Origin of the sequence: Paenibacillus sp. FSL R7-0189, from assembly GCF_037969925.1 — a bacterium.
In the GTDB taxonomy this organism is placed as follows: domain Bacteria; phylum Bacillota; class Bacilli; order Paenibacillales; family Paenibacillaceae; genus Paenibacillus_AQ; species Paenibacillus_AQ odorifer.
Genome location: NZ_CP150223.1, coordinates 3,056,588 through 3,517,960, shown reverse-complemented (window position 1 = coordinate 3,517,960; position 461,373 = coordinate 3,056,588). Strand labels below are relative to the sequence as shown.

Genomic DNA, 461,373 nt, shown 5'->3' with positions numbered 1-461,373 from the left:
CTCTGTATCTCATGTAGAGAAGGATTCGATTTTTAACGGTACCGAGGAAATCCTTTCAGATGTGACAGTATGGACCGCAGGAATTCAACCTGTAAAAGTAGTTCAAGATTTGAATGTGTCGAAGGACCGCGGTGGACGGATTATGCTGGATGAGTATTATCGTATACCGGATTATCCTGAGGTATATGTGATTGGTGACTGTGCCAGTCTGCCATTTGCACCAAGCGCACAAGCCGCTGGAGCACAGGGTGAGCAGGTAGCTCAGGTTATTCAAGCCACCTGGCGCGGTGAGACTCCTAAGCTTCATCCTATTCGCCTGAAGGGTACTTTAGGGTCACTAGGCAAAAAAGCAGGATTCGGACTTATGGGACAACGCTCCGTCAAAGGACGGGTTCCCCGCATCCTCAAGAGCGGAGTGCTCTGGATGTCGAAACGCACTTTAGGATAAGCCTAAGATTGGTTCATAAGTATTCAACGAAGCTACTCTCAGATAAACACGAGAGTAGCTTTCTTACGTTATTGGTGCGTATACCCTACGGACTCAGATATCCTTATTCGCAAATTTTTAGCCTTTGGAGGAGAGTTTCGGACTCCAGTGAAGTTATTGCTTATAATGAGGTTCATTTATGCTGTTTTTCAGGTGAATAGTGACTATGGGGTCCGATAGCAATCCAAATGTAGGAAAATACTCAATATAAGGTCGCCTGAGTCCGGTGGCACCTTCACGGTAGCACCTGCACTCTCCAATATGTTGCCTAATCGATCAAATTGGTGGATTTTGTTCAAGTAAGGTTCCAAAAAGAGGGAGCACTCCATAATTTAGATTATGAAGTGCTCCCTCTTTTTTTCTCGAGAAATTTAGTCAAGATCTATATTAAACCAAGCCTCAAGCTCTTTGATCTTGGCCTCAATTTTCTCTTCTAGCTCTGCAACAGTGTCTGCTGCAATAATGTCACCTTCAACCATGGCGAAAGGCATTAAATAACACTCTCCACAATTGTTCAGACATCCGTATTCAATGACATCATAATCCGGATTTTCCTCCAGCTTATGCATTAGCTTGTCTGTTCCGTGACCCATGTTGCTGGAACAAAATTCAATAATTGGTCTCATGATGATCTCCCTATTCCGCCTAACCATTTTATTTTTTAACTTTTTGTACTATAATGAACTTACGAAAGGAGTGATTGAGAAATGAGTGAGAATGCACAAAGCACCGAGATGTATGATGAAGTACTAGAAGTGCTGGATAAGCTTCGTCCGTTCCTGCAGCGCGATGGCGGTGACGTAGAACTGGTCGATGTGGAAGACGGCATCGTTAAGTTGAAACTTATGGGTGCCTGCGGCAGCTGCCCAAGCTCCACGATCACCTTGAAAGCCGGGATTGAACGCGCCCTCCTTGAAGAAGTAGAAGGCGTTGAAGAAGTAGTTCAAGTATTCTAAATCCCGTTCAATAACCCTCCCGATTCTCCTGTAAAGGAGATCGGGATTTTCTTATTATAGAGGATTTAACATTCTCTCACAACCTTAGAACACAAAACCCGCAAGCCAACTTGGCTGCGGGTTCTTGTTATGACTATAGACGAATTTAGCTTAATTCCTTAAAACGCTGGAATGATCGCACCTTCGTACTTTTCTTCAATGAAAGCTTTAGCTTCTGGAGAATTCAGGGCAGCAACCAGCTTTTTGATGGCTTCGGAATCTTTATTGTCTTGACGGGTTACCAAAATGTTAGCATAAGGGGAATCTACACCCTCGATGAACAGTGCATCTTTAGTTGGAACAAGACCAGCGTCTAGTGCAAAGTTCGTGTTGATCAAAGCAAGGTCTACCTCATCCAGTTGACGTGGGAGCATAGCTGCTTCCAATTCAATAATGTCGAGGTTTTTCTTGTTTTCAGTGATATCTGCTTTCGTTGCAGCAATGTTTGTATCATCTTTCAAGGTAATCAGACCATTTTTTGCAAGTAGGATTAGTGCACGGCCACCGTTAGTAGCATCGTTCGGAATGGCAACTTTTGCACCATCAGCCAACTCATCGATCGATTTGATTTTTTTGGAATAAGCTCCAAAAGGCTCAACGTGAACGGATGCAACGGAGACCAGATCTGTTTTATTATTTTTGTTTTGGTCATCCAGATACGGTTGGTGTTGGAAAAAGTTAGCGTCTAACTCCTTCTCATCAAGCTGCACGTTAGGTTGAATATAGTCAGTAAATTCTTTAATTTCAAGTGTAATTCCATCTTTTTCAAGCAATGGAGCAATAGCCTTCAAAATTTCAGCATGAGGCACAGGTGAGGCACCAATAACCAGTTTCACAGGATCTTTAGTAGGTTCACTTGTTGCTTCTGCATTTGGTGCTGTTGTAGCAGCCGAGCTCCCAGCATTATTAGATGCATTGTTGTTACCGCAAGCCGCAAGCACCGCAACCAGTATCAGGCTAAAAAATGTAAGTAGTACTTTTTTCATTGTAAATCCCCCTCTAATCTATATTTTGTATTGAATAAGGATATATATGGATGTACCTTATTTCCGTGTGTAATGTTTTACGAGTCGGTCACCGGCCATTTGTAGCAATTGCACCAGTACGACAATAAATAATATAGAAACAATCATAATCTCCGTCTCATAGCGGTGGTAGCCGTAACGAATCGCCAAGTCACCTAATCCGCCGCCCCCAACCATACCAGCCATTGCTGTATAGGAGACCAGTGTAACCAGTGTGATCGTAACTCCAGCTAGCAGACCTGGACGAGCTTCTGGCAAAAGAACACGCATAACGATTTGGTTCGTCGATGCTCCCATACCTTGTGCGGCTTCGATGACTCCGCGGTCTACCTCTCTTAACGACGTCTCTACCAAGCGGGCAAAAAACGGAGCTGCACCAATCACCAGAGGTGGAATCGTACCGAGTACACCAATGGAGGTTCCAACAACGGCTTTGCTGAAAGGAATTAGAGCCACCATCAAAATGATAAAGGGTACGGAACGTAGGATATTTACAAGTAATGATAAGACCGAGTAAGTTACTCTGATTACTATACTATTCGATTTCCCCCATAAATACAATAGAATTCCGAGTGGTAAACCAAGAATAATTGTGAACAATCCGGAAAAAAATATCATTTTTATAGTAGCAACCGTAGCATCCATCATTTCTTGCCAATTTAGATCTGCAAAATTCATTACGAAATCACCTCCACATCAAGGCCTTGAGCAATTAGTCTGGAGATCGTTACAGCAATTGCCTCAGCTGGCCCTTCAAACCGCACAATCATCTGTCCATAAGGCACATCTTTAATCGTTGAGATGGTACCATGTAAGATTGCAAAGCTCACACCCGTATCACGCACGACATCGGATAGTGCCGAGCCGTAAGTTTTTTCTCCGAAAAAAGTAATTTTGACAGCTTGAGAGTTATCCCCGGCAGCAGCATCAAGCGCCACTCGAAGAGGCCCTTCATTCTGTGTCTCACTGCGGATGAAATCGCGTGTAACCTCATGCTGCGGCTTGAGAAATACCTCTGTAACTTTGCCTTGTTCAACAATCCCACCACCATGTATGACCGCGACACGGTCGCAGATACTCTGGATTACATGCATTTCATGCGTGATCAGCACAATGGTCAAATGGAATCTTTTATTAATATCAAGCAGCAGCTTAAGAATGGAATCCGTTGTCTGGGGATCAAGCGCAGAAGTGGCCTCGTCACACAGCAGTACATCAGGGTCACTGGCTAGTGCCCGGGCGATGCCGACCCGCTGCTTTTGTCCTCCAGATAACTGAGAAGGATACTTATCTGTATGTTCTTCAAGCCCAACTAGAGCGAGCAGATCTTTCACTTTTGTATCAATAGCTGTTCTAGATGTACCTGCAAGTCGCAGTGGAAAGGCAATATTATCATACACAGTCGCCGAAGAAAGCAAATTGAAATGTTGAAAAATCATCCCAATCTTGCGCCGCTGTTCCTGTAATTGACCTTGGTTAAGGCTAGTGAGTTCAACACCGTCTACCCAGACCTCACCTTCTGTCGGACGTTCCAACAGATTAATGCAACGGATCAATGTACTTTTCCCCGCTCCAGAGTGGCCGATGACTCCGAATATTTCACCTTTCTCGATGGACAGATTCAATCCAGAAAGCGCTGTTGCCGCATTACTCCCTTTTCCATAAACCTTTGTTATCCCTTTTAGATTAATCAACTCTCGTCGCCCCCCCTTTATATTTCACTTATTCTATACAAAAAAACCTCCAACGATCGATGCAGATCGCAAGAGGCTCTGTGGGTTTATTAAGACAATGCCTTCTCATCTGCCAACGACCGCAACCTGCGCCATTGTAGGAATTAGCACCATGACATTTGTACAACGCTTCCCGCGCTGGATACAAATCGGTTGCCGGGCTTCATCGGGCCTATCCCTCCGCCGCTCTCGATAAGATAAAGTTATGAAATTATATTTTTTCTGAAATCGTACATACTTTAATGCAAGCATAAGTATAGTGAGTTTATCGATTTTTGTCAAAAGGAAATATATTGAACGATTACGATTTTATGCTCTTTGCCCTGCTTATTTCCTTACGCAGCTGTTCATTGCTGTAGCTGAATGCCGCGATTAATGTCTTACAGTTCATTTCGAGCGATTGTTTTAAATCCTCAAGATGGCTATCCAGATCCTCGAGCTGAATTTTATCATGCAGACCTTGATGCCGCTGCCACAGATCATCCTGCATTTCAGAATTCATATAATGAATTTCAGCATTTCTGCGCTTGCGTAAATTCTCCAATGGATCGCGGTAGGAGTTCTTGATCTGTTCCAGTTGATCCGCTAATGCAGGATGCACATTCAATAATTGAAGCTGACGCAGCACTGTAAAGTAAGAAAAGTGCGTTTTTAATTTGGATGTTTTGAGATCATAAAAATGATTCAGTACCGTCCCAAGCTTGTCCAGAAGAGAGAAAACCCGGATAAAGCCATCTTTATAAAAATAAACATAACGTGCATAATCGCCCTGTTCCACCGGTGTCATATCATCCATATAACCCGCGATCACTAATTTCCGGTAAAAAGCGGCCGCGAACCAACTTTGCTCCAGTTCATCCAGAGAGGAAATCAGTCCACGTGTCCAAATCTCCAGCTTGCGGTATTCATGGTCATTATCCTCATGGGCACTCATTTCCTTGCGCAGCAATGCTGCAAAAGTGGCCATATTCTCCATCGCATCAGCCAACACACCACTGTTCTTTCGAGGCGGCTCTCCAAGTAATACCCGCAGCATATCCCAGTCCTCCTAAAGTTTTGTTCAGCGTCTGCTTCCATGGACTGCTTCGTACAAAACTCGCGACGTAAGCATCGGCCAATCAGCTCCACGATATACCGATTTCCACTTTATTATTCCGCGGGTGAAGCGCCTCTATCCACGGAGGGAATGTTCTACCAAGGCGGTGGAATCATTGGGTTCGTTACATTTTTTCCAGACACGACACTACCCGCACGATTTAGCTGCCAGACTCTTACACTCATATAACATAAGACACCAAACAAACTGGCAATCAGCAAAATATGAGCCAAAGCGGCAAATATGTACAATCTTTCATTATCTAGGGTGTAAACCACAGCCGCCCCACTAAACACCTGCATCAAGCATAACAGCACTGCAGCTACACCTAGCGCTCTAAGCTCTGGATAATCCTTATGTTTCCAAAATGCTAAATGCCCAAGCAGCGCAGTAAGCATGAATAAGAGCAAAGCCGCAATCCGATGCGTAAAAACAACACCTACACCTCCAGAAAGCTCCGGAACCCATTCTCCATTACAAAGCGGCCATCCCGAACACCCGCCCTGTGAATCCGTATGACTTACAAAGGCTCCAATATACACGACAATATAAGAATAGATGGCAGTAAAACAAGTTAAATTGCGAAAAGCCTTACTTACGGGCTTCTTTTGAGCTTCCAACGTATGATCATATTCGCGCGATTCATGCCATCTCTTGGTTCCAAGAGCCAACATCATAGCGCTCGAAAAGGCGATCAAAGAAAAACCCATATGCAGCGCCATTACAGCAGCAGATTGAGATTTAATTACTGCAAGCGCTCCCATACCACCTTGAACGATGACGAATAATAAAGTCATAAATGCATAGCCCAGCAAATCGCGCCGAGTACGGGCATAACGCCAAAAAGCAAACATCGAGGCAAGTGAGAATAACCCTGCCAAACCGCTAAACAAGCGATGGGTGTATTCAATCATCGAGCCTATAGTATAAGCCGGAATTAATTTCCCATGACAGAGCGGCCATTCATTTCCGCATTCCAAGCCCGATCCAGTCTTCGTCACTACCGCTCCTCCGAGTACAGCGAGGAACATGATAAGGCAAGTAAGATAACTAAGCCATTTCAACTGATTTGTCGTCAAAAATATCACCCGCAGTTTTTAGTAATGAAGAAGCAGCCAGACTTATATTTCAAAAAACCACCGCTTTTGCACAAACAGGCGAAAGCGGTGGTTCCTTAGGAATTACTTTTGAAGGCTTTGATGCACTTGGACCGCTTTATCAAGGAAATTTTCAATCTCTTCACGGGATTTGCGCAATTTATTAACGAATCTAACCAATTCCCGTCCATCCGAATATGCGACGAAGCTTGGAATACCCATAATATTTTGTTCTTGGCTAACATCGCCCACGGCATCAACATCTACCTCAACCAGTGTAAGGCGGTCTGCATAAGCCTGCTCTACCTCTGGGATAAAAGGATCGATAAATTTGCAATCCGAGCACCAGTCAGCCTTGAAGATGGCCACTGTTAATCGAGGTGATTGAATGGCTACCTGAAATTCAGCAGGAGAACTAATTTTGTCCATGATTTACTCAGTCCCTTCTTCAATATCTGTCTATTTTCTACTCTTTAAGTGAAGCAAAATGCAGGGTAGAAGTCAAACCTATTCTCTCATACGAACACGTGCAGGCTGTAACTTCATCAGCGGATTCAATAATTTTTGCAGCGCCCGCGGATAACTGGAGATTTCCTGTTTAGTCAGCACGCCCAGCACAATAAGCAGTACTAGATAAATAACAACAACTGCTGCTCCTACAACAAGACAAGTGATCAGAAACGCCAAACGTGCCGGCATCAGATCTGTTAACAGAATCCCAGCCTCATTCAAGCCATAACCAATCCCGCCGGACACAAGTACCGCAATCGCGAAACCGCCCCAACGTTTGCCCATAATTTCAAAAGGCACGATCGATTTCAGCATGCGTAAGTTAAGCAAAGTAATGACCACGAAACAAAGTGCTGTTGCACCGATGATTCCGTAGATGCCAAATACCTTACTAAGTAATAAGCTTGCCACTAATTTTACAATAATACCCGCTAACACATAATACATGGAAATTCGCGATTTGCCCATACCTAACAAAATAGAGTTCGTTGTCATCATCGTAATCTGAAAGATCGTTCCTAAAGTAAGCATGGCTACGATACCACTGCCATCTAAACTGGCGAACAATAATCCATTTACAGAATAAGCAGCTGCTACAAGCGCCAATACAATCGGCATCCCTGTCAAAATAGAAATCCGCAGAGCAAGCGTTATCTGCTTTTTCAAATGCCCCTCATCACGGCGGGCATAGGCAGCCGAAATGATCGGAATCAATGAAGTTCCAAGTGCGATAGCTAGAACAGGTGGAATGCCCGCTACACTCTGAGCACGATTGGATAAAATACCTAGCGCTGAAGTGGCACTATCCCTACCTATCTGATCAATCAATAATCGTACCGTAAGAGAAGTGTCAATTACATTCACAACCGGAATCGTAAGGGAAGACAGCACAATGGGAATAGACAGTGTAAAAATATCCTTGTAGATACCCCAAATCGGTAATTTTTGAGCAGTATCATAATTCAATCCTAATTGCTTGTCCTCACGGCGAAGTTTGACTGCAAAATAAATCATTACGCCAAACGCCGCGATACTACCGATCACGCTACCAAAGGATGCTCCCGCAGCAATTGTAGTGTTGCTATAACCTTGATGTAATAAAATATAAGCCAGCAAAATAGCGGTCAGTACGCGAGCGAATTGCTCCACGATCTGAGAAATCCCACCTGCCATCATATTGTTGCGGCCTTGAAAATATCCACGCATCATCGCTATTGCCGGAAAAAGCAGCAGCGCAGGCGCAATAGCTTTTATCGCCATCGCCGATTCAGGGACATCAGCAATATGAGTTGCATAAAATGGAGCCCCTATGTACAGCAAGACAGTCATAAACACCCCTGCAGCCACTGAAAACAGCAGTGCAGCATGATACACTTGTCTCGCCTCTTCAGGACGATTCAAGGCGTATCGTTCAGAGACCATTTTGCTGAGTGTACTTGGAATCCCAGCGGTGGCTACGGTTAGAAGCATTAAATAGATATTGTTAGAAACTCCGAACGATGCTCTCCCCACACCGTCAAAGATATGGTCCAGCGGCACCCGCTGGACAAGCCCGAGTACCCTTGCCACCAAAGCTGCAGCAGCAAGGATAAGCGTGCCTTTAACAAAAGACTCTTTCTTGGACAAACTCTTTCCCCTTCTTCACTGTTAAATTAAAACCGGGCGACCCATATAAAAAAGAGGACGACCATAATTACCTGCAACACGATTTTGACCAAGGTGCTGCTAAATAAGCCGAGTATGGAGCCAACACTTACCTTAGCAGCTTTAGAAGGTGAAGATCCCACGATCAATTCTCCAATAAAAGCCCCTAGAAATGGCCCAATGATAAGACCAAAAGCCGGGATAACAAAAGGTCCCAAGATCAGCCCGATCGTGCTCCCGATAATCGATGAACGTGAGCCGCCAAATTTTTTGACACCCCACGCTCCTACAACATAATCAGCAACAAAAAGAACTACAACAATCAGTGTTTGAATAATCCAGAACCAAACCCCAAAGGGCTCAAAAGAAAAGAACCAGCCGTATACAAAAAAGGCAAGATAGATCGCTAACGCACCCGGCAGTATGGGATACACAGCCCCTGCCAATCCTACAGCAAACAAAACAATGATAAGAATCCAACCCAGGATCGTCAATTCCTTAACCTCCTACTAGCATAATGCTCCATGGATTCACTTCGCAGTACTGCTTTTATTATTTGCTGCCTACAGAGGCTGCAGCTTCGGTAAAGATATACTTTTGGATGACCTCGGCAATCCCGTCTTGATTATTGGTCGCCACCACAACATCAGCCTCTTGTTTAACCGTCTTTTGCGCGTTGCCCATGGCAACCCCAAGTCCAGCCTGCTGGATCGCCGCCAGATCGTTAAGGCTGTCGCCCACAGCTACAACTTGCGACATTTCTATTCCCAGCAGCTTGCAGACTTCCTTTATTCCTGCTGCCTTATTCACGCCTAGAGGATTAATCTCCAGATTGTGCGGAGAAGAGTTCGTAATCTCCAGTCCACCCATATCTTGAAGACGAAGCAACAGCTTATGGCGAAGCTCATCATCTTCAGTGTGATAACCGAACTTAAGCCATTCTCTACCCGTTACATCCCCATCCCAGTTATCCTGTTTGAGAACTTCGTCCAGAGAATAAGCCCAGAACCAGATGTCATCTGCTTTTGCAAGATCATACATTTCTTGTACCAGCTTGGGATCCATTAGCGATCTCCGGTATATTTCATGTGGCGCTCTCCACACCTCACTGCCGTTCACAGTGATCATCGGTGTCTCTAAACCTAGCTGCTCTGCATAGGGTAAGGCACTTACAAATGCCCGGCCTGTCGACAGACAGACATGAACGCCTGCGTTGACCGCCTTTTGAATCCATTCCACCGTTGTGGGTGTAATTATCTGTTCATCATTCAGTAGGGTTCCATCCATATCCAATGCAAGCAGGCGGTATTTGGCAATCATTTGCCACCCCTCCATTCTTGTATGCTCTCTATTGAGAAGCTGTTTATTTTTTTAAATCTTAGCCATAGGGTCAGAGTTACTCGGTACCTGTAGTCTCTCCCTCCTTCGCATTATCATTAGTATTATTGCCAGACTGGAGACTTTTCTTTGGAACTCCATCAAGCCCATATTCCCAATCATAGGCATCAAATATTTTACGTGCGACTGGTGCCGCACTTTGTGAACCAAAGCCACCTTCAGGGATTACAACCGCCACAGCCAACTTAGGATTATTACGTGGAGCATATGCAATAAATACCCCATTATCGCGAATTTCACCCTTAGCTACTTGCTGAGAGGTTCCCGTCTTACGTGCAAAGTCATAAGGGAAATCAGAAAAAGCACTAACTTCACTTCGCATCCCCTGCTTAATTTCATTCCAGTAGGACTTATCGAAGTTTGTTACTTCATCAAGCACCTCACGTTTAAACTCTTTGATTATATTTCCATCTGCGTCAGTAATCTTGCTAACCAGTTGAGGTTTAATCCGCTGTCCTTCATTAGCAAGTGTAGTAACATACTGTGCAAGCTGCATTACTGTATAACTTCCTTGTTGTCCGAAAGAGGCATAGACCAGTGCGGACTGCGCACTACCAGCAGCTTCTATATTGGTATAGTTTCTTTGACCCAAGAATTCATTAGGCAGGTCAATTCCCGTAGATACACCAAGGCCGAACTCTTTCATATAGACATCCCAGATGTCTATCCCCTTGCTTTTATATTTGTCATACAATCTTTTACCGACCATATCGACCATAAATGCATTCGAGGATTTCTCAATGGCTCTAGCAGGATCCAAAGAACCATATACGTGGTTAGAAGAGTTTCTTACCTTCGTTTCATGCCCAGACTTACCAAAAGTCGCAAAACCTTTATCCTGATAATAAGAAGAAGTTGAAAACAACCCTTCATTCAGACCCACGAGTACACTCAAAGGTTTAATCGTTGAACCTAGAAGCAGTACAGATCTTAGTCCGTTCCCTGAGGTTCCCGAAGAAATAGGAGTGATCGTTCCGTTCTGATAATTATCCATAATACTGTTCCAGACATCTGAAGACAAAGAACCTGATGTCCAAACATTCGTATCATAATCAGGCATACTCGCCATAGCGACAATATTACCAGTATCTACTTCCATCGCTACTGCATATCCCGTTAAAGCATTCGGATGCGTTCTGCCTTGTACGGTATTAGAGTGCAACCATTTGAGCTGATCTGTTATCGCCTGTTCTGTCTTCATCTGAACATTCTTATTAATCGTTGTCCAGATGTCATTTCCTTTGACAGGCGGAACGACACGCTCAATTTTCTCCGCCATATTCTGTGGATTGACGGAAATTTCCTGATATCCGTTTTGCCCGCGAAGCTCACGCTGATATTTCAGCTCCAGCCCATCGAATCCAACAAATTCATCATCCTTATACGTTAGCCCTGGCTCCGGATTGTTTTTCATAGCACTAAGAATGTTTTTATAAATATTAAGACTGTTCGCGGACTTGAAGGGTTTGATATATCCAATCGTCTGTACAGCAACCGTATCTTTATCGTAATGACGAATGCTCTCCTCGACAATCTCAAGCCCCGGATATTCTCCTTTATGTTCCATGAAATAAGCTACTTCTTCAGTAGTCAGATCAGCCTTAATTCGCCGTGCCATAAAGCCAAGTGATTTACGAAAATATAAATCCAACGCATCAATTACATCTTTCTCCGTCATCTTCTCTGCATTTGGATCACCATATTTATTGAAATCAGCTACCAGCTTGGCTGCCAAGGCATCAGACTTGACCTTAGCCTCTGGGGTCAGCGTTGTTTTACCGGTGTCTTTATCTGTTTCCTTAGCCGTATACTCTTTATTGAGTGTGATATACAGCGATTGAACAGGAGTGGAATAAGCTAGCTTCTCACCGCCTGCAGCGTATATAACCCCTCTCATGGAAGCTAACGGTACATTTTTAGTATCTCTACTCGTCTCTACCTCAGTTAAAGTTGGACCTTCCACGAATTGCAGAACAGCTAGTCGGATGATGATTACGCAAAATATAACGAACGTGCTAAAGAAAAACACGTTGAGTCGCAGGCCGATGGAACTTTTGCTGCTGGTCTCGTCAGGAGGTGAGGCCTGCTTACGGAAAAAACTCACAGTTTGTCTCTCCTTTTTCTCTAATTTAAGCTTATTGTTCTTGAACGGGATCTGCCACAGGAGGAATATTCTTCTTTGGAACCCCATCCAGCCCATATTCCCAATCATAAGCATCAAAAATCTTACGGGCAACCGGAGCTGCACTATTTGAGCCAAAGCCGCCCTCCGGAATCACAACCGCTACAGCCAGCTTCGGATTCTCACGTGGAGCAAAGGCAATAAAAACCCCGTTATCACGGTTTATATTTTTTCTGTCCGTTTTTTCAGAGGTTCCTGTCTTACGGGCAAAATCATAAGGAAAATCGTCAAAAGCACTAACTTTACTGCTCATTCCCTGTTTGATTTCTCTCCAGAACGATTTATCAAAGGTTACTTTATTAAGCACTTCTTTTTTAAATTCCTTAACCACCTTACCTTGCGCATCCGTAATCTTACTTATAAGCTGTGGTTTAATTCGCACACCTTCATTTGCAAGTGTAGTAGCATACTGGGCAAGCTGTAACGTAGTATAACTGCCTTGCTGGCCAAAAGATGCGTAGACGAGCGCGGCCTGCGAGCTCCCTGCAGCCTTGAAATCTGTATAGTTAATCTGACCTGGTGATTCACCGGGAAGACCACTTTGTGTTGACACACCCAGTCCGAACTTTTTCATATATTGGTCCCAGACCTCTACGCCTTTATCCCCCAGGTATTTCTTATAAAGTTGCTTTCCGACCATATCCACCATAAATACGTTAGAGGATTGCTTGATAGCATCAGCCGGATACAGTTTTCCATAGACGTGACCTGATGAATTTCTAACCGATGATTTATCATCCTTACCGAAATAGGTAATCCCCACATCTGGATAGGTGCTCGAGGTGCTAAAAAAACCTTCATTTAGACCAATTAATACACTTAACGGTTTGATGGTCGATCCCATGAATACAAGAGAGCTAAAATCATGACCCGATCTCCCGGAAGAATTCGAGGTAATTGTACCATTCAGATGATTGTTCATAATTTTATTCCAGACGGATGTAGGCAACGAGTCCTTTGTCCATACATTCGAATCGTAATCCGGCATACTCGCCATAGCGACAATATTACCAGTCTCTACTTCCATTGCTACTGCATAACCTGTTAAAGCATCTGGATGAGTTTCGCCTTGCACAGCATTGGTGTGCAGCCATTTAATCTGATCTAATATGGCCTGTTCAGTCTTCATCTGAACATTCTTATTAATAGTCATCCAAATGTTATTGCCTTTTACAGGGGGAACGGTCTGTTCTACCTTCTCCGCCATATTTTGAGGAGTGACCGAAATGACCTGATAACCATTTTCTCCGCGCAGTTCGCGTTGATACTGCATTTCCAGACCATCAAACCCCACATATTCTTCCGTTTTATACATAAGTCCCGGTGAAGAATTGTCTTTCATTGCACTACGAATATTTTTGTACATCGCTAAGTCTTCGGTTGATTTAAAAGGTTTGCCAAAACCCACCGTCTGCACAGCTACCGTATCTTTATCGTAGTGGCGTATACTTTCTTCCACAATGGTAATACCTGGATATTCATCCTTATGTTCCATGAAATAAGCTATTTCTTCTGAAGTTAGCCCTGCTTTTATACGACGCGGTACATAACCTAGGTACTTTTTAAAGTCCAGATCAAGTAAATCCAGCACGTCCTGCTGCGTTAACTTAGGGGCATCTGCACTTCCATATTTCTCAAACTCCGCTACTAATCTTGCTGCAAGGTCATTGGACTTATTTTTCGCCTTTTCCGTTAGTGAGGTTTCACCCGTTACTTTATCAGTAGTTTTAGCTGTATATTCCTTATTTAGGGTAAGATAGAGCGACTCAACAGGTGTAGAATAGGCTATCTGCTCACCCCCGGCAGCAAAAATAATCCCTCGCATGGCTGCCAGCGGAACAAACTTCGTATCCCGTTTGATCTCTTCTTCTGTCAGCAAAGCTCCCTCAGTAAACTGCAAACCTGCAAGACGCACAATAATGATACAAAAAATAAAAAAAGTGCCAAAGAAAAACAGATTCAATCGCAGACCTACAGAATGTTTCGAAGATTTCCCGTCCGCAGGCGGGAGCTGCTTCCCAAAGCTCACCAGCTTTCTTCCCTTCTATATAAAAATAATGTCTGAATTGCCTTAGCCAGCGACATTGCTCCTATAATGAAGGTGATTTCTAAGAAGCTGATTGTGAGCATTGCACTCGCATTTGTGTTAGAGCGGTTGGTATGAGTTTATTGTACCACACGGAAGGAGTGCGGCGCCCTCACTCAGAGTGCGTTCTCCCTAATATGCGTATCGTCAAAATCCTTCGGATTAAACCAATCTCCACTGCTCGCCCAAGTGGGATCCAATGGAATCCAAGCTTGCCGGTCACTTATATAAACTTCATTCCAGGCATGTGCGCCATACCCGCCTCTACCATCATAGCCTTGACCCGTTACAACGCGCACCTGCAATCCTTGGGAGCGGGCCATTACAGCGTAAAGACGGGCATAATCAATACATACCCCTATACGTGTGTCGAAGGTATCCTGCGGGGTCTGTTCATGCCAAATTCTATTTTTTTCATAATTTTCCGCTTTGGCGTAATCATAAGTTACTCGTGTTCCTACCCAATCATACAGTAGTCTGGCTTTCTTCTCGTCTCCTTGCGCTTGTCCAATAATATCTTCAGCAGCTCCCACAATATCTTGTGGAATGTCATGATCGATAACTTCATATTTTCTGCGCAGAATATCATTCATCTCAGCTGCAACGGTCTTCGTCAGAATAGGCAGCTTTTTCTGCACTGTCTCCCCAACAAAGGGTTCAAATACAGCGGCAGCGCTTTGACTGTAGATCGGAGAAGATTCCACATAACGGCTAAATTGACTTTCTGGATTTAGGCCAACACAAATGAAGAGAGCGAGCACAATAATTAAACCACGAGTCAAGCCTATAATTAATCCTATGATAGCTCCACCCATACGGCTTACTTGCGTAATCTTTCTGTCCTTAAATGTCTTGGTGCGCCGTAGCTGGTGGAATGGAAGCAGCATAGACAACAATCCCAGAAGCATGCGAATTAAGATATAAGAGAGCAATAACAACAATAGAAACCGCACCAGCGGCGATTCCGCCAGCACAGACACAGCCGTATAATAAATTTGCTGCCACTGGGTCAGCTGTTTATCAGGCAGACTTATTCCTGCTGCCCAAGTCTGAACATGAGGATTGAGATACGCCGCAGCAGGAATGGCCAGCACCAAAGAAGCTATTGTAAACAGTCCTGTTCCCAGCAGACCGAATAATCTTCCGGTAGCACTTGAGAACCCTCTGCTCCAGCCTTGCAATAGTGAAAAGACTACTACCAGCAGGAGGGCGATGGAGATGATATTTGCATCACTCAGACTAGTCAACCAACCGTTTATCATATCCAATCTCCCCTTTCAGCCGCCCGCTTGCTTGTTTTTGATAATCATTTAAACTGAGGCCGTTTATTGATGTTTCCGAGCTTCCTCGATAAATGTTTGTGTGGTATCTGTAATACTCCACTTCCCAAGACTAACTCCGCGGAAAGTAACCTCTACCTTATCTTCACCAGTAGTACCTTTCACTTCAATATTCGGAGTTGTGATCGTAAATGTTCCGTCACCATTTGAAGTGTACTTCGCATCCTGCGCCTCTTTAAGCATGACCTCTTGTGCTTCCTTCTTCAGCGTGCTTACCGTTCCATCTGCCACCTTATTCACAGCGTTACCAATTTGGTCCATTGTCACACCACTATAGATGAATAGACCTACAACGATAATAATGACAATCGCCCATTTCAACATCGTTTTGACCAAATTAACAACCGCGAACAACAGAACAAGCGCAATAACAATAACTAACCAATTCTCTCTAATAAACTGTGACCACACCTCTGGATCCATCAACCTCACAACACCCCTATCGCCTAGTTTCGTCCTAAGGATTATCTCCTCCATAGACATGACGCCAATATTAATTATTATACATGAATGCCCATCATAATTCATGGTTCCACAGCCAGAGAAAGGTATACCTGCTTACAGGAATTAAAAAAGCGGTATAAGCCCTCTCTGTCCCACGTAAAGTACAAGTAGTTGCTTAAATTTGATCTTCTTAAAATACGCCTTCCTGCATTAACCTTTATTGTAGGTGGCTCTCGGAGGTGTTTCCCTGTGAAAACTGCGCTATGGCTGTACCTGTTTCTTTTTCTGGCGTTTTTTGATTTACATGCACAGTATCCTATTCTAACGCCCTTTGCCATCTCTCTTGGTGCGGGACCCGCCTTTATTGGCTGGATGATGGGCATGTATTCGTTGACCCATCTTCCTGGCAATTTGCTCGCAGGCGTACTCGTCGATCGTAATGGCAGCCGCCGCTACATCGTCTTTAGCCTTGTTACTGCGGGAGCCATTCTATTGCTGCAGGCTCACGCTCAGCTTCCGTGGCATTTGCTGATGCTACGAGCAGCAAGCGGGTTCGCGCTCGCCTTCCTCTCTCCGGCGTGCATGACCTTGCTGGCTTCATTATCATCTGATGCCACTGAGCAGGGGAAATATATGTCCGGACATGGTATCGTTCATACCTTAGCTTCAGTGGTATCCCCAGCAGCGGGTGCCTTTATCGTAGCTAAAGCTGGCTATTCCGGCACCTTCACCACATTGGGATGGCTGCTTATCGCTACAGGAATCATGGCTTTTTTCAGTGTACCGGCGCCTGCCCGGCGTTTAGTACGCCCTGTAAACTCAGCAGCACCTCCTTTGAAAAATCAGGATCTTCCTTCGGTCCCTATATCCGATCCCAATCCAGTTTCCAAACGTTATTATCTGCTGCCTTTTTTCGTTTCTTGTTCACAAGGGGTTCTGTTCTTTGAGCTTCCTCTATCTCAGACCGGAAGTAATAGCATTGTTTCCACAGGTATTCTTTTATCGCTCCTTAGCTTAGGGGCTTTGGTAACACTCAGTTTGTTCTTCCTGAACCGCTTTTCCCCAGGAGGAAGAATAGCCGTGGCCTTGCTAGGAATGGCCCTTTGTTTTTTTGCGCTCGCCTCACTTCACAGCATTCCCGCTTCCGTTATTCTCTTTATTCTGGGTGCAGCCAAAGGAATATTATTTCCTGCAATGGCTTCGCTCTTTATTAGTCTAGGTGGACCAGGACGTATGGGACGCACCTTCTCCATGCAGTCGATAGCCATGTCACTAGGTGCATTCGCAGGGCCTGTGGCCGCAGGACAACTAAGAGACGTTGTTTCGCCTTATTTCATTGCCTTTCTATTGCTGATGGTTGCACTATTACTGCTTCCGCCAAAAAATTCAGCCAAGCTGTCCACCTACTCTTCCAAATGGAATGGGCGGGCCGCATGATTTATTGTTTTTACGACATTTCCCGGGGAATGAAGATTTTCCTGTAGAAACAGTTGTTAAAACTGCTCCTCCTTCGGTAAACTATAATGAGTCTGAAAGTTCAGGCTTCATTTCCGGAGGTGATTGTCAGCAAATGTCCATTACGATTATTGTCGAAGGCAAAAACGATCGCAGCAGATTACGACGCGTGCTGGTACCGGAAGTCGAAATCCTCTGTACCTTTGGTACATTAAATATGCTCAAACTCGAGTCCCTGCGACAAAAAGTAGGAGATGGAGAAGTATATCTTTATATGGATAACGACAGTTCAGGCAAAAAAATACGCGGGATTCTCCGCGATGCCTTTCCCGATGCTGGTCACATCTATACGCGCCGGGGTTATGCCGGAGTGGAGGGCACTCCAGATGAATACAATATTAATCAGCTTGAAAAAGCGGGTCTGGAAGAGTTCATCATTTACCCTGAACCCATTCCTTTTTGATTCGCGATATATTGCCTAAGAAATTAAAAACGCCTTTTTCGTTATCCCTTCAATAAACGGGATTCGAAAAAGGCGTTTCTGTTATGCGGTTATGTTCTATTCACGAGCCAATTCATTCAGCCTATCGGCAAGAAATTCAGGCGTTACGTTATCCGTATCTCCTGCGTCATACAATGCACGGAGACGATTGTCTCGATCAACCAATGCTATGCGATTGGCATGTACGAAATTTTCTTTACTATTCCCTGCAATTAGTACTTTAAAAGAATCAGTTGCCAGCTTACGAATCACTTCCTGATCCCCCCGTAAGAAGTACCAACCCTTATAATCTGCCTGGAAACGGTCCGCAAAGGTCTTAATGGCTTCACGTGTATCATTCTCTGGATCAAAAGAAATGGAGACGAACGCCGTATCTTTTCCAAAGTTGCCCTCGTCGACCAGAATTTTCTGCGTCTGAGATAACAGAAACGTAGTTATAGGACATACATCCGGACATTGCGTGAAAAAAAAGTATACCAGCCGTGCCTTACCTTGTGTATCAGCCAGAGTAATCTGGTCTCCATCCACATTTTCAAGTGAAAAGTCCTGCACTTCTCCGATTACCGGCAGTTTTTCTTTTCCTAAATTCAAAGAATTAACTGCCAGATAACCAGCCATTACCAAAGCAAGCAATAGTAGAATCCAGGTCCATTTATAACGCTTAAAGGTCTGCACGGACAATAATACCCTCCCTCTTCTTAACCGTGAATCGTATTTAATACAAGTACGATCAAACTTACCGTTAGGTAGTTAATGGAGAAGAGGAAGTTCTTCTTCGCCCAGACTTCGTCATCTTTTGCTGCAAAGCCCATCAAGGTTATGATTAACCAAGCCAGAGACAGCGCTGTTGAAATCACCAGATAAAAAATGCCTGCATAATCGTAGGCGTACATTAACACTGGAATAGGCAGTAACAGCGCTACATAAGGAATCATTTGAAACTTCGTACGACGTGTTCCTTTGACTACAGGCAGCAGTGGGAAACCTGCGGCTCTATATTCTTCTTTACGTCTAATCCCGAGCGCCCAGAAATGGGGAGGTTGCCACAGAAACAACATCGCAAACATCAGCCAAGCCCCTAGATCAACTGTTCCCGTAACTGCAACGTAGCCAATTACCGGTGGCATAGCTCCAGAGATCGCACCTACTGAAGTGCTCCATGTTGATGTCCGTTTCAACCAAAGGGTGTATACTACAACGTAAACGAACATCCCTACAATCCCGAACAGACCGGCTAAAACTCCGGAAAAAGCAAACAGCACAATCAAACCCGCAATCCCAAGCCCAATAGCATACAGCAATACGGTTTTGGGTTTCAGTCGTCCTGTAGGAAGCCCACGATCGCGCGTTCTTTCCATCTTCATATCCAGATCACGGTCGAAATAGTTATTAAAAACACAGGCCGAAGCCATAACCAGCATTGTACCGAGCAGAGTCAGAACTAATCTGCCGTATTGAACATCCCAACCTGAAGCCAGCCAATATCCTGCAAAGGCAGCGATGAGGTTAGATCGGATAATACCGGGTTTTGTTACGGTAATGAAATCACGCCAACTTGCACCTTCCGGTGGAGATTTTGCAGACATAGCTGCAGAATCGGAAGAAGCTTGAAATGTTATATGATTATCCACACCAAATGATCCTCCTTCTAAACAAACTTCTAACGTTCTAGCCGAAGCACTAAATAGACTTCGCTGTTAACTTTATCATATCAAACCCGAGGAGACTTTGACAGTCATGGCACAGTATGTTCATGAATTTGACAATTACGTGACAATATTTATTTCCAGCCCCTTAATAACCTAAGCCGTATTTGGGTAATTATTAATAATGTACTTCCGAACAACAAAGGAGAACTGACCAATGGACACCGCTACACATTTAGTTATGGGCATAGGGTTAGCCGGACTTTCTTTCGTCGATCCCGTCGTTGCTTCTGACCCTAAACTGGCCGGGGCCGTTATGCTGGCTACAATTTTAGGCTCACAGGCTCCTGATGCCGATACCGCATTAAGACTAAAGGACAATGCAATATATATTCGTAATCACCGGGGAATCACACACTCCTTGCCTTTTCTATTTTTGTGGCCCGCTCTGATTGCCCTAGTCTTAGGGCCTCTGTTTGGATTTACTGATTTGGCAGCTTTAAGCCATGTTGCACTCTGGGGTTTCATAGGTGTAGGCGTGCACGTCTTCTCTGATCTGTTTAACACCTATGGAACTCAGGCGGCCCGTCCATTCACTGAGAAATGGATCGCCTGGAATATCATCCACATTTTCGATCCATTTATTTTTGGCAGCCATATCGCAGCTATTCTGCTCTGGATCACTGGGATTGTTCCGCCTAAACCTTTATTTATTACGCTTTATGCCTGTACCATTCTTTATTATATTTGGAGAACGATTGTTCATGCCCGCCTTACACGAAACATCAAGCTTAAAGATATACACCATACTGCTGGCGAACGTTATATTGTAATCCCTACAATTTCACTTAAACGCTGGAACGTGGTTAAAGTGAAAAAAGACGGCAGTTATGACGTTGGGCAGCTACTGAACAACCGTCTGGAATGGTTCAAACATGCGGTCTGCTCGAATCATCCCGCTGTGGAAATATCCAAGTCGCATCCAGATATTCAGTCCTTTTTATATTTCACCTCTTATGCGGTGGCCGAAGTGGAGGAGCTTCCTTCAGGATATATGGTGCGCTGGGGAGACGTTCGTTATTTACACCGCAAACAATACCCTTTTGTGGCTGTATTAGTTATGGATAACCAATATAAACCTTTAAATACTTATGTAGGCTGGCTTAGCAGCGATAAGCTCGACAAACGATTTTCCATCGACCCTGGTTCTTTACGATGAAACTGTAGACTTACTGAGAGAACTATTCTATAATCACAAAAAATCCCGGAGTATTTATAATACTCCGGGATTCATTTTAGCAGACACGGAAAGGAAGGCTCTTAATGGGTAAAGGACTCTCACTTTGGTTCGCTTGTTCTTCTATTCTTATTCTCACTGCCGCTTCAATCGCGATCAGCTATAGCTTCTGGCTGGCACTCCTGCTTGGTTTTCTCTGCGTATTGAATATTGGCTGGGGATTTATCCTCAAAGCCAGAATTAGACGCAAACAGGAAAGTTTAAGCTCTGATTAGATTAACGAGCTGGCAGAAAGCCCATCCGCTCTTTTACGCCATTCAATGTCTCAGCTGCAACAATACGTGCGCGTTCAGCACCTTCGGCAAGAATATCAGTGATCGCACCTGAACTGCGAATTTCATGATATCTTTGTTGCAAAGGCTCAAGTGTGGACACAACCACTTCCCCAAGATCCTTCTTAAAGCCACCATACATTTGTCCCTCATAACGATCGGCAATTTGCTGGAGGGACATTCCAGAACATTCCGAGTAAATACTCATCAAGTTACTAATCTCTGGCTTATTAGCCGGATCAAAGATAACTTCACGTCCAGAATCAGTCGTTGCGCGGCTGATTTTTTTACGGATCACATCCGGCGAATCCAACAGGGCAATATAGCTGCCTGCATTTGGGCTGCTCTTGCTCATTTTTTTAGTGCCATCATCCAGAGACATAATGCGTGCGCCCACTTCAGGGATATACGGTTCAGGAATCGTAAAGAATTCGCCAAAACGGTTATTAAATCGGCCAGCTAAATCACGGGTCAACTCCAAGTGCTGCTTCTGATCTTCACCTACTGGCACAAGATCCGCATTATAAACAAGAATATCTGCTGCCATTAAAGAAGGATATACGAATAGGCCCGCGCCAACCGAATCCTTACCTGATGATTTATCTTTGAACTGTGTCATACGCTCAAGCTCGCCCATTGCCGTTAACGTAGTCATGATCCAACCCAATTCCGCATGCTGAGGCACATGGGACTGCATATATACATTCGAACGCACAGGATCAATTCCTGCCGCGATAAAGAGTGCAGCTACAGCTTCAGACTGCTCACGCAGTGCCGCAGGATCTTGAGCAACGGTGATCGCATGCATATCGACAACCATAAAGAAACATTGATGATCGTCTTGCAGCTTCACAAAATTTTTCAGCGCTCCGATATAGTTACCCAAAGTTAGAGAACCGCTCGGTTGTATGCCTGACATTACTTTTTTCAACATAATATAGACCTCCGTTAGATGTGATTTCCAATTTCCGAGAACGCAAAAAAAGCCTCATCCGCAAGGGACGTGAGACCGTGGTGCCACCCTTATTCGCTGCTAAACCTTTGTATAGTCAAAAGGAAACAGCCTTAGTCTTCCGTTAACGGGGAAGATCCGGCCGGTCTACTAGGGTATCTTGCTCCCGTTCAAGCGCGGCGCTCAGGGGTCCATTCATCAAGAGTGTCCTACCGGTTCGCATCAACCACCGGCTTTCTGAAGGTACATTTCCTGCCTACTTGTCCCCGTCATCACATTCTCATCATAATTTAATGCCTTCATCATAGAACCATAAAGAGAAGTTGTCAAATCACTTAACCACTTCCGTATAAATCTGTTATGATAAGGTTATCCATGTTCTATTCGATTACAGTTACGATAAAGGAGCATATCTCATGAAACAGGTGACCAAAGGGCAGTGGGGCGGTTATGATACTTATATTTTGCACAGCCGCGAACTGGAAGTCACGCTTTTGCCGCGACTAGGAAACAACGTGATTTCATTGTTTGATGTAAAGGAACAACGGGAAATTCTGCGGCGGCCTGATGAAAGCGATCAAGCTTTCTTTATGCAAAAACCTTACCATTTTGGCATCCCGCTCTTAATTCCACCCGGAAGAATTCGTAAAGGAAAATTTCAATTCGAGGGTACAAGTTATCAATTTGACCAGAATACCGCTGGTGACAATCATATCCATGGTCTACACCGGACTCAATCCTGGTGTGTCAGCGATATTGAAGAAGACGAGGACGGTTGTGCAGTCACTACTGAATTCCTTACTGAAGATGATCCACACTGGATGGAGCAATTTCCCATTCCACTCAAATTCGAAATGACATTCAGGCTTCAGGATGCCCGGCTCAGCCAGACTTTAAAGGTTACAAATCTCGGCGATCATCGTATTCCCTTTGGGATCGGTTATCACACCTGGTTTATGATCGATGGAGAACCTGAACGCTGGAATCTCAAATTGCCCGTAAACAGCATTTATGAACTAAACGATGAATTGCTCCCTAGCGGCAATCTAATTCCACTCGGTGATCTAGAGTCTCTAAATTCTGGAATTAACCTACAGGGAACTAATTTTGATACCGCTCTGCGTATTGGTGACAAGCAGCCCGTAGAAGCATTGTTATTACGCGATGATGGTTATGGTCTTCGTTATACGGCCGACGAGAATCTTTTTCGCCACTGGGTCCTGTATACCAAAGGACCAGCCGATCAATTTCTGTGCATCGAACCTTATACCTGGCTCCCGGATGCTCCTAACGTTTCCGACGATCCTTCCTTCACTGGCTTGCTGAAGGTAGAACCAGGTCAAAGCCTTGAGCTGTCCACTATGCTGGAAATGATCTATCCCGAGAATTAAAGCAGATATACATTATATCGGTCTTCCCTTGCGTTTACGTAAGAGAAGGCCGATTTTTTGTGCGAGCTTAGTTATTTAGGCTTTCCTACCCTTACTTTTAATCGACTAATAATTACCATCCTTAAAACCTTTCGATAGCATGCATGAATTAGCCTCTTAGCGCTCATACTATCTTCACAACGGGCGAAGGAGGTGACACACATGGGTCAAGCAGGTCAAGGTCGTAGCAGCCGTTCCAATAACCTTGTAGTTCCTCAAGCAAATGCAGCGTTGCAACAATTGAAATATGAAGCAGCACAAGAGCTTGGAGTAACGATCCCAGCTGACGGTTATTACGGGAACTACACTTCCCGCGAAACTGGTTCTTTGGGAGGTTACATCACTAAACGTCTAGTACAACTGGCAGAACAACAACTGTCCGGTCGTCAGTAACATCGTTATCTTAAGTGTTTTATCCGGCTGAGGTCTTAAAAAGCCTATTGCCGACTAGCTTTCAAACCTCTCACACTTCTTCCAGAAGCTGTGGGAGGTTTTTCTAATTTATACCCTATAATCCGAGCTGCATGCAATCTTTATGTAAAACGTTTAACTTAAAAATTGATCAGCACTCTCGGCGTAAGCATTACGGGGAGATCGAATCATCAGATTTGCCATATTATAATTGGACTCCAGCGTAGCATCTACGATTAGCTTTCCCTGTCTTATAGCGAATTCATAGCTGATCTCACCATGAGTCCAGCGCCGTTTGTATTTCAGACTCTCCAGTGCCATTAGACGAAAAGAAGACTGCTGACTCTCCGTTATTCCTTCCTTTACTTCTGTGAATCCACCACCCCGACCGGCTAGAGGGTGATGACGTATGCCGAATTTGCCAATGGTATTATTTCGTATTTGCACAAATACCGTACCGGAAGATAGTCCCGATAATTCCTCTTGCAGTTCCCTAAACACCAAATCCATCTGTCTTGCTAATGATAGCTGTTCTGTCTTAAGCATATCTTTCCTCCTAAAAGTTTTGTGAGCTTAGCTTCTTCGAGTTCACTTCGTCTTTTATAAATCGAACCCTAAATATTTAGGCTAAGGATCCGTCGCTACTGCGGGGAATGTTTGGACTTCCAGCCGCTGTTGTCTCCAAATTTCTTGAATTCTTACGCGTACAGCGGGTGAAATTCGGAGACAAAGGCGGTCGCTCCCGCTCTTACAGTTCCAAAATTCCCCTCCGCCACTCCTTCCCCTTTTCCCAAGTTTCTGGTTCGATTTATATTGTTTGTGAGCTTAGCTACTTCGAGTTTACTTCGTACAAATCGGCTTAGTAAGCGCTTACTTAAGCTTTTTGAGCTAAGCTCATTAGTCTTCCTTGCAAGCCTTATATAAGGCTCAAGGCTCATTATAGACCCCTTAAATACGTCAAACAACATTATTCTACAAAATTGGGTTATTATCCCTAGTAATGCGCAAAATTCATAGATCATTCGTATATTAATTTTTATAAAACGGGAGTTTTCGACAATTAACCATTAAAAAAAGACCCCTTAACCGGGGTCTTTGCGCGTTCACACTGAAATTCCGTTATTTTTAGCGCACTGAAATTTGTCTTATTTTAGACATTTCATGCTAAATGCTCAGTCATCTCCAAGAACTCGTTGATATCAGCCACGATCAAATCTGTAGCCCCTTGCCAGAAATCTGGCTTAGTCAGATCCACACCCAAATGTTTGAGCACCAAATCCTCCAATGTCATCACGCCGGTATCCTGCAACAAGCTATCATATTTGTCTGCAAAGGAAGCTCCCTCTTGTAATGCCAGACGATATAAGCCTGTACTGAACATATAACCAACAGTGTACGGGAAATTATAGAAAGGTACATCTGTGATATAGAAATGCAGCTTCGACGCCCAGAAGTGAGGATGGTATTCAGAAAGCACACCACAGAAAGCTTCTTTCTGTGCTTCCACCATCAGAGCAGACAGTTCCTCAGCATTTACAAGGCCTTCCTTACGTTTTTCATAAAAACGAGTCTCGAACAAGAATCGAGCGTGAATGTTCATAAAGAATGCCACACTGTTCTGTATCTTCGTTTCAAGCAGTGCCAGCTTCTCCTCTGCATTGCCCGCAGCTTTAACCTGAGCATCAGATACAATCACTTCTGCAAAGGTTGAAGCGGTCTCTGCAACGTTCATTGCATAATTCTGATTAAATACAGGTTGATCATCAAGCAAGTAGGAATGATAGGCATGTCCCAGCTCATGGGCCAATGTTGAAACATTGGAAGGTGTGCCGCTGTAAGTCATGAATATCCGTGATTCTTTGCTCTCAGGGAAGGAAGTACAGAATCCACCAGGACGTTTGCCATTACGATCCTCAACCTCGATCCAGTTATTATCAAAGGCACGCTCTGCAAACTCAGCCATCTTAGGACTAAATTTACGGAACTGTGTGACGATATCCTTCGCAGCTTGATCATAAGGGATTTTGCCGGAGGATTTGCCTACAGGAGCTTCGACATCGACCCATGAGAGGGAATCCAACCCCAGCAGCTTGGCTTTGCGCTGAAGGTAGGACACGAGTACAGGTTTGCTCTTCGTAATTACGTCCCACATCGTATTTAAGGTGTCCTGTGTCATACGATTAATGCTGAGCGGATCTTTTAGAACATCGTCCCAGCCTCTGCCCTTATAGAGCTTCAGGCGGAAGCCTGCTAAGTGATTTAAAGTATCTGCGCAATTATCTGCCGCTTCAGTCCAAGCCTCTTCCCATTTATGGAACATCGCTTGACGCACTTTTGGATCTGGATCATCCAGCTTATTAAAAGCTTGACCTGCAGAAAGCAGCTTTGCTCCTTCTTCATCCTCAAATGGGATCTTGATTGAGCTTACAATCGTATCATAGTGTCCGCTCCATCCATGATATCCGTCAACAGCTAATTCCAACGCTAAACTTTCCAGCTCAGGGCTCATCTTCTCACGGGCCAAATCACGGCTCTCGCTCAGTACGAACGTTAAAGGAGCAATCTCTGGACGAGCCATCCACTCAGCCCATACCTTGTCCGTAGTCTGACGCAGTACATTGCTAAATTGCGAGCTGATCCCTTCGAATCCGGCGCGCATGCTTGTCACTTTGGCTGCCAGTCTTACCGCACCCTTGTCCATCTGATTCTGAGCGCCTAGACAGTCTGCGAAGGAAGTGACCTCCACAAGTCTTCCTGAACAGCTCTGAAGCAATGCTATAACCTCATCCAATGCTTTTGTAGACGCAACATCCGTTGGTGCCACAGCATCCTTCACAAAGCCCTGTAAGGATAAAATATCTTTTTCAAGCTTGCTCAAGAAACCTTCTAGCTCTGCAGACGAAGACCCCCCCGGAAAAATAGTATCCAGTTCCCAAGTCAGTGATAACGGTTGTTTCATTTGTACTCACCATTCCTTTGCTTTCATTTGACTTTCTTTGTAATTGTCTTAACACCATGGTAAAGTGAATAACGATATCTGAACATTTATAGCCGATAAACTTTAGGAGGGCATTCATATGAAGCCACTACAAATTTCACCGGAAACAGCCATTACGTTATCCAAGCAACTAGGCGTTCCTTTGGAACACTTGATGCATATGCCCCAACATATTTTACTACAAAAAATAGCGGAGCTATCCAAAAAACAAAATCCCCCACAAACTGAGGGCGAAAATGAAGAGACTCCTTCTGGGAAGGACTCACAATGATTCCTTTTAGTCATACCTGGCCTTATGACATCATTCTAGGCGATATGTATGTGCAATACTGTCCATTCTGCAACTCAGAGAATGTGCTTCTGCCTATGAAGCCAAAAGAATTACAAATCGTTCGTGACGGCAAGAAAAAACTGCTTGTCTTCCCCTGCTGCAGCGCCAGTCCTACAGTTATAGATAATGACGGCGATTACCTTTTGTTCGATCGAGCTGTCAGATAAGCAAATCCTAACATTTTCTTTCTACAAAGCGCAGAGGAGAATTAAATTCTCTTCTGCGCTTTTTGTTGTTCGCAAATCGTTATGAACTTGAAGACAAGCCTTCGACATCAACCTCAACCTCTACAGCCTCAGCACGCATTTGCTCCCGTAAAATAACCCACTGCTCACGTGCCGCTCGAATCATCGCCGCATCCATAATCTTCTGATCATTAATCAGACGGGAGAACCACATCACAGCCACTGAGTATTCTCCGATGCGCCGATTAAGTTCGCCGATCAGGTACATGAGCCGGGCATCATTGCCGGCAATGCCATCTTTTTCATAGACCTTAACATACTCGTCCAAAGAATAACGTAAAAAACGCTTCTCCTGCTCAGTCTCCCCTTGGTAGCGATAGAGCCAAGCAATGTGATGCAGCAGACTTGCAATAATCCGATCTTTATCGTTAATACTCTGAGCACATAAAAGCGCCAGCTTATAGGTCTCGAGCGCAGTTTCCCAGTCTCTTTTCTCCCCAAAGTCTCGGCTCTTCCAGCGTTTCCCTACCTGCTCATTAAATGCCTTACGCTGACGTTCCGTCAGCTTGTCAGCCGAATTTTCTGTGGAGGCAAACCCGCAATTGGGGCAGACCCGTACAACATAATAATCCGGATTCTCATTTTTATAATATGCGCAGAAATCAGCATCACGCCGAACAGCCTTTTTTAGGCTAGGACGTACCCGCGAGGTTGAAAATTCATTTTCACAGTTGCAACACTTGACCTTTATAGAATATAGGGGTATTAACTCTGTCAAGTACTCTCATTCCTTTCAGGATCAACCTGTCCCTTGTTATTCCTGGGGCATGTTAACAAAATGATGTGCAGGACCTGCAAGGCGGCTAAGCACGAATGAACGCAGTGGTTCTTCGACTCCAGTCTCCACCAGTGCCTCTTTCATACATTGTAGCCACTCATCAGCACGTTCTGAAGTAATAGGAATATGCATATGCCTTGCTCTCATCATGGGATGTCCATGTAATTCCGAATAAAGTGGACCCCCGCCAAAAAACTGTGTCAGGAATTGATATTGCTTCTCCAGAACTGGAGTAATATCTTCAGGGAACAAGGGTCCCAGCTGCGGATGAAGCTGTACCTTGGCATAGAACACTTCCACCAACCGATGTAGTGCTTCAGCCCCCCCTAGATTTTCATATATACTCTCATTTGGATTCATTGAGGTTACCAGCCTTCTTCCATATTAATGAAACGTTACGTATTTTATTATACCAAAGATAAGCATAACACGGATATCCGTCGAAAGTGCTCTCTAAAGTACAGAAAAAAGACGCTAAACTATAGTTCAGCGCCTGAAGAGTAAGGTTAGTAGGTCCTAAATTCCTCATCACCAGGAGGGACGAGAGAGACCCGGATTACATATACAAAAGCACAAACGAGAACTCCGGCTATAACGCTCATCGCCATCACTCCATCCCATTTAATCGTGTAACAGAGGGTGCATTTATTTATTACATAATATCATAATTCCTGCGAAAAAGCACAGATAATTGTAACCGCTTTCTCCATTTTTTTGTGCTGTTTGTCCCTCTTTTTGCATACATCTAACCATAGACCAGGAGGCGTTAATTATGACTTTTAAAAAGATTGGCGGCCCGCTGCTGGGATTCATATTGGCTGGTTGTATGCTGCTGATGTTACTTCATCCTGAAGCATCTCTTGCCGCAGCCTTACGTGGCCTGGCCATCTGGTGGGACGTGCTCTTCCCTTCACTGTTTCCATTCTTCGTCATTTCTGAAATCATGCTAGGCTTAGGCATTGTCCATCTCTTCGGCGCTTTACTTGATCCACTGATGCGCCCCCTCTTCGGTATACCTGGCAGCGGTGGTTTTGTCGCGGCCATGGGATATGTATCAGGATATCCCGTTGGAGCCAAATTAACCGCTAAGCTGCGGGAGCAGAAGCTGATCAGCAGAATCGAAGGTGAACGCCTTGTAGCATTTACAACCTCCTCCGATCCTATTTTTCTACTAGGGGCGGTATCCGTTGGGTTCTTTCGCGATGCTTCTTTGGGGCTAATATTGGCACTAGCCCACTACGGAAGTGGCTTAATGGTTGGTCTCCTAATGTCATTTCATGGACGTAAGGAACAAAAGACTCCCACCCAAGACCCAACAAAAAGTAGTTCTGACGCCCCCTCTGCTCCAGCAAAACAAGGATTCGGCAGAATACATGCCGCACTCCTTGCGATGTCCGAAGCCCGGCGCAAGGATGGACGGAGCTTCGGGGAACTGTTAAAAGGAGCGATCCAATCCTCGCTACAGCTTATTATTGTCGTAGGGGGTCTGGTTGTATTCTTCAACGTGCTAATGGAGCTGCTTGCCCGTGCCGGAATCCTGCCCTCACTATTTAGCCTGGCCGGATCTCTCGTCTCCCTTGTTGGAGGGCCTCCCGAATTAGCTCAGGCCTTGATCAGCGGATTGTTCGAGGTCACCATAGGTGCTCGTTCTGCTGGTGAAGCCGCTTCTTCCATCCCGCTTCAATTCAAGGTCGCAGCAGCTGCCTTTATTCTCTCTTGGGGCGGATTATCTGTACATGCCCAAGTCGCCAGTATTTTGAACGGTACCGGGCTGCGTTATCTGCCGTTCTTAACTGCACGACTAATACATGCCATACTCGCAGCAGGTCTCGTGGTGCTGCTATGGAAGCCTGTGATGGGATCAGGATTGTCTTCTGCATGGGTCTCTCTGCCTGCCTCCACTGCCTTTACACCATCAGCCTCAGGTGTCACTGCCAGTCTAGCTCTACTGAGTCTTATACTAGCCGCTGCTCTTCTAGTGTCACTGCTTATCCCTGCCTTTATGGCAATGCTCCGATTGATGCGCCGAAGTTGATTACATATTGTGTTCCGGGGCAAGATTGATTATGATCGGTGTATGACGGAATTATATAAAGGAGCTTGTACATCTTGAGATATTATGTTCTGGACCGCGGTGATGAGCTGTCAATCAAACTTGCCGAGCAATTTCACAAGCTGGCGGCGGAGCGGGATTTGCAACTGGATGCCGAGTCTCCGGAAATCGTCATCTCGATAGGTGGAGACGGCACAATGCTGCACGCTTTTCATACCTTTATCGACCAGATTCCCAACTTAGCCTTTGTAGGTGTGCACACAGGACACCTCGGCTTCTATGCGGACTGGCAAGCAGAAGAGCTGCCCACCTTAATCGATTATATGTGCGGAACCGGTGAATCTGAGCCGCAGAAACCGCGTATTGTGAAATATCCATTAATAGAGCTGGAGATTCACAAAAAATCGGGATCTTCGTCTCACATTGCCCTCAACGAATTTACCCTTAAAGGGGTGGATGGAACTATAATGATCCAAATCGACATCAACGATGTCACCTTCGAAATGTTCCGGGGCGATGGACTTTGTATTTCAACTCCCTCTGGCAGTACAGCTTATAACAAAAGCCTAGGGGGCGCTATGGTTCACCCTTCAATAGAAGCGCTGCAGATTGCCGAAATCGCGTCTATTAACAACCGTGTATTCCGGACAATGGGCTCGCCGCTACTACTGCCAAAGCATCATCATTGTGACATTTTTTCATGTAAAGACCAGCGTTTGCTGCTCACCGTAGATCATAACAACATTCCTGTTGATGACCTGATTTCAGTACGCTGTCAAGTTTCAGACAAAAAAGTCAGCTTCGCAAGATATCGTCCGTTTCCGTTCTGGAACCGTGTCCGTGAAGCTTTCTTAGTCTGAGATCAGGGGATCAAAAAGCTGGAGATTTCAATATCTCCGGCTCTTTTTGGTGTGACAAAACTAACACCAATTGATAGACATAGAGAGAAATCAAATGGTATAATGAGGCTATTTTACAAAGAGTTACATAAAAGGAGAGAGTACTGTTGAAAAAATTATTATCCCTCTTGAGCATAAGTCTTCTGGCCCTGATACTGGCGGTCCCGGCTTTTGCTGCTTCAAAACCGATTGATGTTTATATCAACGGCAGTAAGGTTTCCTTTACCGCAGGAACCCCTTACTTAGCGAACAATTCTGTACTTGTCCCTTTCCGGGTCATCTTCGAAAAGCTTGGACTGCAGGTGCTTTGGGATGCCAAGACTGGAACAGTAACAGGTAAAAGTTCAAATCTGGCGATCAGCCTGAAAATTGGCAGCAACCGTGCAACCGTTAACGGAACCGTGAAAAAACTGACCACCGCACCAGTCTCCTCAGCTGGCACTACATACATTCCTTTACGTTTTATCGCAGAGGCAACCGGAGGCACAGCCGTCTGGAATTCAACCAGCAGAAGCGTCCAAATTACCACCCCAGTATCCAAAGATAAGGACGAAGCAGCGATTACAGCATTAATCCGTTTGTCTAATAAGTATTTCAATGAAGAAAAAGCGATTAGCTTCTATTCCCTTATGGATTCAGAATCCTCTAATGCGGAGTCAGTGGCGGATCTCAATGCATCCTTTGAGATTTTTGATATAAAAAATACTATTGAAAGTTTGGAAATCATTGATATTACAGGCGATGACGCTACTGTTTATACATTGGAAAGCTCTCGCCGGACAGGTGGGGCTTATACGCCAGATACAGAGGACGAATACATGTATACACTTGTCCGCAAGAATGGAAGCTGGAAAATATCATCTGTGGAATCCCAAAGCTCCGTGATACTGCTGACTCGTGAACAAGCTCTAAAAACAGCAGCTAACATTCCTCAAAATGATGCGGATGCCATCAAAGGTAATATCACCAAATATTATCAAGCTATGAATGAACAAAATCCGGCGGCTGTTCTTTCCACCATGACTTCATACGGAGAAGAATATGATACCTCCCTTAAGGAAGATCTGGAAGATTTCTTTACTTCATACGACGTCACTTATACTCCAAGCGTTTCAAATATCTACTATTTTAGCGCCAAAGAAGCAGCTATTTATGTGGAAAACAAAGAGAAAGATGCCAGTGAAGAGGAAACTTTTGAGCAAGGCACTATCTTCATTTTATCCAAGTCGGATAGCGGGGTATGGACTACTGATAACACCTATAGCGTTTACTATAAACTTGTGAAATCCTAAAACCATACGTCACAGAAAGTTAATTCGTGCAGTGTATACTTTCTTATCTTATAAATTATATAAAAAGGGCGTATGATTCCATGAAATCCAATAAAGTAATAAGTGCACTTCTAGGCAGCTGTCTGGCTTTATCCCTAACTTTTGCTCCAGTAGTTTCTGCTGCCGATGCCGCTCAGGCATCTACAGATAACCGTGATCTTATCAATGAAGTCATGAATATTCTGGAGAACTATAACCTCTCCGGTGTAGATAAGGATACTTTGATTCGTGGAGCCATTGACGGCATGGTGAACACCCTGGATGATCCTTATAGCCAATACTTCAATACCGAGGAAGCGGCACAATTTGAACATGATGTTGATCTGGAATACGTTGGTATTGGTGTTAGATTGCAATATACCGCAACAGAACTCTACATCGAAGACATAACACCCGGTTCGCCTGCAGAACAAGCAGGTCTGAAACGCGGTGATACGATAGTCAAAATTAACGGAATCCCCGTTGAAGAGACCGAAGGAGACGAGTTAAGCGGAGCCGCAGGCACCAAGGTCACTCTGCAGGTGCTCCGGAATGGAGTGACTAAATCATTTCGTGTAACCCGAAATGAAATCAGCTCGACTTCTGTTACCGGAACTATTGTTGGACAGAAGATAGCCTACATCACACTGAGTGGTTTCACACAGAATTCCGATGAAGAATTTGCCGCTATGCTGAAAAAGATGCGTGCAGCAGGTATGAAATCGATGGTGCTTGATTTGCGTGACAACTTAGGCGGCTATATGGATTCGGCATACAACATTGTCTCCAATTTCATGGATAAAGGCATCATGATGTATACCTCCGATCAAACCGGAGCACTTACTCCAGTAACGATTACCAGTGGCAGCAAAATAGGCGTACCCGTCGTTATTCTAACGAATGAGTACACTGCCAGCGCTTCTGAGGCGCTTACTGGCGCATTACGCGACAATAAGCTCGCTACCGTCGTAGGCACTCGTTCTTTCGGCAAAGCACGTATTCAGAGCCTGCTTCCAATGTCCAATGGAGACATGCTGAAGCTGACTACGCAGAAATACCTAACTCCAAATAAAGAAGACTTTAATCACATCGGGCTTGCACCGGATATTGAGGTTAAAGGCAAAACTGCGCAGCTGATTACCGCTCTACAGATTGCAGGAATGAAAAGCATTGAGGTTTCCGGTGATCATCATATCTTGAATGTCAACGGGGTTGCCTTTGCTGGTAATGTGGGTCTAATAAAGCAAGGAGATAAGACTTATGCTTCTTCGCTCGTACTAGGTGCACTGATCGAAGGCGACATCACATGGGATGCCAAGAACAAAAAAGTCATCGTAACGAACGGGACAGGTAAAGCGACCGGCTTTACGTTGTCCTCCAAAGAGGCGCTTTCTCAGAACGGCGAGACCTTCATTGAATTAAATGCCTTTAAGAAGAAGTTCCCTGCGCTTGTATGGAGTTACAATGCAACACAGAAACAATTGAAATTATCTGTAAAATAGATCCTTAATCTAGCTAATCATTAAGCTGCTGAATCAAGCAACCATGAGTAAAAACAGGAGTTGTCACATAAGCCATGAAATGGCCGTTGGGACAACTCCTGTTTTTTGTTTAGTTTGATAATATTTGCACCTACGAAACATCTGTAGCACCTATCGGACATGGATGACCCTAATCGCAATATTAATCCACATTTGTTATGCTATCGGACCCCATAGTCGCTATTGGTATAAAAAACACCATAATTACTCCTCTTTCTAACGAATAGCATCATTGGAGTCCGAAACCCTGCTCAAAAGGCTAAAAATTCGCAAATAACGGCATCTGGGTCCTTAAGCCTCGGGGGATGATGAAACTGCTGAGTCAAGCAGCCAACGACTAATAGCATAGAGCAACACTGAACAACACACAGCAACACCACAACACTGAGCAACACACCACAACACTGAGCAGCGATCTCCAAGTACCGGGAGAAACGCTGCTCTGCTATTTTTTATAAGAAAAAAAGCTGGCTCATTCGTAGAAGGACTCTACTTATGGTTCAGCTTTCATCATTAAGGTTGCGAATTTTCTATGTTTTGATTGTTTTGATTGTTTTGATTGTTTTGATTGTTCTGGTTGTTTTGATTGTTCTGGTTGTTTTGAGCGCTTTGAGGTTTTGGTGTGTTTTGGGGCTTCTGAGACTGACCTTGTGGCGGTCTGCCTTGGAAATCCTTTTTGGATTTCTTGCCCTGTGAATCCTTGCCCCGGTGATTTCGGCTCTGATGTTCTCTCACAGGTCTATCCTTCGCCATATTGTCCTTAGAAGAAGTCATCTCTTTAAATGCCAATGAGTGATTCGAGCCTTGCTTAGAGGATGTTTCTTTAGCAGAAAACTCTTTATCTGCAGCCGCTTCATCACTAGCTTCCGATTCTTGATCCAAGGCCTCTTCATCACTCGGCTCTGGTATTTCTTTGATCAAAATATCCTTGAACATGCCTTCTTGTGGTACCTCTTTCAATTTATGCAGCACAAAATAAGCGCAGCCAAAATTGCAGTATTCATTAATATAATCAACCATACCCGAAATCGCTGTATCCCGATTCACCTTAGGATGGTTGTCCCGGTAAAAACCTTTCAAACGTAACTGACTGTAACCCCAGTCACCGATAATATAGTCGTATCTTTCCAGCACCTCGCTATATCTCCCGCGAAATGCCTCCGGATTCCAACCATCCTTATGATCCAACATAAGTTCATAGCCTTTTCCGCCTATTACGATCAAACCTTTTGCCGCCTGCCTTTCTTTGGGAATCATGACGTTGATTATACCGCCATCTATGTGGAATATTGGGCTTTCGGTCGCTGTTCTCGAACCGCTCCTACAGCTCCAATATTCCCCTCCAATGACGCAAATCAACGATTTTTATGGGTAACCTAAGAGCAGAGATTTCAGAACGCTGTCGCTCTTCCTCCTCTTACTAACATTCTCCGTGAATTAAACCACAGAAAAGCAATAATTAGCTAGAAGAAACCGCACGCTCCTCGCGAGCTTGAGCTGCAGACTTCACCTGCTCATGCGCATGATAAGAGCTGCGAACTAGCGGGCCTGATTCCACATGGCTGAAGCCACGCTTCATTCCCTCTTCCTTCAACAGTGCAAATTCCTCCGGTGGATAATATTTCTCGACATTTAAATGTTTTGGAGTGGGTTGCAAATATTGTCCTAAAGTCAATATATCACAATTTACGGCTCGCAAATCATCCATTGCTTGTAAAATCTCATTCCACTCTTCACCGACACCAAGCATGATGCTCGATTTGGTTGGAATATTCGGTTTCATTTCCTTGGCTCTGCGCAGCAATTCCAAGGAACGAGGGTACTTCGCTTTAGCCCGTACACGATCTGACATCCGTTCCACGGTCTCAATATTATGATTAAGAATGTCTGGATTACTGTTCATGACAATCTCAAGACTATTCCGGTCTCCTAAAAAGTCTGGAATAAGCACTTCAACACTACATAACGGAAGGCGTTTACGAATCGCCGCGACCGTCTCAGCAAAAATCTGAGCGCCACCATCCGCAAGATCATCGCGGGCCACACTAGTCACCACACAGTGACGAAGATTCATTTTCTCTGCAGCTTCAGCTACACGTTCAGGCTCCTGCAGGTCCAGTTCTGTAGGCATCCCTGTATTTACTGCACAAAAACGGCATGCGCGTGTACAAATATCACCTAAAATCATGAAGGTAGCCGTACGGTTTGCCCAGCATTCATAAATATTCGGACACCTAGCTTCTTCACATACGGTATGTAAAGTTTTGGAACGCATCATGCTTTTGATTTCCTGATAGTTGTCACCGGTAGTTAGCTTAATCTTAATCCAATCCGGTTTAGGTTGCTTTGCTGTTTTATTAGACAAAATGATAAACCCCGCTTCCTCCTGAATGTGATGCTGCAGATGAAAGTTGCTGCCTCATATTATAACATGTGCGATTTACAATTGCCTGTTTTTGTGAAATATGCAGGGTGTATCATCTGGAGTTTCCAGCGAGATTTTTCTGGTACCTTTAGACAAGAACGGATAAAAAGTAGTATTTTGCACCAATCTATAAAAAAGCTTCATCCGAAGTGACTACATTCAATTTAATGCCCGGACAAAAGGAGGCTGTTATCTTGCTGGCCCTATTTAAAAATATTAAAAACCGGAGAACCCTGTTATGCCTGTCCGCGGCCGCTATCCTTTGGGGTGGTTTAAACCTTCCCGTTGCAGCAGCTGTAGCGCGGCCTACTATCCAACCGGTGATGAGCAGCGGGGATCCCGCTAGTGCTAGCAAAGAAGCGCAATGGTCTGGCCGTAGACAGATTTATGAGCAAATGAGCGCAGCTACTGGTATCCCTTGGTTTAGGTTCGCAGCCATTGATCAATATGAACGCACGCTCGCCAAAAAGGGAGCCTCAGGGCAGCCTGTCTCCACGCGCCTTACAGCCATAAAAATCCCGGCACCGGTATGGGCTGGTCCACTTAATCCGGATCAGGGGGATACTTCCCCTAAATCCATTAGCTTCTTTGATGGTTTTGGCAGTGATGGCTCAGGAGACGGCATTGCTGATCCAGAGAATGATGCGGACGTTCTGTATAGTATGGCTAGACACTTATTGAAGTATGGACAATCCGCTAGTGATTTCAGTATCGGGGTCTGGGAGTACTATCACAATGGCCGCGCCTCGCAGCGCATTACCCAGTTCGCGAAGTTATATGAACATTTTGGACGGCTGGACCTATCCGGCAATGCCTTCCCGCTTCCCCTAAGTAACCTTTATTCTTATCGTAGCACTTGGGGTACTGGAAGAAGCTGGGGCGGAGCACGTATCCATGAAGGAACAGATCTATTTGCACCTCAAGGAGTGCCAGTACGAAGCACCTGCTTTGGCTTAGTAGAGACAAAAGGCTGGAACCGGTACGGCGGCTGGAGAATTGGCATTCGCGATATCGAGAACCGTTACCATTATTACGCTCATCTATCTGGATATAACAAAACCATTTCTCGCGGAGATATAGTCACCCCCGGTGAGATTATTGGCTGGGTAGGCAGCTCGGGTTACGGCAATCCCGGAACACAAGGAAAATTTCCTCCACATCTACACTTTGGCATTTACCGCGATCGCGGAATTACCGAATGGGCTTTTGATCCGTTTCCGTTGCTGAAACAATGGGAGAATCAGGAATATAGAGACTTAAAGAACAAAAGAAGCAAAAAAAGTGCTGTAAATTAGAATAAGGTCCCTTTCCTTAGAGAGGGGCCTTTTCTTTTTTAATACAACATCAAACAGCCAAAAGGTTCAATGCTGACCGTAAGCTTATTATTATTTTTAAAAGTTGCTCCAGACAATAAATCAGTTAATTCGTTCTTATCAGCTCGATATGGGCTAAGCTCTAGTTGGTACGGGTTTGGAGAATTATTGATAATCAGCCCTATCTTCTCGTGCTCCACACCTCGTATGTAGCCAAACACATTACGAACTTCATCAGTAAACCAAGGACGAAACGAACCTTTGCGCAGAACTTCATGGCTTTTTCTCAGAGAAATCAATTGTTGATACCACTTATGCAGCACTGCATTCTGAGCTTGTTCTTGCCATCTCATAGCTTTTCTACAGTGGGGGTCTGTCGCCCCTTCCATCCCAACCTCATCCCCGTAATAGATCATTGGAATACCGATATAGGTCATCTGGAAAAAAACAGCCAGCATCATACGTTCAACAGCGGTACTCACGTGGTCCCAACCACGCCCACCTTCTTTACATGCCGTAAGAAACCGCAGGGTATCATGGCTGCCAAGCAACTGAAACATTGCCGAATTCGCCTGGTCATTATACAATGCCTCCTGATGGAGCAATTGCTCCATAAAGCGAACTGGCCCCGTAGATTGTTCCGCAAAAAATTCCAACACTGCATCACGAAGCACATAATTCATTCCTCCATCGAACTGATCCCCTCTAAGCCATGGCCCAGAAGCATGCATAATCTCACCGATCAGCAGGATTTCAGGATATTCAGATTTGAGCTCTTGCCGAAACCGGGACCAAAAACGCGGATTAACTTCATTGGCCACATCCAGACGCCAGCCGTCAATCCCTGTCTCGCGCACCCAATACTTCGCAACCTCAATCATGTAATTCGCCGTATCCGGATTGTCCATGTTCAGCTTTGGCATATGCGCTTCAGCTTTGGCAAACGTTTCATAATTGGGTACGGGCGTCTGCGTAACCGGAAAGGAATGAATGAAGAACCAATCTTTATACGGAGATAGCTCTCCTTTTGCCAACACATCTTTAAACGCGAAAAAGCGGTCTCCCGAATGATTAAACACAGCGTCTAAAATCACTTTGATTCCATGCCTGTGTGCCTGGCTGACCAGCACCTTCAATCCTTCCATATCCCCAAATACTGGATCAACCTTATAGTAATCGGAGGTATTATATTTATGCTCTGAAGGAGACTCAAATACAGGCGTCATATAAACAACGTTTACTCCTAACTGTTGCAAGTAGGGCATTTTGTCAGAAATGCCTTGTAAGGTCCCTTCGTTATAACTGCTAGGATAGATTTGATAGGTTACTGCATCCATGCTCCATGAAGGTAACTTCAACGCCTCAGAATGATGGAGATATGCATATTGAAAAGAACCCGCACGTTCGCGGCTCTCCGACGCCCCTCTCTCTCCATACCAGACATATTCACCCGCAGGATTAGTTACATGGAATAGATATCTGCATTTTTTCGTAGGGTTCTCAATGACCGCTTCATGTATCTCATAAACACCTGCCGACCCAATCCGCTCCATCTGCAAAGGAACTTCATGCCCCGGAGAATCATAACGGTCTGAGTAGATGACGGTACAGGATAATTGCTGTCCAGCTTGCGTGAACAGTCTGAGCTTCAAGATGCCCGTACCCACAGGATAGGCAAACGGATCTTCACTTGTATGATATAAAAACCATGTATGAGGCATAACTTCCAAACTCCTTTTTTATGCTTTTATCTTTAAATCTATGAGACTCTTTGTGATTAGAGAGACTGCTAAATTTGTGTTATTATGGTTACAAATACCGTTCCGGATTATGAGGGGAAGACAATGAAAGTAACCATTTCTGATATTGCCAAAGCAGCCAATGTGGCTAAATCTACCGTATCCAAAGTATTAAACGATTCCCCAAAAATATCACAGAAAACGAAACACAAAGTTCGCGAAATTATGAAGCAGATGAACTATACACCAAGCAGTATCGCTACTGGATTAGCCAGACAAAGCAGCTGTAATATTGGTCTCCTGGTCGATATGTCCAAGGAAAGTGAATTTCTAAACCAGTTTTTCTACAACATCATCGGTGGAATAGAAAGTGTAATTGCGCCTTTAAAATACGAGCTGACTATTTCCAATGTGCAGCATAGTAGTCCGGAAGGACATTTTCTAAATAGACTTGTATTCAGCAAACGTGTCGACGGAATCATAGCGAATAACTCCGTACTTACGGAAGAGCTTTGCGAAGAACTGAACCGCTTGGAGTTTCCCTACATCTCCATCGGCGAAATTATGACTCCCGGAAGCTGGGTCGATTTCGATAATGAAGCAGGCGGCGGCATGCTGACCTCACATTTAATAAAGCAGGGGTATTCCAAAATAGCCTTCATAGGCGGGCAGCAGCAGGAAAAGATTTATACCCATCGTCTGAGTGGATATTTGCAAGCATTGCAGCAAGCAGATCTTGCGGATCAGCAGCAATGGATTATCAATTGTAAGGCTGATGAACATGAGAGCTATCATGCTGCACTTGAGCTTCTACAGAGCGAAGATCGACCAGACTCCGTAGTATGCATGAACAGCTATGTTGCCTTCGGGGTGCTTCAAGCTGCAAAATCACTGGATATTCATGTTCCATCACAGCTCGGCATCGCAGCTTTTGATGAATATCCTCTGTCCCGTTATACTACGCCTCCTCTAACCTCTCTGAATATCGACACGTTCCAGCTGGGGGTATCTTCAGGCGAGCTGCTGATGCAACGCATTCGTAATAACAACATGCCTACCGGGCATTTGCTTCTCGAGCCAGAACTCATTCCCCGTGAGTCAACCATGAGATCCCAGTTCCCGGCGGGAACTTAGTGAGGAGGCAGAAGCTTGGTTGCGCTGAGTGCTGATTCGGCTTGATTGTCTGGAGTAACTAACTGAGCTTGATTGAGCTTGTGTAGCTGACTGAGCTTTATTGCGCTGAGTGCTGATTCGGCTTGATTGTCTGGAGTAACTGCTTTAGCTTGATCGAATTTGAGTAGCTAAAATGGCTACATCGGATTTAATTGCATTTTGTGCAATAGAAATCCTTATAAGATGGGTAACATTCGATTTAATTGCACTTTGTGCAGTCAAAACTCGTGAAATTGGCAAAAAACAGCCTTTTTCCTGAATTCTACTGTACAAAATACAGTTAAATCTTTCTACCAGCTTCAAACAGAAAGTCTAATTGTACTTTCTGCAATTAAAAAGCTTCATACTGCTTACCAAGGAGCGGCCCCATACGGGAGCCGCTCCTTGTTGTGTTTAAACTGTAGATATTATGAAGCTTATAGATCCTTCCAGCGCTGAACCGTCAGATTTACGGTTTGTGTACCGCCTGATGGCGTAAGAGTTCGATTGGAAAGATCCGATCCATTCGAATTCACCTCCACATTAGTCCAAGCGCCTCGTGTAACTTTGTATTGAATTGCTGTTCCCGCCGGTAGACTTAGTGTGATGGAGTAAATACCATCACTGCCCTTCGTCAGTTGGTAGTTCGGATCTGCCACATTCCAGCTATTGAAGGAACCGGAGAGATAAACGGGACCACTCACAGGAGTAGACGCAGGAACAGTTACTCGGAATGTAACACTATCCGCTTGTGGTTCTCCTGCGGTGATGTTGCCATTCACCATACTCCAGGTGCCCGCAGCAAAATGATAGTTATTGCCGCCATTGTTATCCCATGTGCCACTGCCATTATTAAAGGCTGCGGTCAGCCCAGCTGCCGTGCCCAGCTGAATCGTAACCGCCTTATATCCTGTAAAAGCAGAAGCTTGGAGCTGCTCGCCTGGAGACGTCGTCCAGACCGTTGAACCATCGAGCTTATAATGGATATAAGAGCTGCTATAAGCCGCATTCTTATAATAGATCGTTGCCGTGCTGCCGACAGGTGTTGCCGTTGGCGTTGGTGTAGGCGTTACGGTCGGTGTCGGAGTTGGCGTTGGCGTTACGGTCGGTGTCGGCGTTACCGTTGGCGTCGGTGTTGGCGTTGGTGTTGCTGTTGGTGTTACGGTTGGCGTCGGTGTCGGCGTTACCGTCGGTGTAGGCGTTACGGTTGGTGATGGTGTCGGCGTTACCGTTGGTGTCGGCGTCACTGGTCCACCCGATTGAATATTGCCAGTTGGTGTATAAGTCCAGGTGCCGGCACTAAATAAATAGTTGCTGCCCCCGTTACTGTCCCAAGTACCGCTGCCATTGTTAAAGCAAGCTTCAAGCTGGCTGGCTGAGCCGATATTAATCGTTATTTTGTTGTAGCCTGCTACATCAGAGACAGGTATCGCCACACCTGGTGATGTCGTCCAAGTTCCTCCTACAGGGCGATAATGAATATAAGGCGAGGTATAGCCCTGCTTATAGTAAATAGTGACACTGTTCCCCGCTGGTGTTGTCACTGAAGCAATCGCGCTAAGGAGGGATAGATTGCCTGCTGCATCCATTGCTTTTACCGTATAGTCATACGTAGTACTGGCGGATAATCCGTTATCCGTATATGAAGTAGTTGCGGATGTACCCACTTTGACGCCGTTGCGATAAATTTCATATCCGGTCACACCTACATTGTCGGTGGAAGCGGTCCAGCTTACTAAAGCACTGGATGCATTTTGAACAGTTGCGGTCACGTTAGTTGGTACAGTTGGAGCCACTGTATCTGTAGGAAGCTGTTGTTTTGCATAAATTTTGGCTGCATTTGCACCCACGGTTACAGTGATCTGCTTGCCAGTTGCTCCACCCGATTGTACAGTTACCGTATCCGAAGTGTTCAACTGGTTATAAAGAACCGTCCCGACTGCCAAGCTGCTCTCTGCACGCAGTGGAATGGTAACGGTCTGCGAGCCGCTGGATTTATTACTGAATACGGAGATAACTTCCTGCCCCAGATTAGTTCCAGTGTCGATACGACGTGAAAAAGCATATAAGTTCTGTGCAGACCACATTTCACGTTGAGTGCCTGTACGGAGTGCCGGATTATTTTTCCGAATCTCATTAAGTTTGGCTACGTGCTTGTAGGTGCTGGCATTCTCATTAAAATAATTCTCTAATACATTGCCGTTTGCATCCCGTTTCACCATTGACCAGCGGTTCCAGGTATCGGCGATGCCTCCCGTCATAATCTGTCCATTACCATTGCCTTTGTTCTGTTCCGTACCTTGGAAGACTACGGGTGTTCCACGCACTGTAAAAATAAAAGTCAAAGCGTTCTGCAGCTTATCTACGCTTCCTCCAGCTTCTGTGAGAAAACGATTGCGGTCATGATTGTCGATAAAGGTAACCATGTGATTGGCATTTCCGTTGTAGTAGGAATCCTGTGCCAAGGTGCTTTTAATATTGGAGTCAAAAGACTGCCCATATGCGAAGCTATTTAGAACGGAGAAGAACATTGGGAAATCAAGCATGCCCCACTCCTTGTTGTTGCCGACCCAGCGTGAGACAAATTCAGCATTGCCGTCAAAATTCTCGCCAAAGGTATTAACCCCCAGATAATTTTGCAGTTCACCAATATCAGTCGGCTTCATCAGCTTGGCTGCGTCTACACGCGCACCATCTGCTCCTGTATAGTCAAACCAGCCTTTAATCGAATCAAATACGGCTTTTTTAGCAGCAGGGACATCGAAGTCAATGTCATCCAGTCCGCCTAGATCATGATTTTCTAAGTAATCCTGTGCCCATTGATCGTATCTTCCGTCTGCCAAAGACCAGTTGATATCTCCATTATGGTGATACCAAGCCGGGTTATTGAAAGGAGCTGCTGGCTGCAGACTAGGGATATCATAGTAGGCTTGGGTACCCAGCATATAATCCCCGATATGGTTCGGCACAACGTCGATCACTACCTTGATGCCAACCGCATGTGCGGAATCCACTAACTCCTTAAGCTTCTCCTTTGTACCAAAGTAGGGATTGGCTGCGTTAGGGTCCTTAACATTGTACCCGTGATACGCTGTATTTTTACCGCTGCCATTGTTCTCCCGATTCGTCATTTGCGGCTTCGCCACTGGGGAAATCCAGATCGCGGTGTAGCCCATATTTTTAATATAAGACAGCTTGTCGATCACCCCTTGCCAATCTCCGCCTTTCATATAACGGAAATCTTCTTCAGAGTTCTCGCCATAGCGAATTGCCGCTCCCGTAGCATTGTTGGAAGAGTCCCCGTCATTAAACCGGTCAACCATAATCTGATAAATGGTATCATTCTCGTTAATCGTACCGATGCTGGCCGCATCTGCCTGTTGTGGCGCTAAGATGAATAAATTAATCACAGTAGAAAGAAGAATAGATGTAATCAGAACGGGCACGTACCATAACTTACGTTTCATCGCGCGCATCTCCCTCTCTTATTAAAGCGTATTCATAACACACTAAAACCTACTTCTTGGATTAAAAACGACCTTTCCAGCGATGTTTTTGGCATAGAAACAAACGAATTTTAGGGAAACCGGTTTCCCTACTAAAAATTACCATGACACCAGACGCGTTGTCAAGCCTTAAAATTGAAATGCACAACAAAAAAAGAGCTCCTATTTCGGAAGCTCTTGGGGTTGAATATTTACGGTTTGAGTTCAGCGTCCCGCCGTCTGAATAAACTGCAAGACCTCATTCATAATTCGGTCCTTCTCTTCACAATGGCACACCATATGACCACTGTTGTCGACCATCAGCACCTGTTTTTGGGTCGCCTTGATCATATGATGACGTAGGTAATCGGCGCTTCTAGTCTTCACTAGATGATCCCGTTTCCCTTGCACGATCAGGGTTGGAGTCTCAATATGCGGATAAACAGAAAAGCTTTCACGAACCAGTCGCTGGAACTCTCGAGTTGCTTTTGGAGGCGTTGAACTGAATTTACTAATATAAGTTTTTAGCATGGAAAAGCTCGCAAGGGTCTTAATAATTTCTACAGGATTCAGCGGAAACACAGGGGTAGACAACAAAGTGAGAGATTTAATCCAAGGTTTATAGCGCACTGAAAGATGTGAAGCAATAAGAGCACCGGTTGAAAAACCGATCAGATGAACTCCGTCATTTGTCTTTAACAGCTCTGTTAATTCATCCTCAGCACTTTGCTGCCAATCATGTCGATCCGAATGCAGTAAATCATTCCTGCTGCCCCCGTGCCCCTTTAGGGTAAATGTTCTGGAACGATAATTATGCTGCTCCATAAACTGGGACAAGGGAGAGATTTCATGCTCACCTCCGGTAAAGCCATGAATAAATAAACAACTTTCCATAATTGTCCCTCTTTTCACATTCCAAACTGAATTCCATCTTTATTGTATAATGCCAATCCCCTTTATTTTCTATTCATTCCAACCTTCTATGTAAAACCTTAACCAAATGATGTCAAGGTTCACCACCGTTATAGGTTCAAAATAAAATATATATTCTATTGTTCCCACCAAAGAAGACCGAGTGCAGAAGTAATCGTTAAACCTACGGCCGAGCTAGATGAAGTTACGTTAGCACAAATAGCAGTCCCCGGCGGAACGATGATGCTGCCCGTAAAGTTCTGTGAGAAGGCTCCCGGCGCTAATTGATAATTGTAAAGCGTTGTTCCCCCGTTAATTGCCGCTGTTGAAGATTGAACGGTCATCGCACTTGTAGCCGCGCTTCCGAGATTATTATTTGTTGGTGTCAAGGTTGCAGGAGAGGTTAACGTCCCCCCTTTGACAATTGTAAAGCTTCCAGACATAGCCGATAGCAGAGAAGATCCGCCGATACTGCCGCTTATACGAGATATATATACGGTTTTTCCGCTGCCAGCAGCATTACTAATCCGAATAGAAGTAATTGCAGAAATAAGACTAAGTACGACCAAACTAGACACGGATGTGTTGGTAGAATACAAGACCGCAGCCTTCGAAGCACTTATTTCAGGTGGCGCGCTGATATCCGGAGCTTGGAAGGTATTGACCATATCCACATAAAGAGGTTGATCATTGTCGTTAAACACATATTGATTAGGCATGATTATCCCCTCCCAGTTCTAATATTCCCACCAGCTGATAGATGTTGTCGCTGCTGAAGTTCCCGATGCAATCGTGATGGACGTGGTTATGGAATTTCCGGGAGGAACAACGATTTGTCCAGTAAAGTCAACAATGACGGGACCCGCTGCCAGTAATAAAGATACTAGAGTGGCCGGACCTCCCGTAGGGGCAGCAGTCGAGGTTCTGGCCGTCATCACACTGGTTAACGCACTTCCAAAATTAAAATTTATCGGTGTAACGGTGGTTCCGGTGACCGTAGCGTTCCGAAGTAGAGATAACGTAACCGCAGCTGTTGCCGAGCTAGCTGCAACACGGGATACATACAATGTACGTCCGCTGCCTGCCGGATTACTAATCTGAACAACTAACGGTGCAGCAGTCGTTACCGTAGAAGTAAAAGGGATTCCAAACAATAGCCCCGCCTTAGCCGCTCCTCCCTCCGGAGCTGAATCTATACCAGGTGCAACATACGTGTTGACTTGTTCTGTAAAGAGTGGCTGGCTACTCTGATTAAATACTGAATCGTTTGGCATGCGCTATCCTCCCCGTACTTGAGCTTATCTTATTTTATGCCGCTCTAAGTAGCAGGTTGTTTGGGAAGGTGCGTATTTTTGCTTTTGCAGCCCAATCACCTCTTATTTTTCACCATATATTATTATCACCATTCGAATGGCTAAGGATTGTCCCTAACGGTTCGCGGCTTATTGGACTGCGGTTTATTGATGCTCAGGGCTCAAACGACGGTTAGGGTCCTTTTATGGATAGGGTTCCAGAAAACCCGTAGGAGGTGAATGAAATCCATAACGGTCTGGAACTAGAAAAGCGCAGCAAAATAAAACACACAAAAAAACAGGGGAATCGCTCTAGAAATCCGCAACCTTTTCCACCTCCAAATGGTCGAAGAAAGCGCCGTAAGGTCACGATCAGTCCTTTATTTTCCGAGCATCAATTTATCGGATTCCCCGTGTCCAGCTCCATTTCGCCTCTGCCTTGGCAAAAAAGCGGAACTAAAACGATGATCTCTTACGCAGTTATGAACCAAGGAGACCACCCTGTTAGCGTCCGCTTGGAGATTAGTCCGAACAGTCTTGATTCTTTTATAGATTCAGAAGAGATCGTGGCCGCAAAAGAAATGAAGGTGCTAGTGCCAAGCAGATTTTTAAAGTGGACTCGGATATCCGCCTCCACGCAACAGTCAACGGGTTTAGGCAAAATTGATGTATACGTCCAAGCCCAGTCTATAGGTATGAGTTAACAATTTTATAAGAGAGGGACGAGGAATTTTGCCTAACTACAGCTCTTTTCAAGCTAATCCCGATAATCTACGAACGCTTATTTTTGGCCGGGATGCCTCGCTGATTGATCATCCGCTTACTACAGATCCAGGCGGAAATCTAACGACAATTATCCTAGATGGTACGATTTCCAATATACTCGGAGCTACCATCACTGCGGGTACTTTGTCCTCAGCAGGAACAGTTACTAACATTCTTAACGGGACTATCACTAGCGTACTCGGGGCTACCATCACAGCGGGTACCTTGTCTTCCGCAGGAACAGTTACTAACATTCTTAACGGGACTATCACTAGCGTACTCGGGGCTACCATCACAGCGGGTACCTTATCTTCCGCAGGTACGGTTACCAACATTCTTAACGGGACTATTGCTAGCGTACTCGGAGCTACCATCACAGCTGGTACTTTGTCCTCCGCAGGAACCATTACTAACATTCTCGATGGCACGATTACCAGCGTGCTGGGAGCTACGATTACGGCTGGTACCTTGTCCTCCGCAGGAACCATTACTAACATTCTCGATGGCACGATTACCAGCGTGCTGGGAGCTACGATCACTGCCGGGACTATTACTAGTGTACTAGGCGCAACCATTACCGCTGGTACTTTGTCCTCAGCAGGAACAGTTACCAATATCCTTAATGGGACCATTACTAGTGTGCTAGGAGCTACAATCACTGCGGGTACCTTGTCTTCCGCAGGTACCATTACTAACATTCTCGATGGCACGATTACTAACGTACTTGGAGCTACCATCACTGCCGGTACTTTGTCTTCGGCTGGTACGGTAACCAATCTCTTAAACGGGACCATTACCAGCGTGCTCGGAGCCACCATTACGGCTGGTACTTTGTCTTCCGCAGGTACGGTCACCAACCTCTTAAACGGGACCATTACCAGCGTGCTCGGAGCTACGATCACTGCGGGTACTCTGTCCTCAGCAGGTACCATTACTAACATTCTCGATGGCACGATTACTAACGTACTTGGAGCCACCATCACAGCTGGTACTTTGTCTTCTGCAGGTACGGTCACCAACCTCTTAAACGGCACCATTACCAGCGTGCTCGGAGCCACCATCACAGCCGGTACACTCAGTAGTGTGACCTCTATTTCACAACGCAGCTTTATCGAACAGACGACGACGGGTATTGCAACTGCTAATGCCTATACTCCACTGCCAGCAGTGACTACGAGCGTATTGGGGACCTATTCCTTTTTCATCAATAACACTGGAGCTAACCCAGTCAACACACGAGTTGAAATCAGTGCTGACGGAACGAACTATTTCGTCGATACCACAGGAGATAATCCTTTAGCAGCAGGTTCTATCGATGTCATAGTTCCGGCAAGATTCCTGAAATATACACGCTTATCCTATCAATCAACGAATGCAGGAGCCGCCTCAACAATCAATGTAAGTTTCAACGCGCAGGGAACGTAATGCAGATGCCCATCATATGTTGTAACGAAAGAGTGCATGGATATCCATGTGCTTTTTCTTTTGATAGCAAAAGCTGATTTCTACTTCTACATATGTAACAAGGAGGAAACAACGTGAACAATATTACGCTTGGCGTCCACCTCATCGTTAACAATGAAGCTGATCTTCTGCCCCACTGTTTCACAAGCGTAGCAGGTGTTGACGAGATTGTGGTCATAGATACAGGCTCTACTGACGAATCCATAGCTATTTCCCAAGCGCACGGGGCTAGAGTATTCCAACGGGAATGGACAGAAAACTTTGCTGCAGCACGTAACGAAGGTCTCGATCAGGCGGATACCGATTGGATTCTAGTCCTTGATGCCGATGAACGCCTACAAACTCCACTTCCGGAACTCCGCAGCCTCCTGCAAAACACGCAAGCTCAGGCTTTTACAGTACACATTGATAATTGGCTTGGCGTTCGGCCTGAAGATAAGGTAAAGCACAGTGCGGTTCGTTTATTCCGAAATGGACAGGGTTATCGATATAGCGGAAGAATTCATGAAGGAATTGACGCTGCAATCCTTAAATCACATAACATCTCGGCGATTGAGCATAGTGATATTGAGATTGAACACTTCGGATATATGCCGGAAATCATGGCACGAAAAAATAAAATCAAACGCAATGAACAGCTGCTGCGACTCGCTTTAGCCGAACAACCGGAAGATCCTTTTCACTCGTATAATTTAGCAGTCACCTGCTGTCAGGACGGTCGTCTTCTGGAAGCAGAGACATTACTTCGCCAGACCCTTCACCATGTGCCACTTGAAGCTTCCTACCGTCCTACGATGATTAGAGATCTCTGTAAAATTTATCTGACTCAAGGAAAAACCAATATCATAGATCCCTTGCTGTTGCCTGAATTGGAGCGTTATGAGGATTACCCTGACCTGCATTTTTTATTAGGCCAATCTTTGGAGAGTCAAGGTTTGTTAGAACGTGCTTTTCAAGCTTATCAGCGTGCAGCATCCATTTCTGGAGATCAGGTTAATCAAAAATATGTATCTGAGCAAGGGATGAACACCTTCCGCCCACTTTATCGACTAGGATTAATCTCAGAGCGGCTTGAGCTTCAGGAGGACGCTGCGAGATTCTACCACCGTGCGCTTCAACACCACTCTTTATATAGGCCTGCCTTGCAGGGAATAGCTTCTGCTTTTCAACGCTTAGCTGTAACCGATGAGGAGATTGCCACCTTGCTGATACAACTCGTCCCCCCAACTAATGCTGCCCAACGAGCTGCGATTATTGACAGTTTATTTGCGATAAATGCTAATGAGGCCATCAATAACTTATCCCGAGACACTTTTCCCTTGGAATTAGAGACGGCAAATTGGATGATCTCTTCGCTCATCATTACCGGCAAGCTGGAAGACGCCTATACAACGATAAGACAAATGGCCTCCTTAGCTACGCAAGATAACCATGATTTAGAATATCTGAAAAAGTGGGCTACCCTCTGGGCTATTTGCTCTTGGTCGCTTTTTGGAGAATTCCACAATGACCTGCTAACCTATGTACCAGACGAACTTCGTTTCGGACTGCAATACATTCAGAAGTGCCACCAGCAACAAAAGGTAGATCCCGTTGAAGCAGAGGTAGATCCATTAACATTACATTCCTCATTCATTTCAGATTTGATCGAACAATCAGTAAAACTACACCAGCCCGCGTTAAGCGAAGCTTTGGTAAATTTGTTCCCTACCTTTCGGTCTGAATTAGCCGCAGCATTATATAAAGAAGGGAATAGGAATGAGGCAGGCGAGCATTTTATCAGGTTAGTTAGCGATCAAGCGGCTGATGCGAAGGTTCTTTTTTATATAGGTGAGATGGTCTTTGACAAGGGGCATTACACGGAAGCCAGTGAATGGTTTCAACAAGCGCTGGAGCAAATGCCTGAGCATGAGGCTGCCCGAGTGGGTTTAGCACTCTGTTACCTTCAGCAAGCGAAGCTTAGCATGGAGGATGCTCTGAACAGCTTGGATGCAGCTAACGTCCACGGTCCACTGCAAACGGATATTGGTGCCATCCATAAATCCATCTTTTTACTAAATCGTACACCGTGGCACACACAGTGGAGCTTCCGCCAGAGCGAGGGGAGGGCAGCCAAATGAACATGCCAAGCCAAAAACCTCTGATTTCGCTATGCATGATCGTTAAGAACGAAGCAGATAGCTTAAGCCAATGTTTAAAAAGCGTACGTGGTGTCGCCGACGAGATCATTGTAGTCGATACTGGCTCTACTGACTCCACGCTACAAATTGCTCTAAGCTTTGGAGCTAAAGTTGTTCACCATCCTTGGAATGGCGATTTTGCCGCTGCCCGCAACGCGGGTCTTCAGCAAGCCCGCGGACAATGGATTCTCATTCTGGATGGAGACGAGGAACTGGATGCGAAAAGTAAGGGGGAGCTGTTGCTGTGTGCGGAGCATTTGGAGTATGAAGCTTTTTTTCTGCGCATTCATAATCATAAAGGTTTAACCGCAGCTTCACAGACCATTACTGTTAATCCGATTATCCGCCTATTCCGTAACCGCCCGCAGTACCGTTTCAGCGGCATCATCCACGAACAGATTGCAGAAACGATCGTAAAAGCTACACCCAAAGCAGCTATGCATTTAAGCACCGTAGTCATCCATCATTACGGTTATGCAGACGGCGTAGTAGCAAAAAAAGATAAGATCAAACGAAATGTAGAGCTGCTCAAGGAACAGCTAAAGTTAAATCCCAATGACCCCTTTCACCATTTCAATATGGCTGTTGAATATATGCGGCTTAGTGAATATCAACCGGCTCTAGAGCATATCAAAAGATCACTTAACGAAGCTCCGCCCGACACAAGTTACGTTCATCTGCTGCACAAATATCAAATCCGCTGCCTGGCAGAATTAAAAGATTTCAACGCGGCGCTGGAAGCTTGCGACTTAGGGATAACCCTACATCCAGATTATCCTGACTTGGCTCATATCAAAGGTGTGCTGCTGTTTCAAATGGGAGCCCTAGCTGAGGCCAAAACAGCATTGCTGCAAGCCTTAGTCATTGGAGAAGCCCCTTCCGGTTACCATACCGAGTCTGGATTCGGATCTTATTTGACATTTTATTTGCTGGGACAGTTATGCGAAGAAATAGGCGATCAGACCGAGGCCTGTGCCTGTTATACCAAAGCTGCTCAGCTTCATCCCGATCCAACGCCCATTATAACCCGACTGATCCGAGCCTTAAAATGTGCTGAGCGCGAAAATGAAATTTCGGGCTGGCTTCACGCTCATCTACCCGAATACACAGCTGCTAAAAGCGGACTTCTCTTAGATTTATTGCAGATTGAGGGATGTGATAAGGCAGCAAAACAGCTGATGAAGACCACAGGGCAGCCCTCAGCTAATGACTCGTTATTCAACCCAGCCTATCACCCAGGGCGTTCGGAGCTTTTGTTGGCGGATCGTCTGCTTGCCTCCCTCTCTTCTTCAACCCCCTATTCTCCAGCGGCTAAAAGAGTGCGGCTCGCACTTCCACTGCCCAGAGTTTCAGATTAGGAAGGACGTATTCCTATGACCACACCGGATATTACACTTTGCATGATCATTAAGAACGAGGCAAACCATCTGGAGAAATGCTTATCCTCTGTGTGCGGGCTAGTATCTGAGATTATCATTGCGGATACAGGTTCAGAGGATAACAGTAAAGAAATCGCTCAGAGGTTCGGTGCAAAGATTATCGACATTCCTTGGGAAAATGATTTTACCAAAGCTCGGAATATAAGCCTAGAGTATGCAACTTCTGCTTGGGTTCTGGTACTGGATGCCGATGAGGCTGTGGATCATTGGAGTGAGAATCTGCTCCAGCCCTTGCTTGGTGCCGAGTATATTCATGGGTATTGGCTGCCCATTATCCACTATGTCGGTGATATACCTGAAGCGGATTTTGTTACAGATCATGTCTGTCGATTATTCAGAAATGACAAAAGAATTATTTTTCGCGGAAGTATTCATGAGGAGATTGCCAGCAGCATTTGGGAGCTTCCAGCGGGGGAGATCGCTTATGCAGATTTGCGTATTTTGCACTACGGATATTTAGAAGATGAATTGATGCGTAAAAATAAATATAACCGCAATTTAGCACTTATCAACAACGGTCTGCGGCTTCAACCGAACCATCTTTTTCTTCGTTATGCGTTAGGGGCAGAGTATTATCAGCAGGGACAATATAAAGAAGCGGCAGAGATCCTCCTTCCGCTGCTCACCTCCACTCCAGCCCCTTCCGGTTATGTCTCAGATATTTACCTTAAGACGGCTTACGCCTTACAACTATGTGGCCGAAAGCAGGAAGCTGAGGAAGTTTTTCGTACGGGGAGCGTTCTTTTTCCCGATTTCACGGATTTATTAGAAAGCTATGCCCTCCTGTTACTGGAACAAGGGAAGCTCAGCTCAGCCAAGCACTACTTGGAGCAAGCACTTCAGAGCGGGAATACAGCACATAAATACCCTTCTTCCTCGGGCAGTGGAACGTATCGAACAGAACTACTAGCCGGGAGAGTGTGTGAGAAGTTATACCAATACCCGGATGCGTGGAGACATTACGAGGCTTCCATACAACATAAGCCTGATTATAGCGAGGCGTGGAGAGAACTCGTCCCACTAAGCCTTCTATCTGGAGGGAAGGCACAACTACGAGCATTGACCCACAACCATCTGCACTCTTTATCCCCTGATACTTTGAGTTATCTTCTGCCCGCAGCGCTCAATGCCCGCGATCCGGAATGGCAAGCTGAGCTTTCTACAGCCAGCCAGTTACCCTTATCTGTTCAGGTTGCATTGCAGGCGATTCTGGAAATAAACAATCAACCAGAACATCTTCAGACACTCGCACCGCTTGAACAGCTGCTTCATGATCCTTCCCATCTTTCCAACCGATCCTTTGTACTTGGCTACCTGTGGGCTTTCTCTTGCCGTATTGGAGATACTGAGTCTGCCATGCGCTGGCTTGTCTGTCTATTGCCTTACAGACCGGGGATTTTATCGATCCATCATCTTTTAGCGGGGAATTATAGGCTTAAAGCTGATCTTTCGGATCTCAACTATGCAGCACAATTGCTGCTTCAGACTGGTGCTTGGAATAGTTTATTAGCACTTTATCGGCATTCGCAAGGTTCTTCCTTTCAATGGTCCAGTCTGCCGCAGCCCTTACTTTACGGTTTACTCGAAGCCCCCACCTCCATAAAAAAACAATGGTGCTCTATTTATGTTAGCAAGCCTCCTCAATATCAAACGCCTGCGGACTGTACCGAGTGGCAATTATACGCTGCGATAGCCTACTCCTGCAGAGAGATGCCCATCCTTCATGTAGAGGATGAAGCCGCTTTGCGTAGAGTCGGGGGGGCTACCGCAGCCGTGAGCCTCGCTTATTACAAGCTGCTGCTCGCAGCAGAAGTTTATCCGCAAGGGATACCGTCAGCTCATATCTCTTCTGCGCTGCTTCTGAGATCTGCCAGCCGGACTTAGCCGGTTGGCAGGGCAGATGCGGATTTCAATGCTCCTCTTGCCATTCTACCAGATGGGGCTGCTCATCAAGGATAGATTTGTACTGCTCCAGACTACCCCAGCACCCCTCTGGATCAAGCTCCAGGTAACGCGAGTATTTTCGCCGAAGCTCCTCAGGGGATATCGCCCAACCATAATGTTTCACACGCAGCTCGGTAAGAAAACCCGGCAATACCGAATAAGAGAGCGGAAGTCTTGGCACATGATGATCCATTTTCGGAAAAAAATAATGAAAGTTCGGCAAATAGCGGACTAGTGTACGGGTATGTTTCGTGTGGATATTCCAATGCTCATCTTCACGGTAATGTGTGGTGCCGCCCCAAAAATCAAATAATCGGAAGGATACCCAGTCATACACATCCTGATCGATGAGTCGCCTCATCTCCCGTTTAGCAGACTCTTCATAGAACTCATCGGCGTCCACAGACAGCAGCCAATCCGGATTCGTAGATACCGCCAGCTCCCACAATGTTTGCCGCAGCTCCCATTCACGGTTAAACAAAGAGCTTTGCAGGGTTACGAGCTTCTTAACTTTGGCAAAAGAGAGACATAACTGAGCCGTATTATCTGTACTACCATCATCCACGATCACAATATCATCCACGAACTCACTTAATTCCTCCAGCACCTGCTCCAAATACCTTCCGGCTTCGTTCCTAACCTGCATTATAGCGGTCAGACGGTTGCCTGACATTTTGCGGAGTGGCCCTCTATGACTACTCATCCTCCACTCTCCTTCTCAATCGTCTTACAGCCTCTTCGAGATCTGCCATCTCTGACAAAAGTGGCCATGCCTGATTGTCTTGCCCTCCCGCATTTAAAAAGCTGCGGATGGCCTCGTGCCGCCTGCCATACAGCAAGTGTATGGTGCCTTCCATGGCTTCATCCACATTTTCTTGCTCATGTTGCAGCTCTATTGCCTTTTCCCATTGAAAAGTCCGCACATAATTTTGCACCAGCAACGCTTTTGTCTCGGAAGAAGTTAGCGGACTTAAAATTCTAACCGCCGCTGCCTCATCCTCATTCAGGTGGAACAACTCCGCGCGAACCAGTTCATCCTGCCCGGAATGGAGCCAGCCCTCCATCCTTTCTACTGCTTGCTTCTCCTCTGCGGTAAATGCTGTAATCGCAAATTGGCGGACTGCCGTTTCCAGATTCCCTGTCTTGGCTTCTATTGCAGAAAAAAAACGGAAGTGTGAAATAAGGCAATCCAAATATTCATACAACACCATTAACTCAAAGGATTGCGCCAGATATCGATTCGCTGTGGAGTCCCCAAGCAAATACAAATAAGATGCTGCCAAATAATGTACAACAGGCTGGCTGGGCAGCTTGGCGCACATTGAGGTATAATAATCAGCCCTAAGCTGTAGTTGAATCCTAAACCAGTCCGTAGCAAGGAGGGGCTCCTCCTGCCATAAGTTCTCAATCGCCTTACTCCACAACACTTCATAATCTGTCAGAAAATAAATCCGCTCGCGCTGAAATACAACTCCATAGGATTCCTGCTGATCCCCGTCGAGATAAATAACACTCTCCCTGCACAAGCTCTGCTCCAGATAGATCCGTTCTGACCGGGTTCCTACTAGATCAGCCTTTGCTCCAAGCAAGCCGCTGTATTTATCCCATAAGACCTTATTTTCTTCTTCCGGACAGCCCTCTAACAAAGCCACTATATATCCTGCTTGCAAAGAAAGAACCTCGGGCAGCCAATAAGGAGAGGAGACCAGAAATGTGTACTCCCTCGCCTTGAGAGTATGAATATCCGCGATCATTACCGGCTTGATCTGGTTGTTAATCTGCTGCTCAAGAGTCATTCTTCCGGCAAAACAAACCTCTTCCCGCTCGGGAAGAAGATCCAACAGTCTTTTATATTCGTATTCCTCCCAGGAGCCTCTGCTCAGAATTAAATATTTCATGAGTGCGCCTCCCTGCCCCTGCTGCTATCTGCCTTCTTCCCCTGCGGTTCGGACAAATCCCCCACATAACCTATAGTTAGTGAAGCTTCAGGGTGAAGCTGCAATTGGTGCGAAGTGGACGCCTTACAGGTAATCACTCCAGGCACATTCCCGCCTTTATGAGCAACTCGCTCTAGCGGAAAAACAATTCCCGAAGGGTCTCCCTTAAGCAAATGCCCCACCTCTTCGTCCATATCCGTAGATAAACTAACGATCAGATCCGCGGAACCTTGGGTGATCGCCTTCACTACCCGTTCAACGTAATATTTCTCATACCTGATAGAGTCTGATAAATACACAGTTATCTCACTCTCAAATAATGCAGATGCATTCTTCAAAGCCCCCAGCCAAGCCTCTTGACCACGAACTGTAATCACTACATCCTGTTCATTTACTGGCAAGCCGGAAGCTGTGTTCATCCAGCTGTCCTTGATCCAGATCCACCGAATATTCTTGTAGCTCTGCTGCTCCTGTGTAGCTGCCCATTCCTGCGGAAGATGGTCCCCATTCCCATCCTCTTCACAATAAACAATCGCAGTCACTAATGGCGTTGCCAAGGTTGCCTTACCGAGTGGAATAACAGGTTGTGTTGATTGTAAGAATCCATTCTGCGGTACAAGATGTTCTTCGTCTTCTAAGACATCTTGCAGCGCCCATTTTGTACTGTACGCCCGCCAGCCATCCGCAAGTGTTGGTCCGTTCAGCCTACTCTGGCCTCTATCAAGTGAATGTATAGCATGGACATACACAGCATCACTTAGCGCCAGCTTAGCTCCAGACTGCCGCGCTCGAAGACACCAATCGGCAATCATAAGAGGCCGCGCATGAAGCGAGGTGTCCAACCCTCCAATACGCTGAAGCAGCTCTTTAGAGAACAGGAGGCAAGAACCCGTTAGTACATCCATCTCTCGCCATTCTCCTTGGTGCCGGCTAAGACTATAGCTCACATGCGCAGCAAACTCATCATAGGTGCCGAAGTGAAGACGTTTCTTCCCTTCCCCTCTTTCGGTTGAAGAGCGAGGGGCAACCACCTTAACAGAAGCGTCATCAAAAGGAACCCACAATAGCTCATTTAGCCAGCCAGACGATACCATGGTCGAATCTTCAAGTAAAACCGCGAAACTGGTTTCGATCTGTGCCAGAGCCTGGTTAGGCATGTACTCCTCTTTCTCATAAGGAACAAAGAGAATCGACTGCTCCTGTGAGAACTGTCCGGCTAATGTATCCATAGAAAAATCAGGAGTCATTGCCACAGCAATAATGCGCACAGACTCTCCAGAATGGAGCAGCAGCAAGGGTAAGCAAGCCGCGGCACAATCCGGGCGGCTTAGCTCAACTACAAGGGTGATCCCATCTATACTCGGCAGTGGAAGTAGTCCCGTGCGTTCCAAGAACCCATACCTTCCCGCCAAGCGTTCCACATTCAGAGATTCTTGCGACATTAGGATTCACGCTCCATTTATTAAAGCTGTTCTACCTATAGTCTATGAGCGCTGAAGCGTGATATCCCCTTAATTTCCTCCGCCCGCTCCTTTATCTTCTTCCGTATGGTCTGCACCCGTACTCGCGGGATCAGTTGCCGCTGGAGACGGGTTGTTATCTTTCTGACTGTTGCTGGAGGTATCCTTACCCTGATCCACTGCTCCACTCTTATCCCCACCTACAGCTGGAGCAGGAATAGCAATTCCCGGAGCACTGCTGCCGTTCGCCCCCACAGGTTGACCTTGATTATCGTAGTAATACATAGGTACATCTCCAACAACCATCAGATAAGACACAGGAATTTCTGTATCCACTACCTGCGGCTCCATATCAAAAGGAATGACGACTGCAACCTCTGTCACAATATGAATATATACCTCGACCAGAATCATATTGATCCCAGCGTTTTGCTGGCGAGTACTGAGTTCAACCTTAACCGCACCTTGTGGTTCAATCTTGATCGGAATATCGGGTCCATAAGAAGCGATAAGGGGACTGCCCAGCGCCTGCCCCAGCGGAATATATTCTGTTCGATTATGCAATTCCTGCAGCGTAGACTGAATGACCTGTGCCGCTTGCGAAGTAATACGCATATGCTCCGCGTAGTTGAGCATGAACCCTGATATTTTCCCGTTCTTATCCGTCTTCCAATCAATTAGCTCTTCCGCATTCCCTCCATTCGCAACCTGAGAGGTAATCGCCTTATTAATCGATTCCGTAGCGATTTGCTTCACACGTATTTGTGCTAAATGCAGGATGGGCGGCTTCATATGCAGCTCCACATAGCGAAGTGACTGCAGCACCAGCACAAGTATTACTAAAGATGCTATCAGCCAAAATTTGCGTCGGCTTCTTGGCTTATGTGTTTTTCCGCCTGCAACCGTTACCTTACTCTCTGGCCGGCTGGATAACCTAAAGCGGCCTTTGCTACGTTTGGCTTCAAAGCGCGTACGCTGCGGCCTAACCGCTGCCCGGCTGGGTTTTGACTTGAATGCGGAGCTTCTTGCTGAGAATCTCCGATTCGTGTCCCCATTTATTTTTGGCAGCCGAAAATGGCCTAGATCAGGTATTCTCAGCCTTCGGTTCCCCCATTTTTTCAATCTGCCCATTGCAATAGTCCCTCCCGCCTTACGCAGAGGTCAAGCCACCTCCACTTAATTTAAGGTATTCGCTAAGAGGGCAAAAAAGAAGAACGTTCCCTCCGGCAAACTACGCCTGAAGAAACGTTCTTCATCCTTTAGATCATCAACTGGGAATATGATATTAGTGCATTCTGCTCCGCTTATCCTCCTGCAAATGGTCCCAATGACGCCGAATAAAGATGCCAATGAGAATAGCAATAAACACCGCATACCAGGTAAGATAACCATTCCATTCTTCACGCGGAACAATTAAAGTTGATCCAATCGTACCGAATAACCATATATAAGATAAATTACCAAGCACGGTTCCCCATATAAAGGATGAGGCTTTAATCGGTGAAACAGCAGACATGAAATTGATTACATTGTTCGGAATAATCGGAATCGTACGCAATAGTACCAGCGTCCAAATCCCGTATCGATCCAAGTAACGTTGCCATTTATCATAGCGCTTCAGTTTGGTTCTCCATTTTCGGTCAAACCAGTTATACAGATATCTCCGAATAAGAAAATACATCAGTATTCCGCCTAGATTGCAGGCCAGCCAACTGATCAGCATGCCTCCAATTACGTTAAAAACAGAGACATGCAGCACGATCAAAATTACGAATGGAAAAAATCCTAATATACTCTGCAAAAGTGCGAGCGGGATGGTCACGAATAAAATAGATGGCCCGCTAAGGCCCAGCGTTTGCAGCAGCCAATCAATCCAGGTATTTATGGTCTCTGTCATGAAGCAGTCTCCTCTCTTGACTCCTTGCAGCAGCTGCCTCCTGATTTACTTTGACAAAGCATAAGTCTAAGTGTGTAAACTAGGTATCCATTCTTATTGAAATATAAGCACAGTACATTAAGAGCTTGTAATACTTTGCTTATATTCCCAAGAAAAACACCCCTTACGGGGTGTTTTATTGAATGAGCTTGCTTATGAAGTGTAATGTGTAAAGAACAGTAGTTAGCGTACAAGTTACATTTTTGTTTCCATTTATTCTTCACATCATAACACAGTTTTTAATTTACTTACAATTCTATACCTGCAACCCAAGCATTCACTTTATCCGGATTGCTCTCAACCCAAGTTTTAGCGGCTTCTTCTGGTGACTTACCACCCTGAACCTCAATCATTACTTTAGCCATATCTTCCGCTGTCCATTCGAATTGATCCAGGAATTTGTAGACATTCGGCATGTCATCTTTCAGACCTTGGCGGACCATCGTGTGGATCTGTTCGTCCGCACCATAAACCCCTTTTGGATCTTCCAGATACTTCAGATCCATATTGGCGAACATCCAGTGTGGTGTCCAACCTGTAACAACGATTGGCTCGTTGTTGTCATAAGCCTTTTGCAGTTCCTGAGCCATCGCTGCAGATGAGCTTTCAAGAAGTGTGTAATCGCTAAGATCATATTCCGCAATAGCCTTTTCTGTGGTTGTCATAATGCCAGCACCTGGCTCAATGCCGATAATGCGATTGTTCAGCTTTGCTGCCATATCACTGTTCTTCAAGTCTTCAATAGAATTAATATCCATATAGGCTGGAACAGCCAAGCCAACCTTAGTTCCGTTTAGATTCGCACCCAAATCTTCAATTTTTGCACCATACTTTTCTAGATAAGCCGCATGGGTGCTTGGCAGCCAAGCTGCAACCATTCCATCCGCACTACCGTCTGCAACCCCAGCCCACATTGGGCCAGCATCTACCTGCAGCATTTCAACGGTAGCTCCAAGCTTAGTTTCAAGTACTTCCTTTACTACATAAGTACTCGCAATTTCCGAATCCCATGCTACATATGCTAATTTTACCTTCTCTTGACTTGATGAAGAACATCCAGCAATAACAGCAATCATCATAATAACTAACAGGAATACCCCTATATTTTTCTTCTTCATTTATTTAAAACTCCTATCTTTGTTTTGGTTTTAGTGCGTTCTGTGTCAAACGGTCCAGCAGAATGGCAATAATAACGATCGCAATCCCTGCTTCGAATCCGTCTCCTGTCTTAGCCTGTGATACCGCACGGTATACATAGGCACCCACGCCCTGTGCACCAATCATCGATGAGATAACAACCATTGACAGTGACAACATAATTGTCTGGTTCACACCTGCCATAATTGTTGGTAAAGCGATTGGAAGCTGCAATTTAACTAATTTCTGAGTAGGTGTCGATCCGAAAGCATCTGCTGCCTCCACCAGTTCCTCCGAAACCTGACGAATTCCGAGATTGGTCAAGCGAATCGTTGGCGGAATTGCAAAAATAATCGAAGCTATAACCCCTGGAACTACGCCCAGTGAGAAAAAGGATACCGCTGGCAATAAATATACAAAAGCCGGCATCGTCTGCATAAAGTCCAAAATAGGCGTAACTATATTTCTAACGGTATTTCTCTGCGCACATAAAATACCAATCGGCACACCAATTACTACAGCCAATATCGAGGCGGTTAGAACAAGGGCCAAGGACTGCATAGAAGGTCCCCATAATCCAAGATTATCAATCAGAAGCAGCCCAATGACCGCAAATAGTGCCATGCGCCATTTACCGATCCAATAAGACAAAGCTGCAATAATCACGATAAGTACTAGTGCTGGCAGGAAGGTAAGTGCATTTTCAATGCCAGCCACCATACCACCGATAATCGAATGGATGAAGTCAAACAGGGGCCCACAATAAGTCGTCAGCCAATTTTCCAACCACTCGAGTGCCTTTCCCAAAGGCAGTTTAGGAATGTCCATTATAATCCTCCTTCCGGTACCGCGTTGCCGGCGAGTGCGGAAAGAACGGCTCCTTTAATCACAATACCCTTCAATTTATCCGCTTCATCTACGACGGCTACAGGCAAATGTGTCTCAGATATTAATTCAAAGAAATCATTGAGTAGCGTTTCCGGTTGTACACGTGGGATTTCTCTCCGCGTTACTTCCAGAATAGATTTATTATCATTCAGTGCCTTAAGGGCATCCTCAGCTGTAATAACACCCAGAAGCTTATTTTCCTTGTCCACTACATATAGACTGAATATACCACTGTCACGCATTAATTGAAGCGCTACCCGAGGCCCGCGTTCAGGTCTGACTGTTTCCGGCTGACGCATTACATGAGCTGCAGTCAACACCTTGGACAAGTCCACATCCTCCACGAATCGCTCTACATATTTATTGGCAGGTTGGATGAGGATTTCTTCCGGTGTACCAATTTGCACAATGACTCCGTCCTTCATCAGTGCGATCCGATCTCCAATCCGCAAAGCTTCGTCTAGATCATGAGTGATGAACACGATGGTTTTCTTCACTCTGGCCTGTAATTCCAGCAGCTCTTGCTGCATGTCTTTACGAATAAGCGGATCCAGTGCACTAAAAGCCTCATCCATAAGCAGGATATCCGGGTCGTTGGCAAGGCCCCGTGCCAGTCCAACACGCTGCTGCATCCCTCCACTGAGTTGATCAGGACGATGATTCTCCCAACCTTTCAGACCTACCAGATGCAAAGCTTCCGTTGCCAGTTCAGTTCTTTTCTTTTTATCTACGCCCTGAACTTCAAGTCCGTATGCTGCATTCTCCAGTACGCTTCGATGTGGAAATAATGCGAACTTCTGAAACACCATACCGATGTTCTTCCGTCTGAATTGGCGCAGCTGCTCCGGATTCATTTTCACAACATCTTTCCCTTTAAAAAGAACTTGCCCCCCTGTAGGCTCAATCAAGCGGTTCAACAAACGAACCAGCGTCGACTTACCGCTGCCGGACAAACCCATAATGACGAATATTTCTCCTTCTTCAATGCTGAATTCGGCTTTGTTGACTCCGACTGTCAACTTCAATTCCTGAGCAATTTTTTCCTTCGACATCCCTTGCTCTAATAAAGGAATCGCGCGTCCCGCATCATGACCGAATACTTTGGTTAGTTGTTTCACCTCTATAATAGCCATGCCGTCCTCCTTCTCCCGAAATGTTATCCGGGTTTAGTTCACTTATAGTAGTTTACCGGACTATTGAAAATTCATGCAAACACCATATACGGATAAAATTTAGTGTACAGTTTTAACTTTACGAACTTTATGTATGGAATACTCTGTTTTACGCCAAATTCCTTTCTTCATGAATTCTTTACTTATGGAGGGGGATTTGATTACAATACATTGTATAAGGTTGCAGTCTATCGACCTATTCCTCAGGAGGGACATCATGAACGATTTAGAAGGGCTTACGCCCGAACAAATAGAGAAGATTAGTAAAGCCCGTGAACGTGTGATCGATTCTATCGGCAAAAACATGGATCTGTATGGCATTACCTTGTCTATTGGACATTTATACGGTTATATGTACTTCAATCAAGGTCCAGTGACACTGGATGAACTCAGCAAAACAATGGGAATGAGTAAAACGTCCATGAGTACGGGAGTCCGTACCCTTCTAGATCTGAAAATGATCGACAAAGTATGGGGGAGAGGGACGCGCAAAGACTTGTTCACCACTGTGCCTGACTGGCATCAGAACTTCAGTGATTACTTCTCTATTAAATGGAGAAAAGCCGTCGAAGGTAATATGATCTCACTAGCGAAATCACTTGCAGAAATTAACGATATGAAAAAAGAGTATAGTGACGATAGTAAACTTATGCAGCTCTTAAATACAGATGAAGAAAAAATAACTGAATCCATTAACTACTACCGCTGGTTGCTGAAACTAATAGAATCTTTTGAGAGTGGCAAAATTTTTGAATTTATCCCTAAAGAAACTTAAATCTAACCCACAAAAAACACACAAAAAAAAAACGACAGTGCTCCTGTAAAAAGGAAAACACTGCCGTTTTTTTCGTTTACCCTTCGATCAAGCTTACATCATCCAAATAAATTGTACTGCCCGCGCTAATTTCACTATTCGTCTCCGTACCGTTCCCATCTATAAGCCCTAGCAAAAACACCAGATGAACACCTGCGTCTGTTGCCCCATTCATCGTAAATGTGTAGCTGTATTCGTCCATATTTTGGGTCAAGGCTACAAGCTCAGCTTCCATATATTTGGTGTAATCCCCGCCTTTATGCTCCACAGCTACCTGAATATTGCGGTTTACTGTAGAACGAGCTTTAAACTTCAAGGTGTACGTTTTTCCCTGAACAAGCTTCAGATTTTCGTAATCCACCTGTGCGCTAAAAGGGGCTTGCCCGGTACCTGTTAAGTTGATAGCAAATTCCCCCTCTTGAACAGAGGCAGATCCGATTCCGTCAAAGTACTGGCTCCAGCCCGTTGCATCTACATCGAAGGTTCCATTATCCAGCGTACCGCTTGGCGGTATTACTGGTGGACCCCCTTGTACCTCCCTGACCACAATATCGTCAAAAGAAATCGTATGCGGCGTACTGTTAGCCGCAGGATCAGCGCCCAGCGTTTTGCCGATCAGATAATTAAGCTTCAGCGGATTGCTGTTCGACACCGTAAATTGTGCTGAATAAGTAGCCCAATCCGCACGAATATCAAACTTAGCTTGTGCGGAAGCAGCTGAAGTATTGGAGTATTCTAACACAATTTGCCGCGGAACCGTTGATTTCGCCTTGAAGCTCACCTCATACGTTTTTCCGCCCTCCAGTGGAATACCCTCTTGGAAAAATTGTGTATGCCACGCTTCCCATCCGGCCGACGTAATCAGGATTTCAGCTACGCCATCCTTCACATTAAACGCGGAGACGCCACCTTCTCCGGACCAGGTAGTCCAGCCCGTCTTATCGCTGCCAAACGAACCATTGATGACTAGATTGTTATCATTAGCTAGAATAGTCTGCGTGACAGTTGCAGTAACATAATGTTCAGCCTCAACAGTAATGGCATAACTTCCTTCGGCCGGAAATACTGCTGCTTCGATTGTGATTTTTCCCGGTTCAATAGTGTACTGCTCTGCATTAAGTGTTGTACCGTTAACCTTTACCGCCATGATTTGATTCCGCCAATTTGCATTGTCGATAAAAGTAAGCTCAATCGGCTGCGAAACTCTGTTATTGCTGCTGTCGCTTAGCAGCTCCTGCGGTTTGGCCGGTGCATTTTTGATCTCAAATTTCACATTGTCAATGATAATATCATGGTTTTGAGGAATACTAATCCCCTCAACCTTCCCAAGCAGGAATTTTAGAGACAATGTATCCTTGCTTCCTTGCCGGAATTCGAATCTGTAATGATTCGTCTCCGGCGTTACCTCCACGATATTGCTGAACGAGGCCTGATACGTACCATTTTCTACGTTCACCCCGATTTTGCGGATTACGGTTGAACTGGCGTCAAATTCAACCACATAATCCATTCCAGCAGCAGCTTTCAAGTTGTTCTGAAACAACATTACAGAATACGCCTGACTGCCGGTATTCGTAATGCTAAATTTCGCTGCTCCATCTGCAACCGTAGCGCTGCTCTGACCACCCTGCTCTGTCAACAGGCGGTCCCAGGCGCTAAACCCAAAGTTAAATTCACCATTCAAGAGTGGGTAGTATATTAGCGATGGATCAAAATAGAAGCTAGTACGCAGCATCTGGAAATTATCCAGAATGACTGTATCCGCAGCACCGTTTAACAGTAATACGAATTGTCCTTCATGATCGGTTGCACCTGCAAGATTGATAAAGGTAGCTTTAATTTTTTGCTCACCTTCGCTTAAGTTAACCGGTTGTTCTGCCTGTACACTGCCGTCTTTCCCTAGTAGTTGAACCGTTCCTGTGCGTGCAGAGGAGACTGAAGCATTGAACGTAACCTCATAGTCCTGCCCTTGAATGAGCTGAATTCCCTTCTGAAGTAACCGAACCTCACCATTTTCACTGCCGCCAATCTGCAGCTTTAACTGGCCAGCGTCATTAACGCTTGATTCTACCGTGGCACCACCAGTTGCTTCCATATGCCAATAACTCATCCGATTGGGTTCCCCAATATCGAAAGTACCATTGTACAGATGATTACCGTTGGCCAACGGTTCCTTCACACTATCATGCGGGAATTGAATATTCTCAATCTCTTCTAATCTGACATTACCAAACCATACCGGTGAAGTATTGGTACCCACGTTGAACTCGACGCGTGCAGCAATATCTGAGTTTTCCTTCATTTGAAACATCGTCTCGTAATGGGTCATCGCTGAAGTTAGATCTACCTTAAGCGATGGAGAATACGCTGCAAATCCACGAGATTCTCCACCTGTTAACCGGACGCTCATACTGCGGGACATATCGGTTTTGGCATCGAAGCTGAGTTTATAGAACCTGCCTTTAGCTATAGATACGATAGCTTGGGGTTGAATCGAATAAAAATTGCCGCCACCACTGCTGATATCTACCTTCACATAATTGCGCTCCCCAATAGGAACGGTAGAAACCGTAGCTTCAGCCCCTGCTTCTTTATAAAGTACCCAATGTGCGGTATTCGGGATTCCCATACCGTCATCCCCCGGCACCTGCTCCGAATAATTGTTGTTATAGACCATGTTGCCGTCTGCCAGTGCAAGCTTGGAGCCTTCTGGATAGGCTTCCTTCTCCAGTGTAACTGGAATAGGCTCGCGGTACTCACGACCTGTCAGCTCATAGACTCTAACGTAATCGATCTCCATCGATTTTGGAAATACGGTTTCGCTAGTCGGATCACCATCAAAGTTACCGCCTACGGCCAGATTCATCAGCAAGTGGAACTTCTGATTAAACGGCGCTGGATACACATTATTGGCAGGCTGCCCATTGCTGATGCTATACCAGTCATTTTTGGTCGAATATAATTCACCATCCACATACCAGCGAATTTCGCCCGGCTCCCACTCAATAGAGTACGTATGGAACTGCTCAATCGTAGCGTTATCCGGAAATACATACTCTTTGCCGGAGTATACATTGTTCGGCGCCATACCGCCGTAATGAATCGTCCCCGCTACCGTGTTTGGACGACTGCCCCAGCCTTCCATAATATCAAGCTCACCGGAAGCAGCCCAAGTCCCGTACACATCGTTCTCCGGCAGCATCCAGATCGCCGGCCAGTACCCTTTTCCAGTAGGTGCTTTGGCCCGAATTTCAAATTTGCCATATTTTTTACTAAACAACCCTTTAGTCTTAATCCGTGTAGAAGTATATTGTTTGCCAGCTTTTTCTTCTTTGTGGGCCGTAATGATCAGGTTACCGTCCTGTTCCTTTACATTCTTCTCATCGTTGGTATACCACTGCTTCTCATTGTTTCCCCAACCTGGATTGTTGTATTGCGAACCATCTCCAAGGTCATAGGTCCACTTTGTAGCATCAATGTCTCCATCATCAAACTCATCCCCCCACACCAGTGTCCACGGATCAGTGGTCGGTGTTGGTGTTGGTGTTGGTGTGGCTGTTGGTGTCGGTGTGGCTGTTGGTGTTGGTGTCGGTGTGGCTGTTGGCGTTGGCGTTGGCGTTGGCGTTGGTGTTGGTGTTGGTGTTGGTGTTGGTGTTGGTGTTGGTGTGGCTGTTGGTGTCGGTGTGGCTGTTGGTGTTGGTGTCGGTGTGGCTGTTGGCGTTGGCGTTGGCGTTGGTGTTGGTGTTGGTGTTGGTGTTGGTGTGGCTGTTGGTGTCGGTGTGGCTGTTGGTGTTGGTGTCGGTGTGGCTGTTGGCGTTGGCGTTGGCGTTGGTGTTGGTGTTGGTGTTGGTGTTGGTGTTGGTGTTGGTGTTGGTGTTGGTGTTGGTGTCGGTGTTGGTGTCGGTGTCGGTGTCGGTGTCGGTGTTTCGGTTGGTGTTGGTGTCGCTGTTGGTGTTTCGGTTGGTGTAGCAGTGGCCGTAGGTGCCGCCGTTGCTTCAGGTGTGGCGCTTGGCGTCGTTATTGGACCTACATTCCCCGAACTGCTTGGCGCTGAGCTTGCTATTGGCAATGTTGTTTTGCCAGTGTTTCCTTTTTTCATTGCTACACCGCCAATCGTCACTCCATCGGCTTTGTTATCTATTGTGGTTACGCTTCCGCTGCCTTGAATTGCTGTAGCTCCAGCGCTCGCAGATAGGATTAGTGCCGCCACTTGTGAATTGTTCTCCAATGTTAAATGGGTCGGACTTCCCAGAGTAAGGCTGCCGACAGTTCCAAGGATTCTTAACAAAGAACCGCTGACTGCTGAGTCTGCTGAACGAACCGCTCCAAATGTTCCGCGAAGCGAAATATTGTGAGGAACGACATCCATCTCAACATCCCCAAACCCTGCCCCGGTAAGATCGCTGCTTTCTTCCAAGATTGACCCAGATAGCAGCTGCACAGTACCCACAGCTGTCGACCCGCTGGCATAAATCCGAACCTTACCATTAGGCTTGGCTACTTGAAGCAGTCCAAGAGAAGTATGGTGTAAGCCGATACTTTGCTCGCCGCCTCCCCGTACAAAAGTAGTCCCTGTTACCTTTACACCTTCAAGCTTTGCATTCCCTTCAGCTATCCCCTCGGTTAGATAAAGATTACCTTGGATGACCGTGTCTTTAAGAATCACATCAGCCCGATTAATGACTACATTGCCCTTTACTGTTCCTAGTGAAGTCTCTCCTGATTTCAGGAGGAGTCCCGAAACCATTCGATCAGCCAACTGAGCTAACTCTGCACGGGTGATCCCACCATCAGGCTTAAACAAACCTCCAGGATAACCTTTTACATAACCTGCACTCGATAGAACGGCTATTGCTTTTGCGGTTTCATCGCTGACTCCGTTCAGATCGGTGAATGCTGTTGTACTGCTTTTGTCTGCATTGAAACGAAACACTTTCTCCAATGCTAACGCTGCCTCCGCGCGCGAAAGTGCTTTTGAAGGATAAATATTGTTCTTCTGATCACTGCTTAAATAACCAGCTGCAATCCCTTTGGCTATATCATTTTTATACCAGTCTGTGGTCTGGACATCAGCGGGAACCTTATCCGATTGCTCCTGATAATTAAATATACGATTCATAATAGCTGCGAATTCTGCCTTCGTGACTTCCTTACCCGGACGAAACGACCCGTCGTCATATCCGCTTATGATCCCATTTGTGCTCCAACGCTGTAATGGACCTGCGGCCCAATGATTTGGAGATACATCGGTAAACGCTTTCAATCCATTGATTGGTTCATTTTCCACTTTCGTTGCCGCTGAATCAGGTGAGTTTTCCTTTAACGCCTCTGCCGCTGAAGCATTCATGCTCCCAACCGGTGATAGCAGCCCGGTGACAAGGAGCATAGCAGCAAGTGCTGCTGTGAAATTCCTTTTCATCCTAAACATCACTCCTCGAATTTCGTAATATTCGTAATTCAAGCGAAAAATCGAAATCGGTTTCGACAATGCTATTGTTGCTTAGTTTTCTATTTTTGTAAAGATGTAATTTTGAATTTTTTTACATAGATTATTTTGGAGTAAATCTGCATAGTGAAATATATATTTGACTTGTTTCGGCAATAATAATAGACTGAAAATAATTGAATTTTCATTCACCCTATTCATAATAACTCGCAAATAACCGCTCTAGAACAGTCTTTTTCTCAAATTTCAACGATTTAGCGGAGGGTGGCATTATTAACTATGAATATCAAAATGATTGCCGAAATGGCCGGCGTTTCTGTCTCGACTGTTTCGAAAATTATGAACAATTACAGTGATGTTTCCGAAAAGACCAAGCAAAGAGTTTTGGAAATCATCGAACAAACCGGATATTCACCTTCCAACTCCGCCAAGACACTCGCAACTAAGAAGTCGAATCTGATCGGGGTTATTTTTGCTGGCGAGCTTAATGTCGAATTTACACATCCCTTTTTCGTAGAAGTGCTAAATTCTTTTAAAAAGCAGATGGGCGTTCTGGGCTACGATCTCATTTTCTTTTCCAACGAGAAATTCATCAGCAGCGGCGATTATTTCGCTCGATCTGTTCATTTTAATGTGGATGGATGTGTCATTATTTCCGGACAAAAGATGGAGCCTACCATCCGCGATCTGGATATGAGCAGTATTCCTTGTATCGGGGTCGACCTTGAGCTAAAGGGCAAAAAATCCGGCTTTGTGATGTCAGATAACTTTCAGGTTTCTTCCAAGGTCGTGGAGCATTTTTATCTGCTTGGCTATAGAGAACTTGGATTTATCGGAAGTGCAGCGGATTCAGATATTTCTAACCTGCGGGAATCCGGATATGTCAAAGCTATTGAAAGCTTCGGCCTCACTTTGAACCGTCAGTGGTTTGTTCATGGCGACGATTTCTTTGAGCCCAGCGGTTATACGGCTATGCAGCAATTAATTCAAGCCGGAAATTTACCAAAAGCCATTTTTGCGGCTTCTGATTTGCTGGCTCTGGGAGCCATCCGGGCTTTGAAAGAACACGGTCTCAGCGTTCCTGAAGATATTGCCATTATCGGATGTGACGACATTGAAGCCTGTAAATATACCAGTCCAAAACTGTCGACCATCCGCCAGAACAAAGAACGGCTTGGCATCCTCGCTGCCCATATGCTCTATGACTTGATTAACAATCAGTCTGGCGGTGGATCATTTGTAGTGGAGCCTGTGCTTATTGTGCGTGAATCCTGTGGCAGTCAATTAAATACTTAGTTAATCAACAAAAAAAGACAACGGCTTATGTAAGCGGGTTTCCGCAAACGGCGTTGTCTTTTTATTGATTATCGAAAATGTTTCGTTATCTATCTTCATTGGTCTCTAGCTGGTCGAACTCCACCTCTTAATATGGAGTAGGTATCCCTACCTGATGATCCAAATTCAACTCAATCAATTGTCCTGCCTGGGTTAATCCGGCACCAAAACCATACATCAGGATCTTTTGTCCATTTTGTACCTTGCCCTCGCGGATGCCCAAATCAAGTGCTAAAGGAATCGTGGCAGCCGAAGTATTCCCGAAATTCACAAGACTGTGCAGCACCTGCTCCAGCGGATAATTTAATCGCTCGCATATTGGCTCAATCATTCGCATATTAGCGCTGTGGGGAATAAACCAGTCTACTTCCTCCAGACCTACCTCCGCTTTTTCAAGCAGCTGTTGCACACCTAAAGGAACCGTTCTGACCGCCCAGCGAAACACTTCTCGTCCGTTCTGTACCAGCATTTGTGTATCTACCAGCTCAATATTGTTTACAGTATGGGCAAGCCCCGTACGGTAAACATGATGTGCCCCACCGCCATCACTTGCCAGCTGGAAGCCTAAAAATCCCGTCGTCTGCTCATCACTTTCCACAAGCACTGCTCCAGCGCCATCCCCAAAAAGAATACATGTACTGCGGTCAGTATAATCCGTAATCTTGGAGATCGTATCCGCACCAATAACCAGTACCTTGCGATGCATTCCTGAAGCCACATAACTGTGAGCAGTATGCAGTGCATAGACAAAACCTGCGCATGCTGCACTCAAATCCATAGCACCAGCAGTCTGCGGAATGTTAAAACGATTTTGAATCAAAGAAGCTACTGAGGGAAAGGAAAAGTCAGGTGTACTCGTAGCTACCAGGACCATATCGACATCCTGAACGCTTTTTCCATAACGAGTCATAAGATCCTGCACAGCTGCTGCACATAAATCACTTGTATACTCATCCTGCCGACTAATTCGGCGCTCACGGATTCCGGTCCGTTGCACAATCCATTCATTATTTGTATCTACGATCTGCTCCAGATCGGCATTAGTCAGTCTTTTGGCTGGGACATAGGTTCCGATAGCGGTAATTTTTGCACCTGTCATTCCAATCACCTCTTCAATTAGTATCTGATATTAGTACTTGGTACTAATTATAACTCTGTGCCTGCTAAAAAGCAAAGAAGGCCGGTAAAGCATCCTAGCTTCCCGGCACTTCCGTAACTTTACGAACCCACTTAGAAACGTTTCCTATTACGCTGCTTTCTTTTTCTGACGAACAATATAATCGCAGTTGCAATAACCACCACTAAAATGATAAGCACAATCACGATATTCCATACATTAGGCACATAAACCTGCATTTGAATTGGCTCTGTATCCGCTAGTGTAACATTCCAAGTAAGGGTTCTGCCGTCCTCCACATTTGCATTATTGTCTCCATATAGATCCACAGGTAACGTTAATTTAAAGTCGAAAGCCATGTTTTGCAAAAAAGCCCGAATAATCGGCTTCGATAAACTGAGCGATCCCATATTATCCATTATGGTGTCTATGTAGCTATTTAATTTGGGCTTCGCCTCAACGTCATATTTGGTATAAAACCAATTATCTTTGGTATCTAATTTCAGGTCCACAATATCCAAGTCACCAGAAAGTGCTTTCATATCCTCAAAAGAGGCATAAGATTTCACGAATTCATAGACTGTAGATTTTCCATCTTGGCTTTTCTCTAGCTCAATCCCCTGATCCTTAAGTTTGTTTACCAGAGCATCTTCCATTTTTCCGCTAATCAACGCTTCTGCACGCGAATTCACTTTCATGTTCACTGCAATATCTACGCTTCCGTTCTTATTCACTGTGACATGAGCAGTGCCTTTAGAACAGCCTGATAATAGTACAAGCATTAAGAGCAGCCCTAGTAACGAAAACCCTCTCCATTTTGACAACAACATTTCCCTCAAACCCTTCAGTAACATGTATTTATATAACGGCTACCCATTCTATAAAGGCTAACTCATTTATATCATAGAATCAAACTCTATATGAATGAATAATCAAATTTGAGAACCGTCAAACTTAAACTTTATACGCGCATAAAAAAGAGGCCCTCACAGAAGTAATCATTTCTACTCATGAGGTAACCTCTTTCATAAAAACAGCACACGTAATGTTACTTCGAACGCTAGTTGTTCATACGATGCTCAATGTTACTTGGAGTGCCTATTGTTACTCAAGATGCTCATTGTTACTTGGAGTGCTCGACGTTACTCGGGATGCTCAATATTATTCGGAGTGCTTATTGTCGCTTGGGTGCACGGTGTTACTTGGACTTTCAAAGTCGCTTTCGGACTCCAGAGTCGCTATTTCCGCACAAACGTCTCTTTTCATAAGCTATCGGACTCCAGAGTCACTATTGCCTCAAAATCACCCCATTATGAGCCAATTTACGAGGAATAGCGCCTCTCCAGTCCGAAACTACCCGTAAAAGGCTCTAAATTAGCAAATAGCGGCATCTGAGTCCGAAAGCACCTGTCCTCCCGTAACCGCCCAACTACCGCTCTCCTGCAGCCGCCCTACTATCGCCCTACTATCGCCCTACTATCGCACTACTGCAGCACTACTACCGCTTACTCCGCCCTACTGCCGCAACAAACACTACTCAACAAACAACGTCCGACTCTTAAACCACTCCATTGCCCATCAAGCTAGGCTTATAGAGTCCCGCTTATGTGGTTAACGAGGTGCTTCTTTTCCCGGCTCCATGTAGTGAAGCATTCTCTTCACTCAAGCCGATATCCGCTTGGCGGAGAACCTTTCGCCCCCTCCAGCGCGCCAGAACAAGCAAGCCTCTCACCAATTCGTCGGCTATCATACAACAATAGATACCCATAAGTCCCCAGCCGACGCTGATTCCTAACCAATAGGAGCAGCCCACGCCAATGAGGGACATAGACACGATGGAAGTATACATCGTATAACGCGTATCCCCGATAGCGTTCAGCGCGTTGCCGAGGGCCATATTCAGCATTTTGGAGGGCTGGAGCAATAGATTTAGAGCTAACAAAGAAACCCCGATCGCAATAATCTTCGGATCAGATGTGAAATAACCGAGCAGCTTTTTTCCGAACAGGAATAGTAACAGCATGTTAGCTGACACAATGCTCAAACCAATAAAGAGTGTACGATACGCACTGCGATAAGCTTCTTTCAATTTGCCTGCTCCAAATAAATGAGCAATCTGTATCTGCCCCGCCAGCGCAAAAGCATAACCAAGTGTGAAGCAAAAGGACTCCAAGGTATTAAGATACGTGCGTGCTGCTAACGCTTCGGCTCCAAGTGCAGCCAGAAAGGAATATACAATAAGCTGGGAGAATACCCAACAGGAAGAATTGATCCCGAGAGGCCAGGCAATCTTCAAAATTTGCTTGAACAGCTTGCCATTGAATATGCGGAAATCTCTAAGTCTGACCTTGATCTCGAAAGAACGCCGGAATAAGGAGTAGAGAATAATCACTCCGACCAGTCTACTGATAATACTGGAGATCGCGATGCCCGCAAGGCCTAGCTGTGGCAGACCGAATACACCAAATATAAAAATATAGTTCAGAATAATATGGATGACATTGATTATAATCCCTGTGTACATCGGTCCTTTGGTATTCCCTGTGTTACGGATAGCGGTACCGAGGGAAGCGATCATCCCGACCATAAAAAGTCCACCGCCGACGTAGGAGATATAGACATTGGAAAGTGACAATAGCTCAGGTGCTATATTTAGAACCCCACCAATAGGGCCCGCATAGAAAAACAACACAATACTCACGACAATCCCCAACACGAGGCTAACCGATACTCCCATAATAGCAATCGTGCGTGCTTCACCAAAACGTTTGGAGCCCATTCTCTGTGCGATCAGAATCCCCGCTCCACCCGCAAATGTTGTAAAAAGCGTGGTCAATGCACCGAACAATTGATTGGAAATGCCGACTACGGCGACTGCATCATCAGAGATACGGCTGACCATTAATGTATCTACCGTACCCAGCAGAGTCTGTAGAAATACCTCTATAAATATAGGCCAAGCCAATACCCAGAGTCCAAAACCCTGTCTTTCTTTTTTCACTATACAAACCCTCCTCGTAAACCATGCCTACAGACTTAGCCTAAAAAATAACATCTTTATTCATTAGGTCAGACTAAATTATAGATGATATACTTTGGATGATGGTACAGATTTCAAACCAATTATTACATTATTCCAACCTCACTAAAAGGAGCTTCTGACATGAACATCTTGAACTTCACCGTTCCTCCGTTGCTGTACTACATTGTAAGCGGATTCCATACTTTCTCCCCCGGCCATTATCATATGAGCCGCCATAATACCCGGGTGTTCGATTTGCTTGTAGTTAAACAAGGCTGTTTATATATGAGTGAAGGCGGCCTCCCTTTTCAAGTAAAAGCGGGTCAGGCGCTCTTGCTTCGTCCAGACAGCCATCATTTCAGTACGGACAGCTGCAAGGAATCCACCTCTTATTATTGGTTGCATTTTCAAACGGTGGGTGAATGGAATATGACCGAGGATACGGCTGCTGCGCTTGAGAGGGACAACGTCAAAATAGAGAACTCCCTGCAATCTGACGAATTTGATATCCGACCGTTTAGCTTACGCCTGCCTCAGTATACGACTCTGCTGCAGCCGTCCAAGATAGAAGAGCTGCTCTCACAGCTGAATCAGCTTGTGCCTAATTCCCATTTAAGCGATACTCCATTTCAGCAGCAGCTGTTATTTCAGGAGGTTATTCAGCAGTTATCCGCCTCCCTCAGCCATGAGCGCCCATCGCCCTCCAAAACATGTGCAGAGCAAGCGGCCTCCTATTTACGCAGCCATTTTCGTGAGCACATCACTGCGCAGCAGCTAGGGGAAAGCCTAAGCTTTCACCCTGTATATATCGCTCGTTGCATGAAGAAGGAATACGGCTGTGCGCCGATGGAATATCTGCTGCATTATCGAATTCAGCAAAGTAAACTTTTGCTGATGCAGACCAGCTACACGATTGCCCGTATAGCCGAGGAAGTCGGCTTCAATCAGGCCCCTTACTTCAGCTCCAGCTTTATTCGAATAGAAGGGACCACTCCGCGGGAATTCCGCCAACGCTTTTCGTAGATCCTGAAGACTCTAAAAAACACAAAAAAAGGGATGCTCCCCATTTGGCTTAGGGAACATCCCTTGCTACTTTTATTATTTCAAACCCTTCTCCTGCACATAAGCGTCCCATTGCTTGATATATTCGGTCTGGATTTTCTCAAGGCCTGCTTGCTTAGCCTTTTCCATAAAGGTGGCTAAACCCGCATCAACATCCTCTACTAATCCAGCTTGCAATGGATACAGGTATTGCTTTTCCACCTGCTCTAGTGCTGCTTTTTCCGCCTGATAGGAGGTATAATCCTCAGCAAAACCCGTGAAAATATCCGGCTTCTGAATTTTGTCGAGCTCAGCGAAGATTTCCTTCACGCCGTCATAGGATTTATCAAACAACATGAACTCCGGATTCCGCCATGCCCAGCCGTTCATTCCCTCGCGTGTAAAACCGTTCGTTGAAGCATCTCCAATAAGTTCATAATAGCCGTTCGCATCAATCTTATAGTTCTTTCCTTCCACACCGTATTGCGTCAGCTGATTATAACGTTTATCCATGACCATTTTTTCATAGAAGGCCAGCGCACGTTCAGGGTTCTTGCTGCTCTTCGGAATGGCGAAACCATTATGAATAGGATGAACTGGTGTTGCATAACCAATGGTATTGCCATAAGGATAGTAACCTAGATCCCAATCCGGATGTGCTGCTTTCACCTTCATCAACGTATCGTTGAAGCGAGTCGGATTATCTCCGAAGATGCTTGCTGCCTTGCCCGCGATAATCGGTGCCTGGATGGTATCCTTCAAGTTCAGGACGTTTTTGGAAATCAATCCGTTTTCCTGCCAGCGTCTCATCGTCAGCAGCTCTTCTTTATGTTCCTCCGAGCCCCAATAGAGATAAGCTTTTGAAGGATCATCGTACTTAATACCAATACCGTAAGGCAGCGGACTGCCGACCTGTGCGGTAAGTGTTGAATATACATCATGAATGTTACCTCTTACATCACTGTTAAAAGAAGCCGGCGACATCTGCGGTTCATTTTTCTTGATTCCTTCCATGTATGCTTCATAGCTAGCCAGATCTGTCGGCTGAGGCAGATTGTATTTCTTGCGCAGATCCTCACGCCATACGAAGCCATTCGTTACATACTCCTTATAAGTCGCAGGAACGGTGTAAATCTTGCCATCAATCTTCACGGCATCCCACATTTCCTGTGGTACGAATTGCTGGAGTTCTGGGGCAGCTTTTGGCAGCAGATCATCTATAGCCAAAAAAGCTCCCTTTTTCGCATAAGCCTGATATTGTGTCCAGTCCGCGGTGAAGATCAAATCGATCGATTGGCCCGACGACAGCAGCAGCTTATATTTCTGATCCCAATCTGTCCAGGTTGTATAATTGAATTTAACGGTTGCATTCAGATCCTCTTCAGCCATTTTGTTAATTTCGGCTTCAATGCTTGAGAGATCCTTCGGCGCATCGCCTAGCATATAGAATTGCAGCTCTACCTTTTTGGAAGTGTCCAGTCCGGTCTTCTCCTCAGTAACTGCGTTCGTACTTTGTGCTGTGTTTCCTCCGCTATTGCTCTCTTTTACCGCCGAATTGTCTCCGTTTGCAGAATTAGAATTCCCCCCGCAGCCTGCCAGCAGCGTCAAGCCCAATACTGACGTAAGCAGAATAGACATGCGTTTGCCCCGTTGTTTATTCATCTGAATCCTCCCTTTTCACTATGCTTCTATGTTAGCCGACTGTACCTTAACCCGGTAGTGGGCAGGTTGCGGTTCTAACCTTTCACAGCGCCGATGGTTAGGCCTTTGACAAAATAACGCTGAACGAACGGGTACAGAAAAAGAATAGGTCCCGTCACGACAATTGCCATCGCCATTTTGGTAGACTCAGCAGGGACCTCCGTAGCCAGTGACACCCCGGTTCCCGCCCCCATCTGTGCGATAAACTGTGCTGAATTAATAACATTGTACAGATAGAACTGCAGCTGATATTTATGCGTATCATTGATGAACAGGGAAGAGGTGAACCAGTCATTCCAGTAATACAAAGCCAGAAACAAACCGACTGTAGCGATGCCCGGCATGGAAAGCTTGAGTACAATCTGCCAGTAAATACGGAAATCACCGGCCCCGTCTATTTTGCCAGAATCGAATAATTCCTCAGGAACTGCAGATTTGATGAAGTTTTTCATTAAAATGATCAAAAATGGCGTCATCAGACCTGGAAGCACCAGTACCGCATAGGAATCCAGCAGACCGAGGTATTTCGTAATCATGATGTACCACGGGACAAGTCCTCCCCCAAACAAAGTCGTAAAGTATATATAGAAGGAAAAGCTATTTCGATATTTGAAATCTTTACGCGCCAACACATAACCCGCCATAGTCATGAAAAAAAGTCCCATTACCGTTCCAATCGCAGTTGTGCTGACTGTGACCGCATATGCCCGCAGCACCTCATCCGGGAAGATGAATACCGTCTTGTAGCCCTCCAGTGAGAACTGTGCCGGAATCAGATGATAGCCATCGCGGATAATGGACTCATTGCTGGTCAAAGACGCAGAGATAATTAGCAAAAAGGGCAGCAGGCAAGCGATCGACAGGCCAATAATGACCACATAGGCAATCCAATGAAGCATTCGCGTATATTTATCCTTTTGAATTTTCATTCCTTATCCTCCTAGAACAGGGCGTAGTCATCGTTTATTTTGCGGATAATATAGTTGACCGTCATAATGAGGACGAAGCCGAACAAGGATTGATAAACCCCGGCAGCCGTTGCCATGCCCACATCAAAGGTTACTTTAAGCGAACGGTATACATAGGTATCAAGGATATCCGTCGTATTGTAGAGCAGCCCGTTATTGCCTATTAATTGATAGAAAAGATCGAACTGGCCCTTCATAATACTGCCGAGCGCAAAGAGCAGCAGCACCACAAAGGTTGATTTGAGCATCGGCACCGTTATATACCAAATCCGCTGGAAAATATTAGCGCCATCAATTTTGGCCGCTTCATAATATTCGTCACTAATCCCCGTAATCGCCGCCAGATAAATCACCATGCTGTAGCCAAGATTTTTCCATAGATAAAAGATAATGATCAGAAAGATCCATGCCCAAGGTTTACTGTAAACGTCGACCGGATCAAGGCCAAATTGGGTAAGTATTGTATTCAAGAAACCGCTGTCATAATTAAACAAGTTGTAGACAATTACACTGAGAATTACAAAGGATACAAAGTAAGGCAGAAACATTACCGATTGGCTAATCTTTTTAAACCATTTTCCATTGAGCTCACTCAGCAGGATCGCACAGACAATTGCCAGCACATTCCCTAGTACAATAAAAGCAATATTGTATCCTATCGTGTTCATCGTGAGCTTCACCAGCGTACCGGATCTCCAGAGGAACTCGAAATTCTGCAACCCGACAAACTTGGAATTGAACATACTGCTGTTGAAGTCGAATTGAGTGAACGCATAATAAATGCCTACCATTGGAAAATAGGAATTCACCAGAAAAAAGACCAAGGTGGGCAGCAGCATCAGAAACATTACCCGATTGTGCACCAGCTCATACAACAATCCTTTCTTCTTTCTTGTCGTTCGTAAGCGTGCTCTACCATCAGCCTGGATGCCAAGTTCGACGTTTGAAATTCCTTTGGATGAGGTTTGGCTCAAGATCTCTCACTCCCCTTAATATAGAAACTGCATAATTCCACTATAGGGGGATTCTTCTGAACACAGAAGTGAAGCTTACAAGCCTTACTGCACAAACTGGCGAAACAGGAACTGAACAATCAGGATGTTTATGTAAAAGTCTTCGGAGACCCACAGAGCTTCTCAAGCTTCGCTAACCCCGTATAATCCTTGTAGAAAAGGCTGTTTTGTACATGAATATTTAATTTGTTCACTCCCTTCAGATTGGAAAAATGCAGGATTATAAGGTTGCTCCACTGTTCCGTTCACTCTTGGGGACTTATAATAAAGGAACTTCATAATATGAATTCATCCAGAGTCTTGTCCGAGTAAGTCATATGATGATCAGGGGGGACGGTATGAAGAATAATGATCTACGGAGAAAAAGACTACTGTATGGCAAGCTGCTCACTACCATAACCCTGTGCATATCGTTAACCCTTCTTATCTCTACTTTTGTTTACTATACGTACTACATCGGTGTCGAGAAGACGCAAACCTTCCGCTCCGATCTAAGGGACCTGACCCAGACCGGCAAAAAAGTAGTCAACATGGCTGAAGTCGCGCAAACGCTTTCATTTCAACTGTATCGAACCAGCACGATTTCTCATCTGTTGTTCTACAACAAGCCTTCTATTTATGAGGTAACCGCAGCGATGTCCGATCTCGGAAACTACTTAAATTCCATGCCCTATATTGAATCCATCTATGTATATAATCCGAATAATGACACGGTTTATATTTCGGCAGCACAGGGCCAGAATGGCGTATTCACCACCCGCGAACTGGTGGACACTGAAATTATTCAGATGCTGAATCATTATCAGGATTACAAAACATTCACGCCGATTCCGCGAACCTATTCCATAAATGAACCTGAGAAGAAAACCATCTCAGTCTATACTTACCTCTGCTATGATGCCATCAATTGGGACCGCTCTATTAACTCTGCGGTTATTGTTAACATATCCGCGGCTTGGATCAATAAAGAACTGGCTAACGGCAATACACCCGGTAGTGGCAGTACCTACATTTTAGATGACCAAGGCCGTTTTCTGTCGGGGAATAAGCTGACACTGGAGAAGCTCTCCGGGGATGAAAACAGTTGGCTGGAGCATCAAGTAAAAGCACGCTCTGCCGGCTATTTTACTGCCCCTTTTAGAGGGAATAAATCACTGGTGTCCTATACTTCGCCCGATTCGCTTGGCTGGCAATATGTGCGCATTACTCCTTATGAGGTGATTACTGAACAGACCAATCATATCCGCAATACTACACTTCTGATTTCTATAATTATTCTATTGTTCGGTCTTGTTATTTCTAGAGTACTGTCCAAACGGCTTTATCTGCCGATTGATTCGATCGTAAGCCGAATGAACACCCTTGAGGCAGATAAACGCAACAGCATGTTCACGATCAGGCAGAATTCATTACGCAATCTGGTGCTTGGTATTAAATCTCCTCATAACAGCCGGCAAAATGATGTTCAACAGCTGGGTATTTCTTTTAATTTAAACGAGGGCTACCGGCTAGTATTACTACGCATTGATGAGTACGAAGCTCTGCGAAAGGAACGAGGCTCTTATCTCCTTCCGTACAAGTTTGCCATCATGAATATTGCCTCAGAGATCTGTGGACAGACTTATCAGGTGGAAACTGTAGATATGAATGACGATAGCGTGGTCATGTTGCTTAGCAGCATGACCTCCACTGAACATCTGGATACCGAGCTGATTGAAGTGCTGCTGCGGCAGATCCGCGTGGCCTGCTGTGATTATCTAAAAATCGGACTGTCGTTAGTGTACAGCCCCATCAGTGATAATCCAGATGTACTAAACCGGCTGTACAGTCAGGCCAGAGAAGCTTCCAAACATAGACTGTTTTATGGTCATGGCAGCTTGATCAATGCTGAGCGCATTAGCGAGCTTCAGAACAATCTTTACTCCTATCCGGCTGACAGCGAGAAAAAGCTGGTCGATGCGCTCACAAGTGGCAGAACAGACGAAGCCCGCAGTCACTTCTCCGAAATGGTACGTGAAATGGAGCAATATCCCTATCATGTGCTGGAACTTACTGTTTCAAGGGTGACGCTAACGATTAAACGAATCGTCGATAACATCAAGAAGCTTAGTCCTACCTCCACCGAAGGGATGATGGTGATGCCTTCGCTTGAACATTATGAAACGATAGAAGAATTTGAAGCGGCTTTTTACCAGCTTTTCGATCATATTCAGGAATTCCAAGCGGATAAGCGCAGCTCCAAGCAAAGCGATCTAATCCGGCAAATCAACCAAACCATTCAGCAATCTTACATGGACCCTTGCCTAAGTCTGAACCAAATCGCGGATGAACTTAATATGTCTCCGATTTATGTCAGCAGACTTTATAAGCAGCAGACCCTAACCACTATTGTGGATGTCATCATGGAGGTACGGATGAAGGAAGTTTGCCGCCTGCTTGTAGAGAGTGATTTGTCGGTATCGGATATTGCTGAAGTAACTGGCTTCACCAGCAGTTCTTATCTCCACCGGATGTTCAAACGCAACTTCAGCCTTACACCAATAGAATTCAGACGGACCAAAAACAGTTCATAACATGAATCACCTATCCCCCAAAAAGAAGGGTGCTCCAGCAGCCATTACATTGGCCTTTGGAACACCCATCGATATCATATGAAATATTAAAATACCTTCGCAATATTCGCTTCATTCTCACCTGCAAGAATGGTGTATTCTTTGGTCAACAGATTCGCTTCAAGCTTCGCCACACTGTTCTCATTTTTCCAAGTGATGTTCAGCTCATTCTCACTACCTTGTTCAATCTTGATCTCACCATCAAAAGCTGGACAGCTATTTCTGAATTTTAACAATGCGAACAGCTTTTGAACAACAGGACGTTGTACCTCAGCAGCAATTTCATCTTTAGAATAATAATGGCGGTTAATATTGCGTCCTTCTTTTGTGCTTTCGAGCAGCTCAATATCATTCTCACCAGCGAATAGACCTACATAATAAATCTGTGGAATACCAGGGGCGAAGCACTGAATAGCTCTGGCCAAAAGATATGCCTGATCATCATTGCCAAGTGCAGAATAATAAGTGCAGTTAATTTGATAAATATCCAGATTATTATAAGCGGCGGAGCTATATTTTTTCTTAACATTCGCTCCTTGGCTATATAGGCTTTCTCTGGTCATTTCAGCTTCTTCGTCGGTCATCAGGTCCTTAACATCCACTACGCCGATGCCGTCATGCGTATCCAGGGTAGTGAATTGTTTTCTCGGACAGATTTCCAGCCAATGCGCAAGCCGATTTACTTTTCCACTATACAGAGCATGTAATACCAACATTGGCAGGGCAAAATCATAGACATAATAATCCTTGTCTGCAATCTTCAATTGAATGCTGTAATGCTCATGGATTTCCGGAAGAACAGTTACGCCATAAGGTTCTACTACTTCTTTAGACAAATTCAACATTTCCCAAATATCCGGTTCTACGAAAAAGCAGTTGGTACCGATCTTTTTGTTGGCATAGGCAAAAGCGTCCAGCCGGATAATCGATGCTCCTTTATCAGCAAGAAAGGTCAGATTGTCTTTTACGAATTTCTTCGTAGTTTCCGTAGTCACGTCCAGATCAATCTGCTGCTCATCAAACGTACACCAAACCTTTTCCTTCGTCCCATCTTTAAAAGTAACCTCTACGTATGGCGCCCGCGGTTTACGTTTATAAATTAAATCCACATCAACCTCAGTTGGTTCACCGTTAGGCCAGAAATCCTTGTAACGAATGAATAAATCCTTATATTCCGATTCATCCTTCTTCTCAAGGAAATCTTGAAAGTATGGAAACTGCTGTGAAATGTGATTGATCATGAAATCATACATCATGTAGAACTTCTGACTCATCTGTTCAATTTCCGCCCAGTCGCCAAAAGCTGAGTCAACCTTGGTGTAATCCATCGGGGCAAATCCCCGGTCGCCCGAAGAGGGGTAAAACGGCAATAAATGAACCCCACCCACGACTCCTTGCAAGTGTGTATCCAGTACTTCGTTTAGTTCTTTTAAATTGTTTCCCATGCTATCTGCGTAAGTGATAAGCATAGCTTCATTTTTAATCTGCATATTGGAGTTCTCCTTCTATTTCAATTTATACACTCTTGCTTCATAAGTCAGAGAAATCATCAAACTAATGTAATTTAATGAAAGCGTTCTCCTAAGAATCCTGTTCCTCCCTAGATGAACGTTTATTCAAAACCAATTTTATAGATGCGCAAATAATATGTCAAACGTTTTCATATAATTATATTCATATAATATAGACAAAATTATTGATATTTAATATTATACCTGAATATTTTGTGGTAACGTATAACATACCTATTATAACTATCAAAAACAATCTATGCTTTTACAATTGTTAGTCTTGATTAGTGTCAACAATCCAAGAAACGTTGTAGAATATAGATTAGAGCATTTTATGAAACGGGGATGAGGGTATGGCAAGTATTAAAGATGTTGCCAAGGAAGCGGGCGTTGCTGTAGCTACCGTGTCCAGAGTAATGAACAACCGGGGATATATCAGCAAAGAGACGCGTAAAAAAGTTGAACAAGCGATGGACGCCTTAGATTATCATCCTAATCAAATCGCCAGAGCCTTACAGAAGAATCAATCCTTTTTTATTGGGATTATTGTTCCAGATTCGAACCACCCTTTCTTTTCCGATCTCATCAAGTATGTTGAAATGAGTGCTAATGAAAAAAACTATAAATTGCTAATATGCAATTCTCTTGACGATCCTGAGAAAGAAGCCAACTATATTAGCATGCTTCGCCAGAATCAAGTAGATGGCATTATCATGTGCAGCCACACCATGAATATTGAAAGCTATAAAAAGGTCCCTTTCCCTATTGTCTCTTTTGACCGTTTTATTTCCTCCAACATTCCTTGTGTGGGATCGGATAATTACCGCGGTGGTGAGCTAGCTACCGAACATTTGATACAGCTGGGCTGTAAACGGTTGCTACATATCTCCGGCCCGCTAGATCTGGATATTCTAGCGAATCGTCGTCGGGATGCTTTTGTCATCACTAGTATGAAACATGGTGTAACCTACGATATTATCGAAGGTGCGCACAATAAGCTTACCTTTGATTATTTTTGGTCCTTTGTCACCGAAAATATCTCTCCAGCCCAACTTCGAGAATATGATGGAGTATTTTGCAGTAATGATATTGTGGCTTATGCTTTATACATTTATGCTGAACAGCAAGGCATTCGAGTGCCCGAGCAACTGAAAATCATCGGTTATGATTACCACAGCTTTACCCGCATGCTTCAGAGTCCTAAATTGACTACCATTATGCAACCTAGTGATCGGATCGGGGTCATGCTGACCAATACTCTCCTGCAAATGATCGAAAGTGCTGACGGAGAGCTAATCAACAACACTACTGTAGACGTAACTCTTATTAAAGGAGAGACTACTTAACGTATCTATTAAAAAGGTAGACTACCGTAATTAGCGGTGGCCTGCCTTTTTTTTGTATTGCTTCATTAATAACGACTTTCAGGAATAACGGCTTTCAGGGCAATTATTGTAACAACTTCCGCTTCTCAGAATATGCTGATTGGGCAGGTTCCCATTTTTTAAAGGAATGAACAGGAGAAGTTCAAGGAGGAGATATAGAAATATGCCTGATTACAGACCATTTAAAGGCGATGCTATCCTAAACAAGCATGGAAGGATCAGCAGTCCTATTAGAAAGAGGGAGTGTAACGCACTATTAAAAATAGTCACTGATCTCTCTGCAGTGGTACCCCCCGTACTTACGAATCCCACAACACTTCATATTGTCAATCTCCAAAGAGTGTTAAGAGAGCTATTGGAATTCTTGCATACTTCTAAGTTATGCAGCCCTTTTAGAACTGAGCTACTTTCTGTAGTAGAGATAACCATTGTATCGACCGAAGTCAGTCCCTTCTCAGTCGTAAGCGTTGGCACTAATCTTCAACTGCTATTAGCTGAGTTATTATCTTTTATTCTCGCCACGAAGATTGACCCTAATTGCAAAGATCAGCTGATTATTCAGATCAGACATATTCAGGCTTCTATTACACAAGCAATTGGATTACCTATTAAAGGTGTGACTGGACCTCAAGGGCCACAGGGACCTCAGGGACCTCAGGGGCCGCAAGGATCTCAGGGGGTTCCGGGAGCAACGGGAACTACAGGGGCAGGGCTGCAAGGAATTGTTGCTTTTAATCCTGCATTAAGCCCTACTTATCCTGCCGGTCAAGTAGTAACCTTCAATGGCAGTACCTATATAGCTACTGTTGCGGGACCAACGGGAACACCTGGAAGTTCACCAGATTATTTATTAATTGCTGGGGGCTCCACAGGCCCCCAAGGACCTCAAGGACCTCAAGGACCTCAAGGAACACCGGGACTTCAAGGACCTCAGGGGCCGCAAGGGGTAGGGCTGCAAGGGATTGTAATCTTTAATCCTGCACAAAGTCCTACTTATCCAGCAGGTCAAGTAGTAACCTTCAATGGCAGCACCTATATTGCTACCGTCTCTGGACCTACTGGAATACCCGGGAGTTCACCAGATTACTTGTTAATCGCTGGTGGCGCGATGGGACCTCAAGGACCACAGGGTGTGCAGGGGATTCAAGGGCCAACAGGTGCGCAAGGACCAGCGGGTCCAGGCGTAGGAGCAACTGGAGCGACTGGCTCGACTGGCGCTGCAGGCTTGGCAGGCCCTGCTGGTGCAACGGGCGCGACGGGCGACCCCGGCGCGGTCGGCGTTGCCGGAGCTACGGGTGCAACGGGTGCGACTGGTGATCCCGGCGCGGTCGGCGTTGCCGGAGCTACGGGTGCAACGGGTGCGACTGGTGATCCCGGTGCGGTCGGCGTTGCCGGAGCTACGGGTGCAACGGGTGATCCCGGCGCGGTTGGAGCTACTGGCATTACCGGAGTCACTGGTGCAACCGGTAACGGTGCAATTATTCCACTGGCATCCGGAGGACCTATTATTATGACCACGGTTTTAGGTGGTTTGGTTGGAACAACAAGCCTTGTAGGCTTCGGAAGTTCAGCCACAGGCATTTCTCTTGTTGGCGGTAATATTGATTTAACAGGTACTCTCCTTGGACCGCTTATCAACTTTGCATTCTCGACTCCTCGTGCAGGAGTGATAACATCCCTTGCTGCTTATTTCAGTAATACCATAGCTTTATCGCTGCTTGGTACTACAATAAATGTAACAGCACAGTTGTACCAATCGGCCACACCAAATAACACATTTACTGCTATTCCAGGGGCATTAGTAGCGCTCCCACCTATCACAGGTACTATTAATCTAGGAACTTTTGTCAATGGAATTACAAATGATATCAATTTTGCTGTAACACCACAGACACGTCTGCTTATGGTATTCTCAGCCACTGCTACAGGCCTCACCCTTGTAAATACAGTCACTGGTTATGCAAGTGCTGGCTTTACGATTGTATAATCATTAAAACAAATTCAAAAAAAGGCATCTGCCATTCCTTCTAAGGAGTGATAGATGCTTTTTTGGTAATATACGGTACACTTACTTGATCTTTCGGACTCAACTGCCGCTATTCGTTAATTTATCCCTGTTTAGAGAGATCATCGGACCTGAGAGGCGGTATTGGGCAGAAATGGTGCTCAATAGCGTCTATTTTGTACAAATAACGCCTATGGGGTCCAATAGCAACTCAAAAATAGGAAAATGTTGCAAATAAGAGCGCTTGAGTCCGATAGTCTGTCAATGTCACTCCCCGCTCTTCTTCTCTCCTACTCATGTCCGGAGGCTGAATCCCTATTACCGAAACCTTCCTTTCCTTTGGTCTCGATCAGGAGCTGCAGATACGCTGCTTACTACACCTCCTTCTATACACTTACAATCACTACTTAGGGTCTACCGTTCTCTCCCACGTCGGGTCAGCAGCTTACTACGCCCCTTCTATACACTTACCATCACTACTTAGAGTCTACTGTTTCTTTCCCACGTCGGATGAGCTGCTTACTACGCCCCTTCTATACACTTACATCCACTACTTAGGGTCTACTGTTCTTTCCCACGTCGGGTGAGCTGCTTACTACGCCCCTTCTATACACTTACATCCACTACTTAGGGTCTACTGTTCTTTCCCACGTCGGGTGAGCCGCTTACTACGCCCCTTCTATACTCTTACCTTCACTACTTAGAGTCTACTGTTCTTTCCCACGTCGGGTGAGCTGCTTACTACGCCCCTTCTATACTCTTACCTTCACTACCTAGAGTCTACTGTTCTTTCCCACGTCGGGTGAGCTATATTTGATGCTGTGGTAGGGTAGGGACATTAAGTGGCGTTCTAGGTACAATATGCTTGTAAATGTTCAACATCCACCGGTTAGTAAAATACCAAAGGCTGGCTCATTCGTAGATTTCACTACTGATGAGCCAGCCTTTAGTTAGATATCCATTATATTAGGGAAATCCTCCCTAATATTCATCGATAATCGCTTTAAAATAAGGTTTTTAGGGAAATCCTCCCTAAAAATTCATGCAAATACCCATTTATGACTAAAAACACCCTATTATTAGGGAGAATTTCCCTAATCCACGTTCTAGGAGCCATAATCACCTTCACTTTAGGGAGAATTTCCCTAAAGTTCTACCCAGAAAGACGTCCCATAGCCAGCTCATTCCCCCTGGCTATGGGACGCCTTTTTCTACTTAAACGCTTCGCTTGTAAAGGTCTCCCTATAGATCAGCTAATCTGCTGACTGCCCTGCTGCTTCTCCAAGAAACGCTGAAGAATCGCATTGAATTGCTCCGGCTGGCACAGATTACTTGGATCTAATGCGTTCGGAATAATCGCCAACTGCGCATGTGGCAGCTGGGACACCATTTCCTTCATACAATTCACTCCAAATTCATTAAAGTCCCCTACAATACATAAAGCAGGACGTTTAAAAGCCTTTAAGCATCTGGTGTAATCAACATGGCTTGTAGCCAGTCTTTGCCGATATAGCTCCCGGGGACGTTTGTCCAGCAGCCCTCTTCTAATCTCATTGTAGGCCAGACTCCAGCGCTCTCGGTACATCATCCGAATCGAAGGCAACACCAGCTCGCTTGGGAGATAATACATTAGCAAACTGCAATATGCTGCCATAGTTTGTATTTTCCCTACAATTGTTGATCCATGAGTCCTACAGAAGCTGTCTGCGACCACAATGGCTTTTACACGCTCAGGATATTGTTTGGCAATATGCTGAACGACTAAGCCACCATAGGCGATTCCTACAAAAACTGCTTCACGGATACCTAGGTCATTCAACAGCATAATCAAATCCAGACATTGCGTCTCAATAATCTCATGTGGGGCTTCCAGCAGTTTACCAGACTTACCATTCCCCCGTAAATCGCACAAAATCACTTTATATTTATCGGAAAAATACTCCAGCTGTGGTTTGAACATACTGTGTGTTAATCCATGTCCATGGATAAACACAACCGGAGTGCCAGTTCCATTGATTTCATAATAGAGCGAAGTTCCGTTCAGTTTAGCGATAGGCAAAGGTAACACCTCTTTCATAATAAATTCTACGACTATATCTGCTTAAAAACGCAGCAAAAAACCACAGAGGGATTCTCTGTGGCTATTCATCACTAAACACGCCATTCATCCTCTCTCCATACGCTTACGAGGTTAGCTGTCGGATTCGGGCAGTGAGAGTTGCCCTACCTGCAGGGATGCATGTTATGCACCCGGAACAGGATTCACCCCATAACCAGTGCCGACTCTCACATCGGCTGCCAGTTGTTGGTTCCCCCGCTTTCCAGAAACGGAAATTAAGCGGATTGCTTATGTAATTGTAAATTTAAGATAATTGTCAGTTCTGAGATGAATCATACTCTTGTAAGGTTTGCTTGTAAAGGAGGGCTCTGGTCAAAATAATGTTGAAAGCAATGCTTTTCATTTCATATTGAGCATACTCTTCATTTTCTCTTTCTTTTGCTCTTGTTTACTCGTTTTATTTAAGAAAATGGCTCTGAACCAAGCCAAACGGAGGTTAAAACACCAGTACTTTCTATATAAAGGCCATCCTTTTCACTGGAGATATGAAAAAAGCTAAGCAGAATCAGAGATATTCCCCTGTCCACTTAGCTTCCTCTTACAATACTATGGCTACAAAAGATCGGCGTTTTTCAATGCATGCTCCCAGCTTGGAAAAAAGAACAGCGCACTTCTCATAAGCTCAGGATCGCTCTGCTTTACTTGTTTTTTACTGATCGAGCTTCCGTCGCTTTGCAGCTTTTTGATCCGACTTAATACTTCATCAGCCTCCAAAGGAATTTCCATTGAAACACTCCTTTCTCAGTGACCTGTTTCCCTTCATTTTCTCCATAATATGTTTATTTATTCCGTACTCTTTATTTCCCCAGATTAAACCATCTGATAGATGGGTTGTTCAGCAATGAACCGGTTAGGAAGCATGGGATATTTGTCTGCTAAGATTTCAGCTAAATATTTCATTCCCGGCGCTTCACTCTCCGCATGACCTAACATGATGAGCGCTTTAGATCTGCCTTGGTGCCCTGCATCCCGCACATATTCCGGAGTCTCCCACTCTGGTCCCTCACCAGCAATAATTAAATCAAGATTGTGATCATTAAAAAGCGGAATAGCCATCGTCCCGCCTCCTCTGTAACCTACTAATATCCCTACGCGTTTGCAGGAAAGAGACAGGTCACCGGCAGCGCGTACATAAGAGATCCCTAGCTTACTTTTAATATATTGAGCAGCTTCCAGTACAGTCATAGCAGGAATAGTGAGAATCGTAGCAGCTGCTTGCTGCTCTTCCACGTATGCGGACCAATCTAGTTCTCGCAGTAAACCCACCATAATTCCATCCGGCTTTTGCCGATGCCAATAATCATGATAACGAAAAATAGCAATTTGGGAATGTTCGATCAGACTTTTTTTCGCATGATAAACCGGATCACCTTCTAACCACTCGCTCGCCGCATGATGGCTATAAAATACACCTTCATGCGTGATCAGCAAATTGGCTCCTAACGCTATTGCTTGCTCCACAACATTTTGTGTGGCAGAGAAGGCCGTAATAATCCCTGTGACTTCAGTTTCCGGTTCCCCTGGGTTCAGAATATCCACAGTCCCTTCTACCTGTTCCACAGTTCCCATTAAATCTTCCAAAATCGCTCTAATCGTGAGGCTCACTATCATCATCCCTCGATTCGAAATCTAATAAATCTTTCTGCCTTTAAGATCCTCAATTCCGCTCTTGCGGTAAAAATACGTATTGATCCGATCTCTCCATTCCTGCGCATGCTCTGCTTGCTCTTCAAGACGTTGCTTCACTTGCATATACAATCCACTATCCACGCTGCCTTCAAGTGATTCCCATGTCGCTAGAAGCTGTGCAGCCTGCTCAGCCCCCTCAAAATGAGTATCGTAGATATGCTGAATAATAGTTTGCCCCGATTGCAGAACATACGTGTATGGAACATGATGAAAGAACAGCAACAGCTCTTCCGGACAAGACGCTAGATTCTCATAATTTGATGCATTAAGCCCCATATACTGTCCGCTATAACCCGTTCCCGATTTGACTGAACGATCCACACCAATGCCCTTATGATCCGCATAATGGTACGTTCCCCACTTGGCGTATTCATACCCATCCACATTCGGCCCATAATGATGATCCGGATTAACCATCCAACCCACACCTAATGGAGCTGTGTAAGATTCGTAAATCCTCCATGAGTCCATCAACATCCCGCGAATAGCAGCCACTAGACCTTCATCAGTGCCAAAGGTAAGCCGAATCCATTCCTCAGCTATTTCTTTTGCCGTCAGCTCCGGATTCCAAATTAATCTTCCATATCCATACAGATTAGCTTGAGCTAACCCATGCCCCGTCCAGTTCATGTCATCTCCAACATTAGTTACAGCAGCCACACCATTATACTTATTTCCCCACACCGATCCGTCCACAATATGTTTCACAAGCGTAGTTTTCCCTTTGGCATAAGTATTGAAATCAAGGACTTCTTTCCACTGTGGAACAAGATAACAGAGATGCCGCTGCTGCCCCGTATATTCTTGAGCAATCTGAAACTCCATCAGATGATAGGTATGTTCCAGTGCGCCAAACAGCGGAGATACCGGTTCTCTAACTTGAAAATCCATCGGTCCATTCTTGATTTGCAACACTACATTATCATTAAATCGGCCATCCAATGGTTTGAAATGATCATATGCCGCTCTGGCCCGATCTGTCTTACGGTCACGCCAATCCTGCTTGCAGTTATATACGAAACAACGCCAAATCACGATTCCGCCAAACGGCTCCAGTGCTTCTCCCAGCATGTTGGCGCCATCTGCATGGTCACGCCCGTAAGTGAATGGTCCTGGTCGATTTTCTGAATCCGCTTTGACCACAAACCCGCCAAAATCAGGTATCGCTCGATAAACCTCACTAGCCTTATCTTTCCACCATTTCCGCACCGCTGGGTCCAGAGGATCAGCTGTGTCCAATGCTCCGATCTGTATCGGGCTGGCGAAGTTAGCACTGAGGAATAGCTTAATTCCGTATACGCGGAATATTCCTGCAATCAACGCGATATCAGGCAAATATTGCTCCGTTATAAATAGAGATTCAAGCTCATGAACATTCACATTGTTAATCGAAATTGCGTTGATCCCCACAGAGGACATCAATCTGGCATAATCACGTAGCCGCTTTGTATCGTTAAGAAATTGATTGGACTCGTAAAAAAAGGAGCGTCCAGCATAGCCACGTTCAATACTGCCATCAAAATTATCCCAGTGATTAATCATTCGCAGGCCGTTCACCGGATTCATAGATAAATCTAGAGAGTCTATCTCGCTTTCTGTTCCTATCAGCCGTAAAAGATGGAATACACCATACAAAATTCCAACAGGCGTTAAAGCACCGATAGCGATACATCGCTCAGTAGCGTTTGTACGTATAAGGAAACCTTCAGGACCTAGTGAATCGGTTCGCTCTCCTCCGAATACTCTACCAATTAACGGATTCCCCCCTTGGAAGGTTCCTATAACGATACACGGTCCTTCTGGTTGCGCTGTGAGCAGTGGCGCTTTGCCCAGCATAGAGGTCATCCCCTGTATGAATTCCGCGGCTGCTGCCTGAATCGTCTCGTTGTCCTCCGTTACAACCAACTCACCACACCAATTTAAATATTGATTGTATAGAGATCCAGATTTCAGCTTGCCATAGTTGAGCCAAGCCTCATAAGCGGTATTTGTCATGTATATTCCTCCCGTATAAATAACCCGCCCTGGATTGAAAAGGACGGGTTCATGATTCGCAAGCTTGAGCAGATTACCCGCTCTATGATTTGGTGACAGCTTTAAGCAATTGGTGATAAGCTGGCTTAGGATTATGCTGCTCATCGAATAGAAACGGCCAATTTTTCCGGCCCCGAACAGGGAAGCCGTCCAGCCATGTATAGTCATCCGCTGCTCCCCAGAAAGTGACTGAGCTAATCACGTCGCGGTATTCTTTCAACAGAGCAAACATCGCTTCATACCGCTCTGCCTGCAGCTCGAGCAGTTCGGCAGGTGCAACCTTTAAATCCATTCGTTTGTCATCGAAACGGAACATGGACACATCCAGCTCTGTCAATTGGAGCTGAAGCCCTAAAGATGCATACTTCTCAATAGCAGCACGTATTTCATCTAAGTCCGGATCGTATAGATTCCAGTGCGCTTGTAATCCGACGCCATGGATCGGTACTTCCTGTTCCAGCAGCGACTTCACCATTTTATAGATTTTGTCGCGCTTAAGGGGATTAGACTCGTTATAGTCGTTGTAGAATAACAAAGCCTTTGGATCGGCTTCATGAGCGAATTCAAACGCTTTGCCGATAAACTCCGGTCCGACAATATCCAGCCACTTTGACTGGCGAAGAAGTTCTTCTCCTTCATCTGCAATAACTTCATTTACAACATCCCAAGCATAGATATCTTCCTTGTAACGCCCAACCACGGTCTGAATATGTGATTTGAGCCGTGCAAGCAATGCCTCTTTGCTTACAGGCCCACCCTTCTTATCCTCAAACAACCAGTCCGTAGTCTGGTTATGCCAGACTAAAGTATGCCCACGCATAGCCATATGATGTTTTCGGGCGAAGGCAACCAACTGATCTGCTAGTTTAAAGTTATAAATGTCTTCAAGCGGATGCAGACTTTCAAACTTCATCTCATTTTCAGCGGTAATGCTATTGAAATGATAGGCGAGCAAATGCTCCTGTGATTGTATCGTCAACGGGTTAACGGCTGCGCCAATTTTGAAATCCTCAGCAAATATTGTTTTTAGAGCAGGTTCTGTGTAATCACTAGCTTGTCTCAACAAGTTCCCTCCTGACAAACGCATTTATATCAGTATTCGAATAATTAAGACTGATAATCGAACCAATCGAAGTAGGCAGGCACCTCAGCCACCTTGCCATGACCTGTTGCATATAAGCCGATAAGTACACCCGTAAATCCATTTCCTTTTACAGCTTGAGGGGATAATGGATACGCTGCTGCTGTTGATAGCTTATTCCACTCCTGCCCATCCAAAGAATACAGGAAGCTGTATTCGTTAAGCTCAGCCTTAGCTTTCAAATAAATTCGCTCGGCAGTAGTTGGAATCTCTACCGCTGTATGGGTTATTCCATCCATGGTCACATGAGCTGTAATCACTCTTTGGCCGTTTTTTTGAACAAGTCCAATTTCATAATGAGCGTTCTCATCTAATCTGGCGCAAAGTCCAGCCTCCACATCAGCAATAGATGAAGGCATTTCAAGCAGTGTGCTCCATTCTGCTGAAGTATGCTGCTGTCTTCTGCCTACAAAAGCCACTTGGCCTACTTCACTGAGACCTTTCGGTTGTCCTCGAAGAGATAACCATCCCTGCCGTTCGTTTAAGGACCAGCTTCCCTCAGCCGGATTCCGCAGAAAGGCTAATCCCAGCGGCAATACATGTTCATCAAAATCATATCTTCCACTAGTCTCAGGTTTTGGTGATTGACCAGGTACACGTGAAACCTTCATTTCCAGTCCGACAGTGTCTTCATTATTATCGATCATCGGCCATCCGTCTTCAGTCCAGTTTACGGGAGCAAGGAAAGTCTCTCTTCCAAGCACAGTAAATTTTGCATCTACTAGTCTTACTCCAAGGAATACGGCCCACCAATCCCCGTTACGATCCTCAATCAAATCGGCATGCCCTAAATACTGAATGGGATTATCAGTACCGCTGTGCGTCAATATCGGATGCGGCAATCGTTCAAATGGTCCATAAGGAGAGGAGCTGCGGCCAATGATCTCCCGATGTTCCTTAGCCGTTCCTCCTGAAGCCGTCATGATATAGTACATTCCATTTATTTTGTACAAATGGGGTCCTTCCGTCCAAGGTCCGCCATCCCCAGTCCAGATGACAACAGGTTCTGTTAATGCTGCTCCCGTAGCGATATCTATCTCATATTGGATGGCATGGGAGTCATAATCTGCCCCCTGCTGGGTGGTTACATATACTTTTCCATCCTCATCAAACATTAGAGAAGGGTCAATTCCTCCATAAGGAATACTAATCGGATCTGACCACGGACCCGCAGGGTCCGTAGCCGTAACATAGAAATTTCCTTTCCCGTGTACTTCGGTCGTTATCATGTAAAACGTTCCTTCATGATACCGGATCGTTGGGGCAAATATCCCTCCAGAGCTCTTGCTTTTACGAGTATCCAGCTGACTTACACGATTGAGCACATGACCTATTTGTGTCCAGTGAATCAAATCCTGACTATGAAAAATAGGTACGCCAGGGAAATACTCAAAGGAGCTGCAAACTAAATAGTAGTCATCACCTGCCCGGGTGATACTTGGATCAGGATAGAAGCCTGGAAGTATCGGATTCGTGTATGTGATTGAAGATGGGGTCATAATTTAACAGACAACCTTCCTATTACTTAATAGTGATTGCAAGCTCCTTATTCCTTCACGCTTCCTACGTTCATTCCAACTACAAAATATTTCTGCATGAATGGATAAACTAGCAAAATTGGAACCGAAGCAACAATAGTAACGGCTGCACGAATGGACTTTGGAGTAACCATTGACCCCGCTGACTCAGCAGTTACCCCTGCCCCGTTAGCTACACTTGCGTTACTATTCGCATTCATACTAGATGATATTAATTTCATTAATTCATACTGTAATGTACTCAAGTGTTGGCGGGAAGAAGTGTAGATAAAAGCATCAAACCATGAGTTCCATGCACCTACCGCGACAAAAAGGGCGATGGTAGCAAGAACAGGCTTACACAAAGGGAAAACTACTTTCATGAAAATCTTGAATTCCCCTGCACCGTCGATTCTCGCGGATTCCATAAGACTTTCATGCAAGCCGCCAATGTAAGTACGGATGACGATCATATTAAATGCACTTATCATAGTCGGTATTACATATACCCAAAACGTATTAATCAAATGAAGATCCTTAATTAGGAAATAGTTTGGAATCAGACCCGCATTAAAATACATGGTTAGGACGAAAATAAAGGTAATCTGTTTGCGGAAAACATATTCTTTCCGGCTTAAAGTATAAGCAAGCATTGTGGTCAAAAATAGATTCAGGATCGTAGATATCACTGTTCGTGCTACCGAAATCCAAAAAGCAGGAATAATTGTACCAGAGGCAAAAACTGCCTTGTAGTTTTGTATGGTCCACTCTCTAGGCCATAGATAAATGCCGCCACGGATGGTATCATTCCCCGCATTAAAGGAGACTGCTATAGTATTCAGGAATGGATACAAGGTAACAATAACTAGACAAACCATAAATATAGTATTGAAGGTGCCGAACACTACGGGTTCGAACCCCAAATTTCTCATCCGTTTTCCAGCATTGCTTTTTGGAGATTTTTGAGGAATCAATTGAGTTTTTTCCATGATTATAACAGCCTCTCTTCCCCTAGCCGCTTCGAAGTCCAGTTAGCTAATAGCAGCAACGTTACACTTACGACTGTTTTAAATATACCACCCGCAGTGGCTAAGGAATAATTCCCTTGCCCAATCCCGTATTTCAATACAAATATATCAATCGTATCCGACCAGTCTACAGTAAGCCCGTTCCCTAATAAGTACGGAACCTCAAATCCGACATCCAGTACATGTCCTATGGACATTATCATCAGGATTACAATGGTTGGTCTAATTCCCGGCAATGTTACATTGAACATTTTTTTGTACCGGTTAGCCCCATCAATCTCAGCAGCCTCATATAAAGCTGGATCTATAGAAGCAATAGCAGCCAAGTAGATGATAGTACTCCATCCAACCTCTTTCCAGACGGTTGAAGCACCCACAATACCCCAGAAATACTTCCCTTCACTCAACCAAAGAATCGGTGAATCAATAAGATGTAATTTCATGAGTACGATGTTGATAATCCCGTCGTTAACCGAGAGGGAGACACCTACAATCCCTGTTACAATAATCCAAGAGAGGAAGTGAGGCAAGTAGGATATGGTCTGCACGGTTCTTTTCCAAAATACGTTTTTGATTTCATTAAGAAGTAAGGCCAATGTTATCGCGGTTATAAATCCTAGAAAGAAATTAATTAATCCCATAGCCAGTGTGTTTCGCAGTACCCTTAAAAAGGTATCGTCCGTAAATAGAAACTTGAAGTGTTTCAAGCCAACCCACGTTTGTTCGCCAAAAGCCTTAGCTGGTTTATAATCCTGAAAAGCCATGGTCCATCCCCAGACGGGTACATAAGCAAATAATATAATATAAAGCAGCAATGGAACCGACATCCAAATTAGCTGTTTCTGATTCTTAATCAAGGTCATAGTAATCGGTTGCTTCTTTTTTCTTTTAGGATGCCGGTTAACTTTTTTTCCCGTTAAAATCTCATCCATATATTTTCTCCCCACATCATCCATATATTTCAGAAAGTGGTTGGCTAATAAGCCACCACTTTCTGATTTTTAAGCAAGCTCTAACTATTTAACACTCCAAGTATCAAATCTCCATTTAAGCTGTTCATTGATTCTGTCTTCGTAGGCTTTGATATCCGCTTTATTAAGTTCTTTAACAAATTCAGCCCAAACTTTATCGAAATCGGAAGGACTAGCCAAGATTGCTTTTGGCAAGAACTTGGTTTTAACTTCTCCCATCTTCGTATCGGCAATTTTTGCTGGAGAATTTTCAACAAGATCTATGGACCAAGCAGGGTAAGCTACTGGGTTCGGTCCAGGCTTACTGAAGAAATCTACATAACTGTTGAATCCATATGCGTCGAGGACTTCCTTGTCAAACGCTTCCAATCCTGCCTTATATTCTTCTGGTTGGGCTGCCGCATCCGTTGAGTTACCGTCTGCAAAGTACCCTTGCATTTTCGGAGCGGTAGCATACCAAGCTTCTGCTTTGTTACTCAGCTTCCATGTAGCATCAACTGCGTTATCCCGTTGTTCTTGGGTTCTCATAAAGCGGCCGTTTTCCACAATATAATCTTCGCCTTCAATACCCCAAGTGAGAGTTCTTTGCCAATCTTCTTGAATCAATGTGTCCATCAGTTTAAGGATTCTCACTGGATCCTTAGCATTGACAGTGATCCCGAATCCATTATTCAAGTTAAGCGCAGGGCGATCCAGATAATAATCTTTGGTGTTGGTATCATACACAAGAGGCAGACCTACATAAGTTCTCATATCTTTCTCTTGTGTCTTGAGTGAATCTTCTGCTTTACCAAAGTTCCAGTGCTGATCAAACATTCCCAGAACGGCTCCGCTGGACAATTTAGCTAAATATTGGTCATAATCCATTGTAAATGCTTCTTTATCAATAATACCCAATGCATTCATATCATTAAGCTTCTTGTAGTACTGCTTAGCATAGTCTTTATCCGCAAAGACTTCTGCCACGTTATCATTAACCACTACTCCGCCATCATTAGGATGCCCGATCAGATGCTGAGGAGCATTAAACAATCCCCAGTTTCTCCAGTCTTTGTTATGAATCTCAAACCCAACTGTTGGTTGTCCATCAATGGTTGGATTCTTCTCTTTATACTTAACGATAAGATCGAAATACTCATCCAAAGTTTTAACCACTGGATAGCCAGCATCTTTAAGTACAGCTTTCTGAATCCAGAAAGCTGGGCCAGAGTAATAGGTTGAATTCACATCACCGTTATACGCACCATAGTTTGGAAGTGTATAAATATGTCCATCATTTGGATCCTTCATCATGTTCCAGTAAGCTGCGTAATGCGCTTTCAAATTTGGAGCGTGTTCTTCAATCAAGTCCTCGAGAGGAATAAATGCACCTGCTGCCGTCAGTTGGGTATTAGAACTCATTAGATCTGGATAATCCGAACCGGCAATCATAACGCCAAGCTTCTGTTTAAGATCTCCTGCCAAGAATTCGAAATTGAATGAGGCGCCTGTTTTTTCTTTAATCATTTTATAAATTTTATTATCTGGTGTTGGTTGCTGGCCTGCTTCTCCAAGAAAGATACTAATTTCGAAAGGTTCAATCTTATCAGAATCTGTTCCTGCTGCAGTTGAAGTGGCTGTTTCTGCTGGTTTGTCTTCCCCCTTAGCCGTCGTATTGTTGCTGTTATTTCCTCCGCACCCTGCTAAGGTAAAGCTTAGGGATAACACAGCAATCAGACTAAGTTTCCATTTGGATATTAACTTGCCCCCCATAAAGCACCTCCATATATTTGTTGGTGTAACAATGTTGTAAGCCCTTACAAGTTAAATTATAGAGGTGATAATCTTCTGAAAATACGCCAGAATTAAAGATGTACCCCCAAAAAGTTTAGGTATTAGTGTTTTTAAATTCGTTAGGACTCATATGCAGCTTTTTTTCAAATTGCTTGAGGAATTGACTATAATTTCCATAGCCCACTTTCTCAGCGATTTCACTATTTTTCAACTTATTTTGTTGAAGTAAATGTACTGCCTCTTTTATTCGGAGGTTATGCAGCTGTTCATTGAAATTAATTCCGTTCTTCTTGATCAATAATTGGCCCAGATATACCGGGTGCAGGAAAAACACCTCTGATAGCCTCTTAATAGTAAGACATTCGCGAAAATGCTCTTCAATATAATTGTTAATCTCCTGAACAATCCCCTGTGATCTTAGGTTTTGTTCCTTAAGAAGGATGTCAATACTGGCCTCGCCGCAGAATAGCAAATTACGCATTAAGTCCGTCAAGGTGATCATTGAGTCTAACATCGCGGGAATTCTAATTTGATTAGATAAGGAGGACTCATGGACTTCACTGGCTTCCGAGGTAAACTCAATAATCTTATACATCATATGAATAACAATTTTCTTCACAACCTCTGGAGCGATGCGCTGCTCACGGAAACTGCGGGCTGCCGAGTTCACAGCTTGGCTAAAATCTGCGGAGTCCAGCGTATTAATAGGTCTTATCAAGTCATCCATCAGTTGAATTTGATCATAATGATAACTGAAGGGACTATCCTTAATCTCTTGATAACTCAGGACCTCTGCATTTTCAGGATAATAAAAATAATACATTAATGCTTCTTTCGCCGTTCGGTAACTGTTCCCGATCTGAAGCAAGGAGCCTGCGCCAGCGCCAGCTGCAATATACAAAGCTTGTTTAGGGTGTTCATTCAGCAATGGAGTTGCGATCTGATCGATCACAGCTCCCTCAGTGGACAATGAATTGTATCCGTATACGATTCCAAAACAATGACTCTCCAGATCCATCAGAAACATCGAATCTTTATCGGTTAGGAGGGCTGAGGCTTGCTCTCTGATCTCCGTATACAAAACCGGCTCTGTCTGTATCAAACAAATATTCCAATGGCTTTTCCCTTCCGATAGTCGGTTAAGGACCTCCTGATTCGACTGCTCAGCTTTCTCATGCAGCATTCCTTTCAGGAGAGAAATAGCCTCCTCCGCGGAGGCTATTTGATTTAAACTGCGCTTCTGAGCTTCCTGCTCCAACTCCTGATATATCTCCAGCAATTCTTCTGCCGCCTCTTCAGGAAACACTGGCTTCATCAGATAATGATTAATTCCATAATGTATAGCTGTCTTGGCATATTCAAACTCACTATAACCACTTAGTATGGCAAATTTGATCTCCTTAATCTCAGCTTGTTGCCAAGCTGCGACCATCTCCAGCCCATTCATTAGCGGCATATTAACATCCGTAATTACAAGATCTGGCTCTAGCTGTTTCATTAACTCCAGTCCCTCTTTGCCATTGCTGGAGGTCCCACATACCTCAAAGCCAAGCTCCTGCCAATTAATCCACAGCTGCATCGCTTCAAGCGCACTAGGCTCATCATCGATCAATAATACTTTGTATTTCATAGGAGGTCCCTCACTTTCTAGCTATTCTTCCGTTCCAGGAGTTTTAGTGGAATGTCAAAAGTGACAATGGTCCCTTCATCCGGAACGCTGCTGATATCAAAACGGACCTGATCTTCATAGTACAATTCTAATCGGCGGTACACATTGCGGATTCCGATATTTGTTCCCGAAGACGCTTCATTTTGAACATTACCTAATAATTCTTGCAGCTTCTCTGGCTCTATCCCTTTACCGTTATCAGAGACGGTAACTTTTAATCGTCCCTCCTCCACTAACGTCTTCACTTTTATCACACCTAGTCCCTCTATGGCCTGTAGACCATGTTTGCAGGAATTCTCAACGAGCGGCTGCATGCTTAGCTTGGGAATCTTATATTGAAGCGACTGCTCATCGATCTCAAATTGATAGTCGAATTTATCCCTGAACCGGAATTTTTCAATTTTCAAATACATCTCAATGAAAGTCATTTCTTCTTCCAAGGTAACGAGATCCTCTTTCCAGCTCAGCAGCCGTCTAAGTAATTTCGATAAACTCTTAATGATATCCGTAACATCTGAGTAATTATTTTTAGTACAGACTACCAAAATGGCATTTAACGTATTAAACAGAAAATGCGGATTCATCTGGCTTTGCAGGAAATTCAGCTCAGCCCTTACTCTTTCCATCTCCAGATTATTTTTTTGAATCTCCAGTTTATATACATCATTGATCAAGGAATTAATGGTAGTGGTCATCCTGTTAAAATTACGGATCAGGCCCCCGATCTCATCCTGACCTTCATCAATCCGAATCAGCTCAAATTTCTCATTGGATACTTTCTGCATATGTCTGGATAACCGTTTCACCCGATAATTATAGGATCTTAACATCACATATAAAAAAGCGGTTGTGATTAGCGTGACAATGGACGCCAGAATCCCTGCATAAATCCGAATCTCCATTATCGCTTGGGTAATACGCTCACCTTGTGTAATTCCTATTATCCGCCAGCCCTTTATATAACTAGCTCCGCCGACGGGTACAATATGAACGTCCTCCTTGCGCTCATCATCCTGCAGCTTGAACACGGGATAAGGTTCCGCGGTGCCTCTTTGATAGCCGCTTTGTGCAGACATAATAATCTCGTCCTGCTCGTTAACTAAATAAAGACTCAAGTAATCTTTTTCTCTGATAATCACGTCATATATTTTACTGAGATCCAAATCAATTCTAAGCAGCTTTTCAAATTTATTGTATGAGCTGTAAGCGTCCATTCGCTCAATAACACTCAAATAAGGCGCTGTAGAAATCACACTAGAGGTATCACTCATATGATAAGCGGCAAGAAACAGATGTTTATTCGCAGCCTTCGACTGCTTATACCATTCACTATTCATTACCTTTTCATTGATGATCTGATAGTTGCTGCCAGAAACAATGGAATCATTGTTTGTAAATACAGTAATCCGTTCAATCTGATTATTCACCGGCATATAGCTGTTCATGCGGTCTCTCAGCTGTTCATCAAAAGTGTCATAAAATTCAATAGAGTTCCCATACGTCCGCTCAAGCAATTCATACAGGTTCTTATCGGCAGAAAGCGTATAGCTGACAGCTACCCCACCTTCAATGAAGTCATGAATATCCTTTCGGGCTCTTTCTAAGGATATCTCTAGATTCTGCTGCTCTCTCGATTTGATCAGATCGGAAATCCGATCCAAAAAAACAAGGTTAATAATAATGATAGGGAGAAGAACACCTATGATATAAATAAGGGAAAATTTATAATTCAAGGGAATATCATTCACTACTTTTCTAAATCTGAATTTTTTTCTCTCCATATGAAACACCTTGCTTCCCCTAGAGCTGTTGGTTCTTATTCTCATTTTTATACACGGATGGTACTACCCCTACAAGCAGCTTAAATTTATCTATAAAATAATCAGTGTTAGAGAATCCCACCTGCACCGCTATATCCGATATCTTTAGCTGTGTTCGTTTCAGCAGACTTTTCGCCTCTTCAATCCGTTTGGCATTTAGGTATTCACTAAAACCCTGACCCGTTTGCTTTCTGAACAGTTGTCCCAAATAGGTAGAATTAATATGAAATTGTTGTGCCAAATCCTGAAGCTTTAATTTATTCCGAAATTCCCGATCCACATACTGAATAACCTTGTAGATCGTATTTTGTTCATTCTGCTGCTCTAGTTCAGACAGATAGACGGCAGCCCGTTCACACAGACTTTGTACATAACGGCTTAATATAAAATAATCACTAAGCTCACCTAGATTTCCGTATTCTTGCTGAAGCTTAATCATAATCGTATCCGGGTCTCCATTCATTTGAGCTATAATTCTACAGATCGTAAGCTCTAAATGGGCCACTTTTGCTTTTACAACTTCAAGGGTCAGCAGATTCTCGACGAAAGCAGTGAACGCTTCTTTTACACAAGGCTGGATCTGTTCCGTATCATTCGTTTGGACCTTATGCAGCAGCTGTCTGAAATGATCCTCATGCGGTTCTTCCTTTTTCAGGTTCCTAAGCTCACTATAATAAAAGACCCCTCTTTTCTGCTGGTGCGTTTTTCGTTTCCATACCTCAAGTGCCTGCCTATAAATCTCTCGAATAGAGCTCACCCCGACCATTCTGCTGCTAAGTGCTAGAAAAACCGGTTCTGGTGATTGCTCAGTGAGATCCGAATACATCTGGTTGACGATAGACTCCAGGCTCTCATTCCCGATAGAAGCAGACTGAAGAATGATCCCCGCTCTTCCCGATCCGTCTTGAAAGAAGCAGAAGTTTTCCTTAGAAAAATAATCGCTTATCTGCGGCTGGTATGGATTCATAGAGGAGGCCGGTTCAATAAGAATACACATTACCTCTGCATCCGCTTGAAGCTTCAAGGTGTTTCGGGTTAGAAGCTCTAAATTTTCGTTATACTCCCCTTGGATCAGGCGGTTGATGATATTATTTACGATAAAAAATTGCTTTTTATCAAACCCCTCATTGGAAGCGATTTCATTTTGGATTATTGGAGTGATCCTGCTTAATAAAGCCTCTATTTCTTCATCATCAATGGGTTTTAATAAATATTCATTTACCCGCTGGCGCAATGCCGTACGTGCATACTTGAAATCATCATATCCAGACAAAATCACAAATTTAGGAGGTTTCTCCATCACCTCATTCAACTTTGTAATAAGCTCAAGACCGTTAATTACAGGCATATTAATATCCGTAAGAACCAGTTCCGGTTTATTCTCCTGGATAAGCCTCATCGCATCCGTGCCGTTTTGAGCTTCACCACAAACTTCATAACCGAATTTTCCCCAGTCGATCATCGTCCTTAGCCCCTCTAGAACCCAGGGTTCATCGTCCACGATCAGAACCTTAAGCATGATGTTCGCTCCAATCTTATTAAGATAAGCCCGCGCTTTACACCAAAATATATAGATCATGCTATCATACTTGGATAATGATGTGAATTCATAAATTTTCCTTCTTTTGTTTAAAACAGTACTTTTTTTACTTGAAAAAACATACTAAAAACAGCGTATCCTAAATTTCAGACACACCTTTACAAGGGCCCATCATTCCATTATTATAGTTTACATCGAGTAAACCTTTACACAGTGTAAACTATATAGGAGGGCTATGATATGAGCAGCTTATCTAAGTCTGCTAGATTTCCACTTTTCATTCTGATGTTGAATCTATTTATCGCTTTATTGGGGCAAGGTATGGTCATTCCCATTCTACCTGAATATCTGAAACTGTTTAATGCGTCAGGGGCTGCCGCCGGATATCTTATTGCGGCTTTTGGAGCAGCACAGTTTATTTTTTCACCTATAGGGGGACAGCTTTCGGATAAATGGGGCCGAAAATCAATGATCATTTCCGGAATGTTTTTAACCGTCCTTTCAGATCTGATATTTGCTGTATCTACGACATTGCCCCTACTTTACATCGCTAGATTTATTGGGGGTATAGGTATCGGAATCATGGTCCCTTCCAATATGGCCTATGTCGCTGATATCACCACCCATGAAACCCGTGCAAAAGGTATGGGGTACTTGGGGGCTTCCATGAATTTGGGTATGGTACTTGGTCCAGGGTTAGGCGGGATTATCGCTGGGTTTGGCATACGGGTGCCTTATTTTTTTGCGGGTGGACTTGGGCTTATCGCTACGATACTTTGTTTTTATATGCCAGAGACACTACCAAAGGAAAAACGGAAATCCGTTAACAAATGGGCCCCTCGGGAATCCATTCGTAGTCAAATCGTAAACTCATTCCGGACGTCCTATTTCCGCTATCTTCTGCTCATTCTGATCATGACATTTGGTCTGATGAATTATGAAACGGTGTACGCCCTTTTTGTGGAACAAAAATACGGTTTTGATACAACGAAAATCTCAATCATTATTACGGTTGGTGCTATTATAGGCATTATTGTGCAGATCTGGCTGCTTGATCATCTGATTAAGAGACTTGGCGAGATAAAGCTTATACGTATATCATTGGTGATGACCGCTATAACCTTATTGTTGATGATATTCAAGATCAATTTAGGTTATTTATTAGTGGTATCAGGTTTATTTTTTGCTTTTAATGCTTTTTTACGACCCACAGTAAGTACATTGATTGCCAACTCAGCTGGTGATCGGCAAGGATATGCTGCCGGATTAAATACAACGTACACCAGTATAGGAAACATACTTGGACCCATTTTAGCGGGATTGATGTTTGACAAACATATTAATATTCCCTATATTTTTGGGGCAATTATCCTGGCATCTGCCTTTTTCATCACCTTACAAAAACCAAAAAAAGAGCAAGAAAGGAGTGTCGCCCATGACTGAGAACTGGCACCAGAATTTAAAAAACAAAAACCGGGAAGAATTAATTGCTGCGGCGAAGGATCTTTTTATGAAGCAAAGCTTTCTCAAAGTTAATATTAAGGATGTCTGCGACGTGGCTGGTGTAAGCCGGGTTACCTTTTATAAGCATTATCAGTCCATGAACGAACTGATTTTTGAGGTCCAGATGGAAATTCTGGAGAGCATGACCCAATTTGTTAGAAGCGCACCTTCTTCAATTGAAATGAATGGTAAGCAAATGCTTGCTTCGATGCTTAATGCTTGGATTGATTATGCCCGGCAACACCCAGGTTACATCAAATTCATTCTTCTATTCGATTTGCATTTTGAAGCCTATGATTACAGTAAAGAACTCAAAGAAAAGTACAAAGATTTTGTGATGCGGAGAAAAGAACGACATTTCTTAATGGATGCTCTGGAGGCCGGAGTTAAAGATGGATCGTTAAAATTTGATACAGAACCCTTATCCACTGCTCATTTCATCTTCACGTCTATGATGGGTTTATTACAGAAAATGAGCCTGATTTCCAAAGACGATTTCAACAACGAACTTCAGGATATTCAGATTGCTAACCGATTTGTGGACATGTTAGTTCAGTATTTAAGTACAGAAAGTGATGAATCTCCTGCCTTGAAGTAAGGGGATCCATCACATTCTACGTAATAGAGAGAAGTAGTTTAAATGAAATTATTCTGATTTAAGGAGCGGTTAGACTCATGTTTGATTAACCATTCTTTTCTGGCAAGCCCGCCTCCATAGCCACCCAATTCACCATTGCTGTTTATCACTCGATGACATGGAACCAAGATTGAGAGTTGATTGGTACCATTCGCCCTTGCTACAGCGCGGCAAGCAGAGGGATTGTTGATTTTCTCTGCAAGCTCCTTATAAGAAACTGTCTGTCCCAGAGGTATTTTCCGGAGTTCATTCCACACCTTTTGCTGAAAGTCTGAGCCCAGATAACGAACCGGCGTTGTAAATTCCGTAAGTTCACCTGTGAAATACAGCTTCAATTCCTCCTCAATTTGGTGAAGGACGGCTACCTTTTCAGGTAATATAGTTGCATTTAGGCGAGTGCGTAATCTTTTGATTTCATTTTCAAGACCCTTGCGATCCACAAATTCCAGCAGTAAAAGACTCTCTTCATCGGAGATGGCCAGCATGGAACCCAATATCGTTTCTATCCAAGTACAGTACAGCACTTTAATCTGCTTGGAATGATTCGGGACAGTCCCCATCGTTCGTGAAAAGGCATCCCTAAACCCATTGCTCGAATCGTACCCGCTTTCCAGTTGTGCGTTAATGATTGAATCCCCATTCCTAATATGTTTGAATGCCAGTCCTAAACGTCTAGAACGTGCATATTCGATAAAGGTCATCCCGAATTGTTTCTTAAATTGGCGGCGTGCCGTGTTTGCACTAATAGACAGCTCATCAAAATCTTTATCTGTCCATTTTCGTTCCGGATTGCTCTCAATAGCCTCTACTAGCAGCTTTACTTCAGGAGACATTTTTGTTGGATTGGATAGCGGCTGACACCTTTTACAAGGTCTATATGAAGCTAATAAGGCTTCCTTGGCTGTAGCAAAAAACTCACAATTTTCTTTTAATGGCTTTTTAGCGGGACAAGTTGGCCTACACATGATGCCCGTTGTTTTCACTCCTACAAAAAATACGCCCTCATAATTCGAGTTTTTCTCGACCAGCATCTTATAATATTTATTGATATCCTGCTCATTAGTTATCATAGTATGGTTAGCTCATTTCTAAATAAAGTCCTGAGGCATCAAGCGTTTGCCGGGCATTTTCCTGAAGATTATGTTGTGCCTGAAAGAAACTACGCGGGCCATAGCTAATCCGTTTCACGCCAATTTTTTGCAATTCATGATTTGAAAGCATACCGTCCATAACCATGATATTCACAGGCAGTGGCGATTTTTTGACAAATTGTTCAATCAAGCTTGGATCAGCGAGCCCCGGTATAAAAATCCCATCCGCTCCAGCGTCAGCATAAGCATAGGTACGTTCTATAGCTTGATTCACTAGATCCATCGAATGTTCCTTATCCTTGAAAAAAATATCCGTTCTAGCGTTAATAAACACACGCTTTTGCAGTTTGGAGGCTACTTGTTGTATGGTTTTGATCCTACGGCTTTGTTCGCTGGTCTCCCATAGTTCATTGTTAGGATGATTTACAATCTGATCTTCAAAATTGATACCACAGATGTCTAATTGAAATAACTGCTCCATGTTATGCGCTAAAGTATCCTCATCTATAGCATATCCACCTTCGATGTCTACGGTCAATGGAACCGCTACTCGTTCGGCAATCTTTGAAATCATCCAAAGCATAAGCTCAAATGTAAGCTGTTCACCATCCGAATATCCCCACGCTTCCGCCATGGAATAGCTGCTAGTTGCTACCGCCTTTGATCCAGCTTGCTCTATTGCTTTAGCCGAGGCTACATCCCAGCAGTTGTACAGAATCAGTGGATTTTTTTGATCATGCAGCGTTTTAAAATAGTCATAGTTTTTAGTGTTCATAAGTGGTCATCTCCATTTAGTTAAGAATAGAACCACTATATATTAGACATCCATTATCGATACCAGAAAAATTAACACCAATCTTTTTTTCCACAAAAAAAACACCGATAGATAATCTAATCCTCTCAGGATCAGATCATACCATCGATGCCAGTTTGCCGATTAAAGTTCTACCTTACGAAGTGATTGCTTCGGTGATGATTTGGGTGACTTTTTCCCTGTCCCCATCGGGAGGATTTGTGGAGCTGCGATCCCGATCAGAACTACGATAATCCCGATCCAGCGAAGTAATGATACCTCTTCTTGCAGAACTAACACGGAGGCTACTACAGCTGCCGGTAACTCCGCTGCCCCTAAAATCGCGCCTAGACCTGAACCCAGCTTCGGAACCCCGATCGAAAAGAACAGAACTGGAATTACGATGCCCAACAAACCTAGAGGTAGGCCGTATTTCCAAAGCCCATCGCTAATCGCACCGTCATATAAAAACGAAGGAGAAAAAACAGTCATAATAATAACCATTGCACTAGTGGTCATATACAAGCTTTTATTAACGGCAGGTACCTGCGTAGCTACTCTTCCACTCACAAAAATATAGAAGGCAAACGACACGGCTGACATTAAGCCAAAAACCACACCAGTGGTCGTGATTCCACCTACACTCGGCTCAAGGATGCCCCCCGCTAATACCGTACCAATTAGAAGGATAACCATCGAAATCACTTTTTCCCGACTAGGAAGTTTTCGATCTACAACCGCCTCCAGAATTACACCGATCCAAGTAAATTGGAATAACAGTACAATCGCAATCGAAGCAGGCAATTGTTCAACGGCGAAGCCATAAAATATGCCAGTTAAACTGATGGTGATCCCAGCGGCTAATAATTTCCCGCCTGTTTTTAGCCCTAATTTCTTTCGAGAAAATAATAAGACCAGCAAGAGCAGCATACACCATCCAAAAAAGTATTGTGATCCTACCAATTGTTTCATTCTAAAGCCATCGTTCATTCCAAGCTTGACGATCGTAGAGAGTGAGCCATAACTACAAGCACCTAAAAAAACTAGTAAAGCATATTTGAATAACTTCATATTCATCGTAAACCTCTTCCCTTTCTCTTGAGCAAGCTCATTAACATAATAAAGCCCCTTGTCATCGAAATGACAAGGGGCGATTGAAACCAAAGAATACATCTTTGACAAAATTCCGCCACTCCATCCACTGGATAGAGTTTGGTTTATTTACTTATAACAACTCCAATCATAATATGATAAATCACACAGGGTGTCAACTTGAAATTTAAGGATTTAGCTGGAACAATCGATAGACAATAACAGCTGCCTGAGCACGAGTTGTATTGGCTTTAGGTGCAAAGTTATCTTTGCCTACACCTTGAATAATCTTTGCTCCGCTCATGAATTGTACAGCCTCACGAGCGTAGGATGAAACGTCAGCGGCATCATTGAAACTCACTGGCTGGTCCACTCCCACGACCGTAAGTTTGGCGAGTTGTGCTGCACGATAAGCCATCAACGCCATTTCCTCACGGCTGATTGTTTCATTAGCACCGAAGGTTCCATCAGATCTGCCCTGAATAATTCCTAGCTTCTGAGCAGCAGCAACGGAGCTGTAGTACCAAGCATCCAGCGAAACATCCTTAAATGTACTTGCCGCACTACCTTCCTCCAGCTCTAGTGCAAGCATCAGCATCTTCAGGAACTGCGCCCGAGTTACATTCAGCTGTGGCCCGAAGTTATGATCTCCGGTGCCATTCAGAATATCTCTGGCGGCAAGGGCTTGAATGCTATTTTGTGCCCAGCCTAGTCCAGCGATATCCTTAAAGGAATTTTCCGCATATCCTACTGCGAATCTGCTGGAATTGTCTGGTCTGAAGATGATCTTGCCAGTTGTCGGATTAAACTGGGAGTTTCTAACCACCTCTACAGTCCCGTCTTCACGGATTTGGTAGGCTACTATTTGTTCTACACCTGAAGTTGTCTTTGGTTTGTAATCCCGTTCAACCTTCAGTCCACGCCCAAAGCTGTCAAACTGTTTGCCATCAACAAAGAACTTAAACTCATAAATATCCCCGACATCCGTCTGAAGCGACAGTGTCTTCGCGTCAACTTTGCCAACTACAAGCTTAACGCTTGCGGCGTCAGATCCTGCCATCGCAAGAAGCAGGTCAGCATTTATTCGGAACGTAGACAATCCCATGTCTATTTCCAAAAGTTGAATTGCTTTTGCTCCCGCTCCAGCCAACTCACGAGCTGGCAAGGTCAGTTCAACCACCGAGCTGGCAGAGGATGGCTTCACTGTGATTCTCAACACTCCATTCTGCATTGAGCCAATTGCTTGTTGCAGAATCGTCGAGGATACCTCTGCAATAGCTTTACCATTCACATCCGCTGTCACGGAAAGAGTAACTCCATCTGCGTTCACAGTTGGTTCCGGTTGTTTCACTGGTTTGACTGTCGTTGAAGATGAAGTACCGCCCGATTCTGAAACCTGCGATTCTGCCTTAATCTCAATGGACATCGTACCTACAACACCGGAGTCATCTTTAGCTGTCGCTCTCACCGTTACTTTGCCTGCTGCAATTGCAGTGAGCAAGCCGGTATCCGTAATAGTTGCTCGCTCAGTAGCTGATCCATCCTCATTCACTACTGACCAGGTCACTGCTGGATCGGATGCATGGTCCGGCAGGATTACAGCTGCCATTTGCAGGGTTTGCCCTGACTTGATTTCGCTCACATTATCTTTGGAGGAGACTTTTATCTCCATGACGGATATAGGAATGACATGAACAACCGATTGTGCCTCATGCAGGATGTCAAAATCAACATCTGTGTTGGATCCTCGGAAAGAAATAAATCCAAGCGGCACGGCGATTTCACGGTTTGTCTTCTTCGCTTTGAAGATGATTTCTAAGAATTCCGCATCATCGGTCAGGATATTTCCTGCCTCCGTTCCAGCTACACTAACTGTTATTAGACCTGGACTGTCCTCATTAATATGAGTGATGCTGAATCCGTCTGGCAAGGTCTGAGCGGATATGAATTCCACACCAGATACGTCATATGCCATGGTAAAGTCTACAGCATACACTTCCTTGTAGACGGAGGTAGTAACATTTGTAAGCCCTACACGGTAAGTGAAATCCTGTCCTGCCACCACTGTGACCGGTCCGTTCAGCGTTGCAGCGGGCAGATTACGGGCAATCTCATCTTGTCCGCTGATATTAATCTCTAGGCTTCCGGATACTCCACTTCCATCTAGAGCTCGCGCAGTTACTTGTACGCTACCGTTCTTTCTAGCTGTCAGTAAGCCCTTCTCATTAATAACCGCTTTATCCGTAGAGGTTATCCCATCTGCTTCAGTTACCGTCCAGATAACTTTAGGATTCGTCGCATTCTCTGGAAGCACAGAGGCTTGCAGCTGCAAGGCACCGCCCTTCGACTCAATGCTGCTAATTCCATCTTTACCCGTTACAGTAATTGAAGAGACTTGTACCGCAGGTATCTGCTCTTGATCCACTAAGATCTTGGATTGCTGTGGATTCCAGCCATCACTTCCACCAAGCACAGCTTCAATCGTATAGGCAGCTGCCTCTTCTGCTGTTAATTGTTTGGACCAGCTGTAACGTGAAGCTGCATTAGCCCCCTCTCCGTAACTTAAAAACTCAGAGAACCGTGCAGTTTTGGAACGACCTTCATACCATTCATGCCAGCCAGTAGCACGAATATGAGCTCCCATCTCCGTGTTAATGAAGGTAGAGCTGCCATATTCTCTCCATGGCCGGCCTAAATCAACGGTTCCAGCAGCAACGCCCTCACTGGCAGTTAGTCGATTATTGATGAACACATAACCAGGCTTACCCGTTGCCGTGGAAGGCGCAGTAACATAGCCAGCACCCGCACTTTGAATCACATTATTCTCGAATACAGCAGCGGAATTACCAAAGATAAAGTCCACTGTACCTTCAATATGGCTGTCGACGAAATAAGCTCTTCCCTTGTCTGCGAACAGGGTATCCTGATATCCAAGAAGTTTAACATTTCTGTACACTCCCCGGTCTCCTTCAGCATATAAAGCGACTGCCTGACCGGCATCCCGCCCAGCACTGTTCTCAACCGTCATGTTCTCCAGTGTGAAATCAGTTGCCGCAACCTTTAATGTATAGCTGCCGCTGGTGCCCATTTCTTTACCATCTGAGCCAATGGTTTTCGCGGAGTCACCGTTAATAAGTACGGTACCTTCCCGGCTCTCACCGATGATACTAATATTCATCTTACTAGAAGGTACAAGCACCTTCTCCTTATACGTGCCGTTCTTCACTTTAATAATCGTGGTTAGGGCACTATTATCAGGTGCTGCTTGAATAGCGTCATTAATCGTTTTATAATCTCCTGTCCCATTCTGAGCAACAATAATGACAGGAGCTGGAATTCCCTTGACCACCTCGGATGGAAGACTGGCACCCTTATCACCGATGGCGATTACCGCATATTGATAGGCAGTCCCGTTGCTCAAGCCTTTATCGGTATAATCTGTTGCTTCGATGCCGTCGGCCACGACCGCATAGCTGCCACCGCTCTCCGAGCGTAGAATTTGATAGCTGCTAGCTCCATCAGCTACATTCCAAGTCAGATGGATATCAGTGTTGCCAGGCTCAACGCTAACTCCTTGTGGAGCCTGCGGCTGGCCGGAATTCTTGTATGGAACCGCTGGGGTAGCAGCTGAATCTAGACTACTACGGGTACCGCTTATTGCTTTGACTTTGTAATAATACGGTGTTCCGTTTACGAGCCCAGCATCAGTAAAGCTTGTGTCTGATAAATCAGACCCGAGCACTTCATAAGGACCATTCGCCGATGAGGCACGTTTGACAATGTACTGGCTCGCCTCCTCAATCGCTAGCCAGCTTAGTTTCATTACACTGTCACCAGCTTCCGTGGAAACGACAGGTGTTCCCAAAGGAGATTCCGGAGTAGCTTCAACAGGCGCTGATTCTTTTCCCTCCCCGGCCACATTTGTTGCAGCTACGACGTAACGGTAGGTTTGCCCGTTGGCCAAACCTCCGACGCGGTAAGTTGTGCCGGTGATTTCTTTTGCCACGAGTTCATAGCTACCTGAAGTCTCATTCCACTTCTTGATGCTGTAGCTGGCTGCATTCTCCACAGCTTTCCAACTGAGATCCAGTTGTGCATTCCGACTTACAGCAGCAAACGATTCTGGCGCAGGCAATTTCACCGCCAAAGCGGATGGGGTAATACTAATTTCATTGGAATTTCCCGATTCACCAGTGGGCGCCGTCGCCGAGATAACATAATAATAGGTAGTTTCGTTGGTAACTTCATTATCAATATATGATGTCTCTGTAATAGCATTGGCAATAGTCTCATAAGGCCCCCCGCTCTTAAGACTTCTCTTAACATTGTAGGAAGTTGCGCCTTCAAGAGCAGGCCATGATAGCTGGGCTGCTTGGTTTCCTGGAAGCCCAGTCAGTCCAAGCGGTGTTTCAATGGGCTCAACATAGATCTTTAAATTGTCTAAGTAATAATTTCCTGAGCCGCCGCCCGGTGTCTTGGACAAGATACGCCCAATGCCGTAGCTGGCGAAATTCGTGGTTGTGAACGGAAAAGAGCCCGCAGGCTGATCATCGATATATACATCCACTTTATCGTTGTTCACATCCACCTTTAGCTTCAGGTTGTACCATTGTTTTAGGGAATAAGAGCTCATCAGTTGATGATACTGGCTGCTCCCCCTGCTCATGGTTAGCGTATATTTACCTGTAGCTTCAGGAAGCGTTGGCTTTCTGCTCTCAATGGAGAATGCCGTTTTGCTTCCATCTGTACTCTGGGCCTGCAGGAACACCGAGGTTCCCGATTCTGTCGCAAACATAAAGTCAGTGTCAATAACCAGTGCACCTGTAATTGGCGCAAATTTGCGGATAAACTGCACGCTGCCGTTCGCACCATCGAACACATTCAATACTTGATCTGACGTATTCCCTTTACTGTCAGACGGTGTGGGAGATACAATAACCTTTTGAATTTCAGTCTGTGGATTTGGAGTTACATCATAATACTCTGGTGTCACACCTACGGCAACCTGCTCGAAGTCTTCATCCACATAATAGACATTACCTGCTTCACCTTCAGCTGTAGCGCTGGCCTCATCGGAATCAAAGCTTTCACCAAGCTCATTCACCGCGCTGACCACGTAATAATAAGTTTTTCCGGAGCTGAGTCCGGAATCAGTATACAAGCTATCTTTAATTTCAGTATTAATCGTTTTGTAGGGACCGCCGGAAACCTCGCTACGTTTAACACTATACGACTTGGCAGAAGCAACGTCCTCCCAATTCAACTTCACTTTCTCTTCACCGGCTGTGGCTGTAAGTCCACGGGGTGCGGCAGGAAACTGATCACTAAGCGGTTTCAGCTCCACCTCACTGAAGACAGACGCATTATAACGATTAACCTCGTTATCTACCTTAGCAGCATCGGCTGCAAGACCAAAATAAACCGTATCATTCAGGTCAAGCTTCACCGTGCCTACCTTGCTCCATGTTACTTTATCCGGCGATACCAGACCTGTCACTTCGTTACCAAGACGAACCAGCTTCACCCAATAAGGTGTATTGATGAAACTGTCCGGTTCTGTTTTTACCACCTTGGCTCCTGTGGTGGAGCGGGTAATCATAACTCCCTTCTTGCCATATTTGACATAAGGGATTGCCAGCATCGTCATTTTAGAATTGTCATTGAGATTATCACGAATCATGACACCTGCTTTGGCATAATCATCAGTTCCCGTTACGGAGTCGATTCTAGCAATAATTTCACCATTGCCTGTCAGGGTTTGATAAGCAAACTGAAAGTTATCAACAGCAGTTTCGCTCTCCGATGTAGCTCCGATAAGTCCAGCCGATTTGAGCGTAATTTTCCCGCTATCTGGATGAAGTGTAGTCACTCCCGCTATCCCTGGACCACCAACATCCACTGAAGTCCACGGAAGAACGGATCCAGAGGTGTTGACATGTATAGCTACGTTATCGGATTGTGTCTTGAGCCCTTTATTGTCTATAGCCTGAACAACAAGATAATAGGTACCATCCTGCACATTGTTCCAATTGAAACTATAAGGTGCTGTGGTAGCTTCGTCTTGCTTCACACCATTAACGATAAATTCCACCTTAGCAATACCATCGCTATCACTGGCAGAAGCTGTAACATTCACCTCGCTGCCTGACTCTATGATTTGGTTATTCACAGGATAATTGATAGCGGTTACAGGATTGTCCGTATGCTCATACCCTGATTTCCCTAACACAATGAGATCATTCAGATACACTTCTAAATTTGTATATCCCTCCGAAGATAACGTCGACTTCTTGCCATCCTCAGGATCGGTAGGATCTAGTCCATTAGCAATCTCCCAGCTATCATCCATACCGTCATGATCCATGTCGATTACATTGGAAGCTGTCTCTGTATAGTCTGGGTAACCGCCTATTTCAATAGGTGAATTAATATGCTGTCCAGTGCGATTCTTCACATCATTAATGACACGCGCATCGTAAGCATCACGTCTTGGCAAAGTGGCACCAGCATCAGCCATTACATTTGCGTAGGCTTCCTCCGCCGACACTGCCGTATATGGGTTAGGCATCTTTGCCGGCTCCGCAAGCTTAGAGATATTCGAATACTTTTGCACACCCTTCCAGTTGTCTTCGGTAACCTTCGGATTACCATCCATGATGTTCCCATCTATAAACAACCGGGTTTCTGGAGACACTTCCCCAAACAATTGATTTTTTACACTGGTGTAGGTGTTTGGACCATTTTTATAATAATTGTTAGTGATATTATATCGATAATCTTCTGCTCCCCCACCATAGGTCGAAGCGAATCCCCAGTTATAGATAACGTTATTAGACATTTCCGTCAGATCCACCAATTTGGTCACCGTCGGCAAACGGGGGTTGCGGCTGGTGCTATGAGCAATCAGATTGTGAAGGAAACTGGCATTTTTCCCACCCCAGATTCCTCCGTAGCCGTGACGTCCCTTCTGGTGAGTCGTCATCAGCATACTTTCAGCGGATATCGACCATTGTACGGTAGTATTCTCGTTGTCATACAGACTGACCACTTCATCCACCGACCAGCTGAATGAGCTATGATCGATAATGAGATCCTTATGGTACCTTGATCCAAAAGCATCATCTTCACTAGCTACCCGGTCGCCTAACCGGAAACGCATATAGCGCATAATAATATTGTCAGCTTCAACAGAGGTTGTGTAGTCGGCAATTGTAATTCCGTCACCTGGAGCCGTTTGCCCGGCAATCGTCAGATTTGAGCCGGTAATCTTGAGGGATTCCTTCAGATGGATGGTTCCCCCCACTCGAAAAACAATGGTCCGATTACTTTGACTTACCGCATCGCGGAAGGAGCCGGGGATCGGAGTTTCCTTGATACCATAATCAGCCAACGTCGTCACTTCATACACAGGTTGAGCTCTTCCGCCGGTTACATATTTGCCGCCGCCTTCCGCACCCGGAAAGGCAGGAAGCGCTTCCAAAGAAGCGGCCTCGACACCACCAAATGGCATACATGTTGCAAGAAGACTCGCGACCAGCGCCCCAGATAACCATTTTTTCTTCATACAAGACCTCCTAATATCTATTGGAATAAGAAGGGGGCCCTGTCCTCAGAGCAACCCCTTCCTTAGTAAAGCCGTGTGTATTATTCCTTGCCCTGATAACGGAAATATGCGAAATCAGCACTGCTGCCACCGAACTGCTGCATATCATGCGCCGCAATGCCAACAAAGTTCCCAGTGAAGCCTCCCGATAAAAAGCTGATATTCTGCGGATCGCCAAGTGGCTTCCACTCCGTATCGTCACCCTTAAGATAAACAAATTGCCCAGTCACTTCCTGCACCTCAACCGCGATCCGCACTGTCTCCCCTGCATTTAGTTCAATCATTACAGGCTCCGCAGTGAATTCATCCCGCTGACAGCGCATTAACCGCAGCACCTTGCCACGTCCTTCTTCATGGCTGATATACGCATAAAGATAGTTATCTTCATTCAGGTATAACAGTAGTCCTGCCATCTGCAGATAAGTATTCGGTTCATATTCAAGCGCTGTTTCGGCGCGGAAGCTTATATCCGTCTGGCGAATAGCCAGAATATGATGCTCAAACAGACTCTGCACGGATTCCCCGGCCCTGATTCTTAACCAGCCCGGTCTTTCAGCAAGGGAACACCAGCTTTCATTCCTAGGAATCCGCAGTGTATTCCAGTTCTTTTTCAATTCCGGGCCGTTAAAATCATCCTCGAATTCAAGCGTCCGCACTTGTTTCAGGACCTTCGTTCCTTTAGGTGCTGGTACCTTGAGCTGTGGCGCATTTCCGCCTGAGGTTAGTCTTAACCAGCCCTCCTCATTCCAGTGCACCTGCTGAACGGCAGTCTCTCTCCCCAGTATGGCGTATTCGCCTTCCAGGGGGCGGGTACACAAATGGGCCATATACCATTCACCTTCTGGTGTCTCTACCAGACTTCCATGGCCGGCACATTGAAGCGGCAGCTCGGGATTATCCCGTGAGGTCAACATCGGATTGAGCGGATCCACCTCATACGGACCCAGCAGCGCCTTGGAGCGCGCTACGGTTACGGCATGCCCCGATCCAGTGCCACCTTCTGCCGTAATTAAGTAGTAATAACCTCCCCGCTTGTAAATATGCGGCGCTTCCGTCTTCTTCAGCGGCGTGCAATCAAAGATTTTCACAGGTTCACCTATTAATTGGCATTGCTCTGGATCGTACTCCTGAATTACAATTCCGCAGGACTTGTTGCCTTCCGTAATCCGGTAATCCCACAGCTCATTCAGCAGCCATTTGCGCCCATCCTCATCATGGTACAGAGATGGATCAAACCCGCTGCTATTCAGGTATACCGGGTCAGACCAAGGTCCCTCAATATCCTCCGCAGTGATCAGATAGTTATGACAATCTTTAAAAGGCCTTTTAGTGCTCTTAACATCGGTATAAATCAGATAAAACAAACCGTCATAATAGCTAAGCTGTGGAGCCCAGATACTGCAATTTTTCGGATTTCCCCGCAGATCCACCTGATGAGTCAGAATATCTGTGCAATGCTCCCAGTCTGCTAAGTCCGCTGATTGATACACCCTTACACCGGGCAGCCATTCAAAAGAAGAAACAGCAATATAATACATCTCCCCCGCTCTTACAATACAAGGGTCAGGATTGAAGCCTTTTAATATGGGATTGTGAATAATTCCAGTCTGAATATTATCTGTAATCATCTTCATACTCCTTCCTATTTCCATACATCCGCACCCTTCACCCTAAGCAAATCTGCAGTCTATCCTGTTCAATTATCAGTCTGTCTGCTCACTTAGATCTTCCTGTGACGGGATAACGGTCACCTGCTGTACTAATTCTTCCACTTTACGGGTGTTTCTCGATTGGCAACCGGTGATATCTACCGTTTCTCCATTTTCAATATAAAAAGCCGGTCCCTCATGATTCTCGATCGTCACTTGGCGGAAGCGGATATCTCTTACGTTGCCAAGATAGAACCCACGGTTGTTCATATCCTGGATTCCTGACATCATGGCTGGACGACCAGGGATTGCATTCTCTGCCATGGAAATATCAATATCGGAAAAGGTAATTTCTGAAATGTATTGCTCCGCAAGGCCGTAAAGAAAACCTGCAGCAGCGTGAACATTCCGAGCAGTAATATTAGCAAAATGAATCCGTCGGAAGCAGGGGGTCTCCTCCGTCACCGGATAAGGATTCTTGTCCCATACGTATTTGTCCTTACCACGTGGTCCGCAGAAATAATAAAGATTAAGAATAAACGGACAGATCACGTCCTCCATCACGATATTACTGACACGAATATCTTCGACAACACCTCCGCGCCCGCGTCTGGACTTCAGCCGAATTCCGCGGTCTGTCTGCTTGAACACGCAATTGCTGATCACGATATTACGGATATCTCCGCTCATTTCGCTTCCCAGCACCACACCGCCGTGACCATGAATCATCGTGCAGTTAGTTATCGTGATATTCTCACACGCAACCCGCTCCTTCGTATCCTCCGTCCCTGCTTTAATGGCGATGCAGTCATCACCCACATCGATATTGCAGTTGCTGATGCGGACATTCACACAGGATTCTGGGTCAATGCCGTCTGTATTAGGCGAATCCGCCGGATTATAGATCGACAGATTATCAATCGTAACATCCTGGCAACAAATAGGATTCACAGTCCAGCTTGGGGAGTTTACGAGTGTCAGATCTCTGAGCGTAACTCTACGGCAGTTGTCGAAGCTGATAAGCTTCGGGCGGGGATACAGCAGTGAATCAGGAGAATTCCGATGTTTATCCCACCAAGGTGCGCCCCTTCCATCCAGCTTGCCTGCACCTGTAACCGATACATTCTCTAGATTTATTCCAAAAATACATGAAGCATGGACGTTCTGTTTCACGCCCTCCCAGCGGGAACTCACCACCGGATAATCGTTAGGATCAGAGCTGAAGCTAAGCTCAGCTCCAGGACTAAGCTGTAGCTCAATATTGCTTTTCATGAAGATAGCGCCTGTCTGATAGTGCCCGGAAGGAACATAAACTGTTCCTCCCCCTGCCTCGCTTGCCGCATGAATGGCACGGGCTATCGCTTCCGTTGAAGGCTCTGCACTATTAGGATGTGCTCCGTAGTCATTTATATTGTAGATAGACATGCGCTTCACTCGCTCCCTTTCGTCACGGCAGGACGCTGCAAATATTCATATTCTCCGCAAGCCAGGAGGAATGCGCCAAGCCCCTTCTGATCATTGGTAACAATCGGTTCACTGATATAATAGGTGTAAGTACCATCTCTCCGGTCTTCACCACCGAGTCCAGCGACCTGGCAGTTTTTATTCAGGTTAACCCAGCCATTTTTGGTTTCCAGCACAAATTCAGTAATAAGGCCTTGATAAGCACGGTCAAGTGTCTCGAACCAACTAGCATCCAGTACACCAATCCGAATGCCCTTAGCCATTGCATAGGTGATCATACTTGAGGCAGAAGCCTCCAAATAATTGCCTTTACGGCCGCCCATGTTTACAACCTGATACCAGACTCCGGCATCAGCATCCTGAACCTGACGAAGCGCTGTCAGCGTATCTGTCAGAATACGTGCCAAGATCTCGTAATCCGCGTGTTCCTTAGGGAGCATGCCGAGTACATCCACTAGCGCCATCACATACCAGCCCAGCGAACGCCCCCAAAAGTTCGGAGACAACCCCGTTTCAGGATCGCACCACGGCTGTACCCGCTTTTCATCCCATGCGTGAAACAGGAGACCCGTCTCAGTATCCTTGGTATGACGCTCGCACAGAATAAATTGCCGGGTCACATCGTCCAGACCCTTGCCGCCTTCATACTCAAGTAAATACTCCAGATAGAAAGGAGAGCCCATATACAAGCCATCCAGCCAAATCTGATAAGGATATACATTCTTATGCCAAAACGCACCTTCCGAGGTTCGAGGATGCGTTGTTATCTGCTTTCTTAATAAATCTGCTGCCATTTTATATTTCGCTAACCCAGTTTCTTTATGGAGCACAAACAGGATCTTCCCGTTATTTAAGTGATCAATATTATGTTCGCTCAGGCGATACCCCTTCACAGAGCCGTCTTCCTCAATAAAATAATCCATATTATCTTTGATGAATTGATAATATTTAACCTGCCCGGTCTGTCTCCACAGCAGCTCAAAACCCTTCAAGATGACTCCATAATCATAAGACCATTTTCCATGATATCCGTTATCCTCATATAATCTTGGCGTTCGCTCCATAATCGAATCTGCAATTCGAACACCCCAGCCCATACTCCTAAGTGCATTGTTGTCTTTCATTTTTTCCTCCTGTTTGAATAGATATGGTCCTAAACGCAGCCTCCCCATTTAGGACCCATCTACTATTTTCTTAGAATATAGTCTGTAGTACTTCTTAAGGATTTACAGCTTTATAAGCAGCTTCATATTCAGTAATGATTTTGCTGCCGCCGGATTTCTTCCACTTTTCAACCTCAGCTTTAAATCCGTTCAAATCAATTTTGCCAAGAATATATTTATAAGTGGCATCTGTCATAATCTTCTGCAATTCAGATCCTTGAGTAGAATAGGTCTCAGATTCCAGAGAGTAAGCAGGATTCAGTACAGCATATTTAGCATTCTCAACGATCAGCTTATCAGCTTCAACTTTGAGTGGATCAGCATCATGGATAATGAACCCATTCTCTAATGGACGAGATGCCGAAAATGGCTGAACTTCTTGCTTCCAGAGATCCGTATCCTTAATCGTAACCGCTTGTTCTCCATCAATTGTGTAGTGAACATCCTTAATACCGTAGGTCATCAAGCCATAGACATCTTCATTCATAAGATCATTAACAAATTTCAGGATCCGTCTTAACTCATTTTCATCCTTAACTTCGGATTTCGGGAAAGACAGCAGTCCCCCAATTCCGTTATTACCAGCCCAGATGGCACGATCTGCTTCATTGCCAGTGGAAGTGATATCGTTAACCATAACCAAATCCATGCCATCCTGTATGCCCTTAGACAGATTTAGCAGGTTCTTGCTGTCAAACAAGGCACCCACATAAATTCCAGCCTTTCCTTGCGCAAAATTCTGCTGCTGATCTGTTTTAGCCGTCACAGCAAAATCCTGATTGATATACCCACCATCATAAAGAGTCTTCATATAATCCATGGTTTTAACATAAGCCTCTGTATCGAACTCAGGTGTCATTTTACCCGCATCGTCAACGCTCCAATAGTTCGGTGTTCCAAAGTATGAGCCCAACGTCTTAAATGCTCCATATACAAGATCGCTGCGGTCCATGAAGCCTGTGGTATCCTTCTTGCCATTACCATCAGGGTCTTTTTCGGTAAACGCTTTCGCAACTTCCATCAACTCATCTGTTGTTTTTGGAACCTGCAGTCCAAGCTTATCCAGCCAATCTTTACGGAGAACAACGCCGTTTCTAGCCAAGGACTTCTGGAAAGGAACCCCGTACAGCTTACCTGCAATCGATGCCGATGTACGTGTATCCTGTGAAATTTTAGCCAAATTCGGGAACTCATCAAGATAAGGACTTACTTCCCAGAACATACCGGCCTTCAGTGCATTACGTACAGAAGAGTTATCAAGAATAGTCAGGGTAACGATGTCCGCTAGGGAATTCGATGCTAACGAAGTATTAATACGTTCTTCTTTGGAAGGATCCGGAATCCATGAGAATTCAATCTCTGTATTCGTTAATTCTTCAATTTTTTCCAGAATAGGACCCGTTGGTGTTGTAGACGTTTGTAAAATGTTCAGCCAGCTAATCTTTGCTTTAGCATCTAGCACATCTGCAGGTGCAGCAGTTGTTTTAGCAGTTGAATTCGTTCCCCCATTTGAAGAATTTGACTCCTTCGCGTTATTGCCTCCTCCGCATGCAGTGAGTACTAACCCGCTACACAACATTAAGGCTGCAATTTTTTTGTAATTGCGATTCATCAACATTACCCCTTTTACTAATGTATTTGTTGTTGTATCTTCCACCTCTGCCCTTAAGGCAGAGGTAAGAATTCAGCATACTGTGAAGCCTAATAAACACCATCTTCGCCGATTTTTTTAGCTAACTTGTTCGACAGCATAACGAGAATCAAGCCAACCACACCCTTGAACAGACCTACTGTTGTACTGAAACTCAATTGTCCGTTCTTTAAACCAGCTGTATAGATATAGGTATCGAAAATTTCTCCAACTTCGCGGTTCAAGGAATTGATCAGCAAGTACATATGCTCAAAGCCCAGATCCAGCGTGTGGCCAATCTTCAGAATAAGCAAGGTAATAATGATTGGACGAATCGCCGGCAGGGTGATATGCCATGTTTTGCGCAATCTTGCCGCTCCATCCATCTCAGCTGCTTCATATAACTGCGTATCCACTACGGTAATGGCTGCCAAATAAATAATGGTTGACCAACCAATTTCTTTCCAAATGATCTGTCCGATATACACGGTACGCAACCACTCGGGAGAAGTCAAAAAGCTGATCTTCTGCATCCCAAAGGCCGCCAACATCTCATTCAGCACCCCTCCATCCACATTCATAAATACATAGGAAATGGAGACGATGATAACCCATGACATGAAATGGGGGATATAAATAATCGTTTGAATGGTGCTCTTAAATAACTTGTGCTGAACTTCGTTAAGCATCAGCGCCACTATAATAGGTAGCGGGAAGAAAATAAAAATGTTTAATGCAAACAAGATAAGTGTATTACTCAATAGCATAAAGAAGGTAGGTTCTGTAAACAATCGGACGAAATGCTTAAACCCAACCCACGGGCTATCCGCTATACCCAGAAACGGCTGATAGTCCTGAAATGCAATGATAAGACCGCCCATAGGCAGGTACTTAAAAATAACAAAATACAAAAATCCCGGGAGTATCATTAGATACAATAACTTGTTTCTTTTTAAACTCAGCCAGCTAGGCCCCGTTCGCTTTTTTCTTAATGGATTAACTTTCGTGTTCAGCATGGTGACGTTTGCCTCTTTCACCTGATCGGCCTCCTTGATCGCGTTTCTTTACGATTCCCAGATTACGATCATTCGTCCATTACGTATATAATCATCAGATACTGATACTCCAAGAACCCTACAGCTATAAGGTTTTCCAGACCCGTGCATCTTATAGTGATTACTACAATACATAAAGATCATCTATGCCTTATCACGCTTTTTCCTCCCAAAACAAAGCCCAAGCTAATGATTATATACGGAATAACAGACCCCTGTTAAAGTTTCAATGAAACGATTACAAGGAGGATATCTGCATGTCGCAATCATCTTTTAAAAAAGAAACTATGGGTAGCCGGCTGTTTACTATTGTAAATACCACACTGCTTACACTCATTGCCCTAGCCTGTCTTTTACCCTTTGTCAATGTGTTTGCCAGTTCCTTTGCTTCAACACAAGAGGTAGTAGAAAAAAGCTTCATCCTGTTCCCGACGACATTCTCTTTGGATGCTTACCGTTATATACTGTCAACGCCTACTATCTTTAAAGGGCTTGGCGTATCTATCGGTGTAACTTTAGTGGGTACAGTTGTCAGTATGGTTCTTACCTCTTTAATGGCTTATGGATTATCTAGAAAATATCTATACGGAAGAGATTTCATCAATTTCGTAATCGTGTTCTCCATGCTCTTCAGCGGGGGAATGATCCCTACTTTCCTGGTAGTTAAATATTTCGGATTAATCGATTCCTACTGGTCCATGATCATGCCTGTTGCGATCAATGCTTTTAACCTGATCATTATGCGTAATTTCTTCCAGGCGCTGCCGGAAGGGCTAGAGGAATCAGCGAAGATTGACGGCTCTAATGATTTTGGTGTATTTTTCAAAATCATGCTTCCGCTGGCGATGCCATCTATCGCGACCCTCTCCTTGTTCTACGGGGTAGCTTACTGGAACACTTATATGAGTGCAGTTTTATATATGACAGACTCCACTAAGTGGCCTATTCAAGTCCTGCTGCGCCAAATTGTTATCGTCGCCAGCGGGATGCAGGGAGATAATGCTTCTGTTGATATTATCCCACCTGCTCAAACCATCAAGATGGCGGTTATCGTAGTCGCAACCGTTCCAATGCTGCTCGCCTATCCTTTCGTACAAAAACACTTCACCAAAGGAGCCCTGCTGGGTTCTGTAAAAGGCTAAAACATTGCAGCTATACAAAACAGCCAGCCCCGGTCTCCCGGGGCTGGCTGTTTGTGTTCAGCGCCTTACTTCTCCTGTTTCTGGGTTCGGTATGCACCTGGTGTTACATGTTCTTTTTTACGGAAGGATCGAATAAAGTTCTGCGGATTATGGTACTGCAGCCTTTCAGCAATTTCTTTAATGGTCATATCCGTTTCTACAAGCCACTTCTTAGCCATTTCCAGGCGATAGTTCATTAGATATTCGCTAAACGTCATCCCGTACTCTTTTTTGAAAATACTGCTTAAATAGTTCGGACTGTAATGAAGGCGATCACCGATTAATTCTAACGTTAAGTCCTGATCAAATTCTGAGCGGACAATCACCGCAATTTTATCAGATAAAAGGCGGAACTGACGGTCTGTCTTCTCCTTAACACTGGTCACCATCGGATGAATAACTTCTTTGACCAAAATGCGTTCGATCTCTTCCGGATTACGGATGTCTAACAATCGGTGGTACAACGTAGAATTGTCCTCTGTCAGCAGAACCTCTACACCCAGCAGCTGCTCCAGCTGAATCAGATTGTTGACGAAACGTATTAATGTGACTTCGAAATTCAAAGGATTCTTACTGTGCTTCATCATTTCCCCGAGTAATGGATACAGAGAACAGGAGACTTGTTCTTCATCTCCAATCCGAATCGCGTCAAATAACTGGGACTCAAACTCAGACGGATAATGCAGTAGAACTGGACCCGAGATTACCTTCGATATATCCTCATAGAAAATGATGGACTCTTTGCCCAGATTTAAACGATGGTGCAGCGCCTGCTTACTCATCTCACAAGCTTCCTTACTAAATAATAAATTATCGTAAAAATTGCTTATTCCAACACTAACGGATAGTTTCAGGATTTCTCTAGCTGTTCGAATAATTGTCTTCGCATAGTCCAGTGCTATTCTCCGGTTCTCCTGTTCATTCGCTCCCTCAAAAATCAGGATGGTCGCTTGTGTACGGTCATTTAATAGGATAGGAATCATCCGCTTCTCCTGCGGAATCAGCTCTTCCACCAGTTTGTTGACCGCCACAAGCAGAAGGTCCTTGTCGCTAGCCTGCCGTTCCCCATAGTTATCCAGCTGTATCAGCAGCGTTGCATACACCGAATTCTGTGACAGCTCATAACCGAAACGAGGCAAACCTTGATTCAGCTCTTCTTGAGATATCCGGCTACGAAATAGATTTAGAATAAACTGAGTTTCCAACTTAGGCATCTCAGACTCAATAAGACCCTCTAGGCTTTCTTTCTCCGATAAGATGGTATCAATCGAATTAATAATCCAGTCTACCTCATTCTTGGGCTCTAGCTCTGCATTGGCAGGTAATAATCGGCGCTGAATCTGCCGGAATGGCTTGGTGAAATACAAAGAGATAACGTAAGCGACTACCGCAATCAACAATGTAATAAGCAGTACCATCATCACAATCCCGAATCGGGTTGTCTTTAGTGCATCTGAAATTTCTGATTTATCCAAAAGAGTTACGTAAATCCAATTATTATAAGAAGATTTAGCATAAATAGCTTTTATCGATTGGTGATCAGCCCGCTCCATGGCAATCGTCCCCAATTGCCCCCCGCCTCCGGCAACATTAGTAATATGGCTAAGCTGATTACTAGTCAGCAGGGACTTCCCGGTTTCCGACTCATATAGAAGCTCACCCTCCCGGTTAAGAATAAACACCGGTGTGTTTCTTTCGGTCTGAAGGGTGCTCTGCAAGGTCTGAAGTGATATATCAGATAAGGCAATCGCCTGTTTGGTCTGTGAGAATACCGGCAGGGTATTTACAAAGCGGATGCCTTTATCCGTCTTAACCCAAAATAAACCCCGGCTACGGTTATTGATATAGCTCTCATAAAGTGTCCTGCTCTCTTCTTCCGTTAAATGTGAAAGCTTCCCATTAGAAATCTGCCATTTCTGCTCCAAACTGATTAAAGAATAATTAACAAAATCCATCCCCATACTGGCAATGTAGTTAAGCTGGGAATTAATCTCGCGATACTCCTCAAAATCCTGCTCCGTGATCGGATTCTGCACAACCTCTCTGAAGGAACTGGTGGTACTGTAAGTATTAAAAGCGTATTCGATGGTCTGAATTTTCTGTTCCAGAGTGTTTTTAATTTGGGTAATTAAACTCTGTTTATCATCCGCTACTCTCTCATTTACCGAATTAATCGTCGTCAGATAAATATAGCCACCGAAGCTAATAACCAGGCCAATCCCCAGCACTAGAATAGGAACAAAAATCTTGTAGAATATCCTGCCTTTTTTCATGATAGACTCCTTAAGCATGTAATTATTTTCAATTATAGCGCTTCCAATAGGTTAAACCAAATGTTTTAAATGTGTATAATCGCAACCCTATTTTTATTAAAAATAGAAAACAAAAAAACAAGGCAAAAAACGCTTCATCAAGCCCAGTGCTCAATGAAGGTTTTTTGCCTTATATTATAATGCCTTTATTCCCTATCCTTATATTTCAATCTCTTCCGTTGAATCCGAAAGACCACCACTCTGCACGCCATTGTTATTGGCTACCGCAAGAACATATACTTTATATTTAACACCCTTAACAATTAATGCACCATTAACATCTCTTCTCGAGGCTACAATTGTAGGATTCGTTCCGTTAGGCGTTATCGACGTATAATACGAGGATTTCACCTCAATTGCTTCCGCTGATCCAAAACCTTGTTTGGACGGAACCACCAGGATTCGATATTCCGAAATGTTAGACTCGTTAGAGGAACGGTTGAAACTTACTAGTATTTTACCCTCATCCACACTGTACGTTACATTAGTGACAGAGGTTACCGGCAGCTTAGTGGATAAAGTGATGGCATTCGACTCTGAGGACAACACATTAGTGCCTGAGTACTTGCCGCTGCCAATCGTTAACACATACAATCTGTAACTGATTCCACTCTTTATTAAACTTCCGTTTACGTCTCTGGCTGAAGAATCCAAGACTTGACTGGTGTTATTTCCTGAAGTGCCTACCGCAGTGTAATTGGAGCTCGAAACAGCATTCGCCTGGGTTAAACTAAAGCTGCTGTAATAGGAAGTAGGAACAATCAGGATTCGATACTGGCTAATGTACGTTTCATCCGTGGCATGGTTAAAGGATACTTTTAAATCACGGCCGTCTTCGTAGTCATTAACGTCCCTTACATCCAAGCTCGAAATAGGAGCCAATCTGTAATCTACATTCAACGTAATTAACTGTGAACCAGAAGAAAGAATATTGCTGCCCGAGTAATTCCCGCTTCCGACCGTTAACACGTACACTCTGTAATTGATTCCACTCTTTATCAGGTTACCGCGCACGTCCCTTGATGACGAGGTTAACACTTGATTGGTGCTGGATCCTGTTGTGCTCACTGCTGTGTAGTTGGAACTGTACACATTATTGGCGTCAGATAAACTGAAGCTGTTGTAATAGGAAGTAGGTACAACCAGGATTCGATACTGGCTAATATACGTTTCATTCGTAGCGTGGTCAAAGGATACTCTTAAATCCCGGCCATCATCATAGTCATTTACGTCGCTTACATCCAAATTGTAGACAGCACTCACATTGTAGTCCACAGCCAACGTAATTAATGTTGAATCCGTTGAGAGAATGTTGGTGCCCAAATTCTTCCCGCTTCCAATCGTTAACACATACACTCTGTAAGGTGTTCCATTCTTAATCAAATTACCACGCACGTCTCTTGCAGATGAGGCTAACACTTGACTGGTGCTAGATCCTGTTGTGCTCACCGTTGTGAAGTAAGAGCTGGAGACATTATTCGCCTCAGATAAACTAAAGTTGTTGGAATAAGCTGTAGGCACAACTAGAATCCGGTACTGGCTAATATACGTTTCATCTGTAGCGTGGTTAAAGGATACTTTTAAATCCCGGCCATCTCCAAAGTCACTAACGTCGCTTACACTTAAATTAGAAACATTGACCGAGGACAGCGTAATCGCAGATGAAGCAGCAGACAATAAATTATTGGCTGTATTACTGCCACTATCTACCCCCATAACAAACACACGGTAACCAACTCCCGTCTTAATGAGGGCACCATCCACATCCCTCGCTCCAGACGATAAGATCTGGGTAATATTGGAGCCTGTTTTGTTGACCTGTGTGTAATTTGAACTGCTAACAGCATTTGCTGCCGCCAAATTAAAAGAAGAATAATTAGTAGCTTTGACTACAAATATCCGGTAAGAACTCACCTTGGATTCATCCGATACCTTATTAAAACTTACGGCTAAATCGCGGCCATCACTATAATCGCTCACATCACTTACTTGTACATTACTTGGGGCAACGACTACAGTATTAGTGTTAAGTGATATAGTCGCAGAACTATACGAAAGAGCGCTGGTATTATTGCCTTTACCCACTGCGAAAACATAAGCTACATAGGTCTGATTACCTTTAATGAGATCACCAACAACATCCCTTGAATTTGCGGTCATTCTAATCGTAGGATTAGTGCCTCTAGCTAAAACAGTAGAATAATTGGCGGATGTAACCTTTTGTGCAGATGAGATATTAAAAGTGCTCCAAGCCTTTACAATCATTACCCGGTAATGATCCACAAGAGCTTCATTAGAAGATTGGGTGAAGCTGACCTGAAGATCACGGCCGTCACCGTTATCACTTACATCCTTCAACTGTACATTCGATGCCGGATTTACAGTTCCAGTTTTACCGCCGGAAGTCGTTATGGTCACTACTTTGGTGCTTGGGTTCCAACCCACATCATGACCCAGTGCCTCACTGACAAACCGTGTAGGAACCATCGTTCTCCCTTTCAAATTCTGACCCGGCACATCTAGAGTTACAGCTTTATTGTTAATCGTGGCTGTCTTTGAGCCAATCTTTAACATAATCGTTGTATCATCTTTAGTTGCTGTTACAGTTTGTGTTTTCTGATTCCACTTGATAGAGGCATTAAAGGCTTCAAAAATTGCCCGTAAGGGTACCATTGTCCGTCCATTCACCATCACCGGTGCTTGATCTGTGGACAATCGAACCCCGTCAATAAAAATACTGATGGGCGCAGTAGCAGCTTTCACTGAAGATTGAAACATCATCGGCAAAACTAATAAGCCCACTAAAATAGAAATCCATAACTTCTTCACAGATTCACCCTCCTGGAATGACGAATACATTTTTTTCCTACCCCTTTGACGCTCATACTAGGATAAAAGTTTCACGCTTTATGGTTACAATATTTTAATCTGGAACCCGTTCCTTTCATCCGCCACAAACCGCTCTGTAAAAAGAAAAAGAAAGCGCAGATCGCGCTCTCCTTTGTGTTATTCGCTGATACTTTTATCCACATTTTTCTTCGGAATTCCATCCAATCCGTACTCCCAATCATAAGCATCAAAAATTTTTCTCGCTACAGGTGCTGCACTACTAGATCCAAATCCGCCTTCAGGAATAACTACAGCTACAGCAAGTTTTGGATTTTCACGTGGTGCAAAAGCTATAAACACTCCGTTATCACGGTTTATGTTTTTACTATCCGTCTGTTGTGAAGTCCCTGTTTTACGTGCAAAATCATAGGGGAAATCACCGAAGGCACTTTTAACGTCACTGTTCATCCCTTTCTTTATCTCCCGCCAATAGGATTTATCGAAAGTAGTCACTTCATCAAGCACTTCCCGTTTGAATTTTTTGATAACTTTACCTTTGGAGTCCGTGATCTTGCTTACTAGCTGTGGTTTGATTCGTTGCCCTTCATTGGCTAGTGTAGCCGCATATTGCGCCAACTGTAGAACGGTATAACGCCCCTGCTGCCCAAAAGAAGCATACACAAGCGCAGACTGAACTGAACCCGCTTTAGCTTCAGCTTTATAATTTAAATCACCCAAGTATTCCCTTGGTAAACCTATCCCTGTTGGAACACCCAGACCAAATTCTTTCATATATGTGTCCCATACCCCAATGCCCTTAGACTTGTATTTTTCGTACAATTTTTTCCCGATCATATCAACCATATATACGTTTGAAGATTTTTCAATGGCTGTATAAGGGTACAAAGAGCCGTATACATGATTGGATGAGTTCCTTACATTAGTCTCATGTCCTTCTCTACCAAATGAGGTGATCCCCTTATCTTGATAAGTAGAAGAAGTACTTATAAAGCCCTCTTTTAAGCCAATTAACACACTCAATGGTTTTATGGTCGAACCGAGCAGCACGGTAGATTCAAAATTATGCCCTGATCTTCCCGATGAGTATGGAGTTATCGTTCCATTTTGGTAATGCTTTTCAATTTTTTTATACACCTCTGGAGAGATCGAACCCGTAGCCCAGTTGTTGGTATCATAGTCAGGTATGCTTGCCATAGCAATAACATTACCTGTATCCACTTCCATGGCTACAGCGTAACCTGTTAAAGCATCAGGATGTGTTTCTCCCTGAACGGTGTGTGAATGCAACCACTGAATCTGATCTTTAATGGCTTCTTCGGTCTTTAGCTGAATTTTTTTATTAAGGGTAGTCCAGATAGTGCTTCCTTTGACCGGGGGTTCAATACTGACAATTTTTTCTGCCATATTCTGCGGATCTACGGAAACTTCCTTATAACCATTCTGTCCCCGAAGCTCCTTCTGGTATTGCAGCTCCAAGCCATCAAAGCCTACTAGCTCATCCTCTTTATAGTTAAGTCCAGGGTTCTGGTTATTTTTCATCGCCTGAAGTACATCCTTATAAAGATCTAAACTAGTAGAGGATTTGAAAAATTTCACGTAGCCAACAGCTTGTACAGCCACCGTATCGGTATCATAATGCCTGCTGCTTTCCTCTATCACTTCAAGGTTTGGATATTCGTTTTTGTGTTCTAAAAAATAAGCGATTTCTTTCTTAGTTAAACCTGATTTAATTCTTCGCGCTACATAACCAGAGAGTTTTTTTGAATATAAATCCATAGACTCAAGGATCTCTTCTGTGGTTAGTTTTTTCTCATTAGGATCACCATAAGTTTCGAAGGCTTCTGCTAACTTGCTGGCGAGTGCCTTTGATTTATTATTTGCCTCAGCAGTTAAGGTAACTTTTTTCGTAGTTTTATCTGTTTTTGTTGCGGTATATTCCTTATCCAAAGTAAGGTACAAAGATTGAACGGGCGTTGAGTATGCCAATTTCTCACCATCAGCAGCGAGGATATTCCCTCTCAGTGCTGATAATGCCACTATTTTCGTATCCCGGTTAGCCTCAGCTTCAGATAACGTAGGTCCTTCGACAAATTGCAAGACCGCAAGGCGTAGGATAATCACACAAAAAATAATAAAAGTGCTAAAGAAAAAAATATTGATTCTTAATTCGCCAGAGTTGTTAATAGTTTTGCTTCCGTCTTGTACACTTTTTCTGTCGAAAAGCCTCACATAATCCCACTCCTTATTTCCAAAATTCTACAGCATAAGATTAAAGTATAAACTAGCAAACGAAAATATACAAAATTAAGAATAATAGTTAAATAATTGTTCACAAATCGATAATATCCAATTAAAAAAGCAGCTTTCCCCAGTATGGGAGAATCGCTGCTTTTTGTTTATGGGCGTTGGTGGCCTGCACCAATAAATTGTCATCATTCGCCGAGGCTTAAGGACTCAGATGACGTTATATGCGGATTTTTAGCCTTTGGAGCTTGGTTTCGGACTCCAGCGACGTTACTCCTTAGGAAGAGGGGCAAATTAAGCACTTTTCATGCCAATTGCGACTATGCGGTCCGTTGTCACTTCAAATGCGAGATAAAGCTGCGTTTAAGGTCAGCTGTGTCCGATAGCTGTATCGTAAGCGAAAATCTTAATCGAATGAAACGATGTTTGAGGGGTTCTAGATGGAGTAAGCTCAAATTAATCAGGGGGTGCCCCAGCAGCTATTTTTACAGCTGATGGGACCCCCCCTGATTTTTCCATAGCAAAATCTAAACTTTTCTAACCTGTGACCGGTACATTAAAAACAAGAAATACGGAGCCCCAATCAGCATAATAATAAGGCCTGAAGGGATTTCTTTCGGCGCCATTATGGTTCTTCCGAGCGTATCGGCAATAACGAGCATCAAGCCGCCAAGTAATCCTGACAAAACAATGGATCGTCTCGTATGATGACCAATCATCATCCGCACCGCATGCGGCGCCATGAGTCCAAGGAACCCTATTGTTCCTACACTTGCAACGGCTCCCGCTGCAAGCAAAACACCGATAATCATAGCCCAAAGCCGCGTTCCTCGAACCGGCAAGCCCAATCCTGTTGAACTCTCGTCGCCAAATGCCAACAAATCGCATTTCCGTCCCAAATAGTATGCAATCGGTACAAGTACAAGCAGGAATACAAATAGGATGTAAAATTGATTCCAGCTTCGTCCATAAGTCGAACCGGTTAACCAAATTAAGGAGCTACTGCTCCATAAACTTCCTTTGACGATCATAACCTGGATTCCCGCAGAGGCAATAGCCGAGACTGCGATTCCAAGCAAGATCAGAACCGATGGATTCAAGGACCTGCGCCAGGCCATAAAAAAGACAAAAGCAGCAGCCAGTGCCCCACCCACGATTGCGGCAAGCGGAACTGCAAATACCGTCAATGCTGGCCAAACGGTCATTACGGCCAAAGCACCAAAGCCAGCCCCTGAGGTCACACCAATAATTGAAGCATCTGCCAGTGGATTTCGAACAGCACTCTGAATCAATACACCACTGATTGCAAGTGCGATCCCTCCTGCAGCCGCTACGAGTGTACGGGGAAGCCGTAAATTCAGCAGGACGGAATAGGATTGATCCCCCCTATGGAACAGACTGCTTAGCAATTCACTGATCGGTATTTTTGTTCCCCCAAACGATAAGCTTACGAGGATAATAACAATCAGCAGCACGGTCATAACTATAGCCGTCGGCACAAAGCGCAGACGCAGCCCCGCTCCACCGATGCTCATCGATGATTGGCCAGAGCCTGAGCCCGATATATTTTTCATCTTGGTGAGTACTAGCCAAATGAGCCACGGGGCTCCAATAATCGCCATAACTGCACCAACAGGCATTTCACCCACACTGCTTCGCACTACACGCGCAAGCGTATCCGCTGCCGTGATGAGCAGTGCTCCCCACAATGCGCTTGCAGGAATGAGCAGGCGATGTTTGCGGATCCCGCTAAGCCGGACAAGATGGGGAGCCACTAAGCCGACGAAGCCAATCGGTCCAACCACGCTGACTACAACCGCAGCCATTAATACCGATAGGCCAAGACCCGTCGCCCGAATTAGCCCTACTCGCTGTCCAAGTGAACGGGCAGTTGACTCATCGAGCTCCAGCGCATCAAATTGTCTGCCGGCAAATATCGCTGCCAATAGCAGCACTACGACAAAAGGCCAGGCATATATAACACCGTCCCAATCCAACTGAATTAGGGAACCAGAACCCCATAAAAACAGATTTTGTGTTTCAGTTCTTTTAAAAATATGTATGGCCGATGTAAACGCTCCGAGCACCATGGAGACGATCATACCTGATAAAGCCAGCCGAACAGGTGTGGCTGCCTTGCCTCCACTCAGTAAATAAGCGGCTAAAGCAGCAAGCAGTCCCCCTGCAACTGCGAGCAAAAATGGAAATTCATGCTGCAAAGCAGGAAAAGCTGCCATACCAAGCACGACCATAAAGTATGCCCCGGCATTAATCCCAAGTGTATCTGAGGAAGCAAGCGGGTTTTTCGTTATAGTTTGCAATAATGCCCCAGCCACAGCCAGAGCAGCCCCGGCCAGCAGACCAATAACTGTACGTGGCATGCGGATATCCCAGAGCAGATTATGTTCCATTATATCTTGGCGATTCAGTAAGCCATCTATAACAGTAGCTGCAGGGATCTTGGCTTCCCCAAAGCCTAAACTTAAAACGAACAGAATGAAGAGGACGGCAAAGCCGCCCCCAAATATTCCAATGATCCGCCAGTTCATGCCGATAGAGGCTTCTTTGCTACTCTTTTCGTTCATAACCGCACTCATTTCGTTAATGTATTTACAACTTCATCCACGATAACTTTGGAGGAGATCGGGCCGCCGAACACCCAAGTAGTACTGCTCAATCCGAAGGTGCGATTATCTTTCACAAAATTAAGGCCATTCCAAACGGAATTATCCTTCAGTTCTTTCGTGAAAATATTATCATCCTCTTGGACGATATAGATCAGATTTGTATCCTGAACCGCAGGCAATGCTTCAACTGTAGAGGTGCTGAATCCGTAAACTTCGAAATTTTCGGGTTTCCAGTCGTTTTTCAGACCGATCCGATCCAAAGTTTGTACCGCAAGTGAATTATCTGTAAAAAGACGCATCGTTGCCGCATTCTGGTAGCTGTATGCTTGTGTCAGTACATAGTTCAAGCCTTCTTTGCCTGCATCAGCCAGCTTTACTTTTGCATCTGCATAATGTGCATCCAAATCAGCAAGAACCTTATCAGCTTCTGCTGTTTTGCCTACTGCCGCTGCAATCGTTTTGAAAGTATCTTCCATCAGCGTGTACTGATTGCCTTCTCCTTCATTCGGATACAAGCCGAAAATCAGTGTTGGAGCGATACTTTTAAGTTGATCATAAATTCCTTCGTGCCCACCCGTATTGGCAATAATCAGATCAGGCTTTAATGAAGCAATCGTCTCCAGATCTGGCTCGTCACGGGAACCAACATCAGTCACATTTGCATCAAGCGGTGCTTCAGAAGTCACATACAGCTTATAGTTTTCGTTATCTGCATTACCTACTGGCTGCACTCCCAGTGCAATAACATCCTCCGTAAAGGTCCATTCCAATACCACAACTCTTTGCGCAGGTTTGTCCAGCGTAATCTCACCTTTAGAATCCTTTAATACAATAGGACCGCTTGTTGATTCACTGCCCGCGTTTTCAGCAGCTGGTTTATCAGTTGCTCCCGCGTTCGATGTTGAATTGTTCTTTTGGTTAGTACCACAACCTGATACGACCAATATAATAGCAATAACCATAAATAAACTAATTAACCTTTTGTGCATTTGCTTTATCCCCCTGGATTCAACGTTCGAAGTTGATTCCATGATAACTGTTATCAATCTATTGATAATGATTATCACAGAAAACATATTAGTAATCTTATACGCGATTCTCCCGAAAGTCAAAGTTAAAATTTAATGCTTAACCGTCCCTACTCCATGATCTGGTTTGTAATTCTTTCAATGTGTATGGTCAGATACAGCATTTCATCATTTGTTAACTCACGATTGTATGTTTTATCAATATAGATTTTAATTTTCTCAACGCTTGCGAAAGCTTCCTTATACTGCTCCTTTACCAAAATAAATAAGCCATTCTCATTATCAGGAGGTGGAGTACCGTTGATGAGACGTTGTGCAAAAAATTTCAAATGAGTGATAAAACGGTAATAAGCAAGGGACTCCTCATCGTACTCTAGCCTGAAATGGCGCTTCACGATATTTAGGATGTCGTTCATGATCTTGGTGATATTCACCATGTTAGGCATCTCTTCATTTAGTTCAGCATTCACCAGATGGAGAGCAATATGTCCAGCCTCATCTTCGGGAAGTCTGACTCCGAGCTTGGAATGTATAATTTGAAGCGCAGCTTTCCCAACCTCATATTCTTCTTTATAGAATCTTTTGATTTCCCAAAGCATGGCGTTTTTAATCTTCATCCCTTTTGAGAATCTCTCCAGCGCAAAACTGATATGATCTGTCAGACTAACATAAATACTGTCATCCAGCATTTTACCGAGCTGCAGTTTGGCGAAGTTGATAATCTCTTCTGAGAGCTCCATGTGCTCGATTGGAATCTCAGAAAGCAGCGTTTTTAGCTTATCTGAAAGTTTTTGATTGCTTAAAGTGAATATCTTTTCAATTTTATCTTCTTCTAAAAAGTCTCCACGTTTTTTCTTAAAGGCCAGTCCTCTTCCCATGACTACTAGTTCAAAATTTTGGTCATCTATGACAGTAACAACATTGTTGTTTAACACTTTTTCGATCCGCATATTACAGCTCCTTACCTTTTCATTTTACAAAGCTAGCTCTTTTTTATAGTATTCTATAATAAAAAATCGATCTCTAAGTAGCAGTACTAAGAGATCGATTCCATTCATACCTTATGACTCTTCAATAGATCACACTACAACAGTCAGCAGATCTTCACCCGGTGTAATAGCTGTTTTATTGGTACCAATCACATCACTATAATTAGCCGTATTGGTAATAATTATCGGAGTTGTGCATTGATAACCTTCATTTTTTATTTGTTCAAAATCAAATTCAATCAATAGGTCACCCTGTGTAACTGTTGCTCCTTCTTGCACCTTCACATCAAAGTATTTACCTTTTAGCTTCACGGTTTCTATACCGATATGAATCAGGACCTCAACACCCTCATCCGATACTACCGCAATACAATGACCTGTTCTGAAAATAGTGGATACAACTCCACTTACCGGTGAATAAAGCTTGCCTTCTGTGGGTTCAATTGCAATCCCCTTGCCCATTGCTTCAGAAGCAAAGGCAGCATCATCTACTGAGGTTAAAGGGATTACATTACCAGCCAGAGGGCTTACAACGGTTGAACTTTTCACGGCGTGAGAAAGGATAACCTCGCTTTTTTCAGTATTCGTTTTTTCTTCTACAATATTCACTTTCTTTTTATCTTCATAACCAAATACCATGGTAATTACCATAGCCAATACAATGGTCACACCTGCTATAATCGCTTGAACTGCCAGCGGAGAGAATGCGGGAAGACTTAATACGCTCACAAATGCGAATACTTCCATCTTCACTTTGAAAAGACCACTAAGTGCTCCACCTACACCGCCCGCAATAGTTACATAAATGAAAGTCCGTTTGTAACGAGTCAGCAATCCGTAAATAATAGGTTCTGTCACACCTGAAAGCGCGCCTGGTATAAATGTACTGCCGGCCAATGTTTTCAACTGTTTGTCTTTTGTTTTCAGGAAGATCCCCAACGCTACACCCAGCTGAGCGAAGATGGCCATGCCGGCCATTGCATATATCGGATCTCCACCCTTAGCAATGTTCTCAAGAATAATTGGCACAAGTCCCCAGTGCAATCCGAGGACAGTCAAATATGTCCAAGCTATTCCCACAATTGCCCCTGTAACAATACCGCTTTTCGTACTGAGGAACAAAATAGCGTCTCCAATTAAATTCCCTACATTCACGCCAAACGGTCCGAACGCTAAAATAGTTAACGGTACAATCACAATCAAACATATCATAGGGACTAAGAACATCTGCAAATCCTTGTGTATAAACTTTCTTAGCTGCTTATCCAATAAAGCGTATATACAGATGGCGATAAAAATCGGAAACACGCTTGATGAATAGTCCGAAATTACTAAAGGAATACCTAAAAAATGTGGAGATTCAACACTTGCTAATCCCGTAATATTAGGCTCAAGTAAGGCCGCGCCGATACTACCACCCACATAAGCATTCACGCCCAGCCTAATCGATAACGTAATCCCTAAGAAAATGGGTAGAAAATAAAACACGGCATTACTAGCGCCCGCTAATACTTTATAAGTTTCGCTATCCGCACTTAGAACATGTAACGAAGCCAGTACAGTTAATAGCGCTTTCAACATACCCGCACCTGCTAAAGCACCAATCAGAGGCGAGAAGCTTCTGGAAATAACATCAAAAATCAGAGTCCCTATGGGTTTCTTTACCTTGTTCTCGCCAGAGTCACTGTTAGGGGATATGGATTTGGCAATTTCTTTATACACATCAGCAACATGGGTACCCACTATAACTTGAAACTGTCCCCCTTTGCTAACTACCCCAATAATCCCTTTCATTTTCTCCAAATTTTCTTTATCAGCTTTTTGCTCATCGTTAAGTGTGAATCTTAGTCGCGTGGCACAATGAATCACATTGTTAATATTCTTCTCCCCACCGACAGATTGGATAATGTCTTTACTTAGCTGTTCATAACTCATTTTTATACACCCCTTTGTAACAGATCAATTAATCACGGATATCAGGGAACAAAAAAAAACCTAAATCACATCTATGTACGAGAGAGATTATCCCCGTAAACATAAATGAAACTTAGGTTTTGCCTGCTATGCAGTAGCAATCCTGATATCCGATTAATTTATTATTTACAAATTAACATGTTCAATTAATGATGTCAACAATAAACCAGGATCTGTATAATATTGGATAACAAAAAAAGCCCTGATAGATCAAGAATATCTTGATTATCAGGACTCTTTTTATTAGAACAGGCTTTGTCCATTCGATTCGATTACTTCTTTGTACCAGTGGAAGGACTTCTTACGGTATCTCTCCAGTGTACCTGAACCATCATCATGACGATCTACATAAATGAAGCCATAACGTTTCTTCAGCTCGGCGCTTGTTGCGCTAACCAAGTCGATGCAGCCCCAGCTCGTATACCCCATAACTTCCACGCCATCGGCAATAGCTTCTGCTACTTGAACCAAATGATCTCGCAAATAATTGATCCGGTAATCGTCGTTTACTATCTTCTCACCGTTCCCGTCTACAACCAGCTGATCGACGGCGCCAAGGCCATTTTCCACGATAAATAGCGGTTTTTGGTATCGGTCATAGAACATATTCATCACATAACGCAAGCCCTGCGGATCGATCTGCCAACCCCATTCGCTCGCTTCCAGATATGGATTCGCTACCCCGCCCAGCAGATTTCCTTCTCCTCTGATCTGTTTCTCCGGATCGGCCGTTTCACATGTGCTCATATAGTAACTGAACGATATGAAATCAACGGTATGCTTCAGAATTTCTTCGTCCTCTGGCTCAAAATGAATGTGGATTCCATTTTCCTTAAAGAACCGTTTCATATATCCTGGATAGTAACCTCTGCTATGAACATCCGCGAAAAACATATTTTTGTGATCGCTTTGCATCGCCTTGATCAAATCGTCCGGATGCGGAGTGAGCGGATAAATTGGCATGCTCAGCACCATACAGCCTATTTTGAAATCAGGATTGATCTCATGACCGATCTTCACCGCCAAAGCACTTGCAATGAACTCATGGTGAATGGCCTGATACAGATCCTGCTTACTTAATTTCTCCAATGGAGTATTGATTCCGCCACTCATAAATGGGAACTCTAGGATAGAATTGATCTCGTTGAAGGTCAGCCAGTATTTAACCTTATTCTTGTAACGATTAAAGATCGTTCTCACATAACGCTCGTAAAAATCCACCATCTTACGGTTAACCCATCCATCATACTCTCGTGCCAAATGCAGCGGGGTCTCATAATGGGAGATAGTAACTAGCGGTTCAATGCCGTATTTATGACACTCGTCGAACAGGTCGTCGTAGAACTGCAGGCCTTGTTCATTCGGCTCCAGCTCGTCCCCTTTCGGAAAAATCCGGGACCAGGCAATAGACGTCCGGAATACTTTAAAGCCCATTTCCGCAAACAGCTTAATATCCTCTTTATATCGGTGATAGAAATCGATACCAATTAACTTCATGTTATCGTCGGTAGGAACTTCTGTAGGCGCAGACTTAATGCCATGCGGCATGACATCTTGGGTAGACCAGCCTTTGCCATCATCCTGATATGCCCCTTCAAGCTGGTTAGCGGCTACAGCCCCACCCCATAGGAATCCTTCTGGAAATTGTAAGTTCATATTTCTTCCCGCCTTTGCTATTGTGATAGTATAGGTTTACTGCTCTAATCCGAATCCTAAACCTTGGAACGCGTTACATGTCAAGGATTAATCTTGCAAAGGAGATAAGCCGATGTCCACACTTGACGAAATTGCTAAGCTGTCGGGCTTTTCCAAAGCTACGGTATCCCGAGTCCTGAACGATTCTCCCCATGTCAGCAAGGAAACTAGGGAGAAAATTCTCGCCATAATGAAAGAGACGGACTATGTTCCCAATCGGAATGCCATATCTTTATCCAAAGGCCAAACCCAGCAAATCGGCATGATTACCTTAGACCTAAACGAGCTTATTTTGTGCTTCATGAACAGCTTCGTCGGAATTTCCGGCCGTTACGGGTACCAGACGATTATTTATACCACCGGTGGAGATAAGCAAAAGGAACTTCAGGCCTTTGAGGATCTCAAACAAAAAAGAGTCGACGCCCTGCTTATTCTGACCGCTGTTAACGATAAAAATGTCATAACTTCCTACTGTAAATACGGCCCGATTGTGTCCTGGCAACGCATGGACCATCCTGAAATACCGTCAGTTGCCATGAACCAATATGACGGATATGCACTCGCTCTAGAGCATTTGATAGAGCGGGGTTATACGCGTATCGCTAATGCTTTTGGCCGCCCAAGCAGCATAAATACCCAGAGTAGACGACTAGCTTATGAGCAAATCATGGCCAAATATAATCTTCCCATCGTTGAGAAATGGTATTACTCCACGATTTATGGAATCCCTGACGGAGAGCAATTGGTGCGAACCCTAATAGGACAACCAGATCAGCCGGATGCCATTCTGTGCTCCAATGATTTGGTGGCGGTGGGCGTTCTGAGCGAAGCACGTAGACAGCAGCTGGATGTGCCCCGTGATCTAGCCATCATTGGTTTTGATAATTCGGAGCTGTCACAGACACTCGGAATTACCACTGTTCGGAATCCGATTGCGGGACAGGCGGAGAACGCCTTTCTTCTGCTGGCTCCAACCCTGCTTGGACTGGATATGGAGCTGCAGCCCCTATCGTTCCAACTGATCGAACGGGAGACAACATAGGTTGCCCATTCCCAGAAGATTACGACTGTACATTCTATAAAAAAAGTAAAATTGTATTGAAAATTATGATGAAGATGGGTGTTTTTCATGACAAATAATGTATTGAATCCTAGGGTTGATAAATTTTTAAGTAAAGCGAAACAATGGAGGGAAGAATATGAGCAGTTGAGAACGATCGTGCTTGATTGCGGGCTGACCGAAGATTATAAGTGGATGCATCCATGTTACACATTTGATGATAAAAACATAGTATTAATTCATGGATTTAAAGAATATTGTGCACTTCTCTTTCACAAAGGTGCCTTGTTACAGGATCCCAATGGGATTCTAATTCAACAAACAGAAAATGTGCAGGCAGCGCGCCAAATTCGGTTTACGAATGTGCAACAAATCGTTGAAATGGAAGCTGTTCTGAAAGCCTACATTCAAAATGCCATAGAAGTTGAAAAAGCGGGTTTGGAAGTCGAATTAAAAAAGAAAGAGGATTACCTCATTCCTGAAGAGCTTCAGACTAAATTCGCTGAACTTCCTGGCTTGAAAACTGCTTTTGAAGCCCTAACGCCTGGACGGCAAAACGCATATATTTATCATTTTTCTCAAGCCAAACAATCCAAAACCCGCGTATCCCGAATTGAAAAATTCATCCCGCAAATCCTTGAGGGCAAGGGATTAAATGATTAGCGTTGCTGACAATGAGTCAATTAAGCCTTAGGGTTAGTTGACTCATTTTTTAATTTGTCTTCTTCTAACTGCTTGTAATAATCCTCAACAAATGCCTTGAACTTTTTAGCGACATTAGTCATGTACCGGTTGGTATACCATGAGATTTCAATGGTGCGGGTGCTTATGGGTTCTTCAATGGGAAGAAGTACCACTGAGGATCCTTGAGAACCACCCCAAGTTACAGCGGGGATAAAAGAAACCCCTAGTCCCGAACGGACTAGACTGCGTACCATCGAAGGCTCATCGCATTCATAAATGATATGCGGAGCAAATCCGGCGGCGTGACAGAGAGAATCCGTCGTTTCGCGCAGCTGCTTGCCTATTTTCAAACTAATAAAGCCGTCTTCCGCGAGTTCAATTAGACGTACACTTTTGCGGGTAGCGAGCCTGTGCTCATTAGGAACCGCCAGCATGATTTCTTCCGTTAATACCGGTGTGGACGCTGTTCCTGGAATCTTGAGCGGAGTAGAAGAAATACACAAATCAAAAGCCGGATAACGTGAGATCTCCTGATCTTGCTGCAATAGCTTGAATTGAGCTTCCGGGTACTTCTGACGAAATAATGTGATCATATCCGGAAGCAAATAGGAACCCGCTTGGATAAAAATCACCACAGTTCCTGTCGGTCTCTCAGACAAGTCCAATAGCTCTGTTTTCCCCTCCTCTAACGTTTGTAGGGCTGAATCAACTTTTACAAGAAACCGCTTCCCATATTCATTTAATCGAATGTATTTTCCTGTGCGATCAAACAATTTGACGTTTAATTCGTCCTCAAGATTTTTGATCATTTTACTTATAGCAGGCTGTGAGATTTGGAGTATTTCGGCTGCCCGGGTCATATTCTCAAGCTTTGCAACCGTTTGAAAGTACCGAAGCGAAAGTAAATCCAACGAAACCACCCTCTTCTATAACCTTAGAGTTATGTATTTTATATATAATAATATATTTTTCATCATCATAGCAGAACACTATAATAAAGAGAATTAAAAATACATAAGAATCTGCAGGAGAAAGGGGAACTATAAATGAGCACACGAGAACCAATGGAAGAAATTATTACAGTCTCCAGCGGTCAGCTTAAGGGCACACGTCTGCCAGAACTTGGGGCGATTGCATGGTTAGGGATTCCTTATGCGGAACCCCCTATAGATAAGCTCAGATGGAAGGCACCACGTGAGATAGAACCTTGGACAGGTGTATTGCCTGCAAGCCATTTTAATAATAGCGGTGTCCAATTCATTCAAGGGGACCCTGGCGGCAGTGAAGATTGCCTCTTTTTGAATATTTGGCGACCGGATCATGCCGAGGCAGGCTTACCCGTATTCGTCTTCCTCCACGGCGGCGGAAATATTGGGGGTTCGGGACGGGATTTTCAAGGTGGAGAATTGGCGTGTAAGACAAATAGTATAGTGGTTACAGTGAACTACCGTTTAGGACCAATGGGATTTTTCCGGCATCCCTCACTCCGAACCGGGGACCCCTTGGATGACTCGGGAAATTACGGTCTCCTCGATGTTCTTCATGCGCTAAAATGGCTGCACAAAAACATTGTTTGCTTTGGGGGGAATCCAGGAAATATAACATTAGGGGGCCAGTCTGCAGGTGCAAGAAATGCATTAGCTGCTTACCTTTCCCCGCTGGGCAGAGGGCTCTTTCATAAGCTCTTTATTATGAGCGGAGGTTTAACAACGGCTGCTACGAAGCAAAGCGAAGAAAAAGCAGACGACATTTTAACGGAGTTATTAATAAAAACAGGAATAGCCAGCACTCAAGATGAGGCGCGAGTATGGATTTCCACACAATCTGCGGATAAGATTTCCGACTTCCTATATCGTCAGAATGCCTTTCACTTTGTCGAAATCATTCGGGAGACTGGGCTTCAGATGGCTGCTTTTCCTCATTTGATCGAAGACGGCACGGTCATTCCTATTGGTGGCTTCGACAATCTAAATAACCGCGATCACCCTTCCCTGCCGATCATCCTAGGCAGCACTGCCAGCGAATTCTCCGAGTTCACTTTATGGGATACTCATTTCTTCTCCCTAGTGCAAAATGAAGAGTTAGCCGGAAATGTGGAAGAAAAGAAGCTCTATGAAGCATCAGTCCAATATGGGAGCGATCTGTATGCAGAATTTAATGTAGAGCAGACTACAGAGATATTTTTAACCGCAATTCCAGAGATGCCGATTTATGCTTACCGATTCGCCTGGGGGTTAAGAGACGGAGTGATCGATCCTTACATCCGTTTTCTTATTGGTGCCCCGCATGGTGCAGACATCCCCTTCTATACAGGTGACTTTTCCGGTGTCCAGGAAAGATTCCCTGCGGGAGTAATTTCCGAGCATAACGAGCCTGGGCGTAACATGCTTTCTTCCCTAATGAGGGACTATTTACGGCATTTCTTATATACCGGTAATCCTAATGCTGAGGGACAACCTACTTGGCAACGATACACCCCTAATCCCCGGTCTGCGGAAATTCTCTGGTTAGATGCTAGCCTGGATCAAACTATTGTTCAATCCGTCTGCAAACTTGTAAAAAAAGATATCCTGTCCCAAATGGACAATGATCCCCGTTTAGCAGCAGAACAGCGCATTTGGCTAAAAAACAATTTATTTGCGGGACGTTTTTTCTGGTAAGATAAATGATTGTAGAATTCACGCAGAGGAAGGAACATGCTGTTGTGCTAACTTACTTACTGCTCTTAGTCATCGGGCTAGCAGCTGGCATTTCCGGTTCATTGGTCGGACTTGGCGGCGGGTTCATCGTTGTGCCTGCGTTGGCTTTCCTTTTTCCTGATATGGAGCCTTCACATCTGGCTGGAACATCAATGGCGATGCTGCTTTTCAACTCCATCTCAAGCACTTATGTGTATGCAAAGCAGAAGAGAATCGATTATCAAGCAGCGCTCACCTTTGCCGCCGTCTCGATTCCGGGTTCAGTAATAGGTGCACTCTTTACCAAGCAAATGGGCGGGAGAATGTTTTTCGTAAGCTTCGGGATTTTCTTAATCCTTGTCGCTTTATTGCTCTTGTTCAAGCCGAACAAACCCTTCCATTGGCCTTTCAAACCAACCGTAAAGCGAAGCTTTTCCGATAATAGCGGTGCTCATTTCGAATATGCTTATCATATGCCTACCGGCATAATCATTAGTTTTCTTGTTGGCTTTGTAGCAAGCCTATTTGGGATTGGCGGCGGGAGTCTTATGGTTCCGACAATGACCTTACTCCTCGGCTTTGCCCCCCATATCGCTGTTGCAACTTCTATGCTTCAAATTTTCCTGTCAGCTATCGTAAGCACCACAACACATGCCTTTTTATTGAATGTTGAATGGTTTATGGTGTTAGCCCTAGCACCTGGCGCAATTATCGGCGGTCAAATTGGCGCACGACTGGCAAAACGCCTTCCTGCCAAGCTGCTTCTAAAGCTATTAGCCGTTTTTCTCATCATCGTTTCGCTTCGTTTGATGATGAAAGGTTAGGTCATTATGTAAAAAGTCCTGATGGATCATGAGTTTCTTGATCCTCAGGACTTTTTTATTGTGACTGTGGGAGTGATTCCTTGGCTAATTCTATCGAATTGTAAGTCTCTTCAGGATTTCTTTAGAATTCCCCCACCTAATTCCTCAGTTTTTTTAGTTAAGATTTCTGTATTGAAGTAAGCGAAGGAGGCGGCATATTGGCCAGTAATACCATTTTAGAGCTAATCAATCAGTATGGTTATCTGATTTTTTATCTTGCTTTCACGCTAGGCCCTTTTGGAATTCCAATTCCTAATGAAATTACGATCCTCACCGGAGCTACCCTAAGCCACATGGGGATTATCAATTTCTGGATGACTTATTTCTGCATTTTGTCAGGGTTATTAACGGCCTTTACGGTTGCCTACTTTGCAGGTAAATTCTTTGGGCAAAAGCTGAAGTGCAAATTTGAAGCTAATAGACATTTTAAAAAAGCAGAGCAGATTCTAAAAAAACGAGGGCGTACAGCTATGTATATCGGCATGTTTATTCCAGTTGTACGTTACATCATTCCCATGTTGATCGGGCTCAGCGGTACAAGCTATAAACGATTCGCCCTTATTTCATATCCCAGTGCTTTAAGTTGGACCTTACTGTTCTTTTTTGTAGGAACATACTTTGGAGATCACATCCTATCAAAATTAATAAACATCTAAATTAATTCTAAAATTATGGAGGAATTCCAAATGAGCTTCAATGAAAAACTCTTATTTTTAAGAAGTTTTATTCATGATCCAAAACAGGTAGGCAGTGTTACCCCGAGTTCCCGGTTTCTGGCACACAGCATGGTTAACCAAGCCTCTTGGCATGAAGTTAAAGCAGTCGCTGAACTTGGATCAGGTACAGGTGCAATCACCCGTGTAATCAATACTAAGGTAACTAGTACAACGAAAGTGTTACTATTTGAGATGGATAAAACCATGAGGCATAACCTGAAGACAAACTATCCGGATTTCTCCTGTTATCATAATGCTGCTAGTTTAGTAGAATCAATTAAAAGTTCACATATTCATCAGTTAGATTGTATTTTTAGTGGGCTGCCCTTTTTCAATTTTGAGCCCGAATTAAGAAGTACATTGGTTGAACAGATCTACCAATCCCTTAAACCTGAGGGATTATTTATCGCCTTTCAGTATTCACTTCAAATGAAGAAGCAACTCTCCGAATATTTTAATATTGATACAATAAAATATGTGCCATTTAATTTCCCTCCCGCTTTCGTCTACGTCTGTCGTAAAAGGGAAACATAATAAAATAAATATAGAAGAGGGGCAGCGTCCATTGAATACAATTCTTGTTGCAGATGATGATTCTGAAATTCGAGATGTGATTCATGTTTACTTAAGGAATGAAGGTTACCATGTGCTTGAAGCCGCAGATGGTCAAGAAGCGTTGAGTACAATACAAACAACACCCATTCAACTGGTTATCCTAGATGTGATGATGCCTCAAATGGATGGTATCACAGCCTGTCTCAAAATTAGGGCAATATCAAATATCCCAATTATTATGCTCTCAGCCAAGCAAGAGGACATTGATAAAATCACAGGTCTAACTACCGGGGCAGATGATTACATGATCAAACCGTTTAATCCACTGGAACTACTGGCCCGTGTAAAAGCTCAGTTACGGCGCCAGTCCTTAATTGGAAAGGAAGAATTCAACTCTCTGCTTATAATTAAAAACCTGATCATAGATAAAAGTAAACATTCCGTAAAGTTAAATGGAATTGAAGTTTCATTAACTCCACTAGAGTTTGCGATTTTAACCCTGCTTGCAAGCCGGCCTGGGCAAGTTTATAGTTCGGAGCAAATTTACGAGAGTGTATGGAAAGAGCCTTACGGATATTCTGACAATACCGTAATGGTTCATATTCGTAACTTAAGAGAAAAATTAGAGGAAAATCCAAGAGAACCTCTGTATATTAAGACAGTCTGGGGAGTTGGTTACAAAGTTGATTAAAACCATACGAAATCTACAAATAAATAAACGCATTCAGTCCAATATTTTAATCAGGATGGTGTTGAGTTTCATAATTACCATTGCGATAAATACCTCACTTAGCATCTTGTTCTTTCATTTTGGAAATGCAACAAAATTGGATTGGGTGTTCAATTTTCTTGCCTACCTTCTTACTCCGATGTTTTTCATTATTTTCGTTATTACATTTTTTACATTGACCCGGCGAATCGTCAAAGATTTAATTGCGCTGGAACAAGGACTTCAAATTATATCCGAAGGTGATTTGAGTTATCGGGTAAATGTTGTTCGCCAAGATGAACTAGGACTGGTGGCTTTGAACATCAACCGGATGGCAGAGCGCTTAGAGCAACAGATCATCAAGGAACGCGAAATAGAAAAATCCAAGATGGAGATGATCACGGGGATTTCACACGACTTACGCACCCCTCTTACAAGTATTATCGGGTATATTGAGCTTTTACGTACAGAATCGTACCAAGATAAAAAAGAATATACACGTTTTATTCAAAACACCTATAACAAGGCGCTTCATTTGAAGAAACTCCTCGATGATTTGTTTGAATATACCCGACTTAATTCGGCTGACTCCCGTTTAAATCTGGAGAGAATCGATTTGTCGCAGCTTTTGAATCAATTGCTATTCGAATTCGAACCGATCGCTCAAGAAAACAATGTCCACCTTATAAAAGATATAGATAAGAGTCCAATCATCACCTTAATCGACAGTGAGAAAATAGCCAGAGCCATAGATAATCTACTTATGAACGCCTTAAAATATTCCATCAGCCCGGGAAGCATTAGCATACGAATTACAACCGATTCTGAACACTGTACCATTGAGATTGAAAATAAAGGGACTCCCCTCTCACAGGATCAAGAAAACCGTCTATTTGAACGATTTTATAAGGTTGACCACTCAAGAAAAAGTCAGGGAATTCAAACCGGGGCAGGACTTGGTCTTTCGATAGCTAGGAATATTGCTGAGTTGCACAAGGGTACTTTAACGCTTAAACACACTCATGACGTCTTCACATTCCAACTGAGATTGCCTTTCGGAGAGGATTACTAATTGATTATGTCTGAATACTTACTTTTCTTACAAGGCTTCCTCAAAGATCCAAAGCGGGTAGGAAATATTCTACCCAGTTCACCATTATTAGCCGATAAAATAGTTCAGTCTGTACAATGGCATAATGTAAATGCCGTTGCAGAGCTTGGAGCTGGTACAGGTGCTATTACACGTCTCATGACATCACAATTAAAGAATTCTACAAAAGTGCTTTTGTTTGAGCGGAATAAAAAAATGAGAGAACACTTAAAAGCAATTTATCCGGAATGCATTTTCCATTCCAACGCCAGCTACTTACTCAAGAAATTGAATCAGGAAGGCATCCGTGAGTTAGATTGCATAATTTGCGGATTACCATTTTTTAATTTTTCAATTGAAATGCGTGACAAAATTATACATCAGATTGTTAAGTCACTTAAACCAGGCGGAATTTTAGTTGCATATCAGCACTCGCTGCACATGAAAAAAAGATGGGCTAAACAACTACTTATTGAGAAAATTGAATTTGTGCCTTACACTTTCCCTCCAACATTCGTATATATTTGTCGTAAAAAAGAATGACAGATGAATATTCGGAAAACAGTAATTTCTAAAGAATGTATAAGTATTGAGAATGGAAATGACCAGGCCAATATGCAGCCAATACTGTTGCAGGATTATAAAAAAGTCCTGATGATCAAGATTATCTTGATCATCAGGACTGGATTTAGTGTGAGAAAACTACGTTACAAACGGTGACAATTTATCCCCGCTGTCTCATGCCCTCAAACAGCAAAATCGTCGCCGCCATTGCGGCGTTCAGCGATTCCGCACGGCCTGCCATCGGGATGATGATACTCTTGTCCACGAGACGCGCCGTTTCCGGTGAGATGCCTTTACCCTCGCTGCCAATCAGCAGCCACTGGGTGCCGTGGAAATCGTGCTCATAGCACGATTGTTCGCCCTGCAGCGAAGTGCTCACCAGCAGCGCCTCATTTTCCCGGGCCTGTGGCAAAATCTCACTTAACTCTCCCTCCACCACCGGAAGATGGAACATCGAGCCCATCGTGGACCGGATGGTCTTTGGATTATAGAGGTCGGCACAGCCTTGTCCGAGGATCACGCCGTCTGCTCCCGCTGCATCCGCGCTGCGGATAATGGTGCCGACATTGCCGGGATCCTGCACGCCGTCCAGCACAACCACGAGGCTATCCTTCTTCGCTAGGATAGCTTCTACAGCCTGCTGTTCCTTCCGCACGATGGCAAACACCGGCTGCGGCGTATTGGTGCTGCTGCATTTTGAGATGATTGCCGCCGAGACGCCAATTACTTCCATACCCTGAACGGCCTGAAGCAGCCCCTTAAGTTCAGCTGGCATTCCCTTGTCGAGGTCATAAGCAAGGCATTCCACATCTGCTTCAGCTAGCAGTGCTTCCTGAACCAGATGAACGCCCTCTACGATATATTTACGAGCCTTGTCACGGTGCTTTTTCTCCTGTAACCCGGCCCACTCTTTAACCCGCGTATTTTGCGGAGACATGATTTCCATAAAGTCTTCCTTTCTTCTGCCTTGCCATTTATTCTTTGTTCCTACTGATACGCCATCTCCAGCTTCGTCAAATTATCCTTATGCCCAACAATAACAAGGATATCGCCATCGATCAGGCGATCCTCTGCACGGGGAGAGATGTTCATTTCTTCACCTTGGCGGATGGCCATTACGTTGCAGCCAAATCTTGCGCGGATGTCGAGCTCCTGTAGATTTTTTCCGAGCATCGGTCCGGATACCTTCATATCCAGAATACTGTAGTCCGGCGACAGCTCAATATAATCCAATATATTAGGCGAAGCAAGATGATGCGCAACCCGCATTCCCATATCCCGTTCAGGATAAATCACCTTGTCCGCACCAATTTTGCTTAATACTTTGCCGTGCAGTTCACCTTTGGCTTTTGCCAGAATTGCAGGCACACCCAGGTCTTTTAGGATAAGTGTTGTCAGGATGCTAGCTTGTATGTCCTCGCCAATGGCTACAACCACCACATCAAAATTGCGAATACCAAGGGCACGCAGCGCCTCCTCATCCGTGGAATCTGCAGATACGGCATGAGTTACAATACTTGAAATTTCCTGTGTTCGCTGCTCGTCAGCATCAATCGCAAGTACATCAAACCCCATGCCGCTGAGCGCCTTAGCAACACTAGATCCGAAACGCCCCATACCGATGACGGCATATTGTTTTTTGGCCATGTCTATGTACCTCCCGTAGCATTCTATATCTCAAACAGTATAGCATAAGCCAAGAAGAAACGTCATTGCCGTCCTTATGGATGGCAACCGTTTCTCGTAGAAATGTAAGGATAATGTATAGTGTTAAACTTATACTATCTTATATTTGGACAAAAACTTGAATTTCCAGCACCTTTGCAGGGCACATTATAACGAGGTCAATATCACTATATTTTCAAAAAAGGAGGTACATTATGCCCGTTACCATTGACTTGCGCCAGGCGATTCTTCATAAAGTGCACGGTCAATCTGAAGAGGATTTACGTCATATGATTGAAGGCTCTGTGGACGGTCCGGAGGCAGCACTCCCGGGGCTTGGCGCCGTGTTCGAAATGATCTGGAAGGATTTAGACCCCGCTAAGCAAGATAGGTTGGTTACCATGCTGCATGATCATCTGGAGACCATTACCCCTGGGAATATCACATCGTAAAATGACCGCAACTAGTCAAAAACCTCCGCTCACCATGGTGTAACTTCACCTATGGAGGCGGAGGTTTTATTATAACATTCAGCAAGTTATAGCGTCCTAATTATAGTAATGCTTTTGGAGCCATTTCCAGGAATTTAGCTGTCGGGTTCTTATCCATCGCTGTCCGCATAGCATATTCGTTCTCGAACAACACGACAAAATTGCCCTTCTTATCCGTCACCAGCGTTGAGTTGATTCTGAATTTGCTCGCATCCGGCTTAGTATCATCTACGATCCAACGTGCAAACTGGTATGGCATTCTCTGCAACTGAACATCCACACCATATTCACCCTTCATGCGGTACTCAAACACTTCAAACTGCAGTTGTCCAACTACACCAAGCAAAATATCGTCAAAGTTGACCGTGCGGAACACCTGGATCATGCCCTCTTCAGTCAGCTGATCGACACCCTTCTGGAACTGCTTCGATTTCAACGCATTTTTAATACTCACTTTAGCAAAAATCTCTGGTGAGAACGTTGGCAGCTCATCGAATTCCATATCACCTGCTTGGCTCAAGGTATCACCAATTCTAAAAATACCTGGATCAAACAACCCGATGATATCTCCCGGATAAGCTTCCTCTACGATATCGCGGTCTTGCGCCAAAAATTGCTGTGGTTGCGCCAGCTTGATATCTTTACCGGCACGTACATGCTTCACGCTCATACCCCGTTCGAATTTCCCGGACACAATACGCAGGAAAGCAATCCGGTCACGGTGAGCCGGGTTCATGTTCGCTTGAATTTTGAACACATAACCAGTGAATTTCTCATTCGTTGGTTCTACTACCCCTGTAGTACTGCGGCGTGGTTCAGGCTTCGGTGCCAGATCCAAGAAATTATCGAGGAAAGTCTGTACGCCAAAATTGTTGATCGCACTGCCAAAGAACACAGGTGTGAGTTCACCACTTAATACTTTTTCATAGTCAAAAGCATCGCCTGCTACATCCAGCAGCTCCAGATCCTGACACAGTTGATCATGCAGATACTCTCCAGCCATTTCACGAATGATTGGATCACGGTATCCGTCAACCTTTTGAACCTTGATTATGGAGTGATCGTCACCTTGGAACAGCTCTACCTGATTTTTCATCCGGTCATATACGCCGCATAGCTCACGTCCACTACCGATCGGCCAGTTCATTGGCACAGAACGAATACCAAGAACCTGCTCCAGCTCTTCCATCAGATCAAACGGGCTACGTCCTTCACGGTCCAGCTTGTTAATAAAGGTGAAAATCGGAATGCCCCGTTTAGCACATACCTGAAACAGTTTGGTAGTTTGGGCTTCCACACCTTTTGCCACGTCAATAAGCATGACCGCACTATCCGCTGCAGTTAGGGTACGATAGGTGTCCTCACTGAAGTCTTGGTGACCCGGTGTATCCAAAATGTTCACGCGATGATTCAAATAATCAAACTGCATTACGGAAGACGTTACAGAAATCCCCCGCTGCTTCTCAATTTCCATCCAGTCACTCGTCGCATGTTTATTCGCTTTACGGGCCTTAACCGTTCCCGCCAGACGGATCGCGCCACCGAATAACAGCAGTTTCTCCGTTAAAGTTGTTTTACCCGCATCCGGGTGGGAAATGATCGCAAAGGTTCTGCGTCTATCCACTTCCTTTTGCAGCTTCTGATCTATTGCTTTGTTCATTACACATATCCCTTCATATATAAAATTCCTGCTTCTGCTTCAATTACACTGGGGTTCATCAAATCGGTGCTCTGCTCATTGTTCATACCCCTTCATTTCTGAATGAATAGCTCTTAGGTCTAGCTCCAGTCCGCTTCAAGTGAAAGCATCCTCTAAAGTATATCAAAATCCGGCAGACATTATCTACTAAAAAGCGCGTGCCGCAAAATATCTCCCGAATGGTCTGGATTATGATCCCCACATATCATTGCTCAAAAAAATAGATGTATTTCCTACAGTTACTTGAAGTATTAGCATTTTCATTAGCCTTTAGTTGCATTTGATGCAATTAAAATTAAGTTGTGCACGCTTTTCCGCCTTATCCGGTGATTATAGTTGCAGAAAATACATCTAAAAGACTAATCATAACGAGATAAGCGATTTTAATTGTACAAAGTGCAGTTATTAGAAAAGTGCCCAGATCCCCCAAACACCGTCTGAAGTCCAATCTTTTAGATCTTAGCATTACAAAAAATCTCCCTGCATCCTCTGCAGGGAGATAGCATTAACTCAAGGTTTAGTTATTCTTCAGCCAAACCACATTATCTTCATCTTGGCCGTTTACAGGCCACCAATGGAAACCTTCTTTAGCAAGCAGTTCATCTGCTTCCACTGGACCCCAAGAGCCAGCAGGATAAGAAGATAAGTCGCTAGACTCTTCGCTCCATGCTTTTGCAATACGATCCACGAACGACCATGCCGAGGATACCTCATCCCAACGAGTGAAATAAGTTGAATCTCCGCGTGCCGCATCATGTAGCAAGCGCTCATATGCTTCCGGAGAATTGATTCCAACCAGGCAGCTCTGACAGAAGTCCATAGCCAGCGGTTGAATCTCAGACTCGGAACCCGGTTTCTTGGCATTAATCTTTACGTAAATGCCTTCCATTGGGTTCACACGGATTACAAGGAGGTTAGGCTCAAGTTTATGCTTTTGTCCCAAATAAACGTTGGTTGGCATACCTTTGAACTCAACTACCACTTCCGTCGTCTTCACCGGGAGACGTTTACCTGTACGGATGTAGAAAGGAACTCCAGCCCAGCGGAAGTTATCTACAAATACACGGGCAGCAAAATACGTCTCTGTATTCGACTCAGGATCAACCTTATCTTCCTGACGGTAAGCAGGAAGGGTTTTGCCTTGGTGTAAGCCTTGAATATATTGTGCTCTTACGACATTCTCACGAACCTCATCAGATGTCGCATAAGGACGAAGGGAACGAAGTACCTTCACTTTCTCATCACGAATATCTTCTGCGAGCAGACGGCTTGGTGGTTCCATAGCAATCATAGTCAGTAGTTGCAGTATATGATTCTGGCCCATGTCCCGTAAGGCTCCCGCATGGTCATAGTAACCACCGCGTTCTTCTACACCTACGGTTTCGCCAAGTGTAATTTGAATATTGGCAATATGTTTATTATTCCAGAGCGGTTCGAAAAAAGCATTAGCAAAACGAATCACTTCGATATTCTGTACCATTTCTTTACCAAGATAGTGGTCAATCCGGTAAATTTCCTCTTCTTTGAAGACCTGACGAATCTGTTCGTTCAGCTGTTCAGCCGACTCCAGATTATAGCCAAAAGGCTTCTCAATTACGAGGCGATTCCAACCCGTACTATCCAGCATCCCGCCAGCTTTAAGGTTGAAGGAGACACTGCCGAATAATTCAGGCGCCAGCGCAAGATAGAACATCCGATTGCCCGGAATACTGAATTTCTCTTCAAGAACTTCAGTTTGTGCTCTTAGCTCGCGGAAACCATCAATATTGTTTATGTCCAGAGATTTGTATTCGAAATGCTGTACAAATTCATTCCATTCGCTCTCTTCTCCCGCTTTGTAACGGCAGAATTCAAGGATGGATTCCTTCACATCACTTCTAAATTCTTCCTGAGTACGCGGGCGCCGCGCCACGCCAATTACCGCAAAATCTTGTGCCAGCTTACCTTCACGGTACAAGCTGTAAATCGCCGGGAAAAGCTTACGCCGGGCTAAGTCTCCGGTTGCCCCAAAGATAAAAAAGACAGCACCGGGTGTGTGCAGTGCATCAAGGGTTTGATTTTCAGCCATGGCTCCTCATCTTTCTGTATGTAATATAGTTTATTGACATGCTCAGCGTCGATACTAACATAAGGTGAATAACGACGTTATGTCATTTTAGCATATTCCTAAAAAGGATGCTATCACATTCCTGACAAATACTCTCGGGATTTCGCAAATTTCAATTAATATTTCTTATTATTAACTAAACCTGCGCTTATATAAGAGAAAAATGTCAATATTCGATGGTTATTAAAGGAAAGCCTATAGTTACGCGGTTTGTCCCCTTCTGATCTTCATGATGCACTGCGATTTGGGCAGAAACTGACTGATTTCCACTCATCACAGAGCGATTCAAATTAGGAATCGAGTACGTACGGCTAACCGTTGAGATATCCTTGTAGCTTTCTCCTCCGGTCACAGCTTCAAACCGGTCATGCATCAATGACTCCGTCTGTGCTAGAACTTTTTCAGGTGCTCCCTGTTCTTGCGCGCTTCCTTGAAGGGATACATTCCATTCGGCCTTAATTTTATTCTGTTCAAGAATCATACTTACTTCACGAGCAGCCGCTTGAAAGCCAGCTTCATTTTGCAGATCAGCCGTATCTAACGTTACAATCACATAACTGTTTCCTGCACTAAGCTCACTCCAAAATAAGGAGAGCCGCGATTCATATGGTTTTACAGCTTCTGTACGATAAGTCATATGTCCATCTTCCTCAGTACCTGCCGGTACAGTCAATCCGAGGTTTGTACTTAGCTTAGCAACTTCGGCAGACAGGTCCGCGTAATCGCTGCTTTCTCCCTGCCACTTTAACACTAGACGCAGCGGTGAATCAGAAACGGTTGTTTCTTTTCCGAGATCTATTAAACTCACAAGAGCATGATTCAGTTCGGCTCCTATTGAAGCTTGGTTAACGCCCTCATCAGGAACGGTTGAATTCGCTTTAACACTTTGCAGATTAACTAGCAGAGCCGCAGCGCAGCACACGATTATCATTATTAAAAAAGTCCCTTTTTTTGTTCCGTTGTTCAGCTTCATCTTCCGCATATGTCATTCTCCCTTCGAACCTCTCTAGCAATCTACTAGACAGTATGTTCGAATTAGGAGATTCTATACCTGAAATATTCCCACAAAGAGAGGGATTTGTTTCAATGCGTACTCAGATACTTTGTGGAGGCCCCAAAACTACTTTCTTATATTATAAAAAAAGACTGAAGCAGAGGCTTCAGTCCTTTGTTGTTATTCAGCTAGTCCATTTTTATATGCATAAATTGCTGCTTGGGTCCGGTCTTCCACGCCCAGCTTCGCGAGAATATTCGTTACATGAAATTTCACAGTTTTGATTCCAATAATTAGTTGATCAGCAATATCCTGATTCGATTTACCCTGCGCCAACAGACGTAATACTTCCATCTCGCGCTCCGTAAGCTCTTTATAAGCAGGTGATTCTCCTTTTGCATTGTTTCGAAAACGGTTCATCATTTTAGAGGCCACCTGTGACTCGAGCACGGACTGTCCTCTTGCCGCAGCGCGGATCGCATCCGCCACTTCACTAGCCCGCGAAGTCTTCAGCAGATAACTAAAGGCACCCGCTTCAATAACAGGATACATCTTTTCATCATCCAAATAGCTTGTAAGAACAATAACTTTGATCTCTGGGTATTGCTTCATCAGCTGTTTAGTCGTTTCTATGCCATCCATCCCATCCATTACGAGATCCATTAAGACCACATCGGGATTGTACTCTTGAGCCAGCCGAATACCTTCTTCTCCACTTCCAGCCTCACCTACGACCTCAATTCCATCCTCGGTACCTAAAACAGCTGCTAGCCCGATCCGTACCATCTCATGATCATCTACGAGTAGTACTTTAATTGCTTCCTCCATCTCCATGGTTACTCTTTCCTCCTATTATTCATTGACTAACGGAACGGTAATTTCAATACGCATCCCTTTACCCGGAGCGGTAATGAACTGAATGGAGCCTCCGATTTCATTAATCCGCTCCTGCATGTTCGACAAACCATAGGAAGCTTGTTTGGTGTCGTCCATCTCAAAGCCGATCCCATCATCACGCAACGTCAAGCGAACTGTATCTCCCCGTCTATGCAGCCGGATTTCTATTTTTTCTGCTTTCGCATGACGAAGTGTATTAGAAATCGCCTCTTGGACGATACGGAACAAGTGATTCTCTACCCCTTTTAACAGCTGCACATCAGGGTCCATCTCAAATACAATTTCGATCGGTACCTTGACCTTAAGCTCCTTGATCAATTCCTGCAGACCTTGTTCGAGTCCCTTTCCTTCCAAATAAACAGGTCTCAAATGCAGCAGCAACGCCCTCATCTCCGATTGGGCTACGGCAGACATTTCTTCTATAAGCGCAATTTGCCGCTGGGCTTTATCGAAATCTTTCTCCAACGTCCGGCCTACCGCCGTGGCAGTCATGGAGATTGCAAATAGCTGCTGGGAAACAGCGTCGTGCAGTTCACGCGCAAGTCGCTGCCGTTCCTCCATAATAGCAGATACCCGCGCCTGCTCCGCAAGCTTCGCGTTATTCGTGGACAACCGCTGCAGCGTCGTCACTTGATTCTCCCATTTGCCGCTAATCCGGCCAAGCTGTTCTCCGAGCCTTCCCAGCTCATCATCACCTAGATCCGGCATGGACAGCGTCAAATTTCCCTTTTCCCATAATACGAGGGTCTGCCTAAGACGTTCCAACTGTCGCTTCACACGGAAGCTCTGATAAAAGCCATAACCAATCCCAAAACCCATAGGCAGAAGAATTAGGGTAACGGCTGTCCGCACGCCAAATTTCCAGCTTTCAAAAGGCTTCAAATAGCCATATGTATACATGACATACATTATCACAAGCAGCATGACAAAAGAGAACAGAGCCCCCTCACCCATGCTGCGTGATATCATGTTTTTGTTCTTTTTTTCCATACGGGGACTCTCCCTTCTCTATCAAGCTTATCAGGATAAACGTACATCTAGATCTCCCATTAAATAAGAAACACTAAATTTCACTTTGTATTCACTGCTGTCATAATTGGCTGATTTCCAATTCAGACGGTTTAACATTCCTGTATCCCGCTGGTTGCCGAATTCAATGGACCCGAAGAGAACAAAAGCTTCAATTTCCACGCCGTAATCATCGGACAGGTTAATGTCCATATCGCCAAAAATCCCTTGAAACAGCATGACCGTTTCCTTATGATCCGCCATAGCTAATGAAAGATCCACATCGGCCTCACCCAGTACATGCCAAGAGCTAAGGCTGTGCATCACCCAAGGTGAGCGGTCCCAGTCAAATCTGGATGAAAAGTTCTGCTTCTGCATAAACCCTTCCTTGCGCTGCACTCTTTTGGATTTGGTGAAAAACATCCCAAGTGAGATTAAGCAAATCCCCAGCACGAGCACCAAATGGTCCAGCAAAAGCAATACAGCACCTATCCCGAGCAGTTTATAGCCCTGCTTTACTTTGCCTGATGTCGTACGGTAGACGCCCAGCAGCAGGAACAGAAGCGCGACAATGGAGAAAAAGCCGAGCCATCTACCAAAAATCATCATGCAGCCAACAGCAATCAGTCCGATGGCAATCAAACGGTTTCGTTTATCCATTTCGCACCTCCTAAAAGTTTTGCGAAGCAAAACTCATTTTATAATATCGGATAGATATCCGTCACTATGAGGAATATTATCACCGTTAAATATTATAGCTAGCCGCTATAAAAGCCATATCGGTATGGAGATCCATACCGTATGGCTTCTTCTTGTCCAGCATATCATATCCGTCCAAGTTTTAGGAACAGGATTTATTGTTCTTTTTTGTTTAGAGAAGGAGCCGCAGGTGTATCATTCAGCTTGTTTTTCAGTAGCGCCAATTGCTCATCCACTTTCAGTTGCTTCTCAACATCAACGGGTTTGCTATAAGCAGCGGATGGGCTGTAAGGTGCACGCATTACATCTGCTTCAGCCTCAAGCTGCATAATTTTCTCTTCCATCCGGTGGAATCCGAGTGATGCACTGCCACTTTCAATGGAATGTACACTGCTGATTTGCGACATTTGTTTTTTGGCTTTAGCCATTTGAGCACGGGATACAAGCTCGTTACGTTTGTTGCGCAGCTTGTAGAACTCATCCTTCATGTCATGCAGTTGTTGCACCAATTCCTTAGCGTGTACTTCAGCCTGTGCGTGAAGATCACTGTATTCCACTTGCTTTTGGTCAAAGTAGATTTTTTCTTCCAACAGCTTGCGAGTTACTTCTTCTTGGCCATTTTTCAGTGCCAGTTCAGCTTGTGATCCACGTTGTGCAGACATTTTTGCTGCTTCTTCCACACGTTGCTTCATACGGCGTTCGTTAGCCATTTGTTTAGCAACTGTTACTTCCGCTTCGTGAATCTCAGCCTCCATATCGCGCAGATATTGGTTAAGCATTACGATTGGGTCCTCTACCTTATCCAACAAGTCATTTACCGACGCTTTAGTCATATCTTTAATTCTTTGAAATACTCCCATGATTTACAATTCCCCTTTCTCATATTTAGACAGTTTTTGTTTGAGTTCTTCTACTTCTTTTTGCAAAGCCTTCTTCTCAATATCCTTCATCATCGCATCCAAACCGGAGTCCGGTGCGGAATAAGCGTTGTTCTTCTCAAAATTAGGATTGTAATTTGGCTGGCGTCCATAAGGTCCATATCCGCCAGTAGCTTGTGGTCCGTGTCCATGTTCCGGTCTGCCTGAGTAGGGTCCGCCGTATGGGCCACCCGGTGCCCCAGGCCCTGCTCCAAAAGGATTATAATGCGTCGGTTCCTTAGGAATGACCATTGCTGCAATGAAGTATACCGGAATCACCGCACCACCTGTGAACGGAATGCTGACCAGTAATAGAATCCGGAATAACGTGGAATCAATACCGAGTGTCTCAGATAATCCACCTGCAAGACCCGTCATCACTTTATCTCTAGTTGAACGATACAATCGACTCATAGCGTTACTCCTTTCCACCATTGTTCAGTTTCTCCTTTAGGCGAGCCATTTCTCTTTCGAGTACGGTCGCTACGGTCTCACCCGCTTGCACCGCATATTCCTGTCCCATGCGCCGCAAATCACGCAAGCTCTTTGCTTCTAATTCCCAATCCGACATCTGATCCTCCAGACGTCCGAACATTTTGGGAACATCACCACCATTGCCATAAGCACTGGCTCTTTGATTCATCCGTTGCTGCAATCGCAGCGACTCCATTCGTGCCGAATAATACTGACGTTTGCTGTACACCGTTTGATACTCTATTTTCAGCTCATTCAGCTGTGCTTCAAGTTCAAACAAGGATTGCTTGCTCTGTTCTAACAGCCCGCTGTATTGCTCCAGTTTTTCCTCGTGAATGATCTTTTCTTGTAAAGCCAGCTTCGCGAGATGATCCTCGCCTGCTTTCAGTGCCAACAACGCCTGTTCTTCACGTTTGTTTCTCATGGCAGTTGCTTGGTTCACTTGCTGCTGCAATTGCTTCGTGTGGGAAGCATATTGCTGGTACAGCCTTTCAGCTTCACTGATTTCCTCACGGGTTGAATGTAGAAATTGATCAATTAGTTTCACGGGATCTTGGCTTTGCTCCAGACGTTCATTTAGATTAGCTACAGTAATATCCCTCATGCGACGAAAAACACTCATGATCTCCTGCTCCCTCCCTGCTTCTTGTTTAAGTACATTGCTTCTTAATAAGTACCATTATTACTTCTGCCCTTTAATGCTGATACGCCCCAGACGATCAACGCCACTCCTAGAAGTGGTCCAATGATCCAGGAAAGCTTCGCGATCAGGGACATCACACCAATGAACATCAGCACCCAACCGATAATCTTGCGTCCGCTCTTAATCCCGTAGTACCCGAGAACAACCAGCAATACCGGGAAAAGTAATCTGAACATTCCGTGGATCAGAGGAAGCGCAATGCCGAGCAGCATAACCGCACCAATCACAATCAGTACAACCGCTAATCCGTTTCCTTGTCTTCTTTGCATTTTTTCTCACCGCCTTTCGTTGTCCTTAACCTTATAGCCTTATTCTAGGGTAAATCGCAGACTTTCAAAACAGACCAACGACGGTTTTTCGTACTGGACCTTAGTCGAGGTAGCTGTACGACTACAGACCACTGTTGGGCTAGTTGTAGGTCATAACCAACCTTTTCACATATAAAAAGGGGATGCGCCCCCATCGAAAATTGAAAGGACACCACCCTACATAGGTGATGTCCTTTTGAACTTTCCTTTATGGTTTAACTATGTGGCTCTTTATCAAAAAACCTCGCTCCGTAATCTTTCAATAATAGTATTCTTAGATATGAAGCCCACTTTCAAGTGCCTACTAAATAAAAATCTCGCTTTCGAATAAATCCCGAGAATGTATAATGATCAAATAAGAAACAAAGGAGAATTACTATGAACATACTGATCGTTGAGGACGACCGTAGTTTAAATAAAGGGATCGCTCTCACTCTTTCTCAAAACAATGTTGTGATCCATCAAGCCTACGATATTGCCGCGGCGGAGCATATCTTCGCAGTTAACCCTATTGATCTCATCATTCTGGACATCAATCTGCCAGACGGCAGTGGGCTGGATTATTGCGAGCAACTTCGCAAGACCTCACGCGTACCCATTATTTTCCTCACCGCCAATGATATGGAGTCCGACATTATCACCGGTTTTGCATTGGGGGGCGATGACTATATCACCAAACCATTCAGCCTAATGGTGCTTCGCGCCAGAGTAATGGCAGTACTCAGAAGAACGGAATCGCAAGGGACTGGAAAAATAACATTGGGTCCGTTAGAACTCGATTTTGAGAAACTGGAGTACAGCAAAAACAAACAATCGCTCCAGCTGAGCAAAACTGAGCAAAAGCTGCTGCGGCTGCTGGTGACGAATACGGGCAATATTTTGACCCGAGAACAGCTGATAGACAAGATCTGGAGCAAGGATGCCGAATTTGTGGATGAAAACGCATTGACAGTAGCCATCAAACGGCTGCGTGCTAAACTTGAGGATGACCCGGCAGCGCCCAAATATATCAAGACCATCTACGGACTTGGATACATGTGGACTGAAGGGCAAAAACCATGAAAACCAATAGCCCACCTGCTAATTTCAAGCAAATTCATAGGCTCTTTTTACTGATCATCCTTATACTAGTAGCCTGTTTTATCGGCAGTATAATGTTTCTGTACGGGTTCGACCCCACTCTGCTCCAACTGACTTCTCTATTCATCATCTGTCTATTAGCAACAGGAGCCGTATGGGTCTGGTTATGGAACCGCCAGATCGCAAACTATATACAGACCTTGGATACAGCGATTGAGCGGGCTATACATGACCAGCCGCCACTCACTAACTATGAAGAAACCGCTCTGTCTTCGATGGAACATAAACTAAAGCGGTATATAGGGATGGCTAAGGCGAATGAACGAAATATTCAAACTGAGAAAAACAAAATAAAAGAGCTGATCTCGGATATCTCCCATCAAACCAAGACCCCCCTCTCTAATATCATGGTATTCAGTCAGTTGCTGGAAGAGATGCCCGGACTAAATGAGAATGTCCGGCACTACATACAGCATATTAAAGCGCAGTCAGATAAGTTGGATTGGCTGATCCAGTCTCTAATCAAATTATCACGTTTGGAAACAGGAATGATCTCCCTACAGCAGATTGAGGCGAAACCGCTCATACAAACTCTGACGCAGGCTTTATCCCAGATTTATGCACAAGCGGAAAACAAACAAATTACGATCAATATTGACTGCGGGACACACATCTTAGCCTGCCACGATGTCAAATGGACTAGTGAAGCACTATTCAACCTGCTCGAGAATGCTGTGAAGTACACGCCGCATAGCGGACAAATCTCCGTTCTTGCTGAAAGCAATGAGATGTTCACCTGTATTCACCTTACCGATACTGGGCTTGGAATCCCCAGCGAAGAAATCCCTCACATCTTTAAGCGGTTTTACCGAGGAAAGCAAGCGTGTGAATTCGAGGGGGTCGGCATCGGGTTGTTTTTGTCCAGAGAGATTATCACGGCGCAAGGCGGCCATATCAACGTCATTTCTGAAACTGGAAAAGGTACAACTTTCTCTGTTTACCTGCCCCAGCGCTGAAATAGAATGTGTCATTATGGTCAGAATTCAGACACTCTCCTGTCAGATTGATTTGCTACCCTTAAATTATGGACAAACAGATCTCATTGGAGGGGAAGAGTTATGCCGATTCTACAGACTGAAAATTTAAAAAAACACTATGGAAAGGTGGGCTCAAGCGTTAAGGCTTTGGACGGCATATCACTGTCAGTGGATAAAGGGGAGTTTGTCGCCATTGTCGGCACTAGCGGCAGCGGCAAAAGCACCCTTCTTCATATGCTTGGCGGATTAGATCGGGCAACAGAGGGCAAGGTTTACGTGGACGGGAATGATATTTTTGCGATGAGTGATGAGAAGCTGACCATTTTTCGGCGCAGATCGGTTGGGTTTGTTTTTCAGAACTATAATTTGGTACCCATACTAAATGTGCGGGAGAATATTGTGCTGCCCATTGAACTGGACGGTGGCAAAGTTGACGAAACTTATCTTGATCTGATCATCCGCACTTTAGGCTTGCAGGAAAAGATGAATACTCTACCTTCTAATCTGTCTGGCGGACAGCAGCAACGGGTGGCAATAGCCAGAGCATTGGCGACCAAACCTTCAATCATCTTAGCAGATGAACCTACAGGTAATCTGGACAGCAAAACAAGCCAAGAAGTGCTGATTTTACTTAAACAGATGAGCGAAAAATTCAACCAAACCATTGTGATGATCACACACAATGAACAAATCGCTCAAACTGCTGACCGTATTATCCGTATTGAAGATGGCATCATTTTCACTGGACAACCCCGTAGCTCCGGAGTGAGCCAGCCATGATCAGCACGAATAACCATAAGACTATTGCTACTTTAGCCAAAAAAAGCCTCAAAGCCAACCGTGCTCGCAATTTCACTATCATCTGTGCCATCGTACTGACTACGCTTTTGATCACCACCGTGTTTACCTTGGCGCTCAGTATTAACAAATCGATGCAACGCGCACAAATGCAGACTACTGGCAGCGATTATCATGGAAGCTTCAAATATCTGAATCCTGCCGAGTTGGAGAAGCTGAAGAATCACCCATCCATCAAAGAGTATGGCGTTTTTCTTAAGGTTGGCGATATAAGCACCAGTCTGTTCAAGAATAACCGGGTAGAGGTCCTTCGAATTGACGAGAATTATGCCAAACACGGATTTATCAACTTTATAGCTGGCGGACTGCCCTCCCAAGAGAATGAAATCGTCCTAAATACTTGGGCGCTTGACTTGCTTGGAGCAAAACATGAGTTAGGCCAGACTGTGAAGCTGGATATAGACATTGGTGAAAAAGTCATAAGCCAAGACTTTAAGCTCTCCGGGTATTACGAAACCGATCAAAATTTGGCGATGTCAGGATTAGCTTTTGTATCCGAAGCATTTACACAGAAGAACATTTCCCATATTGACCCGGATATCTCTGAGGCAACGGGTTCTTATGTAAACACCGCAGGTCTAGGGGTGATGTTTAACAATTCTTATAATATTGAACAGAAGGTACAAAAGATTTTGACGGACACCGGCCTGGATGTACCTTATGGTGTCAATCCGGCTTATACAAGTGTGTCTCTCTCCGATAATCTAATGAATATCATTCCTTATGCAGTTGTCATTCTTATCACCATGCTGAGCGGCTATTTACTAATCTACAATATCTTTTTTATTTCCGTCGTGCGGGATGTCAAATTTTATGGCCTGCTAAAGACCATCGGTACCACACCCCGACAACTAAAAAAGATCATCTCCATTCAGGCCCGCTCACTTTATCTAGTCGCATTGCCTTTTGGATTGGGGTTGGGATATCTGCTAGGTCTGCTGATTCTCCCTATGACCTCCTCATTTTTAAACGGTTCTACTGATAATGTCTATTCTGCTAGCCCGTGGATATTTATTGGTGCAGCAGCATTCTCGTTTATGACCGTATGGATCGCCGCAAGCAAACCGGGCCGGATGGCTTCGCGAACCTCGCCGGTAGAGGCTGTAAAATTTGCCGGAGTCAGCAGCGGCGGAAAACGGAACGCCAAAAAATCAAAACATGGCGCAAAACTTCACAACATGGCGTTCTCCAACCTGTTCAGAAGCAAAAAGAAGCTGATCCTGATGCTCTCTTCACTCTCCTTGAGTATCATCTTGTTCAGTACCATTTTCACAGTAATTTCCTCACTGGATGTGAACAAATATCTGGCTTCCTTTATCTCCGGTGATTTTTTGGTTCAGAATGAAGTGTTAGTCAGTATTACAGGGCCTCGAGACGGTGATCCATACAAGCTTTCAGAGGATTTCGCCAACAATCTAAGTAAAATTGACGGTGTAGAAAGTGTTGATAAGGTTTACCACAGATATGTTCCATCTCCTGTCGATGATGCTGTCCGGGCTATTTTGGAGCCAATGGCAGCTGCTGATCCACATCCCTATCTTCTCTCCACTTTAGATAAGAGGGGGGTGATCTACAATAATTTATATGGATTAGATCCGGGCTGGTTTGATCTTGTGGACAAGGATATTATTGAAGGGGAGTTTAACAGGCAGAAGTTTGCTTCAGGAAAATATGCGGTCATAGCTGAGGCCATGTTTATAGAAGAAGATAGCTACCGCGCCTATTATCATCCTGGAGATACAGTCACTTTCGAGAAGTCGGGTAAATCTTATGAAGTGATGGCAGTAGTAAAAAATGATGCAGTATATGCTGCCACAACAAAATCTTTCTCTTTGTTAGGGTACAACGTCTTCCTCCCTGCTTCGGAGCTGCAGAAGGAAATGCCGCAAGGTACAGATCCAGCCAATATTGTTTCAGCCACACTACATGTCGATCCAGCTAAAATGGATTTAGTAGAACAAGCAGCCAAGGCTCTAACAGATTCGACAAATGAATTATCCTTGAAATCCAGGGAGGATTATAAAGATGAGCTCGGTGGATTCATTCGCATTTTTCAAACCGTGGGGTATGGGCTCAGCCTGGTCATTGCTCTAATCGGGGTGCTGAATTATATCAACACTGTACTCACCGGGGTAGTCTCACGCCGCAATGAATTTGCCATGCTGGAGAGTATTGGCATGACCAAAAAGCAGCTAAAACGTATGCTGATCCTTGAAGGATTATACACCGTTTTGCTAACCGTCCTCATAACCTCAACATTAGGTGTATTGCTGACCTATAACCTTTCCAAAAGCATCACGGAAAATATGGCCTTTATGGTATTTCAGATGAGTTGGCTGCCGTTTATCCTCACCGTTCCTATTTTGTTAATTCTCGCTTACACAGTGACACTGAGAGCCTATAAAACGTTATCCCAAGCATCCATAGTGGAACGGCTGAGAGAAGCCGAGTAATGTAAGACACACCTAAATAGTCCTATTACAAAAAGGGCAGCCCGGTAAATATCGCCGGGCTGCCCTTTTTTTATAGATCCATATTCAGCTTATTTAAACGCAGGCAACGCAATATCCGCGTAATTATCCTCAAGGAACTTCTTCACTTCAGGACCGCTGATCCGTTTAGCCAGCTTTTGAATGGCGTCAGAATCCTTGTTGTCTTCACGTGCCACCAAAGTAATTGTGAATTCGGAATCTTCGCCTTCCGTAATCAGCGCATCTTTCTTCGGTGTCAATCCTAGTGGGCTCGCATAAGCCGGAGTCATGGCTACTAAATCGCCATCATCAAGCATACGGGCCAGCATTAGGAGATCGACTTCTTCAAACTTGAATTTTTTTGGATTCTCAGTAATGTCTGCTTGTGTGGCTTGAATGCCTACGCCTTCTTTTAGCTTAATAAGATCAGCTGCAGCGAACATTTGCAATGAACGACCGATGTTAGATGGATCATTAGCCATTACAAGCGTAGCCCCTTCAGGAAGATCAGCTATAGTCTTGTAACGTTTGGAGTATCCGCCATAAATAGCGTCATAGACAGGCTGTACCTCTACCAGATTAGAGCCTTTGCTTTCATTATATTGCTTCATATAAGGAACGTGTTGGAAAAAGTTAGCGTCTACCTCTTTATTAGCTAAAGCCTCATTAGGCTGCACATTGTCAGAGAGAACAACGATCTCCAGATCAATGCCATCTTCCTTAAGGAGCGGCTTCACAATATCCAGAATTTCTGTCATAGGTGGGATCAGTGTAGCGATCTTTAATTTGGTTAACTCATCATTACTACCTTTTGCAGCATTATTCTCGGCTGCTTTATTAGAGCCACAACCCGCTACGACCAATACCATTAATGTAAGCACAAGTATCATTGATTTTTTCATTAGTACTACTAACCCCCAGTTTATATATTGAACTATTTTGTATTAACGCTTATCCAACAGCCTTGCGATAGTCCCCCCAGTGAACTGAACCAATTGGACCAATACAATCATCACTAGAATGGCATAGATCATCACTTCCGTCTCAAAACGCTGATAACCATAACGGATAGCGAAATCACCAACCCCTCCCCCACCAACAACTCCCATCACGGTCGAGAAGGAGATAAAACTAATTGTAGAAGTAGTAAGTCCAAGGACTAGACCCGAACGAGCTTCCACGTACAAAAATTTAAAGATCAAGCCCAGCCTCGAGGCTCCCATCGATAATGCTGCTTCAATGACCCCTTTAGGAACCTCCAGCAACGACTGCTCCACTAACCGAGCATAATAGGCAATAGCGATTATAGATAATGGAACCGCTGCTGCAATCGTCCCAATGGCGGTCCCGACCAGGAAACGAGTGACTGGAATTAGCGCAACGACCAGCAGCAGGAACGGAAACGAGCGGATAATATTAACGATACTGTTGAGCACCAGAGACAACGTTGTATTCTCATAAAGCTGCCCTTTTCGGAAAAAAAACAACAAGGTGCCCAGCGGAAGCCCCAGCAGTACTGCCGCCCCAACAGAAATACCAACCATCACAAAGGTTTCACCGATCGAATCCCACATCTGTGCCTGATATTGAAGTACACTGTCAAACATGACCTTCCCCCGCTTTACCAAGAATCTGATCGCGGTATGTCCCGGTGCTGGCTGCTGCTGGACGGAATTCACCGTCTTCACGAGAGAATGAATCTACAATGCGCCCTTTTTCCATCACCGATACATGAGTACATATGCTTTTGACAACATCCATCTCATGCGTAACAATAACAACCGTTACTCCAAGACTTGAATTCACATGCTTCAGCACGTTCAAGATATCAGTAGTGGTTCCTGGGTCCAGAGAGGACGTTGGCTCGTCACATAGCAATATTCCCGGACTGTTCACTAGCGCGCGGGCAATCGCAACACGCTGACGTTGTCCTCCGCTGAGCTGTGCCGGATATTGTTTTGCCTTATCTGCCAGTCCAACAAAATCCAGACACTCCTTCACACGTTTCATTCGTTCATGCTTTGGGACATCTGCCAGCTCCAGCGGGATCGAAACATTCCGCTCTACTGTGACGTTATAAACAAGATTAAATTGTTGAAAGATCATTCCAATCTTTTGCCTTGCTTTACGCAGTGCTTTACTAGGCATTTCGGTCAGGTTGTGGCCATCTACAGTAACCGTTCCCTGATCCGGCTGTTCCAGAAGATTCATCAGTCGCAGCAGCGTAGATTTCCCCGCACCACTCTCACCAATGATCCCGTGAATGGATCCCTGCTTTACCTCCAGCGATACCTCATCCACAGCCTGATAGATGCCTTCCTTCAGCTTGAACCCTTTACTTACCCGACTCAGCGACAGTATTAGAAGCTCCCCCTTCCTTTCCCTTATATAATGAACCTCCATGAAGTGAGACATTGTATTACAATTTTCTAAAATCTGTTTTATTAAAAATCTCCTTAAATAATAAGACATTTCTTCTGCTGTGTCATCATTTTTATTTAAATGATATACCAGGAAGTTTGATAAAAACCTAAAAACCCTTTATACCGGGCTCTTTTTACACATTTATTAACAAAATAAAAAGGGTTAGCAAAGGTAATCCTTCCCTCTTGAAATCATGATTCTCCTATTGCCCCACCACTAAACGCTCCACTGTTAATATAGCCATATTTGGTTTTTTTTAGTGTATGAAATGCAGTTAAAGCTACATTTGGTTCGTTGGAGTGTGATTTAAAGACCTGCTGTTACGCAAAAAAGGATGTCTAAGCCGGTAGCTTAAGACATCCCATAATTCATATAGTAATCCCTGAATCCCTGATCTATCGAGTCCCATACTCGCTAAATCTTTTATGCCTTTTCGCCAAGCTCTCTGCGAATCTTCAAGAACACTTGGTAGCTGCGTTCCGCACATTCCGAAATCGCAATCGGATGAAATCCGGGCAGATCCGCATATAACGTATCGTGAAGCGGTTCAATCCATGAAGCCGGCAACTTACTTGCTCCAAGCTTCGCTCCCATAATTGAGCCCACAGTTGCCCCGTTACAGTCTGTATCCATTCCACCGTATACGGAAGTGACGACTGTTTTTTCAAAATCATTCCCGCCATAAACAAGCGACGCGGCTACAAGAGCAGCATTATTATTTGTATGGACCGCATCATAGTGGCTAAAAGTATCCCAAATGTTACGAACCAAGTCCCGCTCGCTTTTGGCCTTCTGCGCAATATCTATCCCCCGCAAAACATCACTGGCAAGACGACTGGTACGCGGAATCTCACTAAGGCCAATCTCTAGGATCCGTTCATTATCCTTCTCTGCAAAAGCTGCCGATATCATCGCCGCATTAAACATCTCACCGTAGATGCCATTTTTCACATGTGAAAATGAAGCATCACGCCAGCCTAATTCTGCCGCAAGCTCAGGATAACCTGCTGCACCATAAGCCAGTCCATCTGCGCGTATAGCGGCACCAATCCACTCGCGGTAAGGGTTTAAGTGCATCCGCACTCTTTCCTGCCGCACCAGCCAATCCGCAGGCTTCTCGCCATGCAGATGAGAGGTCTCCTGCGCAAAATTCATATATGACTGTGTCTCCGCCGTGCACACCTGACTATATGTTAAATGTGTATGCCACAGCTTTCCGATATCCCAAGAATCCCAGTTCAGACCTTTCTGTTCCAGCAGCATAAGACCCAGGACAGTGTAACGAATATCGTCATCGCTTTCCATATACTTGATCGTCTCGCGGGTACTGGCATGTGTCCATTCGCTTAAGCCAAGACCATATTCAGCCTCTGCCCGTGAATGCCCAGGCGTATAGCCAGTAATTGGCCAGGCGTCCGCACCCTGAAACCATAGCTCAATATTCTCCCAGCCCGGACGGCCATCTTTCCCATAGAGATAGTCCCAATACTCCAGCGGTTTCCCGAGTGCGCAGCCGACACTTCTACCGAGCCAGGCTCCATAGAACTTATCTCTCCATTCCGCTTCGCTCCAGTCCGCCTCAAGCTTACGTGGGCCTTCTGGACGTAGTTGACGAATCTCCTCCAGAGAGGATGGCTCTTGATACGGAAAATCCTCACTGATCGTAAGCTCCATTAGCTCATTGTATACCTGCATCAGCTTGAGCTCCTCAGCACCAGCAGCCGCTAGCTTATCCGCGAACCCATCAATCTCGCAACCTTCTTCTCCACGCTGAGCAATTTCAAACTGCACGGTCTCTTGAAGTCTCTCCCATCCTGCCATAGGCTACTTCCCTTCAGCCGCTAGCAGCAGCTCTTGATCAAGCTTTTCCAGTGAATCAAAGATCAGCTTCATAAATGCTTCCCGGTCAACTCCCACCAATACTTGCACATTCGCTGGACGATCCGTCTTCTTCCGTCTGTCTGCAACTGTCATTCCCCGCGTCAGCTTGCCTTCTGTCTCCACCGTTACATATAGATGCTCAAATTCAAATAGTTCCGGATGCAGCAGCCAGGCAACAGCACATGGATCATGCAGCGCACTGCCGACATAGCCCATTTTTTTACCGTAAATCGAATAGAAATCCAGCAATTCTCCGACCATTGTAGACACTGGTCCCCGCTCTTTCAATGCTAGGATCTCATCTTCAAAAATAGCAGCCTTATCGGTCACATCCAGACCACTCATTGTGATCGGAATCCCCGACTCAAACACAATACGGGCTGCTTCAGGATCTACATAGATATTAAACTCCGCAGTAGAGGTGACATTCCCATAAGAGATACCTCCGCCCATCAGTGAGATTTTTTCAATTCTGTCTTTAATCTCTGGATAAGCCGTGATTAGCAGTGCGATATTTGTTAAAGGAGCCATCGGCACGAGCGTAATCTTCTCCTCTGAAGAACGGATGATATTCAGCATAAACTCCACAGCACCCTGCTCTACAGGGCGGAATTTACTTGGGGGCAAAAGCGGCCCATCCATGCCCGATTCACCATGCGCTTCCTCACCTGTAACAAGCTTGCCGAACAGTGGGCCAGCAGCCCCTTTAGCTACAGGAATGTCAGCATTCACGAAGCTGATCACCTTCAGGGCGTTTTCCGTGATTTTATCTAAAATTTGGTTTCCACCAACCGTTGTAATCCCGCGCAGATCTAACTTCTCCGAATTTGCTATGGCAAGCAGTATCGCTATTGCGTCATCATGCCCTGGATCGCAGTCAATAATAATAGGTGTTGGCATAGTTACTCACTCCTTGTCTGTGTATCAATCATTTCAATCGCTATTTAACTAGCGGGCTTTTAAGTTTTTTATTCTTTTTTCGTGTCTCAGATACTGCGTAGATCACAAGTCCAATTACTGTGGCTACATAAGGTAGAGTAGCGATTAGCTCCGCAGGAATCTTCAACACCTGTAGAGCATTCGACAATGCATCTGCAGTACCAAATAATAAAGAGGTCAGCGCCGTGCCTACGGTCGTACTTCTTCCCATCGACTCAGCGGCAATGGCAATCCAGCCCCGGCCAGCGATCATATCGCGGGTAAACAGTGACAAATACCCCATCGACATATAAGCACCGCCTAAACCGGCAAAAAATCCGCTAAGCAGCAAAGCCATATACTGTATTTTCACAACACTTACACCCACGGATTGAGCCGCATGTGGATTTTCGCCCACTGAACGAATGCGCAGTCCAAGCGGTGTACGATTTAATAGATAGTAGACAACAAACACAGCCAATATAGAAACATACGTCAGAATGTGATGCCCCGATAAAATAGGTCCAAGCACCGGGATATCCTTCAACAAAGGAATCTGGACACTAGGCAAAACTTTACTCGCCAGAGAAGTGGAAGAACCCTTGTCGCCACTAAGCAGATAGAGGATAAACACAGTTCCTCCCGAAGCGAACATATTAATGGCCACACCCCCGAGAATGATATGTGTTTTGAATTTCAGGGTGAAAAAAGCTAATATTCCAGCGATCAATGTTCCAGACAGCACCGCCCCAAGCAGACCTACCCACGCGCTATGCGTATAGCTGCTTATGATGACACCCGCTAAAGCGGCAACAAGCATGATGCCCTCCATCCCAATGTTAATGATCCCTGCACGGTTGGAGATGAGTGCGCCGAGCGCGGCGAACAGAATCGGAGTCGTCACGCGAAGGACAGAGAACGCAAAGTCAGTTGTAAAAATTACATCAAACAAACTATTCACGCTTCCTTCGCCTCCTTCAAGAGCATCCGATTTTTCCAGAACTTCAGAAATTGCTCAGCCGAAATCAGAAGAATGATAATTGCCTGTATAATTGAGATCATCTCTGAAGGTACATCAGACAGTCGCGACATCATGTCAGCCCCAATTCGAATGTACGCTAGGAACAATGCAGAGCCGATTACGGACAGCGGATTATTTTTGGCTAACATCGCTACAAGGGCACCATCCAAACCATAACCAGGCAGTGACGTCCATTGGAAACGGTTATACATCCCCAGCACTTCTACGGAACCCCCCATACCTGCGATAAAACCTGCAATCAAGTGAACGAGAATAATAACCTTGGCTGTCTTCATACCGGAATAACGGGCAAAGTCCCGGTTGATGCCTGTCATGCGCAGCTCATATCCCCATTTCGTTTTGTATAGGAATAGATGAGCTGCAATAATAAGCACGATAACGATAATAAGACCGGTATGAATCCGGGTGCCCGAGACCATTTTACTCAGCAGTGCCGTTTTCTCGAATTTGTAGGATACATTGGCAAAAGCTTTAGCATCACGTAGATGATAGTTCAGTAGGTATAGCCCTACTCCGAACAAAATATTATTGAACATTAAGGATGTAACCAACTCATTAGCATTCCATTTTGCCTTCAGAATACCAGGTATTGCCGAGAGCAAGGCTCCAACAATTGAACCTGCAGCAATAGCTACCATCGGATGCAGCCAGCCGTCCAACGTTAAATGAATAGCCAATACGGAAGTTACAACACCGGAGAAATAGAAAATCCCTTCAGCTCCCAGGTTGAACATATTGGCTCGAAACAACAAGGATACTGCCAACCCAGTGAACATGAGCGGAATCGCCATCTCAATCACATTACCAATATGACCTTTACTGGATAACGGCTCTAATAGGAATATACCAATCGTCTTCACAGGCTGATTACTGACCAAAGAGATGATCAGAAAGGCAATAGCGAGTGCAATAACGATTACCGCCGATGTCCGAATGTACTCAAAATATTTAACTTTAAACATGATTTACGGCCCTCCCGATGTGCTCCTCGTCCTGTCGATGAATCCCCAGCATATAAAGACCTAATTCTTCCTCACTAACCTTAGATGGCTCCTCGAAAAAGGCAACAATCTTACCCTCGTACATCACTAACAGACTATCGCTGATCTCCAAGATCTCATTCAAATCTGCCGACACTAACAAAATCGCGCAATCGTCTGAACGTAATTCCAACAACTTTTGATGTATAAACTGGGCTGCGCCTATATCCACACCCCGTGTCGGCTGTTCTGCAATAAGCAGCTGCGGTTCAGTCGAACACTCTCTAGCTACGACTACCTTCTGCATGTTACCACCTGACAACATTCCTATGGGCTGAGAAGGTCCTGAACAGCGGACTTTAAATTCCTCTACAAGGGATACTGCTAGCTTGGCAATTCGTGAGCCATTCAAAAAAAGACCTTTATTCATTGCTTTTGTACGATACTGAGTAGATAGCAGATTATCAGCTATGCTTGCCTCACTAGCGATCCCTTGCCGCATCCGATCCTCCGGTATATAGGAAACGCCTAGCTTACGAATATCCAAAATATCCGATTCACGGATATCCTTTCCCTTCACTAGTACAGAGCCCTGACTTGAGACACCTCTCAAGCTACCTGTAAGAGCTTCAATGAGCTGTGTCTGCCCGTTGCCTTCTACACCAGCAATCCCAACGATCTGCCCACCACGTACCGCAAAATTGATATCCGACAATAATGCTTTGCCATCTGCATCATTCACACTGAGTCCCTGCACCGTTAGTACTGGCTCACTAACAGCCAGAATCTCTTTGTCATATTTCAGCACGACGTCTCTGCCGACCATTAGTCGCGAGATTTCCTGTTCTGTCACATCCTGTGTTTGAAAAACACCTTCACTACGGCCGCTGCGCATAATCGTAATTCTGTCGCAAATCGCTTTGACTTCCTTTAATTTGTGCGAAATAAAAACTATCGTATGACCCTGTTCCCTTAATTGCTTAAGCTCGCGGAACAATTCCTCTGTTTCCTGTGGAGTCAACACCGCAGTCGGCTCATCAAGCACCAGAATTTTCGCACCACGCAGCAGCGCCTTAAGAATCTCAACCTTTTGCTTCATCCCAACTGTAAGATCCTCTACTTTTGCTTTAGGATCCACGGCCAGATTGTATTTCCTTGCGGTCTCTTCCGTCATGCGCACAGCCTCGGCATAATTAATGCCAACTCCTCTGCGCGGCTCCATACCCAGCACCATATTCTCTGCCACCGTAAACGAAGGTACCAACATGAAATGCTGGTGGACCATGCCGATGCCTCTATCAATGGCGTCCTGAGCGGATTGCAGCTTCACTTTTTCACCCTTGATATAGATCTCGCCTTCACTTGGCTCTTCCATGCCGAACATAATTTTCATTAAAGTCGATTTACCAGCACCGTTCTCACCTGCAATCGCATGTATTTCTCCCTCACGTAAAGAAAAATGCACGTCTTTATTTGCAACGACGCCATTGGGATATACCTTGGTAATTCCCCGCATTTCCAGCAGAGCTTTGTACATAGGTCTCAACGCCTTTCAACTTGGAGGTCTGCAAAAATATACAGCTGGAATTCCCCTGACTAGAAGAATCTCCAACTGTAGGTTTATCTCTATAGAGCTGATCTTAAGATTTAAAGCTTAAGGCTTAACTGCGTTACGAATAGCTTCTACCTCTGCAGTTTCCATCCCCATCGCATTATCCACTTTAATTTCTTTATTGATCAGCTTTTGCTTCACTTCTTCAACCTTGGCCTGAAGATCAGCCGGGAATACATTTTTATAAATATCATTCTCAGCAATACCTACACCATCATCTACAAAGCTCAACACATCACGTTTGCCCATTTCTAGCGTACCCTCTTGCAATCTCTTCACTGCACCTAGAATAGCCGTATCAATCTTTTTAATAGATGAAGTAACGATTAGATTTGCTTTTTCACTATCCGTATCGTTAATCAACATTGCCTGATCGGAGTCTACACCGATTGCATATTTTTTCTTCTCTTTAGCTGCGTCAAAGATCCCAAGACCTGTACCCCCAGCCACGTTAAAAATAACATCCACACCGGAGTTATATTGAATTAGAGACAGTTCCTTACCTTTTGCCGGGTTAACAAAATCACCAGCGTACGACACAGCCACTTTTACATCAGGATCAACATACTGAGCACCTTGAATGTAGCCGACCAAGAAAGCATTAATCCCCGGAATATCCATACCGCCCACAAACCCAATCACATTCTCAGGGGTAGCATTCGGCATATCCGATTGTGTAGCTAATGCTGCTACGGCACCTGCCAAGAAAGATACTTCATTTGTCGCATAAGACATGTTGTACATGTTATCTGGTGCTTCATCGATGTCGGTATCATAATTAATGAATTTTTTGTCTGGATACAATTCTGCCGTTGCATTAAACATCTCTGTAATTTCAGAACCGCCAGAAATAATTACATCCCAATCCTCGGAAGCGATATCGTTAAATGTAGGCTCCCATTTCGTTTTATCAACGCCCATTTCAACAACCTTTGTTACTGCACCTAGTTCATTCTTAACCTTTTGCAAGCCGTTATTAGCGGAATCAAAAAATGATTTATCCCCAAGTGTCCCCGGAATCAGCAATACAACCTTGAGTTTATCCCCTGAACCTTTTTCTCCACCCTCAGCAGCGTTTGATCCAGTATTCGCAGAAGAACCGTTATTGGACGTGTTATTCCCACATGCTGTGACCAGAACCATCACCATTAATAACAACAAAGAAAGAACTTTTTTATTCATTACTCTATTCCACCCCTAATTTTAGTTGGTTAGTAATCCGGCAGAATCCCCATCTTCACCCATTGTATAATTCACGGTTCAAATGGAAATTCTCTTTTTTCCAAATAAAGTATCATTAAAAGTAATAAATTTAACGTTTAGGCTCAAAAATAGCAATAAAAATACCATTATTATTAATAATCCGCTTTATTTCCGAACGAGATGGCCAGTCAGGTTGCGAACTTTCGGATTTATTGATACGATCATAACAAATATTATTAAAAATAATTATATGATTTCGGTCATAGTTTTGTACGATTCGGCTAAAACATAAGTATTGGAGGATCATCATGGATCGTGTTCTATATATTGTAAGTGCCACACATGAGCTAAATACTTATATCCCTCCACACCAGCATGAATGCTACGAACTGGTCTATTATTTACAGGGGGTAGGGACAACCAATGTTGGCCCACGAAGTTACCATTTTCGCTCCTCTTCTTTCGCGCTTGTGCCACCCAATCATAAACATGACGAGCACCACCGTGAGGATGCAAATGTATTATTTGTAGGCTTCCACTCGGTACACCCTAATATGAGTAATCTGCTCGGCGTATATGAAGATGATAAAGATCAGACCGTTCTTCAAATCCTGCTGCGAATGAAAGCAGAGTTTACACGTAAGCAAGACGGATTCTCTGAGCTTCTAAACCTACAAATGAGCGAGATTACCGTCCATCTTATGAGGCTTCTTAGTGCCTCTGGATATCAATCCCCAACAGAAGATCGAGTACAATATGTCCTTAATTATATGAATGAGCATTATCGCCATAAATTGTCCGTCGAAACACTATCAGAAATGTCCGGATATAGCTACGATCGTTTTCGCCATCTATTTAAAGAACGTTTCGGGTCCTCACCCCTGCGGTATTTGCTGTTAAAACGCCTGGAGTATGCAAAATCTCTATTACGTCATACTCAGATGCAAATCTCTGAAGTATCTGCTGCTGCAGGTTTTGTGAACGATGCCCAATTCTGCAATATGTTTAAACGAGAAATAGGTCATACCCCGCGAGCATTCCGCATTAATAATCAATCAGGTTAATCACTAATCAGATTAAAAAAAGCCGTTGAAATAGAGAAACTCCTCTATTCAACGGCTTAATCCTGTAAAACTAAGAACATAAAGAAAAAAGGTTAGTAAGATTGCTTATAAAAGCAATCTTACTAACCTTTTTAAGATACCGGCGAGAGGACTCGAACCTCCACGGTTTCCCACTCGATTTTGAGTCGAGCGCGTCTGCCATTCCGCCACGCCGGCACATATGAACTAAATGGAGGCGCCACCCAGATTTGAACTGGGGATAAAGCTTTTGCAGAGCTTTGCCTTACCACTTGGCTATGGCGCCATGTAAATTTTGGAGCGGACGACGGGAATCGAACCCGCGACCCTCGCCTTGGCAAGGCGATGCTCTACCGCTGAGCCACGTCCGCATAAAATGGCTGGGGATATAGGATTCGAACCTATGAGTGACGGAGTCAAAGTCCGTTGCCTTACCGCTTGGCTAATCCCCAATAACATTTTAAAGTAAATGGGGCGACTGATGGGTCTCGAACCCACGAATGCCGGAACCACAATCCGGTGCGTTAACCCCTTCGCCACAGTCGCCATATTAAGTTGATATTGTCGCCATTATTCATTTTAAAGAAAATGGGGCGGCCGATGGGTCTCGAACCCACGAATGCCGGAACCACAATCCGGTGCGTTAACCCCTTCGCCACGGCCGCCATATTAAACTTTAGAAAAAACTTGGCAGGGGCAGCAGGAATTGAACCCACACCAACGGTTTTGGAGACCGTTGTTCTACCTTTAAACTATGCCCCTAAAAACTGGTGGAGGATGATGGATTCGAACCACCGAACACTTACGTGAGCAGATTTACAGTCTGATGCGTTTGGCCACTTCGCTAATCCTCCAAGGATGGTGCCGGCGAGAGGACTTGAACCCCCAACCTACTGATTACAAGTCAGTTGCTCTACCAATTGAGCTACACCGGCATGGCACTCATTCTTTTGTGATGATAAATGGTGGCTCGGGACGGAATCGAACCGCCGACACGAGGATTTTCAGTCCTCTGCTCTACCGACTGAGCTACCGAGCCATGATGAAAATGGCGGAACCGACGGGATTCGAACCCGCGATCTCCTGCGTGACAGGCAGGCATGTTAGGCCAACTACACCACGGTTCCAAAAGATATAATTGCTTAAGTTAATTGGTTGCGGGGGCAGGATTTGAACCTGCGGCCTTCGGGTTATGAGCCCGACGAGCTACCGGGCTGCTCCACCCCGCGTCAGTAAAAATATGTTATGGTGGAGGCTGAGGGGATCGAACCCCCGACCCTCTGCTTGTAAGGCAGATGCTCTCCCAGCTGAGCTAAGCCTCCATAAACAACAATTGTTATTGTACCAAAGTCCACTAGGATAAATCAAGTGAAAATTTGGTGACCCGTATGGGATTCGAACCCATGTTACCTCCGTGAAAGGGAGGTGTCTTAACCCCTTGACCAACGGGCCATACTAATTAAAAATTTGTGGCGGAGAGAGAGGGATTCGAACCCTCGAGACGCTTGTGGCGCCTACACGATTTCCAATCGTGCTCCTTCGGCCAAACTCGGACACCTCTCCATATGGCTCCCCGAACAGGACTCGAACCTGTGACAACTCGATTAACAGTCGAGTGCTCTACCAACTGAGCTATCAGGGAATATTCATACCAGGCTTAATCGCCTGAAAACTGAATCCGAAACGAATCTGCATTCTAAGTATAGGATAAGCCCTCGACCGATTAGTATTGGTCAGCTCCATGCATTGCTGCACTTCCACCTCCAACCTATCTACCTCGTCGTCTTCAAGGGGTCTTACTAATTGGGAAATCTCATCTTGAGGGGGGCTTCACGCTTAGATGCTTTCAGCGCTTATCCCGTCCGTACGTAGCTACCCAGCCATGCTCCTGGCGGAACAACTGGTGCACCAGCGGTACGTCCATCCCGGTCCTCTCGTACTAAGGACAGCTCCTCTCAAATTTCCTGCGCCCACGACAGATAGGGACCGAACTGTCTCACGACGTTCTGAACCCAGCTCGCGTACCGCTTTAATGGGCGAACAGCCCAACCCTTGGGACCTACTTCAGCCCCAGGATGCGATGAGCCGACATCGAGGTGCCAAACCTCCCCGTCGATGTGGACTCTTGGGGGAGATAAGCCTGTTATCCCCAGGGTAGCTTTTATCCGTTGAGCGATGGCCCTTCCATGCGGTACCACCGGATCACTAAGTCCGACTTTCGTCCCTGCTCGACTTGTAGGTCTCGCAGTCAAGCTCCCTTATGCCTTTGCACTCTGCGAATGATTTCCAACCATTCTGAGGGAACCTTGGAACGCCTCCGTTACTCTTTAGGAGGCGACCGCCCCAGTCAAACTGCCCGCCTGACACGGTCCCCGTACCCGATTAGGGCACTAGGTTAGAACCTAGATACGATCAGGGTGGTATCCCAACGGCGCCTCCACCGAAGCTTGCGCTCCGATTTCTACGGCTCCCACCTATCCTGTACAGATCGTACCCAAATTCAATATCAAGCTGCAGTAAAGCTCCATGGGGTCTTTCCGTCTTGTCGCGGGTAACCTGCATCTTCACAGGTATTAAAATTTCACCGGATCTCTCGTTGAGACAGCGCCCAAGTCGTTACGCCATTCGTGCGGGTCAGAATTTACCTGACAAGGAATTTCGCTACCTTAGGACCGTTATAGTTACGGCCGCCGTTTACTGGGGCTTCGGTTCATAGCTTCGGGTTACCCCTAACCACTCCCCTTAACCTTCCAGCACCGGGCAGGCGTCAGCCCGTATACTTCGCCTTGCGGCTTCGCACAGACCTGTGTTTTTGCTAAACAGTCGCTTGGGCCTTTTCACTGCGGCCCCCTCGTGCTATTCACACTACCGGGGCACCCCTTCTCCCGAAGTTACGGGGTCATTTTGCCGAGTTCCTTAACGAGAGTTCTTCCGCGCGCCTTAGAATTCTCTTCTCGCCTACCTGTGTCGGTTTGCGGTACGGGCACCTTCTCCTGGCTAGAGGCTTTTCTTGGCAGTGTGAGATCATGACCTTCGCTACTATAATTTTCGCTCCCCATCACAGCCCAGCCTTAATGATGTGCGGATTTGCCTACACATCAGCCTCACTGCTTAGACGGACATCCATCAGTCCGCGTCACTACCCTCCTGCGTCACCCCATCGCTCATAGCGGATTACGGTGGTACAGTAATTTCAAACTGTTGTCCTTCGACTACGCCTTTCGGCCTCGCCTTAGGTCCCGACTTACCCTGAGCGGACGAGCCTTCCTCAGGAAACCTTGGGCTTTCGGCGGATCAGATTCTCACTGATCTTTTCGTTACTCATACCGGCATTCTCACTTGTGTAGTGTCCAGCGCTCTTTTCAGTACACCTTCAACCCCTACACAACGCTCCCCTACCCCAGATACATAGTATCTAGCCATAGCTTCGGTGGTGTGTTTAGCCCCGTTACATTTTCGGCGCAGAGTCACTCGACCAGTGAGCTATTACGCACTCTTTCAATGGTGGCTGCTTCTAAGCCAACATCCTGGTTGTCTGTGCAACTCCACATCCTTTCCCACTTAACACACACTTGGGGACCTTAGCTGATGGTCTGGGCTGTTTCCCTTTTGACAATGGATCTTAGCACTCACTGTCTGACTCCCGGCAATAAGTATATGGCATTCGGAGTTTGACTGAGCTTGGTAATCCTTGCGGACCCCGCACCCAATCAGTGCTCTACCTCCACTACTCTTATACCGAGGCTAGCCCTAAAGCTATTTCGGGGAGAACCAGCTATCTCCGAGTTCGATTGGAATTTCTCCGCTACCCCCACCTCATCCCCGCACTTTTCAACGTACGTGGGTTCGGGCCTCCAGTGCGTGTTACCGCACCTTCACCCTGGACAGGGGTAGATCACACGGTTTCGGGTCTACGTCCACATACTCAATCGCCCTATTCAGACTCGCTTTCGCTGCGGCTCCACCTTCTCGGCTTAACCTTGCATGTTAAACGTAACTCGCCGGTTCATTCTACAAAAGGCACGCCATCACCCATAGATCGGGCTCTGACTTTTTGTAAGCACACGGTTTCAGGTTCTATTTCACTCCCCTTCCGGGGTGCTTTTCACCTTTCCCTCACGGTACTGTTTCACTATCGGTCGCCAGGTAGTATTTAGCCTTAGCAGATGGTCCTGCTGGATTCATACGGGGTTTCACGTGCCCCGCACTACTCGGGATCCGTCTCGGAGAGAACACAGTTTAGGTTACAGGGCTTTTACCTCTATCGCGGGCCTTTCCAGACCTCTTCACCTACCATATTCCTTTGTAACTCCATGTGAGACGTCCCACAACCCCTAAGAGCAAGCTCTTAGGTTTAGGCTGTTCCGCGTTCGCTCGCCGCTACTGACGGAATCACTATTGTTTTCTCTTCCTCAGGGTACTTAGATGTTTCAGTTCCCCTGGTCTGCCTCTACACACCCTATGTATTCAGGTATGAGTAACTGCGAATTACCACAGCTGGGTTTCCCCATTCGGACACCCCCGGATCAAAGCTTGCTTACAGCTCCCCGAGGCAGTTTCGTTGTTCGCCACGTCCTTCGTCGGCTCCTGGCGCCTAGGCATCCTCCGTGTGCTCTTATTAGCTTAACCTTGATTCTTCCGAAGAAAAATCTCACTAATAACATTTACTTGTTTACACAAGTTGCTAAAAGATGTTCTAAAACGCAAATTCGTTTCGGTATCCAGTTTTCAAGGATCAAGTCTTACTTGAGAGCTTAAACTCTCAAAACTGAGCAACGAGTGAGTAACAGGCCTAAACCTGAGTTTTGGAAGCTTAGCTTCCGATTTGAATGTCCTCATTGCAGAGAACGATTCTCCATAGAAAGGAGGTGATCCAGCCGCACCTTCCGATACGGCTACCTTGTTACGACTTCACCCCAATCATCTACCCCACCTTCGGCGGCTGGCTCCCTTGCGGGTTACCCCACCGACTTCGGGTGTTGTAAACTCTCGTGGTGTGACGGGCGGTGTGTACAAGACCCGGGAACGTATTCACCGCGGCATGCTGATCCGCGATTACTAGCAATTCCGACTTCATGCAGGCGAGTTGCAGCCTGCAATCCGAACTGAGACCGGCTTTGATGGGATTGGCTCCACCTCGCGGCTTCGCTTCCCGTTGTACCGGCCATTGTAGTACGTGTGTAGCCCAGGTCATAAGGGGCATGATGATTTGACGTCATCCCCACCTTCCTCCGGTTTGTCACCGGCAGTCACTCTAGAGTGCCCAGCATTACCTGCTGGCAACTAAAGTTAAGGGTTGCGCTCGTTGCGGGACTTAACCCAACATCTCACGACACGAGCTGACGACAACCATGCACCACCTGTCTCCTCTGTCCCGAAGGCCGCTGCTATCTCTAGCAGATTCAGAGGGATGTCAAGACCTGGTAAGGTTCTTCGCGTTGCTTCGAATTAAACCACATACTCCACTGCTTGTGCGGGTCCCCGTCAATTCCTTTGAGTTTCAGTCTTGCGACCGTACTCCCCAGGCGGAGTGCTTACTGTGTTAACTTCGGCACCAAGGGTATCGAAACCCCTAACACCTAGCACTCATCGTTTACGGCGTGGACTACCAGGGTATCTAATCCTGTTTGCTCCCCACGCTTTCGCGCCTCAGCGTCAGTTACAGCCCAGAAAGTCGCCTTCGCCACTGGTGTTCCTCCACATATCTACGCATTTCACCGCTACACGTGGAATTCCACTTTCCTCTTCTGTACTCAAGCCACCCAGTTTCCAGTGCGACCTCAGGTTGAGCCCAAGGTTTAAACACCAGACTTAAATAGCCGCCTGCGCGCGCTTTACGCCCAATAATTCCGGACAACGCTTGCCCCCTACGTATTACCGCGGCTGCTGGCACGTAGTTAGCCGGGGCTTTCTTCTCAGGTACCGTCACTCCGGTAGCAGTTACTCTACCGGACGTTCTTCCCTGGCAACAGAGCTTTACGATCCGAAAACCTTCATCACTCACGCGGCGTTGCTCCGTCAGGCTTTCGCCCATTGCGGAAGATTCCCTACTGCTGCCTCCCGTAGGAGTCTGGGCCGTGTCTCAGTCCCAGTGTGGCCGTTCACCCTCTCAGGTCGGCTACGCATCGTCGCCTTGGTGGGCCGTTACCCCACCAACTAGCTAATGCGCCGCAGGCCCATCCCTCAGTGACAGATTGCTCCGTCTTTCATTCTTCTCTCAGGAGAAAAAAGAAATTATCCGGTATTAGCTACCGTTTCCGGTAGTTATCCCAGTCTGAAGGGCAGGTTGCCTACGTGTTACTCACCCGTCCGCCGCTAAGTTACTTTGAAAGCAAGCTTTCAAAGTAACTCCGCTCGACTTGCATGTATTAGGCACGCCGCCAGCGTTCGTCCTGAGCCAGGATCAAACTCTCCAATTAGTATTGAAAAGAGCGATATGCTCATTTTGAAACATCTGACGAGAAAATTAATTCTCTAATTTTGGATTTCACTTGCGTGATTTCCTACTCACTCGTTGTTCAGTTTTCAAAGATCAAGCCGTTTATTTCGTCGATGTGTTGTTCAGCAGCGACCTTTATAATATATCACAGCACCCTCGTTTTAGTCAACCTTTTTTTTAATTTCTTTTTTCGGTTGTCTTTCGAATGTTTTCGAAAGCACATCTCTGTGTCAGAGGGACGAGTTATAATTTAACACATGACCAAGGAAAGAGTCAACCATTAATTTTTCTGAATAAATATGAGCGTTTCATATTAGTAAACAAATAAAAAAGAGAGTGCTCAGCCTCTCCCTATCCTTGCTCATCTCTCTATAATTAAACATCTTCTACTGTATCTAATTCATCTCTATAATGTATAGCGGATCGCATGCCCTTCTCCCTCGTGAACATCAGCCCAAGATGTAATCTCTCGGATTAGCGAACGAGAAACCAGCTTTCGTAAAACAAGGGGTAGTTCAGACTCTAATTGACTCAGACCTGAATGCTGCAGTAATTCTTTAATGCTCCATGCTTCCTTACGGCTATTCAAAATATTAAAGAGCAATAGACAACAGTCCGTCATTTTGGACATAATCCCAAATTCACATGCAAGAAGCACAAGCTCCACACGTTGCTCTAAGGTCTCAGTACTGACCGTTAACTCCTCATAAAGTTTATGAACAGAGGTATTCATGCTTTTAACCTGCTCCCAAATAGCTGGCTCGGGGAAAGCACCCACTTCACTCACTTCTATTCTTGCCCAATGATATAAGGCTATCAATACACAGTTGTAAGCATCCATAATAAAGCCAGCCTCTATATAGCGCTTGGATTTCACATACATATGCAAAAAGCGGGCAAACTCCATAAATGCGACCCGTTCCTTGATCGGTCCTTCAAACTGCAATATCTCGCTGCGCATTTCCTCGAGTATTCCCTTGGGGTCCCAGATCACTTCCCCCCTCATCAAACTGATAAGAAGTTCGTTATTATCCCCTGCCATAACAGCCTGCTCCAAAGCAAATAGGCCGATATGGACTGACTGGGTCCGTTGGTCACCGGCAATGGTATGGCGAACAATATGCTCTCTATCCTGTTCTTCATGCAATACTAACACTATCATATCAAAATCTTGAAGAAGTGCGCTTTGAAACGGAATATCCCCATTCTGCCGCAAAACGACCGCTCCTAAAACATTCTCATCAAACGTTTCTCCACTCAACAAAGTTACATTGGACAGTTCCATGCTTCCCTCCATTAAATTTGGCGATTTTGCGTCCAGTCAGTTATAATTCAGTTATAATTATTATTCTACATATGAAAGACAGTTCCTTCTGGACAACCCAACTATATTTAGTTAGGAGCAAACACTCATGAAGTTTAAAACGGCTAAGATCAACGCTTTTCGCACATGGGGATTACTGCTCACAATGCTCGGAATGGGACTTATGGTTTTGGGTACAGCGGGCATCGTGTTTTGGGGCTCAACTGGAAAAGTATTCGCTGGAATCGGTCTTGTAATCGGTTTAATCTCAATGATGGCAAGTCTTGCAATCTATTTCTGGGCTGGGATGCTGTCAACTAGCGCAGTCCAACTGGAATGCCCTGAATGTCACAAGCTGACCAAAATGCTGGGCAAAACAGACCGCTGTATGTTCTGCCATACCATCCTTACTATGGATCCAGCTGAGGCCAATATTACTGCGGAACAACTTAAGAGTCAGCAGCTTAATCAATAAAACACATCTTACAGAAGCTTATTACTAGCGATTTATAATGCAATCAAACATTTGCTTAATACAACAAAGGGGCCCCCGTATTGGGAGCCCCTTTGTTTATTATGAATGAAATAATAATTACTTATGAATTCCTTGTAATGCCTCCCATGCAGACAGATTACTAAAGCTGCGATTCCATGAACCGATGCCACCAAGCCCTAAAGACTTAGCAAGCTCAACTCTAGCTTTTAAGGAAACATTGTCTTCGATCCATATTTTTTTAAGAGCGCCATCTTCCTTATACTCAACGTAATTCTGCCCAGCTGCCTTATCAAAGGTTGGGGTTAGCTTCTTCTCTTTAATAATTTTTTCAACGGCATTCATACTAACCGATTTAGAGCTTACTTTGGTCTTGCCATCTACCTGGGCCTCAGTCCAGATTCTAGTATACAGTGGAATCCCCAGAATCAGCTTCTCAGGCGGTACATCGTCTTCCTCTATGATCCGGTTTAACGAGCTTTCTACCCACGGCAGAGACGCAACAGAGCCCGCGATAGGACTAGCCGCCCAATGCTCGTCATAAGCCATAACAATAAGATAATCAACCACTGAATTAAGAGCCTTACGATCAAGGAAAGCTGACCACATCTCACTGTTGGATTTAGGGGTTACGTCTATGGAGACGATTAAGTTTTTGGCTTGAGCCATAGGTTTTAGCTCTCGCATAAATTGTGTAACATTCTCCCCGTCTTTCGTATATACATTCTCAAAGTCAATATTAATTCCATCCAGCTTGTATAAATCTGAATACTCGAGGATCTGTACGATCGCATTCATCCGCTTCTCATAGCTCGACAATGCCTCAGTGGTTATGTCCGGATCAAAGCTATTGCTGAGCAGCCCCCACACTTCCAACCCGCGCTCATGCGCCCATTGCACATACGCACTGTCAGCCTGACTGCGCACATTTCCATCACCATCTATGATACTGAACCAAGTCGGGCTAGCCACGTTAACCCCTGGAAGCTCACCGAATGTACTTGGATCAGGTTTACGTTGATAAACAGCTTCCCAATACAGATTTACTGACTTCCCTTTCCAGCTTCGTTCTGCCCGTGAGGGAGTGGTGCTTTTGGGTTCCACTGTCTTTTGACCGTCCGAGATAATATCACTAGCCTTGGCATAACCCGCGTAACCACTGCTTAACTGCACATACAGCCAGTCCTCATTTTCCTTATTCCAAATACTCACACTGGCTCCCGGGGACATATCCGCCACGATGGGTGCGTGAATCGATGCTTCGTTGCGAAGAGCGACTGTCTTATCTCCCGCTTCACCTTTCACTTTCCCCAGAGGTACAGTCTCCCCTGCTGTCATTAACAGCACAGCCCCGGTGGTCGTATCCTCTTCAATTTCAAATCCATAAAGGTCCTCTAATACATCTGCAGGAAGATAGGTTATCTTCTCCTTAACTTCAGGTGCCAGCCGCAGCTGCAGCGGACGATTGTTCAGACTAGCATCGGTTTTATCCTCTTGCATATATAGAAGTTCACTTTCCGTTGATAGGATGACCGATTTAGTCTTTTCTTCATAACGAATAGAGGAGTCCACATGTTCCTGCAGTAATGGTAAAGGCAAGAGCATGCTATCACCGGTCCCTGATGCGGAATATCCTGTTAGCTCTCCTTTTACGAAGATAGGATGTTCTAGGCCTTTCCAGTCTGGATCGATGTGCTGGCGATTTGGCAATACAAAAAACACAACCCAATAAGCTGCTGCCGCAATGAGCAAAAGTCCAAAAAAGCGTCGGAAAAGACCTCCGCGCTTTTTAACGCGTTTTTGTCTATATCTTCTGTCCAAAATATATCCTCCAAATACTAGATGATTTTAAGTTAAGTCTAACAATACGATTATAACATCCACTTGGTTCCGGATAACCAGTATAAGTTAGTCATTTTCACTATATTTTGTTATTTTTAAAAAAATAAAAACGTGAGTCCTCCGCTTTCGGATTTCACACGTTTATTGTGTAGCTTGGCTATACGCCCTTGAGTACTGTAGTATTCTGTCTTATTGTTGCTTCTCTCTGCAACATTTGCAAACTCCATGCAATTCCATACGCAAACCCGTAATTTTGAAGCCCGTTTCCTGCTCCGCATGTATCTCTACATCATGAAGCGATGGATAACTAAAATCTTCAATCTTACCGCATAGCTGACAGATGACATGATAATGATCAGATACATTGGCATCAAAACGACTGGAACTATCCCCGTAGGTCAACTCGCGAACCATGCCGGCTTCCATAAACATCTTGAGATTATTATATACAGTTGCAACGCTCATGCTCGGAAATTTCGGCTCTAGCGCCCGGTATATATCGTCAGCTGTAGGATGATTCATTGCTTCCATCAAATACGTAAGAATCGCATGACGCTGGGGCGTTATACGGACACCTGTTGTCTTTAATTGTTCCAGTGCATGTTGTACTCCACTCCCCATTACTGTCACCGCCTTTTGAATTTAAAAATAAAAGAAGTACTTCTTAAGATTGTAAGACTGGTTTTTCAATGTTGTCAACGAAGTCTATACATTATATTTATTATTATATAAGAAAAATTACTTTTTTCAATATTTCCTAACATTTAGATTGCTATTTCCTTCAACATGAAGCTTGAACTCACCGGTCCCCACTTCACCTGATACTTTTTTCTTATCAATTGTAAGTTCAGGCAAATCTGAAGTAATATCACCATATCCACTGGAACCATTCACTGTATAGTTGCTTAACACTGGCAAATACAATTGAATATCACCAACTGCGCTATAAATATCCCAGTCTCCAGCGACATCTGAAGAGCGAACATCAATGGTACCATTTAGAGATTCGGCATGTAGCTTAGATCTGGCTCCATCCACCTCTAAATTACCGTTTTTGGTAGTAATATCGATATCATTGCTATTTCCGATCGCACTAATATTGCCGACAGCCGTCGATAATTTCAAAGCACCGGTAACATCCCAAGCATTCATATTGCCTCCGCTCGTTGTTAAATCAACGCTGCCTTGAACAGATCTGGCACGGACAGCTCCATTCAGTGTTTTTCCCTTAACATTACCAAAGATACGATGAAGGATCAGCTCTCCATTCCCCGTTTCCAGAGAAATGTCTTCAATGGCTTCTACATTCTGCAATGTGATCCCGCCATTCATGGTGCGAACATCGAGGTTAAAGCGGCGATCCTCCGGCAAGTAAATGTCTAAATCCATGCGTGGCTGGCGTTTGCCGGATTCTCCATAAGCCTTGCTATTTGAGGTTATTTTTATGTTGGGCCCTTCAACAACGTCCACAAAGGACTGTTCTGAAATAGCTTCAGCCATCGGCCCATCCAACTGATCTACCCAAACTGTCGTCGTAATTTGAATATCATCCACTGGAGCGCGATGCAATAAAATATCGCCATTAATACTATCAATAGATATTTTGGCTGTATTTAATTCCACCGGAACAATTAGCGGGGCTTTCTGATATTTGCTGCCTTTAGCCTCACCATAATCCACTGCTGCTGCCGTCAGATTAAGACTGACATTTTTCCATAGATATAAATAATGTTCTTGCTCCGCAACAATAAATACACTCGCAGCTAGCAATATAGCGGATAAAAGCCCACGTAAATCCAATCTGATTCTGGTTCCCTTGGCTGAACGGTTAGAGAAGATAAACATCAGCAGGAACTCAATCCCCCATAACACCGGGATGACTGGCCACCACTTCAAGAGCAGGAGCATATAGTCAGTTCCCTCTCTCCAATCCAAAAACAAAGGAACAGAAATAGCTATCAGCAATACAGAAGCCGTATATCTTCCTACGCGCCGCTTGCGAGGTTCATTGTCTTTACGCTGCACAACTGCTCTGGCAATTTCTCTAGCTCCTATAAATAAGCCACCGCATACTATAATGACAGATACAGCCATTTCAGCATAATGTTCAATAAAGAACTGGAGCCATGTTGGTTTTTGCCGGAACAGAATAAGCAGGGCGCCCCCTAATAGCAGTAAGAGCCCAAAGGATATCCCAGGCTCGCTGACGATACTACGACGCTTAGGAGCCACGTTTGCTTTGGTCACAGGGATATCAAGCTCATGATCCTCTGGGAAGCGAAGAAGCCTATCCGCTGATTGCAATACGTCATACACGTTATAAAAATAGATCGCCGGAATAATGAGCGCAAGTAAAATAAGTAGTGGAACATTAATCTGCATCCCGATGGATGAGAAATACAATAAAGCTGAGATATCCAAAAGAATTAGAAAGATGAAGGTGATCCCTTTTCGGAGAAGCCCAAAATACAAATGCCCCGTCCCAGGGATGAGAGCTGCCAGCAGTCCAGCGATAAATTTACGTTTGCGGTGGCGCCGCTTCGGACGCGGAGGAATAATCCTCTTCTGTATCTCACTCTCCTTAGTCTCTATATCAACAGAATCTTGCAGTTCTTCCTGCTCTGGGAGCATTGCAGAGTCATGTTTCATTTTGGACTCCTCCTTTCGTAAATAGTTGTCTATGAATATCTTTTTTCAAAGAGAACCACTCCGATGAAATTCAATCAATTCAACTCCTGGAGCGACTTCCTCCACACCGGTGGGCATAAAGCCATGTTTACTGTACAACGAAACGGCGGGTGTATTCTTTTTGCCTGTCGACACAATGAATTGCTCCATCCCTGCAAAATGCTCAAATACATATTCCAAAAGATGGCTAGCAATACCTCTGCGAAAAAAGTCCGGCCCCACCATCATTCGTGTAATCGTCAATTTGCCAGGAGATTCTTCCTCTACAGCAACAGCACCCATTAGTTCCTCATCTTTATCGAAGCAGCCATAAAAATCCTCTTTAGAGCTGCTCAGCATTTCTCTCGTCTCCATCAAAGGTGGAATTTCACGAAAGCCGATTAGTTCAGCTTCCAGTCTATAGGCCTTATGCTGAAGACTCCATAATTCATTAACGGTGCTTTCATCCTGCAGATTTAGCTTGTTAATTGTATTCATCCTAACCAGTCCCCTTATATGCCGCTAAGGGCCTGCCGTTGCCGACAAGCCCTTAGCTTATTACATAAGTATATTACCCCAAGTATAAACGCCTTCGGCGTCCTTTTATGGACGACAAGCGTTTAGCTGCTCAATACCTCGATGAGAAGTTTATTAGCAAGACCCGGATTCGCCTTACCTTTACTTTCTTTCATAACTTGTCCGACCAGGAAGCCGATTGCTTTCTGTTTACCTGCTTTATAATCTTCCACAGATTGCGGATTGGCGGCTACGACTGCTTCCACAATCCCTTTAATAGCACCTTCATCGCTGATCTGCACCAGACCTTTTTCCTCAACGATAACAGCTGGCAGTTTACCGCTCTCTAGCATTTCTTTAAATACTGTTTTAGCGATTTTGCTGCTGATGGTTCCGGCTGCAATCAGTCCGATCATCTCGCCTAGCCCTTGTGGTGTAATTTGTACCTGCGACAACTCCAGATTATTACCATTCAAATAGGCAAGCAAGTCACCCATAATCCAGTTAGCTACAGCCTTGGCATCCTGCGTATAGGCAAGACATCCTTCGAAAAAGTCCGCTAACAGTTTAGAGGATGTAATGACGCCTGCATCATAAGCTGTCAGGCCCAGTTCCTCGCTATAACGAGCTTTCCGTGCATCCGGAAGTTCTGGAATCGTTGAACGAATGGATTCTTTCCAAGCATCATCAATATGCAGAACGATCAAGTCCGGGTCCGGGAAGTAACGATAATCATGTGCTTCTTCTTTCCCGCGCATCGATAATGTTTTCCCTTGTGCTTCATCCCAGCGGCGAGTCTCTTGCACAACAACTCCACCATCATCCAGGATCTCAGCCTGACGATATTGTTCATACTCCAGTCCACGCAATACACCGCGGAAGGAGTTCATGTTCTTAAGCTCTGCTCTAATGCCGAATTCCTCTTGTCCTTCTGGGCGTAGACTGATGTTCGCGTCACAGCGCATCGATCCTTCTTCCATCTTGACATCGGATACGTCACAATACTGCATAATCGCACGGATTTTCTCCAGATAAGCACGAGCTTCCTCAGGAGAGCGCAGATCAGGCTCGGATACGATTTCGATAAGCGGTGTTCCCACCCGGTTAAAATCGACAAGCGAGGCAAAACCGCCATCTACGTGCGTAAGCTTACCTGCATCCTCTTCCAAATGAAGACGAGTAATGCCGATCCGTTTGGTCTCTCCATTAACTTCAATGTCGATCCAACCGTTCAGCCCGATAGGCTGATCAAATTGTGAAATCTGATAAGCTTTTGGTGAATCCGGGTAAAAATAGTTCTTGCGGTCGAATTTGCTAACATCACCAATGGTGCAATTTAGCGCCATCGCTGCTTTCATAGCGTATTCTACCGCTTGTTTGTTGAGCACTGGCAATACGCCGGGGTGACCCAAGCAGACAGGACAGGTATGAGTGTTAGGTGGGGCTCCAAATTCAGTGGAGCATCCGCAAAAGATTTTGGAGTTGGTATGAAGCTCTACGTGAACTTCCAAGCCGATGACCGTTTCGTATTTAGACATAAGTAATCCCATTCCCTCCTTTACTACAGCTGTGGACGCTGCTTGTGATGATCTGTATTTTGTTCAAAGGCATGAGCGACACGCAGAATCGTGCTCTCGTCAAATTCCTTACCGATAATTTGCAGACCTACAGGCATGCCTTCCGCAAAACCACACGGAACGCTCACGGCAGGAATACCCGCCAAGCTTACAGGAATCGTGAGAATATCGTTCAGATACATGGTCAGCGGATCTTCAGTCTGTGAGCCCAATTTGAATGCTGTCGTTGGCGCTGTTGGCCCGATGACCACATCATATTTTTTAAAGATGTCATCAAAGTCCTGTTTAATCAAAGTGCGTACCTTTTGTGCTTTTAAATAGTAAGCATCGTAATACCCGGAGCTGAGTGCATAAGTACCCAACATAATACGGCGTTTGACCTCAGGGCCAAAGCCGCGGCTGCGGGAATTAAGATATAGATCAAGCAATCCTCCGCCTTCATCTACACGTGCGCCATAACGCACACCGTCAAAACGCGCAAGGTTAGATGAAGCTTCCGAAGAGGACAGCAAATAATAAGCTGCTACTGCGTATTCCGTATGCGGTAATGATACTTCCTCCCAGACAGCACCCATTCCTTCCAGCACTTTAAGTGCAGACAAGACTGTCTCACGCACAGAAGCATCGACACCTGCTCCCAAATATTCCTTAGGTACAGCAATGCGAAGTCCGGAAACATCACCAGTCAGTGAACTCAAATAATCAGGAATTTCTACTTTAGCAGAAGTAGAGTCTTGGGCATCATAACCAGCAATCGCTTGAAGCACATAGGCAGAATCCTCTACATTACGTGTTAATGGTCCTATCTGATCGAGTGAGGAAGCAAAGGCTACCAGCCCGTAACGTGATACAAGACCGTAAGTAGGTTTGAGACCTACAACACCACAATAGGAAGCTGGCTGGCGGATGGAACCCCCAGTATCCGAACCTAGTGAGAAGAACACTTCGCCCGCAGCTACTGCTGCAGCAGATCCGCCACTGGAACCGCCCGGCACACGTTCTAAATCCCAAGGATTGCGTACAGGACCAAAGCTTGAATTCTCATTAGATCCGCCCATTGCGAATTCATCCATATTTAATTTACCGATTGTTACGGCATCTGCCTGCTGCAATTTAGAAGCTACAGTAGCGTTATAAATCGGCTGGAAATCGCTCAAAAATTGGCTGGCACAAGTTGTGCGCAGGCCTTTAGTTACAATATTATCCTTGATTCCGGCAGGAAGACCAAACAGCAATCCACGTGCTGCTCCGGATGCCAGTTTATCGTCCAAAGCGCGTGCTGTCGCACGTGCGCCCTCCTCGTTCAAGGTCAAAAATGCATTTACGTTCTTATCCCGCTCAGCGATAATCGCCAGCGATTCTTCAGTCAGTTCACTGACCGATACCTCTTTAGCAGTTAACATGCGGTGTACTTCAGGCAATCGATTTTGAAACAGGCTCAAGATTCTTCCCCCTTTCTAATTATGTAGTTATTCCAAAACAGCTGGAACCTTGAAATGTCCGTCTTCATCATCTGGAGCGTTAAGAAGTGCTTCCTCTTGCGTAAGGCTATCCTTCACAACATCCTCCCGCATTACATTGCTGACTTGCAGCACATGCGTGGTCGGCTTTACATTCTCCGTATCTAGCTCATTTAATTTCTCGGCATATTGTAAAATAGCATTCATTTGTTCTGTAAAGGTTGCCTCTTCTTCCGGGCTCAGCTGCAGACGAGCCAGCTTGGCCACATGCTGCACATCTTTAACGGTAATGCTCATAAGAAAAATCCCTCCTGTTTAAAGGGCTAAAGCGCCCGGATAACGTTTTTAATTATATTGTAGAAGCTTGGACAATTCAATGATGGGCTGTAAAACAAACGCTCCTTTATCAAAGTGAAGGGGATTCCTACACATTTTAAAGGAGCGTATCGTTCATCAATATATAGGGATTGTCATTTCCAGCTGCGGAATATATTCGACTGCCGGGTATCCATTATTGTCTAGCAAATTTCGTTTTCCACTACCCTCTCCAGCATATTTGTAGAAAAAGGTTTTGATTGTCAGTGCTTTTACATCCTTGGGCAGCGGTACAATATTAACATCCTCTTTAAGACTATAATGGATTGTGTCATCTATCTTTTTCGAATCCGACCAACCATTGCTGCCGTTTACATATTGCAACAGGTTACCTTTATCATCATAGACTTCATAATTTAATGCCAGGTTATTGGTATCTGTCAGATAAGTATAAGGAATACCCTCGAGGGCTACAGCACTCATCCGTATTTGTGTAGTTGCCGGAGTCTGTGTAATCTTCTCCACTGTGGTCGTTACATCATTGTAAGTTTGACTGATTCCGGGTTGCTGAACAATATTATGACTCGTATCCTTTTTTACAGGAATTTCAATTTGAAAATCATCATCGATTCCGGACAGACGACCTTTTACTGTCATTTGGAACTGCTCTGGTAAAGTAATGCCTCCCTCATCATAGGATTTCTCTGAAAATTGCAAAATCAACGATTGTTCATCTACTCCCGGAGAAAGGATAAGGCCAATATTGTGTTTAAAAGAATCCTCTTCTTCCTCCCCAGCAGCGTTTAAAGGCTGTCCATCAATAAATACCTGCAAATCCTGAATGTCTCCACTGAATATTCCCTCTTCATCTTCACCTTCAAGTTTCAATGCTACAGAAAGCCGTGTGCCGTCATATATAACTTCATTAGCACGGATAATAACATCTTGAACCTGATCACTGGTATCAACTGCAGTCGTTAAGCCTTGGCGACTCGCCGCTTGAAGTCCCATATCACCTGCGAGCTCAAAAATACTATTGACTAACGGAATACGTTCCAGCGACCTAGCCAATGCGGGAGAAGTAAAGCCGCTTCCAATCACGATAACCCCCAAAACAAGAGCTGCCCCGAAGCCAAGCGCTGTCCTCTTAACATTACGAAATTTGTGCGTGGATCTCTTTATCTTCACATGATCCAGCATTGTATACGTATCCTCTTGACGTTGGCGAATCATAGAGGGAAGCTCATTTGCCGGGAGGATGTCCATATCTTTCAAAAGCAATTCAAGCTCTTGCGCTGTTCTCTTCTTCATCTGTTCCATCCTTTCTAAATATCATTAGAATCCATTCAATAAGTTTTTTCTTGCTCTGTAGAGGCGCGATTTGACTGCCGTTTCAGAAATATTCAGAAGATCGGCAATTTGCTTAACGGGCATGTCCTGAAAATAATGCAGCGATATCACGGTCTGGAGCGAAGTATCCAATCGTTCCACTGCTTCCCGCAGCTCAATTTTCTCATATTCTGCACCGGAGGAATGGCATTCCAAAGCAGTAAGGGGATCTCCAAACTCCACAATATTTGTCCGCTTGCGTTGGAGCTTATGACATTCGTTTATAAGGATGCGAAGCATCCATGTCTTGAAAAATTCTGGTTGCCGCAATCCATGGATAGACCGGTAAGCCTTTAGGGTGGCTTCCTGCATGGCATCTGCACATTCCTCGTCCCTGCCCAAAATAGATCGGGCCATGCCGTACATTTCAGGTTCAATCTGCCGGCATAGCTGGATAAACGCTTCTTTATCGCCATTTCTCGCTTTTTGAACAGCGGTTATCATCTTCACTTGAGGTTCTCCTTTATTTAAGTTAAAACGCCTATACCGCAGATCTGCATTCTCGTATTCGGCTCTCAATAATTTAGATACATAAAACAGGAGATTGGTTGTATACCAAAAAAATAAAAAACAAACTTTCGAAAACTATAAAGAAGGAATAAAAGAAAAGATTTTGAAAATGATGTGTAAATTCAGAGGATTAATGTGGGGGAAATACTTTTTATGACAAAACAAAAAAGCCGGCTTGCGCCGGCCTTCCTTAAATCCAAGCTCGAAGATTCACTTGTTTGATGAAATCCGCTTGGGACATGCTTTCGCTTGACGTTGATTCCGTCTCTTCTATATCCATATCTTCACCGTTCATCAAATGATGGAACAGCTTCTCATTGTACGTGGACAAAGCGTAATCAATCAACGCTTCATGCGTTGCTCTTTCAGCCTCAGCTACTAATAAATGTTCTTCCGCCTCAATGTCCTCAGCCGGAACATAAAAGTTCCTATTCGCCTCTGGTACACGAATAACATAGTCAAACGCATTATCGGGATTGCGGTCGTAAGCAATTAGGTAGCCGTATTCCCCGATAGGAAGACTCTGCTCGAAAGCGTCCGCAACAATGACAATCTTCTCTCCTAAACGCAGCATCGCCCTACCTCCTAACCCCAAAATCTTTCAAGATTTTGCTTGTTTCAACAGTCTACTAAAAAAAGATAGAACTGTCTAGTTGAAGGCTGGCCGATCCTACAAATTCTATGAAAATATACTATATTTAATAAAAACATAACTTAAGTTTCAAGCGGTTAAGTTATTCTTCCTTGTCAAAAGTGCAGCACCCACTAAACAAATCAAGATCAAAATAGCTGCTGAAAGATAGGGTCCAACCCTGAATCCTTCTCCAGCCATAAGGATTTCAGCCGACAACCCGGCAAGCCCCGCAGGTGCCCATTCAAACCATGAAGGCAATAAGTTTTGGCCTAATGATAATGCTGCCATTAGCACCAATGCTAAAAAAGCGGCAACTGGGGATTTTAAAAACCCACTAAACAACAACGTAGCTGAGACAGCACATAACAGCCACAATCCATATACTCCAGCAGCTGCGATGACATCTCCCCAAGATAGTGAACCAATCAACTGCTCCGTGTAGTAAGCAGCCCCCGCTGCACCTAATCCTAGAGCAACGATCAACAGGGTCAGCTGTGCTGCCCATTTAGCGAACACTATTGCGGCTGGAGAAACCGGCCTTACCAGAATTAATTCCATAGTTCCGCTATAGCGCTCACCAGCTAAAACATTCATCGCGCCAAGCGCCAATACTAACATTCCGATCGTTCCGTACTGTCCCAAAGATTGCGCCATCACAGCTGCGGCACTCGGTATTTCATACCCCTCTAGGAGACCTGGAGGAACATCACCTGAAGCTTTTAATATTTCCGGCAAATAATAAGTAGTTAACGGCTGCATAATGCCTAATAGGATAAAAACGACAGGTATCCAGATTAACTTATAACTGCGAGCCATTTCGAGCATTTCTTTGCGATAAAGGACCCAGGCGCTTCTCATACTCCCACCACCTTCATAAATAAATCCTCTAACGTGGAAGAACCCGCTTCAAATTGCAGTAATGGAATTTCGAGCTGCGCCGCTTCTTGCAGAATCGTCCAACGGGCCATGTCTACATCGTTGACATTAAAAATGGCATGATCTCCGAACAACTGAGTCTCCAGTACAAACGGTTTGGCAGCAAGAGACTCCAGCCACTGAATAGCTTTTTCTTGCTTCTCCGTACGTAAACGAATAACAGGAAGGCTGTATTGTGAACGAAGCTGTGATAAAGATCCCTTCTCAGCAATCAAGCCTTGATTCATTAAAATAATATCATCGCAAATTTCTTCTGCATCATGCAGCACATGTGTAGAGAAAACTACAGTTGTCTCCTCACGTATTTCCCGCACCAGTCCCATTACTTCTCTGCGGCCAATCGGATCAAGTGCAGATACAGGCTCATCAAGCAATAACAGACGAGGCCGATGCACAAGCGCCTGAGCCAGACCCAGCCGCTGTTTCATCCCGCCGGAGTATCCACCAATCCGGCGACGAGCATCACCTTTAAGCCCTACACGCTCGAGCGATTCCAATGCCCTGCTGGTTGCGTCTTTAGTTCCCATTCCACTAAGCTTTGCAGCGAAAACAACATACTCATGTCCAGTCATCCACCCATAAAAAGCTGGAGACTGTGGCACATATCCTAATCCTCTGCGATATTCGGCTCCAGGACGGCTCCCCTCAAATGAAATCATGCCAGAGGTGGGTTCTAGCAGCCCTGCCAGCATACGAAGTGTGGTCGTTTTCCCAGCACCGTTAGGCCCCAATAAAGCGACGCACCGTCCTTTCTCAATTTCAAAGCTTATATCATTTACGGAAATATGCGCCCCATAGCTTTTACGCAAATTCATAACTTGAAGGAGTGACATCAGACATCTTTCCTTCCTATTGTAAAATAAGCTACGCTACCTAATATATTTCCGCAAATAATGATAATAATCCACATCCATTTTGGGCCACGAACGTTATCCGCTTTGGCCAGTGATATCAGTCCAATAATTGCAAGCAAAGCCTGAAGAATAATTAACGGCATGATTAAACCCCATTTTACCTCTTCCATGAAGTACCACTCCTTGTAATAGGATGAAAGGAACGAGCTTCTTACTAAAGCTTTACAACTGCTTCTTCCTTCTACGTCGGTCAGGAAGTATGACAACGAGTAAGTAGACTAATGCTGGGGACGGAACTGTAGTAATCGCCCACAATCCCCAGAACCAAGCTTTTTTTCCGCGCCGTCTTGCATCCCGGAACAGTAAGGTCCCTTGCAGCATTAATGCTACTGCTATGCCAAACCACAACCAAAGAGGCACATCCTGTAGCTCATTCATTCTTGTACACCTTCTCTATTTCTTCTGATCCTGGCGATCCCTAAGCCACCCAGTCCTACAACAGGAATGATCGCCTGGATAATCCAATAGATCATGGGTGCAGAAGTGAGAATGGATAGAAATGCGCAGATCAGGATCAATGAGACCCCCCAGAATAACAGTAGTTCTTTACGTTCCCTTCTCTTTCTGTGCACAGCTGCATCAGCCATTAACCACTCCAGTTCCTGTAACGAAGGTGGGGTGATGTCATCATATTGCGCATCCAAACGCTCAAGCTCTTCAGTAAGCTTGTGCAAATACAGTTCTGGCTCCTTATCCTTCTCCATCCTCATTCAGCTCCTTTCGCAATTGGTTAAGACCAAGGGATACACGCGATTTGACCGTGCCTGAAGGAATTTGCATGATCACACCGATTTCTTCATAGCTATAGCCATAATAATGCTTCAGCAGCACAGCTACCCTCTGAGCAGAGGGTAGCTTGGAGATGGAATCGAGTACTTCACTCCATTCTTCCCCCCTGCTTTCAAACCGCCAACGAATCGAACGGGTGCCCTGGGCCTGTTGTTCCCGTTTCTTCCAATCTGCCTCACGTTTCCAGCGCCGCTTTCGATCGATGAATATTCTGGTAGCTATGGTGATTAACCAAGAGGAGAACGAAGACGAACCGTTATAGGTATTGATTTTTTCCATACATCTGACCATCGTGTCCTGTACAAGATCCTCTGCCAGTAACGGGTCCATAGTCACTTTAAGTAAATATTTGAACAAAAAAGTATAATGTTCTCGCAGCAGTGAAGACAGTGCTGAAGTATCTCCCTGCTGTGCCTGCCTGATTTTCTCCAGCGCCTGATCGCTCATCTGCCCCTCCATTCAGGATTAGTTCTTATTTGTAATACGATTATGTATAGTGATTCGTTCATTCCGTTTTAATTTTATTTTTTGAGCTCCCAGAGCTTACGCCGCCATGGCTGAAGCAATCCTGCTTCTGCTGGAAAATGCCAAAAAAGAGGCGTTCTTCTGGGCTCGCCTCCTGAAACCACTGGTATTCTCCCATCCTTATTCTCAGATTGTATGTCCCTGCGTTCTATGGAAGTACAAAAACCTCCCCTTCCAGAACATTCTGAAAAACATCGGCATTTACTGCTGCAAAAACTAGTCCATTTCTCCTTGGAGTCATACCATCCGTAATCCAACGGGTAATACATATTCTTCTCCAATCTATTTCCCCCCATGCTTTTAAACCTATATGTAGACAAAAAAAAGAACGCAAACCGGGATTAATTCCGCAGTCTGCGTGCTTCGCGAGGTTAATGTTACATTTAATTAACAATAGTGTAGTCCTTTTGTATCCCTTTGTCTATCAAAAATTCCCCGATTCTTGTCAGTTCTACTAGAATGACTGTTTATTGAGGAATATAAGGGTTACGAACTTTTTCAAAACCGATAGTTGTTCGTGAGCCGTGACCTGGATAAACCTTCACTTCATCATCCATTTTGTACAGCTTGCCACGAATAGAATCGAACAAATCACGTTCTCTGCCACCAGGCAAATCGGTGCGCCCAACTCCCATCTTAAACAGTACATCTCCAGAGAATAAATCATTCCCGCATAGGAAGCTGACACTGCCCGGAGAGTGCCCAGGTGTGTGGTACACCCGGAAGGTATGTCCGATGAATTGCAGAACTTGTCCTTCTGCCAGATCATACTCTGCAGGATCTGTAGTCAGAGGAGGTGAAATATCAGGCCACATCAATGAACCATTCAGCTTAGGGCTGCTGAGCCATTCACTTTCTAGTGGATGTAAATAAACAGGACATTTCTTAGCTTTACGAATTTCGTCTACGCCGCCCATATGGTCAAAGTGCGCATGCGTTAGCAAAATAGCCTCGATCTCCATCCCTTCGATACTCCGCACTAATGCCGCAGGATTCATGCCGGGATCAATAATGATTCCCTTCGTTGGATCCGCACCTGTCAGCAAGTAGGCATTGGTCTGAAGCGGACCTAAATTAAACGAACGTATATTTAGCATCGGTCTAGAATCCGGAAATCAGACTACGCAGCTCTTTTGCGATAACTGCCTGTGATTCCGTTCCTTCCCCATAAGCTTGCCCCATAGCCTTACGTACTTCTGCGATTTTGCTGTCGTAATCAGCAGCCTCACGATCAGGATTCTCACGTTTGAACTCTCTCATTAGGCTCTGCACATGCTCTGGACGAGGACCCCAATGTCCAAGCACGTATCCGCCGGTATCCGCAAAGATCACAATCGGAACAGATCTTCCGCCCATGGTCAAGAATTCATCCATAAGCTCCTGATTCTCTTCCAAAATGAATACCTCTGTCTTCATTCCGGCAGTCTCCAAAATACGGAAAACCGCAGGGACATTACGTACTACATCTCCACACCAATCAGCGGCAAGGATAAGTACCCGCAAATCGTCACGATGGTTCAGACTTTCGAAATATTCCTTGTCGCTCTCATCTTCCCAAGAAAACTTCTCATACCAGGATTCAAAAGCCTGCTGGTTCTTCGTCATGCTTTCTACAAATTGGCGCGGTGTAAGACCTTTTCCAAATTTATGAGCTACATTCGGTTTCATTTTGCAGTCCCTCTCTTCTTGGATTTAAACCACTTATACACAAAATAAATGATGATTAGTGCTAACGCTACAAGAATAATTTCGTTGGTGTACTTAGCTGCTACTTCGTCAATATCTTCCCACTTATTCCCCAATGTCATACCGAGATATACAAACAAAGCACTCCATGGAATAACAGCAAGTGTAGTCAATAAAGTGAACTTACCTAAAGGCATACGAGAAATCCCCGCTGGAACGGAAATGGCATGGCGAACAACGGGAATAAAGCGTGCCGTAAAGATTACGCCTGTCCCATATTTATTGAACCACTCTTCCGAATGATCAATATGCTTCTTTTGGATAAGAATATATTTCCCGTATTTCTCCAGTACAGGCCTGCCCCCATAACGGCCAATCCAATATACAAAGATCTGGGCAATCACTCCGCCTATCGTACCAAACAATACTGCGCCGAAAAAATTAATATCTCCACTCCATACCAAGAAACCACCGAAAGCCAATACAATTTCACTCGGAATAACTTCAATCATCAGTCCGATCATAATCCCAAAATAACCAAGACTCTGAATCCATTCAAATAATGTCGAGATCAGATCAGAAATAAAATGCAAACGTGCTCCTCCTCCCTTTTCCGCAGAATATGGCTACATGTATCAAGCTAATCGCCTTTGGCATCTTTATAAGACGCTAAGCGTTTAAGCGAGTGAAATATAAGAACATAAAAGCATAGATACTAATCTTATACTTTCTTATATTTTTAAAAGCTTTGCCGCTCTGCTATATTTTCCAGTTTCTCTTAGCCTATTCTAGCACAAGCAACCTTATCACTTCTACTTACGTGGCAAGCAGCTTCCATCTTCCAATCCACACTTAAAAAGAGTTTGAGTAACAGGCATAAACAAAAAAGGTGAACAAATTCCACCAATAAAGGGAAAATGAACACCTTTTTATCTGCGCTCAATTAATAAGCCATCCAACCGGCATCAGCCGTTATCACCGACCCATTCAAAAAGCTTGCAGCATCTGAAGCCAAAAATAAGGCTACCGAAGCAATCTCACTGCTTTCCCCTGTCCGTGGCATCGAAGCCATTCCTTCGCCCGCTTTTTGACTCCCAAAAGGGCTTGGATTAGACAGATCAATATTTGTCTTTACTCCGCCCGGCGCTATGGCATTACAGCGAATTCCAAGCTTAGCGTATTGAAACCCTATATTTTTGGTCATCCCGATTACAGCATGCTTAGAGGAAGTATAAGCCACTCCCGCACGCGAGCCCGCTAAGCCGCCAATAGAGGCTACATTGATGATACATCCGCTTTCCTGTGCCATAAAAATCGGCAAAACCTTACGAATGGCTCTCATCGGACCGGTTACGTTGACCGCAAGCACCTGCTCCCACATGTCATCAGTGATCTCGTGCGCTGGCGTCATTTTATCCATAATACCGGCATTGTTAACAAGGATATGAAGGCCTCCAAACTGTGTGGTTGCGGCATCAATCATTCGCTGTGTGTCCTCTTCCTTCGAGACATCTGCCTTTACGGGATAGATAACTCCGTGTCCCTCACCCGTTTCTGCCTTTTTGGCCACCGCTTCTACATTGTCCAGATGGATATCCGCAGCAATCACTTTAGCCCCCTGTTGGGCAAAAAGAAGAGCAATCGCTTCTCCAATCCCCGATCCTGCACCTGTAACAATTGCGACTTTATTGGTTAGTATCATATATCTGCTCCTCTGCATCGTATGTTCGGTGCATCAAGGAATGCATGCCCATCGTTAGTATTAACAGGAGTCGGCTTTGGACGGCAGTTAATTTTAAAGATTCGGTGACACTTTTACACACGCTATTGCTAAGTGAATACTGCATTGACAGCTATGAAAGTGAAGAGCTATTATATATTTAGATAATTATTTAAATATCGAAAGGCAGGGTGGAATATGAATGAATCCTTTAAAGCACTAGCTGATCCTACCCGTCGCCAAATCATTCGGTTACTAAGGGAGAAAGATCGAACCGCAGGTGAAATCGCAGATTTTTTCAACATGTCTAAGCCAAGCATTTCTCACCATCTGAATGCGCTGAAGCATGCCGATCTGGTACAGGATGAGCGAAAAGGACAATTTATTATGTACTCGCTAAACACCACAGTCCTCGAAGAGGTTCTCGGTTGGTTATTGGAGCTCACTGGTACAGGTAAGCAAACGGAGACGGAGAGTAAATCGCTGGACGGAAAGCAGCAACGTCAGGATATCGATTCCAAAAAGGAGGCGGATTAATGATGAAAGATTTCAAATGGAGATGGCAGGATACCCTCATCGTAATATTAGGTTTAGCTACATTAGCCTACGCTCTGATCAATTACAGCAAGCTGCCGCAGGAGTTACCAGCACAGTTTGGAATTACGGGTAAGGTCAACAGATACTGGGACAAAAATATTGCTATTTTTGTGTTCGGAATCTTAGGGATTGTGCTCCCGCTAATCATGCAGTTCACACGCAGCATCGATCCTAAGCGGGAAAATTACAAAAAATTCGAAAACGCCTATGCCATGAGCAGACTTGCTATTGGGGTGCTTTTTAATCTAATGCTGGTGCTGTCGATTGCTTACGGTCTAGGTAAAGATATAAACGTTGGGAAGATCGCCATAGGAGCTGTCGGAATAATGTTTATTGCTCTCGGCAACTACATGCCACAGGTAAAAGATAATTACTTGTTTGGGGTTCGTACAGCCTGGACGCTCGCCAACCCCGAGGTATGGCGAAAAACACATCGCCTATCCGGGATAATGTGGATGATCGGTGGCCTACTTATTTTTGCAGGAGCCTTTTTGAGCGGAGCCTTGTCTCAGCTTCTTATTATTACGGCACTCGTACTTGCAATTATCGTGCCCATTCTCTACTCCTGGATGATTTCACGTCCGCTAAAATCGTAAAGCAAACATACTAAGCCGTCGACTCAAGTCGTCGGCTTGTTCTGTCATTCGGAACTCGCGGTCATTATGTTGCCCTCCTTTATTAGCCTCCTCTTCTGCCAACCTTCTATATTTCAAAAGAAGTTCATTCCCAGAGGCGACACAGATTAGGCCTTCCTTTCGCTTTCCTTCTGCAAGCTTTTTTTGCCCCATAAGAAGCATCCCTTCAATCGCCTTCACCCACTTGGCATTGTTGTACTTATCCAGCTTAAGGCTCTGGCCTATCCAATATAACGCTGCCCCCGGATGGTCGCTGCTCATCCATACTTCAGCCAGCTCCCAGCTTAAGCTGGCATTCTCGGGAGAATACAACAGACTCTGCCGAAGCAGACTCACGCTCTGTTCACCCGAGAGCAGCCTAGATAATGCTATAGCCGTTCGAGGTGACCGGGGATTCCAACCCAGCGATTGCTGTAGCAGCTCTACCTTCACCGAAGGATCCACCGACATAATCGCTTGTCGATAGAACTTCTCTCCTTGAGCGGCGTGAAAAGATAGCACCCCCAGCATAAGCGAAAAACAACATGCCGCAGTTCCGATTAGTCGGCGAAGACGGATTTGGGGCGGATTCTTGGGTGTGGGGTGAGCGATTGGCGGATTCGCTGGTGTAGTGACATTGGTAAGGGGGTTCGTGGATGTAGGGTGAACTATTAGCGGATTCGCTGGTGTAGTGACTTTGGTGAGCCGGTTCGTGGATGTGGAGTGAGCGATTAGCGGATTCGCTGGTGTAGTGACATTGGTGAGCGGGTTCGTGGATGTGGATTGAACGATTAGTGGATTCGCAGGTGTAGTGACATTGATGAGCGGGTTCGTGGATGTGGAGTGAGCGATTAGTGGATTCGCTGGTGTAGTGACATTGGTGAGCGGGTTCGTGGATGTGGAGTGAGTTGGCAGCTTGGTCTCAGACTGAGGGTGGGTAGACGCAGATTGATGTTTCTGCTTATGCTCAGCCAGAGCAATCGCTGGCAGCCAGAATAGCAGCAGCCAAAATAATCCATAGCTCCAATCAAAATCGACGACGCTGTGCAAGACGATGACCAGAAACGGCGGCAGCAACCGCGGCGATTTAGTAGCCAGCAGCCAGCCTACTGCCAACAGCATAAGGAGTATGGCTGCAAGACCAACGAATCCTAAGTTCAACAGGATGTCGAGGTATCCATTATGCACCTGGCTGCCTACATAAGGGCGAGATTGGGCGGCAAGGTATGAATGCCGCCAAGTCTCACCCCCACGTCCCAGCCAAGGTGCCTCTGCCGCTAGCCGCCAGGCGTCGCGGTAGAACAGCCCGCGCGCGGATACCGTCGATGACGGTCCGGTGATCCGCTCGCGCACGTGCAGGAGGACGGCGATCCCCGCCGCCGTCCAACCTGCCGCCGCCAATGCCAGCATGGCGGCTCGGGCAGTGCCCGCCGCGCCGCGCTGGCGGCGGCACAGCCATAGGCCGGCTAGCAGCGCGCCGGCCCAGTGCCCGGCCAGCAACAGCAGGCCGGGCACTGGCTCTACCGCCAACCCGGCACGGGCCAGTTGGCGGTAGAGTAGCGCCGCGGCGGCCACGGGCGCAGCGCCAGCAGCAAGAAGCGGCGCGATTAGCTGCCGCTTCCAGAGCAAGACGGCGGCGCAGGCGCAAGCCGCTGTCAGCCATGCGCCGCGCGACTCGCTGAGGAGCAGCGCGGCGGTGTACGGGAACAGCGGCAGCAAGCGCAGCAGCGCGGCGGTCGTGCTTCCCGCTTTTCCCTGCTCCGCTTCTACGCCTTCTTCCCCTCTGCTCCTCCGTTCCTCATCTGCGCACTCCATCCCCAGCCCAACACTTCTTGCCTCCAACATATTCGCGCTCTTTTTTGGATCCCCATAATAAACAGCAACAGCAAATAGCCGTTCCAGCAGAAAAACAGCCATCACAGCACCAAAAGCATTCGGATATTCCATCAATCCTGCTAATCTAACCCCTGTGGCGCTCACTTCTGCTGAATTGCTGTAAGCCACAGCGAAAGGCAACTTTACCACTCCACACACAGCCAATAAAGCGCTCAGGCATAAAGTCATACCCAGCATAGACCAAATTACATTTAAAATCCGGCGTCCCACCAGGTTCACCGCACAAAAACAAACCAATATTGCAAAGCTAGCATACAAGCCCCACCGCAGCATTTCATTCATAGTTCCCTGGGAAGAAAGTGGCCCGCACAGCCAATGAATCACATAAAGCGATAGAATAATTAAAGGGACGCTTAATAATATTCTTAACGCTCTATTTTCTCCACTAACTTGACCAACTTCACTAACTTCACTAACCCCATTGACTCCCGTAAAACCTCTTACTGCACCTGCACCTACTCCTCCCCCACTTCTTCTCCATATGCCAACCCCAACAAGAATATAAAGCGAGCACGCACAACACAGCACAAACCATAAGGTAAGAAAGGGATACATCTCATCAGTAAAAAACAATCCCCGCAACAAACAAGCACCCACCCCAGCCGCTATCACTAAGCCTCCACAAATATATGCAATTGATGATTCCAGACTCCAGTCTTTTTTAAAACGCCACATTTAGATACCCCTGTATTCGTTAATTTATCTCTATCCTTTCCACATTTCCCTTATACAAGACTAGAACGCAAAAAGACGATACCTCTCCACAAAGGAGCCGTACCGTCCTAACCATTAGATCGCACTAGCTGTACTATCCGAATTCTCATTCAAAAAAGCTATATAGTTGTAAAAAGTGCAACTACTCCCGTGCTTTCGCTGCTTACTTCCACTTTAATTGTACTTTGTGCAACTGTTTTTCGAGAATCCCGCCATATGCGGAGTATTGTTCGTTTTTAAGTGTACAAAGTACAACTAAATCACTAAAACGCAGCTTCTGAGCATATTTAGTTGCACAAAGTACAACTAAACCAACTCGCCATTAGATCGCACTAGCTGCATCGTCCTAACCATTTGATCACACTAACTGGAACGTCCTAACCATTTGATCGCATTAGCTGCCTATCCGAATTTCCATCCAAAAAAGCTATATAGTTGTAAAAAGTGCAACTAATCCCGTGCTTTCGCTGCTTACTTCCACTTTAATTGTACTTTGTGCAACTGTTTTTCGAGAATCCCGCCATATGCAGAGTATTGTTCGTTTTTAAGTGCACAAAGTGCAACTAAATCACTAAAACGCAGCTTCTGAGCATATTTAGTTGCACAAAGTACAACTAAACCAACTCGCCATTAGATCGCACTAGCCGTACCGTCCTAACCATTTGATCGCATTAGCTGCCTATCCGAATTCCCATTCAAAAAAGCTATATAGTTGTAAAAAGTACAACTAATCCTGTACTTTCACCGCTTACTTCCACTTTAATTGTATTATGTGCAACTGTTTTTCGAGAATCCCGCCATATGCGGAGTATTGTTCGTTTTTAAGTGTACAAAGTGCAACTAAATCACTAAAACGCAGCTTCTGAGCATATTTAGTTGCACAAAGTACAACTAAACCAACTCGCCATTAGATCGCACTAGCTGCACCGTCCTAACCATTAGATCACACTAGCCGTACCGTCCTAACCATTAGATCGCACTAGCTGTACTATCCAATTTCCTATTAAAAATGCTATATAGTTGTAAAAAGCACAACTGATCGAATTAGCCTGCACCTATAAGTGCCCATTCTACAGTCCTACCGTTCTACCATGCTACAGTCCTACCGTTTTACGCTCTCTACCTTAATACCCTCTACCCTTCTACCGAACTCCCAGTGGGAAGCAGATCAGCGCATACGCGTTCGAGGTAGGGTTTTGCTCCCAGAAAATTGCGGAATGCGGTGTATTCGCGCCATTTGACGGAGTTGTCCCCGGCTGAACTCTTAACGGCACGAATCAAAATGTTCTTCGGCGTATTCTCCAGATCGATGAATTCCAGCAGCTGGCTGCTATAGCCCATCATGTCGAGCAATTTGGCGCGAATGGCATCTGTAGCCAAGGCGGAAAAACGCTCTTTCAGTATGCCATGCGAAAGCATAGGGCTCATTACTTCATTTTCGATTTGTGCGAATAATTCATGCTGGCAGCAAGGCACAGATAAAATTACAGACGCTCCCCAACGTACCGCTTTTTCAAGGGCAGCATCAGTAGCTGTGTCGCAAGCATGAAGTGTGATCACCATGTCTACTTGCTCCAGCTCATTGTACTCAGCAATGTCACCCACAAGGAACTTCAAGTGATCATAACCGATTTTCGCAGCAAGTTCGTTACAATGCTCAATCACATCTGCTTTCAAATCTAACCCAATGATATTAAGCTCCCGCTTCTTGCGAACGGTCAGATAGTGATACAGTGCAAAGGTCAAATATGATTTTCCACAGCCAAAATCCACAATCGTCAACGGTCGGCCTGTTGGCAGATCGGCAAGCACGTCCTCTACCATCTCCAGAAAACGATTGATCTGCCGAAATTTATCATATCTTTTGGCCAGCACTTTGCCTTCTTTGTTCATGATGCCAAGCTCCACCAGAAATGGCACAGGCTCTCCATCCTCCAGCACATAACGTTTGCGGCGGTTGTGAGCTAGATCCGGCTCTTCTTTTTTACTTGGAGACTTAGTTAGGATTGATACTTTGAATTTTTTGCTAATAAGCACCTGATAATCGGCTTCTACTGTACACAACAAGCCTTGCCGATATGTTTCTCTAAATAAAAGAGATATCTCTTCCGCCGCCAATTCTGCGGGTACGTTGCGATGTTCTACCTTTGTACCAATATAGGACGCAAACTGATAATGCAGCTTACCCTTTAGTTCAACAGGTTTAACCTGCACCTTGGTACAATTTTCGCCTTTATAACGCACTTGACTTAGGGTAGCCGTAATCAAAGTACGGTCGTTAATTAGTTGTTCAATTAGAGCTGTTAAAGATTCCACAACGCACATCTCACTTTCGGGATTAAAAATGGAGAATCTATGTCTCCTAACCATCATCGTTCATTATATCACGTGTTAACAAGGGTCGTTCCTTGTTCTAGCAGGGCTTAACATGCAGCTCTCCACTAACTATAGTTAATGCTCGCCCAGACATCTTAATCTGGTCTTTACTTACCTCTAACTGAAGCAAACCTCCACGTTTCGAAGCTTGATAAGCGGTCAACTGCGTACGATTGAGTCTATCCGCCCAAAAAGGTGCCAGTGCAGTATGCGCTGAGCCTGTTACCGGATCCTCATTCACTCCTACCTTCGGCGCAAAAAAACGTGATACACAATCAATACCTTCGATAGAGCTTTCTGCGGTAACCGCGAAGCCTCTCCCTTCAAGCCCGGATAAAGCTCCGAAGTCAGGGCTGAGTTCGCGAACCCGTGCTTCCTGATCCAGTCGTACAAGCACATTGTCAGCATATCGCATAGTTTCCACTACATTCGCTTCTGCAATACCAAGCGCTGCTGCGAGACCTGAAATTACAGGAGAGGGTTGAAGCTGATAAGGCGGGAAGTACAGTGAGATCAAATCTCCTGAACGAGAAGCTCTGAGCAACCCACTGCGTGTATAGAACCTTGCTTCCATATCAGGAGCTAGCAGTCCCCTCTCCCATAATACATGTGCACTTGCTAGAGTCCCATGACCACATAGCTTGACCTCAACTTTAGGTGTAAACCAGCGCAGGCGATATCCATCTTCCTCTGGCCAGAGAAAAGCTGTCTCTGACAAGTTCATTTCCGCTGCTGTCTTCTGCATATAACCTTCATCGACGGGATGCTCCAGTAAACATACCGCCGCAGGGTTGCCTGAATAAGCCTGTTCTGCAAAAGCATCGATAATATATAAAGGGATATTCATCGTATTCATCAGGTTCCTGATTCCTTTCGTATCGCTGTTATCCTGCCCCACTCTTTTAACCCCTGCTCTACTTCCTCCAGAGGAAGAGTACCTTGTTCCAATTCTGCAGATGACTTGAGCAGCAGTCGATTGTATAGCTTATCCCCTTCTATTACAACATTTTCTCCCTGCTCCCACAGCCGGTAGAGGCTGTCCTCCGCTTTACTATATCGCCCTACCGACTCCATATACTCCATCAGTAGCCGCTCCGTTTTAGCCGGGAGCCGATAGGCCTGCACATCCTGCAAGAGTTCATCAATTTCCTGAGTCATATGCAGCAGCTCCCGGTCTGCACCGTGAAGATCCGCGTACAAATATAAATGTAAGGCTCTCATACTTCTAAATAATGCTGCATCCTTATCGCCATTTGCGGCATAAATACTGCCTTCTTCCTTCAGCAGTTTGGCCAGACCTTGAAGCTTATCGGACTCAACCACACCGCCAAAACGAAACATATCTATGATATCTTCTACAGATAGTGAATTTAAAAGACGTGAATTCAGCGGAAAATGCCGGTTCAACAGCTCATCGATTTCCCATAAAGCTTCTGTCGTCTTCCGTTCCTGCTTTAGAGTAAGTACCTTGGCAACCATCGCCGTCATATCTTCGATCATCCGGACAATATAGTCTCTTCGAAACATGCACATCCTCCTTTTCCGTACTGTGGTAGCAAAAACTACAGGACTCATACCACTTAAATTATTCTATTGATTTATCTTAAACCATTGCCGAATTCTATGCCAGTTAAGGAGAATACCAGATAATTAGATAGCCCTAAAAGAAAGAGGCAGCACACGCCAGAATGGCGCCGTGCTGCCTCTTTGTAGAAGATTTTTTATACGCGGCTATTATCTAAAACGGAAGCCTGGACAAAATCCTTAATGATCTCGGCTAACCGTTCAGGAGCTTCAAAAAGACTCATGTGGCCTGCACCCGATATCGTTGCTTGCGTTACATTTGGCTTATCCGCAGTAAAGGTTCGTTCAGCAGGAATCAATCCATCCTGCTCGCCAGCAACAAGCAATACCGGCAACGTAGTGGCCGTAATTACATCCCGTCGATCTGGACGCTCACGCATCGCCAGTGCAGCTCCTGCCGCTCCTTGTGGAGGCGTTTTGTAGCCGATTTCTTTAGCGCGCTCCAGCAGCTGTGGGGATGCAGAAGCGGTTGCTTCAGCAAACAAGCCTGGTACGAAGCTGTCTACGAAAGGAGTAATCCCTTCATTTTGAATCGCGCTGACACTCTTCAGTCGTTTTTCCTTAGCTTCTTCACTATCTGGATAAGCAGTAGAATGAATTAATCCAAAGCCTTTCAATCGAGAAGCATAACGCTGAGCAAACGATAGCGTAATATATCCGCCAAGCGAATGACCAAGCATGATGCATTCAGCAATTTCCAGCGAATCTAACAGACCCAGAACATCATCTGCCATTTGTTCAATACTATAAGGTCCTAGTGGAGCTTCCGAAGCTCCGTGACCACGTAAATCGGGAGCAATCACTCGGTAGCCGCTGCTTAAGACAGGAATGACTTGTTCCCAATATTCAGCGCTTCCACAAAAGCCATGCAGCAATACAATAACTTCGCCTTTCCCCTGATCACTGTAGCATATATTGCTTCCGTCACAACGAACTCTTTCCATGGCTGCTTCCCTCTTTCTAGAATACTAAGATAATGTGTCTAATATCTATTATTAAGCAAAACAGCTCACCTTGAAACGGACAGCTTATTTTTAAGTGCCCAATGGGTACTACTGGAGTCCGAATCCTTTTACTGCCGCTATAGCGATATGTTCTGCCATAACCATCACTCTATGCAGTGGAGTAGTCTGTAGCGTCCGATAAGGTTTCGGGCCATTCATATCCACAACGGCCGCCAAACTATAGTGACCTACGGCTGGAAGATTTGCCCCCACCGATTGTGCAGGCAGCAGTGGCTCACTCGAAACGAAGTAATATCCAAGCGCGATCGGAGGGCCCAGACAAGCATCTACCGCAACTACAATATGCCCGGAGGGAATCTCAGCCACTCTGGCCACCAAATTATCTGCATCGCAAGGAGACGGCAACGTACCGATTACATGTCGGAAGCCATGTTCCACAAGTTTGCTGCCCGTCAACGGACCGAGTGCATCTCCTGTAGATCGATCTGTTCCGATACAAAGAAACGTGACTTCCTCGGCGGAATGCAGAGCAGCTATTTCCATGAAAAAGGACACCAGTCCAGCATCGTCCATTTTAATGCGTTTTCCGCTTCCCTGTTCTCTGATTGCCAATACATTTGCTCCCTTCGATGATATTTTTTGATCTCATGCCTTTAATTTAACATGATTTCAGTGAACCCGACAAAAAAATGGTGGTCAAGCTGCCAAACATGGTAAAATACATGAATCAGTATACAGAGAGGATGTTTTAACCTAATGGATTTAACAAAGCCTAGTCAGGAAAATGTTGAGTATATGATCGAGGCTATCAAAAACAAATTAAAAATGGCCAGTGCTGCGGCGATGCAAGCCTCCGCTTTTTCAGTAGATCATTATGAAGATATCTATGATGTATATGAGGTAGCCATGGGCAGCGACAGACTGAGTATTTCTCAGGTGGAAGCACTCGTCTCCGAACTCGGCCGTCTACGTCATAAATAATAGTTCTCCCTATACAAGAAGAAACGATGTTGCCGTCCTTTAAAGATGACCACCGCTTCTCGTAGAAAAAAGCCCTTCGCTGCGTATCCAGAAGATGGATTGTAGTCGAAGGGCTCTTTTTATATGATCCTACTTTATGAAATTAAGCTTGAACTCGGTATCCGCATGGCCTACTCGTGTACCCCCGTCATTGTAAATCACGCCTGAAAATGCATTGCGCAGCTTTTCCAAGGTATTTTTCTGACTATAACCAATTTGGTTTAAAATTCCCTGTACAATAAGTCCCCACTCTTCTTCCGAACCATCCAGAATCTTGAAGGCAATCCCCAGTCGCTCACGGCGTAAACCGAAGCAATACACACCCTTAAATCCACCTTTAGCAATAATATTATCATCTTCCAAAAGAATAGAATCAAGGCGACCAGATCCAGAAACCATCTCCGGATAAGCATTCATTGCCGTTGTAATAGTAGTAACCGCTTTGCGAGTAGCTCCATCTGCAATCAAATCCGGATTGGCTAATTTCAAATAGGCTGTCGCCAAGGCGGTCAGAGGCAGAGCAAACACCGGCAGCCCGCATCCGTCCGTACCTAAACCGATACTGTCTGGGGCCACACCAGCCATATAAGCAATGGTGTCAATAATCTCACGCTGCACCGTTTGCTCCGGCTGTGAGTATTCTTCAAGCGGCAAACCTTTGAGCTTACTGTAAGCTAAGATGCCCATGTGCTTGCCCGCACAGTTATGATAGAACTTTCTTTTGCCCGCACCACGAATGGCGTTCTCCCTGCTGGAATAATCCAGCGGGTAACTCGTTGCACAGATCATTTGTTGCTCATCGATGCCAATCTTGGAGGATATGCTCTCTAGCGCAGCAACATGGTAGCTCTCTCCCCGATGAGAGGCGGTCATCAGGGCAACCTCTGCGGGAGTAAAGCCGTAATGCTCCACGATCCCCCCACGTACGCCTGGAATAGCCTGAAGGGGTTTAGCAGCTGAACGGGTGAACGATACAAATTCCGGGTCACCTGCATACCCCATTAAATTTCCATTCTCTCCTACGATGGCAATATGCCCACTATGGACACATTCCAGCAAATCCGCCCGATACTCTCGTACTAATACGGTTTCCAAAATATCTCTCCTCTTTTCTCTAGATGCTCTATAACTCACAAGGACTTATTAGTATTCACATTTAATAAATGCTAGAAAATAACCCCGTGCTCCGGGGATTTTTGAGTACTCCACAAACTCCCTTAAGTGTTGGTTCCATGAGGAATTCTACTCCTATTTTCATTATTCTTCAATCCTGTCCACACCAAGAAGATTATAGAAACCGGATAAAATATAAAAAACCGCTTCCTTCTCAGAACCTTGATCTCTGAGTAGAAAGCGGTTTTTATCGAATTCAGCGTAGCTTCACAAGGGTAGCGCAGTTCGCCTTATCCTTTGCTTGCACCTGCGGTAAGGCCATCCACCAAGAAACGCTGTAGGAAAATGAACAGCAGCGTGACTGGGAGAGCGACCAATACCGCTCCGGCAGCGAACAACGTAAACTCGGTTGAGTTGCTCTGGTTCACCATCCGGTAAAGCCCAACGGCGAGCGTTCTTGTATCCTCCGTGCGCAATACAAGGTCGGCGAATATAAAATCCACAAAGCAGCCGTTGAAAATCATAAGGCTGGCATAGGTGAGCATCGGCTTAGATAACGGGATCATGATAGAAAGGAATACTTTCATATGGCTCGCCCCATCCATTCGCGCAGCATCTTCCAAGCTTTTAGGAATCGTATCAAAAAAACCTTTAGCCACAAAAACATTCGTGATAATAGCGCCGCTACTGTATACGAGCACAAGTGCCCAATGAGAATTCAGTAGCCCAAGTGTGTTCAGCAGCACGTAAACTGCAATCATAGCCATAAATCCCGGAAACATCTGCAGAACTAGGAGCGCGGTTAGTGTAGTTTTTCTGCCCGTAAATCGATAACGAGAAATGGCGTACGAAGTCAGCAGCAGCAAAAAGGTGCCGAGCAGCGTAGACAACGCCGCAATCTTTAGCGTATTCATGAACCATAACAAATATTTAGTTTGCTCAAACAGTTCCTTGTAATGAACAAAGGTAAAATTCTTAGGAATCAATGAGTCACTGAACAAACTGTTTCCTGTTTTGAACGAAGACATAATAATCCAGAAGGCTGGGAAAAGACTAATAAAACTGAGCACAATCAGCAATAAATGGCTTCCAAACGTTTTTAACGCTTCCGTCAGTCTTAGCTTCATGCAATCATATCCTCCTCTTTAAAGGATCGCGTCCGCCGGTAGCTCCAGATGGAGAATGTCGCGACCATCAGGAAGATGACAATCCCGATGACAGAAGCAAAGCTATACTGCGACTGGTTCAGCGCCAGTTTATAAAGCCAAGTCACCAGCAAGTCAGTGTGGCCCGCGTACTGGTAGTTGGGATTAACCGGTTCTCCGTTAGTCATTAGATAAATGACATTAAAGCTGTTAATATTGCCGGCAAACTGCATAATCAGGATAGGTGCGGTTGCGAACAATACCATGGGCAGCGTAATCATGCGGAATTTATAAAATGACCCAGCACCGTCTACTTCTGCCGCTTCATACATATCCCTCGGAATTGTTGTCAGCACCCCGAAGGCCAGAATCATGGTCACCGGAATGCCGATCCACATATTAGCCAGAATTACAGTGACCTTAGCCCAGAAAGGATTGGTTAGCCAGGCCACACCCTCCAGTCCCAAGGCTCTTAAATAACTATTGATCGGTCCGAATTGATTATTGAACATATTGCGCATGACGAGCAGAGAAATCATATTGGGAATAGCGAACGGAACGATCAGAAGTGTGCGCCAAAGCTTTTTGCAACGGACACGGGGCTGGTGAATAAGTACTGCAATGAGCACACCTCCAATGTAAGTCGTCGCAGTAGCAATAACCGCCCAGATCAAGGTCCAAGTCAGCACTCCACCGAAGGTGGAACTCCAGACATCCAGACTAAGCATTTTATTAAAATTACCGAAACCCACCCAGTCTACCAGATGTGCTGGCGGTAAAATCGGGTCGGCATAGTTCGTAAACGCCAGTAGCACCGAAAAAACAAGTGGTAATATCGTCAGAAAAACCACAGCCACAAAGGGAATCGCGAGGACAAGATAGGCAAAATTCCTCCGCCCCATAGCTCTGAGCGATTCAGCGAATGAATGAATGGGCTCTTTCCGGTCCCGTGCAGCTCCAACTAGGAATGCATCTCTGATGTTCAATAAATGAAATGCTGTATAAAAGAGCAGCGCCAGCAATGCCATTAGACCATTGATCATCATAAAAATGGAATGGTCGCCTTCCACCATCCGGGTTAATTTGCCTACCTTGACCATACGGCTTGGAAATTCCCCAAGCGTAATTAAGCCATGCAAATGACCCATCAGATCATGAGCAATATAGAAGATTCCAGCAGACCCTACCAGCAGGAATACCAATCCTTTCAGCCACTGCCGGTTGTAGAACTGGCCCAGTCCCGGAATAATAGCCGAGAGTAGCGCTGCGCCTGTTTTTTTCCTCATGGTTAAATCACCTGCCCTTTACTTCGACTCCAGATCGGCCTGAATCGTAGTTACAGTCTGATCCAGCGTCTGTTTAACATCAAGATTCGAGTCGTTCCACAGGGATACAAACGCTGCTTTTAGGGGTTCCCAGACGGATTTGATTTCTGAAACGGAAGGCATTGGAACGGAATTTTGGAATTGCTCGAAGAATCCGCCAATAATAGGGTCATCTTTGATTTCCGGCGCTTCTCCAGCCTCTATACTCGCAGGAATCGCTCCCGTCATCTCAAAGTTCTTAAGCTGGTTCTCCTTGTTGCTTGCAAAATGTGCGAACAAACGGCCTGCGACCGGATATTCCGTATATGAGTTAACATAATACGATTTGACACCGGAGAAAGAAAGACTGTCTTGACCGTCAGGTCCCTTTGGAAGAGGAGCCACACCCAGGTTAACATTTTCCTTAAACGCCGCTATGGACCATGGCCCATCGATATTCATCGCCAGCTTACCTTCTTGGAATAATTGGGTTTTCACGTCATAAGTGATATCTCCTGCATTCAAAGGCAGAATTTTTTTGAGGCTCTGCAGAAACGTAAATCCTTTGATAGTGCCCTCATTGTTCAATCCAATATCCTTGAAATTCGTATTGTTGTCTCCGTAAATATATCCGCCGAAGCTGCCAATAAACGGATAGCTGTAATATCCGACGAATTCCCACATGATTGCGAATTTATTTTCCTTCGGATTGTTGTACGTATCTGCAAAAGCAATCACATCATCCCACGTTTTAGGAGCGTCAGGAATCAGGTCCTTGTTGTAGAACAGCGCATAGGTTTCCACCGATTTAGGATAACCGTAAAGAATGCCATCATAAGACGATGCCTGAACGGCTGTTGCCACCATCGTTGATTTGGTTTCTTCCTCAAAAACATCGTTTGGCAAAAGCAGCCCTGCTTTTACGGCTTGCCCGATCTGGTCATGGGGCAGAGTCAACACATCTGCAGCAAGTTTAGACGGACCATCCGTCGCCAGTCTTGCGCCTTGATCGCCACCCGCCATTTCCTCAACCGTGACGGGAACACCATATTCTTTTTCGAAATCAGCAGCTACCTGCTTCATGTATTCAAGCTGCTCCTTGGCTTCCCAGACCATAAGTTTGGCCCCTGCTTCTGGCTTCATTTCCTCATCAGTGGTTTTCTCTTCGGTATTTGTCTCATTTGTGGTTCCCCCCGGCTCGTTCACTGCGGAATTCGGACTCGAATTCGGCTTTGATGCGGAGTTCCCATTGCCAGAACCGCATGCGGTGACCGTCAAAGTTAACAGCAGGCATAGGACTAAACTAAATGTTACCGCTTGCATTTTGGAACGTTTACTCTTCTTCATTTGCTCATCTCCCCTTCGATCATGAGTGATTAAACCTAACCCGCATTGAAAAAAAGCATATAAAAAAGGTACAACCTCATTTGCACAAAGTGCCGAGGTTGTACCTTTGCAGGTAACAGTGCCTTTAATTTGAATGCGTGTTATGAAAAATCAAGTTCGTTCGCACTCATTCTATAATATCCATAATTTTGATTGCAATCAGGGTATAAGTCCAAACAAGACGGTTTAACAAAGTTTATCTTATCTTTTCTCTTATTTTCTCTTTATTCCTACCACATACTAAATATTCCATATTGTAAATTCTTGTGAAATAACCTCTTGCTTTGCTCTTGAGGGTTATGGTAAGATGCAGACAAATTTAAAGGCAATGAAACCGCCAAGGGTTCAACCTCTGAAAATCATGAGGTTGGCCCTTTTTTGCGTTTACATGCCCGAAGGGATGGAAAATGAGTATGATTCAACCGGAAGCCGTTTATCACCGTATGGGACAAAATTGGTCATATGCCTACGATGAGTCTACACTTCATATTCGCCTAAGAACTAAGCGGGACAACGTATCACAGATCGACCTTTTCTGTGGAGATAAATTTGGCTGGGACAAAACGCATGAGGTCATTCCAATGCAGCGCCTCGCTTCTGACGGCTTGTTCGATTACTGGCAAGCCTCCGTCCGTCCTGTTTACCGCAGACTCGCGTATTACTTTGCGCTTTATAACAAAGACGAAGTCCTTTATTTTTTGGAAAAAGGATTTTATCCAGAGCCACCTGCTGTTGTATATGAGGGTCTGTTCGACTTTCCATTTTTGAATCGTGAAGATGTGCACTCCCCTCCATCTTGGGTGAAAGATGCAGTATTTTATCAAATATTCCCGGAGCGTTTCGCGAATGGTGATCCCACCAACGATCCGACAGATGTACTCGAATGGGGCGGCACACCGAGTCCTCGGAATTTCTTCGGAGGAGACTTGCAGGGTGTACTAGATCATTTGGATTATCTCTGTGAATTGGGCATCAATGCTATATATTTTAATCCTCTATTTGCGGCAACCACCAATCATAAATACGATACAGAAGATTATTACTTGGTCGATCCTCATTTTGGCAGCAACACATTGCTGAAAGAGTTTGTGGACTCCTGTCATTCCAAAGGCATCCGTGTCATCCTGGACGGTGTCTTTAATCATTGCGGCCATACCTTCCCGCCATTTGTTGATCTGCTCGCGAACGGGCAATCTTCGCGTTATGCCGATTGGTTCCATGTACGCGAGTGGCCGCCACAGGTCATCGACGGAATTCCCACCTATGACACATTTGCATTCGAGCCTATCATGCCTAAATTCAACACTGAGAATCCTGAAGTCATAGAATATCTACTGAATGCAGGCCGCTATTGGATCGAGGAAATCGGTATAGACGGCTGGCGGCTTGATGTCGCAAATGAAGTCTCACATTCGTTCTGGCGGCAATTCCGCAGTACGATCAAAAGCGTTAATCCAGAGGCCTATCTCGTAGGAGAAATCATGCATGATTCCTTGCCGTGGCTGCTTGGCGATCAGTTTGACGCCGTTATGAATTACCCGCTAACGAATATTCAAATTAATTTTTTCGCCCACGGACAGATCAATGCTGCACAATTCTCTCAGTCGGTTGCTACTATGCTAGCGAATTATCCGCAACAAATTACGGAAGCAGCCTTTAATCTGCTAGACAGCCATGATACAGTTCGTTTCCTGACACTTTGTGGCGGTGACATCAGGAAGTTAAAGCTGGCCGTTTTGTTCCAGATGACCTTTCAGGGAGCACCCTGTATTTATTATGGCGATGAAATCGGCATGGATGGCGGATACGACCCGGACAACCGAAAATGCATGGAGTGGGACTCCCAGAAACAGAATCAAGAATTGCTCGAATACTATCGCTGGACGATCAGCCTTCGTAAATCTCATCCCGCATTCCGGAGCAGTGGATTTAAAGCGCTGGAGATTCCGGGTTATCCAAAGCTGCTTGTATATGAGCGGTGGGACAAACAAAGCCGATTCATAATCGTATTGAATAATGAAGATGTTATGGCCGATGTCATCATTCCTGTAACCGGGGCAGACATGATATGGGTAAACCTAAAGACGCAGAAGCGGACTGAATCCTCCACATCCCAGCTGCATCTGAATCTGCCTGAATTCGGCTATGCGGTACTCCAAGCCGTTAATGATTAATCCGTAACATTCTAAATTCAATCGTGGAAGGATGGAGACATATGCTGCATATCACAGCCTGTCTTCACCCTTCTTTTTTTGCGCATAAACAAATGTTGATAAAGCCTCAAAAACGCGGTTTATATGACCTAAAGCCATCTAGGTTACCGTATCCTCCCTTAACCTCCCGTAATCTCCCCCTTGCTCTTCAACTGTTTCAGCCCATACGCCAAAGTTTATATACGAAGTAAGATAAATTATAAGGAGTGATTGGTGATGAGTAACGTAGAACATGAAGTAGAGAACGGAAGCAGCTTATTAAAAGGTATCTTTATCGGTAGCTTAATTGGTGCCGCAGCAGCCTTGCTATTTGCACCAAAGCCTGGCCGTGAAATGCGCAGTGATCTGTCAGATAAACTTTCTCTAGCTACAGACAAGACCAAAGAAGTTGCTGGTGCCGTAACTGACAAAACCAAAGCTATTGCGACAACCGTTGGCGAAAAAGCAACCGATTTGGCTAGTACGGTATCAGATAAAGCCTCTGATATCTATACCACTGTCAGTGACAGCAAACAACAGATTGCCGCCACTCTTCAAGAGGCTGGAAGTAAAATTGGTGACACTGTAAGTGAAGCCTCAAGCAATGTAAGCTCGGATGTTAAAGACGCCTCTAAAGACGTAGCTGATGAAGCCAAAGCATCCTCTAAAGAGGTTGCCAATCAGGCTAAGGATGCGAAAGAGGATGTAAAATCCTCCTATAAATCCAATTACTAATCTGCGGCATCATACAGCTATCACTTTAACAAACAACAGCCAGCTGACCGCAGCTGGCTGTTGTTTAGTTATACCTTTATTCACATCAGCAGATACAACTAGACATTTAATTATGCCCGTTCGGGCTATAGAAAGCAGGGATGGCGCATGGCAGATTCAAATAACCAAACAAAACCTTATGAAATTGATGAACATCCTTTCGAGTTGCGACATGAAGTGAAACGCTTAAACAGTCGTCTTGATAAGATCGCTCACTCACTGGAAAAATCAGAATTCAAGGACATTCTCGACAACTATTCAGATCCGAAAAAAAGAATCATCACAAACCTGATGGCCGGTATATCTCGGGGACTTGGACTATCTCTCGGAACATTTGTAGTCCTTGGTTTATTAGGCTACATTCTTAGTCTTTTTCTTAATGTTCCAGTAATCGGAGAGTATCTTGGCGAAATTAAAAAATACATTGATGCTAATAGCTAACCGCAAGACTATCGATCTATTCCCCAACTATCGACCGCTTCCCCCGCTTGTCCGTCTAATCCTCTAGGTTGGACGGACAAGCGGGGGAATAAGTCTACAACAGTATACAAATAAAGGACATGCGGGTCTCCAGTCAGCGGAGAGAGGCATGTCCTTATCGTCGAAAATGTATACTACCCATACAGGAACTCAATAGGAAGAGTTGGCCATAATCTGCTTTAACTTCTCAGTGGCCCGCTTCTGTATGCGTGAAACGCTCATCTGTGATACCCCCAGCTTCTGGGCGATCGCCCGCTGGGATTGTCCATCTTGGAACGCTAACAGCAGCACCTGCTGCTCCTGTTCCTTCAATTGACCTAGTGCTTGTTGCAAATCCATACGTTTCTCTACGGTCTCGTAATCATTTGCGTCAGAGCTGATCAGCTCGCCTAGTGTAGCTCCTGTCTCCTCTTGAGAAAGGGGCGAGTCTAGGGAGACGTAATGATAACATTCTCTGCCCGCCAGTACTTCTACAGTTTCTTCAACAGACAAATCAAGATAATGAGCAATCTCATCCACCGCAGGCGAACGTTCCAGCTTCACTGTTAGTTCGTCAATCGCGTGTTGAACAAGTGCTCCCTTTTCTTTAATCCGTCTAGGTACCTGTATGTACCAAGATTTATCACGTAGGAAATTCTTCATATGTCCAATCATGCTTTTCATCGCATAGGGCTCAAAAGGGATTCCAAGGCTAATATCATATTGCTGTAATAACCGGATGAGCGCCATTTGCCCGACCTGATATAAATCCTCATACAAGTCGGGGCGGTTGCGAGAAATTTTTCCAGCAGCCATTTTTACCATAGGCTCATATTTCTGTATCAGCACTGTTGCGCGTTCATTATCCTTAGTCTGCTGATATTCCCAAATTTGGGTGACTGCTTCATTCATGGACTCGGGGGGAGTCACCTTATCACTCATACCTTTTCCTCGCTAAAGTTAAGGTGCTTCTTCAAAGTTACTACCGTCCCTCTTCCGGCCTCACTTACGACGCTCACGTCATCCATCAACGCTTGCATTAAGTAGAACCCTAAACCGCCGACCTGAACGTCACTTAACTCTTTATCATGCAGTGTCATACGCTCACTGGACGAGTCTTCCAAACCGTCAAAGCTCTCCCCCTCGTCTTTGACTGTAATGGATAAGGCACTTTCACCCACCTCAAAGATTACATCAACCATTCCGTCTTGTTGTCCATAGGCGTACAATACTGAATTGTTACACGCCTCTGATACAGCTACCTTCATATCTTCAATATCCTCGTAGGTGAAGCCCATTTTTGAAGCAATACCATATAAATTTAACCTAACAATATCCACATACTCTGCGCTAGCCGGCAGCTGAAGAATTACTTTTTGCACATCATCACTCATTCTTTGTTCTATCCTTTCCTAGTGGGAATTCTCTTGGGAGGCAAAAAACTTGGTAATACCAGTCATGTCAAACAGCTTCTGAATTTGGGGAGGAACATCCTCAACCATAAACTTAACGTCCATACCTTGTCTTGATTTCAGGATCGAAAGTAGAATACCAATACCCGTGCTATCGATGTATTTTAATTCTTTAAGATTTATTACTAAATCATGCTTCGTATCCCCTACAAGCGGCTCCATTACCAAACGGAAATCGGAAGCAACGGATAGATCAAGTTCACCATTCAGGAAAACCGTACATACATTTTCTTTTGTCTCTGTCTTAGCGTGAAACTTATTACTTTTATGCGTGTTCATAGACGATCTCTCCTGATAAATATTTTCTATATTAATAACCTCATAGTCCTACCTTTGAAACAAATAACATTAAAATATAAACTAGTAAATCTTGGGTTACGCCTGAAAAATAGATGTATCTGGTTCAGCCATCCGATTATCGCTGCTAGAATACCGAGAGATAATCTGCTTAATACTGCTCATCTTAAGTGGCTTGCTGATATAGTCATCCATTCCTGAGGCTTTACAGCGATTCTGAATGCCATCCATGACATTCGCAGTCATTGCAATAATAATAGTCTTCTCAGCCACCGGACCGCCTTCTCGACGGATTTGGGCGGTTGCCTCCAGGCCATCCATTACTGGCATTTGGAGATCCATAAAGATAAAATCATAGGGCTGCTTAAGCGCCATTTGCACAGCCTGTTTCCCGTCCTCAGCCATATCAGCTTCATAGCCGAGCTTATCTAGCATGCTAACCATCAGACGCTGATTGATAGGATGGTCATCTACAACAAGAATTCGGCTTCTGCTCTCCTGATTAAGAAGAAGATGAGGCGATTCCTCTTCTTGATAACCTCCTGTCAAATCTTCTCCAGGTACGGATGCTTGAATCGTAAAAATAAAGGTAGCTCCTTTTTGCTCCATGGATTCTACCCGTATTTCTCCGCCCATCATGCCTACAAGGGATTTACATATGGCTAAACCAAGCCCTGTCCCCCCGTATTTCCGTGTCATTGAAGAATCCAGCTGTGAGAACGGTTGGAATAATCGGTCGCATTTCTCTGGAGAAATACCAATCCCTGTATCCATGACCGTGAACTCGACTTCTACCTTGTGCCCAGATGTTTCTTTGATGGAAGCGACTAAATAGACACCGCCCTGATTTGTAAATTTAACTGCGTTAGCAATCAGATTAATTAATACTTGGCGTAGACGAGCCATATCTCCATATAAAAGTCTAGGCAACTTCTGATCGATAAAATAAGCGAGCTCCAGGTTCTTTTTTCCCGCTTCCACCGAAAAGAGGCTGAACACCTCTTGAATACATGTGCGAAGTTCGAACAGCTGCTCTTCGATTTCCATTTTACCGGATTCCATTTTGGTGAAATCAAGAATATCGTTTATAACCGTAATCAACGTGTCTGCACTTTTCCGAATGATCTCGGAATACTCCTTCTGCTCAGGAGCAAGGTCAGTCTCCATTAATAAATCAATCATACCCACTACGCCATTCATTGGTGTACGAATCTCATGACTCATCATAGCCAGAAATTCCGACTTCGCTTTGGAGGCGATTTCCGCCTCTTCCTTAGCCTTTACGAGCTCACTATTTATGATTTCCAGCTCTTTCGTCTTTTGCTGCAGCAGCATGGTCTGAGTCTGATGTTTTTTGCTCGTAATATACATCTCGACAAAACCTTGTATCTTAGACTTCAGAATTTGTGGAATGAAGGGTTTAACCATATAATCAATAGCCCCTGCAGAATAGCCCGCGAATAAATGCTCCGCTTCCTTACTATTCGCAGAGATAAAGATAATCGGAATTTCCTTTGTTTTTTCTCTGGCTTTAATCAACTTTGCGGTCTCGATCCCATCCATACCTGGCATCTGCACGTCCAGTACGATGACAGCAAAATCATACCTTAACAAACACCGCAGCGCTTCTTCGCCGGAGGTGGCTTTGACTAGCTCATAATGCTGGCTTTCAAGTACCGCCTCCAGCGCCAGCAGATTTTCAGGACGGTCATCTACTAGTAGTATATGAATTGGTTCTTGAAACCCCATAGGACCACCCTCCTTCATGCGTTATTTTATGTTACGGTATATTTTCTCTACTCTGTCCAAAGACTCATAACAATCGCTGTACTTCGTAAAGTGAATGGATTCTTTAGAGCCTAGAACAAGTATTCCAAAACGACTTAAACTTTCATGAAACAAGCCGTGAACATGATCACGCAGCTCATCATTGAAATAGATCATCACATTGCGGCAGAAAATAACATTAAACTCATTAAAAGAAGTATCTGTAGCTAAGTTATGCTCAGCGAATATAATGTTTTTGCGTAAATATGGCTGTAAAATAACCGAGTTATACTTCGCTGTATAGTATTCAGAGAATGCCCGGGTACCTCCCGCCTCCAAATAATTCTTAGTGTATTGCTTCATTCTGCTAATATCATAGACGCCTTCTTTAGCCTGCTGTAAAGAACGCTCATTCATATCTGTGGCATAAATCCGAGCCTTATCGTAAAGCCCTTCTTCATGAAGCAGGATGGCCATAGAGTATACTTCTTCACCAGTGGAGCATCCAGCATGCCAGATACGAATATAGGGATAAGTCCTCAACAACGGAACTACCTTCTGGCGAAACGTTAAAAATAACCCCGGGTCCCTAAACATTTCGGTGACCGGAATGGAGAGACTATAGACAAATCGTTCAAAACAGGCACGATCATGCAGCACCTTTTCTTGCAGCGCGGATATGCTGTGTACATTCTCCGCATGCACATGATGCCAGATACGCCGCTTCAAAGAAGGCAACGCATAATTCCGGAAATCATATCCATATAAACGGTGTACTCCATCAAGGAGCAGCTCGATCTCAATTTGCTCCAACTCGTCACTTCCTACCATAACGGGCTGCTCCTCATATCCGTGTTCTATCGCTTTCATTGTTATCCCGACTCCCTTATTAACACACCGTAATTCTAGTCATGTTAGTTCTTAAAAAGGTATTACCCCAAATTTGAGTTTACGAATACAACCAGACACGCATTAACGAAAGAAGTTGACCTGTTGCGATCGGTTTCTTCATATAATCAGAAGCTCCCGCTTCAATACATTTGGCACGATCCTCTTTCATTGCTTTGGCGGTAAGCGCAATAATAGGCAGTTTCTGATATTGCGGCATTTCACGGATTCGGCGCATAGCTTCATATCCGTCCATTTCCGGCATCATCATATCCATAAGCACGAGATCAAAATCTTCTTGCTCTACCAGCATTTCCAGCGCTTCACGTCCGTTCTCCGCAAACTTCACTTCCATGTGGTATTCTTCCAGTACACTAGAGAGTGCAAAAACATTACGAATATCATCATCGACGAGCAGTATTTTCTTCCCTTCGAATAACTCTTCCTTGTTATGCAGCTTCTGCAAAATTTTACGTTTATCTTCCGGAAGATTGGCTTCTACCCGGTGCAAGAACAACGTTGTCTCATCCAGTAGTCGTTCCGGAGAACGAACATCCTTGATAATTATGGATTCAGCATACTTGCGGAGCTGTGTCTCTTCTTTGCTATCTAAATCCTTACCTGTATAAATAATAATAGGAAGATCGTTTAATTCCTCATCATCACGAATCTGATCCAGCAGTTCAAAGCCGTTCATATCCCCAAGCATAAGATCCAGAACCATACAATCATATCTCTGCTTGCGCAGCTCCATCAGTGCCTCATTGCCGGTTGATACCGCGGTAATAGCTACATCATCATGACCAATCAATTCCATAATGGAACGACGTTGAATCTCATCATCTTCTACAATGAGAAGGTACTTCACAGTGCTGGACGTATAGTTCTCAATTTGTGAGAAAGCCCGCTCCAATGCTTCTCTTGAAGATGGTTTTCTTAGATATGCCATAGCTCCCATCATCAATCCTTGCTTCACTTCATCGTTCACTGAAATAACATGAACAGGAATGTGACGGGTCTGAGATGCACTTTTCAGCTCTCTAAGAATGGTCCAGCCGTCCATTACAGGCAGCTGTATATCGAGAATAATCGCATCTGGCAAATAGGTTTTTGCCATCTGCAGTCCAATATCGCCTTGAAGCGCTACTAAGCCTTTAAATCTGCGACCACGAGCCATGTCTAGCAAGATTTTCGCAAAGCTTTCATCATCTTCAATAATAAGCAGGACTTTGTCATTCGCCGTCAAATTGTCACGGTCATCCTCAATTGTCAGTTGTGGAAGGGGTACGTTAACGGCTGCTGGCACTAAGGTTGGAAGCATGTCTCCAATATATTCATCATATGTTGAATCCTCTTTGGACACAGCAGCTTCTATTTCTGCAGGTTGTTTACTGTAATTTGCCTTCACCGGCAAATACAAAGTGAAGGTACTGCCTTGTCCCTCACGGGATTCGAGCACAATAGCTCCACCCATTATACGAACCAATTCACGGCTGATCGACAATCCCAGGCCCGTGCCTCCATATTTACGGCTGGTTGTTCCGTCTACTTGCTGGAAGGCTTCGAATACAATATCTGTTTTGTCAGCCGGAATACCAATGCCACTGTCCTTCACAGCAATAGCAATATATTCATTATCATTCGGCAGATTTAGTGGCAAGAGATTAGTATCTGCCGGGCTAACTGAAAACTCGATAAAACCTTCGGTTGTAAATTTAAAGGCATTGGAAAGCAGATTTCTTAAGACCTGCTTCAACCGATGACTATCGGCAATTACGCTATCTGGCAGCGGCTCGTTAAAGGCTATCCGTAAGGAGAGTCCTTTTTTGAGCGCCTGTGGAGCAAAATTCTGCTTCACAAAGCTTTTCAGCTCAGTCAGTTTAATTTCTTCATGATTCAGTTCCATTTTTCCTGCATCAACCTTGGACAGGTCTAAAATTTCATCAATCATCTTAAGCAGGTCAGCACCTGACATATAAATCGTATGGGCAAATTCAACCTGCTTCTCCGTTAAATTACCATCCTTGTTCTCGGTAAGCAGCTGGGACAAGATCAGCAGACTGTTGAGCGGCGTCCGCAATTCATGGGACATGTTCGCCATAAATTCTGATTTATACTTACTAGTCACGGATAATTGCATAGCCTGTTTCTCTAGCTGAACCTTAGCATGCTCAATTTCATCTTTTTTCTCCTCAACCTCCTGCACTTGCTCCTCTAGTGCACGAGTCTTGGCGACGAGTTCCGTATTGTAATGTTCCAGTTCCTCCTGCTGACGTTGCAGCAGTTCTTCTGAACGCTTAAGTGCGTCCGTCTGCTCTTCCAAGTTCTCATTGGAACGACGCAGTTCTTCTTGCTGAGTCTGCAGCTCTTCTGACTGACATTGCAGTTCTTCCGTAAGTGCCTGTGACTCACGCAGTAATTTCTCTACAATCAGACGACGACTAATATTATTGAAAATAATGCTTAAATTATTCGCAAGTTGTTGCAGCAAATCATTTTTCAGACTGCTAAATGGCTGGAATGAAGCGAATTCTACTACACCGAGCAGCTCGTCTTCAAAAATAAGCGGATGAATGGAAATATATCCTGGCTGTGAATCCACAAAGCCGGATTTCACGGAGATATAATCTTCAGGAGCCCGCTCCAATCTGATTGGGTGCATATCAAGCGCACTTTGTCCTACGAGTCCTTCTCCAATCACAAAACCTTCCTTTGGTTTCTTATCGCTATCTACTGCATAATAACCACTGCTTCGCAGAAAATCGGGACGGTTAGCATCCTTTAAATATACTGCCCCAAACTGGGCTCCCAGCACAGGGGTGAACTCGTTGATAAAGGTCTGTGAGACCTGATCCAATGAGCTAACTCCCCGGAGAAGTTCTGTCACCTGAGCAACATTTGCATTCAGCCAGGATTGATCATTCTGCGCCTGTGCATAGGCCTGTTCCATTTGCTGTTTCTCTTCAAGATCTAAAGCCATTTTCTTAAAGACAAGGGCAACCTCACCAATCTCATCTTTAGAAGTAACCTTGATGCGCCTTATAGCCCGAATTCTGCCGTTGCCGAAGCTGGTAATCATCATCGAAACGACGTTAAGCCCCCGCGTAATGCTTGGAATGATCCATAGAACAACTCCAAGTCCAAGTAGTAGACCCACAATCATCATCAAGATGACCATCTGAGTAGAGCTTTGATAGGCATCTTTAGCTTTTGCGCTCTCTTCATTCATAATAAAGGCATTATAATCAGAGAGACTGTTCAGAGCGTTTAATACCGCATTCTGAATCGCTTGTCCCTCTGTGTTAGAATACGTGCTGGCATTCTGGAAATAACCAGCTGATAGCAGCTTCAATATTTTTTCCTGATAATTTAGATAGATCGTATAAGAATCATCAATTTGAGTAACGATCTGCATCTCTTCAGCGCTAGTCATTGATTCTTTTATTTTGTCGTAGTGCTCATTCGCCTTAGCTATTTTTTTATCAATCTCTTTTTTTTGTGATTCTACCGTTGATGTATCAGCGCTTAACATGGTCGTCGTTAATATCCGCGCCATATCATTCACTTCTCCACGCATACCTGAAGAAGAACGCCCCTTCATATATCTATCCTGGTAACCCTCAAGCTGACCATTCATATAATCCAAACGATCGTATCCAATCATAGTAAGTGCCAGCATAATCGCCAGCATCGCACTAAAACCAATTAAGAGTTTAGCCTTTATTTTCATCCTCATTCTGTTCCCTTCTTCAGTGAGATCCACACTATACATTTGTCATCGTCACGCTCTTTAGGAACATCAGCATTGAAAAAAGCAGCCCGTATAGTTTCTTCCTTCCATTCATGCTCAACATTTAAATGCTTAATCATGAACTTCAGCTGCTCTTCCTGTTCACCCTCAACCAGCTCCAGCAGACCATCTGTATAGAGAACCAAATGCCCTTCATCTTCGTAGGTCAAGCTCTGAGGCTGAATATCAATCCGTTCAAACAGGCCTACAGGGTGACAATTACTTTCCAGCAAGACCGGAGTCTTAGCTGTGCCCTCAAAAAACAGCGCAGGTGGATGCCCAGCGTTAACATAGTCAATACGCTTTATACGAGTGTCAATCACAAGATAAATCGTCGTAAAATAGTATTGAATCAGCTTTTTCTCAATATAAAGTTGGTTAAACCTTCGATTGAGTTCCTGAATTACCTTTTCCGGCTCTACATAGGTAGTTACCGTATCCTTTAATACTGACGCAAGGAACATGCAAAAAAGAGATGATGATATACCGTGTCCCATAATGTCTAGGAGGATTACGCCATATCGGCCATCCCCAAGGGGATACCACGCATATAAATCACCTGCCAATTCAGAGGAAGGCTGATAGATAGCATGCACCTCGAAATTCTCTTCCTGCAGCGGCAGGCTGAGTACAGCATTCTGCACAAGCGCAGCCAGTCTCAACTCCTCCTGGATTCGCTGATCCCGTTCTTTATGCCAATCTTTCTCACGTTTCAACCGCAGAGCAAGCCGAATCCGGGCCATTAGCTCCACTTTATTAATAGGTTTCGTAACATAATCTACTGCACCTGCATCCAGCGCTTCGGCCAATTTCTTAGAATCGCCTACAGCTGTAACCATTATTATTGGAATATCCTTAAGATGTTCGTATTGCTGCACAACACGACATGCTTCGATCCCATCCATTTCTGGCATCATCATATCCAGTAAAATCAGATCAATATCTGACATCCGGGGACGTCCATCTTCACTCCCAGAACCGATTCCAAGCCTTTCCAACATCTCTTTAGCAGAAGATGCGGTTACGAAATTTCGGTAATCTTCTTTTTTCAGGATTTCACGGATAATGATAACATTAGTCGGATTGTCATCCACGATTAAGATTCTCATCATCTTCACCTCACACGAATAGTATTACGACCGTAAAATTCTGCAAACCTACTAACTATATCATACGCTATTTTACAGTGTTATTTCTATTTTCATAATATGTAAATATAGTCATAGGATCAATTTACGTATTCAGCAAAGTAACCTCCAGCCCCACTATACCTAGTGGTTCTGGAGGTTACTCTATTCTAAAGACAGCCTATGTTTATTAACCAATTTGCTCAAATATGAAACACATTAGGAAGAAATACTATCAAATAAATCAATTCCTTCAAATTCACCCGCCAAATTTCGATATATTTTGAGTGCATTATTCCCTCTCATATATACATCCCCATCTTCAGCTATAAAATACGGTTTGCCCAAAGTATCTTGCAAATTATCTCTTACAGGATCGATTTCTACACCATCTACATGTAAACCAAACTGCCGTGCTTGCGGAGGTGAAACATGTACATAAAGTACCATCCCCTCGCCCACACCCACTGTCACATCTGCGTAGTGGTACTCCACCGTCTCTTGTAATGGATCATTTGTCACCGCAAGCGGATTGCCTTTGGCCAGAAACATTTCTTCCTTTGTGGCATATAAAGCAACACCTTGCAGAGAATCAAAGTCATTGATATATGGGCTGGATTCTGAAGCATGTTCAAATGCGAGAACCGACTTAGGTTGTTCAATAAAAGTAGCGATAGGCGCCAACTGTGGAGACGCATCAAAGTATGGGAAAAGAAGACCAAATAAAAGGATCATCATGTTCATGTTGTGTCCCACCTTTCTTATCTGCAGCCACCGATTACAGAAGCTTTACTATCTTATGCTTAATGACGAAATTTCTTCCAAAGAGTTGCAGCTACGTCTACACCTTTTAGCACTGTAGCTATTTTTCCCGGTGACTTCTCAGTATATATGGCATCATAGGAGTTAACAGTACGTTCTTCAGCAGGAGTTAGAGGAGCTTCTTTTATAGATACTTCCTTACTTTTCTCCTTCAGCTCACGCGATTTACGATATTTCTCGATCACTGTGACTGACACTTGTTTGACTGTTAAGGTTAGCTCATTCATAACATCACCCAGATTCTTGACAGAATCGATAACTGGGTCAATCTTTTGAATCTTATGCTGTACATCGGCAGTGATTTCATTTGCGTGTCTGACCGTCGTTTTCACTTCATAAGTAAGCTCATCCATCGTCTTCTGTACTTCCACCAAGGTTTGGCTGACTTTGTCGAGTGAATCCTTTGCCGACTTTAAGGTTTTAATTAAAAAGAAAACAAGTACTGCGAATGCAATTGCAACGAGAGCTACACTAAGTTCAATGATCATATTCATAACCCCTTCCATATCTCATAAATATCGGCTAATCAGCCTTGTATACTGCATAGTTACCCCTGGTCCCATAAGCCGAAACATCTTGTCGAGTCTTGTCAAGAGTCCCTCTTCCCTTTTGTTTCAAAATCAAAGTCCCCGTTTATACAATGACTACATTAATCAAAAAAGGATAGGTGATATGTAATGTTAAAATGGTCCGCAATACTACTTGTAGTCGCAGTAATCGCCGGAATCTTTGGTTTCTTCAACCTTGTAGCCGCCGCCGCTGGTCTTGCTAAGATCCTGTTCTTCGTCTTCCTGGTTCTGTTTGTAATTTCTCTCTTCACGGGACGCAGAGGTAGATCTATGTAGTAGCCCCTCATTTTAATGGTGTGACTGTCGCATCCCTCCCATATCTATCCATATATCTTATTCATCATGCAGAAAGTATAGGTCATTCCTGCACGGATGTCACTTGAGAAAATAAGAAATGTTGGATGGGTGGTTCATCACGCATCATTTACGTTTACTAGCATATTAGCAAACAGCGCTTTTGGAAAAAAATACATCCAACCCCCACTAGGAGGAACCAAACATGAAAAAAATCGCCAGCCTTACAGTAGCCTTAGGTCTTATGGCTTCCATTGCTGCTACAGCTTCAGCAGCTGAAGTAACTAACACTACTACGGATCCTGCAACCGTAACTGGAAGCACTTACAGCAATTCTTTTGAAACAATTATCACTCCAGCGGATATGATTCCAGCAACACCACAAATAGTGCTGACCGAGAAAACACCTTTCTACTTTTCCGTCGGAGGTATAATTCCAGCAGGCTGGCTTGGCGTTCAGACTCTTGATACAACAGGTGAAGTTATTTCGGACACTTGGGGTAATGAATGGAGAGAAATTTACACTTGGTTAGGAAAAGCATGGGTTAAGGTTCCTGTAACAGCCAACGTGATCTTACCTTAATTATCAATATGCGAAAAAAGGGTGTCCCAAGAGCCAAGAAAATGGCCGATGGTACTGCCCTTTTTTTATGTGGAGAGTACATATTCTGAACAGATAAAACAGGAAGAGCTACCCCCTCAGTAGAGAATTCTACTAAAAGGATAGCCCTCTTGCGCGTACGCCCGCCATCGTTCACCCGTCACAAACATGCGATGCTGTCGCTTCCTGCATTTTTCATATATTTAGCGAATGACCGAACCTCCGTAGAGAAAACGATTCATCCAAGAAGCGCTTAGTTTATCTACTCTTACCCCGCCTGAAGCTACGGAATAAGTTTGTAGAACTTGTCCATCTCCTAGATACATAGCAACATGCGATATTCTAGCTGTAGATTTGTCGATTCCCTCATAAGCAGAAGCAGAATTTCCCTTATAATCCATAAAGAACATTAAGTCGCCGCGCTTCAAATTGGAAATAGACGTAACCATCGTACTATTCGACTTCACCCAATCTCCTTGTTGACGGGAATCCGCCGGCAGTTTGAGATTCGCAGCATCCATAAAAATTTGCCGGATGAAGTCCGAGCAGTCAAAGGTTCTTGTATCATTTCTGCTGGAGCCATACTCATAAGGCGTTCCTAGATATCCCATGCCTGCAGCAATTACCCGTTCGATTTGGGCTGAAGCCCCCGGTGTTGTTATAGGCGGATTGGGTGTAGGTGTAGGTGTTGGTGTAGGCGTTACCGTTCCAGATCCCCCACCGTTTCCTGAAAGTGTACTATATTGATCACTTGAACTTATATATCCGATGCTACCATCCGCCGCTTTAACTTGATACCAGTAACTGTTAGGCTGTGCCAGAACTTCTACTTTTTCTCCCTTATTCAAAAGCTTCATTACTTTTCCGCTTGTTGAAGGTGAAACCCGAAGATTCACACCATACTTAATGGTGCCAGTTTGTGCCGATGGTGTCGTTACTGAAGCAGAGGATACGCTGATATACTTATCTCCTGCACTTGTATAACCCACTGAACCATCAGCCGTTTTTACTTGATACCAATAGCTGTTAGGCTGCGAAAGGATCTGCACTTGATCTCCCTTTTGCAAGTACTTCACTATTTCTCCGTCAGTAGAAGGGGTGCTGCGAAGGCGAACACTAGCCTCGATCACACCTGTTTGAACGGCTGAAGCTGCTGTAACTGAATTAGATGAACTTGAGGCTGCCGCTGCTTGTCCAGGAGCAGATACTCCTAAACCTGCAACAATTGCAGCAGATACTAACAAAGATGCTGTAATTTGCTTATGTGATTTGATCATACGTTCCCCCAAATTCCATGATGAGATTTCAATAAAGGATTGTACTACATTATTCCTTTATGCCCTCATTATAGGCTTGCCCGGGATTTGGAACATGCTCCAAATTTCACATATAATCATGCCACTTTATGGTAACATACAGGTCTAAAGTCTTGATTTCTCCTTGAATATGTGTGTTTTTCCCTTAATATAGCATTTTTAATTTATTTTTTAGGTTCCACGTGCACCTGCACATTCATAATATTATGCATTTTGCTCATTCTTTCTTCGATGGAATCACTTATTCCATGACCTTCCGTCACAGAAATATTCGCATCCACCTCCACTACAACATCCACATGCACATGATTACCATGAACCCGTGCCTTCACATCTTTAATCTCTTCTACTCCCGGCGTTCGAGCAATCGTACTGCGTAGATCCATCAATTTATCTTCATCAAAGCCATCGGTAAGCCGATAGGTCGAATCACGAAAAATATCCCAAGCAGTCTTGGAGATAATGAGTCCGACAAGAACAGCCGCTGCGGAATCAATCCATGGCAAACCAAACTGTGCGCCTACAATCCCAACTGCGGCTCCAACACTGACCATAGCATCAGAAAAATTATCCTTAGCCGCTGCCATAAGTGCCCCACTGTTAATTTGCTTGGCCAGTCTTTTGTTATATATATATACTCCCATCATAGCCACTGCACATACAATAGCCACCCCTGCCGACCAGAGCTGTGGCGTTTCTTTTGTACGATCGAAAAAGGACCGCACCGCCTCTACAATCACTTGAATGCCCACTACCGCCATGATAAAAGAAGCCAACAACGCCGCTACGGTCTCTGCGCGGAAATGCCCATAAGCGTGGTCAGAGTCAGGTGGCTTCCGCGAAATCCGTAAACCCACCAGCACAGCTATGGATGCCACGATATCTGTTAAATTGTTGACCCCGTCCGCTACGAGTGCGCTAGATGCAAATAAATAACCGCAAACCAGCTTGAATGATGATAGGATGAGGTAAGCCGCTATGCTAACCCAAGCTCCTCGTTCCCCTTTACGTATATCTTCGTAAATATCAGTCATCTTGGCTCCCCCTCTTTTTCCCCGATTATTTAAAATACGGAAAAGAATTCTTTCAATTATTCTTGCCCTTGTGGCAGCATTTAAAAACAATTAGAATAAAGTGTAAGGACTTGCTTCGAAGGAGGTTATCATAATGAGCGAAAGCAACGATAAAGGAAAAATCAACTTAGCGGAAGCTATCCGTAAAAAACTGGAGCAGAAGAAACAACAATCTTCCTCCAAACCTGGATCCACATTTCAGGCTGGTTCCGCCAAACCGCTAAAAAGCCAAAATAACAAAAAGCCTAACAACCAACGCCGTCGTACTGGCGGATCTTAGTATTTACTTATATTTAAACATAAACGGCTGCGAATCCCTCGGGGAAACGCAGCCGTTTATACGTTCGTCCTGCCTGATAGGATGGATTAGAACTCTTCAAATTCATAACTGATTCTCTTTATTGTACGATTAGTCAGCTGAAAACATGCGCTTTGGAAAACTCAAGGGCTAAAGACTCCCGTCTTAGAAGCCCCGCGTATACTCCCCGTAGAATTCTACTTGTTAATAACTTTTCAAAATCGAAATTATAAAGACAGCTACCCTGATCCTAAAAGGATTAGAGTAGCTGCTTCATGGGTTCCTTCCGCATAGCGGAAATTAAATATTATACTTCTACAGGATACATGCGCTGGCGCATTTCCTTAATTTCTGGATTCTCCAAATATTCATCGTAGCTCATGGAGCGGTCAATTACACCTGTAGGTGTAATCTCGATGATGCGGTTAGCAATGGTTTGGATGAACTGATGGTCATGGGAAGTGAATAGAATCGTGCCATCGAAATCGATCAGCCCGTTATTCAGTGCCGTGATGGATTCCAGATCCAAGTGATTGGTTGGTTCATCGAACACAAGCACGTTCGCGCCGTTGAGCATCATTTTGGCCAGCATACAGCGAACCTTCTCGCCCCCGGACAGCACACTTGCTTTCTTCAGTGCTTCTTCTCCGGCGAACAACATACGGCCCAAGAATCCACGCAGGAAAGTTTCGTCCTGATCTTTAGAATACTGGCGTAGCCATTCTACAAGATTCATTTCCACACCATCGAAATAGCTGGAGTTGTCTTTCGGGAAATACGCTTGAGTTGTAGTTACTCCCCATGTATATTCGCCCGCATCCGCTTCTTGCTCACCCATGATCACATCAAACAGCAGTGATTTAGGCTGGGAGTAAGGGCCTACAAAAGCAATCTTATCCCCTTTATTTACTACAAAGCTAATTTCATCAAGAAGCTTTTCACCTTCAACCGCTTTGGACAATCCGCTGACTGTCAGCAATTGTTTACCCGCTTCACGTTCTGGTTTGAAGTTAAGGAACGGATATTTACGGTTGGACGGACGAATGTCGTCCAGTGTAATTTTCTCAAGTTGCTTCTTACGTGATGTCGCTTGTTTAGACTTGGAAGCATTGGCCGAGAAACGCTGGATAAATGCCTGCAATTCCTTGATTTTATCTTCCTTCTTCTTGTTCGAATCACGCTGCAAAGCTTGCGCAAGCTGACTGGACTCATACCAGAAGTCGTAGTTGCCGACGTACATCTGGATTTTGCCAAAATCAATATCCGCAATATGCGTACATACTTTATTCAGGAAGTGACGGTCATGGGATACGACGATAACAGTACCTTCATAGTCCATGAGGAAATTCTCTAACCAGCCAATAGATTCGAGATCCAAGTGGTTGGTAGGCTCATCTAGCAGCAGGTTATTTGGACGGCCAAACAAGGCTTGCGCCAAGAGTACCCGTACCTTTTCATTGCCGCTCAGTTCGGCCATTTTTTTGTCATGCAGTTCACGCATAATTCCGAGACCAATCAGCATGGCAGCTGCATCTGGCTCAGCATCCCAGCCGTTAAGCTCAGCGAACTCACCTTCAAGCTCCCCTGCACGCAGGCCATCCGCTTCTGTGAAATCGGACTTCGCATAAAGCGCGTCCTTTTCTTTCATAATTTCATAAAGACGTGTATGACCCATAATTACGGTCTCAAGTACCGGGAATTCATCATACTCAAAATGGTTCTGTTTGAGTACTGCGAGACGTTCGCCCGGTGTAACATGTACCTCACCGGTATTTGCTTCGATCTCACCAGACAGAATTTTCAGAAAGGTTGATTTACCGGCACCATTGGCACCAATCAAACCGTAGCAGTTACCAGGGGTGAATTTTATGTTTACATCTTCAAAGAGAGCGCGTTTTCCGTAGCGGAGTGTTACGCCGCTTGTGCTAATCATTACGCATTACCATCCTTTTCACTTAGGGTTTCGGCTCATTATAGCATAAATAGAGAGCAAAAAGCCCGTAAAATAGCCTTTTCAGCTGTTCTCTCCAATACTAAAGTTATTCCAGCTGCTGTACAGAGGTCGCCAGTTAGGAGGAATTTTTTCAATTATTGTCCAGTTATGCGATTCTCGGGTTGTATAATAAGCGTTTCGCCATAGCTGAGCGTACGGATTCGTTCTTCAGAAATACCCTGTTTAAGCCGGGCACTTTCCATCCGATCCAGCGCTTCCCGGGCCGTATCATCAGCAAGTCTATAGGTGCCGTAATGCATCGGAATCATGGTCTCCGCTCCAACATCTACAAATGCTTGTATAGCCTCTTCAGGGGTTACATGCTGCGAGGTCATGAACCACTCCGGTTCATAAGCTCCAATCGGCATGAGTGCAACATGAAGCTTATAGCGGCTCCCAATCTCCTTAAAACCCGGAAAATAACCGCTATCTCCTGCGAAATACAGGTTAGGGGGCAGCTTGTCGCTATCCGATTCGATCGGCTGCAGAATGTATCCTCCCCAATGAGAAGTATTCGTGTCCCAAGGCGTTCTCCGCGTCCAGTGCTGAGTCGGCACGAAGGTAAGCTTAATTTTACCTAGCGTATTTTCCTGCCACCATTCCATTTCTATGCAGTTATGAAATCCTTTGCGGAGCATCTTTCGTTTCAAGCCTATAGGAACAACAAGGGTTGTCCCTGCTCTATATAATTTACGGATAGAAGCCATATGCAAGTGGTCATAATGAGAGTGCGAGATCAGAATCAGGTCAATGGGAGGCACTTCGCTGAGCGGAATCCCGGGTTGCCCCAATCTTTTCTCAAAGCCCAGTCTTCTCGCCCAGATTGGATCAGTAATGATATTCATCCCTTCATATTGAAGGAAAAACGTTGAATGCCCAATCCACGTAATGGTGGTCTCCAGGCGATTCTCCGCCAGATAAGCTAACCTCGGCGGCGTACTTGGCACTACATATGAATAATCTTTTTTCTTCCGTCGACGTTCCTCCCGCCACTTACGAAACTCTTTAAGTGTTTTATCGGTACTCACATTGTCGAGGTTATTGTAGCGAAATTTAGCCATAGAGCACCTCATCTTTAGAAGTTTGCCGAGCATGCTTTACTTTAGCGAATATAATACAACTATATTGAACGGCAGAGTATTTTGCAAAATATACAAGTTACTTGGTAATGGTGCGCCCTTTTTCCGCAAAATATCTAAGTACCCTTTTGTGTTTCACGCCAGAAATGAGATAATATGTGTATAAAGTATGGCGGTGCATATACCGTTCAAGGGGGAGCTACGTATGAAGATTACTTTTATTGAACCGACTCCAAGTCCAAATACGATGAAGCTTCATTTGGACGAAAGTCTGGAACCTGGAATTCGCAGAACCTATACACCAGAAAGTGAACGTTCCGCACCTGCCTGGGCACGCGAAATGTTAACGATACCGGGCGTTATTAGCATCTATCATGCTGCTGACTTTGCAGCGCTCGAACGCAAGGGCAATGCGGATTGGGCAGCGATTCTAAGAGAAGTTCAGAACCGCTTCGGCAACAGCGAAGGCTTAAATGACGATTGGAATCTTGCCGATGAGAACGCTGGCGCTCATTTCGGCGAAGCTCAAGTCTTCGTCCAGATGTTCCGCGGAATTCCGCTGCAAATCCGCGTTAAGACCGGCGCGAATGAAGAGCGCATCTCCTTAGCAAACCGCTTCACGAAGGCGGTTATGGATGTGGCTAGCGCCGTGATGATTAAAGAGCGTAAGCTCACTGATTACGGCGTGCGTTATGGCGAGCCCGCGGAGATTGCACGCGAGGTGGAGCAAGAGGTCGAAGCGGCGTATCCGCAGGAACGCCTCGACTCTCTCGTGCAGCAAGCCATTGCGCACGGCGCCGAAGGCGAGTTCGTCGAGCAGAGACGAACCCGCAGTCAGGATGAGCTGCTGCGAGACCTGAAGCATGAGGATTGGCGCGTGCGTTACGCCGCGCTGGAGGATCTTACGCCGACGGCGGAGCTCCTGCCGGAGCTTAAGGCGGCGCTGCACGATCCCAAGCTGCATATTCGCAGGCTTGCGGTCGTGTATCTAGGCGACCTTCGCACGCCTGAAGCGATGGAGCTGCTCTATGAGGCGATGGCAGACAGCGCGCCAGCCGTGAGACGTACGGCAGGCGATACGCTGTCCGACATCGGCGATCCTGCCGCCACGCCAGTGATGACGGCAGCACTGACAGATAAGAGCAAGCTTGTCCGCTGGCGCGCAGCTCGTTTCCTCTATGAGGTGGGCACATCCGATGCCCAAGAAGCGCTGTCAGTTGCGGCGGAAGATCCGGAATTCGAGGTTGGACTTCAGGCCAAAATGGCTTTGGAACGTATCGCTTCCGGTGAAGCAGCGGCGGGTACCGTTTGGCAGCAAATGTCAGAGCGTCGTCGCAGCTAACATTCCCTACCGGATTTTGTCATTGCTTGACTTGCGAACTTGCTTTATACTAATTCCTGTTGTTTATAAATGAATGAAGTAAAGATAGCCTCGTCATACTAAGATGAGGTAGAGGTCGCGGATATAAAGAGTACGCGCGTGGAGACGTTAGAGCCGTCTATGAATCGCGTCGAAAGGAATATCTGCCGAAGTCTGCACTGTCGCTCTTACAGCGGTGCAGGCTGGGGCCGTTGCCGAAAGGCACGGAACTGTCACATTGTATAACCTGCATAGCAGCAGGTCATAATGTGTTGCGCTATCTTCACAGGGAGTATGATGCGGAGCTGTATAGATGGAAACCGCAGATATAGTCTGCGGTTTCTTTGCGTTTACAGAATTTGTATATTTAGTGTTTGTCCATAACCTTATGGAGACCACCAAATACACTCTCCCGCTCTGCGGGAGGAAGCAGCTCAGCACTCCCCGTTCATGAATTGAAAGATTAGATCATAAGGAGTGTCAAATCATGCAGGGCAAGCAGCAAAATCTAGCACAAGGCAACGTAGGTAACCCGCCTGAGCTAAAAAAATCATTTAAAGCAAGGCATTTGACTATGATTGCGCTTGGAGGATCTATTGGTACTGGACTCTTCCTGGCCAGTGGTGGCGCTATCGCTTCAGCCGGACCCGGTGGAGCACTTCTAGCCTATACGGCTGTTGGTGTTATGGTTTATTTCCTCATGACCAGTCTGGGAGAGCTCGCTACCTATTTACCGGATTCCGGCTCATTCAGCACTTACGGCACGCGTTTCGTCAGCCCCGCTTTTGGGTTCGCCATCGGCTGGAACTTCTGGTATAACTGGGCGGTTACGATTGCAGCAGAATTGTCTGCCGCCACCGTCATTATTAAATATTGGTTCCCGGACAGTCCCTCCTTTCTCTGGAGTCTCGTGTTCCTGCTGCTGATGTTCGGTCTTAATTTCCTGTCTGCTCGTGGATACGGAGAATCAGAATATTGGTTTGCCATTATCAAAATTATTACTGTTATCGCCTTCCTTATTGTCGGAGTTTTGATGATTTTCGGAATCATGGGCGGAAAAGCCGTAGGCTTCAGCAATTTCCAGATCGGGGGCAGCTCGTTCCACGGTGGCTTCTTCGCTTTCGTCGGTGTCTTTATGGCTGCGGGATTCTCCTTCCAAGGCACCGAGCTAATCGGTGTTGCAGCAGGTGAGAGTGAGAACCCTCGCCGTAACGTACCTATTGCTATTCGCCAAGTCTTCTGGCGTATATTAATCTTTTATATCCTCGCTATACTAGTAATCGGAATGCTGATTCCTTACACGAATCCAGATCTGCTGCGCGGTGGTATTGATGATATCGGAGTCAGTCCGTTTACGATCGTATTTAATAAAGCAGGACTTGCTATTGCCGCATCCGTCATGAATGCTGTCATTCTCAGCTCCGTATTGTCAGCCGGGAACTCGGGAATGTACGCCTCCACCCGCGTCCTGTACGCTATGGCTAAGGATGGAATGGCTCCACGTGCTCTAGGCAAGCTTAATCGCCGCGGTGTTCCTGTTGGTGCTTTGCTCGTGACCACAGCCGTGGGTATGTTAGCCTTTTTAGCATCATTCTTTGGTGATGGTGCTGTATACAACTGGTTGCTTAATGCTTCCGGTATGTGTGGATTTATTAACTGGCTCGGCATCGCTGTCTGCCATTATCGTTTCAGACGCGCCTTTATAGCTCAAGGTCATTCCCTTGATGAGCTGCCTTACCGGGCTAGATGGTTCCCGTTTGGGCCTATATTTGCCTTAGTACTTTGTACGGTAGCCATCCTTGGCCAGAATATGGGTGCCTTCTCAGGTGGAAACATCGACTGGTACGGTATTGCCGTTTCCTATATCAGCCTGCCATTATTCGTCTTGATTTGGGCCGGCTATCGCTTCTTCCGCAAGAGTAATATTATTCCTTTGGATAAATGCGATCTTAGTACTCACCCAGAATAAATAGACTCCTCAAAAAGGGATATCCAGAAGCCTGAAAGGCTGCGGGATATCCCTTTTTATATAAATCAATCTAGTATATTCAACTCCTGATTTTACTTAGCCCTTTGCCTATTCCCAAGTCACATACACTTTTAGATCACCCGTATTATCAAAAGAAGTGCTAGAATAAGACACTTCCTCTAGTCCAAGTTTATATAACTCCTGTAGATCATTCTTCAGCTGGGTTCCACTACCGTCATAACGGAATAATAAAGATCCCTCTCCTGAAGAGACAGCCTTATTCGCCAGCTGAATTAAATCTGCTGCTGAACGTACAATCCGTTCCTCGGCATACAGCTCATAATTAAGGTCCTTCTGAAGCTGCTTATACACCCCGGCGCTCTGTCCTCCACGCTCTACAAGTGCTGACAAGGTCTTATAATAGGCAACCGAAGCTGCCGGATAAGACTTCGTCCAGCTATGGTCCTGACGCATTTGTGCATCCGTCTTCAAGTAATACGCGGTGCTTACTACGCCGGCTTTATCAGGTGTCGGGTCATCCCAAGTTGTGTCGAGATGATACCATCTCCCTTCGAGCAGCACTAGATTCCAAGCATGAGACTGGCTGCGTCCTCCCGGCTGTTTTGCAGTGCCCTCGACGATTTTATTACTGAATCCCGCTTCCTTGAGCAGCTTATAGGTCAACAGCGAATACCCTTGGCAAACGGCACTGTTACTCTTCAGGCCTTCATAAGCCGTATATTTACGATAAGAGGTATCATACTTCAGACGCAGCACCACCCAGTCGTGGATAGCCTTAACCTTCTGATGATTATTCATGCCCGGTGTAATGATCTTCTTGAGCGTTGCCTTTACTTCTTTGTTCACAAAAGCGGTCTGCTCCAGCGTTTCCAAGTATTTCACTTCTACCGTAACCTTTACAGAACTTTTGCTCCCTCGATAAGTGTATCCGTAGCTGTCTATGATGTAATACAAATAGGGATCGCTATTCATCGCTTGATCTAGACCCGTTTGTATCTGTGTTTTTAAATTCGAGGTTTTCCCCTCATAAGTAAAAGTGATAGTCTCTCTACGATTATTCATCGCACCGGTTAGCTTCTGGGCAATTTCACTCACAGAACGAACGGTCGGTGAAGTCGTGGCCGCATAAGCATGCCCCCAGGTCCAATACAATGTCGGGGGAATGGCTGCGCAAATAATCACTCCTCCAAGAATGACTTTTGCCAACGTGAAGCGTTTTTTCCACATAATTATTCTGATCCTCCGGCTCCTACAGACTTATTCAAAACCCTCCATTTAATAGATAATGAAGACTTGGGCAAAAAAAGACTGTTCTCTGTAGAATAATTCTACTCTGAGAACAGCCTCTAAGCCAGATCAATATGAATTATTTCTTTAGGGGTGTAATGATATAGGTCTCTCCTATTACTGTTTCAAATTCCAGCCCCGCTCCTTCAATCTGTGTACCATCCGGTTTTTGAATGAGCAAAGGCTGGTGTTGAACAATTCTGCAGGATCGGCCATGAGTCGAGGTAACCTCTGCCCTAGTTAAACAGCCCCCGCTCCATTCTATAGTCATGACAAAGCCACCACGTGCCACCAACCCTTTCACGCTGCCTTCAGACCATTCCTCTGGAAGAGCAGGTAATAGTTCCAGACCCTCCTGATGACTCTGCAAAAGCATTTCTGCTATTCCGGCTGTAGTGCCGAAGTTCCCATCAATCTGAAACGGAGGATGATTTCCGAACAGGTTCGGCAAACTGGAATCTTGCAAAATGCGACGTAGACAGCTAACCGCACTCTCGCCATCCTTCAGACGCGCATAAAGATTAAGCAACCATGCTGCGCTCCAGCCTGTATGGCCACCTCCGTGTTCTATGCGTTTCTTCAGTGTTAAGGCTGTCGCCTCCGCTAGCTCTGGTGTGGGGGAAGGGCTAATTACGTTCCCAGGATACAGGTCATACAAATGAGAAACATGACGATGCCCAGGCTCTTGTTCAGCAAAATCCTCATTCCATTCGCGGACAGTTCCGTCCGGTGCGATCCCTTGGTGGGCAAGCTGTTTCTGTTTCTGCATAAGCTCCTGACGCAGCTCTACATCGGTATTTAAAATATCAGCAGCCTGAATGCAGTGCTTGAACAACTCAGCGATAAGCGATAAATCCATAGCTGAGCCAGCCGAGACACTGCATGGTGTGCCGTCAGCAGTCAGAAATACATTCTCTGGCGAGGTAGACAGACCTGTGGTCCATCTTCCATCAGGCAGCTCTACTAGCCAATCCAGACAAAACAATGCGGCTCCCTTTAATATGGGATAAGCTGTGCGCAAATAGTCCTCATCTGGACGAAAAGCGTAACGCTCCCATAGATGGCGAGAGAGCCATACCCCGCCCATCGGCCAAAAAGCCCACATCGCCTTACCGTCTGATGGAGAAGTCATCCGCCACAAATCGGTATTATGGTGTACTGTCCAGCCACGTGCGGCATAATGAATACTCGCTGTACGGCTGCCAGCCACGCTAAGCTCCGTGATAAAATCTATTAAAGGTTCATGGCATTCGCCCAATCCGCATAACTCGGCTGGCCAATAATTCATTTCGGTGTTTATATTTGTCGTATAATTGCTGTTCCATGGTGGCTGAATATAGGGATTCCAAATGCCCTGCAGATTCAGAGCTTGCGTCCCCGGCCGTGAGCCAGCAATCATCAGGTAGCGGCCATACTGGAACAGCAACGCTTCCAGTTCAGGATCTGCCTGTCCTTCGCGGTATTGTACCAGGCGCTCATCAGTCGGAAGCTCTCCTCGGGAAGCAGCAGATGCAAGCGTCAACTCCACACGGTGGAACAAGGATTGATGATCCTCTAAGTGGCGCTGCTTAAGCTCTGCGTATCCTTTAGAGGCTGAAGCTAACTGCACTAGGCACAACTCCGCTGGCAGCTTGCCACCGCTTCCCGGCATCCGGTCATACCCGGCATAATCGGTTGCCGCAGCCAGACGAAGGGTAATGGAGTGCGCGCCAGAAATCAACAGCGAGCCGTTCTCCGCTACACAAGTCCCACCTTCCGTCTGGATCTCCATAACCGCAGCAAAACTTATGCCAAGCCCCTCTTCATATAATACGGCACGCGGGTGATCCCCTACGTAGTTATCAGCCACATGCGACGGGGCACGGCCAGTCATAATCAGCATGCCATCCGGAGTAATCTCCGAGTTGAAAGGATGTGGTGATGCCAGATCCGCCCAGAAATCTGGCAGAGTAGCTTGGCCCTCCCCCCCCTCAGCACGGATATGAAGAGCTATAATGTCATCCGGTCTGCTGGCCAATACTTCACGTACGATCCTTACACCACCGGCAGTATAGGATACCGTAGCCAACGCCTGATCCAGATCAAGCTCTCTCCGGTAATCCTCTACAGGACCTGCAAAATTAAACTTCAATCGCAAATCTCCAAGCGGTTGATAGGATTCCGTCCGGCTGCCTAACATTTTGGCGTCCACCAGTGCTTCTGCTTCCTTGTATTTCCCCTCTGCAACTAGCTGTTTAGCTGGAGCCAAATGCCGCAGTGCCTCATAGTTGGCTTTATCCCGCGGGAAACCTGACCATAGAGTGTCTTCATTTAATTGAATCCGTTCTTCTTCGATTCCACCAAAGACCATGCCGCCCAGCCTCCCGTTACCTACGGGCAGCGCCTCTTCCCATACAGCCGCCGGCTGCTTGTACCATAACTCATGCCGTCCGGAGTTCTTGCTCTCTCCCATGTATATTCCTCCTGTCCTGTTATGACCGGTGAAAAGCAATCAGCGGGAGGCCCGGACTTTCGTTCGGACTTCCCGCCATCTTCATGCTTTTATTGGATTAGACGAAATTTAATAATTAATCATTCCAAAGTTTCACGCGTTGTTTAACCAGCTCTTCACGCAAATCTTCAGCTTTCGTTACACCAGCTTTATCAAGCTCAGCCATGTAAGCATCCCAAACTTTATCGAAATCAGCTGGTTTAGACAAGATTGCTTCTGGGATCCGTTTCCAACTGATATCCTTCAGCTTGTTGTCAAGAACGACAATTTCGCTATCCCCAGGAATCGTGATGTTCCATGCTGCGCCCCAAGGTTTAACTTTGAACTCATCTTCACTTGGGAAGAGGTCTTTCCAAGTTGTTGCTTTGTAAGCAGCAAGTGTTTCTTTTTCAACCGCATTGTAACCTACAGTTACTTGCTCAGGGAAACGAGTTGTGTAGTAGTTACCAGATGGATCCAATACACCGTCGCCATAGTGAGCGCTCAGCAATGCATAGTTTGATCCGACATTACCCAAACCAGTTTCTTTTTGGAAGTTGGTAGTGTCATTATATTTACGGTCGTTCACATCTTCAGGAATGACACGTTTGCCATCAACAACATTGTAGTGTTTGCCTTCAATACCCCAGTTAACCAATACTTGACCTTCGTCGGAAGCTAGGTAGTCCAGGAATTTAATCGCACGAACTGGATCTTTAGCATCTACGCTGATCCCAATTCCGTTACCACCCATGAAGCCTGTAGGCCAGAAGGAGGTTTCTTTGTACTCCTCAGACAAGGTTACAGGATAGTGTCCATAGCCTTGATCCAGCTTGCCTTCAGCTTTCAATGCTCTTTCTCCATCGCCATAACCCCAGTCTTGGTCAATCAAACCAATAACGCGGCCGGTAGCAATTTTAGCTTTGTACTGATCATACTTTTGAACGAAACTTTCTGGATCAAGCAATCCGATATCGTTCATGTGGTTGAGCCAGCGGAAATATTCTTTTTCAGCCGGACGACGGAAGTGATAAGTTACTTCTTGGGTGTCGATATCAATCGCATATTCACCATCGTCAGGAGAACCAGTAGTAATAAATGCTGGGTTAGTTACTGTAATGTACATGTACCAATCGTCTGCATTCAGAGTCAGGCCGATGTTTTTGTTACCATTTTCATCGGTAGGATGTTTTTCCAGGTAAGCCTTGATTACGTTCTCATAATCTTGAACAGTTTTGATTGCAGGATATCCAGCTTCTTTAACAGCACGGTGCTGTAGTTCAAATCCCCCACCAGCATCAAAATATTTGTTGTCCACACCTGCATAAGTAGGGATGGCATAAATCGCATGATCATCGTCACTGTAACGTGAACGTTTCATGCCTTCTTCGCCCAATACTTTTTTGATATTCGGAGCATATTTTTCAATCAGGTCTGTTAGATCAAGCATTGCGCCTGCATCTACCAGCTTGCTGACATCAGTCTTAGCACTGATCAAATCCGGATATTCGCCGCTCGCTGCGATCAAGGCTACTTTTTGTTGAGGATCACCAACTGCATATTCAGCATTTAGGGTTACTCCCGTTTTTTCCGTAATCACTTTACCAACTTCATCTTGCATACCTGTCCAGTTCGGGTTAGGGTCTGCACTGAAGAAGGTCATCGTGAGCGGGGAAATATCCTCAGCCGCATTGGTCGCATTTCCAGCATTAGTTGCGTTGCCGCCTGTATTTCCAGCTGCAGCATTACCATTGTTGCCATTGTTACCGCCGCAGCCTGCAAGCACACCGAGCAGCATAATAGAAGTGAGCGTTAATGCCGTAGCTTTGGCTTTTATCTTTCTATTACTTCCCATTAAATAAACCCTCCTTAAAATTGTTTATCTATCGTATCACAGGTGAAGACCTGTTAATACTTTACCCAGCTTGCCAAAAGAAAACGGATACACAATAGGTTTTAAGCATAGGGGAGACTAAGCTCCCCCCGTTGAACTGTGATTAGCTCTTCACAGCACCAAGTGTCATACCTTTAACAAAATACTTCTGAATGAACGGATAAACCAACAGAATCGGTACGGTTACGACAATCGTAATCGCCATTTTGAGCGACTCCGGCGAGACCTGATTGGAAGCCAGCGAAGCAATGTTGGAGCGGTAGTCGCCTCCGTTACCACTGGTTGTGGTCTGTAGAACCTTCATCAATTCAAACTGTAATGTGGTTAAGTTAGGGCTTGAACCATTGTACAGATAAGTATCCAACCAAGCATTCCATTGACCTACTGCTAGGAACAGCGCAATTGTTGCTAACGCTGGTTTCATCAGTGGCAAAATGACCCGGAAGTAGATAGTAAAGTCATTGGCTCCATCCAGCTTCGCTGATTCCTGCAGCGCATAAGGCAGACCGTCGATAAAGGAGCGGATAACGAAAACGTTAAAAGCACTGACCAATCCAGGTAGGACATAAACTGCAAAGCTGTTCATCATATGCAGATCCTTGATCAGCATGTATATAGGAATCATTCCTCCAGAGATATACATGGTCATTGCCAAGAATGTGGAAACGAATTTACGGCCTGCAAAGTCAGGGCGGCTGATCGTAAACGCCAGCATCGAGGCACTGATCAGTCCGAATAAAGTTCCAACAACTGTCCGCAAAGCGGATATTTTAAACCCGGTGATTAATCCCGAGAAGGTGAAGATTTTCAAGTAATTGTCCCAAGTAAACTGGCGGGGATAGATGGTCACTCCACCGCGCACACTGTCCACTGAATCATTCAGTGAGATGGCAAGCACGTTCAAAAACGGATAAATCGTGATTACAACCACAAACAGGATTACAAAATATACAAAGAAATCAAAGATCCTGTCTGACCATGACTTTCTGGTGATAGCTGATTCTCCCACGGTAACGCTCTCCTTTCATGAAAAGGGCAATTTGCTGCCACGATTGGGTTGAAGGGCCCTCTGTGTTACAGAAGGCTCTCTTTTGTTGTACGTTTAAAGATTCCATTAATCGTAAACAGTAGAATTACACTGATCACTGAGTTGAATATATTGATCGCTGTACCATAGGAATATCTCGCCATGCCCAGTCCGTATTTAAGTGAATACAGGTCTAACACCTGAGAATAGTCGGTAACGAGGTTGTTTCCAAGCAAGAATTGCTTCTCAAAGCCGATATTGAGCAAATTACCAATCGACATAATAAGTAGTACAGTAATTGTTGGGCGAATACCCGGAAGTGTAATATGCCATACCTGACGCAGCCTGCTGGCACCGTCTACCCGGGCTGCTTCGTACAATTCAGGCCCAATACCTGCGATAGCTGCAAGGTAGATGATGGCATTCCATCCGGTCTCTTTCCAAATATCCGATAAGGTAACGATTCCCCAGAAAAGATGGCCCTGGGCCATAAACTGGATAGGTGCGTCTATGAATCCTATTCCTAACAAGATATCGTTTACAATACCATTTTCACCAGATAACATTTTAGTTACAATCCCCGCTGCAACCACCCATGATACAAAGTGGGGCAAATACGAGACTGTTTGAGCAAATCGTTTAAAGAAGCCGAGACGCACTTCATTGAGCAATATTGCAAACGTTATCGGAAAGATAAGGCCTGCGACCAAGCCCATTCCACTCATCGCTAGCGTATTACGCAGCGCCAGAAGGAATTGCGAGTCACTGAACAGTGTCTTAAAGTGTTCAAAACCTACCCATTCTTGTTCAAAAAAGCCACGTGCGGGCTTGTACTTTTGAAAAGCCATCGTCCAGCCCCATAACGGGAGATAACTGAAGACGAATGCCCAGATCACAAAAGGTATCGACATCATCCATAAGTACTTTTGATTCTTAAAGCTTCTCCAAAACCGTCCTCCTGAAGCAGGCTTTTTGTTGCGTGTTCGGGTATCCGGCGGGATTTGAGAAGTTACTGTGTCCGCTTTCATAAAGCCCCCTCCTCTCTATGTCTATATTCTAAATCTCTGTAAGCGATTGCAGTACCCTATAAATTCGACCTAAAATCAGGTGAAAATTAGAGATTTAGAGCCCAAATAAAGCGGATACATCGTTGAAAACACTGAAAACAAACATGAATTTACTGAAAATAAAATTAAGTGAAATTATTTGATTTCATAAATCAATACGATACTTAATCCCCTGTCTATTTCACACAATTAATACTTCATCCCATAATTAAAAAACGCCCCGAGCTAACGTTCTATAAGTGAACGTGGCCGGAAGCGAAGGCGCGGACTGAAATGACCTTATTTAAGCAAATTGCACATCTTATTGGGTTAGGCGGACTATAAAGACCTTATTCACTTAAAAAACCACCTTTTGGAGAACATTTGCAGCTAATAACGTACATGGAGTCCGATAAATCGAAATTGGACTCGAAATAGCCCAAATAACGACTCTGGAGTCCGTCATACCCGCGAATGAAAACTATAATATGCTCTCAGATGAGGCGTAACAAGTATACCCGTAACCCCTGCCCTGCTCCTCAACGAAAACCTCCGTATGGTTCAATTAAAATTAATTACTTTAATATCATCTTATCTAGAAAATATCACCTGATACATCAGTACTTCAACTATTTCAGATACATATTCCTTATACGTACATGCCGAGTCGACATTATCTGTTGTACCTGCAATTTCTTTTCCTAAAGGAGGGTAATAGGAGAGCAATGAAAAACAAAAACATCAAGACATTATTATTGATTATCGCCGCAGTATTATTGACACTAAATTTATTTCAATTCAATAACAACGTAAGCCATAACAGATTAATGAATAGGCTGGACCTGAATCTGACATCAGAACTCGACGGTCTAAGAGTGGAATTAGAACGATCCTCAACACCAAGCATTCTTGCTGTAGAGCAAGCGAGTAAAGTTGCCGCCCTTTCGACGTATTCAACATTAGGGTTCGATTATGGATATACCTTGGAAACCAGAATACATGACAAATATGTACAAAATGAACCTTTTAAAGAGATGGATCAAATTCAAGCGTTACTTCTGGCCCTTCTAAAGGACCCTGCAAATCTAGAATTGCAGCAACGATTAGATTTATTATTAGTGAAGTAACTTTAATGTAAGAAAAAAAGCCACAGCTAAAGCTCAGGTTATACCTGAACTGCAACTGTGGCCTTTTGGGCTTCTATTTTAGATGTTTTTGCGAAAAGAACTCGGGGAGAGCCCTACATATTTACGGAACTTGGCGTTGAAGTAATCGGGGTTCATGTACCCTACTTTCTCGGCCACCTCATATACTTTCATGCCTTGCGCTAGGAATTGCTTCGCCTTCTCAATCCGCACTTTGTCCACATACGTATTGAAGTATTCCCCGGTAGTGTTCTTGAACATTTTACCTAGATATGCGCTGTTGTAATTAAATAACTCGGATAAGGTCTCAAGCTTAAGGTTCTCATTGTAACGGCGGTTGATTAGCTCCGTAATTTTTTTGATCTCATTCCCTTTGCTGCCACTGGACATTTGATCGGCGATCTCCGCCATGAAATTGACGGCCTGCTCTTGCAGGTCTGCCAGGTAATGACTATGGTAGAGCTCACCGATCGGCGGGGAATGCTTAGCGGCATTGCTGCGAATCTCTGGATAGACCGGTTCGAGACGGGCCAACACCGTGCTGAGAATCCGCACAAATGTATCTTTAATCTGCTGCTCCTCACTGCCCGCAGCCAGTAGCTCCGCACAGATCGTATCCACCAGCGGTTCAATGGCCGCACGGCTTCCGGTTTCAACAGCCAGCATTAGGCGGCTCTCCGCATCCTGCCCTTCTTCGGCGTACGCCTCCGCCACTCCAGGAAACAACATACCGGAGAGATCGGCGCTGATCAGAATCCCTTTGCGGTAAAAGAATGCCCGGCGCAGCAATTCACGCGCCACTTGAAAAGACTGTGCCGCCTCTTCTGGTCCAGCTACAGGGCCTCCCGTTGCTGCGCTGAAGTCGTATCCCTCGCGGCAAATTAAGGAAGCAAGCTCTTCCATCAGCCGCTCCTGTTCCTGCTTTCCTGGCAGCGGCTCTTGCAGCAGGAATCCAATATATGGCGGCATCGTGAAAAACATCCGCTCTTCACTGCTGCCAAAATACTGTTCTACCGCGGCCTTAACGGCCCGCTCCCCTTCCTCACTGCCGCCCGCAGGCGCGAGTAATTCGAGTAGGATCACTTCGACACGGTCTGATTTAAGACCCAGTGCTGCCGCCTGCTTAGCAGGATCATTCTCCCCCTCCTCCGCAGTTGAAGGCTGCAGCAATGCACGCAGCAGGCTTTCGCGATTACGGGCAGGCTCCTCTTCATTCCAGCGGCTAAAGCGATCTTCCTGAGCGATCGTGACTCTGAGTTCCTCCAAATAGTTGATCAGCTCTTCCTCATCCACCGGCTTCAGTAAATAGCCGTCAATGCGGTATGAAATGGCTCGTTTGGCATACTCAAAGTCCGCATGACCACTTAAAATCAGCACATGGCTGGTCGAGCCTTCCTCGCGCAGCTCACCGATTAACTCCAGCCCGTCCATACCAGGCATACGGATATCCACAACAATCAGTTCCGGATAAAAAATATGATATTTCTCCTGTGCTTGCAAGCCGTTGGCGGCCGTAGCCACCACCGTATACCCTAGCTCTTCCCAAGGGATCAGAGCCCGAAGGCCTTCCCGCAGCTTTGGCTCATCATCAACAATCAATACTTTGATCATAGATTTATGTCCTCCATTGGAATACGAAACGTAATAGATGTTCCTTCATTCATCCGGCTTTCGATATTCAGTCCATATTCAACACCGTAGGATAACTTCAAACGGTCGTGTACATTGCGCAGCCCGATCCGTGCCTCTTCCTGCTCATCACGAACCTCAAGGGTATAACGGATCTGCTCCAGCTTGTCCGGAGTGATCCCGGCTCCATTATCGGTAATGGTAAAGACCGCATGATTCTGCTCACGCTTAATATTCACCGTAACCATTGCTCCATCCATCGTGTTGTCCAGCCCATGAATCACCGCATTTTCCACAAGCGGCTGCACAATCAGCGGCGGGATGTAGAGTGATTCGACGGCAGGGTCTACAATAAATTGATATTTCAAACGATCCTCATAACGGAATTGCTGAATATCCAAATAACAACGAACCACTTCAAGCTCCTGGCTAAGCAAAATTTTACTTCGGCCTACCTCCAGATTACTGCGCATCATTTTGCCAAGAAGACGCACTACCCGTGCAATCTCCACTTGCCCTTTCATATGGGCCTCCATACGAATAGATTCCAGCGCATTGAACAAGAAATGAGGATTGATCTGGCTTGCCAGCATTTTAAAACGGATATCATTCTGTTTCTGTTCCAGCAGACTGTTCTGGTCATTAGATTCCTGTACCTCGTACATCAAATCGTTAATACTCCGTACCATAGAATTGAACTGACGAGCTAACAGGGCAATTTCATCTTTGCCATCAATTTTTAATGAAGTGTCAAAATCACCCGTACTAACGCGGTTAATATGTCTGCTTAACTGCAATAATCGACGTGAAAATAATGAAGAGAAACTATATATGATTAAAAAGGCCAATAAAACGCTTACGGCAATCACGGTAATCGAAAGCTTAATCACCCGATTAGGTTCTTTGACTATACTATCAATAGAAAAAACAGAAATAATTCGCAGGGCGTTACGGCTGGCTTGTGGTTTAAGTTCTTCTATCACTATTTTGGAGGCTTCACCATCTACTTCTGCCTCATAGCTCCCGCTTCCTTGCCCCAAAAGCTTTGTATCAAAAGAAACATCTGCCAGTTTCTTTCCTGTCCGATCGCTCCGGTTCGCAGCAATGATATTATCCTGATCATCCACGATCATGGTATCAAATGATTCCTGGCTCAGAATTGAGGTTAGCTGGTGACTGTTTACATTAATAACGAGCACGCCAATTTTACTGGAGCCCTCCAGCTCGATTTTGCGGACAAGACTTAAATAATTCCGCTGATCACGCTCATCCTCTATATATTCCCAACCGACGAGGCTATCGTACCGCTGTGCTCTCTGATACCACTGGCTCTCCTTAATGGCAGACGAAGGATTGATCAGCTCCCAGTTGTTAAGCAGCGTAGCATTATCAGTGTATAAACGTATGTTGGATATGTCTTTATATAATCTTAGGTATTCACGCATATCAGTGTAATCCCGATAAGCCTCAACCACATCATAAGTGCTTACATACTGGCGTATGGCGAGTTTTTTCAGCCGGGCATCATTGGACAATCGATACGCTATATCTTGCGATACACCGATGACTTCTTCTGTTCTTTTTTTTACCCGATCTACGTTAATTGAAGCTTGCTCCAGTGCGTTCTCAAACGCCATGGTCCTCATCTCAATCGTAAGATAACCACCTACCAGTAATACCGGTAAAAGTGTAGTCAGTAAAAAAGCAAGCAGCAGCTTATTGCGGATTTTGATGTCATTCAGCACCTTAACAAACCATTGAAACATGGCCTTTCGCCCCCCGAAACCTTCACTATCTCATGTACAGGCTGCCACTACCATGGAGATATTCCATACTTTACAGAAGAAAAATGAAAACGGCAACATTTTTGAATATTGCCGTTCATCACCTCTATAAAGAAGATGGTCTTTAAAAAGGCCTTCCGCCAGATGCGAAAGACCTTTTTTATATCAGACAGATTGATAAATGGCATTTTATTGGCGATATGCAGCCAGCTTGTTATTCAATTCGCGGGTCTGGCCGTAAACTTCCTGATAGAGGTTGAATAGACCATCATAGATTGCCGTTTGTTTCGGATCTGGTTTATATACATCAGCAGGACGGATAAACGCTTCTGCACATTCCGCAAGGGATGTGAACCATCCGCTTCCATAAGCCGCCAGCATAGCTGCTCCCATTGCCGGACCCTGTTCACTTTCCAGCTTCACGATGGATGCATTGAAAATATCAGCCTGCATTTGCAGCCAAGCCTCATTTTTAGCTCCACCACCAATTGCAATGATCTCTGTAATCTCTTTGCCTGACTCACGTACAATCTCAATGGATTCACGCAGTGAGAAGGTAATGCCTTCTAATACTGCACGTGTAAAATGCGTCAACGTATGCCCTGAATCCATACCAATAAAGCTTCCGCGAATATTCGCATCTGGATGTGGTGTACGTTCTCCTACAATATAAGGTGTGAATAACAGGCCGCCGCTGCCAGCTGGAATAGAGGAAACTCCGCTTAACAGCTCATCAAAGCTTTTGTCCGCCGCAAAGGTTTCTTTGAACCACGTAAGGCTATGACCAGCAGCTAGTGTAACCCCCATAATATAGTAGGCATCTTTTTCACCATGGTTAAAGAAATGGACTTTACCTTCGAGATTCAAATCTTTATTGCTCTCATAAGAAAGAACTACACCAGATGTACCAATACTGCACATGGTCCGGCCTTCTCCCAATACACCCGCTCCGAGCGCGCCACAAGCATTATCTGCACCACCAGCAAATACCTTCGTTGAAGATAAAAGACCTGACGCTTCAGCAATGTCCGGCAATAAAGTTCCAGTCTGTTCAAAGGATTCTACCAATCTAGGACAAAGAGAAAGCGGAAGTTCAAAAGCCTCTGCGATTTCTGCACTCCATTCTTTAGAACCTACATCCAATAGCAACGTTCCGGCAGCATCGGAGTAATCCATTGCATAATCACCCGTCAACCGATAACGAACATAATCTTTTGGCAGCAGGAACTGATGCGCCTGTGATAATACTTCTGGTTCATTCTCTTGAACCCACAGAATCTTAGGCAGTGTAAAACCTTCCAATGCTTTGTTTCTGGCGATATCGATCAACTTCGTTCCAAGCGTCTTCTCAATCTTACGACATTGTGCAGTAGTACGGGTATCATTCCAAAGAATAGCTGGACGCAGCACTTGCCCTTCTTTATCTACCAGTACCAATCCGTGCATTTGTCCGGAGAAACTTAGACCGTCTACTTGAGACGGGTCTATGCCTGATACTTCAATCAGACGGCGCAGGCTGACCAGCGTGCCCTTTACCCAATCTTCAGGATTTTGCTCACTCCAGTTCGGTTGGGGTCTGCTTAGCGGGTAGGAATCGGAATGCTCAAAAGCCACCTTCCCCTGCGGGTCCACTAGAACAGTCTTCACTGCACTAGTCCCCAAATCAACACCTATAACGTATTTCATTTTTGACCTCCTAAAAGTTTTGTTAGCATAGACTTCATTGAATTACTTCGAGCAAAACTTACTTCGTAAGCATCTTGCTTAGTTTTTACTACAAAAAGGGGGCTGCCGAAGAATGCTCTCTTCAGCAACCCCCGTTGCATTTGTTCAAACTCGACTCAAAGCCTAAGCTTCAAGCTCCCTATAAGGACTACTCAGCCAAGATGTATTGGTTAAGGGTAGCTCTCAGGTATTCTTGACGTCCGGATTGGTTAGGACGTGGGTTCTCATTGTTCAAAGCATATTCAGCCAAAGAAGCCAATGTTGCTTTACCGGAAACGATGTCTGCACCAACGCCTTCTGTGAAGCTGCTGTAGCGTTTGTCAATGAAATCTTCGAATACGCGATCTTCGATCAATTTAGCAGCAACTTTCAAGCCTTTTGCGTAAGTATCCATACCAGCGATGTGTGCCAAGAACAGATCTTGTGGCTCGAAGGAAGGACGACGTACTTTAGCGTCGAAGTTAATTCCGCCTTTGCCAAGACCGTCATTCTTCAATACTTCATAAAGAGTAAGTGTTGCATCGTAGATGTTTACTGGGAATTCATCAGTATCCCAACCAAGCAGTGTATCCCCTTGGTTAGCGTCAAGTGATCCAAGCATGCCATTAATACGAGCTACACGAAGTTCATGTTCAAAAGTATGACCTGCAAGCGTAGCGTGGTTAGCTTCAAGGTTCAGCTTGAAGTGCTTGTCGAGGTTGTATTTTTGCAAGAACGAAATTGTTGTTGCTGCATCGAAATCATATTGATGTTTAGTAGGCTCTTTTGGTTTAGGTTCGATCAGGAATTGACCATCAAAACCAATTTCCTTAGCGTAATCTACAGCCATGCTGAACAGACGTGCAATGTTATCTTGTTCAAGACCCATATCTGTATTCAGCAATTCTTCGTAACCTTCACGGCCGCCCCAGAATACATAGTTGCTTGCGCCCAGACGTTTACCAACTTCCAGACCTTTCTTCACTTGTGCTGCTGCATGTGCGAAAACATCAGCGTTAGGTGTAGAACCTGCACCGTGCATATAACGCGGGTTAGTGAACATATTAGCTGTATTCCACAGCAATTTCTTGCCGGAAGTCTTCATGCCTTGTTCAAGGATATCAACAATAGTGTCGATGTTGCTGTAGAACTCACGCAAAGATGCGCCTTCTGGTGCGATATCTACATCATGGAAGCAGAAGTAAGGCAGATCCATCTTGTCCATAAATTCGAATGCTGCTTCAGCGCGAGCTTTAGCTTTATCAAGACCACTCAATTTGTCCCAGCTGCGAATTGCAGTTTCAGCGCCAAACGGATCAGAACCGCCAGCAGTTAATGTATGCCAATAAGCCATTGCAAATTTCAGATGTTCCTCCATAGTTTTGCCGGCTACGACTTCTTTAGGATTGTAGAATTTAAATGCATAAGGGTTGGTGGAACGGCTTCCCTCGTAAGAGATTTTGTTCACTGTCTCAAAATAAGCCATTGTGTAATCCTCCTCATATTGTGCTACGCTAGCAAGCGTTTACAGCATCATCTTAACACATCTTTTTGACTTTGTATATTGGTTAAACAAAGTTTTTTTATAAAATTTCCGCCTCTTTAATTCTCCCTTGTCTATCCGTTTAATATTCAAAAAATCCAACAATCATAGATTTCCTCTTTTCTGCCGATGTATTGCAATTTCCAGCACATCACTCTAGACTAAGTGGCATACAACAAAAGGGAACTATGCTAAAAAGGATGTGTGATTCGTGAAGGTTACCGGAGATCAGGCGCTGGTCAAAAAAATCAATAAATCGATCGTACTACATACTATTCGAAGGAACTCTCCGCTCTCGCGCGCCAAGGTTTCAGAGATGACCGGACTGAATAAAGCTACCGTATCCAATCTGGTGGCAGAGCTATGCGCTCAAGAATTAGTGACTGAAGTTGGACCAGGTCAATCCAGTGGCGGCCGTAAACCGCTAATGCTGCATTTTAACAGCATGGCTGGCAGCGTAATCGGCATAGAGCTGCGAGTGAAGCAGTTGACAGCCGTCTTATGTGATTTAAGTGGTGGCATTCTTTTCGAAAGCGATTTCTCTCTGGATAATCATGCGCTGCCTTATGTACTGGAACGGATGAAAAAAATAATCTCAGACTTGATTGATAAAGCACCTGAATCCCCATACGGTATCGTCGGCATCGGAGTAGGTGTCCCCGGGATGGTGGATGAGAACGGGGTTGTTCTTTTTGCTCCCAACCTTGGCTGGGAAATGGTCGACCTGCGGGGTATTTTGGAGGCGGAATTCGCGGTTCCAGTCACTATTGATAACGAAGCTAACGCAGGTGCACAAGGTGAACTGAACTTTGGGGCAGCAAAAGACGTTAGACATCTGCTCTACATCAGTGCGGGTTCAGGGATCGGATCCGGTATTATTATTGGCGGAGAGCTGTACAAAGGTGCAAGAGGATATGCCGGCGAGACCGGACATATGACGATTGAAGCACAAGGCAAGCCGTGCAGTTGTGGGAGCCGTGGCTGTTGGGAGCTATATGCCTCGGAGAAAACCTATGACCATTCCGAGTTCTCCCTCCCTGCTCATACTACACAAGAACTGGTCCGTTATGCAGCCGCTGGACAAGAAGACGCCTTGCGCCACTTCTCATCAATGGGTGAATATCTCGGCATCGGAGTAACGAATCTAATCAATAGCTTTAATCCAGAGCTGATTGTCATCGGTGGAGCCTTATCCGAAGCAGAAGCCTGGTTAGGGGAGCCCCTTCGCCGGGTTGTAGCCGAGCGTACACTTCCTTATCATAAGCAGCAGCTCGAGATTACCTTCTCCAAGCTGGGCAGCCGAGGCACGATGATAGGCGCGGGGTTCTCTGCAGTTATGCATTTTCTAGGCGATATTCGGGTGACCGTTTAATGTAGTCTAATGGACAACGTTTTGCGGGACAGTTTCACGGGTGAAATTCAAGAGCGGATAGAATTGACGTAAAATTGCCGCATTTAGGTGGATCAAAAGTGCAGTAAAAGCAACTTAAATCCTATATAATAAAGGATAAGTTAGTGTGACATTTATCACTACAACCCCTTTTTTGAAATGGAGAGCGAGTCCATGACCTATGTTGATACGTCTGATATCTCGGCACAGATGTTCATCACTGTGTTGCTTTTTCTGCTCATTATTGCCCCTTTGATCAGTCTCGGTGTGCTCCGTTTTTTTCAAGCCAAAAAGAAATCAGGATTCATTCTGATCGGCAGCGGTGTTGCTGTATACGTCCTATTTCAGATCATTACCTCTTTCACTCAAGCTTAAATTGAACTTTGCGATTTACATCATAAAAAATAGCCTGCGCATATTAGCGTCAGGCTATTTTTGTATACTTAGACCACAAAAAGATCACCTCCAAAATGGAAGCGACCTTTTGCAATTTCCTCACAGAAATATATTTAATTAAACAGTCGCCAATGCTTTGTCGAACTGAGTTTTATTCATCCCCACGATTTTATGCTCACCAATTACAGTTACAGGAACAGCTCTCATTCCCATATCCCAAACCTGCTGCGCGTAATCATCATTCTGCTCAATATTACGCTCTTCATAGGCTACGCCTTTTTCGCTCAAAAAGCTCTTCACCTGACGGCAATGTGGACAATTTGTTGATGTATATACAATTACATTTTCCATCATTAGACCTCCTATGGAAGATTACAGTTATGTTACAGAATAACCGCGCTATGTTCCAGACTTTCAATGTATTTCTCAGCATCCATAGCTGCCATACATCCACTGCCTGCTGCCGTAATTGCTTGTCTATAACGGGTATCCTGCACATCACCACAAGCGAATACGCCTGGGATATTAGTTTCAGAAGTACCTGGGTTAGTCATGATATAACCTTCAGTATTAGTTGTGATTTGTCCACCCAAAAATGCAGTGTTAGGATGGTGGCCAATCGCCACAAACACTCCGCTTGCTTCAATGATTTCTTCTTGTCCGGTCTCATTGTTCAGCACTTTTAGTCCACTCACGCCTTTGTCTCCAGAAGTTACTTCCAGAGGAGTACGATTCAGGCTCCAAGCTACTTTAACATTATCGCGAACGCGATCCTGCATGATCTTGGAAGCACGTAGCTCTTCACGACGGTGTACCAGCGTTACTTTGGAGGCAAAACGAGTCAAGAAACCCGCTTCCTCAAGCGCAGAATCTCCACCGCCAACAACCACGATCTCTTTATTACGGAAGAAGAATCCATCACAGGTAGCACAGGTGCTCACACCGCGTCCCACATTATCCTGCTCGCCTGGGATACCGAGGTATTTTGCCGTAGCGCCAGTGGAAATGATCAGGGTATCCGTCGTAAGAACACCCAATCCTTCAACATTAAGCTTAAAAGGACGCTCTCCAAGTTCTACACTGTTCACCCAACCCGTACGGAATTCCGCACCAAAACGTTCAGCTTGTTTACGCATATTATCCATTAAGTCTGGACCCATAATTCCATCAGGAAATCCCGGGAAATTCTCCACTTCTGTAGTGGTGGTCAATTGTCCGCCAGGTTGAGGTCCTTCGATTACTAGTGGGTTCAAATTGGCACGAGCCAAGTAGATAGCAGCAGTCAACCCCGCCGGTCCGGTTCCAACAATTATTGATTTATACATATCTATATCCTCCTTGAGTTAGACGGCAGTGACGTCGCTTCTTATTTAAAATAATTATAATGTAGTCTTAATTATGCTAACTGAAAGCAAAAATGTCAATAAGCCAGACTCCCTCAGGGAAAAATCATTTGTGAACAATTTAATTTTTGGCAATAAATAATACACAGTAACTTCACTGACCACTTACCGCAACAATCGCAGCCCATTAAGAATAACCAATATCGTACTGCCTTCATGACCGATCACGCCAAAAGGAAGGGCGATGCCCTGCACAAAGTTACTGATCATCAGAACCGCGATTACTGTTACAGCAAAAATCATATTTTGCTTCACAATACGCTGTGAGCGCCGTGCCAATGAAATGGTCGAGGCGATCTCTTCAATATTATCATTCATAAGTACTACATCGGCGATCTCAAGCGCTGCACCACTGCCTTTCATGCCCATACCCATGCCAACAGTCGCTGTAGCCAGAGCAGGCGCATCATTCACACCGTCACCCACCATCACAACATTACCGTGCTTTTCACGAAGCGCCTTAATATGCTTTACTTTATCCTCTGGTAAAAGGTCGGCAAATACTAAATCTACTCCGGTTGAAGCCGCAATAACTTTTGCTGTAGCTTCCCGGTCACCCGTAAGCATAGCCACTTTAATCCCCAGCTCCTGCAGCTTCCGCACTGCGGCTTCTGCTTGTGGGCGAACTGTATCCTGCAATGCAATCATACCTGCAATATGCTCACCGTCCAAAATAATGGAGACAGTCTTCCCCTCTTCCGCCAACTGCTGCCGTTTAGTTCTCCAGAATGCAAGCTCAGAGTTCATCGCAGATGAAGTCAGCTCATCCAGTAAATTGGACTTTCCAATTTTCCAGAGATGCCCGTCAACTTGACCTTCAATTCCCCAGCCAGTGATGGTTTTACTTTCCAGCACTCCCCGCAGCTCCAGATATTCTTCCTCAGCTTTACGCACAATGGCTTCCGCCAATGGATGGCGTGACATATGCTCAATGGATGCGCTAATCGCCAGTAATTCTTCCCGGTTGTAGCCTTCAGCTGCAATAAAGTCTGTCACCTGCGGAGTTCCCTCTGTAAGGGTCCCTGTCTTATCAAAAGCTACAACAGAGGTCCGGGCCATATTTTCGAGGTGGACCCCTCCTTTAAATAAAATCCCTTTTCGCGCACTTTTGGAAATGGCCGACAGCATCGCAGGCATAATCGATGAGACCAACGCACAAGGCGAGGCTACTACAAGAAAAACCATCGCTTTATAAAAGGTTGCGCTCCAGCTCCAGTCCAGCAAAAAGGGTGGAAGGAAAATAAGAGCCACAGTCGAGGCAACGACTACCCGTGCATAGATGGCTTCCAGTCTTTTAATGAATCGCTGTGAGTTTGGAACATCCGACTCTGCTTCTTCTACCATCTTAATGATCTTGGAAAAAAGTGTGTTCTCTGCTGATTTCGTTACTTCAATATAAAGTGGACCTTCTCCATTGACCGTACCTGCGAATACTTCGCTGCCGGCACATTTTTCAACAGGCACTGACTCTCCTGTAATGGAAGCCTGATCTACTGCCGATTCTCCTCTGTACACCTTGCCATCTGCAGGAATAAGATCCCCTGGACGTACAAGCAACAGATCTCCAATTACTAACTGATCGATAGCTACCTCGTTCATGCTTCCTTTCTCAATCCGCATGGCTGTGGCAGGTTTCAAGGCCATAAGTGAGGAAATATCCTTCTTACTCCGTTCCATCGTATAGCTCTCTAAAGCTCCACTAAGCGCAAAAATAAAGATGAGCATAGCACCTTCATTCCAGTACCCAATGGTAGCTGCGCCTAGTGCGGCCGCAATCATCAGCAGGTTCACATCGAGATCACGTTCTTTGACGAGCGTCTCAACGCCTTCTTTGGCTTTGTTCCAGCCACCAATGGTATACGAAATAACATAAAGTACTATAGAGAAAACTTCTGACCAGCTGCCCATAACCCAAGCAAAAAGCATAAGCACTCCGCTGCCAAGCGCAGCCTGCATCTCGGAGTTGCTGAGCATGGCTCTCAGATCGAACCGGCGTTTTGGAGCGCCTGGTTTCTTCATGCTGCCGGAGATTGAGGTTTGCTGGGGTAAATGTTTTGATGTTGCTTGCATAATAATCACCATCCTGAAAGTTTTGTGTAGGATTACTTCATTGACTTCTCTTTGCAACAAAACTTGCTTCGGGAGCATACGTTTTGTTTTGTCTAAATGATAATGAGAGCCATTCTTAAGACCCCTAAAATGACACATGCTGCCCCGGCTTAGCCGGGACAGCATGAATGATAACTATGAGTAGTGAGAATGATAATCATTGTTGCAACAGTACAACTATATTTCCTTAGTGCAACTTATATTTTAATAATACCACCTTGAACGAAAAAGTAAACCCTACCTTCCGGGCTATTCGTCATAAATTTAAAATAACGTTTTCCTATCTTAACTGCGTATTTTATTTAAAAGCTCGGATAGGACTTGCTCTTCGACTGGCGTCGAATAAGCTCCACCTTCAAAAGACTTCATCGCTCCAATTCCAGCTTGGAACACAAACCGTATACGCCCTTTGCGAACCTTTTTATCCGTATACATCTTATCGATCAGCATTCTATTTGTAATGGTTGCTGGTATTTCAGTCGGAAGTCCCGCCTTCTTCAACAAAGCAATCACACGCTGAGTTTCGTCAGCCGTTACATACCCCAACTGCTCTGCCAGCTGCACCTGAACCGCGAGTCCAATCGCAATAGCTTCACCATGTAATAATTCATAACCACTTAAAGCCTCTAACGCTCGGCCAGCAGTATGCCCCAAATTTAGAATTTGGCGCAGGTTGCTCTCCAGTTCGTCCTTTTCCACCACGCTGTACTTGATCTCACAATTATGAAAAGCAATCCGTTCGCAAACCTCTCGATCTAATACAAGTTCGCCTTCTAAGGAGACAACTCGCTCCATATTCTGTTCAAGAAACTCAAAAAAGTCAGCATCCGCGATGCAGGCATGTTTGATTGTTTCAGCCAAACCACTGCGAAGCTCACGTACCGGAAGCGTTCTCCAAGTGGCTAGGTCGATGTAGACCTTTTTAGGCTGATGAAAAACACCAATTAGATTGGTTGCAACCGGTGTATTCACGCCCGTTTTACCACCAATAGAAGCATCCGCTGCTGCTAAAAGGGTAGTTGCATAGTTCAAACTTGGCACTCCCCGACCAAATGTTCCAGCCAAAAAACCTGCCAAATCCGTTACCGCCCCGCCTCCAATGGCAAGGATACAGCAATCTCGTCCATAAGAACGGCTTAATAGCCGATCCTCCAGCTCAGCCTTTGTTTCTCGGGTTTTGGACTTCTCTCCAGCAGGGAAAGAAAAAAGCTCCGCTTGAAAATCATTCTGAAGCAGCAGTTCCAGCAAGGCTTGTCCATACAGGGCTTCGACTTTGGAATCTGTAATAATCGCGAATTTGCTTACATTCTCGACAATTCCACGTTTTAAATCCTCAATCAGAGCGCCAAAAAGACCTTCCCCAATCTCAATATCGTAAGAATGATCTACGACCTTTTGCAAGCCAACTCTAAAATTCGTGGACATCTACAGCACCCCTATTCAGTAAGATGCTAATAAAATTCGAGCCTCCACTGTCATTATCCTGTTTATGTAAAATGTAAGAAGATGTTGGAAACAAATGTGAATGTTCCAAAACTAATGTTTCCTGTAGCTATTGGTGATAGTACAGAGTTTGCGTGCAGTTAGTTTGAGTAGCTACTATAGGACTCAGCTGACCCTAATCGCTGGTTTTAAACACATTTGGTATTCTAACGGACCCCATTGCACCTATTGACCTGAAAAGCACCAAATATGTACCTCTTCCTAACGAATAGCGTCTCTCGTGTCCGAAACCATGCTTAAAAAGCTAAAATCAGGCAAATAGCGTCATCTGGGTCCTTAAGCATCGGGGGGTGAGGAGTGCGGAGGTTAGGTGCCGAGTTTGAGTGCTGATTAGTTTAAGTGCAGAGGTGCACAATTAGTTTAAGTGCGGAGGTTGAGCGCAGGGTATTAGTACGGTGGTTGGGCACAGGGTGGGAGTTCGGAGGTTGAGTTCGGAGGTTGCATCCAAAGCATGAGTGCAGATTAGTTTAAGTACGGAGGTTAGGCACAGGGTGGGAGTACGGAGGTTGAGTGTGTAGGTTGAGCGCAAAGTATGATTACGACACGATTGATGGACGTATGATGCAAGTTGCTCGCGTATGTAGCTACTATAGGACTCAGCTGACCCTAATCGCTGGTTTTAAACACATTTGGTATTCTAACGGACCCCATTGCAGCTATTGACTTGAAAAGCACCAAATATGTACCTCTTCCTAACGAATAGCGTCTCTGGTGTCCGAAACTTTGCTTAAAAAGCTAAAATCAGGCAAATAGCGTCATCTGGGTCCTTAAGCATCGGGGGTTGAGGGGTGAGGAGGTTGAGTTCAGAGTTTAAATGCAAAGCATGAGTGCAGATTAGTTTAAGTACGGAGGTTGGGCACAGGGTAGGAGTACCCGGTATGAGTACGGCGTTTAAATACAAAGCATGAGTGCAGATTAGTTTAAGTACGGAGGTTGAGTACAGTATTGAGCACGGAGGTTGAGTGTAGCGATTGAGTAAAGGGATATATGTACGCTGTTGAAGCAGGCAGCTAACGACAAAAAAACAGAGCAACGATTCCCCGATAACCGGATAATCGCTGCTCTGAAGTCTTTTTACGATTCTTATATGAACTGCACCGTATCGTTCATCAGAAAAAGCTTACTGCCTTCCCCCGGCGGCAGTATCCAGCGTTTCACGCTGCCTGGCGATCCAGATCAGGCAGGCCGCTCTCAGCAGCGCTTCGGTCCGCTGACCGGCGCTGCAAAAGATCCCGCTGAGCCCGATCTGATACAGATCGGCCAAAGCCGACGCCGCCGGTGTCCCCGCGGCAAGTACCACCGCCGCCGGCTTCACGCTCGTCACGGCGGCAAAGATCTCCCCCGCCGCCAGGGCGAAACCCTCTGCGGCGGTCTCTTCCGGCGCGTGTTCGCCCGCCGCGCCGTCAAGCACTAGGAAATCGGCGATACGCGCGATTTCCGCAGCGGCGGCAGGCTCCACATCGGGCGCGATCAGCGCCCCGATGCGGCATGCCGCCGCATAAGCGTGGCCGAGTGTCTGATCGGCCACGTCTTCGATGAATTCGCGCTTTGCGGCGAATTCGGCTGCGCTTGCGGTGTAGGCGACCAGCAGGTCAAGGCGGCAATCGCCGCCTTGCCGCTGGCTCTCCGCCACCGCAGCGAACAGCGCTTCGAGCTGAGCGTCCTGAAGCGCGGCAAGCTTGGCGGGCTGCGCCACCGCAAGTGACTCTGGATGCAGCAGGGTGACCGCTGCCCATTCGCCATCCGGCGATTCAAGCAGCTCAGCAATAGCTGCGCGCAGACGATAAGAGATTCGCTGCAGAATACGCGCTGTTTGCAGTTCATCCTCGCTAGATAACCAATTCTCATAAAGACAGAACAGCTCTGGTTCCAGCAGCCATTCCTCACTCCGTATCAAACACGGGCCCGCTTGAACAGTCCTTGTTCCTTCCCGTCCAGCAAGACGTTCTTCTCTTCCTTCACGCAGCACTAGGAATGTCGATGGTTCCCCCGGCCGCTTAAAATAAGACCGCTTCAAAGGCTCAATGACATCCCTCTGCTCTACTCCAGCGATAAATTCTGCGGCAGCGGAGGCTACGGATCCAGCTTGGCTCATTTCCATTCCCACAGTCCGATCACCAGCCTTATACATGAACTTGAACGGGCGCTCTTCACTACTCCGCAAACCATCCTGCTGACGTTCACCCTTCATCCTCGCACCCACCCTTTATCTTTGGATTGCTGCCGGTATGCCAAGCTATATAACATAAGCGACCGACATTTCATTTACCTACCTCACTTATAAATACGGGAGCCACACCTGAAATATGCAAGCGTTGCCAAATCTGATGAATATTCCAACTTTTTTAGGCAACAAAAAAGCATTACCGCAGAGCAGTAATGCTTTTCGAAATATAAACTTCTATTGTTGACTGGCAGCAATTGCTTGCTCCAGATCATAGATAATATCATCAATGGACTCCGTCCCGATCGACAAACGCAGCAATTCCGGCGTTACTCCGGCTGTGATTTGCTCTTCATCCGACAGCTGTGCATGGGTTGTGCTCGCTGGGTGGATGATCAATGACTTGGAATCCCCAACATTCGCTAAATGAGAGAACAGCTTCACATTCTCAATCAGCTTACGTCCCGCAGCACTTCCACCCTTAATACCAAAAGTAAGGATCGCACCTTGACCTTTAGGCAAATACTTTTGCGCTAATTCATGAGATGGATGCGTAGGAAGTCCCGAATAACTTACCCATTCCACATCTGAATGTGCCTCCAAATATTGCGCTACCTTCAGCGCATTTTGGCTATGACGTTCCATCCGCAAATGAAGAGTCTCCAGACCTTGCAGCAGCATCCAAGAGTTGAACGGAGAAATCGCCGCCCCTAAATCGCGAAGTAATTGAACGCGGGCTTTAATAATATAAGCAATCGGGCCCACTGCTTCCGTATACACCACTCCATGATAGCTTGGATCTGGCTCCGTAAGACCTGGGAATTTACCACTTGCCTTCCAATCAAATTTACCGCCGTCAACAATAATCCCGCCAATGGATGTACCATGTCCACCGATGAATTTGGTTGCCGAATGGACAACAATGTCCGCGCCATGCTCAATCGGACGCAATAAATATGGACTTGGGAACGTGTTGTCTACGATGAGAGGAATTCCATGTTCATGGGCGATCGCTGCAACTGCAGCAATATCCAGAACATTTCCCTGCGGGTTGCCGATTGTTTCTGCATACAAGGCTTTGGTCTTATCTGTAATCGCAGCACGGAAGTTCTCAGGATTATCCGAATCTACGAAATGCACCTTAATACCAAGCTTAGGCAGTGTTGTCGAGAATAGATTATAAGTTCCGCCATATAGGCTTGCTGCAGATACAATTTCATCCCCAGCGCCCGCAATATTTAAAATGGAAAAGGAAATAGCCGCTGCACCGGAAGCTGTAGCAAGCGCACCCGCACCGCCCTCAAGTGCTGCCACACGCTGTTCAAATACATCCGTAGTTGGGTTCATCAGCCGAGTATAAATATTACCGAATTCTTTAAGCGCGAACAGATCCGCTGCATGATCAGCATCACGGAACCCGTAGGAAGTGGTCTGATAAAGCGGTACAGCACGTGAGAAAGTAGTTGGATCAATTTCCTGGCCTGCATGGACAGCCAAAGTTTCAAACGACAGCTTGCGATCTTCTGACATAGGTATTTCCTCCCCTATAATTAAGTATAGAAATGATTAACAATTTTGAATTGTACCCATTCTCTCACAAACCACGTCATTTGAAAAGAAAAAATTCTCATTATTCCGGTGTGAATTATTGTACTTTGGTCAAATGCTTCTGCTAGTGTCCTCTATCTACTGGATAACGCTTTCAATATAAATTAATAAAAACCTCAACCTTATGTATAAAACACAATTCCTAATCAAACTGATCGGTTAATAGCTTGAATCAGGACAGCGGCGATTGAGCTTGTCCTCCTCACTCGCCGCTTCCGATTCAGCCCCTCGGCTTAGTAATTGCTTTGGCTTGTTTCGCCTTTAGCAATCGCTACACCACCACTAGTTCCAATACGGCTTGCGCCTGCTTGTACCATTACATGTGCATCTTCTGCACTACGTACACCACCGGAAGCTTTTACACCGATATTAGGTCCAACTGTAGCACGCATAAGCGCGATATCTTCTTTCGTTGCCCCGCCTGTAGAGAATCCAGTGGATGTTTTTACGTAATCTGCTCCAGCCTCAACAGATAGCTTGCAGGCACGAACTTTTTCTTCTTCCGTTAACAGACAAGCCTCAATGATGACTTTTGTCAGTGCTTTGCCACGAGCTGCATCTACAACGGCTGCAATATCACGTTTAACCAGCTCATCGTTGCCATCTTTTAATGCTCCGATATTGATGACCATGTCCACCTCGCCAGCACCTTTAGCGATAGCATCGGTAGTCTCGAATGCTTTGCTCTCTGTTGTCGATGATCCCAGCGGGAAGCCGATAACTGTACATACTTTAACCTCAGGCGTATCTTTCAGCACTTCATGGGCAGTAGCTACCCAAGCAGGATTTACGCAGACAGAAGCAAACTTATAAGTTTTAGCTTCCTCCGCCAATTTAATAATGTCTTCTTTCCGTGCATCTGCTTTAAGCAGTGTATGATCAATAATCCCCGATAGTGTAATTTCGCTCATTTTATTATTCCTCCATGATTTGGATAGTAGTTTTTTTCATCTCTGTAATCATACCAATAGAACTCTGCTTTGCAAAGCAAACAGGGTGAGCATGCCTACCTCAAACCTTAATTTGTGCAGATTTTATGGATTTTAAGTAGTTTATTATTCCCTAAATTATCTTTTTAAAAAAATAAAGGTTTAATCCCCTAAACTTTCCCAATTAAAAATACGATAATAGTCTTAGATAAATAGGTTTTTTTATCCTATTAATCAAAATTTTTCTTAGATAATACTTAGGAGGAGATTAATCAAAAATGGGAAACTTCAATTTCGCCACAAATGCTGCAGATCAAAAACTAAATGTACAAGTCGAAGGAACTATGTCGCCAGAAGATGCAGAACGTTTCATTAATGAGTACAACCAAATCATAAGTGCATTCGACCCGAAACAATATGAGATCATCCTAGATTGCAAGACATTGAATGTATCCTCAAAGGACACACTTCCCATGCTTGAGCAATGCTACATACTGTATAAACAATCCGGATTTAAAAAAGTAACCTTTATTATTGCCAAAAGCCCTGTCCTAAAAATGCAGCTAAGCCGAGTGGCACGGGCTACGAAATTAGAAAATTACGAAATTATTGAAGCATAGGAGGCGCCACTTGGGACATATAACGATTCGCCAAGCTGCTTATTACCACCCAGAGCATATCGTAGATAACGAATATTATCTGAAGCATTTTCAGAGTATGGGCAAGGACATCAAACGATTCCTAGAAGTCATGGGTCGCGACCGGAGATACATCGTAAAAGAACAGGGTGAAAATGCCCTGACGATGGGATTAAAGGCTGCCCAAAAAGTGCTTAGCGAAGCGAATTTGCAAGGTGAGGATATGGACATGATCATGTTCGCTTCACAGACGCCAGAGTACACCTATCCTACCAATGCACTTCTACTACACCGTATGCTTCAAGGTAAACACCGGACCATTACGCAGGATTCCAATGCTAACTGCGCAGGAATGGTATCTGCCGTGGAGCAGACAAGTCGTTATATGCAAGCCAATCCCAGCATCAGGTACGCACTCGTCGTAGGAAGCGACTACAGTTCAGTGAACTGCAATACAGATGATGAAATTACTTACCCTAACTTTGGGGACGCCGCAGCAGCAGTGATTCTGGGGCGCAGCAACGAGCATGCAGGCTTCATAGATTCCCTTTATTACACCGATTCTGAGGGCTCCGAGAATATTATGTTCCCGGCCTGCGGCCTGTCGAATATTTATCAAGAGGGTATGACCCCAGAGCAGATTCGGATACGGTGGACCCCTTTTGACGGTACAGTGTGTGTAGACGCAGCTATAGCGGATATGAAAGAGCTTCTCTCACGCAACGGCCTGACTACGGACGATATCTCTGCATTCTGTCTTTCACAATTCTCACTGAAAAATATCGAGCTCATCCAAATCGGACTCGGACTAACCGCAGAGAAGTTCATTTATGTAGGCGACGAGTTCGGCTATACAGCCACAAGCAGTCCTTTTATCGCCTTTCAACGCGGAGTCGAGGACGGACGAATCAAACGTGGCGATTATGTCTTCTTTTGGTCAGTTGGCGCTGGCTGGCAAATTCCTACGATGCTTTATCAATATTAATAGTATAAAAAGCCCTACTTCTATAGAAGTAGGGCTTTTTCATCAGAGGAAATAAATCAGAAACCCAATAATAAATTATTTAGTCAGGGATTGAACATCCACAAAAGGTGTGGCTCCCCCTGTTACAGATGGCAGCACGCCGTTCCATTTTTCCAGCGCTTTCTCCTGAACCTCAATTTGCTTCAGCTGCACCAGCTCAGGTGTAACCTCTTGCTTCTTAAGTCTTAAAGATTCAGCCTCTGCTTGCGCCTGGGCGATTTTTTGCTTCGCTTCAATTTCAATCCGCCGGAGATCATTTTCGGCCTTCAATGCCTGCTGCTGGGCGACCTGCTTTGCTTCAATCGACTGGTTAAATGCCTCCGAGAATTTAAAGTTAACGATGTTAATATCGTTGACGATCAGGTCATATTTTGCCAGCCTAGCGGTTAAGTGCTCACTAATCTCACTCGACACTACATCACGACGCGTAATCAAATCCTCTGCTGGATATTTGGCTGTCACTTCTTTAACGATTTCTTGAATGGCCGGATTGATAATTACACTATCAAAATTACCTCCGATATTGTTCATCAGATTAAAGGCGGAAGCCTTATTTACGGAATAGTTCACCGCCACATGTGTGGACACGGGCTGAAGATCCTTTGAAGAGGCTGAAGTATCGGTCTCCGCCTTCGTTACCTGTGTATTGACCTGAATCACCGTTTGGATAAACGGAATTTTAAAATGAATGCCGGGTGACAATGTATTGTCATTTAATTTACCAAAGGTTTTGTACAAACCTACATGCCCATATTCCACTGATACGAAAGAATTCGCGCCAATCAACAATACAATGAGCACCGCTGCAATCCCGCTGACTATTTTTCCCGGGCGCAGCTGTTTCAATTTCGGATTCATTTGCATATTCATCCAATACCCCTCCTAGATTATGGATAATCATTCAAGCTTAACCGTCTATACGGAGGTTTGGGGTAAATGGTCGCAGGAAATATTTCAACAGCAGTGGTCATGGCGTTACCGCTCTGAGATCAGTCCTTCTACGGTCAACCGAAATCTTCTGCTCTGCTTGTCCCCGATATTAGAAGCTTCATATATTCCTTCATCCGTTAGCACCACGGAGTCTGCCTTTAAAGCATCATTAACGTATGTTACCTCAGCGTGATCAATATTCCAGCGATAAATATAGGCACTCATCGGACTTCCATGTGCGGCTACCCCTTCAAAAGATCCATCCTGATCAACATCCAGTTCTTTGGAATGTCCGGTATCTATTTGCAGCAAACCCGAGGGGTTACCGCTCTCGTCGATTAAATAATAGTTACTGAGCGAGTTATTTGCTCCTAGTCCTCCGGTTGACGATAATTATAAGTTCCTATCGCCCCTAGACTGTATTGCCCTTTGGAAGTAGAAGTTCTGGCATACACATAGTCTTCGTCACTAGCCATCGTATACACACTCACTTTGACTCCTCCGAAATCTTCCAGCTTCTTCTCTGTAATCAAAGTAGCGCCTGTAGGTGGAGCAATTAGTTGAGAGACTACGGGGATTGTATCCACCAGCTTCCACTCTAGCTTAATGAGATTTGCAGCGGTGTCCGTTGGCTTCGGTCTTGAGGTGTGGTAGTCGTTAGCCGATTGAAGGGAGGATGGGTCCACCTGATGTTGGCAACCTGCCAGCAGATTCATTAGAAACAAGGCTGTCAGCGTAACGGATTTATGTAAAGGAAACATCCTTGATCACTTCCTATCCTCTTTTTAAAATTAAATCTTTCATTAATCATAGATGAAGTTAGGCATTCAAATGTTACTTTTAGGAGGCGGTAGGGTTAATTTATTGTCTTTTGAGGGGATGCGCCGATCAAAAGCTAAATTAGCATACAAAAAACCCGCATGAAATGCGGGTTAAGGTTAGCTATCCAGAATCAAGAGCCTAGCAGTTCACGCGCCAGTAGTCGGTAAACCTCTAGCCGTTTCTCCTGCGAATGTGGGATGCTGCATATCATTGCTTCTTGGAATCCATATTGTGCTTGTTCTTCTTGCAAACGTACGGCGATGTCTTTAACCGCACCAACCAAATGAATCTTGTGCCCTTCCTTGATTGACATCCGGTCAATTTCCGATAACGAAATGTTCTGAGCTTCTTCTGGTGTCAGCACCTGAGTAATCCGGCCCTTACTCATCATCAACCGAAAAATATCCTGCGGTAACGCTTCATACTCAGCTTCTTCCTTCGTTTCTGCTGTGGTCACCATATAGGATACACTGATCTCTGGTTTGTCCATAAAGATAGAAGGCTGGTAGTTATTCCGGTAATGGTCCAAGATCTCATTACTCATCGCACCATTAAAAAATTGTGCGAAGGAGTATCCGACTCCCATTTGTGCAGCTTTTCGCGCACTATTGCCGCTAGAGCCTAACAACCATACTTCAGGGAGCGCCACCTTCGTTGGAGCAGCGAGATTTTTGGCATATAGCTCATCTTCCGGAATCTGATCACTAAGCAGTTGCATGGTAATGCCAAGCTTGTCATACATATTATGCAGCATTAACTCACGGCCTTCAGATAAAGCGTACATGGCGCTTGTATCGCCACCAGGAGCTCGTCCCACACCGAAATCAATTCTCCCCGGGGAAAAAGCACTTAACGTTTTAAATACTTCCGCCAGCTTAAGAGGAGAATAATGCATCATCATTACACCGCCGGTGCCGATTCGAATACGGTTGGTCTTGGCGGCTAAACGGGCAGCCGTTACTTCCGGAGCTGAGCTAGCAAAAGTATTTCCGCCATGGTGCTCTGCCATCCACATTCTGCTATATCCCAGCTCATCTGCTAAAATAGCCAGTTCTTCTGATTTATTCAGGGCACCTTCCGCTGTGTTACCGCTTGTCACGGGTGCCTGATCCAATACGCTTAATCTCATGCGAATACATCCCTTCTTTGGCTAGATGACCATTTTATTGCTGACCCATTCCTCTAAGACTGCAATCTTATCTTTAAAGCGTTCAGCACGCATTTCCTCCGACAACGAAGCAATAGTCTCTCGCTTTAATACAGCTTTCCAAGAGGATTCAGCTTCTTCCATCAGATTCGTTAACAGGCAGCAGCTGTCTTCTTTTTCTAAATCCAACATGTCTACTAGAATCCCATTCGATGAATACAGCGACTGCTGGCCTTCCACCGCGAGGTAAACGTCATATACACGAATATCTTCAGGGCTTTTCTTTAATTTAAAACCGCCTTTAATGCCAGGAACAGACGTGATGATGTCTGCGGTTACCAGCTTTCTTAACAGTTTCTGAAAATAGGTCGCCGATGCTCCGAGCTGCTGGCTAATCGCTTCCCCAGATAGCACCGCCTTATCCGGCAGCATGTTGAGTAGAACCAGTGCATATACCAACTGTTCTACCCCTGTTTTCATATGCATGTACAGCACCTCGATTTACGTAAATAGCTTGATTCAAACTGTAGATAATACCGTCCGCGTATAAAGCGGATAAACATTATCCACTTTATACTTTATATTATTTTAAACCCAAAGTAAAACCTTGCTGGCCTTTTCTTTCAGTTAATATCTACTATAAAAAAAAGATCACGCATACAGCGCAATCTTTTTTGAGGGTATCTGTTATTTTTTTGTATATCCTACTGTAATGATAATCCCACCCGCTGAACCAGCTGTGAGCTCTGGTCATTAAGTCCGGTAATAGTGACTTTTTTGCCATGCTCGGCGTATTTGCTCATCGTCTTCGCTATGGCATGGACAGCGGATTGGTCCCACACATGGGAGTGTGAAAAATCGATAATAATATGATCCGGATCGCTATCGTAGGCGAATTCATGAATGAAGTGGCTTGTCGTGCCGAAGAACAGCTGGCCGGAAACCGCATATGTTTTGGAAGAGGTTGCTTCCTGAACAGTTAGGCGGATCGAAGCTATTTTCCAAGCAAACGTTAAAGCACTTAGCAGAACCCCAAACAAAACCCCAATAGAAAGGTTATCTGTAGCCACCACGGTGACCACCGTCACAATCATAACCAGCGCATCGCTTAGCGGAACACGGGTTAAAGTTTTGAGTGAGCCCCATTCAAAGGTACTGATACAGACCATTATCATTACGCCGACGAGCGCGCCCATCGGGATCTGCTTCACTACATCGCCAAGTACGATAATTAGGAACAATAAAAAGATTCCTGACACAAACGTGGACAGACGCGTGCGTCCTCCTGACTTCATGTTAACCATCGACTGGCCAATCATCGCACAGCCTGCCATCCCTCCGAAAAAACCAGTAACTACATTCGCAAGCCCCTGTCCCTTCGCCTCTCTGTTCTTATCACTACCTGTGCCTGTAATATCGTCTATTAAGGTGGCAGTCATCAGTGATTCCAATAGCCCAACTACGGCCAGTGAAAGTGAATATGGCAAAATAATAAGCAGTGTATCCAGCGTGAACGGGATTTGCGGGAGATGGAATAGTGGCAAAGTTGCTGTAATATTCCCCATATCGCCTACGGTTCTTACGTCCAGATGAAGAGCGATGCTAAGAACAGAAACGATAACGATCGCTACAAGTGCTGAAGGTACGGCTTTGGTAAACCGAGGAACCATGTAGATAATAAGCAAGGTCAGAGCTACCAGTCCGTACATCACCCAGCCTTGTCCTTTAAAATGGGTAAGCTGTGCCATAAAAATCAGTATCGCCAGCGCGTTGACAAACCCTGTCATGACCGGCTGTGGCAAAAACGTGATAAACCGCCCCAGCTTTAGCATCCCCATCAATATCTGAAACACACCAGCCAGTACAGTTGCCGCGAACAGATACTCTATTCCGTGTTCTAGTACGAGACTTCCGACTAACAGAGCCATAGCTCCCGTAGCCGCCGAGATCATTCCGGGTCTGCCCCCGGCAAGTGCCGTTACAATCGCAATACAAAAAGAGGCATATAAACCAACCATCGGACTTACTCCCGCCAGGATCGAAAAAGCGATCGCTTCAGGAATCAGCGCAACGGCTACGGTCATCCCCGATAAAATATCGGTTCGAGTGTTAGAAAACCACCCATTATTTAAGGTAAGCTGCTTCAAAATCTATTTTCCTCCTGTGACTATTAAAATGTGTGGATCTTTTGTCAGAAAAGACCCGGGGCCGGTGCAACGCTAATGTTGCTTATTGTACTCGACCCACCTTAACCTTCACAAAAAGATTAGTTAGACTTGTAAGCGCTTATACACCTCATTTTCTAGCGAATCCTTAAAATATCATGCAAATTCTATATTTCTAGATTACCGGTACAATCCGGAAGCTTTCACTTCATTAAAGAAGGTGTTGAATTCATCAATGTTCAGCTGCTGAGCGGCATCAGACAATGCGGTTGCAGGATCAGGATGCACTTCCACCATAATGCCGTCAGCTCCAGCTGCGAGTGCGGCTTTCGCACATGGAATAAGGATGTCTTTGCGGCCTGTCGAGTGAGTTACATCAACCAATACTGGCAAATGGCATTCCTGTTTGAGAATTGGCACTGCTGAGATATCAAGCGTGTTGCGGGTCGCTTTTTCATAGGTGCGAATTCCACGTTCAATCAGCATGATCTGTGTGTTTCCACGAGACATGATGTATTCCGCTGCATGGATGAATTCATCGAGTGTGGCAGCCAATCCACGTTTCAGCAGCACCGGCTTGTCGACTTCTCCGACCGCTTTTAGCAGCTCGAAATTATGCATATTACGTGCACCGATCTGGATGATATCCACATAATCAAGCGACTCTTCAATATGTCTTGGATCTACAATTTCGCTGATGGTCAGCAGTCCATATTCATTTGCTGCTTCGCGTAATATTCTTAAACCGTCCATTCCCAGCCCTTGGAAATCATAAGGTGAAGTCCGAGGCTTGAAGGCACCGCCACGCATTACACGTACTCCGGCTTTTTGCAGGGCGGCAGCTACGGTGCGAGTCTGCAGTTCACTTTCCACGGAGCAAGGACCGGCTACCATCAGTGAAGAAGCACCGCCAACCGTTACATCTCCCGGCAGAACAATCACTGTATCCTCTTTGTGGCTCTTGCGGGCTACCAGTAAAGTTTTTTTATGATCATCTGTTTGTAAGTCCAGAGAAGCTGAGAAAATTTGTTTGAAGAGGCTACGGATCGTCCCGTTAGTGAAAGGGCCTTTGTTGCTCGCTACGAGCTTATCCAGCATCTGTTTTTCCCGTTCCGGATCAAATTTAGGGACACCTTGTTTTTCTTTAACTACTCCAATCTCCTGAACAATCTTAGCCCGCTCGGAGATCAGCTCCAGCAATTGCCCATTAATTTCATCCAGACGACCTCTAAGAACATCCAATTCCACGTTACTCATTACCCTTCCACTCCCTCTTTTTGTTATAATTTGGAACGCAAAAAGGCCCCCCGTCGCAAGGGACGAGGAGCCGTGGTACCACCCTTATTTAGAATTAACCCGAATACTAGCACAAAGGAATAGAATCTCATGTTCCCCTGACTAAGAATTAATTCTGTCTTTCACCCGGTAACGCGGGGCGCGGGCCTCCCTACTCATACCTGCCACAACCTGTGACAAACTACTTCAGGGGCCGACTCGGAAGTGAACTTCGGCATTAATCGTCTCATGAGGGTGCTCTCAGTCTCCGGCACGCCTTCCCTGTTAAGATCCGCTATAATGCTTACTCTCTTCGTCATAGTCCTTATCTATGTCAGCGCGGATTTTGCGCTGGTTTCTGCTATCTTAATCAAAAAACGTTCCCGATGCAAGATAATAATGGAACGCAGAGTAGCTTTAACGCAATAAATTTTTTTGACTGATCCATACCCATTATCTATCCTATTCCAACCTGGCAATTACGGTTCCAATTCCTTCAAGCTGTATTGTTTGACAGCGATAATTGAATTGTTTACAATTTAATTATTATAAATATTTCCTGTTCTTTTTCAAAAAGCATAGATAACTTAACTGAAGGGATGTAGCAGCCATGAGCATTTATCAATATTCAGCACGCAGTATTCGGGGAAAAGATATCGAGCTAGAGCAATACAAAGGTAAAGTGCTACTGATAGTGAATACAGCAAGTAAGTGCGGATTTACCCACCAATATTCAGATCTGCAAAAGCTTTATGAGCGGTACGAGGAACGCGGCCTCCAAATACTCGGCTTTCCTTCCAATCAATTTGGAGAGCAAGAACCCGGCAGCAATGAAGAGGTTAATGTATTTTGCCAAATCAATTACGGGGTAACCTTCCCACTCTTTGAAAAGGTTGACGTAAAAGGCGAAGCTAAACACCCTCTTTTCACCTACCTGACAGAACAGGCTGGATTTGAAGGGTTCGATATCAACCATTCTTCAGGAAAGCTGTTGCAAAGCATGCTTGAAGACAAAGATCCAGAGGCTCTGAACAATGACGAAATCAAGTGGAACTTCACTAAATTCCTGATTGATCGCGAAGGCAATGTGGTCACTAGATTCGAATCTACGGTGGACCCGCTGGATATTGAACCAGCTATCGAAGCCCTGCTATAAGTTTCTAATATATGAAAAATCCGCCCAGCTTTCGGGCGGATTTTTTGGGTTTAAGCATCTGCTTAATCATGTACGGTACTGCTCGGTAAATACTTCAAAATAAGGAGTCGTGTCCCTCTCCGCCATCGAACCATTCGCACCAGGTCCCCAGCCGATTTCAGCACGCCAGCTTCCCAACACACCTGACTGAATCAGCGCCTCCTCATTTACACCGATCAGCTGATCCGCCTGTGGTGCCACGTATAAAGCATCTACAGGACAATAAGCTTCACACATGAAACAGGTCTGGCAATCTTCCTGACGGGCAATGACCGGAATCTTCCCCTGCATTTCGAATACGTTCGTCGGACATACTTTCGTACACAGCTTACAACCAACACAACGCTCCAAGCTGATTAATTCGATCATATCGCTTGCCCCTCCTTCAGCGCATTCAGTTCATGAGCATGGGGCACAGCCTCTGTACTGACGCTTATATGTTGAATACCGGATAAGATCAGCCGGTGAGTCTGGCGCGGATCAAGCTCCGGATATTCCGCTAGCTTTTGCAGTCCGCGGGTCTCTTTCCGGGCGAGTGCCGCGGTGTACATCCACCTGCCGACCGCGAGCATAGCCGCGGCTTCACGTGATTGCACGATGCCCTGAACGCTGGCAGGAGCCTGCCCGTTCAAATAGGGCATCAAGGCATTCAGCCGCTTCAAGGCTGAAGAAATGCCCGGCTCGCTGCGGAAATAATTGATCTGCAGCGGCAAGATTTCACGCTGGATTGCCGCGATTAGCGGCTTCACCTCCAGCGTTTCCGAGGCATCGGCGCCAGCCGCCAGCCCGTAGCGTCCCGCTGCGGTCAGCTTGCGGCTGTTCGCCTGTCCTCGGCAGGACAGCGCATGCTGCGCGGCTCCCTGCCCAGCCCAGCTTCCGCTGCACATGGCCCAGGAAGCGTTATAAGCCCCGCCGCCGGAGATGGCGCCGGTCACTTTCTCGCGAGATGCGGCATCTCCGGCCGCATAGAGTCCGGGCACGGTCGTCTGGCAATCCGTACCGCTCAAGCGCAGACCCCCAGTGCCGCGCATCGTGCCCTCATAGCGCAGGGTAAGCGGGAATTTCTGCTTAAACGCATCAATTCCCGCCCGCTCCAGCGGCATAAAGAAAATCGGATGCGCTTTGCGCAGGAAATCCTGTTTCTCCGCGGTGTCTGCCAGATCCAGCGAAGCGTAAACCGGACCCTTCAGCATCAGCTCAGGAATGCTGCCAAAGGTCCGATCCCCTCTATGCAACGGATGACCGTCCGCGTCATAGAGAGTGGCCCAAGCCAGCATGCGTCCACGTGTTACGGTTCCGTCCGCAAAGCTTGGCGCATATTGGCGGCTGAATTCCATACCCGAAAGATCAGCTCCCACCTCTGCGGACATCAACAATCCTTCTCCTGTCAGCACGTTGCAACCAAGACCTTTGCTGAGAAAAGCACAGCCGCCGGTAGCCATCACAACGGCATTTGCCTTCACTTCCCAGGACTCTCCTGTCAGGCGGTTGATCCCACGCGCTCCACCAACACCGTGTTCATCGTGAAGAAGTTCCAGCGCTGGTGACTGATCAAGAATTGTGACCCCTGCTTTGCGCACAACTTTTCGCATAATCCGCATATATTCTGGTCCATGGAGATGGGTACGCAGTGAGTTTCCTTCTTCATCCTTCGGAAACGGATACCCCCACTGCTCCACTTGAGCCAGGTTCTGCTCTACCTGATCCAGCACCCGGTGAATCCAAGCATTCTCCGATAAATATCCGCCGGCCTTAAGTCTGGCCTGCACTGCCTGCTCCCGCAGCTCGGCAATGGGAGGAATAACGAGCAACGTTGTTCCTCCCGGTGCAGTTGCGCCACTAGTGCCCAAGTAGCCCTTATCCGCCAGGACTACCTTTGCGCCTTGCGAGGCTGCACTCCATGCCGACCACGCCCCAGCAGGACCTCCGCCAAGCACGAGGACATCCACTGTCATTTCCTTCTTAAGCTGCGACATATTTTTTCCTCCTACACCATTAGCTGAGTTAGTTGAACTTAAAAATCACTAAAGGGAGAAGTGGCGGAGAGGCGGCCGAAAGTCCAAACATTCACCGCAGTCACTCAATTACCTTTACAGAAGAATCTTAAGTTCAATTAAAGCAACCTTTAAGCAACTTATTTCAGCTGCCAATCGCTAATATTGAAGTCTTTTTTCGCTAACTTCTCTTCGACGAGGAAGTTTTTGGTACCGTCCAGCAGCTTTGTTCCTTCATCAGTGAACGCAGTATCCTTGATATCACTAATCGGATTCACTTGCTTCGCCAGCTCAGGCGTTGTATCTCCGATTTCAGCCAGAAATTGATAATACTCATCTTCATGCTGCTTCAAGTCTGCCAAGGCTTTCTCTCTAGCTTCGTTCCATACCTTCGGAAAATCAGGGAATTTCGCCAGATAATCCTCAGACACAACTGTTGCGCTAGAACCAAGCAGGTTCGGGTGCTTCGAGGCATCATCCAAGTGAGTGTAACCTTGGTCAATCAGCTTCAGCGCAGGAACACCTAGATTTGTTGTAGCATCTACATCTCCACGGGCTAAAGCTGCAGTAGCATCAGGAATGAGCATATGCACGAGTTTGTAGTCGGTCACGCCTTCTTCCTGTAGTAATCCAACTACATATCGGTGCATGAAGGAGCCTTTTTGAATCGCGATAGTTTTACCTTGCAGATCTTTCACCGTCTTGGGCCCATCCTTCTTGCCGATCAAATAACCAATCGTGTTCGCGGAAGATTGTGAAATCAGACGGGTCTTGGCCCCAGAAGCGTAGGCAATAATAGCAGGTGTATCTCCAAGACTGCCGATATCCAGCCGACCACTAATCAAGGATTCTGTCTGATCCGGACCGTTTGGAAAGCCAGTAAGCTTTACTTCAGTAATGCCGTATTTCTTCAACTCTTCTTGAATAATCCCTTTATAAAAGCCCCAACCCTCTGCACCGCCGGGCACATTCAATTTGTTGGAACCGATAAACCCAAAGTTCAATACCGCTGGAACATTGCTCGTGCTCGTGGCCTCTTCTCCCGCCTTCTCCGTATTTGATCCCCCGGAGGCAGACGCTCCATTGCCGCCCGTATTATTTCCGCAAGCCTGAAGCACCAGCATGGCCATCATAATTGTAGTTAAAAGTGCAAACCGAATCTTCCTAGAACGTTTCCCTTGAATCTCTCTGTACGCTTGTTTCATTGTTTCTCCCCCTAGGTTTATGCTATTTATTTAAATCTTGATCCAGCTCAGAACCCTGCCCTCGATGCCAATTTATACATAAATTCATGGCTTGCTACCGGCTGCCTGCCCTTACCCCAGCCTACTTTTTCACGATAACCGCCAAGTAGTCCCTGCTCCTGAAGTTCCGCTTCTGTCACACCAATAATATTCTCAGAGTCTGGTGCAACGTAGAGAGCATCGACAGGACAATACAGCTCACACATAAAGCAAGTCTGGCAATCGCTCTGCCGGGCAATAACAGGAATGCCATCCTCTACCCGTTCGAAAACATTAGTCGGGCAGACAGATACACATTGGTTGCACTCTACACATCTGGCAGCGCTGATCACCTCAATCACGATAGAACACCCTCCTTAGCCACGGCTTCCGTCTTCACCCATACCTGATCTAATCCGCCACTGATCAAGCGGTGATGCTGGCCATGATCTGTAGCCTTGAAATCCTCACGCTTATGCATGCCTCTCGTCTCTGTACGAGCAAGTGCAGAATTGTACATCCAGCGGGCTGTTGCGGTCATGGCTTCGGCTTCCCGTGCCTTGACCCCTTCTGGCGTACGCTGAATTTCGCGGCTTCGTTGCTCTTTCCACAATCCATCCAGACGATCTAGTGCAGAAGTCAGCCCTTGTTCTGTCCGGAACAAATTGATGTCATACGGCTTCACCTCAGCCTGTACAGCAGACACATACTCTGCCGTTTGGGCCGCCACTCCCGGCTTCACTTCCTGATGCACCAGTGGTGATGATGATAAGCCGACTGGACTACGCTGCGCAGCGTGCGACCCCAGACTCTGTGCATAGACAGCAGCTCCTTCACCAGCAAAAGAACCTGAAGACATCGCCCACGCCGCATTATGGCTGCCACCGCCAGTAAAACCTCCGCAAATCAGCTCGCGGGTAGCCGCATCTCCTGCCGCGTAAAGTCCGGGAACACCTGTGCCGCAGCTTTCATCTGTAATATGGATGCCACCCGTCCCCCGAACCGTGCCTTCGAGCCGCAAAGTAACCGGAAACGCATCCTTGAACGGATCAATTCCCTGGCGGTCAAAAGGAAGGAAAAAGTTCGTCTGCGCCACCCGCAGCAGCGGTCTCAAATCCTCTGGTGCCCCATCCAGCTTGGCGTACACCTGATTACCTGCCAACAGATTCCGGGCAATTACAGAACGGCCCTTCTTGGAACCGGCTCCCTCCACAACGCTTCCATCCTCATAATAAAAGCTGGCATAGCTGTAATACGCCGTCTTGGTCACCGAAGAGAACGTAGGGCAGATCGCATAGGCATTAGAGAATTCCATGCCGGACAGATTCGCCCCAGCCTCAGCAGCAAAGAGATAGCCATCTCCGGTCAACACGTTGCAGCCAAGTGCCTTGCTTAGGAAGGCGCAGCCTCCGGTAGCAATGACGACTGCTCCTGCCTGAACAGTCCAGGTTTCTCCACTCTGGGTATGAACTCCAGCCGCTCCAGCTACGCCATGCTCATCTGCCAGGAGTTCCAAGGCTGGGCTGTGATCTAGAATTTTAACGCCTGCCTTTTTCACCAGCCTACGCATTAATTTCATATATTCCGGTCCTTGCAGACTTCTTCGGAATTGATTGCCCTGCTCATCTACAGGGAATGGATAACCGGAAACACCCAGCTTGTTCATATTGGCATAGGTTTGATCCAGCACCCGGTCCATCCAGCGAGATTCAGCCAGCTGCCCGCCAAGCGCATAACGACTTGCTTTTGCCTCTTTCCGGAGCTTCTCATCCGGCTTCACATACCAGACTCCCGTTCCCGACGGTGCCGTTGCCCCACTTGAACCGCAGTACCCTTTATCTGCAAGGATTACTTTGGCCCCCTTCGCTGATGCAGTAAGGGCTGCCCACGTTCCTGCCGGACCTCCTCCGATAACGAGCACGTCTGCCACCAAATTCACCGATCCTTTTTTCACCGATCCACTCATATGTTCAAGACCTCCTCAGTTTGTTTAGCCTTCGTAACTATCTCGCCAGAACAGGAACTTTCGTTCAATAATCCGGAACAAGGAATCGATCAGCTTACCGACAATTGCGAAAATAATAATGCCTACGAATACAACCTCTGTATTAGAGTTCTGCTTCGCTTCATTGATAAGAAAACCAATACCTGACTGTGATCCAATAAGCTCTGCTACAACCAAACCAATCCAAGCTACAGCCAGCGACAACCTTAGCCCTAACAAAATTCCGGGCAGCGCCGCCGGGAGTATAAGCCTGCGCAGCTTCTGATAAGGACTGAACCCTAATACCCGAGCTACTTCGAACAACTTATTGTCCACATTGCGGATGCCCATAAACGTATTAATATAGAGCGGAAAAAATGAGCCTGTCATAATGATCACAACTTTAGACATCTCTCCAAACCCGAACCAGAGAATAATGAGCGGCGCTATAGCTAAATGGGGAACAAGTCTAAGCACTTGTACGCTAGGATCGAGCACATATTCTACACTGCGAAATAAGCCGGTCAGTACGCCGAATAGAAGACCCAACACACCTCCAATAAGAAACCCGATGCCCGCCCTACCCATGCTGACACCCAGATGATGAGTTAACTCTCCAGTAACCAACAAGTCGGTAAAAGCTCTTGCAATCGAAAGCGGAGTCGGCAAAAAGGTTGCTGAGACCAGCCCCGTACTCCCTGCCAGCTGCCAAAGGACTAACGTCACCACCGGGATAATTGCACCCATTCCCCAATCAGAGAGCAGGGGTTTCCATGCAACTTGTATTGCGGGTTTCTTCGGTGTCTTCTTGGATAAAGGAGCTGTGCCGCCGCTATCCAGCGTTTCTCTGGCTCTTTTAGTATTTTTGATAATAGCTTCTACTCCATCGCTCATGGTGCATCCCCCTTTTGTTTAATGAGCGTTCAAGGTTATCCGCGATAACTGTCTTGCCATCTCAACAACCGTCGTTCAATGTAACGAACAATGGAATCACTCAACAATCCAGCTACGGCAAAAATAATAATCCCCACGAACACCACTGGTGTGTCCGCAAATTGACGCGCATCGGACATCATGTACCCAATGCCTGAGGTAGATGCAATAAGCTCTGCCACTACTAACCCCAGCCAAGAAAGCCCTAGAGAGAGACGCACTCCGAGAATAATGTTCGGCAGCGCTGCTGGAAGTACTAACCTGCCAATCTGCTTCAACCGGCTGAAGCCAAGTACCCGGGAAACTTCGAACAGCTTGTTATCCACGCCGCGAATTCCCATGAACGTATTAATATAAAGCGGGAAAAAAGCTCCCTTAGCAATCAATAGCACCTTCGACTCCTCACCGATCCCGAACCATAAAATGAACAGCGGTACTACCGCCAGACTGGGAATCATGCGGATCATTTGCAGGGAGGGATCTAACAGCTTCTCCGATCTGCGGAACAGACCTACGAGAAGTCCTAACAGCAGCCCCAGTCCACCACCTAGCAGGAATCCAGAAAAGGCTCTGACCAAGCTGATCCTAAAGTTCGGCCACAAATCGCCTGAAGCCGCTAAAGTTACAAAAGATTCCGCAATCGTATACGGCGTAGGGAACAGCATCTCCGAGATCATTCCATAATGCCCGAGCGTCTGCCACAGAATCAGTACACTGCCCGGCAGCAAAAGACCAAGTCCTAGTGTTGCCACCTTTCCGGGTCTTCCGGAAGTTCTTATGGCTACAGCCCGATTTGTCATACTTTGAACCCACCTTTTTTCAGCTTTACAATCACTTTAAATAAACAGAAAGAGACCCTCGAATGTTAATGTCTTCGAAAGTCTCCATGGGTATGGTCGACCTATTTTATATTCCGGCTCCGTCTGTAAGCTCTAGCTCATCTACCTTTTCAAAATAATTCAACACCTTCAAACGCAGCTCTTGAAAGGAGGTCGTTGTTTTTTTCCGTGGATACGGTAAATCTATCGGTACAATTTTACGTATTTTCCCTGGACGCGGCTCTAGAATCACTACCCGATTCCCCAAGAACACAGCCTCATCAATATCATGCGTCACAAAAATCATGGTTGTTTGGTTAGCCCGCCAAATGTCCAGCAATACCGTCTGCATATGAGCCCGAGTGAATGCATCCAGTGCACCAAACGGTTCGTCCAGCAGCAGTATTTTCGGATTGCGCAGAAGTGCACGAGCTATTGCCACCCGCTGGGCCATCCCTCCCGACAACTCGCGGGGATAAGATTTCTCAAATCCATTTAACTTCACCAGATCAATCAATTCATCGACCTTCCGCCTAACCTCCTTGTTCCCTAGCGGTAAATCAGAGGCAATATTCTTCTCAACGGTAAGCCAGGGAAAGAGGCGATGCTCCTGAAAAATAAAACCCTTATCGATCCCAGGACCCCCAATCTCTGCCCCTTCCAGGGTGACACTGCCAGTGTACCCGCTATCCAGACCGGCTACGATGCGTAATAGTGTACTTTTTCCACAGCCGCTGGGGCCGATGACTGTAATAAATTCGCCCTCCTGTACATGGAGATCTACATTATGGAGTGCTTGAACATGACCACCGGCAGACTCAAAACGTTTATTTAGGTTCGAAATAGACAGCAACGCTTCTCCCACCTTGACCCCTCCTTTAATCTGTATGGACAAAAAAACAGAGGCATTGCGTTTTTACATTCGCAATACCTCTGTAGGAACAGTCGGCAATCTTTATTCAAAGTAAATCAATTGGAATTATAATATTTAAAATATCATCGATTTTATAAGCTGTCAACAAAAAACAAGCCCTTTTATGGAACAGAAGTGGAGTTATTTCTAGTTCATAAGTTTGAAAAGCAATGAATTAAATCACTTTTAGTAGGATGAAAGTATTAAAAAACTTTGCTTTTGCGTCGATATAATGAAGTAAGCTTATGACAAATTGGTTCTAAGGAAGGGGCTTTTGCTTGAAAAGCATATCATTAAAATGGGGAGCAACACTTGTTGCCCTTAACACCTTGTTCGGTGGTACTCTCTATGCATCTGCAGCTGAAATCACTCCACCGTTCTCCGATTTAACCGAAATACAACAGACGAAAAGTGCCGCAATCCTCGAGGCTGCTCGTCTAGGATTGCTTAAAGGCGATCCCAATGGACAATTCAGACCCACTGCGACTATGACCCGCCAAGAGCTGGCAGCCATTTTAGCGAAGACCTTAAAGCTAGATTCCTCAGTGAATTCCGCTTCTTCCTTTAGAGACGTATCTGATTCCAGTTGGAGTGTCTCCGCTATTGAGGCTGTTAAAAAGGCAGGATTTATGGAGGGTGATCTTACAGGTAATTTTAATCCATCCAGACCTGTAACTAGAGAAGAGCTTGCAGTTATATTTGTACGTGCCATCCGCGGAACTGGAGCACAAGGCGGACAAGCCAACAAGGTTAATGACGAATCCACAATCAGCAATTGGGCAAAAGAGTATACTGATGTCGCACTACGTCTTAAACTTATAGACTCTCCTGAAGATATGTTCAGCCCCAAAGGTACTGTTCAGCGGCAGGATATGGCTTCTTTTCTGCTGAATATTTTTAAAGAAGAACAACAAACTGCAACGATCGACAATATAGATGGAGATTTCGTAACGATCAATGGCACGCCTTACCTCATTGAAGGTACACTCAAAGAATTAATGGGTGATAGCAACCATGATGCTTTAAGAGGAGCTGTCCTTAAGTTCAATTCCTTGAATCGTCATGTAGATGGTTTGCAAGAGCTTGAAATTGTACAAAAAGGGGTTCAACTAAATACCTCCGGCTTACCCTCCGGTTCTTTGCTCAATATTTCTGGAAATGATGTTGTTATTAAAGGCAATGTTACCGGTGATTTGAAGATTAAAAATGGCGTTTCGAGTATAACTTTTCAGGGCCAAGTTGGGCAGATCATTGTGGATTCTATAACTCCAGTTACTATTCATGGCAGCGGTTCCCTGCAAACCTTAAAAATAGTTGAAGGTGGCGCTAGGATCACCATCGATCCCTCCTTGTCTATTCAAAATCTGCAGTTGCCTGGCATGAGTCTGCCTTCACATTTCATAACAAATTACACAGCCATTCAAAATAATATCCAAACGGTTCAAAATGCATCTGGAGCCGTTGCTCCTGCATATACTTCGTCCACGTCTGCTAACGCCGTGAGCGATCCGACTCCTGAGCCTACTCCGATAGCGACTCCTAGTCCTACTCCAGTGGCGACTCCTGAGCCTACTCCCGTAGCGACTCCTAGTCCTACTCCGGTCGCGACTCCTGAGCCTACTCCCGTAGCGACTCCTAGTCCTACTCCGGTGACGACTCCTAGTCCTACTCCGGTCGCGACTCCGAGCCCTACTCCGGTGACGACTCCGAGCCCTACTCCCGTAGCGACTCCTAGTCCTACTCCGGTGACGACTCCTAGTCCTACTCCGGTGACGACTCCTAGTCCTACTCCGGTCGCGACTCCTAGTCCTACTCCGGTGACGACTCCTAGTCCTACTCCGGTCGTGACTCCTAGTCCTACTCCAGTAGCGACTCCTGAGCCTACTCCGGTCGCGACTCCTAGTCCTACTCCGGTGGCGACTCCTAGTCCTACTCCAGTAGCGACTCCTGAGCCGACTCCGGTCGCGACTCCTGAGCCTACTCCGGTAACGACTCCTAGTCCTACTCCGGTGACGACTCCTAGTCCTACTCCGGTGACGACTCCTAGTCCTACTCCGGTGACGACTCCTGAGCCTACTCCGGCGCCGACTCCTAGTCCTACTCCGGTGGCGACTCCTGAGCCTACTCCGGTAGTGACTCCTAGTCCTACTCCGGTGCTGACTCCTGAGCCTACTCCGGTCGCGACTCCTGAGCCTACTCCCGCAGTGACTCCTAGTCCTACTCCGGCGCCGACTCCGGTGAACCATGCACCAGTCGTGCAAAATAATATTGATCCAATGTCTGCTCTGATCACAAGTGGTGTCCAAAACGTCGACATCAGTAATGTGTTCATTGATCCGGACGGTGACCCGCTTACATTCGCAGCTGCATCCTCTGACGCTAGCGTTGCCACTGTATCTGTAAATGGGAATCATCTCAACCTTGTGCCGATCGATTCAGGCACAGCCATGATTACAATAACAGCAATGGACGGCCAAGGTGGCGTTAACACTGCTACTTTTGCATTCACTGTAACGTCTAATCAGCCACCAATTGCGATATCTGGAATCACTACTCAACTCTTAACACCAGGTATCACTGCACCACGTACATTTGATCTGGCCCAGCTTTTTCAAGATCCCGACAATGACATGCTTACTTATTCAGCTTCTATAGATAACGTAAATGCTGGTACACTTAGCCTTAATGGCAACACTCTGACGGTAACTCCGGCAGCTAATAGTTCAGCTAGTGGTTTAGTGACCCTCACAGCAACGGATGATAAAGGAGGTTCAGCTACCTCAACTTTCACCTTGATTACAGCCCAGCTTGTAAACAACGGCTTTGTGCCAATAACCACCAAGCAAGGTGTATCCAATATTTCCTTCGATATTTCCAAGCTGATTCCTAATCAGAGTCAATTTAAAGTGTATACAGAAAGCAGCACAGGTTCATTGAGCGGACCTGCAACTCTGAATGGAGCTATATGGAATGGTCCTACAAGTCCAGGAACGGTATGGATAGTAGGTTCTGATGGCAAAGCGGTTGTATTATCTATAAGCGTGGCTTCACAGGGTACCTCCGAGCTATTCTTCTCAGAGTATCTGGACGGCGGTGACGGCAGAATCGCAGTTGAGCTGTACTATAAAGGAAATGGTAATCCCGCAGGAAAAGCAGAAGGTTACACCCTTGAAGTCCACCAATTTATGAAAGCCACCCAAACCAAACAGGTTTATTCCCGGCCATTATTTCCTGTACCTGTAGCAATGCCGTATATGTTTATAGATTCTACTTTTGGGGACGCATTTGATTTAATGAATATCTCCTATTACAATGATGAACTGAGTCTATATAATCCAAAAACATATAATATTACAGCATTAGTACTGAAGAAAAACGGCCAAATCGTAGATGTTCTCGGTGACCCTACCTCTACTCAGCAATTCCTCTCCACAGGTGGAACTATTGTCCGTAAATCCGGTATATACACTGGATCACAGCAGTATTCACTTGAGGGCGAGTGGAATCAATATCCCAAAGGAACTTACCAGTATTTTGGAAGCCATACTCCTTAAGCAGCCCTTTCTAATGTAAAAAACAAGCAGGCAGTGAGCCTCCAGATATTGGAGAAACACTGCCTGCTTGTTTATCTGCATTGCGTAGGGTTAAGTCGACTTTGGGTAAACCTCGGAATAACTCCTCCGGATCCCCCCGTATATTTTAATTACCGAATCTAAACCCAATCTTTGATTTAGTTGCATTCTGTACACTTATTTCGTATAAAAAAGGGGTTGTCCTGAATATAACTGTATTCTATACAATTAAAATCCAGAAAAATCACCTTTAGCTGAGGAAATCATGAAAATAAGTGTACTGAATACAGCTATTTTTTGGGGACAATTTATTCGATGAGTTATAACTGTACAAAATACACTTATATGCTCCCACCGTCACTCCAACCTATGTCTACCACTTCAAAATCTGCATTTTGCCTCCACTTGTTACTTATACTTCTGCATCTACTCCCTCTACTTCCACTACTTCCTCTACTTCCTCTACTTCCTCTACTTCCTCTACTCCTTCTACTTCCTCCACAACTTCTACCTGCCGTTTCAAAATATCACTTCAAGCATATCGCTCCCCCGGCTCTTAGTAACGCTGCTTACATCAGATATCTTAAATATAAATACACGCTGGAGATCACAATGGACAACAGCATTAAAGGAAATCCGACCTTCAAATACTTCATGAATGTAATCGGGTACCCCTCTTTTCCTGCCAAACCCGCCACGATCAAATTAGCACTCGCACCAATCAATGTGCCATTGCCACCCAGACAAGCGCCTAAGGCCAAACTCCACCATAACGGCTCCAAATTGCTGATCCCCATATTGCCCATCTCCTGAATCAGCGGGATCATAGTTGCTACAAAAGGGATGTTATCCAGAAATGCCGAGGTAATGGCGCTGACCCATAAAATCATCATTGAGCTCATCAGCACATCACCATTCGTTATTTCAATCGCTTTTGCTGCCAGCTCTGCAATCACACCTGTCTCTACAAGCCCTGACACCAACACGAACAGTCCGATAAAAAAGAAGATCGTAATCCATTCCACGCTGTGAAAAGCTTTTTCCAGCATATGTTCCCCTCCGGTCAGCAGCAGCAGTAAAAATGCACCAGCCAGCGCAACCGTAGCGGACTCCAAATGTAACGCCTGATGTAAAAAGAACCCGGCAATCGTAATTGCCAGTACGATCAAACATTTTCGCAGCAGCTTATGATCCGTAATCATAACCTTCTCATCCATGTCCATGATGCTCTGCTGCAGTTCAGGTGTAGTTTTAATTTGTTTACCGAACATCAATAACAGCAGCGGGATATACGCCAAAACAATGATGATAATCACGGGTGTCAGATTGCTAATAAAAGCCATGAAGGTCAGCTCCTTAACCGCACTGCCAATCATGATATTAGGCGGGTCTCCGATCAAGGTTGCCGTTCCCCCTACATTAGATGCGATAATTTGTGACATCAAAAAAGGCAGCGGATGTATGCGCAGTTGTCTTGTAATACTGAAGGTGACTGGCACCATAAGCAGCACTGTCGTCACATTATCCAAAAAGGCTGAAGCCACTGCGGTAATCACAAACAAAGCAATCAGTATTCTCTTCGGCTTCCCCTTCGCCAACTTAGCTGATTTCACAGCTGCGTATTTAAAGAGACCCGTCTCAGCGGTAATCCCTACAATCATCATCATCCCTACAAGCAATCCTATAGTATTAAAATCGATGTGCTGTAGTGCCGTCTCCTGATCCACAATGCCCATCGCTATCATGACGATAGCTCCTAACATCGCCAGAATGGTACGGTGAATCTTTTCGGAAATAATAAGTCCATAAATCAGCAGAAAAATACCTATCGCCCAAACCGCTTGCTGTTCCATAATATCCCTCGGTCCTTCTATGTAATTTCGTTAACTTACAGTCTACTCATCCTATAACCTTATTATCATAAAATAGATTTGTATTTTTCGCACGGGGATTGTGGAATCATTCCACTAAAAAACGACTCTGCCGGATGTTTATCGGAGAGCCGTTGTGGATTCGATTATTTCGTTTTCAGAGCCTGAGGCTCCTTGAAAGCAGTTAACTTCCCTTTACTCTGCACAATAATCATCCCATCCTCCAGCAAGGTTGGGCCGAATACTCTACCTGATGTTTTGAGCTGCACGATCGGTTTGGCGGTAATTAGATCAATAGCAACCAATTTACCATCGGTCTGGGCAACATACATGCCATGTCCGAGCAGATCGAAGCGGGCAATCGGATTGCTGATTCCTCCGTACTGGAACACAGATTTATTAGACATTTTAACACCATAGATGCTCTGTTCGTTACTAAAAAGAATTCTTCCATCATAAGGACCCGCTGCGTAGGATAACTTAGCTCCGATGGATTCATACGAATAATTATCTCGTGTTACGGCAGCTGGATCAACATTTACTGGGTAGCCATAGACTCCTTTTTGTCCCCCAATATATATCCTGTCCCCAATGATCCAAGCTCTGCCTCCGCTAGTCATATATTCTTCTTCTGGTTTCGGATGATTAGGATCTATATGAGCGGGGTTATACTCTACAGCCTTTACAAGCTTACCTGTCTTCACATCCAAATGATCGAGTGTCGTCAAAGGAAGAGGGTCTACCAATGTAGCTTCCCGTTGTGAGATAAGCGTAGTCCCATCTGCTGCAATCGGAAGACTATGATTACCACTATTCCAAAGCTCTTTACCTGTTGTTCGATCAAACGCATGTAAAATGTCATACGTATACGCTCCGGATTCTGAGTTTTGAGCTAGCACCAGATTCCCCTCAACCATAAATGGTTCAAACAGCATTTCGCTGAAATTATCGCGCCACTGCAACTTGCCATCTTTCAGATTGTAGGCTTGAATATCGCCATTAGCAGCGAATAGCTGCTCTTTATCAATTAACAATTTACTGACACCTTTACTGGTTGCCGATGAGCTCCATTTATTTTTGCCCGTAGCCGCGTTAACTGCATAGATCGTACCTGCCTCCGAAGTGACGTAAGCCACGCCATCCTGATAGAGCAGCGGCGTTGTTAATTTGGAGCCGTATTTCCACATTACTTTTCCAGTCTGGACGTTAATCGCTAAAAGCTGACCCTTTTGAAGGATAAAAGCTTTGCCCGCTCCGACTGCAACAACACCCTTACCCATGATATAATCCGACGGCACATCTTTCAAAGCTGGCAAATCCATTGTTGTTGACCATTCAACCTTCGCAGCAGGCAGGTTTGCATAGTAATCATCACCATTCGAGCCTATAAAAGAGGTGTGTGGATCAACCGCAGCTGCTTGTACCGGATTTACCATAAGCAATACCCCTAAACCAATAACTGCAGTACGAAGATAAGATTTCAATATTGTTCCTCTCACCACCAAACTCCTCCTCATATAAGTAACTGCCTCATTTGGATAGCTTGTTAAAATCAAATATAATAATATTGGACGAGCAGGACACAATCCTTATGGATTATTATTCCATTTTGTCAAAAAAAACAGAAGAAATCAAAACATTTACTCACAAACTTACATTTTGTAAGTCATTGTGTTATAATAATCACATTCCTCCATACACGGACAGGCTTTAGCAAATATATGAATAACAAGGGGTTTGTGAGCATGAGTAACGAAGCAACCGCAGCACCAGCATCCGATTTTGAATTTGGTATCTATACCTTAGGAGACATCGTAGCGGATTGTCATACAGGGAAGAAGATCAGTCCAAAACAACGTCTCGACGAAGTTGTAGCTGCAGCTAAGCTGGCAGATGAGGCGGGACTTGATGTATTTGGTGTAGGTGAGCATCATCGTCTTGATTTTGTAATTTCTTCGGTGCCAGTGGTGCTGGCTGCCATTTCTCAGGTTACTAACAGAATTAAACTAACGAGCGCAACAACCGTATTAAGCACCATTGATCCTGTACGGGTGTTCGAGGATTTCGCCACACTTGATTTGCTGTCGAATGGACGTGCAGAGATTATTGCGGGGCGTGGTGCTTTTGTGGAGTCTTTTCCGCTCTTCGGGTATGAGCTTGAAGATTATCACCGTCTATTCTCCGAGAATATCAATTTACTCTTGGAGCTTAACAAACATGAAGTTATGAACTGGGAGGGCTCCTTCCGTTCATCGCTGAAGGATTCGGAGATTGCTCCACGTCCATTACAGGAGAATCTTCCGCTCTGGATTGGTGTAGGCGGTTCTCCAGAAAGCGCGGAGAAGGCCGGAATGCTCGGGACCGGAATGGCTATCGCCATCCTAAGTGGCAGTCCAGAGCCTTTTCAAGAGCTTGCCGCAACCTATCGGCGTGCCGGAATTCAAGCAGGACATCCACCTGAGGATCTAAAGATTGCGATCACTAGCCACGGCTACATTGCTGAAACCTCACAGCAGGCGTTGGATGAATATTACCCTTACTACTATAGTTACCGTAACTCTATCAGTCCAAAACCGGGTCAAGAGTACAAGGTGTCTCGTGATGACTTTGGGCAATATGTATCTGCTGATAACACGATGGCTGTAGGCAGCCCGCAGCAAATTATCGAAAAAATTCTCTATCAGCATGAGCTGTTCGGTCATAGCCGCTTTATGACTCAGCTCGATATCGGCGGCCTTCCTTACGCTCAGGTAGCCAAAGCCATTGAACTTTTGGCAACAGAGGTTGCACCTGTCGTACGGCGTGAGATCGCCAAGAAGAACAGCCGTTAGAATGGAATACCAAAAAGGGGCCCTCAAGCCAACGGCTGAGGCCCCCTTTTTATAAAAAAAATCACGCAAAGGATGGTTTATTATTATCTACTTTTCCGCTGATAAGCTTCTTATATTCGTCGTCTCCGCCGTCCAAAGAAGGTGCAGTATAAATCTGAGCTGAAGCTGGCTGCTGAGCAGAATGACTCGAGCCTGCTTTTCTTTTGGTGCTTTTGTCATCGCCGCCTGCACTCCTGCTCCCACCACTCGCAGATCGGAGAACAGCATCGGATAAGCTGTTAATACCTTTTATTCTCTTCATGCTGAATCCTCTCCTACTAAATGATTGATGGTACGGAATAAATCCTGATTATTCCCAACTACCGCCTTAAGATCATCTGCAGATAATCCATCACTTCCTGAGAAATGAACGGAAAGAACATACTTCTTACCTAGAGGATAGCATAGGATATATACCTCTGCAACTTCCGTGCGTTGAAAAAAAGTCCATTTACTCGATAAAAATGCATCTACCACACTAGGCTGCTTCTCATTCCCTTTCGTTACAGACAAGGGATAGGAGTGACCACGTCCGACATTCCCCCCCACCTGAACAAGTTGTTCCTTCTCTTGTGCCTGCCAGATGGCTGCACCGATTACACGACAATGCTTCGGAGGTAAAAAGGAATTGCGTATCGCCTCACTAAGTGCGTGATATTTATCTCCATTCTCGGAGATGGTCACATTACTATTATATTGCCAAAAAAAATGAAGGATACTTTCCTTGCGCCTTAAATCCATCTTTAGCTGCTCTAAATCTTTAAGCGGGTCACGGAATCTTCCACGTTCTTGAATACTATCAATAATCTTACCACAGCTCACATCCACAGCAGCCGTAGGATTATCGTGATGCACTTCATACTCTAAAGATGTAATTCCCGCTAAATCAGATAGCAGATGATATTCTTCTACATTTTCTCCAGGGATGAGATCATCACGCGCAGTTACCTGATCAGGCACTAGACAAAAAACACGGCTGCGCCGTAATCTAGCCCAAAACAAACCCATTTCAAACCCCGTATTATCGCGGGTCACATAATAATATTTACCACGGATTTTGGCGACATCATCTGGCGAGAACACAAATACGGCAAAATCGCTCTCATCCAAATTTCGCTCCAACGCCTCCATAGTGTATTCATTCGCCCGAAAAGCGTTGGCATACCAAGGATGCACTTCAGCATCCCTCTTCAGCTGCTCATGAATCGCTCTTGCATAACGTATAGACTCCCTGGAAGATCCAATGAATAGCTTTGGTTTAGTCACGGCAATGCTCCTTCATCCTCTTTCCCGATATGTAATAATTATACAAGTCTTTAGACCACCAGAAAAGAGGCCATATTCTCAAAAAATATTATTCTAAACCTCGTAAATTGGGTAATGAATTACGACTACTCTCAAAAAGCGAGGATACTATGAACAAAATGATAGGTGTCACCCTGCTCACAGCTTGCCTTTTGGGTATAGCAGCGCCACAGTCTGCTGAAGCAAAGACAGCAGCGGGAAGTTATACCGCACAGGTATATGCGAGTTCTTTAAATGTACGCGATGAACCGGCTAAGAATGCAACTGTTGTAGGATCAATTAAGAATGGGGCTCGGGTTACTGTGACTGATGAGCAGCATGGATGGTTAGAGGTTAAAGCGGGGAGCACCTCTGGCTGGGTAGCGGGTTATTACCTAAAAAAGGTGAACAGCAACTCCCTGCAATCCAGCGCTTCTGGAACGTCTATTGCTACTAAAACCAATACTGCCTCGTCAACATCAGCCAATACTTCTAGTAGAACTTCAAAGGCTACAGTCACGGCTGATTCTCTGCGCATCCGAAGTGGCCCAGGAACTCACTATAAGGTGCTCGGTTCTTTAAAAGCCAAGGATACAGTCACTCTCCTTCTTCATCAGAACGGCTGGGCTCGAATTCGCACAGTCAGCGGTGAAACCGGTTGGGTGGCAGAGCAGTATATCCGAAGTGGAAGCACATCAAGCAGTACAAGCAGCATAAGCACCGTCCAGCATAAAGGCGGACTACGAGGAAAGCTGATCGTCATCGATCCTGGTCATGGCGGCAGTGATCCGGGCATGCTTGGCACTACATATAACACCATGGAAAAAGATTTGAATCTGCATACTGCACTTTATGTCCGCGATGCTCTTGTTGCTAAAGGAGCACGGGTAGAGATGACGCGCACCCGAGACGATCAGAAGCCGACGTTAGCTCGTCGTGTTCAGATGAGCCAAGCCCTGCGTGCTGATGCTTTTGTAAGCGTTCATTATAATTCTTCACCTAAAAATGTGTCCGGAACGTTGACCTTCTTTTATTCAGAAGCGGATGATTTGAAGCTGGCGCGGGCGATTGAAACCCGACTGGGGCAAGGCATCGGTCTGAAAAGCAACGGGTTGTCCTTTGGCGATTATCACATCCTAAGGGAGAATCGGATTCCAGCTACCTTGGTTGAGCTTGGATTCCTTACCAATCCTACAGACGAGTCCATTGTCCGCAAGGCCTCCTATCAGAAAAAAGCGGCTAAAGCCATCGCTGAAGGCGTTGCGGATTATTTTAAATAACTGGCTGGAACAACACTCCAAAAAAAGCCCGACCCATGTATCTCTCAGGTATGATCTGAGGAGATCTGTGGGTTGGGCTCTTTTGACTGCTTCCTTATACGAGCATTTGATAGACCAAGAACAAGTTCAACGATACAACCAGACCGGAGATAATCCAGCCCAGAGTGGCTGTCACTTTGCGATTCACTAACCCGCCCATAATCTGGCGATTGCTTGTAAACACAACCAGCGGAATCAACGCGAACGCAATCCCAAAGGACAGGATCACCTGACTGATCACGAGCGCTTTGGTTGGATTCACACCAAAACCAATGATCGCTAGTGGCGGAATGATGGTAATCGCACGGCGCAAGTACAGGTTAATTCTTTTGTTGATGAAGCCTTGCATAACCACATCGCCAGCCATAGTCCCTACGGAGGAACTCGACAGTCCCGCAATGAGTAGTCCCAACCCAAACGAGATCGCCGTTACTGGCCCAGCTAAGTGACCAAATTGTTGAAACGCGACATCCAGATCCTCAACCACGAGACCATTTTTGAAAAACAATGCCGCGGAGACAATAACCATAGCCAGATTTACTGCACCTGCGATAATCATCGCAATAATAATATCTATAAATTCCAATTTGAAAATCTGTTTTTTCTCCGATTCATTCACCCCGACGATACGGTTCTGTGTAAGTGATGAATGCAGGTAAATCGCATGTGGCATCACAGTTGCACCTAGAATTCCTGCGGCCAATAGGATGCTGTCCACCCCTTCAAACTTAGGTGTAAACATGCCTACGGCAACTGCTCCCATATCCGGTTTAGCTACAATAACTTGAAAAGCGAAGGCTAATACGACTATAAGGATCATCGCGGCAATCCCTGCCTCTAAGGAGCGATATCCCCGGCGTTGCAGCTCTAAGATAGCAAATGAGCCCACCGCAGTAATCAGTGCTGCTGGCAGCATGGGAATCTCAAATAAGAGATATAGTCCTAATGCCGCCCCGATAAACTCTGCCAGATCCGTAGCTATAATCACTAGCTCACTTTGAATCCATAAGAAGATAGATACACTCTTCGGAAAACGATCATGAGCGATCTCAGGCAAGTTCTTGCCTGTCGCAATCCCCAGCTTGGCTGATAACGCTTGGATTAGCACAGCCATTAGATTAGAGGCCACGATCACCCACAATAAGAGATATCCATATTTGGAGCCCGCCGTAATATTGGTGGCAAAATTACCTGGATCCAGATAAGCAACAGCAGCGATAAAAGCTGGGCCTAGAAAAGGAAGTAATCGTTTAATCCCTTTGATCTCCCCGTTAAGTACGGCTTGTGCTGAAACCGAGTTCTTATGTTGTTTTATATGTGGTTGTTCTACTAAAGTTTGTTCGAGCATTTCAATTCCTCCTCTTGCCCTGAAAAAGTTGTCTATATACACGAAAGTTTCCCCTGTGCAACTTATATTTAAAGTATATGCTTATTTCTGAAAAATGTAAACATGTTTCATATGGAATTTTCATTTGCTTGTTCACCAACGACTAGGCACAAAAAAAGCTGGACGATGATCAGGAATTACCCGATCTTCGCCCAGCTTAAGCTGCTTATGAATTTTTCTTCCATGTGTCCTTGAGCGGTACTATCCGGTTCAGCACCAGCTTATCTGCCGTGGTATACTTCTTATCCACACAGAAAAATCCGTGCCGGATCAATTGAAATTTATCTTCTGGCCTTGCGTTGCCCATTGATGGCTCCAGCAAACAATCCTTCAGGATCGTTAAGGAATCTGGATTAAGATACTCGTCCCAGCGCTCACCGTCTTCTTTAGGACCGTCGTTATCTTTCAGCAGACGCTCATATAGATGAACATCAGCCTTGATAGCATGGTCTGCCGATACCCAGTGAATGGTTGCCTTAACCTTCCGTTCATTAAACCCGCTTCCGCTCTTCGTTCTCGGATCATAGGTGCAGCGAAGCTCTAGGATTTCTCCGGTAACTTCATCCTTGATTACTTCATTGCATTTTATGAAATAAGCACCCTTTAGCCTTACTTCATTCCCCATAGTAAGCCTGTGATAACCTTTTGGCAGCTCCTCCATGAAATCTTCTTGTTCAATATAAAGGATCCGTGAAAAAGGAACCTCTCTTTCTCCAAGTGACTTATCTTCACTGTTATTCTCAATCGTCAGCCATTCATTATGATCCTCAGGATAATTAGTAATGACCACTTTTAAAGGCTTAAGAACAGCCATCACACTTGGAACCTTTGCCTTCAGATCTTGTCTAAGCGCATGCTCTAACATGGCAATATCCACAATGGTGCTATTTCTGACAAAGCCAATCTCCTTCACAAAATTCCGGATACTCTCCGGCGTAAAACCTCTTCTGCGTAAACCGCGAAGCGTAGGAAGTCTCGGGTCATCCCAGCCATCCACATAATGGCCTGTAACCAGCTGTCTGATATATCGTTTACTCGTCACAACTCCGGTGATGTTCACCCGTCCAAACTCTCTTTGCTTAGGAGCCTCAGGGATATCCAGCTCATTCAATACCCACTCATAGAGCGGCCGATGATCCTTAAATTCAATCGAGCATAAGGAATACGTAATCCCTTCGATAGCATCTTGTATAGGATGGGCAAAATCATACATCGGATAGATACACCATTCGTTACCCGTTCTATAATGCTCCGCATGAATGATTCTGTAAATCACCGGATCACGTAAGTTGATATTAGGTGAGCTCATATCTATTTTAGCCCGCAACACTTTGGCTCCCGTCGGATAATCTCCAGCTTTCATCTCCGTAAATAACCGCAAATTCTCTTCCACAGAACGCTCCCGGAACGGGCTGTTTTTTCCCGGCTCCGTAAGCGTCCCTCTATAGGCTGTCACCTCTTCAGGTGATAAATCACAGACATACGCCTTTCCTTTTCGGATTAACGTAACTGCGCTATTGTATATTTTCTCAGAATAGTCTGATCCATAAAAAATATGGTCCGGTGGATAGCCCATCCATTGAATATCTTCGATGATGGCATTTACATACTCCAGATCCTCTTTTAAAGGATTGGTGTCATCAAAGCGCAAATGGAACTTCCCGCCATACTTTTTCGCAGTCGTATAGTTCGTGTGAATAGCATACGCACTGCCAATATGCAGATATCCGTTAGGCTCCGGTGGAAATCTCGTGCATATATCTCTATTGTAAGTCCCTGCTTCCAGCTCTTCTTGAATCCATCTGTCGATGTAACTCTCTGCTAATACTTCCGGTTCCTTGTTCATTGGTGTTACCTCCTGTTTATAAGTGATATCCGCCTGCTTAATCTGCAAAATAAAAAGAACCTCACCTCCAAGACTTATGGTCTTGGGGACGAAATTCTCGCGGTACCACCCCAGGTTCATTAATATGTCGCCATATTAATCTCATCAAGTACGGCAAAACATCTTGCGCAGTGCTTATACTCTAGCTCTATAACAGGAGCTCCCGTCATACCATCCCCTTAGTCCGGTTCCGATATGCCGCTCAGAGGCTTGTTTCGATAAAATCCCCCTTACCCTGTTCTCATCATCCAGGGCTCTCTGTGAAGGAATGATTTCATGTACTCTTCTCGTCATCGCGTTTGATTATTTTGTATAGGATACCAAAAAGATAACCCTATGTAAATGTGCTTATTCCCCGCTCAGCGCCGTTAGAAGCTCCAATACTACTTCATTGTCAGGCTCTGCAGCCAAAGCTCTACGCGCGTATTCCAATGCAGCAGCTTCAGCTCCTAGCTCATAGTTACAGATTGCCATGCTATACAGCACTGATGCCAATGGTTCTTCCGTACTCGCATGCATGGAGCGTTCTAAGTAACCCAATGCTTCCGCGAATTTATCCATTTCATACAGCAGCAACCCCGCATCTAGCGACAGATCATAACTCTGTTCCATCGGATAATAGCCCGTCCACATCAACTGTATACCTCGCTGTAGATCCAGCATTTCTTCATCACTGGCACCCGGCAGCAGCTCCGAAATCTGTTCAGCGCTATGGATAAACCATTCAGCATCATACCCACCCAAACGCCAAAAGGCCAAAATTTGCTGCAGCCCCATCGTATCTAATTGCTGATCCATCCATTCCTTCATACTAAAGAAATCATCCGGGCCAAAACGTTCTATAAACCGCTTGTAACCCAGCCGAGTGTTTGTATAGCTCAGCGGTGTTGGTAGCATAAGAATACAGCCGATGTTCAGGTTTTTATAGTGATGACTGGTGAATATTGAATGCGCCCCTTTTTGTTTCAGCACATGCTCTATCGCATGATAATTCGCGGTCAAAGAGAAGCTTCCGTGATGAATCAGCAATGGAGGTTCTGCAAATTCCCAGTTCTCTAAGCGATGGTCTCCCTTATCCGCTGTAAGCAGCACGAATCCCTCTGTAGAGAGCCGCGCAAGCCGCTCCAGACAAGTAAGCCCCACCACCGGAAAGAGTATATGTGAATCCTCCAGCTTCTGCTGATAAAGCGTTATAACGTCATGATAGGGATAAGTCTCCTCTTCATAACTAGCCGCACGCCGATAATGGTACTGCGGGATGATTTTGCCGAGCGCATCGGAGGGGTTATCCGGATCAACTTCCGCCGAATACTGGATCGAAACCTCACATTCATATATTTTTCCTTCATCCACATAAATTAATTCTTGCGGAATGCTGTCAAAAAAATAATTTGCCACAATCACCAATGGCTGCTGTAAATCACCCGGCCGAATGCTGAGCTTAGCGTGTACTAAATGTAGTTCTACATCCTGCACAGCATCAAAACGAGCGAAGTCCAAAATACCCTGCTCTACGTAAGGAAGTAGGCTCGGGTGCTGCTGCCAGCTGGATATGTTTTTGGAAGGCAAATCACTCATCACATAACGAAAAGGAGGAAGAGGAATATCTGCGTAGTCTACGATTTCACATAACTTTTTAAGCACATGGAAGGCTAACCGGCCTGCTCCCGCTCCAAGTTCTAGAATCGTAACGGTCTCTGAGAGATGCCCTTGTCCAGCCCGGTCTTGCAGAAATCCAAAGATCATCTCTGCGTATGCTGTCGCAATCATAGGGTTACTCGTGATGTACTGCGGGACCTGATCATTATTCCAAGCCTTTAATCCCTGCTCTTCATAATATGTTCGTTGCAATTCCCAAATCGGTGCTTCGCTGAAGCGATATTGCTGTTCTTTGTTACCTGTCATCTGTTTCTTTACCCGCTCTCTGTCTAGCTTGTTGGAATAATCTATAGCAATTGCCTTATTGCGCTCTCAATGTGCGTGACCTGAAAATGACGTATTCAGCCTCTGTTGGAATGGTAACGGAAAATGATAATAATGCCGCCTTGGAGGTTGAGGAATCAGGTCCTTTCAACGTTTGATAAAAAGAATTCCCTTTACTGTCCACACTCACCAGCTCTAATTCCGCGTTTCCTTTGGGGATGATGAATCCGGAGGTATTTTGCACGCCTAAGGTTAATCTATATTCTTTCCCGGATTGAGCCTGCGTTAGCATAGTAGGATATAACGGATACGGATGTGCTGTCGTTTCGAGTGGATAAGGAGCAAGCGCACGATCTGCCTCAGGCTTCACCCATTCCTCCCCTTTTCTGGCTCCAATGCCAAGGGTTAATTTATTCACATTATTAAATTGCACTTCCCAGCGAAAAGACTTAAGCCCTTCTAAAATGGGGGACGCCGGAACAAACAGAGTGCCATCCTTTATCTCTGGAGCAACGCCTAATGAATCTACGGTCTCCCCATTAAAATCTGCCTCTAGCTGCCCTGCTTTAATATTTCCTACCGATCGGTCCAGCAGTGAAACAGTAATACTCTTGCTCAGAGCGTCATAAAGCAAATCTGCGCCAATCGCATTGGAGAAGGCTCGAATCGGCACCATTAATTTACCTGCTTTGAAATAAGGGGCGAGTTTACCTGGAAAAAGCACGTAATATCCCCCGTATGACAGTGGCATTACCTGTGTCCCTAACTGGACAGCTGCCGACACCGATGTAGGTGTAACCGCAGATCCCGCGGCGAACATAATCACTAATAGACCTATTACGTAAGCTTTTATTTTCCCTAATCGTTGTAAGGACTCCTTGATGTGAATCATCACAAACCCCTCTCCAGTTCATCTAGAACCTTAGCCTCTATTAGTAATAATCAATGATGACCCTACACATGTCAACTTGTACCACTTCTGCTATCCATCATAAAAGACAGCATTCCGCATATATTTTCATTGAACGCTTTAGGAACAAGAAAGGAGAACATCTTATGACTTCTGCTGGACAGGATTCGGCAAACAAAACAAACATCCCCCAGCCCATCCGAAGCGATGGCACAGGGGGATTAGATAAAGGACCCCGCGATGTTATGCGGGATCTTGAGAATCCGGATATGTTCGTTCCTCCGGTGACTGATGCGGGCCTGGTTCCCAATTTGAAATTTTCTTTCTCCGATGCGCATATGCAGCTTAATCATGGTGGCTGGTCCAGAGAAGTAACCGTCAGAGAACTCCCTATCGCAACTACACTGGCAGGTGTGAATATGAGCCTGACCCCCGGTGGAGTACGAGAGCTTCACTGGCATCAGCAAGCGGAATGGTCTTATATGCTGTTAGGCCGCGCTCGGATTACTGCTGTGGATCAGAATGGACGGAACTTTATAGCAGATGTAGGACCTGGTGATCTATGGTATTTTCCGCCGGGTATTCCTCACTCTATACAAGGTCTTGAAGAAGGCTGTGAATTTCTCCTTGTCTTCGACGACGGAAGCTTCTCTGATCTGAATACCTTGTCTATTTCCGATTGGTTCGCCCATACGCCTAAAGAGGTACTTTCAGCTAACTTTGGAATACCTGCCGAGGCCTTTGACTCCATCCCCACTGAACAAGTCTATATTTATCAGGATCAAGTTCCCGGCTCATTACAAAGCCAAAAGGTGCAATCGCCATATGGAGAAATTCCACAGAGCTTCAAACATTCGCTGTTGGCACAGCCTCCATTAAAGACTCCTGGCGGGAGCGTCAGAATCGTTGACTCCAGCAACTTTCCGGTCTCCAAGACCGTGGCTGCTGCACTGGTAGAGATTGAACCTGGAGGAATGAGAGAGCTCCACTGGCACCCCAACAACGATGAGTGGCAATATTATCTTACCGGAAAAGGACGGATGACTGTGTTTGCCGGAAACGGTGCAGCACGTACCTTTAATTACAGGGCTGGCGATGTTGGGTATGTTCCTTTTGCATTTGGACATTATATTCAGAATACAGGAGAAGAATCGTTGTGGTTCCTCGAAATGTTCAAAAGTGACCGTTTTGCCGACGTCTCTCTGAACCAATGGATGGCTCTCACTCCCCATGAATTAGTTCAAAGTAATTTGAACGTTGGGCCCGAAGTGATCAATGCCTTACGGAAAGTGAAATGGCCAGTGGTGAAATACCCTAAGTTAAAAGAATAGGTTACTTCCTCCCTTTTGCTTATTCACCCGTCTCCGCAAATTGTTTGATTCTTTCACCAATCTGGTCACGCACATGCTGGAACACTGCCCACTTCTCTTCATCACTCCCTTGCGCTTTTGCCGGATCATCGAAGCCCCAGTGTTCCCGTTTGACCTTCGGAGGGGTCATTGGACATTTATCCGCAGCATCTCCGCATAAGGTAATGACCAGATCGGCATTATTCAGCAGATTAGCATCAATAATATCCGAAGTCTGGCCGGAAATATCTATGCCTACTTCGCTCATCGCTTGTACAGCTTTTGGATTTAGACCGTGAGCTTCAATACCTGCACTGTACACGCTCCATTCTTTTCCTAGATATTGCTTAGCCCAGCCTTCAGCCATCTGACTTCTGCAGGAATTCCCTGTACATAAAAAATAAATCGTTCTCTTGTTCATCTTGATCTTCCCCTGTCCAAATTAGTTAATCAACAACCACATATAAAGACCTAAAAGCGTAATAAATAACGTTGGAATGGTTAAAATAATACCTGTCTTAAAATACGTTCCCCAAGAAATCTTCACGCCTTTAGCCGAAAGTACATGTAGCCACAGCAGTGTGGCGAGTGAGCCAATTGGAGTGATCTTCGGTCCTAAGTCCGAACCTATAACATTCGCATATATTAAAGCCTCTCTAATGATTCCAGTGGTATGCGTCGCATCAATGGCAAGCGCGTCAATCAGAACGGTAGGCAGATTATTCATCAGCGATGAGATCAATGCAGCTATGAAGCCCATACCCATCGTTGCGGCAAATAAGCCCTGATCAGCAATAGACCCAATCATCTTAGCAAGTAAATCCGTCAGCCCAACATTTCGAAGTCCATATACTACGACATACATTCCGATAGAAAAGAACACAATCGCCCAAGGCGCTCCGGTAATCACTTCTTTCACCTTGACGTAAGGGCTTCTTCTCGCGAGAAGAAGGAACAAAATAGCTATGATCCCCGCAACCACAGATACCGGAATACCCAAAAATTCGCTGACAAAATATCCTACCAAAAGAACAGCCAATACAATCCATGACAGCCGGAACATTTTTTTGTCTTTAATCGCCTCATGCGGATCTTTTAGCTGTGAATCGTTAAAGTGCTTGGGAATACTTTTGCGAAAAAAGAAATAGAGCACCACGATGCTCGCCACAAGTGAGAACAGCGTAGGTATGATCATCTTGCCTGCATACTCCATAAACGTAATCCCGAAAAAATCCGCTGATACGATATTGACCAGATTGCTGACCACGAGCGGCAATGAGGTGGTATCGGCAATAAAACCGCTGGCGATAATAAACGGAAATACTTTTTTCTCATCAAAATGCAGCGCCCTTACCATCGCAAGCACAATAGGCGTAAGAATCAGAGCCGCTCCATCATTCGCAAAAAATGCAGACACTAACGCACCAAGAACGATGACATACACAAACATTCGTCTGCCATTCCCGCGGGCAGCCCGCGCCATATGTAAAGCAGCCCATTCAAAAAATCCGATTCGATCCAGAATTAAAGAAATCAGAATAATAGCCACAAACGCTAAAGTAGCATTCCACACGATCTGCGTTACATCCAGAACATCATTAAAGCTGACTACCCCAGCTAGCAAAGCTATAATCGCGCCACCGCAGGCTGACCATCCAATCGATAAATTACGGGGCTGCCAGATTACAAGGATTAAAGTTACTAAAAATATAAGGATAGCTACAATAGCCAAAGTGCCATCCCCCTTTTACTGCCAATCCACATCTTTTTCAACACTCCTATATAAGCATGTGACTTCAATCCAACATCATTATATAACTATATGGTTATATATAAATCAAAAAAATCCTTACCTGAAATTTAGTCGCAGCATGGCTCTTTAGCCTCTTTATTCAGTTCAGCCAATATCGATTTGGTACTAGGCATCTGTTGAAGAACAGCCTTAAGATGTGGTTTATCCTCGACATTTAACGAATAATGTACCCACTGTCCCCGCTTGCTTTCCCTAACGATTCCTCTACTTTTCAATTTCCGTAAATGCTGGCTAATCGCCGGCTGGGAAATGTCAAAGATATCAACGAATTCACACACGCACCATTCCCGCTCTTTCAGAAGAGAAAGCATTGCCAATCGGGTCTTATCTCCGAATAGCTTCAAGTCTTCAGCAATTTCCGTTAGTGTCTGCATTCCTTCTCTCCTCCTTTCGAAAGTATATAAGCTAATACTTATATTCTAGTGAACTTACCAGTGGGAAGCAAGAGTTAATTTTTAGCGGGCTACCGTCCACTCATGCTCCAACATACTGAACATCAATGAATCCCGCCACCCATCTTTAATAAGTAAAGCATCCCTTAATCTTCCTTCATAGGTCATACCTATCTTGGTGAGCACCTTGGATGATCCACTATTCCTAGGGTCACAGGTCGCGTATATTCGATGTAGTTGCAGTTCTTCAAAACCGAACTTTAACATCCGTTTGGCCGCTGCTGTAGCGACTCCCTGTCCCCAGGCATCAGGATGGACAATATAGCCGATCTCGCCGCTTCTGTCCGTATGGCTTCTAATGTTTAATTCAATCATGCCGATCAAATGTTCAGTTCCTACTGCAACTATGGCTTGCGCGAACCGAGTTCTGGGAACTTTTTGAGAGTCTTCTAGTGCTTGGTTTACAAATGAATGAGTTTGATCAGCAGTATTTGGACCCCAAGCTTGAAAACGACACACCCGCTCCTGTGAACAATACGCATGGACATCATTCCAGTCCGTAAACTTCAATTCGCGTAAATAGATAGGACTTCGCTCTAGCATCATCATCCCCCTCAAAGTTTGCCTTAAGCTTCAGCTCATTAACTATTCATAGGGTTGAGAGATAGGGATCGAGACGATAAACTGTGTTCCTACCCCAACCCTGCTCTCCACTTCTATTTTACAATCATGCATTTTTAGAATTTTTAATACAATGGATAATCCAAGTCCATTCCCTTTATGAACGCTGCTCCGCGCTTTATCCACCATATAAAAACGATCAAAAATGCGGGGCAATGCTTCCTCTGGTATGCCTTGACCAGAATCTTTAATAGAAACCTTCACAAACGCTATAGAACGCTCGATTTCGACATGAATGATACCCTCTTGGCTTGTATATTTTATAGCATTATTGATTAGGTTTTGCCAGACTTGATCAAATAAATCTTTATCCACCGTAATTTCGCAGGGCAATAAATCTAATTCTATCTGAATGTTTTTCTGTGCCCATTGTGGCTCCGCCAGAACGATCGCTCTTCTTAACTGTTCATCCAGCTGAAAAGTGGTGAGATTAACCGGATGATGTTCTGAATCGAGCGAGGCTAATCTAAGCAGATTGTCACTTAGGCGGGATAAGCGCAGCGTTTCCTGATAAATAATATCCAGATGCTCTTTTTGCTCTTCTACTGGAACGACACCATCTTGCAGCGCTCTAGTAAACCCTCTAATCGACGTAAGTGGAGACTGCATTTCATGAGAGACATTGCTGACAAAATCATCACGAACTGAATCTATCTTTTGCAGCTCACTAGCCATATGATTAAAGCTTTCCATCAGTTCCCCGAACTCATCTTGATTTTTATGCGTCAATCGTACAGATAAATCGCCTGATGCCATTTTCTTAGCAGCTTCCGTCAGACGTTTGATAGGCTTCACAATGAAACCGGACATCAAGAGAATCAGTAAACTTCCAATGACTAAAACCGTTAGAAGTGTAAAAAATACGTTACGTCTGAATGTGATCAAGCTCGACGAAAAATCAATTTTAATGATTAGCGCAGCTTTATCTTTATCTACGATGGGAATGCCAACAATAGCAACACCAGACTTATCACTAAGCATCACCGCGTCTGAGGAATCTGGCTTAAATAGAGCGGAAACCTTCTCCTTATCCACTGTAAAATCAGCATCACTCCACTCATTCACTCTCACTTTCGCAATATCGACACCATATTTATTGAGTAGTTTAGTAAATGCCTGTGCTTTTTCCGGATCATCGATTAGGTTAAGCACTTTTGCTACGTCTCCAGCTACTCTAATGAAGATATGGTTTGGGGGCACATTATTTTCGGAAAACCGTACATTTAGCAAAAAAGAGATCATTAAGCTGACGATCACAATCCCAATGAACGTAATGACAATACGCAGACGCAGACTTTTTTTCAACATTTAGGCCAACTCCAGACGGTATCCAAGTCCTCTTACCGTAGAAATAATTAGCTCGGGAATCGATTCAAGTCTTTCTCTCAGACGTTTGATATGCACATCTACCGTACGCTCGTCGCCTTCATAATCGACACCCCAAATATTTTCTATGAGCTGAGAACGCGTGAATATTTGCCCTGGCGAACCCGCCAGAGCAAATAACAACTCACATTCCTTTTTCTTCAACTCCACCGTTCTCTGAGCCGCAACAACGGTCAAATTCCCCAGATCAATCATTACTGCGCCTAATTGAATCACACTCGAGGAGGTTAAATGATATCTTTTTAATAGTGATTTTACCCGCAGGACCAATTCTATGGGATCAAACGGTTTGACTAAATAATCATCTGATCCGGCATTAAATCCTCTGACTTTGTCCTTAGATTCTCCTCTAGCTGTAACCATCAGAATTGGAATATCGATATAAGATCGGATATCTTCGGTCAATTCAATACCATCTACATTCGGCATCATTACATCTACAATCGCCAAATCGATCTTTGTATGCGCTAGAATGTCTAATGCCTCTTGACCGTCTGCTGCTTCCACTACGGAAAATTGGTTTTTTTCAAGATATAATCGTATTAATCTACGGATATGAGAATCATCATCCGCCACTAGAATCGTGTTCATCTCTCAATTATCCTCTCCGCTAACCTATTTATTCATATCGTAGAGATTCCATTGGATCCAGTTTGGCAGCCTTAGAGGATGGCATCAAACCGGCGATAATACTAATCAGGGTACTCACAACGATCCCAAATAACACATAATAACCGGATAGATTAATAAGTTTCACTCCAAAAGCATTGTCCAAGAAAATATTTAACACATAACTAATGACAATGGCAAAGAGTACTGCAAAGATACCGCTGAATACACCTAATAAAGCTGATTCAGAAAAGAATATACGCTTAATATCTTTTTTCCTTGCGCCAATTGCCCGAAGAATCCCGATTTCCTTAGTCCGTTCCACTACACTGATATATAGCACAACCAATATCATGATCCCTGATACGAGAAGTGAAATCCCGGCAATACCAGAGAGAACTATAGTAGCCATATTCACATAAGTTGTGATTCGCTCCATGATTTTTGCCGATTGAGAACCTGAGAACCCAGCATCAACAGCGGCTGCATTAATATCATTCACATATTTCATATCGGTTGCAAAAGCATTAACTTGAATTGGACCTATTGTAATCCCCTTGTCAGCATACATTTGCTCCAAAGTCTGCGCTGGAAGATAACCCGTGGGTTGCATTTGCGCTCTTGGATCAGTGCTTTCATAAATACCAGAGATAGTGACTTCTTGTTCCAATGTGACCGGTTTATGCTTAGCATCCATTTCATTAATATATAGATGAATCGACTTCCCTACCAAAGACTCTGGACTGTCGTTTCCGCTTAATTTACTTGCCGTTTTCACGGGTAATAATATCTCTTTGTCCTCTGGAAAAGCCCCTGCGGTAATCGTCTCTTTATCAAAAGCATCCGTTAAGGTAGTTAATTGTGTAAGACTAACCGTCTGATCTGCATAAACCATAGTAGATTTGCCCGAAATGGAAGTGATGGTTTCTACATAATCAACATTTGGAATATTTCGAATGGTTTCAATATCGGCAGCCGTAAACGTTTCGCCCGGCAACATCATTGCCTCTGGACCTTGCATGCCTTTAGCTTCTTCACTGGGTTTAGTTATATCCACGAGTAAAGGATCCATACTTGAATTAATTTCGTCATTCATATAGTTCGTAATTCCATTCCCTAAGGAAAGCATCAACAGTACGCTTAAAATACCAATAGACCCACCCAAAGCTACCAATACATTACGTTTGGCGTTGAGCTTCATATTCTGCAGAGCCATTTTAAAAGATGCAAATAAACTGAGATTCCGGGATGACCCCTCTCCTCCATCGTAACTAATCAAGGAGCGGTCCTTTAACTGAATATCATCTTTAATCCGTCCTTCTTCAACCTTTACGATACGGGTACCAGAGTCGGCTACTTTCTGTGAGTGGGTCACGGTAATGACCAATATCCCTCTTTTGGCTATGCTGTCCAATAAGGCTAAAATTTGATCGCCGGTATCCTTGTCCAAGGCCCCTGTAGGTTCATCTGCCAAAATAATATCAGGATTATTCGCTAGCGCGCGGGCAATGGACACTCTTTGCTTCTGTCCACCGGACAGCTGATTGGGACGTTTTTTCAGGTGCTCTTTCAAGCCTACCTCAGTCAAAATATCTATAGCACGTTTATTGCGGTCCTTCTCACTGGTATCCGTCATCTGCATCGCCACTGTAACATTCTCCAAAACTGACAGATGCGGGATCAGATTGAAATTTTGAAAAACGAAGCCAATATTGTTCTTGCGATAATCATCCATTTCCTTTTCGGTCATCGTGCTTAAATTCTTTCCGCGGACAAGGACCTCGCCCTCATAATCGGAGTCCATTCCCCCAATGATGTTCATCAGTGTGGACTTTCCGCAGCCAGACTCACCTAGAATAGAGACGAATTCACCTGTCTCAAAGCTTAGATTCACATCATGGAGTACTGGCACCTTTTCTTTACCGTACAAAGTATATGATTTCTTTACATGTTTAACTTCTAATATTTTCATTTGTTTCTCTTCCTCTCCTGGTCATACTCTATATCTCTTTTGATGTTTCATATCCTAACAAATTTGTGTGAACTGATAATGAACTGGATAGCCACATGGAAGAGTCAGAGCTACAGCAGATATTTAGGTTAAGCAATATAAAAAGGCGAATTCACACTCAAAATGAGTGGAACTCGCCTTTTCTATTCGGCTTATTTTCAAAAGAAATTAGTGCATGAGGTAATAAGCTAATCCTCCAACTTGTTTTCCGGCGTAATAAACGATGTCTATAATCACCACTGTTAATACAAATTTCGAGAGCAGCGGATATTTCTTAAATAAAGGCTTTATAGTTTTCTCTATGTACTCCATTCGCGCGCTTCCTTTCTTAAGCTAGTGCTCTTTTTCGGATCAGCCTAATCTGGCCTCTATGATTGATTTCATCCTCAAAAACGTGAAACCACATAAAATAGTAGTTCGCAGGTTTGTTATGCCAGAATTCCTCTTCAGTATATAACCAATTATCATCGACGGTTGCGAATAATTCATAAGTCTTTTGTCTAACTTCATTTAGGCGATCTAAATAATAGCTTAGGTCATTCCCCTTAATATTGGCTCGTCCTTCGTCGCCTAAATTTAATGCTGGTCCCCATCTTGTTAGCTCTTCTTCAGACAAATCTCTTTGCTCAAACGTTGCCACTTGATATGCATATTCTACAGCAGCGTAGTGCAATAATAACGCTCCAATAGAGTTACTCTGAGCATCCAATAAATAATCCAGTTGTTCCACAGTTAGACCCTTAACGGCTTCTAATGTTGTATATCTTGCATAGTTCATCATGGATAAAAGTCGGCTGATTTGCGGCGAGTAACCTGGGATATCTGTAATCAAAAATAGTTGGTTCATGTCAATCATATGGATGTTCCTCCTTGATTTTTTCAGAATAATACTTCTAAATACCAGAATGGTTCAGAATTATGAATTACAGGTAATGACGATCAAGATGTCAAAGTGAGGTGCTTAACACCATGAATAAAACTAACAAAACTATGTATTGGGTTGTATGGGCCATTGCTCTAATAGGGATTAATTGTTATGCCCTTCCACTAGCGATGTGGTCCACATTTGCTGGAACAGAGGAAGCTAAATGGCTGTGGATAGCGATTGCCGTTGTTATTTATGTTCTATTAAATGTAGGGATCATTCAGATGTATGTTGCGATCAAGCAAGGAAAATACCGATTTTTTCAGATCGGATTGATCGTCGCCGTTATTCAATTTATTGCAATGATGATCTTAGGTGGCCAATTTGAAGGAGACATATTTCTTCTACTGGGAACCCTCGCTGTCTCCATCACTCTTATGATTGTTCAACTTAGAAAGTCTCCATCCTAACAAGACCTAGTCGTTTACCCTCAACAATAGCCTCGGATCTGGAATGTACACTAAGCTTCTCAAAGATTCTCGTCAGGTTATACTCCACAGTCCTTTGTGACATTAAAAGCTTGCTGGCTATGTCTTTATTGCTTTTTCCACTAGCTACTTCTTGGAGTATTTCCTGTTCTCTTTGATTAATGGACACTTCTTCAAGCAGCCGATTATCCCGGTGATTAGAAATCTTGATATCATTTCTTCGTAGCTGTTTAAGTAAAGACACCGGAATGACCGCCTCATTCCTCAGTGCACAACGAATGGTATTTAACAACTGTTCTCGGGAAGCTGTCTTAGAGATAAATCCTGTGACCCCTGACTCCATCAAAAGATTATAATGAGCACTGATCTCATATCCGGTATAAATCACCACTTTAGATTCAGGATCACGTTGAACGGCTCTTTTGGCGAATTCAAGTCCGCTGATCGTAGGCATGTTGAGATCGCATAAGATCACATCAAATTCTTGTTGCTCCAGCCTATCCAAAGCTTCCATCGCTGACAAAACAAAAGTAACCTCCATATCCGCGTCCTGCTCAATCATAGTTTTGGTTCCTTCTCCGACTGAAGGATGATCATCAACCAACAAGATACGTATCATCGTCATCGCCTCCTCTGTGCTTTTCTTCTACAAAAGCCATTGTCGGTAAATAAATAATAACCTCCAGTCCCTTCCCTTTCTCCGAGTTAAAAGTGCATTGCCCCTCTAAGCTCGCAACACGTTCTTTGATGCCGGACAGGCCCATATGCTGAAAAGATTCCCTGATATCAACTATATTCATGCCAATCCCATCATCCTTATATCGGAAATAGAGATGCTCTTGCTGGTCCAGCTCAATTTCAATCTGATTCGCCTTGGCATGTTTCCCGGCATTCCGCAGGAGCTCCTGTACTATTCGATACAACGCAATCACCAGATCATCACTTAGCTCACCAATCGGACTGGATGTAAAGGTGATCATGTAGTTAGACTGCAGCTGGGCATACTCAAACAATAGTTCCAGTGCCTTCACAATTCCGGTCTCTCTTAGCAGCGGCGGACGCAGTTCATTGCAGGTCTCCCTAATCTGATATATCACATCCAGAAGTCCCTCTTTAATCTGAAGCAGCTCTGGCAAAATATCCGCGTCAATATCATGATCGGAGATCAGTGTTTCCAGCCTGCGAAGCCAAATGAGCTGATCCTGAAGAGCAGAATCATGTAAATCCGCCGCCAGCTTTCTGCGTTCTTTCTCTGATAAGTTAAAGATCAGGCGTAGAACCCATGGTGCTGCATGCAGCTCTTTTTTCATCTCTGCTTCAAGGTCTTCAATCAAGCCTTCAATAAGATATAAATTCTCATAGACAATACTCGCATAATTTGCGAGGGTATTTAACCAGTTAAGCTCATCCGAATTAAGCTTTGTATGGTTCTTCTTATGATCAATCCAGAGGAGATGAAATTTTTTTTGGTGACGTCCGATTACGAGTAAGATCCCCTGTTTGAGTTGAACTACTTCTCCTACCTTAAAAACTGGAGATTTCGATACAAATTCTATGTTGATCTCTTGGCCCGAATTGTCGACTATTTGTTCGAGGTTACTCATATCCTCATCTCTCTCAAAAAAAGCAGACCGACTAACCGGTAAAATCTCATTGATTTCCTTGTAAATTGCAGCCTCCAAATCAGACCGCTTCATCACCTTGGAGATTTGCTTCGAGAATCGCTCCAGACTACCTTGATAATGATAAAGCTCACGGAACAGTTTAGGCCGGAAATAATAATCTATTTTCTCCTTAAAGAATAAAAAAATTGTAATAGATAAATATACAACCAAAAACATCTGAATCCATTTGATCCAATCATACTCTTGCCTGCTCTGAATGATCGCAAGTACGGCTACAATCATTAGCGCCGGAAAAAAAGCAATTAATAAATAATATTTAAACCGATTAAAAGCGAAATCAATATCAAATAGTTGCCTAGCCGTCAGCAGATAAAAATAAGTAACTGGCATCAAAAACAAAAAGATCGTAGTAATTTCGTAAGGAATCAAGTTGACCCCAACAGCAATGGGTGCAGCTGAGAAGAGAACAAAAGGTGTAAACGCAAGGATTTGTCCGGTAAGCATAATTTTAAACATCGATTTAAGCGCTGTGCTTCGATAAGTAATGTATAAATGTAGCAGCTTAAATATGCTGTAAAAAATCCCAAAAACAAAGAACCCAATAATAATTAACCTTATAAAGGAATACAAGGATCTATCCCATGAGTAAACCATTAGACTGGAGGTGGAAAATAGGCTTAATAAAATAACCAGGCCGTAGTATATTTTGATTACAGTAGTAGATAAAACTAACACACCAAATCGTTTCAGATATACTTGGAGAAAGTGAATAAAAACCAGTGGAATTAAAGGCAACACGCAACCCATCGCGATTCTACCTATAAGATCAGATCTACTTGAAGCATATCCCGCAAAGTAAGTTATTCCGACTAATAAAAAGAATGAAATCAGCAGCTCTGCTGAGCGCTCCCCGCTTCTCCTGCGGTATAATAGAAGGCTTAACACTGCCAAAAAAACAAATGTCGCTCCAGGGACTACAAGCTGGGTAAACGTATGATATATGGAGGATTTATTCTCAATATCATAATGCAAAGCAAGTGGAGCACCCCCCTTGGAGTTACGAAGAAGGTCAACGGATTGAACCTGAGTTAAGCTTCCATATCTAACAGCTTCGTCCACTTTGTCAATCGGTTTCCCATTAACCCGTAATAAGATATCCCCTTCCCTTAAATTCTGTTTATACCCTTCGCTAAAAACGTCTGCCTCAGCAATATAATATTGCCCTCGTTCATTCTGCTCCAGACCAACGCCAAGCAAGATATTAGAGTGAATGACCCCCACAAAATGAATAATAAGAAAAGCAAAAATGCAAAGTAACCCTGATATGAATAACTGGCGGAGTTTTACTGTCATTTCAAATCCCCCGAACGAACAAAATTATACATATCTCTATTCTTAGTTGGTATTCCCCTACCATTTTATATGAATCACACAGGAAATTATATACTTTTATGCATGATATTCCTTCCCTTCTAAATGTCCGCATTGAATTATAGCTCTATTCTGGCTTTTTGCTGTTTCACTCTGTGGTTTCGATTCAGAATCCATATAGCTGCGCACCCATATAAAATCATTGGAACCCAACCGCTCTCCCCGGCCACATACTCCAACATAGGTGAAGAACTGACAGTAATATTGTGCAAAACACTATCTACAGCATTATTAGTTCCGTGTAAAAGCACTGCCGGCCAAATACTACCGGAGGACAGACGCAGTTCATTTATAATGATGCCCGCAAACATAACAGATAAGGTAAAGAGCACCACCACGAGCCAGCGGCTTCCAGAGGAATGATAAGCACGCGGCCCAAGAATCCCCGGATAATGCCATATAGCCCAGATTAAGCCCATTGTTACACTAGAACTTACTCTTCCCATCCATTGAAAACGCGGGAGCAGCCAGCCCCTCCAACCGATCTCTTCCCCCAAAGCAGATAACGAACCAAGGACAATGTAAACGAGCAAATATATAACAATCTCGATCCATGAATCTGGAGGAATTAAGCTTGAAGTCCATTCCATCCAATAGACAGCATAACCCGCTCCCAGTGAACCTAAGGGAATAACTAAAGCCAATATGTATTCTTTGCCTCCCCTAAATTTGAAGCCCAACCTTCTCCATCCCTCAGCACTGTATCCATCTCTCACAATCAGAAACATCATGATACATACTGCGAAAAAAGGAGTAAACCCATACAGACCCTGTGCCGATTCCGGAAGCAGTAACATCCCTAACGCCATTGCCCATACGATAATAATAAATAGTAGAGATTGTTTCTTGTCTGAGAGCAATATTATCACCTGCCTTTTTTAGATATAAGGAACTACATTTTCCTATTTAATCCAATTGTATATAAACTGGCAGGACGTTTCACCGAAAACAACGTTCGCTAAAACCACAATTCTTTTGCGGTACTGCTTATCTGTATGCCGCAAAGTCTTCAGAAAGGTTGTCCCAAAAATAGGGAAATGGTGTGCGATGTGCAGCGTAAGTGTAAACTAATTAGGGAAATACTCCCTGAAAATAGCCGATATTCGCTCTAAAAGGACAAAATCAGGGAATTCCTCCCTAATAATCAGGGAGATTTCTTTATTAGTTACTGAATCGGCCAAAATTTAGGGAAGTTTTCCCTAATTATATGTCTTATGAACAGAAATCTCTGAATTTCAGGGAGAAATTCCCTAATTGCTGTATAAGTGCTTCGCTTATTGCATCATTTGGAGCATCACTAGGTACGCCCCTTGATTCAATTGGTTATCAAATAAAGGATGCTCCGCCGTACGCCGAATGATGAAACCGCAAAGTGTATTTGGATAACCGAAGAACAAACGAAGATTGCGGGGATCTCGGGGATTCCAGTGATTTCTGCTTTGCGGCACAAAAAAGTGACGTTAGAGATCGGGTGGCTTTCACTTGCCCATAATTTACTGAAGCAAGCTGCAGTTGACCAAAAATGCAGAACAGCGATTCTCCAATATTAGGAGAATCGCTGTTCTGTTTGGCTTTTATGGTTTTGGGCATGAACGTTTTGGGGACAGCCTTTTTCTACCTAAATATTCTCTTAATAGGTCCACCAGTTGCCAGACATAACGATCATCGAAAACAGCTTGATGCTGTCTTCATAGTAATCTTCTGCAGCACTGCTTGCTGTGTGGCTCCAGAGAGAATTCAACCAGCTTTGGTAAGTTGATGAGGTCATCGCACTGACCCCAAATGGAGCATAGAAGGCACCGCTGTTGTAACTTCCAAATACGGTTCCGTTTAGCTTGTACCCATCTTTTATACTACCAGGTGTACTGCTTACTTTAGTCTTAATCCAGCTATTCATCTTATTAAGCTGCGTAAGCGCCCTGTTGTCTCCAGTAATCAAATAGTCTGTTGCAATACGCCATGGGGTACGACAAGAATTGTAATTGTAATTCCCGTCATTGGCATCTTCAAGGAAATTCGCCGCAGCAGGTTTATACACACCCCCAGAGTAAACTACGAAATCAGGCAAGAGTCCAGTGCTAGAGCTATAACCCGTATAAAGGCTATTTATAATCGTGTACGTTTTATCGATAACATTCGTCCAGCGGGTATCTCCTGTAGCCTGTTGGAATGCTTTTAAATGATTTAGCATGAAATCCGAAGGTCTAGTTGCTGTATTATACGAGCCACTATTCGCCCAGTCACCTAGACGAATCGTCCACTGTGTCTGGTTAATCTCATTGTCCATAATCGCATTGATGATATCTTTTGCAGCTTGTAAATAATTGATCGTACCACTACTTCCCCACTGCTTGTCCGCAAGCAGCAATGAGAAAGCTATATCCATATCTCCATCTGTAGCCGAATCCTCTCCTTCAATGTTTTGAAAGCTGCTATTTTGCTTCCAGGACATCAAATAAGGGTTAATTGTACTTGGATGAGCCTTGTAATAATTATATAAGCCGTCAAAATAAGTCTGAGCATTACTGTCATAACCAGCCATCAAAACTGTGAACAACATCCCGTAACCATGTGCTTCAGATACCGTTTCTCCATCTGAATTATACTTAACGTAATATTTGCCAGTGCCAGCTGGTTTGAGATAGGCCGTTTTCCACGCATCCCATTTGGTCTTCACTAAATTATCCATACTGGTCTGGGTTACATTGTTCGGCTTGATAGATCCACTCGTGTAGGTGGTGTGTTGCGGAAAAGGTTTGTTCACTGCTGCAAACGCGGAACCGGCAGGAAGAATACTAATTATCAAACATACGACAATAAGGCTTCTCCAACTCAACCTAAGCTTTGCATTCTTCTTCATCATTCATTGCCTCCTCTTCAATTGTGGTAATAAATTTGAAAGAAAACAGCAAGCTAATTCGTATTCGCTATCATTGTAATACAGAATATGGAATTAATATATAATAAATCCCATTAATAGATCATTAGTACTATATATCTGAGACTTAGATTTGTTCTCACTCCTCAACTAAAAAAAGGATGGTTCCACAACCAACTTCATTCATGGCTGTGCATACATCCTTTAGATAAAAATTCATTCGCTATTCTCGTAATTTATTTAATTTAAGTCGATACGCAATGTATGGAAGACCCGGAAAGACCAACATACAAAGTGTGACCACTACTAACACTAGGCTGATATTCCTCACCATCTCAGGTAACCATCCATTAACGCCCAAGATCGCTAGGAAGATAAAAACAATCAAAGCTATAAGCAATGGCAAGGCTGCTTTGCTCATCGTTTTCTTTTCACGTTCATATTTGTCAATGAGGGTCCCAGTGTCTGAGTAGATAGGCGCCGTACCTGCAGCTGCCCGAAAGATATGAAACCCATTTCCGGCAGAACAGACATAGGTCCATCCGGCATCTTCAAAAATCAAATAATACTCCTCATCCACATTCGTGTGATAATCTACACTGTACTCAAAAGTCTGGGGATCTCCCTTTCTTAACTTATAACCAAATGGTGCAAAGCTTTCCAGGAGCCAGCCCCTTTTGGCATACTTACTCAATTTCTGCATATCACCTTTTTCAGTAAAAGCTAAGCCCCCGCTGGTCACATATTTTGTATTCTTCATGCCTATTCCCCACCTTTTATTTGAGAATTTGTTCTGCATGTCTAATCATTTCTTTTCGGCGCTCTACTTCTTTTCTTAGCAATCCAATCCCTTTTTCTGTTGCAATATACGTTTTTCGTTTGTCATCCTCTTCTTCTTTATACAGCTCAATAAATTCAGCCGCTAACAGCTTCTTAATAGTTGTATACATGGAAGCAGGCCCAATTGAAAATTGATTGTTCGTCATCGTTTCGATCGATTTCATAATTAGATATCCGTGTTTGGCTTCGACTAAAGATAAGAGAATATAAAATGCAGTGTCTGTGAGCTCTCCCATTTCCAATGAGTCCGTTCTTGACACTTAATCACCTCCTCATATGTATCATTAAAAGATATATCATTAAATGAACTATATCTTTTAATGATATACTTGTCAACTGCTGGCATAAAATTCAAACTACCTTCTCATACTAGGTGAAGAATATGGAGGTGAATGTCATGCCCAAAAATAGTGCCAATCCCAAAGAAGCTCCAGGTAAACATCAACCAAGTAAGAAAAACAATGCGGAGAATAACAACAATTTCAATGAAGCCGCTCAGATGGTGAACATCGATAAGGCTGCTGATTATGTGCCCAGCTTAAACGGTGTCTCCAAAACTGATGTCTAAGCTAGACCGCTAATAACTTCTTATATTTCAAACAAAAAAACACTCCTCAGAATTTTCTGAAGGAGTGTTTCAATCCGTGGCAGCTTCATTTCAAGCTCTCTAACTCAGCAGTCACTTTTTCAATTAAGTTCACGAAGGAAGCCAGCTCTTGAGAGCTTTTGACTTGATCCTTGGAATACATGGAGTTATGTTCTGATTCTTTTTTCACCTTGGAAAGGGTGGCATTGATATTGTCTAGTTTCTGGTCAATGGTTACCAATGAATCCTTTGAGCGGCGGGCTAGCTTACGAACCTCATTAGCCACAACTTCAAACCCTCTTCCAAACTCTCCAGCTCTGGCCGCTTCAATAGCCGCATTTAAGCCTAAAAGATGCGTATGATCAGCCACTTCTCTAATCATCGTACCCACTTGATGAATAGACTCCACCTCTTTGTCTAAATATAATACCGTTTGATGCGTTTTCTCTTGATAATCAGCATTTTTACTAGCTAAACTTTCTATCGATTCACTGCTATCCTTTAATTGAACCATCAAAGATACCAGCTCCTGAACGGCTGAACTCACTCCTGTAAGCAGGTGATTTTGCTTCTCCAGCAAGTTTTCAATTTTTGCTTTTTCATCCACTTCATAGGCTTCAAGAACGAGCTGTGAATCGAGATTAAACATCTTGGTTAAGGCATGAATAACAGGCTTCCACTCGTTTGGTAATATCCGTTCAAAATAAGCAGTAGCCAGATCCAGATATAATATGTACGTCCCCAAATACCAATTCGTTGTTAATCCAATACGAGAATGGATTTTCCCGATAAGCAAACGTCTTTCAATAAATGCTTCATCGATCACACCAGAGGCCATGGATAAAAAATACCACTGCTGTGTTTCTTTTAATCGATCCAGTGTACTGTGCTGCTCAATGATGTGGAGCAATTCTGGCTCCATCGTCATCTGTTTATACAGTTCCTCAACCAATGAGCTAACGATTAAGTTGAATTCTTTCTCCTTGCTTTTTAATAATTCTAAATCAGCCTCAGTAATCCCTATGTAGCTAACTTGCTGGAGTCGTTCTGGACTAAGATTGATCATAACGTTGTTAACATCCCCCTCATTCTGTTTTTTCTCAGCCATCCCCTATGGCATCTATATCTCTTGATTATAAAGGTATTATTTCAATAAATTTTAACACTATATTTACCTATATTGCTTAATAATTTTACAAAACCTCACTAGTTGTCCTTAGATTTGGCTTCCTATTCACGAATAAAGGACTGCCGCGGCAGCCCTTTCAGTTTCAAGCTTTAATTTATGCCGCCATTTCACGGCAAACTTTTGCACAAGCAAAACAAGCTTCTGCACATTGCTGGCAATGTTCATGATCATGCTTTTGGCATTCGTTGCCGCAGGCTTCACAAGCTTCTGCACAAGCCAGACAAATTTCTTTTGCATATTTACTGTTCATCGACATCGCATGAGCTGCGAACTCGCATATATCTGCACATTCACGATCCAGGCGAATGCACTCCTTCATCATCCCCACATGATCCTCATCCAAACAAGCTGAGTAACAGTGATTACAAGCTACCATACATTTCAAACACTCTTCAATACACACTTTGTAGTTTTGATGTGCCATAACACATACTCCTCTCGAAATCATAAATTAGGATAGTCCCCTACTCTATATATACCCAATTTGAGCAAATAAAAAAGGATTCCAAGGAATCCTTCCGATTGATCAATTATCTAATTAATTTATTGATGGTAACTAATAGCTCATCCAGTACCTCGTTCTCACCATCCTGGATACGTTCCACTACACAACTTTTCATATGATGCTCCAGCAAAAGCTTGCCCACGCCGTTCAATGCAGATTGGACCGAGGAGATTTGATGCAGCACATCATCACAATAGGTGTCTTTTTCAATTAACCCTTTTAGCCCTCTAACTTGACCTTCAATTCTATTGAGCCGGCTAATCAAATTCTTTTTAGTTTTATCTGAGTGATGACTTTTCCGCTCATCCGTACTGCATGATTCATGCTCGTGAGTCAGATTATCCATGCACCGATCACCCCTTTCCTCGTATTTTTATTATACTATAGCCCCCCTATTCTATTCAAAAAATAAATCATTGATTAGATTTTCAATTCTTCATGAACTATAGCGGAAGTTTCAACCTGAATGGTTGTATGTTGAATTTTGAAATGATCGGCAATTAACCGAATCGCTTGCTGCAAAATGCGTTGGTCATCTGCTTCCTCTTCAATTAAGATATGACAGCTGAGTGAATCTAAGCCCGAAGTTATGGTCCAGATATGCAGGTCATGAACATTTCTAACCCCCTCAATGCTTTCGAGGATTTCCTTTACTTCAGCTGGATTAATTGTAATCGGTGTGCCTTCCATAAGGACATGAACGGTATGTTTGATAATTCCCCATGCCCCTCTAAGAATCAATAGAGCAACCAGAACGCTTATGATAGGATCTGCAACATACCAGCCAAAAATCATCATAATTAAACCGGCAATAATCGCCCCTACCGAACCTAAAGCATCACCAAGCACATGGAGATAAGCACTACGGAGATTAATATTATTTTTCACATCCCCTTTTCTCATAAGCGACCATGCACTAGCTACATTGGCTAAAAGACCAATACTTGCGATCAGCATCATAGAACCACTGGCAACCGTCGGCGGATCAAAAAATCGCCCATAAGCTTCTACAATGATAAATCCAGCAACTACAAATAAAGTAACTCCGTTTAAAAGTGCCGCCAAAATTTCAAATCGATGAAATCCGTACGTTTTGTTCGGAGAAGCAGGTTTGGTTGCGAACCAGACCGCTACTAGGCTTAATGCTAGAGAGCTTGCATCGTTTAGCATATGCCCACTGTCCGATAACAGGGCTAAGCTGTTGGTAATTAACCCTCCAAAAAACTCCAAAAACATAATTCCAACCGTAATGATTAACGCAATCATAAGCCCTTTTTTATTTCCACTTGGATCAAAATGATGATGCCCGTGAGCGCCATGCGAGTGATTGTGTCCTTCATGAGAGTGACTGTGTCCTTCATGAGAGTGGTCGTGGTTACTGTGATCGTGATTGGCCTGTTGCCTGTGTGCATTCTCGACCTGATGATTGTGTCTTTTCTTCTTGTTCATCATGCTTAACCTCCTATTACCTTCAGCTAGATAGTATTCGTAGCCCTGCGCAGTTACATTCAAAAGCTCCAGTTAATAATAACATATGAGCATGTGTTCATATGTTATTATTAACTGGATTTTTCTTCTTGTCAATAAAAAAGCAACAAATGATTGTCTCTGACCTAATAAAATAAAGAGGACCCTCCGCAGCTCTTCCTGCATGGAGGATCCTCTCGAATCAGAACCGTGTATTAAATCAAATCTGATTGTTGCAGCAATCTTTGGATGATAGCCGCAACTTCTGCTCTCGTAATGAAGGCTTGTGGGGCAAGTACATTTCCGCTTCTGCCCGTGATGATTCCTGCTTGCAGGCTGTCTGCAATGCCACTCTTCGCCCAGCCTGATGCTTCATTCGCATCCGTGTAAATGCTCAGCAGCTCGCTTGCTTCTTTGGCAGGAAGTTTTGTCTTCAAATCGGTAATCACCATAGCTTTAGCAATAATACTCATCGCCTGTTCCCGAGTAATCTTGTCTGTAGGATGGAACGCTCCATCCTCAAAACCGTTGATTAGCTTATAGGAGTAAGCTGTCTGCACCGCATCATTATACCAATCTGAGACCTTCACATCCGTAAAGGATGTTGTTCCGCTCTCCAATTTCAATCCCAATCCACGTACGATAATCGCCGCAAATTCTGCACGTGTAATCTCCTGACTAGGGTTAAACAAATCGTCACCGACTCCATTAATAACCTTACGGGAAGCCATCTCATTGACAATGTCCTTAGCCCAGTGGGTGACGACATCCTTGAAGTTCTGTGGATCTTGAACTACAAAATACGTACTGTTCGTTAAACTGTGTATTTTCGCAAAGTTTTTGCCATCAATGGCAACAATCTGTGTGGGTACATGGCGGATCGTCCCCCCTGCTTCAAGCACTAGCCCAGTCGTAATCTTCTTAAGGTCTACACCATCCGCAAGAGGAATAGTTCTTTCCACATAGGTATTAAACTTAGTGAGTTCAACAGTTTTCCCAGCGTAAGTAACTTTCACTGTGAAATCTAATGGCTGAGCTACCAGCGTTAGCTTTTCATTGGCTGCCAGCATTTCTATTCTTTTCAGTACATCCGCAGTCGGAACAGAAATTGAAATTTGCACCTTCACATCTTGTAGAGCAATGTCTGTGCCAAACTGTTTTGAAATTGCACTGATATCAATCTGTGCTGCTGATATTGTATAAGTACCCTTTGGAGTACGAATGATTAACAGCGCCTGCTTCTGCTCCATATCTTTGATGATTTGACCATTAAGCTCGCCAATAATCACATCTGAAGTCGCAGTCACAGGGATAGTTATAATTGCATTCTGGTCTTCCTTTTCGATGCGTTGCTCTATTTTTGCCTGATCTACAACAATCGTGGTAACCGTCTGCCCGTTATGCTCAGATATCGTTGCTGTTCCGGCATTTTCAACCTTACCGTTCACCAATACCTCAACCATGCTGCTAGATGGTGTAGCTGTAGCTGTAGCTGTAGCAGTGGATCCTGCTGTTGCAGTTGGTGCAGTTGTTGCAGGTGGTGCAGTCGGTGTTGATGTCGGTGATTCTGTTGGTGTTGGTGTTGGTGTTGGCGGTGTAGGTGTAACCTCAACCTCCGTTGATGACTTTGGTGTCACGGAGTTCGAAACTTCAGAAGCTACACTACTACCAGCGCTATTAATCGCTTTAACTGTAAACGAATAAGTGGTTCCATTCGCTAGACCTGTTACCGTTATTGGACTTGTTGCCCCAACTGTTACGATATTACCCGGAGAAGCAGTAACCTCATAATTCGTAATTGGAGTTCCCCCGTTCGAATCAGGAACTGCAAATGTCACAGTCGCCTCGCCATCTCCCGCTACTGCTATTAAGTCCGTAGGTGCAGATGGTGATGTTCTTGGTTTCGTGCTGACTTCGTTAGAAGCTGCACTCTCCCCGCCCGGATTAGATGCCTTAACTACGAAATAATAAGATTGGCCATTAGTTAACCCTGTCACATCATAGTTGTAGACGGATTCGCTTACTGTAGCCACTTGTGTCTCATAGATTCCGGAAGTGATACCTTGATATATAGTGTATCCAATCGCACCCTTCACCGGATCCCATGTTAAGCCGATGAGGCCATTACTTGCCACAGGTGAATGAAGTATTGGCGCGCCCGGCGCTGGAACCTGAGGCGTTCTAGTTACTTCATTGGAAGCCGCACTGATACCATCAGGATTAACAGCCTTAACAATAAAATAATAAGCAGTTCCATTAATTAATCCTACAGCATCATAACTGTTCTCAGAGTCACTTATAGTAGCTACCTCAGCTCCATAAACACCTGAAGCTGTAGACTGATATACAGCGTAACTATCGGTACCATATACGGGACTCCAAGTAATTCGAATATGTCCGTTTCCTGCTGTTACAGACTCAATACTTGGCGCAGCAAGTTCAGGCCAGGTAAGGTCAATAACTGCGCTAGTGATTTGTGCAAGACCTGTTGCATCAAATGCCAGTTGGGCTCCTGTGATTCCAGCTGCATTCGTGGCTCCCAGATCCGTAAAGGAAATGACGCCCGCTACTGCCGTCAACGTCGTATTCCCCGTCAACGTCCAGCTTCCTGTGTCCTTCTTCGACACAGTAACAACCGTACTGTTGTCGCCAATGTTTACATTCCCAAACTGATCCAGCAAAGTAATTACTGGCTGCTGCGCGAAGCTGCCGCCGTTGGTCTGCGGGGCACTTACGCCCGTGGTCAGCTTCATTGTCGCTGTGCTGCCTGCGACAGGTGCAATGTTCAGCGCTGTTGCCGCTGGCGAGGCTACGCCTGCTTGGCTGAACACAACAGCCTGTGCTCCCGCTTTATTCAGCTTCAGATCCACCTGTGCTACACCCTCAACGAAATCAACGTTGATCTTGCTCGGTGAAGCTGCCAAAGCGGTACTTCCTAAGCTTCCGTACGTTCCGTCCGGCGCAACATCATAACCCGTTACCGTCACTTCTTTCGTTCCGGTGAACGTTGTATCTGTATTACCCAGCGAATTTTTCACGGTCAGCGTAATCCCATTATCTACACCTACGACAGGTGTCAACGTCGCCGCTGAGGCGGTGATGCTTTGCGCTCCCTGTGGTTGTGGAAGATTCACGGTAGCGCTAGTGATTTGTGCAAGACCTGTCGCATCAAATGCCAATTGGGCTCCGGTGATTCCAGCTGCATTCGTAGCTCCCAGATCCGTAAAGGAAATGACACCTGCTACTGCCGTCAACGTCGTATTCCCCGTCAACGTCCAGCTTCCTGTATCCTTCTTCGACACAGTAACAACCGTACTGCTGTCGCCAATGTTTACATTTCCAAACTGATCCAGCAGCGTTATCACTGGCTGCTGCGCGAAGCTGCCGCCATTGGTCTGCGGGGCACTTACGCCCGTGGTCAGCTTCATTGTCGCTGTGCTACCTGCGACAGGTGTAATGTTCAGCGCTGTTGCCGCTGGCGAGGTTACGCCTGCTTGGCTGAACACAACCGCTTGCGCGCCAGCTTTGTTCAGCTTCAGGTTCACCTGTGCTACACCATCAACGAAATCAACGTTGATCTTGCTCGGTGAAGCCGCTAAAGCGGTGCTTCCTAAGCTTCCGTACGTTCCGTCCGGCGCAACACCATAACCTGATACCGTCACTTCTTTTGTTCCGGTAAACAGAGTGTCCGTGTCGCCCAGCGAATTCTTCACGGTCAGCGTAATCCCATTATCGACACCTACGACAGGTGTCAACGTCGCCGCTGAGGCAGTTATGCTTTGCGCTCCCTGTGGTTGTGGAAGATTCACGGTAGCGCTAGTGATCTCTGCAAGACCTGTCGCATCAAATGCCAGTTGGGCTCCTGTGATTCCAGCTGCATTCGTAGCTCCCAGATCCGTAAAGGAAATGATGCCCGCTACTGCCGTCAACGTCGTATTCCCCGTCAACGTCCAGCTTCCTGTGTCCTTCTTCGACACAGTAACAACCGTACTGTTGTCGCCAATGTTTACATTCCCAAACTGATCCAGCAAAGTAATTACTGGCTGCTGCGCGAAGCTGCCGCCGTTGGTCTGCGGGGCACTTACGCCCGTAGTGAGCTTCATTGTCGCTGTGCTGCCTGCGACAGGTGCAATGTTCAGCGCTGTTGCTGCTGGCGTGGCTACGCCTGCTTGGCTGAACATAACCGCTTGCGCGCCAGCTTTGTTCAGCTTCAGATCCACCCGAGCTACGCCCTCAACGAAATCGACGTTGATCTTGCTCGGTGAAGCTGCCAAAGCGGTACTTCCTAAGCTGCCGTACGTTCCGTCCGGCGCAACATCATAACCTGATACCGTCACTTCTTTTGTTCCGGTAAACAGAGTGTCCGTGTCGCCCAGCGAATTCTTCACGGTCAGCGTAATCCCATTATCGACACCTACGACAGGTGTCAACGTCGCCGCTGAGGCGGTGATGCTTTGCGCTCCCTGTGGTTGTGGAAGATTCACGGTAGCGCTAGTGATCTCTGCAAGACCTGTCGCATCAAATGCCAGTTGGGCTCCTGTGATTCCAGCTGCATTCGTGGCTCCCAGATCCGTAAAGGAAATGACGCCCGCTACTGCCGTCAATGTCGGATTTCCCGTCAACGTCCAGCTTCCTGCATCCTTCTTCGACACAGTAACAACCGTACTGTTGTCGCCAATATTCACATTCCCAAACTGATCCAGCAGCGTTATCACTGGCTGCTGCGCGAAGCTGCCGCCATTGGTCTGCGGGGCACTTACGCCCGTGGTCAGCTTCATTGTCGCTGTGCTACCTGCGACGGGTGCAATGTTCAGCGCTGTTGCCGCTGGCGAGGTTACGCCTGCTTGGCTGAACACAACAGCCTGTGCTCCCGCTTTATTCAGCTTCAGGTTCACCTGTGCTACACCATCAACGAAATTAACGTTGATCTTGCTCGGTGAAGCCGCTAAAGCGGTGCTTCCTAAGCTTCCGTACGTTCCGTCCGGCGCAACACCATAACCCGTTACCGTCACTTCTTTTGATCCGGTGAACGTTGTATCCGTATCGCCTAGCGAATTTTTCACGGTCAGCGTAATCCCATTATCTACACCTACGACAGGTGTCAACGTCGCCGCTGAGGCGGTGATGCTATATGCAAGAGTAGGTCCTAGGTTCAGGGTCATTTTAGTGAAATAATCCCCCACGACCTTAAAATTAGTACCATCGTAAATAATGCCATTAAGATTAGAAGTAAGCTCTGATGTTTCCTGAGTCCACGTGGATCCGTCTGCCGAAGAGAATAACTCCCCCTTCAATCCAACAGCCAGAAAACTTCCATTACCAAAGCTGATATTATTTAGTGCACTAGCTGATATTGTAACCTTCGTAAAAGTTACCAAATCTTCTGTGGTTAGAATTACTGCCTGCTGGCTAAGTGTATCTTCTCCAACCAGAATATAAGCTCTACCATCATAGGCAATTCCCTTTAAAGAAGTATTGGGGAACCCAATCTCTAAGGGCACATTCCACTGTATTCCATCTGATGATTTTGCGATAACAACGCTCTCTTGCTCATAAGTAGTACTATTGTATTTCATCCCAAGAGCTACAAATTGATTATTCAAGTAAGCTACTGTATTAAATGCAAAATCCCCATTTTTAAATCTCTCTGTCCATGAGGTTCCGTTAACTGAAGAATAAATTCCGCCATAATCGGAAACAGCAACGTACTGATTTGTGCCAAAAGCAATACCTGTCAGATTGTCCTGCACTCCGGTATCTGTCGTAGTCCAAGTGTCACCGTTGGTCGAGGTCACCACTTTGGCGTTAAGATTGTAGTTTTCTTTATCTGTAACCGCAATAAACTTCCCTGCTCCATAAGTGACCGCATTCATTCCCGGCAGCTTGGAGGGTGTGACATCGTTCCATACTGCGGAGCTATTAGATTTGTAAATAGAGCCATATTCCCCGGATGAGACGGCAACATAATTGCCATTACCATCCTTAGCAATACTCTTCAGATTACCGCTGACATTACTCCACGCCGATAGGTCAGAAGAAACCAGTAAGCCGTTGCCCCCTGAAGCAACATATTTGCCATTTCCGTAAACCATATTGTTCACCATCATTGTTGTATGGGTATCCGAAGATGTCCACTGGGTGCTGTCCAGCGGAGCCGCAGAAGATTTATAAATTACACCCTGCCCAAACAACAAATAGCTCCCATTTAAAGAACCTCCCCCATAAAATTGCTTGTTATCCCATGAGGCATCAACGGTCCAATTAGCACCGTCTGTAGAGGTGAATACTTTTTTAGCATAAGGAGTCACGATATAACTAAAGAAACGATTATTTAAATAGATTACATTCGTAACATAAGGCCAACTAGAATTATAGTGGTTGATCACAAGATCGGTTAAGGTAACCGTTGTCCAATTGATCAGATTCGTTGAGGTATAATAGACAGCATTGTTAGCAGAGACCACATATTTGTTGTTGCCATAAGCAATATCCGTTAAGCTTTGCATTCCGAATATTGCATTGGTAGAAGTGATTCCTGTGTCTGTCCAGTTAATGCCATCCGAGGATTGTAGTAGAGTTACATCATAAGAAGGTGGATTGGTGCCAGGTTTATATACTGACTGCCATACAAAAAACTTTCCATTGACCGCTTTCAACCTTTCCGGTGTGATAGCTAACGTTTTTTTTGTCCAATTTTCACCATCAAGTGAATTGTATACTGCCTTTTCGCTACCATCAATAGCTAAGAACAGCCCATTAGCGAACACAATAGAAGTTAGTTTGGGGTTCCCCGCCTTTTTTGAGATAGACCAATCTACGCCATTTGATGATGTAGATATCCCTCCTTGGCCCACCGCTACAAAAACATTGTTACCAAATGCAACACTGCTCAAATTCCCAGCTGATGTGGAGCTTTGATCTATGATATTGCTATTGCTGGGTGCTGCATAAATTACTGCAGGCATAAACAGAGAACTGACGATAGAGAATACTAAACTTATTGCTAATAAAAGATTGCCACTCCGCTTAATCACAATTTTCCCCCTTTGGCATTACACCAAAATATAAATACTTCCACCATATGGAGATTAGATGTCTTTTCTAAGATTTGTAGCCATTTGGTTTGATTTTTATATCGGTATAATCCGAGAGAATTATTACGAATTTAACATTAAATTTTGATTAAAAACAACAATAATTTACACGCTTCACCTATCCATTTCCACAACCTTACAAATGAGAAAAAAACCTATTAAATATCAGGACTTAATCCTGAATTTAATAGGCTTTCAAACTTTTGCTCGTAGAACTTTTTAAGCTACTTAATCTTTTTTATTAAATAGAAATCGCTGCTTCTAAAGCTACTTCCATCATGCCGTTGAAAGAATTTTGTCTTTCTTCTGCCGTGGTTACAGCATGAGTAACTAACGAATCAGAAATGGTAAGAATACATGCAGCTTGTTTACCTAACACTTTCGCATTATGGAACAACGCATAACTCTCCATTTCTACACAAACACAGCCATGTTCATTGTAAAATTCATTAACTCCAGGCACATTGTCTTCATGATAGAATACATCGCTGGAATGAATTCTCGCCGTCAGAACTGGCTTGTTAATACGTGTAGCCGCTGCTTCAATGACTTCGTTCAATTCTTTACTTGGCAGCTGGATATCTCCTTCTACACCGCTTTGCACATAGGCATATGTAGATTCACTCCACGCGCTATCCGCCAACACCACGTCAAATAAATTCAATTTATCAGTGTATGCTCCAGCACTACCGATACGAATGATGTTTTCCACACCATAGTTTTTGTATAGTTCATAAGAATAAATACCGATACTTGGCATTCCCATTCCCGAACCCATTACCGAAACCTCTTTGCCTTTATAAGTTCCTGTATATCCAAACATATTACGTACCGTATTAAATTGAGTTGGGTTCTCCAAATAGGTTTCTGCAATATACTTCGCTCTCAAAGGATCTCCTGGCATTAATACTGTTTTGGCGATTTCACCATTTTGTGCTGCATTGTGCGGCGTTGACATAATTTATTCCTCCTATGTTGATTACTCATTACTATCTTACTATACCATTCATGATTTTAAATATACGTTTAAAATTTTCTTTTATTGCGACAAAAATACTGCTACTGAATCTCTTTTTATAATTTATTAGCAAACTCGTTAAGTTTTTGGGACATTATCTTTATCTCCTCAATAAATGTAGAAGTATGCTGAACAGATGCCGCCTGTTCTTGGCCGATAGCTGCTATCTTCTCTATCGAATTAGCCATTTGATTCGTAATTCCCTTAATCTGTAACATGGTTTTATTTATGTTTTGCGTCGAGGCGACGGTTTCCCTTGAAAATTTCCGGATTTCCTTGGCTACGACTTCAAAGCTTCTACCTTTCTCACCTGCATGCGCTGCTTCTATTGCAGCATTCAGCCCAAGTAAATTCGTTTGATCAGCAACCCTATTTATAATGGATAGGACTTCTGTTGTATTCTCCACATCTTTTCCAGCCTGCTGAGATTGAATGAGTAGTTCCTGAGAGTGATCGGAAAGTGAACTTACACCATAGGAAATATTATTAATTTGCTCATTGGCTTGGGATAATGATTCCGAGATTTGTTCTACAATGGCTTTTAATTCACTTTGTCTTCGAATCTGAACTGCAATCCCGCCAATGACTTGTCCCGTTTGATCGTGAAGAGGTGTTGCTGTACCTGTAAACTCAAATCCATAAAAGTGGGCTGGAACATCGGACTTCAAGGTACGATTCTCTTGTATCGCTAAGTAAAGCGGTTCTTCTTTGTGTAAAGGTTGTCCTTCGTTAATGTTTAAATTTATGGTGTCGCCAGGAAAATAAGCAACGAACCGTTCCAAATCACATATCGCTATTGATAAATCAGCGGGGATAGATAATTTTATAATAGGCATAAGTGAGATAAATTTGTCTAAAGATTCAATGTTGTTAATCACAGAAATATAGTCTCCATTCCAGCAAAACGTTATTTATAGCGCACCAAGTCTAACCAGATCATGCCTTACATACATGCATTTAATCTAAATCCTTAATTTTGCTTAATTCATATTTTAGATATGTATTCGCGAAAATCTTCATAAAATCCTCCAAAAAAGTTTACAAACACCCATTTCTCTCTCACAAAAGACGAATAACATAAAAAAAGCCCCCACTTTGTGAAAAGTGAGGGCTTTCGTTCTCTTGTTGTTACTAATAATATCGATTAGTTACGGATCAGATAATCAAATGCTCCTAGCGCTGCAGTTGCACCGGATCCCATCGAGATAATGATTTGTTTATAAGCACTATTAGTGCAGTCACCAGCAGCAAATACTCCTGGTAAGCTAGTAGCACCATGGCTATCTACAACAATCTCACCTACACGAGTACGTTCAACTGTGTCACCTAGCCATTCTGTATTTGGAACCAGACCGATCTGTACAAATACACCCTGCAATTCAACATGGTGAGTCTCTTCTGTCGCACGATCAACATAAGAAATACCATTTACCTTATCAGTTCCGGTAATTTCTTTAGTTTGCACGTTTTTAAGAACAGTAACGTTAGGAAGGCTATAAAGACGATCTTGCAGCACAGCATCAGCTTTGAGCTCTGGAGCAAATTCCAGAACCGTTACATGCTTCACTATACCTGCAAGGTCAATAGCTGCCTCAATACCTGAGTTACCGCCGCCAACAACTGCAACATCTTTGCCTGCAAACAAAGGACCATCACAGTGTGGGCAGTAGGCTACACCTTTGTTCTTGAATTCAGCTTCACCAGGCACGCCCATATTCCGCCAGCGAGCACCTGTAGACAGAATGACCGTCTTACTCTTTAGAACAGCGCCGTTCTCGAGTTCAACTTCAATTAAGTCATTTTTGTCTAGACGTCTGACACGCTGCAATTTCATCACATCAATGCCATACTCTTTTACTTGCTCTTCAAGTTTAGCTACGAGTTGAGGACCTTCAGTGTACTTCACACTAATAAAGTTCTCGATACCAAGCGTGTCGTTAACCTGTCCGCCAAAGCGTTCAGCAACAATACCTGTACGAATACCTTTACGTGCCGCGTAAATGGCTGCACTTGCACCAGCTGGGCCGCTGCCGACAACAAGCACATCATATGGAGCTTTATTGTCAAACTCTGATGCGTCCACACTGCTGCCCATTTTAGCTAAAATTTCTTCAACCGTCATACGACCACTTTCGAAAAATTCACCATTAAGGTAGACGCTTGGAACAGACATAATTTCTTTGCTTTCTACCTCTTCTTTGAATACTCCACCGTCAATCATCGTATGGGTAATACCCGGATTAAAGATACTCATAAGATTAAGTGCTTGTACAACATCAGGGCAATTATGACAGCTCAGGCTAACATAAGTTTCAAACTTATATTCACCATTAATGCCTTTGATCTGATCAATTACACTTTGCTCAACCTTAGGAGCTCTTCCGCTAACCTGCAACAGTGCCAATACTAATGAAGTAAATTCGTGTCCAAGCGGAGTTCCGGCAAAGGTTACACCCGTATCTTCACCCACACGATTTACACTAAAGCTTGGGGTTCTAGATAGTTCGGTTCTTTCCACCGTAATCCTAGCTGACATTTTGGCAATTTCATCAACTAGTTCAGTCATCTCTTGTGATGCCTCGTCAGCGCCTGCACTGAGTTTCAGTACTACATCGCCTTCCAAGAGTTCTAGGTATTGCGCTAGTTGAGCTTTTATTTCTTGATCTAGTTTCATTTAGCTTTCGCTCCTTAAATCTTACCTACAAGATCGAGACTTGGTTTAAGAGTTTCTGCACCTTCCGACCATTTCGCTGGGCAAACTTCACCTGGATGATTGCGTACATATTGCGCTGCTTTAATTTTGTTAACAAGAGAGCTAGCATCACGGCCGATACCACCAGCATTAATCTCAACAGTTTGAATAACACCGTCTGGGTCAATGATGAATGTACCACGATCAGCAAGACCGTCAGCTTCGATCAATACATCAAAATTGCGGGAAACCACATGGGAAGGATCGCCGATCATAATGTATTTCACCTTGCCAATTGCTGCGGAGCTTTCATGCCATGCTTTATGTGTAAAGTGTGTGTCAGTAGAAACGGAATATACTTCAACACCTAGTTGTTTGAGGGTTTCATATTGGTTCTGCAAATCTTCTAGTTCAGTTGGGCATACGAATGTGAAGTCAGCTGGGTAAAAGCAAACTACACTCCATTTACCTTTGAAGTTTTCTTCTGTAACATCGATAAATTTCCCATCTTGAAATGCGCTTGCTTTGAATGGTAGTACTTCTGTTCCGATTAATGACATATTGTTTAATCTCCTTTGGGTTTAATTTATGAATAGAGTGGATACTATTTATAATTATTATAATTAACCAAATTAAGGCCTGTCAAGTTATTTATAATAATTCTAATATGATAATCGTTGTCAGTCGCTAAATGTTCATACAAATTCCTTTCTTTCGGATTTAAATACAACACTTTATCATCTGACTGATGCTCATTCGTACTTATTGACTATTATGGTTTAGTTTACATGTTTTATGTAGTTCAATTTCTACAATTCGATGTCTTCTACTATTCGCTGAACTATTCTGTACTATAAAGTAACCTCAGTACGGGTTCATCCCGAACTGAGGCTACTTTTGATAACTAATATACAAGGTCCTACTTCAGATAGGTTCCTGACTCTCCGATTCCACCACTACCGTTCAATACATACACTCGCGCATTTCCTTTCCCGGAGCAGTTGATTGTGATCACACCGTTGGTAACGGTTTTGGTATCACCAGTCACTGCATCCACATAAGTTCCGTTAGGAATTCCAGTGAATGTTGCATTTCCTGAGATTGTAACCAAAGCAAAGCTATCGATTCCTTTGGTACTATCAGTGTATCTTCTTTTAAATGCCAAATCACCTGATACATTTTCTGTAGAATATTGGCCTTTTTGCAAAGCAGGAACAGCTCTTCTGATTAAATTAAGTTGTCTGATATGTTTCGCCAGAGGATAATTTAACGAGTCTGCAAGTGTGCCAGTAGCATTGGTATATTTACCGTAATCTTGAACAGTAACACTACCCTCAATATGATCGCCAAAGTAAGCACGGCCTGTTGAACTTAACGGCGCATTTGGACCTACATCAATGACTGATCCTTTTTTGAACTCAATTTCAGAACCATAATAGATCGCAGGTATTCCTCGGAAGGTGAACATCAGAGCGAGATTCTCAGCCCAAGTGTCCTGTGTGCCGGCAAATCTTTGATTTTCTGGTGCCTGGTCAGGTGCATAGTCATGAGAGTCAATATAAGTTACATTCCAGGTAGCATCATTATAGAATTGATCACCGCTTCTCATACTAAATGCTTCCTGAGCAGTCTTGAAGGCCCAGTGCATTGGAAAATCAATGACATCCATACCCGATTTCATCGAATAGTCAGGCGTATGATAAGTATTTCCTGTTAAAAAAGCATTGTTCGAGGTAGGCTGTCCTGCTGTAGTAGAGTTATCTGCCCACTCTTGTTCCACCGATAGCTTGTTGGAAGCGTAATCATTTTGACCGTCACCTGGATAGGATTTTGAGCTTTTCCAAGTATAAAATGGTGTTGATATCGCCGGAATTCCACTGTTCCAGACATCTCTGTACCGAGTAGCCACTTCCCCAAAGACAAAGAAGTCTGAGCCCCCTCTTGTTTTCCATGCCGGCACAAAATATTTGTTAAAAATATACCGGCTTACATGCTTTACGGTATCGACCCGAAATGCATCCACACCCATATCAATATATTGATTATAGCTGTCGATTAGATACTGATTCACTAGAGGATTTTCTGTGTTTAAGTCCACACAGTCTCCCGCAATCTGTCCTGTCTGGACGGTGTAAGACTCCCAAGAAAGACTTTTTTCCGTATGGTAAATGTTATTGTTAGTCTCCGCAGTCTTCATTAAGGCAAGTCTTGCCTGATATTGCTGATCAGGGGTCATGGAATCATAGTTAGCTGGCAGCTTATCCGTAATTTTGAGCATGTTACTCACGGTGTCTGCTGCCGTCGGATCTTTTTTGAACATCGGGAACAGATTTTCTTCTCCAAAATTACCGGTATGATTGACGACAATATCTTGAATAACCTTTATCCCTCTCGCGTGCGCTGCATTGATCAAATCCTGATAAGATGCCCCTGCGGATTCATATCTTGGATCTATTTTCGCAAAATTTATTGCATGGTACCCATGATAATCATAACCGCTGGCATTCTGCACCACAGGTGTAATCCAGATGGCACTGAATCCTAAGGCTTTAATGTAATCGAGCTTTTGAATCAGTCCTTTGAAATCCCCTCTCCAAGCTGGATCAGAGTCCGGATTTCCTGCCTTGGCATCCTCCCATGCATGCTCATTGTTACTCGAATCACCGTCATAGAACCGGGAAGTGATTACAAAATAAATCGTATCTTCACGAAAATCGCCCTTATTACCAATGTTATAAACAAAACTCTGTTTGGTTTCATTTCCGGCACCATCGATCACAAGAAATTTTAAGGTTGTCGTCTTATTAATCAAGATAGACGGTCCGGTAAGAGATGTCAGTGCATTGCCTGAAATATAGACTTTTGAACTCGTTGTTGGTTCCGTACCATTATCTGTGTAATATGCTGTGGTTGTTGCCGCCTTGTTGTCTTTTATATTAAAAGATACGGAAACCGCTGAGCTCGAATTCCCAATAGGCAGATTCGCAGTGATAATCGGAGCTTGCAAATCGGCATTCAGATCAATCACATAAGCAAAAGAGCCTACATTACCCGCTTGCCCTATAGAGTTAACGCCGAATGCTTTGATAGTCAAAGATGAAGGTACTTGGATTGGAGTCGTATACAACGTTGAGGTTGTCGTAGGTGTCGAGCCATTGGTCGTATAATAAATTTTATCGCCGCTATTTGTACTGGATAGTGTCACCGTTTGGGCAGAATCATAGGTTTTGGGCACAGGAGAGACGGTTATCACCGGAACCTTAGGAACGTCTGGATTGGCGTCATACCATACATTATCTGAGTTATACCAGCCCTCTTTTATGCTGCGAGATAAGTCAGCCGTCTGTTTGCCATTGCCGTCATTAAAGATCAGGCTTGCACCTGTAGCATTTGGAACAGTATAGCTATACCAATCGTTTCCGTCCGATTTCATCAGTATTCCCGGCCATGCTCCACTAGTCGGAACGGTTGCCGGATTCAGATTCCAGTAATGGATGCGAATCGCTGCATTCCAGCTTGCTGGTTTCTTAAAGTGAACGGTTAGCCCTGCTGAAGTTGGTGTAGGTGTTGGCGTCACTGTTGGCGTTGGTGTGGGTGTTACGGTAGGTGTTGGCGTTACTGTTGGTGTAGGATTTACTGTTGGCGTTGGTGTAGGAGTTACCGTAGGTGTAGGTGTTGGCGTTGGTGTGGGTGTTATGGTAGGTGTTGGGGTAACTGTTGGCGTTGGTGTAGGAGTTAACGTAGGTGTTGGTGTAGCTCCGGCCGAAAGGGTCACATAATCGATATTAATATTCCCGCTATCATCCGAGTCATATTTATAAGCAAGCGTGTTATTTCCTGCCTGTAAGGAGAGCATTTCTGTTTGGTCTGCCCATGTATCCCAGTTGGCCAGGTTCGCTAATGTTGTCTGTGTAACCTTTATTCCATTGACATAAATGGACACCTTTTTGGCACTGCCGGATGCATTAGCATAGTGAAGCGTGGCATTATAGGACCCTGCTGCGGAAGACTGGACGTTAAAAGTGGTGGCTGCTCCTGTAGTTGTATATCCATCAACAAAACCAGTGCCCGAATATCCGGTGTGATTCGTATTTACTTTTGCACCACCAGACAGGGATGCACTCTCTGCTTCGTATTTCCCGGCAACCGGAATAACCACCGTCCAGTTCTTCCCGCCGTTATTGTCCCAACTATCCGTTGGAGCCGTGATGTGATAACAATAAATTAGGGTGGCACCTTCCTGAACATTGAGGTTGGCGGTGAACGTGGTTCCATTTTTGGTCATCACCGTGTCCGTAGTATTAGCCCAGTTATTCGTAGTCCAATGTAAGGTCACAGCTGCCGCTGTAGGATTGGTATAGGTGACTGTATGATCCGTATTGCTGGCCGATGCTCCACCTGATAAACCAAATAAACTAAAAATGAGCGAAAAAATAATTAACCACGAAATATAACGCCTGGATTGTTTGGATACCAAGTAAATAACCTCCTCATAATTTTAAGTGCAGCTTACGATTTTAAGCGCTATCGTGGGGTGCAAACGTTTGCAAAAATGAGAAAAAAAGAAATACTTGATAGTTTTAATCTCCTCCTTCAATGATTAATAAGGAAAAAACTCATTGTATGCGTTTACAAACGGTTCAATATCTGATGAATTTTCCTTGTTAAGATTATAGGCGCCAAACTTTTGCTGGTCAATGCATCTTTTAGGCTATAATTCAATCGTTTTCACTATAAGTTCCCTAAGATAGCAGGTAAATTGTTCAGGTTCTTAGCCAGCCAATTCATTTCTTTTGCAAAACGTTTTGGAGGTACACTATGTTTGTCCATCGCGGCATTAATCCACCACGGGCTTTCCATATACCACAACAACTGCAATGATTTTGTTAAATCCCCCTGCTCCACCGTTCGTTCCTCACGATATCCGTCAATAAATGCTGAAGCTAGTGCTCCATCTAAATCTTCATCTAAAGCACATGACATCACTGCTCGCGCCACATCTAGCTGCGGATAATCATATTTGAACCGATCAAAATCTAGAATTGCAGACAATTGGCTATCTTGAAATAAAAGATTATCAACCCATAAATCACGATGTGCCCATCCAGCTACAAGTCCTTCGAATATTTCCGGATCTATTTCTTCAGTCGCTCTTAGTTGTATCTCTAGGTCAGTGATAAGTGAGGTTTTGCCCATTTCCTTTGATTGTTGTAGGAGTACATTCCAATGTTCTAAACGTTCCTCAGAGCTTTGAGGAATAAATTGTGGGGTTCTTTTCAAACTAAGGGTCCCATCATTTAATAAACGATGCATTTTACCTGTGGCACGACCCAAATCAAACATTTGATGGATATTAATCTTACCCGGCTCTATGACACGGCCTTCACAATATTCCATTGCCATAAACGTTTCTCCCTGATCTGATTCCAGTAAAACATTATTGTTATAAGCCAACAATCCGGGACATGGGAGCCCCTGTAGATACAATCTTTTCTGTTGAGAAAAGGCAAAGTTCAGCTCTTCTGGGTTATACAATTTATATCTTTTTTTGTTGTATTGTTTAAGTAGAAATTGCCCTGAATCCGTTGTGATTTTCCATTTAAGATTTAACCAGCCACGTTTTATTGGGGTAGCATGAAGGACTTTCAATCCAAAAAAATGATAGAAACTATTACTTAAATCCTCTAAAATGGCTTCCTCTGAACGAATCGCTTCCATTTCATCAACTCCTATCTATTCAAAGTATAAAAGAAGAAGCCGCCAATGACGACTTCTTTTAGATATTTCTTTTTATCAGAAAAAGTTATCTATAAATGAGGCTCCCGCCTTGGAGAAACTCTTCTGCCTTCTCTTGCATTCCTGATTCAATTCTCGTCGAATTACGGATATTATGAGAGATCTTCATACTGCAAAATTTCGGCCCGCACATGGAACAAAAATGAGCTGTTTTAGCGCCTTCCGCAGGCAATGTCTCATCATGATATTCGAGCGCTCGCTCAGGATCTAACGATAAATGAAATTGATCACGCCAACGAAATTCAAAACGGGCTTTCGAAAGAGCGTTATCCCGGTCTTGTGCTCCTTTATGCCCTTTTGCCAAATCTGCGGCATGTGCCGCTATTTTATAAGTAATGACCCCTACACGTACATCTTCCTTATTAGGCAGGCCAAGATGCTCCTTCGGAGTTACGTAACATAACATTGCTGTACCGAACCAACCAATCATCGCTGCACCTATAGCAGAGGTAATATGATCATACCCCGGCGCAATATCTGTAGTCAGTGGACCTAACGTATAAAAAGGGGCTTCGTTGCAAGTTTCAAGTTGCTTATCCATATTCTCTTTAATCAAGTGCATCGGCACATGTCCTGGACCCTCTACCATCACCTGTACATCATGACTCCAAGCCATAGCTGTTAATTCACCTAACGTCTCTAACTCGGCAAATTGTGCTTCATCATTCGCATCAGCAATCGAACCCGGACGTAATCCATCGCCTAGGGAAAAAGAAACATCGTACAGCTTCATGATTTCACATATCTCTTCAAAATGTGTATATAAAAAGTTCTCTTGATGATGCGCAAGACACCATGCCGCCATAATGGAGCCACCTCTTGAAACAATACCTGTCATACGTTGTGCCGTCAACGGGATATAACGAAGCAGAACTCCCGCATGAATGGTAAAATAGTCCACCCCTTGCTCCGCTTGCTCAATGAGCGTATCACGGTATACTTCCCACGTTAAATCTTCCGCTTTCCCATTCACTTTTTCCAAAGCTTGATAAATAGGCACCGTTCCAATAGGAACAGGAGAATTACGGATGATCCACTCGCGTGTCGTATGGATGTTTTTACCTGTGGAGAGATCCATTATATTGTCTGCACCCCAGCGGGTAGCCCATCTCATTTTCTCCACCTCTTCCTCTATGGATGAGGATACTGCGGAGTTTCCAATATTGGCATTGATCTTTACCAAAAAATTACGCCCAATAATCATTGGTTCACTCTCTGGATGATTGATATTCGCTGGAATGATGGCGCGGCCGCGGGCTACTTCATCTCTTACAAATTCCGGTGTCACATTCTCACGAATCGCAACGTATTCCATTTCCGAAGTAATAATCCCTTTGCGTGCATAATGCATTTGAGAGACATTACGCCCCTTTTTCGCTCGCAAAGGTTTTCTATGGAGCGCTGGAAACACTTCCGCCACAGCTTTTCCCGTTGCATTCCCGTTATCTTCAGGCTTCACGGTTCTTCCTTCGTACGCTTCCGCATCCCCTCGTTCCTCAATCCAGCTTAGACGATTGGGCTCTAACCCCTGACGAATATCAGTATGAATATTAGCATCCGTGTAAGCCCCGCTTGTGTCATAGACATGAATTGGGGCATTCTCCTCTTCGCCGTCTATGCCCGCAGTTGGACTAAGTGAGATCTCCCGCATAGGCACCTGAATATCAGGCCGTGAACCCTTTACATACACTTTTTGACTTGCTGGAAAAGCTGATAGATTGATTGGATCGTTGTTCAATTCGCTTGTCATCTCAATTCCTCCTATAAGGTGATTTGATCAAGCGGAGACGGTCTACTCCCCACACATAGAAAAGGCCACATCTGTATAAGATGCGGCCTTAGAGTAGACAAATAGAAATAGAGCTCCATTTCCTCCGCTGGCATTATCCAGATCAGGTTTGACGGTCGATAGTTATAACTATCCTCTCAGCCTGGTCCCACCAAGCTCCCGTGACTATATAATTGCTACTTCAAAGTATAACCGAAAAGAGAGAATTATCCAAATCTACTCAAATGTGAGATCAATGTATACGTTAGTTTAACACCAATACCCCAAATCCTTCCAGAAGCACCTCGCCCGACAATGTTGTGCCGCTCAGTAAATCTGTTTTGGTCTCACGAAGATGGATCGTGACAGGAGTCTCACTATAATTAAGCAAAAAAGCATAACTGGAAGAAGCTCCGGTACGGACTTGCAGCTCTACCTCTTCTGGGAGCTCCAGCCAATCTGCTGGCGATTGTAGATCCATTAAATTTATGATCTCAGCCGCTGCCTGTTCATTAAATACGGCTCCGTAATACCAAACCTCACCCTTGCCGCGACGATTTCTAGTTACCGCCGGTTTTCCCGCATAATAATCAGAAGCGTAAACCGCCATCACTTCAACCGAAGCTTCCTCTATTTTGAGAATATCATTAAAGTCATCTGCTCCCGTAACGACTTCGGCCGCGCCCGACCAGCTAATTGTTGTTGGCTGACGACTGCCCTTAACCATTGTGAATTCTTCAACTGTGATCCCGCATAGATCCTTAGCAGCACCTGGGAAAGGACGCATATAACATTGACCCCGCTCATCCTTATACCCAGTTCTACAGCCGAAGATCAGTTTGCCGCCTTGCTGAACATATTCATCCAGCAGTGCTGCTGTCTCATCTGTCATAATCGCTGGGTGAGGATAGATAAGCACGTCGTACCTTGCAAGCTCCTCCAGCGTTGTTTTTTTGCGTAAATAGAGTACGTCATTCGGGATATGCTTCCGTTGAAGCGCCTTGTACCACTCCTTATTGCTCTTCCACATAAACGGGCCATGCCAAACATCGTATTCTCCATCCCACTCATTGTCATAATCACGAACAATAGCAATGTTAGCCTGATTACGAGTACCGACAAACGCTTGACCTGCTGCTGCCAGCTCCTGACCGATCTGCCCCGCTTCCCGCACTCTCCGGTTAGGCTGATTATGATAGTCATTGATTCCATGCCAATAAATTTCATTGCCCATCGTAGCTGTCCGCCAGCGGAAATATAACACCATATCTGCTCCATGAGCGATCGACTGATAAGTCCATAACCGCATCTGCCCGGGCTTTGGAGAAGGCATATCCATCCGGTTCACCCAGCCACCCGGGCCCGACTGCTGCTCCATAATACAGAAATTCGGGGATATCGAACGAACAACAGATAACGACAGTCCCCAGCCTCTATCATTCAGCGGATTCCGCTCATTCGGGTCATAAAAAATAGTAGAGAACTGAGGATAGGAATCATAGCTGAAGAAATCCAACAGTTCATCCGTCATTTCATGGCTATCCAGATGCCCGAACAGACCGTTCGTGGTTACCCACTGCTTAGGGGCAAGTTTACGGATGATATCCGCTTGGTTTTTGGCAAAAGAAATTGTATTGTCCGAAATAAACCGTTTTTCATCCAATGCCTGATGAGGATTGGGTTGCTTCGGTACTGGAGTCGGACGTGGAAGATAGACCTGAGACCAGTCACTATAGCTTTGATTCCAAAAAACAGCTCCCCAAGCCTCGTTCAAATGCTCAAGTGTAACATATTTCTGCTGTAGCCATTCCCGGAAAGCCTTATGGTCACTCTCCGAATAAAATTCACTGATCTCACAGTTGAGCTCATTATCAATTTGCCAGCCAACTACACCCGGATGATTGCCGTAATGTTCAGCCATTTGTTCTGCAATACGCGCACACAGTTCCCGGTATTTAGGACTGCTGTAATTATAATGACGGCGCATGCCATGCTGAAGTGTAACACCTTCGTAGGTTACATTTAAAACTTCGGGATACTTATCAGTCAACCAAGCTGGAGGCGTCGCCGTCGGAGTACCAAGTACGACCTGAAGACCATATTTATGTGCTAAATCAATCGCCCGATCAAAGAGCCCGAACTGAAACTGCCCTTCTGCCGGTTCAAAAATAGACCAAGCAAACTCCCCCATCCGAATGATCGTAAAGCCGAGTTCACGCATCCGGCGATAATCGTCCTCCCACATGTTTTCTGGCCAGTGCTCCGGATAATAACAGACGCCAAGCTCGAATTTTTCAGTTGCGACAGGTTTCTTCATCATTACCTCCAAAGTATTAAAAATATGCTTTCAATATTATATAATTCTATTGTAGTATCAATGATAAGAGGTCTTATATAACAAAATATTGCTATTATATAACAATCTTGCGTTCATTGCCTTAATCCAACTTGCGCTCTGTTGCGCTACAGAAATGGGTGCTGCCAAACATGAAGAAACAATGGTATTTGCCGACACCGGCTTTTTCAAAATATGTCTGTTATCCTGAATTTTTGGGACATTACACTCACTTTCCACAACATACAGAGAGAAGAAGCGAAGGGTTTCTGGGGAGTTATAACCTGCATTTGATCTTTGGTGGGGAGGGTTATGTATTCCATGAGGGCGAACGTATTCCGATGAGTAGAGGACGAGGTTTTCTGTACCCCAAAGGGGCTTATCAGCAATACGGCTCTGACCCAGGCGAGCCTTGGGATGTCTGCTGGGTTCATTTTAACACTGAAATTGTCCTTCCCTTATTAGAAGAAGTGGACCAGTCTCGTGCATACCTGTTCACTTTTGATTTGGATGCTAAGCTGGACGAGCTATTCGAGGAAATGTACCTACTGAGTGCTTCCTACGTGACCCGTAGCGAGCCAAGACTATCTGCTCTGCTGTATGAGCTTCTAGTAAACTTGCTGCAGAACTCCGAGCCGCTTCACGGCTCAGTACCGCACGAGGTTAGGCAGTCCATCCGCAGTGCTGCAGATATCATTCATGTCGAATGTGCCAGCCCTTGGTCTCTTGAATCGATGGCAAGATTGACCGGGTACAGCAGCTATCATTTTCTAAGGCTGTTCCGGGTGGTTATGGGCAAAACTCCAAACCGTTATTTAACCGATTGTCGGCTGGCTAAAGCCAAGCTTTTACTGGTTTCCACAGGACTCTCCATTGCTCAGGTTGCGACTCAGTCCGGTTTTGCCCAGTCCAGCTATTTCATTAAAGTGTTCAGAAGGTTTGAAGGCATGTCTCCTGTGAAGTACCGGCAGGCTTTTGGGGCGTAGAGGATCTTCCTTCAGTCCGTAGAGATTCAATCTTAGTCTCTTGGATTTATCACCCTTAAAGATCATCCTTAAGAGAAATTTCACTCTCAATATCTAGACTTATTGTTTCGGAATGAAGCTCCCCTTCATTATCATTCCATGTAATAGATAAAGTGGTATTTTCATAATTTTGTCTATTTTTATTTAATTCGTCATATAAATATGGACCAGTTATAGACCCGATATCAGTGTTACTTAATATTGAAACGGGTCCATCCGTTGACCTAGCTTCATTTACAAGAACTGTTTCATCCTTATTATTAGTGTTTTTTTCATTAACTTCATACTTATAATAGCTACTATTCACTAAAGAGCTTGGGTCTCCCTTGAACACTAACTTCCCATGTCCCCGTAAAATTTTGCTAGATGAAATTATTATTTTGTAATCTAAAACATCCCATCTATCCCCTGTACCCTTAAGCGTATATACTTGAACACCAGTGTTTAAATTTGTTTCGACCTCTTTATTGAAATATAAATAACTCCATATCGCATTCGAAATAATAACCACAGCTACAAGCACTAGGATTAGTTTTTTCATATCTGCTCCTTTATAAATACTCCCCAACCGTTATTTATATCTTAAATTCCACTCCTTTGACCATTTCGGGAAAGCTTCTCTGGTCAATTCTTCGAGTGTTTTTCCATCAATGGTGTAAACCCAACCCATATGTAATTCATCGAAATCAGGAAAACTATAGCCTCCTATCACTTGATCGTCTGCTTCTAGCAGAAAAATCAGGGTTTGTTTTTTTGTATTATCCTTCTTATTATCTAAGGGGTGGTTTTTAACGATGAACTTACTTGTAGTTATTTCCTTACCTATATAAGCGATTGGATCAACACTTTGAACACTCCAATATTGTATGTATGGCATTTCCGTCAGCAGTTTTTTATCTAATAAATATTCAGAAACAATTCCTTCATTACTAATGATCAGATAGCCCATATCGGTAATAAATTGTTCAGCTTTGCTATATTCTTTTTTTGAATTATCGCTAATTTGCTCCTTACTACATCCCAATAAAAAGATTAAGAATAACGGAACTATGATTGCCCTTAATTTGTTCATAGGTTCCTCTCCTTGGAGTGTTTATTATCTCCTTAATAGTCTCATAGATTAATCTTATTGTATGAATTTAGTATCATCAAACTCTTTAGCGTCTTATAGGCTCTCCATTCCAACCTCGCTGTTTCACCGGGAGGCTCCCATTTTATCTGCCATCCTCCATCATCCTCCTGTTGGTATTCTATTACCTTTAAATGATCAAGAATGGTTTCATCAGAAAATATGCTGCTACAGTAAGAAGTTGGTGATGGCGAAAATTCTAGAGGTGAGAGTCCATAACTGTGGGATGCGGCATCCAAGCAAAAAAAGTTGGCAGTAATAAGCTCCTTAGATAATTTTTGAAATAATCCTTTGATAAAATCCGATTGAGGTAAGCTTTCCAATAAATAAAATGCAGTCAAAATTGTATGCGCATCATCATAGGCTTGTGCGCGAATATCTTCCAAACAAATTTCTGTCGCTTTATCAAGCCAGGAATGTTCTATCCCTTGCCATTTAAGAAGCCCGACAAGACCAGTAAGTCTGCTAAATGATGGCTCTGGAGAAAGAGGGTTATTCCAATGTTCTGCTCTTGGATAGTTCGATGATGAAGGAAATATTGTTGGAATCCCTTTTTTTAAGTCAGCATGCTTTGAAATATAATCACATGCTTTTTGAGAGAGTTCTTCGTCTTTTATGTTACAGTCATATAAGAAACGTAGTGCAAATTCCATGAAAAGTGGCTGACTACCAGGTGCCCGTAAATCTGGCTCTATTGCATTTCCAAACCCACCATCTTCGTTCTGGTAGGCTATTAGAGAAGTCACAACATTGTTTATTGATCCACCGTGGAAAATATATTCAAAAACCCTTCTTTCTAATAATCTGCCATGTGTCCAAATGAAATGGGCTGCTTTTTCAAAATCCATCTGTTCCCCTCCTCAAAATTTACGCTAAGCATTTAAGTATTCAATGACACTTTTAATATAGGATTCAATCGGTTCCTTTGTATTAACAATATGTATTCTGACATTAGAGGGCTTTTTAGCATTTTCAATAGTTTTAAGTAATGTCTCTTCAGAAGGCACTCTTTCAATCTGGCTAATCATTCTTTTTCTATTTCGCAGTCTATTATTGAGCTCGTCATAGTCATTTAATAAACATTCTACATATTTATATTCCGCATTATATTTCTGGGTCATATTCAATCCTCTCTCTATCATTTCAGAATATAAACAAGGGCTATCGAGTATAACATTATGACCTTGAGATAAGTGAAAATCTATCAAAGCCCATTCAATGTCATACGAAATTTTTCCAACTTCCTTGAACCCAGTGTTTGCTCCAAGTGATTCCATAAGAGAAGACTTTACAATGTCGTGATCAAGAATAACAGCAGAAGTATGCTGCGCTATTACTCTGGCTAATGAAGACTTTCCTGATCCGGGGTATCCAGACATCTGAAGAAAAAACAACGAGGGCCACTTCCTTTCAGACGAGATTCTTATAGGCGTTTATCGACTTCCATATAAGCTCCTCATCCTTAATTCCTTCATGGACAAATAACTTTATTGGAAAAAAGATTCCTTCCATAATCGATAATCTAACGTCCTCCAGAAATTGTGTGTACGTGTATGCGTTCCTGATTTTATTGTTAATTGAATGAAAATACAGATCAAAAATACGTGTAGTCTCGGCACTGCCATGAAACAAATCGTGGATAAATAACATAACGAGATCCTCCGTACAAAGCCCAACCTTCACTGCTTCAAGATCAATGATGCACGGCCTTGAACTGCTGAACTTCGGATATAATAAATTGCCAACATTTAGATCACCATGGATGCATGTTGTATTTTGATATCTGGATATACGACTAATATGTTTCTGGGCATTTTCACGCAAGCTAAGTAAACTCTTCTCGTAAATACTAAACTGTTCTTCCCCAAGGTTATAAGTCTGTTGCTTTCTAAAAGCCAGATAGTCTCTCTCCAAATACGAAATATGCTTTAAATAATGCTCTATACTTTTCAAATGCTCGGGATGAGCTAACTCGCTTGTCCCCCAAGAAGCAGAATGAAACTGTACGATCACATCAATAATGTTTGCTAATTTATCAGAATCAATAGGTACTTCCCAGTCAGCTAAATTGGTATGTGTCGGGGTCAGATCTTCCATCAACAATATCCCCTCTTGTCCGACTGTATCATATTTATTAAAAAAGACTCTCGGAATAGATACATCCTTGGTATAGTAATGATTATAAATCATATTTTCATATGGAATATGATCTGACTTTGTGATTTTCTCTAATAACGACAAAACCTTATTGTCTTTCGTATACACTTCTATTTTATTGAGTGCTGCTCGATTGCGTATTTCTTGTTTTGTTCTTTTAATCTCAAGAATCTCAGGAACACCCTGACCTCTTAATAGCTCTAATAGTTGATCATCGTTTAGTAGCATTTTCATCCTCCAATCTGAATTGGCTCTCGCCTACAGTAGCCATTTGTCTCACTTCCATTTTTCAGCATTCATCAGGTTGAACTAACGTGTATAAATTCGCTTTCAACATTCCATCCACCTTCCAAAATATTGAATATTTCACGCTGAGAATTTAAATAAAAAAGACAAATCACGTATTAAAGTGACTTGTCCTCCGGTGCTTCCACATATAAATTTGCTTAAAATGAATTGAACGCTAAATAATACGTTTTATTTCCGCCAAAAAGTTGAACAGTCTGCCTTATCCAAAATATTAAACTCGATCATTTTTTCAAGTAATGAGAAATCAACTGGACTTTCCCATCGGATGCGTAATAACTGCTTGGTATGATCATAACCTGCCTGCACAATTTCATCAGAAAAACGATTAATTCCTGCAATTTCAGGGGCAACCGCCAAATGATGTTTGGATACACTGAAGCCAATAATAAAAGTCTCGTGATCGGTAAACATAGGCTGATTCCACGCAACTTTTGGCTTTAAATCAGTAAATTTTCCAGCTACCCAAGCCAAAACTTCTTCCATTCTTTCCCGATGTTGCGGGTTATCAATTTGCGCTAAATATTCTGCAAATACTTCCATGTCATTCTCTCCTAAAAAAATATTTTCAAATGGTCTAATTGATGTTACGTCATTCCAATTACATTCTCTTAGCATAATAATTAAACAGGAAGATTCCTAAGGAGATTTGAAAAACAAAAACACCACATAACACAGTGACTACAGTTTGATCTACTCCCATTAAACTAAACACAACAGTTAGAGCCATTAGGATGTAAAAGTTAACAATATTAGTTTTCCAACCGGCTTTTTCTCTTATTCTTATTTTCCGTTCGTCATTAGCCTCAATTTTACTCATTCTAACTTTCTCATCATTCTTTACTTTGTTCTGAGGCTTATTAAGCCATAACGAATACCCCATATTTCCTACTCCAAGCACTGCAAGGACTGAACCCACACCAATGAGCAAACCGGAAATTCCTTTTAGCTTCTCGTCGATTAAAATAAATCCACCCATATAAACCATAATAGCACCTGCAATTGTTAAGAGCACCCATTTACTTGCCGTTTTCATTACCCAGCTCCTCCTCGTAAATGAAAATATCTTCAATACTCATTTCAAAAAATCGCGCAATCTTAAATGCAAGAATGATGGATGGGTTATACCGGCCATTTTCAAGTGAACCAATCGTTTGCCTGGATACTTCCAATTTATCCGCTAGTTCTTCTTGTTTAATACCTTTTTCTTTTCTAATCTCTTCAAGCCTGTTTTTCAATATCTTACCTCCTGAAGCAATTATGGAAAGTTAACTTTCCGTAAGAATAACACATTGAAGTGTGTATGTAAAGCTAACTTTCCATCAACTGAAATTGATTGCAATTTAACCCGTGATCTTTATAGGTGTAATGATTTAGGGCACGCCTTGTTGATACTACATCTGTAGAATTGGGCATTAAAAAACGCCACTCGTTAACTCCTTTATAGGAGTACGGGGTGACGTTGAGTGTTTTACGGGCGAAAACTTATGAAAGAAAAGTTCAGTTGTCGTGGGTTCTTTAGGATTATTCAAATGGATTTATTAAGCAAACTGATACTGTCATCACACCAATGAATAAGGCTGCTAAACTGTCTTTTCCCATAATCATTTGTGATTAGCCAGTATTTAATATTGGGGTCATCCGTTTCTTGCTTTAGAAGCCATTCCTCAAGCCCCAAAAAGATCTGTAATGCTTCCTCTAGCTTTTTCTTATGATCCAGTATATGCCCGATAATAATATCAGCTGAAGTATTACTTCCAAAAAAAACCTTTAGTAATAATTCGTTCTTCTTTAACATCACCATGTGCTCCATGGGTTGGGAGAGCCAATTATTTAAGAGTTGCTTCCCCTGTTCTGTAATGCTGTATATTTTTTTATCAGGTTTTCCATCCTGGCGCTGTACACGGACTGCCACATCCTTGTTTTTCAGAAGCTCAGCTAGACCTGGATAGATTTGACCATAATTTTCTTTCCAAAAATACTGGGTGCTTTGTTCCATATGCTGTTTAATATCGTAGCCAGTGTGTGGACCAATTGTAAGAATGCCTAATATGGCAAGCATCGTGTTCTCTTTTGCCGATAGTGAAGCCATTTTAATATTACCTCCCATGAAAATGCTGCCAAAATCAAAATGCTACCTCGAGTAAAGCTGACAAGTTTATTATAAAACATTTCTGCTGAAGATACACTGACTTCACACATATATTATAATAATATATATTTTTACAATAATCTTTGTTGACAATGGTTTGATAGCCGTTTAGATTATAGGTATGAGCAGGATGCTCATTTAGAAGTCCGACTATTTTCTTAAATGTCGCCTACAAAAAAAGGAGCGAATCATCATGACTATGATTGCAGTTAACTATCCGGAAGGCCGTATTTCTTTAGAGCAACGCCGCATTCTTGCGGAAACACTGACAGATGCAGTACTAGTTCCAGAGATTGGACAGTTTTGCCCGCCTGCACGCGAAGGTTTCCAGGTCCGATTCTCCGAGTTCTCCACCGAACATATGGGTATTGGAGGAAAATTGGTAGTGGATACACCGGAAAGGGATATCATCCTCATAAACATTCTGGTCATGGACGGCGACTGGAGAAATGAGGTTCGAAAAGAGGTTATTCAGAATATACTTTCTAATTTGACCCAAGCTCTTGACATGAAGGAGCCATCTCCAGGCTGGTGGGTATCCTTCCAAGTGATCGATGAAGGCAGCTGGGGTTCTCGTGGAGGAGTATTGTCCATACTAGATCTGCTTGATTCAGGTGTCTTTACCAAAGAAAAAGCCGAGTCTATCCGTCAAAATTTTTCGTAATCTAAAGCTCCAGGAAATCAGAAATTATAGATACATCGGGAGGTTAATCATGCTTTATGTGATCAGGCACGGAGAAACAGACGTTAACAAAGAAGGGAGAGTTCAAGGCCGCAATGGCCTTCCCTTGAATAACTCCGGATTCCAACAAGCGGAGAGTCTTAAAGAAAAAATCGATGGAATCCAGTTTAATTATATCTTCTCCTCACCACAGGAACGAGCTGTTCAAACAGCTGAAATCGCAACCGGCATGCAAGCCTGCAACGATGAACGGCTTAATGTCTTTGATTTGGGCACAGCCGATGGCCTGAAAAAAGAAGATGTCAGACTGGCAGGCGGCATTCCTGATCCAGCCTTTTACGAGTATGTTGAAGATGTCGCTAAGTATGTCTCAAGAGTCTTTGGGTTTATGAAGGAGCTTGAAGCGGAACACGGCGGAAAAGAGATCAATATCCTCATATGCGGGCACCAGTGTACAACAGGCACAATAAGAGCATATTTTGAAGGGATGCCTGAGGATGGAAATATTCTGAAACTGGCTTCAAGAAATGGAGAACTAAAGACCTACGAGTTCTAATTTTCTCCTGAGTAAATTCCTGATTCAAAAAATGAGCTCTGACTAGCCAAGATCTCCGGTGTCCTTCAGATTTCCATACTAATGCAGCAGCTGCCCCAATCTCATTAGGTCAGCTGCTGCATTAGTTACAAGTATACTTCAATTCACTCTCCGGCCGTCCGGGAACTTGGACAAGACGATTTCCTGTATCTCCATCTCAGGTTGACCGATTAAGCAGTTGTTTCGCCCGGTGCAGGCGGGAATTCAAATAATCAAGAAATAACAATCCGTACAATCAGGTATAATACCATCCGAAAATTTGCCTTTTTGGATAAAAAAAGTCCCGATGATTATTCACATCATCGGGACTAACGTGTCATTGTCAGCAGAAAATAAAGTCTTAGACTTAGCAGACCAAGGAGAGCGGCGTAGATATGATTTAGTAATCTGCCGGCAGCTTCTTCGACTATACATTCAAATTCTTCTCTTACTGACTATGATTTATTAAATGTGCAATTTCTTTAACTCTCCCCATTGTAATTCCTTCTCTTTGTTCAACTGCAAGTGGATGATTCGTTTGTTCTAATTCTATTAACGGAACAGCACCAACCTCTTGTGTATGTACCATTGTCTTTAACGATAATGTAGTTATTGGATATATTGAAAGTTCAGTCGATAACCAACCAAAATAAGGTTCTTCCGTTTCCCTTCCTTCTACGTGCAATAATTCATTAGACTTCAGAAAGTTTTCTTCACTAAGAGAAACCCAAACACTCCATATAAATTTCTCTTTGCTATCAATTATTGGTATTTCAATATGGCCTCTAATAAAGAAATGCTGTTCATCAATTACACAAAAATCTCTAATTAATTCTGTTCTCTTCTCTTCTGGTACAGTGTAAAAATAATATGGTGCTTCACTTCCGTAACATAAAGGAAGTTCACTTAATTCGTTGTTACAGTGAGGGCATTTCATGTTTTCTGCTCCTTATAGTTTCTCGCCGATTTCTTATAACGTCTTATTCGGGAACTTTGTGATAATTCCATCTTTTGAATATTCGCGAAATTACTGAGTTATCCTGCCCTTTACTTCTATAAAAAGGGCAACTCTGATCGGCTGAAAAACTGTCCAAGAATCCCTGTCACATTTTTGGGTGTCTGAAGCGTTATATATATATTAATGCAATCAGGATGTAGGGAGACTTAAACATTGAAACTAAACAAACTAAAACTAAAAAAATATTATATCCTCGTAATTTTATCGCTAATGGTCTGCTTGTCTGCTCTTCTTACGTATAAAACTATGTCTAAGCTGGAAATCACCAGTGTTGACGGATACAAGATCACAACAGATGCCTATGTTCTGAATCCGGATCATGAATTTATGCTTGCTAAAGACGTAGCTGAGCAGGTTCTTAATGCCCGTATCGGCTGGGAGAAGCAGACTCCACTTCCCGAGGGCATTTACTACAAAGATCAGGTGGCGGTACTCATGTACCATCATCTCACAGAAGAATCGTTATCGCTTTATCCCGGTGTATTATCCGCAGAACAGTTTGATGAACAAATGCGGCTGCTGAAGCAGGAGGGCTTTCAGGTCATTACGATGGAGCAATACCGGCAGTTTATGCTGGAGAATGCTCCGGTTCCCGATAATGCAGTTCTGCTGACTTTTGATGATGGTTATGAGAGCTTTTATAAGCTGGCGTTTCCTATTCTGCAAAAGCATGGTTACACCGCAATTAACTTCATCATTGTTTCTGATGTTGATAACCCGGATGGGCGGAAGGTACCAAAACTGACCTGGGAGCAGATGAGGGAGATGAAACGTGCCGGAATGGGCTTCTATAATCATACGTACAATCTGCATTATTATGGCATTGTCGATGCAGAAGGAGGTACCCGTCCGTCGGCGAGTGCCTTGCTGTACATTGATGATGAGAACCGCAATGAGCTAAATGAAGAATACTACAGAAGGGTAACCGGGGACCTGGCTCTGGCGGAACGCAGGCTAAAGGAAGAGCTAGGCAATACGGATTCAGCTATTGCTTTTCCCTACGGTTCCTATAATGAAAAGCTGCTGGATGCAAGCGATTCACTCGGAATCAAATTGAAATTCAATACCCGGGAGGGCTTAAGCTCCAGAACGAATCTGAACGCACCGCGGATTAACGAAGGGGACGAAACCCTCACCGCGGCTTTATCCATAGAACAGCTGAAGCATACTGAGCCGCTGATGGAGTTGACTGTGAATTCCAGAAAGGTCCCTCTTATCGGGACTCAGCCGCAGTTGAGGAATGGAAAATTGATGGTTCCGTTAGGCCCGCTAAGCAGATCACTGGGGATAGAGATGCATTACGACCACCGCAGCCGGACATTGAAACTGACACACAGCAGCTTGAACAAGGCTTGAGTGATAACTCAAATTTTGTACCATAGATATCAGAGGGAATACGAACGGTATCAAGCGAGTGATAATCGGACGCATGGAGGACTCTTTTACCCACGTGGCTGAAATCGTCAGATTCATAAAAAATAAGTATTAGACTGCCGCTGTTATTGTTCAATTATCGTGACCCGTTAGTTTAATCATATCAACTCTGAGATAAACATTGGTGTAGCTCCATCCTCTGTATTAAAGCCAAATTTATTATAGAAATCCACTGCATGCGGATAAGAAATTAATACTTTGGTTTTACACCCTTTATATCTATCAAGCATTATATTCATCATTTCCTTTCCTATACCTATACTCTGATAACTCGGATTAATAAGCATATAATGAAAATATACCGTTAAAACACCATCTGACAAAGCATTTATTAAACCGACAAGCTTTCCTCCTTCCCAAGCGGTAACAATTGAATGAGACCCTCCGATTGCTTGTAAAAGCTCGTTTGGATACTTGCCAGACTCCCATTCTACCGAAAGAAATAACTCTTGGAGTGCATCCTTAGTGATATCCTCTTTGCTTGAAGCGTAATAAATACTCACCCCTATACCTTCCTTTCATAAAACTAACTACGGCACAGCATCTGTTTTAAACTCCCATATTTCGATGGTTTTGCAATCCTTACGAAGCCATAAAATAATACCAACAAAGAAATTTCGGATTTATCAAAGTGAATAATCACTTTATTTACCTCAATATACTATTAAAAATATGTATAGAAAATGGATTAACTGAAGTGGAATTTGTATTTATTCACATTAGAGAATTCATGATAATACTTTTTTCACTTAAGCATACAAATCCTAAGAGGCATATAGCGTTAATCTGCCAGTTAGCTAAATAGATAACATTGAACAATAGTTAAATATATTTAGCTAATCGGCGAAGTATAACGTTCTTGTCCTCAGCCTGGGGCAAGAAACGTGATTGCTTAATCAAAAAAAACCGCTAAATTAGCGACTTTTAATCTAACATGTGCTTTTCTTAATGAACAGTTGTATCTGATAATCCCACTGCAATATTCCAGTCACAATAATGTTATGAAGAACAAAATCTGGACACACATCGTATTCCGTCTTTGCCCTTTCAAGTAAATTTTGTAATACAGCATTCTTATTCTCTTCGGTACAGTTTGCACACAGATAGTCCCCTTCTGGTAGCACAGTTAACCCCTCTAAAGACGGATATTTCAAGCAAACAGCAAATAACCGTGTTATTCCTTCAGTCGTAAACATTCCCGCCATATCTTCAAACAGAAATTGTGAATGCAGAGAAGTCTCAATTTGTTGATAGAAATGTCTGTGATAGTCCCATAAATTCTTAAGTGTGGGGCTTTCCATTTTATTCGAAAACATAATTACCCTTTCCTCTATGTGTCTGACAAAGTAATTTTCACTTTGACTATAATCGTTGTGGAACTTATTTTCATAATGTAGATAGGCACGTTTAATTTTCGATTTTGCATACTGCAGACGAGCAATTTTATCGTCTGCTCTTTTTTCTGCCTGTTTTAGAAAATCAATTACTTTAGAGAGATCATTCTGCTGCAATATATCTTTAATATCCATTAAAGTAAGATCCATTGCTTTGAGCAGTTCAATGGTTTGCAGCTTTACGAGCTCCTGCTCGGAATAGTATCGATATCCCGACAATTCATCTTTATGGCATGGCTTGACTAATCCAATACGATCATAGTGCCGCAAGGTCTCACTGGTCATCTCTACGATTTCTGCTGCTTGCTTAATTGTAAAATAGTTGTTCATATCTACCCTCTTGACCTTTTTGTAACACAAAAGTTTATGATGATTAAAACATATGCGACTGATAAACGCAACGAAATACAAAAATGAATTTATTACTTTTTCAAGATCATTATGTTTAGCTCTAATGCTTAGTTGCATATCGCAATTTTTTTTGCAGAGCAGCTTAGGATTGGTATTCGTAGGACTGGCTATATTAAAAAGAAAAATGATTTAACAAAGGAGCATTTTATAATGAAAAGTACTGCAAAAAAATTACTAACTACTATAGGCATATTGGTGACACTATTGATATCATTGGCAGGATGCTCCTCCCACTCCACTTCCATGGAGGAAAAAAATTACATCATCCCTGCCCAAAAGATTGATACCTTAACAATTGATGTAAAGGACAAAAAAATAACTATCCTCCAATCTAAAGATGAACAAATTCATATTGTTTACTATGAAAGTGAGAAAGATTTTTACAAGATTGATCTATCTGATGATAAAGAACTATCAATGGTAAGTGACAGTAATAAGGAATGGAATGACTATATCGGAGGAAAAGGCTCGCAAGTAACCAGAACTATTCAGGTATGGATACCTGATGCAACTTTAAAAAATTTGACTTTAAAAACATCAAATGAAAGTATTGTATTCCCAACAATCGCGTTTTTGGGGACAGTGGAAGTAAACATAAATAACGGAAATATCCAACTGGACAAATTGAATGCAGGGACGGCTATAACCCTTGAAACAAAAAACGGAAATATTAGCGGTTCAATTCTAGGGTCATATGATGATTTCGCGATCTTAAGCAAGGTAAAGAAAGGAGATAGCAATTTGCCTGCCAATAAAGAGAATGGTTCAAAAAAATTATCTGCTTATACAAATAACGGCGATATTACCTTACAATTTTCTGAGTAGCCAGTAGTTAAATATTAGCTCGTATGAAGTCAAATACAATATTGAAAGGGATAACCCCTGTTTCACTTTTGAAACTTCTGGTCGTACCTCTTCGACTATTCCACCGGCCTATGACCGATACAATATCCCTCCCTCTTGTAATGGAAAATCACCTTGATAAAGTTGTTAATCCGACCCGTAAATCGATTATCTTATGATGTACCCGAGGGCCAAAATTAAGCTTGATCGTGAATTCCATCAAAATAAGGTATAAGCCGCATTACAGCGGCTTATACCTTCATGATTTTGTTTGACTGTTTTGAACCATCCTTTGGAAATGAATGTATCCGATGCATATAAAAAACACTACTAACGATATAATTTAAATAATACCGTATATTGGATATTTAAACTATCCTGCCAGTTAGCTTAATGAAGCATCTCAGTCTAATACTTTATTTTCTTTTGACAACAACTGTACTTTTATATCACCAAACCTACTCCACAGTAACACTCTTCGCCAAGTTACGTGGTTTATCCACATCATGACCCAGCGCAAGAGAAGCATAATAAGACAATAATTGCAGAGGCACTACGGACAAAGCTGCTGTCAGCATTGGAAGTGTCTTTGGAATCACGAACACTTGATCAACTGATCTAAGCAGGTCAGTCAAATGCTCTTGGTGAGTGATTGCCAGCACGTCTGCGCCACGAGCTTTCACTTCTTTGATGTTGCTGACGGTTTTCTCAAGTACAGCTTCCTGAGTTGCCAGGGCAATAACTGGAACACCTTCTTCGATCAGAGCCAATGTACCGTGTTTCAATTCACCTGCAGCATAAGCTTCGGAGTGAATATAAGAGATTTCTTTCAGCTTCAAAGATCCTTCTTGAGCAACAGCGTAGTCTACGCCGCGGCCGATGAAGAACAAGTTTTTGTGCTCAGAAATTTGTTCAGCATAACCTTTGATCGCTTCTTTTTGAGCTAGGATCTCTTCCACTTGCTCTGGCAGAGATTGCATAGCTGCAAGAATCTTAGTAACTTGTGCTTCGGTTTGTGTTCCACGAACTTCAGCCAAGTAAAGAGCAAACAATCCAAATGCGATCAATTGTGAAGTGTAAGCTTTGGTCGAAGCTACTGCAATTTCCGGACCCGCCAAGGTTACCAACACATCATTTGCTTCGCGAGCGATAGAACTGCCCACAACGTTAGTGATCGCCAATACATGTGCCCCGTTAGCTTGTGCTTCACGCAGAGCTGCCAAAGTATCTGCAGTCTCACCGGATTGGCTGACTACGATAACCAAAGTTTCTGGAGTCACGATTGGTGAACGGTAACGATATTCCGAAGCGATATCATTCTCAACCGGAATACGAACCAAGGATTCGATCATAGTACGTCCTACCACACCAGCGTTGTATGCCGTTCCGCAAGCAACGACTTGAATGTTACGAATGTTCTTGATTTGTTCTTCAGTCATGCTCAGTTCAGGCAATACAACCTTGTTGCCTTCGGCATTGATACGACCACGCATGGTGTCGCGGTAAGCCTTAGGTTGCTCGTGTATTTCTTTCAACATGAAATGCTCGTAGCCGCCTTTTTCTGCGGTAACTGCATCCCAATCGACAGTAATCATTTCCCGAGAAATAAAATTGCCTTCAATCGTCATCAATTCGACAGCATCTCTTGTCAGCACAGCCATTTCGCCGTCGTTCAAAATATATACGTTACGGGTATATTCAAGCAGTGCAGGAATATCTGACCCGATAAAGTTTTCTCCTTCGCCAAGACCGATAATGAGCGGGCTAGCTTGACGCACAGCCACCAGTTTATCTGGTTCATATTCAGTCAGGACGCCTAATGCAAACGCACCGCGCATGAACGTAATCGCTTTTTGTACAGCCTTCACGATATCTCCGTCATATTCGCGAGCAATCAGATGTGAAATAACTTCTGTATCTGTTTCAGAGACAAAGTGGCATCCGCCAGCGATCAGCTCTTCTTTCAGATCCAGATAGTTTTCGACAATACCGTTGTGAACTACCGAGAACTTCATGCTGTTATCCGTATGTGGATGTGAGTTCTCATCGGATGGTTTACCGTGAGTTGCCCAGCGTGTGTGTCCGATACCTGCGCTACCTGCCAGCGGGCTGTCTTGGAGCTTCGACTGCAGATTCGCCAAACGGCCTTGAGCTTTCACTACTTGCAGTCCTTCTTGGGTAAATACAGCAATACCAGCGGAATCATATCCACGATATTCCAATTTCTTCAAGCCCTCAACCAAGATCCCCTGCGAATTCTGATTACCAATATATCCTACAATACCACACATTATAATTTCCCCCGTCCGAGTTATCGTAATGTGGCGGCATAAGGAAAGAAACGTGCCGTGCGGCATGTTTTTGAGAAAAAGCAAATATTCTGTTGTATTTTAGGATCAACAAAATAAACTGTCACTTACATTCTAATGTTCATGAAATGCACAGCCTTCTCCTCTGCCGTGGCAGAAATAACGTGTTTCCTTCTGATGCGCGCACACATGAATAATATAATTTGTTGCACCCATGAAAACGTTGTGTGAAAGGTCGCCCTTTCATTTTCCGTATCCATTTACGGCTCTGGTGCATCACCGGGAGGTCCCCGCCGAACATTTCGAACACCTCCACCTCGTCAGCTTACGTCTGCCGTGATCCGTTCAAGCCATAGCCTACATAACAAGTAAGCAGCTTTCCCTTCTCTCCCGCGCTAGACCAAGCTCTGGCGCTTGCTATTGCTAACCTCACAATCCCCGCTTTCCTTCTAGAATGACACTTAATCTATTATATGCACCTTGTAGTACTTTGGCAATGGCGCACCAACCTAAATTTTACAAAACCAGTTCAAACGATCCAATCCTAAAATAAAATAACACTGGTGCAACGAATCCGAATCGCTCTCGCTCACTGCACCAGCCTTATAGTTAAGGTAATGGATTATACCAATTCGCGTTGAACTACTTCCACAATTTGATTCACATAAAGATCCAGATCTGCCTTATCCGGTCCCTCTGCCATAACGCGGATTAGAGATTCCGTACCTGACGGACGTACAAGCACACGGCCATTGTCGCCTAGCTTGCCTTCTACTTCAGCGATAGCCGCTTCTATAGCTACGTTATTAGGGTAATTAGTCTTATCCTGTACACGAACATTAACCAGCACCTGCGGGTATTTAGTCATCATACTCTTAACTTCGCTAAGCTGTTTGCCTGTAGCCTTAAGTGTGTCTACCAGCTGAATAGCTGTAAGAATACCATCACCAGTAGTATTGTAATCCAGGAAAATAACATGTCCAGACTGTTCTCCACCTAGATTAAAGCCTCCACGACGCATTTCTTCCATAACATAACGATCCCCTACAGCTGTCTTAGCGGTATTCAGGGATAATTTCTCGGTAGCTTTATAAAATCCGATGTTACTCATAACGGTTGATACAATCGTGCTATCCTTCAGCTTACCTGCACGGTTCATCGCATCGCCACAAATACAAAGGATAAAGTCACCATCGACTTCATCACCATTATTATCAATAGCGATCAAGCGGTCTGCATCTCCGTCAAAAGCAAGTCCCAAATCAGCTCCATGACGTAAGACTTCTTCACGCAAAGTCTCTGGATGTGTCGAACCAAATCCATCATTAATATTCAATCCATCTGGCTCAGCCCCGATAGAGATCACCTCAGCGCCAAGCTCTCTGAACAGTCTTGGAGCAAGCTCATACGCTGCGCCATGCGCACAGTCCAGTACAACCTTGATTCCCTTAAAGTCCTGAGAAATGGTAGTTTTCAAATACTCCAGATAAAGATACTTAGCGTCATTATCTACCGTAACCATACCTAAACCTGAACCGATAGGACGAGGCAATTCATCTACCTCCGCATCCATAAGCTCTTCAATTTGCAGTTCGGTTTCATCTGTTAGCTTGAAGCCATCCCCACCAAAGAACTTAATGCCGTTATCCTCTACCGGATTGTGAGAAGCTGAGATCATGACGCCTGCGTCTGCTTTTAACAATCTCGTAATATAGGCAACAGCAGGTGTACTAACTACGCCTATACGGATTACATCAGCTCCAATAGACAATAAGCCCGCAATCAGCGCGGATTCCAATAAAGGACCGGAAATACGTGTATCCATTCCGATAACAACCTTCGGTTTATCCAAGTTACCCGCTAGTACATATCCTCCACAACGGCCAATGCTATAAGCCATTTCTGCAGTCAATTCACGGTTTGCTACTCCCCGCACACCGTCTGTTCCAAAATACTTCCCCATTATTTTTCTCCTTTGAATACGCTACGTTAGCTTAATGTACTATCATATGATTTGCATACTATTTTGGTGTACCACTGGGCTCAAAAGATTACGTCCCACCCGTACCTACAGGATTTTCGGAATTCGTACTTGTGTTAGCTGTGCCGTTATTCTCCGGATTGGTATCCGTTGGTACAGGCGTTGGTGTTGCTCCAGCCTCTCCGCTATGAGTGGGCTTCTCCGTAGGTTCCTCATCACCTATAACAGGTTCAGAACTTGGCTCAGGAGTAGTAGTTACCCCCCCCGTATCTGGATGAGGTGTAGGAACTGGCGCTGCAGGTGATAACAGCTGCACGGTCACAGTAAGAGGCACCCCTGAATTGGCTAGTGCGATAAACTGGGGCAGCGATACCCGCAAAGAAACCTCGTGAGTTCCAGCCGAAAGACCGCTAACATCAGCCACAACCCCTATATCTTTCTTATCAAGTTGATCTAGTAAAGCAGGCGCACCCTTTAAGGTAAGCGCTATTTCCTTGCTTGAAGGATTAACAATACTTCCTTCCAGATCATCCCCCACACCCTGAAGCTTGACAGGTACCGCCTCAATCGTCCGCTCAGCAATTTCTGAGATGGTTAATGAAACATTCACAGCTTCGGGCATGACTTTCTCCGTTCCAGCCGGAGGCTTCAAATCGACCTTTACTTGTTTCGTTCCAGCAGAATCTATTGCACTAAGGTTAACAGTGGCTTCATAGGCTGATAAAGCTGCCAAAGCCTCTGCTTGTCCATACACTACGACTGCTTCCTGCTCAGGTGTCAATTTGGATAATACGAGAGAATCCGGAAGTTGTCCAGTAAAGCCAATCTCCAGCGGCAAACTCTTAAACGGTAAGGTAATCGGCAATTCCACGGATACAGTAGAAGGCTCAATTACAGCATTTTTAATTTCATTTCCATCCTTATCATAAGCGTGTAGCTTCAATTTTTTCTCTTTAAATGTCTCATTCTCACCGTTAAGCTCAATGGTTCCTTGTATCTTAGCTACCTTGCTCAGTTCATTATCAGCAAGTGTGACTTCGACAGTATCTGTAGGCTGCAGGACCGGGGTGCCTATTTGGTAGCCCTCTGCAGGTTTCCCCTTCGTAACCAAGGATATGGGAAAAGACTTTGTATTCCGTGATTCTACATGTACGGTAACCTCTTTAGGATTCATTCTTACCAGGGATACACCTTTTGGCAGTTTATAATAAAGTGGCAACGTGGTATCTCCAGGTTCGACCTTAGTCAGATCAAGCATTACTTTATAGTCATCCGAGAACTGAAAGGAGATATCGGAATTTTTACCCGCTACCTCCAGACTCACACTGTCGACAGCCAAAGGTTCAAGGACATATTTATCCTCGTCAAGGCCGGTCACTTCAATCTTCACATTCTCAATAGTTTTTGTTTTAATATCCACTGTTGTCTGTCCAGAAGGCGCAGTATCGACATGAACCATCGTAAACAAAATGATCCCGAACACAAGGGCCAGAATCTTATTGAAATTGTTATTGTTCATCCACTTATCCATGATTCTTGTCCCCCTTCCGTTTCCAGAAAGTTGAACCCTTCTCCTTCAGCGATGAACTTACACTAAGCTCTTGATGGAGCTTCGATATCATGGATTCTTCCTTAATGTCTCTCACGATCTGGCCATTAATTGCAAGGGAAATCTGCCCTGTCTCCTCTGAGACAATGACAGACACCGAGTCCGCAACCTCACTTATTCCTATAGCAGCGCGATGACGGGTTCCCAGTTCTTTGCTGATAAAAGGATTCTCGGACAAAGGCAAGTAACAAGCAGCCGCAGCAATCTGATTTCCCTGCATAATAAGGGCTCCGTCATGCAGAGGTGTATTGGGAATGAAGATGTTAATGAGTAATTCGGAGCTGACCAGGGAACGCATGGGTATACCTGACTCTGTATATTCGTTTAGCCCCGTCTCCCGCTCAAAAACGATTAACGCCCCTATTTTTCTGCGAGATAAATAATTCACGGCTTTAATCACTTCGCCGATTAACTTACTGATCTCTTCGTCACTTTCTCCAGCCCGTCCGAAAAATCTGCCCCGTCCAAGCTGCTCCAGTCCCCTTCGTAGTTCCGGCTGGAAAATGATAAAGACAGCTAAGACCCCGAATGTAAACATTTGATTCATTAGCCATTTAAGTGTATACAAGTCCAAGATTGTGCTTACCGCCCAAATCAAGACCAGAACCAGTATCCCTTTTAAAAGCTGAATCGCCCGCGTCCCGCGTACCATATTAAGCACTTTATAAATAATGTAACTGACGATTAGGATATCAATTATATCTTTAATGGAATCTTTCCATGTTAGCTCAGTAAAATAACTCATTGCCTAAAACCCCCGTCATTTCAAATTAGCTGGGTTTATGTAAAATGTCTGTTAGCTCTGTAACATATCTAGGTTATAACGTTCAGGCTTCAGTTGCAAGTTTAGTCCCTCAATCCTTTCCGAAACCACCCAATTTAAGGAAACAAAAAAGCGCCATCTTTCCGGAAAAAGAGGCGCTAATTAATATTCCTGCTCAAGGTAACCACTGCCCGCATTAACGGTAGGCAACTTCAGAGAACATGTTCGTCACTTTATACCAGAACCAGCTTACTGCCTGGTCTATGCTTTTGACTTGCCCAGAAATATGAGCTGTTGAAGCCTGATATAGAGATCCGTCAATGACTGTCACGTTGCCGTTCACTTCTCCATATACCTGTGCTTTACCGTTCTCTATGGTAAGGTCTCCGGTAATTATTTTGCCGGAAGGTACAATTACAGTATCCCCTTTGATGACCACTTGATCCAAATCAACACCTCTAACTACAAGCTGTCTGTCTGGACTCCAAAAAGTTACGGTGCTCATCAGCATAACGACAAGGAATAGAGATGCCGCTGTAAGTGCAGGGTGTCTCTTGATCCAGGTAATAAAGGCTTTTTCTTTCTTAGTCTTTGGCAATGAACTCATTATCCGGCTCACAAGATCATCTGAAGCTACAGGATTCTGATGCATTAGGGAGAACATCAACATATCTGTCTGTTCTAATTCTTTAAACTTTGCACGGCAATCTGGACAGGATAGAAGATGCTCCTTCAATTCCCTCTGCTGCTGTTCGGGCAAGTCGTCATCCAAGTAGTCATGCATCATAGAGACGGCCAGTTTGCATTCCATAGGAGCCAATCCTTTCATGAGTGCTATTTAATTATCCTAAGACAAAGGGTCAGGACACATAAGACTTGCTTAACTTACATACGTCGCTCTCGAAAAGATGTTTCATAAAAAAAAATCTATTTTTACATTTTTGGGCCTAATTTTTTACGCAAAAATTCACGGCCTCGATGTACACGCGTCTTAATCGTGGTCACGGGCATATCCAGGACATCACTAATCTCCTGAAGTGACAGATCCTGCAGGTACCTCAGAATCATCACCGACCTGTATTTCACAGGCAGACTGTCAATCGCCTCATAGATTAGCCCCTGCGTCTCAGAGAGCAATAGTTCGGTCTCAGGTGTCACATTATCGCTCGGAATCAACGAGTAGCCATCAAGGCCCTCCTGATCGTTCATTTCAGCATCCAGCGAATAGGTTGGTTTTCGTTTACGCAATCTATCTATACAGAGGTTCGTTCCAATCCGGTAAATCCATGTGGAGAACTTCTGTTTATCATCATAACGATCCAAATTCCTATACACACGCAAAAAGGTCTCCTGAACAATATCCTCCGCCTCATGGCGATTGTTCAACATCCTGTAAGCTAAATGATATATTTTGTCTTTATATAGTTCCACAAGCTCGGCAAATGCCCTTTGGTCGCCCTTCAAGGCGAGCTTTGTCAATCTGCCTTCCAAATTCTCCACCTGTTAACTCCCCCAGACTTGCCGCCCTTGGTATTTCTTCGCAAATATCCACGGTACAAGCAATTAAATCGTAATTCAAGTTTGTGTAAAAATCAAGGATTGTATTGTAACCTTCTATGTAAACTGAGTTAAAAACTGGACAACTTGGTATAGGCGATTAAGTGCAGCTCCGAGAAATATTTGGACTTCCGGTCGCTGTTATCCTCACATTTCCTGATTATAAACCACATATAGTGGTCGAAATCTGAGGATAAAGGCGAACGCTGGTGCTCCTACAGTTCCAAATATTCTCTACGCTGCTCCATCACCAAAGTAATAAGTGCCACGTTATTTACCTCCGATTACATCTCGGTTACTTGGGTAGGGTAATAAAAAAATATCGGGTTTGACTCTCCAATATTTAGGAACAAGTAAAGTTCACAGCAGCAATATACAGTTTATGATCACAACAACTTGTATTAGGCAAAAAAAGTCCGCCCCAAATAGGGCGGACTTTTTGTTGTTAAGACTATATCAGCCGGTATTCCGAAGACCGGCGGCAATGCCGTTGATGGTAAGCAATACTTCGCGAAGCAGTTCGCTATCATCTCCATCGATTTCACGGAGCGCTCTAAGCTCGGATAGCAATTGAACCTGCAGGTAGCTAAGCGGATCAACGTATGGATTACGGAGTCTGATCGACTCTTGAATCACAGGAACGTTATCCAGAATATCCTGCTGGCCTGTAATCTTCAGGATCAGCTCAGAGGTCAGATTAAATTCATCTTCAATCTGGCCGAAGATCCGTTGACGTGCTTCCTCGTTCTTGCCCATGCTGGCGTATTCCTTAGCAATAATCAAGTCCGCTTTTGAAATAGCCATTTGCAGCGTATCTATCAGTGTAGTAAAGAATGAGAAGTTCTCATACATATGTTGCATTATCTTCAGATTCTCTTCCTTACCCTCATAGAAACTCTGCAGTCCGGTTCCAGCAGCGTACCAGGCTGGGAGCAAATAACGGCTTTGTGTCCATGCAAATACCCAAGGAATTGCACGCAGATCTTCAAAACGGTCGCTGTTCTTCCGCTTGGAAGGACGGGAACCGATATTAAGCTCTCCAACCTCAGGCAGAGGTGTTGATTCTTTGAAATAAGTCAGGAAATCTGGATCACGGAAGATCAAATCCTGATATTTGTTCAGCGAGACTTCAGAAATCCGGGCAACAATCTCTTCCCATTTCTCTTCATAAAGATCCGCTTGTGGCACTCTCGCACTAATTGCTGCAGTTACAAGCGCAGATGTCGCTTGCTCCAGACTGCGGTAAGCAATCCCCTGCATCGAGTAACGGGAGGAGATTACTTCTCCCTGCTCGGTAATCTTAATCCCGCCGCCAATTGTCGAAGCTGGCTGAGCAAGAATACTGCGGTTAAGCGGCATACCCCCGCGGCCGAGCGCTCCACCACGCCCATGGAAGAACTTCAGCTTGATTCCGAACTGATCGGCTGTCGCTGTAATTTCTTTTAGGGCAACACGCAGTTCCCAGTTAGCAGTAACCACGCCGCCATCTTTATTACTATCTGAATATCCAAGCATGATTTCCTGCAAATCATTCATTGCTCTTACCGCATCACGGTAGATCGGCATACTGAGCAGTGTGTGCATAATTTGCGGTGCTTCATGCAAATCATCAATCGTTTCAAAAAGTGGCACAGCTTGCAGGGTACATACAACTGTACCGTCGTTATCCTTGCGGAATAGTCCTACCTCTTTGGCGAAGACCATAACCTCCAGAATGTCGCTTGCAGCTTCCGCCATACTGATCAGATAACTGGTGATACATTGTTTGCCGTACTCTTCCTGCGATGCGAAGATCGTCCGGTAAACCGCCAGACACTCCTCTGTACTTTCAGTGTAAGTCTGGTAAGAAGAGGTCAACGGACGTGGATCATTCAGCAATTTCTCCAGCAGATCAATCTTCTCGATCTCCGTCAACTTAGAGTAATCCGGCGAAATGTTCATCTTCGCCAAAATTTCTGTCATGGCATTCTCATGTTCTTGGCTGTGTTGACGCACGTCAAGAGTTGCCGTATGGAATCCGAACAACTCCACTTGGCGGATTAGCTTTTTAATATAGGTATCGGCCACATAGTCGGCATAGTGATGTCGTAGACTGCGGTCAATGACATTCAAATCATCTATGAACTCCTCAGGTGTAGCATAACGCTCAGGAGTATCTTTTTTCTCATCATCCAAAACATTTTGTGTCTTAGAGATCATGTAGCTAAGTTTAATTCGGTAAGGTTCGTTGTCATTGCGCCATTCTTCCATCTTGCCTAGGTTAATGATCTCACGATCAGCTTCGATGGATTCTACTAGCTCAGGCGTCACTTTAACAATACTTGTGCTAAAGCTTAGATATTTCATGAGTTCACGCATAATCCGCTGATATTCACGAATGGCCAGCTTACGCTGCATGCGTAAAGTCTGCGCAGTGACTGTTGAGGTTACCGATGGGTTACCATCACGGTCTCCACCAATCCATGATCCAAAACGCAAGTAGGTTGGCACATGCCAATTCTGTCCTGGATAGTATTTGCTCAGACAGCGTTCAAGCTCTTGATACACATCCGGCAATACATGGAAAATAGTCTCATGGAAATAGTACATTCCATTGCGCACTTCATCGAGTACTGTTGGCTTGCGGTCACGTAGCTCATCCGTTTGCCAAAGCGTAATCACTTCATTCAATAGCTTCTCGCGAAGCTGTTCACGTTCACGGAAAGTTAGAGTAGGGTTATCAAGACCCATAACATCATCGGATATCCGTTTATGAATATCGAGAATCGCACGGCGCATGGCTTCCGTTGGATGTGCCGTCATTACAAGTTCCAGAGACAATCCTTCAATAATCTCGTTGACTTCCTCATGAGAGAAATCACGTTCACGAAGCTCTTGAATAGCGCTTTCTATAGAACCGGGTTGAACTGTCTTCCCAGCTGAACGTTCATAGTCACGTTTACGGCGAATCCGGTGGTTCTGTTCGGCAATATTCACCAATTGAAAATAAATGGCGAACGCTCTTATTACCTGATGACGGTTCTCCGGATCCAAAGAATTGATTAACTCCTTAAATTCACTATGCAGTTCAGGTAAAAATAGTGAGCGTAGCGATTTACTGGTTTCGCGGATCTTCTCCACGATCTCTAGCAGTTCGTTACCGCCTTGGTGAACCAAGACCTCTCCTAAAATGTTCCCCAAGAACCGTACGTCCCGTCGCAGCAGATTGTTAGAGTTGCTTTTGCTGACGGTAGTCGTAAGTTCGGTCATGCTGCTCCCCCCATTCTTTTCCGGATCAATGTGTTAAGTTTGTCTGTCTAAATATCGTCTATTAAAGCTTCCTCATATCATACAATAAAACCGTTTGAAAATCTGCAACTTTTTTGTGCTGTAAAGCGACACAGTACCTAAGATTATACACCAATTTCTGAATTTATACAGTCCTTATATTTTATGTATTCTTTCATATATATAATGGCTCTATCGTATATTCTCTATGTATGCTTATATTCGGATTGTGCGGAGCTGGTCAATGAACAGTCCAATTAAAGGAGAATAATGACGATCACGGTTATACGAATAATAAATATGTCTTTCAAAATTATAATCCGGAATGGCTCGCATTAGCAATCTTCCTCTGGCTACCTCGTCCTCCACAGCAAGTCGTGAAATAAATGAGACATGCTGTCCACTCATAAGCGATTGCTTAATCGCCTCCAGTGAATCGAGCAAAATATGCGGTTTTGATTCTTTTCCCTCTCGTTCAAACCATTTATCCGTCAAATGGCGTGTGCTTGATTCCTTGTCATGCAAAATAAAGCTCGCTGAAGCGATCATCGCCGAGTTTAAATTAGAAAATCCGGCAAAATCATGTGTAGGTGCAAAAACAAGGACAAGCTCATCTTCACATAAGGCTTGAGTATGCAGATCAGGCAGATAAAAAGATTCCGTAGACAAGATACCAAGATCAATCTCATGACTGGCAAGCATTTCTTTGATCACCGGTGAAGGTTTAACCGATAAAGAAATGGTAATCCCCGGATGTTGTTCGCCAAACAGCCCCAATATTTTTGGAAGAATATATGTAGCTGGAACATAACTGGCACCAATTTTCAGCGTCCCCCGGCCTGCCTGACTGAACTCTTTTACCACCCGCTCCGCCTCCGCAGCAAGCGCATTGATTTTGATTGCATAATGAAGAAAAGCTTTACCACTCTCCGTAAGAATCATTTTATCCATTCTGGATTCAAATAACTTCTCCCCCAATTGCTGCTCTAAATTCTTCAAATGATACGTAACGGTGGGCTGCTTTAGTCCAAGTTTATCTGCTACCGTGGTAATTTTTTTATGTTTATTCAGCAGTTCTACAATTTCCAGCTTCATTAGATTAAGGTTCATTCTCTTCCACTCCCTCGCCTTTTCCTAAACGGTAACATAGAAGAATTCTATGAATGTTAAAATAAATCGGCAAAAAAGTTAATATCACAGTTACATTCAGCAAATATAGCGGGAATTCTTTACCTTTACACTAAGAACAAGCTTAAGAACAGGCAGGTAGATAGAATGAAGGAAATTACAATCCACAGATTGGAAAAGAAATTCGGAGATGTGCATGCCTTAAAGGCTGCAGATCTGAAGATTCCCGCTGGAAGCTTTACGACATTACTCGGTCCTTCAGGTTGTGGAAAGACGACACTACTCCGTCTGATTGCTGGGCTGGAAACACCGGATGCAGGAGAAATTCTGATCGATGATGAGTTTATTTTTTCAGGCAGCAAAAGAATTAGCCACCCTATTCATCGCCGTAACTTTGGCATGGTTTTTCAAGATTTCGCCCTCTGGCCGCATCTGACTGTGTTCGAGAATGTAGCCTTCGGACTTCGAGCTTCCAAACAAAAAAAGAATTTACGGGTTCGGGTACAGGAGGCACTTCGATCGGTCAAGCTGGAGGGGTTAGAGCTGCGTTTTCCACATCAGCTGTCCGGTGGACAACAGCAGCGGGTTGCTTTTGCCAGAGCCGTAGTCATGCGCCCTCAGCTTGTATTATTCGATGAGCCATTAAGTGCGCTGGATGCGGTCTTGCGAGATGAAATGAGGCTGGAGTTAATCTCCTTGGTGAAAAACATGGGCATTACAGCCCTGTATGTGACGCATGATCAAACCGAGGCGATGTCTATGTCAGATGAAGTAGTTGTAATGCAAGGTGGCACTATTTTACAAAGTGGATCTCCTGAGGACATTTATCGTAAACCGAGTCATCCCTTTGTGGCACACTTTATTGGAAAATCCAACTGGATCGTTCCGGATAAACAGATGCTGCGTCCAGAACATTTACGCTGGTCTCAGGAGGATGCTTCCTTTCTTCCTTTTACAGGGACTATTCAGCATGTGAGTTATATGGGGGATCGCTATGAGATCATTCTGAACATGGAGCACAATGGGACTTGGACCGCTTATCATGATCGGCGCCTACCTGTAGGGGAAAAGATTCAGCTGTACGCTTCAGAGCACCAAATTCATCATCTGAATTAAGCGTCCACTGCATGGAATGGCTCTATATGATGCTGTTCCATGCAGCAAGATGCACACAACAATATTAGGGAGGCAATTACATTGAATCAAATGAAAAAGACAAAAGGGTTAAGTTCACTTCTTCTAACAACTGCACTTGGTATTACTCTAGTGGGCTGCGGCTCCTCGAACACCCCTGCGGCTAACGCAAGCGACAACCAAACCGATACTGCGGCGGCGACGCAAACTGAAGCCCCACAACCAACAGAAAAGACACTAAGCGGCAATCTTGTCGTTTACAGTGCAGGCCCTGAAGGTTTAGCCAATAAAATCAAAGACGGCTTTGAAGCCAAAACTGGCGTTAAAGTTGAAATGTTCCAAGGCACTACAGGAAAAATACTTGCCCGCATGGAAGCAGAAAAATCCAATCCGGTCGTTGATGTTGTTGTCCTCGCCTCTCTTCCGTCCATGCAAGGAATGAAAAACGACGGATTATTACTTCCATATAAAGAAGCGATTAATGCAGACAAGCTGGTTAGCGATTGGTCAGATACAGATGAAGGTAACTATTTCAGTTACAGTGCATCCGCACTCGGTATCGTCTACAATACCAAAAAAGTAAGCTCACCGCCGACCTCCTGGGATGACCTCAGCAAAGCGGAATGGAAGGGTGCAGTCAATATCCCCGATCCTTCACTTTCCGGCTCGGCTCTTGATTTCATGACTGGGTATTTAAGTGCTAAGGGGGACAGTGGCTGGGATCTTTTTAAACAATATAAAAGCAATGAAGTAGCTATGTCAGGCGCCAATCAAGAGGCACTTGATCCGGTGATTACCGGTGCTAAATCCGTCGTTGCTGCTGGCGTAGATTACATGGCTTATAAAGCAAAAGCTGACGGAGAACCTGTGGATATCGTCTACCCTGCTGAAGGAACTGTAATCAGCCCTCGTCCGGCTGCGATCATTAAGACAAGCCCGAATGTAGATAACGCTAAGGCTTTTATCGACTACCTTCTCTCCGATGAAGCGCAAGCCCTTGTTGCCAAAGCCTATTTGCTGCCAGGCAGAACTGACGTGAAGGCAGAAAATCGTGCCAATCTTGAAGAAATCAAAACATTTGATGTGAATTGGGAATGGATGAATGAGCACGGCGATGAAGTTTCCTCGACCTTCACACAAATTTTTAAATAAGCGTAATGAATACTAACTCTTTGCGCTCATTTAAATGGGTGAGCGGTGGACTGGCTTTATTTATACTAACCGTGCTCGTGCTGCTGCCACTCCTGCTCATTTTCTGGACCAGTATTTATCCAGAGGGGCATCTCGACATAGCCGCACCACTACGAACCATTATGGGGAGCAATGACCTAGTAGAGGTGCTGCTGAATTCTATCGGGCTTGGGGTAAGCGTTATTCTGCTAACTACTTTGTTTGCGCTGCCTCTAGCCTGGATTATGGCAAAAACCGACTTAGGGCGCCACAACTGGCTGGATGTCGTGCTGTTAATTCCATTTATGACGCCGCCTTACATTGGTTCTATGGGCTGGATGTTGTTTATGCAGACGGGTGGGTATATGGAGCAATTTCTGCCCTCCTCCTCCGTGCTTACACCGTATTTCTTTAGCTATGGGGGTATGGTGCTGATCATGAGCCTTCACCTGTTCCCCTTCCTGTATCTGCTGCTGCGCAATGCGCTTTTGCAGATCGGGGGCAATCTGGAGGAAGCAGCCTCTGTTCACGGCGCCCCCTTCTTTTACAGATTTAAAAGAGTGATTATTCCTTTACTGCTCTCTAGCTATGGGCTTGGAGCACTGCTCATCTTCGTTAAAACAATTGCTGAATTCGGTACCCCTGCGACCTTTGGCCGTAGGATCGGCTTTTACGTTCTGACCTCTGAGATCCATAAATATATCTCCAGTTGGCCGATTGATTTCGGTAAGGCTACTTCACTAGCCTCCTTGCTGCTCGGAGTTTGCCTTGTCATGTGGTACATCCAAACTGTAATTAGCAGCCGCTACTCTTACCGTCTGATCGGTGGAAAAGGAACTCGTACTAACCGTTATAAGAGTACAGGAATCGTAGGGTTTCTTAGCTGGGGTTATGTTCTTCTATTGCTTCTGGCATCCATCGGCATTCCTTATTTCTCTATCATAACAGCCTCATTATTGAAGCTTCGGGGAGAAGGTGTATCCTGGAGCAATCTAACCTTAAAACATTATGAAGAGCTGTTATCCCCGGGTTCGCAAGGACTTGAGGCCTTATTAAATAGCTTTACATTAGCTATCGTTGCTTCCAGTATCGCTGTTATTCTCGGGACTTGGTTTGCCTTAACGGTAGGAAAAGGGGCTACATTCAAGCAGAAAATTACAGATTTATTCAGCTTGCTTCCAAATACAGTCCCGGGAATTGTAATTGTAGTAGGGCTAATTCTGCTGTGGAATGCCCGCTGGATGCCTATCCCGCTCTATAATACCTACTGGATGGTTGTACTGACTTATGTCGTACTTTTCCTTCCTTATACTGTTCAGTATGTAAAAGCAAGTTATGGGCAGATCGATTCCTCTCTGATGCAAGCGGGACAAGTATTCGGAGGAAGTAAGCTGTATGTGTTCCGCCGTATCCTGCTTCCCCTCATCCTTCCGGGGATGGTAGCTGGCTGGATGATGACCTTCACCATTTCCAACCGGGAACTGGTAGCCTCATTACTCATTCTGCCACCTTCAATGCAGACCTCGGCAACCTATATTTTTGCCCAGTTTGAACAAGGTGCGGTAGCCATGGGGATGGCCATGGCTGTAATCTCTGTAGGCATCACTACCCTATTACTATTAGTCTTAGAATATTTAAGCCCAGATAGAAAGCGGAGACAACAATGAGCACACTAACGATTTGGGGAGGGGCCGGAGAGCATGGCCGTTCCTCCTATCTTTTGCAGGACAAGGATTCACGAAATGGCATCTTGCTCGATTGTGGTGTAAAAAAAGAAGGCCCCGGTGAATACCCCCTACTTGATACGGATATTATTCCACATTTGCAGGCAGTATTTCTGTCTCATGCTCATGAGGATCATTCCATAGCGCTGCCCTTACTTTATAAACACGGATACAGAGGTAAGGTATGGACTACTAGATCTACCTCATTACAGCTTCCTGATTATTTCGAGGCCTGGGATAAATATGTGGCGGCTCAGTCCGCATCATTACCTTATCGAGAAATAGATAAGCAATCTATCCAGTTCATGTATTTAGAGGAGCATGTCTGCCCTCAAACTTGGCTGACGCTTGCGCCTAACCTTCGAGTTCAATGGGGACGTAGCGGGCATCTAGCAGGTTCGGTTTGGCTGGCCCTAGAATGGGAGGGCAAGACTGTATTTTTCTCGGGGGATTATTCGGAGGAATCGCAGCTGCTCACGGCAGACACACCAGCAATTATGGAAGCCGAAGCTAAAAATGTGGCTGATCTGTCCATTATCGATGCCGCATATGGGGCAGATCCTGATGAGCAGCTTGTAAAATTACAGCAATTAGAGATAGCCATCCATAACACCTTGCAAAAAGGGGGCTCAGTCCTCCTTCCCGTGCCTATCCATGGCAGAAGCCAGGAATTGATCGTATGGGCAAATGAATGTTTTCCAGATCATCAATTGATCGTTGAAGAAGCACTCGTCGCTCCTTTACGAGCTTTAAGCGACAAGGTGGAATGGCTGAAAGAGGACGCAATTCAGCGCGTAAATGCGCTTTTTAACAGAAAAAACTTGTGTGTTGTATCTAATTCGGACGAACGCGCGAAGGCAATGTTGAATCTTAAGGGAGCTATCGTATTCACTAATGACGGGATGATGCAGTCAGCAAAAGCACAAGAATACTTTCACCAGCTCTCTGTTTCTCCTGACAACCATGTGATTTTTACGGGACATTTAGCGGCAGGAAGCTTTGGACATCGTCTCGTTAAGCAAGCTATGATCGAAGAATCTAGCAGCGTACGCTGTACAGTCTCACTTATCCGCTATAAAGTCCATCAAGGCTTGCCGGACATTCGCAAAATGCTCCAAACGATTCCCAGCCACCGGACAGTGCTCGTCCATGCTCCCAAACCACATATCGACCAAGTAGCTTCTATATTAAAAGGAGAAGGTTTCACAGGACTATATTCTTTACAACCCGGCAGCACGCTTTCGTTCTGAATCTTATTTATGTAACATCATGAGAAAAACAATGGGGCTCTTCCTTAGGTCTTTTTCAGACTTTTTGGAACAGCCCTTTTTTATGATTCGTACCTATTATCCATTTACTCTTTCGTCGTCCCCGGGCGATCCTTAAAAGCTAGTTCAAACAACCCCGTCGCAGATAAACCTGCAAGGCCCCCAGCCCAAAGGCGAAGCACTAAATCGAGTTCGGTAAAAGGATACGCTACTACGCCGATGAACAAACCTATCAATAGTCCGATAATCGGTACTGCATTACGCGGGATGTTGATACTATTTTTGACCAACTGAACCAGTGCCAGTACGAATACCGCTAATATAGAGGCGAACGCCATAACATCATCTAAAATTGTTCCAATTTCCATCCTTTTCCCTCCTTAGCGGGTACTTGTAATCTCAACCGTTCGAGTCGCTGAATCATAACCTACCTGAGCACCCAGCGCTTCTGCAATAACACGTACAGGGACGTAGGTGATGCCTTTTTCAAGCACTCCATCTGCAACTTTAACCCCGTTAACCTTTACGACAGCAATAACATCACTCTTCAATTCTTCCTCCTCCTTCCGATGGATGACCTTATACGCTGACTCCACCGCAGATGTTGAGGGCTTTGTCCCTGCTCGTAACTGTGTGAGTGTTAACCCAAACGCCATTTGAAAATGGGGGTAATCCTTGAAGCTTGTCCAGTCGCCTCCCCACTCGAAGCCCAGCCCTTTTGCCTCCTTCACAACCTCCTGCCAATCTGCGATCTGGTTGTTATTGCCGTCCCGGCACATATCCCAAGACACACCAGATCCATTCGGCAGCAAAAGAGCAAAATCTACAGCCAATCCAAAATTATGATAGCTATATCCGCCACGTGCATTGGTGACAATCGCTCCGGGCTTGGTGCGGCCTTGGGCATATAGAGCATCCTGCTCGTCAATTGTGCGAAGTCCCTGCGTAATGAGAATGGGGATGTTGAGTTTGTAGCAACGTTCGATTAGAGCAGTAGCAGCGGAACGGACTACGGGGTGTAGGTTGGTTAGACGTTGGGCTGATTTATTTTTCACCTGAGTTATTGTCAGCATGAAGTTCCTCTTTTCTGTCTATCTTTTTCAGATAAATAAATTGGTCGTATTTCCCGGAACGTGTCAGTATCGCTAATATTATAATTCCACCAGTTGTACCGAATTGGGCAATAGCCCAGCTACAATTAAGCCAAGTCAGCCATGTTGCCATGTCCACTCCTAGTAATTCTGCCAAACGGAATAGTAGAACGATAAGCATATTGAATGTATAAGCCAATAAGAAAAAAAGCATAGCCAGCATAAACACGCTGACCACACCTTTTTGGAATCTTTCGTAAAAATATTGCCTGTGGCGATGAATAATGTATAATCCGCAAGCCGTATTAGTGCCATATAGCACCAATAATAAAAATTCAATCATGTGCATCATGATCCCCTCGATCATAAACTAAATATTTGGCGAACCGGTTACGATCAATCTCCTCCTGAATTTCCTGCGAGACATTTTTATAATGACTTATGGTCAGTGTAACGCTGGTAGAGGCTCTACGGAGCTCCATCTCTTTATCAACATGCCGGGGGAGAAGCAGCCGCCGAATCCATTGTGACAGCATTCCTAACTCCCCCTGTCTTCCGTATGGTCAATCTTCAGTTTCTTTAAGACGTCCAGTGTGGGCTGCATAAACTCCGAGCGCTCCTTATCCAAAATCGCTTGCAGACGATCCCGATCCTCCTCTGCCCGATCCAGCATTTCTCGCGGTACAAGGTTCCCTTTGACAATCGCACGCAATAACACCATCAGCACGATCATCAAAATGAAAGCAACAATATAAGCCAGCCCATACTTATCTGCCAGCGGCAGCAGCTTCTCCAATTGCGCAATATCCCCTTCGCCCATTCGTCCGCTCCTTTCTGTAATTTAAAAAAGCCCCTTAAGAAATAGGGGCTCTATCCATATTATTCGTAGGCTGCCCAATTAAGGCCCGCCCAGTTACCAGGACCAGGGTTTCTGAAATTCCAACCTTGATTAAAATAAAAACCGTTTGATGTCAAATAGAGTGCGGATCCTGCATTGTTCACTGCCTGCATTGACTCAAACTCTATGAGTTTGTCCCTATTTTGATAATTATGCCAAAGATCACCATCAGGTCCATTCGTCGTCAAACTATGACTTGTCGAAACAGAACCAGGATAGCCATTCGCTGCAATCCCCGTACTAACTCCTGAAATAGAAGCATGTGTAATGGTATTGTATCCCCATTCATCATAATATCCATAGTTATTGTAGACATCATAGTACCCATAAACAATCCTGTATTGAAGAAATACTACTCTGGGATTAAACCCTACATTTATATTCCAAGGAGCGTCAACATTGCTTTGCATAACTTGCCATCCACCACTGAATGCCTTTCTACCTCCGTTGTTTATACTTCCAATCTTTGCTGCCAATGTTGGAAAACTATCGCTTCCTGATGCTGCTATACCTTTGCCGCTAATGGCGGAAGCGATTCCGTTCTTCCCGTTAGCGACAGATTGAAAAAGGTCTGCACTCCAAGCTCCCCACACGTTATTCTCTTTCGTTCGCATGAAAAAAGAATTTATACCACCATTCAAGCGGTGAGCTTTCTGAAGTACATAGCCACTACCATTTGAATGGCACTGTACTTCAACGTAAAACCAGGTAGCAGTGCCATCCGGTGAGTTCGTCAAATTATCACCGTTATAGAAACCGTTACCAAGCAAATTGTTAAGATCAGTCCCGCTAATTGCTATAGATTTGCCATCATCACTAGTAAGTTTAATTTTTTGCCAAGATTTATTGTCTACATACGTCTTTGCATTCCCCTCCGCAGTATTCGCCTTCGTCTGTGCACCAGTTGGTGTTTCTTTAGCATTTAACTGAGCTTGTATCCCACTAGTTACCCCATCCAAATACCCAAACTCCACATTTGAAACAACACCCGCCCCAATCTTGGAAGCATCGATAGCCGCAGTTGCATTAACATCTGCATTTACTATAACTCCGGCTGTTATCGCCGCTGTGCCTGTTCCAGCCGCCAAGGTTATATCCCCTGAAATAGCAGGAAGTCTTGATACTGCAAGCGTTCCACTGGACAGATCCGTTGCCGAACGAGTAGGCAAGTCCGCCAATGATGCTCCTGACTTACTGAGCTTTGACCAAGCTATCGCTGCTGCGGCATTAACATCAGCATCCACAATCACCCCAGCCGCAATAGCCGTAACTCCATCACCAGTACTAGTGACATCCCCCGTGTGATTAGGATGCACATAATTATTCGCCCCCGTAGCAATCCCCGCCAGCTTCGTTTTCTCGGCGGCGGTGTAATCGTTCGTGGACAGCTGTTTGCCTGTTACTTTATCGACCTTGCCATTAACGGCATTGTCCAAAATATCCATATTCCCGTTCAGATCGGCAATATCAACGATATCTGTTCCCTCTGGCTTCTTTAAGCCCAAATTTCCTGTGGTTTGCATATGTCACTCTCCTATCTATAAGTTCTTAATTCGTTCCATGTTTTACTGTGAGCACTCTCCCAAGTCAAGGCTTTAACAGAGTCCCACCAGGTATAGCTGAACACAAATTCATAAGCTAAATGCGCAGGTTTAATCTCTTCAATGATTTGAATCAACCCTGCCATATTCGGAGGAATCCCCAGTGTACTCACAAAATGAATCTCAAAACGGTACTCTTCAGGCACTTCCTTTACTTCAACCACTCCACCTGAAAAAGCTGACGCCGTCCGCTGAATCATTTCCGGTGTGGTCGTTCCATTTCCACGCAGCTTTGCCTTAATCATCTCTCGACGAGTGGCATAAGACTTGGATGGATCGCTGCTGAGTCCAAGTTCGGATTCCCAGCGCCCAAGGCTCACTGTAGCCGTTTCAATAAACGCCTGATCCAGTACATCTATAGTACCTACCTTCAGTCCACCAATTTCTAGCCCGATGGTCTCCTGAAGCTTCTCCATTTCGCGGACATCCTTATAATAATCCGGTAAATACTGCATTAGATCAGGCGCCTCGACTTCACCCGGATGGCTCGAATCTTTATCTGCGGAATATAACAATTCGCTGTATAAAGAGCTGCCGTAACTCATCCTCTACACCCCCTTCAGTTGATTCCAGGTTAGGGGGCCTTTGGGCAAATAATCATGTGTATGCACCGCCGGAGGAAATACCACTGGTTTACCTGCTACCCCCGCCCAAGCTACACTATCCGCTTGTTGCGCAAAATCCACCTTGCCATTGTTATTCGTATCGTAAATGCTTTTCAGCATATCCCCGGTACTCTGCGCGGCTACCAGTAAGACATTGCCAGCGGCAGAACCAATGTACAGCTTGCCACTGTCTGTACAATACCCAAGCTCACCAATAGCCAGCGCTCCAATGGCGCTTTCCAAGCCGCGGCGTATTTGAATCAATGTTTTTAGAGCCATTGTCCCGCCCCCTAGAATGTTCCGCCATCAATACTGGCCACGGTAAGTTTATTGCCATTCGCAGCATCATAAACGATACTGCTTCCATCCACACTTACAGCTACACCGGCTGCATCCACGGTGATTCCTTTTCCAGCGGTAACCGCAATCGCGTCTGCAGTGACCGTGATCCCATTTCCCGCACCAATGTTCAGCGTCACAGTATCGGCCTGACCCCCACCAATCAGCCCGTTCCCGGCTGTAATGGTCTGTAGTGCACCACCGGTACGTACCCATGCGCTGCCGTTCCAGCTGTAAATCTTCTGCTCGTCATCAACGTAAGCGGTCCAACCGACGGCAGGAACATAAAATACCCAAGCGGCAGATTGGTATTCAACAATTTGATTCGTTTTGCCCGCCCATGCCCCGGTTGCCCCTGCTGGAATAATATAACGATCCCCCTCAACCGGACTGGCAGGTGGAGCCAGCAGGTTCTGGTCTTTTACCGATGCTTGCGGTTCGATGTTATGCTTAGCCAGCTCAATTTCATTTTTAATCTTTTGCGCAGACCACAAGTCTGTAATCGTAGTCCCCGCATCATTGATCGTCCGGTGCTTGGCCACATCATCAATGTGAGTCTTGATCTCAGCGGCAGTCTTTACATTTGTCCCATCCGATACTTTATTGATATGTCCCGCACTAATATCCGCTTTAAGCACCTTCGCATAGGTTGCTCCATCAGCGATATCATCAATTGTACCTGTCAGATCGGTAAGCTTCTGCGCATTCACCCGCCGCCATGCTGCCCCATCATCAAAATATAAATATCCGCTATTCGAACCCGTAGTCACGTAATACAAACGACCAACGGATCCTGCAACCGGACGCGAAGCTTCTGGCCCGGACAGCGCCCTGCCGACCATGGAATTGGACGTGCCGTCACCAATATAAACTTCCTTAGTATCACTGCAAAAACCAAGCTCACCCGCCTTCAACACGCCATAACTCGTTAGCTCAGCCTTTGTACCCCGCTTTATTTGTATGGTCTGTGCCATTTTACACCTCTCTTCTAAATGATCCTCCGTCAATCTGGCCCTTGTTCTTATAACGCTCTATTTCAGTTTGGACAGCGGTAAGACTCACCTGCAAACCGTTAATATCCTCTGCTTCAACCGTATCGCCGGGGGTTTCGTAAGTCACATATACCTCAGGCACATCGGCAAAAATCTTAATCAACCGCCGCCAGGGCGCCTCATCCGGAAAAGACACAGTGAAATTGCGTAGCTCGATCCCGGAATACTGTGACCCTGTGTACACCGCAATGGTCTGATTATTAATATTGTCATGCGCTAGAAGACCACTGTAAACGCCATTTACAAGCGGTAATCTCTCTTCGATAACGTAGCTGCTACCGTTTGCTTTTTTATTAAGTTTTTCTTGAAAAATATCAATTTGCTCTGGATAACCCATGCTACACCTCCAGTAGAACGTTACCGAACAACGGTACTTCTTCTTCGTTCAACATCACATTGCCCGCTCCACTGTTCAACTTCAGCTCTGTGTAATCCGCAACTCCTTCAGTAGCAAGCAATAATGCCCCGATGACAGACTGACTGATATAGGTTGCTGAAAAAGCCTTCTCCTTGCGATATTTCTCAAGCATCACTTGAAAGCCTTGGTTTACAGCTTGCAGTGCATAGCCAGAAGCAAGGGTTACCTTGGCGCTTATACTGATGTTTTTGCCCGCAGCCGGCGCCACGGTCACAACAGCCCCTACCGGTGCTTGTCCCTCACCCGCTCCTGAGACCGGATCAATGTATTGCTGCACCTGAGCCGCCAACAGCTCGGATGCAGGTTTTTTTTCGGCGTCCACAATAATCACCTTCACAGTTTTAGGACCATTCCATAATGGAAAAACACGTGCGCCTCCCACACCCGGAACTTGCAGTGCCCACTCCATATAGTGATATTTATTTCCGCTAGTAGCTGGGCGTCTGGCTGAATCCAAATAACGCTGGCGTAGCGCATCATCCGTTTCAATGTCCTCCCCAGGGATCAGAAGAGAAGCTATTTCTCCGCGCGCTAGGTCTGAGATATAATTCACTGGCAGTAAAGAGCCAAAATATCGATTTCCTTCTTCTCCAGCGGTTTCACTTTCCAAGCGATACACTCCAGGAGATAACTTCTCCACAGCCGTATAATTCAGCATTTCGAGTGAGAAGCGGCTGCCGAGTGGAACATCCAACAATCCTCCATCCGCCTTATAAAAAATCCCTTTCAGCTGTGCCTTGCTGGCTTCACGCCTTACAATGCCTGACCAGGAGATGCTTCGCTCCAAGTACTCTCCGGTAGCCGTATCTGCAAAATACAGATTATTATTCACATCCAGCTCAATATACATCTGTGCCAACTCAGCGGCTGCTGGAGCCAACGCGTCATAAATGATGCTGCCCTCGCGTTTATCCAATCCTGATGGAATCCGGTCCAGCATCCGCTCCAAAAGAGCCTCATACGTCTGATCCTCATACATCCTCATTCCACTCCTTTCTCAGCTGAAAATTTCCGTAACGTGTGACGACCTTGCAGTCAAAAGTTAGATTATCTCCGGTAAACGAAACAACAATATTCTCTAAGCTAAGGATTCGTTCATCCTGAAGTAGTGCCTCACTAACGATACGTCTGATTTCAGCTCTAACCAGCAGCCGATCCTTGCCAAGCACCAACCGCCACTCTGTTCCGTAATCCGAACTGTAAATCAGATGTTCAAACCGATCGGTTCGCAATATTTTAGCCACCGCCTGTTGAACAGCTTCTAGTCCATCCGTTTGGCCTGTAATCCTTTTTCTCTCCCAATCCATTCGGTACGTAAGACTAGGACTTTCCCCACGCTCAAGGTTGACCTCCCCCTCAAGCAGGGCCGTTATCGGTCCAGCTTTTCCAATCGCCGGGATCATATCGGACTCACCAGCCGATCCAGGACAATGTAGCTTTGTCCGCCCTGCATTCGAACCATTAATACGCGGTCCCCACTCGCTAATCCTCGCCGAAGTATTACTTCTTTGCCCTCGATGTAGATCTTGCTTTCCATTACCGATTCAGGCAGCACTAACGCATTCCCCGATAAAACAAACCGCTGATCCACCTGAATCTGCAAAGGAGCTGCCACCGTTACCGTTCCATAAGAAAAAGCCACGGGATTTGTACTTCCCACGGCTCCTAGACTTGCTTTTTTAATAATATCTAACATCATTTCTACACCACCTTAATATCGAGGGACATTGTATGCTCCCCTCCAGAAATCTTATGGCTGCATTGGTCCACCAGAAACAATTGAGTCTCGAATTCATCTAATAGGACATAAATGAAATTGCCTGCTCTTACACGCATATCACCAATCGCCTGTATGGAGAGACTAAGCTTTTCACGATTGTGCATTTTCAGCAGATTGTTTGCCTTCTCCTGAATTTGTGCAGCATTCGCTTTGTCATCAGCCTTTTGATACAAGTGCAGGATACCCCAGCGTTTCACATTGTCCTTGTCACTGACCGGATAGAAATCGCGTTTGCCCGATGCCTCGTTGTCCTTGTACAGAAAAATCGTGTTGTACGTATCGTCATCAATACTTTTTTTGAGCGAATAATCGTACAGATAATGCCCCGCTCCCAGCACCAGGTTAAGCAGCATAGAATCCGGTTTACGCAGCGTCAGCTTCCCAAAATCATCGTAAAAAGCCATCAGCCGCCCCTTAAACTGAAGCTCACTGCCGATGGCTCCCATAATGATGTCCAACAGCTTTTTGTCATCTTCAATTAAAGAAGGAATCCGGTACTCTGTCTCCTCCAGCACACCTGTCTTTAATCCGTAGTCCGTTGTTATTTTCTTGATCACATCACTAGCCGTAACATCCTGCAAAACATAACTACCATTGCCTAGCAAATAACGAATCTGATCATAGGCAGTCAGCTTAATCTCCTGATCCGAACCCGTATCAATGCTGAACACAAATCCGTAAAATACATCTACATTATCTTTACTGAACTGAATAATATCACCGTTGCTGATCCCGAACTTGGGGAGCTGATAAATTCCGTTGTCCACAAGCGTTAACTCTAGCGTTGACGGTTTACCTGACCGTGCAGTTTTCCAAGAAATATCTGAGACGATGCCAGAAATATCCCATAGATTCCCTTCCTTATTCTTCACTAGCAGTTCCATAACATCCTCCTACGGCAGCTTGATGACTTTACCGATGGGCAGCTTTTTCAGCTCACTATCCGGAATGCCATTAAGCTTCTGAATGGCTTTGTACTTCGAGCCATCTCCTAGGTTTTTTTGAGCGATGCTCCATAGACTGTCTCCAGCTTTTAAGGTATAGGTAGTAGGCTTTGCCTTTTCATTGGCCCGCTTCTGCTCCGCCTTCACTTCACCTTTAACAACCTTCACAGCTACTGCCTGATAGAATACGTATTTTTTGAGAGATAACGAATATTCAATATCCCCTGACGTACCCGCACTAAGCTTCCAAGTGAAACCTTCAATGCTCATAGCCATATTCACAGCAAAATCAATTTCTAAAGATGCATCCTCACTAATTGAAGATTCCTCTAGCCATTTCTGTGGTTTGTTTAACTTCTTTTTATCCTTTTTCGTATCATCGGGATACCTCACACCGGAGAACACAAACCGAATGGGCCGACGACTCGTCATCCATTTCTTAATAAGCTCCACATATTCAAAAGGTCTCTTCAGCCCGTCCTCCTGCACCAATACGAACGGATACCTTTGTGCCGGAAAAATACTTTCAATCGTGATCTCCGTAAGCTTCGGATAAGCAATCGTATTGATCTCACCCAGATCGATAATGGTATAGCTTTTTCCATCTCCACTCTCCTTGATTTCCAAGGTCTCTGGATTGACTGGCAGCCGGATTGCATCCTCCTGATTATTAAAACCCAAAAAAATCCCGTACTCTTCCACGTTACGTATACACCCCCTGCGCCGTAGAGACAAACTCCTCGTTCAGCTTTTGCCCGATCTTGTTGATAATCGTATCAATGTCTCCGGCATTGTTAATATTTCCGGTCGTCACCTGCACCGTCGGCGTAAGCTCCACAAAATTCTGGATCGCCTGAATCTCGGCCAGCTCGCGGAGCATTTTCAGATCATCACTGGAGATGTCTACGGTGTCGTTGATGGAGCCGAGCTCGTTCACACGGTTGACGGTGTTCAGATTATTACTTTGGTTAGCTAAAATTCCTGTTTGTGAGCTTGTTGATCCACCTGTTTCCCCTTTAGCTTTTTCCGTAACCTCTTTTGCCTTCCTCCCTAAATCACTAAATTTTCCAGCGAAATCCTTCCCCTTTTGGGCGTAAGCATTAACTGTATCCGCATATTCTAAAAATTCTTTCTTCTCAGAGTTTTTCACAGCCTTATCACTGGTTGGGGCAACCAATTGGCCCTTCAAATTTTTAATCATTCCGCTCACAGCATGGGGTTCTTCAGGATTTAAATAATCTATTTTTATATTAGCTAATCCTTCTAATCCTGGTATTTTGCTCAACAAATCCAGTAGTTTCTTAACACTTGGTAACATTTTATTAATAGCTTGTGCTACTACCTTCATAAATCCGCCTGCAAAGTTTTCAGCACCAATTGCCATCTGATACATAAGATCCAAGAAGTTAACTGCTAAGTCGTAAATGAGCTTCTTAATGGCATAAACAGGATCTATAAACAAGTTCTGAAGAAAATCCTTAAAACTTATAAATATATTTTGCAAATATATTATAATATTCTGTATATGGACCCCTAACCAGCCAAATGCCCCTGCTATAGCTCCAACAACATCCCCTGCAGAAATACCTAACAACTGAAAAATCAAAATAAGAGCTGCAATAACAGCAATAACTACTAAAATAGGCCAGTTCGCTACCATCCATGCTGCTGCAAGGGAATACACCTGCACAATCATAGCTGCTAGATAGACAATGGCTATCGCTTCAAGGATCGGTTTAATCCAAGACCAGTTCTCCTGCACTACTCCCACCAACCATAATAAGCCATCAACTACCATTCCAATTATATTAGCTATGAAGAGAAACCCATTAGCCATTGCATCTATAATCGGCATCAATTGGCCTGAAGTCAGCGCCTCGTTCAAAGTATCCATCACTGGCCTCAAGGCTCCCATTGCTTTCTCACCGATTTTCCCAAGTGCAGCATCTGTATTGTCATTCAGCTTATTCCAGTCGGCGATATCTCCTGGTTGTGCCGCAGCTTTTACAGCTTTCTCCCCAAAAGACTTCACGGCATTAAATGGCTTTACCACATCAACTGTCTTGAGAAACTTCATAATTCTCGAGTCAGGAGTTGGTGGGGATGGTGGAACCGGAGGTTCCTTTTTCAGATTAATTTTGGGCTTGGGGATCGGATCAGCCTTAACCTCAGGCTTTTTCTCCACTTCTTTCTTTTTCTCCTTCGCTTTTAGCCCTTTCCACCACTCTACCTTTTTCGCCTCTTCTTCTTCAGCCTTACCTTTTTGCACACTTGGGGAGTTATTCAATGTTCGAAGCGCTAACTGTTGTGATTGTCCCGCTTGTTGGCTTTGCTCGATAACTATATCTCTGGAAACTATGACCTTAGGAGGAAGTCTCTTAAATCCTTCAAGCAGCGTATCATTGATATCCTGCAAAGATTGGTTCACTAGATTCAGAGAACGGCTCATCTCATCGCTTGACCGCTTAACAACTACCTGCACTCCCTTGACCAAGCGATTAACGATATCCAGATTGCTGTTCACACGAACACATTGTTTATTAACACTCTTCCAAATTCCCAGAGATTTCATCGGTAGCATTACGGCTTTAGATGCGTCTATCTTCATTCTCTCACCCCCTAACTATCTCTTCCTCGCCTTACTCCGTGCCTGATCCCGCTTCTCCTTCTCCACACGAACAGCAATCATCGCATATATTGCGGCGCGTTCGCGGGAAGACAGCTTCATCAGCTCATGGGGTAAAATGTGCAGCTCATGGAGGGCGTAATAAGCAAAATTGGCTTCACTATCGCCCTCGTTGATTAGTTTTTTACTTCATCCACCAGCTCGTTCATGTCCGTGCCAAAACCATTTAAGGCCTGCACCCGCTCACCTAACGCCGCGAATTCACCCGGAAGCAGCATTTTACGCAGCAGTGTCTCAGCGCCAAGTACGCCATAAGAACGCTGCAATTCAGCATTTTTTAGATCCGGATGCACTACACTTGAGGTCATCAGCTTCGCCATATAATCGTTAGGCTCAATTTCGGAGGTATACACTCCGTTTTTACCTTTGACTTTGCGGGTTGCGGCCTTGCGGCATTCCTGATTCTCATCCTCAGTCATACTGCGCAGTTTCCAAGCTACCGCATTTCCTTCCTTATCCTTAAAACGCTGGGATACTACAAACTCCTCGGTCGTGTCACATGCTACATTTTGGGCAAAAAACAAACTTAATTCGCTCATTGTCTTCCTCCTAGAATTATTTATTTAGATACTTCTCCTGCTACTAGTGCCAATAGACAGAGAAGAGACCCGCCGCTCATTCTACGTTCGGGTCTTGCTTGCTCCAATCTATCTAGTTGTCTTAATTAAAGCCCGGAACCTGCCGGAGCACCAAAAGCTTGCACAATCTGCACATCTTCAAAGGTAAAGCTAACTTCTTCTTCCAGAGCGTCTGACTCTGTATCGAGTGAGGCCATGATGACACTATCGAGGTTCACCCCTTTTAGAATAATCCGTTGTGCCCCCACGCTGGACGATGGATCCTCGTTCGTAACCTCAATATCGAAGTACTGATCAACACCCGTATTCATATAATCGAGCATCATCTGGCGGAAACGACTAGTCATATAAAAAATCGTCATCGAACCGCTGCCCGACCATCCAGTCGCTTTATGCTGAACACCCCGGCGGCCCAGTGTTTTCACTTCTGCTTTTGTTTTTTCTACTGTAGCTTCAAGAGTTTTCACATAGAACATCTCTTCAGTTTGCGTACCAATCACAGCATAAGCACGGCCCTCCTGGCCGGAAATCGTATCACTAGCTTTTAAAAATGCCATCTTAAACCACCTTCACTTTCATATATACTTTTTCTACGGAATCTACCGGTTTCACAGCCACATCCAGCACGATACTGTCACTATCTGCACCAGCCACAACTACAACATCTGTCTGCGCGTTAAAGCCCTCAATCGCACCCATATCCTGCAAATCATTCATATAAGTCGCACACTGTGACCAGAAAAGAGCACGGCCATCTTCATTATTCGCGACCTTACCGATATAGTAGTTCTCAAAAATACGCTTCATATCATTTGCAATTCCATCCAGCACGCGAAGTACACGATTTTTGGAGAATGCTTTGCCTTTGTCCGGTGAAAATGCGGTAAATGTATTAATATCCTGTTCCACCACAGCCCGTCCGCCACTGTAAGTAAAGATAAGCTCTCCTTTTAGCAACGCAGCTGTAGTCTCAGAATGGCTAAGTCTTACATCAGCATCCACCGAATCATCATAACCCTGATAAGTCAGCGATTCATTAACAGCAGCTGCTGCTGTAGCACCAGCTACCCAAGCAACGACATTGACGTTATCAATCGTAGTTCCGTCGCTCAGTACTACCCCATTATTCACGCTAATCACACCTTCATGACCTGCAGCCGCATAATCGGATAGTACAGCCTGTACCTTTTTCCCTTCTGTATCCCGAAGCCGTCTCACAAAAGAACTGTAGAGTGCCTTGAGAGCACTATCCTGCGATACTAGACCCACGGTTTGGAATTCTTGCACCTCAAGAGCAGACAGGAAGTCACTATGTGCTCCATTCGTCACGGTTCCGTTAGCCCCCCCTGTAAGCGGCATGCCTGCAATTAGCTTCAAGCCTTCTGCACCATTTTTCTGGAATTGAACATAATCGTTCGCGACCAACTCCTCAGCCGTTCCAACTGTTTGCTTGTTCAGTTCTGTTCCATTAAGCAACGTCTTTACATCAAAAAGAGCAACATTCTCTATATTTTTCTCAATCACAATCGAAAGATCATTTCCGCGTACACCGCCATATTTAGCTGTTACCTGAAGACCGTTATTTGTGACTGCCGCTTTAACGCCTTCATTCAATCGATAGAGCAGCAAGGTTCCCGCCCGTTTCAGCGCTTCACGCACTGGCAATAGAGTTGGATGTTCCAAATCAACTCCTAGCAGCTTATTCACATCATCCTGCGGGGTAATCTTCATGATTACTCCCGGTTCTCCCCAAGATAGGGCAAGCGCCAATGCCGTAATCCCGCGTTCTCCCATTTTGCCGATGGCACCTTGATTTGATGCTACATTTACGTACACCCCAGGGCGCACCTTATTTTGCGTTGTCCATGTTCCGCCTGCCATTAGTTCATTACCTCCTTATTTTTGAACAATCCCATAGATTGCTTTGCTTCTTCGAGCGTATAGTTCTTGCCATCCTGCAAAATAACGTTCAATATATCCTTTTCCCTCGGCGTAAAAAGTGAGGAATTCACAATCTGTTCCTTACTGAACCCATTCCCGTTACTCCCTTTAGTACTCATTTCAATCGTTCTCCTCCAATCATTTGTCCCATCTTAATGCTGTCAGGCTTGTCGTTTTGCAAATACAACATATAGTCAACTGTAAACAGCGGCCCATGCCCTTCAGTTCCAGCTTCCCACGCTTGCCTAACTACACGAAAAGCTCCACCATCCTGCTCCATTCCTGCCATCGCCTCACTTAGCTTATCTGCCATTCTCTCAGCTTCCAGCAAATTGCCTTGCTCATAACGGATGCCAAAACGGTAGACCGCTAAATACCTGCCCTCCCGCTGCCGATCCAGTGTTGCTGAGATCAGTCCGGGATGAAAATAGGCTGTTTGAGGTTTTTCTCCTTCTACATATACAGGCACATCAGGAAAATACCATTCAAGTGTACTTGTAATGTGTTCTCGCAATTGTTGTACCGACATCACTCCATTCCTTTCTGATCTGCGACCGTTCGTCGATCCTTGATGGTGTTAACCTTCAACTGCATGAACATTAAGCAGACACCCCCTCAACTAGATTTAAGAAAAAAGGATACTATCCGAGGTTGGATAATATCCCTTCTTCATTAGGCAAATGCGAGAAGAATCTTTCACCGCTAGGTTTGTTCTCATCACCCTTAGGGCGGAACTATTAGCAGAGCATTCATGCTCTTGCGGTGTTCTTTTGCTTCATTTGCCATGTTATAATCATACCCCCATATTTTCCTTGCGGAGAGGGTAAACGGACGAGGTTTTGGCTAGCTTTTGGATGGTATAGAGCGGTTTTTCGGAGGAACATAATTGAAGACAAGCTTAAGAGCCTTCGTCCCTCCTTTTATGGACGGCAAGTTTTTGTGCGGGATTATAAGGATAAAGTACATCCTGAAACTTATACTTTCTTATAATTCAAAAAAAGACCGCATCATCCGCTCGGACGATACAGTCTTCTTTACTAATCACACTATTCTATTTCTATTAAGTAATACTCATTTTCTCTTTCTTTACCCTAGGCGCTGTTGTTACTAAAGTTTGCAGAGATAGTAAACCGAGATCCGTTAACGCTAATGCCATCTTGTAAAAAGCCTTCGAGCGTATCTTCACGTAAGTGTCCTTACTTACCGGTGGATCAAACACATGATTGTAAATCGTATAATCGTACATCTCGTCTCTTCTCATATACCTTTCCCGTACCAGCTGCTGTTCTCTCGTATCGAGTCTCTCTACCACAGAGTCTATTGCGGAACAATAAGCTCTCCTTGCGGCAGGGATGTCCACATTATAAGAAGCTATCGCAGCAGTCTGATCAGTTACAGTGTTAGTAGGACCATGAAATCTTTCTGTGTATGAATAAGTTGTGCTTGCTTCCTTCGCTTCAAATGTAACGGTCTTAAAAATACGGTATTTCTCCAACATGCTCTCTATAGCGACCTGGGTTCGGCGACGGTCCAACTCTGGTAAAGTTGATATGTTCATCATTTATGCACTCCTTTTGGGTTTAACTGAATGAGATTAAATTTGCGGAATTTTCCAGCCCAATGTGATAAAATAAATCTTGTTCGTATTCTGTTCGTATTTTTCTATAATATACCACTTCTTTACCAATCTCGTAAAACCCCGTTTTAGGCTGTTTTTATCGAAAAAGAGCGTATATCCCTCCATTATCTTGCCTTTTGGCAATAATATACGCTTTGTTGTTTACCTATTGGCAAAAATGGCTTATATTATTATCATAAGGTTACAGCCAATAAGGAGTGAGTTGAGATGAAACAGGAATTCGGGGATTATATGAAGCATCTTCGGGAAACAAAGGGACTCACCATTAATCAATTAGCAGCAGCAGCCGGAATTAGCGGTTCGCAAATTTCCCGGATTGAGAATGGATTAAGAGGGGTTCCTAAACCAACCACGTTACGCAAAATTGCTGAGGCCACTGGCGTCCCCTACGAGGAGCTAATGGATCAGGCAGGGTATTTGCAGGACCAGACTCTTTCAAGCGATGAGGCTATCCCAGATTGGGCTACAAGCAAAGATAAACGAGACTTTCGAAAAATGCTAGAGGATGATGGAGAGCTGATGTTTGATGGGATTCCATTAGACAAAGAAGATAAACAGAGGATAAAAGATGTACTAACCGGATTGTTCTGGGAAGCCAAACAGATGAATAAGAGAAAAAAATCCAAAGACACTAAATAACTATACTAACATGCTGCAGGTGAAGAACATGGATGAACTGATCAATAGTCTGATTAAAAAATATAAAACCAACTGCCCGTTCGAGCTTGCCGCAGCATTAGGCATTCAAATTCGTTTCATGAACCTGGGGACTGGCACAAAGGGATTATATTATCGAAAACTAAGAAGAAGGTTTATCGTCATTCATAATGAGTTGCCTGTAGAATGGCAGCGCTTCGTTTGTGCGCATGAATTAGGGCATGATCGGCTTCACAAGGGGATCAATCGCTTTTTTCTGGAGGAAAGCTCCTATTTCTCTCCTGGGAAGCTTGAACGTCAAGCTAATGTCTTTGCTGTAAAATTACTTTCTTCGGGCAGAAGCCCCGAACAAGAGGAATCATGGAGAAACTATTATCTACGGATTGGAATTCCACCGGAAGTCCGATTTTTTTTGGAGGAATAATAGAACATACGTTCTTAGGCTGTATTTATATGTTTATTCAATACATAACAAAAAAGCCCTTACCGAAGTAAGAGCTTTTGAGCAGCGATTAAGCTGAGTATCGGGATGACACGATTTGAACATGCGACCCCCTGGTCCCAAACCAGGTGCTCTACCAAGCTGAGCTACATCCCGTTACTATAAAATTATGGAGCGGGTGATGGGAATCGAACCCACGCTATCAGCTTGGAAGGCTGAAGTTCTACCATTGAACTACACCCGCAAAGGTGAAAATCGGGATGACACGATTTGAACATGCGACCCCCTGGTCCCAAACCAGGTGCTCTACCAAGCTGAGCTACATCCCGTTATAAATACTATAATTGCTTAATAATAAAAATGGCGCGCCCTGAGAGATTCGAACTCCCGGCCTTTTGATTCGTAGTCAAACGCTCTATCCAGCTGAGCTAAGGGCGCAAAATTATGGAGCGGACGACGGGAATCGAACCCGCGACCCTCGCCTTGGCAAGGCGATGCTCTACCGCTGAGCCACGTCCGCAATAAGTGGTGCGCGTGAAGGGACTTGAACCCCCACGTCGTGAAACGCCAGATCCTAAGTCTGGTGCGTCTGCCATTCCGCCACACGCGCATGATAATAATAAAAGTGAGCCATGAAGGACTCGAACCTTCGACACCCTGATTAAAAGTCAGGTGCTCTACCAACTGAGCTAATGGCTCGCACTTGGCTGGGGATATAGGATTCGAACCTATGAGTGACGGAGTCAAAGTCCGTTGCCTTACCGCTTGGCTAATCCCCATTGATGGTACCTCTATGTTGCCCATAATCTCTTAGGAAGATTATGGTGGAGGCTGAGGGGATCGAACCCCCGACCCTCTGCTTGTAAGGCAGATGCTCTCCCAGCTGAGCTAAGCCTCCATATCTATGGGACCCTCTAAGGGTAAGTACAAGTAAAAGTTGGTGACCCGTATGGGATTCGAACCCATGTTACCTCCGTGAAAGGGAGGTGTCTTAACCCCTTGACCAACGGGCCTTGCAAATCTGTGGAGCTCTCAACCGGATTCGAACCGGTGACCTCTTCCTTACCATGGAAGCACTCTACCTGCTGAGCTATGAGAGCATGGCTCCCCGAACAGGACTCGAACCTGTGACAACTCGATTAACAGTCGAGTGCTCTACCAACTGAGCTATCAGGGAATATCCGCTTGGCAACGTCCTACTCTCCCAGGACCCTTCGGTCCAAGTACCATCGGCGCTGGAGGGCTTAACGGTCGTGTTCGGGATGGGTACGCGTGGAACCCCTCCGCTATCGCCACCAAACGGGCATTTACAGCGTAAATGCTCAGGCTTGATGCCTGAAAACTGAATCCGAAACGAATTTGCATTCTAAGTATAGGATAAGCCCTCGACCGATTAGTATTGGTCAGCTCCATGCATTGCTGCACTTCCACCTCCAACCTATCTACCTCGTCGTCTTCAAGGGGTCTTACTAATTGGGAAATCTCATCTTGAGGGGGGCTTCACGCTTAGATGCTTTCAGCGCTTATCCCGTCCGTACGTAGCTACCCAGCCATGCTCCTGGCGGAACAACTGGTGCACCAGCGGTACGTCCATCCCGGTCCTCTCGTACTAAGGACAGCTCCTCTCAAATTTCCTGCGCCCACGACAGATAGGGACCGAACTGTCTCACGACGTTCTGAACCCAGCTCGCGTACCGCTTTAATGGGCGAACAGCCCAACCCTTGGGACCTACTTCAGCCCCAGGATGCGATGAGCCGACATCGAGGTGCCAAACCTCCCCGTCGATGTGGACTCTTGGGGGAGATAAGCCTGTTATCCCCAGGGTAGCTTTTATCCGTTGAGCGATGGCCCTTCCATGCGGTACCACCGGATCACTAAGTCCGACTTTCGTCCCTGCTCGACTTGTAGGTCTCGCAGTCAAGCTCCCTTATGCCTTTGCACTCTGCGAATGATTTCCAACCATTCTGAGGGAACCTTGGAACGCCTCCGTTACTCTTTAGGAGGCGACCGCCCCAGTCAAACTGCCCGCCTGACACGGTCCCCGTACCCGGTAAGGGTACTAGGTTAGAACCTAGATACGATCAGGGTGGTATCCCAACGGCGCCTCCACCGAAGCTTGCGCTCCGATTTCTACGGCTCCCACCTATCCTGTACAGATCGTACCCAAATTCAATATCAAGCTGCAGTAAAGCTCCATGGGGTCTTTCCGTCTTGTCGCGGGTAACCTGCATCTTCACAGGTATTAAAATTTCACCGGATCTCTCGTTGAGACAGCGCCCAAGTCGTTACGCCATTCGTGCGGGTCAGAATTTACCTGACAAGGAATTTCGCTACCTTAGGACCGTTATAGTTACGGCCGCCGTTTACTGGGGCTTCGGTTCATAGCTTCGGGTTACCCCTAACCACTCCCCTTAACCTTCCAGCACCGGGCAGGCGTCAGCCCGTATACTTCGCCTTGCGGCTTCGCACAGACCTGTGTTTTTGCTAAACAGTCGCTTGGGCCTTTTCACTGCGGCCCCCTCGTGCTATTCACACTACCGGGGCACCCCTTCTCCCGAAGTTACGGGGTCATTTTGCCGAGTTCCTTAACGAGAGTTCTTCCGCGCGCCTTAGAATTCTCTTCTCGCCTACCTGTGTCGGTTTGCGGTACGGGCACCTTCTCCTGGCTAGAGGCTTTTCTTGGCAGTGTGAGATCATGACCTTCGCTACTACAATTTTCGCTCCCCATCACAGCCCAGCCTTAACGATGTGCGGATTTGCCTACACATCAGCCTCACTGCTTAGACGGACATCCATCAGTCCGCGTCACTACCCTCCTGCGTCACCCCATCGCTCATAGCGGATTACGGTGGTACAGTAATTTCAAACTGTTGTCCTTCGACTACGCCTTTCGGCCTCGCCTTAGGTCCCGACTTACCCTGAGCGGACGAGCCTTCCTCAGGAAACCTTGGGCTTTCGGCGGATCAGATTCTCACTGATCTTTTCGTTACTCATACCGGCATTCTCACTTGTGTAGTGTCCAGCGCTCTTTTCAGTACACCTTCAACCCCTACACAACGCTCCCCTACCCCAGATACATACGTATCTAGCCATAGCTTCGGTGGTGTGTTTAGCCCCGTTACATTTTCGGCGCAGAGTCACTCGACCAGTGAGCTATTACGCACTCTTTCAATGGTGGCTGCTTCTAAGCCAACATCCTGGTTGTCTGTGCAACTCCACATCCTTTCCCACTTAACACACACTTGGGGACCTTAGCTGATGGTCTGGGCTGTTTCCCTTTTGACAATGGATCTTAGCACTCACTGTCTGACTCCCGGCAATAAGTATATGGCATTCGGAGTTTGACTGAGCTTGGTAATCCTTGCGGACCCCGCACCCAATCAGTGCTCTACCTCCACTACTCTTATACCGAGGCTAGCCCTAAAGCTATTTCGGGGAGAACCAGCTATCTCCGAGTTCGATTGGAATTTCTCCGCTACCCCCACCTCATCCCCGCACTTTTCAACGTACGTGGGTTCGGGCCTCCAGTGCGTGTTACCGCACCTTCACCCTGGACAGGGGTAGATCACACGGTTTCGGGTCTACGTCCACATACTCAATCGCCCTATTCAGACTCGCTTTCGCTGCGGCTCCACCTTCTCGGCTTAACCTTGCATGTTAAACGTAACTCGCCGGTTCATTCTACAAAAGGCACGCCATCACCCATAGATCGGGCTCTGACTTTTTGTAAGCACACGGTTTCAGGTTCTATTTCACTCCCCTTCCGGGGTGCTTTTCACCTTTCCCTCACGGTACTGTTTCACTATCGGTCGCCAGGTAGTATTTAGCCTTAGCAGATGGTCCTGCTGGATTCATACGGGGTTTCACGTGCCCCGCACTACTCGGGATCCGTCTCGGAGAGAATACAGTTTAGGTTACAGGGCTTTTACCTCTATCGCGGGCCTTTCCAGACCTCTTCACCTACCATATTCCTTTGTAACTCCATGTGAGACGTCCCACAACCCCTAAGAGCAAGCTCTTAGGTTTAGGCTGTTCCGCGTTCGCTCGCCGCTACTGACGGAATCACTATTGTTTTCTCTTCCTCAGGGTACTTAGATGTTTCAGTTCCCCTGGTCTGCCTCTACACACCCTATGTATTCAGGTATGAGTAACTGCGAATTACCACAGCTGGGTTTCCCCATTCGGACACCCCCGGATCAAAGCTTGCTTACAGCTCCCCGAGGCAGTTTCGTTGTTCGCCACGTCCTTCGTCGGCTCCTGGCGCCTAGGCATCCTCCGTGTGCTCTTATTAGCTTAACCTTGATTCTTCCGAAGAAAAATCTCACTAATAACATTTACTTGTTTGCACAAGTTGCTAAAAGATGTTCTAAAACGCAAATTCGTTTCGGTATCCAGTTTTCAAGGATCAAGTTAAAAAAGTTATTCATTTAAAAATTTATGGTGGAGCCAAGCGGGATCGAACCGCTGACCTCCTGCTTGCAAGGCAGGCGCTCTCCCAGCTGAGCTATGGCCCCATAAAATTACTCTATAATGTTATATGGTGGGCCTTGGTGGACTCGAACCACCGACCTCACCCTTATCAGAGGTGCGCTCTAACCAACTGAGCTAAAAGCCCATATAACATATATAACATTGTGAATCAACCAATGAATTGGTTGTCCGCTTGGCAACGTCCTACTCTCCCAGGACCCTTCGGTCCAAGTACCATCGGCGCTGGAGGGCTTAACGGTCGTGTTCGGGATGGGTACGTGTGGAACCCCTCCGCTATCGCCACCAAACGCATGCGAAAGAGACTTGCTCTTTCAAAACTGAACACGAGTGAGTGTTCGAACCCGAAGGTCCTATTGTGGAAGCTAGCTTCCGATTTGAATGTCCTCATTGCAGAGAACGATTCTCCATAGAAAGGAGGTGATCCAGCCGCACCTTCCGATACGGCTACCTTGTTACGACTTCACCCCAATCATCTACCCCACCTTCGGCGGCTGGCTCCCTTGCGGGTTACCCCACCGACTTCGGGTGTTGTAAACTCTCGTGGTGTGACGGGCGGTGTGTACAAGACCCGGGAACGTATTCACCGCGGCATGCTGATCCGCGATTACTAGCAATTCCGACTTCATGCAGGCGAGTTGCAGCCTGCAATCCGAACTGAGACCGGCTTTGATGGGATTGGCTCCACCTCGCGGCTTCGCTTCCCGTTGTACCGGCCATTGTAGTACGTGTGTAGCCCAGGTCATAAGGGGCATGATGATTTGACGTCATCCCCACCTTCCTCCGGTTTGTCACCGGCAGTCACTCTAGAGTGCCCAGCATTACCTGCTGGCAACTAAAGTTAAGGGTTGCGCTCGTTGCGGGACTTAACCCAACATCTCACGACACGAGCTGACGACAACCATGCACCACCTGTCTCCTCTGTCCCGAAGGCCGCTGCTATCTCTAGCAGATTCAGAGGGATGTCAAGACCTGGTAAGGTTCTTCGCGTTGCTTCGAATTAAACCACATACTCCACTGCTTGTGCGGGTCCCCGTCAATTCCTTTGAGTTTCAGTCTTGCGACCGTACTCCCCAGGCGGAGTGCTTACTGTGTTAACTTCGGCACCAAGGGTATCGAAACCCCTAACACCTAGCACTCATCGTTTACGGCGTGGACTACCAGGGTATCTAATCCTGTTTGCTCCCCACGCTTTCGCGCCTCAGCGTCAGTTACAGCCCAGAAAGTCGCCTTCGCCACTGGTGTTCCTCCACATATCTACGCATTTCACCGCTACACGTGGAATTCCACTTTCCTCTTCTGTACTCAAGCCACCCAGTTTCCAGTGCGACCTCAGGTTGAGCCCAAGGTTTAAACACCAGACTTAAATAGCCGCCTGCGCGCGCTTTACGCCCAATAATTCCGGACAACGCTTGCCCCCTACGTATTACCGCGGCTGCTGGCACGTAGTTAGCCGGGGCTTTCTTCTCAGGTACCGTCACTCCGGTAGCAGTTACTCTACCGGACGTTCTTCCCTGGCAACAGAGCTTTACGATCCGAAAACCTTCATCACTCACGCGGCGTTGCTCCGTCAGGCTTTCGCCCATTGCGGAAGATTCCCTACTGCTGCCTCCCGTAGGAGTCTGGGCCGTGTCTCAGTCCCAGTGTGGCCGTTCACCCTCTCAGGTCGGCTACGCATCGTCGCCTTGGTGGGCCGTTACCCCACCAACTAGCTAATGCGCCGCAGGCCCATCCCTCAGTGACAGATTGCTCCGTCTTTCATTCTTCTCTCAGGAGAAAAAAGAAATTATCCGGTATTAGCTACCGTTTCCGGTAGTTATCCCAGTCTGAAGGGCAGGTTGCCTACGTGTTACTCACCCGTCCGCCGCTAAGTTACTTTGAAAGCAAGCTTTCAAAGTAACTCCGCTCGACTTGCATGTATTAGGCACGCCGCCAGCGTTCGTCCTGAGCCAGGATCAAACTCTCCAATTAGTATTGAAAAGAGCGATATGCTCATTTTGAAACATCTGACGAGAAAATTAATTCTCTAATTTCGGACCTCACTTGCGTGATTCCCTACTCACTCGTTGTTCAGTTTTCAAAGATCAATGTCTCTCATTTCGTCGTCGTTGTTTATCAGCGGCGACCTTTATAATATATCACAGTGTTAAGCTGTTTGGCAAGTCTTTTTTTTGAAAAATCTTTTTTTTCAATTTTTCTTGCCTTCCGCTTCCCTTTTACACAAGCAAAAGGAGCGCGAGATATAATTTATCATGAGCACTCCTTTTTAGTCAAGCTATTTTATTAAATAATCTGAAAACTTTATAAAACTGTAGCAATTCTCGTATATCTTCAGTGTTTATACTGAGAAGAACGTCCACCCCATGCATACTTGGAAAGCTCTTTCTGAGGAGCGAAGCGAGCATACATCCGGAATACAGTCTTATATCTATTAGCGATGGCGTGCCTGATATTTTGGTCCAAGCGCTGATCACTCAAATCTAACAGCATCTCATCTAGTTCTTTTCTCAAAACATAATCCAGTTCCTTGCATTCCTTTTCGTTAAACAACATTCCCAACATATGCTTGGCCTCCTTCATGAAGTTGCAATTAACACCTTCTCTAAACCCCCAAAACCTTTTTGCATAATCAGTAAGTACATCTCATGGAGAAAGCTGCCTTAAGATCCTCTTACACTAGATTAACCGGAGTCCTCTTTTTATAACCATAATTATTAAAAATTCCCTTTATGGTTTCGTGTCGATTATATACTCCTTACCTTTAGGCAATCCTTGGATGAACGCCCTTAATGTTATGCTCTATTCCCGGAAGTTTTATGATAAAAGTGAAAAAGTAATTGTACTTTCAATAATGGCTGCAACAAATAACAGGATTACAGTCCATATGGAAGCCGTAAGTGTTTGACGCATGAAAGCAGACCAGTCTGCGCTTCTCTCCTCTTTTCTATCTGTAGATCGAAATAAACTTGAAATCACTTTCCCGCCAAAATGCAGTCCAAAGGCACACGCGATAATGATTGCCGGAATCTCTATAATCCCGTGTGGCAGTAATCCTTTTACGATTAAATCGAACAAATCCTGTCCTTGCAGTGCGGATAAATGTATCAAGTAGCCAATTACCGCTCCGTTTATAAATAAGAATATAGCTGGCAATATGCCGAACAACGCTCCCAGGAAAATAATAACCACGCCCTTGATGGCGTTATTCAAAAATATAAATACAAAGAAGTTCCATTGCGGATTAGAGGTGTCTCTTAAGTTTCCGCTGATCTCACTTAGCCCTTCCAATTGCTGAACCAATAGTTTTTCCAGACTACTTGTGGCTACCCATCCAACAACCGCTCCTATTACGAAGAGCAGACAGGATAGCAGCAAAGCCTTGCGGATCGATTTAATATCTTTAACAAACGTGAAGAACGACAACATAAATACCTCCTGAAATTGTGATCTCTGTTTCTTAGGTCATAACCGTGCGGTACGAGCATACATTTAGAACAAACAAGCATTTCGCATGGGAGAGGAGCGCTGTCATTAATGAATTCTTTTTATGTATTCAGCGGCAAAAAGATCAAAAGGTTCATCTATATCTTCGCCGCTGTGCTTCTTGCTGCTGGAGTTGTCTATGTCGAGAGGGGTAATATCACCGTTTTTTCTGAGGCTGGACCTTCTGCCATTTACAGTGTGCCAACAGAGAAGAAGCTGATTGCCCTAACCTTCGATATTAGCTGGGGGGAAAAGAGACCCGAACCAATTTTGAAGGTACTTGAAGACAAGAAAGTGGACAAAGCCACCTTCTTCCTATCGTCACCATGGAGTAAGACTCACCCCGATATTGTAACAAGCATCAAAAACGCAGGATTCGAAATTGGCAGTCATGGCCATAAACACGTCAATTACAGCACTCTAAGTAACGAAGAGATTCGCACTCAGATCACAACGGCTCACACTGTGCTTACAGAATTAACCGGTAAAGAACCCAATCTAATTCGTATGCCTAATGGTGATTTTGACAAAAGAGTTCTGCAAGTGGCCAATGATCTTGGTTACAAAGTCATCCAGTGGGACACAGACTCTCTAGACTGGAAGAACATAGGTGTAGACAATATTGTGAAGCGTGTAACGACTAAAGCACATCCTGGTGATATCGTTCTACTGCATGCCAGCGATTCCTGCAAACAAACTCACGAAGCTCTTCCGCAAATTATCGATGAGCTCCGCAGACAAGGTTATGAATTCGTTACCGTCTCTGAGCTGATCAGCCAAAGCAACGCAGAGGGTAAAGAGGTTCGTGACTCGGCCTCACTAAATAGTGCCTTAGAGGATGCTGCTGGGCTGTAACGCTCCTCCCAATCTTAGGTACCGCAATAGATGTTGGTCTTATCCAAATATTAATGACGCGGGGAAATGAGCTCCGATATGTCGGGTGTGGGGGTATTCAGCTTCGGATAGCTCAGATCCAGACTCTCCAGTGTCTTTACAACGATGGATAAGGCCAAATAGTTGCGGTACCATTGATGATTGGCTGGTATCCAGTACCAGGGTGCTTTATCAATACTAGACTCCTTAAAAACATCTACATATGCCTCTTGGTAATCATCCCAAAACTCCCGCTCCTGTAGATCACTTGCGTCGAATTTCCAGTGTTTTTTGGGATCTTCAAGCCGTTCTTTGATTTTCTTAAGCTGCTTTTCTTTTGAAATATGCAGAAAAAGCTTGATAATTGTCGTTCCCTCTTCCACCAGCATCTCCTCAAACTGCCGTATGTAACGAAAGCGGCGCTTCAAGTCATCCTTTTTCAGTCCCCCATGTACCCGCGGTACCAATACATCTTCATAGTGTGAGCGGTTAAATGCAGAGATGTAGCCTTTAGGGGGGGTCTTTTGATGCACTCTCCATAAGAAATCGTGAGCTTCTTCCTCCAGAGAAGGTTTCTTGAAGCTGGTCACTATAAAGCCTTGTGGATTAATCCCTGAAAAAATATGTTTAACTGTTCCATCCTTACCGCTGGAATCCATCCCTTGCAGAATTACGAGTAGTGAGTGCTTTTTCTGTGCAAAAAGAATATCTTGAAGTTCTGCCAACCGTTCCTTTAACTGCTCTGTTTTGGCTTCTGCTTCTTTTTTTGATTTAAAGTTACCTGTATCGTCCGGGTCCAGCTTGTTAAGCTGGATTTCATTTGTGTCTTTTATCATATAGCGCTTGATGTCCATATATTCCCCTCCTGAAAGTTTTGTGAGCGATGCTACGCTTTGTATTACTACGTACAAAACTCGCTTCGGAAGCATCTACTTAGTTTTGTGAGCGTTGCTACACACAAAGAATCCGCTCTATTGTTCTTTAAGATTAACCTCCTCCAGCGGATTTTAATCGTTAGGATACATTCTAGAGCAAAAAACCCCGTCTTCTGAAGGCCAGAGCACGGGGTTCATGATTTGCTGAATTCGCCCCAGCCTTTATCCGGCTGCCGGCTTGAGAATACGGTGAAGCATCAAAATTTGGAATGCATTACAGGCGATGAGCGGAACAACAATAAACACTGTCGCACTATCAACACCTATACGGAGCACGCCGATAATTTCCACAATTGAAATAGCTGTCATAAAAAAGAGGGTGGGAATCCAAGCTGAGATGTTTGTACTTTTCACTTTGAAATAAGACACAATAATGGCAGCTAACAAAATAAAGATTCCTAATATTAGATCAGACAAGACACTTCTTTCCCCGCCAACGACGGTACGCAAAAAAATCAGTTCAAGCAATGCGAGCACAGAAAGAACCAGTTGTATGTATTTCCAAATTTTTGGTGGGAAAACACCATTGCCCATGTAATTCAAAATTAGATAAGCAAAAAAACCAAGTTGCGCATAAACACTGACAAGCATACCGTAGCCGAATAGTATCAACGGGTATAAAAAGAAATCAGCGACACTTTTGAAATCAATTCGACCGTTCACGAATTGCAGTGCCAGACCTGCGATTACTGCTCCACCCGCTCCTATTAGAAGGGTTGTCCAAAGTAAATAAAACCATTTTTTTATACTCAGCCACTTCACCTCCCCTATGTCAGATTTATTTTACCAAGGATACCGACAAAACACCATTACATCAGCAACATAAATGTGTGTTAATGCGGCATAATACAACTGGAGAATCCTAATAAAGGAGGGCAGCGCCAATGAAATGGAGATTTATCGGATCTGTGGGTTTGGCTTTAAGCTTTGTTATGGCCTTAACGGCTTGCGGAAGTGAGCAGAGCAGTTCTTCTTCTGGTCAGGGCAGTTATAAAGAAATGAAGACCATGGTTATTGATATATTAAAAAGTGAAGATGGGAAAAAAGCGGTTGAGGAATCATTATCAAATTCCAGTTCTGGAGGCACCAGCGGAATGAGTATGAAAATGATGCCACTTCAAACAACAGAGGATATAAAAACCGCTGTTAAAGATACCCTCACTGCACCGGAATATCAAAAGGAAATCGAGAAAATTATGACTGATCCCAAGTTCGCAGGCGATTTTGCTAAAGCCATTCAATCACAAAGCAAAGAATTGCACCTGCAACTAATTAAAGATCCCACATATCAAAAATCCGTCGAAGAAATCATGAAGTCTCCAGAAATGATGACCATGTTTCTTAATCTAACCAAAACACCTGACTACCGAAAGCAATCCATGAAGACCATCCAGGAATCTATGCAGACTCCATTATTCCGGATGGAGGTATTGAATTTACTTAAAAAGGTCGTTCAGGACGAGCTCGAACCAAAGGAACAGAAAAAGGGCGGCGAAAGCGGCGATAAACAGGAAGGCAGCGGCAGCGGTGGTGAAAGTGGCAGCGGTAGCGGCGATGATTCAAGCACATAACAAAAAAGAGGCCTTATCCCACCTAACAAAGTGGGACGGCCTCTTTTTATGCACAATAATTAGTGCTCATATTTCGCAATCAGCTTATCGGCGATATCAGCAAACAACAAGGCAGTTGGTGTGTCTTCCTTGTATACAGAAGGCGAGAAATCCGGTTCAGAAATATGGTTGTCCGGTGCGCCCAATGGAACTTGTGCAAGCAGCTCCGTATGGAGTGTCTCCGCAAGCCGCGCGCCTCCACCTCTGCCAAAAATATAATCTTTTTTACCGCAGTCTTTACACTCATAATAAGCCATGTTCTCAATGACTCCAATAATCTCATGTTCTGTCTGCAGAGCCATAGAGCCCGCTCTAGCCGCCACAAACGCTGCGGTAGCATGAGGGGTCGTAACAATAATCTCTTTGCTGTGAGGGAGCATCTGATGTACGTCAAGCGCCACATCACCTGTACCTGGAGGAAGATCAAGCAGCATATAATCAAGTTCTCCCCAGCCCACATCACCAAAGAATTGGCGCAGCATTTTGCCAAGCATAGGTCCCCGCCAAATTACCGGACTATTCTCACGGATAAAGAAGCCCATAGACATGACCTTCACTCCGAAACGTTCCACAGGAATAATGATTCCCTCTTCTACAACGGGGCCCTCTTCGATTCCCATCATATCAGGGATGCTAAACCCATAAATGTCCGCATCAATCAATCCAACCTTTTTACCTTTTCTAGCCAGAGCTACTGCCAAATTCACAGTAACCGTAGACTTTCCAACCCCGCCTTTACCACTGGCAATGGCGATAAAGTTAACACCAGAGTTCTCATTGATTAATTCATGATCGTCAAGGCCTGCTGCATGTCCCTTAAGTTTCCCCGGTTCATCAGCCAATGGCTCTTCCCCAGCACTCTCTCCGCGAAGCAGAGCACGTTCATAATCGGTTGCATCACGCAGCCGGATATGTACATTAGTGACTCCACCCGCTTCAAGCAACTCACGAACCTGTTGTTCTAGGTCCATGCGACTTTGCTCTTCAGGATCCAGACATACGATTGACAAAGAAATACGATCTTCTTTAATCATAATGTCACGGATCAGCTGTAGTTCCACAAGGCTTTTTCCGGTTTCCGGGTCTGTTAATGACTGCAGTATTTCCTGGATATGTTCCCTAGTCAGCATGGAAAGCACCTCTGTTTCCTTTCCGGAGGAGAATTCTTCCGGAGTTTTTGTCTATTATAGCATTACCCATCTCCTGATGAGTAGTCCCGGCTACTCGGAAGCATAACGAAGAATGCCACGATATATGCTAGTCGCTACCTTGCGTTGATAAACATCATCTCCGAGCAGAACTGATTCCTGAGGGTGCGACAAGAAACCGACCTCTACAAGGATCGCAGGTATTTTTAATGCTTTTAATAGATAAACAGTATTTACAGTCTTAGCTACACGATCAGTATTTTCCAGGGTAGTCTTCAGCTCACTCTGTACAAACTCTGCTATAGCTTTATTATCCTTGTGATTGGGATAGTAAAAGGTCTGCGCCCCGCTCCACCGGTTCGAAGGCACACTGTTCATATGAACGCTTATAAAAAGATCTGCGCCCTTCTCTTCAATGCTTCTTACTCTTTGCTTAAGATCTTCAGTCTTGCGCTTAGAATAGCCCTTAGTGCCCTCCTGAGCCAAATCATAATCCCCTTCACGGGTCATCACAACAATAGCCCCTGCCTGTTGCAGGTAATCACGTAAATAAAGAGAGACCGCAAGATTAATGTCTTTCTCAATTAGCCCTTCCCGGCTAACTGCCCCTCCATCTGCTCCCCCATGTCCAGCGTCGATAGCGATCACTTTACCAGACAAAGGAAGACTCCAATAATTTAACGTTTTGGCAGTAGGCATGTCATACGCTATAATGCCGATCATTATAGCCAGCAGTGTCGCGCCCAGCATACATTTTTTGATACTGCTCCATGAGATCCAGACCGAGACTTTACTGTGTTTTCGGCCAGACATAACAAAGACCCCCTCGTCCCGATAGATAATACTCATCTATATGGGACAAGAAGGCCAAATAGTACTAGCTAACGATGATTAAGCTGTTACTTCTTGAGTCATGCCTTCAATTAGAATCTGCGCAACCTCAGGTCGCGTAAATTCAGGAGGTGGACATTGACCCTCCCGAAGCAAAGCCCGTACCTTTGTACCCGACAAAGTCATATGATCATCGCCAGGATGCGGGCAGGTTTTACTGGAAGCCATATTTCCGCATTTTTTACAGAAGAAGCTGTGTTCAAAAAATAATGGAGTAATATCAAGTTCCTCAGCGGTAAAATTCGCGAAAATTTCTTGTGCTTCATAAGTTCCGTAGTAATCACCTACACCCGCATGGTCACGTCCGACAATAAAATGGGTGCAGCCGTAATTTTTGCGAACCATAGCATGAAAAATCGCTTCTCTCGGACCTGCATAACGCATGGCTGCCGGGAAAACACCTAGAAAGGTACGATCCTCAGGATAATAATTCTCCAAAAGCGCCAGGTAGCTCTTCATTCGTACATTTGCCGGTACATCATCAGACTTCGTCTCACCCACAAGCGGGTTTAAGAACAGAGCGTCTACAACCTCCATAGCGCACTTCTGAATATATTCATGTGCACGATGAACTGGGTTACGCGTCTGGAAGCCTACAACTGTTCTCCAGCCTTTGTCTGCAAATATCTTACGTGTAGCTGAAGGGTCAAAATAAAATTCTCCGAACTTTTCTGGCTGTGGTCTATTCAGCACTGTAATTGGTCCTCCTACATAGGTAGCCGGGCGGGCCAAGAGCTTACTTACTCCTGGATGTTCAGGGTCTGTTGTTTTGAATACATTTTGCGCTTCAAGGTTTTGATCAACCGTATAAATACTCTCAATATCCAATAAACCGTAGATCTCGCCATCCTCTTCACCGATTAGAGATACTTTGTCTCCAATAGCTAAACCAGAGACCACATCCTCTTCTACAGCAAGTGTTATTGGAATGCTCCACACTGTGCCATCTTCTAAACGCATGTTTTTGACTACGGAGTGATAATCTTGTTCATTCAAAAATCCAGTTAGTGGAGAAAATGCACCTACCGCTATTAGATCCAAATCAGATAAAGTCCAGGTGTTCACGGCAATCGCCTTATATTCACGTGCAAGCTGCAGCAATTCTTCTCTTTCTGTACCCTCTACTACACGGTTAACTAATGTTCCGCCATGCGGACGTATTGAAGTCATTATCGTCTCTCCTTCTGGGTTCTCACGGGGATAGGTCTTACTTGTGTAATCCGCACTCAGTCTTCTCTGATCCAGCCCAACGTCCAGCACGCGGATCTTCACCAGGCATAACCTGACGTGTACATTGCTCACAGCCGATACTTGGATAGTTACGGTCATGTAGAGGGTTATAAATTACATCATTTTCACGAATATAGTTCCATACATCCTCAGTTGTCCAATCCGCAATTGGATTAAACTTAACCAAACCAAATTTATAATCATACTCAACCTTTTTGGCATTAGCACGGGTAGGCGCTTGGTCACGACGAATGCCTGTAATCCAAGCTTCATATTGAGATAGGATACGAGTCAGCGGCTCTACTTTACGAATCCCACAACATTGGTTAGGATCTACTGTCCATAACGCATCACCGTGTTGAAGTGCTTGCTCCTGCGGAGTGATTTGTGGAGACACTCGTACGAACTCCAGCCCGTATTTATCCGCCATCAAATCTCTGGTCTCATAGGTTTCCTTAAAATGATAATCTGTATCGAGATAAAAGACGTCTGTAGACGGACTAACTTTGTGAAGCATATCAACTAGCACTACATCTTCGGCACCAAAGCTGCAGGCAAAAGTAATGTTAGGAAATGTTTCTACAGCCCAGCGGATAATTTCCTCGGGTGAAGCAGTTTCTAATTCTTCGGCCTTAACTTTGATTAAATCCTCTTTCTCGAGCAGGTTCATTAAGGTATTCCTCCATCCAAAATATTAATCGTATGAATAAATGAGGTAAAAGAAGTAATAAAACCAACTAATTCTATATGAAATAGTATATAACTTTTACTGAGGAAGTCAATGCGTTTCAACCGTTAGAATTAGTAAATAGATGCAAAAAAAGCCCATTTCTTGTGGAAAGGGGCAATAAAAAATAAAACCCTCGGCCATAAGGCCAAGGGTTGAATTCTGTAGATATTAACGTTTCGAGAACTGAGGCGCACGGCGTGCAGCCTTCAAGCCGTATTTCTTACGTTCCTTCATACGTGGGTCACGAGTCAGGAAGCCGGCTTTCTTCAATGCACCGCGATATTCAGGGTCAACTTTAAGCAATGCACGGGAGATACCGTGACGAATTGCTCCAGCTTGACCGGAAATGCCGCCACCATGTGCAAGAACGATTACATCGTAGTTGCCCAGTGTTTCAGTCAGGTTCAAAGGTTGTTTTACGATCATTTTCAGTGTTTCCACACCGAAATATTCGTCCATCTCACGTTTGTTAATGACAATGCGTCCTTCACCCGGTACAAGGCGAACACGTGCTACCGAATGTTTACGACGACCTGTCCCATAGTATTGTACTTGTGCCATGAAACTGTCCTCCTCTATTCTTATCCGCGAAGTTCGTAAACTTCAGGTTTTTGTGCTGCATGTGGATGCTCGGCGCCTGCATATACTTTCAATCTCAGCTTCATGTGGTCCCCTTGACGAGTCTTAGGAATCATACCATGAACCGCGAATTCAATTACGCGTTCTGGTTTAGTGTTCAGCAGAGTTTCAGCATTAGTAACTTTCAAACCACCTGGGTGCATCGAGTGACGGTAGTATTTTTTGTTTTGCAATTTCTTACCGGTCAAGTGAATTTTCTCAGCGTTGATTACGATAACGAAATCTCCTGTATCAACGTGTGGAGTGAATTGCGGTTTGTGTTTGCCACGGATCAAAGCAGCGGCTTCGCTGGCCAAACGACCGAGTGTTTTGCCTTCGGCATCAATAATGTGCCAATTGCGTTCAACTTCGTTCGGCTTCGCCATATAGGTGGTACGCATGAATGTTTCCTCCTTGTTCTCGTACGAAAATCTTCTGTTTCGTATATCTTGTTTCTCATTGAATTACGATTATGTGAGTTAAGCAAAGCATTTTTTTGGCATTTTCCTGATCGGGGCTGTGGGATAGCCATCAAGAAAACACAACTTTTATATTACAGTATAAACATAACAAGTGCAAGTGATTTTTAAACATTTAGCCTATTAATTAGGAAGAAATTTATAGAAAAAACTATTCACTTTCAATCTCGTCATATTCAACACTCCACAAAGCTAACCCCATGGCCACAGCTGTTGGACCAGCATGTGATCGATCACATGCTGCCAATATTTCAGCAACCTTATCAGCAGGTATTTTACCTTCCCCCACATGGATCAAAGTCCCCATAATAATGCGAACCATGTGCTGAAGAAATCCACTACCCGTTATATAAGTATGGATAACTCCTTGATCTGATGAAGAGGGTCGGCACATACTGCGATCTACTTCCATATGAGCTTCAAAGATCGTTCGTACATGAGAAGTCTTCGTAGACCGTCGTGATGCAAACGAAGTGAAGTCATGTGTCCCTATAATTTGCGTTAAGCCTTGCTGCATCGCAGGAATATCCAACTTCACTGGATGGTGAAGCTGCCAGCGCCGTTGAAACGGATCTGGAAACCTGTTGCCATTAATCGTGTATCGGTAAGTTTTACGCTTAGCCCCTCTACGAGAGTGAAACGTTAGCGGAACTTCCCTAGCCTCTGTAACCACGATGTCTTGTGGCAGCCGGGCATTAAGCGCTAGACACCAACGTTCAGTTGGGATTCGAGAGGAGGTTGTAAAGTTAAAAGGCTGGCCATAGGCATGTACTCCGGCATCTGTACGGCCTGAAGCAGTAATCTTAAGCTTCTCACCTGTCAGATGTAGTATGGCTTGCTCCAGCCGATCCTGAATCGTATTGCCCTGAGGCTGGGTCTGAAAGCCATCATAATTCGTTCCGTCATAATTGACCTTCATCAATAGATTACGCATTCCGTTCTCCTTTTTAAACCGGTCAGCAGAACGTCGATCGAAGCACTGTCTGATCTTCTATTTGAAGAAATGGCTTCGCCGTCCCTGGAAGGACGGCATCCATTTTTCATATATAGAACTACAAGTCCTATAGGATCCTTAATTTCAAAAAAAAGAGCCCCTGCGGGAGCTCCTTCAATTGAACCAAGGTGATTCCCACGGTTATTAGTACAGCAGAGTCTTGCGCCTCTGCAGCACAATAACGCTGATATTTCCCCCATCTTTACTCCAAAGAGGGCTGGATGAAAGGGAAGCATCGGAAATCAATACTTGTGATACTACGCGCGGTCTACCAATTCAAGATAAACCATAGGCGCAGCGTCGCCACGACGAGGTCCTAGTTTAAGGATACGAGTGTATCCACCTGGACGCTCAGTGTAACGAGGAGCAATGTCAGAGAACAATTTTTGAATTGCATCTTGTTCACCATCAACAGTCTCGCGGCGAACAAATGCAGCTACTTGACGACGAGCATGAAGATCACCTTTTTTAGCTTTAGTGATCAGCTTTTCAGCGATAGAACGAACTTCTTTCGCTTTAGCTTCCGTTGTTTGGATGCGCTCGTATAAAAACAGATCCGTTACCATGTCGCGAAATAACGCTTTACGCGCACTGGAATCACGGCCCAATTTTTGGTATGCCATTGTGTTTTCCCTCCTTTACTAAAGCAATCTGCAGCTATTCTTCTGTGCGGAGACCCAAACCAAGTTCCTCAAGCTTTTCCTGAACTTCTTCCAAAGATTTACGACCAAGGTTACGCACCTTCATCATATCTTCTTCAGTCTTCGTGGTAAGCTCTTGTACGGTATTAATACCAGCACGTTTGAGGCAGTTGTAGGAACGAACAGAAAGATCAAGCTCTTCGATTGTCATCTCAAGTACTTTTTCTTTTTTGTCTTCTTCTTTTTCAACCATAATTTCGGCGTCTTTCGCTTCGTCCGTAAGACCTACGAACAGAACGAGGTGCTCGTTCAAAATTTTGGCTCCGAGGCTTACAGCCTCTTCCGGTCTGATACTTCCATCCGTCCAAATTTCAAGCGTCAATTTGTCGTAGTTGGTCACTTGACCAACACGTGTATTGTCTATGCCGTAGTTAACGCGTGAAATTGGAGTGTAGATGGAGTCAACTGGAATAACACCAATTGGCTGATCGTCACGTTTGTTCCGGTCCGCTTGGACATAGCCGCGACCACGGCCTGCAAAAATACGCATATGAAGTCTCGCACCAGGTCCCAGCGTTGCAATGTGAAGATCCGGATTGAGGATCTCAACATCGCTGTCCGCACGGATATCACCTGCGGTAACGATGCCTTCCCCTTCAGCATCAATCTCGAACACTTTTTCCTCGTCTGAATGAATCTTCAGAGACAAGGCTTTAAGGTTCAGAATGATTTCCGTCACATCTTCCATTACGCCTGGAACGGTCGAGAACTCATGCAGAACGCCGTCAATTTGGACCGAAGTCACTGCGGCTCCTGGAAGCGAAGAAAGCAATATCCGGCGAAGCGAGTTCCCCAGAGTCGTGCCATACCCACGTTCCAGCGGTTCAACTACGAATTTCCCATAGGTACCTTCATCATTAGCTTCTACGGTCTCAATCTTCGGCTTTTCGATTTCTATCACGAGTTTACCCCTCCTTCAACGTCGCTCCTATATGAAACTGTCACCCCATCAGGTGCATCATGTAGTATGCCTAAACACCTATTATTAGCAGATGCGTCAGAATTATACCACATTCACAATACTGATTTCACTATACGCGACGACGCTTAGGCGGACGGCATCCATTGTGAGGAACCGGAGTTACGTCTTTAATAAGGTTAACTTCAAGCCCTGCAGCTTGAAGGGAACGGATGGCTGCTTCGCGGCCCGCGCCCGGTCCTTTAACCATAACCTCAACCGACTTCATGCCGTGCTCCATAGCTGCTTTAGCTGCTGATTCAGCTGCCATTTGCGCTGCGAATGGAGTGGACTTACGGGAACCTTTAAATCCTTGGCCGCCGGAGCTTGCCCAGGAAATTGCATTTCCGTGAGGATCCGTGATGGTAACGATGGTGTTGTTGAACGTGGAACGAATATGTGCCACGCCGGATTCGATATTTTTACGGTCGCGACGTTTGGTACGTACGACTTTTTTCGGTTTAGCCATTGTCTCTTATCCCCCCTTATTATTTCTTTTTGTTTGCTACCGTACGACGCGGGCCTTTCCGGGTACGGGCATTCGTTTTAGTACGTTGACCGCGAACAGGCAATCCACGACGGTGGCGAACACCGCGGTAACAGCCGATCTCAGTAAGACGTTTAATATTTAAGGAAATTTCACGACGCAGGTCACCTTCAACCTTAACCGTTTTGTCGATCGTTTCACGCAGTTTGCTGACTTCATCTTCCGTCAAATCACGGACACGTGTATTAGCGCTAATGCCTGTTTCATTAAGAATTTTCTGAGAAGTCGTTTTACCGATTCCGAAAATATAAGTCAAGGCGATCTCAACGCGTTTGTCACGTGGCAAATCCACTCCAGCTATACGAGCCATTTTACGCTACACCCCCTTCTTAACCTTGTTTTTGTTTGTGTTTCGGATTTTCGCAAATCACCATAACAGTCCCTTTGCGGCGGATTACTTTACATTTCTCGCAAATGGGCTTTACAGAAGGTCTTACCTTCATGTTAATTACCTCCTCAAAGTTTTGCGAAGCAAAACTTTTTTCGTAGTTCCCATCTATTTACGGTAAGTTATACGACCTTTTGATAAATCATAAGGCGATAACTGCACGACCACTTTGTCTCCGGTCAAAATACGGATAAAGTGCATCCGCAATTTACCGGATACATGGGCAAGTATTTGATGACCGTTCTCAAGCTCAACCTTAAACGTTGCGTTTGGCAACGGTTCAAGGACAGTACCTTCTACTTCAATGACATCTTCCTTAGCCACAGTTAGTCTCCTTTCTCATCAGCACTTATTCCGGTGGGTCCAGCATACTTCATGACTGCGAATCGCAGCTTTCCGTTTGTTACCCGCCCAGTTTCCTTCAAACTGTCCACAACCTCACTGCTGATGAAGGGTATGAGCTCAAGATGAAGAATATTCTTCTTCTTTGGCCCATCAAACTTACGTTTGTCTCCATCTGCAATGTATACAAATCTGCTATCAACAACTGCGATAACAACGGCTGCCTCTCCGGCATCTTTGCCTTTGAGAATTCTCACTAATTGACCAACCTGCGGGCTGCTCACAGTATTCAAGAGGAGATCACCTACGCATTCAGTTTTGTGAAAATTTCCATGCCGTCCGGAGTAACTGCTACTGTATGCTCGAAGTGAGCACATAGTGAGCCATCAACCGTAACGACAGTCCAGTTATCTTCCAGTGTTCTGACATGTCTCTTTCCTGCGTTTACCATCGGCTCAATCGCGAGCACCATACCCGGTTTCAGACGTGGTCCGCGGTCCGCTATGCCATAATTCGGAATTTGCGGTTCTTCATGCAGTTTTGCCCCAATACCATGACCAACATACTCACGTACGACTGAGAAACCAGCCTCTTCGATGTACTGCTGAATAGCATGGGAGATTGTAAACAAGCGCACATCCGGCTTAACTAACGCCAGTCCCGCGTACAAGGAGCCTTCCGTAACGTCCAGCAAACGCTGAGCCTCTTCGGAAATGCTGCCCACACCGTAGGTCCAGGCGGAATCACCGTGATAACCGCGGTACTCTGCACCGATATCCAGCGTAACAATATCGCCTTCGATCAGTTTACGTTTACCTGGAAATCCATGCACCAATTGTTCGTTGACTGAAGCGCAAATGCTGGCAGGAAAACCGTTGTAGCCTTTGAAAGACGGCACAGCATCTTGACTGCGAATGTATTGATCGGCGATTCTGTCGAGCTCGCCCGTTGTAATGCCAGGCTCAATGGCCTGAGCAATAAGACGGTGACTCTCGGCAACAATTCGACCAGCTTCCCTCATAAAGGCAAGTTCCTGTTCGGATTTACAAATGATCATTACATTAACCCCGCATTAAAGACACGATTTCAGAAGTAACGACATTAATTTCGTTTTCCCCGTTTACCTGACGCAAAAGACCTTTATTATCATAAAACGCAAGCAGCGGCGCTGTTTTATTATCATACTCATCCAGGCGCTTGCCTACACTTTCTTCGTTGTCATCCGGACGTTGATATAATTCACCGCCATCAATGTCGCAAATGCCATCTTGCTTCGGCGGGTTGAAGATTAAATGGTAGGATGCTCCGCAAACGCTGCAGATACGACGTCCAGTAAGACGCGCCATTAGCAATCCACGGTCAACATTCAAGTTGATGACATGATCCAAAGAAGTGTTCAAACGGCTAAGAATATCATCCAGCGCTTCCGCTTGCGAAAGAGTTCTTGGAAAACCATCCAATAGAAATCCTTTTTCGCAATCGGACTGCTGCAGCCGTTCTTCGACTATCCCAATGGTCACATCATCTGGTACAAGCAAACCTTGATCTATAAATGATTTGGCCTTCAATCCTACCGGAGTTTCCTGTTTGATTGCCAAACGGAAAGCATCTCCTGTCGAAATATGAGGAATACCAAATTCTTTAACGATTTCTGCCGCTTGTGTTCCCTTGCCTGCCCCAGGAGGGCCCATGAATAAAATGTTCACGATTTCTCTCTCCCCCCAAAAGTTCGCCACCAAGCAAGAAACAGCATAATAGGTGCCGGGAAGAATAAAAACTTAAGCTTCACCGGAACCTATCACCTATTTATTGATGAAGCCTTTGTAATGGCGTTTGATCAATTGGCTCTCGATCTGCTTCATAGTATCCAATGCCACACCGATTACGATCAGCAGTGATGTACCGCCAATTCGAACTTCTTTAGGCAATCCAGATAAAGCACCGAAGAACATCGGCAGAACAGAGATCAAAGCTAAGAACAAAGCGCCGGACATAGTCAGACGAGACATTACTCTAGTCAAATATTTCTCTGTAGCTTTACCAGGACGGATACCTGGAATGTACCCACCATTCTTCTTCATGTTATCAGCCATCTGCTGAGGATTCATCTGCACGAACGTATAGAAGAACGTGAATCCAATGATCATCACTACATACAGAAGCATACCAAGTGGAGCATCGGTTGCTAAATACTTAGCAATCCATTGAGCCCAGGCATGTGTTGACCAGAAACTGGAGAGAACAACTGGGAACTGAAGCAATGATACGGCGAAGATTACCGGAATTACACCTGCCGCATTAATTTTCAATGGGATATGTGTATTCTGTCCACCGTACATTTTATTGCCGACTACGCGTTTAGCGTATTGAACAGGAATCTTCCGAATACCTTGCTGTACGAAGATAACTGCTGTAATAATCGCTACAATCACAATCAGCACGATAACGACTTTAAGAATATTCAGGAACACCTGATCCGGCTGAATAAAACTTGAGTTAGCCGTACTTGTGATATATCCCGGAATGGCGGCGACGATTCCCGCAAAAATCAGGATCGAAATCCCGTTCCCGATTCCCTTTTCGGTAATCTGTTCACCAAGCCACATCAAGAAAGAAGTACCCGCCGTCAAGATAATGGCAACCAGCAAGTAATCAGCAAATGTCGCATTCGGCATCATTTGAGTTCCATAAATCCGGTTAAACCCTATCGACGTAGCAAAACCTTGGATCAGGGCTAATATCACTGTACCGTAACGAGTGATTTGCGCCAATTGTTTTTTCCCATGCTCCCCTTGTTTAGCCCATTCAGCAAACTTAGGAACAACATCCATCGACAGCAATTGCACGATGATGGATGCTGTAATGTACGGGTAAATACTGATCGCAAATATCGAGAAGTTTTTGAGCGCTCCGCCCGAAAAGGTGTTCAAGAGTCCCATCAAAGCGTCACCACTCTGATTTGCTGTTTGCAGTACATCTTTGTTCACACCAGGAACCGGAACAAACGAACCGATACGGTAGATAATCAGAATGAACAAGGTAAACAGGATCTTTTTGCGCAAATCTTCAACATGCCAGATATTCTTAAGCGTCTTGAACATTAGATCACCTCGGTTTTACCGCCGGCAGCCTCGATTTTCTCTACCGCAGATTGAGAGAACTTATTTGCTTGTACAGTCAATTTTACGGTCAACTCACCGTTGCCGAGAATCTTGATGCCGCTTTTGGAATTCTTGACAACACCAGTTTCAAGCAACAACTGCGGAGTCACTTCAGTTCCTTCTGCAAAGCTATTCAGATCTTCCAGGTTCACAATCGCATACTCTTTACGGGTAGGATTGACGAAACCACGTTTAGGCAGACGACGATAGAGCGGATTTTGTCCACCCTCGAAGCCCGGACGAACACCACCGCCAGAACGTGAGTTTTGACCTTTGTGACCGCGACCGGAAGTTTTACCATTTCCGCTACTAGGACCACGACCAACGCGATTGCGTTCTTTGCGGGAACCAGGAGCTGGAGCAAGTTCATGTAACTTCATCGTTTGCACCTCCTTATGTTTGTTAATTTATGCGAGGCGTTTAGCCTTCAATTTCAGTTACAGATAGCAAGTGACTCACTTTATTGATCATTCCGCGAATTGCAGGACTGTCATTGTGAACCACTGTCGTGTTGAGTTTACGCAGGCCGAGCGTCTTAACAGTAACACGTTGTGTTTCTGGACGTCCGATTACACTACGTACGAGGGTAATTTGCAATTTTGCCATTGACGTTCCCCTCCTTAACCGCGCAATTCTTCGACAGATTTGCCGCGAAGTTTCGCGACCTCTTCAATGCGTTTCAGACGGGAAAGTCCCTCCAAAGTTGCATTGACCATGTTCATGGAATTCGAAGAACCCAGTGATTTTGTCAAAATGTCGCCAACGCCTGCCAATTCCAATACCGCACGAACTGGACCGCCAGCGATAACGCCAGTACCCTCTGATGCTGGTTTCAGCAACACGCGTCCTGCGCCGAAGTGTCCAGTAACGAGATGGGGAATCGAAGTTCCTACGATTGGGATGTGAATCAGGTTTTTCTTGGCGTCTTCAATGCCTTTACGGATGGCATCCGGAACTTCGCCGGCTTTACCGATACCAGCACCGACGTAGCCGTTGCCGTCGCCCACAACAACAAGTGCACTAAAGCTGAAACGGCGTCCGCCTTTTACAACTTTTGCAACACGGTTAATGTGTACAACTCTTTCTGTCAGTTCTAAACTGTTCGGATCTACACGCAAGTCGTTAACCTCCTTTTAAGAATTATTCTAGAATTCAAGACCAGCTTCACGAGCTGCATCAGCCAATGCTTGAATCCGTCCATGGTACAAGTAACCTCCGCGGTCGAATACGACCACTGCATAGCCTTTTTCTTTAGCACGCTCAGCGACCAATTGGCCAACTTTCGCTGCAGCTTCAACGCTGCCGCCATTACCGATATTAGCGCTCAGATCTTTATCAAGTGTAGAAGCGGATACGATAGTAACCCCTTTAACATCATCGATCAGTTGAGCGTAGATGTGTTTCGAAGAACGGAATACGTTCAAACGTGGACGCTCAGTAGTTCCCTGGATCTTCTTACGAACACGCAGGTGTCTTTTGAGACGAGCCTTGTTTTTATCTTCTTTTGTAATCATGACTTCCCTTTCACTCCCTTCAGTTTGCCGTAAACAGCTTCACTTTAAGATGCACGGGGTATCTTACAATTAAGTTTAAACTGGTTATTTCTTCTTACCAGCTTTACCTTCTTTGCGGATGATACGCTCGCCTTCATATTTGATACCTTTACCTTTATACGGTTCTGGTTCACGAACGGAACGGATTTTAGCAGCGTATGCGCCAACGCGTTCTTTATCGATACCTTTAACGATGATCTTCGTGTTCGCAGGAACTTCGAACTCGATACCAGCTTCCGGTGTAATTTCAACCGGGTGGGAATAACCAACGTTCAGAACGATTTTATCTCCGGATTTGCTTGCACGATATCCGACCCCAACCAGTTCCAGAGATTTCGAGAAACCTTCAGTCACACCTGCTACCATGTTGTTGACAACGGAGCGGGTTGTGCCGTGAAGTGAACGATGCAATTTGTTATCCGACGGGCGAACAACGGTAATTTCGTTATTTTCAACTGTAACCTTCATGTCTTTATGAAGCTCACGAGTCAAAGAACCTTTTGGACCTTTTACTGTAATAACGGCGTTGTCCAAAGTGACATCTACACCGCTAGGTACTGCGATTGGTTTGCGACCAATACGAGACATGTGTTGCACCTCCTTATCTTGTGACGTTTATTACCAAATGTAGCAGACAACTTCTCCGCCAGATTTTGATTGACGAGCTTCTTTGTCGGTCATAACTCCCTTAGATGTGGAGATAATCGCGATTCCTAGACCACCGAGTACACGAGGCACTTCATTGCTCTTCGTGTATACGCGAAGGCCTGGTTTACTGATTCTTTTCAAACCAGAAATAACACGCTCTTGGTTAGGGCCGTATTTCAAGAAGATACGGATAATCCCTTGTTTGCTATCTTCAACGAATTCCGCATCGCGGATGAAACCTTCACGCTTCAAAATGTCAGCGATTTGTTTCTTCATAGTAGAAGCAGGCATTTCTACCGTCTCGTGACGCACAATGTTAGCGTTACGAATACGAGTAAGCATATCTGCAATAGGATCAGACATAGTCATGTGTGTAAACCTCCTTCCCGTTTATAAACTTCTTACCAACTTGCTTTTTTCACGCCAGGGATCTGGCCTTTATAAGCTAATTCACGGAAACAAATTCTGCAAATTTTGAACTTTTGCAGTACCGAATGTGGACGACCACAACGTTCGCAACGTGTATATGCACGTACTTTAAACTTAGGCGTACGTTGTTGTTTAACTTTCATCGAAGTTTTTGCCACTTAGCCTGACACCTCCTAAACATTTTCGGAGAAAATGGATTAACCGACTTTATTTTGCGAAAGGCATTCCCAGCTGACCCAGCAGCTCGCGGGATTCCTCGTCCGTCTTAGCAGTCGTTACAATAACGATGTCCATACCGCGGACTTTATCCACTTTGTCATATTCGATCTCGGGGAAGATCAATTGTTCTTTAAGACCAAGTGTGTAGTTACCACGGCCATCAAAGGCTTTAGTGGAAACACCACGGAAGTCACGTACACGTGGAAGTGTTACGTTGAACAATTTGTCCAAGAAGTAATACATACGCTCTCCGCGCAGTGTTACTTTAACCCCAATCGGCATATTTTCGCGTAGTTTGAAACCAGCGATGGATTTTTTAGCTTTAGTGATTACTGGTTTTTGACCAGCGATCAACTGCATGTCATTAACTGCAGCATCAAGTACTTTGGAGTTTTGAACAGCGTCACCCACACCCATGTTGATGACAACCTTCTCGATCTTAGGCACTTGCATAACAGTTGTATAGTTAAACTTCTGCATCAAAGCAGGTGTAATTTCGTTAAGAAAACGTTCTTTCATTCTTGCTGCCATGAAGATTTAACCTCCTTTCTTAAGGGCTAGATTAGTCGATAATCTCTCCGGATCTTTTAGCAATCCGAACTTTTTTACCATTGTCCAAAACTTTGTAACCGATACGGGTTACTTTGCCGGTCTTCGGATCGATGTGCATTACGTTGGACACATGAATCGAAGCTTCCTGCTCAATAATTCCACCCTGTGGATTCAGCTGGTTCGGCTTTTGGTGTTTTTTCACCATATTGACGCCTTCTACCAGAACGCGGTTTTCACGAGGATAAGCAGCGATGACACGGCCTTTTTTGCCTTTGTCTTTACCACTAATCACAAGCACCACGTCATCTTTCTTCACGTGCAGTTTATTGTTATGGGATTCCAGAACTTTTTTCACTCTAGGCATTTATTACACCTCCTATAACTAACCTTCAACTTATTGGTGCCGTGTTTATTAGATAACTTCCGGTGCCAAGGAAACGATCTTCATGTAGTCTTTATCGCGAAGTTCGCGAGCAACTGGTCCAAAGATACGTGTTCCACGAGGGCTTCTGTCGTCTTTAACAACAACAGCTGCGTTTTCGTCGAATGCGATGTAAGATCCATCTTTACGACGAACGGAACGTTTCGTACGAACAACTACCGCTCTAACAACATCACCTTTTTTGACAACGCCGCCTGGTGTTGCTTGTTTTACGGAACAAACGATCAAATCACCGATTGCTGCTGTACGGCGTCCAGTACCACCCAGTACGCGGATACACATCAGTTCCTTCGCACCAGAGTTGTCAGCCACATGCAAACGTGTAAATGGTTGAATCATTATAATTTCCTCCTTCCGGAAAAACTCTCTTGATTATCTTAGATGATAACCGCTGCTTCTACCACTTCAACTAGTCTCCAACGTTTGTCCTTAGACAACGGACGAGTTTCCATGAGTTTTACGGTATCGCCAATCTTTGCAACATTTCCCTCATCATGTGCTTTGAATTTCTTCGTAGACTTGATGCGTTTGTGGTACAAATTGTGTTTTTTATAGGTTTCAACAGCAACTACGATGGTTTTATCCATTTTATCACTGACCACTTTACCGATTAGCACTTTACGTGCATTACGTTCTTCACTCATTAGTTAGCCTCCTTCCTGAATACGGATCTGCGATCCGTCTCACTTAACTAATCCCAAGCACTCTTTGATGGATCACGGTTTTAGCACGAGCTATTTCCTTACGCACGTCACGAATCCGAGTTGGGTTGTCCAATTGGCCAGTTGCCAATTGAAAACGGAGATTAAAAAGTTCCTCTTTGAATCCAGCGATCTTTTGTTCAATCTCAGCAGTGGTTAAGTTGCGAAGTTCATTAGCTTTCATTTGCTTCACCACCCAATTCTTCACGTTTCACAAACTTAGTCTTTACAGGCAGCTTGTGAGCGGCAAGACGCATCGCTTCACGAGCGATTTCTTCCGACACGCCTCCGAGTTCGAACATAATCTTGCCCGGTTTAACTACGGCTACCCATTTCTCAACGTTACCTTTACCACTACCCATACGAACCTCGAGAGGCTTTTGAGTAATAGGTTTATCTGGGAAAATCTTGATCCAAACTTGACCGCCACGTTTGATATAACGTGTCATCGCGATACGAGCAGCTTCGATCTGACGGTTAGTGATCCAAGACGGTTCAAGTGCAACCAGGCCGAATTCGCCGAAGTTCAATTCAGTACCGCCTTTTGCCATACCCTTCATGTGTCCGCGTTGTTGCTTGCGGTGTTTTACGCGTTTTGGTACCAACATGATTAGTTGCCTCCTTCCTGAGCAGCTTGTTTCTTAGCTGGGGGAAGAACTTCTCCACGGTAGATCCATACTTTTACGCCGATAAGACCGTAAGTTGTATGTGCTTCAGCCGTTCCGTAATCGATATCGGCACGAAGCGTATGAAGTGGAACTGTTCCTTCGCTATAACCTTCTGAACGAGCAATCTCAGCTCCGCCAAGACGTCCGCCCACTTGAGTTTTAATCCCTTTTGCGCCAGAACGCATAGTTCTTTGAATCGCTTGTTTGAGGGCACGACGGAACGATACACGACGTTCCAATTGTTGAGCAATGCTCTCAGCTACAAGAATTGCATCCAATTCAGGGTGCTTGATTTCATTGATGTTGATGTGTACTTTTTTGCCACCAGCGATTGCTGTAACTGCGCTGCGAAGTACTTCTACTTCTGCTCCGCCTTTACCAATAACCATACCTGGTTTAGCTGTATGAATTGTAACGTTCACGCGGCTAGCCGCTCTTTCGATCTCGATATGGGAAACAGCGGAATCCTTCAATTTGCCTTTAAGGTATTCCCGGATTTTGACGTCTTCCATCAGAAGAGTACCGAAATCTTTTCCTGCATACCATTTAGATTCCCAATCGCGAATAATACCGATTCGGAGTCCGATTGGATTTACCTTTTGACCCACGTGTTATCCCTCCTTATTTCTCAGATACCACCAGTGTAATGTGGCTCGTGCGTTTATTGATCCGACTTGCGCGGCCCATGGCGCGCGGACGGAAACGTTTCATAGTAGGTCCTTGGTTAACGAAAACCTCGCTAACGAACAAACTGTTCACGTCCAAAGAATAGTTATGCTCAGCATTCGCAATTGCCGAATTAAGCAACTTTTCAACGACCGGAGAAGCGGATTTCGGAGTGTGGCGAAGAATAGCAATTGCTTCCCCCACTTGCTTACCGCGAATCAAGTCAACAACCAGTTTCGCTTTACGAGCGGAAATTCGCACCGATCTTGCATGTGCTTTTGCTTCCATTGTTTAACCTCCTTTCAAACAGAGACCTTATTATTATCTTCTTGTTTTCTTATCGTCACCCGCGTGGCCTTTGTAAGTACGTGTTGGCGCGAACTCGCCCAACTTGTGACCTACCATATCTTCTGTTACGTATACAGGCACGTGTTTACGGCCGTCATATACACCAAACGTATGTCCGATAAACTGAGGGAAAATGGTTGAGCGACGGGACCAAGTTTTAACTACAACCTTTTTTTCAGCCTCGTTCAGTTCCTCAACTTTTTTAAGCAGGTAGCCATCGATAAACGGCCCCTTCTTTAAACTGCGACCCATGTGTGAATCCTCCCTTCATCCGGTTCTTCAAACCGCGAATCGACGCTTCGCGCTTTATTAACTTGCCAGAAGCGTCTTATTTAGTGCGGCGGCGAACGATATATTTATCAGATGCCTTGTTTTTCTTACGCGTTTTGTAACCAAGGGTTGGTTTGCCCCATGGAGACATTGGCGATTTACGTCCGATTGGAGCGCGACCTTCACCACCACCGTGTGGGTGATCGTTAGGGTTCATTACTACCCCGCGAACTTCAGGACGACGGCCGAGCCAGCGACTACGTCCAGCTTTACCGATTTTGATCAATTCGTGATCTTCGTTACCTACGGAACCGATAGTTGCACGGCATACGCTAAGGATCTTACGAACCTCACCGGATGACAAACGAACGGAACAGTATTTTTCTTCTTTACCAAGCAATTGAGCTTCTGTACCAGCTGCACGAACCAATTGTCCGCCTTTACCTGGTTTCAACTCAATGTTGTGGATAACTGTACCTACTGGAATGTTTTCCAGTGGAAGACTGTTACCAATTTTGATGTCGGCCGCAGGACCGGACTCTACTTTATCCCCAACTCTTAGACCTTTAGGAGCGATGATATAACGTTTCTCTCCATCAGCATAGTGGATCAAAGCAATATTAGATGTGCGGTTCGGGTCATACTCGATTGTAGCAACGCTACCTGGTATGCCGTCTTTAGTCCGCTTGAAGTCGATAATACGGTATTTACGTTTATGTCCGCCGCCATGGTGACGAACCGTAATTTTACCTTGGTTGTTGCGTCCCGCATGTTTGAACAGCGGAGAAAGCAACGATTTCTCTGGCTGGTTTGTTGTAATTTCTTCAAACGTAGACACGGACATAGCGCGTCTTGCCGGAGAGGTCGGTTTGTACTTTTTGATTGGCACTGTAGTTCCCTCCTTACTTCAACAGAGTATTATTCTACCGCTTCAAAAAATTCAAGCGGTTTGCTGTCCGGGCTAAGCTTAACGATGGCTTTTTTCCACTCTGGAGTGTAACCAGAATATTTACCATAACGTTTCAGTTTGCCAGGTACGCGCATTGTGTTCACATTTGTTACTTTTACTTTGAAAATAGCCTCGACAGCTTTTTTGATTTCGGTTTTGTTAGCACGGATATCCACTTCAAAAGCGTATTTCATTTCGCTCATGTAGTCGGAAGTACGTTCCGTAATCACCGGACGTTTGATAATATCACGAGGATCTTTCATTACGCGAACACCTCCTCTACCTTCAGAACTGCTTCTTTAGTGATGATCAGTTTGTCGTACGTCAGTACGTCAAGAACATTAATGCCGTCAGCCGCTACGAATTTCACCCCAGGGATGTTACGAGCGGAAAGTGCTACGTTATCATCATAGCTAGTAGCTACGATCAACGCTTTACGATCTACTTTCAGATTGTTCAAGATTGCTGCGAATTCTTTCGTTTTCGGAGCATTCATTGTCAAGCTATCCAATACGATAATGTCATTCTCGAGTACTTTCGAGGACAAAGCGGATTTGATCGCCAAACGACGAACCTTCTTAGGCAGTTTCCAGGAATAGCTACGTGGTGTTGGTCCGAAGACAACGCCGCCGCCTTTCCATTGTGGAGAACGAATGGAGCCTTGACGAGCGCGACCTGTACCTTTTTGTTTCCAAGGTTTACGTCCACCGCCACGAACTTCAGAACGTCCTTTTACTTTGTGTGTACCACGACGTAGGGAAGCTCTTTGCATAAGCGCAGCTTCATGTAGAACGTGCTCATTCGGTTCAATACCGAATACTGTATCGCTCAGTTCCACTTCACCAACTTCGTTGCCACTAATATTAAAAAGTGTTACTTTTGGCATTTCATGTTCCTCCTTTCTTCAATAATTATTTCTTAACGGTTTGTTTAACTTTCACGAAGCTGTTTTTAGGACCTGGGATAGCGCCTTTAACCAGCAATACGTTACGTTCAACATCAACCTTGATAATTTCAAGCTTTTGAACCGTAATAGTCGTGTGACCCATATGTCCTGGAAGGCGTTTGCCCTTAGGAACACGGTTAGCTTGGATAGAACCCATGGAACCCGGTCTTCTGTGGTAACGCGATCCGTGTGCCATTGGTCCGCGGCTTTGTCCCCAACGTTTGATGTTACCTTGGAAACCTTTACCTTTAGATGTACCAGTTACGTCAACAAATTCGCCCTCAGCAAAGATATCAGCCTTCAGTTCTTGTCCAACCTCGAGAGACCCGAGATCAACACCGCGAATTTCACGAACGTAGCGCTTAGGTGTTGCATTTGCCTTTTTGGCGTGACCCTGTTCAGGCTTATTGGAGCGTTTTTCTTTTTTATCAGAAAAGCCCAATTGCACTGCTTCATATCCGTCGATATTCAGGTCTTTCTTTTGCAGTACTACACAAGGTCCTGCTTCGATAACAGTAACAGGAATTACGTTACCTTCTGGAGTAAACACTTGAGTCATACCGAGTTTTTTTCCTAAGATACCTTTCAATGTTGACACCTCTTTTCTTTTCCTAAGTTACTTAAAAATAAAATTACAATTTGATTTCGATATCTACACCGGACGGTAGATCCAAGCGCATCAAGGCATCCACAGTTTGTGGTGTTGGGTTCACAATATCGATCAAACGTTTGTGAGTCCGTTGTTCAAACTGTTCACGGGAATCCTTGTACTTGTGTACCGCACGGAGAATAGTAATGATTTGCTTCTCAGTTGGTAACGGAATCGGCCCGGACACACCTGCACCCGAACGTTTTGCTGTTTCAACAATCTTCTCAGCGGATTGATCAAGAATTCTGTGGTCGTATGCTTTCAAGCGAATACGAATTTTTTGCTTTGCCATTTTAGTCCCTCCTTCTATCGCCCAATTTGGTATCGGACATACTCCGTGAAAATTTTCTGACCTCGTCCCCATGGCAAAGGGGCCGGGTGTGTCAGTAACCTCTCACATCATCGCAACGTCTCAGAACAACATTTATTATTATATATAATAGGCAGCAGTATTGCAAGCGAAAATAGAAAAACAACGCATATTTTTTTCATGCGCTGTTCTTCTACTATATATATGTTAAAGATTCTCTGTCGCAGACTTAAAAATCTCTGCGGAGGAAGCAGTCTGAGCCGTTGCAGTTCCGATCCCCTCAATGGTTTGGATTAAGGTTCTTATTTCTTCTTCCACTATTACAATCTCCTGTGTACTGCTACGCATAGCGTCTACAATATCAGAGAACATAAGACTAGTCTCGACCGATTGGTGTTTCCCATTCTTAGTTAAGTCCTGCACCTTACGAATCTCTTCTACAACCTGCTGAGTGAGGAGTCCTGATTTATTTGTTAGCTCTACGATCTGAATCACAGTATTCTTAGTATCCTCCGCAAGCCGGCTAACTTCTTGAGCAACCACACTAAACCCTCTACCATGCTCACCAGCTCTTGCGGCTTCAATCGTTGCATTAAGTGAGAGGATTTTAGTCTGATCAGCAATTTCCCTTACTGAGTTCACAATTTTTTGAATTTGTTTAGAGGAATCGCTTAACTCAATGATCGAGTCTTCCATCTCACTGGTGGTCTGATATATGAGATTAATTTGCTCAGTCAAATCGTCCAAGTGTTCATGCCCATCTGCAGCTAATCCCTGTGACTCCAGAGCGGATGAAGCCGTACGTTGGAATGTTCTACTTACTTCATTGCTGCTTGCCACTAGCTGCTTCACAGCAGCATTAGTATCGATGCTATAATCTATCAGTTCAACGCTAAACTCTGAAATTTTTTGTTTCAATTCATTTTTCACTAATAAATATTGCTCCTCCTTCTCTCTTATATTCTCCTTCTCATATTCTTCTAGCACCAATTGCTGCTCGAGATTAAGCAGTTTAGTCACCGTCTGAACCACTCGAAGGCGTATATTGTCATCGTTTGTTTCATTATATATAACGCGTATAAATACGTTCTGAAGATTCTGAAAAGCAGATAAGTACCATTTAGGCTCAAGTCCTACTCTTTTATGAATATTAGCGATCATTAGACGCTTTGCTATGTACTCATCGTCAACCTTTCCATTAAAAATCTCTAGGATATGACCACGCAGAGTAGTTTTTAACCTATCTATACTGCTATGTTCCAAAATAATAGCTTCGAGTTTATTTACACCTAATACAGAATTGTAAAATTGATCAATGATATAGTCTATATTCTGCTCAACAACAGGTTTCACCCTGCGTAGTAAGTTCAGATCTGCTTCAGTCAGATCAATCATCCTCATCTGCTCGTTAAGTTCGCCATGTCCTTCCAGTTTATGAAAAGACTCCGCAACAGCATGATTCTGATCCTTGAAGTCTAAGGAACGAGAGGCAGGAGAATCCACATTATTATTACGTGCAGTTAACGCATGCATGAAGGAAAAAGGACATTTCCCCATATTAACACCCTCCCACAACTCCTATTATTTTACATTATTATACCTCCTTCATTTTACTCTAAGATTAGTATAATTGTAAACAATCGATTGTTGTAATTTGACGAATTATGTAGAAAAAGATCATATTGTTATGCTTTATTATCAATTGGTGTCGAATAATAAATCTTTCTCAAAAAAAAAATAAAAAAAAGCCCCTGATTCTCCGCAAGAAGAATCAGGGGTGTTTGTAATTCGGAATCTACCCGCAGATAGAAGTCGAATTATTATTTTTGGATAGAAGCTACGCTACCAGCACCAACTGTACGGCCACCTTCGCGAATGGAGAATTTAGTACCTTCTTCAATAGCGATTGGGGAGATCAGTTGTACGGTTACGGAGATGTTATCACCAGGCATAACCATTTCAGTACCTTCTGGCAAGTTGATGATACCAGTTACGTCAGTTGTACGGAAGTAGAACTGTGGACGGTATCCAGTGAAGAAAGGCTTGTGACGGCCACCTTCTTCTTTTGTCAGAACGTAAATTTGAGCAGTGAACTCAGTGTGTGGTTTAACGGAGTTCGGCTTAGCCAATACTTGGCCACGCTCGATCATGTTACGGTCAACACCACGAAGCAATGCTCCGATGTTGTCCCCAGCTTGAGCGGAATCCAGCAATTTACGGAACATTTCTACGCCCGTAACTACGGATTTCTTAGTATCTTCATGAATACCAACGATTTCGATTTCTTCTCCGACTTTAACTGTTCCGCGTTCTACGCGACCAGTTGCCACAGTACCGCGGCCAGTGATGGAGAATACGTCTTCGACAGGCATCAAGAAAGGCTTGTCAGTTTGACGCTCAGGAAGTGGAATGTACTCATCGATTGTTTCAAACATTTCGATGATTTTTTTAGCGTAATCGCCATCTGGGTTTTGCAGAGCTTCACGAGCAGAACCACGGATGATTGGAGTATCGTCGCCTGGGAAGTCATACTCGCTAAGCAAGTCGCGAACTTCCATTTCAACCAATTCCAACAACTCTTCGTCTTCAACCATGTCGCATTTGTTCAAGAAGACAACGATGTAAGGAACGCCTACTTGACGGGACAACAGGATGTGCTCGCGAGTTTGTGGCATTGGGCCATCAGCTGCGGATACAACCAGGATAGCTCCGTCCATTTGCGCTGCGCCAGTGATCATGTTTTTAACATAGTCGGCGTGACCAGGGCAGTCTACGTGAGCGTAGTGACGGTTAGGAGTTTCATATTCAACGTGGGAAGTGGAGATTGTGATACCACGTTCGCGCTCTTCAGGAGCTTTGTCGATTTGATCGAATGCGATAGCTGCGCCACCGTAAGTTTTGGACAATACAGTAGTGATTGCAGCAGTCAGAGTCGTTTTACCATGGTCGACGTGACCAATAGTACCGATGTTAACGTGCGGTTTGTTACGTTCAAACTTTGCCTTTGCCATTTGAACAGTTCCTCCTTAATGTGGGGTTCCTTATATTTGAGCCGCCCGCATACGTGTAATCTTAGATGACTGAGTGTTTATACCCGGGACGGCAAGTTAAAACTGGTAATTATTCAGCGCCTTTGTTCTTTGCAGCGATCTCTTCCGCAATGGATTTAGGAACTTCTTCATAGTGAGAAAGCTCCATTGAGAATACGCCACGTCCTTGTGTACCAGAACGAAGTGTTGTAGAGTATCCGAACATTTCGGAAAGAGGCACCTTAGCACGGATAATTTGCGCTCCACCACGGGAATCCATACCTTCGATACGGCCACGGCGGGAGTTCAGCATACCCATTACATCACCCATATATTCCTCAGGAACAGTTACTTCTACTTTCATGATTGGCTCAAGCAGGACAGGCTTACACTTGTCTTTAGCTGCTTTGAGTGCCATCGAACCGGCAATTTTAAATGCCATTTCGTTGGAATCGACATCATGATAAGAACCATCTACGATGGTAGCTTTAACGTCTACTAGCGGGAAGCCAGCAAGTACGCCGTTTTTCATTTGTTCTTCAATACCCGCAAGTGCAGGAGCGATGTACTCTCTAGGAACCGAGCCACCCACAACTTTACTTTCGAATTTGCTACCAGTACCTGGTTCGAGGGGTTCAAATTCAACCCATACGTGACCGTATTGACCACGACCACCAGATTGGCGTACAAATTTACCTTCGACGCGAGCAGGTGCCTTGAACGTTTCGCGGTAAGCAACCTGTGGTTTACCCACATTGGTTTCTACTTTGAACTCACGACGCATACGGTCGATGATGATGTCCAAGTGAAGTTCACCCATACCAGCCAGGATTGTTTGGCCTGTTTCTTCATCAGTGTGAGCACGAAGAGTTGGATCCTCTTCAGTCAACTTTCCGAGAGCAACACCCATTTTATCTTGGTCAGCTTTAGTTTTTGGTTCAACAGCGATCTCGATAACTGGATCAGGGAAGTTCATTGATTCCAGAATTACTGGATTCTTCTCATCACACAGTGTATCACCTGTACTGGTATCTTTCAAACCAACAGCAGCTGCGATGTCGCCAGAATACACGATGGAAATTTCTTGACGGCTGTTCGCATGCATTTGAAGGATACGACCAATACGTTCACGCTTGTTCTTAGTTGCATTAACTACGTATGATCCGGACTCAAGTACGCCTGAGTAAACACGGAAGAACGTAAGTTTACCAACATAAGGGTCTGTCATGATTTTAAATGCCAAAGCTGCAAACGGCTCTTCATCCGAAGAGTGACGAACAGCTTCTGTACCGTCATCAAGATGTCCAGTAATAGCTGGAACGTCAAGAGGAGATGGCAAGTAATCAACAACAGCATCCAGCATAAGCTGAATCCCTTTGTTTCGGTAGGAAGATCCAGCAATTACAGGGAACAATTTAACTTCAACTACGCCTTTGCGAATTGCAGCTTTAATTTCCGGAATTGTAATTTCTTCGCCTTCCAAATACTTCATAGTCAGATCCTCATCAAGTTCAGCAACTTTCTCGATCAACTCGAGACGCAGCTCCTCAACTTTGGCCAAATATTCTTCCGGAATATCCGTTACTTCGATGTTTTGGCCCAGATCATCTCTGAACATGTGTGCTTTTTGCTCAACTAGGTCGATAATACCAGTGAAATCACTTTCTGCACCAATTGGCAATTGAATAGCAACTGCATTGGCTTGAAGGCGATCACGCATAGTTTCGATTACGTTAAGGAAATCCGCACCGATAATGTCCATTTTGTTTACATATGCAATCCGGGGAACGTTATAACGGTCAGCCTGTCTCCATACGGTTTCAGACTGAGGCTCAACGCCCTCTTTTGCACTAAATACACCAACTGCCCCATCCAATACACGCAGGGAACGTTCAACTTCAACAGTGAAGTCAACGTGTCCTGGGGTATCAATGATATTGATGCGGTGACCTTTCCACGCAGCAGTCGTAGCAGCGGACGTAATCGTGATTCCGCGCTCTTGTTCTTGCTCCATCCAGTCCATTGTAGCAGCACCCTCGTGAACTTCACCGATTTTGTGCGTACGGCCTGTATAGAAAAGAATCCGCTCTGTGGTAGTTGTTTTACCAGCATCAATATGCGCCATGATCCCGATGTTACGTGTATTTTTTAAGGAGAACTCTCTAGCCATGAAATGGATCTCCCTTCAAAATATAAGTTATTTGAATGACCTTTATCCTACCAACGGTAGTGAGCGAACGCTTTGTTTGCTTCAGCCATTTTGTGTGTATCTTCACGTTTCTTAACAGAAGCGCCTGTGTTGTTGGAAGCGTCGATGATCTCAGCCGCCAAACGCTCTTCCATAGTCTTCTCACCGCGGTTGCGAGAGTAGTTTACGAGCCAACGTAATCCCAGAGCAGTACGTCTCTCCGGTTTAACCTCGATAGGTACTTGATAGTTAGCACCACCGACACGACGAGCTTTGACTTCCAAAACCGGCATGATATTCTTGATGGCAGCTTCGAAAACTTCCATCGGATCTTTACCCGTACGTTCTTCAATCAATTTGAATGAATTGTACAGAATGCTTTGAGCGACACCTCTTTTACCACCCAGCATAATGCGGTTAATCAAACGAGTAACCAACTTGCTATTATACAACGGATCTGGCAATACGTCTCTCTTTGTAACTGGACCTTTGCGTGGCATGGATATCCCCCTTTCTTAAATGTTTATTATTCAGATATTGTTATCTTACTTCTTAGCTTTAGGACGTTTTGCACCGTATTTAGAACGAGCTTGCATCCGGTTAGCTACACCTGCTGTATCCAAAGCACCACGAACGATATGGTAACGAACCCCTGCAAGGTCCTTTACTTTACCTCCGCGAAGTAATACAACACTGTGCTCTTGTAAGTTATGTCCGATACCCGGGATATAAGCTGTTACCTCGAGACGGTTCGTCAAACGAACACGGGCATATTTACGAAGCGCTGAGTTTGGTTTACGTGGAGTCATTGTGCCTACACGAGTGCACACACCGCGTTTTTGCGGAGCGCTCAAATTTGTAGCCTCACGCTTGAGGGCGTTATACCCTTTTTGAAGAGCGGGAGATTTAGATTTTTCGATTTTGGCTTGACGGCCTTTACGAACCAATTGGTTAATTGTTGGCATGTTGTTGCCACCCCCTTCCTGAAATGATAGTCGATTTAAGAACTCTAAGCCCACAGACCCAGGCGGTTCATAAAAAGACAAATGAAAAGTTCTTGCCGCTGGTGTTCACCCCAGTACAAAAACATTTCTGTAGCTATTGTTTTAAGACGGCTGCCATCGCAGCGCCAACTTCTATTCCGCAGGCCTTGCCCAAATTCAGCATCGTATCCACATATGTGATCTTAACACCTTGTTTGTTACAAAGCAAAACTATCCTGGAAGTAAGCCTTTGATCTCCGTCCTCTGCCACATAGACTTCTGCGGCTAGGCCCAACTCTACCGCCTTGACGGTTTGTTTGGTACCGATCTTGACCTGAGCATCCTGTAGTCCTCTATCATCAGTCATTCTCTTTACCTCCAATGAACAAGGATAACATGGCTACTCACGCACCTTAGACATTTTAGCATTATCAATAGATGGTGTCAAGAAATTCAGCAACAATTTTTATAGAAATTATACACAGCAGAACACTCATGCCACACCTATGAGTAGGTATGACATGAGCACACTACCATGATTGCTAATTTATTCAGCAGGAACCGTCTCTAATGATTCAAGTTCGCTTTCTGCATTTGGATCACTTAGCTTAACGTTACGGTAACGGTTCATCCCAGTACCTGCAGGAATCAACTTACCGATAATAACATTTTCTTTAAGTCCAAGCAACTTATCTACTTTACCTTTGATAGCAGCGTCTGTTAGGACACGAGTAGTTTCTTGGAATGATGCAGCTGACAAGAAGGAATCAGTTTCAAGAGACGCCTTGGTAATACCGAGCAAGACTGGTTTAGCAACAGCAGGCTCTTTACCAGACAAGATAGCTTCCTTGTTAGCACCTTCGTACTCATGAATATCCGCAAATGCACCTGGCAACAGACTTGTGTCACCTGCGTCAATAATACGGATCTTCCGAAGCATTTGCTTGATCATAACTTCAATGTGCTTATCATTGATCTCAACGCCTTGGTTACGGTATACACGCTGTACTTCTTGCAGAATGTAGTTTTGTACCCCACGGATCCCTTTGATACGCAGCATTTCTTTAGGGTCAATCGAACCGTCTGTCAGCTCATCGCCGGCTTCGATTTCTTGGCCTTCGCTAACACGTAGACGTGAACCATAAGTTATGGAATAAGTCTTGGATTCTGCTTCACCTTGAACCTCGATTTCGCGACGGTCTTTGGTTTCACGGATTTCCTTGATTACGCCATCGATCTCACTGATTGTAGCTTGACCTTTAGGGTTACGAGCTTCAAACAACTCCTGAATACGCGGCAAACCTTGAGTGATGTCATCACCGGCAACACCGCCGGTATGGAACGTACGCATTGTAAGCTGGGTTCCTGGTTCACCGATAGATTGTGCGGCAATAATACCAACTGCTTCACCAATCTCAACGTGTTTACCAGTTGCCAAGTTACGTCCGTAACATTTCTTACAAACACCATGACGGGCACGGCAGCTCAGTACAGAACGAATTTGCAGCTTAGTTACACCTGCGTTTACAATTGCCTCCGCTTTATCGGAGTCAATCAAATCATTGCGGTGAACAATGATTTCGCCTGTTTCTGGGTGACGAACAGTTTCGAAGCAGTAACGACCTTCAATACGGTCATACAGATCCTCGATAACCTCTTTACCATCCTGAATACGACTAACTGTGAAGCCTTTATCGGTTCCACAATCTTCTTCACGGACAATAACGTCCTGGGCAACGTCAACAAGACGACGTGTCAGATACCCTGAGTCAGCGGTACGAAGTGCGGTATCGGCAAGACCTTTACGCGCTCCGTGAGTGGAGATAAAGTACTCCAAGACGGTAAGACCTTCACGGAAGTTCGCCTTGATTGGCAATTCGAAAATCCGACCTGAAGGTGTTGCCATCAGACCACGCATACCACCCAGCTGAGTGATCTGCGATTTGTTACCACGCGCTTTAGAGTCAACCATGAGCATGATAGAGTTGAAACGGTCCATCGACTTAAGCAGGATGTTCGTAAGATCATCCTTAGTCTTCGACCAGATCTCAATAACACGGTCATACCGTTCGTCATTGGTGATCAAACCACGGCGATATTGGTTAGCAACCACATCAACCTTAGCTTCAGACTCTTTCAGGATGGTAACCTTTTCCTCAGGAACAATAACGTCCGACACGGCAACTGTAACACCAGAACGTGTGGAGTAAGTGAATCCGAGCTGTTTAATTTTATCCAAAATCATAGAAGTTTTGGTTGTGTGATAAGTTTCAAAACAACGAGCAATTATCAGACCCAGATATTCTTTACCTACAGCACTGGCTTCTGGAGCGGATTCAATCAGCTCGCGAATGTTCGCGCCTTTTTCGTAGATAAAGTATTTCTCTGGTGTGCCGTGCAGCAAGTTGGTTTTGGTTGCTTCGTTGATATAAGGGAAACTACTTGGGTAGATTTCATTAAAGATGATCTTACCGATCGTAGTAATCAACATTGCATTTTGTTGTTCTTCCGTAAAGCATGTTTTGCCAAGTGCTTTAGCCGGAATAGCAACACGAGCATGAAGTCCTGCAGTTCCGCGTTGGTAAGCTGATACAGCTTCGTTAACGGTACGCAGAATCATACCACTACCCTTTTCTTCCTTGTTATCCATGGTCAAGTAGAAAGTACCAAGGACCATATCCTGGGAAGGTGTTACAACTGGCTTACCGTCTTTAGGGTTCAAGATATTACCAGATGCAAGCATGAGAATGCGTGCTTCCGCTTGAGCTTCTGCAGACAGAGGAACGTGCACCGCCATTTGGTCACCGTCAAAGTCGGCATTGTACGCCGTACATACGAGTGGGTGAAGACGAATAGCATGACCTTCCACCAAAATCGGTTCAAATGCTTGAATACCGAGACGGTGAAGTGTTGGTGCGCGGTTTAGAAGCACTGGGTGTTCTCTAATTACTTCTTCGAGTACATCCCAAACTTCAGGACTTACGCGTTCAACTTTACGTTTCGCGCTCTTTATGTTGTGGGCAAGGCCCTTATTAACCAATTCTTTCATAACAAAAGGCTTGAACAATTCTAGCGCCATTTTCTTAGGAAGTCCGCACTGATACATCTTGAGGTACGGTCCTACAACGATAACGGAACGTCCAGAGTAGTCAACCCGTTTACCGAGCAAGTTCTGGCGGAAACGTCCTTGTTTACCTTTCAGCATATGGCTGAGCGATTTAAGCGGACGGTTACCAGGACCGGTTACCGGACGTCCCCGACGGCCGTTATCGATGAGAGCATCGACAGCTTCCTGGAGCATCCGTTTCTCGTTCTGCACGATAATGTCAGGAGCACCGAGATCAAGCAGTCTTTTCAGACGGTTGTTCCGGTTAATAACACGGCGATAGAGATCATTCAAATCGGACGTAGCAAAACGGCCACCATCCAACTGAACCATCGGACGAAGCTCCGGAGGAATAACCGGAAGAACATCCATGATCATCCAATCAGGCTTGTTGCCGGAGTTACGGAATGCTTCAATGACTTCCAGACGTTTGATCGCCCGGTTACGGCGTTGGCCTTGGGCCGTACGCAGTTCTTCTTTGAGGAATTCCAGCTCTTTATCGATGTCGATATCTTGAAGAAGCTTTTTAACAGCTTCAGCACCCATGCCGGCTTGGAACCCGTAACCGTATTTTTCACGGTAGCTACGATATTCTTTCTCGGACAGAAGTTGTTTCTTTTCCAGTGGAGTTTCACCTGGATCCGTTACAACATAAGATGCGAAATAGATAATTTCTTCAAGTGATCTTGGAGACATATCTAGTGCAAGCCCCATGCGGCTTGGGATACCTTTGAAATACCAGATATGAGATACCGGAGCAGCCAATTCAATGTGACCCATACGTTCACGACGAACTTTAGCACGGGTAACCTCAACGCCACAACGGTCGCAGACTACGCCCTTATAACGGACACGTTTGTATTTACCGCAATGACATTCCCAGTCTTTTTGTGGTCCAAAGATACGCTCACAGAAAAGACCCTCTTTTTCCGGTTTCAATGTACGATAGTTAATGGTTTCCGGTTTCTTAACTTCTCCGCGGGACCATGAACGAATCTTCTCCGGAGAAGCGAGTCCGATTTTCATAAATTCAAAATTGTTAACGTCCAACAAGGAGCAACCCTCCTTAACCTAATCCTGATTTAGTACCGCTTTGCCCTCTCCTGACTGTTACATCAAAAGAGGGCGTGCGGTCCTTTATAAAATGGAACTTTTAAGCTCCAGCTTGATTATTCTACTCCGACTTCTGAACCTTCTAAATTGAGGCTTAGTTTGTCGCCTGACGTCTCGTCCTCATCGTCCAATTCTCTCATTTCAATTTCCTGCTCGTCACCGCTAAGAATCTTAACATCCATACCCAGGGACTGCAGTTCTTTGATCAATACCTTGAACGACTCAGGAACACCTGGTTCCGGTACATTTTCACCTTTGACAATGGATTCGTACGTCTTCACGCGACCAACCACGTCATCGGATTTCACGGTCAAAATTTCTTGCAATGTATATGCAGCACCGTAAGCTTCAAGCGCCCACACTTCCATCTCCCCGAAACGCTGTCCACCAAATTGAGCTTTACCACCCAATGGTTGCTGCGTAACTAGTGAGTAAGGTCCTGTTGAACGGGCGTGAATCTTATCATCAACCATGTGCGCCAGTTTGATCATGTGCATGACACCAACAGTAACTTCACGTTCGAAGCGTTCACCTGTACGGCCATCATACAGTACAGTCTTACCATTACGCTGCATACCTGCTTCTTCCATCGTATCAAACACGTCGTACTCACGCGCTCCGTCAAATACCGGCGTTGCAATGTGAATTCCCAGACGCAATGCGGCCATACCAATATGGACCTCAAGCACCTGTCCGATGTTCATACGAGAAGGAACGCCCAGAGGGTTAAGAACAACCTGTACTGGCGTACCGTCCGGAAGGAACGGCATATCTTCTTCTGGCAGGATACGGGCAACGACACCCTTGTTACCGTGACGTCCGGCCATCTTGTCACCCTCAGAAATCTTACGTTTCTGAGCGATGTAGACACGAACTAATTGATTTACACCAGGAGGCAGCTCATCGCCGTTCTCACGTGTAAAGACTTTAACGTCCACGATAATACCATCACTACCATGAGGAACGCGTAAAGAGGTATCCCGTACTTCACGAGCTTTCTCACCAAAGATAGCGTGCAGGAGACGTTCTTCTGCTGTCAGTTCAGTCACACCCTTAGGAGTAACCTTACCAACCAGAATGTCACCAGCGCTGATTTCCGCACCGATGCGGATGATTCCGCGCTCATCAAGATTGCGCAGAGCTTCTTCGCCGACGTTCGGAATATCGCGCGTAATTTCTTCAGGTCCCAGTTTAGTATCGCGAGCTTCAGATTCGTATTCTTCGATATGAATCGAAGTATATACATCTTCCTTAACCAGCTTTTCACTTAACAGGATCGCATCCTCATAGTTGTAACCTTCCCAAGTCATGAACGCAACGACTACGTTACGGCCAAGAGCAAGTTCGCCCATTTCTGTGGAAGGACCGTCTGCCAGGATATCACCCTTCTTAACAATGTCCCCTCTTTTAGCTAGAGGACGTTGGTTAATACAGGTACCTTGGTTAGAACGCATAAATTTGTGTAATTTATATTTAACGATATCGCCTTTAACTTCCTTGCCTTCGACAGTCTCAACGCGACGCAGCCAAATTTCATTAGCTGAAGAACGTTCGATAATACCGTCATACTTGGAAACGATACATACGCCAGAATCCTTAGCGGATTTATGTTCCATCCCTGTTCCGACCAGCGGAGCTTTTGGAATTAGAAGCGGAACGGCTTGACGTTGCATGTTAGATCCCATCAGTGCGCGGTTGGAGTCATCGTTCTCAAGGAACGGAATGAGCGCCGTAGCGACAGATACAACCTGTTTAGGCGAAACGTCCATGTAATCGACACGATTACTTGGCATCGTTGTAATGTTGTCTGAGTCTTTGTTGTAACGAACGATTACCATGTCTTCTTTAAAGGTGCCATCTTCTTCGATCAACACGTTAGCCTGAGCAACTACATAATTATCTTCCTCATCAGCAGTCAGATAGTCAATTTGCTCAGTCACCTTACCAGTCTTCGGATCCACCCAACGATACGGAGCTTCAATAAAGCCGTATTCATTGATGCGGGCAAAGGTGGACAAGGAGTTGATCAACCCGATGTTTGGACCTTCCGGCGTTTCAATTGGACACATCCGACCGTAGTGACTGTGATGGACGTCACGAACTTCAAAGCCCGCGCGTTCACGTGTCAAACCACCAGGTCCGAGTGCGGACAGACGACGTTTATGCGTAAGTTCCGCAAGCGGGTTCGTCTGATCCATAAATTGAGACAGCTGGGAACTACCGAAGAACTCTTTAATGGACGCGATGACCGGACGAATGTTGATCAGAGCCTGTGGCGTAATCGCATTAGCATCCTGAATTGACATTCTTTCGCGAACAACACGCTCCATACGGGACAAACCGATACGGAACTGATTCTGCAAGAGTTCACCTACAGAACGCAGACGACGGTTACCCAAGTGGTCAATATCATCGGTATTGCCAATTCCGTGAAGCAAATTAATAAAGTAGCTGATTGAGGATATAATATCAGCTTGAGTAATATGCTTAACAGATTTGTCGATGTTGCCGTTAGCAATCAGCTTAATAACCCGGCCTTCTTCAATTGGCGAGAACACGTCAATTGTTTGAAGAGGAATATCTTCGCTGTCCATAACTCCGCCAGTAACACGGTAGTTTTTAAAGGCAACATTCTTTTCGAAATACGGAATCAATTCATCAAGTAGTCTACGATCGACCATTTGGCCGGATTCTGCCAGGATTTCTCCAGTAGAGTCGTCAACCAAAGGCTGAGCAAGACGTTGATTGAAAAGACGGTTCTTAATGTGTAGCTTTTTATTGATTTTGTAACGGCCTACATTAGCTAGGTCGTAGCGTTTTGGATCAAAGAAACGCGCAACCAGCAAACTTTTGGCATTGTCTAGTGTCGGCGGTTCGCCCGGACGCAAACGCTCATAAATCTCAATAAGCGCCTTCTCCGTGGAGTCCGTGTTGTCTTTATCCAGCGTATTGCGAATATATTCATCATTGCCAAGCAATTCCAGAATTTCGGCATCACTACCGAAACCGAGAGCACGCAAAAGTACGGTAACAGGAATTTTACGAGTCCGATCGATACGAACATACATAATGTCCTTAGCGTCGGTTTCAAGTTCCAACCAGGCTCCGCGGTTTGGGATTACTGTGGCGGTGTAGGTTTTTTTGCCGTTCTTATCCACTTTTGTGCTGAAATAGACGCTTGGAGAGCGAACCAACTGGCTGACAATAACCCGTTCCGCACCATTAATAATAAAAGTGCCGGTCTCCGTCATCAGCGGGAAATCTCCCATGAACACTTCCTGCTCTTTAACCTCACCGGTCTCTTTATTAATGAGCCGCACCTTTACACGCAGAGGAGCCGCATACGTTACGTCCCGCTCTTTAGCGTCGTCAACCGTATATTTCGGTTCACCCAGGCTGTAATCAATGAACTCTAGTACCAAATTACCTGTGAAATCCTGGATCGGCGAGATGTCCTGAAACATTTCCCGCAATCCTTCCTCCAAAAACCAATCATAAGATTTTTGTTGGATCTCGATCAGGTTCGGGACCTCGAGTACCTCGTTAATTCTCGCATAGCTCCGCCGAGTGCGTCGACCATACTGAACAAGATGTCCTGCCAACTTTACTCACCCCTCATGTCTACTCACTTAAAAATTGATTGCGAACCCTTGTTTGGAACCGTATAATGGAACCATACTACAAGGATTCAGTCATAAATAAAAGAAAAGCCCTTATCGAAATCTTCGAAAAAAGAGCGCATTTATCCATGACCAAAATACTCCTTATCAAGTAGATTTGCCCAAAACGTACATATTATACGTCACCAAGCAATAGTTTATGCGCTATTATCTATTACCACGTAGCATTCGCTGCGTTAGAGCATAGACAACCAACTCGCAAAAACTTGCCGTGCGGCATGCGCTAGCCGGGCGACAATATATTGCTTGACATTTCAGCAAACTAAAGACATGGAGCCTATCTTAATACTGACATTTTATAATAATACCATTATCACTATCACATGTCAATAACCTATTGTATTTTATTTTTGCGCTTTAATAATACGATAGCCTTTGTCTTTCCCCACTTCTTCCACCATTGAGAACAAGCTTTCTAGTTTTGCCACTGCTGATGGAGCGCCCTGCTTCTTCTGAATTACAATCCACAGATAGCCACCCTCATTTAAATGTTCATAAGCATCTTCAAAAATCTTATGCACTACAGCTTTTCCTGCACGAATCGGAGGATTAGTTAGAATCACATCGAACTTCTGCTGCTCATTCAATGCGCCGAGCACATCGCTTTCCATTATCGTAACATTCCGGATTCCATTGTGCTGAGCATTCTCACGCGCCAGTTCTACCGCACGACTGTTAATATCAATCATGGTCACATGTCCTTTGGGAGCTAGGTATGCTGCACTTATGCCAATCGGCCCATAACCACAACCTACATCAAGCACCGCTGAACCGTCCGGAATTATCATAGCTTCAATAAGAACTCGGCTACCGTAATCGATGTCTCCTTTAGAGAATACACCAGCATCGCTCGTAAAACGAAAGCTTTTGCCTCTTAGTACGGTATCAATGCTACGTCTGTCATGACGTACTTCCGGCTGCTGCGAATAATAATGTTGCGACATCTCTTTCCTCCCTTTCCTATTATGTTAGCAGTTGGTATATACGCCCTACTAACTCTATTTATAAAACAAACCCCTTGAACAAGTTCAAGGGGTTTTCAGTAATAGAAGGAATTACTTCACTTCTACAGCTGCGCCTGCTTCTTCCAATTTTGCTTTAGTAGCTTCGGCTTCGTCTTTGCTTACTTTTTCTTTGATTGCTTTTGGTGCGTTGTCTACAAGATCTTTAGCTTCTTTCAAGCCAAGACCAGTGATTTCGCGAACGATTTTGATAACGTTGATTTTGGAAGCGCCAGCGCCTGTCAAAATTACGTCAAATTCGGATTGCTCTTCAGCTACTGCTGCTACCGCACCGCCAGCTGCTACTGGAGCTGCTGCAGTTACGCCGAATTCTTCTTCAATTGCTTTAACCAGGTCGTTCAGTTCCAATACGCTCATGCCTTTAATTGCTTCCAAGATTGCTTCTTTACTCATGATTGAACCTCCATTTTATATTTAAATTTATTTGTGGTATTGATTATGCTGCAAGAGTCAAAGGCTTACGCGCTTTGTTCTTCTTTTTCAGCAACAGCTTTAACTGCAAGCGCGAAGTTGCGCATTGGAGCTTGAAGTACGCTAAGCAGCATGGACAGCAAACCATCGCGGGATGGAAGCTCAGCCAGTGCTTTCAGTTGTTCCGCGTCAATGACACGACCTTCAACTACGCCGCCTTTCAATTTCAAAGCGTCGTTTTTCTTGGCGAAATCGTTCAAAATTTTAGCTGGTGCTACTGCATCAGTTGTGCTGAATGCGATAGCTGTTGGACCAGTCAAAACTTCATCCAATTCACTCAACTCAGCCGCAGCAGTTGCGCGACGTAGCAATGTGTTCTTCAGGACTTGAAACTCAACGCCAGCTTCACGAAGTTGCTTACGCAGTTCAGTCACTTGGGAAACGTTCAATCCACGGTAGTCAGCTACAACAGTCGAAAGACTGTTTTGCAGTTTTGCAGTAACGACGTCAACCGCGTCTTGTTTTGCTTGAATTACTTTTGCATTTGCCAATGTATACACCTCCTGAAAATTTATGTGTCGGCGTTCTTTCCAAGGAAAGCTTCACCGCTCCTACGCAGGCAGTAGAAAAGCCTCCGCAGAATCACGAAGGCTTGATAAAACGAAAGTTATACGAGCAAGCTCGTTACTTCTTGTTTCTATCACAACACCTCGGTAGGAAATTAAGCACTAAGGCACCTACTGTCTACGGTAAGCATATTCAAGGTTAAGATTGATACCTTAAGTTTCACAACTGTTATAGATTATCAAAATTGACTCAAAGAGTCAACCCTTAATTATCTGAAGACGGTTGTGTTCACACGAGCGCTAGGTCCCATTGTGGAAGAAATCGAGATGCCTTTAAGGTATACACCTTTAGCAGCAGCTGGTTTCGCACGGTTCAAAGCGTCGATAAGAGCTTTAAGGTTATCGTTCAATTGTGCAGCATCAAAGGACACTTTACCGATTGGCGCGTGAATTTGACCTGCTTTGTCGAGACGGTATTCGATTTTACCGGCTTTGATTTCTTGCACAGCCTTGGAAACATCGAATGTAACTGTGCCAGCTTTAGGGTTAGGCATAAGACCTTTACCACCAAGCAGACGACCCAGTTTACCGACTTCACTCATCATATCAGGTGTAGCTACGCAGACATCAAATTCAAACCAGCCTTGTTGAATTTTGTTGATCATGTCTTGATCACCAACAAAATCAGCGCCAGCAGCTTCTGCCTCTTTCGCTTTTTCACCTTTTGCAAATACAAGCACGCGTTGTGTTTTACCAGTGCCGTGAGGCAGGACAACAACACCACGAACTGCTTGGTCTTGTTTACGCGGGTCTACACCCAGACGAACTGCTGCTTCAACGGTTTCGTCGAACTTAGCAGTCGCTGCCTTTTTCACAAGCTCTACAGCTTCTGAAGGCTCGTAAGTTGCTTCGCTGTTGATCAGCTTAGCAGCTTCTTGGTATTTCTTACCATGTTTAGCCATGAAAATGTTCCTCCTTTGTGGTGTTAGCGGAAATTCCTCCCACATACTTGCGGGTCACGAATGACCGATTCTTCGAAAACTACTAGTCTTCGATTGTGATACCCATACTGCGGGCAGTACCTTCAACCATACGCATTGCAGCTTCAACAGTTGCAGCGTTAAGGTCAGGCATTTTTGTTTCAGCAATTTCACGTACCGCAGCGCGGCCGATTTTTGCTACTTTTTTCTTGTTTGGTTCGCCGGATCCTTTTTCTACTTTAGCAGCGATGCGAAGCAGAACAGCAGCCGGAGGAGTTTTAGTGATGAAAGTAAAGGAACGGTCTTCAAATACTGTAATTTCAACCGGAATGATCAAGCCAGCCTGGTCGGCAGTACGAGCATTAAATTCCTTACAGAATGCCATGATGTTGACACCTGCTTGACCTAACGCCGGACCTACTGGAGGCGCTGGATTCGCTTTCCCTGCAGGAATCTGCAGTTTCACCATTTTAATAACTTTTTTAGCCATGAGTGACACCTCCTTGCAAAAATAGTGGTCTTCGAACGCCAATAGCGCTCTCCCACAAGAAACCCTAGCTTATGTTATATTTTCTCCACTTGAGTGAAATCCAACTCTAGCGGGGTTTCCCGTCCAAACATGTTAACATGCACTTTGATCTTGCTCTTGTCAGCCAAAATTTCTTCCACGGAGCCCACAAAATTCGCAAACGGACCAACCATAATACGTACGGATTCCTTGATTTCGAAATCAATCTTCGCTTTAGGTTCAACCATGCCCATATGCTTCAGAATTTGTTCTACCTCTTCCGGAAGCAAAGCTGTTGGTTTAGACCCTGAGCCTGTCGAACCAACAAATCCAGTAACGCCCGGAGTATTGCGGACAACATACCAGGAATCATCAGTCTGAACCATTTCCACCAAAACATATCCGGGGTAAACTTTACGCATAACGGTTTTTTTCTTACCGTCTTTGTTTACGATTTCTTCTTCCATAGGAACAAGAACGCGGAATATTTTGTCTTCCATGCCCATGGACTCAACGCGCTTTTCCAAATTGGCTTTGACCTTATTCTCATACCCAGAATAGGTATGAACGACATACCATCTTTTTTCCATATCAAGCCACCTGGGACCTCTCTAAATAATCGCTTCAATCACAGCGGAAATACCGATGTCCAGAACCCAGAAGTAAATAGCGACAACTACAATCGTACCGAGAACGATCAATGTATAGTTGGTCAATTCTTTACGACTTGGCCAGCGAACCTTTTTGAGTTCACTCCAGCTCTCAGTGAAAAAGGAAAACATAGACTTGAAACTACGTTTCATGCCGACTACACCTCCACAGACTATCTGGTTTCGCGATGAGGAGTTTGCGAGTTACAATACTTGCAAAATTTCTTCATCTCCATGCGGTCGGGGTGATTTCGCTTGTTTTTGGTAGTCGCATAGTTTCTTTGTTTGCAACTTGTACAAGCCAAAGTGATAATTACCCGCATGATGTGCACCTCCCGAGACGTCCTTCTAATTCACATTAGAAGACGCAAATATTGATCCTAAAAAAAAGCCGCGAATTTAGGCCTACCTAAAACACTTTAGCATAATGTCAAGGTCTGTGTCAACGAAAGAATTCCGTTCTGCACTGGGTAATTCCGGGTTTAGTAGTCATATGGCCGTACCCTGTCTTTGGGTCTATCTCTTCCTCACACTTCGCTGTCTTCCTTACCATTATGGGGTATTCCGTCTGTGTATAAACCTACCTTCAACGGCAACGACTAAAATCGGCTCAAATAGAAATTTATGGTGCAAGCACCTAATTCTATCCGAGTGATTTCAAAAAGACTAAAAAAAAGAACTCGATGTCCGAGCCCTCTCTTGTTCATTATATCATCAATTGTCACGTACTTCTAGATATCTTTCTAATTTCCTTTTTACTCGTTGTAGAGCGTTATCAATAGACTTCACATGCCGCTTAAGATCTTCAGCAATCTCTTGATAGGATCTTCCGTCTAAATACAACATCAGAACCTTGCGCTCCAAGTCACTTAGAATCTCCGCCATCTTATCTTCAAGACCAATGAATTCTTCTTGATTAATAATTAGCTCTTCTGGATCTAGAACCTGTGTTCCACAAATGACATCCATAAGTGTTCTATCAGAATCTTCGTCATAAATGGGCTTGTCCAAGGAAACATAAGAGTTCAGCGGAATATGTTTCTGACGAGTGGCCGTCTTAATAGCCGTTATAATCTGTCGTGTAATGCAGAGCTCAGCAAAAGCCTTAAATGAAGAGAGCTTGTCACCTTTAAAGTCACGAATAGCCTTGTATAGACCAATCATTCCTTCTTGTACAATATCTTCACGGTCTGCCCCGATCAAGAAATAAGAGCGGGCTTTAGCACGTACAAAGTTACGGTATTTATTAATCAAGTGTTCTAATGCGCCACTGTCGCCACCACGGAAAGCCTCGACAATATCTTCATCACTTATGAAATCATACTCAGACAGCATTATTTCCTTGAGGTCGACACTCACCAAGAATCCCCCCGGCTGCAACGCAAGACACATCGTTACTTCGCGAAATATAGGATCAGTATATATTATGTTACCTTCCACCGTCAACCGGAGTTTGTCCAAAATCAATCTAGAATAGCATAAATTGGAATAAAATATTTCCTGATTCTTCCTCGATCTCACTGCCTGCGCCATTTTTCCAGCTTACTGCGCACATCGGGAGGCAGTTTGTCTTCCAAAGAATGACGAGTAGAACTGACACCGCCAGGTTCGATAGCTTTTTTTACTTGTTTTTGATTCTCTTCAATTTCCAGATGCAATTCCCTTGCCGAAATTCGCAATGCACCTTGTGCAAAAATAATATGCTGCTCTATAAAATCACTCGTAGCCACATAGATCTGCCGGCGCCGATTGCTATATTCCCCAACCAGTCGCTCAATGCATTCATCTGCGGTTTCTTTTTCCTTGGTGAAGTACACCTGGACCTTACCCTGGACAAAAGACCTTCCCAACCCCGGAACACGGTATGCATCAAAAACAGCAATAACTCTTCGTCCAGAGAAAGCCTGGTAATCTGCCAGCAAATCCATCAAGCGGTCGCGTGCTTCCTGCATACCAATCTGGGACAGTGCCACAAGTTCCGGCCAGCCACCGATCATGTTATATCCATCCACAAGCAGCACATCGCGCCAGTCGGCCATAGCTATCCCTGCTGTTGCCGGCGGCGTATCACTTCATACATAATGACTCCTGCGGCGACAGAGGCATTTAATGAATTGATCTTTCCGGCCATCGGCAGCTTAAGAAGCACATCACATTTTTCACGAATCAGGCGTCCCATTCCTTTATTCTCATTGCCGATTACAACAGCTACCGGACCCGTGAAAATATCGGATTGGTATAGATTCTGATCGGTATCCACGTCTGTTCCTACTACCCAGACTCCCTGCTCTTTTAGACGGTCAATGGTCTGACCCAGGTTTGTAACCCGGGCAACCGGAACATACTCCACAGCACCCGCGGATGTTTTGGACACGGTCGCAGTTATCTGAGCCGAACGGCGTTTAGGTACGATTACCCCATGTACTCCAGTACAATCCGCCGTCCGCAGAATCGAGCCCAGGTTATGAGGATCTTCAATTTCATCAAGCAAAATAAGGAATGCCGGTTCTCCTTTGGCTTCTGCTATAGCTAACAAATCATCCACTTCAACATAGGCAAATGGTGCTGCTTGTGCAACCACCCCTTGATGCTGCACACCTGGTGCCAGTTGATCCAACTTACGCTTGTCCACATGCTGAATGACAATTCCCGCTTTCCGGGCTTCGGCAACGATGGGTGCTGTCAGATGCTTCTGGGCTGTCTCTGCAATCCAAATTTTATTTAATGTACGACCAGCACGAAGCGCTTCAAGCACAGAATGCTTCCCTGCCAATATTTCCTCTTCATTCTTCAATTCTTCTTCCATGTTCACTTCTCCTATTTTCTATTTCGCCAAAGCCTATCACGGCTGTTTCAACATAAACTGTATACCCTTGTGCACAATTTCTTCTATTCTCTCCTGTTGTCCTGTGTAGTACAAGTAACCAATCAAGCACTCAAAAGCTGTAGCATGACGGTATTCAAGCACATCCGCATTCTTAGGAACACTTCCCGATTTCGCATTTCTCCCCTGACGGGCGACATCCTTCTCCTCTTCCGTGAGACTAGGCTCCAAAAAGTTCAGAATTGCACACTGTGCTTTAGCGGATACCAGCCCTGTAGCAGAACGATGCAAATGGTTCGGACGCAAATTCGGAAGAGATACTAAATACTGGCGAACAGCCACCTCATAGATAGCATCTCCTACATAAGCTAGAACAATAGGCGAAAGTAGTCGCGCAGGTTTGGAAGGCTCATAAGGAAACCATCCGTTATCAAACTTGCGTTCCTCACTCATTTACGACGCCACCGCATTCCTTGTGGAGTATCCTCAAGCAATATGCCCAAGCGGCCTAATTCATCACGGATCTCGTCAGACCGGCTCCAATTCTTATTCTTACGAGCTTCAACCCGCTCGGCGATCAACCGTTCAACTTCTTCACTTGCAATTTCCTCTTCCAGTTCAGGCGTCAAACGCAGCACAGCATTCATTTCGCCAAAAGCTTGCTGCAATGCAGCAAAATCAGCAGGAGCAGCCTCGTTATTCGCAAGCGTATGGTTTGCCAGGCTCACCCAGTCGAACATAGCTGTGATCGCATCAGGCGTATTAAAGTCATCCTGCATTCTAGCATGGAAATTGGCCACTATAGCCGACAGCTTATCATTAATCTCTGAGTTGACTTCACCTTGAGCACCATCAGCAGCGAGTTCAAGCCGATGTTTAACGTTACTCTCTGCAAGCGTGATCCGTTCAACGCTCTTTTCGGCGGAAGTCATAGATTCCTCTGAGAAATTCAGCGGGTTGCGGTAATGGGTCGATAGCATGAAATAGCGGATAGCTCCTGCTTTAAAACGCTCACGGATGTCTTTTACAAGCCAGCCATTACCGAGCGATTTCGACATTTTCTCATCACCAATGTTGATGAATCCATTATGCATCCAGTAATTAGAGAGTGGTTTACCAGTCAGAGCTTCAGTCTGAGCGCATTCGCATTCATGATGTGGGAACTGCAAATCTTGTCCACCACCATGGATATCAATCGTATCTCCCAAGAACTCGCGCGCCATAGCCGAGCATTCAATATGCCAGCCTGGACGTCCGTCTCCCCAAGGGCTACTCCAGTGCACTTCACCAGGTTTGGCTGCTTTCCAAAGCACAAAATCCTCTGGTTTTTCCTTACGTGAGTCCACCTCAACACGGATACCAAACTGCAGCTCATCCAGATTCTGACGAGATAATTTACCGTAGTCTTCAAATTTTGAAGTGCGGTAATATACATCGCCGCCGCTTTCGTATGCGTATCCTTTTTCCTCAAGCTCTTTAATAAATCCAATGATCAGTTCCATGCTTTCCGTTACACGGGGATTCAAGGTTGCCGGTTTAACACCAAGCCCTTCCAGATCCTCACGGTAAGCAGCAATGAAAGTTTCCGCTACCTCTGCTACAGTAGTGTTCATTTCTTCGGCTTTGCGAATCAGTTTATCATCAACATCCGTGAAATTCGTAACATAACGCACCTCATTACCTAACTGCTCCAAGTAATTCCGGACCATATCAAAAACAATTATAGGTCTAGCATTTCCGATATGCATATATCCATAAACGGTTGGACCACACACATACATCTTAACTTTGCCCGGCTCCTGGGGCACAAACTGCTCCTTGCTGCGTGTCATTGTGTTATATATTTGTAAAGCCATCCTTATTCCAGCCCTTTCTGTTCTTCCGGATTCCTTAATACCGGGATGCTTAAATTTCATAGTCACCAATATACTGCTGAGCTTCTGCTATCCGCTGTGCGGTTTTTTGTTTATCTTCTGCGCCAAGCTTTTCCCTAATTTCTTCGATTTCTTTCTGCAAAAACCGCAGTGAATCGACAAGCGGGTCAGGCATCTTCGTATGATCGAGCCGATCGGATACCCGTTCTCCATTACGTTTTACCACACGACCTGGATTCCCTACTACTGTACTGTTGTTAGGCACTTCACGCAACACAACAGCATTCGAACCTATATTTGAATTGTCACCAATACGAAAAGATCCTAAAACCTTCGCACCGGAACCAATAACTACATTGTTGCCAACCGTGGGATGTCGCTTACCTTTTTCTTTTCCGGTTCCTCCAAGCGTAACCCCTTGATAGATTATAACATCATCACCGATTTCGCAGGTTTCTCCAATAACAATCCCCATACCATGGTCGATAAACAGCCTGTTTCCGATGACAGCTCCGGGATGGATCTCAACACCAGTCATAAATCTGCTAAACTGCGAAACCATACGAGCCATTGTATACCAGCGGCGTTTGAAAAAAGAGTGGGCGATCCGGTGACCCCAAATGGCGTGCAAGCCGGCATATGTGAAGACAACCTCGAACCAGCTGCGGGCAGCAGGATCGTTATCAAATACCGCCCGAATGTCCGACTTAATATGCTTAAACATCACGGTTCCTCTCTTCTTAACTTCCTTATCTCCTGTTTACAGGTACACAAGAAAGGTATTGTCTCCAGGCCCATCATCCTTATCATACATATGCTGTGAGTGTTCGCTTGGTTTGTTATCTCGTAGAAATATAAGACAAAGAGTATTGTATGAAAATTATTTTTGCTTATATTTAGACAAAAAACGCCCCTGCAGCATAATGCTGCAGAGACGTTTAACCGCGGTTCCACTCTGCTTGAACGAATCAAATGAGCCGCTATTGTAACAAACGGCAGAATTTCTTCGTTCCACTTGGCATCATTAACGGCGACGTTCCCGGCGCGATCTAATGAGCCTTAAAAAGGTCATTCAACCGTGCAGCTCACAGGCGCATGTTCTGCCCCGGACAAATGAATAACTCCCAGCCCGAAAGGGTGTCCCTTTCTCGGTTATTCTCTCTGGCAATTGTCTTCAATGGACGTACTTCTCCTGATCACAGCTATTATCATATAATTCTATCTTAGCGCAAAAGACAAGATACTGACAAGGGGGTTTAGTCGTATGAAATACGACCTTAAGCGCCCTTAATTTGTGATTTCAAACGTTCGATAACGCGATTTTTGCCGAGCAAAGCAATGGTTATATTAAGATCACGTCCGTGCGTTTGTCCGGTCAGAGCCACACGAATTGGCATAAAGAGTGCTTTGCCCTTATGACCTGTTTCTTTCTGTACTTCCTTAATCAGAACAGCCATGTTGCTTGCACTGAAATCCTGACAGGCTTCAACTTTAGCCAGGAAAGCAGACAATACCTCAGGAACTTGGCTTTCAGCCAGAACCTGCGCTGCTTCCGTCTCTAACTCTAGATGACTGCGGAAGAACAGTTCCGATAGCGCCACGATGTCAGAAGCTGCAGTCATCTGCTCTTGATACAACGCGACAAGGCTTTCCGCCCATGTTTGTTGCTCTTCGTTCAGCTCAGCAGGTATTTTACCCGCTTTTTGCAGATGTGGAATAGCCAGTGCAGAGATCCGTTTAGGATCAGCATGCTTAATATAATGATTATTCAGATGCGCCAGCTTGTTTTTATCAAATACAGCCGGGCTTTTGGACAAACGGTCCGCATCAAAAATAGAAATAAGTTCTTCTTTACTGAAGATCTCTTCTTCTCCCTCTGGAGACCAGCCAAGCAGAGAAATGAAGTTAACCAGAGCCTCAGGCAAGTAACCCAATTCATCATATTGCTCGATAAACTGAATAACGGATTCATCCCGTTTGCTGAGCTTCTTGTGGTTGTCGCCAACAATAAGCGTCATGTGACCAAATAAAGGTGGCTCCCAGCCTAGCGCTTCATAGATCATAAGCTGGCGGGGTGTGTTGGAAATATGGTCTTCTCCACGCAATACGTGGGTAATAGCCATCAGATGATCGTCAACAGCTACCGCGAAGTTGTAGGTCGGAATTCCGTCCTTCTTCACAATAACAAAGTCACCCATTTCTTTTGTGTCAAAAGAAATACTGCCTTTTACGAGATCATCAAACGCATAAGTACGATCTTCTGGCACACGGAAGCGAATGCTGGCAACTCGTCCCTCAGCTTCAAAAGCTAGACGTTGCTCTTCAGTCAGATCACGATGTTTGCCAGAATAACGAGGCGTTTCTCCGCGGGCAGTCTGTTCTTCACGTTCCGCTTCCAGCTCTTCCTCTGTGCAATAGCAGCGGTAAGCCAGACCTCTGTCCAGCAAATCCTGCCAATGTACACGATATAAGTCAAGACGTTCTGTCTGACGATAAGGTCCGTACTCTCCGCCCACATCAACACTCTCATCCCAATCCATACCCAGCCATTTCAAATACTTAAGCTGGCTCTCTTCACCACCAGCGACATTGCGCTTTACGTCTGTATCTTCAATTCTGATAATGAATTTACCGCCTTTATTACGGGCGAACAGATAGTTAAACAGCGCCGTTCTGGCGTTACCTATATGTAAATGTCCCGTAGGGCTCGGTGCGTAACGCACCCGGACTTCATCCGTCATTGTATTCCCTCCGCTTCATATGGTTGAACTTAATTTACTACTTAGACCATCTCAAGATGATATCACATCTTGGAGTAGACAGACAATAGATTGTGCGGCAATTCCTTCGCCGCGTCCGGCAAAACCAAGCTGCTCAGTTGTAGTAGCTTTAACATTCACCTTGGACGGGTCGGCATTAAGCGCACGTGCGATAATCTCGGTCATTTGTGGAATGTATGGAGCCATCTTAGGCTTTTGGGCGATAATTGTTGAATCGATATTTCCCAGCTTATATCCTCGCTCACGAGCAAGTGCCCATACCTCTTCTAATAACTTCAAGCTATCTGCGTCCTTAAAGGCTGGATCTGTATCCGGAAAATGTCTGCCGATATCACCAAGTCCAAGTGCGCCTAGAATCGCGTCACTAACTGCATGCAGCAGTACATCTGCATCGGAATGCCCAAGCAATCCTTTTTCGTAAGGAATCGTAACTCCCCCAATAATACAAGGCCTGCCCTCTACCAGCTGATGCACATCAAATCCTTGTCCTACAGCGATCATGATTGTCCCTCTCCCCTGTTTCTTTCTGTGAATTCTGCATAATCCAAATCATCAGGTGTCGTAATCTTAATATTTCTGTAGCTTCCCTCTACCACAGAAACCGGAATCCCCGCACGCTCCGCCAAGCTGGAGTCATCGGTGCCCAGAAAGCCATCCCGTTCCGCCGCTGCATAAGCCTTCAGCAAATCAGAAAGACGAAAAGTCTGCGGGGTTTGAATCGCCCACAGACTTCGCCGATCCGGCGTAGACAGTACTTGTCCTTCATTATCCACCTGTTTGATCGTATCCTTGACGGGTACAGCAAGAACCGAAGCACCCATCTGCTTCGCTCGTTCGTAGCAAGCCTCAATTTCATTCGGCTGTACAAACGGACGAACACCATCATGTACCATTACCCACTGTGTCGTAAGTTTCAACAACCCTTTATGTACGGAATGCTGACGCTCAGATCCACCAGTTACTATAGCCTTAACCTTGTCCAGCTTATAGAGCTGTATCCATTCCCGGCAGCGTTCAACATCCTCTTCACCGGTTACGAGCACGATTTCAGAGATCAATTCGTGCTGCTGGAATACCTCCAGCGTATGAACGATAATCGGCTTCCCCTGCAGTAACAAATATTGCTTGCTCTCCGCAGTTCCCATTCGCGTTCCTCTGCCTGCCGCCACAATGACGACGCCCACACTGTTTGACATTAATCTGGCTCCTGTCTTTCACGTATAATCCCATCATAACGTGTTTGGCGGGCATTTCCAACCCATAGGACAGTCCCCATACACTTTATCTTCACTTATTGCGCTTTTTCCAAAAGTTTTGGCTTAGCAAATATCATTCGGCCAGCCGAAGTTTGCAGCACGCTAGTGACCAGAACCTCCATCGTAGTCCCGATATATTCCCGTCCGCCCTCTACAACAATCATCGTTCCATCGTCTAAGTAGGCTACCCCTTGTCCGTGCTCTTTGCCATCCTTAATGACCTGAACTACGATTTCCTCACCGGGCAGCACTACTGGCTTCACAGCATTCGCCAGATCGTTAATATTCAGAACGGAAACGCCCTGCAATTCGCAAACCTTATTTAAGTTGAAATCATTAGTGACTACTTTACCTTGCAGTACCTTCGCCAACTTCACTAACTTACTGTCAACCTCAGAGATTTCTTCAAAATCTCCCTCATAGATCAATACCTTCACATCAAGCTCTTTTTGAATTTTGTTTAGAATATCAAGCCCACGCCGTCCCCGGTTCCGCTTCAACAAATCCGAAGAATCAGCAATATGCTGGAGCTCTTCTAGTACGAATTCAGGTATGACAATGGTTCCCTCAATAAATCCCGTCTTACAAATGTCAGCGATTCTTCCATCGATAATAACACTTGTGTCGAGGATTTTATGTTCCTCAAGCCCGCGGCCTTCCGGCTCAGCCGCTTGACCCCAGCGTCCAGATGTCCACAGTGCAGCTAGCTCCTCTTTTTTCTCCAAACCGATCCGCAGCCCCAGATATCCAAAAGCTAACGTAGCCGGCACTTGCAGCAGCTGCCCAGCTTTCCCAAGCCAGATCATTGCAGGGTATAACAGGAGAGATAACAGAAGCCCCCCTGTAAGCCCAGCTGCACTTGCAGCTAATTCATTCATTGGAATACGCGAACAGTAGTGAACCGCCTCCCGCAGTTTTGAACCTCCCCATTCCGCGCATAAAGACCCCGCAAACAAAAAAATAATGGCACCCAGCACCGTAAATAAAATGCTTCCTTCTACAGGTAAGCTTTCACCCAGCTTTTCCATCCCCTTGGGGAATCCTCTTTCGAGCGCATGGTATAGCGAAAAACCTGACCAAGCACCACATATTAAGGCAAAAGACAAAATCACTTTTTTCCACATAACCTAACGCACCTCCTTTTTATTCATCCTAAATGGATCTATTCCTCACCAGTATGTTCCAATTTTCAAGACGATAAACTTGGGGTAGCGCTGGAAATGCAAAAAGGCTTTGCCATCCCTTAGGGAAGACAAAACCTTTGGTCATAATTTATTCAGTTACCTTACCTTATGGACCGATTAACCGTTCTTGGAGTGATACACTTTATCCTCTGAACGGCTACGACGACGATGACGGCGTCTGGCTGTCAACCGATCAATATTTTGCTTAAAGCCGTATAATGCGTAAATTCCAAGTAAGACAAAGATCAGCTTAGCGATTTGCTCTGGGAACACAACAGCTACAGCCACTGCAACAACAATAACCACTGGCGCTCCAACCACCGCTTTTTTCGGCAATCCAATCTTTTTGAAATTAGGATATTTAACAGTGCTGACCATCAAATAAGATAAGAGCAGTGTAGCAACGATCATAAACGGAGCCGAAACATCTTTATTAAAAAGAGCTAATGTGGCCAGTACACCACCTGCAGCAGGAATTGGCAAACCGATAAAATAACCCGGAACCCCCGGACGAACATTAAAACGGGCTAAGCGCAAAGCACCAAACACCGGAAAAATCGCAGTTACTGTCCAGCCTAATGCAGAGTTTAAATCCTGCAGGCTTGAGACGTACAAAATAACGGCCGGTGCGACTCCGAAAGAAACGACATCAGATAAGGAGTCCAGCTCCTTGCCAAATTCGCTTTCGCATTTTAGAGCGCGAGCTACTCGACCATCTAAGCCGTCTAACAGCATAGCAATAATAACCATGATAGCGGCCATGCTAATCTTACCGTCAAACGCCATCATGATACCAAACATTCCGAGCATCAAATTACCTATCGTAAAAAGACTCGGAATTGATTTTTGTATCATTTCTTCACCTCAATTTTCTAACTTTGGCCTTTAACGTCCCCAATATTACGTGATTGTATGTTATTTACATTTGCCTGTCAATAAGAACTTGCTTCTGTAAACGTTTGAGCCCATCCTGAATATTACGGGCCCGCACCTCCCCAATTCCGTCCACTTCATCCAATTCAGCAATGCTTGCGGACATCAAATTAGGCAGCATTTCAAAGCGCTCCACCAGATTGTGAATGATCACATTCGGAAGCCGCGGAATTTTGTTAAGCAGGCGATAACCACGTGGAGTCACCACTTCTTCAGAGGTAATGGCCGTAGAAGAATAACCCAGTATACGGGCAATATGGTTGTCATCCATCAGATCATCATCGCTTATCCGTTTGAGACCGGCGATAATTTCACGGATTTTATCCTCCTGCTCTTCCTTAGCATAGTCTCTGTATAGAAGCCATGCTTCTTCCTCTGTATTTCCAACCAGTTCTTCCATCTGCATGCTGATCAGGCGTCCTTCGTTGCCCAATTCGTTGATATAACGTTTGATCTCCATTTTTATGCGCAGAACCATCTCTACACGCTGGATAACACCCACTACTTCAGCAACGGTAACAATGCCCTCATATTCTGAAGCTGACAAATTCGTCAGTCCTTGCGTGAGCACTGCTTTATACTTCTCGAGTGTCTGAATCGCTTGGTTAGCCTTTGCCAAAATTGCGCCGATCTCTTTGAGTGCATAACGTATCGAGCCTTGATAAAGCGTGATGATATTGCGGCGTTGTGAAATGGAAACCACCAGCTTACCCGTTTGCTTCGCTACCCGCTCCGCGGTCCGGTGACGGATCCCCGTCTCGATGGATGAGATAGAGGAATCCGGTATAAGTTGTGTATTAGCATACAATATACGCTTTAAATCCTCGCTTAGAATAATAGCTCCGTCCATTTTAGCTAGCTCATATAAATAATTGGGCGAAAAATCGCAGTTAATGGAGAATCCGCCATCCACTACGTCCATCACCTCAGGACTGTACCCTACGACAATAAGTGCCCCTGTCTTAGCGCGCAGCACATTCTCCAAACCTTCCCGAAAAGGTGTACCCGGTGCCGCCAGTCTGAGCAGATCATTCATATTCTCTAATTGGTTATATTCTTTCATATCCCTGTGCCCCCTAATCTAACGCGACCGATAGTGCATCTGCTACGGTACTGACGCCAATAATCTGGATATCTTGCGGGTGCTTCCATCCCTTCATGCTCTTCTCAGGCATAATCACCCGCCGGAAGCCAAGCTTTGCGGCCTCCTTAACGCGCATTTCCGCGCGCGAAACGCCTCTTACCTCACCGGTAAGTCCTACTTCTCCGAAGAAAACGTCGTAAGGTTTTGTTGAAATATCACGAAAACTGGAGGCGATACTAATAGCTACAGCTAGATCAATCGCCGGTTCATCCAGCTTTACTCCCCCGGCAACATTCAGGTATGCATCCTGATTCTGCAGGAACATGCCCATCCGTTTCTCGAGTACAGCGATAATAAGTGCCATCCGCTGGTGATCCATGCCTGTGCACATTCGCCGTGGGGAAGGGAAGTGGGTGGCAGCAACAAGTGCCTGAAGTTCTACAAGCACAGGTCTAGTTCCCTCCATACTTGCCACCACAGTAGAACCAGCCACGCCAAGCGGACGTTCCGATAAAAAGAGCTCCGATGGATTCTCTACTTCGGTAAGCCCCGCTTCACCCATTTCGAAAATGCCGATTTCATTCGTAGAGCCAAAGCGGTTTTTTACAGCCCGCAAAAGTCTATACGTATGATGCCGCTCACCCTCAAAATACAGCACGCAGTCCACCATATGTTCAAGCATCCGTGGTCCAGCAATAGCCCCTTCCTTGGTAACATGACCAACGAGAACTGTTGCAATTCCACGAATCTTAGCGATACGCATAAATCTTGTCGTACACTCCCGAACCTGGGTCACGCTGCCTGGCGCACTCGTTACTTCTGGCATAAATACGGTCTGAATAGAATCGATGACAAGAAATTGCGGCTGGATTTGTTCGATCGCTTCTTCTATGCTTTCCATATTTGTCTCACATAGTACATAAAGCTCCGTTGACAACGCATCGAGGCGATCCGCGCGCAGCTTAGTTTGCCTTACCGATTCTTCGCCCGAGATATACAGTACTCGCAATCCCTGTGTTGTAAGGGCGTGCGAGGTCTGTAATAAGAGCGTAGATTTACCGATTCCTGGGTCTCCCCCTACTAGTACCAGCGATCCTGGTACGATCCCCCCACCGAGAACACGGTTAAGCTCACCTATACCTGTCAGTATGCGCGGTTCCTTGTCACTTTCTATACTTATGATCGACTGTGCCTTTTCTTTACTATGAAAAATAGGGGCATTCATTCCCTGTGTTTTGACTACGCTTTCCGTTTCCTCCACCATGGAGTTCCAAGCCTGGCACCCTGGGCATTTCCCGAACCATTTTGGCGATTCGTATCCACAGTCGGTGCAAAAAAATTTTGTTTTTGCTTTAGCCATTTGTTCTCCTTACGGTCCGAACTGTTTACAATTCGGATCATTTTCTTCTAATGAAAGTTTACCATTTCTACCCCTTTAACGAAAGGTCATTCGGTATTTGCATTAAATGTATATTTTAAATTGATCTATTTCCAATAAAAAAAGCTTCCGCTCCTCTATAAATCAGGAGCGAAAGCCTTGTTTATTTTATTCGGATTCTACTTCTTTTTCAAGCGCTGGCGCTACTGGAGCGTCCACTTTAGTCACCACAAGTTCTCCGCCGACCTCATCAATATTGAGGGAATCACCCTTTTGGATATTTCCTCTCAACAATTCCTCAGAAAGACGGTCCTCAATATGCTTCTGAATTGCCCGGCGCAATGGACGTGCACCAAAGGCTGGGTCATAACCTTCTTTAGCCAAGAAGGCCTTGGCTGCATCCGTGAGTACGAAATCAACATCATATTCACGCAGGCGCTTGCGGAGCTCATCAGACATCAACGTAACGATCTCAGCGATATGTTTCTCATCGAGTGAGTGGAAGACGATGATTTCGTCGATCCGGTTCAAGAACTCTGGACGGAAGCTCTTCTTGAGCTCTTCCATAACCTTGCCCTTCATATTGCCGTATTCTGCTCCTGCATCTTGCACAGCCGTGAATCCAAGCGTCGAATTCTTCTTGATTGCCTGTGCACCTACGTTAGAGGTCAGAATGATAAGTGTATTACGGAAGTCAACTACCCGGCCTTTAGAGTCGGTAAGGCGACCATCTTCAAGCACTTGCAGCAAAATGTTGAATACTTCCGGATGCGCTTTTTCAATTTCATCAAGCAGTACTACAGAGTATGGTTTACGACGTACCTTCTCTGTTAATTGGCCGCCTTCTTCATAGCCGACATATCCAGGAGGGGCACCAACTAAACGGGACGTGGAGTGCTTCTCCATGTATTCCGACATATCAATACGAATGACCGCATTTTCATCGCCGAACATAGCTTCAGCAAGCGCACGTGCCAACTCAGTTTTACCTACACCCGTAGGACCGAGGAAGATAAACGAGCCCATTGGACGTTTCGGATCTTTAAGACCCGCACGCGCCCGGCGCAATGCCCGGCTGACAGCCTTAACAGCTTCGTCCTGACCAATCACTCGTTCATGCAACAGAGCTTCCATGTTAAGCAGACGGTCGGTCTCTTCTTCCTTCAGCTTGCTTACAGGGATCCCCGTCCAGCTTGCGACAACCTGTGCGATATCTTCAGGTGTAACTTCAGAGTCGGTGCGTCCTTGTTTTTCTTTCCACTGGTTCTTAGTCGTATCAAGCTCTTCACGGATTTTTTGCTCCGTATCACGCAGGGCAGCCGCTTTCTCAAACTCTTGGCTCTGAACAGCGGAATCCTTCTCCTTGCGGATATCATCCAAGCGCATTTCTAGTTCCTTCAGATTTGGCGGGATAGTGTAAGAGTGAAGCCTTACTTTAGACCCTGCTTCATCGATAAGGTCAATGGCTTTATCCGGCAGGAACCGATCCGGAATGTAACGATCAGACAGCTTTACAGCTTCCACGATAGCTTCATCCGTAATTTTCACACGGTGATGTGCTTCATAACGATCGCGAAGTCCAAATAGAATTTGTACCGCTTCTTCTGGAGATGGCTGATCCACCGTAATTGGTTGGAAACGACGCTCCAAAGCTGCATCTTTTTCAATATATTTACGATATTCATCCAGCGTAGTCGCACCGATGCACTGAAGTTCTCCGCGGGCTAAAGCCGGCTTAAGAATGTTAGATGCATCAATAGCACCTTCTGCGCCACCAGCACCGATCAGCGTATGAAGCTCATCGATAAAGAGTACGATATTCCCCGCTTGGCGAATCTCATCCATGATTTTCTTGAGGCGGTCTTCAAACTCACCGCGATATTTAGTACCAGCCACTACAGAACCCATATCGAGCGTCATTACGCGTTTGTCGCGCAGTGTTTCTGGAATTTCATTATTAATGATCTTTTGGGCCAAGCCTTCAGCAATAGCTGTTTTACCAACCCCAGGTTCACCTATCAACACGGGGTTGTTCTTCGTCCGGCGGCTCAGTACCTGAATAACACGTTCAATTTCCTTGCTACGACCGATAACTGGATCCAGGTTGCCATCCTTCGCATAAGCCGTCAAATCGCGTGCTAGGCCGTCTAGAGTCGGTGTGCTGACATTAGCAGGTGTTCCGCTATGACTGGATGCAGCCTCGCTGCTTCCCAGAAGCTGAAGCACTTGCTGACGAGCTTTGTTCAAGCTGATGCCGAGGTTATTAAGCACACGAGCCGCGACACCTTCTCCTTCACGAATAAGTCCTAGCAGAATATGCTCAGTGCCGACATACGTATGTCCCAGCTTGCGGGCTTCGTCCATCGACAACTCGATTACTTTTTTGGCGCGAGGAGTATAAGCAATGTTCGTAGGTTGTTCTTGGCCTCTGCCAATCAGTGTCTCCACTTCATCCTGGATTTTCTCAAGACCCAGACCCAAAGCGATTAATGCTTTAGCAGCAATGCCGTCTCCTTCACGAATAAGTCCTAGCAAAATATGTTCTGTGCCAATATTGTTGTGTCCTAAACGAACAGCTTCTTCCTGCGCTAGCGCTAGCACTTTTTGTGCGCGTTCCGTAAATCTTCCAAACATCATATCTCCTGCACCTCCATGAATAATAAATATCTATATTAATGTTGTGTTCCCAGTGTTTCTCGGAGCAGTTTCGCCCGATACATATCCCGTTCAGTAGCGTTCATCTCGTCACCGAACATTTTTTGCAGAAATCCTGGCTGTGTCTTAACGTTAAGCTCATTAAGCACGGAAATCGAAGGGCCTTCCAGTATGCCAAGGTCGACCCCAAGTCTCACATCAGACAGCCGTTGTGCGGATTCTTTAAGCTCCATTAGAGCTGCATAACACAAAATCCCATAAGATCTTTTCACTCGGTCTGTAATTCTTAAAGCGGAATCTACCAGCAGCCTTTCACGGGCATTTCGTTCATGCTCTATAATCTGGGTGACTACACTGTGAAGGTTCTCGATGATTTCACTTTCCGTTTGACCGAGAGTAATCTGATTGGAAATTTGAAAGATGTTCCCTACTGCTTCGCTGCCCTCACCATAAATTCCTCTTACAGTCAATCCCACTTGATTCACTGCTGACAATATGCGATTGATCTGTTGGGTCATTACTAGTGCTGGCAAATGCAGCATTACTGAGGCACGCAGCCCTGTACCCACATTGGTGGGACAACTGGTCAAGTATCCTCTTTTATCATCAAAAGCGTAATTAACAGCTGATTCGAAGATATCATCGATGGCTGTCGCACGTTCCCATGCTTCTCTTACCTGAAGACCCGGGAACAGACATTGGATCCGCAGATGGTCTTCTTCGTTAATCATGATGCTGACCGACTCATCTTCATTTAATATCACAGCTGCGCCACGTGAATCATTAGCCAGATTAGGACTGATGAGATGTTTCTCGACCAATACCTTTTTGTCCAGTTCATTCACTTCAGCAAGCTTTATCAGTTGAAAAGATCCGAATTCGGCAGCAGTTTCCCCATGAAACACAGGGGCCAGCAGCTCTAATACTTCTTCCGATTGCTCTAAGGAAGCAAGCATAGGGAATGGAAGATGCTCTAAATTACGTGCAATACGCATACGGCTGCTAATTACAATCTCGGAGTGACTGCCTCCCGAGCGCATCCAATCACTAAGCGCTTGTTCAGTAAATCGGAGACTTGACATGTCATATCCCCCCTATATATCAAAGACTTTACTCTTGTGCCATTTCTTTTTCAAGTTGGCGAATTTGATCCCGCAGCTCTGCCGCAGTTTCGAATTCCTCCTGTGCGATACTTTGCTGTAATTCCAGCTTCAATTCATCAATTTGCCGTTTAAACACAATCTGTGCTCCAGCACGTTTGGGAATCTTGCCTACATGCGAAGTGCTGCCATGCACCCGTTTAAAGAGCGGGTCCAGTGCACTGTTAAAATATTTATAACAGGAGCTGCAGCCAAAACGACCCAATTTGCTAAACTGCGAGTACGTCATCCCACAATTCTCACATTGCAGACTCTGCGTAGTCTTCGTAGCAGCCGTCTTTTCCTTACCGGCCCCTTCAAGATCAAGCAGACCGGACAGCAAGCTGTGAATGGAGAATCCTCCAGCAGTTCCCGGGATCAGTTCACCCTTCTCCCGCGCACAGCTCTCGCAGATATGAAATTCTGTCTTCTCTCCATTCACGATCTTGGTGAAATGGAGTGTTGCTGGCTTGACGCCACATTCCTGACATTGCATAAGCGAAAGCCCCTCCCTTATGATTGACAATTATTTGCCTAACAAAGAGATTAACATCGCCTTCATAATCTTGGCCCGAATCTCATCCCGATATGGAATCTTAACCGTTAGGCAATCCCGAGAAACAGCAGCGCGCATAAGACACGCCTCACGCTTGCTTAGAAAACCAGCTTCCTCCAGTTGATAAATCAACCCTTCGGCAGCGTTCTGATCTATCCCGCCACCTATAGTATGGTTTAAATGGGCATGCAGTGCCACGTTGG

General features: G+C 44.7%; 404 protein-coding genes, 30 tRNA genes, 6 rRNA genes, 4 riboswitches and 3 other annotated features (2 of these 447 only partly in view). Of the genes, 82 read left to right on the top strand and 358 right to left on the bottom strand.

The window, feature by feature from the left end; genetic code table 11:
- Nucleotides 1–448, top strand: partial view of an NAD(P)/FAD-dependent oxidoreductase gene (locus tag MKY63_RS15310; RefSeq protein WP_076099373.1) — the final stretch only. 614 nt of this gene lie to the left of the window's left edge; the window shows 448 of its 1,062 coding nt (coding positions 615–1,062); the start codon falls outside the window, past its left edge; it ends in the stop codon at nt 446–448.
- Nucleotides 449–858: 410 nt separating this feature from the next.
- Here MKY63_RS15310 and MKY63_RS15305 read toward each other — a convergent pair whose 3' ends face one another.
- Complete coding sequence (locus tag MKY63_RS15305) at nt 859–1,113, bottom strand: YuzB family protein (protein ID WP_036685247.1); 255 nt, start codon at nt 1,111–1,113, stop codon at nt 859–861.
- Between the two features lie 81 nt (nt 1,114–1,194).
- Between MKY63_RS15305 and MKY63_RS15300 the strand changes: the two genes are divergently transcribed.
- A complete protein-coding gene (locus MKY63_RS15300; protein WP_036685249.1) occupies nt 1,195–1,443 on the top strand; it encodes a NifU family protein in 249 nt (82 codons plus the stop codon).
- Nucleotides 1,444–1,601: 158 nt separating this feature from the next.
- On the opposite strand, the gene MKY63_RS15295 is transcribed toward MKY63_RS15300, so the two are convergent.
- The 13 genes from MKY63_RS15295 to MKY63_RS15235 all read right to left on the bottom strand — a co-directional run bounded on the left by MKY63_RS15295 (nt 1,602) and on the right by MKY63_RS15235 (nt 16,016).
- Complete coding sequence (locus MKY63_RS15295) at nt 1,602–2,468, bottom strand: MetQ/NlpA family ABC transporter substrate-binding protein (RefSeq protein ID WP_339809246.1); 867 nt, start codon at nt 2,466–2,468, stop codon at nt 1,602–1,604.
- A gap of 57 nt (nt 2,469–2,525) precedes the next feature.
- Entirely contained in the window at nt 2,526–3,185 is a 660-nt protein-coding gene (locus MKY63_RS15290; protein ID WP_036685255.1) for a methionine ABC transporter permease, read from the bottom strand.
- A complete protein-coding gene (locus MKY63_RS15285; RefSeq protein WP_036685258.1) occupies nt 3,185–4,201 on the bottom strand; it encodes a methionine ABC transporter ATP-binding protein in 1,017 nt (338 codons plus the stop codon). Before MKY63_RS15285 ends, MKY63_RS15290 begins: the two co-directional genes overlap by 1 nt.
- 102 nt (nt 4,202–4,303) lie before the next feature.
- Nucleotides 4,304–4,439: riboswitch (SAM riboswitch) on the bottom strand.
- 102 nt (nt 4,440–4,541) lie between these two features.
- On the bottom strand, nt 4,542–5,276 hold the full coding sequence (locus MKY63_RS15280) for a Cthe_2314 family HEPN domain-containing protein (protein ID WP_038573186.1): 735 nt from the start codon (nt 5,274–5,276) through the stop codon (nt 4,542–4,544).
- A 155-nt stretch (nt 5,277–5,431) separates the two neighbouring features.
- On the bottom strand, nt 5,432–6,415 hold the full coding sequence (locus tag MKY63_RS15275; protein WP_076099376.1) for a COX15/CtaA family protein: 984 nt from the start codon (nt 6,413–6,415) through the stop codon (nt 5,432–5,434).
- Nucleotides 6,416–6,517: 102 nt separating this feature from the next.
- Nucleotides 6,518–6,862: a thioredoxin family protein gene (locus tag MKY63_RS15270; protein ID WP_036685265.1), complete on the bottom strand. Its 345-nt coding sequence runs from the start codon at nt 6,860–6,862 to the stop codon at nt 6,518–6,520.
- Between the two features lie 78 nt (nt 6,863–6,940).
- Nucleotides 6,941–8,569: a polysaccharide biosynthesis protein gene (locus MKY63_RS15265; RefSeq protein WP_038573188.1), complete on the bottom strand. Its 1,629-nt coding sequence runs from the start codon at nt 8,567–8,569 to the stop codon at nt 6,941–6,943.
- A 26-nt stretch (nt 8,570–8,595) separates the two neighbouring features.
- Nucleotides 8,596–9,081, bottom strand: a complete 486-nt coding sequence (locus MKY63_RS15260) for a DUF456 family protein (RefSeq protein WP_038573189.1) — start codon at nt 9,079–9,081, stop codon at nt 8,596–8,598.
- Nucleotides 9,082–9,139: 58 nt separating this feature from the next.
- On the bottom strand, nt 9,140–9,907 hold the full coding sequence (locus tag MKY63_RS15255) for a Cof-type HAD-IIB family hydrolase (protein WP_036685270.1): 768 nt from the start codon (nt 9,905–9,907) through the stop codon (nt 9,140–9,142).
- Between the two features lie 76 nt (nt 9,908–9,983).
- Nucleotides 9,984–12,089 (bottom strand): penicillin-binding transpeptidase domain-containing protein, encoded by a 2,106-nt coding sequence (locus MKY63_RS15250; RefSeq protein WP_036685271.1) that lies wholly within the window; start codon nt 12,087–12,089, stop codon nt 9,984–9,986.
- 31 nt (nt 12,090–12,120) lie between these two features.
- The gene (locus tag MKY63_RS15245) at nt 12,121–14,196 is read right to left on the bottom strand and encodes a penicillin-binding protein 2 (RefSeq protein ID WP_235219518.1); all 2,076 of its coding nucleotides are present in this window, start codon (nt 14,194–14,196) and stop codon (nt 12,121–12,123) included.
- A 173-nt stretch (nt 14,197–14,369) separates the two neighbouring features.
- Nucleotides 14,370–15,515, bottom strand: a complete 1,146-nt coding sequence (locus tag MKY63_RS15240) for a transglutaminase-like domain-containing protein (RefSeq protein ID WP_036685274.1) — start codon at nt 15,513–15,515, stop codon at nt 14,370–14,372.
- Between the two features lie 63 nt (nt 15,516–15,578).
- On the bottom strand, nt 15,579–16,016 hold the full coding sequence (locus tag MKY63_RS15235; protein ID WP_036685280.1) for a hypothetical protein: 438 nt from the start codon (nt 16,014–16,016) through the stop codon (nt 15,579–15,581).
- Between the two features lie 270 nt (nt 16,017–16,286).
- Between MKY63_RS15235 and MKY63_RS15230 the strand changes: the two genes are divergently transcribed.
- Both MKY63_RS15230 and MKY63_RS15225 read left to right on the top strand, forming a co-directional pair.
- A complete protein-coding gene (locus MKY63_RS15230) occupies nt 16,287–17,474 on the top strand; it encodes an MFS transporter (protein ID WP_036685283.1) in 1,188 nt (395 codons plus the stop codon).
- 133 nt (nt 17,475–17,607) lie between these two features.
- Nucleotides 17,608–17,955 carry a DNA primase gene (locus MKY63_RS15225; RefSeq protein WP_339813405.1) on the top strand — a complete coding sequence of 116 codons (348 nt, stop codon included), beginning with the start codon at nt 17,608–17,610 and terminating at the stop codon, nt 17,953–17,955.
- A gap of 96 nt (nt 17,956–18,051) precedes the next feature.
- Here the strand turns inward: MKY63_RS15225 and MKY63_RS15220 are convergent, their stop codons facing one another.
- Both MKY63_RS15220 and cyoE read right to left on the bottom strand, forming a co-directional pair.
- Nucleotides 18,052–18,669 carry an SCO family protein gene (locus tag MKY63_RS15220; RefSeq protein WP_141118578.1) on the bottom strand — a complete coding sequence of 206 codons (618 nt, stop codon included), beginning with the start codon at nt 18,667–18,669 and terminating at the stop codon, nt 18,052–18,054.
- A 23-nt stretch (nt 18,670–18,692) separates the two neighbouring features.
- On the bottom strand, nt 18,693–19,625 hold the full coding sequence (cyoE, locus tag MKY63_RS15215; RefSeq protein ID WP_036685285.1) for a heme o synthase: 933 nt from the start codon (nt 19,623–19,625) through the stop codon (nt 18,693–18,695).
- A gap of 232 nt (nt 19,626–19,857) precedes the next feature.
- Between cyoE and MKY63_RS15210 the strand changes: the two genes are divergently transcribed.
- A complete protein-coding gene (locus tag MKY63_RS15210; RefSeq protein ID WP_339813402.1) occupies nt 19,858–20,859 on the top strand; it encodes a metal-dependent hydrolase in 1,002 nt (333 codons plus the stop codon).
- A 104-nt stretch (nt 20,860–20,963) separates the two neighbouring features.
- Entirely contained in the window at nt 20,964–21,152 is a 189-nt protein-coding gene (locus tag MKY63_RS15205) for a hypothetical protein (RefSeq protein WP_038573198.1), read from the top strand.
- 1 nt (nt 21,153) lies between these two features.
- On the opposite strand, the gene trpS is transcribed toward MKY63_RS15205, so the two are convergent.
- Nucleotides 21,154–22,140 (bottom strand): tryptophan--tRNA ligase, encoded by a 987-nt coding sequence (trpS, locus tag MKY63_RS15200; protein WP_036685592.1) that lies wholly within the window; start codon nt 22,138–22,140, stop codon nt 21,154–21,156.
- Between the two features lie 63 nt (nt 22,141–22,203).
- Nucleotides 22,204–22,443, bottom strand: a binding site (T-box leader).
- 134 nt (nt 22,444–22,577) lie between these two features.
- Here trpS and MKY63_RS15195 point away from each other — a divergent pair.
- Entirely contained in the window at nt 22,578–23,552 is a 975-nt protein-coding gene (locus MKY63_RS15195; RefSeq protein WP_076105307.1) for an aldose 1-epimerase, read from the top strand.
- 201 nt (nt 23,553–23,753) lie between these two features.
- A complete protein-coding gene (locus tag MKY63_RS15190; protein WP_036685295.1) occupies nt 23,754–23,984 on the top strand; it encodes an alpha/beta-type small acid-soluble spore protein in 231 nt (76 codons plus the stop codon).
- Between the two features lie 153 nt (nt 23,985–24,137).
- On the opposite strand, the gene MKY63_RS15185 is transcribed toward MKY63_RS15190, so the two are convergent.
- The gene (locus MKY63_RS15185; RefSeq protein WP_036685297.1) at nt 24,138–24,548 is read right to left on the bottom strand and encodes a hypothetical protein; all 411 of its coding nucleotides are present in this window, start codon (nt 24,546–24,548) and stop codon (nt 24,138–24,140) included.
- A gap of 613 nt (nt 24,549–25,161) precedes the next feature.
- A complete protein-coding gene (locus MKY63_RS15180; RefSeq protein WP_076274257.1) occupies nt 25,162–26,961 on the bottom strand; it encodes a M3 family oligoendopeptidase in 1,800 nt (599 codons plus the stop codon).
- A gap of 118 nt (nt 26,962–27,079) precedes the next feature.
- Here MKY63_RS15180 and MKY63_RS15175 point away from each other — a divergent pair, with 118 nt between their 5' ends.
- Nucleotides 27,080–27,271 (top strand): YycC family protein, encoded by a 192-nt coding sequence (locus MKY63_RS15175; RefSeq protein WP_076105309.1) that lies wholly within the window; start codon nt 27,080–27,082, stop codon nt 27,269–27,271.
- Nucleotides 27,268–27,498 carry a hypothetical protein gene (locus MKY63_RS15170; RefSeq protein ID WP_036685307.1) on the top strand — a complete coding sequence of 77 codons (231 nt, stop codon included), beginning with the start codon at nt 27,268–27,270 and terminating at the stop codon, nt 27,496–27,498. The genes MKY63_RS15175 and MKY63_RS15170 overlap by 4 nt, the downstream gene beginning before the upstream one ends.
- 79 nt (nt 27,499–27,577) lie before the next feature.
- On the opposite strand, the gene MKY63_RS15165 is transcribed toward MKY63_RS15170, so the two are convergent.
- The gene (locus tag MKY63_RS15165) at nt 27,578–28,294 is read right to left on the bottom strand and encodes a DUF2225 domain-containing protein (RefSeq protein WP_076274256.1); all 717 of its coding nucleotides are present in this window, start codon (nt 28,292–28,294) and stop codon (nt 27,578–27,580) included.
- Nucleotides 28,295–28,330: 36 nt separating this feature from the next.
- On the bottom strand, nt 28,331–28,714 hold the full coding sequence (locus tag MKY63_RS15160; protein WP_076296367.1) for a globin: 384 nt from the start codon (nt 28,712–28,714) through the stop codon (nt 28,331–28,333).
- Nucleotides 28,715–29,126: 412 nt separating this feature from the next.
- Between MKY63_RS15160 and ylbJ the strand changes: the two genes are divergently transcribed.
- From ylbJ to MKY63_RS15140, 4 genes are all read left to right on the top strand, one after another.
- Entirely contained in the window at nt 29,127–30,389 is a 1,263-nt protein-coding gene (gene ylbJ, locus MKY63_RS15155) for a sporulation integral membrane protein YlbJ (protein ID WP_076141968.1), read from the top strand.
- Between the two features lie 74 nt (nt 30,390–30,463).
- On the top strand, nt 30,464–31,267 hold the full coding sequence (locus MKY63_RS15150) for an NAD kinase (RefSeq protein WP_076105311.1): 804 nt from the start codon (nt 30,464–30,466) through the stop codon (nt 31,265–31,267).
- Nucleotides 31,268–31,413: 146 nt separating this feature from the next.
- Nucleotides 31,414–32,598 (top strand): copper amine oxidase N-terminal domain-containing protein, encoded by a 1,185-nt coding sequence (locus MKY63_RS15145; RefSeq protein WP_036685319.1) that lies wholly within the window; start codon nt 31,414–31,416, stop codon nt 32,596–32,598.
- A gap of 80 nt (nt 32,599–32,678) precedes the next feature.
- Nucleotides 32,679–34,118, top strand: coding sequence for a S41 family peptidase (locus MKY63_RS15140; RefSeq protein WP_051491374.1), 1,440 nt, complete (start codon nt 32,679–32,681; stop codon nt 34,116–34,118).
- A gap of 552 nt (nt 34,119–34,670) precedes the next feature.
- Here the strand turns inward: MKY63_RS15140 and MKY63_RS15135 are convergent.
- Together MKY63_RS15135 and lipA are read right to left on the bottom strand one after the other, a co-directional pair.
- Entirely contained in the window at nt 34,671–35,414 is a 744-nt protein-coding gene (locus tag MKY63_RS15135; RefSeq protein WP_339813395.1) for a YutD family protein, read from the bottom strand.
- 202 nt (nt 35,415–35,616) lie between these two features.
- Nucleotides 35,617–36,522: a lipoyl synthase gene (lipA, locus tag MKY63_RS15130; RefSeq protein WP_036685320.1), complete on the bottom strand. Its 906-nt coding sequence runs from the start codon at nt 36,520–36,522 to the stop codon at nt 35,617–35,619.
- A 254-nt stretch (nt 36,523–36,776) separates the two neighbouring features.
- Here lipA and MKY63_RS15125 point away from each other — a divergent pair, with 254 nt between their 5' ends.
- On the top strand, nt 36,777–37,877 hold the full coding sequence (locus MKY63_RS15125) for a M23 family metallopeptidase (RefSeq protein WP_339813393.1): 1,101 nt from the start codon (nt 36,777–36,779) through the stop codon (nt 37,875–37,877).
- Nucleotides 37,878–37,915: 38 nt separating this feature from the next.
- Here MKY63_RS15125 and MKY63_RS15120 read toward each other — a convergent pair whose 3' ends face one another.
- A complete protein-coding gene (locus MKY63_RS15120) occupies nt 37,916–39,616 on the bottom strand; it encodes a glycoside hydrolase family 13 protein (protein ID WP_339813389.1) in 1,701 nt (566 codons plus the stop codon).
- A gap of 123 nt (nt 39,617–39,739) precedes the next feature.
- On the opposite strand from MKY63_RS15120, the gene MKY63_RS15115 reads away from it, so the two are divergent.
- Nucleotides 39,740–40,768: a LacI family DNA-binding transcriptional regulator gene (locus MKY63_RS15115; protein WP_094903751.1), complete on the top strand. Its 1,029-nt coding sequence runs from the start codon at nt 39,740–39,742 to the stop codon at nt 40,766–40,768.
- A 455-nt stretch (nt 40,769–41,223) separates the two neighbouring features.
- Here the strand turns inward: MKY63_RS15115 and MKY63_RS15110 are convergent, their stop codons facing one another.
- The 4 genes from MKY63_RS15110 to MKY63_RS15095 form a co-directional block, all read right to left on the bottom strand.
- Nucleotides 41,224–44,253, bottom strand: coding sequence for a carbohydrate binding domain-containing protein (locus tag MKY63_RS15110; RefSeq protein WP_339813386.1), 3,030 nt, complete (start codon nt 44,251–44,253; stop codon nt 41,224–41,226).
- A 243-nt stretch (nt 44,254–44,496) separates the two neighbouring features.
- Entirely contained in the window at nt 44,497–45,165 is a 669-nt protein-coding gene (locus MKY63_RS15105) for an alpha/beta fold hydrolase (RefSeq protein WP_076178957.1), read from the bottom strand.
- Nucleotides 45,166–45,320: 155 nt separating this feature from the next.
- Nucleotides 45,321–45,902, bottom strand: coding sequence for a hypothetical protein (locus MKY63_RS15100; protein WP_076316370.1), 582 nt, complete (start codon nt 45,900–45,902; stop codon nt 45,321–45,323).
- Nucleotides 45,903–45,920: 18 nt separating this feature from the next.
- Nucleotides 45,921–46,457, bottom strand: coding sequence for a hypothetical protein (locus tag MKY63_RS15095; RefSeq protein ID WP_076128012.1), 537 nt, complete (start codon nt 46,455–46,457; stop codon nt 45,921–45,923).
- Between the two features lie 254 nt (nt 46,458–46,711).
- Between MKY63_RS15095 and MKY63_RS15090 the strand changes: the two genes are divergently transcribed.
- The 5 genes from MKY63_RS15090 to MKY63_RS15070 all read left to right on the top strand — a co-directional run bounded on the left by MKY63_RS15090 (nt 46,712) and on the right by MKY63_RS15070 (nt 54,207).
- Complete coding sequence (locus MKY63_RS15090) at nt 46,712–47,179, top strand: DUF6385 domain-containing protein (RefSeq protein WP_143766103.1); 468 nt, start codon at nt 46,712–46,714, stop codon at nt 47,177–47,179.
- 28 nt (nt 47,180–47,207) lie between these two features.
- Complete coding sequence (locus tag MKY63_RS15085; protein ID WP_339813376.1) at nt 47,208–48,665, top strand: DUF6385 domain-containing protein; 1,458 nt, start codon at nt 47,208–47,210, stop codon at nt 48,663–48,665.
- A 113-nt stretch (nt 48,666–48,778) separates the two neighbouring features.
- A complete protein-coding gene (locus tag MKY63_RS15080; protein ID WP_339813373.1) occupies nt 48,779–50,824 on the top strand; it encodes a glycosyltransferase in 2,046 nt (681 codons plus the stop codon).
- The gene (locus tag MKY63_RS15075; protein WP_339813370.1) at nt 50,821–52,242 is read left to right on the top strand and encodes a glycosyltransferase; all 1,422 of its coding nucleotides are present in this window, start codon (nt 50,821–50,823) and stop codon (nt 52,240–52,242) included. The genes MKY63_RS15080 and MKY63_RS15075 overlap by 4 nt, the downstream gene beginning before the upstream one ends.
- Nucleotides 52,243–52,257: 15 nt before the next feature.
- Entirely contained in the window at nt 52,258–54,207 is a 1,950-nt protein-coding gene (locus MKY63_RS15070; RefSeq protein ID WP_339813367.1) for a glycosyltransferase, read from the top strand.
- 25 nt (nt 54,208–54,232) lie between these two features.
- Here MKY63_RS15070 and MKY63_RS15065 read toward each other — a convergent pair whose 3' ends face one another.
- From MKY63_RS15065 to MKY63_RS15030, 8 genes are all read right to left on the bottom strand, one after another.
- Complete coding sequence (locus MKY63_RS15065; protein ID WP_076141795.1) at nt 54,233–54,970, bottom strand: glycosyltransferase; 738 nt, start codon at nt 54,968–54,970, stop codon at nt 54,233–54,235.
- Nucleotides 54,963–56,165, bottom strand: coding sequence for a hypothetical protein (locus tag MKY63_RS15060; RefSeq protein ID WP_339813364.1), 1,203 nt, complete (start codon nt 56,163–56,165; stop codon nt 54,963–54,965). The genes MKY63_RS15065 and MKY63_RS15060 overlap by 8 nt, the downstream gene beginning before the upstream one ends.
- The gene (locus tag MKY63_RS15055) at nt 56,162–57,646 is read right to left on the bottom strand and encodes a hypothetical protein (protein WP_339813361.1); all 1,485 of its coding nucleotides are present in this window, start codon (nt 57,644–57,646) and stop codon (nt 56,162–56,164) included. The genes MKY63_RS15060 and MKY63_RS15055 overlap by 4 nt, the downstream gene beginning before the upstream one ends.
- 69 nt (nt 57,647–57,715) lie before the next feature.
- Nucleotides 57,716–58,519: a sporulation protein YunB gene (yunB, locus tag MKY63_RS15050; protein WP_076105330.1), complete on the bottom strand. Its 804-nt coding sequence runs from the start codon at nt 58,517–58,519 to the stop codon at nt 57,716–57,718.
- Nucleotides 58,520–58,949: 430 nt separating this feature from the next.
- Nucleotides 58,950–59,561 (bottom strand): VTT domain-containing protein, encoded by a 612-nt coding sequence (locus tag MKY63_RS15045; protein ID WP_036685356.1) that lies wholly within the window; start codon nt 59,559–59,561, stop codon nt 58,950–58,952.
- Nucleotides 59,562–59,848: 287 nt separating this feature from the next.
- The gene (locus MKY63_RS15040) at nt 59,849–60,718 is read right to left on the bottom strand and encodes a glycine betaine ABC transporter substrate-binding protein (RefSeq protein WP_339813358.1); all 870 of its coding nucleotides are present in this window, start codon (nt 60,716–60,718) and stop codon (nt 59,849–59,851) included.
- 13 nt (nt 60,719–60,731) lie between these two features.
- Entirely contained in the window at nt 60,732–61,565 is an 834-nt protein-coding gene (locus tag MKY63_RS15035; RefSeq protein WP_036685360.1) for a proline/glycine betaine ABC transporter permease, read from the bottom strand.
- Nucleotides 61,565–62,758: a glycine betaine/L-proline ABC transporter ATP-binding protein gene (locus MKY63_RS15030; protein ID WP_036685362.1), complete on the bottom strand. Its 1,194-nt coding sequence runs from the start codon at nt 62,756–62,758 to the stop codon at nt 61,565–61,567. The genes MKY63_RS15035 and MKY63_RS15030 overlap by 1 nt, the downstream gene beginning before the upstream one ends.
- A gap of 256 nt (nt 62,759–63,014) precedes the next feature.
- Here MKY63_RS15030 and MKY63_RS15025 point away from each other — a divergent pair, with 256 nt between their 5' ends.
- Nucleotides 63,015–63,572, top strand: coding sequence for a transcriptional regulator (locus tag MKY63_RS15025; RefSeq protein ID WP_036685364.1), 558 nt, complete (start codon nt 63,015–63,017; stop codon nt 63,570–63,572).
- A 76-nt stretch (nt 63,573–63,648) separates the two neighbouring features.
- On the opposite strand, the gene MKY63_RS15020 is transcribed toward MKY63_RS15025, so the two are convergent.
- Nucleotides 63,649–69,030 carry a carbohydrate binding domain-containing protein gene (locus MKY63_RS15020; protein ID WP_339813354.1) on the bottom strand — a complete coding sequence of 1,794 codons (5,382 nt, stop codon included), beginning with the start codon at nt 69,028–69,030 and terminating at the stop codon, nt 63,649–63,651.
- 306 nt (nt 69,031–69,336) lie between these two features.
- Between MKY63_RS15020 and MKY63_RS15015 the strand changes: the two genes are divergently transcribed.
- A complete protein-coding gene (locus MKY63_RS15015) occupies nt 69,337–70,353 on the top strand; it encodes a LacI family DNA-binding transcriptional regulator (protein ID WP_036685366.1) in 1,017 nt (338 codons plus the stop codon).
- A 127-nt stretch (nt 70,354–70,480) separates the two neighbouring features.
- Here the strand turns inward: MKY63_RS15015 and MKY63_RS15010 are convergent, their stop codons facing one another.
- From MKY63_RS15010 to MKY63_RS15000, 3 genes are all read right to left on the bottom strand, one after another.
- Nucleotides 70,481–71,491 (bottom strand): ketoacyl-ACP synthase III, encoded by a 1,011-nt coding sequence (locus tag MKY63_RS15010; RefSeq protein ID WP_036685367.1) that lies wholly within the window; start codon nt 71,489–71,491, stop codon nt 70,481–70,483.
- 131 nt (nt 71,492–71,622) lie between these two features.
- Nucleotides 71,623–72,339, bottom strand: coding sequence for a hypothetical protein (locus tag MKY63_RS15005; protein ID WP_178944219.1), 717 nt, complete (start codon nt 72,337–72,339; stop codon nt 71,623–71,625).
- A gap of 773 nt (nt 72,340–73,112) precedes the next feature.
- A complete protein-coding gene (locus MKY63_RS15000; RefSeq protein ID WP_076098795.1) occupies nt 73,113–74,513 on the bottom strand; it encodes an MATE family efflux transporter in 1,401 nt (466 codons plus the stop codon).
- Between the two features lie 159 nt (nt 74,514–74,672).
- On the opposite strand from MKY63_RS15000, the gene MKY63_RS14995 reads away from it, so the two are divergent.
- Complete coding sequence (locus MKY63_RS14995) at nt 74,673–75,554, top strand: AraC family transcriptional regulator (RefSeq protein ID WP_076213683.1); 882 nt, start codon at nt 74,673–74,675, stop codon at nt 75,552–75,554.
- A gap of 75 nt (nt 75,555–75,629) precedes the next feature.
- Here MKY63_RS14995 and MKY63_RS14990 read toward each other — a convergent pair whose 3' ends face one another.
- The 3 genes from MKY63_RS14990 to MKY63_RS14980 form a co-directional block, all read right to left on the bottom strand.
- A complete protein-coding gene (locus MKY63_RS14990; protein WP_143758575.1) occupies nt 75,630–77,240 on the bottom strand; it encodes an extracellular solute-binding protein in 1,611 nt (536 codons plus the stop codon).
- Between the two features lie 68 nt (nt 77,241–77,308).
- Nucleotides 77,309–78,202, bottom strand: coding sequence for a carbohydrate ABC transporter permease (locus tag MKY63_RS14985; protein ID WP_036685379.1), 894 nt, complete (start codon nt 78,200–78,202; stop codon nt 77,309–77,311).
- A gap of 11 nt (nt 78,203–78,213) precedes the next feature.
- Complete coding sequence (locus MKY63_RS14980) at nt 78,214–79,089, bottom strand: ABC transporter permease subunit (RefSeq protein ID WP_141118552.1); 876 nt, start codon at nt 79,087–79,089, stop codon at nt 78,214–78,216.
- A gap of 503 nt (nt 79,090–79,592) precedes the next feature.
- On the opposite strand from MKY63_RS14980, the gene MKY63_RS14975 reads away from it, so the two are divergent.
- Nucleotides 79,593–81,827, top strand: coding sequence for an AraC family transcriptional regulator (locus tag MKY63_RS14975; RefSeq protein WP_076098798.1), 2,235 nt, complete (start codon nt 79,593–79,595; stop codon nt 81,825–81,827).
- Nucleotides 81,828–81,913: 86 nt separating this feature from the next.
- On the opposite strand, the gene gtfA is transcribed toward MKY63_RS14975, so the two are convergent.
- On the bottom strand, nt 81,914–83,356 hold the full coding sequence (gtfA, locus tag MKY63_RS14970) for a sucrose phosphorylase (RefSeq protein ID WP_076098799.1): 1,443 nt from the start codon (nt 83,354–83,356) through the stop codon (nt 81,914–81,916).
- Between the two features lie 374 nt (nt 83,357–83,730).
- On the opposite strand from gtfA, the gene MKY63_RS14965 reads away from it, so the two are divergent.
- On the top strand, nt 83,731–84,723 hold the full coding sequence (locus MKY63_RS14965) for a LacI family DNA-binding transcriptional regulator (protein ID WP_036685385.1): 993 nt from the start codon (nt 83,731–83,733) through the stop codon (nt 84,721–84,723).
- 202 nt (nt 84,724–84,925) lie between these two features.
- A complete protein-coding gene (locus tag MKY63_RS14960; protein WP_081382395.1) occupies nt 84,926–86,749 on the top strand; it encodes an exosporium glycoprotein BclB-related protein in 1,824 nt (607 codons plus the stop codon).
- Nucleotides 86,750–88,016: 1,267 nt separating this feature from the next.
- Here the strand turns inward: MKY63_RS14960 and MKY63_RS14955 are convergent.
- The 12 genes from MKY63_RS14955 to MKY63_RS14900 form a co-directional block, all read right to left on the bottom strand.
- Complete coding sequence (locus tag MKY63_RS14955) at nt 88,017–88,826, bottom strand: alpha/beta hydrolase (protein ID WP_036685387.1); 810 nt, start codon at nt 88,824–88,826, stop codon at nt 88,017–88,019.
- A 105-nt stretch (nt 88,827–88,931) separates the two neighbouring features.
- A riboswitch (cyclic di-AMP (ydaO/yuaA leader) is annotated at nt 88,932–89,118 on the bottom strand.
- Between the two features lie 320 nt (nt 89,119–89,438).
- The gene (locus tag MKY63_RS14950; protein ID WP_169744809.1) at nt 89,439–89,612 is read right to left on the bottom strand and encodes a hypothetical protein; all 174 of its coding nucleotides are present in this window, start codon (nt 89,610–89,612) and stop codon (nt 89,439–89,441) included.
- A gap of 84 nt (nt 89,613–89,696) precedes the next feature.
- Nucleotides 89,697–90,455, bottom strand: a complete 759-nt coding sequence (locus MKY63_RS14945; protein WP_256717807.1) for a Nif3-like dinuclear metal center hexameric protein — start codon at nt 90,453–90,455, stop codon at nt 89,697–89,699.
- Nucleotides 90,456–90,515: 60 nt separating this feature from the next.
- On the bottom strand, nt 90,516–92,570 hold the full coding sequence (locus tag MKY63_RS14940; protein ID WP_076098801.1) for an alpha-glucuronidase family glycosyl hydrolase: 2,055 nt from the start codon (nt 92,568–92,570) through the stop codon (nt 90,516–90,518).
- A gap of 82 nt (nt 92,571–92,652) precedes the next feature.
- Nucleotides 92,653–93,672: an endo-1,4-beta-xylanase gene (locus MKY63_RS14935; RefSeq protein ID WP_256717804.1), complete on the bottom strand. Its 1,020-nt coding sequence runs from the start codon at nt 93,670–93,672 to the stop codon at nt 92,653–92,655.
- Nucleotides 93,673–93,716: 44 nt separating this feature from the next.
- Nucleotides 93,717–95,249: a glycoside hydrolase family 43 protein gene (locus MKY63_RS14930; protein ID WP_081382396.1), complete on the bottom strand. Its 1,533-nt coding sequence runs from the start codon at nt 95,247–95,249 to the stop codon at nt 93,717–93,719.
- A gap of 47 nt (nt 95,250–95,296) precedes the next feature.
- A complete protein-coding gene (locus tag MKY63_RS14925; protein WP_076098843.1) occupies nt 95,297–96,199 on the bottom strand; it encodes a carbohydrate ABC transporter permease in 903 nt (300 codons plus the stop codon).
- 59 nt (nt 96,200–96,258) lie between these two features.
- Complete coding sequence (locus tag MKY63_RS14920; RefSeq protein WP_076098803.1) at nt 96,259–97,227, bottom strand: ABC transporter permease subunit; 969 nt, start codon at nt 97,225–97,227, stop codon at nt 96,259–96,261.
- 84 nt (nt 97,228–97,311) lie between these two features.
- A complete protein-coding gene (locus MKY63_RS14915) occupies nt 97,312–99,018 on the bottom strand; it encodes a sugar ABC transporter substrate-binding protein (RefSeq protein WP_076098804.1) in 1,707 nt (568 codons plus the stop codon).
- A 115-nt stretch (nt 99,019–99,133) separates the two neighbouring features.
- On the bottom strand, nt 99,134–100,669 hold the full coding sequence (locus MKY63_RS14910; protein ID WP_076098805.1) for a response regulator: 1,536 nt from the start codon (nt 100,667–100,669) through the stop codon (nt 99,134–99,136).
- A 17-nt stretch (nt 100,670–100,686) separates the two neighbouring features.
- Complete coding sequence (locus MKY63_RS14905; RefSeq protein ID WP_076098844.1) at nt 100,687–102,489, bottom strand: sensor histidine kinase; 1,803 nt, start codon at nt 102,487–102,489, stop codon at nt 100,687–100,689.
- A 19-nt stretch (nt 102,490–102,508) separates the two neighbouring features.
- Nucleotides 102,509–104,047 (bottom strand): response regulator, encoded by a 1,539-nt coding sequence (locus MKY63_RS14900; RefSeq protein WP_076098806.1) that lies wholly within the window; start codon nt 104,045–104,047, stop codon nt 102,509–102,511.
- A gap of 261 nt (nt 104,048–104,308) precedes the next feature.
- Between MKY63_RS14900 and MKY63_RS14895 the strand changes: the two genes are divergently transcribed.
- Nucleotides 104,309–105,511 carry an MFS transporter gene (locus MKY63_RS14895; RefSeq protein WP_076098807.1) on the top strand — a complete coding sequence of 401 codons (1,203 nt, stop codon included), beginning with the start codon at nt 104,309–104,311 and terminating at the stop codon, nt 105,509–105,511.
- A complete protein-coding gene (locus MKY63_RS14890; RefSeq protein ID WP_076098808.1) occupies nt 105,504–106,169 on the top strand; it encodes a TetR/AcrR family transcriptional regulator in 666 nt (221 codons plus the stop codon). Before MKY63_RS14895 ends, MKY63_RS14890 begins: the two co-directional genes overlap by 8 nt.
- 38 nt (nt 106,170–106,207) lie before the next feature.
- Here MKY63_RS14890 and MKY63_RS14885 read toward each other — a convergent pair whose 3' ends face one another.
- The 9 genes from MKY63_RS14885 to MKY63_RS14845 all read right to left on the bottom strand — a co-directional run bounded on the left by MKY63_RS14885 (nt 106,208) and on the right by MKY63_RS14845 (nt 123,730).
- Nucleotides 106,208–107,278: a trifunctional transcriptional activator/DNA repair protein Ada/methylated-DNA--[protein]-cysteine S-methyltransferase gene (locus tag MKY63_RS14885; protein ID WP_038573239.1), complete on the bottom strand. Its 1,071-nt coding sequence runs from the start codon at nt 107,276–107,278 to the stop codon at nt 106,208–106,210.
- A gap of 7 nt (nt 107,279–107,285) precedes the next feature.
- On the bottom strand, nt 107,286–108,074 hold the full coding sequence (locus MKY63_RS14880; protein ID WP_051491382.1) for an isocitrate lyase/phosphoenolpyruvate mutase family protein: 789 nt from the start codon (nt 108,072–108,074) through the stop codon (nt 107,286–107,288).
- A 162-nt stretch (nt 108,075–108,236) separates the two neighbouring features.
- Entirely contained in the window at nt 108,237–109,163 is a 927-nt protein-coding gene (locus MKY63_RS14875; RefSeq protein ID WP_036685626.1) for a DMT family transporter, read from the bottom strand.
- 208 nt (nt 109,164–109,371) lie between these two features.
- Nucleotides 109,372–116,748, bottom strand: coding sequence for a pectinesterase family protein (locus MKY63_RS14870; RefSeq protein ID WP_076098809.1), 7,377 nt, complete (start codon nt 116,746–116,748; stop codon nt 109,372–109,374).
- 80 nt (nt 116,749–116,828) lie between these two features.
- Nucleotides 116,829–118,415 carry a glycoside hydrolase family 43 protein gene (locus tag MKY63_RS14865; protein ID WP_076098810.1) on the bottom strand — a complete coding sequence of 529 codons (1,587 nt, stop codon included), beginning with the start codon at nt 118,413–118,415 and terminating at the stop codon, nt 116,829–116,831.
- A gap of 75 nt (nt 118,416–118,490) precedes the next feature.
- Nucleotides 118,491–119,861 carry a glycoside hydrolase family 28 protein gene (locus tag MKY63_RS14860; RefSeq protein ID WP_076098811.1) on the bottom strand — a complete coding sequence of 457 codons (1,371 nt, stop codon included), beginning with the start codon at nt 119,859–119,861 and terminating at the stop codon, nt 118,491–118,493.
- 5 nt (nt 119,862–119,866) lie between these two features.
- Entirely contained in the window at nt 119,867–121,024 is a 1,158-nt protein-coding gene (locus MKY63_RS14855) for a glycoside hydrolase family 88 protein (RefSeq protein WP_076098812.1), read from the bottom strand.
- 94 nt (nt 121,025–121,118) lie between these two features.
- Nucleotides 121,119–122,675 (bottom strand): extracellular solute-binding protein, encoded by a 1,557-nt coding sequence (locus MKY63_RS14850; RefSeq protein ID WP_036685421.1) that lies wholly within the window; start codon nt 122,673–122,675, stop codon nt 121,119–121,121.
- 89 nt (nt 122,676–122,764) lie between these two features.
- Nucleotides 122,765–123,730 (bottom strand): ABC transporter permease subunit, encoded by a 966-nt coding sequence (locus tag MKY63_RS14845; protein ID WP_036685424.1) that lies wholly within the window; start codon nt 123,728–123,730, stop codon nt 122,765–122,767.
- A 275-nt stretch (nt 123,731–124,005) separates the two neighbouring features.
- Between MKY63_RS14845 and MKY63_RS14840 the strand changes: the two genes are divergently transcribed.
- Nucleotides 124,006–124,890 carry a carbohydrate ABC transporter permease gene (locus MKY63_RS14840; protein ID WP_036685426.1) on the top strand — a complete coding sequence of 295 codons (885 nt, stop codon included), beginning with the start codon at nt 124,006–124,008 and terminating at the stop codon, nt 124,888–124,890.
- Nucleotides 124,891–124,955: 65 nt separating this feature from the next.
- Here the strand turns inward: MKY63_RS14840 and MKY63_RS14835 are convergent, their stop codons facing one another.
- The 8 genes from MKY63_RS14835 to ascB all read right to left on the bottom strand — a co-directional run bounded on the left by MKY63_RS14835 (nt 124,956) and on the right by ascB (nt 140,609).
- Entirely contained in the window at nt 124,956–127,202 is a 2,247-nt protein-coding gene (locus MKY63_RS14835) for a helix-turn-helix domain-containing protein (protein ID WP_076274652.1), read from the bottom strand.
- Between the two features lie 198 nt (nt 127,203–127,400).
- Nucleotides 127,401–130,070 (bottom strand): copper amine oxidase N-terminal domain-containing protein, encoded by a 2,670-nt coding sequence (locus MKY63_RS14830; protein WP_076274651.1) that lies wholly within the window; start codon nt 130,068–130,070, stop codon nt 127,401–127,403.
- Between the two features lie 177 nt (nt 130,071–130,247).
- A complete protein-coding gene (locus tag MKY63_RS14825) occupies nt 130,248–132,320 on the bottom strand; it encodes a penicillin-binding transpeptidase domain-containing protein (RefSeq protein WP_076274650.1) in 2,073 nt (690 codons plus the stop codon).
- Between the two features lie 542 nt (nt 132,321–132,862).
- Nucleotides 132,863–134,920, bottom strand: coding sequence for an iron ABC transporter permease (locus tag MKY63_RS14820; protein ID WP_339813336.1), 2,058 nt, complete (start codon nt 134,918–134,920; stop codon nt 132,863–132,865).
- An 8-nt stretch (nt 134,921–134,928) separates the two neighbouring features.
- Complete coding sequence (locus MKY63_RS14815) at nt 134,929–135,951, bottom strand: iron-siderophore ABC transporter substrate-binding protein (protein WP_076274648.1); 1,023 nt, start codon at nt 135,949–135,951, stop codon at nt 134,929–134,931.
- A gap of 149 nt (nt 135,952–136,100) precedes the next feature.
- Nucleotides 136,101–136,940: a PRD domain-containing protein gene (locus MKY63_RS14810; protein WP_076104874.1), complete on the bottom strand. Its 840-nt coding sequence runs from the start codon at nt 136,938–136,940 to the stop codon at nt 136,101–136,103.
- Nucleotides 136,941–137,069: 129 nt separating this feature from the next.
- On the bottom strand, nt 137,070–138,914 hold the full coding sequence (locus MKY63_RS14805) for a beta-glucoside-specific PTS transporter subunit IIABC (RefSeq protein WP_076104873.1): 1,845 nt from the start codon (nt 138,912–138,914) through the stop codon (nt 137,070–137,072).
- A 282-nt stretch (nt 138,915–139,196) separates the two neighbouring features.
- The gene (ascB, locus tag MKY63_RS14800) at nt 139,197–140,609 is read right to left on the bottom strand and encodes a 6-phospho-beta-glucosidase (RefSeq protein WP_076274647.1); all 1,413 of its coding nucleotides are present in this window, start codon (nt 140,607–140,609) and stop codon (nt 139,197–139,199) included.
- Between the two features lie 112 nt (nt 140,610–140,721).
- On the opposite strand from ascB, the gene MKY63_RS14795 reads away from it, so the two are divergent.
- A complete protein-coding gene (locus MKY63_RS14795) occupies nt 140,722–141,690 on the top strand; it encodes a LacI family DNA-binding transcriptional regulator (protein ID WP_076274646.1) in 969 nt (322 codons plus the stop codon).
- Between the two features lie 87 nt (nt 141,691–141,777).
- Nucleotides 141,778–142,371, top strand: coding sequence for a YdeI family protein (locus MKY63_RS14790; protein WP_076098816.1), 594 nt, complete (start codon nt 141,778–141,780; stop codon nt 142,369–142,371).
- A gap of 20 nt (nt 142,372–142,391) precedes the next feature.
- On the opposite strand, the gene MKY63_RS14785 is transcribed toward MKY63_RS14790, so the two are convergent.
- Nucleotides 142,392–143,303, bottom strand: a complete 912-nt coding sequence (locus MKY63_RS14785; protein WP_076274645.1) for a LysR family transcriptional regulator — start codon at nt 143,301–143,303, stop codon at nt 142,392–142,394.
- 135 nt (nt 143,304–143,438) lie between these two features.
- Here MKY63_RS14785 and MKY63_RS14780 point away from each other — a divergent pair, with 135 nt between their 5' ends.
- The 7 genes from MKY63_RS14780 to MKY63_RS14750 all read left to right on the top strand — a co-directional run bounded on the left by MKY63_RS14780 (nt 143,439) and on the right by MKY63_RS14750 (nt 149,546).
- Nucleotides 143,439–145,052 (top strand): carboxylesterase family protein, encoded by a 1,614-nt coding sequence (locus MKY63_RS14780; protein ID WP_076274644.1) that lies wholly within the window; start codon nt 143,439–143,441, stop codon nt 145,050–145,052.
- A gap of 44 nt (nt 145,053–145,096) precedes the next feature.
- Nucleotides 145,097–145,894 carry a sulfite exporter TauE/SafE family protein gene (locus MKY63_RS14775; RefSeq protein WP_036685644.1) on the top strand — a complete coding sequence of 266 codons (798 nt, stop codon included), beginning with the start codon at nt 145,097–145,099 and terminating at the stop codon, nt 145,892–145,894.
- Between the two features lie 197 nt (nt 145,895–146,091).
- On the top strand, nt 146,092–146,589 hold the full coding sequence (locus MKY63_RS14770) for a DedA family protein (RefSeq protein ID WP_036685454.1): 498 nt from the start codon (nt 146,092–146,094) through the stop codon (nt 146,587–146,589).
- A 30-nt stretch (nt 146,590–146,619) separates the two neighbouring features.
- Nucleotides 146,620–147,183, top strand: coding sequence for a methyltransferase domain-containing protein (locus MKY63_RS14765; protein WP_076274643.1), 564 nt, complete (start codon nt 146,620–146,622; stop codon nt 147,181–147,183).
- 31 nt (nt 147,184–147,214) lie between these two features.
- Nucleotides 147,215–147,895, top strand: a complete 681-nt coding sequence (locus MKY63_RS14760) for a response regulator transcription factor (RefSeq protein WP_076296420.1) — start codon at nt 147,215–147,217, stop codon at nt 147,893–147,895.
- Between the two features lie 55 nt (nt 147,896–147,950).
- Entirely contained in the window at nt 147,951–148,985 is a 1,035-nt protein-coding gene (locus MKY63_RS14755) for a HAMP domain-containing sensor histidine kinase (RefSeq protein WP_143759046.1), read from the top strand.
- Nucleotides 148,986–148,991: 6 nt separating this feature from the next.
- Nucleotides 148,992–149,546 carry a methyltransferase domain-containing protein gene (locus tag MKY63_RS14750; protein WP_339813538.1) on the top strand — a complete coding sequence of 185 codons (555 nt, stop codon included), beginning with the start codon at nt 148,992–148,994 and terminating at the stop codon, nt 149,544–149,546.
- 181 nt (nt 149,547–149,727) lie between these two features.
- Here the strand turns inward: MKY63_RS14750 and MKY63_RS14745 are convergent, their stop codons facing one another.
- Together MKY63_RS14745 and MKY63_RS14740 are read right to left on the bottom strand one after the other, a co-directional pair.
- On the bottom strand, nt 149,728–150,513 hold the full coding sequence (locus MKY63_RS14745) for an RNA methyltransferase (RefSeq protein WP_339813331.1): 786 nt from the start codon (nt 150,511–150,513) through the stop codon (nt 149,728–149,730).
- Between the two features lie 41 nt (nt 150,514–150,554).
- Entirely contained in the window at nt 150,555–151,214 is a 660-nt protein-coding gene (locus MKY63_RS14740) for a TrkA family potassium uptake protein (protein ID WP_036685517.1), read from the bottom strand.
- 233 nt (nt 151,215–151,447) lie between these two features.
- Between MKY63_RS14740 and MKY63_RS14735 the strand changes: the two genes are divergently transcribed.
- Nucleotides 151,448–151,684 (top strand): small acid-soluble spore protein SspI, encoded by a 237-nt coding sequence (locus MKY63_RS14735; RefSeq protein ID WP_036685520.1) that lies wholly within the window; start codon nt 151,448–151,450, stop codon nt 151,682–151,684.
- Nucleotides 151,685–151,784: 100 nt separating this feature from the next.
- Here the strand turns inward: MKY63_RS14735 and MKY63_RS14730 are convergent, their stop codons facing one another.
- The 10 genes from MKY63_RS14730 to MKY63_RS14685 form a co-directional block, all read right to left on the bottom strand.
- Nucleotides 151,785–153,383, bottom strand: coding sequence for a peptide chain release factor 3 (locus MKY63_RS14730; RefSeq protein WP_036685523.1), 1,599 nt, complete (start codon nt 153,381–153,383; stop codon nt 151,785–151,787).
- Between the two features lie 556 nt (nt 153,384–153,939).
- A complete protein-coding gene (gene zwf, locus MKY63_RS14725; protein ID WP_036685526.1) occupies nt 153,940–155,490 on the bottom strand; it encodes a glucose-6-phosphate dehydrogenase in 1,551 nt (516 codons plus the stop codon).
- A 205-nt stretch (nt 155,491–155,695) separates the two neighbouring features.
- Nucleotides 155,696–156,511, bottom strand: a complete 816-nt coding sequence (locus MKY63_RS14720) for a YwmB family TATA-box binding protein (RefSeq protein ID WP_076213707.1) — start codon at nt 156,509–156,511, stop codon at nt 155,696–155,698.
- Between the two features lie 192 nt (nt 156,512–156,703).
- Nucleotides 156,704–157,357: a response regulator transcription factor gene (locus MKY63_RS14715; RefSeq protein ID WP_036685532.1), complete on the bottom strand. Its 654-nt coding sequence runs from the start codon at nt 157,355–157,357 to the stop codon at nt 156,704–156,706.
- Between the two features lie 18 nt (nt 157,358–157,375).
- On the bottom strand, nt 157,376–158,410 hold the full coding sequence (locus tag MKY63_RS14710; RefSeq protein ID WP_036685535.1) for a sensor histidine kinase: 1,035 nt from the start codon (nt 158,408–158,410) through the stop codon (nt 157,376–157,378).
- A 30-nt stretch (nt 158,411–158,440) separates the two neighbouring features.
- Entirely contained in the window at nt 158,441–159,088 is a 648-nt protein-coding gene (gene liaF / locus MKY63_RS14705; protein ID WP_036685537.1) for a cell wall-active antibiotics response protein LiaF, read from the bottom strand.
- Nucleotides 159,089–159,282: 194 nt separating this feature from the next.
- Nucleotides 159,283–159,987: a PspA/IM30 family protein gene (locus tag MKY63_RS14700; RefSeq protein WP_036685540.1), complete on the bottom strand. Its 705-nt coding sequence runs from the start codon at nt 159,985–159,987 to the stop codon at nt 159,283–159,285.
- A 3-nt stretch (nt 159,988–159,990) separates the two neighbouring features.
- On the bottom strand, nt 159,991–160,458 hold the full coding sequence (locus MKY63_RS14695; RefSeq protein ID WP_076098848.1) for a PspC domain-containing protein: 468 nt from the start codon (nt 160,456–160,458) through the stop codon (nt 159,991–159,993).
- A gap of 4 nt (nt 160,459–160,462) precedes the next feature.
- Nucleotides 160,463–161,140, bottom strand: coding sequence for a PspA/IM30 family protein (locus tag MKY63_RS14690; protein WP_036685541.1), 678 nt, complete (start codon nt 161,138–161,140; stop codon nt 160,463–160,465).
- A 44-nt stretch (nt 161,141–161,184) separates the two neighbouring features.
- Complete coding sequence (locus MKY63_RS14685; protein ID WP_036685544.1) at nt 161,185–161,490, bottom strand: hypothetical protein; 306 nt, start codon at nt 161,488–161,490, stop codon at nt 161,185–161,187.
- A gap of 417 nt (nt 161,491–161,907) precedes the next feature.
- Between MKY63_RS14685 and MKY63_RS14680 the strand changes: the two genes are divergently transcribed.
- From MKY63_RS14680 to MKY63_RS14665, 4 genes are all read left to right on the top strand, one after another.
- Nucleotides 161,908–162,591 (top strand): response regulator transcription factor, encoded by a 684-nt coding sequence (locus MKY63_RS14680; RefSeq protein ID WP_076098829.1) that lies wholly within the window; start codon nt 161,908–161,910, stop codon nt 162,589–162,591.
- Nucleotides 162,588–163,625: a HAMP domain-containing sensor histidine kinase gene (locus MKY63_RS14675; protein WP_076098830.1), complete on the top strand. Its 1,038-nt coding sequence runs from the start codon at nt 162,588–162,590 to the stop codon at nt 163,623–163,625. Before MKY63_RS14680 ends, MKY63_RS14675 begins: the two co-directional genes overlap by 4 nt.
- A gap of 102 nt (nt 163,626–163,727) precedes the next feature.
- On the top strand, nt 163,728–164,426 hold the full coding sequence (locus MKY63_RS14670; protein WP_076098832.1) for an ABC transporter ATP-binding protein: 699 nt from the start codon (nt 163,728–163,730) through the stop codon (nt 164,424–164,426).
- Nucleotides 164,423–166,957 carry an FtsX-like permease family protein gene (locus tag MKY63_RS14665; protein ID WP_076296417.1) on the top strand — a complete coding sequence of 845 codons (2,535 nt, stop codon included), beginning with the start codon at nt 164,423–164,425 and terminating at the stop codon, nt 166,955–166,957. Before MKY63_RS14670 ends, MKY63_RS14665 begins: the two co-directional genes overlap by 4 nt.
- An 89-nt stretch (nt 166,958–167,046) precedes the next feature.
- Here MKY63_RS14665 and MKY63_RS14660 read toward each other — a convergent pair whose 3' ends face one another.
- From MKY63_RS14660 to MKY63_RS14620, 9 genes are all read right to left on the bottom strand, one after another.
- Complete coding sequence (locus MKY63_RS14660; protein WP_036685556.1) at nt 167,047–167,877, bottom strand: MetQ/NlpA family ABC transporter substrate-binding protein; 831 nt, start codon at nt 167,875–167,877, stop codon at nt 167,047–167,049.
- A gap of 42 nt (nt 167,878–167,919) precedes the next feature.
- The gene (locus tag MKY63_RS14655; protein WP_076141817.1) at nt 167,920–168,582 is read right to left on the bottom strand and encodes a methionine ABC transporter permease; all 663 of its coding nucleotides are present in this window, start codon (nt 168,580–168,582) and stop codon (nt 167,920–167,922) included.
- Nucleotides 168,575–169,336 (bottom strand): ATP-binding cassette domain-containing protein, encoded by a 762-nt coding sequence (locus tag MKY63_RS14650; protein WP_081384339.1) that lies wholly within the window; start codon nt 169,334–169,336, stop codon nt 168,575–168,577. Before MKY63_RS14650 ends, MKY63_RS14655 begins: the two co-directional genes overlap by 8 nt.
- 486 nt (nt 169,337–169,822) lie before the next feature.
- A complete protein-coding gene (locus tag MKY63_RS14645; RefSeq protein WP_076213714.1) occupies nt 169,823–171,220 on the bottom strand; it encodes an ADP-ribosylglycohydrolase family protein in 1,398 nt (465 codons plus the stop codon).
- A gap of 3 nt (nt 171,221–171,223) precedes the next feature.
- Nucleotides 171,224–172,180, bottom strand: coding sequence for a nucleoside hydrolase (locus MKY63_RS14640; protein ID WP_076213717.1), 957 nt, complete (start codon nt 172,178–172,180; stop codon nt 171,224–171,226).
- A 40-nt stretch (nt 172,181–172,220) separates the two neighbouring features.
- Nucleotides 172,221–173,159 carry an ABC transporter permease gene (locus MKY63_RS14635; RefSeq protein WP_036685567.1) on the bottom strand — a complete coding sequence of 313 codons (939 nt, stop codon included), beginning with the start codon at nt 173,157–173,159 and terminating at the stop codon, nt 172,221–172,223.
- Complete coding sequence (locus tag MKY63_RS14630) at nt 173,156–174,202, bottom strand: ABC transporter permease (RefSeq protein ID WP_076213720.1); 1,047 nt, start codon at nt 174,200–174,202, stop codon at nt 173,156–173,158. Before MKY63_RS14630 ends, MKY63_RS14635 begins: the two co-directional genes overlap by 4 nt.
- A complete protein-coding gene (locus tag MKY63_RS14625) occupies nt 174,195–175,757 on the bottom strand; it encodes an ABC transporter ATP-binding protein (protein WP_036685571.1) in 1,563 nt (520 codons plus the stop codon). The genes MKY63_RS14630 and MKY63_RS14625 overlap by 8 nt, the downstream gene beginning before the upstream one ends.
- A 117-nt stretch (nt 175,758–175,874) precedes the next feature.
- Entirely contained in the window at nt 175,875–177,014 is a 1,140-nt protein-coding gene (locus tag MKY63_RS14620) for a BMP family ABC transporter substrate-binding protein (protein WP_076213726.1), read from the bottom strand.
- Between the two features lie 329 nt (nt 177,015–177,343).
- Here MKY63_RS14620 and MKY63_RS14615 point away from each other — a divergent pair, with 329 nt between their 5' ends.
- Entirely contained in the window at nt 177,344–178,099 is a 756-nt protein-coding gene (locus MKY63_RS14615; protein WP_076213729.1) for an AraC family transcriptional regulator, read from the top strand.
- Between the two features lie 137 nt (nt 178,100–178,236).
- On the opposite strand, the gene MKY63_RS14610 is transcribed toward MKY63_RS14615, so the two are convergent.
- The 19 genes from MKY63_RS14610 to MKY63_RS14520 all read right to left on the bottom strand — a co-directional run bounded on the left by MKY63_RS14610 (nt 178,237) and on the right by MKY63_RS14520 (nt 185,841).
- Nucleotides 178,237–178,315 (bottom strand) — tRNA-Leu (locus tag MKY63_RS14610).
- A 14-nt stretch (nt 178,316–178,329) separates the two neighbouring features.
- A tRNA-Cys gene (locus MKY63_RS14605) sits at nt 178,330–178,403 on the bottom strand.
- Between the two features lie 10 nt (nt 178,404–178,413).
- Nucleotides 178,414–178,488: transfer RNA gene (locus tag MKY63_RS14600), tRNA-Gly, on the bottom strand.
- A 6-nt stretch (nt 178,489–178,494) separates the two neighbouring features.
- Nucleotides 178,495–178,569, bottom strand: a tRNA-Gln gene (locus tag MKY63_RS14595).
- Between the two features lie 18 nt (nt 178,570–178,587).
- A tRNA-His gene (locus tag MKY63_RS14590) sits at nt 178,588–178,663 on the bottom strand.
- 43 nt (nt 178,664–178,706) lie between these two features.
- A tRNA-His gene (locus MKY63_RS14585) sits at nt 178,707–178,782 on the bottom strand.
- Between the two features lie 23 nt (nt 178,783–178,805).
- Nucleotides 178,806–178,879 (bottom strand) — tRNA-Trp (locus MKY63_RS14580).
- A gap of 6 nt (nt 178,880–178,885) precedes the next feature.
- Nucleotides 178,886–178,971 (bottom strand) — tRNA-Tyr (locus MKY63_RS14575).
- Nucleotides 178,972–178,976: 5 nt separating this feature from the next.
- Nucleotides 178,977–179,052, bottom strand: a tRNA-Thr gene (locus MKY63_RS14570).
- 28 nt (nt 179,053–179,080) lie between these two features.
- Nucleotides 179,081–179,156 (bottom strand) — tRNA-Phe (locus MKY63_RS14565).
- Between the two features lie 10 nt (nt 179,157–179,166).
- Nucleotides 179,167–179,244, bottom strand: a tRNA-Asp gene (locus MKY63_RS14560).
- A 25-nt stretch (nt 179,245–179,269) separates the two neighbouring features.
- Nucleotides 179,270–179,346 (bottom strand) — tRNA-Met (locus tag MKY63_RS14555).
- Between the two features lie 17 nt (nt 179,347–179,363).
- Nucleotides 179,364–179,439, bottom strand: a tRNA-Val gene (locus MKY63_RS14550).
- A gap of 55 nt (nt 179,440–179,494) precedes the next feature.
- Nucleotides 179,495–179,569, bottom strand: a tRNA-Glu gene (locus MKY63_RS14545).
- Between the two features lie 18 nt (nt 179,570–179,587).
- Nucleotides 179,588–179,680: transfer RNA gene (locus tag MKY63_RS14540), tRNA-Ser, on the bottom strand.
- A 3-nt stretch (nt 179,681–179,683) separates the two neighbouring features.
- Nucleotides 179,684–179,759, bottom strand: a tRNA-Asn gene (locus MKY63_RS14535).
- A 61-nt stretch (nt 179,760–179,820) separates the two neighbouring features.
- Nucleotides 179,821–182,746 (bottom strand): 23S ribosomal RNA (locus MKY63_RS14530).
- A 232-nt stretch (nt 182,747–182,978) separates the two neighbouring features.
- Nucleotides 182,979–184,536: ribosomal RNA gene (locus MKY63_RS14525) — 16S ribosomal RNA — on the bottom strand.
- Together the 16S and 23S rRNA genes with 16 tRNA genes alongside form the textbook arrangement of a ribosomal RNA operon.
- A 426-nt stretch (nt 184,537–184,962) precedes the next feature.
- A complete protein-coding gene (locus MKY63_RS14520; protein WP_036680149.1) occupies nt 184,963–185,841 on the bottom strand; it encodes a nucleotidyltransferase-like protein in 879 nt (292 codons plus the stop codon).
- Between the two features lie 127 nt (nt 185,842–185,968).
- Here MKY63_RS14520 and MKY63_RS14515 point away from each other — a divergent pair, with 127 nt between their 5' ends.
- Nucleotides 185,969–186,334, top strand: a complete 366-nt coding sequence (locus MKY63_RS14515) for a DUF2614 family zinc ribbon-containing protein (protein ID WP_036680151.1) — start codon at nt 185,969–185,971, stop codon at nt 186,332–186,334.
- A 117-nt stretch (nt 186,335–186,451) separates the two neighbouring features.
- On the opposite strand, the gene MKY63_RS14510 is transcribed toward MKY63_RS14515, so the two are convergent.
- From MKY63_RS14510 to MKY63_RS14415, 20 genes are all read right to left on the bottom strand, one after another.
- Nucleotides 186,452–188,173 carry a glycosyl hydrolase family 18 protein gene (locus tag MKY63_RS14510; RefSeq protein ID WP_339279474.1) on the bottom strand — a complete coding sequence of 574 codons (1,722 nt, stop codon included), beginning with the start codon at nt 188,171–188,173 and terminating at the stop codon, nt 186,452–186,454.
- Nucleotides 188,174–188,383: 210 nt separating this feature from the next.
- Complete coding sequence (gene perR / locus MKY63_RS14505) at nt 188,384–188,815, bottom strand: peroxide-responsive transcriptional repressor PerR (RefSeq protein WP_036680160.1); 432 nt, start codon at nt 188,813–188,815, stop codon at nt 188,384–188,386.
- A 126-nt stretch (nt 188,816–188,941) separates the two neighbouring features.
- On the bottom strand, nt 188,942–190,843 hold the full coding sequence (locus MKY63_RS14500; RefSeq protein ID WP_235219439.1) for a DUF4097 family beta strand repeat-containing protein: 1,902 nt from the start codon (nt 190,841–190,843) through the stop codon (nt 188,942–188,944).
- A 45-nt stretch (nt 190,844–190,888) separates the two neighbouring features.
- Nucleotides 190,889–191,359, bottom strand: a complete 471-nt coding sequence (locus MKY63_RS14495; protein WP_036680161.1) for a GNAT family N-acetyltransferase — start codon at nt 191,357–191,359, stop codon at nt 190,889–190,891.
- 122 nt (nt 191,360–191,481) lie between these two features.
- Complete coding sequence (gene gatB, locus MKY63_RS14490; protein ID WP_172628862.1) at nt 191,482–192,915, bottom strand: Asp-tRNA(Asn)/Glu-tRNA(Gln) amidotransferase subunit GatB; 1,434 nt, start codon at nt 192,913–192,915, stop codon at nt 191,482–191,484.
- Between the two features lie 23 nt (nt 192,916–192,938).
- Nucleotides 192,939–194,396 (bottom strand): Asp-tRNA(Asn)/Glu-tRNA(Gln) amidotransferase subunit GatA, encoded by a 1,458-nt coding sequence (gene gatA, locus MKY63_RS14485; protein WP_036680165.1) that lies wholly within the window; start codon nt 194,394–194,396, stop codon nt 192,939–192,941.
- Nucleotides 194,397–194,423: 27 nt separating this feature from the next.
- Nucleotides 194,424–194,711 carry an Asp-tRNA(Asn)/Glu-tRNA(Gln) amidotransferase subunit GatC gene (gene gatC / locus MKY63_RS14480; protein WP_036680166.1) on the bottom strand — a complete coding sequence of 96 codons (288 nt, stop codon included), beginning with the start codon at nt 194,709–194,711 and terminating at the stop codon, nt 194,424–194,426.
- 156 nt (nt 194,712–194,867) lie between these two features.
- Nucleotides 194,868–196,040, bottom strand: coding sequence for a DUF4179 domain-containing protein (locus tag MKY63_RS14475; protein ID WP_339813317.1), 1,173 nt, complete (start codon nt 196,038–196,040; stop codon nt 194,868–194,870).
- Nucleotides 196,041–196,064: 24 nt separating this feature from the next.
- Complete coding sequence (locus MKY63_RS14470) at nt 196,065–196,562, bottom strand: sigma-70 family RNA polymerase sigma factor (protein ID WP_036680329.1); 498 nt, start codon at nt 196,560–196,562, stop codon at nt 196,065–196,067.
- A gap of 256 nt (nt 196,563–196,818) precedes the next feature.
- Entirely contained in the window at nt 196,819–197,202 is a 384-nt protein-coding gene (locus MKY63_RS14465) for a hypothetical protein (RefSeq protein ID WP_036680170.1), read from the bottom strand.
- Nucleotides 197,203–197,349: 147 nt separating this feature from the next.
- Nucleotides 197,350–198,120 (bottom strand): ABC transporter permease subunit, encoded by a 771-nt coding sequence (locus MKY63_RS14460; RefSeq protein WP_076100952.1) that lies wholly within the window; start codon nt 198,118–198,120, stop codon nt 197,350–197,352.
- Nucleotides 198,117–199,031: an ABC transporter ATP-binding protein gene (locus MKY63_RS14455; RefSeq protein WP_038573303.1), complete on the bottom strand. Its 915-nt coding sequence runs from the start codon at nt 199,029–199,031 to the stop codon at nt 198,117–198,119. The genes MKY63_RS14460 and MKY63_RS14455 overlap by 4 nt, the downstream gene beginning before the upstream one ends.
- Nucleotides 199,031–199,222: a PLDc N-terminal domain-containing protein gene (locus MKY63_RS14450; RefSeq protein ID WP_036680175.1), complete on the bottom strand. Its 192-nt coding sequence runs from the start codon at nt 199,220–199,222 to the stop codon at nt 199,031–199,033. Before MKY63_RS14450 ends, MKY63_RS14455 begins: the two co-directional genes overlap by 1 nt.
- 52 nt (nt 199,223–199,274) lie before the next feature.
- A complete protein-coding gene (locus MKY63_RS14445; RefSeq protein ID WP_036680176.1) occupies nt 199,275–199,490 on the bottom strand; it encodes a hypothetical protein in 216 nt (71 codons plus the stop codon).
- Nucleotides 199,487–199,816: a YxlC family protein gene (locus MKY63_RS14440; protein WP_036680177.1), complete on the bottom strand. Its 330-nt coding sequence runs from the start codon at nt 199,814–199,816 to the stop codon at nt 199,487–199,489. The genes MKY63_RS14445 and MKY63_RS14440 overlap by 4 nt, the downstream gene beginning before the upstream one ends.
- Nucleotides 199,803–200,348 carry an RNA polymerase sigma factor SigY gene (gene sigY / locus MKY63_RS14435; protein ID WP_036680178.1) on the bottom strand — a complete coding sequence of 182 codons (546 nt, stop codon included), beginning with the start codon at nt 200,346–200,348 and terminating at the stop codon, nt 199,803–199,805. Before sigY ends, MKY63_RS14440 begins: the two co-directional genes overlap by 14 nt.
- 545 nt (nt 200,349–200,893) lie before the next feature.
- The gene (locus tag MKY63_RS14430; RefSeq protein WP_036680180.1) at nt 200,894–201,523 is read right to left on the bottom strand and encodes an MBL fold metallo-hydrolase; all 630 of its coding nucleotides are present in this window, start codon (nt 201,521–201,523) and stop codon (nt 200,894–200,896) included.
- Nucleotides 201,524–201,527: 4 nt separating this feature from the next.
- Nucleotides 201,528–202,094 (bottom strand): thioredoxin family protein, encoded by a 567-nt coding sequence (locus MKY63_RS14425; RefSeq protein WP_036680182.1) that lies wholly within the window; start codon nt 202,092–202,094, stop codon nt 201,528–201,530.
- Nucleotides 202,091–202,705, bottom strand: coding sequence for a DedA family protein (locus tag MKY63_RS14420; protein ID WP_036680184.1), 615 nt, complete (start codon nt 202,703–202,705; stop codon nt 202,091–202,093). The genes MKY63_RS14425 and MKY63_RS14420 overlap by 4 nt, the downstream gene beginning before the upstream one ends.
- A 350-nt stretch (nt 202,706–203,055) precedes the next feature.
- Nucleotides 203,056–203,814: a glucose 1-dehydrogenase gene (locus tag MKY63_RS14415; RefSeq protein WP_036680191.1), complete on the bottom strand. Its 759-nt coding sequence runs from the start codon at nt 203,812–203,814 to the stop codon at nt 203,056–203,058.
- A 216-nt stretch (nt 203,815–204,030) separates the two neighbouring features.
- Here MKY63_RS14415 and MKY63_RS14410 point away from each other — a divergent pair, with 216 nt between their 5' ends.
- Nucleotides 204,031–204,369, top strand: a complete 339-nt coding sequence (locus tag MKY63_RS14410) for an autorepressor SdpR family transcription factor (RefSeq protein WP_051491108.1) — start codon at nt 204,031–204,033, stop codon at nt 204,367–204,369.
- Nucleotides 204,369–205,025 carry an SdpI family protein gene (locus tag MKY63_RS14405; protein WP_076104198.1) on the top strand — a complete coding sequence of 219 codons (657 nt, stop codon included), beginning with the start codon at nt 204,369–204,371 and terminating at the stop codon, nt 205,023–205,025. Before MKY63_RS14410 ends, MKY63_RS14405 begins: the two co-directional genes overlap by 1 nt.
- On the opposite strand, the gene MKY63_RS14400 is transcribed toward MKY63_RS14405, so the two are convergent.
- From MKY63_RS14400 to yyaC, 6 genes are all read right to left on the bottom strand, one after another.
- Nucleotides 205,014–207,614 (bottom strand): O-antigen ligase family protein, encoded by a 2,601-nt coding sequence (locus MKY63_RS14400; RefSeq protein WP_339813309.1) that lies wholly within the window; start codon nt 207,612–207,614, stop codon nt 205,014–205,016. The two genes, MKY63_RS14405 and MKY63_RS14400, sit on opposite strands and share 12 nt — an antisense overlap.
- 1,173 nt (nt 207,615–208,787) lie before the next feature.
- Nucleotides 208,788–209,978 (bottom strand): SAM-dependent methyltransferase, encoded by a 1,191-nt coding sequence (locus tag MKY63_RS14395; RefSeq protein WP_339813533.1) that lies wholly within the window; start codon nt 209,976–209,978, stop codon nt 208,788–208,790.
- A gap of 88 nt (nt 209,979–210,066) precedes the next feature.
- The gene (locus tag MKY63_RS14390) at nt 210,067–210,927 is read right to left on the bottom strand and encodes a PhzF family phenazine biosynthesis protein (protein ID WP_235219441.1); all 861 of its coding nucleotides are present in this window, start codon (nt 210,925–210,927) and stop codon (nt 210,067–210,069) included.
- Nucleotides 210,885–211,556 (bottom strand): DUF6483 family protein, encoded by a 672-nt coding sequence (locus MKY63_RS14385; protein WP_076100631.1) that lies wholly within the window; start codon nt 211,554–211,556, stop codon nt 210,885–210,887. Before MKY63_RS14385 ends, MKY63_RS14390 begins: the two co-directional genes overlap by 43 nt.
- A gap of 194 nt (nt 211,557–211,750) precedes the next feature.
- Nucleotides 211,751–212,557: an alpha/beta hydrolase gene (locus MKY63_RS14380; RefSeq protein WP_036680199.1), complete on the bottom strand. Its 807-nt coding sequence runs from the start codon at nt 212,555–212,557 to the stop codon at nt 211,751–211,753.
- A gap of 108 nt (nt 212,558–212,665) precedes the next feature.
- Nucleotides 212,666–213,190 (bottom strand): spore protease YyaC, encoded by a 525-nt coding sequence (gene yyaC / locus MKY63_RS14375; RefSeq protein ID WP_254924643.1) that lies wholly within the window; start codon nt 213,188–213,190, stop codon nt 212,666–212,668.
- 144 nt (nt 213,191–213,334) lie between these two features.
- Between yyaC and MKY63_RS14370 the strand changes: the two genes are divergently transcribed.
- Nucleotides 213,335–213,559 carry a DUF1128 domain-containing protein gene (locus tag MKY63_RS14370; RefSeq protein ID WP_036680203.1) on the top strand — a complete coding sequence of 75 codons (225 nt, stop codon included), beginning with the start codon at nt 213,335–213,337 and terminating at the stop codon, nt 213,557–213,559.
- A 129-nt stretch (nt 213,560–213,688) separates the two neighbouring features.
- Here MKY63_RS14370 and MKY63_RS14365 read toward each other — a convergent pair whose 3' ends face one another.
- From MKY63_RS14365 to MKY63_RS14350, 4 genes are all read right to left on the bottom strand, one after another.
- Entirely contained in the window at nt 213,689–214,693 is a 1,005-nt protein-coding gene (locus MKY63_RS14365; RefSeq protein WP_339813305.1) for an asparaginase, read from the bottom strand.
- A gap of 308 nt (nt 214,694–215,001) precedes the next feature.
- A complete protein-coding gene (locus tag MKY63_RS14360) occupies nt 215,002–215,838 on the bottom strand; it encodes a sugar ABC transporter permease (protein WP_036680210.1) in 837 nt (278 codons plus the stop codon).
- Nucleotides 215,835–217,142: a sugar ABC transporter permease gene (locus tag MKY63_RS14355; RefSeq protein ID WP_076297130.1), complete on the bottom strand. Its 1,308-nt coding sequence runs from the start codon at nt 217,140–217,142 to the stop codon at nt 215,835–215,837. Before MKY63_RS14355 ends, MKY63_RS14360 begins: the two co-directional genes overlap by 4 nt.
- Before the next feature lie 18 nt (nt 217,143–217,160).
- Nucleotides 217,161–218,507, bottom strand: a complete 1,347-nt coding sequence (locus MKY63_RS14350; protein WP_076142229.1) for a maltose ABC transporter substrate-binding protein — start codon at nt 218,505–218,507, stop codon at nt 217,161–217,163.
- 452 nt (nt 218,508–218,959) lie between these two features.
- Between MKY63_RS14350 and MKY63_RS14345 the strand changes: the two genes are divergently transcribed.
- The 3 genes from MKY63_RS14345 (at nt 218,960) to MKY63_RS14335 (ending at nt 221,953) form a co-directional block, all read left to right on the top strand.
- A complete protein-coding gene (locus MKY63_RS14345; protein WP_036680341.1) occupies nt 218,960–220,720 on the top strand; it encodes a glycoside hydrolase family 13 protein in 1,761 nt (586 codons plus the stop codon).
- Nucleotides 220,721–220,975: 255 nt separating this feature from the next.
- A complete protein-coding gene (locus MKY63_RS14340; protein ID WP_038573324.1) occupies nt 220,976–221,473 on the top strand; it encodes a YtxH domain-containing protein in 498 nt (165 codons plus the stop codon).
- Between the two features lie 147 nt (nt 221,474–221,620).
- Nucleotides 221,621–221,953: a DUF5665 domain-containing protein gene (locus MKY63_RS14335; protein ID WP_036680215.1), complete on the top strand. Its 333-nt coding sequence runs from the start codon at nt 221,621–221,623 to the stop codon at nt 221,951–221,953.
- A gap of 189 nt (nt 221,954–222,142) precedes the next feature.
- Here the strand turns inward: MKY63_RS14335 and MKY63_RS14330 are convergent, their stop codons facing one another.
- The 9 genes from MKY63_RS14330 to MKY63_RS14290 form a co-directional block, all read right to left on the bottom strand.
- Complete coding sequence (locus MKY63_RS14330) at nt 222,143–222,913, bottom strand: sigma-70 family RNA polymerase sigma factor (RefSeq protein ID WP_036680216.1); 771 nt, start codon at nt 222,911–222,913, stop codon at nt 222,143–222,145.
- Nucleotides 222,910–223,365 (bottom strand): anti-sigma B factor RsbW, encoded by a 456-nt coding sequence (rsbW, locus tag MKY63_RS14325; protein WP_036680217.1) that lies wholly within the window; start codon nt 223,363–223,365, stop codon nt 222,910–222,912. Before rsbW ends, MKY63_RS14330 begins: the two co-directional genes overlap by 4 nt.
- Before the next feature lie 18 nt (nt 223,366–223,383).
- The gene (locus tag MKY63_RS14320) at nt 223,384–223,722 is read right to left on the bottom strand and encodes an STAS domain-containing protein (protein ID WP_036680220.1); all 339 of its coding nucleotides are present in this window, start codon (nt 223,720–223,722) and stop codon (nt 223,384–223,386) included.
- A 96-nt stretch (nt 223,723–223,818) separates the two neighbouring features.
- A complete protein-coding gene (locus MKY63_RS14315; RefSeq protein ID WP_339813299.1) occupies nt 223,819–225,489 on the bottom strand; it encodes a response regulator in 1,671 nt (556 codons plus the stop codon).
- A gap of 21 nt (nt 225,490–225,510) precedes the next feature.
- Nucleotides 225,511–226,377: a protein-glutamate O-methyltransferase CheR gene (locus tag MKY63_RS14310; RefSeq protein WP_051491113.1), complete on the bottom strand. Its 867-nt coding sequence runs from the start codon at nt 226,375–226,377 to the stop codon at nt 225,511–225,513.
- A 79-nt stretch (nt 226,378–226,456) separates the two neighbouring features.
- Nucleotides 226,457–230,125, bottom strand: a complete 3,669-nt coding sequence (locus MKY63_RS14305) for a response regulator (RefSeq protein WP_339813529.1) — start codon at nt 230,123–230,125, stop codon at nt 226,457–226,459.
- 2 nt (nt 230,126–230,127) lie between these two features.
- Nucleotides 230,128–231,294 (bottom strand): fused response regulator/phosphatase, encoded by a 1,167-nt coding sequence (locus MKY63_RS14300; protein ID WP_038573328.1) that lies wholly within the window; start codon nt 231,292–231,294, stop codon nt 230,128–230,130.
- Between the two features lie 237 nt (nt 231,295–231,531).
- Nucleotides 231,532–232,056, bottom strand: a complete 525-nt coding sequence (locus MKY63_RS14295) for a hypothetical protein (protein ID WP_051491114.1) — start codon at nt 232,054–232,056, stop codon at nt 231,532–231,534.
- 59 nt (nt 232,057–232,115) lie between these two features.
- Nucleotides 232,116–232,622 carry a DUF948 domain-containing protein gene (locus MKY63_RS14290; RefSeq protein WP_076146325.1) on the bottom strand — a complete coding sequence of 169 codons (507 nt, stop codon included), beginning with the start codon at nt 232,620–232,622 and terminating at the stop codon, nt 232,116–232,118.
- 189 nt (nt 232,623–232,811) lie between these two features.
- On the opposite strand from MKY63_RS14290, the gene MKY63_RS14285 reads away from it, so the two are divergent.
- Nucleotides 232,812–232,979, top strand: a complete 168-nt coding sequence (locus MKY63_RS14285) for a DUF1328 domain-containing protein (protein ID WP_036680225.1) — start codon at nt 232,812–232,814, stop codon at nt 232,977–232,979.
- A gap of 223 nt (nt 232,980–233,202) precedes the next feature.
- Nucleotides 233,203–233,580, top strand: a complete 378-nt coding sequence (locus MKY63_RS14280) for a hypothetical protein (RefSeq protein WP_036680226.1) — start codon at nt 233,203–233,205, stop codon at nt 233,578–233,580.
- A gap of 221 nt (nt 233,581–233,801) precedes the next feature.
- Here MKY63_RS14280 and MKY63_RS14275 read toward each other — a convergent pair whose 3' ends face one another.
- Nucleotides 233,802–234,875 (bottom strand): SH3 domain-containing C40 family peptidase, encoded by a 1,074-nt coding sequence (locus MKY63_RS14275; protein WP_038573331.1) that lies wholly within the window; start codon nt 234,873–234,875, stop codon nt 233,802–233,804.
- A gap of 203 nt (nt 234,876–235,078) precedes the next feature.
- Nucleotides 235,079–235,948 (bottom strand): cation diffusion facilitator family transporter, encoded by an 870-nt coding sequence (locus MKY63_RS14270; protein ID WP_339813294.1) that lies wholly within the window; start codon nt 235,946–235,948, stop codon nt 235,079–235,081.
- A 133-nt stretch (nt 235,949–236,081) separates the two neighbouring features.
- Here MKY63_RS14270 and MKY63_RS14265 point away from each other — a divergent pair, with 133 nt between their 5' ends.
- A complete protein-coding gene (locus MKY63_RS14265; protein WP_036680230.1) occupies nt 236,082–236,267 on the top strand; it encodes a hypothetical protein in 186 nt (61 codons plus the stop codon).
- A 325-nt stretch (nt 236,268–236,592) separates the two neighbouring features.
- Here MKY63_RS14265 and MKY63_RS14260 read toward each other — a convergent pair whose 3' ends face one another.
- Entirely contained in the window at nt 236,593–238,218 is a 1,626-nt protein-coding gene (locus MKY63_RS14260) for an ATP-binding cassette domain-containing protein (protein ID WP_036680232.1), read from the bottom strand.
- Nucleotides 238,219–238,373: 155 nt separating this feature from the next.
- On the bottom strand, nt 238,374–239,339 hold the full coding sequence (locus MKY63_RS14255; protein ID WP_076185434.1) for an MBL fold metallo-hydrolase: 966 nt from the start codon (nt 239,337–239,339) through the stop codon (nt 238,374–238,376).
- Between the two features lie 223 nt (nt 239,340–239,562).
- Here MKY63_RS14255 and MKY63_RS14250 point away from each other — a divergent pair, with 223 nt between their 5' ends.
- Together MKY63_RS14250 and MKY63_RS14245 are read left to right on the top strand one after the other, a co-directional pair.
- A complete protein-coding gene (locus MKY63_RS14250; RefSeq protein WP_076128692.1) occupies nt 239,563–240,699 on the top strand; it encodes a virulence factor in 1,137 nt (378 codons plus the stop codon).
- Nucleotides 240,700–240,800: 101 nt separating this feature from the next.
- Nucleotides 240,801–241,005, top strand: a riboswitch (Lysine riboswitch).
- A 199-nt stretch (nt 241,006–241,204) separates the two neighbouring features.
- A complete protein-coding gene (locus MKY63_RS14245) occupies nt 241,205–242,686 on the top strand; it encodes an amino acid permease (RefSeq protein WP_280753546.1) in 1,482 nt (493 codons plus the stop codon).
- 108 nt (nt 242,687–242,794) lie between these two features.
- Here the strand turns inward: MKY63_RS14245 and MKY63_RS14240 are convergent, their stop codons facing one another.
- The 5 genes from MKY63_RS14240 to MKY63_RS14220 all read right to left on the bottom strand — a co-directional run bounded on the left by MKY63_RS14240 (nt 242,795) and on the right by MKY63_RS14220 (nt 250,413).
- Nucleotides 242,795–243,934 carry a transglutaminase domain-containing protein gene (locus tag MKY63_RS14240; protein WP_339813291.1) on the bottom strand — a complete coding sequence of 380 codons (1,140 nt, stop codon included), beginning with the start codon at nt 243,932–243,934 and terminating at the stop codon, nt 242,795–242,797.
- 139 nt (nt 243,935–244,073) lie between these two features.
- Nucleotides 244,074–246,446 (bottom strand): glycoside hydrolase family 95 protein, encoded by a 2,373-nt coding sequence (locus tag MKY63_RS14235; protein ID WP_339813290.1) that lies wholly within the window; start codon nt 246,444–246,446, stop codon nt 244,074–244,076.
- A gap of 115 nt (nt 246,447–246,561) precedes the next feature.
- Nucleotides 246,562–248,319 carry an ABC transporter substrate-binding protein gene (locus tag MKY63_RS14230; protein WP_080742630.1) on the bottom strand — a complete coding sequence of 586 codons (1,758 nt, stop codon included), beginning with the start codon at nt 248,317–248,319 and terminating at the stop codon, nt 246,562–246,564.
- A 142-nt stretch (nt 248,320–248,461) separates the two neighbouring features.
- Nucleotides 248,462–249,367 carry a carbohydrate ABC transporter permease gene (locus MKY63_RS14225; RefSeq protein WP_036680237.1) on the bottom strand — a complete coding sequence of 302 codons (906 nt, stop codon included), beginning with the start codon at nt 249,365–249,367 and terminating at the stop codon, nt 248,462–248,464.
- A gap of 65 nt (nt 249,368–249,432) precedes the next feature.
- Complete coding sequence (locus MKY63_RS14220; protein WP_036680239.1) at nt 249,433–250,413, bottom strand: ABC transporter permease subunit; 981 nt, start codon at nt 250,411–250,413, stop codon at nt 249,433–249,435.
- A gap of 743 nt (nt 250,414–251,156) precedes the next feature.
- Here MKY63_RS14220 and MKY63_RS14215 point away from each other — a divergent pair.
- Nucleotides 251,157–251,558, top strand: a complete 402-nt coding sequence (locus MKY63_RS14215; protein ID WP_248549626.1) for a hypothetical protein — start codon at nt 251,157–251,159, stop codon at nt 251,556–251,558.
- Nucleotides 251,559–251,636: 78 nt separating this feature from the next.
- Here the strand turns inward: MKY63_RS14215 and MKY63_RS14210 are convergent, their stop codons facing one another.
- The 4 genes from MKY63_RS14210 to xylA all read right to left on the bottom strand — a co-directional run bounded on the left by MKY63_RS14210 (nt 251,637) and on the right by xylA (nt 258,179).
- Nucleotides 251,637–253,187, bottom strand: coding sequence for a response regulator transcription factor (locus MKY63_RS14210; RefSeq protein WP_339813287.1), 1,551 nt, complete (start codon nt 253,185–253,187; stop codon nt 251,637–251,639).
- Nucleotides 253,184–254,971, bottom strand: coding sequence for a sensor histidine kinase (locus MKY63_RS14205; protein WP_076128708.1), 1,788 nt, complete (start codon nt 254,969–254,971; stop codon nt 253,184–253,186). The genes MKY63_RS14210 and MKY63_RS14205 overlap by 4 nt, the downstream gene beginning before the upstream one ends.
- 207 nt (nt 254,972–255,178) lie before the next feature.
- Entirely contained in the window at nt 255,179–256,675 is a 1,497-nt protein-coding gene (gene xylB, locus MKY63_RS14200; protein WP_339813285.1) for a xylulokinase, read from the bottom strand.
- A 187-nt stretch (nt 256,676–256,862) separates the two neighbouring features.
- On the bottom strand, nt 256,863–258,179 hold the full coding sequence (gene xylA, locus MKY63_RS14195; RefSeq protein WP_076128712.1) for a xylose isomerase: 1,317 nt from the start codon (nt 258,177–258,179) through the stop codon (nt 256,863–256,865).
- A 268-nt stretch (nt 258,180–258,447) separates the two neighbouring features.
- On the opposite strand from xylA, the gene MKY63_RS14190 reads away from it, so the two are divergent.
- Both MKY63_RS14190 and MKY63_RS14185 read left to right on the top strand, forming a co-directional pair.
- A complete protein-coding gene (locus tag MKY63_RS14190; protein WP_076185439.1) occupies nt 258,448–259,608 on the top strand; it encodes an ROK family transcriptional regulator in 1,161 nt (386 codons plus the stop codon).
- Between the two features lie 192 nt (nt 259,609–259,800).
- Nucleotides 259,801–260,001 (top strand): hypothetical protein, encoded by a 201-nt coding sequence (locus MKY63_RS14185; protein WP_036680251.1) that lies wholly within the window; start codon nt 259,801–259,803, stop codon nt 259,999–260,001.
- Nucleotides 260,002–260,139: 138 nt separating this feature from the next.
- Here MKY63_RS14185 and MKY63_RS14180 read toward each other — a convergent pair whose 3' ends face one another.
- The 7 genes from MKY63_RS14180 to deoC all read right to left on the bottom strand — a co-directional run bounded on the left by MKY63_RS14180 (nt 260,140) and on the right by deoC (nt 269,720).
- The gene (locus tag MKY63_RS14180; RefSeq protein WP_076128716.1) at nt 260,140–260,373 is read right to left on the bottom strand and encodes a glutaredoxin family protein; all 234 of its coding nucleotides are present in this window, start codon (nt 260,371–260,373) and stop codon (nt 260,140–260,142) included.
- 32 nt (nt 260,374–260,405) lie between these two features.
- Nucleotides 260,406–261,347 (bottom strand): thioredoxin-disulfide reductase, encoded by a 942-nt coding sequence (gene trxB, locus MKY63_RS14175; RefSeq protein WP_076128718.1) that lies wholly within the window; start codon nt 261,345–261,347, stop codon nt 260,406–260,408.
- A 183-nt stretch (nt 261,348–261,530) separates the two neighbouring features.
- On the bottom strand, nt 261,531–263,495 hold the full coding sequence (locus MKY63_RS14170; protein WP_339813283.1) for a heavy metal translocating P-type ATPase: 1,965 nt from the start codon (nt 263,493–263,495) through the stop codon (nt 261,531–261,533).
- Nucleotides 263,496–263,819: 324 nt separating this feature from the next.
- On the bottom strand, nt 263,820–264,959 hold the full coding sequence (gene aroB / locus MKY63_RS14165; protein WP_036680257.1) for a 3-dehydroquinate synthase: 1,140 nt from the start codon (nt 264,957–264,959) through the stop codon (nt 263,820–263,822).
- Nucleotides 264,960–266,157: 1,198 nt separating this feature from the next.
- Complete coding sequence (locus tag MKY63_RS14160; RefSeq protein ID WP_036680259.1) at nt 266,158–267,228, bottom strand: hypothetical protein; 1,071 nt, start codon at nt 267,226–267,228, stop codon at nt 266,158–266,160.
- A 210-nt stretch (nt 267,229–267,438) separates the two neighbouring features.
- Nucleotides 267,439–268,731 carry a homocysteine synthase gene (locus tag MKY63_RS14155; RefSeq protein ID WP_036680260.1) on the bottom strand — a complete coding sequence of 431 codons (1,293 nt, stop codon included), beginning with the start codon at nt 268,729–268,731 and terminating at the stop codon, nt 267,439–267,441.
- A gap of 311 nt (nt 268,732–269,042) precedes the next feature.
- The gene (gene deoC / locus MKY63_RS14150) at nt 269,043–269,720 is read right to left on the bottom strand and encodes a deoxyribose-phosphate aldolase (RefSeq protein WP_036680262.1); all 678 of its coding nucleotides are present in this window, start codon (nt 269,718–269,720) and stop codon (nt 269,043–269,045) included.
- 296 nt (nt 269,721–270,016) lie between these two features.
- Between deoC and MKY63_RS14145 the strand changes: the two genes are divergently transcribed.
- Both MKY63_RS14145 and MKY63_RS14140 read left to right on the top strand, forming a co-directional pair.
- Complete coding sequence (locus MKY63_RS14145) at nt 270,017–270,358, top strand: hypothetical protein (protein ID WP_036680263.1); 342 nt, start codon at nt 270,017–270,019, stop codon at nt 270,356–270,358.
- Between the two features lie 10 nt (nt 270,359–270,368).
- Nucleotides 270,369–271,361, top strand: coding sequence for a 3-oxoacyl-ACP synthase III family protein (locus tag MKY63_RS14140; RefSeq protein ID WP_036680265.1), 993 nt, complete (start codon nt 270,369–270,371; stop codon nt 271,359–271,361).
- 75 nt (nt 271,362–271,436) lie between these two features.
- On the opposite strand, the gene MKY63_RS14135 is transcribed toward MKY63_RS14140, so the two are convergent.
- From MKY63_RS14135 to MKY63_RS14105, 7 genes are all read right to left on the bottom strand, one after another.
- Nucleotides 271,437–272,270 carry a prohibitin family protein gene (locus tag MKY63_RS14135; RefSeq protein ID WP_036680268.1) on the bottom strand — a complete coding sequence of 278 codons (834 nt, stop codon included), beginning with the start codon at nt 272,268–272,270 and terminating at the stop codon, nt 271,437–271,439.
- 105 nt (nt 272,271–272,375) lie between these two features.
- Entirely contained in the window at nt 272,376–272,642 is a 267-nt protein-coding gene (locus tag MKY63_RS14130; protein ID WP_036680270.1) for a hypothetical protein, read from the bottom strand.
- Nucleotides 272,643–272,701: 59 nt separating this feature from the next.
- Nucleotides 272,702–273,091 (bottom strand): hypothetical protein, encoded by a 390-nt coding sequence (locus MKY63_RS14125; protein ID WP_036680272.1) that lies wholly within the window; start codon nt 273,089–273,091, stop codon nt 272,702–272,704.
- A gap of 191 nt (nt 273,092–273,282) precedes the next feature.
- Nucleotides 273,283–274,281, bottom strand: coding sequence for an LLM class flavin-dependent oxidoreductase (locus MKY63_RS14120; protein WP_036680274.1), 999 nt, complete (start codon nt 274,279–274,281; stop codon nt 273,283–273,285).
- Nucleotides 274,282–274,302: 21 nt separating this feature from the next.
- Nucleotides 274,303–274,785, bottom strand: coding sequence for an Rrf2 family transcriptional regulator (locus MKY63_RS14115; protein WP_339813273.1), 483 nt, complete (start codon nt 274,783–274,785; stop codon nt 274,303–274,305).
- A 218-nt stretch (nt 274,786–275,003) separates the two neighbouring features.
- The gene (locus MKY63_RS14110; RefSeq protein ID WP_235219442.1) at nt 275,004–276,383 is read right to left on the bottom strand and encodes a SulP family inorganic anion transporter; all 1,380 of its coding nucleotides are present in this window, start codon (nt 276,381–276,383) and stop codon (nt 275,004–275,006) included.
- Between the two features lie 261 nt (nt 276,384–276,644).
- Nucleotides 276,645–277,721 carry a bifunctional 3-deoxy-7-phosphoheptulonate synthase/chorismate mutase gene (locus tag MKY63_RS14105; RefSeq protein WP_036680279.1) on the bottom strand — a complete coding sequence of 359 codons (1,077 nt, stop codon included), beginning with the start codon at nt 277,719–277,721 and terminating at the stop codon, nt 276,645–276,647.
- Nucleotides 277,722–278,349: 628 nt separating this feature from the next.
- Here MKY63_RS14105 and MKY63_RS14100 point away from each other — a divergent pair.
- Nucleotides 278,350–278,895 carry a glutathione peroxidase gene (locus MKY63_RS14100; protein ID WP_038573366.1) on the top strand — a complete coding sequence of 182 codons (546 nt, stop codon included), beginning with the start codon at nt 278,350–278,352 and terminating at the stop codon, nt 278,893–278,895.
- A 66-nt stretch (nt 278,896–278,961) separates the two neighbouring features.
- Here the strand turns inward: MKY63_RS14100 and MKY63_RS14095 are convergent, their stop codons facing one another.
- The 8 genes from MKY63_RS14095 to MKY63_RS14060 form a co-directional block, all read right to left on the bottom strand.
- On the bottom strand, nt 278,962–279,303 hold the full coding sequence (locus MKY63_RS14095) for a 4Fe-4S binding protein (protein ID WP_076099941.1): 342 nt from the start codon (nt 279,301–279,303) through the stop codon (nt 278,962–278,964).
- Nucleotides 279,300–280,910 carry an FAD-binding protein gene (locus tag MKY63_RS14090; protein ID WP_076099943.1) on the bottom strand — a complete coding sequence of 537 codons (1,611 nt, stop codon included), beginning with the start codon at nt 280,908–280,910 and terminating at the stop codon, nt 279,300–279,302. Before MKY63_RS14090 ends, MKY63_RS14095 begins: the two co-directional genes overlap by 4 nt.
- Before the next feature lie 158 nt (nt 280,911–281,068).
- A complete protein-coding gene (locus tag MKY63_RS14085; protein WP_076277137.1) occupies nt 281,069–282,133 on the bottom strand; it encodes an ABC transporter substrate-binding protein in 1,065 nt (354 codons plus the stop codon).
- A 47-nt stretch (nt 282,134–282,180) separates the two neighbouring features.
- Nucleotides 282,181–282,513 carry a ferredoxin family protein gene (locus MKY63_RS14080; RefSeq protein ID WP_076128750.1) on the bottom strand — a complete coding sequence of 111 codons (333 nt, stop codon included), beginning with the start codon at nt 282,511–282,513 and terminating at the stop codon, nt 282,181–282,183.
- Nucleotides 282,510–284,117 carry an FAD-binding protein gene (locus tag MKY63_RS14075; RefSeq protein WP_076128751.1) on the bottom strand — a complete coding sequence of 536 codons (1,608 nt, stop codon included), beginning with the start codon at nt 284,115–284,117 and terminating at the stop codon, nt 282,510–282,512. Before MKY63_RS14075 ends, MKY63_RS14080 begins: the two co-directional genes overlap by 4 nt.
- A 24-nt stretch (nt 284,118–284,141) precedes the next feature.
- Nucleotides 284,142–285,029, bottom strand: coding sequence for an ABC transporter permease (locus MKY63_RS14070; protein ID WP_076185455.1), 888 nt, complete (start codon nt 285,027–285,029; stop codon nt 284,142–284,144).
- 35 nt (nt 285,030–285,064) lie between these two features.
- Nucleotides 285,065–285,868, bottom strand: a complete 804-nt coding sequence (locus MKY63_RS14065; protein WP_038573373.1) for an ABC transporter permease — start codon at nt 285,866–285,868, stop codon at nt 285,065–285,067.
- Between the two features lie 106 nt (nt 285,869–285,974).
- The gene (locus MKY63_RS14060; RefSeq protein ID WP_036680296.1) at nt 285,975–286,751 is read right to left on the bottom strand and encodes an ABC transporter ATP-binding protein; all 777 of its coding nucleotides are present in this window, start codon (nt 286,749–286,751) and stop codon (nt 285,975–285,977) included.
- A 326-nt stretch (nt 286,752–287,077) separates the two neighbouring features.
- Between MKY63_RS14060 and MKY63_RS14055 the strand changes: the two genes are divergently transcribed.
- Nucleotides 287,078–290,353: an S-layer homology domain-containing protein gene (locus MKY63_RS14055; protein ID WP_339813267.1), complete on the top strand. Its 3,276-nt coding sequence runs from the start codon at nt 287,078–287,080 to the stop codon at nt 290,351–290,353.
- A gap of 587 nt (nt 290,354–290,940) precedes the next feature.
- Here the strand turns inward: MKY63_RS14055 and MKY63_RS14050 are convergent.
- The gene (locus MKY63_RS14050; protein WP_036680299.1) at nt 290,941–292,224 is read right to left on the bottom strand and encodes an ArsB/NhaD family transporter; all 1,284 of its coding nucleotides are present in this window, start codon (nt 292,222–292,224) and stop codon (nt 290,941–290,943) included.
- A 164-nt stretch (nt 292,225–292,388) separates the two neighbouring features.
- On the bottom strand, nt 292,389–293,741 hold the full coding sequence (locus MKY63_RS14045; RefSeq protein ID WP_339813264.1) for a PQQ-binding-like beta-propeller repeat protein: 1,353 nt from the start codon (nt 293,739–293,741) through the stop codon (nt 292,389–292,391).
- A 246-nt stretch (nt 293,742–293,987) separates the two neighbouring features.
- Here MKY63_RS14045 and MKY63_RS14040 point away from each other — a divergent pair, with 246 nt between their 5' ends.
- Nucleotides 293,988–295,073 (top strand): LLM class flavin-dependent oxidoreductase, encoded by a 1,086-nt coding sequence (locus tag MKY63_RS14040; RefSeq protein WP_339813261.1) that lies wholly within the window; start codon nt 293,988–293,990, stop codon nt 295,071–295,073.
- Between the two features lie 61 nt (nt 295,074–295,134).
- Here MKY63_RS14040 and MKY63_RS14035 read toward each other — a convergent pair whose 3' ends face one another.
- Together MKY63_RS14035 and MKY63_RS14030 are read right to left on the bottom strand one after the other, a co-directional pair.
- Nucleotides 295,135–295,374 (bottom strand): hypothetical protein, encoded by a 240-nt coding sequence (locus MKY63_RS14035; protein ID WP_036680302.1) that lies wholly within the window; start codon nt 295,372–295,374, stop codon nt 295,135–295,137.
- Complete coding sequence (locus tag MKY63_RS14030; protein ID WP_175617364.1) at nt 295,371–296,378, bottom strand: TIR domain-containing protein; 1,008 nt, start codon at nt 296,376–296,378, stop codon at nt 295,371–295,373. The genes MKY63_RS14035 and MKY63_RS14030 overlap by 4 nt, the downstream gene beginning before the upstream one ends.
- A gap of 149 nt (nt 296,379–296,527) precedes the next feature.
- Between MKY63_RS14030 and MKY63_RS14025 the strand changes: the two genes are divergently transcribed.
- A complete protein-coding gene (locus tag MKY63_RS14025; protein WP_076303106.1) occupies nt 296,528–297,676 on the top strand; it encodes an N-acetylmuramoyl-L-alanine amidase in 1,149 nt (382 codons plus the stop codon).
- Nucleotides 297,677–297,770: 94 nt separating this feature from the next.
- Here MKY63_RS14025 and MKY63_RS14020 read toward each other — a convergent pair whose 3' ends face one another.
- The 4 genes from MKY63_RS14020 to MKY63_RS14005 all read right to left on the bottom strand — a co-directional run bounded on the left by MKY63_RS14020 (nt 297,771) and on the right by MKY63_RS14005 (nt 303,802).
- Nucleotides 297,771–299,063: an Nramp family divalent metal transporter gene (locus MKY63_RS14020; protein WP_339813257.1), complete on the bottom strand. Its 1,293-nt coding sequence runs from the start codon at nt 299,061–299,063 to the stop codon at nt 297,771–297,773.
- A 205-nt stretch (nt 299,064–299,268) separates the two neighbouring features.
- Nucleotides 299,269–300,948, bottom strand: a complete 1,680-nt coding sequence (locus tag MKY63_RS14015) for a glutamine--tRNA ligase/YqeY domain fusion protein (RefSeq protein ID WP_339813254.1) — start codon at nt 300,946–300,948, stop codon at nt 299,269–299,271.
- An 81-nt stretch (nt 300,949–301,029) separates the two neighbouring features.
- Nucleotides 301,030–301,290: a binding site (T-box leader), on the bottom strand.
- A gap of 45 nt (nt 301,291–301,335) precedes the next feature.
- Nucleotides 301,336–302,892 carry an SAM-dependent methyltransferase gene (locus MKY63_RS14010; protein WP_076280271.1) on the bottom strand — a complete coding sequence of 519 codons (1,557 nt, stop codon included), beginning with the start codon at nt 302,890–302,892 and terminating at the stop codon, nt 301,336–301,338.
- A gap of 55 nt (nt 302,893–302,947) precedes the next feature.
- Nucleotides 302,948–303,802 (bottom strand): copper amine oxidase N-terminal domain-containing protein, encoded by an 855-nt coding sequence (locus tag MKY63_RS14005; RefSeq protein ID WP_076128771.1) that lies wholly within the window; start codon nt 303,800–303,802, stop codon nt 302,948–302,950.
- Nucleotides 303,803–303,966: 164 nt separating this feature from the next.
- Between MKY63_RS14005 and MKY63_RS14000 the strand changes: the two genes are divergently transcribed.
- Entirely contained in the window at nt 303,967–305,151 is a 1,185-nt protein-coding gene (locus tag MKY63_RS14000; RefSeq protein ID WP_076128773.1) for an oxalate decarboxylase family bicupin, read from the top strand.
- A gap of 19 nt (nt 305,152–305,170) precedes the next feature.
- On the opposite strand, the gene arsC is transcribed toward MKY63_RS14000, so the two are convergent.
- From arsC to MKY63_RS13960, 8 genes are all read right to left on the bottom strand, one after another.
- Nucleotides 305,171–305,590 (bottom strand): arsenate reductase (thioredoxin), encoded by a 420-nt coding sequence (gene arsC, locus MKY63_RS13995; RefSeq protein WP_076304789.1) that lies wholly within the window; start codon nt 305,588–305,590, stop codon nt 305,171–305,173.
- A gap of 21 nt (nt 305,591–305,611) precedes the next feature.
- Entirely contained in the window at nt 305,612–306,901 is a 1,290-nt protein-coding gene (locus tag MKY63_RS13990) for an arsenic transporter (RefSeq protein ID WP_076277127.1), read from the bottom strand.
- A 128-nt stretch (nt 306,902–307,029) separates the two neighbouring features.
- A complete protein-coding gene (locus MKY63_RS13985; protein WP_036680319.1) occupies nt 307,030–307,356 on the bottom strand; it encodes a metalloregulator ArsR/SmtB family transcription factor in 327 nt (108 codons plus the stop codon).
- Between the two features lie 81 nt (nt 307,357–307,437).
- On the bottom strand, nt 307,438–307,983 hold the full coding sequence (locus MKY63_RS13980) for a GNAT family protein (RefSeq protein ID WP_305953525.1): 546 nt from the start codon (nt 307,981–307,983) through the stop codon (nt 307,438–307,440).
- Between the two features lie 36 nt (nt 307,984–308,019).
- Nucleotides 308,020–309,363, bottom strand: coding sequence for a HAMP domain-containing sensor histidine kinase (locus MKY63_RS13975; RefSeq protein WP_081382531.1), 1,344 nt, complete (start codon nt 309,361–309,363; stop codon nt 308,020–308,022).
- Nucleotides 309,364–310,032, bottom strand: a complete 669-nt coding sequence (locus MKY63_RS13970; RefSeq protein ID WP_038573388.1) for a response regulator transcription factor — start codon at nt 310,030–310,032, stop codon at nt 309,364–309,366.
- Nucleotides 310,033–310,060: 28 nt separating this feature from the next.
- Nucleotides 310,061–312,022, bottom strand: coding sequence for an ABC transporter ATP-binding protein/permease (locus MKY63_RS13965; protein WP_076273495.1), 1,962 nt, complete (start codon nt 312,020–312,022; stop codon nt 310,061–310,063).
- Between the two features lie 367 nt (nt 312,023–312,389).
- Entirely contained in the window at nt 312,390–312,908 is a 519-nt protein-coding gene (locus MKY63_RS13960; protein ID WP_038574881.1) for a DinB family protein, read from the bottom strand.
- A 122-nt stretch (nt 312,909–313,030) separates the two neighbouring features.
- Here MKY63_RS13960 and MKY63_RS13955 point away from each other — a divergent pair, with 122 nt between their 5' ends.
- Nucleotides 313,031–313,396, top strand: a complete 366-nt coding sequence (locus tag MKY63_RS13955; RefSeq protein WP_076099965.1) for a hypothetical protein — start codon at nt 313,031–313,033, stop codon at nt 313,394–313,396.
- Here MKY63_RS13955 and MKY63_RS13950 read toward each other — a convergent pair.
- The 6 genes from MKY63_RS13950 to MKY63_RS13925 all read right to left on the bottom strand — a co-directional run bounded on the left by MKY63_RS13950 (nt 313,377) and on the right by MKY63_RS13925 (nt 320,448).
- Nucleotides 313,377–314,033, bottom strand: a complete 657-nt coding sequence (locus tag MKY63_RS13950; RefSeq protein WP_038573390.1) for a response regulator transcription factor — start codon at nt 314,031–314,033, stop codon at nt 313,377–313,379. The two genes, MKY63_RS13955 and MKY63_RS13950, sit on opposite strands and share 20 nt — an antisense overlap.
- A complete protein-coding gene (locus tag MKY63_RS13945; RefSeq protein ID WP_076099967.1) occupies nt 314,011–316,392 on the bottom strand; it encodes an ATP-binding protein in 2,382 nt (793 codons plus the stop codon). Before MKY63_RS13945 ends, MKY63_RS13950 begins: the two co-directional genes overlap by 23 nt.
- Nucleotides 316,393–316,529: 137 nt before the next feature.
- Nucleotides 316,530–317,330 carry a CPBP family intramembrane glutamic endopeptidase gene (locus MKY63_RS13940; RefSeq protein WP_051491120.1) on the bottom strand — a complete coding sequence of 267 codons (801 nt, stop codon included), beginning with the start codon at nt 317,328–317,330 and terminating at the stop codon, nt 316,530–316,532.
- Between the two features lie 770 nt (nt 317,331–318,100).
- Nucleotides 318,101–319,333 carry a glycosyl hydrolase family 8 gene (locus tag MKY63_RS13935; protein WP_339813243.1) on the bottom strand — a complete coding sequence of 411 codons (1,233 nt, stop codon included), beginning with the start codon at nt 319,331–319,333 and terminating at the stop codon, nt 318,101–318,103.
- A 238-nt stretch (nt 319,334–319,571) separates the two neighbouring features.
- Nucleotides 319,572–320,108 carry a DUF2812 domain-containing protein gene (locus MKY63_RS13930; RefSeq protein WP_036681393.1) on the bottom strand — a complete coding sequence of 179 codons (537 nt, stop codon included), beginning with the start codon at nt 320,106–320,108 and terminating at the stop codon, nt 319,572–319,574.
- A 16-nt stretch (nt 320,109–320,124) separates the two neighbouring features.
- Nucleotides 320,125–320,448 (bottom strand): PadR family transcriptional regulator, encoded by a 324-nt coding sequence (locus MKY63_RS13925; RefSeq protein WP_036681391.1) that lies wholly within the window; start codon nt 320,446–320,448, stop codon nt 320,125–320,127.
- A gap of 137 nt (nt 320,449–320,585) precedes the next feature.
- Between MKY63_RS13925 and MKY63_RS13920 the strand changes: the two genes are divergently transcribed.
- Nucleotides 320,586–320,756, top strand: coding sequence for a hypothetical protein (locus MKY63_RS13920; RefSeq protein WP_155288200.1), 171 nt, complete (start codon nt 320,586–320,588; stop codon nt 320,754–320,756).
- An 85-nt stretch (nt 320,757–320,841) separates the two neighbouring features.
- On the opposite strand, the gene MKY63_RS13915 is transcribed toward MKY63_RS13920, so the two are convergent.
- The 13 genes from MKY63_RS13915 to MKY63_RS13855 form a co-directional block, all read right to left on the bottom strand.
- On the bottom strand, nt 320,842–321,882 hold the full coding sequence (locus tag MKY63_RS13915) for a globin-coupled sensor protein (RefSeq protein WP_306068392.1): 1,041 nt from the start codon (nt 321,880–321,882) through the stop codon (nt 320,842–320,844).
- Nucleotides 321,883–322,057: 175 nt separating this feature from the next.
- Entirely contained in the window at nt 322,058–322,387 is a 330-nt protein-coding gene (locus tag MKY63_RS13910; protein ID WP_076142221.1) for a four-helix bundle copper-binding protein, read from the bottom strand.
- Between the two features lie 106 nt (nt 322,388–322,493).
- Complete coding sequence (locus MKY63_RS13905; RefSeq protein ID WP_036681383.1) at nt 322,494–322,814, bottom strand: metal-sensitive transcriptional regulator; 321 nt, start codon at nt 322,812–322,814, stop codon at nt 322,494–322,496.
- A 74-nt stretch (nt 322,815–322,888) separates the two neighbouring features.
- Nucleotides 322,889–323,920: a cation diffusion facilitator family transporter gene (locus MKY63_RS13900; protein ID WP_256717067.1), complete on the bottom strand. Its 1,032-nt coding sequence runs from the start codon at nt 323,918–323,920 to the stop codon at nt 322,889–322,891.
- Between the two features lie 230 nt (nt 323,921–324,150).
- Complete coding sequence (locus MKY63_RS13895; RefSeq protein ID WP_339813238.1) at nt 324,151–330,969, bottom strand: S-layer homology domain-containing protein; 6,819 nt, start codon at nt 330,967–330,969, stop codon at nt 324,151–324,153.
- A 301-nt stretch (nt 330,970–331,270) separates the two neighbouring features.
- Nucleotides 331,271–331,987, bottom strand: a complete 717-nt coding sequence (gene deoD, locus MKY63_RS13890) for a purine-nucleoside phosphorylase (RefSeq protein WP_036681380.1) — start codon at nt 331,985–331,987, stop codon at nt 331,271–331,273.
- Between the two features lie 116 nt (nt 331,988–332,103).
- Complete coding sequence (locus tag MKY63_RS13885; RefSeq protein ID WP_036681377.1) at nt 332,104–332,925, bottom strand: methyl-accepting chemotaxis protein; 822 nt, start codon at nt 332,923–332,925, stop codon at nt 332,104–332,106.
- Nucleotides 332,926–333,191: 266 nt separating this feature from the next.
- On the bottom strand, nt 333,192–334,721 hold the full coding sequence (gene ahpF, locus MKY63_RS13880; protein ID WP_076138382.1) for an alkyl hydroperoxide reductase subunit F: 1,530 nt from the start codon (nt 334,719–334,721) through the stop codon (nt 333,192–333,194).
- A 14-nt stretch (nt 334,722–334,735) separates the two neighbouring features.
- Entirely contained in the window at nt 334,736–335,299 is a 564-nt protein-coding gene (gene ahpC / locus MKY63_RS13875) for an alkyl hydroperoxide reductase subunit C (RefSeq protein ID WP_076138381.1), read from the bottom strand.
- Nucleotides 335,300–335,658: 359 nt separating this feature from the next.
- Nucleotides 335,659–339,216, bottom strand: a complete 3,558-nt coding sequence (locus MKY63_RS13870; RefSeq protein ID WP_339813231.1) for an alpha-amylase family glycosyl hydrolase — start codon at nt 339,214–339,216, stop codon at nt 335,659–335,661.
- Nucleotides 339,217–339,470: 254 nt separating this feature from the next.
- Nucleotides 339,471–340,457: a phosphotransferase gene (locus tag MKY63_RS13865; RefSeq protein WP_339813227.1), complete on the bottom strand. Its 987-nt coding sequence runs from the start codon at nt 340,455–340,457 to the stop codon at nt 339,471–339,473.
- Between the two features lie 85 nt (nt 340,458–340,542).
- A complete protein-coding gene (gene thiC, locus MKY63_RS13860; RefSeq protein WP_339813225.1) occupies nt 340,543–342,285 on the bottom strand; it encodes a phosphomethylpyrimidine synthase ThiC in 1,743 nt (580 codons plus the stop codon).
- A 103-nt stretch (nt 342,286–342,388) separates the two neighbouring features.
- Nucleotides 342,389–342,497: riboswitch (TPP riboswitch) on the bottom strand.
- A 71-nt stretch (nt 342,498–342,568) separates the two neighbouring features.
- Nucleotides 342,569–344,620, bottom strand: a complete 2,052-nt coding sequence (locus MKY63_RS13855) for a beta-galactosidase (protein WP_339813525.1) — start codon at nt 344,618–344,620, stop codon at nt 342,569–342,571.
- 170 nt (nt 344,621–344,790) lie between these two features.
- Between MKY63_RS13855 and MKY63_RS13850 the strand changes: the two genes are divergently transcribed.
- Nucleotides 344,791–345,624 carry an AraC family transcriptional regulator gene (locus tag MKY63_RS13850; RefSeq protein ID WP_339813222.1) on the top strand — a complete coding sequence of 278 codons (834 nt, stop codon included), beginning with the start codon at nt 344,791–344,793 and terminating at the stop codon, nt 345,622–345,624.
- Between the two features lie 55 nt (nt 345,625–345,679).
- Here MKY63_RS13850 and MKY63_RS13845 read toward each other — a convergent pair whose 3' ends face one another.
- The 9 genes from MKY63_RS13845 to MKY63_RS13805 form a co-directional block, all read right to left on the bottom strand.
- Nucleotides 345,680–346,204 carry a hypothetical protein gene (locus MKY63_RS13845; RefSeq protein ID WP_339813219.1) on the bottom strand — a complete coding sequence of 175 codons (525 nt, stop codon included), beginning with the start codon at nt 346,202–346,204 and terminating at the stop codon, nt 345,680–345,682.
- 30 nt (nt 346,205–346,234) lie between these two features.
- Nucleotides 346,235–346,735 carry a hypothetical protein gene (locus tag MKY63_RS13840; protein ID WP_339813217.1) on the bottom strand — a complete coding sequence of 167 codons (501 nt, stop codon included), beginning with the start codon at nt 346,733–346,735 and terminating at the stop codon, nt 346,235–346,237.
- A gap of 41 nt (nt 346,736–346,776) precedes the next feature.
- The gene (locus tag MKY63_RS13835; protein ID WP_339813214.1) at nt 346,777–347,640 is read right to left on the bottom strand and encodes a hypothetical protein; all 864 of its coding nucleotides are present in this window, start codon (nt 347,638–347,640) and stop codon (nt 346,777–346,779) included.
- 24 nt (nt 347,641–347,664) lie between these two features.
- Nucleotides 347,665–348,186, bottom strand: a complete 522-nt coding sequence (locus tag MKY63_RS13830) for an AAA family ATPase (protein WP_339813211.1) — start codon at nt 348,184–348,186, stop codon at nt 347,665–347,667.
- Nucleotides 348,187–348,202: 16 nt separating this feature from the next.
- Complete coding sequence (locus tag MKY63_RS13825) at nt 348,203–349,177, bottom strand: phosphotransferase (RefSeq protein ID WP_339813208.1); 975 nt, start codon at nt 349,175–349,177, stop codon at nt 348,203–348,205.
- 249 nt (nt 349,178–349,426) lie between these two features.
- Entirely contained in the window at nt 349,427–349,798 is a 372-nt protein-coding gene (locus MKY63_RS13820) for an iron chaperone (protein ID WP_036681355.1), read from the bottom strand.
- Nucleotides 349,799–349,856: 58 nt separating this feature from the next.
- Entirely contained in the window at nt 349,857–350,291 is a 435-nt protein-coding gene (locus MKY63_RS13815) for a hypothetical protein (protein ID WP_076296444.1), read from the bottom strand.
- Nucleotides 350,275–350,493 (bottom strand): helix-turn-helix transcriptional regulator, encoded by a 219-nt coding sequence (locus tag MKY63_RS13810; protein WP_036681352.1) that lies wholly within the window; start codon nt 350,491–350,493, stop codon nt 350,275–350,277. The genes MKY63_RS13815 and MKY63_RS13810 overlap by 17 nt, the downstream gene beginning before the upstream one ends.
- 290 nt (nt 350,494–350,783) lie before the next feature.
- Nucleotides 350,784–351,347 carry a PadR family transcriptional regulator gene (locus tag MKY63_RS13805; RefSeq protein WP_076219066.1) on the bottom strand — a complete coding sequence of 188 codons (564 nt, stop codon included), beginning with the start codon at nt 351,345–351,347 and terminating at the stop codon, nt 350,784–350,786.
- Between the two features lie 253 nt (nt 351,348–351,600).
- On the opposite strand from MKY63_RS13805, the gene MKY63_RS13800 reads away from it, so the two are divergent.
- Nucleotides 351,601–352,071, top strand: a complete 471-nt coding sequence (locus tag MKY63_RS13800; RefSeq protein ID WP_339281450.1) for a tautomerase family protein — start codon at nt 351,601–351,603, stop codon at nt 352,069–352,071.
- Between the two features lie 49 nt (nt 352,072–352,120).
- A complete protein-coding gene (locus MKY63_RS13795) occupies nt 352,121–352,645 on the top strand; it encodes a histidine phosphatase family protein (RefSeq protein WP_339813204.1) in 525 nt (174 codons plus the stop codon).
- Nucleotides 352,646–353,111: 466 nt separating this feature from the next.
- Here MKY63_RS13795 and MKY63_RS13790 read toward each other — a convergent pair whose 3' ends face one another.
- Nucleotides 353,112–353,600: a DUF2199 domain-containing protein gene (locus tag MKY63_RS13790; RefSeq protein WP_339813201.1), complete on the bottom strand. Its 489-nt coding sequence runs from the start codon at nt 353,598–353,600 to the stop codon at nt 353,112–353,114.
- A gap of 234 nt (nt 353,601–353,834) precedes the next feature.
- Between MKY63_RS13790 and MKY63_RS13785 the strand changes: the two genes are divergently transcribed.
- Complete coding sequence (locus tag MKY63_RS13785; protein ID WP_339813198.1) at nt 353,835–355,037, top strand: polysaccharide deacetylase family protein; 1,203 nt, start codon at nt 353,835–353,837, stop codon at nt 355,035–355,037.
- A 176-nt stretch (nt 355,038–355,213) separates the two neighbouring features.
- On the opposite strand, the gene MKY63_RS13780 is transcribed toward MKY63_RS13785, so the two are convergent.
- Both MKY63_RS13780 and MKY63_RS13775 read right to left on the bottom strand, forming a co-directional pair.
- The gene (locus tag MKY63_RS13780; protein WP_038573410.1) at nt 355,214–355,618 is read right to left on the bottom strand and encodes a GNAT family N-acetyltransferase; all 405 of its coding nucleotides are present in this window, start codon (nt 355,616–355,618) and stop codon (nt 355,214–355,216) included.
- 426 nt (nt 355,619–356,044) lie between these two features.
- Nucleotides 356,045–356,839, bottom strand: a complete 795-nt coding sequence (locus MKY63_RS13775) for a MerR family transcriptional regulator (protein ID WP_052097344.1) — start codon at nt 356,837–356,839, stop codon at nt 356,045–356,047.
- 231 nt (nt 356,840–357,070) lie between these two features.
- Here MKY63_RS13775 and MKY63_RS13770 point away from each other — a divergent pair, with 231 nt between their 5' ends.
- Nucleotides 357,071–357,745 (top strand): DUF4097 family beta strand repeat-containing protein, encoded by a 675-nt coding sequence (locus MKY63_RS13770; RefSeq protein WP_094902380.1) that lies wholly within the window; start codon nt 357,071–357,073, stop codon nt 357,743–357,745.
- Between the two features lie 476 nt (nt 357,746–358,221).
- Here MKY63_RS13770 and glmS read toward each other — a convergent pair whose 3' ends face one another.
- The 8 genes from glmS to MKY63_RS13730 all read right to left on the bottom strand — a co-directional run bounded on the left by glmS (nt 358,222) and on the right by MKY63_RS13730 (nt 370,359).
- Entirely contained in the window at nt 358,222–360,054 is a 1,833-nt protein-coding gene (glmS, locus tag MKY63_RS13765; RefSeq protein WP_076099889.1) for a glutamine--fructose-6-phosphate transaminase (isomerizing), read from the bottom strand.
- Nucleotides 360,055–360,694: 640 nt separating this feature from the next.
- Nucleotides 360,695–362,035, bottom strand: a complete 1,341-nt coding sequence (gene glmM / locus MKY63_RS13760) for a phosphoglucosamine mutase (protein ID WP_036681292.1) — start codon at nt 362,033–362,035, stop codon at nt 360,695–360,697.
- A gap of 88 nt (nt 362,036–362,123) precedes the next feature.
- Entirely contained in the window at nt 362,124–363,584 is a 1,461-nt protein-coding gene (locus MKY63_RS13755; protein ID WP_051491181.1) for a CdaR family protein, read from the bottom strand.
- On the bottom strand, nt 363,577–364,407 hold the full coding sequence (gene cdaA / locus MKY63_RS13750; RefSeq protein ID WP_036681290.1) for a diadenylate cyclase CdaA: 831 nt from the start codon (nt 364,405–364,407) through the stop codon (nt 363,577–363,579). Before cdaA ends, MKY63_RS13755 begins: the two co-directional genes overlap by 8 nt.
- A gap of 214 nt (nt 364,408–364,621) precedes the next feature.
- Nucleotides 364,622–365,236, bottom strand: coding sequence for a zf-HC2 domain-containing protein (locus MKY63_RS13745; protein WP_036681404.1), 615 nt, complete (start codon nt 365,234–365,236; stop codon nt 364,622–364,624).
- Between the two features lie 122 nt (nt 365,237–365,358).
- Entirely contained in the window at nt 365,359–365,925 is a 567-nt protein-coding gene (gene sigW, locus MKY63_RS13740; RefSeq protein WP_036681288.1) for an RNA polymerase sigma factor SigW, read from the bottom strand.
- Between the two features lie 513 nt (nt 365,926–366,438).
- Nucleotides 366,439–369,231 (bottom strand): phosphoenolpyruvate carboxylase, encoded by a 2,793-nt coding sequence (ppc, locus tag MKY63_RS13735; protein ID WP_339813193.1) that lies wholly within the window; start codon nt 369,229–369,231, stop codon nt 366,439–366,441.
- Between the two features lie 234 nt (nt 369,232–369,465).
- Nucleotides 369,466–370,359, bottom strand: coding sequence for a LysR substrate-binding domain-containing protein (locus MKY63_RS13730; RefSeq protein WP_036681285.1), 894 nt, complete (start codon nt 370,357–370,359; stop codon nt 369,466–369,468).
- 165 nt (nt 370,360–370,524) lie between these two features.
- Between MKY63_RS13730 and MKY63_RS13725 the strand changes: the two genes are divergently transcribed.
- The 4 genes from MKY63_RS13725 to MKY63_RS13710 all read left to right on the top strand — a co-directional run bounded on the left by MKY63_RS13725 (nt 370,525) and on the right by MKY63_RS13710 (nt 375,655).
- Nucleotides 370,525–371,493, top strand: a complete 969-nt coding sequence (locus MKY63_RS13725; protein WP_076099886.1) for an ABC transporter ATP-binding protein — start codon at nt 370,525–370,527, stop codon at nt 371,491–371,493.
- A gap of 90 nt (nt 371,494–371,583) precedes the next feature.
- Nucleotides 371,584–372,663, top strand: coding sequence for an ABC transporter substrate-binding protein (locus MKY63_RS13720; RefSeq protein ID WP_339813522.1), 1,080 nt, complete (start codon nt 371,584–371,586; stop codon nt 372,661–372,663).
- A gap of 5 nt (nt 372,664–372,668) precedes the next feature.
- Nucleotides 372,669–374,348 carry an iron ABC transporter permease gene (locus tag MKY63_RS13715; protein ID WP_339813191.1) on the top strand — a complete coding sequence of 560 codons (1,680 nt, stop codon included), beginning with the start codon at nt 372,669–372,671 and terminating at the stop codon, nt 374,346–374,348.
- Nucleotides 374,345–375,655 carry an MBL fold metallo-hydrolase gene (locus tag MKY63_RS13710; RefSeq protein WP_339813189.1) on the top strand — a complete coding sequence of 437 codons (1,311 nt, stop codon included), beginning with the start codon at nt 374,345–374,347 and terminating at the stop codon, nt 375,653–375,655. Before MKY63_RS13715 ends, MKY63_RS13710 begins: the two co-directional genes overlap by 4 nt.
- Before the next feature lie 104 nt (nt 375,656–375,759).
- Here the strand turns inward: MKY63_RS13710 and MKY63_RS13705 are convergent, their stop codons facing one another.
- From MKY63_RS13705 to MKY63_RS13600, 22 genes are all read right to left on the bottom strand, one after another.
- The gene (locus MKY63_RS13705) at nt 375,760–376,041 is read right to left on the bottom strand and encodes a holin (protein WP_036681278.1); all 282 of its coding nucleotides are present in this window, start codon (nt 376,039–376,041) and stop codon (nt 375,760–375,762) included.
- Between the two features lie 12 nt (nt 376,042–376,053).
- Complete coding sequence (locus MKY63_RS13700; RefSeq protein ID WP_036681277.1) at nt 376,054–376,746, bottom strand: M15 family metallopeptidase; 693 nt, start codon at nt 376,744–376,746, stop codon at nt 376,054–376,056.
- Nucleotides 376,718–377,107 (bottom strand): hypothetical protein, encoded by a 390-nt coding sequence (locus MKY63_RS13695; protein ID WP_036681275.1) that lies wholly within the window; start codon nt 377,105–377,107, stop codon nt 376,718–376,720. Before MKY63_RS13695 ends, MKY63_RS13700 begins: the two co-directional genes overlap by 29 nt.
- On the bottom strand, nt 377,100–377,300 hold the full coding sequence (locus MKY63_RS13690; protein WP_036681274.1) for a hypothetical protein: 201 nt from the start codon (nt 377,298–377,300) through the stop codon (nt 377,100–377,102). The genes MKY63_RS13695 and MKY63_RS13690 overlap by 8 nt, the downstream gene beginning before the upstream one ends.
- Before the next feature lie 2 nt (nt 377,301–377,302).
- Nucleotides 377,303–377,584 (bottom strand): hypothetical protein, encoded by a 282-nt coding sequence (locus MKY63_RS13685; RefSeq protein ID WP_036681272.1) that lies wholly within the window; start codon nt 377,582–377,584, stop codon nt 377,303–377,305.
- 59 nt (nt 377,585–377,643) lie between these two features.
- The gene (locus MKY63_RS13680) at nt 377,644–379,185 is read right to left on the bottom strand and encodes a pyocin knob domain-containing protein (protein ID WP_076147412.1); all 1,542 of its coding nucleotides are present in this window, start codon (nt 379,183–379,185) and stop codon (nt 377,644–377,646) included.
- Nucleotides 379,186–379,196: 11 nt separating this feature from the next.
- Nucleotides 379,197–379,808: a putative phage tail protein gene (locus MKY63_RS13675; RefSeq protein WP_076105556.1), complete on the bottom strand. Its 612-nt coding sequence runs from the start codon at nt 379,806–379,808 to the stop codon at nt 379,197–379,199.
- Between the two features lie 3 nt (nt 379,809–379,811).
- On the bottom strand, nt 379,812–380,147 hold the full coding sequence (locus MKY63_RS13670) for a hypothetical protein (protein WP_076147409.1): 336 nt from the start codon (nt 380,145–380,147) through the stop codon (nt 379,812–379,814).
- 11 nt (nt 380,148–380,158) lie between these two features.
- Nucleotides 380,159–381,181 (bottom strand): DUF2793 domain-containing protein, encoded by a 1,023-nt coding sequence (locus MKY63_RS13665; RefSeq protein WP_076147406.1) that lies wholly within the window; start codon nt 381,179–381,181, stop codon nt 380,159–380,161.
- A gap of 1 nt (nt 381,182) precedes the next feature.
- A complete protein-coding gene (locus MKY63_RS13660; protein ID WP_036681259.1) occupies nt 381,183–381,596 on the bottom strand; it encodes a hypothetical protein in 414 nt (137 codons plus the stop codon).
- Between the two features lies 1 nt (nt 381,597).
- A complete protein-coding gene (locus MKY63_RS13655) occupies nt 381,598–382,656 on the bottom strand; it encodes a baseplate J/gp47 family protein (protein ID WP_076147403.1) in 1,059 nt (352 codons plus the stop codon).
- Nucleotides 382,649–383,080, bottom strand: a complete 432-nt coding sequence (locus tag MKY63_RS13650) for a DUF2634 domain-containing protein (protein WP_076147401.1) — start codon at nt 383,078–383,080, stop codon at nt 382,649–382,651. Before MKY63_RS13650 ends, MKY63_RS13655 begins: the two co-directional genes overlap by 8 nt.
- Complete coding sequence (locus MKY63_RS13645) at nt 383,077–383,373, bottom strand: DUF2577 domain-containing protein (protein WP_076147429.1); 297 nt, start codon at nt 383,371–383,373, stop codon at nt 383,077–383,079. Before MKY63_RS13645 ends, MKY63_RS13650 begins: the two co-directional genes overlap by 4 nt.
- A gap of 5 nt (nt 383,374–383,378) precedes the next feature.
- On the bottom strand, nt 383,379–384,341 hold the full coding sequence (locus MKY63_RS13640) for a hypothetical protein (protein WP_036681255.1): 963 nt from the start codon (nt 384,339–384,341) through the stop codon (nt 383,379–383,381).
- A gap of 9 nt (nt 384,342–384,350) precedes the next feature.
- The gene (locus MKY63_RS13635) at nt 384,351–385,103 is read right to left on the bottom strand and encodes a LysM peptidoglycan-binding domain-containing protein (protein WP_076147399.1); all 753 of its coding nucleotides are present in this window, start codon (nt 385,101–385,103) and stop codon (nt 384,351–384,353) included.
- Between the two features lies 1 nt (nt 385,104).
- Nucleotides 385,105–387,009 carry a hypothetical protein gene (locus tag MKY63_RS13630; RefSeq protein ID WP_076147397.1) on the bottom strand — a complete coding sequence of 635 codons (1,905 nt, stop codon included), beginning with the start codon at nt 387,007–387,009 and terminating at the stop codon, nt 385,105–385,107.
- Between the two features lie 194 nt (nt 387,010–387,203).
- Nucleotides 387,204–387,626: a phage portal protein gene (locus tag MKY63_RS13625; RefSeq protein ID WP_076129761.1), complete on the bottom strand. Its 423-nt coding sequence runs from the start codon at nt 387,624–387,626 to the stop codon at nt 387,204–387,206.
- 125 nt (nt 387,627–387,751) lie between these two features.
- The gene (locus MKY63_RS13620) at nt 387,752–388,222 is read right to left on the bottom strand and encodes a phage tail tube protein (protein WP_036681245.1); all 471 of its coding nucleotides are present in this window, start codon (nt 388,220–388,222) and stop codon (nt 387,752–387,754) included.
- Nucleotide 388,223: 1 nt separating this feature from the next.
- Nucleotides 388,224–389,546: a phage tail sheath family protein gene (locus tag MKY63_RS13615; protein ID WP_076141913.1), complete on the bottom strand. Its 1,323-nt coding sequence runs from the start codon at nt 389,544–389,546 to the stop codon at nt 388,224–388,226.
- Nucleotides 389,546–389,725 carry a hypothetical protein gene (locus tag MKY63_RS13610; RefSeq protein ID WP_036681241.1) on the bottom strand — a complete coding sequence of 60 codons (180 nt, stop codon included), beginning with the start codon at nt 389,723–389,725 and terminating at the stop codon, nt 389,546–389,548. Before MKY63_RS13610 ends, MKY63_RS13615 begins: the two co-directional genes overlap by 1 nt.
- Nucleotides 389,722–390,135, bottom strand: a complete 414-nt coding sequence (locus MKY63_RS13605) for a DUF6838 family protein (RefSeq protein ID WP_076141912.1) — start codon at nt 390,133–390,135, stop codon at nt 389,722–389,724. The genes MKY63_RS13610 and MKY63_RS13605 overlap by 4 nt, the downstream gene beginning before the upstream one ends.
- Nucleotides 390,136–390,666: 531 nt before the next feature.
- Nucleotides 390,667–391,167, bottom strand: coding sequence for an ArpU family phage packaging/lysis transcriptional regulator (locus MKY63_RS13600; protein WP_094902361.1), 501 nt, complete (start codon nt 391,165–391,167; stop codon nt 390,667–390,669).
- Between the two features lie 285 nt (nt 391,168–391,452).
- Between MKY63_RS13600 and MKY63_RS13595 the strand changes: the two genes are divergently transcribed.
- Together MKY63_RS13595 and MKY63_RS13590 are read left to right on the top strand one after the other, a co-directional pair.
- Nucleotides 391,453–391,884, top strand: a complete 432-nt coding sequence (locus MKY63_RS13595; RefSeq protein ID WP_036681238.1) for a transcriptional regulator — start codon at nt 391,453–391,455, stop codon at nt 391,882–391,884.
- Nucleotides 391,885–391,912: 28 nt separating this feature from the next.
- Nucleotides 391,913–392,326, top strand: a complete 414-nt coding sequence (locus MKY63_RS13590) for an ImmA/IrrE family metallo-endopeptidase (RefSeq protein ID WP_036681396.1) — start codon at nt 391,913–391,915, stop codon at nt 392,324–392,326.
- A gap of 100 nt (nt 392,327–392,426) precedes the next feature.
- Here the strand turns inward: MKY63_RS13590 and MKY63_RS13585 are convergent.
- From MKY63_RS13585 to MKY63_RS13490, 20 genes are all read right to left on the bottom strand, one after another.
- Nucleotides 392,427–392,500 (bottom strand) — tRNA-Pro (locus tag MKY63_RS13585).
- A 14-nt stretch (nt 392,501–392,514) separates the two neighbouring features.
- Nucleotides 392,515–392,588, bottom strand: a tRNA-Gly gene (locus MKY63_RS13580).
- Nucleotides 392,589–392,599: 11 nt separating this feature from the next.
- Nucleotides 392,600–392,673, bottom strand: a tRNA-Pro gene (locus MKY63_RS13575).
- A gap of 32 nt (nt 392,674–392,705) precedes the next feature.
- A tRNA-Arg gene (locus tag MKY63_RS13570) sits at nt 392,706–392,782 on the bottom strand.
- Between the two features lie 7 nt (nt 392,783–392,789).
- Nucleotides 392,790–392,864, bottom strand: a tRNA-Gly gene (locus MKY63_RS13565).
- A 6-nt stretch (nt 392,865–392,870) separates the two neighbouring features.
- Nucleotides 392,871–392,954, bottom strand: a tRNA-Leu gene (locus MKY63_RS13560).
- A 16-nt stretch (nt 392,955–392,970) separates the two neighbouring features.
- Nucleotides 392,971–393,043, bottom strand: a tRNA-Lys gene (locus MKY63_RS13555).
- 5 nt (nt 393,044–393,048) lie between these two features.
- Nucleotides 393,049–393,123: transfer RNA gene (locus MKY63_RS13550), tRNA-Gln, on the bottom strand.
- 43 nt (nt 393,124–393,166) lie between these two features.
- Nucleotides 393,167–393,242 (bottom strand) — tRNA-Val (locus tag MKY63_RS13545).
- Between the two features lie 40 nt (nt 393,243–393,282).
- A tRNA-Glu gene (locus MKY63_RS13540) sits at nt 393,283–393,357 on the bottom strand.
- 11 nt (nt 393,358–393,368) lie between these two features.
- A tRNA-Thr gene (locus MKY63_RS13535) sits at nt 393,369–393,444 on the bottom strand.
- Nucleotide 393,445: 1 nt separating this feature from the next.
- Nucleotides 393,446–393,521: transfer RNA gene (locus MKY63_RS13530), tRNA-Asn, on the bottom strand.
- 6 nt (nt 393,522–393,527) lie between these two features.
- A 5S ribosomal RNA gene (rrf, locus tag MKY63_RS13525) occupies nt 393,528–393,644 on the bottom strand.
- A 73-nt stretch (nt 393,645–393,717) separates the two neighbouring features.
- Nucleotides 393,718–396,644: ribosomal RNA gene (locus MKY63_RS13520) — 23S ribosomal RNA — on the bottom strand.
- A gap of 139 nt (nt 396,645–396,783) precedes the next feature.
- Nucleotides 396,784–396,859: transfer RNA gene (locus tag MKY63_RS13515), tRNA-Ala, on the bottom strand.
- Between the two features lie 24 nt (nt 396,860–396,883).
- Nucleotides 396,884–396,960 (bottom strand) — tRNA-Ile (locus tag MKY63_RS13510).
- Nucleotides 396,961–397,006: 46 nt separating this feature from the next.
- Nucleotides 397,007–397,123, bottom strand: a 5S ribosomal RNA gene (rrf, locus tag MKY63_RS13505).
- A gap of 123 nt (nt 397,124–397,246) precedes the next feature.
- Nucleotides 397,247–398,804 (bottom strand): 16S ribosomal RNA (locus tag MKY63_RS13500).
- Nucleotides 398,805–399,164: 360 nt separating this feature from the next.
- Nucleotides 399,165–399,395, bottom strand: coding sequence for a hypothetical protein (locus tag MKY63_RS13495; RefSeq protein WP_036680631.1), 231 nt, complete (start codon nt 399,393–399,395; stop codon nt 399,165–399,167).
- Nucleotides 399,396–399,647: 252 nt separating this feature from the next.
- Nucleotides 399,648–400,259 (bottom strand): stage II sporulation protein M, encoded by a 612-nt coding sequence (locus tag MKY63_RS13490; RefSeq protein WP_036680630.1) that lies wholly within the window; start codon nt 400,257–400,259, stop codon nt 399,648–399,650.
- Nucleotides 400,260–400,367: 108 nt separating this feature from the next.
- Between MKY63_RS13490 and pdaB the strand changes: the two genes are divergently transcribed.
- Nucleotides 400,368–401,171: a polysaccharide deacetylase family sporulation protein PdaB gene (gene pdaB / locus MKY63_RS13485; RefSeq protein WP_036680629.1), complete on the top strand. Its 804-nt coding sequence runs from the start codon at nt 400,368–400,370 to the stop codon at nt 401,169–401,171.
- A gap of 50 nt (nt 401,172–401,221) precedes the next feature.
- Here the strand turns inward: pdaB and MKY63_RS13480 are convergent, their stop codons facing one another.
- The gene (locus MKY63_RS13480; protein WP_052097348.1) at nt 401,222–402,043 is read right to left on the bottom strand and encodes a PPK2 family polyphosphate kinase; all 822 of its coding nucleotides are present in this window, start codon (nt 402,041–402,043) and stop codon (nt 401,222–401,224) included.
- Between the two features lie 243 nt (nt 402,044–402,286).
- Nucleotides 402,287–402,877, bottom strand: coding sequence for a KinB-signaling pathway activation protein (locus MKY63_RS13475; protein ID WP_076317121.1), 591 nt, complete (start codon nt 402,875–402,877; stop codon nt 402,287–402,289).
- 131 nt (nt 402,878–403,008) lie between these two features.
- Here MKY63_RS13475 and gerD point away from each other — a divergent pair, with 131 nt between their 5' ends.
- Nucleotides 403,009–403,695 (top strand): spore germination lipoprotein GerD, encoded by a 687-nt coding sequence (gene gerD / locus MKY63_RS13470; RefSeq protein WP_036680627.1) that lies wholly within the window; start codon nt 403,009–403,011, stop codon nt 403,693–403,695.
- A 59-nt stretch (nt 403,696–403,754) separates the two neighbouring features.
- Here the strand turns inward: gerD and MKY63_RS13465 are convergent, their stop codons facing one another.
- The 71 genes from MKY63_RS13465 to MKY63_RS13115 all read right to left on the bottom strand — a co-directional run.
- A complete protein-coding gene (locus tag MKY63_RS13465; protein WP_076317120.1) occupies nt 403,755–404,864 on the bottom strand; it encodes an Mrp/NBP35 family ATP-binding protein in 1,110 nt (369 codons plus the stop codon).
- Nucleotides 404,865–404,954: 90 nt separating this feature from the next.
- The gene (cwlD, locus tag MKY63_RS13460) at nt 404,955–405,695 is read right to left on the bottom strand and encodes an N-acetylmuramoyl-L-alanine amidase CwlD (protein ID WP_038573445.1); all 741 of its coding nucleotides are present in this window, start codon (nt 405,693–405,695) and stop codon (nt 404,955–404,957) included.
- A 78-nt stretch (nt 405,696–405,773) separates the two neighbouring features.
- Nucleotides 405,774–406,943, bottom strand: coding sequence for a sulfate adenylyltransferase (sat, locus tag MKY63_RS13455; RefSeq protein ID WP_076215367.1), 1,170 nt, complete (start codon nt 406,941–406,943; stop codon nt 405,774–405,776).
- A 37-nt stretch (nt 406,944–406,980) separates the two neighbouring features.
- On the bottom strand, nt 406,981–407,673 hold the full coding sequence (locus MKY63_RS13450) for a phosphoadenylyl-sulfate reductase (RefSeq protein ID WP_036680616.1): 693 nt from the start codon (nt 407,671–407,673) through the stop codon (nt 406,981–406,983).
- A 228-nt stretch (nt 407,674–407,901) separates the two neighbouring features.
- Complete coding sequence (gene rpsI / locus MKY63_RS13445; RefSeq protein WP_025706574.1) at nt 407,902–408,294, bottom strand: 30S ribosomal protein S9; 393 nt, start codon at nt 408,292–408,294, stop codon at nt 407,902–407,904.
- 20 nt (nt 408,295–408,314) lie between these two features.
- Complete coding sequence (gene rplM, locus MKY63_RS13440) at nt 408,315–408,752, bottom strand: 50S ribosomal protein L13 (protein WP_036680589.1); 438 nt, start codon at nt 408,750–408,752, stop codon at nt 408,315–408,317.
- A gap of 229 nt (nt 408,753–408,981) precedes the next feature.
- Nucleotides 408,982–409,764, bottom strand: a complete 783-nt coding sequence (truA, locus tag MKY63_RS13435) for a tRNA pseudouridine(38-40) synthase TruA (protein WP_036680587.1) — start codon at nt 409,762–409,764, stop codon at nt 408,982–408,984.
- Nucleotides 409,765–410,081: 317 nt separating this feature from the next.
- Nucleotides 410,082–410,447, bottom strand: a complete 366-nt coding sequence (rplQ, locus tag MKY63_RS13430; protein ID WP_019908254.1) for a 50S ribosomal protein L17 — start codon at nt 410,445–410,447, stop codon at nt 410,082–410,084.
- Nucleotides 410,448–410,481: 34 nt separating this feature from the next.
- Entirely contained in the window at nt 410,482–411,426 is a 945-nt protein-coding gene (locus MKY63_RS13425) for a DNA-directed RNA polymerase subunit alpha (protein ID WP_036680585.1), read from the bottom strand.
- Nucleotides 411,427–411,556: 130 nt separating this feature from the next.
- On the bottom strand, nt 411,557–411,952 hold the full coding sequence (gene rpsK / locus MKY63_RS13420; RefSeq protein ID WP_019908251.1) for a 30S ribosomal protein S11: 396 nt from the start codon (nt 411,950–411,952) through the stop codon (nt 411,557–411,559).
- 19 nt (nt 411,953–411,971) lie between these two features.
- Complete coding sequence (gene rpsM / locus MKY63_RS13415; protein WP_036680583.1) at nt 411,972–412,340, bottom strand: 30S ribosomal protein S13; 369 nt, start codon at nt 412,338–412,340, stop codon at nt 411,972–411,974.
- Between the two features lie 19 nt (nt 412,341–412,359).
- A complete protein-coding gene (rpmJ, locus tag MKY63_RS13410; RefSeq protein WP_003322638.1) occupies nt 412,360–412,473 on the bottom strand; it encodes a 50S ribosomal protein L36 in 114 nt (37 codons plus the stop codon).
- A 53-nt stretch (nt 412,474–412,526) separates the two neighbouring features.
- The gene (gene infA / locus MKY63_RS13405; RefSeq protein ID WP_036652996.1) at nt 412,527–412,742 is read right to left on the bottom strand and encodes a translation initiation factor IF-1; all 216 of its coding nucleotides are present in this window, start codon (nt 412,740–412,742) and stop codon (nt 412,527–412,529) included.
- Nucleotides 412,743–412,744: 2 nt separating this feature from the next.
- Nucleotides 412,745–413,053 (bottom strand): KOW domain-containing RNA-binding protein, encoded by a 309-nt coding sequence (locus MKY63_RS13400; RefSeq protein ID WP_036680581.1) that lies wholly within the window; start codon nt 413,051–413,053, stop codon nt 412,745–412,747.
- 11 nt (nt 413,054–413,064) lie between these two features.
- The gene (gene map / locus MKY63_RS13395) at nt 413,065–413,817 is read right to left on the bottom strand and encodes a type I methionyl aminopeptidase (RefSeq protein WP_038573450.1); all 753 of its coding nucleotides are present in this window, start codon (nt 413,815–413,817) and stop codon (nt 413,065–413,067) included.
- 4 nt (nt 413,818–413,821) lie between these two features.
- On the bottom strand, nt 413,822–414,466 hold the full coding sequence (locus MKY63_RS13390) for an adenylate kinase (protein WP_038573451.1): 645 nt from the start codon (nt 414,464–414,466) through the stop codon (nt 413,822–413,824).
- Between the two features lie 96 nt (nt 414,467–414,562).
- Entirely contained in the window at nt 414,563–415,861 is a 1,299-nt protein-coding gene (gene secY, locus MKY63_RS13385) for a preprotein translocase subunit SecY (RefSeq protein ID WP_076099614.1), read from the bottom strand.
- The gene (gene rplO, locus MKY63_RS13380) at nt 415,861–416,301 is read right to left on the bottom strand and encodes a 50S ribosomal protein L15 (protein WP_036680569.1); all 441 of its coding nucleotides are present in this window, start codon (nt 416,299–416,301) and stop codon (nt 415,861–415,863) included. Before rplO ends, secY begins: the two co-directional genes overlap by 1 nt.
- Before the next feature lie 40 nt (nt 416,302–416,341).
- Nucleotides 416,342–416,527, bottom strand: a complete 186-nt coding sequence (rpmD, locus tag MKY63_RS13375; protein WP_036680567.1) for a 50S ribosomal protein L30 — start codon at nt 416,525–416,527, stop codon at nt 416,342–416,344.
- Between the two features lie 14 nt (nt 416,528–416,541).
- Complete coding sequence (gene rpsE / locus MKY63_RS13370; RefSeq protein ID WP_036652980.1) at nt 416,542–417,039, bottom strand: 30S ribosomal protein S5; 498 nt, start codon at nt 417,037–417,039, stop codon at nt 416,542–416,544.
- Nucleotides 417,040–417,066: 27 nt separating this feature from the next.
- Nucleotides 417,067–417,435: a 50S ribosomal protein L18 gene (gene rplR, locus MKY63_RS13365; protein ID WP_036680564.1), complete on the bottom strand. Its 369-nt coding sequence runs from the start codon at nt 417,433–417,435 to the stop codon at nt 417,067–417,069.
- 84 nt (nt 417,436–417,519) lie between these two features.
- The gene (gene rplF, locus MKY63_RS13360) at nt 417,520–418,062 is read right to left on the bottom strand and encodes a 50S ribosomal protein L6 (RefSeq protein WP_036680562.1); all 543 of its coding nucleotides are present in this window, start codon (nt 418,060–418,062) and stop codon (nt 417,520–417,522) included.
- A gap of 30 nt (nt 418,063–418,092) precedes the next feature.
- The gene (gene rpsH / locus MKY63_RS13355) at nt 418,093–418,491 is read right to left on the bottom strand and encodes a 30S ribosomal protein S8 (RefSeq protein WP_036680560.1); all 399 of its coding nucleotides are present in this window, start codon (nt 418,489–418,491) and stop codon (nt 418,093–418,095) included.
- 32 nt (nt 418,492–418,523) lie between these two features.
- On the bottom strand, nt 418,524–418,709 hold the full coding sequence (locus MKY63_RS13350; RefSeq protein ID WP_013312154.1) for a type Z 30S ribosomal protein S14: 186 nt from the start codon (nt 418,707–418,709) through the stop codon (nt 418,524–418,526).
- Nucleotides 418,710–418,758: 49 nt separating this feature from the next.
- Nucleotides 418,759–419,301 carry a 50S ribosomal protein L5 gene (rplE, locus tag MKY63_RS13345; RefSeq protein ID WP_036680558.1) on the bottom strand — a complete coding sequence of 181 codons (543 nt, stop codon included), beginning with the start codon at nt 419,299–419,301 and terminating at the stop codon, nt 418,759–418,761.
- Between the two features lie 31 nt (nt 419,302–419,332).
- Nucleotides 419,333–419,686, bottom strand: coding sequence for a 50S ribosomal protein L24 (rplX, locus tag MKY63_RS13340; protein ID WP_076099615.1), 354 nt, complete (start codon nt 419,684–419,686; stop codon nt 419,333–419,335).
- A gap of 48 nt (nt 419,687–419,734) precedes the next feature.
- Entirely contained in the window at nt 419,735–420,103 is a 369-nt protein-coding gene (gene rplN / locus MKY63_RS13335) for a 50S ribosomal protein L14 (protein ID WP_036680556.1), read from the bottom strand.
- 38 nt (nt 420,104–420,141) lie between these two features.
- The gene (rpsQ, locus tag MKY63_RS13330) at nt 420,142–420,408 is read right to left on the bottom strand and encodes a 30S ribosomal protein S17 (RefSeq protein WP_036680554.1); all 267 of its coding nucleotides are present in this window, start codon (nt 420,406–420,408) and stop codon (nt 420,142–420,144) included.
- Nucleotides 420,409–420,451: 43 nt separating this feature from the next.
- On the bottom strand, nt 420,452–420,649 hold the full coding sequence (gene rpmC / locus MKY63_RS13325; protein WP_019908232.1) for a 50S ribosomal protein L29: 198 nt from the start codon (nt 420,647–420,649) through the stop codon (nt 420,452–420,454).
- A complete protein-coding gene (gene rplP, locus MKY63_RS13320) occupies nt 420,639–421,073 on the bottom strand; it encodes a 50S ribosomal protein L16 (RefSeq protein ID WP_036680552.1) in 435 nt (144 codons plus the stop codon). Before rplP ends, rpmC begins: the two co-directional genes overlap by 11 nt.
- Nucleotides 421,074–421,075: 2 nt before the next feature.
- A complete protein-coding gene (gene rpsC / locus MKY63_RS13315; protein WP_038573452.1) occupies nt 421,076–421,741 on the bottom strand; it encodes a 30S ribosomal protein S3 in 666 nt (221 codons plus the stop codon).
- A 13-nt stretch (nt 421,742–421,754) separates the two neighbouring features.
- Nucleotides 421,755–422,087, bottom strand: coding sequence for a 50S ribosomal protein L22 (gene rplV, locus MKY63_RS13310; protein WP_036680546.1), 333 nt, complete (start codon nt 422,085–422,087; stop codon nt 421,755–421,757).
- Nucleotides 422,088–422,120: 33 nt separating this feature from the next.
- Nucleotides 422,121–422,399 (bottom strand): 30S ribosomal protein S19, encoded by a 279-nt coding sequence (rpsS, locus tag MKY63_RS13305; RefSeq protein ID WP_036652940.1) that lies wholly within the window; start codon nt 422,397–422,399, stop codon nt 422,121–422,123.
- A 76-nt stretch (nt 422,400–422,475) separates the two neighbouring features.
- Nucleotides 422,476–423,306: a 50S ribosomal protein L2 gene (rplB, locus tag MKY63_RS13300; protein WP_036680541.1), complete on the bottom strand. Its 831-nt coding sequence runs from the start codon at nt 423,304–423,306 to the stop codon at nt 422,476–422,478.
- A gap of 29 nt (nt 423,307–423,335) precedes the next feature.
- Nucleotides 423,336–423,629 carry a 50S ribosomal protein L23 gene (rplW, locus tag MKY63_RS13295; RefSeq protein ID WP_036680537.1) on the bottom strand — a complete coding sequence of 98 codons (294 nt, stop codon included), beginning with the start codon at nt 423,627–423,629 and terminating at the stop codon, nt 423,336–423,338.
- Complete coding sequence (gene rplD, locus MKY63_RS13290; RefSeq protein WP_036680536.1) at nt 423,629–424,252, bottom strand: 50S ribosomal protein L4; 624 nt, start codon at nt 424,250–424,252, stop codon at nt 423,629–423,631. Before rplD ends, rplW begins: the two co-directional genes overlap by 1 nt.
- A gap of 25 nt (nt 424,253–424,277) precedes the next feature.
- Nucleotides 424,278–424,901: a 50S ribosomal protein L3 gene (rplC, locus tag MKY63_RS13285; protein ID WP_036680532.1), complete on the bottom strand. Its 624-nt coding sequence runs from the start codon at nt 424,899–424,901 to the stop codon at nt 424,278–424,280.
- Nucleotides 424,902–424,944: 43 nt separating this feature from the next.
- Nucleotides 424,945–425,253, bottom strand: a complete 309-nt coding sequence (gene rpsJ / locus MKY63_RS13280; RefSeq protein ID WP_017692074.1) for a 30S ribosomal protein S10 — start codon at nt 425,251–425,253, stop codon at nt 424,945–424,947.
- A 225-nt stretch (nt 425,254–425,478) separates the two neighbouring features.
- Nucleotides 425,479–426,828 (bottom strand): globin-coupled sensor protein, encoded by a 1,350-nt coding sequence (locus MKY63_RS13275; protein ID WP_076099617.1) that lies wholly within the window; start codon nt 426,826–426,828, stop codon nt 425,479–425,481.
- Between the two features lie 263 nt (nt 426,829–427,091).
- Nucleotides 427,092–428,282 carry an elongation factor Tu gene (tuf, locus tag MKY63_RS13270; protein WP_036680523.1) on the bottom strand — a complete coding sequence of 397 codons (1,191 nt, stop codon included), beginning with the start codon at nt 428,280–428,282 and terminating at the stop codon, nt 427,092–427,094.
- A gap of 109 nt (nt 428,283–428,391) precedes the next feature.
- On the bottom strand, nt 428,392–430,470 hold the full coding sequence (fusA, locus tag MKY63_RS13265; protein WP_036680521.1) for an elongation factor G: 2,079 nt from the start codon (nt 430,468–430,470) through the stop codon (nt 428,392–428,394).
- Nucleotides 430,471–430,517: 47 nt separating this feature from the next.
- Complete coding sequence (gene rpsG / locus MKY63_RS13260; protein WP_036680520.1) at nt 430,518–430,988, bottom strand: 30S ribosomal protein S7; 471 nt, start codon at nt 430,986–430,988, stop codon at nt 430,518–430,520.
- A 45-nt stretch (nt 430,989–431,033) separates the two neighbouring features.
- Complete coding sequence (rpsL, locus tag MKY63_RS13255) at nt 431,034–431,453, bottom strand: 30S ribosomal protein S12 (RefSeq protein WP_036680518.1); 420 nt, start codon at nt 431,451–431,453, stop codon at nt 431,034–431,036.
- A gap of 133 nt (nt 431,454–431,586) precedes the next feature.
- Nucleotides 431,587–431,838, bottom strand: a complete 252-nt coding sequence (locus tag MKY63_RS13250; RefSeq protein WP_038573459.1) for a ribosomal L7Ae/L30e/S12e/Gadd45 family protein — start codon at nt 431,836–431,838, stop codon at nt 431,587–431,589.
- A gap of 180 nt (nt 431,839–432,018) precedes the next feature.
- Complete coding sequence (gene rpoC, locus MKY63_RS13245; RefSeq protein WP_036680514.1) at nt 432,019–435,630, bottom strand: DNA-directed RNA polymerase subunit beta'; 3,612 nt, start codon at nt 435,628–435,630, stop codon at nt 432,019–432,021.
- Nucleotides 435,631–435,746: 116 nt separating this feature from the next.
- Nucleotides 435,747–439,292, bottom strand: coding sequence for a DNA-directed RNA polymerase subunit beta (rpoB, locus tag MKY63_RS13240; RefSeq protein WP_038573461.1), 3,546 nt, complete (start codon nt 439,290–439,292; stop codon nt 435,747–435,749).
- A 422-nt stretch (nt 439,293–439,714) separates the two neighbouring features.
- On the bottom strand, nt 439,715–440,314 hold the full coding sequence (locus tag MKY63_RS13235) for a class I SAM-dependent methyltransferase (protein WP_038573463.1): 600 nt from the start codon (nt 440,312–440,314) through the stop codon (nt 439,715–439,717).
- Between the two features lie 111 nt (nt 440,315–440,425).
- Nucleotides 440,426–440,785, bottom strand: coding sequence for a 50S ribosomal protein L7/L12 (rplL, locus tag MKY63_RS13230; RefSeq protein WP_036680508.1), 360 nt, complete (start codon nt 440,783–440,785; stop codon nt 440,426–440,428).
- Between the two features lie 65 nt (nt 440,786–440,850).
- Nucleotides 440,851–441,354, bottom strand: coding sequence for a 50S ribosomal protein L10 (rplJ, locus tag MKY63_RS13225; protein WP_076099619.1), 504 nt, complete (start codon nt 441,352–441,354; stop codon nt 440,851–440,853).
- Between the two features lie 64 nt (nt 441,355–441,418).
- Nucleotides 441,419–441,571, bottom strand: a sequence feature (ribosomal protein L10 leader region).
- Nucleotides 441,572–441,638: 67 nt separating this feature from the next.
- Nucleotides 441,639–442,331 (bottom strand): 50S ribosomal protein L1, encoded by a 693-nt coding sequence (gene rplA / locus MKY63_RS13220; RefSeq protein WP_036680504.1) that lies wholly within the window; start codon nt 442,329–442,331, stop codon nt 441,639–441,641.
- A gap of 82 nt (nt 442,332–442,413) precedes the next feature.
- Nucleotides 442,414–442,839, bottom strand: coding sequence for a 50S ribosomal protein L11 (gene rplK, locus MKY63_RS13215; protein WP_036680502.1), 426 nt, complete (start codon nt 442,837–442,839; stop codon nt 442,414–442,416).
- A 74-nt stretch (nt 442,840–442,913) separates the two neighbouring features.
- Entirely contained in the window at nt 442,914–443,447 is a 534-nt protein-coding gene (gene nusG, locus MKY63_RS13210; RefSeq protein WP_036680499.1) for a transcription termination/antitermination protein NusG, read from the bottom strand.
- A gap of 21 nt (nt 443,448–443,468) precedes the next feature.
- On the bottom strand, nt 443,469–443,660 hold the full coding sequence (gene secE / locus MKY63_RS13205) for a preprotein translocase subunit SecE (protein ID WP_036680497.1): 192 nt from the start codon (nt 443,658–443,660) through the stop codon (nt 443,469–443,471).
- Nucleotides 443,661–443,680: 20 nt separating this feature from the next.
- Nucleotides 443,681–443,830 (bottom strand): 50S ribosomal protein L33, encoded by a 150-nt coding sequence (gene rpmG, locus MKY63_RS13200; RefSeq protein ID WP_076099620.1) that lies wholly within the window; start codon nt 443,828–443,830, stop codon nt 443,681–443,683.
- A 391-nt stretch (nt 443,831–444,221) separates the two neighbouring features.
- Nucleotides 444,222–444,866: an RNA polymerase sporulation sigma factor SigH gene (sigH, locus tag MKY63_RS13195; protein WP_036680496.1), complete on the bottom strand. Its 645-nt coding sequence runs from the start codon at nt 444,864–444,866 to the stop codon at nt 444,222–444,224.
- Nucleotides 444,867–445,024: 158 nt separating this feature from the next.
- A complete protein-coding gene (locus MKY63_RS13190; RefSeq protein WP_036680494.1) occupies nt 445,025–445,546 on the bottom strand; it encodes an NYN domain-containing protein in 522 nt (173 codons plus the stop codon).
- Between the two features lie 2 nt (nt 445,547–445,548).
- Nucleotides 445,549–446,313: a 23S rRNA (guanosine(2251)-2'-O)-methyltransferase RlmB gene (rlmB, locus tag MKY63_RS13185; RefSeq protein ID WP_076317119.1), complete on the bottom strand. Its 765-nt coding sequence runs from the start codon at nt 446,311–446,313 to the stop codon at nt 445,549–445,551.
- 36 nt (nt 446,314–446,349) lie between these two features.
- Entirely contained in the window at nt 446,350–446,784 is a 435-nt protein-coding gene (locus MKY63_RS13180; protein WP_038573467.1) for a Mini-ribonuclease 3, read from the bottom strand.
- Entirely contained in the window at nt 446,781–448,187 is a 1,407-nt protein-coding gene (gene cysS / locus MKY63_RS13175) for a cysteine--tRNA ligase (protein WP_076274936.1), read from the bottom strand. Before cysS ends, MKY63_RS13180 begins: the two co-directional genes overlap by 4 nt.
- Nucleotides 448,188–448,236: 49 nt before the next feature.
- Nucleotides 448,237–448,929: a serine O-acetyltransferase gene (cysE, locus tag MKY63_RS13170; protein ID WP_036680489.1), complete on the bottom strand. Its 693-nt coding sequence runs from the start codon at nt 448,927–448,929 to the stop codon at nt 448,237–448,239.
- A gap of 553 nt (nt 448,930–449,482) precedes the next feature.
- Nucleotides 449,483–450,946 (bottom strand): glutamate--tRNA ligase, encoded by a 1,464-nt coding sequence (gene gltX, locus MKY63_RS13165; protein ID WP_076105939.1) that lies wholly within the window; start codon nt 450,944–450,946, stop codon nt 449,483–449,485.
- A gap of 51 nt (nt 450,947–450,997) precedes the next feature.
- Nucleotides 450,998–451,486 (bottom strand): 2-C-methyl-D-erythritol 2,4-cyclodiphosphate synthase, encoded by a 489-nt coding sequence (ispF, locus tag MKY63_RS13160; protein ID WP_036680486.1) that lies wholly within the window; start codon nt 451,484–451,486, stop codon nt 450,998–451,000.
- A complete protein-coding gene (ispD, locus tag MKY63_RS13155) occupies nt 451,483–452,181 on the bottom strand; it encodes a 2-C-methyl-D-erythritol 4-phosphate cytidylyltransferase (protein ID WP_076317118.1) in 699 nt (232 codons plus the stop codon). Before ispD ends, ispF begins: the two co-directional genes overlap by 4 nt.
- 95 nt (nt 452,182–452,276) lie before the next feature.
- Nucleotides 452,277–453,365: a PIN/TRAM domain-containing protein gene (locus MKY63_RS13150; protein ID WP_036680481.1), complete on the bottom strand. Its 1,089-nt coding sequence runs from the start codon at nt 453,363–453,365 to the stop codon at nt 452,277–452,279.
- A gap of 177 nt (nt 453,366–453,542) precedes the next feature.
- The gene (gene pssA / locus MKY63_RS13145) at nt 453,543–454,280 is read right to left on the bottom strand and encodes a CDP-diacylglycerol--serine O-phosphatidyltransferase (RefSeq protein WP_036680477.1); all 738 of its coding nucleotides are present in this window, start codon (nt 454,278–454,280) and stop codon (nt 453,543–453,545) included.
- A 64-nt stretch (nt 454,281–454,344) separates the two neighbouring features.
- Nucleotides 454,345–455,421 (bottom strand): DNA integrity scanning diadenylate cyclase DisA, encoded by a 1,077-nt coding sequence (disA, locus tag MKY63_RS13140; RefSeq protein WP_036680475.1) that lies wholly within the window; start codon nt 455,419–455,421, stop codon nt 454,345–454,347.
- A gap of 13 nt (nt 455,422–455,434) precedes the next feature.
- The gene (radA, locus tag MKY63_RS13135) at nt 455,435–456,802 is read right to left on the bottom strand and encodes a DNA repair protein RadA (RefSeq protein WP_036680472.1); all 1,368 of its coding nucleotides are present in this window, start codon (nt 456,800–456,802) and stop codon (nt 455,435–455,437) included.
- A 186-nt stretch (nt 456,803–456,988) separates the two neighbouring features.
- On the bottom strand, nt 456,989–459,457 hold the full coding sequence (gene clpC / locus MKY63_RS13130; protein WP_036680471.1) for an ATP-dependent protease ATP-binding subunit ClpC: 2,469 nt from the start codon (nt 459,455–459,457) through the stop codon (nt 456,989–456,991).
- Nucleotides 459,458–459,492: 35 nt separating this feature from the next.
- A complete protein-coding gene (locus MKY63_RS13125) occupies nt 459,493–460,557 on the bottom strand; it encodes a protein arginine kinase (protein ID WP_036680469.1) in 1,065 nt (354 codons plus the stop codon).
- 28 nt (nt 460,558–460,585) lie between these two features.
- A complete protein-coding gene (locus MKY63_RS13120; RefSeq protein WP_036680467.1) occupies nt 460,586–461,110 on the bottom strand; it encodes a UvrB/UvrC motif-containing protein in 525 nt (174 codons plus the stop codon).
- 30 nt (nt 461,111–461,140) lie between these two features.
- On the bottom strand, nt 461,141–461,373 hold the 3' portion of the coding sequence (locus MKY63_RS13115; RefSeq protein WP_036680465.1) for a CtsR family transcriptional regulator. 229 nt of this gene lie beyond the right edge of the window; the window shows 233 of its 462 coding nt (coding positions 230–462); its start codon lies beyond the right edge, outside the window; it ends in the stop codon at nt 461,141–461,143.

Coding starts and splice junctions, on each gene's coding strand:
- MKY63_RS14035 (WP_036680302.1), bottom strand. CDS start 295,374: ATGAAGAGAATAAAAGGTATTAACAGCTTATCCGATGCTGTTCTCCGA.
- MKY63_RS13705 (WP_036681278.1), bottom strand. CDS start 376,041: ATGGAAATTGGAACAATTTTAGATGATGTTATGGCGTTCGCCTCTATA.
- MKY63_RS14810 (WP_076104874.1), bottom strand. CDS start 136,940: ATGCGGATCGAAAAAGTGTTAAACAACAATGTTGTTACTGTCATAGAT.
- clpC (WP_036680471.1), bottom strand. CDS start 459,457: ATGATGTTTGGAAGATTTACGGAACGCGCACAAAAAGTGCTAGCGCTA.
- MKY63_RS14335 (WP_036680215.1), top strand. CDS start 221,621: ATGGCAGATTCAAATAACCAAACAAAACCTTATGAAATTGATGAACAT.
- MKY63_RS14865 (WP_076098810.1), bottom strand. CDS start 118,415: ATGATTACAGATAATATTCAGACTGGAATTATTCACAATCCCATATTA.
- MKY63_RS14285 (WP_036680225.1), top strand. CDS start 232,812: ATGTTAAAATGGTCCGCAATACTACTTGTAGTCGCAGTAATCGCCGGA.
- MKY63_RS14950 (WP_169744809.1), bottom strand. CDS start 89,612: ATGGAAATTCCTTTGGAGGCTGATGAAGTATTAAGTCGGATCAAAAAG.
- MKY63_RS15300 (WP_036685249.1), top strand. CDS start 1,195: ATGAGTGAGAATGCACAAAGCACCGAGATGTATGATGAAGTACTAGAA.
- MKY63_RS14090 (WP_076099943.1), bottom strand. CDS start 280,910: ATGTCGCAGCTTAAGAAGGAAATGACAGTGGATGTCCTCGTGCTTGGC.
- MKY63_RS14880 (WP_051491382.1), bottom strand. CDS start 108,074: ATGAACACTAAAAACTATGACTATTTTAAAACGCTGCATGATCAAAAA.
- MKY63_RS13920 (WP_155288200.1), top strand. CDS start 320,586: ATGCCCAAAAATAGTGCCAATCCCAAAGAAGCTCCAGGTAAACATCAA.
- MKY63_RS13595 (WP_036681238.1), top strand. CDS start 391,453: ATGAAACAGGAATTCGGGGATTATATGAAGCATCTTCGGGAAACAAAG.
- truA (WP_036680587.1), bottom strand. CDS start 409,764: ATGCGTAATCTATTGATGAAGGTCAATTATGACGGAACGAATTATGAT.
- MKY63_RS13235 (WP_038573463.1), bottom strand. CDS start 440,314: ATGTCGCAACATTATTATTCGCAGCAGCCGGAAGTACGTCATGACAGA.
- MKY63_RS15295 (WP_339809246.1), bottom strand. CDS start 2,468: ATGAAAAAAGTACTACTTACATTTTTTAGCCTGATACTGGTTGCGGTG.
- MKY63_RS13835 (WP_339813214.1), bottom strand. CDS start 347,640: ATGGATTTTGAAAAAGCAGCCCATTTCATTTGGACACATGGCAGATTA.
- deoC (WP_036680262.1), bottom strand. CDS start 269,720: ATGAGCGAAATTACACTATCGGGGATTATTGATCATACACTGCTTAAA.
- MKY63_RS13495 (WP_036680631.1), bottom strand. CDS start 399,395: ATGTTGGGAATGTTGTTTAACGAAAAGGAATGCAAGGAACTGGATTAT.
- MKY63_RS14440 (WP_036680177.1), bottom strand. CDS start 199,816: ATGGAGAAGGATAAGGAGCCAGAACTGTATTTGCACAAGCTTACTGAA.
- MKY63_RS13670 (WP_076147409.1), bottom strand. CDS start 380,147: ATGGCTCTAAAAACATTGATTCAAATACGCCGCGGCTTGGAAAGCGCC.
- MKY63_RS13970 (WP_038573388.1), bottom strand. CDS start 310,032: ATGAACACGATTCTAGTGGCGGATGATGATTCTCATATCCGTAGATTA.
- rpsG (WP_036680520.1), bottom strand. CDS start 430,988: ATGCCACGCAAAGGTCCAGTTACAAAGAGAGACGTATTGCCAGATCCG.
- deoD (WP_036681380.1), bottom strand. CDS start 331,987: ATGTCAACGCCGCACAATGCAGCACAAAATGGTGAAATCGCCAAAACA.
- glmS (WP_076099889.1), bottom strand. CDS start 360,054: ATGTGTGGTATTGTAGGATATATTGGTAATCAGAATTCGCAGGGGATC.
- MKY63_RS14240 (WP_339813291.1), bottom strand. CDS start 243,934: ATGTGGAAAAAACGCTTCACGTTGGCAAAAGTCATTCTTGGAGGAGTG.
- MKY63_RS13730 (WP_036681285.1), bottom strand. CDS start 370,359: ATGAACCTTAATCTAATGAAGCTGGAAATTGTAGAACTGCTGAATAAA.
- MKY63_RS15255 (WP_036685270.1), bottom strand. CDS start 9,907: ATGATTGCCAAATACCGCCTGCTTGCATTGGATATGGATGGAACCCTA.
- MKY63_RS15105 (WP_076178957.1), bottom strand. CDS start 45,165: ATGGAAAGTTGTTTATTTATTCATGGCTTTACCGGAGGTGAGCATGAA.
- rplM (WP_036680589.1), bottom strand. CDS start 408,752: ATGCGTACCACCTATATGGCGAAGCCGAACGAAGTTGAACGCAATTGG.
- MKY63_RS13840 (WP_339813217.1), bottom strand. CDS start 346,735: ATGAACAAATTAAGGGCAATCATAGTTCCGTTATTCTTAATCTTTTTA.
- MKY63_RS15205 (WP_038573198.1), top strand. CDS start 20,964: ATGGGTAAAGGACTCTCACTTTGGTTCGCTTGTTCTTCTATTCTTATT.
- MKY63_RS14400 (WP_339813309.1), bottom strand. CDS start 207,614: ATGTGGCGTTTTAAAAAAGACTGGAGTCTGGAATCATCAATTGCATAT.
- MKY63_RS13700 (WP_036681277.1), bottom strand. CDS start 376,746: ATGCTGACAATAACTCAGGTGAAAAATAAATCAGCCCAACGTCTAACC.
- MKY63_RS15035 (WP_036685360.1), bottom strand. CDS start 61,565: ATGGACATTCCTAAACTGCCTTTGGGAAAGGCACTCGAGTGGTTGGAA.
- rpsI (WP_025706574.1), bottom strand. CDS start 408,294: ATGGCACAAGTACAATACTATGGGACAGGTCGTCGTAAACATTCGGTA.
- sigY (WP_036680178.1), bottom strand. CDS start 200,348: ATGAGCGATCAGGCGCTGGAGAAAATCAGGCAGGCACAGCAGGGAGAT.
- MKY63_RS14730 (WP_036685523.1), bottom strand. CDS start 153,383: ATGAACAAAGCAATAGATCAGAAGCTGCAAAAGGAAGTGGATAGACGC.
- secE (WP_036680497.1), bottom strand. CDS start 443,660: ATGAAACGTAGTTTCAAGTCTATGTTTTCCTTTTTCACTGAGAGCTGG.
- rplF (WP_036680562.1), bottom strand. CDS start 418,062: ATGTCTCGTATTGGTCGCAAACCAATCGCAGTACCTAGCGGTGTAGAT.
- MKY63_RS14875 (WP_036685626.1), bottom strand. CDS start 109,163: ATGAAGTTATTCAAATATGCTTTACTAGTTTTTTTAGGTGCTTGTAGT.
- MKY63_RS14295 (WP_051491114.1), bottom strand. CDS start 232,056: ATGAACATGATGATCCTTTTATTTGGTCTTCTTTTCCCATACTTTGAT.
- MKY63_RS14905 (WP_076098844.1), bottom strand. CDS start 102,489: ATGGAGAGAAAAAAATTCAGATTTAGAAAAGTAGTGAATGATATTCCC.
- MKY63_RS14275 (WP_038573331.1), bottom strand. CDS start 234,875: ATGATCAAATCACATAAGCAAATTACAGCATCTTTGTTAGTATCTGCT.
- MKY63_RS14860 (WP_076098811.1), bottom strand. CDS start 119,861: ATGTCTATCTACAATATAAATGACTACGGAGCACATCCTAATAGTGCA.
- MKY63_RS14885 (WP_038573239.1), bottom strand. CDS start 107,278: ATGATAACTAATGAGCAGGATATCAATAAATATTATAAGATGCTGGTC.
- glmM (WP_036681292.1), bottom strand. CDS start 362,035: ATGGGGAAGTATTTTGGAACAGACGGTGTGCGGGGAGTAGCAAACCGT.
- MKY63_RS14290 (WP_076146325.1), bottom strand. CDS start 232,622: ATGATCATTGAACTTAGTGTAGCTCTCGTTGCAATTGCATTCGCAGTA.
- MKY63_RS13665 (WP_076147406.1), bottom strand. CDS start 381,181: ATGGCACAGACCATACAAATAAAGCGGGGTACAAAGGCTGAGCTAACG.
- MKY63_RS14615 (WP_076213729.1), top strand. CDS start 177,344: ATGGATCGTGTTCTATATATTGTAAGTGCCACACATGAGCTAAATACT.
- MKY63_RS14415 (WP_036680191.1), bottom strand. CDS start 203,814: ATGATACTAACCAATAAAGTCGCAATTGTTACAGGTGCAGGATCGGGG.
- MKY63_RS15225 (WP_339813405.1), top strand. CDS start 17,608: ATGTCCATTACGATTATTGTCGAAGGCAAAAACGATCGCAGCAGATTA.
- MKY63_RS14840 (WP_036685426.1), top strand. CDS start 124,006: ATGTCGCAATCATCTTTTAAAAAAGAAACTATGGGTAGCCGGCTGTTT.
- MKY63_RS13845 (WP_339813219.1), bottom strand. CDS start 346,204: ATGAAAAAACTAATCCTAGTGCTTGTAGCTGTGGTTATTATTTCGAAT.
- MKY63_RS14670 (WP_076098832.1), top strand. CDS start 163,728: ATGCCGATTCTACAGACTGAAAATTTAAAAAAACACTATGGAAAGGTG.
- rplL (WP_036680508.1), bottom strand. CDS start 440,785: ATGAGTAAAGAAGCAATCTTGGAAGCAATTAAAGGCATGAGCGTATTG.
- MKY63_RS13615 (WP_076141913.1), bottom strand. CDS start 389,546: ATGGCAGGCGGAACATGGACAACGCAAAATAAGGTGCGCCCTGGGGTG.
- MKY63_RS15175 (WP_076105309.1), top strand. CDS start 27,080: ATGAAGCCACTACAAATTTCACCGGAAACAGCCATTACGTTATCCAAG.
- rpsS (WP_036652940.1), bottom strand. CDS start 422,399: ATGGGTCGCAGTTTAAAGAAGGGGCCGTTTATCGATGGCTACCTGCTT.
- MKY63_RS14370 (WP_036680203.1), top strand. CDS start 213,335: ATGGATTTAACAAAGCCTAGTCAGGAAAATGTTGAGTATATGATCGAG.
- MKY63_RS14110 (WP_235219442.1), bottom strand. CDS start 276,383: ATGACCGTAGCCGTTGCGCTGATTCCTGAAGCGATCGCTTTTTCGATC.
- MKY63_RS14100 (WP_038573366.1), top strand. CDS start 278,350: ATGAGCATTTATCAATATTCAGCACGCAGTATTCGGGGAAAAGATATC.
- MKY63_RS15025 (WP_036685364.1), top strand. CDS start 63,015: ATGAACGATTTAGAAGGGCTTACGCCCGAACAAATAGAGAAGATTAGT.
- gatB (WP_172628862.1), bottom strand. CDS start 192,915: ATGTCTAAATACGAAACGGTCATCGGCTTGGAAGTTCACGTAGAGCTT.
- MKY63_RS13955 (WP_076099965.1), top strand. CDS start 313,031: ATGAATAAAACTAACAAAACTATGTATTGGGTTGTATGGGCCATTGCT.
- MKY63_RS13250 (WP_038573459.1), bottom strand. CDS start 431,838: ATGACTGATGATAGAGGACTACAGGATGCTCAGGTCAAGATCGGTACC.
- aroB (WP_036680257.1), bottom strand. CDS start 264,959: ATGTCCACGAATTTTAGAGTTGGCTTGCAAAAGGTCGTAGATCATTCT.
- MKY63_RS14105 (WP_036680279.1), bottom strand. CDS start 277,721: ATGAGTAACGTGGAATTGGATGTTCTTAGAGGTCGTCTGGATGAAATT.
- MKY63_RS14345 (WP_036680341.1), top strand. CDS start 218,960: ATGATTCAACCGGAAGCCGTTTATCACCGTATGGGACAAAATTGGTCA.
- MKY63_RS13450 (WP_036680616.1), bottom strand. CDS start 407,673: ATGAACCTGCTCGAGAAAGAGGATTTAATCAAAGTTAAGGCCGAAGAA.
- MKY63_RS15135 (WP_339813395.1), bottom strand. CDS start 35,414: ATGATTCCCAAAGAAAGGCAGGCGGCAAAAGGTTTGATCGTAATAGGC.
- liaF (WP_036685537.1), bottom strand. CDS start 159,088: ATGGATAAACGAAACCGTTTGATTGCCATCGGACTGATTGCTGTTGGC.
- MKY63_RS14820 (WP_339813336.1), bottom strand. CDS start 134,920: ATGAACGAAAAGAGTAGCAAAGAAGCCTCTATCGGCATGAACTGGCGG.
- MKY63_RS13660 (WP_036681259.1), bottom strand. CDS start 381,596: ATGGGTTATCCAGAGCAAATTGATATTTTTCAAGAAAAACTTAATAAA.
- MKY63_RS14915 (WP_076098804.1), bottom strand. CDS start 99,018: ATGGGGGGCAAGTTAATATCCAAATGGAAACTTAGTCTGATTGCTGTG.
- MKY63_RS14315 (WP_339813299.1), bottom strand. CDS start 225,489: ATGGGGTTTCAAGAACCAATTCATATACTACTAGTAGATGACCGTCCT.
- MKY63_RS13625 (WP_076129761.1), bottom strand. CDS start 387,626: ATGAGCGAATTAAGTTTGTTTTTTGCCCAAAATGTAGCATGTGACACG.
- perR (WP_036680160.1), bottom strand. CDS start 188,815: ATGGGGAGTGGAGTACAACATGCACTGGAACAATTAAAGACAACAGGT.
- tuf (WP_036680523.1), bottom strand. CDS start 428,282: ATGGCAAAGGCAAAGTTTGAACGTAACAAACCGCACGTTAACATCGGT.
- rplW (WP_036680537.1), bottom strand. CDS start 423,629: ATGAAAGATCCTCGTGATATTATCAAACGTCCGGTGATTACGGAACGT.
- MKY63_RS13960 (WP_038574881.1), bottom strand. CDS start 312,908: ATGAACCAACTATTTTTGATTACAGATATCCCAGGTTACTCGCCGCAA.
- MKY63_RS14645 (WP_076213714.1), bottom strand. CDS start 171,220: ATGGCAGGATGGGAGAGACTTCAAGAGACCGTGCAGTTTGAAATTGCT.
- gatC (WP_036680166.1), bottom strand. CDS start 194,711: ATGAGCATTACCGTTAAAGATGTGCAGCATGTGGCCAAGCTGGCTCGT.
- MKY63_RS14895 (WP_076098807.1), top strand. CDS start 104,309: ATGAGCAGCTTATCTAAGTCTGCTAGATTTCCACTTTTCATTCTGATG.
- MKY63_RS15235 (WP_036685280.1), bottom strand. CDS start 16,016: ATGGATCCAGAGGTGTGGTCACAGTTTATTAGAGAGAATTGGTTAGTT.
- MKY63_RS13770 (WP_094902380.1), top strand. CDS start 357,071: ATGAAAAGTACTGCAAAAAAATTACTAACTACTATAGGCATATTGGTG.
- cdaA (WP_036681290.1), bottom strand. CDS start 364,407: ATGAGTTATTTTACTGAGCTAACATGGAAAGATTCCATTAAAGATATA.
- MKY63_RS14070 (WP_076185455.1), bottom strand. CDS start 285,029: ATGAGCGATGGAGTAGAAGCTATTATCAAAAATACTAAAAGAGCCAGA.
- MKY63_RS13490 (WP_036680630.1), bottom strand. CDS start 400,259: ATGTTGTCGTTCTTCACGTTTGTTAAAGATATTAAATCGATCCGCAAG.
- MKY63_RS14000 (WP_076128773.1), top strand. CDS start 303,967: ATGACTTCTGCTGGACAGGATTCGGCAAACAAAACAAACATCCCCCAG.
- cysE (WP_036680489.1), bottom strand. CDS start 448,929: ATGTTTAAGCATATTAAGTCGGACATTCGGGCGGTATTTGATAACGAT.
- MKY63_RS13710 (WP_339813189.1), top strand. CDS start 374,345: ATGAGCACACTAACGATTTGGGGAGGGGCCGGAGAGCATGGCCGTTCC.
- MKY63_RS14795 (WP_076274646.1), top strand. CDS start 140,722: ATGTCCACACTTGACGAAATTGCTAAGCTGTCGGGCTTTTCCAAAGCT.
- MKY63_RS14235 (WP_339813290.1), bottom strand. CDS start 246,446: ATGGGAGAGAGCAAGAACTCCGGACGGCATGAGTTATGGTACAAGCAG.
- MKY63_RS14125 (WP_036680272.1), bottom strand. CDS start 273,091: ATGTTTCCTTTACATAAATCCGTTACGCTGACAGCCTTGTTTCTAATG.
- MKY63_RS14945 (WP_256717807.1), bottom strand. CDS start 90,455: ATGGGAACTGTGGAACAGGTAGAAGGGACTGTGGATATTCTGAACCCA.
- MKY63_RS13850 (WP_339813222.1), top strand. CDS start 344,791: ATGAAGAAACAATGGTATTTGCCGACACCGGCTTTTTCAAAATATGTC.
- MKY63_RS14900 (WP_076098806.1), bottom strand. CDS start 104,047: ATGCTTAAGGTTCTGATCGTGGACGATGAACCCTGGGTTCTAGAGGGG.
- MKY63_RS14210 (WP_339813287.1), bottom strand. CDS start 253,187: ATGATCAAAGTATTGATTGTTGATGATGAGCCAAAGCTGCGGGAAGGC.
- MKY63_RS14135 (WP_036680268.1), bottom strand. CDS start 272,270: ATGAATATGCAAATGAATCCGAAATTGAAACAGCTGCGCCCGGGAAAA.
- MKY63_RS14230 (WP_080742630.1), bottom strand. CDS start 248,319: ATGGGAAGTAATAGAAAGATAAAAGCCAAAGCTACGGCATTAACGCTC.
- MKY63_RS14890 (WP_076098808.1), top strand. CDS start 105,504: ATGACTGAGAACTGGCACCAGAATTTAAAAAACAAAAACCGGGAAGAA.
- MKY63_RS15045 (WP_036685356.1), bottom strand. CDS start 59,561: ATGACAGAGACCATAAATACCTGGATTGATTGGCTGCTGCAAACGCTG.
- rplX (WP_076099615.1), bottom strand. CDS start 419,686: ATGCCTAGAGTGAAAAAAGTTCTGGAATCCCATAACAATAAACTGCAC.
- MKY63_RS15240 (WP_036685274.1), bottom strand. CDS start 15,515: ATGATAAACGGTTGGTTGACTAGTCTGAGTGATGCAAATATCATCTCC.
- trxB (WP_076128718.1), bottom strand. CDS start 261,347: ATGTATAAATCAATAATTGTTGGAACCGGACCGGCGGGGTTGACTGCT.
- rpsQ (WP_036680554.1), bottom strand. CDS start 420,408: ATGAGTGAAGAACGTAATGCACGTAAAGTGCTAATCGGTAAAGTGGTC.
- thiC (WP_339813225.1), bottom strand. CDS start 342,285: ATGACAAGCGAATTGAACAACGATCCAATCAATCTATCAGCTTTTCCA.
- MKY63_RS14475 (WP_339813317.1), bottom strand. CDS start 196,040: ATGAAGAAGAGAACAGCGCAAGAGCTTGAATTGCTTTTGAAAGATATG.
- MKY63_RS13950 (WP_038573390.1), bottom strand. CDS start 314,033: ATGATACGTATCTTGTTGGTTGATGATCATCCTTCAGTCGGAGAAGGA.
- MKY63_RS13945 (WP_076099967.1), bottom strand. CDS start 316,392: ATGACAGTAAAACTCCGCCAGTTATTCATATCAGGGTTACTTTGCATT.
- rplR (WP_036680564.1), bottom strand. CDS start 417,435: ATGATTACAAAAGAAGATAAAAACAAGGCTCGTCTCAAAAGACACCTG.
- MKY63_RS14780 (WP_076274644.1), top strand. CDS start 143,439: ATGAGCACACGAGAACCAATGGAAGAAATTATTACAGTCTCCAGCGGT.
- MKY63_RS14265 (WP_036680230.1), top strand. CDS start 236,082: ATGAGCGAAAGCAACGATAAAGGAAAAATCAACTTAGCGGAAGCTATC.
- MKY63_RS15190 (WP_036685295.1), top strand. CDS start 23,754: ATGGGTCAAGCAGGTCAAGGTCGTAGCAGCCGTTCCAATAACCTTGTA.
- MKY63_RS14625 (WP_036685571.1), bottom strand. CDS start 175,757: ATGTACAAAGCTCTGCTGGAAATGCGGGGAATTACCAAGGTATATCCC.
- rpsK (WP_019908251.1), bottom strand. CDS start 411,952: ATGGCTAAACCGAAAAAAGTCGTACGTACCAAACGTCGCGACCGTAAA.
- MKY63_RS14870 (WP_076098809.1), bottom strand. CDS start 116,748: ATGAAGAAAAAATGGTTATCTGGGGCGCTGGTCGCGAGTCTTCTTGCA.
- MKY63_RS14520 (WP_036680149.1), bottom strand. CDS start 185,841: ATGGAACTGTCCAATGTAACTTTGTTGAGTGGAGAAACGTTTGATGAG.
- MKY63_RS14715 (WP_036685532.1), bottom strand. CDS start 157,357: ATGGAGATGGAGGAAGCAATTAAAGTACTACTCGTAGATGATCATGAG.
- ispF (WP_036680486.1), bottom strand. CDS start 451,486: ATGATCGCTGTAGGACAAGGATTTGATGTGCATCAGCTGGTAGAGGGC.
- MKY63_RS13910 (WP_076142221.1), bottom strand. CDS start 322,387: ATGGCACATCAAAACTACAAAGTGTGTATTGAAGAGTGTTTGAAATGT.
- cysS (WP_076274936.1), bottom strand. CDS start 448,187: ATGGCTTTACAAATATATAACACAATGACACGCAGCAAGGAGCAGTTT.
- MKY63_RS13125 (WP_036680469.1), bottom strand. CDS start 460,557: ATGTCAAGTCTCCGATTTACTGAACAAGCGCTTAGTGATTGGATGCGC.
- MKY63_RS13630 (WP_076147397.1), bottom strand. CDS start 387,009: ATGAAGATAGACGCATCTAAAGCCGTAATGCTACCGATGAAATCTCTG.
- MKY63_RS14300 (WP_038573328.1), bottom strand. CDS start 231,294: ATGAGAATCTTAATCGTGGATGACAATCCGACTAATGTTATCATTATC.
- MKY63_RS13480 (WP_052097348.1), bottom strand. CDS start 402,043: ATGGACATCAAGCGCTATATGATAAAAGACACAAATGAAATCCAGCTT.
- MKY63_RS13795 (WP_339813204.1), top strand. CDS start 352,121: ATGCTTTATGTGATCAGGCACGGAGAAACAGACGTTAACAAAGAAGGG.
- MKY63_RS14215 (WP_248549626.1), top strand. CDS start 251,157: ATGAAAAACAAAAACATCAAGACATTATTATTGATTATCGCCGCAGTA.
- rpmC (WP_019908232.1), bottom strand. CDS start 420,649: ATGAAAGCTAATGAACTTCGCAACTTAACCACTGCTGAGATTGAACAA.
- MKY63_RS13600 (WP_094902361.1), bottom strand. CDS start 391,167: ATGATGAACATATCAACTTTACCAGAGTTGGACCGTCGCCGAACCCAG.
- MKY63_RS14925 (WP_076098843.1), bottom strand. CDS start 96,199: ATGAGAAATTTGGGGTTCGAACCCGTAGTGTTCGGCACCTTCAATACT.
- MKY63_RS14985 (WP_036685379.1), bottom strand. CDS start 78,202: ATGAAAATTCAAAAGGATAAATATACGCGAATGCTTCATTGGATTGCC.
- MKY63_RS13680 (WP_076147412.1), bottom strand. CDS start 379,185: ATGCAAACCACAGGAAATTTGGGCTTAAAGAAGCCAGAGGGAACAGAT.
- rlmB (WP_076317119.1), bottom strand. CDS start 446,313: ATGGAAGAAGAATTGAAGAATGAAGAGGAAATATTGGCAGGGAAGCAT.
- rpsM (WP_036680583.1), bottom strand. CDS start 412,340: ATGGCTCGTATAGCTGGAGTGGATTTGCCACGTGACAAACGCGTTGAG.
- MKY63_RS13755 (WP_051491181.1), bottom strand. CDS start 363,584: ATGGATAAGTGGATGAACAATAACAATTTCAATAAGATTCTGGCCCTT.
- MKY63_RS13825 (WP_339813208.1), bottom strand. CDS start 349,177: ATGCTACTAAACGATGATCAACTATTAGAGCTATTAAGAGGTCAGGGT.
- MKY63_RS13745 (WP_036681404.1), bottom strand. CDS start 365,236: ATGGAATGCAAACTGGCCGTCTCTATGATGCATGACTACTTGGATGAC.
- secY (WP_076099614.1), bottom strand. CDS start 415,861: ATGTTCAAGACGCTTAAGAATATCTGGCATGTTGAAGATTTGCGCAAA.
- rplO (WP_036680569.1), bottom strand. CDS start 416,301: ATGAAGTTACATGAACTTGCTCCAGCTCCTGGTTCCCGCAAAGAACGC.
- MKY63_RS14450 (WP_036680175.1), bottom strand. CDS start 199,222: ATGGAAGAGGTAAAATGGGGTTTAATCATGCCGTTAATTATTCTTCAG.
- MKY63_RS14085 (WP_076277137.1), bottom strand. CDS start 282,133: ATGAAACAAGCGTACAGAGAGATTCAAGGGAAACGTTCTAGGAAGATT.
- MKY63_RS13900 (WP_256717067.1), bottom strand. CDS start 323,920: ATGATGAACAAGAAGAAAAGACACAATCATCAGGTCGAGAATGCACAC.
- rpsJ (WP_017692074.1), bottom strand. CDS start 425,253: ATGGCAAAGCAAAAAATTCGTATTCGCTTGAAAGCATACGACCACAGA.
- MKY63_RS14740 (WP_036685517.1), bottom strand. CDS start 151,214: ATGGCCAAAAAACAATATGCCGTCATCGGTATGGGGCGTTTCGGATCT.
- radA (WP_036680472.1), bottom strand. CDS start 456,802: ATGGCTAAAGCAAAAACAAAATTTTTTTGCACCGACTGTGGATACGAA.
- ascB (WP_076274647.1), bottom strand. CDS start 140,609: ATGAACTTACAATTTCCAGAAGGATTCCTATGGGGTGGGGCTGTAGCC.
- MKY63_RS14005 (WP_076128771.1), bottom strand. CDS start 303,802: ATGATTCACATCAAGGAGTCCTTACAACGATTAGGGAAAATAAAAGCT.
- rpsL (WP_036680518.1), bottom strand. CDS start 431,453: ATGCCAACAATTAACCAATTGGTTCGTAAAGGCCGTCAAGCCAAAATC.
- MKY63_RS14700 (WP_036685540.1), bottom strand. CDS start 159,987: ATGGGAGTATTTCAAAGAATTAAAGATATGACTAAAGCGTCGGTAAAT.
- MKY63_RS13915 (WP_306068392.1), bottom strand. CDS start 321,882: ATGGCTGAGAAAAAACAGAATGAGGGGGATGTTAACAACGTTATGATC.
- MKY63_RS14160 (WP_036680259.1), bottom strand. CDS start 267,228: ATGAAGGGTGAACGTCAGCAGGATGGTTTGCGGAGTAGTGAAGAGCGC.
- MKY63_RS14995 (WP_076213683.1), top strand. CDS start 74,673: ATGAACATCTTGAACTTCACCGTTCCTCCGTTGCTGTACTACATTGTA.
- MKY63_RS14145 (WP_036680263.1), top strand. CDS start 270,017: ATGGGAAACTTCAATTTCGCCACAAATGCTGCAGATCAAAAACTAAAT.
- MKY63_RS15120 (WP_339813389.1), bottom strand. CDS start 39,616: ATGCCTCATACATGGTTTTTATATCATACAAGTGAAGATCCGTTTGCC.
- MKY63_RS13645 (WP_076147429.1), bottom strand. CDS start 383,373: ATGTTAGATATTATTAAAAAAGCAAGTCTAGGAGCCGTGGGAAGTACA.
- MKY63_RS14940 (WP_076098801.1), bottom strand. CDS start 92,570: ATGACAAATACCGCTTATGAGGCTTGGCTCAACTATGGCAAGCTGAAA.
- MKY63_RS14745 (WP_339813331.1), bottom strand. CDS start 150,513: ATGGAAATCATGTCTCCGCAAAATACGCGGGTTAAAGAGTGGGCCGGG.
- MKY63_RS13150 (WP_036680481.1), bottom strand. CDS start 453,365: ATGTGGAAAAAAGTGATTTTGTCTTTTGCCTTAATATGTGGTGCTTGG.
- MKY63_RS14835 (WP_076274652.1), bottom strand. CDS start 127,202: ATGAAAAAAGGCAGGATATTCTACAAGATTTTTGTTCCTATTCTAGTG.
- MKY63_RS13815 (WP_076296444.1), bottom strand. CDS start 350,291: ATGAAAACGGCAAGTAAATGGGTGCTCTTAACAATTGCAGGTGCTATT.
- MKY63_RS15290 (WP_036685255.1), bottom strand. CDS start 3,185: ATGAATTTTGCAGATCTAAATTGGCAAGAAATGATGGATGCTACGGTT.
- MKY63_RS14270 (WP_339813294.1), bottom strand. CDS start 235,948: ATGACTGATATTTACGAAGATATACGTAAAGGGGAACGAGGAGCTTGG.
- MKY63_RS15030 (WP_036685362.1), bottom strand. CDS start 62,758: ATGGCTATTATAGAGGTGAAACAACTAACCAAAGTATTCGGTCATGAT.
- MKY63_RS13695 (WP_036681275.1), bottom strand. CDS start 377,107: ATGATTGAATTTTTATTATTGGTGCTATATGGCACTAATACGGCTTGC.
- MKY63_RS14455 (WP_038573303.1), bottom strand. CDS start 199,031: ATGTCACTCCTTCAAGTTATGAATTTGCGTAAAAGCTATGGGGCGCAT.
- rpmD (WP_036680567.1), bottom strand. CDS start 416,527: ATGGCAAAATTGCAAATTACCCTCGTACGTAGTGTAATCGGACGTCCA.
- MKY63_RS15070 (WP_339813367.1), top strand. CDS start 52,258: ATGACCACACCGGATATTACACTTTGCATGATCATTAAGAACGAGGCA.
- MKY63_RS13935 (WP_339813243.1), bottom strand. CDS start 319,333: ATGATGAAGAAGAATGCAAAGCTTAGGTTGAGTTGGAGAAGCCTTATT.
- MKY63_RS15005 (WP_178944219.1), bottom strand. CDS start 72,339: ATGTTGTTGTCAAAATGGAGAGGGTTTTCGTTACTAGGGCTGCTCTTA.
- MKY63_RS13650 (WP_076147401.1), bottom strand. CDS start 383,080: ATGATCCCGGCGATTGGAAAAGCTGGACCGATAACGGCCCTGCTTGAG.
- MKY63_RS14340 (WP_038573324.1), top strand. CDS start 220,976: ATGAGTAACGTAGAACATGAAGTAGAGAACGGAAGCAGCTTATTAAAA.
- MKY63_RS14115 (WP_339813273.1), bottom strand. CDS start 274,785: ATGCATATGAAAACAGGGGTAGAACAGTTGGTATATGCACTGGTTCTA.
- MKY63_RS14465 (WP_036680170.1), bottom strand. CDS start 197,202: ATGCTGCGTTTAGGAGAGAAGATTGTCATTGTTGCGGACGCTTTCGAG.
- MKY63_RS14260 (WP_036680232.1), bottom strand. CDS start 238,218: ATGATTAGCACAAGCGGCGTAACACTCCGCTACGGAAAACGCGCTCTC.
- MKY63_RS13640 (WP_036681255.1), bottom strand. CDS start 384,341: ATGGAACTGCTAGTGAAGAATAAGGAAGGGAATCTATGGGATATTTCT.
- MKY63_RS14020 (WP_339813257.1), bottom strand. CDS start 299,063: ATGCTCGAACAAACTTTAGTAGAACAACCACATATAAAACAACATAAG.
- MKY63_RS13980 (WP_305953525.1), bottom strand. CDS start 307,983: ATGATGATGCTAGAGCGAAGTCCTATCTATTTACGCGAATTGAAGTTT.
- MKY63_RS13820 (WP_036681355.1), bottom strand. CDS start 349,798: ATGGAAGTATTTGCAGAATATTTAGCGCAAATTGATAACCCGCAACAT.
- MKY63_RS14710 (WP_036685535.1), bottom strand. CDS start 158,410: ATGGAAAAAAAGAACAAAAACATGATATCACGCAGCATGGGTGAGGGG.
- MKY63_RS14765 (WP_076274643.1), top strand. CDS start 146,620: ATGAGCTTCAATGAAAAACTCTTATTTTTAAGAAGTTTTATTCATGAT.
- cwlD (WP_038573445.1), bottom strand. CDS start 405,695: ATGTCTGGCCGAAAACACAGTAAAGTCTCGGTCTGGATCTCATGGAGC.
- MKY63_RS14250 (WP_076128692.1), top strand. CDS start 239,563: ATGAAGATTACTTTTATTGAACCGACTCCAAGTCCAAATACGATGAAG.
- MKY63_RS13605 (WP_076141912.1), bottom strand. CDS start 390,135: ATGTCGGTACAACAATTGCGAGAACACATTACAAGTACACTTGAATGG.
- MKY63_RS14735 (WP_036685520.1), top strand. CDS start 151,448: ATGCCCGTTACCATTGACTTGCGCCAGGCGATTCTTCATAAAGTGCAC.
- MKY63_RS13465 (WP_076317120.1), bottom strand. CDS start 404,864: ATGCTGACTAGGGAACATATCCAGGAAATACTGCAGTCATTAACAGAC.
- MKY63_RS14790 (WP_076098816.1), top strand. CDS start 141,778: ATGACAAATAATGTATTGAATCCTAGGGTTGATAAATTTTTAAGTAAA.
- MKY63_RS14750 (WP_339813538.1), top strand. CDS start 148,992: ATGTCTGAATACTTACTTTTCTTACAAGGCTTCCTCAAAGATCCAAAG.
- rplK (WP_036680502.1), bottom strand. CDS start 442,839: ATGGCTAAAAAAGTTATTAAAATGGTGAAACTGCAGATTCCTGCAGGG.
- rplD (WP_036680536.1), bottom strand. CDS start 424,252: ATGCCAAAAGTAACACTTTTTAATATTAGTGGCAACGAAGTTGGTGAA.
- MKY63_RS14515 (WP_036680151.1), top strand. CDS start 185,969: ATGAAGTTTAAAACGGCTAAGATCAACGCTTTTCGCACATGGGGATTA.
- MKY63_RS15140 (WP_051491374.1), top strand. CDS start 32,679: ATGAAATCCAATAAAGTAATAAGTGCACTTCTAGGCAGCTGTCTGGCT.
- MKY63_RS14405 (WP_076104198.1), top strand. CDS start 204,369: ATGATGAAAGATTTCAAATGGAGATGGCAGGATACCCTCATCGTAATA.
- MKY63_RS13800 (WP_339281450.1), top strand. CDS start 351,601: ATGACTATGATTGCAGTTAACTATCCGGAAGGCCGTATTTCTTTAGAG.
- MKY63_RS14805 (WP_076104873.1), bottom strand. CDS start 138,914: ATGAGTTATGAACAGCTAAGTAAAGACATTATCCAATCTGTCGGTGGG.
- rplE (WP_036680558.1), bottom strand. CDS start 419,301: ATGGCAGCAAGAATGAAAGAACGTTTTCTTAACGAAATTACACCTGCT.
- nusG (WP_036680499.1), bottom strand. CDS start 443,447: ATGGAAAAAAGATGGTATGTCGTTCATACCTATTCTGGGTATGAGAAT.
- ahpC (WP_076138381.1), bottom strand. CDS start 335,299: ATGTCATTAATCGGAACAGAAGTACTACCATTCAAAGCAAGCGCATTT.
- MKY63_RS13930 (WP_036681393.1), bottom strand. CDS start 320,108: ATGAAGAATACAAAATATGTGACCAGCGGGGGCTTAGCTTTTACTGAA.
- MKY63_RS14850 (WP_036685421.1), bottom strand. CDS start 122,675: ATGAATCGCAATTACAAAAAAATTGCAGCCTTAATGTTGTGTAGCGGG.
- MKY63_RS13985 (WP_036680319.1), bottom strand. CDS start 307,356: ATGCAGACACTAACGGAAATTGCTGAAGACTTGAAGCTATTCGGAGAT.
- disA (WP_036680475.1), bottom strand. CDS start 455,421: ATGAAAGAATATAACCAATTAGAGAATATGAATGATCTGCTCAGACTG.
- zwf (WP_036685526.1), bottom strand. CDS start 155,490: ATGGCTGAAAATCAAACCCTTGATGCACTGCACACACCCGGTGCTGTC.
- MKY63_RS15115 (WP_094903751.1), top strand. CDS start 39,740: ATGAAAGTAACCATTTCTGATATTGCCAAAGCAGCCAATGTGGCTAAA.
- MKY63_RS13610 (WP_036681241.1), bottom strand. CDS start 389,725: ATGAGTACTAAAGGGAGTAACGGGAATGGGTTCAGTAAGGAACAGATT.
- MKY63_RS15170 (WP_036685307.1), top strand. CDS start 27,268: ATGATTCCTTTTAGTCATACCTGGCCTTATGACATCATTCTAGGCGAT.
- MKY63_RS14445 (WP_036680176.1), bottom strand. CDS start 199,490: ATGAATGAGCTACAGGATGTGCCTCTTTGGTTGTGGTTTGGCATAGCA.
- MKY63_RS14120 (WP_036680274.1), bottom strand. CDS start 274,281: ATGAGATTAAGCGTATTGGATCAGGCACCCGTGACAAGCGGTAACACA.
- MKY63_RS13905 (WP_036681383.1), bottom strand. CDS start 322,814: ATGGATAATCTGACTCACGAGCATGAATCATGCAGTACGGATGAGCGG.
- MKY63_RS15195 (WP_076105307.1), top strand. CDS start 22,578: ATGAAACAGGTGACCAAAGGGCAGTGGGGCGGTTATGATACTTATATT.
- MKY63_RS13865 (WP_339813227.1), bottom strand. CDS start 340,457: ATGGAAGCGATTCGTTCAGAGGAAGCCATTTTAGAGGATTTAAGTAAT.
- arsC (WP_076304789.1), bottom strand. CDS start 305,590: ATGAACAAGAGAACGATTTATTTTTTATGTACAGGGAATTCCTGCAGA.
- MKY63_RS14460 (WP_076100952.1), bottom strand. CDS start 198,120: ATGAGAAGCGCCTGGGTCCTTTATCGCAAAGAAATGCTCGAAATGGCT.
- MKY63_RS14960 (WP_081382395.1), top strand. CDS start 84,926: ATGCCTGATTACAGACCATTTAAAGGCGATGCTATCCTAAACAAGCAT.
- MKY63_RS15160 (WP_076296367.1), bottom strand. CDS start 28,714: ATGAATCCAAATGAGAGTATATATGAAAATCTAGGGGGGGCTGAAGCA.
- MKY63_RS15180 (WP_076274257.1), bottom strand. CDS start 26,961: ATGAAACAACCGTTATCACTGACTTGGGAACTGGATACTATTTTTCCG.
- MKY63_RS13590 (WP_036681396.1), top strand. CDS start 391,913: ATGGATGAACTGATCAATAGTCTGATTAAAAAATATAAAACCAACTGC.
- MKY63_RS14640 (WP_076213717.1), bottom strand. CDS start 172,180: ATGCCAACACCTATTATTATTGACTGCGATCCAGGGCATGATGACGCA.
- MKY63_RS14360 (WP_036680210.1), bottom strand. CDS start 215,838: ATGAAGCTAAGACTGACGGAAGCGTTAAAAACGTTTGGAAGCCATTTA.
- MKY63_RS14040 (WP_339813261.1), top strand. CDS start 293,988: ATGAGTAACGAAGCAACCGCAGCACCAGCATCCGATTTTGAATTTGGT.
- MKY63_RS14355 (WP_076297130.1), bottom strand. CDS start 217,142: ATGAGGAAAAAAACAGGCGCAGCGCTACTCTCGGCTATTATTCCGGGA.
- MKY63_RS15305 (WP_036685247.1), bottom strand. CDS start 1,113: ATGAGACCAATTATTGAATTTTGTTCCAGCAACATGGGTCACGGAACA.
- MKY63_RS14095 (WP_076099941.1), bottom strand. CDS start 279,303: ATGATCGAATTAATCAGCTTGGAGCGTTGTGTTGGTTGTAAGCTGTGT.
- MKY63_RS14690 (WP_036685541.1), bottom strand. CDS start 161,140: ATGAGTGTTTTTCGTCGCATGAGGGATATTACTGTAGCTAATCTAAAT.
- MKY63_RS13975 (WP_081382531.1), bottom strand. CDS start 309,363: ATGTTGAAAAAAAGTCTGCGTCTGCGTATTGTCATTACGTTCATTGGG.
- MKY63_RS15110 (WP_339813386.1), bottom strand. CDS start 44,253: ATGAAACGTAAGTTATGGTACGTGCCCGTTCTGATTACATCTATTCTT.
- MKY63_RS13190 (WP_036680494.1), bottom strand. CDS start 445,546: ATGGCCGACTGGCGCGATGTGCTGCTTGTGGATGGATATAACATGATC.
- MKY63_RS14185 (WP_036680251.1), top strand. CDS start 259,801: ATGACCTATGTTGATACGTCTGATATCTCGGCACAGATGTTCATCACT.
- MKY63_RS15270 (WP_036685265.1), bottom strand. CDS start 6,862: ATGGACAAAATTAGTTCTCCTGCTGAATTTCAGGTAGCCATTCAATCA.
- MKY63_RS15020 (WP_339813354.1), bottom strand. CDS start 69,030: ATGAAAAGGAATTTCACAGCAGCACTTGCTGCTATGCTCCTTGTCACC.
- MKY63_RS14630 (WP_076213720.1), bottom strand. CDS start 174,202: ATGTTTAAAGTTAAATATTTTGAGTACATTCGGACATCGGCGGTAATC.
- rpsH (WP_036680560.1), bottom strand. CDS start 418,491: ATGACTATGTCTGATCCTATTGCAGATATGCTTACTCGTATTCGTAAC.
- MKY63_RS13120 (WP_036680467.1), bottom strand. CDS start 461,110: ATGCAATGTCAGGAATGTGGCGTCAAGCCAGCAACACTCCATTTCACC.
- rplP (WP_036680552.1), bottom strand. CDS start 421,073: ATGTTGGTACCAAAACGCGTAAAACACCGCAAGCAACAACGCGGACAC.
- MKY63_RS14695 (WP_076098848.1), bottom strand. CDS start 160,458: ATGAGTCGATTGTATCGTTCAACTAGAGATAAAGTGATGACGGGTCTT.
- MKY63_RS14025 (WP_076303106.1), top strand. CDS start 296,528: ATGAACAAAATGATAGGTGTCACCCTGCTCACAGCTTGCCTTTTGGGT.
- MKY63_RS14075 (WP_076128751.1), bottom strand. CDS start 284,117: ATGAGTGGATCGGTGAAAAAAGGATCGGTGAATTTGGTGGCAGACGTG.
- MKY63_RS13620 (WP_036681245.1), bottom strand. CDS start 388,222: ATGGCATTTTTAAAAGCTAGTGATACGATTTCCGGCCAGGAGGGCCGT.
- MKY63_RS13180 (WP_038573467.1), bottom strand. CDS start 446,784: ATGAGTGAGGAACGCAAGTTTGATAACGGATGGTTTCCTTATGAGCCT.
- ppc (WP_339813193.1), bottom strand. CDS start 369,231: ATGACCGAACTTACGACTACCGTCAGCAAAAGCAACTCTAACAATCTG.
- ispD (WP_076317118.1), bottom strand. CDS start 452,181: ATGTCAAACAGTGTGGGCGTCGTCATTGTGGCGGCAGGCAGAGGAACG.
- MKY63_RS14010 (WP_076280271.1), bottom strand. CDS start 302,892: ATGACAGGTAACAAAGAACAGCAATATCGCTTCAGCGAAGCACCGATT.
- ylbJ (WP_076141968.1), top strand. CDS start 29,127: ATGACTTTTAAAAAGATTGGCGGCCCGCTGCTGGGATTCATATTGGCT.
- MKY63_RS13725 (WP_076099886.1), top strand. CDS start 370,525: ATGAAGGAAATTACAATCCACAGATTGGAAAAGAAATTCGGAGATGTG.
- MKY63_RS14065 (WP_038573373.1), bottom strand. CDS start 285,868: ATGACAAATCGGGCTGTAGCCATAAGAACTTCCGGAAGACCCGGAAAG.
- MKY63_RS14410 (WP_051491108.1), top strand. CDS start 204,031: ATGAATGAATCCTTTAAAGCACTAGCTGATCCTACCCGTCGCCAAATC.
- MKY63_RS14855 (WP_076098812.1), bottom strand. CDS start 121,024: ATGAAAGACAACAATGCACTTAGGAGTATGGGCTGGGGTGTTCGAATT.
- MKY63_RS13790 (WP_339813201.1), bottom strand. CDS start 353,600: ATGAAATGCCCTCACTGTAACAACGAATTAAGTGAACTTCCTTTATGT.
- rplN (WP_036680556.1), bottom strand. CDS start 420,103: ATGATTCAACCATTTACACGTTTGCATGTGGCTGACAACTCTGGTGCG.
- MKY63_RS14675 (WP_076098830.1), top strand. CDS start 162,588: ATGAAAACCAATAGCCCACCTGCTAATTTCAAGCAAATTCATAGGCTC.
- MKY63_RS14015 (WP_339813254.1), bottom strand. CDS start 300,948: ATGAACAAGGAACCGGAAGTATTAGCAGAGAGTTACATCGACAGATGG.
- MKY63_RS15040 (WP_339813358.1), bottom strand. CDS start 60,718: ATGAAGAAGAAAAATATAGGGGTATTCCTGTTAGTTATTATGATGATT.
- MKY63_RS14180 (WP_076128716.1), bottom strand. CDS start 260,373: ATGGAAAATGTAATTGTATATACATCAACAAATTGTCCACATTGCCGT.
- MKY63_RS13685 (WP_036681272.1), bottom strand. CDS start 377,584: ATGGGCGAAGGGGATATTGCGCAATTGGAGAAGCTGCTGCCGCTGGCA.
- MKY63_RS14425 (WP_036680182.1), bottom strand. CDS start 202,094: ATGAAACCGAATGTAGCTCATAAATTTGGAAAAGGTCTTACACCGCGC.
- gerD (WP_036680627.1), top strand. CDS start 403,009: ATGAAATGGAGATTTATCGGATCTGTGGGTTTGGCTTTAAGCTTTGTT.
- xylA (WP_076128712.1), bottom strand. CDS start 258,179: ATGGCTTATTTTGAGACAGTGAACAAAATCTCTTACGAGGGAAGCCGT.
- MKY63_RS14395 (WP_339813533.1), bottom strand. CDS start 209,978: ATGTGCGTTGTGGAATCTTTAACAGCTCTAATTGAACAACTAATTAAC.
- MKY63_RS15060 (WP_339813364.1), bottom strand. CDS start 56,165: ATGAAATATTTAATTCTGAGCAGAGGCTCCTGGGAGGAATACGAATAT.
- map (WP_038573450.1), bottom strand. CDS start 413,817: ATGATCATTTGTAAATCCGAACAGGAACTTGCCTTTATGAGGGAAGCT.
- fusA (WP_036680521.1), bottom strand. CDS start 430,470: ATGGCTAGAGAGTTCTCCTTAAAAAATACACGTAACATCGGGATCATG.
- MKY63_RS14685 (WP_036685544.1), bottom strand. CDS start 161,490: ATGCAAAGAAGACAAGGAAACGGATTAGCGGTTGTACTGATTGTGATT.
- MKY63_RS14500 (WP_235219439.1), bottom strand. CDS start 190,843: ATGAAACATGACTCTGCAATGCTCCCAGAGCAGGAAGAACTGCAAGAT.
- MKY63_RS15065 (WP_076141795.1), bottom strand. CDS start 54,970: ATGAGTAGTCATAGAGGGCCACTCCGCAAAATGTCAGGCAACCGTCTG.
- MKY63_RS13855 (WP_339813525.1), bottom strand. CDS start 344,620: ATGAAGAAACCTGTCGCAACTGAAAAATTCGAGCTTGGCGTCTGTTAT.
- MKY63_RS15185 (WP_036685297.1), bottom strand. CDS start 24,548: ATGCTTAAGACAGAACAGCTATCATTAGCAAGACAGATGGATTTGGTG.
- MKY63_RS14280 (WP_036680226.1), top strand. CDS start 233,203: ATGAAAAAAATCGCCAGCCTTACAGTAGCCTTAGGTCTTATGGCTTCC.
- MKY63_RS13690 (WP_036681274.1), bottom strand. CDS start 377,300: ATGCTGTCACAATGGATTCGGCGGCTGCTTCTCCCCCGGCATGTTGAT.
- pdaB (WP_036680629.1), top strand. CDS start 400,368: ATGAATTCTTTTTATGTATTCAGCGGCAAAAAGATCAAAAGGTTCATC.
- MKY63_RS13965 (WP_076273495.1), bottom strand. CDS start 312,022: ATGAAAATATTAGAAGTTAAACATGTAAAGAAATCATATACTTTGTAC.
- MKY63_RS14980 (WP_141118552.1), bottom strand. CDS start 79,089: ATGTTTCTGATGCTGCTGCCCACCTTGGTCTTTTTTCTGGTGAATTCC.
- MKY63_RS14245 (WP_280753546.1), top strand. CDS start 241,205: ATGCAGGGCAAGCAGCAAAATCTAGCACAAGGCAACGTAGGTAACCCG.
- MKY63_RS13715 (WP_339813191.1), top strand. CDS start 372,669: ATGAATACTAACTCTTTGCGCTCATTTAAATGGGTGAGCGGTGGACTG.
- MKY63_RS14170 (WP_339813283.1), bottom strand. CDS start 263,495: ATGCAAGCAACATCAAAACATTTACCCCAGCAAACCTCAATCTCCGGC.
- MKY63_RS15010 (WP_036685367.1), bottom strand. CDS start 71,491: ATGACAGGTGCAAAAATTACCGCTATCGGAACCTATGTCCCAGCCAAA.
- ahpF (WP_076138382.1), bottom strand. CDS start 334,721: ATGAAACTAGATCAAGAAATAAAAGCTCAACTAGCGCAATACCTAGAA.
- sat (WP_076215367.1), bottom strand. CDS start 406,943: ATGACTTCAATACGTCCGCATGGCGGAACATTAGTTAACCGTGTAGTA.
- rpmJ (WP_003322638.1), bottom strand. CDS start 412,473: ATGAAGGTAAGACCTTCTGTAAAGCCCATTTGCGAGAAATGTAAAGTA.
- MKY63_RS14620 (WP_076213726.1), bottom strand. CDS start 177,014: ATGAATAAAAAAGTTCTTTCTTTGTTGTTATTAATGGTGATGGTTCTG.
- MKY63_RS15095 (WP_076128012.1), bottom strand. CDS start 46,457: ATGCCAAACGATTCAGTATTTAATCAGAGTAGCCAGCCACTCTTTACA.
- MKY63_RS14660 (WP_036685556.1), bottom strand. CDS start 167,877: ATGAAAAAATCAATGATACTTGTGCTTACATTAATGGTATTGGTCGTA.
- MKY63_RS14050 (WP_036680299.1), bottom strand. CDS start 292,224: ATGGAACAGCAAGCGGTTTGGGCGATAGGTATTTTTCTGCTGATTTAT.
- pssA (WP_036680477.1), bottom strand. CDS start 454,280: ATGATACAAAAATCAATTCCGAGTCTTTTTACGATAGGTAATTTGATG.
- MKY63_RS15055 (WP_339813361.1), bottom strand. CDS start 57,646: ATGTCGCAAGAATCTCTGAATGTGGAACGCTTGGCGGGAAGGTATGGG.
- MKY63_RS14305 (WP_339813529.1), bottom strand. CDS start 230,125: ATGAAAATAAAGGCTAAACTCTTAATTGGTTTTAGTGCGATGCTGGCG.
- MKY63_RS14930 (WP_081382396.1), bottom strand. CDS start 95,249: ATGACCCCATCTTCAATCACATACACGAATCCGATACTTCCAGGCTTC.
- MKY63_RS13675 (WP_076105556.1), bottom strand. CDS start 379,808: ATGAGTTACGGCAGCTCTTTATACAGCGAATTGTTATATTCCGCAGAT.
- MKY63_RS15100 (WP_076316370.1), bottom strand. CDS start 45,902: ATGCCTAATCAATATGTGTTTAACGACAATGATCAACCTCTTTATGTG.
- rplA (WP_036680504.1), bottom strand. CDS start 442,331: ATGGCTAAACATGGTAAGAAATACCAAGAAGCTGCTAAGCTGATCAAC.
- MKY63_RS14385 (WP_076100631.1), bottom strand. CDS start 211,556: ATGTTTCGAAGAGACTATATTGTCCGGATGATCGAAGATATGACGGCG.
- MKY63_RS14655 (WP_076141817.1), bottom strand. CDS start 168,582: ATGTTTGACAGTGTACTTCAATATCAGGCACAGATGTGGGATTCGATC.
- MKY63_RS14330 (WP_036680216.1), bottom strand. CDS start 222,913: ATGAGTGATAAGGTGACTCCCCCCGAGTCCATGAATGAAGCAGTCACC.
- MKY63_RS14350 (WP_076142229.1), bottom strand. CDS start 218,507: ATGAAGAAGAGTAAACGTTCCAAAATGCAAGCGGTAACATTTAGTTTA.
- MKY63_RS14720 (WP_076213707.1), bottom strand. CDS start 156,511: ATGCGGAAGATGAAGCTGAACAACGGAACAAAAAAAGGGACTTTTTTA.
- MKY63_RS14470 (WP_036680329.1), bottom strand. CDS start 196,562: ATGATAACCGCTGTTCAAAAAGCGAGAAATGGCGATAAAGAAGCGTTT.
- MKY63_RS15015 (WP_036685366.1), top strand. CDS start 69,337: ATGAATATCAAAATGATTGCCGAAATGGCCGGCGTTTCTGTCTCGACT.
- MKY63_RS14755 (WP_143759046.1), top strand. CDS start 147,951: ATGGTGTTGAGTTTCATAATTACCATTGCGATAAATACCTCACTTAGC.
- MKY63_RS14815 (WP_076274648.1), bottom strand. CDS start 135,951: ATGCACAAAAGGTTAATTAGTTTATTTATGGTTATTGCTATTATATTG.
- MKY63_RS13655 (WP_076147403.1), bottom strand. CDS start 382,656: ATGTATGAGGATCAGACGTATGAGGCTCTTTTGGAGCGGATGCTGGAC.
- MKY63_RS14665 (WP_076296417.1), top strand. CDS start 164,423: ATGATCAGCACGAATAACCATAAGACTATTGCTACTTTAGCCAAAAAA.
- MKY63_RS15280 (WP_038573186.1), bottom strand. CDS start 5,276: ATGCTGCGGGTATTACTTGGAGAGCCGCCTCGAAAGAACAGTGGTGTG.
- rplV (WP_036680546.1), bottom strand. CDS start 422,087: ATGGAAGCAAAAGCACATGCAAGATCGGTGCGAATTTCCGCTCGTAAA.
- MKY63_RS13275 (WP_076099617.1), bottom strand. CDS start 426,828: ATGGGGAAATGTCCTTTTTCCTTCATGCATGCGTTAACTGCACGTAAT.
- MKY63_RS14255 (WP_076185434.1), bottom strand. CDS start 239,339: ATGGCTAAATTTCGCTACAATAACCTCGACAATGTGAGTACCGATAAA.
- gltX (WP_076105939.1), bottom strand. CDS start 450,946: ATGACGGATGAAGTCCGGGTGCGTTACGCACCGAGCCCTACGGGACAT.
- gtfA (WP_076098799.1), bottom strand. CDS start 83,356: ATGCAGATTAAAAATGAAGCTATGCTTATCACTTACGCAGATAGCATG.
- xylB (WP_339813285.1), bottom strand. CDS start 256,675: ATGAAATACGTTATAGGTGTTGATTTGGGGACTAGTGCAGTGAAGACT.
- MKY63_RS14495 (WP_036680161.1), bottom strand. CDS start 191,359: ATGAATACAATTAACAAGCTAAATCTGCAGGATGAAAGCACCGTTAAT.
- MKY63_RS13775 (WP_052097344.1), bottom strand. CDS start 356,839: ATGAACAACTATTTTACAATTAAGCAAGCAGCAGAAATCGTAGAGATG.
- MKY63_RS14380 (WP_036680199.1), bottom strand. CDS start 212,557: ATGGAAAGAGTTCGTTGTGACGGAAGCAATATATGCTACAGTGATCAG.
- MKY63_RS14920 (WP_076098803.1), bottom strand. CDS start 97,227: ATGGATGAGATTTTAACGGGAAAAAAAGTTAACCGGCATCCTAAAAGA.
- MKY63_RS13720 (WP_339813522.1), top strand. CDS start 371,584: ATGAAAAAGACAAAAGGGTTAAGTTCACTTCTTCTAACAACTGCACTT.
- MKY63_RS14430 (WP_036680180.1), bottom strand. CDS start 201,523: ATGCTAAATATACGTTCGTTTAATTTAGGTCCGCTTCAGACCAATGCC.
- MKY63_RS14965 (WP_036685385.1), top strand. CDS start 83,731: ATGGCAAGTATTAAAGATGTTGCCAAGGAAGCGGGCGTTGCTGTAGCT.
- MKY63_RS14205 (WP_076128708.1), bottom strand. CDS start 254,971: ATGTTTCAATGGTTTGTTAAGGTGCTGAATGACATCAAAATCCGCAAT.
- MKY63_RS13805 (WP_076219066.1), bottom strand. CDS start 351,347: ATGGCTTCACTATCGGCAAAAGAGAACACGATGCTTGCCATATTAGGC.
- MKY63_RS14680 (WP_076098829.1), top strand. CDS start 161,908: ATGAACATACTGATCGTTGAGGACGACCGTAGTTTAAATAAAGGGATC.
- rpmG (WP_076099620.1), bottom strand. CDS start 443,830: ATGCGGGTAATTATCACTTTGGCTTGTACAAGTTGCAAACAAAGAAAC.
- MKY63_RS15210 (WP_339813402.1), top strand. CDS start 19,858: ATGGACACCGCTACACATTTAGTTATGGGCATAGGGTTAGCCGGACTT.
- MKY63_RS14320 (WP_036680220.1), bottom strand. CDS start 223,722: ATGAACACGCATAAAAGTAATAAGTTTCACGCTAAGACAGAGACAAAA.
- MKY63_RS15075 (WP_339813370.1), top strand. CDS start 50,821: ATGAACATGCCAAGCCAAAAACCTCTGATTTCGCTATGCATGATCGTT.
- MKY63_RS14220 (WP_036680239.1), bottom strand. CDS start 250,413: ATGAAAGCGGACACAGTAACTTCTCAAATCCCGCCGGATACCCGAACA.
- MKY63_RS14310 (WP_051491113.1), bottom strand. CDS start 226,377: ATGAAAGCGATAGAACACGGATATGAGGAGCAGCCCGTTATGGTAGGA.
- rsbW (WP_036680217.1), bottom strand. CDS start 223,365: ATGAGTGATGATGTGCAAAAAGTAATTCTTCAGCTGCCGGCTAGCGCA.
- MKY63_RS14155 (WP_036680260.1), bottom strand. CDS start 268,731: ATGTCAGAAGATCGCAAGCTGTCGTTTGAAACTTTGGCTGTCCATGCA.
- MKY63_RS14910 (WP_076098805.1), bottom strand. CDS start 100,669: ATGAAATACAAAGTATTATTGATCGATGATGAGCCTAGTGCGCTTGAA.
- MKY63_RS14975 (WP_076098798.1), top strand. CDS start 79,593: ATGAAGAATAATGATCTACGGAGAAAAAGACTACTGTATGGCAAGCTG.
- rplQ (WP_019908254.1), bottom strand. CDS start 410,447: ATGGCATACCAAAAATTGGGCCGTGATTCCAGTGCGCGTAAAGCGTTA.